General features: G+C 47.8%; 461 protein-coding genes, 2 tRNA genes, 2 pseudogenes, 2 riboswitches and 3 other annotated features (2 of these 470 running past the window's edge). Of the genes and pseudogenes, 111 read left to right on the top strand and 354 right to left on the bottom strand.

Annotated elements, in window-relative coordinates; all coding sequences use genetic code 11:
• Positions 1-158, bottom strand: partial view of a CPBP family intramembrane glutamic endopeptidase gene (locus N179_RS02930; protein WP_075642145.1) — the beginning only. The gene continues 517 nt to the left of window position 1, outside the view; 158 of the gene's 675 nt are visible here — the first part of the coding sequence; the start codon lies at positions 156-158; its stop codon lies beyond the left edge, outside the window.
• A gap of 107 nt (positions 159-265) precedes the next feature.
• On the opposite strand from N179_RS02930, the gene N179_RS02925 reads away from it, so the two are divergent.
• The 3 genes from N179_RS02925 to N179_RS02915 all read left to right on the top strand — a co-directional run bounded on the left by N179_RS02925 (position 266) and on the right by N179_RS02915 (position 2,452).
• Positions 266-949: a lytic transglycosylase domain-containing protein gene (locus tag N179_RS02925; protein WP_023467911.1), complete on the top strand. Its 684-nt coding sequence runs from the start codon at positions 266-268 to the stop codon at positions 947-949.
• Positions 950-964: 15 nt separating this feature from the next.
• Entirely contained in the window at positions 965-1,546 is a 582-nt protein-coding gene (locus N179_RS02920) for a DUF1643 domain-containing protein (protein WP_075642144.1), read from the top strand.
• A 105-nt stretch (positions 1,547-1,651) separates the two neighbouring features.
• Entirely contained in the window at positions 1,652-2,452 is an 801-nt protein-coding gene (locus N179_RS02915) for an SMI1/KNR4 family protein (protein WP_075642143.1), read from the top strand.
• 75 nt (positions 2,453-2,527) lie between these two features.
• Here N179_RS02915 and N179_RS02910 read toward each other — a convergent pair whose 3' ends face one another.
• The 8 genes from N179_RS02910 to N179_RS02875 form a co-directional block, all read right to left on the bottom strand.
• Positions 2,528-4,903 carry a glycoside hydrolase family 31 protein gene (locus N179_RS02910; protein ID WP_075642142.1) on the bottom strand — a complete coding sequence of 792 codons (2,376 nt, stop codon included), beginning with the start codon at positions 4,901-4,903 and terminating at the stop codon, positions 2,528-2,530.
• Between the two features lie 153 nt (positions 4,904-5,056).
• Positions 5,057-6,580: a cardiolipin synthase gene (locus N179_RS02905; RefSeq protein ID WP_050677052.1), complete on the bottom strand. Its 1,524-nt coding sequence runs from the start codon at positions 6,578-6,580 to the stop codon at positions 5,057-5,059.
• A gap of 112 nt (positions 6,581-6,692) precedes the next feature.
• Positions 6,693-7,814 (bottom strand): GTP-binding protein, encoded by a 1,122-nt coding sequence (locus N179_RS02900; protein WP_075642630.1) that lies wholly within the window; start codon positions 7,812-7,814, stop codon positions 6,693-6,695.
• Between the two features lie 474 nt (positions 7,815-8,288).
• Positions 8,289-9,173, bottom strand: coding sequence for an alpha/beta fold hydrolase (locus N179_RS02895; RefSeq protein ID WP_075642141.1), 885 nt, complete (start codon positions 9,171-9,173; stop codon positions 8,289-8,291).
• A gap of 19 nt (positions 9,174-9,192) precedes the next feature.
• The gene (locus tag N179_RS02890; protein ID WP_075642140.1) at positions 9,193-9,639 is read right to left on the bottom strand and encodes a DinB family protein; all 447 of its coding nucleotides are present in this window, start codon (positions 9,637-9,639) and stop codon (positions 9,193-9,195) included.
• Positions 9,632-10,150, bottom strand: coding sequence for a GrpB family protein (locus N179_RS02885; RefSeq protein WP_075642139.1), 519 nt, complete (start codon positions 10,148-10,150; stop codon positions 9,632-9,634). Before N179_RS02885 ends, N179_RS02890 begins: the two co-directional genes overlap by 8 nt.
• 90 nt (positions 10,151-10,240) lie before the next feature.
• Complete coding sequence (locus tag N179_RS02880) at positions 10,241-10,978, bottom strand: acetoacetate decarboxylase (protein ID WP_023467903.1); 738 nt, start codon at positions 10,976-10,978, stop codon at positions 10,241-10,243.
• A 13-nt stretch (positions 10,979-10,991) separates the two neighbouring features.
• Positions 10,992-12,011 (bottom strand): ketopantoate reductase family protein, encoded by a 1,020-nt coding sequence (locus tag N179_RS02875; protein WP_075642138.1) that lies wholly within the window; start codon positions 12,009-12,011, stop codon positions 10,992-10,994.
• A 101-nt stretch (positions 12,012-12,112) separates the two neighbouring features.
• On the opposite strand from N179_RS02875, the gene N179_RS02870 reads away from it, so the two are divergent.
• Positions 12,113-12,994 (top strand): LysR family transcriptional regulator, encoded by an 882-nt coding sequence (locus N179_RS02870; RefSeq protein ID WP_075642137.1) that lies wholly within the window; start codon positions 12,113-12,115, stop codon positions 12,992-12,994.
• Positions 12,995-13,032: 38 nt separating this feature from the next.
• On the opposite strand, the gene N179_RS02865 is transcribed toward N179_RS02870, so the two are convergent.
• From N179_RS02865 to adhE, 4 genes are all read right to left on the bottom strand, one after another.
• Positions 13,033-15,747: a bifunctional 2',3'-cyclic-nucleotide 2'-phosphodiesterase/3'-nucleotidase gene (locus tag N179_RS02865; protein ID WP_075642136.1), complete on the bottom strand. Its 2,715-nt coding sequence runs from the start codon at positions 15,745-15,747 to the stop codon at positions 13,033-13,035.
• A gap of 107 nt (positions 15,748-15,854) precedes the next feature.
• On the bottom strand, positions 15,855-16,166 hold the full coding sequence (locus N179_RS02860; protein ID WP_075642135.1) for a hypothetical protein: 312 nt from the start codon (positions 16,164-16,166) through the stop codon (positions 15,855-15,857).
• Positions 16,167-16,211: 45 nt separating this feature from the next.
• On the bottom strand, positions 16,212-17,612 hold the full coding sequence (locus N179_RS02855) for a hypothetical protein (RefSeq protein WP_075642134.1): 1,401 nt from the start codon (positions 17,610-17,612) through the stop codon (positions 16,212-16,214).
• A gap of 190 nt (positions 17,613-17,802) precedes the next feature.
• On the bottom strand, positions 17,803-20,397 hold the full coding sequence (adhE, locus tag N179_RS02850) for a bifunctional acetaldehyde-CoA/alcohol dehydrogenase (RefSeq protein ID WP_075642133.1): 2,595 nt from the start codon (positions 20,395-20,397) through the stop codon (positions 17,803-17,805).
• A 336-nt stretch (positions 20,398-20,733) separates the two neighbouring features.
• Between adhE and N179_RS02840 the strand changes: the two genes are divergently transcribed.
• From N179_RS02840 to N179_RS02805, 8 genes are all read left to right on the top strand, one after another.
• Complete coding sequence (locus N179_RS02840) at positions 20,734-21,285, top strand: beta-class carbonic anhydrase (protein ID WP_035397969.1); 552 nt, start codon at positions 20,734-20,736, stop codon at positions 21,283-21,285.
• A 312-nt stretch (positions 21,286-21,597) separates the two neighbouring features.
• Complete coding sequence (locus N179_RS02835; RefSeq protein WP_075642629.1) at positions 21,598-22,917, top strand: Na+/H+ antiporter family protein; 1,320 nt, start codon at positions 21,598-21,600, stop codon at positions 22,915-22,917.
• A 123-nt stretch (positions 22,918-23,040) separates the two neighbouring features.
• Positions 23,041-23,634, top strand: a complete 594-nt coding sequence (gene uptA / locus N179_RS02830; RefSeq protein WP_023467894.1) for an undecaprenyl phosphate transporter UptA — start codon at positions 23,041-23,043, stop codon at positions 23,632-23,634.
• 58 nt (positions 23,635-23,692) lie between these two features.
• On the top strand, positions 23,693-24,577 hold the full coding sequence (locus tag N179_RS02825) for a hypothetical protein (protein WP_075642131.1): 885 nt from the start codon (positions 23,693-23,695) through the stop codon (positions 24,575-24,577).
• A gap of 163 nt (positions 24,578-24,740) precedes the next feature.
• Entirely contained in the window at positions 24,741-26,111 is a 1,371-nt protein-coding gene (locus N179_RS02820) for an amino acid permease (RefSeq protein WP_075642130.1), read from the top strand.
• A gap of 335 nt (positions 26,112-26,446) precedes the next feature.
• Entirely contained in the window at positions 26,447-26,989 is a 543-nt protein-coding gene (gene amaP / locus N179_RS02815) for an alkaline shock response membrane anchor protein AmaP (RefSeq protein WP_023467891.1), read from the top strand.
• A gap of 20 nt (positions 26,990-27,009) precedes the next feature.
• Positions 27,010-27,216: a DUF2273 domain-containing protein gene (locus N179_RS02810; RefSeq protein WP_023467890.1), complete on the top strand. Its 207-nt coding sequence runs from the start codon at positions 27,010-27,012 to the stop codon at positions 27,214-27,216.
• A gap of 52 nt (positions 27,217-27,268) precedes the next feature.
• On the top strand, positions 27,269-27,706 hold the full coding sequence (locus N179_RS02805) for an Asp23/Gls24 family envelope stress response protein (protein ID WP_075642129.1): 438 nt from the start codon (positions 27,269-27,271) through the stop codon (positions 27,704-27,706).
• 56 nt (positions 27,707-27,762) lie between these two features.
• Here the strand turns inward: N179_RS02805 and N179_RS02800 are convergent, their stop codons facing one another.
• From N179_RS02800 to N179_RS02780, 5 genes are all read right to left on the bottom strand, one after another.
• Positions 27,763-28,530: an ABC transporter permease gene (locus tag N179_RS02800; protein WP_075642128.1), complete on the bottom strand. Its 768-nt coding sequence runs from the start codon at positions 28,528-28,530 to the stop codon at positions 27,763-27,765.
• Between the two features lies 1 nt (position 28,531).
• A complete protein-coding gene (locus tag N179_RS02795; RefSeq protein ID WP_075642628.1) occupies positions 28,532-29,449 on the bottom strand; it encodes an ATP-binding cassette domain-containing protein in 918 nt (305 codons plus the stop codon).
• A gap of 112 nt (positions 29,450-29,561) precedes the next feature.
• Positions 29,562-29,843 carry a hypothetical protein gene (locus N179_RS02790; protein ID WP_075642127.1) on the bottom strand — a complete coding sequence of 94 codons (282 nt, stop codon included), beginning with the start codon at positions 29,841-29,843 and terminating at the stop codon, positions 29,562-29,564.
• Positions 29,844-29,945: 102 nt separating this feature from the next.
• On the bottom strand, positions 29,946-30,743 hold the full coding sequence (locus tag N179_RS02785) for a transporter substrate-binding domain-containing protein (protein ID WP_075642126.1): 798 nt from the start codon (positions 30,741-30,743) through the stop codon (positions 29,946-29,948).
• Positions 30,736-31,566, bottom strand: a complete 831-nt coding sequence (locus N179_RS02780) for a transporter substrate-binding domain-containing protein (protein ID WP_075642125.1) — start codon at positions 31,564-31,566, stop codon at positions 30,736-30,738. The genes N179_RS02785 and N179_RS02780 overlap by 8 nt, the downstream gene beginning before the upstream one ends.
• Before the next feature lie 264 nt (positions 31,567-31,830).
• On the opposite strand from N179_RS02780, the gene N179_RS02775 reads away from it, so the two are divergent.
• Positions 31,831-32,469, top strand: a complete 639-nt coding sequence (locus tag N179_RS02775) for an SDR family oxidoreductase (RefSeq protein ID WP_055967350.1) — start codon at positions 31,831-31,833, stop codon at positions 32,467-32,469.
• A gap of 149 nt (positions 32,470-32,618) precedes the next feature.
• Here N179_RS02775 and N179_RS02770 read toward each other — a convergent pair whose 3' ends face one another.
• From N179_RS02770 to N179_RS02735, 8 genes are all read right to left on the bottom strand, one after another.
• Positions 32,619-33,146, bottom strand: a complete 528-nt coding sequence (locus tag N179_RS02770; RefSeq protein WP_055967347.1) for a DUF2812 domain-containing protein — start codon at positions 33,144-33,146, stop codon at positions 32,619-32,621.
• Complete coding sequence (locus tag N179_RS02765) at positions 33,139-33,468, bottom strand: PadR family transcriptional regulator (RefSeq protein ID WP_055967344.1); 330 nt, start codon at positions 33,466-33,468, stop codon at positions 33,139-33,141. The genes N179_RS02770 and N179_RS02765 overlap by 8 nt, the downstream gene beginning before the upstream one ends.
• 134 nt (positions 33,469-33,602) lie before the next feature.
• Positions 33,603-35,261, bottom strand: a complete 1,659-nt coding sequence (locus N179_RS02760) for an FAD-dependent oxidoreductase (protein ID WP_029341349.1) — start codon at positions 35,259-35,261, stop codon at positions 33,603-33,605.
• A 20-nt stretch (positions 35,262-35,281) separates the two neighbouring features.
• Positions 35,282-36,586 carry an arsenic transporter gene (locus N179_RS02755; RefSeq protein WP_075642123.1) on the bottom strand — a complete coding sequence of 435 codons (1,305 nt, stop codon included), beginning with the start codon at positions 36,584-36,586 and terminating at the stop codon, positions 35,282-35,284.
• A 132-nt stretch (positions 36,587-36,718) separates the two neighbouring features.
• On the bottom strand, positions 36,719-37,033 hold the full coding sequence (locus N179_RS02750) for an ArsR/SmtB family transcription factor (RefSeq protein ID WP_082487009.1): 315 nt from the start codon (positions 37,031-37,033) through the stop codon (positions 36,719-36,721).
• A 182-nt stretch (positions 37,034-37,215) separates the two neighbouring features.
• A complete protein-coding gene (locus tag N179_RS02745) occupies positions 37,216-38,226 on the bottom strand; it encodes an ABC-2 transporter permease (RefSeq protein WP_083639886.1) in 1,011 nt (336 codons plus the stop codon).
• Positions 38,227-38,294: 68 nt separating this feature from the next.
• Complete coding sequence (locus tag N179_RS02740) at positions 38,295-38,717, bottom strand: MarR family winged helix-turn-helix transcriptional regulator (protein WP_023467873.1); 423 nt, start codon at positions 38,715-38,717, stop codon at positions 38,295-38,297.
• Between the two features lie 75 nt (positions 38,718-38,792).
• On the bottom strand, positions 38,793-39,527 hold the full coding sequence (locus N179_RS02735; protein ID WP_035398000.1) for a nuclease-related domain-containing protein: 735 nt from the start codon (positions 39,525-39,527) through the stop codon (positions 38,793-38,795).
• Between the two features lie 130 nt (positions 39,528-39,657).
• Between N179_RS02735 and N179_RS02730 the strand changes: the two genes are divergently transcribed.
• Complete coding sequence (locus N179_RS02730; protein WP_075642121.1) at positions 39,658-39,963, top strand: hypothetical protein; 306 nt, start codon at positions 39,658-39,660, stop codon at positions 39,961-39,963.
• A 43-nt stretch (positions 39,964-40,006) separates the two neighbouring features.
• On the opposite strand, the gene N179_RS02725 is transcribed toward N179_RS02730, so the two are convergent.
• The 4 genes from N179_RS02725 to N179_RS02710 are packed head-to-tail and all read right to left on the bottom strand — an operon-like array spanning position 40,007 to position 42,087.
• Entirely contained in the window at positions 40,007-40,381 is a 375-nt protein-coding gene (locus N179_RS02725; RefSeq protein WP_075642120.1) for a cupin domain-containing protein, read from the bottom strand.
• 15 nt (positions 40,382-40,396) lie between these two features.
• Positions 40,397-41,143, bottom strand: coding sequence for an SDR family oxidoreductase (locus N179_RS02720; RefSeq protein WP_075642119.1), 747 nt, complete (start codon positions 41,141-41,143; stop codon positions 40,397-40,399).
• Positions 41,144-41,168: 25 nt separating this feature from the next.
• Positions 41,169-41,561, bottom strand: coding sequence for a cyclophilin-like fold protein (locus N179_RS02715; RefSeq protein ID WP_083639885.1), 393 nt, complete (start codon positions 41,559-41,561; stop codon positions 41,169-41,171).
• A gap of 49 nt (positions 41,562-41,610) precedes the next feature.
• Positions 41,611-42,087, bottom strand: a complete 477-nt coding sequence (locus tag N179_RS02710) for an LbetaH domain-containing protein (RefSeq protein ID WP_083639884.1) — start codon at positions 42,085-42,087, stop codon at positions 41,611-41,613.
• Positions 42,088-42,204: 117 nt separating this feature from the next.
• On the opposite strand from N179_RS02710, the gene N179_RS02705 reads away from it, so the two are divergent.
• Together N179_RS02705 and N179_RS02700 are read left to right on the top strand one after the other, a co-directional pair.
• The gene (locus tag N179_RS02705; protein WP_075642117.1) at positions 42,205-43,080 is read left to right on the top strand and encodes a LysR family transcriptional regulator; all 876 of its coding nucleotides are present in this window, start codon (positions 42,205-42,207) and stop codon (positions 43,078-43,080) included.
• Between the two features lie 128 nt (positions 43,081-43,208).
• Complete coding sequence (locus N179_RS02700) at positions 43,209-43,562, top strand: hypothetical protein (protein WP_075642116.1); 354 nt, start codon at positions 43,209-43,211, stop codon at positions 43,560-43,562.
• Between the two features lie 218 nt (positions 43,563-43,780).
• On the opposite strand, the gene N179_RS02695 is transcribed toward N179_RS02700, so the two are convergent.
• The 4 genes from N179_RS02695 to N179_RS02680 are packed head-to-tail and all read right to left on the bottom strand — an operon-like array spanning position 43,781 to position 49,489.
• Positions 43,781-44,518 carry a Bax inhibitor-1/YccA family protein gene (locus N179_RS02695; protein ID WP_075642115.1) on the bottom strand — a complete coding sequence of 246 codons (738 nt, stop codon included), beginning with the start codon at positions 44,516-44,518 and terminating at the stop codon, positions 43,781-43,783.
• A 57-nt stretch (positions 44,519-44,575) separates the two neighbouring features.
• Positions 44,576-45,367, bottom strand: coding sequence for an AAC(3) family N-acetyltransferase (locus N179_RS02690; RefSeq protein WP_075642114.1), 792 nt, complete (start codon positions 45,365-45,367; stop codon positions 44,576-44,578).
• A 13-nt stretch (positions 45,368-45,380) separates the two neighbouring features.
• Entirely contained in the window at positions 45,381-48,386 is a 3,006-nt protein-coding gene (locus N179_RS02685; protein ID WP_075642113.1) for an AAA family ATPase, read from the bottom strand.
• The gene (locus tag N179_RS02680) at positions 48,368-49,489 is read right to left on the bottom strand and encodes an exonuclease SbcCD subunit D (protein WP_075642625.1); all 1,122 of its coding nucleotides are present in this window, start codon (positions 49,487-49,489) and stop codon (positions 48,368-48,370) included. The genes N179_RS02685 and N179_RS02680 overlap by 19 nt, the downstream gene beginning before the upstream one ends.
• A 402-nt stretch (positions 49,490-49,891) precedes the next feature.
• On the opposite strand from N179_RS02680, the gene N179_RS02675 reads away from it, so the two are divergent.
• Positions 49,892-50,269 (top strand): hypothetical protein, encoded by a 378-nt coding sequence (locus N179_RS02675; protein ID WP_075642112.1) that lies wholly within the window; start codon positions 49,892-49,894, stop codon positions 50,267-50,269.
• Positions 50,270-50,388: 119 nt separating this feature from the next.
• On the opposite strand, the gene N179_RS02670 is transcribed toward N179_RS02675, so the two are convergent.
• From N179_RS02670 to N179_RS02635, 8 genes are all read right to left on the bottom strand, one after another.
• The gene (locus N179_RS02670) at positions 50,389-50,745 is read right to left on the bottom strand and encodes a hypothetical protein (protein ID WP_023467859.1); all 357 of its coding nucleotides are present in this window, start codon (positions 50,743-50,745) and stop codon (positions 50,389-50,391) included.
• Between the two features lie 121 nt (positions 50,746-50,866).
• On the bottom strand, positions 50,867-51,874 hold the full coding sequence (locus N179_RS02665) for a ThiF family adenylyltransferase (RefSeq protein ID WP_075642111.1): 1,008 nt from the start codon (positions 51,872-51,874) through the stop codon (positions 50,867-50,869).
• Positions 51,871-52,635: a thiazole synthase gene (locus tag N179_RS02660; RefSeq protein WP_075642110.1), complete on the bottom strand. Its 765-nt coding sequence runs from the start codon at positions 52,633-52,635 to the stop codon at positions 51,871-51,873. The genes N179_RS02665 and N179_RS02660 overlap by 4 nt, the downstream gene beginning before the upstream one ends.
• Positions 52,636-52,637: 2 nt before the next feature.
• Positions 52,638-52,838 (bottom strand): sulfur carrier protein ThiS, encoded by a 201-nt coding sequence (gene thiS, locus N179_RS02655; protein WP_058265252.1) that lies wholly within the window; start codon positions 52,836-52,838, stop codon positions 52,638-52,640.
• A complete protein-coding gene (locus N179_RS02650; protein ID WP_058713597.1) occupies positions 52,835-53,779 on the bottom strand; it encodes an FAD-dependent oxidoreductase in 945 nt (314 codons plus the stop codon). Before N179_RS02650 ends, thiS begins: the two co-directional genes overlap by 4 nt.
• Positions 53,776-54,369 (bottom strand): thiamine phosphate synthase, encoded by a 594-nt coding sequence (locus N179_RS02645; protein ID WP_075642109.1) that lies wholly within the window; start codon positions 54,367-54,369, stop codon positions 53,776-53,778. Before N179_RS02645 ends, N179_RS02650 begins: the two co-directional genes overlap by 4 nt.
• An 82-nt stretch (positions 54,370-54,451) precedes the next feature.
• A riboswitch (TPP riboswitch) is annotated at positions 54,452-54,554 on the bottom strand.
• Between the two features lie 56 nt (positions 54,555-54,610).
• Positions 54,611-55,831 carry a beta-N-acetylhexosaminidase gene (nagZ, locus tag N179_RS02640; RefSeq protein WP_075642108.1) on the bottom strand — a complete coding sequence of 407 codons (1,221 nt, stop codon included), beginning with the start codon at positions 55,829-55,831 and terminating at the stop codon, positions 54,611-54,613.
• Positions 55,828-56,253, bottom strand: a complete 426-nt coding sequence (locus N179_RS02635) for an OsmC family protein (protein WP_023467853.1) — start codon at positions 56,251-56,253, stop codon at positions 55,828-55,830. Before N179_RS02635 ends, nagZ begins: the two co-directional genes overlap by 4 nt.
• 190 nt (positions 56,254-56,443) lie before the next feature.
• Here N179_RS02635 and N179_RS02630 point away from each other — a divergent pair, with 190 nt between their 5' ends.
• Together N179_RS02630 and N179_RS02625 are read left to right on the top strand one after the other, a co-directional pair.
• On the top strand, positions 56,444-57,628 hold the full coding sequence (locus tag N179_RS02630; RefSeq protein WP_075642107.1) for an MFS transporter: 1,185 nt from the start codon (positions 56,444-56,446) through the stop codon (positions 57,626-57,628).
• 127 nt (positions 57,629-57,755) lie between these two features.
• The gene (locus tag N179_RS02625; RefSeq protein WP_158024747.1) at positions 57,756-58,244 is read left to right on the top strand and encodes a DoxX family membrane protein; all 489 of its coding nucleotides are present in this window, start codon (positions 57,756-57,758) and stop codon (positions 58,242-58,244) included.
• Between the two features lie 28 nt (positions 58,245-58,272).
• Here N179_RS02625 and N179_RS02620 read toward each other — a convergent pair whose 3' ends face one another.
• From N179_RS02620 to N179_RS02585, 8 genes are all read right to left on the bottom strand, one after another.
• On the bottom strand, positions 58,273-58,566 hold the full coding sequence (locus N179_RS02620; RefSeq protein ID WP_075642106.1) for a hypothetical protein: 294 nt from the start codon (positions 58,564-58,566) through the stop codon (positions 58,273-58,275).
• Between the two features lie 82 nt (positions 58,567-58,648).
• Positions 58,649-59,743 carry a hypothetical protein gene (locus N179_RS02615; RefSeq protein WP_075642105.1) on the bottom strand — a complete coding sequence of 365 codons (1,095 nt, stop codon included), beginning with the start codon at positions 59,741-59,743 and terminating at the stop codon, positions 58,649-58,651.
• A gap of 10 nt (positions 59,744-59,753) precedes the next feature.
• Positions 59,754-60,569 (bottom strand): hypothetical protein, encoded by an 816-nt coding sequence (locus tag N179_RS02610; protein WP_075642104.1) that lies wholly within the window; start codon positions 60,567-60,569, stop codon positions 59,754-59,756.
• Entirely contained in the window at positions 60,566-61,243 is a 678-nt protein-coding gene (locus N179_RS02605) for an ATP-binding cassette domain-containing protein (RefSeq protein WP_075642103.1), read from the bottom strand. Before N179_RS02605 ends, N179_RS02610 begins: the two co-directional genes overlap by 4 nt.
• Positions 61,236-61,616, bottom strand: coding sequence for a GntR family transcriptional regulator (locus N179_RS02600; RefSeq protein ID WP_023467846.1), 381 nt, complete (start codon positions 61,614-61,616; stop codon positions 61,236-61,238). The genes N179_RS02605 and N179_RS02600 overlap by 8 nt, the downstream gene beginning before the upstream one ends.
• A 155-nt stretch (positions 61,617-61,771) precedes the next feature.
• Positions 61,772-61,960: a hypothetical protein gene (locus tag N179_RS02595; RefSeq protein ID WP_047396090.1), complete on the bottom strand. Its 189-nt coding sequence runs from the start codon at positions 61,958-61,960 to the stop codon at positions 61,772-61,774.
• 13 nt (positions 61,961-61,973) lie between these two features.
• On the bottom strand, positions 61,974-62,849 hold the full coding sequence (locus tag N179_RS02590) for an SDR family oxidoreductase (protein WP_075642102.1): 876 nt from the start codon (positions 62,847-62,849) through the stop codon (positions 61,974-61,976).
• Positions 62,850-62,937: 88 nt separating this feature from the next.
• The gene (locus tag N179_RS02585) at positions 62,938-63,399 is read right to left on the bottom strand and encodes an NUDIX hydrolase (RefSeq protein WP_075642101.1); all 462 of its coding nucleotides are present in this window, start codon (positions 63,397-63,399) and stop codon (positions 62,938-62,940) included.
• Positions 63,400-63,725: 326 nt separating this feature from the next.
• On the opposite strand from N179_RS02585, the gene N179_RS02580 reads away from it, so the two are divergent.
• Positions 63,726-64,463: a peptidoglycan DD-metalloendopeptidase family protein gene (locus N179_RS02580; RefSeq protein WP_058265243.1), complete on the top strand. Its 738-nt coding sequence runs from the start codon at positions 63,726-63,728 to the stop codon at positions 64,461-64,463.
• A 224-nt stretch (positions 64,464-64,687) separates the two neighbouring features.
• Here the strand turns inward: N179_RS02580 and N179_RS02575 are convergent, their stop codons facing one another.
• The 11 genes from N179_RS02575 to brnQ form a co-directional block, all read right to left on the bottom strand.
• The gene (locus N179_RS02575; protein ID WP_075642100.1) at positions 64,688-65,836 is read right to left on the bottom strand and encodes an FAD/NAD(P)-binding protein; all 1,149 of its coding nucleotides are present in this window, start codon (positions 65,834-65,836) and stop codon (positions 64,688-64,690) included.
• 147 nt (positions 65,837-65,983) lie between these two features.
• A complete protein-coding gene (locus tag N179_RS02570) occupies positions 65,984-67,096 on the bottom strand; it encodes a glycerol dehydrogenase (RefSeq protein WP_023467840.1) in 1,113 nt (370 codons plus the stop codon).
• 94 nt (positions 67,097-67,190) lie between these two features.
• Positions 67,191-68,018 carry a sugar phosphate isomerase/epimerase family protein gene (locus N179_RS02565; protein WP_058713584.1) on the bottom strand — a complete coding sequence of 276 codons (828 nt, stop codon included), beginning with the start codon at positions 68,016-68,018 and terminating at the stop codon, positions 67,191-67,193.
• A complete protein-coding gene (locus N179_RS02560; RefSeq protein WP_058713583.1) occupies positions 67,966-68,964 on the bottom strand; it encodes a DUF6005 family protein in 999 nt (332 codons plus the stop codon). Before N179_RS02560 ends, N179_RS02565 begins: the two co-directional genes overlap by 53 nt.
• On the bottom strand, positions 68,957-69,208 hold the full coding sequence (locus tag N179_RS02555) for a phosphopantetheine-binding protein (protein WP_023467837.1): 252 nt from the start codon (positions 69,206-69,208) through the stop codon (positions 68,957-68,959). The genes N179_RS02560 and N179_RS02555 overlap by 8 nt, the downstream gene beginning before the upstream one ends.
• Positions 69,196-70,392 carry an AMP-binding protein gene (locus N179_RS02550; protein ID WP_075642099.1) on the bottom strand — a complete coding sequence of 399 codons (1,197 nt, stop codon included), beginning with the start codon at positions 70,390-70,392 and terminating at the stop codon, positions 69,196-69,198. The genes N179_RS02555 and N179_RS02550 overlap by 13 nt, the downstream gene beginning before the upstream one ends.
• Complete coding sequence (locus tag N179_RS02545; protein WP_075642098.1) at positions 70,379-72,004, bottom strand: IucA/IucC family protein; 1,626 nt, start codon at positions 72,002-72,004, stop codon at positions 70,379-70,381. Before N179_RS02545 ends, N179_RS02550 begins: the two co-directional genes overlap by 14 nt.
• The gene (locus N179_RS02540; RefSeq protein WP_058713312.1) at positions 71,961-73,655 is read right to left on the bottom strand and encodes an IucA/IucC family protein; all 1,695 of its coding nucleotides are present in this window, start codon (positions 73,653-73,655) and stop codon (positions 71,961-71,963) included. The genes N179_RS02545 and N179_RS02540 overlap by 44 nt, the downstream gene beginning before the upstream one ends.
• A 326-nt stretch (positions 73,656-73,981) precedes the next feature.
• The gene (locus N179_RS02535) at positions 73,982-75,460 is read right to left on the bottom strand and encodes an AraC family transcriptional regulator (protein WP_075642097.1); all 1,479 of its coding nucleotides are present in this window, start codon (positions 75,458-75,460) and stop codon (positions 73,982-73,984) included.
• Between the two features lie 132 nt (positions 75,461-75,592).
• Entirely contained in the window at positions 75,593-75,913 is a 321-nt protein-coding gene (locus tag N179_RS02530) for an antibiotic biosynthesis monooxygenase (protein ID WP_075642096.1), read from the bottom strand.
• 153 nt (positions 75,914-76,066) lie between these two features.
• On the bottom strand, positions 76,067-77,407 hold the full coding sequence (brnQ, locus tag N179_RS02525) for a branched-chain amino acid transport system II carrier protein (protein WP_075642095.1): 1,341 nt from the start codon (positions 77,405-77,407) through the stop codon (positions 76,067-76,069).
• A 280-nt stretch (positions 77,408-77,687) separates the two neighbouring features.
• Here brnQ and N179_RS02520 point away from each other — a divergent pair, with 280 nt between their 5' ends.
• Positions 77,688-78,620 carry a DUF2268 domain-containing putative Zn-dependent protease gene (locus N179_RS02520; RefSeq protein WP_075642094.1) on the top strand — a complete coding sequence of 311 codons (933 nt, stop codon included), beginning with the start codon at positions 77,688-77,690 and terminating at the stop codon, positions 78,618-78,620.
• 58 nt (positions 78,621-78,678) lie between these two features.
• Here the strand turns inward: N179_RS02520 and N179_RS02515 are convergent, their stop codons facing one another.
• From N179_RS02515 to N179_RS02495, 5 genes are read right to left on the bottom strand one after another with little or no spacing between them, the layout of a single operon-like run.
• Positions 78,679-79,869 carry an acetyl-CoA C-acetyltransferase gene (locus tag N179_RS02515; RefSeq protein ID WP_075642093.1) on the bottom strand — a complete coding sequence of 397 codons (1,191 nt, stop codon included), beginning with the start codon at positions 79,867-79,869 and terminating at the stop codon, positions 78,679-78,681.
• A gap of 13 nt (positions 79,870-79,882) precedes the next feature.
• A complete protein-coding gene (locus N179_RS02510) occupies positions 79,883-80,659 on the bottom strand; it encodes a 3-hydroxybutyrate dehydrogenase (RefSeq protein WP_075642092.1) in 777 nt (258 codons plus the stop codon).
• A 5-nt stretch (positions 80,660-80,664) separates the two neighbouring features.
• On the bottom strand, positions 80,665-81,327 hold the full coding sequence (locus N179_RS02505; protein WP_023467827.1) for a 3-oxoacid CoA-transferase subunit B: 663 nt from the start codon (positions 81,325-81,327) through the stop codon (positions 80,665-80,667).
• 13 nt (positions 81,328-81,340) lie between these two features.
• On the bottom strand, positions 81,341-82,042 hold the full coding sequence (locus N179_RS02500; RefSeq protein ID WP_029341303.1) for a CoA transferase subunit A: 702 nt from the start codon (positions 82,040-82,042) through the stop codon (positions 81,341-81,343).
• Positions 82,043-82,067: 25 nt separating this feature from the next.
• Positions 82,068-83,507, bottom strand: coding sequence for a GntP family permease (locus N179_RS02495; RefSeq protein ID WP_035398062.1), 1,440 nt, complete (start codon positions 83,505-83,507; stop codon positions 82,068-82,070).
• Between the two features lie 239 nt (positions 83,508-83,746).
• Here N179_RS02495 and N179_RS02490 point away from each other — a divergent pair, with 239 nt between their 5' ends.
• The 5 genes from N179_RS02490 to N179_RS02470 all read left to right on the top strand — a co-directional run bounded on the left by N179_RS02490 (position 83,747) and on the right by N179_RS02470 (position 89,639).
• On the top strand, positions 83,747-84,862 hold the full coding sequence (locus N179_RS02490) for a GGDEF domain-containing protein (RefSeq protein ID WP_075642091.1): 1,116 nt from the start codon (positions 83,747-83,749) through the stop codon (positions 84,860-84,862).
• A 235-nt stretch (positions 84,863-85,097) separates the two neighbouring features.
• Positions 85,098-85,502 (top strand): DUF350 domain-containing protein, encoded by a 405-nt coding sequence (locus tag N179_RS02485; protein ID WP_023467822.1) that lies wholly within the window; start codon positions 85,098-85,100, stop codon positions 85,500-85,502.
• A gap of 802 nt (positions 85,503-86,304) precedes the next feature.
• Positions 86,305-88,137: a hypothetical protein gene (locus tag N179_RS02480; RefSeq protein ID WP_143404445.1), complete on the top strand. Its 1,833-nt coding sequence runs from the start codon at positions 86,305-86,307 to the stop codon at positions 88,135-88,137.
• Between the two features lie 21 nt (positions 88,138-88,158).
• A complete protein-coding gene (locus tag N179_RS02475; RefSeq protein WP_075642089.1) occupies positions 88,159-89,019 on the top strand; it encodes an ATP-binding cassette domain-containing protein in 861 nt (286 codons plus the stop codon).
• The gene (locus tag N179_RS02470; RefSeq protein ID WP_075642088.1) at positions 89,016-89,639 is read left to right on the top strand and encodes a hypothetical protein; all 624 of its coding nucleotides are present in this window, start codon (positions 89,016-89,018) and stop codon (positions 89,637-89,639) included. The genes N179_RS02475 and N179_RS02470 overlap by 4 nt, the downstream gene beginning before the upstream one ends.
• Positions 89,640-89,763: 124 nt before the next feature.
• Here N179_RS02470 and N179_RS02465 read toward each other — a convergent pair whose 3' ends face one another.
• From N179_RS02465 to trhA, 4 genes are all read right to left on the bottom strand, one after another.
• Entirely contained in the window at positions 89,764-90,024 is a 261-nt protein-coding gene (locus N179_RS02465) for a hypothetical protein (protein WP_035398072.1), read from the bottom strand.
• 21 nt (positions 90,025-90,045) lie between these two features.
• Positions 90,046-90,744: a ribose-5-phosphate isomerase RpiA gene (gene rpiA, locus N179_RS02460; protein WP_075642087.1), complete on the bottom strand. Its 699-nt coding sequence runs from the start codon at positions 90,742-90,744 to the stop codon at positions 90,046-90,048.
• Between the two features lie 42 nt (positions 90,745-90,786).
• Positions 90,787-92,511, bottom strand: coding sequence for a M3 family oligoendopeptidase (locus N179_RS02455; RefSeq protein WP_083639878.1), 1,725 nt, complete (start codon positions 92,509-92,511; stop codon positions 90,787-90,789).
• A 118-nt stretch (positions 92,512-92,629) separates the two neighbouring features.
• Positions 92,630-93,277, bottom strand: coding sequence for a PAQR family membrane homeostasis protein TrhA (gene trhA / locus N179_RS02450; protein WP_023467814.1), 648 nt, complete (start codon positions 93,275-93,277; stop codon positions 92,630-92,632).
• Positions 93,278-93,389: 112 nt separating this feature from the next.
• On the opposite strand from trhA, the gene N179_RS02445 reads away from it, so the two are divergent.
• Positions 93,390-93,905, top strand: coding sequence for a DUF1836 domain-containing protein (locus N179_RS02445; RefSeq protein ID WP_055967209.1), 516 nt, complete (start codon positions 93,390-93,392; stop codon positions 93,903-93,905).
• A 54-nt stretch (positions 93,906-93,959) separates the two neighbouring features.
• Complete coding sequence (locus tag N179_RS02440; protein WP_075642086.1) at positions 93,960-94,925, top strand: DUF4003 family protein; 966 nt, start codon at positions 93,960-93,962, stop codon at positions 94,923-94,925.
• Positions 94,926-94,997: 72 nt separating this feature from the next.
• Here the strand turns inward: N179_RS02440 and N179_RS02435 are convergent, their stop codons facing one another.
• The 4 genes from N179_RS02435 to N179_RS02420 all read right to left on the bottom strand — a co-directional run bounded on the left by N179_RS02435 (position 94,998) and on the right by N179_RS02420 (position 99,277).
• A complete protein-coding gene (locus tag N179_RS02435) occupies positions 94,998-95,279 on the bottom strand; it encodes a hypothetical protein (RefSeq protein WP_075642085.1) in 282 nt (93 codons plus the stop codon).
• Positions 95,280-95,340: 61 nt separating this feature from the next.
• Positions 95,341-97,095 (bottom strand): EAL domain-containing protein, encoded by a 1,755-nt coding sequence (locus N179_RS02430; protein ID WP_231681778.1) that lies wholly within the window; start codon positions 97,093-97,095, stop codon positions 95,341-95,343.
• Between the two features lie 32 nt (positions 97,096-97,127).
• The gene (locus N179_RS02425) at positions 97,128-98,762 is read right to left on the bottom strand and encodes an ATP-binding protein (RefSeq protein WP_023467809.1); all 1,635 of its coding nucleotides are present in this window, start codon (positions 98,760-98,762) and stop codon (positions 97,128-97,130) included.
• 83 nt (positions 98,763-98,845) lie between these two features.
• Positions 98,846-99,277 carry a YaiI/YqxD family protein gene (locus N179_RS02420; RefSeq protein ID WP_075642084.1) on the bottom strand — a complete coding sequence of 144 codons (432 nt, stop codon included), beginning with the start codon at positions 99,275-99,277 and terminating at the stop codon, positions 98,846-98,848.
• 124 nt (positions 99,278-99,401) lie between these two features.
• Between N179_RS02420 and N179_RS02415 the strand changes: the two genes are divergently transcribed.
• Together N179_RS02415 and N179_RS02410 are read left to right on the top strand one after the other, a co-directional pair.
• A complete protein-coding gene (locus tag N179_RS02415) occupies positions 99,402-101,147 on the top strand; it encodes an ABC transporter ATP-binding protein (protein ID WP_083639877.1) in 1,746 nt (581 codons plus the stop codon).
• Positions 101,144-102,025 carry an NAD(P)-dependent oxidoreductase gene (locus tag N179_RS02410; protein WP_058265218.1) on the top strand — a complete coding sequence of 294 codons (882 nt, stop codon included), beginning with the start codon at positions 101,144-101,146 and terminating at the stop codon, positions 102,023-102,025. Before N179_RS02415 ends, N179_RS02410 begins: the two co-directional genes overlap by 4 nt.
• A 51-nt stretch (positions 102,026-102,076) precedes the next feature.
• Here the strand turns inward: N179_RS02410 and N179_RS02405 are convergent, their stop codons facing one another.
• From N179_RS02405 to acnA, 10 genes are all read right to left on the bottom strand, one after another.
• Entirely contained in the window at positions 102,077-102,712 is a 636-nt protein-coding gene (locus N179_RS02405; RefSeq protein WP_050678317.1) for a DUF975 family protein, read from the bottom strand.
• A gap of 186 nt (positions 102,713-102,898) precedes the next feature.
• Entirely contained in the window at positions 102,899-103,561 is a 663-nt protein-coding gene (locus tag N179_RS02400; RefSeq protein WP_075642083.1) for a copper homeostasis protein CutC, read from the bottom strand.
• Positions 103,562-103,586: 25 nt separating this feature from the next.
• Complete coding sequence (locus tag N179_RS02395) at positions 103,587-104,351, bottom strand: DeoR/GlpR family DNA-binding transcription regulator (RefSeq protein ID WP_023467804.1); 765 nt, start codon at positions 104,349-104,351, stop codon at positions 103,587-103,589.
• A 191-nt stretch (positions 104,352-104,542) separates the two neighbouring features.
• Positions 104,543-105,157: a glycerol-3-phosphate 1-O-acyltransferase PlsY gene (gene plsY / locus N179_RS02390; protein ID WP_035398091.1), complete on the bottom strand. Its 615-nt coding sequence runs from the start codon at positions 105,155-105,157 to the stop codon at positions 104,543-104,545.
• Between the two features lie 17 nt (positions 105,158-105,174).
• Complete coding sequence (locus tag N179_RS02385; protein ID WP_035398093.1) at positions 105,175-106,206, bottom strand: M15 family metallopeptidase; 1,032 nt, start codon at positions 106,204-106,206, stop codon at positions 105,175-105,177.
• Positions 106,207-106,451: 245 nt separating this feature from the next.
• Entirely contained in the window at positions 106,452-106,889 is a 438-nt protein-coding gene (locus tag N179_RS02380) for an acyl-CoA thioesterase (RefSeq protein ID WP_023467801.1), read from the bottom strand.
• Between the two features lie 12 nt (positions 106,890-106,901).
• Positions 106,902-109,145 carry an AAA family ATPase gene (locus N179_RS02375; protein WP_075642082.1) on the bottom strand — a complete coding sequence of 748 codons (2,244 nt, stop codon included), beginning with the start codon at positions 109,143-109,145 and terminating at the stop codon, positions 106,902-106,904.
• Positions 109,146-109,221: 76 nt separating this feature from the next.
• On the bottom strand, positions 109,222-109,929 hold the full coding sequence (locus N179_RS02370) for a hypothetical protein (protein ID WP_023467799.1): 708 nt from the start codon (positions 109,927-109,929) through the stop codon (positions 109,222-109,224).
• 190 nt (positions 109,930-110,119) lie between these two features.
• On the bottom strand, positions 110,120-110,584 hold the full coding sequence (locus tag N179_RS02365) for a DUF3939 domain-containing protein (RefSeq protein WP_023467798.1): 465 nt from the start codon (positions 110,582-110,584) through the stop codon (positions 110,120-110,122).
• Between the two features lie 57 nt (positions 110,585-110,641).
• A complete protein-coding gene (acnA, locus tag N179_RS02360) occupies positions 110,642-113,368 on the bottom strand; it encodes an aconitate hydratase AcnA (protein ID WP_023467797.1) in 2,727 nt (908 codons plus the stop codon).
• A 257-nt stretch (positions 113,369-113,625) separates the two neighbouring features.
• Between acnA and N179_RS02355 the strand changes: the two genes are divergently transcribed.
• Positions 113,626-114,120 (top strand): hypothetical protein, encoded by a 495-nt coding sequence (locus N179_RS02355; protein ID WP_023467796.1) that lies wholly within the window; start codon positions 113,626-113,628, stop codon positions 114,118-114,120.
• Between the two features lie 33 nt (positions 114,121-114,153).
• On the opposite strand, the gene N179_RS02350 is transcribed toward N179_RS02355, so the two are convergent.
• From N179_RS02350 to N179_RS02340, 3 genes are read right to left on the bottom strand one after another with little or no spacing between them, the layout of a single operon-like run.
• Complete coding sequence (locus tag N179_RS02350; protein WP_075642081.1) at positions 114,154-114,723, bottom strand: hypothetical protein; 570 nt, start codon at positions 114,721-114,723, stop codon at positions 114,154-114,156.
• Between the two features lie 33 nt (positions 114,724-114,756).
• Entirely contained in the window at positions 114,757-115,941 is a 1,185-nt protein-coding gene (locus tag N179_RS02345; protein ID WP_023467794.1) for an RNA-splicing ligase RtcB, read from the bottom strand.
• 31 nt (positions 115,942-115,972) lie between these two features.
• Positions 115,973-116,794, bottom strand: coding sequence for a LysR family transcriptional regulator (locus tag N179_RS02340; protein ID WP_075642080.1), 822 nt, complete (start codon positions 116,792-116,794; stop codon positions 115,973-115,975).
• A 107-nt stretch (positions 116,795-116,901) separates the two neighbouring features.
• Here N179_RS02340 and N179_RS02335 point away from each other — a divergent pair, with 107 nt between their 5' ends.
• Positions 116,902-118,140 carry a purine/pyrimidine permease gene (locus tag N179_RS02335; RefSeq protein ID WP_075642079.1) on the top strand — a complete coding sequence of 413 codons (1,239 nt, stop codon included), beginning with the start codon at positions 116,902-116,904 and terminating at the stop codon, positions 118,138-118,140.
• A gap of 164 nt (positions 118,141-118,304) precedes the next feature.
• On the opposite strand, the gene N179_RS02330 is transcribed toward N179_RS02335, so the two are convergent.
• From N179_RS02330 to N179_RS02320, 3 genes are all read right to left on the bottom strand, one after another.
• Complete coding sequence (locus tag N179_RS02330; RefSeq protein WP_075642078.1) at positions 118,305-119,393, bottom strand: MBL fold metallo-hydrolase; 1,089 nt, start codon at positions 119,391-119,393, stop codon at positions 118,305-118,307.
• A gap of 122 nt (positions 119,394-119,515) precedes the next feature.
• Entirely contained in the window at positions 119,516-119,983 is a 468-nt protein-coding gene (locus N179_RS02325) for a YflT domain-containing protein (protein WP_058713294.1), read from the bottom strand.
• A 125-nt stretch (positions 119,984-120,108) separates the two neighbouring features.
• Positions 120,109-121,689 (bottom strand): peptide chain release factor 3, encoded by a 1,581-nt coding sequence (locus N179_RS02320; RefSeq protein ID WP_058713293.1) that lies wholly within the window; start codon positions 121,687-121,689, stop codon positions 120,109-120,111.
• Positions 121,690-122,091: 402 nt separating this feature from the next.
• On the opposite strand from N179_RS02320, the gene N179_RS02315 reads away from it, so the two are divergent.
• Positions 122,092-123,336: an MDR family MFS transporter gene (locus tag N179_RS02315; RefSeq protein WP_023467788.1), complete on the top strand. Its 1,245-nt coding sequence runs from the start codon at positions 122,092-122,094 to the stop codon at positions 123,334-123,336.
• Positions 123,337-123,392: 56 nt separating this feature from the next.
• Here the strand turns inward: N179_RS02315 and N179_RS02310 are convergent, their stop codons facing one another.
• Positions 123,393-124,190: a hypothetical protein gene (locus tag N179_RS02310; protein ID WP_023467787.1), complete on the bottom strand. Its 798-nt coding sequence runs from the start codon at positions 124,188-124,190 to the stop codon at positions 123,393-123,395.
• Between the two features lie 140 nt (positions 124,191-124,330).
• On the opposite strand from N179_RS02310, the gene N179_RS02305 reads away from it, so the two are divergent.
• The 3 genes from N179_RS02305 to N179_RS02295 all read left to right on the top strand — a co-directional run bounded on the left by N179_RS02305 (position 124,331) and on the right by N179_RS02295 (position 127,208).
• Positions 124,331-124,771, top strand: a complete 441-nt coding sequence (locus N179_RS02305; protein ID WP_023467786.1) for an RrF2 family transcriptional regulator — start codon at positions 124,331-124,333, stop codon at positions 124,769-124,771.
• 92 nt (positions 124,772-124,863) lie between these two features.
• Positions 124,864-125,877: a hypothetical protein gene (locus tag N179_RS02300; protein ID WP_058713292.1), complete on the top strand. Its 1,014-nt coding sequence runs from the start codon at positions 124,864-124,866 to the stop codon at positions 125,875-125,877.
• Between the two features lie 26 nt (positions 125,878-125,903).
• Positions 125,904-127,208 carry a VOC family protein gene (locus tag N179_RS02295; protein WP_083639876.1) on the top strand — a complete coding sequence of 435 codons (1,305 nt, stop codon included), beginning with the start codon at positions 125,904-125,906 and terminating at the stop codon, positions 127,206-127,208.
• A gap of 43 nt (positions 127,209-127,251) precedes the next feature.
• Here N179_RS02295 and N179_RS02290 read toward each other — a convergent pair whose 3' ends face one another.
• Positions 127,252-127,575 carry a hypothetical protein gene (locus N179_RS02290; protein WP_075642077.1) on the bottom strand — a complete coding sequence of 108 codons (324 nt, stop codon included), beginning with the start codon at positions 127,573-127,575 and terminating at the stop codon, positions 127,252-127,254.
• 91 nt (positions 127,576-127,666) lie between these two features.
• Here N179_RS02290 and N179_RS02285 point away from each other — a divergent pair, with 91 nt between their 5' ends.
• On the top strand, positions 127,667-128,092 hold the full coding sequence (locus N179_RS02285; protein WP_023467782.1) for a DUF2621 family protein: 426 nt from the start codon (positions 127,667-127,669) through the stop codon (positions 128,090-128,092).
• A 42-nt stretch (positions 128,093-128,134) separates the two neighbouring features.
• Here the strand turns inward: N179_RS02285 and N179_RS02280 are convergent, their stop codons facing one another.
• Positions 128,135-128,614 (bottom strand): CcdC family protein, encoded by a 480-nt coding sequence (locus N179_RS02280; protein ID WP_035398107.1) that lies wholly within the window; start codon positions 128,612-128,614, stop codon positions 128,135-128,137.
• 16 nt (positions 128,615-128,630) lie between these two features.
• A complete protein-coding gene (locus N179_RS02275) occupies positions 128,631-129,329 on the bottom strand; it encodes a cytochrome c biogenesis CcdA family protein (protein WP_023467780.1) in 699 nt (232 codons plus the stop codon).
• Positions 129,330-129,501: 172 nt separating this feature from the next.
• Between N179_RS02275 and N179_RS02270 the strand changes: the two genes are divergently transcribed.
• The 3 genes from N179_RS02270 to N179_RS02260 all read left to right on the top strand — a co-directional run bounded on the left by N179_RS02270 (position 129,502) and on the right by N179_RS02260 (position 131,427).
• Positions 129,502-129,744: a Spo0E family sporulation regulatory protein-aspartic acid phosphatase gene (locus N179_RS02270; protein WP_338083373.1), complete on the top strand. Its 243-nt coding sequence runs from the start codon at positions 129,502-129,504 to the stop codon at positions 129,742-129,744.
• Between the two features lie 161 nt (positions 129,745-129,905).
• Entirely contained in the window at positions 129,906-130,238 is a 333-nt protein-coding gene (locus N179_RS02265) for a hypothetical protein (RefSeq protein ID WP_075642076.1), read from the top strand.
• Positions 130,239-130,542: 304 nt separating this feature from the next.
• A complete protein-coding gene (locus tag N179_RS02260; protein WP_023467777.1) occupies positions 130,543-131,427 on the top strand; it encodes an SH3 domain-containing protein in 885 nt (294 codons plus the stop codon).
• Between the two features lie 56 nt (positions 131,428-131,483).
• Here the strand turns inward: N179_RS02260 and N179_RS02255 are convergent, their stop codons facing one another.
• From N179_RS02255 to yneA, 7 genes are all read right to left on the bottom strand, one after another.
• Positions 131,484-133,247 (bottom strand): ABC transporter ATP-binding protein, encoded by a 1,764-nt coding sequence (locus N179_RS02255; protein WP_075642075.1) that lies wholly within the window; start codon positions 133,245-133,247, stop codon positions 131,484-131,486.
• Positions 133,244-134,995, bottom strand: a complete 1,752-nt coding sequence (locus N179_RS02250) for an ABC transporter transmembrane domain-containing protein (RefSeq protein WP_075642074.1) — start codon at positions 134,993-134,995, stop codon at positions 133,244-133,246. The genes N179_RS02255 and N179_RS02250 overlap by 4 nt, the downstream gene beginning before the upstream one ends.
• Positions 134,996-135,115: 120 nt before the next feature.
• Positions 135,116-135,346, bottom strand: coding sequence for a YneF family protein (locus tag N179_RS02245; protein WP_012370001.1), 231 nt, complete (start codon positions 135,344-135,346; stop codon positions 135,116-135,118).
• A 123-nt stretch (positions 135,347-135,469) separates the two neighbouring features.
• On the bottom strand, positions 135,470-137,458 hold the full coding sequence (gene tkt, locus N179_RS02240; RefSeq protein WP_075642073.1) for a transketolase: 1,989 nt from the start codon (positions 137,456-137,458) through the stop codon (positions 135,470-135,472).
• A gap of 255 nt (positions 137,459-137,713) precedes the next feature.
• Entirely contained in the window at positions 137,714-137,950 is a 237-nt protein-coding gene (locus tag N179_RS02235) for a DUF896 domain-containing protein (protein ID WP_023467773.1), read from the bottom strand.
• 113 nt (positions 137,951-138,063) lie between these two features.
• Positions 138,064-138,717 (bottom strand): YneB family resolvase-like protein, encoded by a 654-nt coding sequence (locus tag N179_RS02230; protein WP_029341251.1) that lies wholly within the window; start codon positions 138,715-138,717, stop codon positions 138,064-138,066.
• 45 nt (positions 138,718-138,762) lie between these two features.
• The gene (gene yneA / locus N179_RS02225; protein WP_023467771.1) at positions 138,763-139,050 is read right to left on the bottom strand and encodes a cell division suppressor protein YneA; all 288 of its coding nucleotides are present in this window, start codon (positions 139,048-139,050) and stop codon (positions 138,763-138,765) included.
• Between the two features lie 211 nt (positions 139,051-139,261).
• On the opposite strand from yneA, the gene lexA reads away from it, so the two are divergent.
• From lexA to glpK, 4 genes are all read left to right on the top strand, one after another.
• Complete coding sequence (gene lexA / locus N179_RS02220) at positions 139,262-139,876, top strand: transcriptional repressor LexA (protein ID WP_075642072.1); 615 nt, start codon at positions 139,262-139,264, stop codon at positions 139,874-139,876.
• 31 nt (positions 139,877-139,907) lie between these two features.
• Positions 139,908-140,378 (top strand): metal-binding protein, encoded by a 471-nt coding sequence (locus N179_RS02215; protein ID WP_023467769.1) that lies wholly within the window; start codon positions 139,908-139,910, stop codon positions 140,376-140,378.
• Between the two features lie 186 nt (positions 140,379-140,564).
• Positions 140,565-141,266: an MIP/aquaporin family protein gene (locus N179_RS02210; protein WP_023467768.1), complete on the top strand. Its 702-nt coding sequence runs from the start codon at positions 140,565-140,567 to the stop codon at positions 141,264-141,266.
• Between the two features lie 43 nt (positions 141,267-141,309).
• On the top strand, positions 141,310-142,812 hold the full coding sequence (gene glpK / locus N179_RS02205) for a glycerol kinase GlpK (protein ID WP_023467767.1): 1,503 nt from the start codon (positions 141,310-141,312) through the stop codon (positions 142,810-142,812).
• Positions 142,813-143,000: 188 nt separating this feature from the next.
• Here glpK and N179_RS02200 read toward each other — a convergent pair whose 3' ends face one another.
• The 4 genes from N179_RS02200 to dhaK form a co-directional block, all read right to left on the bottom strand.
• A complete protein-coding gene (locus N179_RS02200; RefSeq protein ID WP_052017176.1) occupies positions 143,001-143,465 on the bottom strand; it encodes a GNAT family N-acetyltransferase in 465 nt (154 codons plus the stop codon).
• A gap of 132 nt (positions 143,466-143,597) precedes the next feature.
• Positions 143,598-143,966, bottom strand: coding sequence for a dihydroxyacetone kinase phosphoryl donor subunit DhaM (gene dhaM, locus N179_RS02195; protein ID WP_023467765.1), 369 nt, complete (start codon positions 143,964-143,966; stop codon positions 143,598-143,600).
• Positions 143,959-144,561 carry a dihydroxyacetone kinase subunit DhaL gene (dhaL, locus tag N179_RS02190; protein WP_029341247.1) on the bottom strand — a complete coding sequence of 201 codons (603 nt, stop codon included), beginning with the start codon at positions 144,559-144,561 and terminating at the stop codon, positions 143,959-143,961. Before dhaL ends, dhaM begins: the two co-directional genes overlap by 8 nt.
• A gap of 24 nt (positions 144,562-144,585) precedes the next feature.
• On the bottom strand, positions 144,586-145,554 hold the full coding sequence (dhaK, locus tag N179_RS02185) for a dihydroxyacetone kinase subunit DhaK (RefSeq protein WP_023467763.1): 969 nt from the start codon (positions 145,552-145,554) through the stop codon (positions 144,586-144,588).
• A gap of 155 nt (positions 145,555-145,709) precedes the next feature.
• Between dhaK and N179_RS02180 the strand changes: the two genes are divergently transcribed.
• Positions 145,710-146,411, top strand: coding sequence for an AzlC family ABC transporter permease (locus N179_RS02180; protein ID WP_075642071.1), 702 nt, complete (start codon positions 145,710-145,712; stop codon positions 146,409-146,411).
• Positions 146,390-146,716 (top strand): AzlD domain-containing protein, encoded by a 327-nt coding sequence (locus N179_RS02175; protein ID WP_075642070.1) that lies wholly within the window; start codon positions 146,390-146,392, stop codon positions 146,714-146,716. The genes N179_RS02180 and N179_RS02175 overlap by 22 nt, the downstream gene beginning before the upstream one ends.
• 313 nt (positions 146,717-147,029) lie before the next feature.
• Here N179_RS02175 and N179_RS02170 read toward each other — a convergent pair whose 3' ends face one another.
• The 6 genes from N179_RS02170 to hflX form a co-directional block, all read right to left on the bottom strand.
• Entirely contained in the window at positions 147,030-147,305 is a 276-nt protein-coding gene (locus N179_RS02170) for a GNAT family N-acetyltransferase (protein WP_035398130.1), read from the bottom strand.
• Entirely contained in the window at positions 147,280-147,516 is a 237-nt protein-coding gene (locus N179_RS02165) for a (4Fe-4S)-binding protein (protein WP_035398132.1), read from the bottom strand. The genes N179_RS02170 and N179_RS02165 overlap by 26 nt, the downstream gene beginning before the upstream one ends.
• Before the next feature lie 116 nt (positions 147,517-147,632).
• Entirely contained in the window at positions 147,633-148,979 is a 1,347-nt protein-coding gene (gene glnA / locus N179_RS02160) for a type I glutamate--ammonia ligase (RefSeq protein ID WP_023467759.1), read from the bottom strand.
• Positions 148,980-149,024: 45 nt separating this feature from the next.
• Positions 149,025-149,423, bottom strand: a complete 399-nt coding sequence (locus N179_RS02155) for a MerR family transcriptional regulator (RefSeq protein WP_023467758.1) — start codon at positions 149,421-149,423, stop codon at positions 149,025-149,027.
• A gap of 140 nt (positions 149,424-149,563) precedes the next feature.
• Positions 149,564-150,841, bottom strand: a complete 1,278-nt coding sequence (locus N179_RS02150) for a methionine gamma-lyase family protein (RefSeq protein ID WP_075642069.1) — start codon at positions 150,839-150,841, stop codon at positions 149,564-149,566.
• A 2-nt stretch (positions 150,842-150,843) separates the two neighbouring features.
• Positions 150,844-152,085 (bottom strand): GTPase HflX, encoded by a 1,242-nt coding sequence (gene hflX, locus N179_RS02145; RefSeq protein WP_034785946.1) that lies wholly within the window; start codon positions 152,083-152,085, stop codon positions 150,844-150,846.
• A gap of 138 nt (positions 152,086-152,223) precedes the next feature.
• Between hflX and N179_RS02140 the strand changes: the two genes are divergently transcribed.
• Together N179_RS02140 and N179_RS02135 are read left to right on the top strand one after the other, a co-directional pair.
• The gene (locus N179_RS02140; RefSeq protein ID WP_023467755.1) at positions 152,224-153,195 is read left to right on the top strand and encodes a tyrosine-type recombinase/integrase; all 972 of its coding nucleotides are present in this window, start codon (positions 152,224-152,226) and stop codon (positions 153,193-153,195) included.
• Between the two features lie 29 nt (positions 153,196-153,224).
• A complete protein-coding gene (locus tag N179_RS02135; RefSeq protein WP_023467754.1) occupies positions 153,225-153,629 on the top strand; it encodes a DUF2283 domain-containing protein in 405 nt (134 codons plus the stop codon).
• A gap of 43 nt (positions 153,630-153,672) precedes the next feature.
• On the opposite strand, the gene hfq is transcribed toward N179_RS02135, so the two are convergent.
• Positions 153,673-153,921, bottom strand: coding sequence for an RNA chaperone Hfq (hfq, locus tag N179_RS02130; protein WP_023467753.1), 249 nt, complete (start codon positions 153,919-153,921; stop codon positions 153,673-153,675).
• 48 nt (positions 153,922-153,969) lie between these two features.
• Positions 153,970-154,896 carry a tRNA (adenosine(37)-N6)-dimethylallyltransferase MiaA gene (gene miaA / locus N179_RS02125; RefSeq protein WP_058713283.1) on the bottom strand — a complete coding sequence of 309 codons (927 nt, stop codon included), beginning with the start codon at positions 154,894-154,896 and terminating at the stop codon, positions 153,970-153,972.
• Between the two features lie 506 nt (positions 154,897-155,402).
• Between miaA and N179_RS02120 the strand changes: the two genes are divergently transcribed.
• Positions 155,403-155,930 carry a P-loop NTPase family protein gene (locus N179_RS02120; RefSeq protein WP_023467750.1) on the top strand — a complete coding sequence of 176 codons (528 nt, stop codon included), beginning with the start codon at positions 155,403-155,405 and terminating at the stop codon, positions 155,928-155,930.
• 36 nt (positions 155,931-155,966) lie between these two features.
• Here the strand turns inward: N179_RS02120 and N179_RS02115 are convergent, their stop codons facing one another.
• Together N179_RS02115 and N179_RS02110 are read right to left on the bottom strand one after the other, a co-directional pair.
• On the bottom strand, positions 155,967-156,965 hold the full coding sequence (locus tag N179_RS02115; protein ID WP_023467749.1) for an ABC transporter permease: 999 nt from the start codon (positions 156,963-156,965) through the stop codon (positions 155,967-155,969).
• Positions 156,958-157,878 (bottom strand): ABC transporter ATP-binding protein, encoded by a 921-nt coding sequence (locus N179_RS02110; RefSeq protein ID WP_023467748.1) that lies wholly within the window; start codon positions 157,876-157,878, stop codon positions 156,958-156,960. Before N179_RS02110 ends, N179_RS02115 begins: the two co-directional genes overlap by 8 nt.
• 126 nt (positions 157,879-158,004) lie before the next feature.
• Here N179_RS02110 and N179_RS02105 point away from each other — a divergent pair, with 126 nt between their 5' ends.
• Entirely contained in the window at positions 158,005-158,769 is a 765-nt protein-coding gene (locus N179_RS02105; protein ID WP_023467747.1) for an SGNH/GDSL hydrolase family protein, read from the top strand.
• A gap of 38 nt (positions 158,770-158,807) precedes the next feature.
• Here the strand turns inward: N179_RS02105 and N179_RS02100 are convergent, their stop codons facing one another.
• On the bottom strand, positions 158,808-159,158 hold the full coding sequence (locus N179_RS02100) for a DoxX family protein (RefSeq protein WP_029341233.1): 351 nt from the start codon (positions 159,156-159,158) through the stop codon (positions 158,808-158,810).
• 207 nt (positions 159,159-159,365) lie between these two features.
• On the opposite strand from N179_RS02100, the gene N179_RS02095 reads away from it, so the two are divergent.
• Both N179_RS02095 and N179_RS02090 read left to right on the top strand, forming a co-directional pair.
• Positions 159,366-160,496 carry a S1C family serine protease gene (locus N179_RS02095; protein WP_075642068.1) on the top strand — a complete coding sequence of 377 codons (1,131 nt, stop codon included), beginning with the start codon at positions 159,366-159,368 and terminating at the stop codon, positions 160,494-160,496.
• A 77-nt stretch (positions 160,497-160,573) separates the two neighbouring features.
• Entirely contained in the window at positions 160,574-161,821 is a 1,248-nt protein-coding gene (locus tag N179_RS02090; protein ID WP_058265188.1) for a lysine N(6)-hydroxylase/L-ornithine N(5)-oxygenase family protein, read from the top strand.
• A 57-nt stretch (positions 161,822-161,878) separates the two neighbouring features.
• Here the strand turns inward: N179_RS02090 and N179_RS02085 are convergent, their stop codons facing one another.
• Together N179_RS02085 and N179_RS02080 are read right to left on the bottom strand one after the other, a co-directional pair.
• Positions 161,879-162,739, bottom strand: a complete 861-nt coding sequence (locus tag N179_RS02085; protein ID WP_055967159.1) for a DUF4003 family protein — start codon at positions 162,737-162,739, stop codon at positions 161,879-161,881.
• A gap of 123 nt (positions 162,740-162,862) precedes the next feature.
• Positions 162,863-164,575, bottom strand: a complete 1,713-nt coding sequence (locus N179_RS02080; RefSeq protein WP_023467742.1) for an ABC transporter ATP-binding protein — start codon at positions 164,573-164,575, stop codon at positions 162,863-162,865.
• Between the two features lie 197 nt (positions 164,576-164,772).
• On the opposite strand from N179_RS02080, the gene N179_RS02075 reads away from it, so the two are divergent.
• The gene (locus tag N179_RS02075; RefSeq protein ID WP_035398140.1) at positions 164,773-166,203 is read left to right on the top strand and encodes a C40 family peptidase; all 1,431 of its coding nucleotides are present in this window, start codon (positions 164,773-164,775) and stop codon (positions 166,201-166,203) included.
• 87 nt (positions 166,204-166,290) lie between these two features.
• The gene (locus tag N179_RS02070) at positions 166,291-166,470 is read left to right on the top strand and encodes a hypothetical protein (RefSeq protein WP_035398144.1); all 180 of its coding nucleotides are present in this window, start codon (positions 166,291-166,293) and stop codon (positions 166,468-166,470) included.
• A gap of 29 nt (positions 166,471-166,499) precedes the next feature.
• Here the strand turns inward: N179_RS02070 and N179_RS02065 are convergent, their stop codons facing one another.
• Positions 166,500-167,690, bottom strand: a complete 1,191-nt coding sequence (locus N179_RS02065; protein ID WP_052017177.1) for a helix-turn-helix domain-containing protein — start codon at positions 167,688-167,690, stop codon at positions 166,500-166,502.
• A 120-nt stretch (positions 167,691-167,810) separates the two neighbouring features.
• Here N179_RS02065 and N179_RS02060 point away from each other — a divergent pair, with 120 nt between their 5' ends.
• Positions 167,811-169,079, top strand: coding sequence for an MFS transporter (locus N179_RS02060; protein ID WP_058265185.1), 1,269 nt, complete (start codon positions 167,811-167,813; stop codon positions 169,077-169,079).
• 19 nt (positions 169,080-169,098) lie between these two features.
• On the opposite strand, the gene N179_RS02055 is transcribed toward N179_RS02060, so the two are convergent.
• Positions 169,099-170,109, bottom strand: coding sequence for an LLM class flavin-dependent oxidoreductase (locus N179_RS02055; protein WP_035398148.1), 1,011 nt, complete (start codon positions 170,107-170,109; stop codon positions 169,099-169,101).
• Between the two features lie 163 nt (positions 170,110-170,272).
• On the opposite strand from N179_RS02055, the gene N179_RS02050 reads away from it, so the two are divergent.
• From N179_RS02050 to N179_RS02040, 3 genes are all read left to right on the top strand, one after another.
• Entirely contained in the window at positions 170,273-170,758 is a 486-nt protein-coding gene (locus tag N179_RS02050; RefSeq protein WP_023467736.1) for a pyridoxamine 5'-phosphate oxidase family protein, read from the top strand.
• A 117-nt stretch (positions 170,759-170,875) separates the two neighbouring features.
• A complete protein-coding gene (locus N179_RS02045; protein WP_035398151.1) occupies positions 170,876-171,844 on the top strand; it encodes a cation diffusion facilitator family transporter in 969 nt (322 codons plus the stop codon).
• Complete coding sequence (locus tag N179_RS02040) at positions 171,841-172,137, top strand: MGMT family protein (RefSeq protein WP_035398153.1); 297 nt, start codon at positions 171,841-171,843, stop codon at positions 172,135-172,137. The genes N179_RS02045 and N179_RS02040 overlap by 4 nt, the downstream gene beginning before the upstream one ends.
• 63 nt (positions 172,138-172,200) lie before the next feature.
• On the opposite strand, the gene N179_RS02035 is transcribed toward N179_RS02040, so the two are convergent.
• From N179_RS02035 to N179_RS01990, 10 genes are all read right to left on the bottom strand, one after another.
• Positions 172,201-172,722, bottom strand: a complete 522-nt coding sequence (locus tag N179_RS02035; RefSeq protein ID WP_075642067.1) for a pyrophosphohydrolase domain-containing protein — start codon at positions 172,720-172,722, stop codon at positions 172,201-172,203.
• A 61-nt stretch (positions 172,723-172,783) separates the two neighbouring features.
• Entirely contained in the window at positions 172,784-174,433 is a 1,650-nt protein-coding gene (locus N179_RS02030) for an aromatic amino acid hydroxylase (RefSeq protein WP_075642066.1), read from the bottom strand.
• A 60-nt stretch (positions 174,434-174,493) separates the two neighbouring features.
• Positions 174,494-174,698: a binding site (T-box leader), on the bottom strand.
• Between the two features lie 70 nt (positions 174,699-174,768).
• Entirely contained in the window at positions 174,769-175,914 is a 1,146-nt protein-coding gene (locus N179_RS02025; protein WP_075642065.1) for an FUSC family protein, read from the bottom strand.
• A 105-nt stretch (positions 175,915-176,019) separates the two neighbouring features.
• Entirely contained in the window at positions 176,020-177,954 is a 1,935-nt protein-coding gene (locus N179_RS02020; RefSeq protein ID WP_023467730.1) for a PTS fructose transporter subunit IIABC, read from the bottom strand.
• Between the two features lie 17 nt (positions 177,955-177,971).
• Positions 177,972-178,892, bottom strand: coding sequence for a 1-phosphofructokinase (pfkB, locus tag N179_RS02015; RefSeq protein ID WP_023467729.1), 921 nt, complete (start codon positions 178,890-178,892; stop codon positions 177,972-177,974).
• Positions 178,889-179,635 carry a DeoR/GlpR family DNA-binding transcription regulator gene (locus tag N179_RS02010; protein WP_023467728.1) on the bottom strand — a complete coding sequence of 249 codons (747 nt, stop codon included), beginning with the start codon at positions 179,633-179,635 and terminating at the stop codon, positions 178,889-178,891. The genes pfkB and N179_RS02010 overlap by 4 nt, the downstream gene beginning before the upstream one ends.
• A gap of 287 nt (positions 179,636-179,922) precedes the next feature.
• Positions 179,923-180,747, bottom strand: coding sequence for a fumarylacetoacetate hydrolase family protein (locus N179_RS02005; protein ID WP_055967146.1), 825 nt, complete (start codon positions 180,745-180,747; stop codon positions 179,923-179,925).
• A 241-nt stretch (positions 180,748-180,988) separates the two neighbouring features.
• Positions 180,989-181,441 (bottom strand): hypothetical protein, encoded by a 453-nt coding sequence (locus N179_RS02000; protein WP_075642064.1) that lies wholly within the window; start codon positions 181,439-181,441, stop codon positions 180,989-180,991.
• A 201-nt stretch (positions 181,442-181,642) separates the two neighbouring features.
• Positions 181,643-183,085, bottom strand: coding sequence for a SulP family inorganic anion transporter (locus N179_RS01995; RefSeq protein WP_075642063.1), 1,443 nt, complete (start codon positions 183,083-183,085; stop codon positions 181,643-181,645).
• A gap of 71 nt (positions 183,086-183,156) precedes the next feature.
• Positions 183,157-184,065, bottom strand: a complete 909-nt coding sequence (locus N179_RS01990) for a TetR/AcrR family transcriptional regulator (RefSeq protein ID WP_035398167.1) — start codon at positions 184,063-184,065, stop codon at positions 183,157-183,159.
• A gap of 169 nt (positions 184,066-184,234) precedes the next feature.
• Between N179_RS01990 and N179_RS01985 the strand changes: the two genes are divergently transcribed.
• Positions 184,235-185,707, top strand: a complete 1,473-nt coding sequence (locus N179_RS01985) for a DHA2 family efflux MFS transporter permease subunit (RefSeq protein ID WP_023467723.1) — start codon at positions 184,235-184,237, stop codon at positions 185,705-185,707.
• On the opposite strand, the gene N179_RS01980 is transcribed toward N179_RS01985, so the two are convergent.
• The 38 genes from N179_RS01980 to N179_RS01795 all read right to left on the bottom strand — a co-directional run bounded on the left by N179_RS01980 (position 185,686) and on the right by N179_RS01795 (position 228,074).
• A complete protein-coding gene (locus N179_RS01980; protein ID WP_075642062.1) occupies positions 185,686-186,216 on the bottom strand; it encodes a 4Fe-4S single cluster domain-containing protein in 531 nt (176 codons plus the stop codon). The genes N179_RS01985 and N179_RS01980 overlap by 22 nt on opposite strands.
• Complete coding sequence (locus N179_RS01975) at positions 186,188-188,017, bottom strand: anaerobic ribonucleoside triphosphate reductase (RefSeq protein WP_075642061.1); 1,830 nt, start codon at positions 188,015-188,017, stop codon at positions 186,188-186,190. Before N179_RS01975 ends, N179_RS01980 begins: the two co-directional genes overlap by 29 nt.
• Positions 188,018-188,257: 240 nt before the next feature.
• Entirely contained in the window at positions 188,258-190,297 is a 2,040-nt protein-coding gene (locus tag N179_RS01970) for an ATP-binding protein (protein ID WP_058265170.1), read from the bottom strand.
• Positions 190,298-190,398: 101 nt separating this feature from the next.
• A complete protein-coding gene (locus tag N179_RS01965; RefSeq protein WP_075642060.1) occupies positions 190,399-190,923 on the bottom strand; it encodes an AAA family ATPase in 525 nt (174 codons plus the stop codon).
• A gap of 102 nt (positions 190,924-191,025) precedes the next feature.
• A complete protein-coding gene (locus tag N179_RS01960) occupies positions 191,026-191,709 on the bottom strand; it encodes an LrgB family protein (protein WP_023467718.1) in 684 nt (227 codons plus the stop codon).
• Positions 191,702-192,091: a CidA/LrgA family protein gene (locus N179_RS01955; protein WP_050677344.1), complete on the bottom strand. Its 390-nt coding sequence runs from the start codon at positions 192,089-192,091 to the stop codon at positions 191,702-191,704. The genes N179_RS01960 and N179_RS01955 overlap by 8 nt, the downstream gene beginning before the upstream one ends.
• A gap of 270 nt (positions 192,092-192,361) precedes the next feature.
• Complete coding sequence (gene mutL / locus N179_RS01950) at positions 192,362-194,194, bottom strand: DNA mismatch repair endonuclease MutL (protein ID WP_075642059.1); 1,833 nt, start codon at positions 194,192-194,194, stop codon at positions 192,362-192,364.
• 10 nt (positions 194,195-194,204) lie between these two features.
• Positions 194,205-196,736: a DNA mismatch repair protein MutS gene (mutS, locus tag N179_RS01945; protein ID WP_058265167.1), complete on the bottom strand. Its 2,532-nt coding sequence runs from the start codon at positions 196,734-196,736 to the stop codon at positions 194,205-194,207.
• Between the two features lie 62 nt (positions 196,737-196,798).
• Complete coding sequence (locus tag N179_RS01940) at positions 196,799-197,236, bottom strand: YlbF/YmcA family competence regulator (RefSeq protein ID WP_023467714.1); 438 nt, start codon at positions 197,234-197,236, stop codon at positions 196,799-196,801.
• Positions 197,237-197,347: 111 nt separating this feature from the next.
• A complete protein-coding gene (locus N179_RS01935) occupies positions 197,348-198,175 on the bottom strand; it encodes a DNA-3-methyladenine glycosylase family protein (RefSeq protein ID WP_023467713.1) in 828 nt (275 codons plus the stop codon).
• Positions 198,172-199,440 carry a DUF445 domain-containing protein gene (locus N179_RS01930; protein WP_075642058.1) on the bottom strand — a complete coding sequence of 423 codons (1,269 nt, stop codon included), beginning with the start codon at positions 199,438-199,440 and terminating at the stop codon, positions 198,172-198,174. Before N179_RS01930 ends, N179_RS01935 begins: the two co-directional genes overlap by 4 nt.
• Before the next feature lie 105 nt (positions 199,441-199,545).
• Positions 199,546-199,833: a hypothetical protein gene (locus N179_RS01925; protein ID WP_029341204.1), complete on the bottom strand. Its 288-nt coding sequence runs from the start codon at positions 199,831-199,833 to the stop codon at positions 199,546-199,548.
• A 124-nt stretch (positions 199,834-199,957) separates the two neighbouring features.
• Positions 199,958-201,412: a phytoene desaturase family protein gene (locus N179_RS01920; RefSeq protein WP_083639875.1), complete on the bottom strand. Its 1,455-nt coding sequence runs from the start codon at positions 201,410-201,412 to the stop codon at positions 199,958-199,960.
• Positions 201,409-203,043, bottom strand: coding sequence for an alpha/beta hydrolase (locus N179_RS01915; RefSeq protein WP_075642056.1), 1,635 nt, complete (start codon positions 203,041-203,043; stop codon positions 201,409-201,411). Before N179_RS01915 ends, N179_RS01920 begins: the two co-directional genes overlap by 4 nt.
• 128 nt (positions 203,044-203,171) lie before the next feature.
• The gene (locus N179_RS01910; protein ID WP_058265162.1) at positions 203,172-204,347 is read right to left on the bottom strand and encodes a glycine C-acetyltransferase; all 1,176 of its coding nucleotides are present in this window, start codon (positions 204,345-204,347) and stop codon (positions 203,172-203,174) included.
• Positions 204,347-205,435 (bottom strand): L-threonine 3-dehydrogenase, encoded by a 1,089-nt coding sequence (tdh, locus tag N179_RS01905; protein ID WP_023467708.1) that lies wholly within the window; start codon positions 205,433-205,435, stop codon positions 204,347-204,349. The genes N179_RS01910 and tdh overlap by 1 nt, the downstream gene beginning before the upstream one ends.
• Positions 205,436-205,535: 100 nt before the next feature.
• Positions 205,536-206,402 (bottom strand): 2-oxoacid:ferredoxin oxidoreductase subunit beta, encoded by an 867-nt coding sequence (locus tag N179_RS01900; RefSeq protein ID WP_023467707.1) that lies wholly within the window; start codon positions 206,400-206,402, stop codon positions 205,536-205,538.
• Positions 206,389-208,137, bottom strand: a complete 1,749-nt coding sequence (locus N179_RS01895) for a 2-oxoacid:acceptor oxidoreductase subunit alpha (protein ID WP_075642055.1) — start codon at positions 208,135-208,137, stop codon at positions 206,389-206,391. Before N179_RS01895 ends, N179_RS01900 begins: the two co-directional genes overlap by 14 nt.
• 189 nt (positions 208,138-208,326) lie before the next feature.
• Complete coding sequence (locus tag N179_RS01890) at positions 208,327-208,587, bottom strand: stage V sporulation protein S (RefSeq protein ID WP_023467705.1); 261 nt, start codon at positions 208,585-208,587, stop codon at positions 208,327-208,329.
• 29 nt (positions 208,588-208,616) lie between these two features.
• The gene (locus N179_RS01885; RefSeq protein WP_023467704.1) at positions 208,617-209,411 is read right to left on the bottom strand and encodes a TIGR00282 family metallophosphoesterase; all 795 of its coding nucleotides are present in this window, start codon (positions 209,409-209,411) and stop codon (positions 208,617-208,619) included.
• Positions 209,412-209,460: 49 nt separating this feature from the next.
• A complete protein-coding gene (rny, locus tag N179_RS01880; protein WP_023467703.1) occupies positions 209,461-211,023 on the bottom strand; it encodes a ribonuclease Y in 1,563 nt (520 codons plus the stop codon).
• A gap of 193 nt (positions 211,024-211,216) precedes the next feature.
• On the bottom strand, positions 211,217-212,260 hold the full coding sequence (recA, locus tag N179_RS01875) for a recombinase RecA (protein WP_023467702.1): 1,044 nt from the start codon (positions 212,258-212,260) through the stop codon (positions 211,217-211,219).
• A gap of 111 nt (positions 212,261-212,371) precedes the next feature.
• Entirely contained in the window at positions 212,372-213,604 is a 1,233-nt protein-coding gene (locus N179_RS01870; RefSeq protein WP_035398191.1) for a competence/damage-inducible protein A, read from the bottom strand.
• Between the two features lie 71 nt (positions 213,605-213,675).
• Complete coding sequence (gene pgsA, locus N179_RS01865; RefSeq protein WP_023467700.1) at positions 213,676-214,254, bottom strand: CDP-diacylglycerol--glycerol-3-phosphate 3-phosphatidyltransferase; 579 nt, start codon at positions 214,252-214,254, stop codon at positions 213,676-213,678.
• A gap of 63 nt (positions 214,255-214,317) precedes the next feature.
• On the bottom strand, positions 214,318-215,217 hold the full coding sequence (locus N179_RS01860) for a helix-turn-helix domain-containing protein (RefSeq protein ID WP_035398676.1): 900 nt from the start codon (positions 215,215-215,217) through the stop codon (positions 214,318-214,320).
• A gap of 27 nt (positions 215,218-215,244) precedes the next feature.
• Entirely contained in the window at positions 215,245-216,027 is a 783-nt protein-coding gene (locus N179_RS01855; RefSeq protein WP_023467698.1) for a DUF3388 domain-containing protein, read from the bottom strand.
• Positions 216,028-216,121: 94 nt separating this feature from the next.
• Positions 216,122-216,826, bottom strand: a complete 705-nt coding sequence (gene ymfI, locus N179_RS01850; protein WP_075642054.1) for an elongation factor P 5-aminopentanone reductase — start codon at positions 216,824-216,826, stop codon at positions 216,122-216,124.
• Positions 216,826-218,097: an EF-P 5-aminopentanol modification-associated protein YfmH gene (gene yfmH, locus N179_RS01845; RefSeq protein ID WP_244150195.1), complete on the bottom strand. Its 1,272-nt coding sequence runs from the start codon at positions 218,095-218,097 to the stop codon at positions 216,826-216,828. Before yfmH ends, ymfI begins: the two co-directional genes overlap by 1 nt.
• Positions 218,094-219,347 (bottom strand): EF-P 5-aminopentanol modification-associated protein YfmF, encoded by a 1,254-nt coding sequence (gene yfmF / locus N179_RS01840; protein WP_023467695.1) that lies wholly within the window; start codon positions 219,345-219,347, stop codon positions 218,094-218,096. The genes yfmH and yfmF overlap by 4 nt, the downstream gene beginning before the upstream one ends.
• Complete coding sequence (locus N179_RS01835) at positions 219,344-219,895, bottom strand: cob(I)yrinic acid a,c-diamide adenosyltransferase (RefSeq protein WP_029341191.1); 552 nt, start codon at positions 219,893-219,895, stop codon at positions 219,344-219,346. Before N179_RS01835 ends, yfmF begins: the two co-directional genes overlap by 4 nt.
• 33 nt (positions 219,896-219,928) lie before the next feature.
• A complete protein-coding gene (locus N179_RS01830) occupies positions 219,929-221,656 on the bottom strand; it encodes an ATP-binding protein (protein WP_023467693.1) in 1,728 nt (575 codons plus the stop codon).
• 2 nt (positions 221,657-221,658) lie between these two features.
• Positions 221,659-222,375, bottom strand: coding sequence for a response regulator transcription factor (locus tag N179_RS01825; RefSeq protein WP_023467692.1), 717 nt, complete (start codon positions 222,373-222,375; stop codon positions 221,659-221,661).
• Positions 222,376-222,545: 170 nt separating this feature from the next.
• Positions 222,546-223,712, bottom strand: a complete 1,167-nt coding sequence (gene ccsB / locus N179_RS01820; RefSeq protein WP_023467691.1) for a c-type cytochrome biogenesis protein CcsB — start codon at positions 223,710-223,712, stop codon at positions 222,546-222,548.
• Entirely contained in the window at positions 223,709-225,256 is a 1,548-nt protein-coding gene (resB, locus tag N179_RS01815) for a cytochrome c biogenesis protein ResB (protein ID WP_083639874.1), read from the bottom strand. Before resB ends, ccsB begins: the two co-directional genes overlap by 4 nt.
• A 22-nt stretch (positions 225,257-225,278) precedes the next feature.
• Positions 225,279-225,869: a thiol-disulfide oxidoreductase ResA gene (resA, locus tag N179_RS01810; protein ID WP_023467689.1), complete on the bottom strand. Its 591-nt coding sequence runs from the start codon at positions 225,867-225,869 to the stop codon at positions 225,279-225,281.
• 126 nt (positions 225,870-225,995) lie between these two features.
• On the bottom strand, positions 225,996-226,757 hold the full coding sequence (locus N179_RS01805) for a pseudouridine synthase (RefSeq protein WP_023467688.1): 762 nt from the start codon (positions 226,755-226,757) through the stop codon (positions 225,996-225,998).
• Entirely contained in the window at positions 226,757-227,329 is a 573-nt protein-coding gene (scpB, locus tag N179_RS01800) for an SMC-Scp complex subunit ScpB (RefSeq protein WP_023467687.1), read from the bottom strand. The genes N179_RS01805 and scpB overlap by 1 nt, the downstream gene beginning before the upstream one ends.
• Entirely contained in the window at positions 227,319-228,074 is a 756-nt protein-coding gene (locus N179_RS01795) for a segregation/condensation protein A (protein ID WP_023467686.1), read from the bottom strand. Before N179_RS01795 ends, scpB begins: the two co-directional genes overlap by 11 nt.
• 92 nt (positions 228,075-228,166) lie before the next feature.
• Here N179_RS01795 and N179_RS01790 point away from each other — a divergent pair, with 92 nt between their 5' ends.
• Positions 228,167-228,631, top strand: coding sequence for a DUF309 domain-containing protein (locus N179_RS01790; protein ID WP_058712906.1), 465 nt, complete (start codon positions 228,167-228,169; stop codon positions 228,629-228,631).
• A 17-nt stretch (positions 228,632-228,648) separates the two neighbouring features.
• On the opposite strand, the gene N179_RS01785 is transcribed toward N179_RS01790, so the two are convergent.
• From N179_RS01785 to N179_RS01735, 11 genes are all read right to left on the bottom strand, one after another.
• On the bottom strand, positions 228,649-228,996 hold the full coding sequence (locus tag N179_RS01785; protein WP_023467684.1) for a GNAT family N-acetyltransferase: 348 nt from the start codon (positions 228,994-228,996) through the stop codon (positions 228,649-228,651).
• Between the two features lie 151 nt (positions 228,997-229,147).
• Positions 229,148-229,675: a type 1 glutamine amidotransferase domain-containing protein gene (locus N179_RS01780; RefSeq protein ID WP_035398198.1), complete on the bottom strand. Its 528-nt coding sequence runs from the start codon at positions 229,673-229,675 to the stop codon at positions 229,148-229,150.
• A 97-nt stretch (positions 229,676-229,772) separates the two neighbouring features.
• Entirely contained in the window at positions 229,773-230,210 is a 438-nt protein-coding gene (locus N179_RS01775; RefSeq protein WP_023467682.1) for a peptidylprolyl isomerase, read from the bottom strand.
• Positions 230,211-230,313: 103 nt separating this feature from the next.
• Complete coding sequence (locus N179_RS01770) at positions 230,314-231,318, bottom strand: S66 family peptidase (RefSeq protein ID WP_075642052.1); 1,005 nt, start codon at positions 231,316-231,318, stop codon at positions 230,314-230,316.
• 81 nt (positions 231,319-231,399) lie between these two features.
• On the bottom strand, positions 231,400-232,044 hold the full coding sequence (locus N179_RS01765; protein WP_058265156.1) for a hypothetical protein: 645 nt from the start codon (positions 232,042-232,044) through the stop codon (positions 231,400-231,402).
• A 93-nt stretch (positions 232,045-232,137) separates the two neighbouring features.
• Complete coding sequence (locus tag N179_RS01760) at positions 232,138-233,439, bottom strand: pyrimidine-nucleoside phosphorylase (RefSeq protein WP_055967087.1); 1,302 nt, start codon at positions 233,437-233,439, stop codon at positions 232,138-232,140.
• 47 nt (positions 233,440-233,486) lie between these two features.
• Entirely contained in the window at positions 233,487-234,299 is an 813-nt protein-coding gene (locus N179_RS01755) for a purine-nucleoside phosphorylase (protein ID WP_029341181.1), read from the bottom strand.
• A gap of 18 nt (positions 234,300-234,317) precedes the next feature.
• Complete coding sequence (gene deoB / locus N179_RS01750; protein ID WP_075642051.1) at positions 234,318-235,490, bottom strand: phosphopentomutase; 1,173 nt, start codon at positions 235,488-235,490, stop codon at positions 234,318-234,320.
• Positions 235,491-235,608: 118 nt separating this feature from the next.
• Positions 235,609-236,493 carry a site-specific tyrosine recombinase XerD gene (xerD, locus tag N179_RS01745; protein WP_029341179.1) on the bottom strand — a complete coding sequence of 295 codons (885 nt, stop codon included), beginning with the start codon at positions 236,491-236,493 and terminating at the stop codon, positions 235,609-235,611.
• Between the two features lie 125 nt (positions 236,494-236,618).
• Positions 236,619-237,101: a ferric iron uptake transcriptional regulator gene (gene fur, locus N179_RS01740; RefSeq protein ID WP_023467675.1), complete on the bottom strand. Its 483-nt coding sequence runs from the start codon at positions 237,099-237,101 to the stop codon at positions 236,619-236,621.
• A gap of 101 nt (positions 237,102-237,202) precedes the next feature.
• Complete coding sequence (locus N179_RS01735) at positions 237,203-237,733, bottom strand: NUDIX domain-containing protein (protein WP_023467674.1); 531 nt, start codon at positions 237,731-237,733, stop codon at positions 237,203-237,205.
• A gap of 168 nt (positions 237,734-237,901) precedes the next feature.
• Here N179_RS01735 and N179_RS01730 point away from each other — a divergent pair, with 168 nt between their 5' ends.
• Together N179_RS01730 and N179_RS01725 are read left to right on the top strand one after the other, a co-directional pair.
• Positions 237,902-238,756 (top strand): aldo/keto reductase, encoded by an 855-nt coding sequence (locus tag N179_RS01730; RefSeq protein ID WP_023467673.1) that lies wholly within the window; start codon positions 237,902-237,904, stop codon positions 238,754-238,756.
• A gap of 67 nt (positions 238,757-238,823) precedes the next feature.
• Complete coding sequence (locus N179_RS01725) at positions 238,824-239,483, top strand: type 1 glutamine amidotransferase domain-containing protein (RefSeq protein WP_023467672.1); 660 nt, start codon at positions 238,824-238,826, stop codon at positions 239,481-239,483.
• Positions 239,484-239,549: 66 nt separating this feature from the next.
• Here the strand turns inward: N179_RS01725 and N179_RS01720 are convergent, their stop codons facing one another.
• From N179_RS01720 to N179_RS01670, 11 genes are all read right to left on the bottom strand, one after another.
• Positions 239,550-240,167 (bottom strand): hypothetical protein, encoded by a 618-nt coding sequence (locus tag N179_RS01720; protein ID WP_075642050.1) that lies wholly within the window; start codon positions 240,165-240,167, stop codon positions 239,550-239,552.
• Positions 240,168-240,247: 80 nt separating this feature from the next.
• A complete protein-coding gene (locus N179_RS01715; protein ID WP_023467670.1) occupies positions 240,248-240,784 on the bottom strand; it encodes a PadR family transcriptional regulator in 537 nt (178 codons plus the stop codon).
• A gap of 162 nt (positions 240,785-240,946) precedes the next feature.
• Positions 240,947-241,531 carry an NUDIX hydrolase gene (locus N179_RS01710; protein WP_023467669.1) on the bottom strand — a complete coding sequence of 195 codons (585 nt, stop codon included), beginning with the start codon at positions 241,529-241,531 and terminating at the stop codon, positions 240,947-240,949.
• Positions 241,528-242,109, bottom strand: a complete 582-nt coding sequence (locus N179_RS01705) for a CDP-alcohol phosphatidyltransferase family protein (protein ID WP_023467668.1) — start codon at positions 242,107-242,109, stop codon at positions 241,528-241,530. Before N179_RS01705 ends, N179_RS01710 begins: the two co-directional genes overlap by 4 nt.
• Position 242,110: 1 nt before the next feature.
• Positions 242,111-242,998, bottom strand: a complete 888-nt coding sequence (locus N179_RS01700) for an ABC transporter ATP-binding protein (RefSeq protein ID WP_055967078.1) — start codon at positions 242,996-242,998, stop codon at positions 242,111-242,113.
• Positions 242,970-243,719, bottom strand: a complete 750-nt coding sequence (locus N179_RS01695; RefSeq protein ID WP_023467666.1) for an ABC transporter permease subunit — start codon at positions 243,717-243,719, stop codon at positions 242,970-242,972. Before N179_RS01695 ends, N179_RS01700 begins: the two co-directional genes overlap by 29 nt.
• Positions 243,716-244,474 (bottom strand): ABC transporter permease family protein, encoded by a 759-nt coding sequence (locus tag N179_RS01690; RefSeq protein ID WP_035398208.1) that lies wholly within the window; start codon positions 244,472-244,474, stop codon positions 243,716-243,718. The genes N179_RS01695 and N179_RS01690 overlap by 4 nt, the downstream gene beginning before the upstream one ends.
• Positions 244,461-245,657 (bottom strand): ABC transporter substrate-binding protein, encoded by a 1,197-nt coding sequence (locus N179_RS01685; protein ID WP_058265150.1) that lies wholly within the window; start codon positions 245,655-245,657, stop codon positions 244,461-244,463. Before N179_RS01685 ends, N179_RS01690 begins: the two co-directional genes overlap by 14 nt.
• Before the next feature lie 19 nt (positions 245,658-245,676).
• Positions 245,677-246,435: an SDR family NAD(P)-dependent oxidoreductase gene (locus N179_RS01680; protein ID WP_075642049.1), complete on the bottom strand. Its 759-nt coding sequence runs from the start codon at positions 246,433-246,435 to the stop codon at positions 245,677-245,679.
• Entirely contained in the window at positions 246,435-247,406 is a 972-nt protein-coding gene (locus N179_RS01675; protein WP_058265148.1) for an MBL fold metallo-hydrolase, read from the bottom strand. Before N179_RS01675 ends, N179_RS01680 begins: the two co-directional genes overlap by 1 nt.
• A 173-nt stretch (positions 247,407-247,579) precedes the next feature.
• Positions 247,580-249,019, bottom strand: coding sequence for an NADP-dependent glyceraldehyde-3-phosphate dehydrogenase (locus N179_RS01670; protein ID WP_050678501.1), 1,440 nt, complete (start codon positions 249,017-249,019; stop codon positions 247,580-247,582).
• 218 nt (positions 249,020-249,237) lie between these two features.
• Between N179_RS01670 and N179_RS01665 the strand changes: the two genes are divergently transcribed.
• A complete protein-coding gene (locus tag N179_RS01665) occupies positions 249,238-250,116 on the top strand; it encodes a chemotaxis protein CheV (protein WP_055967060.1) in 879 nt (292 codons plus the stop codon).
• 46 nt (positions 250,117-250,162) lie between these two features.
• Here N179_RS01665 and N179_RS01660 read toward each other — a convergent pair whose 3' ends face one another.
• A complete protein-coding gene (locus N179_RS01660) occupies positions 250,163-250,531 on the bottom strand; it encodes an Hpt domain-containing protein (protein WP_023467659.1) in 369 nt (122 codons plus the stop codon).
• Positions 250,532-250,652: 121 nt separating this feature from the next.
• Here N179_RS01660 and N179_RS01655 point away from each other — a divergent pair, with 121 nt between their 5' ends.
• Entirely contained in the window at positions 250,653-251,588 is a 936-nt protein-coding gene (locus N179_RS01655) for a magnesium transporter CorA family protein (RefSeq protein ID WP_023467658.1), read from the top strand.
• Between the two features lie 72 nt (positions 251,589-251,660).
• On the opposite strand, the gene N179_RS01650 is transcribed toward N179_RS01655, so the two are convergent.
• Positions 251,661-252,764 (bottom strand): PP2C family protein-serine/threonine phosphatase, encoded by a 1,104-nt coding sequence (locus tag N179_RS01650; RefSeq protein WP_035408959.1) that lies wholly within the window; start codon positions 252,762-252,764, stop codon positions 251,661-251,663.
• 126 nt (positions 252,765-252,890) lie between these two features.
• Between N179_RS01650 and ytzI the strand changes: the two genes are divergently transcribed.
• Together ytzI and N179_RS01645 are read left to right on the top strand one after the other, a co-directional pair.
• Positions 252,891-253,064 carry a YtzI protein gene (gene ytzI / locus N179_RS16860; RefSeq protein WP_143404442.1) on the top strand — a complete coding sequence of 58 codons (174 nt, stop codon included), beginning with the start codon at positions 252,891-252,893 and terminating at the stop codon, positions 253,062-253,064.
• Positions 253,065-253,198: 134 nt separating this feature from the next.
• Positions 253,199-253,750 carry a hypothetical protein gene (locus N179_RS01645; protein ID WP_075642048.1) on the top strand — a complete coding sequence of 184 codons (552 nt, stop codon included), beginning with the start codon at positions 253,199-253,201 and terminating at the stop codon, positions 253,748-253,750.
• Between the two features lie 52 nt (positions 253,751-253,802).
• Here the strand turns inward: N179_RS01645 and N179_RS01640 are convergent, their stop codons facing one another.
• Together N179_RS01640 and N179_RS01635 are read right to left on the bottom strand one after the other, a co-directional pair.
• Entirely contained in the window at positions 253,803-254,387 is a 585-nt protein-coding gene (locus N179_RS01640) for a YdcF family protein (RefSeq protein WP_083639873.1), read from the bottom strand.
• A 359-nt stretch (positions 254,388-254,746) separates the two neighbouring features.
• Positions 254,747-255,571 (bottom strand): endonuclease I family protein, encoded by an 825-nt coding sequence (locus tag N179_RS01635; RefSeq protein WP_075642047.1) that lies wholly within the window; start codon positions 255,569-255,571, stop codon positions 254,747-254,749.
• A gap of 337 nt (positions 255,572-255,908) precedes the next feature.
• Between N179_RS01635 and amyS the strand changes: the two genes are divergently transcribed.
• Positions 255,909-257,450 (top strand): alpha-amylase, encoded by a 1,542-nt coding sequence (gene amyS, locus N179_RS01630; RefSeq protein WP_075642046.1) that lies wholly within the window; start codon positions 255,909-255,911, stop codon positions 257,448-257,450.
• 260 nt (positions 257,451-257,710) lie between these two features.
• Here amyS and N179_RS01625 read toward each other — a convergent pair whose 3' ends face one another.
• Positions 257,711-258,325, bottom strand: coding sequence for an NAD(P)-dependent oxidoreductase (locus N179_RS01625; protein WP_023467651.1), 615 nt, complete (start codon positions 258,323-258,325; stop codon positions 257,711-257,713).
• Between the two features lie 181 nt (positions 258,326-258,506).
• Here N179_RS01625 and N179_RS01620 point away from each other — a divergent pair, with 181 nt between their 5' ends.
• The 6 genes from N179_RS01620 (at position 258,507) to N179_RS01595 (ending at position 264,416) form a co-directional block, all read left to right on the top strand.
• Positions 258,507-259,196: a hypothetical protein gene (locus N179_RS01620; protein WP_052017182.1), complete on the top strand. Its 690-nt coding sequence runs from the start codon at positions 258,507-258,509 to the stop codon at positions 259,194-259,196.
• 17 nt (positions 259,197-259,213) lie between these two features.
• Positions 259,214-260,137 (top strand): AAA family ATPase, encoded by a 924-nt coding sequence (locus N179_RS01615; RefSeq protein ID WP_029341157.1) that lies wholly within the window; start codon positions 259,214-259,216, stop codon positions 260,135-260,137.
• Between the two features lie 6 nt (positions 260,138-260,143).
• Complete coding sequence (locus N179_RS01610) at positions 260,144-261,211, top strand: DUF58 domain-containing protein (RefSeq protein ID WP_058712915.1); 1,068 nt, start codon at positions 260,144-260,146, stop codon at positions 261,209-261,211.
• A 28-nt stretch (positions 261,212-261,239) separates the two neighbouring features.
• A complete protein-coding gene (locus tag N179_RS01605) occupies positions 261,240-262,100 on the top strand; it encodes an ABC transporter permease subunit (protein ID WP_075642045.1) in 861 nt (286 codons plus the stop codon).
• The gene (locus tag N179_RS01600) at positions 262,100-263,128 is read left to right on the top strand and encodes an ABC transporter permease subunit (RefSeq protein WP_075642044.1); all 1,029 of its coding nucleotides are present in this window, start codon (positions 262,100-262,102) and stop codon (positions 263,126-263,128) included. The genes N179_RS01605 and N179_RS01600 overlap by 1 nt, the downstream gene beginning before the upstream one ends.
• A 115-nt stretch (positions 263,129-263,243) precedes the next feature.
• On the top strand, positions 263,244-264,416 hold the full coding sequence (locus N179_RS01595; RefSeq protein WP_075642043.1) for an MFS transporter: 1,173 nt from the start codon (positions 263,244-263,246) through the stop codon (positions 264,414-264,416).
• A gap of 52 nt (positions 264,417-264,468) precedes the next feature.
• Here the strand turns inward: N179_RS01595 and N179_RS01590 are convergent, their stop codons facing one another.
• The 5 genes from N179_RS01590 to N179_RS01570 all read right to left on the bottom strand — a co-directional run bounded on the left by N179_RS01590 (position 264,469) and on the right by N179_RS01570 (position 271,548).
• Positions 264,469-265,578, bottom strand: coding sequence for an MFS transporter (locus N179_RS01590; protein WP_075642042.1), 1,110 nt, complete (start codon positions 265,576-265,578; stop codon positions 264,469-264,471).
• Between the two features lie 144 nt (positions 265,579-265,722).
• A complete protein-coding gene (locus N179_RS01585; protein ID WP_075642041.1) occupies positions 265,723-268,278 on the bottom strand; it encodes a sensor histidine kinase in 2,556 nt (851 codons plus the stop codon).
• Positions 268,279-268,487: 209 nt separating this feature from the next.
• On the bottom strand, positions 268,488-268,940 hold the full coding sequence (locus N179_RS01580; RefSeq protein WP_075642040.1) for a hypothetical protein: 453 nt from the start codon (positions 268,938-268,940) through the stop codon (positions 268,488-268,490).
• Positions 268,941-269,011: 71 nt separating this feature from the next.
• Entirely contained in the window at positions 269,012-269,431 is a 420-nt protein-coding gene (locus tag N179_RS01575) for a hypothetical protein (RefSeq protein ID WP_075642039.1), read from the bottom strand.
• The gene (locus N179_RS01570) at positions 269,431-271,548 is read right to left on the bottom strand and encodes a DNA topoisomerase III (protein WP_075642038.1); all 2,118 of its coding nucleotides are present in this window, start codon (positions 271,546-271,548) and stop codon (positions 269,431-269,433) included. Before N179_RS01570 ends, N179_RS01575 begins: the two co-directional genes overlap by 1 nt.
• 44 nt (positions 271,549-271,592) lie before the next feature.
• Here N179_RS01570 and N179_RS01565 point away from each other — a divergent pair, with 44 nt between their 5' ends.
• Positions 271,593-272,489, top strand: a complete 897-nt coding sequence (locus tag N179_RS01565; protein ID WP_075642037.1) for a DMT family transporter — start codon at positions 271,593-271,595, stop codon at positions 272,487-272,489.
• 254 nt (positions 272,490-272,743) lie between these two features.
• Here the strand turns inward: N179_RS01565 and N179_RS01560 are convergent, their stop codons facing one another.
• Positions 272,744-274,204 (bottom strand): MDR family MFS transporter, encoded by a 1,461-nt coding sequence (locus N179_RS01560; RefSeq protein ID WP_075642036.1) that lies wholly within the window; start codon positions 274,202-274,204, stop codon positions 272,744-272,746.
• A gap of 145 nt (positions 274,205-274,349) precedes the next feature.
• On the opposite strand from N179_RS01560, the gene N179_RS01555 reads away from it, so the two are divergent.
• Positions 274,350-275,165 (top strand): SDR family NAD(P)-dependent oxidoreductase, encoded by an 816-nt coding sequence (locus N179_RS01555; protein ID WP_023467637.1) that lies wholly within the window; start codon positions 274,350-274,352, stop codon positions 275,163-275,165.
• Between the two features lie 43 nt (positions 275,166-275,208).
• On the opposite strand, the gene N179_RS01550 is transcribed toward N179_RS01555, so the two are convergent.
• Genes N179_RS01550 through rnz form a run of 7 tightly spaced genes read right to left on the bottom strand, consistent with a single transcriptional unit; the run spans position 275,209 to position 279,960 of the window.
• Positions 275,209-275,580, bottom strand: a complete 372-nt coding sequence (locus tag N179_RS01550) for a hypothetical protein (RefSeq protein WP_023467636.1) — start codon at positions 275,578-275,580, stop codon at positions 275,209-275,211.
• A 27-nt stretch (positions 275,581-275,607) separates the two neighbouring features.
• Positions 275,608-276,171 carry a hypothetical protein gene (locus N179_RS01545; RefSeq protein WP_035398239.1) on the bottom strand — a complete coding sequence of 188 codons (564 nt, stop codon included), beginning with the start codon at positions 276,169-276,171 and terminating at the stop codon, positions 275,608-275,610.
• Positions 276,168-277,121, bottom strand: coding sequence for an ATP-binding cassette domain-containing protein (locus tag N179_RS01540; protein WP_023467634.1), 954 nt, complete (start codon positions 277,119-277,121; stop codon positions 276,168-276,170). The genes N179_RS01545 and N179_RS01540 overlap by 4 nt, the downstream gene beginning before the upstream one ends.
• The gene (locus tag N179_RS01535; protein WP_023467633.1) at positions 277,057-277,776 is read right to left on the bottom strand and encodes a hypothetical protein; all 720 of its coding nucleotides are present in this window, start codon (positions 277,774-277,776) and stop codon (positions 277,057-277,059) included. Before N179_RS01535 ends, N179_RS01540 begins: the two co-directional genes overlap by 65 nt.
• Positions 277,754-278,158, bottom strand: a complete 405-nt coding sequence (locus N179_RS01530; protein ID WP_023467632.1) for a DUF4430 domain-containing protein — start codon at positions 278,156-278,158, stop codon at positions 277,754-277,756. The genes N179_RS01535 and N179_RS01530 overlap by 23 nt, the downstream gene beginning before the upstream one ends.
• Positions 278,155-279,051: a hypothetical protein gene (locus tag N179_RS01525; RefSeq protein WP_023467631.1), complete on the bottom strand. Its 897-nt coding sequence runs from the start codon at positions 279,049-279,051 to the stop codon at positions 278,155-278,157. Before N179_RS01525 ends, N179_RS01530 begins: the two co-directional genes overlap by 4 nt.
• Positions 279,052-279,054: 3 nt before the next feature.
• Positions 279,055-279,960 (bottom strand): ribonuclease Z, encoded by a 906-nt coding sequence (gene rnz / locus N179_RS01520; RefSeq protein ID WP_023467630.1) that lies wholly within the window; start codon positions 279,958-279,960, stop codon positions 279,055-279,057.
• Positions 279,961-280,068: 108 nt separating this feature from the next.
• Between rnz and N179_RS01515 the strand changes: the two genes are divergently transcribed.
• The gene (locus tag N179_RS01515; RefSeq protein WP_023467629.1) at positions 280,069-280,248 is read left to right on the top strand and encodes a hypothetical protein; all 180 of its coding nucleotides are present in this window, start codon (positions 280,069-280,071) and stop codon (positions 280,246-280,248) included.
• A gap of 62 nt (positions 280,249-280,310) precedes the next feature.
• Here the strand turns inward: N179_RS01515 and N179_RS01510 are convergent, their stop codons facing one another.
• A complete protein-coding gene (locus N179_RS01510) occupies positions 280,311-281,435 on the bottom strand; it encodes a M20/M25/M40 family metallo-hydrolase (protein ID WP_023467628.1) in 1,125 nt (374 codons plus the stop codon).
• Positions 281,436-281,664: 229 nt separating this feature from the next.
• Complete coding sequence (locus tag N179_RS01505; RefSeq protein WP_235147627.1) at positions 281,665-282,627, bottom strand: aromatic acid exporter family protein; 963 nt, start codon at positions 282,625-282,627, stop codon at positions 281,665-281,667.
• Between the two features lie 76 nt (positions 282,628-282,703).
• On the opposite strand from N179_RS01505, the gene N179_RS01500 reads away from it, so the two are divergent.
• From N179_RS01500 to N179_RS01485, 4 genes are all read left to right on the top strand, one after another.
• Positions 282,704-283,780, top strand: coding sequence for an N-acetylglucosaminidase (locus tag N179_RS01500; protein ID WP_023467625.1), 1,077 nt, complete (start codon positions 282,704-282,706; stop codon positions 283,778-283,780).
• A gap of 57 nt (positions 283,781-283,837) precedes the next feature.
• A complete protein-coding gene (locus N179_RS01495; RefSeq protein WP_023467624.1) occupies positions 283,838-284,773 on the top strand; it encodes a manganese-dependent inorganic pyrophosphatase in 936 nt (311 codons plus the stop codon).
• 85 nt (positions 284,774-284,858) lie between these two features.
• A complete protein-coding gene (gene fadH / locus N179_RS01490) occupies positions 284,859-285,623 on the top strand; it encodes a 2,4-dienoyl-CoA reductase (RefSeq protein ID WP_023467623.1) in 765 nt (254 codons plus the stop codon).
• Between the two features lie 228 nt (positions 285,624-285,851).
• Positions 285,852-286,565, top strand: a complete 714-nt coding sequence (locus tag N179_RS01485) for a ZIP family metal transporter (RefSeq protein ID WP_023467622.1) — start codon at positions 285,852-285,854, stop codon at positions 286,563-286,565.
• 80 nt (positions 286,566-286,645) lie between these two features.
• Here the strand turns inward: N179_RS01485 and N179_RS01480 are convergent, their stop codons facing one another.
• The 7 genes and pseudogenes from N179_RS01480 to N179_RS01450 all read right to left on the bottom strand — a co-directional run bounded on the left by N179_RS01480 (position 286,646) and on the right by N179_RS01450 (position 292,008).
• The gene (locus tag N179_RS01480; RefSeq protein ID WP_075642035.1) at positions 286,646-287,272 is read right to left on the bottom strand and encodes an HD domain-containing protein; all 627 of its coding nucleotides are present in this window, start codon (positions 287,270-287,272) and stop codon (positions 286,646-286,648) included.
• Positions 287,254-287,790: a GNAT family N-acetyltransferase gene (locus N179_RS01475; RefSeq protein ID WP_023467620.1), complete on the bottom strand. Its 537-nt coding sequence runs from the start codon at positions 287,788-287,790 to the stop codon at positions 287,254-287,256. The genes N179_RS01480 and N179_RS01475 overlap by 19 nt, the downstream gene beginning before the upstream one ends.
• Before the next feature lie 64 nt (positions 287,791-287,854).
• Complete coding sequence (locus N179_RS01470; protein ID WP_041255311.1) at positions 287,855-288,577, bottom strand: amino acid ABC transporter ATP-binding protein; 723 nt, start codon at positions 288,575-288,577, stop codon at positions 287,855-287,857.
• A 13-nt stretch (positions 288,578-288,590) separates the two neighbouring features.
• A complete protein-coding gene (locus tag N179_RS01465) occupies positions 288,591-289,250 on the bottom strand; it encodes an amino acid ABC transporter permease (protein WP_035398698.1) in 660 nt (219 codons plus the stop codon).
• A gap of 57 nt (positions 289,251-289,307) precedes the next feature.
• Positions 289,308-290,081, bottom strand: a complete 774-nt coding sequence (locus tag N179_RS01460) for a transporter substrate-binding domain-containing protein (RefSeq protein WP_029341130.1) — start codon at positions 290,079-290,081, stop codon at positions 289,308-289,310.
• 287 nt (positions 290,082-290,368) lie between these two features.
• Positions 290,369-290,794 carry a BrxA/BrxB family bacilliredoxin gene (locus tag N179_RS01455; protein WP_023467616.1) on the bottom strand — a complete coding sequence of 142 codons (426 nt, stop codon included), beginning with the start codon at positions 290,792-290,794 and terminating at the stop codon, positions 290,369-290,371.
• Between the two features lie 30 nt (positions 290,795-290,824).
• A pseudogene (locus N179_RS01450) lies at positions 290,825-292,008 on the bottom strand (class I SAM-dependent methyltransferase).
• Positions 292,009-292,118: 110 nt separating this feature from the next.
• On the opposite strand from N179_RS01450, the gene N179_RS01445 reads away from it, so the two are divergent.
• Complete coding sequence (locus tag N179_RS01445) at positions 292,119-292,892, top strand: sporulation protein (RefSeq protein ID WP_023467614.1); 774 nt, start codon at positions 292,119-292,121, stop codon at positions 292,890-292,892.
• Positions 292,893-293,101: 209 nt separating this feature from the next.
• Positions 293,102-295,018, top strand: coding sequence for a glycoside hydrolase family 3 protein (locus N179_RS01440; protein WP_058712930.1), 1,917 nt, complete (start codon positions 293,102-293,104; stop codon positions 295,016-295,018).
• A 30-nt stretch (positions 295,019-295,048) separates the two neighbouring features.
• Here the strand turns inward: N179_RS01440 and N179_RS01435 are convergent, their stop codons facing one another.
• Together N179_RS01435 and tenA are read right to left on the bottom strand one after the other, a co-directional pair.
• Entirely contained in the window at positions 295,049-295,345 is a 297-nt protein-coding gene (locus tag N179_RS01435; protein WP_058712931.1) for a hypothetical protein, read from the bottom strand.
• A gap of 51 nt (positions 295,346-295,396) precedes the next feature.
• A complete protein-coding gene (gene tenA, locus N179_RS01430; protein WP_055966824.1) occupies positions 295,397-296,092 on the bottom strand; it encodes a thiaminase II in 696 nt (231 codons plus the stop codon).
• A gap of 74 nt (positions 296,093-296,166) precedes the next feature.
• Positions 296,167-296,273: riboswitch (TPP riboswitch) on the bottom strand.
• A 193-nt stretch (positions 296,274-296,466) separates the two neighbouring features.
• Here tenA and N179_RS01425 point away from each other — a divergent pair.
• From N179_RS01425 to N179_RS01395, 7 genes are all read left to right on the top strand, one after another.
• A complete protein-coding gene (locus N179_RS01425) occupies positions 296,467-297,348 on the top strand; it encodes a DUF1002 domain-containing protein (RefSeq protein ID WP_023467610.1) in 882 nt (293 codons plus the stop codon).
• A gap of 275 nt (positions 297,349-297,623) precedes the next feature.
• Complete coding sequence (gene abc-f / locus N179_RS01420) at positions 297,624-299,423, top strand: ribosomal protection-like ABC-F family protein (protein WP_075642034.1); 1,800 nt, start codon at positions 297,624-297,626, stop codon at positions 299,421-299,423.
• A 196-nt stretch (positions 299,424-299,619) separates the two neighbouring features.
• Positions 299,620-301,083, top strand: a complete 1,464-nt coding sequence (locus N179_RS01415) for an alanine/glycine:cation symporter family protein (RefSeq protein ID WP_064300273.1) — start codon at positions 299,620-299,622, stop codon at positions 301,081-301,083.
• 137 nt (positions 301,084-301,220) lie between these two features.
• On the top strand, positions 301,221-302,114 hold the full coding sequence (locus N179_RS01410; protein WP_035398267.1) for a diacylglycerol/lipid kinase family protein: 894 nt from the start codon (positions 301,221-301,223) through the stop codon (positions 302,112-302,114).
• A 247-nt stretch (positions 302,115-302,361) separates the two neighbouring features.
• Positions 302,362-303,078, top strand: a complete 717-nt coding sequence (locus N179_RS01405) for a M23 family metallopeptidase (RefSeq protein WP_023467606.1) — start codon at positions 302,362-302,364, stop codon at positions 303,076-303,078.
• A 116-nt stretch (positions 303,079-303,194) separates the two neighbouring features.
• Complete coding sequence (locus N179_RS01400) at positions 303,195-305,168, top strand: penicillin-binding transpeptidase domain-containing protein (protein ID WP_075642033.1); 1,974 nt, start codon at positions 303,195-303,197, stop codon at positions 305,166-305,168.
• Between the two features lie 16 nt (positions 305,169-305,184).
• Complete coding sequence (locus N179_RS01395; RefSeq protein WP_075642032.1) at positions 305,185-305,655, top strand: GNAT family N-acetyltransferase; 471 nt, start codon at positions 305,185-305,187, stop codon at positions 305,653-305,655.
• Between the two features lie 264 nt (positions 305,656-305,919).
• Here the strand turns inward: N179_RS01395 and trpA are convergent, their stop codons facing one another.
• From trpA to N179_RS01315, 15 genes are all read right to left on the bottom strand, one after another.
• Positions 305,920-306,702, bottom strand: coding sequence for a tryptophan synthase subunit alpha (trpA, locus tag N179_RS01390; RefSeq protein ID WP_075642031.1), 783 nt, complete (start codon positions 306,700-306,702; stop codon positions 305,920-305,922).
• A complete protein-coding gene (trpB, locus tag N179_RS01385; RefSeq protein WP_023467602.1) occupies positions 306,702-307,898 on the bottom strand; it encodes a tryptophan synthase subunit beta in 1,197 nt (398 codons plus the stop codon). Before trpB ends, trpA begins: the two co-directional genes overlap by 1 nt.
• Positions 307,895-308,464, bottom strand: a complete 570-nt coding sequence (locus tag N179_RS01380) for a phosphoribosylanthranilate isomerase (RefSeq protein ID WP_041255030.1) — start codon at positions 308,462-308,464, stop codon at positions 307,895-307,897. Before N179_RS01380 ends, trpB begins: the two co-directional genes overlap by 4 nt.
• Positions 308,461-309,228 (bottom strand): indole-3-glycerol phosphate synthase TrpC, encoded by a 768-nt coding sequence (gene trpC / locus N179_RS01375; RefSeq protein WP_041255028.1) that lies wholly within the window; start codon positions 309,226-309,228, stop codon positions 308,461-308,463. Before trpC ends, N179_RS01380 begins: the two co-directional genes overlap by 4 nt.
• Positions 309,225-310,241, bottom strand: a complete 1,017-nt coding sequence (trpD, locus tag N179_RS01370) for an anthranilate phosphoribosyltransferase (protein ID WP_035398277.1) — start codon at positions 310,239-310,241, stop codon at positions 309,225-309,227. The genes trpC and trpD overlap by 4 nt, the downstream gene beginning before the upstream one ends.
• Positions 310,242-310,247: 6 nt before the next feature.
• Positions 310,248-310,814 (bottom strand): anthranilate synthase component II, encoded by a 567-nt coding sequence (locus N179_RS01365; RefSeq protein WP_023467600.1) that lies wholly within the window; start codon positions 310,812-310,814, stop codon positions 310,248-310,250.
• Positions 310,811-312,205, bottom strand: coding sequence for an anthranilate synthase component I (trpE, locus tag N179_RS01360; RefSeq protein ID WP_075642030.1), 1,395 nt, complete (start codon positions 312,203-312,205; stop codon positions 310,811-310,813). The genes N179_RS01365 and trpE overlap by 4 nt, the downstream gene beginning before the upstream one ends.
• 51 nt (positions 312,206-312,256) lie before the next feature.
• Positions 312,257-312,506, bottom strand: a binding site (T-box leader).
• A gap of 48 nt (positions 312,507-312,554) precedes the next feature.
• Positions 312,555-312,806, bottom strand: a binding site (T-box leader).
• Between the two features lie 56 nt (positions 312,807-312,862).
• Positions 312,863-314,131, bottom strand: a complete 1,269-nt coding sequence (locus tag N179_RS01350; protein WP_075642029.1) for a dihydrolipoamide acetyltransferase family protein — start codon at positions 314,129-314,131, stop codon at positions 312,863-312,865.
• Positions 314,132-314,145: 14 nt separating this feature from the next.
• Entirely contained in the window at positions 314,146-315,129 is a 984-nt protein-coding gene (locus tag N179_RS01345; protein ID WP_023467596.1) for an alpha-ketoacid dehydrogenase subunit beta, read from the bottom strand.
• Entirely contained in the window at positions 315,126-316,139 is a 1,014-nt protein-coding gene (locus N179_RS01340; protein ID WP_023467595.1) for a thiamine pyrophosphate-dependent dehydrogenase E1 component subunit alpha, read from the bottom strand. The genes N179_RS01345 and N179_RS01340 overlap by 4 nt, the downstream gene beginning before the upstream one ends.
• 13 nt (positions 316,140-316,152) lie before the next feature.
• On the bottom strand, positions 316,153-317,574 hold the full coding sequence (gene lpdA / locus N179_RS01335; RefSeq protein WP_023467594.1) for a dihydrolipoyl dehydrogenase: 1,422 nt from the start codon (positions 317,572-317,574) through the stop codon (positions 316,153-316,155).
• Positions 317,544-318,647, bottom strand: a complete 1,104-nt coding sequence (gene buk, locus N179_RS01330; RefSeq protein ID WP_075642618.1) for a butyrate kinase — start codon at positions 318,645-318,647, stop codon at positions 317,544-317,546. The genes lpdA and buk overlap by 31 nt, the downstream gene beginning before the upstream one ends.
• A gap of 16 nt (positions 318,648-318,663) precedes the next feature.
• The gene (locus N179_RS01325) at positions 318,664-319,788 is read right to left on the bottom strand and encodes a Leu/Phe/Val dehydrogenase (RefSeq protein WP_023467593.1); all 1,125 of its coding nucleotides are present in this window, start codon (positions 319,786-319,788) and stop codon (positions 318,664-318,666) included.
• A gap of 13 nt (positions 319,789-319,801) precedes the next feature.
• Positions 319,802-320,722, bottom strand: a complete 921-nt coding sequence (yqiS, locus tag N179_RS01320) for a phosphate butyryltransferase (RefSeq protein WP_041255026.1) — start codon at positions 320,720-320,722, stop codon at positions 319,802-319,804.
• A 144-nt stretch (positions 320,723-320,866) separates the two neighbouring features.
• Positions 320,867-322,522, bottom strand: a complete 1,656-nt coding sequence (locus N179_RS01315) for a sigma-54-dependent Fis family transcriptional regulator (protein ID WP_023467591.1) — start codon at positions 322,520-322,522, stop codon at positions 320,867-320,869.
• A gap of 122 nt (positions 322,523-322,644) precedes the next feature.
• Between N179_RS01315 and N179_RS01310 the strand changes: the two genes are divergently transcribed.
• A complete protein-coding gene (locus tag N179_RS01310; protein ID WP_023467590.1) occupies positions 322,645-322,899 on the top strand; it encodes a DUF2627 family protein in 255 nt (84 codons plus the stop codon).
• Positions 322,900-323,574: 675 nt separating this feature from the next.
• Positions 323,575-324,153: a dihydrofolate reductase family protein gene (locus tag N179_RS01305; RefSeq protein ID WP_055966849.1), complete on the top strand. Its 579-nt coding sequence runs from the start codon at positions 323,575-323,577 to the stop codon at positions 324,151-324,153.
• Between the two features lie 36 nt (positions 324,154-324,189).
• Here N179_RS01305 and spo0A read toward each other — a convergent pair whose 3' ends face one another.
• The 15 genes from spo0A to aroQ form a co-directional block, all read right to left on the bottom strand.
• Positions 324,190-324,912 (bottom strand): sporulation transcription factor Spo0A, encoded by a 723-nt coding sequence (spo0A, locus tag N179_RS01300; protein WP_023467588.1) that lies wholly within the window; start codon positions 324,910-324,912, stop codon positions 324,190-324,192.
• A 3-nt stretch (positions 324,913-324,915) separates the two neighbouring features.
• A complete protein-coding gene (gene recN / locus N179_RS01295; RefSeq protein ID WP_055966852.1) occupies positions 324,916-326,622 on the bottom strand; it encodes a DNA repair protein RecN in 1,707 nt (568 codons plus the stop codon).
• 12 nt (positions 326,623-326,634) lie between these two features.
• The gene (gene ahrC / locus N179_RS01290) at positions 326,635-327,084 is read right to left on the bottom strand and encodes a transcriptional regulator AhrC/ArgR (RefSeq protein ID WP_023467586.1); all 450 of its coding nucleotides are present in this window, start codon (positions 327,082-327,084) and stop codon (positions 326,635-326,637) included.
• Positions 327,085-327,238: 154 nt separating this feature from the next.
• Positions 327,239-328,045, bottom strand: coding sequence for a TlyA family RNA methyltransferase (locus tag N179_RS01285; RefSeq protein ID WP_041255024.1), 807 nt, complete (start codon positions 328,043-328,045; stop codon positions 327,239-327,241).
• Between the two features lie 6 nt (positions 328,046-328,051).
• Entirely contained in the window at positions 328,052-329,938 is a 1,887-nt protein-coding gene (gene dxs / locus N179_RS01280) for a 1-deoxy-D-xylulose-5-phosphate synthase (protein ID WP_023467585.1), read from the bottom strand.
• Positions 329,939-330,055: 117 nt separating this feature from the next.
• A complete protein-coding gene (locus N179_RS01275) occupies positions 330,056-330,925 on the bottom strand; it encodes a polyprenyl synthetase family protein (protein WP_075642028.1) in 870 nt (289 codons plus the stop codon).
• On the bottom strand, positions 330,922-331,143 hold the full coding sequence (xseB, locus tag N179_RS01270; protein ID WP_023467583.1) for an exodeoxyribonuclease VII small subunit: 222 nt from the start codon (positions 331,141-331,143) through the stop codon (positions 330,922-330,924). Before xseB ends, N179_RS01275 begins: the two co-directional genes overlap by 4 nt.
• A 2-nt stretch (positions 331,144-331,145) precedes the next feature.
• A complete protein-coding gene (xseA, locus tag N179_RS01265; protein WP_023467582.1) occupies positions 331,146-332,468 on the bottom strand; it encodes an exodeoxyribonuclease VII large subunit in 1,323 nt (440 codons plus the stop codon).
• Entirely contained in the window at positions 332,465-333,298 is an 834-nt protein-coding gene (gene folD / locus N179_RS01260) for a bifunctional methylenetetrahydrofolate dehydrogenase/methenyltetrahydrofolate cyclohydrolase FolD (RefSeq protein ID WP_023467581.1), read from the bottom strand. The genes xseA and folD overlap by 4 nt, the downstream gene beginning before the upstream one ends.
• A gap of 69 nt (positions 333,299-333,367) precedes the next feature.
• Positions 333,368-333,772, bottom strand: coding sequence for a transcription antitermination factor NusB (gene nusB, locus N179_RS01255; protein ID WP_023467580.1), 405 nt, complete (start codon positions 333,770-333,772; stop codon positions 333,368-333,370).
• 120 nt (positions 333,773-333,892) lie between these two features.
• Positions 333,893-335,245: an acetyl-CoA carboxylase biotin carboxylase subunit gene (gene accC, locus N179_RS01250; protein WP_023467579.1), complete on the bottom strand. Its 1,353-nt coding sequence runs from the start codon at positions 335,243-335,245 to the stop codon at positions 333,893-333,895.
• A gap of 15 nt (positions 335,246-335,260) precedes the next feature.
• On the bottom strand, positions 335,261-335,710 hold the full coding sequence (gene accB, locus N179_RS01245) for an acetyl-CoA carboxylase biotin carboxyl carrier protein (protein ID WP_023467578.1): 450 nt from the start codon (positions 335,708-335,710) through the stop codon (positions 335,261-335,263).
• Positions 335,711-335,878: 168 nt separating this feature from the next.
• The gene (efp, locus tag N179_RS01240; protein WP_023467577.1) at positions 335,879-336,445 is read right to left on the bottom strand and encodes an elongation factor P; all 567 of its coding nucleotides are present in this window, start codon (positions 336,443-336,445) and stop codon (positions 335,879-335,881) included.
• A gap of 35 nt (positions 336,446-336,480) precedes the next feature.
• The gene (locus N179_RS01235; protein WP_075642027.1) at positions 336,481-337,545 is read right to left on the bottom strand and encodes a M24 family metallopeptidase; all 1,065 of its coding nucleotides are present in this window, start codon (positions 337,543-337,545) and stop codon (positions 336,481-336,483) included.
• Entirely contained in the window at positions 337,542-337,988 is a 447-nt protein-coding gene (gene aroQ, locus N179_RS01230; protein WP_023467575.1) for a type II 3-dehydroquinate dehydratase, read from the bottom strand. The genes N179_RS01235 and aroQ overlap by 4 nt, the downstream gene beginning before the upstream one ends.
• Before the next feature lie 156 nt (positions 337,989-338,144).
• On the opposite strand from aroQ, the gene N179_RS01225 reads away from it, so the two are divergent.
• Together N179_RS01225 and N179_RS01220 are read left to right on the top strand one after the other, a co-directional pair.
• Entirely contained in the window at positions 338,145-339,077 is a 933-nt protein-coding gene (locus tag N179_RS01225) for a DUF1385 domain-containing protein (RefSeq protein ID WP_023467574.1), read from the top strand.
• Positions 339,078-339,097: 20 nt separating this feature from the next.
• Positions 339,098-339,499, top strand: a complete 402-nt coding sequence (locus tag N179_RS01220) for an SA1362 family protein (protein ID WP_023467573.1) — start codon at positions 339,098-339,100, stop codon at positions 339,497-339,499.
• A gap of 57 nt (positions 339,500-339,556) precedes the next feature.
• Here the strand turns inward: N179_RS01220 and hpt are convergent, their stop codons facing one another.
• The 3 genes from hpt to N179_RS01205 form a co-directional block, all read right to left on the bottom strand.
• A complete protein-coding gene (gene hpt / locus N179_RS01215) occupies positions 339,557-340,084 on the bottom strand; it encodes a hypoxanthine phosphoribosyltransferase (protein ID WP_064300287.1) in 528 nt (175 codons plus the stop codon).
• 149 nt (positions 340,085-340,233) lie between these two features.
• A complete protein-coding gene (mntR, locus tag N179_RS01210; RefSeq protein ID WP_035398709.1) occupies positions 340,234-340,656 on the bottom strand; it encodes a transcriptional regulator MntR in 423 nt (140 codons plus the stop codon).
• A 24-nt stretch (positions 340,657-340,680) separates the two neighbouring features.
• Positions 340,681-341,511 (bottom strand): lipoate--protein ligase family protein, encoded by an 831-nt coding sequence (locus N179_RS01205; protein WP_023467570.1) that lies wholly within the window; start codon positions 341,509-341,511, stop codon positions 340,681-340,683.
• Between the two features lie 138 nt (positions 341,512-341,649).
• Here N179_RS01205 and N179_RS01200 point away from each other — a divergent pair, with 138 nt between their 5' ends.
• Positions 341,650-342,030, top strand: coding sequence for a rhodanese-like domain-containing protein (locus N179_RS01200; RefSeq protein WP_023467569.1), 381 nt, complete (start codon positions 341,650-341,652; stop codon positions 342,028-342,030).
• 66 nt (positions 342,031-342,096) lie between these two features.
• On the opposite strand, the gene gcvPB is transcribed toward N179_RS01200, so the two are convergent.
• From gcvPB to N179_RS01135, 13 genes are all read right to left on the bottom strand, one after another.
• Positions 342,097-343,566, bottom strand: a complete 1,470-nt coding sequence (gene gcvPB, locus N179_RS01195) for an aminomethyl-transferring glycine dehydrogenase subunit GcvPB (RefSeq protein WP_075642026.1) — start codon at positions 343,564-343,566, stop codon at positions 342,097-342,099.
• Positions 343,559-344,905: an aminomethyl-transferring glycine dehydrogenase subunit GcvPA gene (gcvPA, locus tag N179_RS01190; RefSeq protein WP_056060214.1), complete on the bottom strand. Its 1,347-nt coding sequence runs from the start codon at positions 344,903-344,905 to the stop codon at positions 343,559-343,561. Before gcvPA ends, gcvPB begins: the two co-directional genes overlap by 8 nt.
• Before the next feature lie 13 nt (positions 344,906-344,918).
• Positions 344,919-346,001, bottom strand: coding sequence for a glycine cleavage system aminomethyltransferase GcvT (gcvT, locus tag N179_RS01185; RefSeq protein WP_035409121.1), 1,083 nt, complete (start codon positions 345,999-346,001; stop codon positions 344,919-344,921).
• A 184-nt stretch (positions 346,002-346,185) separates the two neighbouring features.
• Entirely contained in the window at positions 346,186-346,500 is a 315-nt protein-coding gene (locus tag N179_RS01180) for a hypothetical protein (protein WP_023467565.1), read from the bottom strand.
• The gene (locus tag N179_RS01175) at positions 346,497-346,982 is read right to left on the bottom strand and encodes a shikimate kinase (protein WP_075642025.1); all 486 of its coding nucleotides are present in this window, start codon (positions 346,980-346,982) and stop codon (positions 346,497-346,499) included. The genes N179_RS01180 and N179_RS01175 overlap by 4 nt, the downstream gene beginning before the upstream one ends.
• The gene (locus tag N179_RS01170) at positions 346,975-347,247 is read right to left on the bottom strand and encodes a hypothetical protein (protein WP_231925701.1); all 273 of its coding nucleotides are present in this window, start codon (positions 347,245-347,247) and stop codon (positions 346,975-346,977) included. Before N179_RS01170 ends, N179_RS01175 begins: the two co-directional genes overlap by 8 nt.
• A complete protein-coding gene (locus N179_RS01165) occupies positions 347,244-347,537 on the bottom strand; it encodes a hypothetical protein (RefSeq protein WP_023467562.1) in 294 nt (97 codons plus the stop codon). The genes N179_RS01170 and N179_RS01165 overlap by 4 nt, the downstream gene beginning before the upstream one ends.
• Positions 347,530-347,889, bottom strand: a complete 360-nt coding sequence (locus N179_RS01160; RefSeq protein ID WP_023467561.1) for a type II secretion system protein — start codon at positions 347,887-347,889, stop codon at positions 347,530-347,532. Before N179_RS01160 ends, N179_RS01165 begins: the two co-directional genes overlap by 8 nt.
• Before the next feature lie 5 nt (positions 347,890-347,894).
• Positions 347,895-348,356, bottom strand: a complete 462-nt coding sequence (locus N179_RS01155) for a type II secretion system protein (RefSeq protein ID WP_023467560.1) — start codon at positions 348,354-348,356, stop codon at positions 347,895-347,897.
• Positions 348,325-348,636, bottom strand: a complete 312-nt coding sequence (locus N179_RS01150; RefSeq protein ID WP_023467559.1) for a competence type IV pilus major pilin ComGC — start codon at positions 348,634-348,636, stop codon at positions 348,325-348,327. The genes N179_RS01155 and N179_RS01150 overlap by 32 nt, the downstream gene beginning before the upstream one ends.
• 17 nt (positions 348,637-348,653) lie before the next feature.
• Positions 348,654-349,595: a type II secretion system F family protein gene (locus tag N179_RS01145; RefSeq protein ID WP_058265105.1), complete on the bottom strand. Its 942-nt coding sequence runs from the start codon at positions 349,593-349,595 to the stop codon at positions 348,654-348,656.
• A gap of 14 nt (positions 349,596-349,609) precedes the next feature.
• Positions 349,610-350,452: an ATPase, T2SS/T4P/T4SS family gene (locus N179_RS01140; protein WP_023467557.1), complete on the bottom strand. Its 843-nt coding sequence runs from the start codon at positions 350,450-350,452 to the stop codon at positions 349,610-349,612.
• Positions 350,453-350,514: 62 nt separating this feature from the next.
• Positions 350,515-350,901: a Spx/MgsR family RNA polymerase-binding regulatory protein gene (locus N179_RS01135; RefSeq protein WP_023467556.1), complete on the bottom strand. Its 387-nt coding sequence runs from the start codon at positions 350,899-350,901 to the stop codon at positions 350,515-350,517.
• A 224-nt stretch (positions 350,902-351,125) separates the two neighbouring features.
• Here N179_RS01135 and N179_RS01130 point away from each other — a divergent pair, with 224 nt between their 5' ends.
• Entirely contained in the window at positions 351,126-351,389 is a 264-nt protein-coding gene (locus N179_RS01130; RefSeq protein WP_023467555.1) for a DUF2626 family protein, read from the top strand.
• Between the two features lie 42 nt (positions 351,390-351,431).
• Here the strand turns inward: N179_RS01130 and N179_RS01125 are convergent, their stop codons facing one another.
• On the bottom strand, positions 351,432-352,049 hold the full coding sequence (locus N179_RS01125; RefSeq protein ID WP_075642024.1) for an MBL fold metallo-hydrolase: 618 nt from the start codon (positions 352,047-352,049) through the stop codon (positions 351,432-351,434).
• A 168-nt stretch (positions 352,050-352,217) separates the two neighbouring features.
• On the opposite strand from N179_RS01125, the gene N179_RS01120 reads away from it, so the two are divergent.
• Entirely contained in the window at positions 352,218-352,397 is a 180-nt protein-coding gene (locus N179_RS01120; protein WP_023467553.1) for a DUF2759 domain-containing protein, read from the top strand.
• Between the two features lie 549 nt (positions 352,398-352,946).
• Here the strand turns inward: N179_RS01120 and N179_RS01115 are convergent.
• From N179_RS01115 to N179_RS01010, 22 genes are all read right to left on the bottom strand, one after another.
• Positions 352,947-354,872: an LTA synthase family protein gene (locus tag N179_RS01115; RefSeq protein WP_023467552.1), complete on the bottom strand. Its 1,926-nt coding sequence runs from the start codon at positions 354,870-354,872 to the stop codon at positions 352,947-352,949.
• Between the two features lie 216 nt (positions 354,873-355,088).
• Complete coding sequence (locus tag N179_RS01110) at positions 355,089-356,039, bottom strand: ROK family glucokinase (RefSeq protein ID WP_023467551.1); 951 nt, start codon at positions 356,037-356,039, stop codon at positions 355,089-355,091.
• Positions 356,040-356,122: 83 nt separating this feature from the next.
• Positions 356,123-356,326, bottom strand: coding sequence for a YqgQ family protein (locus N179_RS01105; protein ID WP_023467550.1), 204 nt, complete (start codon positions 356,324-356,326; stop codon positions 356,123-356,125).
• Positions 356,310-357,347: a M42 family metallopeptidase gene (locus tag N179_RS01100; protein WP_023467549.1), complete on the bottom strand. Its 1,038-nt coding sequence runs from the start codon at positions 357,345-357,347 to the stop codon at positions 356,310-356,312. Before N179_RS01100 ends, N179_RS01105 begins: the two co-directional genes overlap by 17 nt.
• A 161-nt stretch (positions 357,348-357,508) precedes the next feature.
• Complete coding sequence (locus N179_RS01095) at positions 357,509-358,018, bottom strand: GNAT family N-acetyltransferase (RefSeq protein WP_023467548.1); 510 nt, start codon at positions 358,016-358,018, stop codon at positions 357,509-357,511.
• A 257-nt stretch (positions 358,019-358,275) separates the two neighbouring features.
• Positions 358,276-359,232 carry an L-lactate dehydrogenase gene (locus N179_RS01090; RefSeq protein ID WP_023467547.1) on the bottom strand — a complete coding sequence of 319 codons (957 nt, stop codon included), beginning with the start codon at positions 359,230-359,232 and terminating at the stop codon, positions 358,276-358,278.
• Positions 359,233-359,397: 165 nt separating this feature from the next.
• Positions 359,398-360,177, bottom strand: a complete 780-nt coding sequence (locus N179_RS01085; protein WP_075642023.1) for a DUF92 domain-containing protein — start codon at positions 360,175-360,177, stop codon at positions 359,398-359,400.
• The gene (locus tag N179_RS01080; protein ID WP_075642022.1) at positions 360,171-360,716 is read right to left on the bottom strand and encodes a 5-formyltetrahydrofolate cyclo-ligase; all 546 of its coding nucleotides are present in this window, start codon (positions 360,714-360,716) and stop codon (positions 360,171-360,173) included. The genes N179_RS01085 and N179_RS01080 overlap by 7 nt, the downstream gene beginning before the upstream one ends.
• Before the next feature lie 57 nt (positions 360,717-360,773).
• On the bottom strand, positions 360,774-360,923 hold the full coding sequence (gene rpmG, locus N179_RS01075) for a 50S ribosomal protein L33 (protein WP_012369771.1): 150 nt from the start codon (positions 360,921-360,923) through the stop codon (positions 360,774-360,776).
• Between the two features lie 104 nt (positions 360,924-361,027).
• The gene (locus tag N179_RS01070; protein WP_058265101.1) at positions 361,028-363,211 is read right to left on the bottom strand and encodes a 1,4-alpha-glucan branching protein domain-containing protein; all 2,184 of its coding nucleotides are present in this window, start codon (positions 363,209-363,211) and stop codon (positions 361,028-361,030) included.
• Between the two features lie 32 nt (positions 363,212-363,243).
• Positions 363,244-363,966: a DUF4912 domain-containing protein gene (locus N179_RS01065; protein ID WP_075642021.1), complete on the bottom strand. Its 723-nt coding sequence runs from the start codon at positions 363,964-363,966 to the stop codon at positions 363,244-363,246.
• A gap of 107 nt (positions 363,967-364,073) precedes the next feature.
• The gene (gene phoU / locus N179_RS01060) at positions 364,074-364,736 is read right to left on the bottom strand and encodes a phosphate signaling complex protein PhoU (protein ID WP_023467542.1); all 663 of its coding nucleotides are present in this window, start codon (positions 364,734-364,736) and stop codon (positions 364,074-364,076) included.
• 18 nt (positions 364,737-364,754) lie between these two features.
• Entirely contained in the window at positions 364,755-365,531 is a 777-nt protein-coding gene (gene pstB, locus N179_RS01055; RefSeq protein ID WP_053454494.1) for a phosphate ABC transporter ATP-binding protein PstB, read from the bottom strand.
• Positions 365,532-365,630: 99 nt separating this feature from the next.
• Entirely contained in the window at positions 365,631-366,539 is a 909-nt protein-coding gene (gene pstA / locus N179_RS01050) for a phosphate ABC transporter permease PstA (protein ID WP_023467540.1), read from the bottom strand.
• Between the two features lies 1 nt (position 366,540).
• Positions 366,541-367,482 carry a phosphate ABC transporter permease subunit PstC gene (pstC, locus tag N179_RS01045; RefSeq protein WP_023467539.1) on the bottom strand — a complete coding sequence of 314 codons (942 nt, stop codon included), beginning with the start codon at positions 367,480-367,482 and terminating at the stop codon, positions 366,541-366,543.
• Between the two features lie 90 nt (positions 367,483-367,572).
• Positions 367,573-368,517, bottom strand: a complete 945-nt coding sequence (locus N179_RS01040) for a PstS family phosphate ABC transporter substrate-binding protein (protein ID WP_058265097.1) — start codon at positions 368,515-368,517, stop codon at positions 367,573-367,575.
• A gap of 225 nt (positions 368,518-368,742) precedes the next feature.
• Positions 368,743-370,815 carry a peptidoglycan D,D-transpeptidase FtsI family protein gene (locus tag N179_RS01035; RefSeq protein WP_023467537.1) on the bottom strand — a complete coding sequence of 691 codons (2,073 nt, stop codon included), beginning with the start codon at positions 370,813-370,815 and terminating at the stop codon, positions 368,743-368,745.
• 135 nt (positions 370,816-370,950) lie between these two features.
• Positions 370,951-371,559, bottom strand: a complete 609-nt coding sequence (locus N179_RS01030) for a superoxide dismutase (RefSeq protein ID WP_016404085.1) — start codon at positions 371,557-371,559, stop codon at positions 370,951-370,953.
• A 93-nt stretch (positions 371,560-371,652) separates the two neighbouring features.
• Complete coding sequence (locus tag N179_RS01025) at positions 371,653-373,113, bottom strand: alpha-amylase (protein WP_023467536.1); 1,461 nt, start codon at positions 373,111-373,113, stop codon at positions 371,653-371,655.
• Positions 373,114-373,229: 116 nt separating this feature from the next.
• Positions 373,230-373,303, bottom strand: a tRNA-Ile gene (locus N179_RS01020).
• A gap of 11 nt (positions 373,304-373,314) precedes the next feature.
• Positions 373,315-373,388, bottom strand: a tRNA-Met gene (locus N179_RS01015).
• Positions 373,389-373,515: 127 nt separating this feature from the next.
• A complete protein-coding gene (locus N179_RS01010; protein ID WP_035398342.1) occupies positions 373,516-375,159 on the bottom strand; it encodes a Na/Pi cotransporter family protein in 1,644 nt (547 codons plus the stop codon).
• Between the two features lie 207 nt (positions 375,160-375,366).
• On the opposite strand from N179_RS01010, the gene N179_RS01005 reads away from it, so the two are divergent.
• From N179_RS01005 to N179_RS00990, 4 genes are all read left to right on the top strand, one after another.
• The gene (locus N179_RS01005; protein WP_058265094.1) at positions 375,367-375,852 is read left to right on the top strand and encodes a hypothetical protein; all 486 of its coding nucleotides are present in this window, start codon (positions 375,367-375,369) and stop codon (positions 375,850-375,852) included.
• A gap of 167 nt (positions 375,853-376,019) precedes the next feature.
• Positions 376,020-377,129, top strand: a complete 1,110-nt coding sequence (gene ispG / locus N179_RS01000; RefSeq protein WP_023467533.1) for a flavodoxin-dependent (E)-4-hydroxy-3-methylbut-2-enyl-diphosphate synthase — start codon at positions 376,020-376,022, stop codon at positions 377,127-377,129.
• A gap of 99 nt (positions 377,130-377,228) precedes the next feature.
• The gene (locus tag N179_RS00995) at positions 377,229-377,798 is read left to right on the top strand and encodes a 5' nucleotidase, NT5C type (RefSeq protein WP_023467532.1); all 570 of its coding nucleotides are present in this window, start codon (positions 377,229-377,231) and stop codon (positions 377,796-377,798) included.
• Between the two features lie 98 nt (positions 377,799-377,896).
• A complete protein-coding gene (locus N179_RS00990) occupies positions 377,897-378,976 on the top strand; it encodes a GGDEF domain-containing protein (RefSeq protein WP_052017187.1) in 1,080 nt (359 codons plus the stop codon).
• 59 nt (positions 378,977-379,035) lie between these two features.
• Here the strand turns inward: N179_RS00990 and N179_RS00985 are convergent, their stop codons facing one another.
• The 5 genes from N179_RS00985 to N179_RS00965 all read right to left on the bottom strand — a co-directional run bounded on the left by N179_RS00985 (position 379,036) and on the right by N179_RS00965 (position 384,578).
• Positions 379,036-380,865, bottom strand: a complete 1,830-nt coding sequence (locus N179_RS00985; protein ID WP_035398344.1) for a GGDEF domain-containing phosphodiesterase — start codon at positions 380,863-380,865, stop codon at positions 379,036-379,038.
• Between the two features lie 151 nt (positions 380,866-381,016).
• Positions 381,017-382,447, bottom strand: a complete 1,431-nt coding sequence (locus N179_RS00980) for a bifunctional ADP-dependent NAD(P)H-hydrate dehydratase/NAD(P)H-hydrate epimerase (RefSeq protein WP_075642020.1) — start codon at positions 382,445-382,447, stop codon at positions 381,017-381,019.
• A gap of 94 nt (positions 382,448-382,541) precedes the next feature.
• Positions 382,542-382,973, bottom strand: coding sequence for a Fur family transcriptional regulator (locus N179_RS00975; RefSeq protein WP_023467528.1), 432 nt, complete (start codon positions 382,971-382,973; stop codon positions 382,542-382,544).
• Complete coding sequence (locus tag N179_RS00970) at positions 382,945-383,814, bottom strand: metal ABC transporter permease (protein WP_023467527.1); 870 nt, start codon at positions 383,812-383,814, stop codon at positions 382,945-382,947. The genes N179_RS00975 and N179_RS00970 overlap by 29 nt, the downstream gene beginning before the upstream one ends.
• Positions 383,811-384,578 carry a metal ABC transporter ATP-binding protein gene (locus N179_RS00965; RefSeq protein WP_023467526.1) on the bottom strand — a complete coding sequence of 256 codons (768 nt, stop codon included), beginning with the start codon at positions 384,576-384,578 and terminating at the stop codon, positions 383,811-383,813. The genes N179_RS00970 and N179_RS00965 overlap by 4 nt, the downstream gene beginning before the upstream one ends.
• 215 nt (positions 384,579-384,793) lie before the next feature.
• On the opposite strand from N179_RS00965, the gene N179_RS00960 reads away from it, so the two are divergent.
• From N179_RS00960 to N179_RS00950, 3 genes are all read left to right on the top strand, one after another.
• Positions 384,794-386,332, top strand: a complete 1,539-nt coding sequence (locus tag N179_RS00960) for a Ppx/GppA family phosphatase (RefSeq protein WP_075642019.1) — start codon at positions 384,794-384,796, stop codon at positions 386,330-386,332.
• Entirely contained in the window at positions 386,329-388,482 is a 2,154-nt protein-coding gene (locus tag N179_RS00955; RefSeq protein WP_075642018.1) for an RNA degradosome polyphosphate kinase, read from the top strand. Before N179_RS00960 ends, N179_RS00955 begins: the two co-directional genes overlap by 4 nt.
• A 65-nt stretch (positions 388,483-388,547) precedes the next feature.
• A complete protein-coding gene (locus N179_RS00950) occupies positions 388,548-388,718 on the top strand; it encodes a XapX domain-containing protein (RefSeq protein WP_023467523.1) in 171 nt (56 codons plus the stop codon).
• A gap of 120 nt (positions 388,719-388,838) precedes the next feature.
• Here the strand turns inward: N179_RS00950 and N179_RS00945 are convergent, their stop codons facing one another.
• The 5 genes from N179_RS00945 to N179_RS00925 all read right to left on the bottom strand — a co-directional run bounded on the left by N179_RS00945 (position 388,839) and on the right by N179_RS00925 (position 394,591).
• Positions 388,839-389,456, bottom strand: a complete 618-nt coding sequence (locus N179_RS00945) for a hypothetical protein (protein ID WP_058712879.1) — start codon at positions 389,454-389,456, stop codon at positions 388,839-388,841.
• 20 nt (positions 389,457-389,476) lie between these two features.
• Positions 389,477-390,379, bottom strand: coding sequence for a deoxyribonuclease IV (locus tag N179_RS00940; RefSeq protein ID WP_058712880.1), 903 nt, complete (start codon positions 390,377-390,379; stop codon positions 389,477-389,479).
• Between the two features lie 98 nt (positions 390,380-390,477).
• Positions 390,478-391,830, bottom strand: coding sequence for a DEAD/DEAH box helicase (locus N179_RS00935; protein WP_023467520.1), 1,353 nt, complete (start codon positions 391,828-391,830; stop codon positions 390,478-390,480).
• 47 nt (positions 391,831-391,877) lie between these two features.
• Entirely contained in the window at positions 391,878-392,831 is a 954-nt protein-coding gene (locus N179_RS00930; protein ID WP_035398353.1) for a sugar ABC transporter substrate-binding protein, read from the bottom strand.
• Positions 392,828-394,591 (bottom strand): sensor histidine kinase, encoded by a 1,764-nt coding sequence (locus N179_RS00925; RefSeq protein ID WP_075642017.1) that lies wholly within the window; start codon positions 394,589-394,591, stop codon positions 392,828-392,830. Before N179_RS00925 ends, N179_RS00930 begins: the two co-directional genes overlap by 4 nt.
• A gap of 144 nt (positions 394,592-394,735) precedes the next feature.
• On the opposite strand from N179_RS00925, the gene N179_RS00920 reads away from it, so the two are divergent.
• Positions 394,736-395,683 carry a 4-hydroxy-3-methylbut-2-enyl diphosphate reductase gene (locus tag N179_RS00920; RefSeq protein WP_023467517.1) on the top strand — a complete coding sequence of 316 codons (948 nt, stop codon included), beginning with the start codon at positions 394,736-394,738 and terminating at the stop codon, positions 395,681-395,683.
• Between the two features lie 83 nt (positions 395,684-395,766).
• On the opposite strand, the gene N179_RS00915 is transcribed toward N179_RS00920, so the two are convergent.
• The 21 genes from N179_RS00915 to rpsU all read right to left on the bottom strand — a co-directional run bounded on the left by N179_RS00915 (position 395,767) and on the right by rpsU (position 414,924).
• Entirely contained in the window at positions 395,767-396,879 is a 1,113-nt protein-coding gene (locus tag N179_RS00915; RefSeq protein WP_075642016.1) for a Nif3-like dinuclear metal center hexameric protein, read from the bottom strand.
• Positions 396,879-397,598 carry a tRNA (adenine(22)-N(1))-methyltransferase gene (locus N179_RS00910; protein WP_326937793.1) on the bottom strand — a complete coding sequence of 240 codons (720 nt, stop codon included), beginning with the start codon at positions 397,596-397,598 and terminating at the stop codon, positions 396,879-396,881. The genes N179_RS00915 and N179_RS00910 overlap by 1 nt, the downstream gene beginning before the upstream one ends.
• Before the next feature lie 117 nt (positions 397,599-397,715).
• The gene (gene cccA, locus N179_RS00905) at positions 397,716-398,057 is read right to left on the bottom strand and encodes a cytochrome c550 (RefSeq protein ID WP_023467513.1); all 342 of its coding nucleotides are present in this window, start codon (positions 398,055-398,057) and stop codon (positions 397,716-397,718) included.
• A 153-nt stretch (positions 398,058-398,210) separates the two neighbouring features.
• Positions 398,211-399,296: an RNA polymerase sigma factor RpoD gene (rpoD, locus tag N179_RS00900; RefSeq protein WP_023467512.1), complete on the bottom strand. Its 1,086-nt coding sequence runs from the start codon at positions 399,294-399,296 to the stop codon at positions 398,211-398,213.
• Positions 399,297-399,330: 34 nt separating this feature from the next.
• Complete coding sequence (gene dnaG / locus N179_RS00895; RefSeq protein WP_023467510.1) at positions 399,331-401,127, bottom strand: DNA primase; 1,797 nt, start codon at positions 401,125-401,127, stop codon at positions 399,331-399,333.
• A 146-nt stretch (positions 401,128-401,273) separates the two neighbouring features.
• Positions 401,274-402,083 (bottom strand): pyruvate, water dikinase regulatory protein, encoded by an 810-nt coding sequence (locus tag N179_RS00890; protein ID WP_023467509.1) that lies wholly within the window; start codon positions 402,081-402,083, stop codon positions 401,274-401,276.
• A gap of 12 nt (positions 402,084-402,095) precedes the next feature.
• Positions 402,096-402,725, bottom strand: a complete 630-nt coding sequence (gene ccpN, locus N179_RS00885; RefSeq protein ID WP_023467507.1) for a transcriptional regulator CcpN — start codon at positions 402,723-402,725, stop codon at positions 402,096-402,098.
• Between the two features lie 21 nt (positions 402,726-402,746).
• Positions 402,747-404,807, bottom strand: a complete 2,061-nt coding sequence (gene glyS, locus N179_RS00880; protein WP_058712883.1) for a glycine--tRNA ligase subunit beta — start codon at positions 404,805-404,807, stop codon at positions 402,747-402,749.
• Complete coding sequence (glyQ, locus tag N179_RS00875) at positions 404,800-405,690, bottom strand: glycine--tRNA ligase subunit alpha (RefSeq protein WP_029341034.1); 891 nt, start codon at positions 405,688-405,690, stop codon at positions 404,800-404,802. The genes glyS and glyQ overlap by 8 nt, the downstream gene beginning before the upstream one ends.
• A 288-nt stretch (positions 405,691-405,978) precedes the next feature.
• Positions 405,979-406,728 carry a DNA repair protein RecO gene (recO, locus tag N179_RS00870; protein WP_023467502.1) on the bottom strand — a complete coding sequence of 250 codons (750 nt, stop codon included), beginning with the start codon at positions 406,726-406,728 and terminating at the stop codon, positions 405,979-405,981.
• Positions 406,729-406,731: 3 nt separating this feature from the next.
• Positions 406,732-407,640, bottom strand: a complete 909-nt coding sequence (era, locus tag N179_RS00865) for a GTPase Era (RefSeq protein ID WP_023467500.1) — start codon at positions 407,638-407,640, stop codon at positions 406,732-406,734.
• On the bottom strand, positions 407,633-408,031 hold the full coding sequence (locus N179_RS00860; protein WP_023467498.1) for a cytidine deaminase: 399 nt from the start codon (positions 408,029-408,031) through the stop codon (positions 407,633-407,635). Before N179_RS00860 ends, era begins: the two co-directional genes overlap by 8 nt.
• 48 nt (positions 408,032-408,079) lie before the next feature.
• Positions 408,080-408,430 carry a diacylglycerol kinase gene (locus N179_RS00855; protein WP_058265082.1) on the bottom strand — a complete coding sequence of 117 codons (351 nt, stop codon included), beginning with the start codon at positions 408,428-408,430 and terminating at the stop codon, positions 408,080-408,082.
• On the bottom strand, positions 408,427-408,903 hold the full coding sequence (gene ybeY / locus N179_RS00850; RefSeq protein ID WP_029341033.1) for an rRNA maturation RNase YbeY: 477 nt from the start codon (positions 408,901-408,903) through the stop codon (positions 408,427-408,429). The genes N179_RS00855 and ybeY overlap by 4 nt, the downstream gene beginning before the upstream one ends.
• Positions 408,900-410,957: an HD family phosphohydrolase gene (locus tag N179_RS00845; RefSeq protein WP_058265081.1), complete on the bottom strand. Its 2,058-nt coding sequence runs from the start codon at positions 410,955-410,957 to the stop codon at positions 408,900-408,902. The genes ybeY and N179_RS00845 overlap by 4 nt, the downstream gene beginning before the upstream one ends.
• A 36-nt stretch (positions 410,958-410,993) precedes the next feature.
• On the bottom strand, positions 410,994-411,956 hold the full coding sequence (locus N179_RS00840; RefSeq protein ID WP_023467492.1) for a PhoH family protein: 963 nt from the start codon (positions 411,954-411,956) through the stop codon (positions 410,994-410,996).
• Between the two features lie 171 nt (positions 411,957-412,127).
• Positions 412,128-412,598 (bottom strand): hypothetical protein, encoded by a 471-nt coding sequence (locus N179_RS00835; RefSeq protein ID WP_023467490.1) that lies wholly within the window; start codon positions 412,596-412,598, stop codon positions 412,128-412,130.
• Between the two features lie 13 nt (positions 412,599-412,611).
• Positions 412,612-413,595 carry a flotillin-like protein FloA gene (gene floA / locus N179_RS00830; protein WP_023467489.1) on the bottom strand — a complete coding sequence of 328 codons (984 nt, stop codon included), beginning with the start codon at positions 413,593-413,595 and terminating at the stop codon, positions 412,612-412,614.
• A complete protein-coding gene (locus N179_RS00825; protein WP_023467487.1) occupies positions 413,592-414,101 on the bottom strand; it encodes an NfeD family protein in 510 nt (169 codons plus the stop codon). The genes floA and N179_RS00825 overlap by 4 nt, the downstream gene beginning before the upstream one ends.
• A gap of 181 nt (positions 414,102-414,282) precedes the next feature.
• Entirely contained in the window at positions 414,283-414,729 is a 447-nt protein-coding gene (locus N179_RS00820) for a GatB/YqeY domain-containing protein (protein WP_023467485.1), read from the bottom strand.
• 21 nt (positions 414,730-414,750) lie between these two features.
• Positions 414,751-414,924, bottom strand: coding sequence for a 30S ribosomal protein S21 (gene rpsU, locus N179_RS00815; protein WP_012369719.1), 174 nt, complete (start codon positions 414,922-414,924; stop codon positions 414,751-414,753).
• A gap of 313 nt (positions 414,925-415,237) precedes the next feature.
• Between rpsU and N179_RS00810 the strand changes: the two genes are divergently transcribed.
• The gene (locus N179_RS00810; protein WP_050678369.1) at positions 415,238-416,497 is read left to right on the top strand and encodes a dicarboxylate/amino acid:cation symporter; all 1,260 of its coding nucleotides are present in this window, start codon (positions 415,238-415,240) and stop codon (positions 416,495-416,497) included.
• A 68-nt stretch (positions 416,498-416,565) separates the two neighbouring features.
• Here N179_RS00810 and pulA read toward each other — a convergent pair whose 3' ends face one another.
• From pulA to N179_RS00745, 13 genes and pseudogenes are all read right to left on the bottom strand, one after another.
• Positions 416,566-419,493: a type I pullulanase gene (pulA, locus tag N179_RS00805; RefSeq protein WP_075642015.1), complete on the bottom strand. Its 2,928-nt coding sequence runs from the start codon at positions 419,491-419,493 to the stop codon at positions 416,566-416,568.
• A 228-nt stretch (positions 419,494-419,721) separates the two neighbouring features.
• The gene (locus tag N179_RS00800; protein WP_023467480.1) at positions 419,722-420,648 is read right to left on the bottom strand and encodes an LCP family protein; all 927 of its coding nucleotides are present in this window, start codon (positions 420,646-420,648) and stop codon (positions 419,722-419,724) included.
• Positions 420,649-420,661: 13 nt separating this feature from the next.
• Complete coding sequence (locus N179_RS00795; RefSeq protein ID WP_075642014.1) at positions 420,662-421,837, bottom strand: DHHW family protein; 1,176 nt, start codon at positions 421,835-421,837, stop codon at positions 420,662-420,664.
• A 15-nt stretch (positions 421,838-421,852) separates the two neighbouring features.
• The gene (locus tag N179_RS00790; RefSeq protein ID WP_075642013.1) at positions 421,853-423,241 is read right to left on the bottom strand and encodes an MBOAT family O-acyltransferase; all 1,389 of its coding nucleotides are present in this window, start codon (positions 423,239-423,241) and stop codon (positions 421,853-421,855) included.
• Complete coding sequence (locus N179_RS00785) at positions 423,231-423,716, bottom strand: hypothetical protein (protein WP_035398384.1); 486 nt, start codon at positions 423,714-423,716, stop codon at positions 423,231-423,233. Before N179_RS00785 ends, N179_RS00790 begins: the two co-directional genes overlap by 11 nt.
• On the bottom strand, positions 423,713-424,813 hold the full coding sequence (gene wecB / locus N179_RS00780; protein ID WP_023467472.1) for a non-hydrolyzing UDP-N-acetylglucosamine 2-epimerase: 1,101 nt from the start codon (positions 424,811-424,813) through the stop codon (positions 423,713-423,715). Before wecB ends, N179_RS00785 begins: the two co-directional genes overlap by 4 nt.
• A gap of 112 nt (positions 424,814-424,925) precedes the next feature.
• Positions 424,926-425,666, bottom strand: a pseudogene (gene tagH, locus N179_RS00775) (teichoic acids export ABC transporter ATP-binding subunit TagH); the annotation flags it as partial.
• An 11-nt stretch (positions 425,667-425,677) separates the two neighbouring features.
• Complete coding sequence (locus N179_RS00770; RefSeq protein WP_023467468.1) at positions 425,678-426,478, bottom strand: ABC transporter permease; 801 nt, start codon at positions 426,476-426,478, stop codon at positions 425,678-425,680.
• A complete protein-coding gene (locus N179_RS00765; RefSeq protein WP_023467466.1) occupies positions 426,475-427,767 on the bottom strand; it encodes a nucleotide sugar dehydrogenase in 1,293 nt (430 codons plus the stop codon). The genes N179_RS00770 and N179_RS00765 overlap by 4 nt, the downstream gene beginning before the upstream one ends.
• A 278-nt stretch (positions 427,768-428,045) precedes the next feature.
• Positions 428,046-429,299: a glycosyltransferase family 4 protein gene (locus N179_RS00760; RefSeq protein ID WP_035398386.1), complete on the bottom strand. Its 1,254-nt coding sequence runs from the start codon at positions 429,297-429,299 to the stop codon at positions 428,046-428,048.
• The gene (locus tag N179_RS00755; RefSeq protein WP_244150194.1) at positions 429,296-430,612 is read right to left on the bottom strand and encodes a glycosyltransferase family 4 protein; all 1,317 of its coding nucleotides are present in this window, start codon (positions 430,610-430,612) and stop codon (positions 429,296-429,298) included. Before N179_RS00755 ends, N179_RS00760 begins: the two co-directional genes overlap by 4 nt.
• On the bottom strand, positions 430,507-431,511 hold the full coding sequence (locus N179_RS00750; RefSeq protein WP_075642011.1) for a class I SAM-dependent methyltransferase: 1,005 nt from the start codon (positions 431,509-431,511) through the stop codon (positions 430,507-430,509). The genes N179_RS00755 and N179_RS00750 overlap by 106 nt, the downstream gene beginning before the upstream one ends.
• Positions 431,508-434,132: a glycosyltransferase gene (locus N179_RS00745; protein WP_023467460.1), complete on the bottom strand. Its 2,625-nt coding sequence runs from the start codon at positions 434,130-434,132 to the stop codon at positions 431,508-431,510. The genes N179_RS00750 and N179_RS00745 overlap by 4 nt, the downstream gene beginning before the upstream one ends.
• Positions 434,133-434,419: 287 nt before the next feature.
• Here N179_RS00745 and N179_RS17015 point away from each other — a divergent pair, with 287 nt between their 5' ends.
• Positions 434,420-434,584, top strand: coding sequence for a hypothetical protein (locus N179_RS17015; RefSeq protein WP_023467459.1), 165 nt, complete (start codon positions 434,420-434,422; stop codon positions 434,582-434,584).
• A gap of 58 nt (positions 434,585-434,642) precedes the next feature.
• Here the strand turns inward: N179_RS17015 and N179_RS00740 are convergent, their stop codons facing one another.
• Complete coding sequence (locus N179_RS00740) at positions 434,643-435,638, bottom strand: NADP-dependent oxidoreductase (RefSeq protein WP_075642010.1); 996 nt, start codon at positions 435,636-435,638, stop codon at positions 434,643-434,645.
• A gap of 188 nt (positions 435,639-435,826) precedes the next feature.
• Between N179_RS00740 and N179_RS00735 the strand changes: the two genes are divergently transcribed.
• Entirely contained in the window at positions 435,827-436,885 is a 1,059-nt protein-coding gene (locus N179_RS00735; RefSeq protein WP_075642009.1) for a PTS sugar transporter subunit IIC, read from the top strand.
• Positions 436,886-436,971: 86 nt separating this feature from the next.
• Here the strand turns inward: N179_RS00735 and N179_RS00730 are convergent, their stop codons facing one another.
• The 3 genes from N179_RS00730 to N179_RS00720 all read right to left on the bottom strand — a co-directional run bounded on the left by N179_RS00730 (position 436,972) and on the right by N179_RS00720 (position 438,744).
• Positions 436,972-437,601, bottom strand: a complete 630-nt coding sequence (locus tag N179_RS00730) for an HAD family hydrolase (protein ID WP_035398397.1) — start codon at positions 437,599-437,601, stop codon at positions 436,972-436,974.
• A gap of 13 nt (positions 437,602-437,614) precedes the next feature.
• Complete coding sequence (locus N179_RS00725) at positions 437,615-438,178, bottom strand: DedA family protein (protein WP_035398399.1); 564 nt, start codon at positions 438,176-438,178, stop codon at positions 437,615-437,617.
• A gap of 131 nt (positions 438,179-438,309) precedes the next feature.
• Positions 438,310-438,744, bottom strand: coding sequence for a YkvA family protein (locus tag N179_RS00720; protein ID WP_023467454.1), 435 nt, complete (start codon positions 438,742-438,744; stop codon positions 438,310-438,312).
• 136 nt (positions 438,745-438,880) lie between these two features.
• Here N179_RS00720 and N179_RS00715 point away from each other — a divergent pair, with 136 nt between their 5' ends.
• Both N179_RS00715 and N179_RS00710 read left to right on the top strand, forming a co-directional pair.
• A complete protein-coding gene (locus N179_RS00715; protein ID WP_023467453.1) occupies positions 438,881-439,630 on the top strand; it encodes an SDR family NAD(P)-dependent oxidoreductase in 750 nt (249 codons plus the stop codon).
• 334 nt (positions 439,631-439,964) lie between these two features.
• Positions 439,965-441,212: a murein hydrolase activator EnvC family protein gene (locus tag N179_RS00710; protein WP_023467452.1), complete on the top strand. Its 1,248-nt coding sequence runs from the start codon at positions 439,965-439,967 to the stop codon at positions 441,210-441,212.
• Between the two features lie 76 nt (positions 441,213-441,288).
• Here the strand turns inward: N179_RS00710 and N179_RS00705 are convergent, their stop codons facing one another.
• The 15 genes from N179_RS00705 to lepA form a co-directional block, all read right to left on the bottom strand.
• On the bottom strand, positions 441,289-442,938 hold the full coding sequence (locus N179_RS00705; RefSeq protein ID WP_023467451.1) for a methyl-accepting chemotaxis protein: 1,650 nt from the start codon (positions 442,936-442,938) through the stop codon (positions 441,289-441,291).
• The gene (locus tag N179_RS00700) at positions 442,935-443,909 is read right to left on the bottom strand and encodes a BMP family lipoprotein (protein WP_075642008.1); all 975 of its coding nucleotides are present in this window, start codon (positions 443,907-443,909) and stop codon (positions 442,935-442,937) included. The genes N179_RS00705 and N179_RS00700 overlap by 4 nt, the downstream gene beginning before the upstream one ends.
• A gap of 135 nt (positions 443,910-444,044) precedes the next feature.
• Complete coding sequence (gene deoC / locus N179_RS00695) at positions 444,045-444,710, bottom strand: deoxyribose-phosphate aldolase (protein ID WP_023467449.1); 666 nt, start codon at positions 444,708-444,710, stop codon at positions 444,045-444,047.
• Positions 444,711-444,786: 76 nt separating this feature from the next.
• Positions 444,787-445,671 (bottom strand): EamA family transporter RarD, encoded by an 885-nt coding sequence (rarD, locus tag N179_RS00690; RefSeq protein ID WP_023467448.1) that lies wholly within the window; start codon positions 445,669-445,671, stop codon positions 444,787-444,789.
• A gap of 16 nt (positions 445,672-445,687) precedes the next feature.
• Positions 445,688-446,569 carry an EamA family transporter RarD gene (gene rarD / locus N179_RS00685; RefSeq protein WP_217448895.1) on the bottom strand — a complete coding sequence of 294 codons (882 nt, stop codon included), beginning with the start codon at positions 446,567-446,569 and terminating at the stop codon, positions 445,688-445,690.
• 47 nt (positions 446,570-446,616) lie between these two features.
• Positions 446,617-447,312 carry a 23S rRNA pseudouridine(2604) synthase RluF gene (rluF, locus tag N179_RS00680; RefSeq protein WP_023467446.1) on the bottom strand — a complete coding sequence of 232 codons (696 nt, stop codon included), beginning with the start codon at positions 447,310-447,312 and terminating at the stop codon, positions 446,617-446,619.
• A gap of 107 nt (positions 447,313-447,419) precedes the next feature.
• A complete protein-coding gene (mtaB, locus tag N179_RS00675; RefSeq protein ID WP_023467445.1) occupies positions 447,420-448,754 on the bottom strand; it encodes a tRNA (N(6)-L-threonylcarbamoyladenosine(37)-C(2))-methylthiotransferase MtaB in 1,335 nt (444 codons plus the stop codon).
• Between the two features lie 5 nt (positions 448,755-448,759).
• Positions 448,760-449,506: a 16S rRNA (uracil(1498)-N(3))-methyltransferase gene (locus N179_RS00670; protein ID WP_075642007.1), complete on the bottom strand. Its 747-nt coding sequence runs from the start codon at positions 449,504-449,506 to the stop codon at positions 448,760-448,762.
• Positions 449,507-449,510: 4 nt separating this feature from the next.
• The gene (prmA, locus tag N179_RS00665) at positions 449,511-450,458 is read right to left on the bottom strand and encodes a 50S ribosomal protein L11 methyltransferase (RefSeq protein ID WP_029341002.1); all 948 of its coding nucleotides are present in this window, start codon (positions 450,456-450,458) and stop codon (positions 449,511-449,513) included.
• Between the two features lie 25 nt (positions 450,459-450,483).
• The gene (dnaJ, locus tag N179_RS00660; protein WP_023467442.1) at positions 450,484-451,590 is read right to left on the bottom strand and encodes a molecular chaperone DnaJ; all 1,107 of its coding nucleotides are present in this window, start codon (positions 451,588-451,590) and stop codon (positions 450,484-450,486) included.
• A gap of 132 nt (positions 451,591-451,722) precedes the next feature.
• The gene (dnaK, locus tag N179_RS00655; protein WP_035398411.1) at positions 451,723-453,549 is read right to left on the bottom strand and encodes a molecular chaperone DnaK; all 1,827 of its coding nucleotides are present in this window, start codon (positions 453,547-453,549) and stop codon (positions 451,723-451,725) included.
• Between the two features lie 48 nt (positions 453,550-453,597).
• Positions 453,598-454,155 carry a nucleotide exchange factor GrpE gene (grpE, locus tag N179_RS00650; protein WP_075642006.1) on the bottom strand — a complete coding sequence of 186 codons (558 nt, stop codon included), beginning with the start codon at positions 454,153-454,155 and terminating at the stop codon, positions 453,598-453,600.
• Between the two features lie 24 nt (positions 454,156-454,179).
• A complete protein-coding gene (hrcA, locus tag N179_RS00645; protein ID WP_075642005.1) occupies positions 454,180-455,214 on the bottom strand; it encodes a heat-inducible transcriptional repressor HrcA in 1,035 nt (344 codons plus the stop codon).
• A 315-nt stretch (positions 455,215-455,529) separates the two neighbouring features.
• Positions 455,530-456,675, bottom strand: coding sequence for a radical SAM family heme chaperone HemW (gene hemW, locus N179_RS00640; protein WP_075642004.1), 1,146 nt, complete (start codon positions 456,673-456,675; stop codon positions 455,530-455,532).
• A gap of 58 nt (positions 456,676-456,733) precedes the next feature.
• On the bottom strand, positions 456,734-458,557 hold the full coding sequence (gene lepA, locus N179_RS00635) for a translation elongation factor 4 (RefSeq protein ID WP_023467435.1): 1,824 nt from the start codon (positions 458,555-458,557) through the stop codon (positions 456,734-456,736).
• Positions 458,558-458,789: 232 nt separating this feature from the next.
• On the opposite strand from lepA, the gene rpsT reads away from it, so the two are divergent.
• Entirely contained in the window at positions 458,790-459,050 is a 261-nt protein-coding gene (gene rpsT, locus N179_RS00630; RefSeq protein ID WP_023467434.1) for a 30S ribosomal protein S20, read from the top strand.
• Between the two features lie 126 nt (positions 459,051-459,176).
• On the opposite strand, the gene N179_RS00625 is transcribed toward rpsT, so the two are convergent.
• Both N179_RS00625 and holA read right to left on the bottom strand, forming a co-directional pair.
• Positions 459,177-459,620, bottom strand: coding sequence for a GNAT family N-acetyltransferase (locus tag N179_RS00625; protein WP_041255011.1), 444 nt, complete (start codon positions 459,618-459,620; stop codon positions 459,177-459,179).
• A gap of 13 nt (positions 459,621-459,633) precedes the next feature.
• The gene (gene holA, locus N179_RS00620; protein WP_023467432.1) at positions 459,634-460,635 is read right to left on the bottom strand and encodes a DNA polymerase III subunit delta; all 1,002 of its coding nucleotides are present in this window, start codon (positions 460,633-460,635) and stop codon (positions 459,634-459,636) included.
• 100 nt (positions 460,636-460,735) lie between these two features.
• On the opposite strand from holA, the gene N179_RS00615 reads away from it, so the two are divergent.
• On the top strand, positions 460,736-460,897 hold the full coding sequence (locus N179_RS00615; protein WP_023467431.1) for a YqzM family protein: 162 nt from the start codon (positions 460,736-460,738) through the stop codon (positions 460,895-460,897).
• A 36-nt stretch (positions 460,898-460,933) separates the two neighbouring features.
• Here N179_RS00615 and N179_RS00610 read toward each other — a convergent pair whose 3' ends face one another.
• Positions 460,934-461,373: the 3' end of a DNA internalization-related competence protein ComEC/Rec2 gene (locus tag N179_RS00610; RefSeq protein WP_244150193.1), read on the bottom strand. 1,648 nt of this gene lie beyond the right edge of the window; only the last 440 of its 2,088 coding nucleotides appear in the window; its start codon lies off the right edge, out of view — the gene reads right to left on this strand; it ends in the stop codon at positions 460,934-460,936.

Below are 461,373 nucleotides of genomic sequence, written 5' to 3'. Positions count from 1 at the left end.
CCACCGACGAGCAACAGACATAAGATGCCGCTTGACTGGACCATCGAGGGGTAGAATTCCTTGCGTGGGACGATCGTCAAGTCGACCGGTCGGACCGCTGCGATGATTGAGAGGACGACGAGCGATCCGAGTAAAAATCCATTTACGAAGAGATACATGACTTCGACTCCTTTTTTGATTCCACACTCCCGTCACAGAAAGTGCTATTAGACCCTACTAAAATATGATACCATTCAGTGGAATCCTATACAGAGGAGAGAACAATATGCGAAAAGTTTTTCGAATCAGCATCTTGTTCGTACTGTTCGCCCTCATCGTCAGTAGTTTCATCTACTGGCAAAATCGGGAACGTGTTCAAAATGAAATGTATCGTACGTATTATGGACAGCATGGCGTACCTGCCGAGAACATCGACATCTACGAACAAGCCGCGGCACGTTACGGCATCGACTGGAAGCTACTCGCCTCCATCCATCGCGTCGAGACAATCTTCTCAAACTCGTCAGCGATGCAATCGTCCGTTGGCGCCATCGGTCCGTTCCAATTCATGCCGAAAACATGGGTCGGTTGGGGATACGAAGGTGGCACGTCGCTCGGTGACATCGAGCATGACGGCATCGACGTGACGGATCCGGAAGCCATCGAGAAATATGGTGGTCTCGGAGTGGACGCGGACGGCGACGGGAAAGCCGATCCGACGAGTCTCGTCGACAGCGCCCACACGGCAGCGAAATACCTGAACCAACACGATGTTACGAAGACATCAGACCGAGACACGCTCGCGACAGCACTGTTTGAATACAATCGCAGTGAACAATATGTTTCTGACGTGCTCGCCCAATATGATCGTTACCAGCAACACGTCGAGGCGATCGATGCGAACGACCTAGACCTCAAGAAGAAGACACTCGCATTCTTCCTTCGCATCAGCTCACGTTTGACCAATTAAAAGGAGGCACCACCCATGACACCAGCCGATTCTTCCGAACTCTTGATTGAGGAATCGTCGATCCGCGTCCAGACGACGTTTGATCGAGACAAGACGAAACGCTATTTACGCAGCTACATCTTTGACGACATCGCAGAAGGGACGCACGTCGCCGCTTTAATCTACACACCACGGACGACGGACGCCTTTCTCTCTGGAACGACGACACAACGTGCGTACAATTTGATGAAGAAGTATGTCAGTGATCCTGTTAAGCAATATGACATCATCAGTTTGATGCCGGACCTGCTCGTCAGCGAGGATCTGCCGTTCGCGCAAGCGAGCTTCGATGAGATGAACTATGAATTCGTCGCGAAGACACTTGCTGAAGTCAAAGCAAAAAATGGCGTCGTCCTCTGTGGCTGGGGATCGCCTGGTCGCCTGATGCACCACCTGCCGGCATATGAGGAACTGTTTGAGCAGTATGCCGACATCCTCTATTGCTCCGGCATCACGAACAAAGGCGAACCGAACCATCTACGCTTGACGATGGACGATAGCCCGATGATTACGTATAACGACATGAAACAAAAAGCGAAAAAATTGCGTCGTAAATGACACAATAGACCCTTCCATAACGGAAAGGGTCTTTTTTTGAAACATTTTCCATCAGCTTCCCGTATAATCAAGGTCTACATATTACATAGCAAGGAAGGTCATACGATGCCATTTTGGGATGAAGAGTTACAAGAAGAAACGATGATTTCAGTCAATGAAACAGACATTAAACGAATCGAGCAAGCCGTTAACGGTCGACTCCCTGCCCGTTACCTCGAACAAATCCGGGAACAAAACGGCGGTGCTCCGGAAGCCATGGCCGTGATGGTCGAATTCGAGAATACATGGTCGGACGAAGAAACTGGATTGCATCTCCCACTCCGCTCCATGTCGTCATTGACATTCGAACGGTATCTAGACGAATTGTCGATCCTCCGGGAATGGGACGTCGAGGGAAGCGTCATGATGTTCGCGGAAGGAGAAGGTAGCTATTTTTGGTACTTCCACTTCACGGAAGCCGCCGAGCCGACTGTCTGGTGCCTCGATATTTCTGTCGCAGAAACACATTTCGTCGCGACGACCTATGACGAATGGTTAACGAAGCTGAGTAGCGATGTTCCGGAAGTCGTCATGCCGGATGTCGTATTTCTGACGTTACCTGAAATCAAGGACATTCTCCGTGGAGATGACGAAAATGAAAAACTCCTCGCCTACTCCCACTGGATGATTCTCGATGAAGAACAGGAAGAACTGATCGAAGCGTTCATGACACTGATCGAACGAAACGATCAGCCTGATTTCCTTGGCTCGTATGCGTATTACCTCATGGAAGTCTTGACGAACAACCCGGAGTTATTAGAACAGAAACGAGATGACGTCACAGCCTTGATCCTCAGTAAAGGTGACGATTTCGATGCAGAAGACTTACTATCTTGGATGGATGAAGCGGTAGACGAAGAGTTCTGACCTCAATCAAAAAGCCAGTATTCCTCGTCCATACGGATGACGAATACTGGCTTTTTCGCATGTCTATCCAATCGTTTAAGACAACATCAACTCAAGCAGACAGTCGACGAGATCCTTCTCGAGTTCGAGTGCTTGCAACTGGTGCATCATGTTGACCGGGTCGAGTTTTTGTGACAGCAGACGGTAGAGACGATCCTTCAAATCATAGCTGATTTCCGCTTGGTCGAGGAACGCATACAACCGGTCCATCTTGTTCTCGTTCGTCGAGATCTCGACTTGGAGCGACAACGTGATCGTATCGGTCACTTCACCGAGTTCGACACGAAGGGACTGCGTCGCATGATCATAGTGGCCAGTCAGACTCTCTCCGTCGCGCTGAACGTAACCTTCACGGACTCCACGTAAGATCAACGTAATCGAGCGATTTTCCGGTAGCAAGTCACGGTGTCCGGTTGGTGCCGCGATCGTCAACTCACGTGCGCCCCAGTCGAGCGCAAACGTCGTCTCGACGTTGACACCATCACGGTGCGCAACACCCGTGCTATCGTCTTCAAATAACGTAAACCGGTTCGATGCTCCCGGGAAGACGACGACTTCGAGATCCTCTGGATTATGCAGGGCATTCGACTGTTCGAGATGACGACCAAGTGGAACGATCGCACCGGCTTTTGCGAGGACGCCTTGATCTTCGAGGTAACGGAACAGACGGATCTGTTTGCCGCCACGGTACCGGTGACCATTGAAGAAATCAAACCATTCCCCTTCTGGTAACCACGCTGTCGTTGAAGTCATATGCAGTTTCCGGTGCATTGGTGTGACCATCGGCGCGACGATCAGTTCTGTTCCGAAGTAGAACTGGTTCGGGACATTGTATGCCTGATCGTCTTCCGGATGCTCATAATACATCGGTGAGACGAGTGGCAAGCCGTCAAAGTGATTGCGGGCATTCATCGTGTAGATGTACGGCACGAGTTGGTGTCGGAGTCGTAAATAATTCTTCATGACGTTCGCCGCATCGGTCGAATAACGCCATGGTTCTTTCCCGTTGAAGATGCTCATCGTACTGTGCAGGCGCATGATCGGACTAAAGACACCGTACTGGAGCCAACGTGTCGATAACTCGTCATCCTTCTCCCCGCGTTGGTGACCCCCGATGTCATGGCTCCACCATCCATAACCGATGTTCGACGCCGTCGCCGTGAAGTACGGCTGGAATTGAAGTGATGCCCACGAGATGATCGTATCGCCTGAGAAACCAACCGGATAACGATGACTTCCGGGTCCCGCGTAACGCGAGAAAATCAACGGTCGATTGCCGTCACGAGCGATATCAAGCGCGTGATAATGATTGAGCATCCAGAGCGGATCAAGCCCTTTCATCTTCGAGTTCGCGCCCTGTTGCCAGTCGATCCACCAGAAGTCGACGCCATCTGCCTCGTGCGGATGATGCAGCTTCGTAAAGTAGTTCTCGATGAACGTCCGGTCCGAGAAATCAAACGGGATCCGGACATCCGATTCGGGATCGACGCCCATCGCGACCGCCATCGCCTCGTAGGCTTCTTCAAACCCACGCACACCGTCCGCCGGGTGCAAGTTGAGCGTGACCATCCGGTCGTCGTCCTTCAACCATTGCAAGAATCCGCGTGGATCCGGGAATAGATCACGGTTCCACGTGTAGCCCGTCCACCCACTTCCGTAGCGTTCCGGAATATCGGTGACGTGCCAGTCCATATCGATGACACTGACCGAGAACGGAATGTCTTCTGTCTTGAAGCGCGTCATCAAATCCTTGTATTCCTTCTCACTATAACGCCAGTAGCGACTCCACCAGTTGCCGAGTACCTGACGTGGTAACATCGGCGTCGGTCCTGTCAGGTGGTAGAAGTCACGCAGTGCCTGTTTGTAGTCGTGACCGTATCCGAAGTAATAGATATCATGCGTCCCGGAGCGTCGCGGTTCGACGAAGTGGTCTTCCGTCAGGACGAACGCGTTCGAGTCGTCGATCGCCGCGTAACCTTGCCGGGAGAGAATCCCTTCTTCAAGTGGGATGACGCCGTCCGCATGATCAAGCGTCCGTGCCGTTCCTTTTAACGTCCGGAGCGGTCCGCCGAACGTATAGCGGCTGTAGTAGGTACTGAAGTTCCCTAGGACATCGATATAGAGTGTGTTCGCAGCGAACGGTCCCTTCGTATAATGCAGATGGACGTGCTCGGTGATGATTTGCAATTCTTCCTCGTTTTCGACGATGCGGTAAGCAGGTACCGGAAAATCGCGATTGAAGACCGTTTGGGTCGGTCGATCCTCGAACTGTCCATCCGCCGCGTACTCGAGTCGGATCATGCGACTCGTCAAGACCGTGAAACGGTAGACATCTCCTTGGATGATGGCGTCTGGTCGTGCTTGTGGTTTCATGTCGCGCGTGTAGAAATGGGATTCATCAATTGTTCGCATACGGGTTCGGGACTTGCGCCCCTTTCACTTCCTTCCAGGCTAAGTAGTGTGCAACCGATTACACATCTAGTGTATAAGAGTTCATGTTCCCACTTCAAGGAAGAATGAACCAAAAAAACGTCCCGCACCTGAAAATCGATGCGGGACGTTGCGTCATAATAGTGGTGAAATCAAACGCGAGAGCGACTCAAAAATGCGGAAACGAAGCGGACGTTTGACGTAATCGTTCGATGATAACTGAATCGAGACATCGAAATCAGCGATGAAGTCACGCTCGAGCTGTTCCGTACTTTCTGTGTCGTACAAGAACGCCATCAGTTCATAGTTGAGGACAAAACTGCGAATATCCATGTTTGCCGTTCCGACGGCACCGATTTTCCCGTCGACGAGAAACAGTTTGGCATGGATGAAGTGACGGTTATACGTATAAATCTTGACGCCATCCTTCAAGAGTGGTCCGAAGTAGGAGCGGGTGCCGTAATAAGACGTAAAACTATCGCCTTTTCCCGGTGTCAGGATGCGGACGTCGAGTCCGGCACGTGCTGCGAGTCGGAGTAACGTCATCGTCTCATTGTCCGGAATCAAGTACGGTGTCGCAATCCAGATCGAACGTTGCGCCGCGATGATCGCGGCAATCAAGGCATTGCGAATCGCGGGATCCTTTGACGTCGGTCCGCTCGTGACGATTTGAATCGCCCCGTCGGACGCCACGTCATGTTTCGGGAAGTATTGGTGGATTGACTCATCCCCTGCAAACGTCTCCCATGTGTCGTCCGATTCGATTTGAGCATAGATCCAGTCGTCGAGGAACGTCGCTTGTAACTCCTTGACGGCACGTCCTTCGAGTCGCAGATGCGTATCGCGCCAAAAGCCGAATTTCTTACTCTTGCCGTCGTATTCATCCCCGACGTTCAAACCACCGGTGAAACCGACCTTACCATCAACGACGACGATTTTCCGGTGATTGCGGAAGTTCGCCGTGAAGATGAATAATGGGCTCGAGATTGGATCATAGGCTGCGATATGTGCTCCCGCGTCGCGTAGCGGACGCAAGAAGTTTTCACCGAGCATATAGCTTCCGAGTCCGTCATACATGAATCGAACCGTCACACCGGCTTCGAGTCGCTCAATCAATGCTTCTCGGATTGCTTTACCTGTCTCATCATTCCGATAGATGTAGTACTGGATGTGGACGTGATGCTGTGCTTGACGAATCGCGTCAAGAATCGCCGGGAACGTCTCTTCCCCGTTCGTCAGGATGTCACTTGCTGTATGAACGTCCACCCCGCCACCTCCGAAGTTACGAATCGTGTTCGCAAGCTTCAAGTGATTCGGTGGTAACTCACTGACAGCAAGCGACCGAACTGGACGAATCGCTTGCTTGAGCAATTTCCGTTCATCATGCGAACGACGATTCCGGCGTCGACGCCGTGGATTCCGACCGAACATCAACCAGATGATGACTCCGAGAATCGGTAAGAAAATTAGAACGAGAAACCAAGCGATCGTTGATTCTGCGGTCCGGTTCTCGATGAAAATGATCATGATGACGGCGAGCGGCACGACCGTCGCTGAAATCGTTAAGACGTAAAATAAATAGCCGAGTTGATATAGTCCCCAAATGATGCCACCGGCGACTAAAAATACGAGTGCGAATTGTAAAATCCGGTTGCGCACAGATTTTCCTCCTTCAATTAACATACCTTCACTAGTATTCTTTCCCCATTCACTATGAAAATATAACAAAAAAAGAGAAACCGCAGATACGGTTTCTCAAAAGATTGACCTCTTATAAAAATGTTTCTTCGTACATCTCGCGACCAGGAATTGGATCATTCAATGACGCCCAGTCCGTTTCGTCTGCTCGGACGAGACACGCATCGAATAGCGCTTCGAGCTTCTCTTGCTCCAGTCCGATACCGATCAAGACGAGTTCGGTCCGTCGATCCTCATCTGATGCAAAACGACCAGCGTATTCCATGTTTGACGCATATCCTGCCTGATGGAACAGCAATGCCATCTCAGGACGTGTCGCAAGGAACAAGAAGCCTTTGCCCCGGACGACTTCTTGCGGCCAGTCTTCAATCAAGGCTAGCAAGCGCTCCGGATGGAACGGCACGTCGCGCTTGTAGACGAACGAACTGATCCCGTACTCTTCCGTTTCCGGAATATGTTCTTCCGCATTCAACTCACGGATCCAACCGGCACTCGCTGCCGCTTGTTCAAAATCAAATAGATCAACGTCTAAGATGTCTGCCGGATCGACTTGACCATATGTCGTCTCAATCAAGCGGGCAACTGGATTTAATGCCTTTAGATAGCCGATGACGGTATGGCGTTCTTCCGGTGTCAGACGATCGACTTTATTCAAGACGATGATGTCCGCGAACTCGACTTGATCGACGAGTAGATCGACGACTTCACGCACGTCTGTCTCATCGACGGCCTGTTTCCGCTCAATCAACGATTCACCAGACTCGAAGTCCTTCAGGAAACGGTACCCATCGATGACCGTGACCATCGCATTGATTTTCGTGACTTGTGATAAGTCGATGGCACTGTCCGGATCTTCGTACGTGAAGGTCTGGGCAACCGGAATCGGTTCCGAGATACCACTCGATTCGATGACGATACCGTCAATATCGCCTTGGTCGACGAGGCGTTTGACTTCAAGTAATAAATCGTCACGTAACGTGCAGCAAATGCACCCGTTCGAAAGTGTGACGAACGACTCTTCCGTCCGCGAGAATCCGCCTTGCTCAATCAATGCCGCGTCAATGTTGACCTCACTCATGTCGTTGACGATGATCGCGAGGCGGCGCCCTTCGCGATTATGTAGTAAATGGTTCAATAGTGTCGTTTTACCGGATCCAAGATATCCAGATAAAACGGTGATCGATATCGGTTGCATCATCATTCATCTCCTAAAACGTAATTGTTACGTTTTATAGAGTAACCGACTTTTTACCTGGCGTCAATCGTAATGATTTCGATTTATTTTGTTCCCTAAAAAAAGCCGATAAGTGTCGACTCAGGGAGTAGACGGGGCTGACTCCAAAAAAATGACGCATCTTCTCACGCCGTTTCCTCAGGCGAGACACAAGCCAGTTTTCCTGCTTCATTTAAGCAGGAAAGCGGGTCTTGTTTGTCTCTGACAGCGCATAATGCGCTTTTTCCTGTAGGAGTGGCATGTGACGCGTCATTCTTTGTAGATACTCGCTTTAGAGTCAGCTCCGTCAGATATTCCGAAGTACAAGAAAAAACGTTTTTTCGCTCGGAATCGCTTCTTAGGGAAATACAAGCAGGAGCGACCCTGCAACAAAGTGAAGCGGCGCGATGCTTGTCCCAGAAAAACGATTCGAGCGAAACGAAAAACGTAACCTTACTACTGACTTTGAATCGGTAAATCCCATGTCACCCCGATCAAATCCGTGATTCGCTCTGCCGCCTCGTGTGAAAACCCGGCAATCGTGTAATGATTCGTGTCCGCAATCACGTGATACATCCCGTTCGGTAAACTATCGGCGAACGCAGCGTGAGCCGTATTGATTTGTTCGGTCAATGCCGGATTCAACCAACTTTCCGGCATGCCCCCTACCCAGTTCGAAGCAGACAGGACGAGAACCGGCTGTGTCACGTCTTCAAGCAACGATAGAATCATCTGATTATTCTCCTCGACCGTTTGCCATTCGTCGAGTGTTCCCCGCCAATGTCCAGGTGCCGCAAAATGCCGCCACATCGGTAATTGATCGGCTTCCGGTAAGACACTGAACATCTTTTTGCCGAGACGATCAGGAATCATCCAGGCGATCGGTCGGACGTGACTAAGGAAATAGAGGAATCGATTCCACTCCTCTTGTGTTCGTTCGTACCAGTTCGGTAATGCTGCATCGACATCGGGATGCGACGGATCAAGCAAAACGATGCCGCGTGTCTCGTCTGCAAACAATCGTCCACTTGCGAGAGAGATATAGGCGCCGAGCGAGTGTCCGATGAAGACATACGGTCCTTCGACACGAAGCATCCGTAAGACGTCCGCGAGCTCATCTGCTTGATGCGTAAAGAGTCGTTTGTTTTTGCCACGACTCGACCGACCATACCCGAGACGTGAATATTCAAAGACCCGCCCTCGCTTCAATAATTCAGTTCGTAGCCAGCCCCATTGATGTCGATTCGACATCATCCCGTGATCAAGGACGAAGGTGACGTTCCCACTTCCTGTCAGCCGGGTATCAAAACGACCGGCTGATGTTTCAACAATATATTCCATATACTACCCCTACTTCCATTCATTCAAATAACGAGATCTCTAGCTCGTATCCAAGGATGTTCAAGTAATCAAATAACTGGGATCGATGATGATAGAGATGCACGGCTGCTTCGATTGCCCAGCCGTTCATCGAGTCGGTAACGCCCCAGTACGTCGGACGCGTCGTAAATCCAGTCGTGACTTTCTTCTGATAGATAGAAAACGCACGATTGATTCGATCATGTAACTGATCGCGTGGGACCGGTTCCGCATAAAACGCCTCCATTGCTTCAGCCGTCGCCCCTTCTGCGATCATCAAATCGGCTTCAAGTAACACAGCGAGATGGACAGCGACTTCACCGACGGTCCGTTTCCCGTGGATTGGTCGCGCGTCCCAGTCCTGCGCCTCGATCTTCTCAAACAACGCTTTCGACGTCTTCACACCAACGCCGACATGGCGGATGAGGTCATGTTCCCAGTCAGTCATGTGCATTCCCCCAAGCGATTGCGCGGTGTTCGAGTTCCTTGACGAACGCATCCTTGCCGGCGATATAGGCTTCGATATCAAGCGGATATGTCGTTGCTAATTGTTCCTTTAATGCTCCGTAAGCAGCGGCTTCTTCTGGATGGGTACGTAAGTAATCCCGAAAGACGAGATGACGCATGATTTCTGGATTTCCTGCCGCATAGAGATGGATGTGATGCGTCCGTTCGTCTCCACCTTTTCGATAGTACCGACGCCCCGGCATCCCGAATTCACCCTTCGCTTCGTAACCGAGCGCTTCCATCCGTCCGTCGAACTGCTCAATTCCCTCTAGTGTATCGACGACGGGTAAGATATCGATGATCAGTTTTGCAGCGAGTCCCGGAACTGATGTACTTCCCATATGATGGATCTGCTTAAGACGTGCTCCGAACACCTCTCGTAACTGATCCGCTTCTCGTGAGTATTCACTCGCCCATTCTGATTGATACGGTAACACAATGACTTGTCGCATGGTCGTTTCCCCCTCTCAATTCAGTATGCCAGTTTTTGGGGTAAAACAAAACGACCATCCATTTTGGAGGTCGTTGATGTTAGAGAGTCGTTAATCCGTTAAATAATCATACAGTTTCGCAGGTCCACCAAGTCGAAGATCAGCGATGATATGCTGGGCATCGACGATCTTCCGAACAGGGAAGTCAGCGAGTGGTGCCATGACATGTTCGAATAACTGAAGTCGCGCCGGTCCACGGTATGCTTCTTTAATCTCAAGATCCGTGATTTGACTCCGCGTCAGTTCGGAGATGATCAACTCGCCTTGATAACCGCGATGCTGTTTGAGCATGAACTGCGGCGCACCGACAATCGATTGTGCCTCTTCGACCGCCATCGGAACATACTTGTATCCCATCGTCGCTTGGGCGACACGAAGTGAATGATAGTCAAGCGTTCCAACGAGTACATCATTGTCGAGATAAAGCCGGGGTGAACCATACTTCTTCGGAAACGCAGCCACTTCACGACCAGAAGCGATCGCCGGCTGATTGTTGACATACATCGAGAGATAAAACTCACCGACCTCTTCTTGATACCGAACCGGAATGACTTGCCCGCACTCGAGATAACTCCCAAGACCTGTGCTATCCGGCATATTGATGATCTCAAACTTGATCTGATTACTCAGCACCTCGAGCGGTTCCGGAACGACTGCTTGTAACGCTTCGATGTCCGTCTCATAGATGATGTTCAAGTATTCCCGATTTCGAAAGAAGATATCGACCGCCGGAAAGACCGGTGCATTGATCGGCGTCGCGACGATATTTTTTACATCTTCCTGTCTCATCTGAATCCCTCCTTCATGCGTTTAACAATGCGGCAAAGCGTGCGACACTTGTTTCAAAATCTGGAACCGTCTTCGCTGCTTGCGCTTCTTCGACGATTTCTTGAATGAGTGAGTTGAATGGTGTTTTGATATCGTATGTGTTGCCATACATCGTGACGATCCCATTAATGAAACGAATTTCGGTCGGTTGCCCTTTTTGTAAGTCCTGCAACATACTCGCTTCTAAGTCACGCGACCCGTGCATCAATCGTGGTACGGTGCTCAGTTTTTCATCGATATCGTCTAGTGTTGCGTAAGCTGCCGGCTCAAACGTACTCATCCGCGCGAATGTGATGCCGTGGACGTGACCGACTTCAACGACTTCCTGCATCGTATGAATCGCTGCCCGTAACAAGACCGGATGATCGAGAACGTCGCCATACGTACCGTTACACGCAGCGGATAATCCACTGAACGTACTATTGATGACGAGTTTTGACCATTTCGTTCCCGGTAGATTATCAGAGATCTCCGTCCCACCGATGTGATCAAGGATGCCCTTCAGTTGGACGATTCGGTCCGTTTTCTTGCCATCCAGTTCACCGATTTGCATCGCATACGTCTTAAAGTGCTCGTAATCCGATGTCAGACGTGACTCACCTGGTCCGACGTATGTCGCTCCGAACTCGACGGATCCCGCGATGATACGTTCGCGTGGAATCTGTTGTTGAATGAATTCTTCCGGTACACCGTTTTGCAAGGAGACGAGAATACCGTCTTCCTTCAAGATCGTCCGGACTTTCGCTAGGACCGGTTCATTGTAGACCTGCTTCGTTAGCAACAATACGATATCGTACATCTCCGTGATGTCATCCGGATGCATCGCATGGACGGCTTGCGTCAAATCTGGTCCAATGACATGCGCGCCTGTTGTGTTCAGCGCTTCGATATGTGCGCGATTCGTATCAATCAAATCGACATCCTCATACTGTTTACTTAAATAAGCTCCCATGATGGTTCCTAGTGATCCTGCTCCGTAAATTCCGATTTTCATTTCTATCACCTCTGGTATTTACGATATACTGGTTTCATCATAAACAGAAATATATATATTTATATATTTTAATAACCTATAGGTTATGTCAGGAGGATATCATGGAACTCTTACATTTGAATTATTTTCGTCACGTCGCGGAGGAATTGAACGTGACGCGTGCTGCCGAACGATTATTCATCAGTCAGCCTGCCCTTAGTACGACGATCAAAAAACTGGAGCGTGAATTGAACACGACGTTATTTCATCGAAAAGGCAGAACAATCAGCTTGACCGACAATGGACGACTTCTACTGCAGTCGGTCGAAAAAATCGAACACGAGCTGACACGGGTCCAGGAACGCATGGCGCGAAATGATGCCTCTACCGAAACACCACTCAGCCTTGCCAGTTCGCACGGTCGCTTCATCCAATTAATCCTACGGGAATTTCTCTTGCCGCAGACTGCGCCTTTGTTCAACTCGGACATCCTCTCGAATCGCGACATTTTAAGTGGCCTGCTCCATCAAGAATTCCATTTCTCGATCAGCTTTATGGAACTCAAGCACCCGCTCATTACGAGCGAACCGATCGTGGAGGAAGATATCGTCATCACCTATCCTGCTTCCTATTCAGAGAAAGAAGCGATTACGGCTCTCTATGCGGATGCAACGGAAACTGCCTTTTTGTTTCCCTCCCACAATAAGGACTACAACCGCTTCATCCAATTGAAGATGGCGGAACTAAACATCTATGCCGATACCTCGCACTATATTGATGACGTCTCACTGCAACTCGCCTTACGCCAGCAACGGTATTTCAGCTTCGTTCCCGTCTCCGTCTGTCGCGAGATGGGACTTCCCTTCATCACAGACGATGTGTTTACCATTACGTCACGACTCTACATGTCGCACGCGACGAATCAATTAACAGTCGAGCAAGCAACCATCTACGAACGCATTAAACGATTTCTACTCTCACAACGCACATATCTAGCCAAATAGAAACGGATGCCTGCATATGCAGACATCCGTGTGAGATATTACTTCGTGATGAAGTAGCGTGACTGATCGAGATGATCTTTCGCTGTATAGATGTTGAGTTTGTACGAGCCGTTCGTCAATGCCTTACGCATCTTCAAGACATAGTTCCCGTGCTGATCCGCCACGTCTTGAGCGATCAATTGATAACCAGCTTCTGTTTTTTGGTAGAGGCGGACGATTTGTCTTTTTTCGACTTTACCTGTCAACGTCTTTTTGCCTGACCATTTTTTGACCGGATACGTGTTCTTGATCGTGAACGACGCCTTTTTCGTGATCTTGTTCGAGATGTCTGTCGACTTGACCGTGTACGTACCTGTCGTTAGACCGTTCTTGACCGCAATCTTGAAGCCGCTTGCCGTCGTTTTCGCTTTCGCGATCTTCGTTGATCCTTTATAGAGCGTCACGTCAAGACCTTCCGTTGCTTTACCGCAGAGGACCGTTGAACCGTAGACTGCTGACTTTTTATCGATCGCTGGTGTCGCAACGACACCTGTTCCGACTGTGACGTTCGTTTCTGTCTTCATGAAGCTGAGTTCAGAGACGATCGTCAACTTGTCACGCAATTTGAGCGGACGTGTCACGACTTCGTATTGACCCGCTTCGTTTGCTGTTGCTGTTCCAAGGACTTTTTCCCCGAGTTTGACTGTGACTTTCGCACCTGAAACGGCTTGACCAGTAACGACTTTTGCACCTGGTTTAACTGCTTTCGCCGAGACCGTGAAGTCTTTCATCGGAACGTTCATATTGAATTTAAGGAACGTACCTGTCTCACCTGGACGTGTTTCACCTGTGTTCGTGATGCCTTCATACCGCTTGACGTACGGTGCAGCTGCAGCCGCTGAATCAAAGCTGACCGTCGTCGGTTTGCTTGCGACGAGTGACCAGTTGTCATCGGCTTTATAATCAACCGGTTGTTTCGCTTTGATGAAGTCCGAAATGACGTTCCGTGTTTCGTAAGCCGATTTGTAGACGATGTTCTTACCAGCGCCGACACCCGGGAATGTCGCACTTCCTGCACGATAATCATTTGTAGCAACGAGAAATTCTTGATCGTCTGCGATCGCTTTTCCTTGATACTTGATGTTTTGGACACGGTTAGCATCTTTATTTATTTCAGCGCCGTTATAGTCAAATTTCGCCGGTTGCGTGATATCGATTTCATATGTCAAGCCGTCGAGAATATCGAAGTTGTAGCTGCGGAAGTCTTTGTTCAACAAGTTCGTCTGCTCAGCACCAACTTGATTGAATTGACCGGCAGACATTTCAAGCCAGTTTTTCACGTCTGCTCCAGTAATTTTCACTACTTGTAGTGTGTTTGGATAAACATAGAGATCGGCAACATTTTTTAATGCGATCGGTCCCTTTTTAATTAATGTATAATCATTTGCATTTACTTGATTTCGTCCACCCGTTTTAAAAGGTGCTGCTGCCGATAGTAAAGGAAGATCTTTGTATTTCGCGAGATCGGCATTTTCTTTTAGTTGCTTCTCGACATACCATTTCTGAGCGTTCGTTACGAACTGAACTGAATCATCGTCTTGTGCGAGGGCGAAGAAACTTTGGATATCATCATTGATCGTACCGACTTCTTGACGAATGTAAGCAAGTGTTCCTTCATGCGCCTTTTCGATCAACTTGACTGCATCTGCATCTGCTGTCGTATCTTTCGTCACGTCCGCTAGTTTAGCGCCAGACGTATCAACGACCCATTTCCCGTCGACTTCCTTCAACTGAAGATCAATGACACCGACGTTTTTCCCCTGCGTGTTTGCCATGACGACTGGTTTCCCATTGATTAAGCCTTTTTCTTTATCAACATTCGGTAGTTTGTTGAACGCTGAATCGGCTGCTGGGAACTTCCCGTGCTGATGACCTGTCATCAAGACATCGATGTCTGCAACTTTCGTCAACGCGTAGCCGACGTTCTCATCACCATCTTTTTGATCCGTCGTATCCCCGATCCCTGTATGTGCGAGTGCAACGACGACATCTGCGCCTGCGTCTTTTAATTTCTTCGCTGTTACTTTAGCAGTCGGGATGATATCTTCAGCCGTTACTTTTCCAGTAAGTTTCGATGAATCCCAAACCATGATTTGTGGCGTGACGACTCCGAACACACCAACCTTAACTGTTTTCATGTCACCATTCTGGTCCTTGACTTGACGTTCGATGATTTGATAGTCTTTTCCATCTTTGTTGTAGTCCGCGACGATTGGCTTTTTCGTGACGGCATCCAATACGTTCGAGTTGACGAACTTGATTGAACCGCTCGAAGCACTCATCGCTGACTTGAGGAAATCAAGACCGAAGTTGAATTCATGGTTTCCGAGCGTGACCGCATCATAACCGAGGTATTCCATCAATTCGTACATCGGATGTTTGCCTTTGTTTCCTTTGTCGTACTGGTTCTTCACGTAATCACCGAATGGCGTTCCTTGAAGTGTATCCCCGTTATCGAATAAGAAACTGTTCGTTGCGCCCACTTCAGTTTGTTGCTGTTTAATGACCGTAGCGGCTTTGACGAGACCAATCGTTTCGTCCTGCGCATCCTTGAAGTAATCGTAGTTCATTGAGTTCGTATGTAAATCCGTTGTTTCTAAGAAGCGTAACTTGACGACACTGTTGTCGGCAGCAAGTGTCTTGACTTGAACGACTGGTACGAGCATCGGTGCGATCAATGTCGACGCGATGACGAGTTTCGTTGCTTTTTTCATATGGATTTTCCCCCCAGGATGTTTTGACTGCTTCATTAATTTAGCATGGTTCGATTATAGCTAATAGTCCTTTCAAATAGGTCGGACATCCGTCTTATTTAACCTACTTAACTAATTCCAAATACTGGCTTAACATTGTTGATTTTACCTTTACAAACCAAGTTTGAATGGTAAAAAAAGGGGGTGGTGAAAATGAGATGAACCACGTAAAAAAACGATACGTTTTCAGGACATGAACCTGAAAACGTATCGTTTATGCTTGATGTAGAACGTAACTGTTCATTCTCGACTCCTACAGGGAAAGAAAGCATGTTTTTCGCTTGCGTCAGGGTCAGGTGAAACTCGATAGACGAAACGATACCGCGGATTACCTCCCGCATGTGGAAAGCGGCAATGACAGCAACGTTCGTCGTCCCCATTCATGGTACATCTCCTAGTGGAGGAGCTTCATCACTCCACGTTCCTTAAACCGCTTTGTCTGGCTTCCGTCGGACGACATAACCAAGAATTCCGCCAAGTAACGCAAGCCCTGCGGCGTATAGTACTGTCCAGCCTGCCGTCTGTTGAGCGAACTCGAATAAGACGTCACTGCGCCATTTCATTGCGAACTGAACGTACGAAGCTTGACTGACGATGAAGCTGATGACACCGATCGCGATCGCAAAGACGAACGGATCGATGATCGATTTGAAGCTTCGGATACTACAGACGAAGTAGATCGCAAACGTTACGAGCAACAACACCCAATACGCACTCTCACTGGAGACATTCGGTGGCGTCGCTCCTGCCGATTCCGCATCAATCACTTGGATCGTCTGCCGCGCGACGCCGTAATCAACAGGATCGAGCTTCAATTGTGTTGCTGACAAATCCGGACGTTCTCCACCGAGTAACGTCAACAATTGTTCTGTCACCCGGTCCGTGTCGATCCCATCGACGACTTTTTGGATTGAGTCATTGAGCTGATCCTTTGAGGTCTCCCCGTTCAACATCGAGACGGGGATTTCCGCATTCGCTCCAAGGACGTCTGCTTGATACACGACTTGACCGCCGTGGATCCAGTCGTACATCCCGCCACTTCCGGCGTTCAGACTCGCGACGCTCAATGCCGTCCGTAGTGAAGAATCGCCGTCATATTCCGCTTCGTCCTGTACCGTAAAGACGAGTTGAAGCGTACTTGCGAGCATCAAAATCAGTAAGCTGGCACGTCCAGCAGCTGTCAGACCGGATAACTTTTGCGGGAAGAACGCCATCCAACCAAGCAAACTGACGACGAGAAGCGGTAAGATGCCACTCATCGCATAGCCGTCTTGTAACGAGAGGAATGGCACGTCGTTTCCGCGTCCGGCAAGGACGAACCAGATGATCCCGACGGTTAAGAAGAAACTAACCGATCGAATCGTCCACCCAAGACGACTTGCCTTAATCCTTAATACTAAAAATAACAGGACGATTAAACCGATGCCAAAGACAGAATAAAGTAACGTGCCGTAAGAGACATCGAACGTAAGTGGTGCAAGAACTTGCTTTAAGTCAATCCCAAACAACGATAAGACATCACCGGCAGAACTCGCGTCGAGTACCTGATTGATAATCCCTTCCCGGACCGCACTCGGCATCGTGATCGACAGCCCACCGACGAACAGTAGCATCAATGACACCGTGATGTCTGCATCTTTCCAGGAGACATCCGCCTGTTGCATCTGCGTCACGAGATCCTGATAGTCTGAGGATGAAGTGATTTGTGAAGTCAAAAATGCCATCACACCATAGATGACACCGAAAAAGATGAGACCGATAAGGACGCCAAACAGGACATCCCAGACGGAAAACCGTCGTTGTTTCCTTTCTTGCCTTGACTCCATCCCATTTCCTCCTTTTTATGTCTGATGTTTGAATATTCCTGCTACAGCGAAACCAAAAACATCAAATTCATTCAACAGCCATTATATCCCACCTTTTCTCTGACTGTCTCCACTGATTTCCAAAATAAAAACCGGCTTCTCACAGTGAGAAGCCGGTTGAACGATCAGGTGCCATGGTATTTTTTCTCTATTAGATGCCTTCGTATGCTTGTTCCATGATCGTCCGTAACTCAGCGACAAGCGGCATCTTCGGATTCGCCGTCGTACATTGATCCTCGAAGGCATCGACTGCCATCTTATCGAGTTTTGCCTCGAAGTCTGCTTTTTGAATGCCTTGCGCCTTGAATGACATTTTGATGTTGAGACGTTGTCCAAGATCAGCAACGGCTTGGATAAGGGATTCGACCCCTTGTTCCGTCGTTGCTGCCGGAAGACCGAGGTAGCGTGCGATGTCGGCATACCGCTCATCCGCGACGAATGATTCGTATTTCGGGAATGCTGCTAGTTTCGTTGGACGTGACGCGTTATAGCGAATGACGTGTGGCATCAGGATCGCGTTCGTCCGTCCGTGTGGTGTGTGGAATTCGCCACCGATTTTGTGTGCAATCGAGTGGTTGATGCCGAGGAAGGCGTTCGCGAATGCCATCCCTGCCATCGTTGACGCATTGTGCACTTTTTCGCGTGCTTCGGCGTCTGATCCGTTAGCATATGCTCGTGGCAAGTAGTCGAAGATCATCTTGATTGCTTTGAGTGCTAGTCCATCCGTGTAGTCGTTCGCAAGCACCGAGACGTATGCTTCTGTCGCATGCGTCAAGACATCCATTCCGGTATCAGCAGTGATCGAAGCCGGGACGGTCATGACGAATTCTGGATCAACGATTGCGACGTCTGGTGTCAATGCATAGTCAGCAATCGGGTATTTGACGTTTTTCTCTTTATCCGTGATGACGGTGAACGGTGTCACTTCTGAACCTGTACCAGAAGTCGTCGGAATCGCGACGAACTTCGCTTGACGACCAAGTGTCGGGAATTGATACGCCCGTTTGCGAATATCGAGGAATTTTTGACGTAAGTTCGAGAACGTTTCGTTCGGTTGTTCGTAGAAGAGCCACATTCCTTTTGCAGCATCCATCGCTGAACCACCACCGAGGGCGATAATCAAGTCAGGCTTGAAATCACGCATCGCTTGAGCACCTGTCTGAACAGTCGTCACCGATGGATCTGGTTCGACTTGGTCGAAGATCCGGTAACTGACGGACTGTGGTAAGTTTTGAATTACTTTATCGGCATACCCGAACTGTACCATCGTTGGATCAGTGACAATCATGACACGTGAGACGTCAGTCATTGACCGCAAGTACTGAACGGAGTTCTTTTCGAAGTAGATTTTTTCAGGGACCTTGAACCATTGCATGTTCACGCGTCGTCTCGCCACCTTTTTGACGTTGAGTAAGTGTTTCGCTGTCACGTTTTCAGATACAGAGTTTTTCCCGTATGATCCGCAACCGAGTGTCAGAGATGGTGTCAACTCGTTGTACAAATCACCGATTCCGCCATGAGCAGATGGGCTATTGACGAGGATCCGGCAGGCTTTCATGCGGAGTCCGAACGCTGTCATCAAGTCATCGTTCGTCGTATGAATGACAGCTGTATGACCGAGACCACCGATTTCAAGCATCTGTTCGGCAATCGTGAACGCTTCTTCAGTTGATGCGACGCGGTACGCACCGAGGACGGGACTGAGTTTTTCATGAGACAATGGTTCTGCCACTCCGACGTGCTCGAGTTCTGCGACGAGCATGACTGTTGTTTCCGGAACATCGATGCCAGCTTTTTCTGCGATCCAAGTCGCAGGTTTCCCGACGATGTCCGCGTTGACGGCACACGTATCGGTTTTGATGACGAGTGATTCGAGGCGTTGTTTTTCTTCCGGTGTACAGAAGTAACAACCGAGTGCTTCCATTTCCGCACGAACCGTCGCATAAATCTCTTGGTCGACGATGACGGCTTGTTCCGACGCACAAATCATCCCGTTATCAAACGTTTTTGAGAGAACGAGATCGCTGACTGCCCGTTTGACTTTTGCTGACTGTTCGATGTAACACGGAACGTTCCCTGGTCCAACACCGAGTGCCGGTTTACCTGTTGAATACGCTGATTTGACCATTCCTGCTCCACCTGTCGCAAGGACCATGGCGATGTTTTCATGGTTCATCAAGACTTTCGTTGCTTCAAGTGATGGTTCTTCGACCCACTGAATACAGTCTTTTGGTGCTCCCGCTTTGATTGCTGCGTCGCGAAGTGTTTTCGCCGCTTCCACGGAACAACGTTGTGCCGATGGATGGAACGCGAAGACGATCGGGTTACGTGTCTTGATTGCAATCAATGCTTTGAACATCGTCGTTGATGTCGGGTTCGTGACCGGTGTGACACCACAGACGACACCGACCGGTTCAGCGATATAGGTGATGCCGTTTTGGACATCCTCTTCTAAAATCCCGACTGTTTTTTCATGACGTAGACTGTTGTAGATGTATTCTGTCGCAAACATATTTTTAATCATCTTATCTTCAAAGACACCGCGTCCCGTCTCTTCTGCTGCGAGACGAGCGAGTTCGACGTGCCGTTCAAGTCCAGCAAGTGCCATATCCCGGACGATCATGTCGATTTTTTCTTGATCGAATGTCAGTAATTCTTGTAATGCACGTTGCCCTTTTTCAACGATTTGTCCAACTGCTTGTTCGACCGGCGTTGCCGTCGATTTTGTTTTTTCTTTCACAGCCATGAGTGGTTTCCTCCCTGTCGTGGAACGAATCTGAGTTTGATTTGCCAACCATTATGTCAGGAATGCCAAGCTGTTTTTCAATAGTTTGTGCTTTCCTTCACAAATTAATCATAACCCCTTTTTCCTGTTTTGTGCATGACCATCCTGTGAATTCCATCACACCTTTGATAGCGTTTACAACTGTTGTGAGTTCTTCTTTTTTATCGTTTTGCTTCATGTACATGGATGTGTGCGATTTGTCACACCTTGCATTTTCGTGACTTGATAGCCGTTTCATCATCTTGTATTCTGATATGGGGTACATATTAAGAGCTACCACTAAAGGAGGACACTTGAATGTCAGTTGTACAGGAAATGCTAGCCTTCAACGAGCGATTCGTCGCCGAAAAACAGTATGAGCAGTTCGTCTCGGACAAGTTCCCAGACAAAAAGGTCGTCATCCTGACGTGTATGGATGCCCGCTTGACGGAGCTCCTCCCGCACGCACTTGGTCTTAAGAACGGGGATGCGAAGATCATCAAAAATGCCGGTGCTATCCTATCGCACCCATTCGGTTCCGTCATGCGCTCGATTCTCGTCGCGTTGTATGCCCTTGGCGCTGAAGAGGTCGTCGTCATCGGTCACCACGACTGTGGCATGAGCACGATTGATCCTAACCACATGATCAACGAGATGAAGGATCGGGGCATCGACCAACAGATTCTTCACACACTCGAAGTATCTGGTGTTGATTTGAATCAATGGTTGCGTGGTTTCACGTCAGTTCAAGAAAGCGTCGCTCACTCGGTCAGCCTCGTGAAGAACCACCCATTACTACCACCTGGGACGAACGTCCACGGACTCGTCATCGATCCAGGGACTGGTAAACTTGACGTCGTCGATTGTTGATCACTCTCTATAGAAGAAACGCAAATAGAATTGGATGATTTACTCCGCTTTAAACTAAAGATAACGTGCCATTTTCTCTTACCGGAGAAGAATGGCACGTTTTTTCGTATGAGTCATTTTCAGTGATCAACACGCTTCTCACTTCAAGCTTCAGGGTATAACAGAATGTAACTTCTTGTGGAGAGCTAAAAGCGTATCATTCATCTTTTGATTACGAGGTCAGACTTTTACTCTTGACAGCATTCCAACATGGCTGTAAGATACTTTAGTATAGTACAGTGATAACAAAAGAAAGTGTGGTTTTACTGAATGATAAACGCCGTATTGTTTGCCGTCTTTTTACTATTTATTTTAGCGATCTTCCGCGTCCACATCGTGCTCGCGATGGTCATCAGTGCGTTTGCCGGCGGTCTCGTCGGTGGTCTTGATTTAACTGAAACGACGAAAGCTTTTTCAGATGGTCTTGGCGACGGGGCAGAAATCGCCCTGAGTTACGCGATGCTTGGTGCGTTTGCCGTTGCTCTCTCAAAAACGGGATTACCGGACGCACTCGCGCACGCCTTGATTGCACGTTCACGAGGTAATGCAAGTGCCTCATCGGTCAAAAAATTAAAAGGATTCATCTTGTTCGCAATTCTCTTGCTCGCGATCAGTTCACAAAATGCTTTACCAATTCACATCGCCTTCATTCCGATCATCATTCCGCCGCTTCTTGGTCTCTTTTCTCAGCTTAAGATCGATCGACGCCGGGTAGCGATCATCATGACGTTCGGTCTTGTGACACCATACATGTTCTTACCGGTTGGATTCGGAGACATTTACCTCAATCAAATCTTGCTGAAAAACCTGAAGGCAAATGGTCTCGATACTGCTGGAGCTTCCGTCATCGAAGCAATGGCGATTCCAGCACTCGGAATGGTCGTTGGTCTCTTGATTGGTTTGTACACGTATCGGAAAGAGCGGACGTATGAGATTCGCGACATCGCTCCAGACGATTATGAAATTCCAGTCATCACGAAAACGAAGCTTGTCTTAAGTGGAGTCGTCGTCATTGCGACATTAATCGTACAACTACAGACCGGATCAATGATTCTCGCTGCGACGACGGGGTTGATTCTCTTCTTGTTGCTTCGTCTTGTTCGCTTCAGTGAAGCCGATGACGTCATTACACGCGGTATGCGCATGATGTCATTCATCGGTTTCGTCATGATCTCAGCGAACGGATTCTCAAACGTCTTGCGTAAGACGGGCGATATCGAGCCTCTCGTCGAGAACTCGAAAGCGTTGATGGGCGATTCGCAACTCGTTGCCGCCTTCGTCATGCTCTTGATTGGCCTTCTCGTCACGATGGGTATCGGCTCGAGTTTCTCAACCGTTCCAATCATCGCTGCCATCTTCGTTCCACTATGTATCCAGTACGGATTCAGCTTAGAAGCGACGATTGCCATCATCGGTACATCCGGTGCTCTCGGTGACGCGGGTAGCCCGGCGTCTGACTCGACACTCGGACCAACGAGTGGTTTGAATGCTGATGGTCAGCATGATCACATGCGAGAAACGGTCATTCCGACGTTCCTGCACTACAATATTCCATTACTCATCTTCGGTACGATCGCTGCGGTCGTATTATAAAAACAAGACGGATTCGCTGTCATCGCGAATCCGTCTTTTGAATCGTCTCCGTTTTTTTCCTTTTCATTTCGTCCTCGGTTCTCTAAAATAAAGGAATGAACTGATACAAAGGAGTTGTCTAACGTGTTATCTCAAGTCGTCAACCAGATTTTGCTTTCGCTTGCCGATCTCGGATATTTCGGCATCGCCCTCGGGTTGATGATTGAAATCATACCGAGTGAAATCGTCCTCTCTTACGGTGGATTCATGATTTCCCAAGGAACGATCGGCTGGCCGCTTGCTATCGTCGCTGCCGTCATCGGTGGATTATTCTCGCAATTATTCTTATATTGGTTCGCTCGCTACGGCGGTCGTCCCCTTATCCTGAAATACGGGAAGTATGTTTTGATTTCAGAACATCATCTCGATCTAGCCGAGCGTTGGTTCTTAAAGTACGGACAAGGCGTCATCTTTGGAGCCCGTTTCATTCCGGTCGTCCGTCATGCCATCTCGATTCCGGCAGGTCTTGCCAAGATGGATCAAACGAAGTTTTCTCTTTATACGGTGCTTGCGATCATTCCGTGGTCGATCTTGTTCCTGTATCTTGGTGAAACGCTCGGAACGAACTGGCGCTCGATCAAGGAAGTGGCTGCACCGTACACGAACGGTGTCCTAATCGCTGCCGTCGTCTTGATCATCTTCTATGTCATCTACAAACGCCGTCAACGAACGGTTTGAACAACTAGCAGTCTGTCTGACGACGGACTGTTTTTTTAAACAAACAGGAGGTCCTGCCATGCTCACATCCCCACTTGCTCATTTTCCGTTACGTCGTTTGACTGCATCCTATCGGGCGGGTCATCCTGTCGCGACCGGGATCACCGTCGACGGACATATTTTAATCGTCGAAGAAACCCTCGACGAAGCACGCAATGAACACGTCCTTTCCATTCATCAATTGAAGGATGATTGGCGTAAGACGACGATCGTTAAAAAAAGCGAAATTGATTTTTCGCTCGTCGATCGATTTCCGGATGGACGTTTGTTACTCGTCGCTTCCCGTTGCGATGATGACGTAGACGGAACGTGGTTGCCGAATGCCTTTATTTATGATGTTCAGGGAAATCTAGTCAATCAATTTTGTTTAGATGATGGGATTCAAAACATGCAAATCGATGAACGAGGGTGGATTTGGGTCAGTTATTTTGACGAAGGTGTCTATGCTGACGCCGTAACCAGTTCAAATGGTGCCTTTGGTCTCGTCGCTTTTGACGATACGGGCGAAGTAAAATATAAAAACCGTCAATACCCGATTGATGATTGTTACGCCTTAAACGTCTGTTCATCAAAAGAAATCTGGTTCTTCTACTACTCTGATTACTGTTTCATTCGTATCGATCAAGAGGAAGATCTCGTCTGTGAGGCACCTACGATCGCCTTTTCTCAGTTCGCTCGGTACGACGATTTTCTGCTTGCCGCAAATTCTGATGAAGCACATTTACTCGAACGGAAAGGTACGCTCTTTGAAAGTGTTCGTTCGATTCGATTCATGACAGAACAGGGAAATACCCTGTCAGGTGACCTTACAATGCGTAATGACTTGATCGTACTAGCGACCTCGGAACACCTATATTTCGGGAGACTCGGTCAGCGACTTGTCTCTCTCTTAGCAGGCAAATGAAAGCCATTACACAGTTGTTTCATAATCTTTTTACTTTTGAAAACCTCTAACCCAAATTTTCAAAAAGACTAGCGAGTTCTATCTGAGGATAGTATACTCAGCGTTATAGTTATTCGGACAAATTGTCTGAACATTATGACGTCACAGAATTTTTTTGGGGGAAATGATGAGTTCGAATTTGAAACGAGATTTAACAGCACGACAGGTACAAATGATTGCACTCGGAGGAACGATCGGGGTCGGTCTTTTCCTTGGAGCATCGAGTACGATTGCTTGGACGGGACCATCCGTCTTACTCGCGTACATGCTAGCAGGAGTCTTTATCTTTTTCATCATGCGGGCACTTGGTGAGATGGTCTACACCCATCCTCACAGTGGTTCGTACGCAAAGTTCGCAAACGACTATATCCATCCAGCAGCTGGTTTCTTGACAGCAAGCAGTAATATCTTCAACTGGGTCGTCGTCGGGATGAGTGAAGTCATCGCTGTCGGGACATACTTACGCTTTTGGTGGCCGGAACTACCGACTTGGATTCCAGGCGTCGTCGTCATCATTCTCTTGACGCTCGCGAACCTCGCTTCCGTCAAGATGTTCGGTGAACTCGAGTTCTGGTTCGCCTCAATCAAGGTAATAACGATTCTTCTGATGATCGTCGCCGGATTCGGCATCATCTTCTTTGGTCTAGGGAATGACGGAAACCCGGTCGGCTTCTCGAATCTTTGGGCGAACGGTGGATTCTTCACGAATGGTTTCACCGGCTTCTTCTTTGCGCTCTCGATCGTCTTCGCCTCTTACATCGGTGTTGAGTTGATCGGCGTGACAGCTGGAGAAACGAAAGATCCAGAGAAGAACATTACGAAGGCAATCAATGGTGTCGTCTGGCGAATTTTGATTTTCTACGTCGGATCCATCTTCATCATCGTTACGGTGTATCCATGGAATGAGTTGTCGGATCTCGGCAGTCCGTTCGTTGCGACATTCGCCAAGGTTGGTGTCACGATTGCTGCCGGTATCATCAACTTCGTCGTCATCACAGCCGCTTTATCCGGTTGTAACTCCGGGATCTTCAGCGCAAGCCGGATGATCTATGCATTGGCTGAAAAAGGACAAGTGCCGTCCTTCTTCTTAAAGGTCAACAAACGCGGCATTCCATTCTACACGGTCTTCGCGATTTCAATCGGGATTTTCTTCGGTGTCATTCTCGATATCACCTTGCCACTCGTTCTCGGGAAGGATACGAACATCTTCGTTTATGTCTACAGTGCTTCGGTACTACCAGGGATGGTGCCGTGGTTTGCGATTTTAATCAGTCATATTCGGTATCGTAAACTTGAAAGTGAACGGACAGCCTCACATCCGTTCAAGATGCCCGGTGCGCCGGTGACGAACTATCTGTCGATCGTTGCGCTGGTGACAGTGCTCGTCGGGATGTTGTTCAACGATGAGACACGCGTCTCGATCTTAATCGGAGTCGCTTTCTTGATCTTAAGTATGGTCTATTACATCGTAAAAGTACCAAAAATCGAAAAATAAACGTCTGTCTCTCCTCTCATGACCGCATGAGAGGAGTTTTTTGATGGAGATGATTTTCTATATTGACATTGAATAATATTCATGATAGATATTTTTCGCGAACGCTTAAACCCTTAAGACGTCGTAATATTCTTGATTTCAATGCGTAAAGCCGTATTTCATCTACTATTTTTCTAATAAATAGATAAATTTTCAGAATAAATAGTCTTTTGATTCTAAGTGCATTTTCATGTTTCGAGTTCGTTTGAGCGGGAATATTCTCACCATACACATAATATTTCATGTGTAGAACAATCACGTTAAAACAATTTAACGGCAGAAAGGAGAGATGTAATATGAACGGATTCAATCGTTTCCTACTCGTTCTGATCGGCATTCTCGGTTTAGTCAGCGTCGGTCTTCTTGTACTTGGCGTTTATGATGTTCCACGACTCAGTCCTTTGATTGAACAGTGGCAAGATCAACAATGGTATAGCTACACGATTTTATCACTTGGTGGCTTCCTAGCATTCGTATTTGTCATTCTATTATTCACTGGACTACTCAGTCGTTCAAAAGGACAACGTCTCCTGATTCAAACGGGTGACGGGAATATCACGATCTCTAAGCAAACGATCGAACGAACGGCACTCGAGTCGATTCGCGGTATCAACGGCGTACGTTCGCCACGCGTCAACGCAGACATTCACTCGAAAAAAGAAACCGTCGCGCTTGAAGTCGACTGTTCCGTCTTCGGTCAAGAAGGCTTGCCGACAATCGGAAAAGACATTCAAGAACGCGCCAAGAATGCGGTCGAATCATTACTCGAACTACCTGTCACAAAAACACGCGTCCGGATTAGTGACACGAAGACGAAAACGTCTGAACGCGTCGTCTAAGATACGAGAGGAGGAAGATCATGAAAACGAGCGAAGCACTTCGTCCGTATCGCTACCGTCTACTCGGCGGGCTAGTCGGACTGATCCTCGCCACCTTGTTCTTGACGATCGGTTTTGGACCGACGTTGTTGATCATCGTATTCGCAACAATCGGTTACTTGATTGGTCAGTGGCGGGACAATGCGCTCGATGTCGAGGGATGGATTCAATTCTTTCAACGGGATTGAGCATACAGAAAATAAAAAATCATTCAACTTACACTAAAAGGAGAGATTTCTCATGGCTAACGAAATCAACACTAAACAAAACGAAAACGAAGTAGTACGCGAAAACAAACTCACATTCGAAGATCAAGTCATTAAAAAAATCGCCGGTATCGCATCAAATGATGTCAAAGGCATCCTCTCAATGAGCGGTGGCTTCATGAGTGGATTGACAGATCGTTTCCGGAGCACGGAAGATATCACAAAAGGCATTGACGCGGAAGTCGGCGAACGACAAGTCGCACTCGACTTAAAAGTCATCGTCGAGTACGGCAAAAACATTCCGTCCATCTTCCAAGACGCTGTCTCAAAAATCAAAAAATCAGTCCATGATATGACAGGACTCGATGTCGTCGAAATCAATATGCATGTCGAAGACGTCATGACGCGTTCCGAGTTCGACGCAAAAAGTAAATCGTCGAAAGAAGAGGAAGAAAAACGCGATTTGAAATAAGACAATCAACTAGATAGCCGCATGAAATGGACCCACTTAAAAACGGGTCCATTTTTTTACTTTTTCAACGCTCCGCGTGCGTTCAACGCAGCAAAGATCACCATCGCAATGCTGAGAACAGCAGCGACGATCAAACCTTGCCAATAAACCGACCAATCAATCTCCGAACGGGTCAACACACTACGCATCCCTTCCATGATATAGGTCGTCGGATTGATCGTCGCAGCAATCTTGAGCCATTCGGCTTCAATCAAGTCTTTCGGCACAAACGTCGTCGACAGGAAAATCAGCGGGAAGAATAAGAGCGTTCCGGCTTGAGCGGCTTGCGCATTCCGTGTCTTCAAAGCGACACCGACCGAGTAACCGGCAAAGGCGAGTCCAAATCCGAGCGCGAGTAAAATCGTCAAGAAAAAGCCGCTGACACCGACTGGAATCGATAGACCAAGCAAAAAGGCCATCCCGAAAATCAGTAACGTTTGAACGAATAATTGCAACATCCCGGCAAGCATCGGTCCGAGAACGATCGCTGTTCGCGAGACGGGTGTCAATAAGAGTCGTGCGAAGTAACCACTCTCGATATCCTTGACGAGTGCTTGACCGGCTCCCCCGGCTCCACCAACAGCACCCGAAACGATTGAAACTGGCAGAATGAAGTTCAAATAATCGACGCCATCGAACTGCGGTAAATTCGAGATTCCGGACAAACCACTCGTGTAGACGAGCAGGAAAAAGACACTAATGATCAAATTCGGAATGAAGGAAAACGGATTACGTAACGTGACGAGTAGACTCCGACGCATCAAAAACCAAGTTTCCCGTACCATGTCAGGATTCCTCCTTATAGGCTTGCCCCGTCAAGCGAATGAAGACATCATCAAGCGACGGTTGTTTGACGACCAGTGACGTCGCAACGATCTTCCGTTCGTCAAGAAAACGGACGACCGCGCGCAAGGTTTCCGTTCCCCGCGAAGGAATGACGAGACGATCTTTTTCCTGACGACCGGCAAACGTCTCTATGACGATTCGTTCGTCCTCTTTTTCCACAAATGTCAATTCAATCCGCTCTTCCCCGTTTGCTGCCTTTAGCTCAGCTGCCGTTCCTTCCGCAATCAATTGTCCCTCATTGATGATCGCGATTCGGTCGGCTAGCTGATCGGCTTCTTCCAAGTACTGTGTCGTCAAAAAGATCGTTGTTCCGAACTCTTCGTTTAATCGTCGGACCTCGTTCCAGATTTGTACACGGCTCGCGGGGTCGAGTCCGGTCGTTGGTTCGTCAAGGAACAAAACAGTCGGTTGATGGACGAGTGTCAAAGCGAGGTCAAGCCGACGTTTCATCCCACCGGAGTAAGTGCCAGATCGACGCTTGCCGTCTTGATCGAGTCCGACGAGCTGCAACAATTCCTCTGCCCGTGTTTTTGCTTCCGTCTGACTTAATCCAAATAATTTCCCTTGTAGGACGAGTAATTCAAGCCCAGTCAAATCCTCATCGATGCCGGTATCTTGTAAGGCGACCCCAATCTGCAATCGGACCTGTTTTTCCTGTTTGACGACATCAAATTCCTGAATCGTCGCCCGACCTCCGGAAATTGGAATCAACGTCGTCAGCATCTGGACGGTCGTCGACTTTCCAGCCCCGTTCGGTCCTAGAAAAGCAAAGATCTCTCCTGCCTCTACATCGAACGAGATGCCTTTGACGACATCTTTCCCATCATACGTCTTCGTCAAATTCTCGACATGAATCATCTTCATTCCTTCTTTCCCTGAATTCAAAGTCATGTCCAAGATTTTCCCGTTTTTTCTGTTCTCGAATCAAAAAAAGACATCTGATTCGATGCCTTGATTCAAGCTTTAACGATTATGCTACAATCTGATACACACCATACAAGACGCTGGCGGATACCATGAGCGTCGTGACGAGCGACGCCAGCATCACCGTTAATCCGATTCCTTTTAAGCGAACGGCTCGCGCTAACGCGAGACTAAACGAAAGCACTGCACCACTCGCAAGTACAATCGCCTCTGCGAATAACAATGTAGGATTGATCCATGCATCTCCGATGACGATCCATCCATAAGTGATACAAACAAAAAGAACGGTCATGATGAGCCATCGTCTCGCTGACACGTTTTTCAACATATTGATTCCTCCTGATTTGTTTCTATATACTTGTTCGCCCTTTCCCATTAGATTCCTGTTACTAAAAAATCGTGCCTCCTGTTATACGGAGGCACGATTCCTTTATGATGCTACTTGCCATTTCTCTTTTAATTGCTCCATCTCTTCTTGACCTTCGTGCGATTGCATCCACAGATTGAAGACATCAACGACGTCCCCTTCCGACTCTCGGACGAGATAGCTCTTCTCCGCCGGAATCCATTTTTCTTGAATTCTTGGTGCCGCGAGTCGTTTGTCGAGTGCTTCATAATGAATCGCCTCGACCGTATCGGTGATCATGACATCGACTTCACCTGAGGCAACCGCTTGCGGAATGTCAAGATTTTGCTCATACATGACGATGTTCGCCTTCGTGAATGTCTTACGGACGAACTGTTCATTCGTTCCCCCTGGATTTAGACCAATCGTCACGTCAGGACGATTGATTTGTTCGATCGAAGCAAGACGTTTAGCATCTTCTTTACGGACGAGCGGTGTCTTTTGGAACGACAGATAACTCGACGTGAAGTCGCCGATGATCTCGCGCTCGATGTTTTTCGTCACACCCCCGACGACCATATCGAATTTCCCGCTAGCAAGATCAGCAGACAGCGTCGGCCATGTCGTCGGAACGAACTCGACATCGATGCCAGTCGTCTTCGCGAAAGAACGGATCACTTCGATATCGAACCCTTCGTACTCGTTCGTCTTTTGATTCAAGTAGGTGAATGGTTTGTAGTCCCCGGTCGTTCCGACGACGATTTTTTTCGTCGCAAAGACGTTCTTCGCTTGTACACGTCGTGGTTGCTCCGTTTGCCATAGCGTCAGTAAGCTCGCAAACAAGACGCCACCTCCGACGACGATCCATCCCCATTTACTCATGTGCTCCCGCTCCTTTCGCTCCGACCGTCTCACGTGTCGAGACGATGTTCCATTTTTTCTTCAATTTTTGAACTTGTTCTTGCCCCTCTGCACTTTCAATCCAGACCCGGAAAACGTCTCCAAGCTGTTTTTGGTCCGGTTTCATCAAATACGCCATCTCGGCTGGTTCCCAAGCCTCTGTCAGTTTCGGCACCGCAAGATCGAGTTCTGTCGCGTAATGCAACGCCTCGATGTCGTCCGTCACCATGACATCGACTTGTCCGCTTTTTACGGCTTTTGGAATGTCCAAGTTGTTCTCAAAGACGGTCACATCTGCCTTCGGAAAATGCTTCTTCACGAACGCTTCGTTCGTTCCACCCGGATTGACACCGATTTTGACTGCTGGATCATTGATTGCAGCGAGCGAATTCAAGCGTTCGACATCTTTCTTCTTTACGAGCGGTGCTTTTTGAAAGGAGAAATACGACGATGTAAAGTCTCCGACGACCTCGCGCTCGACTTTCTTCGTGATGCCACCGACAGCGATATCAAACTTTCCTGATTTCGTATCCTCCGATAATGTCGGCCATGTCGTCTTGACGAACGTCACATCAAGATTTGCTGCTTTTGCGAACGCTTGGATGACATCGATATCAAAGCCTTGATAACGATTCCGGTCCTCGTTCCAGTATGTAAAGGGCTTATAATCCCCCGTCGTCCCGACGACCAGCTTTTGGTCTTCGAAGATGTCATGTGCTTCGGCATCCGTCTGTTGATTCCAGATCATCCAAGCGGCAACGCCTGTCAAAACAAGCCCTGCCAGTAGCCATGGTTTCTTTCTCATCGTATCTCTCCTTTCTATTTCGTCGTTGCCCATTCACCGAATATTGCTACAATTTCACCTAAATGATTTTCGGTGTGGGTAATAGTCATTATCCTACCACACTTACACGTGATTTCAAGATAATTTGACGATTTTATGCATAAAAGCGTTAAAAAGATGTTTTGATGACGGTTACAGTTCTACAAGTCGTCTCTCTTTACAGAATCCCCTCGTCTTTTCCATACTGAAACAGAATCATCAAATCGTGAAATGGAGGAATGGAACATGAGTCAGATTTTCATCATTGGTGCAAATGGTAAAGTAGGTCGTCACGCTGCTCGCTTACTGCAGGATTCGGAGCACGATGTCAAAGTAGGATTACGTTCCAAGGACCAGTTCAGTGATTTTGAGAAATTAGGTCATACCCCGGTCCATCTCGATCTTGAAGCGGACGTCGCGACGATCACCGATGCATTACAAGGATCAGATGTCGTCATCTTTACGGCAGGATCAGGCGGTCACACAGGAGCGGACAAGACGATGCTGATCGATTTCGACGGTGCTGTCAAAGCGATTGAAGCAGCGGAAGCAATCAATGCAAAACAGTTCATCATGGTCAGTGCCTTGAATGCCGATTCGCCGGAAACATGGTCCGACAGCATGAAGCCGTATTACATTGCAAAACGCTACGCGGATCGTGTCCTGAAGGAATCGTCACTTAACTACACGATTCTTCGCCCAGGCGGACTATCAGATGAAGCCGGCACAGGAAACGTCACGACGGATCCGTCCGAACAAGCAACTAAAAAAATTCCGCGTGAAGATGTCGCACGCGTTATTCTAGCTGCAATCGGTCACGACAAGGCGTCGAAGCAAGTCGTCACACTGCTCGAAGGTGACACACCGATCAACGAGTTATTCTAATACAAAAGCTCACGTCTCCATTTCCGAGACGTGAGCTTTTTTGATGAAATCACTCATTGGTGAAGTTGCAGATACATCGTTCACATCGTTTCAGCAATCGTCGAGAATGAGAGCACGTAATGTTTCCTCGCTAGCTCGGATTCCGATGTTTAATCCTGCTCCGCAATGGCACGCAATCCACGTAACGTTTGAATTTTACGTTCGTGGCGTTGCATCACGAATGAGAGACCCGTCACGATCGCGAGATTGAACCAGATCATCGTGTCGGTAATCGGATTAAACAAATTAATGAGTACTGCAATAATATTAACCAAAAAAACGACTTTATAGAGTTGCAAAATCCGGTGTTCGTGATGGATCTGTGAATCAAAGTCCGAGTACAAATGAAATGGTTCATCCGAGGTCCGTTTTCTTAAGAAGACCCAGCGGAACGATGTATCCACGACTTCGATGCCCATCTCTTCCAAAAACGCAAAGTAATCCTGCGACTTCGGATGCTTTGGCATGTTTTCTAATAACTCAATTCGATACGTGTACATACCAGGTTCACCTTTGATGAATACATAACGTCCGAGTCGAAACTGCTGTAAGTACCAGCCGTTGTTTGCCATCTTGTTTAACCACACTTCTTCTTTCGCATAATCAGCGTAAAAGCGATAGATCGTTTTACTACTCACCTTGATCCACTCCCATCGTTTCTTGTCCATGTCGCACGAGTTCTTTTAATCGATCTAGCTCTACCTGTAATCTCTCCCGCCCCTGATTCGTCATGATGTACTCTTTCTTTCGCCCTGCTTCTTGCTCGATCGCTTCAATCCACCCTTTATCGACCAGACTGCTGAGTGCGCCGTACAACGTACCAGCAGCTAACTTGACACGATCATTGCTCAACTCCTGGACGAATTGCATGATGCCGTAGCCATGACGGGGTTGTTGAAGTGACAGTAAAATATAATAGACGGCTTCTGTTAATGCCGTCTCTTGAACCGTTCGTGCCATTTTCCCACTTCCTTACTACGTCTTCCGTTATATCGTCTACCGATATACTAAAAATATCCTATTTCTAACGATTTGACAACAAAAAACGTGATGATCCCTAAGTGAATAGGATCATCACGCTATATTGTTCGATTTTATGAAAAGCATTTTTTAATATGTTGATAGTTCTTGTTCCCACCTGATAAGTTGCATACATCCGTAAATCCAAGATTTTTCAAGACGTTTTGCGCAGCATTCCCCGTCACGCCTTTGTTGCAGTAGACGATCGTCGGTAACGTCGGATCCAATTCCTTTGCGCGTGTCCGTAGTTCACCAAGCGGAATATGGATTGCTCCATCAACATGGTTTTTTTCAAATTGTGCTTTTGAGCGTGTATCGATGATTTGGAACGACTTCCCACTCGCGACTTGGTCGATTAATTCGTTCGGCGTCATCAAACGCGCTGTTTTTTTGATGGCATTATCGAGAGCCATTCCCGTATAGAGAACGGGATCCTTCGTCGTCGCAAACGGTGGTGCGTAGGCTAAATCGAGATGGAATAAATCCTCTGCCTTTGCTTTAAAGGTGATCGCCGTCGCTAGGACATCAATCCGTTTGTCGACACCTTGCGGACCAACGATCTGGGCTCCGAGGACTCGCCCTGTTGCCCGATCGGCAATCGCTTTGATTGTCATCTCTTTCCCACCCATGTATTCCGGACGATCTGGTTTGATGTTATGCAAGACTTCGATGTCATACCCTGACTCACGCGCTTCTTTTTCCGTCAAACCCGTCTGAGCGACAGTCAAATCGAACGCCTTGAAGATACCTGTCCCCAAGATACCACGGTGCTCCGCTTCCTCACCCGTAATGACCATGCCGGCAATCCGTCCCATCTTGTTCGCTGTTGAACCAAGCGGACGATAAAGTGCTTCACCCGTGATGACGGAGAAACTCTCTGCGACATCGCCGACTGCGTAGACATCGGCTACATTCGTCTGCATGTGACGGTTGACTGCAATCGCTCCTGTTTTACCAAGTTCTACGCCGATCTGCTTCGCAAGACCCGTGTTCGGCTTGACGCCAACAGATAAAATGACGAGATCCGTCTCGATCGTTTTTCCACTCTCAAGCGCGACCTCAGAAATACGTTCTTCTCCGTTGAACGCTGTCACGGATTCGCCAAGCAAGAGGGATACCCCTTTATCTTTCAAGTGATCCGCTACGCGTTCTGCCATATCGCGATCAAGTGGCGGCATGACTTGCGGCAAGCGTTCGACGAGCGTGACTTGAATGCCCCGATACGTCAATTGCTCTGCCATCTCGAGTCCGATGAATCCTCCGCCGACAATCGTTGCTGTCTTCGGATCGTGAGCATCAATGTAGGACCGGATCGCGTCGGCATTGCGGACATTTCGAACCGTAAAGACATTCTCATGTTCAACGCCTGGAAGTGGTGGAATGATACTTGAAGCACCGGTTGCCAGCACTAACGTATCATACGTGTCCGTGAAACGATCCCCTGTCAGGAGATTGACGATCGTCGCCGTTTTTGTCGCATGATCAATCGATTCGACTTCGTGTTGTGTATGAATATCGATGTTATATCGTTTTTTAAAGAAAGCGGCATCGCGCGGTGTCAATTCGTCGATGTCAGCGATCTCCCCACCGACGAAGTAGGGAATCCCACAACCTGAATACGAGATGTCCTGATCCCGATCATAAATCGTAATTTGCAACTCTTCACTGTTACGACGTGCTTTTGCTCCTACTGATGTTCCCGCAGCAACTGAACCAATAATCATCAATTTCATCTCTAGTTCCTCCTTAAAAATCAATAAAGTATCAAGCTGATATACAAGCCAAGCAATGTGATGGCAAGTGTCGGGATCGTCAGAATCGTTCCGATTTTAAAGTATTGACCCCAACCAATCTTCACGCCTTTCGTCCGAAGCACGTGTAACCAAAGTAATGTCGCTAAACTACCAATCGGCGTGATCTTCGGTCCCAAATCGGATCCGATGACGTTCGCATAGATGAGCGCTTCTCGAATCGTTCCAGTCGCCTGGCTCAAATCGATCGCAAGGGCATCGATCATGACGGTCGGCATGTTATTCATGATGGACGACAAGATGGCAGCCAAGAAGCCCATACCAAATGTCGCGGCTGCTAAATTCGTCGCAAAGCCATCAATGATGTCAGCGAGAACTTGTGTCAATCCTGCATTTTGAAGTCCGTAGACGACGATGTACATTCCAAGTGAGAAGAAGACGATCGCCCACGGTGCACCACCGATGACCTTTTTCGTCGGTACGCTCGGTGAACGACGTGCCATCAATAAGAAGAACAAGGCGATGATTCCAGCGACAAGACTGACTGGAATGCCGATGACGTCACTCGTAAAGTATCCGACGACAAGCAAGATGAGTACGAACCAAGATAACTTGAACATCCGTTGGTCCTTGATCGCTGTCGCGGGTGCGACGAGTTGCGCTACATCGTAATTCTTTGGGATACTCTTTCGGAAATAGAGATACAAGACAATCAGACTGCCTACGACAGAAAAGAGATTGACGAATACCATCCGTGACGCATACTCCGTAAACCCGATGTTAAAGAAGTCTGCTGAGACGATGTTGACGAGGTTCGAGACGACGAACGGTAAACTGGCCGTATCGGCAATGAATCCGGAAGCGAATACGTAGGCTAACACGACATAATCCGGAAGTTTCAAGTGACGAACCATCGCGAGGACGATTGGTGTCAGGATCAATGCTGCCCCATCGTTCGCGAATAAAGCCGCAACGACAGCACCAAGTAATGTCATATACACGAATAGTTTGACACCACCACCTCGCGCGATGCGTGCCATGTGGAGTGCCGCCCATTCGAAGAATCCGATCTCATCAAGAATCAATGAGATGATGATCAGGGAGATGAACGTAAAGGTGGCATTCCAGATGATGCCCCAGACAGTCGAAACATCATCGAGATTGACGACTCCCGTCAATAGCGCAACGAGTGCCATCCCCATCGCTGAATAACCGATGCCGAGTCCTTTCGGTTGTTTAATGATTAAGAATAAGGTGATCAGAAAAATTCCGATCGCTAGTAAATGTGTACCGGTCAATGCGTTCACTTCATTTCTGTATTAAATTTCGAGTGGCTTTGTTAACGATTCGCCAATCTTGAACGTGTCATCAAGAATGGAATATCGTCTCGATTCCAATGCCTTGCTCGTGCTAATCCATTTCATCCACGGTGTGTGTCCTTAGCAACTTCTGTCCGGGATGTCCGGAGTGTCCATTTCTTCTAAAATCGTCAATAACAACTTGTATTGCGGATGATCTGGATTGATTCGAAAATAAATCCATTGTCGTTCCCGTCGTTCCAAGATGAGATGGGACTGACGCAATAATTTTAGATGACGACTGACTGCCGGTTGCGAAATATCAAACATTTCGACGAAATCACAGACACAATGCTCCCGAACATGTAGTCTTCGCAAAATTTCAAGTCGTGTTCCATCGCTCAGTAGCTTTAAGAACTGACTCATCTCTTCTACCCGTTTTGCTGTCTCGATCAATGAAGAGTTCTCCTTTCTCTTAAACGTATAATCCATGCATGATACAGGAGCGAAAAGATCAATTTCGCTTTTCACATAACCATATTATTATATAACGATTTTGTTATGCAATGATTTTTTCGTAAATCGATCTCAAACAAAAAAATCGTCATCTCATTCGATGACGATTCTTCTTATACTCTTCAGGCAACAACACGTCGTGCTTGTCGTTGCTCTCTCCAACTCACCACTAAACATGTCACGATGAAACTACCGAGACCAATCAGTGATAAATGAAGCACCTGTGTCCCTACTGAACCATCCATGAACAGTAGACGGCTGAAACCGGAGACTGCATTCGGAACGGGCAGGAACGTTCCAAGCGATTGATAAAACGGTGCCAGCATCTTAGCTGGCACGATGTTTCCAGCAGTCATCAACTGGAACGGAATCAATGCGACATTGACAAGTGGCGCAATCGGTCCAAATATCGCAAAGTTCATCTGCGTGACGGCGATACAGGTCGCGACGACAAGGAGCTCGAACGCCCACAGTTTGATGAACGGTGTCGTGATGTCCGTTAATACATGTGCCACGGAAACGAGTAGCAATGGAACAACCAGAAGAACGATTCCGTGCAACAGTTGGCGACTCCAAAATAGGGACCAGATCGAATGACGCTTACTTAGAATAGTGCTGACGAGATTGAATTGAATCCCCATCGTCATCGTCGCGATATAGATGACGAACCCGAGGACGAGTGGCAGCATCGACAAGGCAAAATCTGAGACGGCATGCTCCGTGACGACCGACGTCGTGAACGTCGGCTTACCATTCAGCTGTTTGCCGATCGTTTCCGTTGCCCGCTCGAGAATCGCATTCGCGAATTCGGCATTCGTCTGGCTGACGTGTGCCGTCAGTTGACGCGTTGCATCATCCTTTTGTAGAACGAGATCGACTTCATTGGCATCGAGTGCTTCCAACCCTTTCACTTCGGTCGGAACTGCTTGGACCGTGAACGGTGCTTCCTTTAGTGATGTGACGAACGGGTCATTCACTTCGCCAACGACACCGACGTTCAATTGATCGAGTCGTTCCGTCGTTCCTTCGTAACCAGTCATCCAGACGACGAGGAACAAGAGCGGGACGACGATTGCGAAGACGAGCCCCACTTTCGTTTGTGTCATTGACCAGACATCTTTCCATGCTTTCATATTACAATCTCCTTTTATATGCATTACTTATAATATCATGTGCAACTATATGTCCGAAGGAAAACCATTCACGTCACATTCCGGTGAATGGTCTCAAGTGTTTCCTTTAATTGCTCGATTTGCTCTCGCGATAGTCCACGGAACGCTTCGAGTTGTAGCTGATCGAGCTCTGGTCCGAGGCGATCGACGATGTCGCGTCCTTCTCGTGTCATCAAGAGCAGAACCGCTCGTCGGTCCCGGGGGTCCGGCGTCCGAACGATCAATTCTTTTTTACCGAGCTTATCGAGAATCTTACCAATCGTCGTTTGATCACGTTCTGTCACGAGTGCCAGCTGCTTTTGCGAAACACCATCTTGTTTAGCGAGTTCGCTCAGGACAGAAAACTGCTCTGGTGTCAGACCGAACGCTTCCATCCGTTTAGCAGCAGCACGTTTGAACGCATAATAACTACGGGATAATTGCATGCCAAGCGACCATTCCGATTCTTTCATCCCATCATCTCCATATAGTTGCACTACTTATTATTTATCCACTATACCTGAAGAAGAACAAGTCCGTCAACGGTCTCATTTTGCCTGGCGTTGGCGAATCCCTTCGATATGCGCTTGTTGCGTGGCACGATCGACTTGTGAATGAACCCCGAGTTTCCCTGCAATCGTATCAACTTGACTCGGTGTCAATGGTTTTCCTGTCGCGAGTTGCTCGATCGTCTTGCGAAGGACATTTCGTTTCAAGACACGGACATGCGCTGAATCGACGGTGATCTTTTTCAGTTCACAGCGTTCGCTGAAAACGATCAAGGAGTGAAAGAGCGCGGGATCCGTTCCTTCTAAGAAGCGTTGCATGCTTTTGAGATGCCCTTCATTTTGTTTGATCGGATTATAGAACCGTTGCTTGAAGCGATTCTGGAACTGCTGCGTCCACTGACGGTCCTGCTCGCGTCCGAAAATCCACCCGCTGTAGTTTTTCGATTCGAGTACATAGATGCCACTTTCATGAATGAACGTCACATCGATCTCCGTCGTTCCTTCTCCACGCGCACGTGGTAAGTATGTATTAAAGACATAAGTGCCGTATCCGGAAACTTGATCGAGTTGACGTGTCGTCAAGTATTCGCCCCATTTCCCTTTATCACGAACGATCCGTAAAAACGGTTCGCGCGTTAAACGATAATAACGACTACTGTGATACGAACTGCGTTTTACGAAGAAAAACAGACCAAACGTTCCGAAGAAGAACAGTACCATGATCAGTCCGATTTGAATCAAGAATGGTAAAAATGTTACTAATACATTGTCCACTAGATTTATCTCCTTTCCATATTAACCCTTTATTTTCCACTATATCAGCATAATCAATTTCCACCTCATTTTCCACTATTTGTTATGGAGACTGTCCTATGGTACGGTGAAACAAAGGAAGGTGTTCACTATGGATTCTGTCGTCACGTTCGCACCACTGATCGTCTTATTCTTCATCTGGATGTCCTTATCACAAAAAGCGGACGAAGCGAAACGCCGCCAACAAACGATTCTGAAGAAGCTACAACGGATCGAGGAGCACCTCGGTCTGAATGAGGTGTCACTAGAAGAAGCAGCGTTACAAGTCGAATTAGTTCAGTTGCTTCATGAAGGAAAGAAGGTTGAAGCTGTCAAACGCGTTCGAGAGACGCTCGGATCGTCCTTGCTCGAAGCAAAACAATACGTCGATCAACTGAAAAGCGAGCACGGACTATGATCAAAAAGACCATCTGACAGCGAAGTTCAGATGGTCTTTCTATTCATTTCATTACTTCATATTGTTCGTCTGAAACTGCCTCGAGCCAGAGTGGTGTCCCAGCAGTGATCGCAATGTGCGAAAACCAGGAAGACCGTGTTGCCCCGTGCCAATGCTTCACACCATCATGCGTGACGATGACATCTCCTGCTTGCAAATGTCGAGCGGGTCTCCCTTCTTCTTGATACCAGCCTTCCCCTTCCGTGACGAGTAGAATTTGATATCCCCCATCATGCATGTGCCAATGATTCCGCGTCTCCGGCTCGAACGTCACATGTGATACGGAAACGGGTAACGATTCGTCGACGAGTGGTGCTAAATAACTGATACCTGTGAATACCTCTTGATACGCTTCGTTCTTTTCGCCTCGTGGAAACATTAATACTCCTCCTTTTTACCACGGTTGAGTCGTTGGACCGACCGTAAATTCGCTCACGTTCGTATCCTCTGGTTGATCGATCGCAAAGGCGACGATCCGCGCGATACTCTCTGGTGAGATACCGTATTGGTCATATAGTGCTGTCATTCCTTCAAGCGACTCCCCGTGTGAGATCGTCTCGAGCAATTCGGTATGAATCGCTGCCGGATAAATCGTCGCCGTTCGGATGTTCGTCCCTTCTTGCGCCGACTCCATCCGTAAGACTTCCATTAAGTTACGTACTGCCCATTTCGTTGCGCCATATACAGCTCCACCCGGATACGCCTTAAGACCTGCTACGGTTGAGGTCGTCAGAATATGCCCCGCACGTTGGGAGGTGAATGTCGGCATGACAGCTGTAATCCCGTTCAAGACACCTTTTAGGTTCACGTCGATCATTTGATTCCACTCGTCTACTTGTAAAGCAGATAGTGGAGAACTCGGCATCAGCCCCGCGTTAAGGAATATCGCATCAATTCGACCATACGCCGTCAATGCTGCTTCGATAAGTCGTTGATTATCCTCCAGTTTCACAACGTCTGTCTCTTGGTGTATTGCTTCCCCACCGTCCGCTTGAATCGAATCGACGAGTTTCGCCAGTCGATCATTGCGACGTGATCCTAACACTAGCTTTGCTCCCTGCCTTGCCAGTAAGCGTGCTGTTGCTTCTCCAATACCCGAGCTTGCTCCTGTGATGATAATGACTTTTCCTTGAATGGCCATGATGATGACTTCCTCTCTTGTTTTCTTAATGTTCCATACTCATTTGAACACGCACTGTATCAGCTGATAATAGTTCTGGTAATCGATTCGGTTCGACCCAACCAATTCGCGTGTATTTTATATCCGTTTGAAACGACTCATAAAAAAGGACGAGACAATCTGATCCATACAGCATGAGTTCTCCCGCTTGCACCGTTCCGATATTCTTTGGATTCGTCGGTAACGAGAACGGAAAGTAATGATACTTTTCATTTCCATTCAACTCTTTCATCTGCATCGTCAACGGCAATCTTTTTTGCAATGCCATCGCCGTCTCATTGTCCGCAAAACGAATCGGGACGGTTGTTCCATCGATTTGGAGCAAGACGGATTTCAACTCCTTTTGTTCTAATTCACTCGGTCGTGAAGATTCTTTCATGTCGGTGCATCCACTCAATAGAAAAAATGCAAGTAGACAACCGTACCATCTACTCATCCGACATCTCGACCGTTCGAATGATTCTCGCTGGAGTACCTGCAACGATCGTACGGGGCGGAACATTACGCCCGACATGAATCGGCGCTGTCTCAACGCCACCTCTTTTCGTCGGTGATTCCGGATGGTTGACAGTCAGCAACCGTGCGAACGGACCAATTAAGACATGATCGTCCAAACGAATCGAACCAAGATCCGTGAACATGACACCTCGATTGAGGAAAACGTGCTTGCCGATGGATAGATGCCGTCCGAAATCCGTAAATAGAGGCGTTAAGACTCTAACAGATGAATCGATGTCTTGTCCTGTGATCACGGCAAGCGCCTGTCTTCTCTCTTCTTGTGAGACCGCTTGATTCAATCGCTGTAATTCCGGTTCGATTTCATCTTGAATGGCATGAATGCGCTCAAGGACCGGATCCGCTGGAAGAATCGTACGTTCTCTTACATAGGTTTGCAGTTCAGTCATCATACATCCTCCTTTCTTTTGATCGCTTGGTCTCATCTTACGGCTGACAACCATTCATGTCTAATGCTAATCTTAAGTAATAAATCATACGATTTTTGCATGGATAGAGGTGAAATGATGGAATTACAACAACTACGCTATTTTTTAGCTTTAGTCGAAGAAAAAAACATTACAAAGGCGGCACGGATCCTTCGTTTGTCGCAACCGGCATTATCGCGTCAGCTGCAACAACTAGAAGAAACGATCGGGGTCGAATTGTTTGAACGGTCGAAACAGGGGTTGCGTTTAACAGAAAAGGGACGATTCTTTGAAGAGCGCGCACGCGAGATGGTTACACTAGCAGATAAAGTATTAGTCGATTTGAATACAAAAGAAGTATTGACGGGTGAAATTCATATCGGTGGTGGCGAAACCCAACAATTGACGACAGTATTGCAAGCGTTTAGAGACTTACACACCATTCATCCTGATGTAACGATTCGTATGTATAGCGGCAATGGGAATGATGTACTCGACCGGCTCGAAAAAGGATTGCTCGATTTCGGACTTGTCATTGCTCCGTTCGACGTATCCGCGTTTCATTCCTTACGATTGCCTGGTCAGGACCGTTGGGGGGTCTTAACACGTCGTAGTGCCTTGATCGCACAGTCTAAGACAATTTCGCGGGAGCAGCTCCTCTCCCTTCCCTTGCTCCTATCCGAGCAGACACAGCTCGACACGTATTTCCATGAACAGATTGGTTTAACGCTTGAGGATTGTCAGATCATCGGAACATATAATTTGTTGTTCAATGCGTCCTTACTTGTACGTCAAGGGGTGGGTCACGCTCTAGCAATCGATGGCATCATCGATACGACCGCTTCCGATCTAATCTTTCTTCCTCTTGATCCTCCCGTCGTTTCGGACGTTCATTTGATTTGGAAAAAGGAGGCGACTTTATCGCCTAGTGCGCGTGTATTACTGCGAACGATCAAGGAAAGATTCCATTCTTAATGAGACGATGATAAAGATACGATTGTTACGTTTTATTTAAACTTATACATCCGAATAAATTGACAAGTACCAACTATTTTAAAAATTAATATTGATATAAGTTTTCGCAAAGGAGTGCGATTTATAAAGTGAATACATTACATGAATGCTTAGTATGTGGATTTGAAGGATTAGAAGAACCAATCTTTATAGATGGGACATACTCAAAAACATATGAAATATGTCCTTGTTGTGGATTTGAATGCGGGTTTAGCGAAGATCATGATGTCATCCATGGTTTTATAACAATACCTGAAGAATTTTTAGAAGTTGCATTTCAGTTGTATCGAAAAAAATGGATAGAAGAAGGAATGCAAATTTTTAATCCAGATACTATTCCTGAGAATAAAAGAAATAAAGATATTTTAAAATTTGATATTTTAATAAAGCAGCTGAAAGGCTTGAAATTAGATTTATCAAATTTTGATATCACTGGATTTTAAAACTTTTACTCGTAATTACCTGATATAACACGATGTTATCTTTTTATCGGAAGTGTCAGGAAACACTTTCAAGCCTCGAAAGCTTACGAACTAGAGCTTGAATACCTCTGAAGATTTATCCCATTTCTATATATGACATACAACAAACCCTCATTTCGTCTTTGAAATGAGGGTTTGTCTACAATCTGAGACGACGGACTTTCCGTCGTCTGTTCCTGTTAATCCCGCGCCGCGAGGCGATACAAGAGATCAAGTAATTCGATATAGAGCCAGATGATCGTCACGATCAATCCGAATGCCGCGACCCACTCCATCGACTTCGGAGCACCAGCGCGAACTTGTTGCGAGATGAAATCGAAGTCCATTACGAGTGACAAGGATGCCACGATGACGATGACGAACTGAACGCCGATCGCAACCGGTGAGCTACCTGTCATGAATGGGAGATCGACACTAAATAACGCGAGAATCAAGTTGACCGCATACAAGACGAAAATCGAGAGAATCGCTGCTGTGACCGCAGAACGGAAACGTTGCGTCACTTTAATCATCCCGGTCGAGTAGACGAACCACATCGCAAACGCAACGACGAATGTCGCAACGACTGCCTTCCCGACGATTCCTGGGTACATACTTTCGAACATCAACGATAACGCTCCTACTGCCACACCTTCAACGATTGCATAAACCGGAGAGAGGACCGGAGCTGTTGCTGGTTTGAACGTGATGATCAAAGCAAGGATTAGACCGATGACCAGTCCACCGATTAAGGCTGGGAACAACAATCCTTGGTTTTCTGCGAGGAAGAACCAACTGCCCCCTGCTGTTGCTGTGACGAGAGCGAGCATCAAGAAAATCTTGCTCATCGTCCCGCTTTTTGTCATTGGTCGTTCTCCGACACGTACCGTATCGAATCCGCGACGCAATGCCGGGTTTACTTTAAAACGTGAAGCCATTGCTTTCACTCCTTTTTGTGATTCTGTTTTCTACTACGAAGGTTTCCCGAAAAAGTTTCAAAATAACCATTGATCAAGCGCTTTTAATTGCAACATGACGACTGGGATCGAGGCTTTGGCATCGATGCGGTAAGATTTCGCTTGTCCGATCAGACCGGATGTGACGAAATCGGCACTTTCTAACCCTTCACCGATCGGACCGAACGCATCACTATCGATTTGGCGATGTCGGTAATGAATGAATCGTTCCGTCGATCCTTCTTTGACTTTACAACCATCCTCGACGTCCGGACGATTTAACCCGTATTCCGCATAATGCCAGACGGTCGTCGTATCCCAAGGAGAACCAATATGCAGAATTTGACCGTCCGCCTCGATGAAGCGTTCGATCGGTGAACCGGGACCGAAGCCATTTTCTAATGTATGATCAGCAACGAACGTCGTCGCATCTTTCCCCCAAGCAGTCACGGACCACATCGGATGATTGCTTCGAACGACGCCGGGATATGTCCGGAAAACTTCCGGAACACGACCGATGCCGCGCGTGACCGTTTTTGCCGGATCATATGCCGGCATCTCCCGACGAATCGTTTCCCACCATTCTTCAGGCACAGCCGGTTGGCTCCAGTTCTTCGGATCCGAATTATCGGTACTTTGCGCCGGCATCATAATCAAGCCTTCGGTCGTGACGACTTCCTGTAAGGCCTCGATCAACGCTTGTACGCCGCCGGGAATCCAGCCGATTTGTTTAAGTGACGTATGGACGAACAATTTCATGCCGGGCGTCACACCTAATTCGTGTAACGCCTCTTTGATTTGTGTTTTCGTGACCATGTTTCGTGTTTCCATCGATCTTATCTCCTTACTCGACGACTAGTGCAATCGTCGACCCCGTTTTTCCTTGTTTGACCTCGATTTTTGCGTCAACTCGTGACTTCAGTTCCTGGACGTGACTGATGATCCCGACCATGCGACCGCTCGCTTGAATCGAGAGCAACGTCTCGATTGCTTGTTCAAGTGATTCTGGATCAAGTGTTCCGAATCCTTCATCGATGAACATCGTCTCAAGTGACACGCCACCGCTCGCTTCTTGAACGACTTCCGACAACCCGAGCGCAAGGGCAAGGGATGCTTTAAAGCTTTCGCCACCGGATAACGTCTTGACATGCCGTGTTTGCGACGTGTAAGCGTCAAAGACATTTAAATCAAGCCCGTATTTCTTAAGCCCTTTTCCCGCCTCCGTTTTCCGTTCAAGCTGGAAACGCCCGGAGGTCATCTCGTGCAGATGTCGGTTTGCGGCGAACAATATTTCATCAAAGTATGCCGTCTGGACGTACGTCTCAAACGTCATCCGTTGCGCATTCTCCCCGACACCAACGCGAGCGAGTTCGCCGATGATGCCGTATCTCGCATCCTCGTCCTCAATCTGGCGTTGCAAGCTTTCCCAGGCCGCCATCAATTGATCGATATGTGCGCGTTCCTTCTCGAGCCCGACTCGTCGGTCGGTCTGCTCCGTCAGTTCGAGCGACACCATCTTCACATCCATCCGCAACTGTTCAAGATCCGGACGCACTTGACCTTCCGTCTTCAAACGGGCTTGTTCCTGTTTCAGCTTCAATTCCTGCCGTTCGAGGCGATCTTGTTCCAAACGTTCTTGGAGGTGACGGAGTTCTTCACGAGACCGTCTCGCTTCGCGGAAGGCTTCAATCGTCATAAACGCTTCTTCTGCCAAGACAGCTTGCAATTCGTTTTCGCGGTTCGTTAATCGGTCGCTTTGTTCAGCAGATGCCTCAGTCAATTGACGGAATCGACCTTGGTGTTCCGCGAAGTCACGATCGAGCTGTTCCTTCTCGCGTAGCTGGCGTTGTTTGTCTTGTTTGAACTGCTCGATACGTGTTTCTGCCTGTTGTTGTTCCTCACGGAGTGCTGATAGCGATTTCTCTGACGCTCCTGATTGACTTAGGCGACCAGACAAGTGTGCCAATTCCGATTCGATGACGGTCCGGTCTTTGATCATTGCATCGATTTTCAGTTGTAGCTGATCCATGGATTGCTCGAGTTGTTGCAGGCGAGTCTCAAGACGCGCTTTTTCCGTCTGTGCTGACGCTAATCGGGCTTCCGTCTGTTCGACTTCCCGAAGCTGTGCTGAAACATCTGCATGAGATGACTCGTTTTCACTCGTCTTTTGAATCTCGGTCGTCAGTTGTCCGAGACGTTCGGCAACCGTTCGGTACGAGGCTTGTAACTCTTGATGCGCTTGTTGGGCTTCTAGGAACCGCTGTTGCGCTACATCGACGGATAGTTCCTTTACGACGGCGACAGCATGCTGTGGATGCGACGTACTGCCGCAGACTGGGCAAGCCGTCCCGTCTGTCAATCCTTTGGCAAGTTCAGCAGCCAGTTGTTCCCGTTCGTATCTGCGCGCTTCTTCGTATTGGCGCGCTGCTGCCTCTTTTTGATCCCGAACGCTTTTACCGCGGACAATCAGCTGTTGCCGTTCTGCTTCCAATTTGTCATGTTCCGCCATCTTCGTCGCCAGCTGTTGCAGGATGAAGCGTCGTTCTTGCACCTTTAAGCGCTCTGCTCCGATGTTTTGCAATGGATGCAGTTGTTCTTGAACAGTCTTACGCTCCGTCCGTGCTTGTTCGAGTTGCTTCCGTAATGGCTCTGGGTCCAGAAGCTTCGAACGTTCGATTAGTTGTTGCTGTTGTTGTCGTAAAGCCGTTTCTGCTTCCAACCGTTCGCGTTCTTCTTGAATCTTTTCGAGGCGACGACTGAGTTGCTCGTTCTGTGGTTCCTCCGCTAGCAATCGATCCACTTTTGCTTGAACGACCTCTTGTTGCTCTTTCAAGCGAGCGATGTGCTGTTCAGTTTCCTGTTTTCGATGCGTGAGTTGCGTCAATTGTTCTTGATCCTGTTGCCACTGGTCATAGATCGGTGCGACGATTTGAGCGCGTTCAGCCGCCATTGCTTCTTCTTGCATCTGTTTGATTTCCGGAAGGCGATCCAGTAGTAACTGTTCCGTCTGTTGAAGTCGCTCCTGCTCTTGGAAAACCGCTTCGAGTTGCTCGCCTTGTTGCAATTGCGTCGTTTTCTTCTCGACAATCGCACGGGTCTCTACTTCAGCTTGACGTGCAGCCGTTAACCACTCGTCCCGTTCGGTCGTCAACGCTTCCATCCGTAACCGGATGTCGCCTTCCGTCAGTTCACTCCAGTTCGCTTGCACAGGTAGTTCCTCAAGCTTGGCCCATTGCTTCGTCTTCGTTTCCTTGATGCGTGCCGCAAGATCGAGCGCTTGTCGGTGCAAACGTTGCTGGAACTCACCATAGTGTTCCGTCTTAAACAGCTGTTTGAGAATCTGGAGTTTGTCTTTTGACTCTGCCATCAACAGTTCGCGGAACTTATTTTGCGGCAACAGGAGAATTTGCGAAAACTGTTTATGATCGAGCTGAATCAGCTCTTGAACCCGTTGCTTGATTTCCGGAATCTTGACCGCGAGCGGTTTCCACGTCGTTCCGTCGAACCGAGCGAGCTCCGCTTCATGCGAGTAGCCCGTTTTATTGACCGGATGCGGTTGACTCGGTTGGCGGATGATCCGGTACCGTTCCCCTTTCAGCGTAAACTCCAGTTCAACTTCTGTCTTTTGCTCGGGCACGGCAAAATGACTTCGCAGTTCGCTCATTTCCCGTTCGCCGCCAGACGTCTCGCCATACAGGGCGAACGTCAATGCGTCAAAGATCGTCGTTTTTCCTGCTCCGGTATTCCCGGAGATGACGAACATCGTCCGTCCGGCAAGTGCCGTGAAATCAATCGTCTCTTCACCAGCAAACGGTCCAAAGGCACGTAATGTCAGTCGTTCTGGGCGCATGTCGCTTCCTCCTTCAGGACGGCTTGCATCGCTTCCGTCGGTTTCTTCTCACGGACTGCTTCATAGAACTCACTGAATAGATCCGCAACGGATGCATCCTTGACTTGTTCACGCGACGCCTTGACTGCCCGCGTACTCTCGCGGACGAATCCGATTCGCTCGAGGTGCAGGATGTTCGGATAGATTTTCTTCAGCTTGCCCATCGGATCCATCAAGGCTTCACCGTCCGTTAGGTTGATCTTTAAGTAATCGTCCGTGTCTTGTGTCGCGACGAATGCCGAATCTGTCAGTTCAGTGAGACTTCCAGTCAGTTCCCGTAAATCACGTTTTGGTGCAAGTGGTTCGAACCGACGATCGAACGTACCCGCATCGTTCAACGTCAACACATCGACTCCTTTGACATGATGGGCTTCCGAGAATGAATATTTCAAGAGCGATCCGCTGTAGCGAACCGTCTCGGATTGAATCGCAAGCGGATTGTGCAAATGACCGAGTGCCGTATACGTAAACGGTGCAAACTGACTCGCACTGACCTGTCCTGCCGTTCCGACGGACAATTGCCGCTCCGAATCCGTCTCGAGTCCACCGATCACAAAGGCATGACCGACGAGGACACTCGGTCCGTCCGGACTACACCCGGCAAGGATCGTCCGCATCGCATCATCATGTGTCTTGATCGTTTCGTCCTTGTACACGTACCGAACGGTCGCAGGATCGGCAAATGGCACTGGATAGAACGACACTCCTTTAATCGTGACCGGAGTAATGACCGGCGTTAGTTTTCCGACGAGATGCAGTCCGGCCCGTTGGAGTAACGTCGTTCCGAAACTTAACCGTTCGGCCGAATCGTGATTTCCGCTGATCGCAACGACCGGGATGTCTCGATCGAGAATCAAGGCAGCGAGCGTCTCGTCAAGCAGTTCGACGGCTTCCGTTGGTGGTACAGCGCGGTCGTACAAGTCACCTGCAATGACGATCGCATCCGGTTGTTCGCGGTCGACGAGTGTCAAAAAATCCGCTAAGACCGCCCGCTGGTTCTCGAGCATCGACTCGCCGTGAACGATTTTGCCGAGATGCCAATCGGCAGTATGTATCCATTTCATCTTCATCACACTCACTTTTTAAATATAGTAGCTTAAGTGTAGCATGCGAGCGTTCGTTCTGCGACGAACATCCGTTTGGAACACAAAAAGCAGGAGTCATCATATTTCTTAGCGACTCAACAATGAGTTTGAAGAAATAAAAAGTATACTTTTTATTATTAAAGAGAAGCACTATACGTTATCTTTCACCTGAATTTCTTAGGTGATTTATACGATGTTCAAACAAATCTGACGAAATTTTGATGTTTTGAAAAACCTTATTTTCGACCACTTCCAATATCCAATAAATGTATTTTGTGTTAAGCTAGTGTCGTTATATCTCAAGTAATAATTGAATCATGTCAGGACTTTCGTAAACTTTAATCGTTATGAATCATCCATCGAAATATGAGGAGGTAAAACGTGAAAAGACTTATACTGTTAGCTCTGTTATGTACTTTATTATCTGCCTGTAGCACCAACGAGTCTAAACTCAGTTTGAGTAGTGAGTTACAGACAATACCTAACGATGTACAAATGAAAATTAATCCTGACTCTACTTTGCAATTGATTAACACGAAAGATGATATCGCCTATATTGTCTATAACACAAAGAAAACAATTACTACTGATCTCGAATCAAAAGAAGATACAGTGAAAATAAAATTGGACGAATCTAACGATACTAGTAAGAAAATGAAACAACATGTCTTTAAATTAACATTAGATTCTAAGCATGAAATCATCGATGTCTATTTAAACGGTAAATCTGCTGTATTCGATAACGTAACCGGTTCATGATTTTTGATTTCATAAAAAAATGAACACATATCACCCTCATTTTACTTGTAGATTGAGGGGATATACAAAAAAGCAGAAGGCGAATGCCTCCTGCTTTTTTCACTCTCGTGACGAATGTGTTATTTCGTCCGTTGTTTTCTAAAGCGTTGAACGGAACGAATCACAGAAACCGATCCGCCGATGATCGCACCGACGCCGACGACGATGCCTGTTTTAAATTTTTTGCCCGATTGTTCTGATTTATGCGTTGCTTGATTGTGTTCAAAAAGTTGTTGGAGGGGCGACGACGTCTCGACTTCGAGAATTTTCGATGCATCCTGATGCACGTCTTCTCTACGTTCGACACTACAAGGTGACAGATAGAATGGGTTCAAGTTTGTCCGGTACCGATCCGGATTCCAGTTGGCTTGCTGAACAACTGCTTGGGCGTCTTCCGTCTGTGCTTGATCCTTGATTGGATCGAATTCTTGTTTCATCTGAATCACTCCTCTTCACGTTCAAAACTTGTAGACCGATTTATGTCTGAAGTCTTATTTACCTGTTTTTCAAACATTTAAAACATATATATTTAAAATTAGTTTTACTGTTTTGTGAACGTTAGCCGAAATAGGCATGATAGAGCCGTTTCGCTTTGACGAGATCCGCCTCGCCATGAATCAGAACACGTCCATCTCGGAAAGCGACCATCCGATGTTCGTCCGTCGTAAACGCCAGCAAATATGGATTATGGGCGGAAATCGCAGCGACCGGCTGGAGACGTTGTTTCAACTGTTCCAGATCCCGCTGTCCGTCTCCGCGGATTTGAACGGCATCCCGACCGCACAGTGCCGTGAAACGAACCGTTTGATCCGATAAGTAAGGGTAGGACGGATCGATGCCGCACGACGGGCACTCCGTTTTCTTCAGTGACTGGACGTTAATTTGTTGAAACGTATTCGACCAGACATCAAACGCTAGCAAGCGCGTCCGCATGGCGTCCGTCTTTCCGCTCAACCACTTCAATGCTTCTGTCACCTGCAAGGAAGCAACCATCTGTACAGCTGGTCCGATGATTCCCGCCGTATCACACGTCTCCTGATCACGAGGTAATTGATTGAGTAGACAATGCAGACACGGCGTCTCCCCGGGACGGACGGTAAACGTGATCCCATAACTGCCGACGCAGCCACCATAAATCCACGGAATCGAACGCATCAACGCCATGTCGTTCATCAGCAAACGAATATCGAAATTGTCCGTCGCGTCGATGATCAGATCGATATCATCGAGAAGCCACGTCAGCGCTGCCCGGTCGACGTCTACTACATGCGCTTCGATCGTCACCGTCGAATTAATCGCTTCAAGCCGTGCTTTTGCGGCAATCGCTTTTGGTACGATGTGACGCGCATCTTCCTCGGTATAAAGCTGTTGTCGTTGTAGATTACTCCACTCGACATAGTCGCGGTCGACGATTCGGACGACACCGACACCGGCGCGAACGAGTTGTTCTGCCGATGCCGTTCCGAGCGCTCCCATGCCGATGATCAGTACCTTTGCTGCTGCTAAGCGTGCTTGTCCCGCTTCCCCGATCGGTTGAAATCGAGTTTGCCGTGAGTAACGGTTCATCGAATCAATCCACTCGTTGGACTACTCGCGACCGCATACTGTTTTTTCTCGATTCGTCCCGCTTCGTATCCGAAGCGCCCTGCTTCGACAGCTAGTCGCATGGCGTGCGCCATCTTGACCGGATCTTTCGCATGGGCGACAGCGGAGTTCAATAAGACACCGTCCGCACCGAGCTCCATCGCATAGGCGACGTCGGTCGGCGAGCCGATCCCGGCGTCGACGATGACCGGGACCGTCGTCTGCTCAATGATGAATTGCAAATGGAGCGGATTGAGAATACCTTGTCCGGAGCCGATCGGTGACGCCGCCGGCATGATGGCGTGACAACCGAGTTCTTCGAGTCGTCGTGCAAGGACGACGTCGTCCGACGTATACGGTAAGACGATGAAGCCTTCTTTAAGTAATTCTTCAGAAGCCCGCAACGTCTCGATCGGGTCAGGTAATAACGTCTTGTCGCAACCGATCACTTCGACCTTAACCATGTCGCACATACCGGATGCCCGCGCAAGCTTCGCAAGCCGAACAGCTTCTTCCGCCGTTTTCGCACCGGCCGTGTTCGGCAGTAAATCGTACTTCGCTAAATCAAGCGACTCCAAGAAATTCGCTTGTTGTTTGTCGAAGATATCGAGCCGACGGACGGCGAACGTCAAGATTTGTGAAGCAGACGCATCGATTGCTTCTTGCTGTACCGTAGTATCCGTATATTTCCCTGTTCCGAGTAATAATCGTGATTCAAATGTCTTTCCTCCAATTTTCAGCATGTTTATCCTCCTCCTACGAAATGAACGATTTCAAATGTGTCATTGTCCCGAACGACCGTCTGACCGTACACCGTACGATCAATGATTTGTCGATTCTGTTCGACGATGACGAGCTTTTCCCCTAAGCCGAGTTGCGTGAGCATGTCCTCAATCGTTTTAATCTGTTCGATCGTGTGGTCATTGCCGTTAATCGTAATGTTCATCGGACTTCCTCCTTCTGAATCAACCGTAATGTATTTACCAAGACTTCCGCTGTCGCCGGTGCGAGTAATATGCCATGCCGATGATGCCCCGTCGCTAGGAAGATCCGACGGGATGAATCGGCGACTCCGATATATGGCAAGCCGGACGCCGTTTGCGGTCGTACACCGGACCAGACTTCTTCGATGACCGCGTCACGAATCGGTGGATACAGTCGTTCTGCTGCTTGAAGCAATGACGTGATTCCAGCGACACTGACACCGACCGTCTCGTCGTGCGGCAGTTCGGTCGCACCGATCAAAATCCGACCGTCTGCTTTCGGAACGAGGTAGCCGGCGTCGTCAAACAGAATCGAGCGTAACGGCTGACCCGCGAGACGGACGGCGAGACCTTCCCCTTTGACCCCATATGTCGCGATCGAAATGTCAGCTGTATCGAGCAAGGCTTGCGACCCGCGTCCGGCAGCAACCGTCACCGTTCGTCCGGTCCAGATTCCCGCATTCGATTCGATCCTAATGAAGTCATCGTTCTCTTCGATGCGTGTGACATCTACCTGTTCTTCAATCGATATGCCACGTGCGTGTAAGGCATACATCAATGCAGTCGTCAGTCGTCGTGGATCGATTTGACCGACAGCTGGAAACAGATGCTCGCGTCCTTTACGTTTTAACAAAAACGGTTGTTCCCGGTATCCACAATCGATGCCTGTTTCTCGCTCGAGTCGACGTGCAAGCAGTGGATACAGACGACGACTTCGCGCGGCAAGTGCATGCAATTCTGCTCTCAGCTCGATGTCCGTCGCAAGCATCCCGGCAGCTGCGCGGCTCGTTCCTCGTCCGCATGTTCCACGTTCTAAGACGACGACGGATTCATTCTGACAGGCGAGACCGTAAGCAAGCGTCAACCCGATGACTCCGCCGCCGATGATGATGTGATCCGTCATACGCGAACCCCCTGGTAACGCCTGATGGCGGCGAGTGGATCCGATTGACCGAGAATACCCGATAAGACAGCGATTCCGGTTGCACCGGTCGCTGCGATTTCAGGCATGCATTCTGGTGTAATCCCACCGATCGCAATGACTGGTTTCGTCGTGAAGGTGACGACTTGCTTTAATGCGTCGATCCCTCGTGGTGGCACGTCCGGCTTCGACGCTGTCGGATATATATGACCGTACAGCAGTCGGTCGGCTCCTTCCGCTTCTGCTGCCAGTGCCTCTGCCAGTGAATGAACGGATTTCCCGATGACGAGGTCCGGAAAATAACGTCGCACATCACGGACACGCAAGGACCGGCGCGTCAGCTGCACACCGATGCCGGCGACATGGGCGACGTCGACCCGGTCATGAACCGTTAACTGATCAGGCGAATAACCATGCCCAAGGAGTGCTTCAATCAGATCAAGTAATTCTGCTGCTGACAAGTTCGGTTCACGTAGATGTAGCTGATCCGTATAAGGTTGAAGGGATTGAAAGGTCTTTATTTCGTCAAGCGGATTAATGGATCCCGTCGAAATCAGATGTAAACGCATCATGCTCTTCCTTTCCATACGAAAAAGGACCACTCCCGATGTTGAAGGGAGTGGTCCGAAAATGCGCTGAAGCGCTAAGGATATCTAGGGTTTCGAGCCACTTCCCTCCGCTAGTACGAACTAGATCAGGTTCAAAGGGTCCGGATACTTCCGTCTCAGTCTGCTGGGAGACTCCCCTAGTGTCTTTTCGTGTTTAATTGGCTTGCCCCATTAGTCTAGCATGAGTCGCTTTGCTTCGCTAGTCCTAGTTGAGCGCTTCCACTTGCTGAATCAGCTCCGATTTCGTCGGTCGCTGTTGCTCTTGGCTGTCGGCATACGTCTGCTTCAGCTTCAGGATGCGCATTACTTTAGCGTCGAGCATCTCCAGCGTCAGCGTTTTGTCTTTGACGGCTTGCATCACTTCAGCATGAACCCTTGTGTAAGCACCTGCCTCTGAAAACATCGCCATATCAGCTCCGTTGACGAGCGACTGACGTGCCGCTTCCGCGAGACCATATTGTTTCGTGATCGCCCCCATGACGAGATCATCTGTGATGATGACACCGTTGAATCCGAGTTGCTGACGCAAGAGGTCAGTCAAGATCGGCTTTGAGAGCGAGGACGGATTCGTATCGTCATACGCGGGATAGAGAATATGGGCGACCATCACCATCTCGGCGCCCTCTTGAATCGCTTCTTGGAACGGTAACAGTTCCGTCCGCTTCAATTCTTCCTTTGATGCCGTCACTTTCGGTAGCCCGACATGGGAATCGACACTCGTATTGCCGTGACCGGGAAAATGTTTGACGACTGGAATCGTTCCCGTCTCCTGCATCCCGTGCATCAGGGCCGTACCAAGCGTCGCGACGGTATTCGGATCAGCACTTAACGCACGGTCGCCGATGATCGGATTGTTCGGATTACTGTTGACGTCAAGGACCGGCGCGAAGTCCATGTTGAAACCATAAAATTGTGACAAATGACCGAGCGTACGTCCGACGTCTTCCATTTTCACTTCATCTGCTCCTTGCGCTATCCGTTGACTCGTCGGTAACCGTAATCGTTGATCCGGTACCCGGCTGACGCGTCCACCTTCTTCATCAATCCCGACGAAGGCATACGTTTTTTGGTTCGTCTCTTGAATCGCACGCGTGAACGTCAAGAGTTGCTCTTCCGACGTAATGTTTCCGCCGAGCAATAAGACCCCGCCAATTGCATGCGTCTGTAACAATTTCCGGTCAGCTGCTGAAAGTTCCGTGCCGGCGACTCCGATAAAGAGCAGTTGATCGATTTTTTCTGACGTCGACATCGCTGCCAATTGTTGCTTTAGTTGTGCTTGTTGTCGTTCCTCTTTCGTTGGCTCAGGTTTCGGTTTCTTTTCTTCTGTCGGTTGTTTCGCTTCCGGTTGTGATGATTTCGTTGGTTCCGTCGTCTCCTGCGCACACCCTGCAAGCAACAGGCAACCGATCAGTACTACTTTCTTCACAAAGGATCCTCGCTCCGCACACCATTGATCGAATAATAGACGGAAATCTCAGCGTTCAGGGATTGCGAGACCGAACAATATTTATCCTTTGATAACGAGATGGCGCGACGGACCTTATCTTCCGGGAGATCACCTTCGAGCCGGTAATGAATCGAGATCGACGTAAAACGCCGCGGATGGTCCTCTGCCCGTTCTCCTTCGATATCCATTTCGAAATGGGTGATCGTCAAGCGCATCTTCTCTAAGATCGAAACGATATCAATTCCGGTACAGCCGGCAACGGCATGTAGCAGTAGTTCAGTTGGTCGCGGCGCTTGGTTTTCACCCCCGTTTTCGGGTGCTGCATCCATCGCCAGGTGATGCCCTGATTCCGTCTGTCCACTAAACCCCATCTGTTTGTTCCATGTCACTGTCGCTTGCATCGTTTCCACTCCTTTATAAGTAGTCTTCTTCTGTAGTATACGCAAAAAACAGTACGCCTGGAAATTCACACGCTATTTTGAATAATGGTTCTTTTCCCGAAATCTCGCTTTGCGATACCCGACGAAATCGTTTCATGCTATCCTGTTACTCATAGTTTCGCGCGCAAGCGCTAGAATTGAGGAATCATCCATGTCACCTACTACTCGTTTAAGTCGACGCGATTGGCTCTTGATTGCCACGTTGTCGCTCCTGACGTTCGTTCTCGGAACAAGCGAATTCGTCATCGTCGGGATCCTCGCTGAAATCTCCTCAGCTCTTGATATCACGATCGCAACAGCAGGTACGCTCGTTTCAGCCTTTGCCATCTCCTTTGCGATTGGTACACCGATCGTCATGTCGCTGACCGGTCATCTGGAACGGCGTCGTCTGATCCTACGTCTCTTACTTGCTTGGATACTATTGAATCTTGCCAGTAGTTTTGCACCAAGTTACGAAGTATTGCTCGCAACCCGCATTCTGACAGCCATCCTGACTGGTGTCTTGATCTCGCTCGCAATGGTCGTCGCCAGTGACGGTGTACCTGTCGCGAAGCGCGGTGTCGCCGTCTCGTTCATTTTCGGTGGTTTTACACTTGCGAACGTTCTCGGTGTCCCGATTGGTACGTTCATCGGTCAACATGCTGGCTTTGAAGCCACGTTCTGGCTGACAACAGTCATGGGATTGATCGCGTTCCTCGCCGTGTGGAAAATCGTTCCGGTCCAACAATCGACGGGTTCCGGTTCAATCAAGGAGCAGCTTGGACTGCTCGCCAACCCACGGATCCTGATCGCTTTCTTTATTCCATCGTTCGGATTCGGGGCAACCTACGTCGTCTACACGTACCTTGTACCAATCCTACAAACGGAACTCGGGATTGCGAAGACGTGGATCAGTCCGATCTTACTCGCTTACGGCGTCGTCTCGATCTTTAGTAACATCCTTGCCGGCAAGATCGCCAGTAAAAATCCGATGGGTCGCTTACGATTCGTCTTCGTCGTGCAAGCAATCGTTCTTGCTGCGTTATACTTCACGACAGCATCCCTTTCGCTTGGTCTGTTCAACATCGCCTTGATGTCGTTGATGTCGATTTTACTGACGACTTCGACACAGCTCTACTTGATCGACCTCGCTGAAAAGTTCAACCCGGAAGCAAAAGGACTCGCTGCTTCATTGATGCCGGTTGCGAGTAATGTCGGGATCGCTTTTGGTTCGGCACTCGGTGGCATCGTCTATGCGAACGGTCCGATGATGAACACGGCACTCGTCGGTGGATTGGTTGCGCTCGTTGCTGCTTTATTGACTGCAATCAGTCATCGCCTCGATCAACGGTCATGAAACCGTTACCTTATCCTTTTTTGTAACAGGTCGATGACGGTTCGATGACGTTATGATGATAGTCCCCATCTCGCTGATGATTTTTCAGTATGATGGGGACTATGTTGTAGTAGAGGAGTGTCTGAAAGTGAAAGCATTACACATCATCGGTCTCGGTCTGTTGACGATCATCCGACTCTGGCTCGGAATCCAGTGGTTCATCGCTGGAATCGGTAAGTACATTAATGGCTTTGATGCAAAACCGTTTCTCGAAGGAGCGCTCGCGAAGTCAACTGGTGAAGACGCATTCGTCAGTTCCTGGTACGCGACGTGGATTGAGCAACTCGCCTTACCGAACGTCGGGCTGATCAACGCCTTGATTCCGTTCGCGGAACTCGTCGTCGGGATCCTGTTGATTATTAGTCTGTTGACGGTTCCTGCACTGGTCGTCGGAAGCATCATGAATCTCAATTACTTACTCGCTGGGACGATTGCGTTGAACCCAGTGTTCTTAGCAGCGTCAATCGCCTTACTGGCTGCAGGACGCTTTGCGTATCAAATCGGCATCGATCACTGGATCATCCGCTGGTATCGCTCATCGCAACAACCGCATCCCCTGGACCGGATTCCGGTCTAACGAAAAAACTCTCCCGTACGCGGGAGAGTTATTTTTTTTGTTGCTCGAGAATCGTCTGTTGTGTCGGAACCCCGCCGACTGAGACTGTCCGCTCGAGGAACAGATAAGGTTTACCATCGACTTCAAAGCGACGGTCACCGAGATAACGTGCCGAATGCCCATCCGTTGCAAGCTTTTGTTCGATTGCTGCGACATGTTCGTCGAGTGAATAATAGCGATCGTCGAACGTCAGCGTAATATTTTTCTTGCGGTATCCGAGTAAGAAATTGTAGTAGAACCAATACATGGCACCTGCGAAGACGACAAAAATCAAGAATTGCATGTGAGTTCCCCCTTTGTATAATCTTTATACGTTGGAAGAAAACGGGAGGTTTCAAATTAAGAATGGAAATTGGTTAATTTTATTAATTTGTTGTGACTTCATTTAGGATGATGTCATTTTTCGACCCTTGTTTCTGAACGTTAGCTTCGTAAATAACCTCAGATGTTAGTGGATTGATCACTAATGATTTGACCTCATTTTTTTTCGTTCGATAAGCGAAATAGATATGGTCGTGATTTATAGTAAAGCTCGTATGGGAAAAGTCTTTATCTGATGTTGGTGTTTTGAGGTCAATCGTTTTAGTAATTAGTCGCTCTGACTCAACATCATAGATTACCCATTTCACCTTTTTCTTGCTCGATGGATTTACAGAGATTTCAAGAAGTCCTAGATAGTATTTTCCATCGTTTATGACACTTGATTCATAAACTCCATCGAATTCTTTTAAAACTTTTGTTTTTCGACCATCCTTTACTACGGTTTCGTTTAAAAAATCATCCGGATATTCCAATTCTTTTACTTGATCGACAATCATTTTTCCATTGTATAACGATCGAATCGTATCCTCTTTTCCTAAACGGTCAGGTAACTTGATTTTAATCATCGATTTCTTTTTTAAATCGATTTGATAAATATATTCTCTTTCAATCTGTCTATTAAGAGGAGTCGCATCAATAAGTAACTTATCCCCTGTTCGTTGAAACGGAGAAAAACGTAACTGTTTATTCATTTGATCTTCAGGCAGCTTAACCCTCAAGGTTGCCAATTTATTAGTCTGTGCATTCCAATACTGAAGTTCAAGTTTATTTTCGTTTAATCTATTGATTCCATATGTAATCGAATCTTTTGTAAACACATGTGTATTATTCCTCCAAGCGAATTGTTGGAACGATCGTGGAGCATCTGTCCAATTGGATTCATCATAGAAAAGTAACGAAAGTATTGTTTGACTACTCTTTGTCATATTCCCATCCGTTGATAGGACATATTCATTCGGATTTTGTCCCCACTCACCTAGACGAAGTTGCATGTTTTGAACGACCTCTTCGTTTGGATCACCTTTTTTTGTTTCAACGACAAATTTCGTCTTATCGAATGAAAGTACTTGTCCCACATAAATTCCTAAAGACACAATACAGATGACGCCTAAAAGTAAAACATATTTTATCGAACGCATAGTGTCCTCCTTAAACCGTAATTTTCCATTTTAGTAAACGAAGGCTTCTCCAAATCACATAAGCAAAATAGATTACGAATAGCCCAGTCAATACAAGCAATTTTTCTGGGTTCAACAATAATTTAGTTTGCTCTAAGAAATACAGACCTGCCACAGTAAAAATAATCATGAAGAAAATCTCGACTCCCATTCGCAGAAGACCAGTCCATTTTCGGTGGGACCGCTCGATTAAAACAAGCAGGAAGATAAAACTCACGATAAGCATTGATACTGCAAGAATTACAAATAAATTCGTTAAATTGAGCGAGAATATTTCGCCTAATGTACTTCCTAGTGTCCGATGACTATCTTTATCCAGATAATCAACTCGGACAGACCAATTAAACAACAGATTCCCAATTTGGATTAAACACCATTGGATACCGAGAAAACTCATAATGATTAAAAGTAATGTCGTCCACTTCGAGAAGAAAATGCTTATTCGATTTCCTGGAAGCATCAATAAACGATAAATATATTTCGTTTCTCCAATCCAATCCCGGTACCAAATCTGGACTGTATAAATAAGGACTAGTGCCATGCCAACCATCGTAGCGTAACTATAAAAAGTTGTTGTATCTACAAACGATATTTTCCCAACTTCATTAAGTGCTTCATATAAAGTGACAACATCTGACTTCAAGTAGTCTTCGACTCTGCGTTCATGTAGTTTGACGTTTACAACGACCGATACTAACTCAATTGCTGCCATCACAAGTACAAAAATTACATATATCTTAAAACTCCGCTTAATCTCTTCATTCGTCAATTGTATGTATTGTTTCATCGCAGATAGACCTCCCGCATCCGGTCCTGGACCGATTTCCCGTAAAGTTCCCGCATCTCTTCCGTCTCATGTTCATCGATGATTCGACCATCCTGTAAGAAGACGACCCGGTCGATCAAATGCTCGATTTCCTGAATTTCGTGTGTCGTCATCAGGATACCGCGCCCTTCCATGAAATGACTCGAGAATAATCCTGCAATCTGTTCTTTCGTAAACAGATCGATTCCAGCGAACGGTTCGTCGAGTAATAAGTACGGACGATCGAGAGCGAATCCGAGGATCAAGCTGACCTTCGCCTGGTTCCCTTTTGATAAGTCCGTGATCTTATCTGTCGAGAGTAGCTGGAAGATCCGCATCAGCTCATCCGCTGTCGCCGGGTTCCAGTCGGAATAATAATCCGCCATATACGTCAGCGCATCGCCGACCGTCATGTAACCGGGCATCGTCTGGATATCCGGAACGAAAGCGATTTTATTTCGGTTGATCTCGCCATCGACGAGAACCGTTCCCGCGTTGACTAGGACGAGACCTGCGATTGCCTTCAGGATCGTCGATTTCCCTTCACCATTCAAACCGATCAGACACGTCAGTTGATCCATCGGGACCGAGAATGAGACACCTTGAAGGACTGGTTTTTTCCCGTACTTCTTTTGTAAGCCATGGACTTCAAGCATCGATCTTCCTCCGTTCCGTTTCCTGATAGACGGTCTCGACCTTCGAGACGACCTCATCGAGTGGAATTTGAATTGCCTTAACGGCATCGATGAATTCAGAGACCGCTTCTTCAAGCATCTCGGCCCGTACTTTTTGGACGACTTGTGGATCACGTGTAATCTTACTCGGGACATTCCGTTCTGTCGTAATCAATTGTTGCTCCTCCATCTCTTTGTATGCTTTTTGTGCGGTATTCGGATTGATTCCGAGCTGTGCGGCGATTTCGCGTCGGGACGGGATTTCTTGCCCGCTTTGCAATTCCTCGGTCGCGATTCGTTGTTTGAACCAACGCACGACCTGCAGGTACACCGGGCTTCTTTGATCGAACTGCATCGGTAGACCTCCCCTTCTTGTTTAATGTATTAAAACAATAATACACTTCTCTTCTGTATCATACTCACCATACAGTTTGACTGTCAAGACGGTTTTTCTTATCCATCACGAAAAAATCACCATCCGATTCTTGGATGGTGACTACGTTCGACTCATTAATATGGATTTGGATCTTCCTGCGGTGTTTCGGGAATTTCAGTCGGTTCCGGGAACGTATCCGGTTCCGGCTGACGAACAGGGTCTTCCTGTGGTGTATCTGGCACCTCGCTCGGTGGTGTCTGCGGGACTTCGTCCGGTTGATGATCCGGTTCGCGTTCAGGCACTTCATTCGGATTCTTCTTCATCTTGTTCTCCCCCTTAAGACGTGATGTAATCGCCGCCATTGATATGAATCGTCTGTCCCGTGACGTAACTTGAATCACGAGAAGCCAGATAGACATAAGCTGGTGCATTTTCTGACGGTTGTCCTCGGCGTTTCATTAACGTATCTTCCCCATGCGCTTCGACTTTTTCTTTTGAGAATGTCGCTGGAATGAGAGGCGTCCAAATCGGACCCGGTGCGATAGCATTAACGCGGATTCCCTTCTCGATCAAGCTCGAGGCGAGTGAACGTGTCAATGTCGTGATTGCTCCTTTCGTCGCCGAGTAATCAATCAACGTTGGTGCCCCACGATAGGCTGTTACCGATGAGGTATTGATGATCGTATCTTCTTTATGCAGATGAGGAAGCGCCGCTTGAATCAAATAAAACATCGAAAAGACATTTGTCTCGAACGTTTCCTTCAATTGATCTGGTGTGATTGATAGGAAATCATCTTGCGGGAATTGCTTTCCGGCATTATTGACGAGAATGTTCAATTGACCGAACTCCGCAATGACCGTATCGATGATCGCTTGTGCATTTTCTGGCTGACTGACATCTTTTGCGATTTTTAAGGCTTTGACCCCGTAGCCTTCAATCAACGATTTCGTCTTTTCAGCGTCTTTCCCCTCATTTAAGTACACAATCGCGACGTTTGCCCCTTCTTTCGCATAAGCGACAGCGACGGCACGACCGATTCCACTATCCCCGCCCGTGATCAGCGCGACCTTCCCTGTCAGTTTTCCTGAACCGACATAATCTGGATCATCGTAGATTGGTTCTGGTTTCATGGCGTACTCGACACCGGGTTGTTGTTCCTGCGTCTGCCCTCGTGCTTCTTGATGCATCGCTTCGAACTGTTCTTCTCTCATGAACGATCAGCTCCCTTATCACTGTTGGAATGAACTACATGATTAACCATTCCCTTGCGATACATCTATAAACGTTTTTCCAGAAAAGTCAGATGTCATTCGTCAGTAGCGTCGGAAACACATTTGTTTGAATCATTTTTGATAATTCGCTTGGATACAATGTATACTGATCCAGTTTGTCGAATGGAACGAAGCGATACGTCAACCCTTCGCTTTCTGGACCGTAAAAGTCTTCCGTCGAAAGTGGCAGTGGCTCTCGGCAAACGACTTCATAAAACATCCCTAGTTCATGAAACTGGTGATCGGCGTACTCAAAGAAATTTTCATGGAGGAAACGGAAGACCGGTGGCTCAATCGACTGACCGAGTTCTTCTAATATCTCACGTTCGATCGCTTTGGCACCACTTTCACCGAACTGGACACGCCCTCCCGGTAATGACCAAAAATCATCTTCTCCTTGACGATGAATCAAAAGATGTCCATCTTGAATCAACAGCGCCACTGCGCGAATGTTAAGCTTTTTTTGATTTACTGTAAACGTCAAATCCATCCCATTACCTACTCTCTTCTTATTAGAGTCCCATACTTTCTCATCATTTCCCACGATTGCGTTTTGTCATCAAATTCATCTCGTTGTAACACGAATTCATCTTGATTTTAAAGGATTTTCGAATTGAATGGATACTCAATATTACAACAAATGTTATTAGAATATATTTTAGCAATCGAATTGAAACACAAAGGTCTGATGTTTGAATGCTATACTCTCGTTAGTCAAATGACCGCATCACTCACTTCAACACACACTAAACGCATCCACTTCTATAGATGTCATTCCGACGACAACACTAGATATTCAACTTAGGAGGAACATTCATGAAACGAACAATCACGACGTTAGCAATGAGCGCCCTCGTTGTTTCAGGTTTTGCAGCTACGGGTACAGGTAAAGTTGAAGCCTCTTCTGGCTCATCGTATAAAGTAAAGATTAAAGCAGATGGACTTCGCGTCCGGACTGGTCCATCGTTAAAACACCGTATCGTCGACGGCGTCAATGCGGGTCAAACATTCAAATACCTCGGTCAGACAGGGAACTGGACGAAAATCATGCATAAAGGTGAAAAACGCTACGTCTATTCTGGTTACGTCAAGAAGTACAATACTTCTAATAAATCAGCGAAAAAAGCATCGTTCTCTTCATCGACTGGATTCATGCGTCCGACAAGCGGACCAATCACGCAAGGCTACGGGAATGCTAGCGGTAAGTACGGCTACACGTTCCATAACGGCATCGATTTCGGAGCACCGACTGGAGCACCCGTTAAAGCAGCTGCTGCCGGAAAAGTCATCAAATCATCATATCAGGGAGCTTATGGTAACCATGTCATGGTCGAACATAAAGTGAACGGTATTTCGTACACAACCGTGTATGCTCACCTTAGCAAACGTTCTGTCTTTGTCGGTCAATCAATCCCGAAAGGCGCGAACATCGGAGCTGTCGGTAGCACTGGTAACTCATTCGGATCTCACCTGCACTTCGAGATCCACCGTGGAAACTACACCTACAGCGGCTCGTCTGCAGCAAGCAGTGTCAACCCACTCGCTTTCCTATAAATACGTTTAAGGTACTCCGTCCGGGGTACCTTTTTTGAATTCCATCTAATTTTACATTTTATCCAATTACACCCAAATGAGTCAACTTACTTTCATGATGATAGCAAGCGACTAGCGTTAAATCTTACTAGACTAATTCGTTGAATTGATAAGATTGTCTTTCTTTCATTAAAATCCCCGTAAACATGACTTCTCGTAATGTTTACGGGGATAGCGATATAGTGTTAGACGAGCATTTCTGTCTGTTTCGCTTCAATCGTCGAGGCGATCGCACGCGCTGCGGCTTGTCCTCCGTAAATCGAGCGAGCGAACGGACCAACCGTTAAGTCAGCGAGGCTACCTGTCGCAAATAGATTCTCTCCCCATTCAAAGGTTTCTTCATCTAGTAATGGTGTCCGGCAAGGAGATAATGGCAGCTTCAACTCTTGCTGGACGGCTTCAAGCCAAGATCCTTCAACGACCATCGGACGGATACCCGTTGCGCAAATAATCGATTCAGCGGTGAGAATACGACCATCCATCAGCTTTACTCCGCTTTCGACTTCCTGCTCGACTTCACCAATCACATGACTGATGATTCCTTCTCGAATCAGATGACGGACACGTTGAATCAAATCCTGTGTTGCCGTTCCCGGGCGACGCTCCTGTACGATCAGCGCTCGTTTCTCGCTAGCCGACAAGGACTTGAATGGTGTCAATCCTTTTGGTCCCATGAATTTTCGATCGGCATCGAATGCACTTTTTTCGAGCGGACGTCGTGAAAGAAGGGTCACCTGCCCGGGATAGCGCTCGCCACATTGAATCGTATGATGCAGAGCACTAATCCCACCTCCGATGATGACGACCGGTGGTGTATCGTGCTTCGATAAGAAAACGTGACGCGCCGATTTCGCCCATTCTGGCATGACGTGATGTTCCGATTGTCCGAGAGCGAGAACGACATGGTTTGTTCGTAACTCGCCTTCGTCTGTCGAGACAATCCACGTTCCGCTTTCTCGTCTTAGTCCTGTGACTTCCCCTTGGACCCAGCTCGCCTCCACTTCATTTTGCTTCGCCAATTGAAGAGCATGGTCGTTGAATAATTCCAAGGATGGCCGTCCGTATGTATCCTTGAAGGCTTGATGTGTATAATCCTGTTCTTCCGCATGATGCCTGAGACTCGTCGGATTCGTCGAAGTGTGGTGCACCCGAGTTGAACGTAGGTAAGGCATGCCGATCCGTTCGGTTTGTTTACGCCAGTTCATCAATGGTTGCCGATGACGGTCGATGATCCGTATCATCTCCCGATCGATTCCTTTTTCACGTAAGGCATTGAATACCGTCATTCCATGAATTCCTCCGCCAACAATCACCCATTCATATCGATCCGTCATCACAAAAACTCCTTTACCTGAATCAAATCGTAATCATTACGTTTTATAACGATAGCGTGTTTTTAAGAAGAATTCAAGCGTCATTCGACGAAAGCCCATAAAAAATCCGCTTCCTCTCGGTAGAGGAAGCGGATTTAAACGCATCAATCAGGAAGAAGCATGTTTCGCTAGATACGCTTTCGAATAGCGGTCAGCTGCGATGATCGCATCCGCGACTTCGTCCGCCGTGACGTTGAAACCGCTGTGGATCGTCTCGCCTTCAGCAGTCGCTGCCTCGCCGACCTTGACGATGTCTTCACGCGACGCATCTTTTAGCTTGACGTCTTCGAGCGTCACCGGTAAGCCAAGATCCGTGTAGAGCGCGATGTACCGCTCGATTTCTTCTTGTGGATGTTCTTCGAGCGCCAGTTGAACGAGTGTACCAAAGGCAACTTTCTCACCATGCGTTAAGTGGTGAATCTCACCGTCAAGCGCCGTGAACCCGTTATGGATCGCATGCGCTGCAGCTAATCCACCACTCTCGAAGCCGAGTCCACTTAAGAGCGTATTTGCCTCGACGACGGCTTCAAGTGCCGGCGTGACGACTTGCGCCTGAACGGATTCATACGCCAAGCGACCATGCTCGAACAAGACTTCCTCACACCGTTTGGCAATCGCTTGTGCCGCAATCGTCGGACGTCCCCCTGCCATCGTTTGTCCACCAAAAGCGACGACACTCCGGACCTCGACCCACGTCGCGAGCGCATCGGCGATTCCGGACGCGAAGAAACGGGCTGGTGCTTGGGCGATCAATTTCGTATCGACGAGAACGAGATCGGGATTCTTCTTATAGAAGCGATAACTTTCAAAAATCCCTTCGTCAGAATAGATGACCGAGAGGGCACTCGTCGGGGCATCGGTCGAAGCAAGCGTCGGAACGATGACGACGGACACGTTCAGCTCATCCGAGACGGCTTTTGCCGTATCGAGCGTCTTTCCGCCTCCCACACCCATGACAAACCGGACATCTGCCGCTTGTGCTTGCTCAGCGATTCGTTTCACTTCATGCCGTGAGGCTTCACCACTGAAGTCCGCTTTCTCGATGCCGACGTTTTCGCCGGACAACGAATGCTCAACACGTTCCTTGACGATTTTCCAGACGACATCATCCGCGATGACGAGCGCTTTTTCACCGAACGGGCTCACATATGTACCGAGCCGGTCAATGACATCCTTTCCTTGGACATACTTTGAGGGACTAATGAAGACACGTTCTGACATGTTTCAACATCCTTTCTGTAAGGGACACGATAGTCAATGACATACAGTAGAGGAATTGCCTTTTCTGCTGACGTTTAAACCCCATCGATTCGAATCATTTTGACAAAACGGGTACTCTTTCAAGTGCTTGAACAATAAGAAGTCGATCACTTTTTAAACGCTTGTCTGGATCAGGACCGAACCATTCGAGACTTGCTGTCAAGTGATCGAGATGACCTGAAACGTCTTCAAAGAACTGGTGATAATCGACGATGCCTTCGAACAATGGAACCATCCCTTCCCGCGATCCGCTTGCCGCATAGACATTTGTTGGTTCAAAGACTGAAAATTGATCAACATTCGCCACTGTTTTTAAATGTAGGTGATCCACATACGATGCGAGTCTGAAGTATGCTTCGACGGGATCTGCCTTTGATTCGATGACGTGTAAGACGTCAAAGTTGATCCGACATGCCGGGTGGTTGATCGCTTGCAGTAAACGTATCGTTGCCTCTACCGTATCTGTTGCAGTATTCGGATGAAATTCAAGTAATAATCGCTGTCCTGCAGAATCAAGGACACGGCAAATCCCCTTCAACCGATAAACGAGTTGATCCCATTTGGCATCGGATAAGGTATGGCTCGCCTCATTCCCCGCAAAGATGCGGATGCGCTGCGTTCCGATTCGTGTCGCTAATCGCGAGAGTCGTTTCGTCTCCGCAAGTAGTTTTGACATCGGTGCGTTTAAATTTAAATAATGACTCAACATACTGACGTTCAGATGGGACGACTTCAGCCGATCGACTTCTTCCATTCTTAAATGTTCAGCATGAACTCCCCAAATATCAATGGCGTCAAAGTGTTCTTCTGAAGCAAAATCGATCAAATCATTAAATGAACGCAGATGATGCCGATAGCTGATCGTACAGAGTGCGAGTTTCATGTTCAATTCCCTCCTGTCGTTGATACGCATGGAACGTGTCGACGAGTTGCCGTTTGATTGTACTCTCCCGTGCCCATTGTTCTTCGATCAATCGTTCGATTTCTAAGTACACTTCCGGTTGGCGCGTTACAGCGTATTTGACAGCCCGATGCTGGATGACAGAGTATTGATTGACTAATGTTTCAACCTCATCCGTCCATTCTTCAAAATCAGATGTCTGCAAGTCGCGTCCGATCGCCTCATATAAATAAGCAAATGCATGCTCATAGGCATATTTTCGAATGGCAATGACAGGTAACTGCTTTAATGCATTCGGTAATCCCTCAGGTTGTTCACGATAGTGATGCACAACACGTTTGACTGCCTCAGTCAATGGATGTTGTACTTTTATACAACTCATGAAATACGCACTTACCGTCGTCGCATTCGGTATTCGAACATCCGTACTTCGAAACGCAAACCCACCAGCGACAGCCCGATGGCGTACTGCTGCAAGAATACGTTCTCTTTCTAGTTCACCTTCATACCGGAAATCAGGATCAAGCATATGCCATATTTCCGGATCTTCTGTCGCCTCTAACATGACGTAGTGGGGAAACACATCATGGTGAAATTTATTTTCGCGCTCAGGTAGACTAGCTAAATCCAACATGACGATCACTGACTCGTCCATATTTTTCTGTTCAATCCGTTGAATCAGCTGAGTGATGTTTTCTTCTTTTGATTGTTTGTGATCGTACCATTCTTCGACTGGGATTCCGTAAAGACGTTCATACCAAACAAGCATCTCCTGATGGTTGATTGTTTCATCATGATGCGAGAGGACATAATCGGCTGACAAGGAAAACGAAGAATCCCACACGCCAAAGTAATAGGGACGATGGTCCGCGTCCGATCGTTTGATCGTCTCGCAGACGCAACTGACGAGACAGTGTACTTTAATCATGAATGACCTCCTGTAAAACAGACATCAACTCTTCTACTCGCATTTTGGGAAGGGCTGACATGTGCTCATCGGGAATCACTAATCCGTGTTCCAATTCAAGGTGAAGCAACAGATGAATCAAGCGCATCGAATCCAGTCCTAGATCATCTCGTAGAGAGTCTGTTGTCGAAATAGCGACAGATGATGACCATTCGAGCTGTTCGGTCAGTATATCTTCGAATTGCGCAATCGTTAAACGGGACATGTTTGTTCCCCCAATCGTTTTCTACTCACTTTCCCATTCGCAGATAGCTCAATTTGCTCAACGAGTTGCCACTCCGTCGGTCGTTGATGAGGTGCGAGATGCTTCTTGCAATGTTGTTTTAGTTCTTCCTCCGATGCCGTCGTCACGAGTTGAGCGCAGACGCGCTCTCCTTGGAACGCATCCATTCGTTTAAAGACGACGACAGCCTCGACGGTCGGCAGCTGATACAAGACATCTTCGACTTCCCCGGGATAGACAGATAAGCCAGACACATTGATCATCTCATCGAGTCGGCTAAGAAAGTGCAGCCCGTCTTCAACGTACATTAAATCCTTCGTACCAATCCGTATGCCTTGTTGCGAAACGACTAATTCTGCTGGTTTTTCCTTCGTTCCAGTTTCAATCTCAAGATGCTCTAGTGGAAAGCCGATCGCTTGCGGACTCGGCGGATTTGGATGAAGTGCGATACAGCCGATTTCTGAACAGCCATATTGTTGAAGCAAATGACGTGTCTTCCGTTCGATCGAACGGAACCACTTTTCTGGTAATGTCATCCCGGAAATCATCACTGCGTGAACGGATTCCGGGAACAAACTCATCGCATACGCTAGTCCCGGTGCCATATAGATGATAGCGTCCGGATGCAAACGATGGATTGCTAGCACATGACGTGGTGAGAAGTCTTGTAGGATGACTGGTGTTGCTCCGCGTCTCAAAGTCGCAAACACTCCACACAGTAATCCGAATGAGTGTGTCGTCGGACAAGCAACGATCGTCGCTTTCGTCGTCAGCGGAAAACTGTTCGTATAAGCATTCAGTTCCGTCTCGATCGACTCCCATGTCCGGTGAATGATTTTTGGTTGCCCCGTCGTACCGGAACTGAATTGAATCAATCCACCCGCACGTTTTTCCGCTTCCGGAAGCGGAATGATGGTCTCTTGATAAATCAAATAGCCACATCCGGCTTGTATCGCTAGACGCTCAGCACCAGAAACAGGCGTCTCCGGATGAATGGGAAGGATTGTTCCATTCATGCGTCGCATCGCAAGACAGAGGGCTAACCATGCTTTTGTATCTGACGTACAGATGGCTACGGTCTTCCCTTCCGTTATGAACGATTGCTTCACCAGTTCGTGTGTCGTCAATTCTTCTTCTGTCACCCATTCTTTCTCAATCCATAGCATGATCGTCTTCCTCTCCTTGTTGAACGAGTGAATTTTTTACATCGATTTGATTCGTCAAACCAAACCGTGGTGCCAGTAAGGCTTCTGCCGTTACTCTTTGTTCGTACCATCCGATTCGTTCTAGTCGGTCTCGATCGATCGGCAACCCCTCGATCGTCTGATGCATCCAATCAAAGAACGTCGCTTCATTCAAGTTCTCCGTCAGTTCAAGTTGATACGCTAGTTCCGTCAAATGATAGACGAATAATGTGTCGTACAGCAGCTCGCGTAAGGCAAGCGGGTGTGACATTTCATAATAGGTATTGAGCGGTGCATCAAAATCAGGATGTAGCCTCTTAAAATCGGGTACATCCGATGGATCGTCGAGTAACTCGGTGACGAACTCGACGCTATCATGAAAATCGCGGAGAATGATCCGTTCCGGCCATCCGTCCCGTAAGACAAGTAACGTATTTTGGGCGTGAGCTTCCACACCGATGCCTTTCTCGGTCACGAGTCGGATGACTGGTTCGAGATAGACGACGAAGAATCGACGAAGCCACCGTTCATGACCATATCGTTCCAACCACGGTCCTAAAAAATGTCGTCCATCCACCTCGATTTGAGCAAGTGCTGTCAAGGGAATGACCTGTTCCCCCTTGTGAACATACGTCAAGACGTTTTCACGAAAGACACAGCCGACCCGACCCGCAAGTGGACCGCTCGAGCCGACGCATGAAGCAAATTCAGATAACAACGTCATCGGCAATTCACTCGCCTGTTTTTTCAACCAATCCGATACTGCAGGAGCTGCCACGATATTCGGCACGGAAAAAGTCCGAACGGCTGACGTTTGCTTCAAGTCGAGCGGCAATTTGATATGCGGTAGTTCGGGCTGACCTGGGCAAAAAACGGTTCGAATCGACTGCGTCGCTTGCACGAATACCCCACCTTCGCCTAAGTCGACACCTCCGACTTGTGCCACCTCTTGCTTGATACGTAACCATTGCCATGGGTGGACAGGAAGAATCTGATAATCGGTTTGCTTGAGTTCTTCCAGTTTGACTAAAAACATATGTAGAAGCGGTTCTCCAAGAATCAGTGGAATAGGTAGGATTCCATTCCCTTGAACGAGCGTAGAAGGTAAGGCAATCCAATGTAACTGGAAGCGATTGCCCGCTTCAGGTCCGTATGCCTCGTGATCAGCTCGCGAAAAACCAATCCTTGATTTATAACAAGGATGATAGGGATGCCCTTCGATGATGGTCTGCTCCAACTCTTCATAATCTAAGCCTGCTCGATGGATTCGTAGACGATGTCGCTGCGACAAGTCATCGAAATCATGTGTACGTCGCAACTCTTCCTGAAAGTCGTCCGGGATCGGCAACTGCGTCAAGAGATGCTCAAACCAGTCGTTGACGCCAGATGACTTCGATGAGCGTAACGTCGTGATGTCGAGCCGGATTCGGTCGAAAGGACCGCGTTTTCCTTCGACTGTCACTTCACTATCTTTTATGTGGAATGTAAAACGATTCTTCATTCCGACAATCATTTCAGTAAAAGGAAGAATCCGCTCGAATAACAAACTCTCAAGAAGTTGTTTGCAGATGCGTGTTTTGCTGTCGTAAAGCATAGTTGCCCTCCCGTAACGGATTATCCAAGTCGATGAAACAAACCCGTTCCCCCTCGACTTCAAGTTCATCGAGTCCTTGTAGGCGTGTTAGTAAATTCGCCTTGTATGGAAGTGTCGGCGATTCTAACAACATCAAAAGCCAAGCTCTGCCTCGCCCTTCTAGACTTTTAACTCGTACTTGACACCATTCGTGCAGTAACGCGATAGCAACTTCTTCCTTCAATAATGTGTCTGCTGCCAATCGGTCGATGATACTCGCTAGATGGTTCCAAATCATGTAGTACGTCAAACGCTCAGCAATGACTTCTTCTGGGTAGAATAACGTCGTATGCTTCAGTTCCGGTTCCAGCAGGGTAAAGGAATCTCGATTCGTGTCTGCTAAGTAATAGCCTTGATTATCCCGGACGTGATATCGAACCGGCCATCCGTCTTCGAATGTGATGAGACTATTTTGCTGATGCGCCTCGAGTCCGATTCCTTGTTCCTCATATAGTGTAACGATCGCTCCTAACGTCAACTCCAGGTACTGTTTCCACCACCGAGTGACATGTTTCGATGCGATTGATCCCGACTGCCGGATGAGCCGCAGCAGGAGCGATTCTGAATTCGGTAATGCCGGTTGGACGAGTGCCGCAACATTTACCGCGTGGGGTGCTGGCTCTCGCAAAATGACTTCGAATCCGGTCTCTTCTTTAGTCCGGATCGCTAAATATGCAGGATCGTGAATAAGGTCAAACGTATCAGGCAGAGACAGATGACAAAACAAGCGATACATCAAATAACCAGCCTCTAATTCGTGTCGCTTGTTGACGCGTCTTGAGTTCGTCACTTGGACAGGGATGGATAACTTCAACATATGACTTCGGTCGAGTGATTCGACGGTCCGGATCGACGAAGTTGCGTTATAGAGTGGTCCAGATGCGCCGTGATAACGGATAATATCTTGCTCAAACCATTGCTCGACTGTCGGCTGACGTAACAAATACTCGGCTTGAAGCGGATGAATTGGAATGATTCGCTCTTGCTCTGTCGCTTGAATCAAGTTACCCAGTTGATTTTTCATCAGCTGACTAATCGTCTCGTTGCTACCTGAACGTTCTTCGAGCAATGTCTCATGTACTGTAAAATAGTGAAGTTGAAACGGCTGACGGAATTCAGGCGCATACGCTTTTTGTTGCCAGTCGGTCATACCGACTCTACTTTTCGGGGTCGGATGGAACCAATGACCACACCACAAGCGTTGTTCATAATCGATGAACGTCTCTTGCTCTTGTGCGTTCAGCTGTTCCTCTAAAATCAATTGCACTGTCCGGTGACTGTCAAGAACGCGAAAGAGTAAGTCCGTTTGATTCGGGTCTTTTTGTTGAAGCTTGATGCAACAGGTGATGATACAGGACATGGCTGAAACTTCCCGCCATCCGCTTTTTGTCTCTTCACGAATCATTCCAATCTCGTGGCGTCCGATGATGGAACGACGTTTGATTTCGATGAGATACGGCTTCATCCAATAAAAAGAGGATGTCTCGGATGCATCAAACGGTCTCTCGTTGACCCATTCGCCCGGGTTCACTTCTCTGATGTAGCTGTTCATGAACGATTGAAGCGTCACCTCGGTCGCTAATCGCTCGATATGTTCTTCGCATGTTCGCACGCTCTGTTCCTCCCCTTATTGAAAATCATTCTCATTCCACATCAATAGAAAAACGGGTTTCCCCGTTTTTGATGGTGCGTATACACACTTATTTTAAGTAAAACGTTTTCAAGTTCCTTCAATCCGTTTTCACAATCGATTAAATGCAGAAGTCACGAATCGTCGTGAGATTTAACACCAATCAAACAAACGATCCTCCCTAATATTCGTACGACAAGGCGACGACTTTTTAAGTTCATTTGTCAGTCTTCTCTGCCTCATCGTGAACTCCATCTGTAATGATAATCATTATCAATGATGAGTGACATGGATTTTCTTTTCATTCTTCATGGACAAACAAAACAGTTACTATCGCTGATATATGTATGCAATTGACGTAACATATGCATTCTCCCAAGTGGTCCCCACGGATCCCAATCGACACTGTCTGGGTAAAATATACGCCCCGTCCTAACGGCACGAAGCGTTTGCCACACCCTCGTTCCTCGAATTCGTTCCACATCTGCAGGTTGACTCCACAGTATGAACAAACCATCCGGATCCAACTGCTGTAATGTTTCTAAGCTGATTGTCATGTAGACGGTGTGCGGGAGTCCTTCCACGGGCTGTAAACCGATTTCACTGAACAGAAAATCTAACATCGTATGCCCTGTTCGTCCGTACAGTCGGATTTCTGAGTCTCTGATCCAAATAACTGCCCATGTCACATTCCGATTGAATTCGGACTGTTGCTTCACAATTGTTTCAAGCGTTTTGACTTCGTTGATGATGTCAGTCGTTCGCTCAAGCGTATCGGTTGCCGTAGCAACAGCATACAAGTAATCCTTCCAACAAGTTTGTTTCGAAATATCGATGACCGGACAAGACGTCAACATAGGTGGTGATTCACCTCGTATCGGTGTCCGTAAAACGAGATCGAGATTTGATGTCTCAAACCATTCCGGTAAAATCGTTGCTGACGCGTCGTATAGTCGCGTACCTTCGAGTTCACTTAAATAGTCTGGCACACCGTTCGAACGATATTGTGTCGGAAAAGACGGTGCGATGACAGGTTGAATCCCAAGTGCCAATAAGTGATCTTGTAACAACGCTTGACTCCAGATTCCGACCCGTGGAAACAACCGTTTCCGGTACTGACTTGGTGATAGTCCCTCACGCTTTTTAAAGAGACGGCTGAAATAAAATTCATCATTGATTGATACACGTTCTGCGATCTCGGCAATCGTCCAATCTGGATGTGCAATCATCCACTCCTTCGCCCGTTGCATCCGCAATTGATGAAGCAGTTCCTTTGGTGATTGATCGTAGTGCTTTTTGAATTGACGAGAAAACGTCGGCAGTGACATGTTTAACTCACTTGCCAAGTCACTGACTGTTCTTGATTTTCCGAGTTCTTTTAACCACTGGGACGTCACTTCCTCAAACGTCTGCTCATGACGACGTTCACTTAATTGCTCCAGTAGTTGATACAGATAGCGATGTTGTCTAAGAGAACCGGTCATTGTGTTTGGACATCCGCGCATTCGTTCTAAACACTCCACTAGTTCATCAGTTGGTTGACGGTAGACTAGAAATGGCGTCAATTCAACGTCTAACTGATACAACAAACAATGCCCTTCCTGAACGATGAATCGTTCACCTGGTTTCATGATGAAACAGGCTTCGCCCGATTCTAGACGTTTCCTTTCCGTGTAGGTAATGCCAACGCCTTGTATGACGACAATCAAACCCGGACGTATCGCTAATTGTCCTCCTGTCTGTAAAGCGTGTTTCCTCACTCGAAATACATGCAGTGCTTCTGTCATTTTCAACTCACTCCTAAAAAACATATACCATCTGACGCTTTTCCGTATCCGTTCAATCTTGATCAATATGAAAGGGAATCTTCGAGATACTTTTCTTTCACTTGCCTACGTGATTGTTTATTGTTGTGTCGATCATGTATCTGCTGTCTTAAATCCAATCACATCATAGTAATGTTGCTGACCGTCAAGAATGAAGGAGGGACCTGGTTGTCCCCTTCTTTCTCGGTGACCGGCAAGGTGTACCTCACTCGTTTCCCACGCTTTCCAGTCTTGTTCCGATTCCCAGCGGATCAGGACAAGAACTTCTTCTTCCTCTTTTGTACGCTTCTTATGTAAGACACTTAAATCGAAGAACCCTGGTTGTTGCTCGATGATTCCCTTTCCTGAAAAACGCTCGATCATTTCAACAGCACTTCCTTTTTTGACTTTAAATGTTTTTAATTGGATGAACATCACCTATCACTCCTTCTAATTGATAATGAATATCATTTGCATTAACACTATAGCATTATTCCACCGGTTTTTGTCAACAACTGTTGTTAGAATACGTTTCATCGTTACAAAAAAATCCCTTCACCCAGTGTAATCTGAGTGAAGGGGTTTAATTTAAGCCACACGCGACGACGATTGTGTCTCCGCTGTTTTCTTACCGACGACTGCTCCGATCACTCCACCAATGATGGCTGGTACGACCCATCCGAGACTGACGGAAGCAAACGGTAATACCGCGTCGAACACGTTCGTGACAGCTGAGACGTTAATCCCTGCTGTCTTCAATCCATCAAACAAACTGACGACGAATGTCATCCAAAGCGCCCCTTGATAGACGGCTGGTTTACCTTTAAAGAGTGGATGCAAGAATGTCAGGAAGATGAGACAGATTGCCAGTGGATAAAGTGTCATCAAGACTGGTTTTGAGACGGCGAGCAATTGATTCAGACCGATGTTCGCAACGAGTGCGCTGAAGACCGATAGACCAATCGTCCATTTGACGTACGAGATTTTTGGCACGAGTGCCGAGAAGAACGACGCACAGGCTGTGATCAAGCCGACGCTTGTCGTCATACAGGCGACCGTGATCATCAGACCGAGTAAGATTGCACCGTATTCACCGAAGTAATGATCCGACACAGCTGACAAGATTTCTGCGCCGTTCGCCAGTTGTCCGATTTCCGAGACACTTGAAGCACCCATGAAGGCAAGTGCCGAATACGTGATTGCTAGCAAGGCCGCTGCGATCAATGACGCTTTCGTACAAATCAACAGCAACTGTCGCTTCGATGTGACACCTTTTTCCTTGATCGCTGCGATGATGATGATCCCGAAGACGAAGGCACCGAGTGCATCGAGTGTCATATATCCTTCCTGGAAACCGTTAAAGAAGGCATTCGACTGATATGTCTTCAAAGGATTCTGAAAACTTCCGATTGGATGCAGGACAGCGACGACGATCAACAGACCGATGAACGTGATTTTAATCGGTGTCAGTACTTTCCCGACGACATCGACGATTTTCGTCGGATTCAATGATAAGAGACAAGCAACCGTGTAGAACAAGACCGTAAAGATGAGCAGCGGCCAGTGGCTCGTCGATTCACTGAAGAACGGCTTGATGCCGATCTCATACGAGACCGTTCCGGCACGAGGAATCGCGAAGAAGGGACCGATCGCAAGATACAGAATGACCGAGAACCCGATTCCGAACGCAGGATGAACGCGTGACGCCATCGCTTGTAAATCGCGTTCCCCTGAAAACGCGAATGCGAGAATCGCAAGCAATGGTAGACCGACACCGGTGACGAGGAATCCGGCATTGGCGACCCAGACATGCTCCCCTGCGAGCTGTCCGAGCATCGGCGGAAAGATGAGATTTCCTGCCCCGAAGAATAAGGCGAAGAGCATCATGCCGATGACGATGATAAATGATGTTGGAACAGTTTTAGACATAATAAACCCCCACTGATGATGATCGACTTCATCTCGCTCCCTAAGCAGATGAAGTACTTCGTTCGAAAGGATACCATACGTTTAAGAGCTCGTGCTAGGAGTTTATCTGGAGAATATTCTGAAAATTGCGCAGAAAGTTTGGTGGAGCTATGGTCTATAGAATTTGTTACGTCTGTGCGTCGAAGCATGAAACCGGATTCATAAGTTCATATGACGTAGTAGGATTAAAAGGCTTCATGAAGAAAGTAAATATATGGATAATCAAACAGGAGGTTTTTCTATGAAATCGATCTATCTTCTTAGCGCCACCCTTTTACTTGCCAGTTGTTCCCCCGCTGCCGAAAAACCGAAGACGTATGACATCTCATTTACGCATGAGAAACAAGAGATTCAAATCGTTCCTTTGTACAAGGCGTATGACGATTACATTCAAGCGGCTTCGAAACATCCAGAGGACAATGAGGCACTATTTAAAAAATATGTATTGGGCGCTAAAAATAGCGTCATCAAAAAAGAACAGCTCCAAGCGATGCCCGTTCCTAGCCTTTACGAACAGCCATCGGAAAACATCAAGGACTTAAAGCAGATGAATACATATTTGAAAAAACACCATCAGCGCATCATGAAACAGATCAAGTCCAGTCTCCTGACTTCGATGAAACAACTTCCACGGGATGAGAAGCTCGTCGTCTTCGTCTCCCCGACGACACCAATCGAGCATGATGATGCCAAACGTTATGGTGGTGTCAGTGGTGTCGCGCAAGGAAACAATTCAATGAGTCTGTTCTTCTTGAAGGATTTTTCGGAAACATCATTACGCAACACAACGGCGCATGAGTACCATCATACCGTAGCCCTCGATGAACCGAATCGTGCGACGATGCTCGATTACATCATCCTCGAAGGAAAAGCGGAATTCTTTGCCCACAAGCTTTATCCTGTGGAATCATCGGAAGCGATCGCCCCTCTACTTGACCATACTTTAGAGCATGTGATTTCGGAGCTGAATGCGGAACGATTGACGACGGATGATCTGTTCTTAGGAAATTACGAAAAACAAATTCCATCGTTCGTAAAATACAGACTCGGTTACATGATCGTCTCCGACTTCGTGAAGCAACATCCCGAGATTTCCTTGAAGGAATGGTCACGAATGTCCTCCGTGCAAATTCTCGAAAAAAGCAGTTACAAAGACATGTTAACGATTCGCTAAAATCAATAAAGCACGAGACAACGGGAGCAAACATCTCCTTCGTCTCGTGCTTTATTAGTTAACCTTCGTATTTTTTGACGATCGTCGCTACCCCTTGACCGCCCCCGACGCATAACGTCGCAAGACCATGTGTCTCACCCGTCCGCTCGAGTTCATGGATCAACGTAACGAGAATCCGCGCCCCACTCGCACCGATCGGATGACCGAGCGCGATTGCACCGCCATTTCGGTTGAGCTTCTCATGCGGGAACTGTAGCTCCGCATCGACCGCGAGAGATTGTGCCGCGAACGCTTCGTTCGCTTCGATGACATCAATCTCCTCAAGCGTCAGTCCCGCTTTATCGAGTGCCTTTTGGACCGCTTGGACGGGACCGATTCCCATGATACTCGGATCGACACCGGACGTTCCGTTCGCGACGATCTCAACGAGTGGTGTCACGCCGAGTTCTTGTGCCTTTGTCGCGGACATGATGACGAGTGCCGCAGCTCCGTCATTGATGCCAGATGCATTTCCTGCCGTGACCGTTCCGTCCTTTTTGAATGCTGGGCGCAAACGACTGAGTGTTTCGACAGATGTTCCGGCACGCGGAAACTCATCTTGATCAAAACGGATCGGGTCGCCTTTTCGTTGTGGAATCAACACTGGCGTGATTTCCGAGACGAACCGTTCTTCCGCTAATGCCGTCTGCGCTTTTTGCTGACTCGTCGCCGCGAACTGATCCTGGGCTTCGCGGGAGAGTTCATAGGCGTCGGCTAAATTCTCTGCCGTGATTCCCATGTGATAGTCATTAAACGCACACTCAAGTCCATCCTGGATGATCGTATCGACGAGCGGTTGGTCACCCATCTTCAGCCCAGACCGTGCGCCCGATAGGACATACGGCGCTTGGCTCATGTTCTCCATCCCACCGGCAACGATGACATCGGCTTCGCCCGACTTGATTGCTTGATACGCAAGATGGACGGCCGAGAGACCGGATCCGCAGACCTTGTTAACGGTCATCGCTGGACATGTCTCCGGTAATCCGGCAGCGAGTGCCGCTTGCCGTGCTGGATTTTGACCAAGTCCTGCTGAGAGGACGTTACCGAAAAAGACTTCGTCGACGTGATTCCCAGCGACACCTGCTTTTTCAAGTGCCGCACGGATGACCGTCGCTCCGAGTTCCGTTGCTTTGACGTCCTTCAAACTCCCATTGAAATTTCCGATCGCCGTGCGCGTCGCACTGACGATGACGACTGCTTCACTCATCTGCTCCATCTCCTTATTGAATCGTATATCCTCCATCGAGTACGTTCGCTTGTCCTGTGATGCCTTTTGCTTTGCGGCTCGCGAGGAACAATGCATAATCCGCGATTTCCTCGACGGCGAGCAACCGTTTTTGTGGAACGAGCGGATAGATGACTTCCTCAAGTACCTTCTCAAGCTCGACGTGACGCGTCTTCGCCAAGTCTTCCATCTGATTGCGGACAAGTGGTGTATCGACGTACCCCGGGCAAATCGCGTTGACGGTGATTTCGTGTTCCGCTCCTTCAAGGGCTGCGACCTTCGTCAGACCGAGCAATCCATGTTTCGCCGAGTTATACGCTGCTTTCCCGGCAAAACCGATCAAACCATTGATCGATGCCATGTTAAGAATCCGTCCGTAGCCTTGTTCCTTCATGATCGGAAAGGCATGTTTGATAGCGATGAACGGCGCCGTCAACATGATCTTGATCATCAATTCGAATTTCTCAGTCGGAAACTCTTCAATTGGTGAGACGTGTTGAAGACCCGCGTTATTGATCAAGACGTCGAGTCGACCAAACTGTTCGACCGTCTGCTTCAAGACGACTTCGACCTGTGCTTCATCAGTGACGTTGAGCGTCATGCCGACCGCTTCATGACCAGCTGCGCGAATCGCTGCCGCCGCCTCTTCTGCTGCTTCTGCGCGAACGTCCGTTACGACGACCTTCGCTCCTGCCGCAGCAAACGCCTTTGAGATTTCAAGACCAATTCCGCTTCCTGCACCTGTGACGAGTACGATATCTCCTTGAACCATCTGCTTCACTCCCCTACCGTCACGCGCTCGAGTTCCGGACTGACCGTGAATCGTGCTTCCGTGACTTGTTTGACGTCTTCGACCGTATGACCATTCAGCGTCTCGATCAAGACCATTCCGTCCGGTGTGAAATCAAAGACGGCCCGGTCCGTAATCAAACGGTTGACGACGGCGCGTCCTGTCAACGGCAAGGTACACGCCTGTTTGACTTTCGATTCGCCATGTTTGTTGACATGCTCCATGATGATGACGACGCGTTTTGCTCCGTTGACGAGGTCCATCGCTCCGCCCATGCCTTTGACCATCTTACCCGGAATCATCCAGTTCGCGAGGTCACCGTTCTGATCGACTTCCATCCCGCCGAGGATCGCGAGGTCGATGTGCCCGCCGCGAATCATCGCGAACGATTCGGCACTGTCGAAGTAAGATGCTCCGGATTGTGCCGTGACCGTTTCTTTGCCGGCATTGATTTCGTCGGCATCGACTTCATGATCAAGCGGATACGGTCCGATGCCAAGCAGTCCATTTTCGGATTGCAGCATGACATGCATATCGTCCGGAATCGCATTGGCGATCAATGTCGGAATCCCGATCCCGAGATTGACGTACATCCCGTCTTTAACTTCCTGAAGTGCGCGTTCAATGATGATCTCTCGTGTCGTTTTCATATCCGTCTCCTCCTCAAGCTTCCCGGACAGTCCGGCGTTCGATGCGTTTTTCATAATCCGTTCCGACGACGATGCGCTGGACGTAGACAGCAGGTGTATGAATCTCATTCGGATCGAGTTCACCGACTTCGACGAGTTCTTCGACTTCAACGATCGTTACTTTTCCGGCTGTCGCAACGATCGGATTAAAGTTGCGTGATGTCTTCCGGAAGACGAGATTTCCGAGACGATCTGCTTTCCATGCCTTGACGATCGCAAAATCGCCGACGATCCCTTCTTCCAGCAGATACGTTTTTCCATCGAACTCTTTTTGTTCCTTCCCTTCAGCAATCGGTGTACCGACGCCTGTTGGTGTATAGAAACCGGGAATGCCAGCTCCACCGGCACGGATACGTTCCGCAAGTGTACCTTGTGGGACGAGATCAACTTCGATCTCGCCACTGAGGTATTGTTGCTCGAACGTCTTGTTTTCCCCGACATACGACGAAATCATCTTCTTGATTTGTCGCGTCTGCAAGAGGAGACCGAGTCCGAAGTCATCGACGCCACAGTTATTACTGACGACCGTCAAATCCTTGACGCCCTTCTCTTGCAACGCGGTAATTGATTTTTCCGGGATTCCGCAGAGTCCGAAGCCCCCTACGACTAGCGTCGCCCCGTCAAAGATGTCTGCTGTTGCTTCCGCGAATGATGCGTATACTTTCCCCTGTTTCATCTAATGATGCCCCCTTTAAAAATCCTTAGTACAAGCCAGTCAAACTATACAATCCGATCATCAAGAAGACCGTCACTGTCTTAAGAATCGTAATCATGAAGATGTCCTTATACGACTGACGATGCGTCAGCCCCGTAACGGCAAGTAACGTGATGACGGCACCGTTATGCGGTAACGTATCCATTCCGCCGGACGCCATCGAGATGACGCGATGCATGACTTCCGGTGGCACGCCGCCTGATGTGATGGCTTGCGTATATTTATCCGACATCGCACTTAACGCGATTCCCATCCCGCCTGATGCGGAACCAGTAACGCCGGCAAGCGTCGTCGTCGTGACGGCTCCGTTGACGAGCGGATTCGTAAATGTCTCTGAGATCCCGCTTGAGACGGACTTGAATCCTGGTAACGCTGCGATAACGCCTCCGAAACCATACTCAGCACCTGTATTCATGACCGCTAGAAGCGCGCCACCGATACTGACGTTCAAACCAGCTTGGAAATTCGTCTTGATCTTCGGGAAGTCATACAGCATCGCTGCGAGAATTCCGATCAATAACGCCATTTGGACGGACCAGATCGCAAGAACGGCCGGTGTCTCGATCTTTCCGAATGCCTCTAGACCAATTGCTGAAAAATCAAATCCTTCCGGATACCATTTCGGAATCGAGAGTGTGAAGACTTTGTTCATGACGGCAACGAGGACGAGTGGAACGAAGGCAAGGACTTGCCGATAGACCGGTTGACGATCCGTCTCGAGCGTCATTTCTGGTTCATTCTTCAACTCCATCTGCGGTGCGGCACTTGCCGCCGTTGCTTCAAATCCAGCGTAGCCTTCCCCTGCTTGATGGGCTTTTTTCTTGCGTGACTCGAGATACCACATACCGACGACTAGGATGAACAATCCACCGACCGTTCCCATGATTGGCGCAGCGTAGATATCCGTTTTGAAGAACGTCGTTGGGATGACGTTTTGAATCTGAGGTGTTCCTGGTAAGGCATCCATCGTGAACGTGAATGCACCAAGGGCGATCGTTCCCGGGATGAGGCGTTTCGGGATGTTCGCTTCGCGGAACAAGTTTGCTGCGAACGGATAAACAGCGAAGACGACAACGAACAGGCTGACGCCGCTATATGTAAGAATGGCGCCGAGTAAGACGATAGCAAGAATGGCACGCTTCGCACCGATCATACGGATGATAGTCTTCGCGATTGACTCCGCGATACCGGACATCTCAACGACTTTTCCGAAAATCGCCCCGAGGAGGAAGACCGGGAAGTACGCCTTGATGAAGCCGACCATCTTTTCCATGAAGATATTCGAGAAGAAAGGTAACACCCAATCCGGGTTCGTCAGTAGGACGGCGAACAAGGCACAGATTGGCGCGAATAGGATGACCGAAAAACCACGATAGGCAACGAACATCAATAAGGATAAGGCAAGAAGAATGATGACAAGTTCCATAAGTAGATCTCCTTCGATTTTAGTAAGCGCTTTCATATCGCTTCTTCATCATTTAACAACGCAGTGTCGAAGAGGTCAATTAAATTCCGTCAAACTATAAGTACAGCTTATAGAAATCATAAGTTCACATTATAGACACAATTGCATCAAATAGATTATTTTTTCAAGGAACAGGAGTTAGTCCTTTTATGGCGTATGTCTTTTAAGTAACGTACTTTATTTGAAAGGATGGACAGTTCATGAAAAGCATCCTTTTTGACGTCTTGCATAACGTGACGCTATTAATGGCTGGTTTCTATCTGCTCGGAAAATTATCACCGCTCCCGATCACCCGTGAATCCCCATGGCTGACCCGCGTATTGTACGGTCTTGCTCTAAGTGTCATCTCGTTACTACTCATGCAGATGACGATTGAAGCAGCACCTGGCGTCATGGTTGATTTGCGTCATATTCCGGTCGTCGTCGCTGCCTACTTTGGTGGCGCCATCCCGACAACGATCGTGACGATTGCAATCATCATCTATCGTTTCAGTTTAGGAACGAATCTAGCAGCCTTCACCGCATTCGGCTTCATTGTCGCCATTGCTTTAGGAACGAGCTTAATCGTTCGCGAAATGCCACCATATGCAAAACGAACATTCACACTCGTGACGCTCTACGCGACGGCTTTACACGCTCTTGTCTTATGGATTGTCTTACCGAAACAGATTCTTCTACTTGAAGTGATGGCAGTCGTCATTCCTGCATCGTTCGTCAGTAGCTGGCTCGCCCTACTGATCATCCGCGATATTCGGTTGACCAAACAATCATTACGGATGCTTCGGCAAAAAGCGCAACTCGACTTTTTGACAGGATTGAACAATTCACGCGCCTTTAATGAATACTTCACGGATGTCAAACAGCGATTGATTCTAACCAAACAGTCGGTCGTGTTGTTGACGATCGACATTGATCATTTTAAACAGGTCAACGATACGTATGGACATGAGGCGGGCGACGAGGTGCTACGGCAGTTCGCCAATCGACTGCGCGATGGAGTGGCAGAAAGCGGGTATTTATCCCGTAACGGCGGTGAGGAGTTTTCAGTCCTGTTCGAGGGTGTTCCGCTTGCTGAAGTCCTGCCTTTAGCAGAGCAATTACGCGAACGGATCGCTTCTAGTCCGTTCCGACTAGCGACGACAGAGCTACCGCTCACAGCATCGTTTGGTTTAGCCGCATACGATGAGACGACACTGCAAATCGACGATCTTCTACTGGATGCGGATGCTGCCCTCTATCAGGCAAAGCAACAAGGACGGAATCAAGTCGTCCTGTTTTCTCCTAATGCAGAATCTGCCGTCAGCTTTCAAGAATAACGATGGACGCCACCTCTGAAATCCGCTACCTTTAAAGAAGAGGTAGGTGATTGGCATGAAGTTAGCAAAAGGTCCCTATATCCTGATCGGCCTCATTTTAGGTCTCTTGTTCGGATTCATTGGTGACAACTTCTATTTGTATGTATCAGCAGGTATTCTCGTCGGAGCACTGCTTGAATTGTATGTTGCATACGAACAACGCAAAAAAATAAAAAATCATGATGGAGGTACCAGCATGACATTCAGTGATCTATTCCTTTCAACGCTCTCGTATATCGGTGTCGCGACCGTACTCCTTGCAATCGGTGTCGTCTTGTTCGAGGTGACGACGAAATCGAAGGAGCTCGAACTCATCCGTAACGGAAAGAAAGCGGCCGTCTACGCTTTCGGTGGACGTATTCTTGGTCTTGCCATCGTCCTCTATTCGAGTATCTCGAACTCTGTCAGCATTCTCGATATGGTGTTATGGGGCGCACTCGCGATCGTCTTACAAATCGTCTTATTCTATCTCGCAGATTTATTGATTCCACGTTTGAGCATGACGAAAGAGATTGATGCGAACAACGAAGCAGTCGGCTTGCTGCTCCTCTTCTTATCGATTTCGATCGGTTTGATCATCGCTGGGTCGCTTACATATTAAGACACACGAAAACAGCCCTGGATCATTAGGATTCAGGGCTATTTAGATTAAAACTCCACTTCGTAATAAGGTATCGCTAGCTATTACGATTACTTCAAGAACGAAGCCAAAATGATCATATGATGTATAGCATAAATATCCAAATTACTTTTCCTTTTCTTCTCAACAACTACTCTCCGAATCTGTCGTATTATCTTTAAATTCGTGTTATTCATCTCTTTTTATTTTTGAGTTACGAGCTTTTCTTTAGTCAAAATCTGATCCCTGTCGATTCTTTGATTAAAGCTCTTTGTTTGTAGTGTTACGCACTATTTCGAAAATGTCTTTTTGTAATTCCAATTTATTACGTTCAATTTAGTGTGGATAGATTTGATGACTAAGACTGAAGGGACTATGAACTCCGCTTCTTCTTTACCTAAAATAATGGATGGTTTAAAAATACACTCAAATACGTGTCAACCTTGAAAAGGACAGACTTATTTCTTTGCAAAGCTGTAGAATTGTCTCTCTCATTTAGTATTAGTTTGAGAGAATAATGGTTTTCCCCATTATTCTTAGTTTTTTGTTGATGAACTACAAAGAAGATAGTAGCACTACTATTAAAAACTTACTTGTGATAATAGGTAACTATCACAAGTAAAATAAAGAGGTGAAAAAAGTGCAGAAAATCATTGTAAAAGATCTACTAAAATTTTACGGATTACAGATGATTAAAAGTTATTTTTACGTATTCTCCTTACTTCTGTTTCCTTTTAGTATTGGAATGAAGATCATCGCCGACATCCGGGAGGAGTATGTGTACATGGATTATGCAAGCCTCTTGAATGGGTTTGTTATTCCTGTACAAGGAATGATGTTACTAGTCGCCGTCTATATGTATCGACTTGTCTCTGAAGAAGTGCAGTATCGACAAAGCATACTCTTCCCGGATATCGTCACCATACAATATCAGCGAATTTTTTCAATCCTTCTCAATCATGTCATTTTTGTAGGGACAACTCTCTTGATAGGTCTATTAGGTTTGTTCATCTACTATCAGAATCAAGAGATTCCATGGTCTACGTTTCAACTTGATATTGTAGAGCATGCTGTGATTTTTTACTTCTTACCGCTCACTCTAACAGCATTATGGGGAATCAACTGTGCACTGATATTTGGAAAGAGAAAGACTGGCATGTTGGCACTCTTTCTCGTATGGGTATTGATTGGTCCATTAAATACCGAATTCTTCTCTGACTATTTCTACAAAGGTGGATTCGAGGGAATACGTAGTCTATTGTTTATTGGTCCTATTCAACCAGGGCATATCCATGCACAACTCAGTGGTTTTCTCGGAAATGAAGCTCTTTTTATAAAGAATATCCTTCATATATCACTGCAATGCGTCTTGTTATTTCTTTTAGTTGGACAATGGCACTTGAGAGCTTCTAAAAGAATTTTGACAGTAGTTTTCTCCATACTTGGATTAGGAGTCCTTGTTTTTGTATCTCCCTTTGCACTCGCGAACAATCAATTGAGTTTTGATCGCAGTTTTGATTCTGATTTATCGAAGCACTATAAACCCCCGTATACCTTTGTTCCTGAAAAGGGTGCTCTTGATTATATGATTCAAAAGATGAACTTAAATATGGTACAAGAAACCAACGCATTAAAAGTAGAAGCTGATATGTTAATGAAAGTTTCTCAGAAACAATCTATCAGTCTTTCTTTGTGGCATGAATACGACGTAAACGCTGTAATAGTAAACAACAGGAAAGTTAAATTTAAGCGTCAAGGCGACTTTATCTCTTTTCCGATTTCGTCAGATGGTTCTACTACGAATGTTAAAGTTCGTTACGACATAAAAAATAGCCCATATTTTGCTCTTACAAAAGATACATGGTATTTGCCTGCTACATTAAACTGGTATCCTGTTCGACAGTCTCAGCCAATCAATCGTTTAGGTGTTGGAACGTTAGATCTTATCGGAGATCGACAAAAAATGAGTGATATTAAAATCTCGGGAGATATCCCGAAAGATATCACAACGAACTTAAAAAGACAGGGAGAGCGATCTTTAATAGGTCGTGTAGCTGGTGTAACGATGATGCAAGGACATCTTGCAGTTTTTGAGTATAAAGATCATGAACTCGTTACAGATGACTCGTGGTCAATGCCACAAACTTACTGGCAATCGGTCCAAAAAACATTAGAACAAACTAACGCTGTATTGCAGCGAACATTTGATAAACAAACGGTAGTACCTAAAAAAATTATCCTTGTTTCTCCAAACGAAGAACGAAACAGTTATCTTGATGATGCGCATCTCTTGTTGCAGATTGGAACGACACTTCGTTTGGATCAAAGCTTAAGTGAAGTAGTGGCAACTTATGTGCCAGGAATTCTTTGGTCAAATAGTTCAAGTGAAGTGAAGGTACAACCCAAATGGAAAGTATTCAACGCTGCCTTCTCTTATTGGATTCAAACAGAATTAAAACTAGAGCCAATAGAGGTGGATCCATTTTTCCTCCAACAATCTAACTTAGATATGAAGGAAGTAGAGCGTTGGATTAAAGAATTTATGGACTATGACCATAAGCAACAATTAATATTGTTGAAAAAATGGTACTCAGAATTAAACGAGACGGAAAAATAGAGTGCAAAGGAGTATGGAGTCATGATCCAGTTACAACATCTCTCAAAATCCTATCGAAAGAAACAAATTTTACACCATGTTTCGCTTGAAATCGAAGGGATTTTTGGTCTATTAGGTCCAAACGGAGCAGGGAAAACGACTTTGATGAAAGTACTATGTGGACTGACTTCCGTTTCTGGAGGACAAATTAGTATCGACGGAAAGTCCGTTGTGAAGAGAAAATATGCGGATGTTTCGAGAGAAGTCGGATTTTTACCACAAGACTTTAATATCTATCCTAGTCTCAAAGTGGAAGATGTACTTCTTCATCTTGCTTTATTACAAGGTATTACTACAGAATCAGAGCGTCAAGAAAAAGTAGACGAAGCCCTTCACCGCGTGAATCTTCAAGATAAGAGAGACATGCGAATGAATGATTTATCTGGTGGAATGCGTCGGCGTGTTGGTATCGCACAGATTTTATTACGCAAGCCTAAAATCCTTGTGTTTGATGAACCAACAGCTGGACTAGATATCGAAGAACGGATTCGTTTCAGAAATTTACTACGTGAATTAGGCGAAGATCACACTATCATCATTTCTTCGCATATTGTCGAAGACATTGAGTTTTTGTGTACTAAAATCGGAATTCTACAAAATGGAATCGTTCGATTTGAAGGAACACCGTTAGAACTGAAGAATTTAGCTAGAGGTCATCTTTCGAGCGTAAAGGTCTCCCTTGAGGAACTTGGTGGATGGATGCAGGACGAACGAGTCGTTGATCTTAATGAACACGGTGAGCAAATCGAGGTTCGCTATTTAGAAGAAGCCGCAGCCTCTTCGTCGGACCTTGAACCCAAACTGATGGACGGTTACTTGATGGTAATGCGAGGTTCGAAATGAAAAGAAGCCTAGTGTTCAAAAGATTATTTTGGTTTGATTGGAGACTTCATGGAATCGCAATGCTTCTTCCTCTAATTATGTTTGTTGCACTAGAATCATATGTTTTGTTCAATCCGATGCAATATGGCATTCAAGTTATCCAGACAGCATTTATTCCTTGGATTGCTTGGACGGTCATCTTACATTTTCAGCCGATTTTTGATGAAGGTGCATACGATACATTAGTTCCCTACTACCGTAAGTGGCTTGTAATGGATATTCTTCGCTTTCTATTACTCTATTTCGTTGGTTATTTAGTTTTAACCGGGACACTATTGTTCAATGATGTCGATATACCAACAATCGTTTTTCTACACCATATAGAGTTGATATTGCTCTTTCTATTTTTCGGTATGACACTTATACTTTGGACAAAACGGTTTGAATATGCACTCTCCCTTCTACTTATGTACACCTTGCTCGAGATCGTCACAAAAGGACAGTTCATGCCCTGGCCACACGTGTTTCAATTCGAAACAAATTATTTTGATCCTCTTTATCATGTAAAGGTGCAATTTGTTGGCATTTTAGTAATTTTGTTTAGCTTTATGTCGATAGCAAAGATTAGTAAGCGTAACTAAATGCTCAGTTCTAATATGATTCAGGATAAGATTTCAAATTGGCATGGTGAGCTTCTCCTCTTTTCAATTACCTCTAAGTCAAACAGCCTTGATTCATTGAAATCAAGGCTGTTTTCATGTTCTTTTATTTTTCAAGCTCCTCTAGCTCCGTCCGCGAACGTGGAAAACCATTCGCTTGCCACTCCGACCGATAGATCGAATCCAGTTTCGTCAATCCGACCTCATCCGGGTCCTTCGCAGCATCGGGACTCGGATCCTGATCGAGATGCTCTAAATAATCACGTAGCGCATCGGTCTGTGTGCCCTGTTCCCGCTTCCTGAACAACAATAGACTCGCACCGGCAATGACACCTGCTCCGAATAAATACCGTTTTTTCAAGCCCATACGGTTTCCTTCTTTCTTTCCTTAAACCAATCCACCACCGTCACGCAGTCGTGGATGCGCGATACGTTTGACCTTGCCCTCTTCGACCGTCAGGACATGATCGGGCTGTCGCTCGAAGTAACCGGTCTCGAGTACACCCGACCAACTCTTCACTTCTTTTGCGAATACTCGGACGTCCGAGATGGCTGATAAGTCTACGTCAAGAATCACGTGACCTCCATCTGTAACGAAGGGACGATTGTCTTTCACGCGTAGCGTTGCGGATACATGCTTATCACGCAACCGTTGCCGCACATACGGTAAGGCAAACGGATCCAGTTCGACCGGTAACGGTCCGCTTAAATGATGGACGAACTTCGAGGAATCGGTCAGATAGAGCAATTCTCGACTCATCATTGCGACGATTTTCTCGCGAAATAGTGCACCGCCACCACCTTTGATTGTTTGGAAGTGTCCGTCAATTTGATCGATCCCATCGATCGTCACATCGATTTCCATTCCCTCTTCCAAGTCGATCAACGGAATGTGTAACTGTTCCGCGAGTCGGACCGTCGCAAGTGACGTTGCCACGCCTTGAATCTGTAGTCCCGCCTGCACAAGTGGACCAAGCGCCTCGATGAACCGTTCCGTCGTCGAACCCGTCCCAAGACCCACTATCATCCCATCTTTCACGTAAGTTAGTGCTGCCTCAGCGACTAATTGTTTCTCCTGTTCATACATCCGCATCCCTCCCTACATTTCTGTTCCCGTTTCGATTCGTCTTCAATCGACGGAGAGAGAGGATTCCGTTAACGTCAGGTACTGCTTAATTGCCTGGACGAGCGGTTGTTGAGCTTCCATCCAAAACGCGACAGATGTCGGATCAGCGTCGAGATGACGTTTAACGATCTCATCGATCGTCGCTTGACCGGAATCATGCATGACGGCTTCAAAGACTGTCGAAAATTGACTCGGATCCGCTTGAACCGTCTGATACAGACTATTGCTGAGCAGATAACCGATCGTGTAGGGAATGTTGTAGAACGCAAGATTCGGATTGAACAGATGACTGATGTACATCCATTTATAGCGCGCTGGTTCAGGCAATACCGGACCATAGGCTAACCGTTCTTCCTCTTGCAGGAGTTCACTTAACCGTTCGGCACTGACCGTCCCTTGCTGACGTTCCGCATAAAACCGTTGCTCGAACCGGAACATCCTGGGAACGATGCTGGCATATTTCAGCCCTTCTCGGATCTTGACTTCAAGCAGAGCAAGCACTTCCTCCCGTTCCGTCGTCTCTTTGATGGCAGCATCGAGGACGAGATTCTCCATGAACGTCGAAGCCGTCTCCGCAATGCTCGTTCCTTTTACTTGATTTAAATACGGTTCATCTTGCAGTAAATAATTATGATAGGCATGACCGAATTCATGAGCGAGCGTCGCGACGTCCGGATAACTGTCGCGGTACGTCATGAAGATCCGGCTCTCCTTGGCAATCGGAAAGGCAGCGCAGAATCCGCCCTCTGCTTTTCCAGGACGATTCTCTGCATCGACCCATCCCTCACTAAACACGTTTTCCGCGAAGGCGCCGAGCTGCGGATTCAATCGTTTGAATTGTGTCGTGACGATGGTCTCTGCCATCTCAAATGGAACGTGACGCGCGGAGCGATAGGTGTTCGTCTCAAAATCATGCCATTCTCCCGTCACCCGCTCCGCCTGGGCAATCTTGCGAGCGTAATAGGCGTGAAAGAGGTCGCGGTGTTGATCAAGTGCTTCCATCATCGCTGTTAGGCTCGCTTCCGAGATCCGGTTCTGCTCAAGCAACTCGGTCAATGGTTGCTCCCAGTTCCGCATCTTGTAGGATTGCAATCTGAAGCCGGCAATCCGGTTCAGAATCATCGCGAACAGGTCAGCTTCTTGTGCACAAGCAGTGTCAACTGCTGTCGCTGCCGCTAAACGAGCCGAACGGTCAGGTGCGAACATCGCTTCGTGTAGCCCTTGACCGATCGTAACCTGCTTATTATCCAAGTCGACGCGTAATGCCATGAAACGCTGTTTGTAGAGCTGTCCCCAGCCTTGGAACCCGTCCACACCGAGATCCTGCAACAATTGTTCCTGCACTAGTGGTGCACGACGCGACTGGATGTCACGGCGTTCGTTCAAGAAAAAGGCGTATGGTGAGCCCGTGACGAGCTCCTCCCACTCTTCTTGTGACAGTGCAGCGATCTTCGTATCGAGTGCTGCTGCCTCACTGCGCACCATCGCTTGCACGATTTCAATCTCTTCGAGCAATGGATGGACTTCTGAGCGCGTGACATCTTCAGCGTACAGACAATAAATGAAGTCGCTCCATTCCTCGACGTCGCGCGCGACTTGCTGATAACGCTCGACCTGTTCTGCCACATTTGTCGGACGTTTCGTCAACGCTGCTTGTATCTTAGTAATTCCTGATTTGACGTCATCTATCGTGTAGAGTGTCTCTAACTGCCATCGTGTGTGTTTCATGCTTTTCCCCCTATGCGTGATCTATTCGTTCTTTCATTCGTGAGAACACTCGACTTCTCCTGTAATTTCCATCAGACACAAAAAAACTCCTTCAGCCATTGACTGAAGGAGGACATCCTCATAAGACGAAGAAGTAGACACATAGGAAATGTGCTAAGCTACCAAGTAATACGAAGATATGGAAGATTTCATGGAATCCAAGATGTTTGAACGATAAGATACGTGGCTTCAGCCCATAGATGATGCCACCGATCGTATAGAAGATACCACCAAGGAACAACAATCCGATGCCGAGCGGTGATAAGACTTGCGCGAGTGGTGTGATCGCAAATACCATGATCCAGCCCATTCCGATGTAGAGCGTCGTTGATAACCAACGTGGACTGTTGAACCAAACCAATTTGAAGGTGATTCCAGAGACTGCAATCAACATGACGATGCTGAACAAGACCCAACCAGTCGGACCGTTCAGACTGACGAGACAAAACGGTGCGTAAGACCCGGCAATCAACAGATAAATCATCGAATGATCCAACCGACGCCAGATTGCGATCGCCCGGTCGCTCGCAAGCACCATATGGTAGGTCGCTGAGACGGCATAGAGCGCCATCATACTGACACCAAAAATAATCGCTGCAACGATCGCAAGTGATGCCCCCCGTTCTAACGATGCCTTAATGACAAGTGCCAGTAACCCGACAAAAGCAAAGACAGCCCCTCCAAGATGCGTTAATCCATTAATCGGTTCTCTCATATAAGCTTTCACTTTCGTTCCTCCTCTGATATGTAGTTTCGAATACTACATGGCGTTATATACGTATTCTATCATATGATGGAGAAGTAGAAAGTCCTATTTTAGCGATTTTGGAGGTTTTTTTATGACACATTCTGATGACACGAGACACGATCGCCAATTACGGCTCGAAGATATTCCGAATATCGATCTCTATATGGATCAAGTCATCCAACTGTTCGAGCGGACATTCGAGGCAACGACGCGAAGTACAGATGAGACGATTTTGACGAAGACGATGATCAACAATTATGCCAAAAAGAAATTATTCTTTCCGGTCACGAATAAAAAATATACGAAGGAGCACTTGATTCTGATCAGCTTGATTTATCAATTGAAAAGTTCGTTTTCGATCAATGATATCAAGACGATTCTCGCGCCCTTGAACGAAGGGATCGAACAGGATCAACTTGATCTTGAAGGGTTTTATCGCAATTACCTCGAACTGACGGAACGAAATACAGCCCGCTTCGTAACAGAACAAGACGCTCTAACCGCCTCGACGACCGACCCACTGGAACAGATCTTAGCGATGGCTCATATGAGTAACTTGTATCGGCGCGCAGCAGAACAATTGATTGACACCCAACTGAAAAAATAAGAGAACGCTTTCACTGCGTGATACACTATAAGAAAAGGCAGAGGAGGAACAGTCATGGAGATCGCGACGACTTTCTTGCGACAGCTGGATCACATCGGACCAGAATTCAGAACCTATCAGGATGGCATTCTCATCGAACTGGCATTCGACCGAACGATCGGAACGGAGCAGGTTTCCGCAAGTGTGTTGCTTGAGACAGCAGATGACTTGAAAATACGCTTGCATACACAAACCACCCAGGCATTATTACTTGCTTCGAAGATTCATGCCTTTGACGCCCACACACCGAGTCGGATTGCTGAGATGATGTCGATTCATGGCTATTTTAAATCGCATCGATTGTCGCATCCCTTGAATGCCTATTCTACTGCCCTGTTCATCAGCCGTCTTACTCCGCAGGACGTGGTACTTGAACGAACGGTACAATTATACACACACCTCAAAAAACAACATCGGTTCATCGTGTCACCGCTATTGATCTCTTTCGTCTATTTTCACGCTACGACACGCGGTGAGTTAGACGAGCTCGCCTCGCGTATCGAAACGGTCTATCAACGACTCAAACGGCGATTCGGACGCGCTCAACAGACGTATGTCGTCGCCTTGATATTCGCTTTATTGCCTGAAGACGATTGGGATCGCTATATCGCACAAGTGGAGGCATCCCGTAAGATACATCGTAAACACCATGTTCCGCTGTCGTTCCACGGCATGCTTGCGTTACTCGGTGATCCAAACGTTCACGCTTCGTCACTCGAACGGATGGCAGAGGCGTTACGCTCCGATTTACATTTTAAATACCGGAAAGACTTAGTCTATTTGACAGCAATCCGATTGTATTTAAGTCAACAAACAATCCTGCAACAACTCTTCCCATCTTCGATTCTCCCACCGGACGGCGCCGACGCGATTCCGTTCTTACTCTTCCCTGTTGATTTGACCGATACGTCCCATGCGACAGACGGCGGGATCGACGGAGGATTTGATGGTGGTGGTGACGGCGGCGGGGGTGGCGAGTAATCTTTTACTCCATCAAAAAAAGGCAATCGGTATCCGGCATTTCTGCCGGACATCGATTGCCTTTCATTTTAGTTATTCCTTATCTTGTTGGTTGTCATCATCAGACGGCTGGACATCCCCATCTTCATCTGAAGCATGGGACAAATTGGGTGCCTCTTCACTCGAAGCATCGTTGTCTGGTCGTTCTGTTTTCTCAGCATCTTGTTCTTGCTCTTGATGCTTCGATTCTTTTTCATCCTTCGATTTTTCCGGAACCTCCGCATGGTTCTGCGGATCACGCCCCGCAATCTCATCCTTCGTCATTCGGTTACCTGAAGTAATCGGATCCGTTTCTTTATCGTGTTGATCAGCCATTTGGCATCCCCCTTAAAATGTACTTGTTCCACCTTTTAAGGTATTCCCGACTGAAGAACGGTTAAACCTCAGCACGTCCTCGCATGATGTCTTCGACGAGCAGTTGATCGATCGGTTGAGGATGATGGACCTCGTATCCTTGCACATACAACAACTCATCTAACGTTTGAATGTGTTGCAGCTGTGACGGTGTTTCGACTTCCTGAATCACGAGCGCAATGTTCAACGTCGACGTCAAGGAATGGACAGAGCGAATCATCGAGCGCTCCAACTGATTTTGAACGAGTCGACGTGTAAAAATCGGATCGAGTTTGACCGCTTGAACAGGTAAGCGTAACAACGAATTGAGCGACGCATAATGACTGCCGAAATGATCGACGGTCAGACGATAGCCTGCTTGGCGTAACTGTTCCAAGCGTTTGATGGCAAAACGACGACGTGTTTGCAGTACTTCCTCACGAATTTCAAGAATGAGACGCTCATTCGGGAAGTAAGACTCTTCTGTTAGTCGAATTAACTCGGAAAATAGTTGATCCGACTCGAACTGATTTGCCGATAGATTGACGGCGACAGAAATCTTACGACCAAACGTTTCTTCTAACCGGCGTTGATCCAAGATGGCCTGACAGATCGTAAATCGACCAATGTCCGGAAAAATCTCCATCTTCTCAGCAATCGGAATGAAATCCGTCGGACTGACGAAGCCAAGCACTGGGTGGTTCCAGCGCAAAAGTGCTTCAACCGCGACATAATGTTCTTGTTTCGCATCGACGATCCATTGGTAATAAAGTTCGAACTGCCCCCGTTCCAGTGCATGCGACAGCTCTGATTCAAGGACCGATGCAAACGGGTGCTGTTCCGCATGCCGGTTTGGATTGACGAACGAGGTCCGTCGTTTTCCGTCGTGTTTGACTTGTTGCATCAAAGCTTCCGCTGCATAAATCTGCGTCTGACGACTCGCCATGTCACCCGTCAAGAGACTGACACCAGACGATGCCGTCACGTGAATCGGTTCGTCCGCGACACCAACGATTGGTTGCTCGATCGCTTCCGTGACGATGCGGGCATAGTCTATTGCATGCTGTTCGAATTCTTGCTCTTGCTCAAGTTCTGCCAATACGACGAACTCATTACCATCCATCCGTCCGACGACATGATTCGGTAACGGTACATATTTTAGACGACTTGCAATTTCACGCAACACTTCATTCCCTATCCGGTAACCGTGCGTAGCATTGATCGCATGAAAACGGTCGAGGTTCAATACCATCAAGAAAGCTGGATGAATCGTCACACTCGAAATCAGTCGATTCATATAGCGTTCGTTATAGACATCTGTCAAAGCGTCTTTGATGACATACGTTTCAACGTTGATTGATTTACTAATGATGTCAGCGTAATGTTCCACAAGTGCAATATCCTGCTCCTTGAAGTCGAATGGTTGATCGTCGAAGGCGCACAACGTCCCGATCTTCTCATTCTCAGCATTCTTGATTGCCACTCCCATGAAACTTCCGTTCCCCAGTGCTTTCGTGACCGGATGATTGACCGTCAATGGATCGTTGAGCAATTCACTGATTGAAACCTTTCCATCCGTTTCATCGACGACCAGCTTACAGAGAACGTGTTGGAAGACATGGGTCGAGCCTTCTTCGATCAACCGTCGCTCTTGATTGATCGCCTTGACGACAAAGTTGCTATATGAATCATTTAATGCAAAAAACAACGTGTTGACGCCAATCCGTTCACTCAGTTTTTCAAGAATCTCTTCGACGAGCGGATGCAATGCTTCATAACGAATGTGTGAATTATTCACCGTGTCTTCCTCCTTTCTCAGTCGATTGTCGGTCATGCGTCGAGCGGGAGTTGAATGATGAAGGTACTGCCCTTTCCTTCCGTTGATTGGACGGAAATAGCTCCACCATGATCAAGCACGATCATGCGACAAATCGCGAGTCCTAAGCCGGTTCCACCGATTTTACGTGTATCCGAGTTATCTGCTCGGTAAAACTTATCAAAGATATAAGGTAGGGCTTTCTCTGGTATACCGAGCCCTTCGTCCGATATCTCAATCCGTAATTGATCCGATTGATTTGACCCTTTGATCCGGATTGCCCCACCTTCAGGCGAATATTTAATCGCGTTCATGATCAAGTTCGTGAACAGCTGTTTCATCTTTTCACTGCTTGCTGAAATCGTATAGGTGCCTGGATCGAACTGGACACTGATGCGATGCGCGCGACTCGCGAGATCAAACATCGGTTTCATCTCGAACATCAATTGTTTCACATCAAGCGGTTCTTTTTGAGTCCCATGCGTCGAATCTTCTCCTTTTTGAATTTCCAAGATGTCATTGATCAATTCCGCCAAACGAACGGTTTCTGAATGAATCGTCTGCAAATATCGCTTTTGGCGCTTCGGATCCACTTCTCGTTTCATCAATAATTCCGTGAAGCCCATGATGGAAGAGAGCGGTGTCCGCAACTCGTGCGACACGATCGAGACGAATTCTGCCTGCTTAAGATCAAGTTCCTTATCTTTCGTCACGTCCCGTAAGACGAGCATCATGCCCCACTCGACGTTTGCGATCGCAATCCGCTCGGCGTAAGCACTGAGTAGCAAGTTCCCCCGAAACGCTGATAGTTCGATCGTTTCTCCCGGAATATCTCCATTCATCAGTTGACCGATGTAGTCATGGAGTGCGTCTGGCTGATCGACATGTTCAAACAGCGACGTCGCCCGTTCGTAGGCGTGGCGGAATCCTTGCGCTTGATTGACGAGCTTCGGTGGAAACATGTTCAACAAAGCTTGGTTCGCATAGATCTGTTCCCCACTACTCTCGATGTATAGGACAGCTTCCCGAATCGAGTCGAGGAGCTGATACGTCTTGATCTTTTCATGCTCCATCTGATGGAATAATAGATGGCGTTCAAGCGTCATTCCGAGTTTTCGTGATAGATCAAGTAAGTCCCCGACTTGCTCTAGATTGAACTGAGGAAAAGCATGACGAATATAAAGTAACCCGACGACTTGTCCATTACTTGGAGATTGGACGGGAATCGCCGATTCGAACTGATCGCCAATCGGTAATTGAACCGATTTACGCATGACGAACGCCCGACGTAAGACAGAATATTGATCGAGATCTTTTTCGATCAGCTCCATCTCGTCGATGCCTTGCGCGACGAAATGATTCAACTGTTCACGACGGTACAAGAGGATGGCACCTTCTTTTACATCGAGCAATTGCAACAGGATCGTCAGGACGGTCTCACAGGCCGCTTCGACATTTTGCGTCGCTAACGCTTCCATGATTTCATTGCGTTGCTTCAATTTCAGTTCGACTTCTCGTAAATTCTGTTGTAATCGATTGATTTCACGTTGATCGAGTGATGTGAGTCGTGCCTCAGCTGATGCTGGAACCGTTCCTTGGCGCAATCGGTAAGGACGGTCCTTCGAGTGGTCGCGTAAGATTCGTTTCAACGTGTATCCTCCTTTCAAAATTCATTCCTGTTACAAATTATAGCATGGTCCCTATTTGATCGACAGTTCGAGTACTGTCTTCCTTATATGCTGCTTTGCACTAATGCGCGAAATGCCTCTTCAAAGGCCCGGTCCGCATCGCGCGTCCGTTTTTTCGGTCCTTTCGTCCGTCCACCCGCTCGTCGGATTTGTTGTCCGACATGGCGTGTATGAAGCAATAGATCGATATTCTCGTTCGTAAACTGACGACCATTTTGGTCCATCGCGAAGCCTCCTCGCGCTAAGACGAGTGCTGCTAAACCGTAGTCTTGGGTCACGACGAGATCGCCACGTTTCATCCGATTGGCGATCGCGTAATCGACGGCATCTGGTCCTTGTCCGACCGTGATCGTCGTCGCCCCCTCCCGCATCATCTGGTGTGCTGTATCACAAACTAAAAAGACGTCACGTCCCTGTCGGTGTCGAACGACGAGATCGACAACGGGACATCCGTCTGCATCTACGAAAATAGACATCTGAATCCTCCCTTGTTGTTTCCACTATCAGTGTCACAAACCAAAAGATTTCTTGTCAAGTCGCGTTTCCCATTTGACCGTTTCTTCGTTCTTTCGGACAATGGAAAAGAGAGGATGTGTTGAAATGAACGCTGCGACGTTCCAATCTTTTTACCTGTTATTGAAAAAAACGAAACCCCCGGTCGGATTATTATCCGCTGCCGTTTCCGTCTCCGTCATCCAAGCGCTGGCAGCACTCGCCATCCCTTGGTTCTTAAAGACGTTGATTGACGGTTTTACAGTCGATCGACTGACTCCGCAGCTGATCAGTTTGTTCGTGATCGTCTTCGTCGTCCAAGTCGTCGCGAACGCCTTGTCCATCTATTGGTTACAGATCGTTGGTCAACGGATCGTCGCCAATTTGCGGACGCTCTTATGGAAACACCTGTTGACCTTATCGATTCCGTTCTATGATGAGACGAAATCAGGTGAGCTTGTCTCTCGGCTCAATAGTGACGCTACGACACTCCAGCAATTGCTGTCGGAGCAACTCGTCCGCCTGCTGACATCACTCGTCTCGATCATCGGAGCGATCACGATCCTGTTCTTCCTCGACTGGCAAATGACACTCGTCATGGTCATCGCTGTACCCGTGACGCTACTAATCATCATCCCGCTCGTGCGGAAGTTGCATAAGATATCTCGTGAGACTCAGAAGGAACTCGCGGGATTATCCGGTTTTTTTGCCGAGATGCTCGGTGAAGTCCGACTCGTCAAATCGCAAGCGACTGAATCCTATGAGCTCGACCGTGGGAAAACTCGCATCGAGAATCTTTATGGCTATGGCGTCAAGGAAGGACGAATCCAAGCCCTTTTGTTGCCAATCTTTAACGTCACCTTGACGACGATGTTGATCTTGATCATCGGCTTTGGTGCCTACCGCGTCGCGACGAACCAGATCACAGCAGGTGAACTCGTCGCCTTCTCACTCTATTTGTTCCAAATCATGACGCCACTCGTGACGATGACTGAATTCATCACGAAGTTACAGAAGGCTCGCGGGGCGACAGAGCGAATCATCGAGCTGCTCGATGAGACACCGGAAGCACCTGGAGCGCTTGTTGCGCCGCGTCAGTTTACGGACGTCACGGTCGATCACCTATCATTCGGATACAATGAGACGCCCATCCTCCAGGATGTCAGCTTTACGTTACCACGCGGCAAGACGACAGCGATCGTCGGTCCGAGTGGATCCGGGAAGACGACATTATTCGCGATACTGGAGCGATTCTATCAACCGACGTCCGGGCAAATCCGACTCGGAGATCAATCCATCGCTGATTTAACGTTATCGTCTTGGCGCCAAGCGATTGGTTATGTTGCCCAAGACTCCCCTGTTTTATCGGGAACGATCCGTGACAATCTCGTTTACGGTCTTGCGGAAGACGTCAGTGAAGACAAAATCCGGGAGGCTGCACGGATGGCGAATGCCGATACGTTCATTGAACGTTTTCCGGAGGGGTATGCAACTGAAATCGGGGAACGAGGTGTCAAGTTGTCTGGTGGTCAACGCCAACGGATTGCGATCGCACGTGCACTCCTCCGAGATCCGGAAATTCTATTGCTGGATGAAGCCACGTCAAGCCTCGACTCTGAGTCCGAGCGGGTCGTTCAGGAAGCACTTGAACGATTGATGGTCGGACGGACGACGTTCGTCATCGCCCATCGTCTCGCGACAGTCCGTCATGCCGATCAAATCATCGTCCTTGAAGATGGTCGGATTTCCGGCATCGGGACACATGATCGTCTTGTCGTCGACAATCCATTGTATAATAAGCTCGTAACGCAACAATTCATCGGCACGGAACGTGCAAGGGGGAATCACGTATGAAGACAGTCGGTTTCATCGGATTAGGTGTCATGGGACAAGGCATGGTCCGCAATCTGCGCAAGGCAGGTTTTACAGTCAAAGGATACAATCGTACGAAAGAAAAAGGACTTGTCCTTGAAGCAGATGGTGTCGAGATCGTCGATACGATTCAAGACGTCGTCACGGATGTCGACGTCGTCATCTCGATCGTCGGTTATCCGCAAGACGTCGAGCAGATCTACTTCGAAGACGGAATCCTCGATCATGCGGCACCAGGAACGATTCTGATCGATATGACGACATCCAGTCCGGCTCTTGCAGAACGCATCGCGCAGGAAGCGGCAGCACGCGGTCTTCAGGCACTTGACGCACCTGTCACAGGTGGTGACCTCGGTGCGAAGAACGGAACACTCGCCATTCTCGTCGGTGGTGAAGAAGCGACTTTCGCACAAGCGAAGCCATTATTCGAAGCGATGGGAAAATCGATTTCACTCTTCGGTGGTCCTGGTAAAGGACAATCGGCGAAACTCGCGAACCAAATCGCAATCGCCGGCTCGATGATCGGAACAGCGGAGATGCTGTTGTTCGTCACGCGGTCCGGGATTGACCCGACGCAATTCATCGAGACGATCAAATCTGGTTCTGCCGGTAGCTGGAGTCTTGAGAACTTGATTCCACGCGTCATCGCTGAAAACTACTCACCTGGTTTCTTCGTCAAACACTTCATCAAGGATATGCGTCTTGCCCTCGAACGCGGCGCTGAAATGGGCATTGCGACACCTGGTCTTGCACTGACGAAGGATTTATATGAACAACTTGCTGAGCTGGGTCATGCCGATTCCGGTACACAAGCACTTTATCTGTTGCTCGCCGAACGTTCACGCGCTTCGGTAGAATGAGCAAAAGCCTGTACGCTACGTCTACTGACGTAATGTACAGGCTTTTTTCGTTCATCCCTCGACGGATGATTGACGTGTTGGTTTCAAGCGTTCATAGAAGTGTGCCATCGTCGTATCAAAGTATGGCGTCAAGAAGATGACCCCCACAGTACTAAGTAGTGCGAGGATACCCCAACCGATGAAACTCAGGTAAAGCATGATCAGTTCACGCTTATGCCCTTTCATCATCCGACGACTCTCACCGAGTACTTGCCAAAACGACAATTCCGGTCGGTCGACCAAAATGTACGGTACAAGGCGATACGCTAGATAAAAGTACAATGCCGGTAAAATCAAAAATGATCCGACATAGACCAATACCGTCACGATCGCGTAAGCAGCAATCGTCCGGAAAGCACGTCGAAACGAAGAAAATCCTTCGAATAACGTTCCGATGCCAGCAGATTCCCCGCGTGTGAAGCGTAAGTAAGCAATCGTTCGTCCGACCGTCACCGGAGCAAGCACGATCGTTACGACCATGTTCAGTCCGATGAAACGGACCATGCTGTCGATGTCATCTTGGTCAAAGGACATCCGGCTTGCTGCAAGCGCAAAGATCAGGAAGTAGATGATCGAGATGCTTAGCCCGACCAGCCAACGTCCTTTTAGTGTACCAAGGGCGTCTTGTTTTAATTGTTTAGGGTTCATGTCGTACTCCTTCATTTCCACTATTTCCATCTTTGATTCTAGCGTAGTCCCGTTGAAAAACCTAGTTATCCCGCTCTGCTTTTCAAACGCGTCACGGAATCGTCGAAAATCCGTCACGAACACATACAAAAAAATCCATTTCTCTCATCTCATAAGATTTGAAAAATGGATTCGTGCGGTATAGGATTAGCGCAGAAGTCGCGTCAATGCCTCAACACGTTCTTTTTGAATGATACCGTCTTGTAAGACAGCGGAACCCACATGTAGTTCCGATGCCTTCGTCGCCTCAAGAAGTGCTTCCGCATTCTCAAGCGTAATCCCGGAACCTGGTAAGATAATCAAGTCCGGATGGTCCTCGATCAAGCGAGTGATTGTCTCTTTACCTTCTAGTGCCGTCGCTTGACCACCCGACGTCAAGATCCGGTCGACTTCCGGAAAATCAGCGAGCACTTCTGCCGCTTCGAGAATATCACGACTACTGTCGATCGCCCGGTGGAACGTCAGTGACAGTTCCCCTTTATGTTTGATGATTCGACCAAGGAAGCCTTCGTCGACGCGACCGTCTGCGGTCAATGAGCCGACGACGATCCCGGCAGCACCGAGTTCTCGGATCAAGTCGATATCCGTGATGATCGTTTCTTCGTCTGATTTCGAATAGACGAACGACTTACTATGTGGTCGAACGAGGACGTGAACTGGAATCTCGACCGTCGAGACGACTTGACGAATCAGTCCATAGCTCGGCGTCAACCCACCTTCGGATAATGCGGAAACGAGCTCGATCCGGTCCGCTCCGGCTTGTTCTGCTGCGACCGCTTCTTCTACGGTCGATGCGATGATTTCTAACATGATGCATCCCTCCCGCATCAGTGTATCATGAGACGACCATCCAGTTCACGCGTTCGTTGAACAGTTTCATCTCCCACGATGGTGGATAGGAGGCTGGACTGAGAACGATCTTCGCACGGCGGAACTCTGCCACCTTATATTTACGATTGCCCTGGAATTCATCATTTGCCAAAAAGGCATAGACGTCCTTCGTACAACTGATGACGGCTTTTTGAATCAGTGAGGATTCAATATCATCGCTGACGAAGCCACGCTCGATTTCAGCACCGTCAAACGATAGAAAACAAGCATCAAAAGCGTAAGCATCGAGCGCCTGCAAGACTTCGACTCCGACCGTCTGCCCGTAGGCATCGACTGTTCCACCGAGTAATCGAATTTCACCTTTGAACGGTCCAGTCTTACGGCACTGCTCCAAGTGACTAGCGACCATCAGTGAGTTCGTGACGATCGTCGCGTTCCCCGTTAAATACGGCAACAGATGCTCGACCGGCTCACCTCGACCAAGAAAGATACAGGAATAATCGCTGAGCCATCCTTTCGCATAACGCGCTAAACGGCGAGACAATTGATCCGTCCGACGTGAGATCGGCGTCTCTCGTTTTCCTCCTTGATAGATGGCGCCACCATAGACGCGCTTCAATTGCCGTTCCCGTTCGAGTTCCTCTAAGTAGCGTCGTACCGTTTCTCCCGAGACATCGAGACGTTCGATCAAATCCTTCGTCATGACTTTCCCTTCCTCTTCCAGCCATTCCATGATGCGTGATTTCCGCTCTTCTCCTAACAACGACACGTGCGCTTCCCCCTTCACAGACAAGTTCTAGTTCTAGTGTATCGAACGTCTGTAAAGGTCTTGTAAATCCGATGTAAATAAACGTGTAGTTCCTATGAAATGTCGTTGAATTCGTCCGTTATCCGACTTTTTTCACAAACAAAAGACGCATCCGCATCTCAATGAACGAGATGTAGATGCGTCTTAATGACTCATTCAGACGGTTTCTTTGCAAAGAGTGGAATCTTAGATTCTGTTCCTTGGCGAATCCGTTGGATGTTCTCGCGGTGCTTGAAGATGACGAACAAAGCAAGAACCGTAAAGAACGTCGGAACGATCCAATCGTTCGTCAAAAAGCCGATGGTGATGGAAACAACGATTCCGACACTTGCCGCCACGATTGAACTGAGCGACACCATCCGGCTTAGACGAAGTGTCGTCAAAAAGGAGACGAGCAGGAAGATGAACAGAACAGGGCTCGTCACGAGCAACATCCCTCCGGACGTCGCAACTGCCTTTCCGCCTTTGAACTTCGCGAAGATCGGATAGATATGACCGATGACAGCTGCTAATCCAGCAAACAACGGATGTATATCTGCTCCCATTAAGATTGGAACAAGGCTTGCGACGGCTCCTTTTCCGAAATCACCGATCAATACGATGATTCCCGCCTTTTTTCCCAAGACACGGAACGTATTCGTCGTTCCGAGATTCCCGCTACCATGTTGGCGAATATCCATCCCGTGTCCCCACTTCCCGACAAGAAGTGCGAACGGTATCGAACCAAGCAGATAGCCAAGAACTAAAATCCCTATGATTTCAATCATAGTCAACCTCCAACCTCTTAGTGACCGACTTTCATATATTCCTCAAGAGTCTGTCCGTTATTTTTAATTTGTGTCGCGACATCGACACCGACATAACGAATGTGCCATGGCTCATACGTATAGCCTGTCCGTGATTGGAAACCACGATCGTAGCGCACGATGAAACCATATTTGGCTGCGTTATTCGCAATCCATTTTCCTTCTTTCGTATCACCAAGGGCAGCTGTTAACCCGTTACCAACGCTTGGTGCCGAAATATCAAAAGCAAGACCTGTTTGGTGCTCACTGTTACCAGGACGAGCTGAATATTGATCAGCAGCTGCCTTGCCATCACGTGCGACATAATTATTATACAATACTTTTTGACGTGCGCCTGAACGGAATCCGCTGACAGCGTTCAATGTCACGCCTTCTTTTTTAGCAGCGGCGAACATCTTTTCCATCTGTTTCGCAGCCGGCGCCCGCATGTAGCTTTGCTCGAGCACGCCCGAGTATGAGAAGCTGACGTTCGGGACGACAAGATCCGATGGCTTGTAGTCGATCGGCAAGCCGTATTTCTTATTGACGACGACGAGATTACCAAGTGATAGATTTGCTTTGGCATTTGCTGATTTATCGACGTCCGGTGTTTCATCTTCTGGTTTCGACGGTTTCTCTTGTTCTGGATCCTGAGATGAACTATCCGGTTTATCCGTCGATTCGTCTTTGTTGTCTTCTGTTTTGTTCTCTGAAGCTGGTGTATCGTCTTTTTGTTCTTCTTCTTTTTTCGTCTCATCCGAAGAACCTTGATCTTCTTGCGTTGCCGCGTCAGACGAATTGTCTTCTTGTTTTGCTTCTTCTGACGTATCGTCTTTTGCTGTTTCGTCTGTTTTATTTGTTTCGTCTTTGTTCGTGTCTTTTGCTGTGTCTTCTTTTTTCGTTTCGTCGTTTGATTGTTTTGTCTCATCTGATTTCTGTTCCGTTTTCGTTGTATCATCCGCTTGTTGATCCCCAGGATTACATCCTGCAAGGAGAAGCGCTAACGTACTGACGGTTACGATTTTTTTCATGAGTAAGACCCCTCTTCTTTTTATGCTTCTCTATGTTACCGCTAATCGTTCCATCCGTCGAGTCTACTTCCGACAGATAGAGTAAGTCCCTACCTTACTTCAGCTTCTTTATTTTCGCAAATGATTCTGACTTTGTCATCGGTCGTTAGTACCAAGTGCTAAATTTTACTGTTCAGACTGAAAAAGCTGAAAAAAGAAAAAAGCAGAACCGATTCAAAAATCGATTCCGCTTTTGATGCATCTCTTCACGCTTCCGTTAAGAGTGCTGCGTCCGTCTCACTCATCTTCTCATAAATTTCGTGCCAGTTCGGGAACACCTTTGGCAAGCGAATCGGTCGGAAGTTTTCCTTCTTGACGACGACGTGTGTCGTTTTCGCAGATACCGCAAGTTTCCCGTCCGGATGTTTGACTGTATAGCCATAAATCGTCCGTAGTCCATCGTAATGATCAATCCAAACCGTGACGACCGCTGTATCACCGTACGTCAACGAGCGTTTGTAATCGAGATTGACATTCGTGACCGGGGAGACATAACCCGCATCTTCCATCTCCTTGTAATCAAGACCCAAGGACTGGATTAATTCTGTCCGTGCGAGTTCCAAATAGACGAGATAGTTCGAATGATAGACGATGCCCATCATGTCCGTCTCGGCGTACCGGACAGGTATTTCAATCGTGTGCATGTAGCTTCCCCCTTAAAAATCCTCTTTTTCAAGATAGGACCATTCTGAACCGGACAAGCTAACTTTGTCAATTAATCGCATCGACTGCTTCGCGATCGCCTGTTCGACGATCGTGATCGCCGCCCGTGCGTTTCCGTTCGGAACGACATCAATCTTCTCGGTAAGCGTCAACCGTGCGTCCTCCGTCAGCTCGTATCCGAACCGTGCTGCGTATCCTTCAATGATTTGAATCAACTCGTCTGGCGAATAATTCGGGAAGTGGAACGATCGCTTAAAGCGTGATTTCAGTCCTGGGTTACTCGCAAGCAAAGCGTTCATCTGTTGCTCGTAACCCGCAAGGACGACGACGAGATTGTCTTGATGTTTCGTCATCTCATCCACGAGCGTATCAATCGCTTCCTTCCCGAAGTCGTTCGCTCCACCGTTTAACGCATACGCTTCATCAATGAATAAGACACCACCCAGCGCGTCGCGAATTGCGTCGCGCGTCTTTTGCGCTGTTTGTCCGACGTAACCGGAGACGAGATCCGCCCGGCTGACGACTTTCAGATGTCCGCGTTTCAAATAACCGCATTGTCGTAACACATCAGCATAAAGCTGCGCGACAGTCGTCTTTCCGGTCCCGCTATTGCCGCTAAAGACCGCATGCAATTCGACCGGTAAGACTTTATAGCCCGCTTCCCGGCGACGTTTTTGCATTGACAACAGAGCTTCAATCTGTTTGAGTTCATCTTTAAGATCAGACAATCCGACGAGCGAAGCGATCCGCTCCTCAACGGTTGCGTCCGGTTCTTGCACCATCTCGAAGTCTTCTTGTTCGAGTAAGGCAAAGTCTTCGTGACTGGCACTCTCTCCAAGGCTTGATCCCTTCTTGAAGATCGCATCAAGCACGATATTACGGACGGCGCGTCCATTTCCGAAACTGGCGTCAACTCGTTCTCGCTCAAGCCGTCCGAGCAACGCCCGCTCTGCTTGTTCCGTCAAGACGTAATCGTTCGCGGTCGCGATCGAACGTCCGATGGTGAGCAGCTCCTGATCCGTATAGTCAGCGAGTAGATAATGATTTGATTCCGGGAAACGACTCCGGAGTCCAGGATTCGCCTTCAGGAAATCACGCATCTCTTCTGGGTATCCAGCAAGCACGACCGCAAATCGCCCTGCATATTCCCCACTCGTCATCGCTGCGACGAGCGTATCAATCGCGGCCTGACCATAATCGTTCCCACTTTGTCCGGCACGTTTTAAGGCATAGGCTTCATCGATGAAGAGCACCCCTCCGACGGCTTCGCGGACTTTACTCATGACCTGTTCTTCCGTCTGACCGACGAACGCACCGACAAGCGATGAACGATCCGTCTCGACGACTTCCGGTCGTTCGAGAAGTCCGAGCTCGTGATAGATTTTTGCCATCAGACGGGCAAGCGTCGTCTTTCCGGTTCCGGGGTTACCCATGAAGATCATGTGTAGCGATGGTTGATCGCTTGAACGGTAGCCATCTTCCGATCGTTTTTGTTGATACTTCAAGAAGCGATACATATGATGGACCCGTTGTTTGATGTCTTCGAGACCAATCATCGCGTCGAGTTCTTCGAGTGCTGAGCGTTCGACTTGTTTGCTTTCGACGGGGAGCAAAGCGACGACACGTTTGAGATCCTGGATTGTCGTCGCTTTCAGTTCCGTCATCTCGCGAAACGCTTCTCGGGAATAGAAACGCTCTTGCAAGCTATCGACGAATGTCTGCGCTGTCTGTTCAAGCGTGGCACTCGAACGCAGTAATGCCGTTCCAGCTTCGAACAGTTCCGTCCAGCGACCAGCATCCAATCGACGCAACCGTTCCGTCAGTTCGACGATTTGTTCCGTCTCCTCGACGATTTGGCTTGCTTGGAGAATCAGTTCTTTCGTCGCTGATCGTTTGGCGTTCGCATTGTCCGTCTCGCGAATCGTCGGAAACGTATGCGCAACAAGGCGCTGATACGTACTTTGTAATTGTTGTTCCGTCAACAACTGCTCAAGACGAGCTGGCAAACGACCATGCTGACGGATTTCTTGCATCCAACTCTCAGCTAAGGCATCCAGTCGTCCCGTCATGATATAGCGATGTTCGACGAGTAACGCCAAGATGCGGACGAGTGCTTCCGTCTCTCCAAGCAACCGGCTACTTTGAGCATACCGTAAGGCGAGCACCTCCTCGACCTTCGCGCCCTCTTCCCACGCTTTGATTTGATTGAACATCTCCTCTTTCGAGAATGCTTCCATGTTGAACCTCCTGCGTCTCGAAAAAACCGACTTTGTCCGCTACCGTTTCGTAGCGTCATCGCCGGTCGTTTCTTGTTTATTTTGCTTTTAACCAATCCGGATCGAACGTATCGATCGTTTCAAAACTCTTCATCTTGACAGAGTAGAACAGTTTACCGTTATTACGTGACTCCGCACCGAGTACTTTCGAACGGTCGGAAGCGACATAATACGTTGCTTGTTCTTGGTTGTTTTCTTTATCGAAGATCGATGGGTATTGTTTGATCCAGTCTTCTGGTACCGTGCTTGATGGTTCTTTTTTCACATACACGTCTGCTGCCATTCCAGCGATGTCCGCTTCTCCCTCGACTTGTCCGAAGTCACCTTTGTTGATGAAGGCGAGGATCTGTTCGTTGAAGCCACGTGAGAGGAATGGGCGCGGCGCACTGACACTTTTGCCGGCTTTCGTCTCATTGACTAACTTCCCTGTCGCATCATACTCACGGAACATCGTCCCGTTCCAGATCGCAAGCGATCCTTTTGACGGACCGTCTACGACTTCTGTCCGGAAATGACCTTTGTCATTAAAGACGACTTCATACGTGCGTGATTCAAGTTCATCTTTTTTCGTCGCGAGCTTCTTCTCAACATATTGGATGCGTGTCATCGTATAAAACGGTTTGACCGTCGCGGCTTTTTCATCGCTTGCGGTCTGCGTCTTGTTCAAGAGATAAAAATTGTAGGCAAGGAGGATCGCCATTGCCACGATTGCTACTGCAATCCACGTGCTCGTTCGTTTCGTCATGCCATGTACACCTTCCTAGCTCAAGTCTCTATTCCTTATCATCGTATCGGTTTTATAAGGAGAATACAAAGGGTTTGTCCGAGATTTCACGATTTCTGACTAAATTCGTCAGACTTTTGAACAAATCAGAAAATGGTCAGGACGACAAAAAAAGGCGAACCGAATGAATTCGGTCCACCCTTGATTACGTTTATGCTTCTTTCGGCGTCAGCGAGACGATCATCGACTCATCGACCAAGTAATAGCTATGATGCGGCATTTCACGCAAATAGCCATCTTGAAACAACATCGCGCAGTCGACTTGGAACGTTTTGCTATACGGTTTCAACGGGAGTTTCTTCACCCGGTCAAAATAGCGATCGACGGCAACCTGGACATGATCCATCTCATAGACGAGTTCCCGATCTTTTGCCTCCATGATGGTGAATGTCTCACGCGACATGTAAAACACTTGTGTCGAACGTGCTTTCAAATACGGCTCTAACTGCTTTAAGTCAATGCGTTGCTCATTATCTAGAAGCACTGTCCGATTCGTCCCTTTCGGTAGTTCGGATTCAAAAGCATGCGTCGCTTGTTTGACTTCATCAAGCGTCACGTCACGCATCGGCAACGGCTGGTCTTCCTTCGGTTGAAACCACTTCTTGAATCGGTTCACCTTTTTCCTCCTCTCGTCAAAAAAAGGTGGGGTTTCCCCCACCTTTGATTAGACAACTTATGCTTGTTGGAGACGCTCACGAAGGACCATTGGAAGGATCCCGCCGTGACGGTAGTAATCGATATCGACTTCTGAGTCGAAACGAGCGATCGCTTCGAATTCAGTGACTTTTCCGTCTGCCGCTGTCGCTGTGACTTTAACGATGTCACGTGGACGAACAGACTCATCGATTGCGATGCTGATCGCTTCTTCACCTGTTAAACCAAGTGTTTCAGCTGTCGTGCCTGCCACGTATTGCAGTGGAAGAACACCCATCATGACGAGGTTTGAACGGTGAATCCGCTCGAAGCTTTCCGCGATGACGGCTTTGACGCCGAGCAAGTTCGTTCCTTTTGCTGCCCAGTCACGTGAAGAACCCATACCGTAATCTTTACCAGCGAGGATGACGAGACCTGTGCCATCTTCTTTGTACTTCATCGCAGCATCGTACATCGCCATCGTTTCGCCTGTTGGCCAGTACGTCGTGAAGCCACCTTCTGTACCTGGTGCGACTTGGTTACGGATGCGGATGTTCGCGAACGTTCCGCGCATCATGATTTCGTGGTTACCACGACGTGAACCGTATGAGTTGAAGTCTTTTGGTGCAACCCCTTTGTTGACGAGGTATTGACCGGCTGGTGTCGTTTTCGAGAATGAACCCGCTGGTGAGATGTGGTCCGTCGTAACCGAATCAGCAAACTTACCGAAGACACGGAGTCCGTTGAGCGCTTCGACTTGACCAGCTTCCTTCGCCAAGTTCTCGAAGAACGGTGGGTTTTGGATGTACGTCGACTCACCGTCGAAGTCGTACTGATCACCTGTTGGCACATCAAGGTTGTTCCAACGTTCGTTTCCTGTGAAGACTGAATCGTATTCTGCACGGAAGCTTTCTGGTGTGACGACCGTGTTGATGATCGTTTGGATCTCATCACGTGACGGCCAGATGTCAGCGAAGAAGACTTCTTGTCCGTCTTTGCCTGTTCCGAGTGACGCGTTCATGATATCGACGTCGACTGTTCCTGCAAGTGCATACGCGACGACGAGTGGCGGTGAAGCCAAGTAGTTCGCTTTAACAAGCGGGTGGACACGACCTTCGAAGTTACGGTTACCTGAGAGGACAGACGAAACGAGTAAGTCTGAACCGAGGATTGCGTCTTCGACAGCGCGGTCGAGTGGACCAGAGTTCCCGATACATGTCGTACAACCGTAACCGACCGTGTTGAAGCCGAGTTCGTCAAGGTACGTTTGGAGTCCTGATTTCTCGAGGTAATCCGTAACGACCTTCGATCCTGGCGCAAGTGATGTCTTGACGTATTTTGGAACCGAAAGACCGAGTTCGATCGCTTTTTTCGCGACGAGTCCAGCACCGATCATGACGTATGGGTTTGATGTGTTCGTACAGCTCGTGATCGCAGCGATTGCCACGTCACCCGTACGCATTTCAACTGCTTCGTCTTCGAACTGAACGACAGCGACTTTGTTCGCTTCTTCTTCCGCTAAGCCGAATCCAGCGTTTCCTTGTGGAGCCGTCAACGCTTTTTTAAATGATGTATGAACATCCGTTAAATCGATCCGGTCTTGTGGACGTTTTGGTCCAGCAAGGGCAGGAACGATTGTCGAAAGATCGAGTTCGACTGTTTTCGTGAATGTTGGATCTTCGTTTTGTGGCGTGTAGAACAAACCGTTTGCTTTCGAGTAGTTCTCGACTTTTTCGATCAATTCTTCATCGCGACCTGTCAGACGAAGGTACGTCAATGTTTCTGTGTCGACTGGGAAGAATCCACATGTTGCACCATATTCTGGCGCCATGTTCGCGATTGTTGCCCGGTCAGAAAGTGACATCAAGTGGAGTGATGGACCGAAGAACTCGACGAATTTACCAACGACGTTCTCTTGACGGAGCATTTCCGTTACACGAAGGGCAACGTCTGTTGCTGTCGTTCCTGGGTGCATCTCACCTGTAATGCGTACACCGATGACTTCTGGTACTGGGAAGAACGATGGCTGTCCGAGCATGCCCGCTTCCGCTTCGATCCCACCGACTCCCCAACCGAGGACGCCAAGACCGTTGATCATCGTCGTGTGTGAGTCCGTTCCAACGAGTGTATCCGGGTACACATCAACTGTACCGTCTGCTGTTTCCTTTTCAAGGACGACAGATGCCAAGTACTCGAGGTTAACTTGGTGGACGATCCCTGTTGCTGGTGGTACGGCACGGTAGTTATCGAATGCCGATGTCGCCCAGCGAAGTAATTTGTAACGCTCTTCGTTACGTTCGAATTCGAGATCCATGTTTTCTGCAAGTGCTCCAGCAAAACCGTAAGCATCGACTTGAACCGAGTGGTCAACGACGAGGTCGACTGGTACTTCTGGGTTGATGACCGATGGGTCTCCACCGAGATCTTGCATGGCTTTACGAAGTGACGCGAGGTCAACGACCGTTGGAACACCTGTGAAATCCTGAAGGATGACGCGTGACGGTTTGAACGGAACATCGACATCGTTCGAAACTTGAGCTGTTCCCCATTTCGCCAAGTTCTCGACGTGTTCACGTGTGATCGAACGACCATCTTGTTGACGAAGTACTGACTCGAGCAGGACACGAATCGAGTATGGAAGGCGTTTGACTTCCGTCAATCCGAGTTCTTCCAATTTTTCAAGACTATAGTACTGATAATTCTTACCGTTTGCTTCAAACGAACGGCGTGCGCCAAAGACATCTTGCGACACATCTGTTTGCTTCATGGTGATTCCCCCTTTAAGTGTTCACGACATCAAGCCCCTGATACCGCTTACTTGTACAGTTCTATCATAGTATAATATGGATTCCGTTACAATTTGAAAGAACAAAAGACTTTCGATAAGTTTTACTTATTGCCGATATTAGAAAATTATTCTGTTGTCCTGTTTTTCTCATATTTCCAGTCTCGCGTTTCCATTTAGAATGTTCAGGGTACTTAAAAAGTGTAGTACGATATCCGATTCTTGTGGAGGCGTTTATTATGGCGAAATACAAAAGCGATGCAACGCACGTTATTACGACAATCATTTTTAGTGATTTAGAAAAAGCAAAAACAGGCTTTGCGATGATTAAGGATCTCGAGGCAATCAAGGAAATCGAGATGGATCAGATGGTTCTCGCAAAACGTGACGAAGCAGAGGGCTTCTCTTTCATCGATGCCATCGACTTCACGCAACAGGACCAATCCTTCAAAGGCTCATTGATCGGCATGGCAATCGGTGTCGTTGGTGGTCCGTTCGGTATGCTCGTCGGCTCCGTTGCTGGTTACTTGATTGGTGCGAACCGGGATGAGAAGAACGAGCGGGAATCATTTGATTTGTTTAACCGGACGCTGAATCAGATCAATCCTGACCATTACGGTGTCATCTTGATCAGTGAGGTCAACGAAGATTCAGAAGCCGTCAATGCGATCGCCGCTGAACTTGGCGCGACGATTCGTCGGACTGGTGAGACATTACCGGATGGTACGGTCTAATCAAATCAGAGTTGTCACCTTTACGTTCTCGTTTTAAACGGGGACGTTTTTTAATTCCTGGATCACCTGTTTTGCTGCTTCCTGTGTCGTGTCAGGATCTACTTTGTTTAATGAATTTTGTTGTACGGATATGAGGATGTTTTTGTAGCTAATGATGAGGAGCTCGCCGTAACTACCGTTTGATTGATACTGAACCAGATCATTGCCTATGTATCGATCCGTATACGCAAAATGAATCGCTAACTGCGTATCTTGTTTTTGGTTTTCAAAATAAAGTGTCTCCTGGGTCGATGGCGTATCAATCGTTCCGTCAACAGTCAACCAACGTCTCTTACCAAAACTCAAGGATTGGTCGACAGCCGTGAAGTCTGCACCGATCGTACTATCCTTCAACTGAAACTGACCCATCTTCAAGTGTTCATTCATATGCTTGAACAGCTTTTCATACTGAACTGGATTTAAGATGGGGTGTTTCGTCTGATTCGTATGCGTAGTAGTTTTGACTTCTACTTTTTTCTGTTCCGTCGTGACCGCCTCATCCGTGCATCCAGCGATTAAAAACACACTTGAAAACAGAATCAGCATAGTCCCCTTATAGTTCATAGAACATCCTCCCCCATTGTTGATATCCTTCCATCACTTCGCCTTAAAGTTGTACAGTGGTTTAATGATCTCGACGACATCGACCGTTTCTTTCGTGTTACGGATGATTTCGTCCATCGGTTTGTAGACGAACGGCGACTCGTCACGCGTCGATGCGACGACTGAACTTGACCAGACATCAGTCATCGTCTTTTCGAACGCATCCAGTTCAACCGTTTTGAATGCTTTTGACCGCGACATGATACGACCTGCCCCGTGTGGCGCGGAATAGTTCCAATCGGGATTTCCTTTTCCTACGACGATTAAGGAACCATCACGCATGTTCATCGGAATGATTGCCCGCTCGCCGGCTTTTGCAGAGATGGCACCTTTTCGTAGAATCATCGCGTCAAGATCGATGTAGTTGTGGATCGTATCGAATTGATCCGCTACCGTCCATCCCATCGCCTCGAAAATGACCTCGGTCATCGCCTGACGGTTCAATGCTGCGTATCGTTGAGCAATCTTAAGATCATGGAGGTAACGCTCCATCGCTTCGCCGGAAACAGATGCTAAATCTTTGTTAAACGTAGACCGTTTTTCCTTCAATTGCTGTAAGGTCGTCTGTATATCCGACTCGCGCCCTTGTTGTTTTAATTCGGCGATGACTTGGTCCGCGTCAAATTGGAAGCGTGCCGTTTCCGCTTCTGCTTGATAATGTTCGGCAATCGTCTTCCCAAGATTGCGACTACCAGAATGAATGACGAGATAGCGCTGTCCTGCTGCATCCTGGTTCAGTTCGATGAAATGATTCCCTCCACCAAGCGTACCGATTGATAATCGTGCCCGTGTCTCGTTAAACGGTGCAAGTACTTGATCAAACGGTACCTGTTCGGACAATGGATGAGCTTGCTGACGTACCGACATGCCACTTGGAACGAGACGCTGAATCGTCGCGTCAAGTTTCGCATAATCGATTGGTTCTTGTTCAGCAAGTCGTGTACATAACATGCCGCAACCGATATCAACACCGACGAGGTTCGGTACGACCTCGTCCGTCACATGCATCGTCGTTCCGATGACAGACCCTTTTCCAGCATGGCAATCTGGCATGATCCGGACGCGACTGTCTGTCGCAAATTGTTCCTCTAACATAGCTGTGACTTGCTTAATCGTCAGGTCGTCGACGTTATCCGTGAAAATCTTTGCTTCTCCATACGTGCCTTGAATCGTTTTCATACGATCGTTCCTTTCTTTCCTATCCATTTAATTATTCTGCTGTTTCTTTCATGATTTCAATGAATTGTTTCGTCAGTGTCGTCGGTCCCGTCTCCGTCAACCAGACGAAGGCTGTCGTACTCGCGGCACCGGATAGGTATGTCTGGTGCAGTCCTGTCATATCCAGTTCCCGCAACGTACTCTCCGGCAATACAGTCACCGCCTGTCCACTGCGGACAAGTCCGATCAGCGTCAAAACATCGGAACATGTCTCTTGCGATACGACGCTGAGCCGTTGACTTAACGTCTGAAAGACACCGAGTCCTTCTTGACTCGGAATGATGAGATCCGCGGTCGGGTGATCGGGGTGCCAGACTTGATGAAACGGTTCTTCTTCCATCCATTCAATCGAAATCCCTTGCGCATCAATCGGTAGACGGACGAACGCTGCGTCAAGCGACCGTTCTTTCAACCGTTCGATGAGCGCACTCGATTCTCCTTGGTGAACTTGTAAGATAATGCCAGGATGCCGTCGTTTCATCTGTTCAATCCATTCGACGAGCCGACTGGCTGATAATGTGTTGACACCAATTCGCAAAATCCCTGTTCGCCCGGCTTCGATATCGCTCACTTCCATCCGTGTCTCCTGCTCGAACTGCAGCAAAGAGACTGCTCGTTCATATAAGCGGTTGCCGCTCGAGGTAATCCGGATCCCGCGCCCTGCCCGCTCAATCAGACGAACACCTAGCTCTTCTTCCATTCGCCGAATTTGCTGCGTCAAGGCAGGTTGTGCCATCCGTAAGCGCTCCGCTGCTCGCGTGACGGATTGTTCCTCGACGACCGCACAAAAATAGCGGTACTGGCGTAAATCCATATTCATCATCTCTTTCATATGTTTTCATGTATAAAGATATATGAATCATAACATCAATCATATGCTATGATGCAGGAATATCTGAAGTTTAAGAAAGGAGCTTTTTCATGAAACAAACGACTTCTACCTTCCAGTGGATCGTCTTTTTACTCGCGAACACGATTGCTTTACCAATCGTCGTCGCCAGTCTGTTCGACCTCTCATCAGTTGAGACTGCTGCCCTTGTCCAACGGTCGTTCTTTGTAGGCGGGATTGCCTGTTTCCTACACGGAGCCTTCGGCCACCGGCTTCCGATCGTATCGGGACCTGCCGGATCATGGGTCAGCATCTTCGTCGTCATCGCCGCACTACCGGTCGATTCAAAAACGGCCTTTACAATCGCGATGGCAGCCGTCGTCATTGCCGGCGTCGTCCTCATCATTCTCGGTTTGACAGGATGGACGAAATACTTATTACCCGTCTTTACACCGCTCGTCAGCGGAACGTTTTTGCTCTTATTATGTATTCAATTGACAGGTGTTATGCTCGGTGCCGTTCTCGCCGTCGAGGCAACACGCCTCGCCGGAATCGTCACGTTCTTGCTCGTGCTCGGACTCAGCCAATTTGGCCCGAGTCGCTTACGTCCGTTTGCCTTGATGATCGGAATCATCGTCGGTTGGCTCGTCAGCCGTCCGTCGCTTCCTGCATCATCTAGTTTGTTCGCACCACCGCAAGCGCTACCGTTCGGATGGCCACAGTTTGACGGCAGTGCATTCCTTGTCGCGATTCCGTTCGCGATCTTGCTCGTCGTCAATTTAATTGCCGCTTTAAGCGCCGTCGAAGCGACGCTTCAAAAACAAGGACGTCTGCACCAAGGATTATCCATCGAAGGTGTCATTCATTTACTCGCTGCTACATTCTCGACGCTTGTCCCGGTGCCATTACCCATCACGAGCGGATTCATCGCGCAAACGGGAAGCCGGAAACGTCGCCCGTTCTTGATTGCCTCGCTCGTCATCGCACTGATCGGTTTCTTCCCAAGCTTGATCGGGATCATCGCGACATTACCGCGTAGCGTTGCGAGTGCCGCGTTGCTTGCGACATTGCCGCACATGTTCCTGATTGCCTGGCAGTCTGCGGAAAGTAACATGGAGAACAGTCGCCGCCGCCATGCGTTTGCGATCAGTGCCGTCATCGGCATCAGTATCTTGTTGCAATCGACCGTCATCGCGGAAGTCCTGCCTTTGACGCTTCGTCCGTTCCTCAGTAACGGATTACTCGTCGGAACGATGCTTGTGCTCGGTTTCGAAATCATCGAAAAAGTTCGCTCACGTCGCGCGAAACAAGCGGATCGATTGGCGAGCTAAATGGTATTGTACGACCGAACGATGTCATCATCCTCGCTTTCCTGTAAGGGTCAAGGATGAACATCTCGTCTGTTTATTCACCTAAAAAAGTAGCCTTTTCGATTTGATTCGAAAAGGCTACTTTTTTCTCATTTCATTCAATTAAAATCAAAAAGCGATCTTACTCAACGCACTTCCCGCCACCATTTCCGTGTCGTGCTATCGGGTGTCACACTTTCCCCGATCATTGGTGTCAGAACCGGAATCTCATCGCGTTTCGCTTCCTTGAGCAACCGTTCGACCGGTTCGAACCAGGCATGAAAAGCGAGGATGAAAGCAGACCAGTGAATCGGCATCAGGACGCGACCTTTGACATCTCGATGAGCTTGAACTGTTTGTTCCGGTAACATATGCGAATTGGACCACCGGACATCGTACTGTCCACATTCCATCATCGTCAAATCAAACGGACCATATTGTTCGCCGATTGCTTTGAAGTGTGGACCATATCCACTATCGCCACTAAAGAAGACCTTTTGCGAGCCTTCGATGACCCATGACGCCCATAGCGTTGAAAATTGATCAAGACCATTTCGTCCTGAATAATGGCGCGAAGGAGCCGCTGTCAGTTTGATGCCACCGACTTGTGTCGATTCATGCCAGTCGAGTTCCGTGATTCGCTCAGCCGAGACGCCCCATCCACGGAGACGACTTCCGACACCGAGCGGCACGATGAAGCGACCGACTCGATTTTTCAAGGCGAGGACGGATGGATAATCGAGATGATCATAATGATCATGCGAATAGACGACGACATCAATCAACGGTAGACGTTCGAGATCAACCTTCTGCGTCGTTTGAAAACGTCCTCCGCCCAGTTTCGGAAACGGTGATGGTGCGCGCCCGAGCATCGGGTCAAAGAAAATCGTTTGCCCATCGAGTTCGAGTAAAAATGCCGAATGTCCGAACCATGTGACACGTGGTGTTTCACTATCGTCTTGACGTCGCTGATACGGAAGCGTCGGTAACGCTTTGACAGGACGCAGATTCGGAATGTTTCTTCCGTAATCCTTTAAGATACTTTTCATCGAGTCCCATTCCATCTTCAACTGGAAATCCATCTCATTTTTGAACTTCCCGTCGACAAAACGATCTGATCGTTCGAAACTCAGCCGCTCTGCACGGCTTGGTCGTTTCCCGAAAACTGGGTACCGGTTAATGAACCAAGCACTGGCAAGACCAATTCCTGCTAAAGCTGTCACTATTTTTTTCATGTCATATCACCTCTTCGATGCTCTCAGTATAGCACCTCGATTCCTCTCACATCTCGCTTTGCGACTCCGGACGCGAGAAAAAAAGTGAAGATCACCGATATCGGCGCCTTCACTTCTAGGTATTAGTCGAGATCGTCTGCTTTCCACTTCGCCCGGTCGCTCTTCTCACCGTCCCCGCGGTGATTGGATTCATAGGCGTTGTTCCCTGGATTTTCGACCTTGTTATCATCGTGCCGATGGTCATGATCATGATCGTGGTCATGGTGATGATGGTGCTCATGGTCGTGGTCATGATCGTGATCTCGATCTTTGACGAACAATGCAAGACCGCCACGCTCGACTTCTGCGTAATGCCGTTCTGCCTCATCGTCCGAATGTCCGACACGTTTTAATGTCTCGCGGAGCGGTGGTTCTTTAGAAAATTTTGATTTGACCTGATCAATCCAACTTGCACCCGATGCTTCGTCTGCCGCGTCATCTCGACCGACGACAGAAAAATCTGAATCATGATGCCCCTGTTGTTTCAATTCCTCGATTTTTCGTTCCAGACTCGATTGATCCTGATAGATTCCAACAAACCGTTTCGCCATCACATGACACCTTCCTTTTTCATATGAATTCAAACTCGCTCTGTTTTTACCCTTGTTCGCTTGCCATCAAACGAGATTTCAGGAACGAAAAAACGGACTACTTCGAAAAGTAGTCCGTCAAAAACTTAGAGTTGTTGCGGTGAATCGACCAATGTGATCGTTCCTTCGTTTTTCTGAACGAACCGCTCGTAGACGAAATCATTCGCGAATAACAACACGGCATTCTCCCAACGGTCGTAGACGAGAACCGTCCGAGAATCCGTCAATTGTTTGACGGCAGCGACTTCTGCTGGCTTGATCCATTTTGCGACTTGGAAGTTCGCGGCATCCTTCAAGATGTCAACGCCATACTCGCCTTTGAGCCGGTGCTCGAAGACTTCGAATTGGAGTTGTCCGATCGCTCCGAGGATGATTTCGTTGTATTCCGTCTTGTAGACCTGGATCGCACCTTCTTGCGCGAGCTGTTCGACACCTTTTTGGAACTGTTTCGACTTCAAGGCGTTTTTCGTGTAGACCTTCAAGAAGAGTTCTGGTGCGAACGTTGGGAGTGCTTCATATTGCAATGATGGATCACCGTTCGTGATTGTATCACCGATTTGATAGTTGCCTGAATCGTACAACCCGATGACGTCTCCTGCGAACGCTTCATTGACCGTTTCCCGCTCATCCGCCATGAATTGTGTCGATTGAGATAACTTCATCTTCTTGCCTGTCCGTGTCAGGACGACGTCCATTCCACGATCAAATTTACCCGTACAAATACGGACGAACGCAATCCGGTCACGGTGGTTCGGGTTCATGTTCGCTTGAATCTTGAAGACGAAACCGCTGAAGAAGTCTTGTGCCGGCTCGACTTTCCCTTTGTTCGACTCGCGTGGTGTCGGTGAAGGAGACAAGTTCAAGTAATGTTCAAGAAGTGGTGTGACACCAAAATCGACGAGTGCTGATCCGAAGAAGACTGGAGTCAGTTCACCTTTTGCGATCAATTCTTCATCATATTCGTTACCTGCGCCGTCGAGTAAGTCGACTTCATCCATCAACGTCTCATACATTTCCGAGTTGATCGTCGTCGCGAGTTCTTCGTTCGCGAGACCTTCCTCACCGAGTTCGATCGACTTACGATCGTTCTTGAAACAATGGAATTGTCCTTTGACACGGTCATAGACCCCTTCGAACTGTTGACCTGAACCAGCTGGCCACGTCACAGCAACAGACGGAATACCGAGGACTTCTTCGAGTTCTTCCATCAATTCGAGTGGGTCACGCGCTTGACGGTCCATCTTATTGATGAACGTAAAGATTGGAATACCGCGCATCCGACAAACTTGGAACAGTTTCTTCGTTTGCGACTCGATCCCTTTCGCTGCATCGATGACCATGATTGCTGAGTCAACAGCTGTGAGGATCCGGTACGTATCTTCACCGAAGTCCGAGTGACCTGGTGTATCCATGATTGAGACGATCTTTTTATCGTATTCGAATTGCATGACCGAAGACGTAACAGAGATTCCGCGTTGTTTTTCGATTTCCATCCAGTCGGATTTCGCAAATTTCGAGTTTTTCCGTGCCTTGACAGAACCTGCCTCACGGATTGCCCCTCCGTGCAGGAGGAATTTTTCAGTTAATGTCGTCTTACCCGCATCCGGGTGGGAGATGATGCCGAAAATCCGACGCTTTTCGACTTCCGTTTGTAGAATGTTTGTCATGTATGGTAGTTCCTTTCACCGATATATTCAAAAGTCCGATCAATCTTTTTCGCAACTAGTCTATCATACCGAATTTTCAAGGTCTCGTCCATTTCACTTAATTGACTCAATTTTCAGATTTAAAGTTGACAATTCATCACGATCTTCTTTACGATGACTAGGAAGTTTACTATTACAGAAGGAGGAGACGTACAATGGTATTCCATCAAGCCCGGACATCTGTCCACACTGTCTTTGTATCGGCTACAACTGTACGTCACCCAATCGTTTAATTTTTAATTAAGCAGGGTGTGCGTATGCGTATACGTACATGCTGCCCTCTTATATTAGGACGGGTATGCCCATATTTGTGCGTATCCGTCTTTTCTATTGTCTAAAAACGGAATATAAGGGGTTTTCACTATGTTTAACGCACTCAAACAGCTTGATCGCAACATCTGGATCCGGTTCGTCGGGGAAACGATCACGGGGATCATGATGTTCATGATTGCACCATTTTTAGTTCTTTATTATGCGGATCGACTCGATTCCTACTTCTTGGTCGGTGTCATCATGGCGACCGGACCGATCATGTCGCTCGTCGGCGCCGTTCTCGGTGGTCACTTCGCCGATAAATTCGGTCGAAAACCACTGATGGTCCTCTCGATCATCGGGGACGTCATTGCTTTAATCGGTTTCTCGTTCGCTGATTCATTCGGACCACTTCTCGCGTTGAACGCGCTGCTCGGTTTATCGAGTTCACTGTTCCATCCAGCAGCAAGCGCGATGGTCGCTGACGTCACACCACCAGAACGCCTGAACGAATCGTTCGGTCTGCTCCGGATGGGGCATAACGTCGGGGCCGCATTCGGTCCACTTCTCGGAAGTGCCGTCCTGTTCGTTGACCGTTCACTCATCTTCTACTCTGCCGCTTTCGTCTTTTTCCTGTACGGACTCGTTCTCTACTTCTTCATCGAAGAAACGAAACCGGAGTATATCGAAAAGACGGACGAAGTCAAAGTATCACCGCTCACTGTATTGCGGAAGGATCATGTCTTTTTAATCTTCATCGGGGCGGGTGTCTTCATCTCGATGGGATTTGCCCTCGTCGAGAGTATGTTACCGGTCTTCTTGAAGGAAGCACTGCCGGGACTACCGACGAAACAAAATCCGTTTCCTTACTTGATGGCACTGAACGGAATCATGGTCGTCTTGTTCCAGTTCCCGATCGCTGCTCGCTTGTCCGGCAAGGCATTCGGAAAAGTCATGTTGCTCGGCGCCTCGATTTTCGGGATCGGCATGATTTTTCTCGCATTCGTGCCGTCTTACCTGTTCTCACTCGGAACGAGTTATGTCGTGCTCGTGACGGTATTGCTTGCGATTTATGCGTTCTATACGCTCGGTGAGATGATCATGTCTCCTGTGCAGATGACGTTCATCGCTTTGATCGCACCAGAACATCTCCGCGGAACGTACAACGGTGCTGCGAGTCTCCAGTGGTTGATTGGCGGCGTCACCGCACCGCTTCTCGGATCGTTATTCCTTGATACCGGAAAAGGTGACTTTGCGCTCGGATTCGTCGGACTGCTATGTTGTGTCTCAGGTGGGGTCTATCTCGCACTCGACCGGTCGATTCAACGTGCGAAACGCTTAACGAAATCAGCTTAAAAAAGCGATGTGTCATGCTCCGACTTTTGTCAGAGCGTTACACATCGCTTTTCTCGTTAAGAGGGTAATTGATTTGCCGCTACGAACGGACCGAACAGGACCGGTAGCGGATCAAGTCGTTGCTGGATTTCTTCAATGAAATTCGTCGATCCACTGACGAAGACAATCGGATCATTCGCCGTGATCATCGTCAAGAATTCGTGCATCTGTTGTTCCCATCCTTCTTGACGAATGTGATGAACGACCATCCCTTTCGTCGTCAAGGATACGACATTCGCTAACATTCGTTCTGCCAGTTCCTCAGCTGAGACATGTAACAATGTCGTTTTTCGACCACTCAAGAGCGCGTGCCTGGCTTCATCGATGACGGCTCCGAGATGATGTTCTTCTGCGATCAACAAAATATCTTGTTGACGCCAATTTTCAGCATGACGGTATTTACAAAAATGGCGGCACGTATCGACGAGTTGATGGTGAACAATTGCCCATGCTTGAAGTAAAGGTGCATCTTCTTTAAGGTCATATTCGATTTGAATAGCTTGAAGAATTTCACGACTGATGATGTCCGGGTACGTCAGCAGAAACGATTTCGTCTGATCGATTTCATTCAGCAAAATCAATTTAAACAGTTCACTCGATTCGTGCTGGTTGGTAATCTGGTTCAGTAATTGACTCAGGCGTAAAATCCGTAATGCGCGAGTTCCGTCCTGAGCTCCTGCTTCTCGAAGCGCGCGCAATTCTTCTTCGTACGTCGCCTCGAGCGAGTCATAGAAGCGCGTCGCGATCCGCAATCCCTTTTGCTCCATCGATGGACCGAGCTGTTGCAAAAGGTGTAATGCCTGATCGAAATGCATAATTTAACCTACCTTTCACCGTCCATTATGCGTGAATCCACTCTCAAAAACAATCTCTAAAATGCATCTTATTTTTTGCACATTGAAAGTTGTAAATGCTTGCCTCCCCCCCTAGTATGTGTGTTAAGTAGGTGATGAAAATGCGCATGACACGTTATACGGATTACGCGATTCGGTCCCTGCTGTTCGCAGCAGCTCATCCCGATCGTTTAGTCCGAATCCAGGAAGTAGCGGATTGTTACGACATTTCTAAGAATCATTTGATGAAAGTAGTCTATCGTTTAGGACAGAGTGGTCTGATTGAATCTGTCCGTGGTCGTGGAGGTGGTTTTCGATTAGCGAGCCCTCCGGATGCAATTCATATCGGTGACGTCGTACAACTGTTTGAACCAACCGTTCATTTTCTCGATCCGCAAGAAGGCATTCACGAGATTCCTTCGCTCAATCCAGCACGTGATGCTTTCGATGATGCCATTGCGGCGTTCCATCAAGTACTCAATGGTTACACAGTACATGATTTGCTACATCCGACAGCTGAAACTCATCCACAAATACTTGAAATGATTCCGAACCGCGATTGAGCGGGTTCGGAATCTTTTTTTATTCCGTCCTCGCTCAATTGCGATTTCTCAAAACGCTCGTGGTATACTTATATAAGAAAGGAGGGGTACAGATGAACCCTCAAGAAGAACTCCATCTCTTATATCTTCGTTTAAAGGAAGAAGAACCCTCCGTTGCACGCGGTGAGGCCTTATGGGCCATCTTTGAGGAAACAGCTGATGATTCACTCCGCTTCCTCTCCTTATGGACATTTTCACAAAATCAATTTGATTTAGGACACTTCCGATCGTTTCTTGTGTCCTTCACGCTCTTGATGGAATGGATCCGAAAAGATGAGATGACACTGACTCCAAAACAAGAACTTGATTTGTACTGGAACTACAAGTCCTACTTGATCTATATGGCAGAACAAGAAGACGTGACGGTCTCGCTTCTCGAAGAAGATCTCGATCGCTTCATCGATTTCTGTGACACGCATGGCTTTATTCGGACGCGCGACTATATCAGCTTCATGGTCTATAGCAAACTCGGTGACGAGGAACAAGCCGATCATTATCTATCGGAATGGGTTGACGCGCCAAGTGACGAACTTAGTGATTGCCCATCCTGCGAAGCATTTAGCCGGATGACGTATGCGATCGAACGTGGCTTCGAAGATCGTGCCTTGTTACTTTATGCAGCACTTCGGCATGAACGGGGTTGTTCACGGATGCCGGATCAGGCACATCCATACATCCTACCGTTGTTCCTTAGTCGCAAAAAAGAACGCTTCGATTGGAGTGAACGCTTGATCGAAGAAGTTAAACGTGGCGAAACCTTGTTCACAGGTGGCGACGAGCCGTACCACCTATATGCGAAGATGTATTACGATACGAACTATACCTGGTCGATGGAAGAGAAAAAACAATTGATTCCATTCTTGACTGATCGTGGGTATCTTCAGTTCTTACTCGCTCACTATGCGTTCGCCCATCGTCAATCTCTTGGTGAGGAAGCGTCGTATCTCGCAGCGCTTCGGACGAATCTCTATGAGATCGCACAATCTCTCGATCGCCGGATCGAAGGTGTCTTCTACTTGAACCTCGTCGAACGTGAACTGAAACGGATCACTCAGTTCGTTGCCTGAATCTAATTCGTAAAGGAAGTGTCTTCATGTTAGATCATGTCCAGCTCGCTATGCCGAAAAACGAAGAAGATCGCGCCCGTGCATTTTATGCCGGGCTTTTACATATGAAGGAAGTCCAAAAACCGACTGGTGTTCAAGCCAGTGGTGGCGTCTGGTTCGAAGAACATGGTGCAGCACTTCATCTCGGCATCGAGGATCCCTTCTCCCCTGCTAAAAAAGCGCATCCTGGATTAACCGTCGCTGCGTTCGAAGCCTTGAGCGATTCTCTTCAAGCTGCCGGTTATCCGGTTGAGCATGACACACGCCTTGCGCCACGTCGTCGTTTCTTCACAACCGATCCATTCGGTAACCGTTTAGAGATCATCGCTGCCCACCTGCCGACGTTAACGCCAAAGAAGTTGACGGATGGTTCTCATGTCCGCTTAATCGCACCCGCTTCTAGCCTCTCAACGGTCGAGATGAAGATCATCGATGGTGCGATCCAAACGCTCGAATCGCTCGGATTACGTGTCTCGATCAGTCAACATGCGCGTGCCGTCAATCCGTTCGGTTCCAGTGATCCTGAGTTACGCGTCGCAGACCTCCATGCCGCGTTCGCTGATCCGAACGTTGATGCGATCCTGTGCGTTCGCGGTGGGTTCAGCACGAATGAACTTGTCGACTTACTCGACTACGAATTGATTCGGACACATCCGAAAATTCTGTGTGGCTTCTCCGATATCACAGCACTCAGTCACGCCATTCTAACGAACACTGGATTAATCACTTACTCCGGACCGATGTTACGGGCTTTCCGTGATCGCGATGCTTATACGATCGATTACTTCAAGCAAGTGTTGTTCGGAACAGAACCCGTTACGATCAAGCCTTCAGTCCATTGGCGTGATACCGATCGTGGACATATCATTACGTTACCAAACAAAGGTCCACTTCTCTTATCTCCGGGACAAGCAAGTGGTCGTCTGCTCGGTGGGAATCTTTGTACGTTAAATCTCCTGCAAGGCACACCACACTTCCCTGATTTACGGGATACGATTTTATTCCTTGAAGACGATTACGAAGTCCATCCAGCGACGTTCGCCCGTGATTTCGCCTCATTGATGGCACAACCAGGCGCGGAAACGATTCGCGGAATCGTCTTCGGGCGCTTCCAACTCACAACGAAGATGACGGAAGAGCATCTGCGATATCTGATCTCACTCTATCCATTCCTAGAGCACGTACCGGTTCTTGCGAATGTCGACTTCGGACATACGAGTCCTTTGTTCACGTTCCCGATTGGTGGTCAGGTGGAACTGCATGACGAGGTCATCCGACTTCATATTTCTTGAATATCAAAAGAAGGAGACGCGGCAATCCGCATCTCCTTCTTTTTTAATAGTCGAGCAATCTCGAAGCGTCGATTTGACGTTTCGCCCCATCCGCGAACATCTCAAGTGTCGCAAAAATCTGGTCATTTGCCCATTCATAGTGAAGTAACGTGAAGTCTTCGAGTGTCGAAACCGTCTTGAACGTTTTCCCGACCGTAAACGCACGCTTCCGGCTCGCATCTTCTGCCGGAACGGTGACGAAGATCACCGTGATCTCTTCACCCTTCGTATCATAATAGAATTCAACGATCCGACCGTCCGCTGTTTCAGGTAAAACACCTTTACGGGGCTGTCCGGTCTCGTCCAATTGTACGTATGGTTGCAGCATTCTTTCGCCTCACTTTCTCCGTCATTCATCATAGCACGTCCACCTGATTTATGCTAATCTATATTTGATGTGAAAGGGGGATGAGTCGCGCATGGAATGGTTCATGAACGGGATTCTGCTCTGGGGCTTTATCATGATCACACTCATGGCAATTGGCGGGTTTTTCATGTTCCGGAAGTTCCTCAAGAAGTTACCGAAAGAAGACGGTAAATCGATGATGGACTGGGAAGATGAGTACATCGACCAAACACGACATCTTTGGACGGATGAGACGATGGAATTGTTGAACGCTCTCGTCATGCCGGTTCCATCGGCATTTCGTGATGTCGCACGCCGCAAGATTGCCGGGCGGATCGGACAGTTCGCACTTGAAGAACGGGCGACAGAGATGACATCCGAACTGGTCGTCAAAGGATATATTTCTGCGACACCGAAACGCGATCATAAATTCTTGAAAAAAGCACTAACGGAGCACGCCATCGACTGGCGAGACTACGCATTATACTTCCAAAATTGAAGGATGCACGAAAAACCGCCGAAGTCGCCTTCAGCGGTTTTTTTAGTGAGGTAAGTGCGCAACCGGCACGGTGCCCGACTTGACTCGTTTGTATTTCATATACATCGCGAAGCGCCACGGTGCAATCATTCCGAAGGCAACGAGATAAAAAATCCCACCCGTTTCGAAGATATCGATCTGTCCGCCGATGAAAAATTTCGCAACCGTCCGAACGAGTAAGATGCCGAATAAGACGATGAAAAATGCTTTCGAACGTTGCAAATAAATTTGCCCTTCCGCTTCATAAAAATTGGATGTCTTGATCAAAAAGATACTGAAGATGGCTCCAACGAGCAATGCTTCTGCTACCTCCGTCCATGTCAGACGGGATGCTGGGTATAAAAACTGTAGCATCCCCGTCGACATCGCAAAGGGCGGGATCAAGATTTTTTTAGCATTCGTCGGTTTTGCTGATGCCTTCACACGAATGAAGCTGATCAGCAATCCCATGACGAGCGCTACCCCAGTTGATATCCAAATCATCCGATCACTTCCTTGATTAAAATCCAGTGAATCCGACGATGTCACTCATCCATGCTGCGAATTTACTCAAGCCATCAAAATACAGCATGACTCCGAACACCATCATCAAGGCTCCTCCGAATTTCGTTAATTTCAGACTATACTGCACGAACAAGCGCGAACGACCGACGAAGAACGCCATCAATAAGAACGGAATCGAGAAGCCAAGGACATACGCGAGCATATAGAACATGCCTTGACTCGGATTGGTCGCAGCTAATCCGATGACTCCTGCGAGAATCGGACCTGTACACGGTGTCCAACCGGCTGCAAAACCGATTCCGACGAGTACCGTCCCGACGTATCCTCCTTTTCGTTCCCCGAGATTCAGTTTCTTTTCACGCATCAAGAATGTTGGTTGCCATAATCCGACGAGAACAATCCCAAATACGAAGATGACGAGTGCCCCAACCATCCGTAACGTATCTCGATATGTGATAAAGACATCTGCGAACAACGATGTCGATAAACCGAGTACAACGAATACCATCGCAAAACCAACGAGGAACGCTAACGTATGAAACAAGGATCGCTTTTCTCGTACGCCCCGTTCTTTTAAATCCGTTACCGACACGCCTGTGATGTATGAGAGAAACACAGGATACAGTGGTAGCGTACATGGAGAGACGAAAGATAATAATCCTGCTCCAAACGCTAACCATAATGAGAGCTCCATATGAGCATCCCCTTTCTTTACTACTATAGAAGAAGTTCCTCCTCTATTTTGCCAAACTCCTCTGCATTTAGCACCTATTATCTCACAGAAAGTTGCAAAAGATTCGTGTCCGCCAAAATTACAAAAAAATTACATTTCATCGATTTTACTGAAATCTCATTGCACCTCGTAAATGGACTTGCTAGAATATGGATACGACACCAATGTAAGGGAGACTGCTATGACGACACAACAACTATTGACGTTAGCCATCGAAGCCAAACGTAGCGAACTATATCATCAAGCTGACCAGTCCAGCTTCACCTCCCCGCGTGTTCTACAACTTAGCCATGAACTTGATGTCCTGCTTTTAGAATATTCACGGACTGTCCAAAACTATACCATTCACGGTTCGAATGAACCGCTATTATCTTAAATGTACGGTCTGGTCAGCATTCGAGTGCGAATGCTGACTTTTTTATGGCTTCTTATTTCTGATGGGGTGCTTGACGTCCGCTCTTACATTCATTTCTAGCTCTCGTCCCCTTTATATACCTGACGATCTCCCTCAATTATACGTACATGAAGTCGAAGCGGTTGAAATACGTCTCATTGAAGCGAGGACAATTCACGATACCTTACTTGTCTACGATCGATGGTGCCGATCAGTGGGAGTTCATAATTTATCTACAACGTCATACGGAAGAAGGAGATGTCCTCGAGCTGCTCTATATCGAAAATCAAAATGACAGCATGCATGACCATCTACCGTCCACTCCGCTACTAGAGCCAATCGAAATCAATATTCGCCAGCGAACGTACCAAACGATTCACGGCACGTTTCAACTTTCCGCTAACGATTGGATGCAGGAATTGTATCATCGTTCTTACCTGACAGCGGTCGGCGTGACGACGATCGTCAAGTATTGATCTACGTATCATCCGTTTCACTTTTTCATCATCAGACGATAGAAGGATTCAACACTTTCTATCTTTAAGGCTTTTTTCTGTTGAATTGTGCGAATTTTTTATATTCAGTAAGCCAAAATACCTATAAACGTCCGTTTTTCATAATCAGTATGTCCTATCGATGACAAAAACCGTCCTTTTGCAATCTTGTTGTCACAAAAGCTCGGTTTGTAACTCGAATGACATTGACCTGTAAACGCACAGGTCAGATTTGCCGTGTAAAGTAGGAACAGTAAACACAGCATATGTCAGGAGGACATCAATAATGAAAAAAGCAGTTTTCGCTGCCGGTCTTGCAGCAACAGCTCTATCAGTAGGATTTGCCCAAGAGACAGAGGCTGCCTCAGAAACGGTAACAGTAAATACACCAGTACTCAACGTACGCACAGCACCTACAACTGCATCAGCAGACGTAGGCAATGTATATAAAGGTCAAACATTAAATGTCGAAGGACGTTCTGGCGCATGGATCAAAACAACAGTTAACGGTCAAAAACGTTATGTCCATGGTGCGTATACGTCTGCAGCAGGCTCATTCGACTTTAAAAAAGCGACAGTTACTACGGCAGTACTAAACGTCCGCACACAACCAACGACAAGCTCGAAAGATGTCGGTAACCTCTACAAAGGCGAAAAAGTCAACGTAGAAGGTAAAGTTGGTGCATGGATCAAAACAACAATCGATGGTAAAACGCGCTACGTACACAGCGACTATACTTCACTCGCTGGCGTATCGAAAGCACCAGCAGCAAAAGCACAACCTGCTGCGAAGCCAGCACCAAAAGCAGCAGCTAAACCAGCTACTGCAACAAAACAATCAACACCTGCAAAATCAGGTACGAAAGTGACGATGAACGTCAGTGCTTACACGAACGACCCATCTAACAACGGTAGCCAACTCTACAACGGTCGTGCGTTGACAGCAAGCGGTTATGACGTTACAAATACGATCACGTACAATGGTATGCGTATCGTAGCAGCTTCTTCACAATACCCAATCGGTACACGTATGCACATCGAAGGCATTGGTGAAGCAATCGTACTCGACCGTGGTGGCGCAATCCAAGGTAACAAACTTGACCTTCTCGTTGGTTCACAACAAGAAGCACTCAACTGGGGACGCCAAAACGTTACAGTTACAGTCTACTAATCAAAACAAACAACCTGCCGGGCGAGATCGCCTGGCAGGCTTTTTTTGTCTATTTTTTAAGAAACCGTGACATGACCGGATTGCAACTGATACATCTTCTTATACAGACCATCTTGTGCGATCAATTCTTGGTGATTTCCTTGCTCGATCACTTCCCCTTGATGCAATACAAGAATCAAATCTGCATCTTGAATTGTCGATAGACGGTGAGCAATAGCAATCGTCGTCCGCCCTTGACGCATCCGTTCAAGTGCGACTTGCACTTTCTCCTCTGTCTCCGTATCGATCGAACTCGTCGCTTCATCAAGGATCAGGATTTTCGGATCCCGCGCCATCGTGCGTGCGAAGGAGATTAACTGACGTTCCCCAGCTGAGAACGTCGCCCCTCGTTCCGCAACGGGACTGTCATATTGCTGATCCAGTTGATTGATGAATCCGTCCGCTTGTACGAATTTAGCAGCTGCTTCGACACGATCAAAGGAAATCGAACTATCGAATAATCGAATGTTGTCCGCGACCGTTCCCGTGAACAAGAATGAATCCTGCAACACGAGTCCGACATGCTGTCGTAGTTCTTCTTCTGATAACTGCTCAAGCGGTTGACCATCGATCAAAATCCGACCCGATTGGTATGCGTAAAAGCGCATCAAGATATTGATGATTGAACTTTTTCCACTTCCCGTATGACCAACGAGGGCAATCGTCTGTCCTTTTTTCGCCTCGAACGAAATTCCTTTCAAGACATCTTTCTCTCCGTCATAACTAAAGCGCACGTCTTCAAAGACGATATGTCCTTCCGATACTCGTGCATCTCCTTCGAGTTGTTTCGTTGGTTCCGGCTCATCCGTATCGAGGACCTTGAACACACGGTCTGCTGAGACGACAGCTTGTTGGAACTCGGACAACCGTTGCATGATTTGCTGAACCGGTTGGAAAATCCGCTCCATGTAGCTGATGAAGGCATAGACGACACCGACTTGGACCGTTTGCGAGAACGATAGGACACCGTAATATGTTACGAGTGTTGCGATCGAAACCGCCAGTAACAATTCAATGATTGGTCGCAGTAACCAACTATCGAGCTTCAAGTTCTTATAACGTCCATTTTGGTGGGCGACGTTCGTCTCCTCGAACTCTGCCATTAAGCGTTTTTCTTGGCGGAATTGTTGGATGATTGCCATCCCGTTGATCGATTCGTTCAGTTGGGCATTGATTTTCGATAGTAAATCGCGGACTTCCGCGTAATACTTCGTCGAATACTTCCGGTAAATCCAAATGATGAAATAAAACAGCGGTAACAATAGTAACGCAATCGTCGCGAGTCGCGGCTCTAGCAGATAGAGGAAGATATATGTTCCAATCAACTGAACGCCGCTTTGCACGAATGTCGACAGGACACCGATGTAGAGCTCCTTGATCGCTTCCGTATCGTTCGTGATCCGGGACACGAGCACTCCAGCAGGCGTCCGGTCAAAATAGGCAAGCCGTAAGTGCATGACGTGCCGGAACACATCAATCCGTAAGCGTTGAATGACTTGCAAGGCAATCTTTTGGAATTCGAACGCCTGTAAGTAATCGACGATGATCCCTGTCGTATGCAGTAACAAGTACGCTGTAAACAAGAGCGCGACTTCTTGTACCGGATACGTACCCGGTGCGACGTATTCATCAATGAAAATCTTAACGAGATACGGTCCGCCGAGTTTTGCCGCTGTCGTAATGAACAGCAGGATGAAGGCGATGCTGACCTGCTTTTTGAACGGTTTGACGAAATCAAGCAATCGCTTCAGGACGGCTTTTTCATTGATATCATGATTCATTCGGAACGCCCTCCTTGTTCGACGAGTGATTCTAGTTGCTGGCGATCGTACGTCTCTTTATACCAACCGTCATGAGCGAGTAACTGCTCATGTGTGCCTCGCTCGATGATCCGACCGTCTTCAAGGACGATGATCTCATCGGTATGTGACACAGCCGACAGGCGATGAGCAACGATGATTTGTGCCTGATCGTGATCCGCCGTGCGGAAGTGGTGGATGATCGCTTCCTCAGTTTTGGCATCAACCGCAGATAAGGCATCATCGAGCACTAAAATCGGACAGTCTGCTAGTAATGCCCGGGCAATCGAGATCCGTTGTTTTTGACCGCCGGATAACGTCACCCCACGCTCCCCGACCATCGTCGCGTACCCTTCCTTAAACCCAAGAATATCATCATGAACCGCTGCGATCCGCGCTGCTTCCATGATGTCTTCCATTGATGCATCCGGTTTTGCAAAGGCAATATTATCAGCAATCGACGCGGAGAATAAGAAATGATCCTGTGGAACGATCGCCACTTGACGACGGACGGTGTCACGCGTCAATTGTTTGATGTCTCGTCCACCAATCGTGATGGCGCCTTGTTTGACGTCGTATTCGCGAGACAATAAGCGAACGAACGTCGATTTCCCAGCACCTGTCTTTCCGACGATCCCGAGCGATTTACCGGGCTTCAACGTCACATCGATGTCTTGTAAGACCGGTTGCGTATCATAGATGAAACGCTCAATCCCAACGTGGAGTTCAGGTGAGGAAACACTTGTTGCTGCTTCCTTCGCATCTTTAATTTCCGGTTCGATCGCAAGCATTCGCTCGATCCGATCGTAGGAAGCACGACCACGTTCGACAATGTTGAACAACCAACCGAAGGCAAGCATTGGCCATGTCAATAAACCAAGATATGTAGTGAATGAGACGATGTCACCAATTCGGATTTCACCTTGTTGTAACAGGTATGCACCATATCCGACAGCGATGATGTACGATAGACCGACTAATCCAAAAATCGTCGGATCAAATAAAGCATCGATTTTTGCGACACGACGGTTCTTTTGGACGACGTCATTCGATAGATCCGTAAACGTCTGCACGTCAGATTCCACTTCCCCTGTTGCTTTTAAGACGCGGACACCACTAATACTTTCCGCGACCTTATCATTCAAATCGGAGAATGCTTCCTGCGCGTTATGAAAACGCGAATGCAGCATTTTCCCGTAGCGTGACGTCAAGTAGACCATCAGCGGCATCGGTAGAAGTGATACGAGCGTCAATTTCCAACTGATCGTCGTGACCATCGTGATGATGACGAAGCTCCCCATCGTCACCGAGTCGACGAGCGTGAGAATACCGGCACCTGCTGTCATCGATACCGCCTGTACGTCGTTCGTCGCATGCGCCATCAAGTCCCCGCTCCGATATTTCTTATAGAACGATTGATCCAAATCTGAAAAATGTCCATACAGTTGGCTGCGCAATAATCGACCGAGACGAATCGATGCCCCAAAGATATAAAAGCGCCAAAAATAACGAATGATATATGTCGCGACCCCGATGAGCAACAACGTACCTGCGAGACGAATCAAATCATCTTTCGTTAAGCTTCCCTCACTCAGACCGTTGACCGTCGTCCCGATGATTTTTGGCGGAATCAACTCTAACGCCGCTACAAAAATCAAACTGACGACCCCAAGACTATATGCTTTCCATTCTCGTCGGAAAAACCAACCGAGTTTCCTGAAGACTCCCATTCAAGTCTCCCCCCTTTTTTAAATCCTATGATTATTTGAAATAGTCTCACATTTTAGATTAGTTCTCTTTCTAAAAAATAGCAAATAAAAAGGAGACCATTCGGTCCCCTTTCGTACAGCTTATTTTTTAGGTGATTTCATTGAACCACTCATTGAACGCATCACTTGGTTGACTTTCTTTTGTGATGGCTTTTGACCCATTTGCATCATCAATGTCTTAATCATATCTTCGTTGATTGGTGGGTTTTGCTCCAAGTAGTTCATCATGTATCGACGAGCGATATAGAAACCAAGGGCGACACCTGCTACCAAGCAAAGAAGGGCAATTAAAATCCAAATCCATGTAGCCAAGTTGCTTCCTCCTCTAACTTAAAACGTCGCTTTTTACTATACTATAATTCCAATTGTTTGCATAGATGATAATAGATGAAAAACGAGCCCGACGTAAGATCGGACCCGTTTTTCCGGAAAAGATTATCCGAGTTGTTTGACTGTCGCTAAAACGTTCTCAACAGACATGCCGTATTCTTTCAAGAGGAAGTCTCCAGGCGCAGATGCGCCGAAACGATCGATTCCAATGACTTGTCCTTCTGTTCCTACATATTTGTACCAACCGAGCGAAGCGCCTGCTTCGATCGCAACACGTTTCGTGATGTGTTTTGGAAGAACTGATTCTTTATACTCTGCTGACTGCGCTTCGAATACTTCCCATGATGGAAGCGAAACGACAGCTGCTGATTCACCAAGTTCTTTTTGTGCTTCGACAAGAAGGTGAACTTCTGAACCCGTACCGATCAAGAGCGTATCAGCTTTCGTGACGTCACCAGCGATGACATAACCACCTTTTTCAGCACCCTCTGTCGTCGTGCCTTCAAGTTCAGGAAGACCCTGACGTGTCAAGACGAGAAGTGTCGGTTTGTCTTTCGCTTGAACCGCTGTTTTCCATGCTGCGATCGTCTCTTTTCCGTCTGCTGGACGGTAGATCGTGACGTTCGGCATTGCACGGAAGCTCATCAAGTGCTCGACTGGCTCGTGTGTTGGACCATCTTCCCCGACAGCGATCGAGTCGTGCGTCAAGACGAAGATTGATGGAAGCCCCATTAATGCTGCTAAACGAACAGCTGGACGGAGGTAATCCGAGAAGACGAAGAATGTCGCACCGTAAGGAATGACGCCGCCGTGAAGTGCCATACCGTTGACAGCCGCAGCCATTGCGAATTCACGTACACCGAACCAGATGTTACGACCGCTTGGGTCGATATCGAAGTCTGCTTCGCCTTTGAGCATCGTGTTGTTCGATCCTGCAAGGTCAGCTGAACCACCGAACAATGTCGGAACGTTCTTCGCAAGACCGTTCAAGACTTCACCACTCGTTTGACGTGTCGCTTTTTTCGATGACAAGTCGTACGTCGGAAGATCTGCTTCCCAGTTGCTTGGCAATTCGTTTGCGATCGCGCGAACGAGTTCCGCATGCAATTCTGGATGAGCTGCTTCGTATTGTTTCATCGTTTCGTTCCATGCGTCTTCCGCAGAAGCACCACGTTGGACGATCCGCTCGTCGAACAATGATTTGACTTCTTCAGGGACGTAGAACTCTTCGTGATCCCAAATGTAGCTAGCTTTCGTCAATTTGATTTCCGCTTCACCGAGTGGTGCACCGTGAGAAGCCGACTTCCCTGATTTGTTCGGTGAACCGAAACCGATGACTGTCTTGACTTCGATCAATGTTGGTTTTGTCGTCTCTGCTTGTGCCGCCGCGATTGCTTTCGAAATCGAATCGATATCCGTTCCGTCTTCTACGCGAATGACTTGCCAGTTGTACGCTTCGAAGCGCTTCTGGACGTTTTCAGAGAATGATTTATCGAGATCGCCATCAAGTGAGATATCGTTTGAATCATACAATACGACCAATTTACCAAGACCAAGGTGACCTGCGAGTGAAGCCGCTTCAGCTGAGACACCTTCCATTAAGTCTCCATCTCCACAAATTCCGTATGTGAAGTGATCGACGACGTTGAGATCGTCACGGTTGTATTTTGCTTCAAGATGACGTTCTGCCATCGCCATACCAACTGCCATTGCAATCCCTTGACCAAGTGGACCTGTCGTCGCATCTACACCAGCCGTGTGACGGTATTCCGGGTGACCTGGTGTTTTTGATCCCCATTGACGGAATGATTTAAGATCATCCATTGATAGATCATATCCCGATAGGTGGAGGAGTGAGTAGAGAAGCATCGAACCGTGTCCGGCTGAAAGTACAAAACGGTCGCGGTTGAACCATTCTGGATTTTTAGGGTTGTGGTTCATATGATCCGCCCAAAGCGAGAATGCCATCGGCGCTGCTCCCATTGGCATACCTGGGTGACCCGAGTTCGCCTTTTGTACGGCATCAATCGATAAGGTACGAATCGTATTAATTGCTAATTGTTCTACTGTCGTCATGTTCGTCAAAACAATCATCCTCTCTCTTTTTCACAAATTCCTACTCATTTTAGCACACTCTTAAATGTGATACAACTTTTCTAAATAGTATGTCACATTAAAATGAATGCGCTATCTATAGCCGTTCTATCGACTCATACAGGATGCATGAATTGATGAAAGATCGTTATTAAGATGTATTGCTATCGTGCAATGTTTCCTCATCTAACAGCGCTAAACAAAAAAGAGGTCCGCTTAACGCGAACCTCTTTCTTCTATAGAAGAAACAAACGATTATTGTTTATTCCGTTCTTCTTCTTGTGCTTGTTTTAATTTCTCTGGTGTTACGTCCGTACCTTCTTCATCAACAATCTTCATGCCCATGAGTTGGTTTTTGAACGATCCACGGAATGCTGCGAGATACGCTGCACGTAACTCTTTTTGCTCTGCCGCTTCTGCTTCTGATAACGGCTCGACTTTTGATTTATTCGCTAATGCGTTGATTCGATCTAATTGTTCTTGTGATAACATGGAATCCCTCTTTCTGTACGACTCAAACTTGAGTAGTTCAATTGTATTCTTACTGTAAAAGAGCTTACTAAAAAAAGCAAGTTAACCGCGTCAGTCGACGGGTTACTTGCTTCTCATTCCGGGCTAGGCGTCAATTCGCGGTATTCAAGGTATCGACGATTGACCGTTGCCTTTGAAATATCATGTCCCATCCCGCGAAGCGTAATGGCGATATCTGAAAACGTCAGTCCGAGTTCACGGAGACGTACGATTTCTTCGATCGGTACGTCCTTTCGGCTACGCCCGGCGTTCTCTCCTTGGCGATTCAGATTTCGTTCCGGGCGAAAGCCTTGTTCGACCGCGCGCCGCATGCCGCGCGCGATTTTTGCATTATGCAGTTTACGTTGATATTCTTCCACGAGTGAGACGATCTCAAGGACCATCGCTTCTGCATCAGCAAGTTGGTATTCTCCATCGGAATCAAGTGTCATCAACCGAACACCGTGCTTCTTAAACGTGTGCAAAATAGCGATTTTCGCATTCCCTCGACCAATCCGTGTGTCATCCGTTACGAGGACCGCATCTACCGCATCACGTGTCACATGATCAAGAACCGTCAGCATCCCTTCCCGATCGACGTCATATCCACTCTCTTTTTCAGAGACGACATCCACGACATCAAAACCCTTTTGAGACGCGACCTTCGAAAGTTCCATCCGTTGGCGTTCAATCGAACTATCTTGTGCTTCTTTTTCGGTCGACACCCGACAATAAATCACGACCTTCATCGTACCTCACATCCCTGTTCGTTCTTTCACAACTTTTCCATTTTGTCATTGTTGTGCGATTGGTACAACGATTTTGCTTTTTGAGATGACGTGTTTTGTCTCGACATCATTATTTTTAATCAACCAGTTGACGTATTCTTCATCTGACATCGAACCGTCATTGTAGACTTCAGCGATTTGTTCAACTGTAGCATTCTCATCGACCGTAACGGAAGCAGTCATTAGTTGCGCCACTTTTTCATCCGGGCGCGGTGTGAGTAAAAAGATCACGAAGGCAATACTTAATGCATAGAAGAGAATTGAAAAAGCATGAGTACGAATCGTATGAATCATCATGAATCCCTCCAAATATGAAATGAATGAGTTAGAATAAATGTTCGCGGAACAATTGTTCGCATAACTCATAATAAACACAGAACCCGTGTTCGGTCAACACAAAATGTCGAACAATTGTTTGTACGCTCATTTGTTCTATGTTATAGTGAATCTAGAAACATATATTCTTACATTTCAAACTTCAATCCAGAAAGAGGTGGCAATTCGTATGCGGAAAATGTCTAAGCGCCAACAAGAGATTCTCGACTACATCGTCTCTGAAGTGAAACTGAAGGGGTATCCACCATCAGTTCGTGAAATCGGAGAAGCAGTCGGACTCGCGTCTAGCTCGACGGTACACGGTCATTTGGATCGACTCGAGAAACGGGGAATGATTCGCCGTGACCCGACGAAACCACGTGCGATTGAGATATTGCTTGATAAGCCTGAAGAAATCACGGAAGCCATCGTCCATGTTCCCGTCATCGGGAAAGTCACAGCAGGTCTTCCGATTACAGCGATTGAAAACATCGAAGAACAGTTCCCACTCCCTGCACATTATGTAGGGAACGAGACGGTCTTCATGTTGACGATCGATGGTGAATCGATGATTAACGCAGGTATTCTTGACGGCGATCGTGTCATCGTGCGCCAACAAAACACAGCAGAAAACGGAGAAATCGTCGTAGCTATGACCGAAGATAGCGAAGCGACGGTGAAACGGTTCTTCTTAGAAGATCAACAGGTACGTCTACAACCAGAAAATGACTCGATGAATCCGATGTATTTCGATAATGTCTCCATTCTTGGTAAGGTAATCGGCGTGTATCGGACGATTCATTGACGGAGGGACCAGTTACGACTGGTCTTTTTTCATGCCATCAGGAAATGTACATGATACCGTCAATACCGTCGCACTGACGGGTTACGTTGCGTATTCGGTCGCAACGCAACAAACCGATTGGTTACCGACTGCCATCGGTATCGCTGTCGGTACCCTTTGGTTGTCACCCGACCTCGATTTAAAGTCAGAACCGTATTATCGCTTTGGACCATTTCGAGTTCTTTGGATGCCGTATGTCAAGATCATGCCTCACCGATCGATCTGGTCGCATGGACTGATCATCGGAGACATCATTCGGCTTCTTTATAGTGCTGCGATTCTGATTCCCCTACTATTTATAAGTCTATATTTTCAGGTTCTTGATTCTGCTACGATTGATTCGTGGTTTGCTTCCTTGCCTGCATTCATCGTTGGCATCATGGTGGCGAGTACGATTCATATCCTACTAGATTATTCCAGCAGTTGGTTTCGACCTAAAAAAAGAAAAAAACGTCGTCGGTAACACCTCTTTTGCTTGCTTGCAGGCAGGAAGAGGTGTTTTCTTATCCACTTTTTCGTATCTTTAAACATCAAAATAAAAAATTTCCATTCCTATATTTCAATTATATGTATTGAAAACGTTCTCAAATCGGAGTAATTTAAAGTAGAAAGGCCATTATCTGCTTTAATCCAAAGGGAGGGTTTTTGCATGAATAACTTTGTACTAGAAATGATCGGTACGATGATCCTCATCCTGCTCGGGGATGGAGTCGTCGCCGGTGTCGTCTTGAAAAAGACGAAATCGGAAAACAGCGGATGGATCGTCATCACGTTCGCTTGGGGTCTTGCCGTCATGACAGCAGCATTCGTCGCTGCTGAAAGCGGAGCACACTTGAACCCCGCATTGACGATTGCACTTGCTTTGAACTCTGACCTACCGTGGGCAGACGTTCCGATCTACATTGCCGGACAACTTGTCGGAGCTTTCATCGGCGCCATTCTCGTTTGGCTTCATTACATGAAACATTTTGAAGCGACTGATGATCAAGCCGCAAAACTCGGTGTGTTCGCAACAGGTCCAGCGATTCGTCATACGCCGTCGAACTTGATTTCTGAGATCATCGGGACATTCGTTCTCGTCTTCGGTATCTTGGCACTTGGTTTAACGACGTTCGGAGACGGCTTAAAACCACTCATCGTCGGTTTACTCGTCGTCGTCATCGGTCTATCGCTCGGTGGTACAACAGGGTATGCCATCAACCCGGCTCGTGACCTTGGACCGCGTATCGCGCACGCTATCCTACCGATTCCGAATAAAGGTTCATCTGACTGGGGCTATTCATGGATTCCTGTCGTTGGTCCAATCATCGGTGGAGCGATTGCCGTGTTCATCTATCAATTGATCTACTAAGATCACGTCTCACTAACACATACCGCTCAAGGGGGATTTCGAAATGGAAAACAAGTATATCCTAGCACTCGACCAAGGTACGACAAGCTCACGTGCGATCATCTTCGATCACGATGGGAAAATCGTCAACTCGGCACAACGGGAATTCAAGCAATACTTCCCACAACCAGGCTGGGTCGAGCATGATGCAAACGAAATCTGGGGTTCGATTCTTGCCGTCATGGCCGAAGCACTCGGAACAGCAGATATCAAACCTGAGCAAATCGCCGGAATCGGCATTACGAACCAACGCGAAACGACGGTCGTCTGGAACAAAGAAACAGGTAAACCGGTCTATCACGCACTCGTTTGGCAATCGCGTCAAACGTCTGGTATCTGTGACGATTTAAAAGAACAAGGTTTGAACCAGAAGTTCCGCGATAAAACAGGACTTCTGATTGATGCCTACTTCTCTGGAACGAAAGTCAAATGGATCCTCGATAATGTCGAAGGTGCGCGTGAGCAAGCAGAGAACGGTGAATTGCTCTTCGGTACGATCGATACGTGGCTCGTTTGGAAACTGTCTGGGGGAAAAACGCACATCACGGACTACACGAACGCTTCACGAACATTGATGTATAACATCTACGAACAAAAATGGGATGAAGAGTTACTCGATATCCTCGGTGTTCCTGCTTCGATGTTGCCAGAGGTTCGTCAGTCGAGTGAAGTCTACGACAAAACGGTACCGTATCACTTCTTCGGTTACGAAGTGCCAATCGCTGGTATTGCGGGTGACCAACAAGCAGCACTCTTCGGTCAAACGTGCTTCGAAGCAGGTGAAGGGAAAAACACATACGGAACAGGTTGCTTCATGCTCATGAACACAGGTGAGAAAGCTGTTTCTTCTGATCATGGACTCTTGACGACGATCGCTTGGGGCGTCGATGGAAAAGTGGAATATGCGCTGGAAGGTTCGATTTTCGTCGCCGGTTCTGCGATCCAGTGGCTCCGTGATGGACTCCGGATGCTGAAAAATGCGAAAGATTCAGAAGGTTACGCAACGAAAGTTGACTCAACAGACGGTGTTTATGTCGTTCCTGCCTTCGTTGGTCTCGGTGCGCCGTACTGGGATTCAGATGTTCGTGGCGCAATCTTCGGGTTAACACGCGGAACAGATAAAGAGCATTTCGTTCGGGCAACGCTTGAATCACTCGCTTACCAAACACGCGACGTGTTAACAGCGATGGAACAAGATTCTGGGATCGAACTGAAGACACTCCGTGTCGACGGTGGTGCTGTAGCCAACAACTTCTTGATGCAGTTCCAATCGGACATTCTCGGCGTTCCTGTCGATCGTCCGCAAATTAACGAAACGACAGCACTCGGTGCAGCTTACCTTGCTGGATTAGCTGTTGGTTACTGGAAAGATAAAGCGGAAATCAAACAACAATGGAAGCTGGATCACCAGTTCAAACCAGAGATGAAAGAAGACGATCGTGAGCAACGCTATGCTGGATGGCAAAAAGCGGTGGAAGCGACAATGGTCTTCAAACCATCAAAATAAAACAATTGACCCGGTCCCTTTTGCAGAGGGACCGGGTTTTCACTGTCTTATAGAAACTACAATATAATCATTCTTCTAACACCAGACTCAGACTAGAATGTACCACCGCAGCACATACATCATAATTCTTTGTGCTACTCATTCGCATAGAAGAGGTCCCACGTATTCCCCTCAACATATAATGTGGATCACTCATTTTTCTCTAGCATGATCATGTCGATTGCCTGTATTCCGTTCTCCCAGATTTCCTCTGGATACGACCGAAAAAAATCTTTTTTTATGTCGTATAGCCGGAAACCAAGCTTTTGGTAGAAAGCTAAATTATCAATACTCGAATTAGCCGTTCCTACGATGAAATGATGATACTCTTGTTCCTTATATTGTTCGAGCGTTAATGAGATGATCCTCTTTCCTAACCCTTGACCCTGGTGTTCTTTTTTGATGGCAACGTTTTTTATCTCCATTGTATCTTGATTAATTTTGGTCATAACAATAACACCTACTACATGCCCAGATGAATCTTCGAGATAATACAGGTCACCGTTAGGTAAGTATTCATAAATCTTATCGATGGATTCATCAGCCAGTAATAATAAGTGGATGAATGTCTGCTTTTTGATTTCAGTGTCTGCTTTCCTTAACGTATAACTCAAGAACTCACCTCATGGTTTACATTCTTTTACTGTCCTATTTATGTACATGCATTATGATTACAATTTTCATACCACCATTTCATTCAGATATGAAAGAATCCCCATTGCATTGAAGCAAGGGGGATTTGATCCTTATTTGCTAAACTCTTTTTTCAATCCGTCTTCAATCTCATCAACGGATTTCGACTGACCACTTAAGACTGCCGCTAAAAACGCACCTTCGACGAGTGGTGCGTCGATAAACCGAACCGTCCGTTCGCCACTATATAGTTCAAGGGCCAGTTCCGTGTTCATCGTCGCAGAACCGATATCCGTTAAAACGACTCCATCATCGTCCAGTGTATTTAGTGTTTCTTCGATTCGCGTCGCGTCCGTTCCAATGCTACCGTCCTCAAGACCTGCTGCTATTAAGACTGGCGTATCCGGTGCCATCTCTGCCAACAGTTCCTTTAGTCCAGTCGCAAGCTTTTCACTATGGGAAACGAGTACAAGATTAACCATGAAGCACCTCCGCGATTTCGCCAAGTAACAACGCACTTGATAGACTACCTGGGTCCTGGACGCCTTCCGTCGCTTCACCGAAATAAGACGCACGCCCTTTCGTTGCGATACGCGCTTTCGTATCAGCAAGCGCTTGATCGATTGCCGCTTTCAAATCCCCTTCTTGCGAGAGCGCCTCTTGGAACGGTGTCCAAATATCGACCATCGTTTTTTGACCGAATTCCGATTTCCCACGCGATTTGATGCCTTCCGTCGCTTCATGGAAAGCATCCGCGAGTTCTGCACCTTCGACTTCTGTTTTCCCTTTGAACGCACCAGCGAACTTAACGAATGCCGTGCCGTACAAAGGACCGGATGCTCCACCGACCGTCTTGATCAGCGTCATCCCGACCTCTTTCGATAAAGCTCCTAAGTCCTCATACTCGCCGTGTTCTTCTAACGTCTTTTGGACTGCTTGGAAGCCACGTGACATATTGATCCCGTGGTCCCCGTCACCGATTTCCCGGTCAAGGTCCGTCAATTCATCCTTGTGCTGTTCAATCTGTTCCGCTGCTTTGATGAGCGCGCTTCGTAACTGTTCCGTCGTCAACTTCATCTTTGTACACCCCGTTTATCTGAATTAGAATCCAATCGCTTTCGTTTCTGCATCGAGATAACCAAGCAGTTCATCATCCACTGGTAAGAGCGTGATTGAGAATCCGTGCATCTCGAGCGACGTCATATAGTTTCCAACGAACGAACGGGCAATCTCGTACCCATGCGCCTGAAGTTCTTCCGCGACGTATTTATACGTGATATACAGTTCGGATTCTGGTGTTCCACCCATCCCATTCACCATGACGGCGACTTTTTTGTCTGGTACCTCTTTCGTCAGACGATCGAGCAACTCTTTAACGATCGCATCCACGGAAGCGACCGCTTTTCGTTCAAGTCCTTTTTCACCATGGATCCCGATTCCGATCTCCATCTCGTCATCATGCAACTCAAAGCCTGGTTTGCCACTCTCTGGCATGTAACATGGTGAGAGTGCCATTCCGATCGAACGAACGCCCTGGATGACTTTTTCCGCAACTGCTTTGACTTCACTCAGTGATTTCCCTTCTGCAGCTGCAGCTCCGGCAATCTTATGGACGAAGACCGTTCCCGCGACACCACGACGATCCTCTTCCTTTTTGATCGCGATGTCATCATTGACAACGACCGTGTCGACTTCGATGTCCTCGAGTTCAGCAAGTTCCTTCGCCATATCGAAGTTCATGACATCACCGGAGTAGTTCTTGACGACAAGGAGGACACCTTTTCCACCATGGGCTGCCTTGATACCTTCGAGCACCATATCCGGTGTCGGTGACGTGAAGACTTCCCCGCAAACAGCCGCAGCAAGCATACCGTCACCCACGAATCCAGCGTGCGCTGGTTCATGACCACTTCCTCCACCAGAAACGAGTCCGACTTTTCCATCAAGCGGTACTTTCCGCGCGACGACATTGACCCCTTCGACCTTTTTATACAAATCAGGGTGAGCTAGTACGAGTCCGTCGACCATGTCTGAAACGAACCGGTTTGAATCTTTCATTAATTTGTGCATGAAAAACGCTCCTTTACCTAACTGATTTTTGCCGTACCACTTAGTCTTTACCACCAAATCAAGTCGAATATGTCGAAAAAAATGATGAAAATATTGACCAGTTGGTGACGACATTCCGCATGAATGCTATGCTCTTAAAAAAGAGGAGGAATCGAATGTCATCAGCCTTTCAAGCAGGTGTCCGTGCCTGTCTACCCACTGTCCTCGGATATATCGGCATCGGTTTTTCAGCTGGGATCGTCGGTCGTGCCTCCGGCTTATCCCCTCTTGAAGTCGGATTCATGTCCGTCTTCATCTATGCCGGTGCCGCTCAGTTCATCATCACGAGTCTCTTACTATTAAATAGTCCTGCTTCTGCCATCATTCTGACGACGTTCATCGTCAATCTCAGGCACTTGTTAATGAGTCTGACGCTTGCGCCACATGTTGAGACACGGCATCTTCGCGACCGTCTCGGTACCGGAACGCTACTGACGGATGAGTCGTTCGCTGTCGCGATGAACACTGCCCAAAAAGAGAAGCTCTCCCCGTCCTTCATGCATGGCTTGAATCTGACTGCTTACTTCAGTTGGATCGTCGCAACCGTTCTCGGCGCTCTTGTCGGCAGCTGGTTCCCTGATCCCGAGCGCTTCGGTCTCGATTTTGCCCTGACAGCGATGTTCATCGGCTTATTATACTTACAGTTTGAAGGGGAACGTTCCCGTATTGCCTTGAATAGCTGCCTGTTATTGATTGTCTTACTTTTGCTTTACATAACCATGCGCTACTTTTCTCCAGAAGTCGCCGTTCTTTGCGCGACGCTCGGTGGTGCAAGTATAGGAGTCGTGATCACACGATGGAAATCCGCCCGGAATTAATTGCTCTTTTTTTAGCTTGTGGACTCGTCACTTGGATTCCACGCGTCTTACCGTTTCTCGTCCTTCACGGGCTAACGTTACCGCGTCTCGTAACAGAATGGCTCTCGTTCATTCCGGTCTGCCTGCTCGGTGCCCTTTTCTTTCAAAATCTTCTCATCGCTCAAGATGAGGCGTTTCCGACGGTTTCGATGCTTCATGTCTTCGCCGCCCTCCCGACCATGGCGGTCGCGATTTTCAGTAAAAGTTTATCCTGGACGGTCGTGACTGGTGTTATCACGATGGCGTTTCTACGATTGTATCTATAAGCAAGTCATTCATCTTTAGCCTATTTCGATGCATCTCTTGTGTTATCCTTATAAATAGAAATAAATGGATAGTGAAGGAGGTCCTGATATGCCAAATAAGCAGTTCATACCCTATTTGATATTGCTGTGCGTCATTTTTATAATCGCGAGTCAAATGGATCTACCTTATCTGCTAAAACAAGGATTGATTGTGTTGTACGTCATCGCCTATTTCGGCACGCTGATGGTTTCTCGCAAAATGAAAGTTAGGGATCATAAACAATGACCCGAAAAATCTCCTCTGGTCTTAAGAGACTAGAGGAGATTTTTGTGTTCACGTATTTGCTTGTACGTCCTGATAATCCGATTGATGTTCAAACTCTTTTTTCGCAAACGGACATAACGGTAACAGTTTGACGTTTGCTTCTCGGGCCCAGTTGACGATCTCGGCAACGAGTTGTTCTCCGATCTGTTGATTGCGGTGCGCAGGATCGACATACGTATGATCGATGATCCACATGCCGTTGTTCGTATCGCTGTACGTGATTTCCCCAATCACTTCACCTTCCTGATGGGCTTCGATTTTACGTTCCGCTCGTTTCAGCTCCATTTGCTTCCCTCCGTTCGTAAGATAAGGCGCCGCTCGGACAACCGTCGACGACCCGCATGACATCGTCCACTGGTGCCCCATCCGCTTCAATCCACGGACGCCGCTTGACATCAAAGACAGTTGGTAGACTTTGTACACAATGACCAGAGTGAATGCAGACTTCCGAATCAAAATAGACCGTGATTTCTTTGCCTTCATATCCTTTTTTCATGATGTATCGTCTCCCTTTCTTTGTACTCTTGTATCTTTCCACATCCTTGACTCAATCCCTGTCGGCGCTATGAAAAAAGCACTTCCGGACAGAAGTCCGAAAGTGCTTGAGTTGGATTAGAACAAGACCATGTACTGATCGCGTTCCCATTCCGTGACTTGCGTCCGGAACATATCCCATTCGATTTCTTTCAATTCAACGAAGTGCTCTGCGATGTGATCGCCGAGAGCGTGCATGACGACGTCATCCGCTTTCAAGACTTCGAGTGCGTGGCTGAGTGTTGATGGAAGATCATCAATTCCGTTTGCAACGCGTTCCGGTTTGTCCATGACGTAGATGTTGCGGTCGATTGGAGCCGGTGCTTTCAAGTTGTTCTTGATTCCATCAAGACCTGAAGCGAGCAATGTCGCAAGCGCAAGGTACGGGTTCGCTGCTGGGTCGACTGAACGAACTTCGATACGAGTCGAGAGTCCACGTGCTGCAGGAACACGGACGAGTGGTGAACGGTTACGTGCTGACCATGCGACGTAGCAAGGTGCTTCGTAGCCAGGAACAAGACGTTTGTATGAGTTGACTGTCGGGTTACAAACCGCTGTGAACGCACGAGCGTGTTTGAGGATACCTGCCGTGAAGGCACGTGCATCATCCGACAATTGCATGTCTTCGTTGCCTTCATCGAAGAAGACGTTCTCGTTGCCTTTGAAGAGCGACATGTTCGCGTGCATGCCTGATCCGTTGACACCGAAGAGTGGTTTTGGCATGAATGTCGCGTGCAAGTTGTGCTTCGCAGCAATCGTCTTGACGACGAGTTTGAACGTTTGGATGTTATCCGCTGTCGTGATCGCATCCGCATATTTGAAGTCGATTTCGTGCTGACCTGGAGCGACTTCGTGGTGTGATGCTTCGATTTCAAAGCCCATGTTCTCGAGCTCGATGACGATCTCTTTACGGCAGTTTTCACCGAGGTCGACTGGTGCGAGGTCGAAGTATCCACCTTGGTCGTTCAATTCAAGTGTCGGACGACCTTTTTCATCTTTCTTGAAGAGGAAGAATTCTGGCTCTGGTCCAACGTTGAATGATGAGAAACCGAGCTCTTCCATCTCTTTAAGTACCCGTTTGAGCTGACCACGTGGGTCTCCTGCGAACGGCGTGCCATCCGGATTGTGGATGTCACAGATTAAACGTGCAACTTTCCCTGTTCCATCTTCTGTCCATGGGAAGACGACCCATGTGTTCAAGTCTGGGAAGAGATACATATCTGATTCTTCGATCCGGACGAATCCTTCGATCGATGAACCATCGAACATCATTTTGTTATCAAGTGCTTTTTCCAATTGGCTTACTGGAATCTCAACGTTCTTGATCGTTCCGAGGATATCTGTGAACTGTAAGCGAATGAAGCGTACATCCTCAGCTTTAGCGATTTTCAAAATGTCTTCTCGTGTAATGTTGCGACGTGTCATGTGACAAATCCCCTCTCCGATTCGTTTTTATATGGTTACAGGTCCTTACTTGAAGAAACGCCCGAGCTCACCTTGGATGAGCGACGTCTTTCCATGTCGTCCTGCTTCCTTCAATTCATTTTTCAGGAGTTTATACAATTCGCCGTCAGATAGTTCCGGGCGCGTCTCGACGACGCTCTCCGCAACGCGTTCGCGTTTGACGAGATCGTTTTCAAAAATCAATTTGATCCCTGCGATATTCAGTCCCTGATCCAGGTATTCCTTGATCGACAACAGACGATCGACATCGTTGAACGAATAGAGGCGTCGCTTCGTCTCTGTCCGCTCCGGTTTGATCAGTCCTTGTTCTTCGTAGTATCGGATCTGGCGGGCAGATAACGCGGTCAACTCTTGAACGACTCCGATGGGAAATAGTGGCTTGGACTGGCGTGATGAGTCTGCCATGTGGTTCCTCCTTTTTCCTTACTCCATGAGAATAAACCTCTGTCAGGCAACTTGTCAAGCGATGTAAGAAAAGTTAACACAACTTTTTTAATCACTTTACATGAAGTCGTTCAGAGGTCTTTTCACGAGATATTCTAGTATTAAACGTTTTTTTCTGGAATTAATTGTTTTTCCATCAAGTGATTGACGGCTGAGATAATGGCAATCTTGACGTGGCTATACGTCAAACCACCTTGGACGTATGCGGTATAGGGCGCACGGATCGGACCATCCGCTGATAACTCAATCGATGATCCTTGTACGAATGTTCCTGCTGCCATGATGACATCGTCCGCATAGCCCGGCATATAATCCGGAATCGGTAACGCATGTGCATTGACGGGTGAAGCGGCTTGAATCGCCTGACAGAAGGCAATCATCGGCTCCGGCGCATGGAACGAAACCGATTGAATCAAATCCGTCCGTTCTGCCGTATGGTGCGGTGCCGTGTCAAAGCCGAACTGACCGAGCATGCTCGACGTGAACATCGCACCCATCAACGCTTGGCTAACCGTATGTGGTGCCATATAGAAACCTTGGTACATATCCGGAAGTGCGGATAACGATGGACCGGCTTCGGCGCCAATCCCTGGCGTCGTCATCCGGAACGATGCCCGTTCGATCAAGTCCGTTCGACCGACGAGATAACCGCCGGTCTTCGCAAGACCACCACCCGGATTCTTAATCAACGATCCTGCCATCAAGTCTGCCCCGACGTGCGTCGGTTCGATCGTCTCGACGAATTCACCATAGCAGTTATCGACGAAGATCAGTACATGCGGATGAACGGCTTTGATGGCAGCGATCGCTTCTCCGATCTCGTTGACCGGCAGACTACGTCGCGTCGCATAGCCTTTTGAACGCTGAATCCCGACGACCTTCGTCTGCGGTGTGATCCGTTCGAGAACGGCCGGTACGTCGATCGTCTCGGCGTTTTTCATCTCGACGACATCATACTGGACGCCCAGTTCCTTTAATGAACCGCGTCCGTCACCACGAATTCCGACGATCTCTTCAAGCGTGTCGTATGGTTTTCCTGTGATATAAAGCAATTCGTCTCCTGGCAATAACAAACCGAACAACGCGATACCGATCGCATGGGTTCCGCTGATGATTTGCGGACGACAAAGACCGGCTTCCGCACCGAAGACATCGGCATAGATCCGTTCGAGCGTATCGCGTCCTTCATCGTTGTAGCCGTAACCTGTTGACGGCATGAAGTGAAAATCACTGACCTTGTGACGTCGGAACGCATCGAGGACACGGAATTGATTGTATTCCGCGACCTCTTGCGCTTTCTTAACGTACGGGGCGATTTGTTCCTCCGCCCGGTCAATGAGCGGACGGAGCGTTTCGTAATGGGTTAATTCTGAAAACATGTTTACACCTCGTATTGTTTCAATGTCGCGTATAGACGCGTATCTTTACGCAAGTAACCTTTTAGAATGACGGAACCATCTTCTTCGAACGATTCCTTCAAATTCATCATGACTTCCTTCGCCGGATTGTAATGGGCAAATCCGTCAACTGGAATACGAATCTCGAGATACTCGAGGATTTCGCTGATCGAACGTTCGATCTCTTCGATCAAGCGCTCGATATCCTGCGGGTCAAGCGCAGAAATCAGCAGTTTTCCACCTGTGAACAAGCGGTTCAATTGATCCTTCTTGTTGTAGACTTCCAGTTGCGGAATGTCACCGGCACCGAGTTCATCGAGGACATCGTTCGTCGTCTGCATCTGATTCAAGTAATGCTCACTCGACGCATCAACGACATGGAGGATCAAGTCGGCTTCCAGCACTTCCTCGAGTGTCGAACGGAACGCCGCGATCAACTTCGTCGGGAGATCTTGAATGAAACCGACCGTATCCGTCAGGAGGATTTGACCACCTTCCGGCAAATCGACTTGACGTGTCAACGGATCAAGCGTCGCGAACAACTCATCCTTCTCGTATGTGTCGGCTTGTGTCAACCGGTTGAAGATCGTTGATTTGCCGGCATTCGTATAACCGACGAGCGCGATTTGGAATGTTTGGTTCTCTTTGCGACGTTCCCGGTAACGGGCACGGTGCGCGACGGATGTCTCGAGTTGTTTCGAGATCTCATCGACCCGACGCCGGATATGACGGCGGTCCGTCTCGAGTTTCGATTCACCTGGTCCACGCGTCCCGATTCCGCCACCAAGACGTGACAGTTGTGTTCCCTGCCCGGCAAGACGTGGTAAGAGATAACTCATCTGTGCCAGTTCGACCTGCAATTTCCCTTCGCGTGACTGGGCTCGGCCAGCGAAGATATCGAGGATCAACTGCGTCCGGTCAATCAATTTGATGGCTTCCGGGTCCGACAAGGCGATCCGGATATTCTTCATCTGACCGGGCGTGACCTCGGCATTGAATATGATTAAATCAGGTTCAAGTTCGTCTGCTAAAGCAACGAGTTCTTCAACCTTTCCTTTTCCGATGAACGTACGGCGATCAATCGCTTGTCGTTTTTGATCCAGACGACCGACGACGACACCATGCGCAGTCGTGACGAGTGCTTCGAGCTCCGCGACCGATTCTTCATAGACATGGTCCGGGACACCGGGGAGCTGGCAACCAACGACGATGACGCGTTCTGACATAATATCATTCCTTTCACGAGTAAAGACGTACTGCGCCCTTTATCATACCACAGGCACCGGTTCGTCTGAACTTTTTTGGACAGGAAACATCCGTTCGGTTTATGATGGAAGAAAGATTACGATAAGGGGAGGAAAACCATGGCACGCGAACAGTCGTATACGCTTCCAGAGTTCATTGAACGCTATTTGTTTTATCTAACGACAAGTGGACGGCAACTTTCGACCGTCCGCCGCTATCGCTATGATTTAATCGAAGTCCATCGCTACATGACCGATGTCGACCAACCACTCGAGACGATCGACGATTTCAAGGCGATTTCGATCGAGACGTGGAAGACGTTCATCAATGAATACTTGATCGAAGAGAAACTCTACCAGCAAGCAACGGTTGCCCGGATCGTCACCGTCATCAATCAAGTCAATTATCAGATTCGACAAACGAAGGCGAAGCTGATTGAATACGCACAACCGACGCACGAATTGACGGCAAAACACGTCGCTTCCTTCAAGGAATATGAACAATTGGTCCGGACGAATCAATCCGATCGCGGCTTGACGGAACATCAATTGAAGGCACGTCCGTTTTTAATCGATCGAAACGAACTGATCCTTCGATTGTTTTATCGCTACGGTCTACGTGTTCATCACATCATTGGTTTGAAGATGCATGACCTTAATTTCGCCCAGCAAGAGATGACTGTCCACGATCGCCTTGGTAACCGTTACCTGCTCCATCTCGAGCGGGAAGATCAAGACATCATGTTGCGTTACTTGAAGACGATTCCGGAACCGGTCCGTCCCCGTTATCACAGCACCGACCCCTTTTTCGTCGCCTTCGACTTTGCTCGGATGACGTTCCGCTGGGTTTACAGCAAAAATGCACCGAAGCAACTGTCGATCGTCATGATCACGAAGATGATGCGTCAGTTGAATGAACGGTCCGATAATAAACGGGTCTTGACACCGTCGATGTTACGCAACAGTTTCATCTTAAAAACGTATCAGGACGAGATGACGAAGGAAGAACGTCTGCAGAAGACATGCCTCTATAAGGATGTCTCGCTCCGACGTTATGAAGAGGCGGTCGAGGAACTGACACCGTTGTTGTAAAAAAATCATTAGACTTGGATGTGACATAGATGACGATTCGAATGACTTATGATCAAGAAGCAGAAATGGGATATCTATATCTCTTCCCAGAAACATTTACTCCCGCGATTGAAGAAACGGACGAGCTAGAAGAAAATGAATTCCTCAACGTAGACGTTGATCAAGAGGGACGCATCGTCGGGATTGAATGTTTCAATGAAGAAGCGAACGTGATCCGCGCCGTCCATTCACAAGCATTCTTATACGCAGAACATACAGATCGTTTCTCGCTCCGATTGCGAAACACGATTCCGAAAAGTTCGTCTCACCTCCAAGGAGTTACGTTCTACTTCGCTGAATCCGATCATACCGGATTTATCGGATTTGATATCCTTGACTTAGAACGATATCCTGTCGACGTTCTTCGTACGCTTGCTCAGCCAGCGTATAAATAATGAAGTCAACAAAAAAAGACGACCCCCCGGTCGTCTTTTTTACTTAGCGAGAGACTTCTTGTGTCTCTTCTTGCTCATATAACGTCACGTTGCGCGCTGGTGCGAACGTCGAGATTGCGTGCTTGTAGATCAACTGCTGTTTGCCTTCCGACTCCAAAATGACCGTGAAGTTATCGAATGACTTGATCAGCCCCCGTAATTGATACCCGCTGATTAAGAAAACCGTTGTCGGGACTGCATCTTTCCGTAATTGATTTAAAAAGACGTCCTGAATGTTGTATGTCGCTTTCATGATTCCCCGTGCCCCCTCTTTTTATCTGTTTCTGTCTTCGGGCAACTCTTATTTAACCGCTTTCAGAAACTCTACAGTTCTATCATAGATAATTTTGAACGTTTCTTCAAATGAAAACTTTCCCATATCCACCCAAAAGCCATCAAATTGGTGACGGAACCACGTCAATTGACGTTTCGCGAAGCGTCGCGTGTTCCGTTTCAGCATATCGACGGCAGGATCGAGTGGTGCCCCGTCAAGGACCGGTAACATCTCTTTATAACCAATCGCTTGTAGCGCCTTCGTGTGTCGATACCCGGCAGCATCCAGACGCGCCACTTCTTCAAGAAGCCCACTTTCGACCATCATATCTACTCGTTGATCGATCCGGTCATACAAGCGATCCCGGTCTTCCATGTGTAGGACGAACAGTAGACTCTCATAAAGTGCCGGCTTACTACCGGTCGTTTGTGTCTGACCGGTCCGTGCGACCTCGATCGCCCGAACGACCCGCTGGATATTATTCGGATGAATCGCTTCGGCGCGCACCGGATCAAGTTCCTTCAACTGGTCATGCAATGCATTCGCACCGTGCGTCGCCGCGTACGCTTCGAGTTCAGCCCGTAAGGCTGGATCTTCCGCCTGCTCAGTGAACTGGTAATCATATAAAATCGAACGGATATAAAGCCCTGTTCCACCGACGATGATCGGTAACTTACCCCGACTTGCGATCTCATCGATCGTCGCTCGGGCAACCGTCTGAAAACGCGCTACACTCATCTCATCATCCGGTGTCACAAGATCAAGCAGATGATGCGGCACCCCTTCCATCTCTTCGGTCGTCACTTTTGCTGATCCGATATCCATGCCTTGATAGACTTGGACGGAGTCTCCCGATAAGACTTCTCCGTTTAATCGTTTGGCTAGTTCAATGCCCGTCTTCGTTTTTCCGACTGCCGTCGGTCCGACGATGACGATGACTGGTTGTTTCTTCATTTTTCTTCACCCATTCTCTATCTTTTCATTCTGATTCGAGTGTACCACAGCCACTTACTCGGATTAAAAAAATCAATGAAAAAACCGCCCATTCTGGACGGCTTCCACTTGCTCGTCTTATACGCGACGGATGAAATCGTCATAAATGGCACTAAAGATGCACCACCCACAAATGACGACGCCTGTCAGCATGATGCCCCAATCTGCCATGGTCGTTCCTCCTCTAATCATCGTTATTCTCTCTTTTGACGGTTTGAATGGTTTGTAAACCCTTTCGAGCAGGTTTGACACCAATTCTTGGAATCAGTATGATAAAAGTACGATTGGTACGTAGCGCGGAGGCTGACCTGCATCGGCTTCCTATTAGAGGCACTGCCTCTCGATTCCATGTCTTGTGCTTGCACGAGGCGACATAGGGAGAATTCGTTCTTCCAAGCGACAGGTCCGGCATCATGCCCGGGCCTGTTCTGCGTGCCGATACATTATTTCGAAAGGAGCCGATTGTCGTGCGTATTCAAATCATTGGTGGATCAGGTACCGGAAAAAGTACACTGGGCGCCTTCATCGGGCAAGCTGAACAGATTCCCTGGATTGATACCGACCATTATCTTTGGACAGATACGACGTTCACTGAAAAGCGAGACGTCTCCGAGCGATTTTCCATGTATGAAGCAGATCTTATGTCTTACAACGATTACATCGTCTCCGGCTCTGTCTTCGCTTGGCATCCGGATGGTTTCATCAATCGGGACTTGCTTGTCTTCCTGTCGCTCGACGAATCGGTTCGGATGGAACGTCTCATCGCGCGCGAAAAAGCACGATACCCAGATTTTACAGGCTCCAATGAATTCCTTGACTGGTGCCGGACGTATCACACGGCGACGGATCCATCGATGATCGGTACGTTCGCAGAACACCAGTATCAGATGGACCAGTCGATTTCCCCGATTCTGATAGTAGATGCTTCGTTATCGACACAACTTCAGTATCAAAAAATAATCGAGACATACGATCGTTTGTCGCTTCATCCATGAAAAACGGGTCCCCCTCTATAGGTGGACCCGTTCGTCTTAATACATATCTTTTTGTGTGAAGTTCCAAAACGCAACGATTAGCGCCGCGACCGTCCAACAACCGAGGACAGCAAGTGAGAACGGAAGCGTCATTCCTTCGATTGGTGGTGCTTGTCCATCGAGATAGTTGATCAGTCCGAAATTGACGTTGACGAGATATTTCGAGCTCGTCCAACTTGAACCGAGTGTCGTCAGTAACGTACCGGAAATCAAGACTGCCATCATGATCCCGATCCCTGTCGCTGTGTTTTTGACGAGAACAGAGACCATCAAGGCGATCGTTCCGACAACGGCTGTGACGATCCACGCTAGACCGACTGCCATCAAGAGGTACTCCCACATCGGTAACGTATGCACGAACTCGGTCGAGAACGTACCGCTCGGTGAGGCTTGGAAACCGGTCAAGATCGGTGCGGTCCAGCCGTCATAGCCGAGGACGATCCCGGATATCGCGTAACAGACGGCGACGGTCAATGCCATCAACATCGACGTATAGAGCAACACCGTCAACCATTTCGCCATCAGGATCTTCCAGCGCCGGACTGGTCGCGACAGGAGCGTCTTGATCGTTCCATCATTTTGCTCCCCACTGACGATATCCGCCATGATGACGATGATGAACAGCGGTAAGATCAGCGTCAATCCTTGCGAGAAGAAGATCCGGATGAACGTCGGGGCTCCCGGATAGTTCGGGTTGATGTCGTTATCGAGATAGTATTGATTTTGTTTGAGGTCAAACTCAAGGAACTGACGGAACTCATCTTGAATACTGCTAGAAGCAAGACGGTTCTGCGTGTCGACGATGTCTTGTTGTAACTCAACCCGCCAATCGAGCGTTCCCTGCTTTTTGATTTGTTCTTGGATGTCTCGGTACTGTGCGTACGTAAACATCGAGACAAGAACGACGAGAATGATCGCAACGACGGCAAAACGACGTTTCGAAGCAATTTTCGTCACTTCATTTCGTACGAGACCGATCATGTTCGGATTACGCAATGTGATCGCCTCCCGTTAACGTGATGAATAGATCTTCGAGCGTTTGGACCTTCCGTTCAATCGTCCAGACTTCGACCCCTGCTTCGAGCAGCTGCTTATTGAGCGCTGGTGTCTTGCTTGCATCCATCAAAGTATGAACCGTATTCGCATCGACGACTTCGGACACTTGGACTAAATCGGATGCTGATAAAATCTCATTCGCCTTAAAGGCATCATCGACACGCCAGTCAACGCCTGGTGCGAGCGACTCGACCAGTTCCTTGACCGTTCCGACTTGAACGATTTTGCCATAACTCATGATTGCAACTCGATCGGCAAGCATTTCAATCTCAGCCAAGATATGACTCGAGACGAGGACCGACAGTCCCGTTTCCTCGACGAGCCGGCGGATGAATTGACGTAAATCCCGAATCCCCATCGGATCGAGACCATTCGTCGGTTCGTCGAGAATCAAGACGCTTGGTCGTCCGAGTAATGCTTGTGCGATGCCGAGACGCTGCCGCATCCCGAGCGAGTATGTCCGGACTTGATCATCAACACGCGCCGTCAAATCGACGAGATCGATGACTTCCTGAATCCGAGCCTCATCGACATTCGGTAACATCCGGGCAAAGACTTGTAGATTTTCGCGACCCGTTAAATACTTATACAACTCTGGATTTTCAACGATCGAGCCAATCCGCTCCATCGCTTGGACGAACTGTTTGCGGACGTCGAAGTCACAGACCGTGATTTTACCGGACGTCGGTTTGATCAAGCCGACGAGCATCCGGATCGTCGTCGTTTTTCCTGCCCCGTTCGGTCCAAGGAAGCCAAAAACTTCACCTGGTTGGATCTCAAACGAGATATTATCAATGATCGTCTTTTTTCCGATCACCTTTGTTACACCTTCTAATTTCACTGTTGGTTTCACGTCTCTCACCTCTTATTGTCTATTCTAGCGGAATAATGAATCATTTGACTTGTCAGAACACTTCATTTCCGCACATTCTTTCAACTTTTGCTACAATCAGGTTAGAACCTAGAAGGAGGAACGTTCATGAAGCGATTACGCTGGCCCCTGTTTTTAACCGTCTCACTCGTTTTGACGGCAATCTTTGGATACGGCTTCGTCAGTGCCTATAGTGACGTCGTCAACCCACCAAAACGTGCCGTCTTGACACCTACGAAGGAAGAGCCTGTCAAAAAAGGCGGGACGTACGTCGCGCTTGGTGATTCCTTGACACGTGGTGTCGGAGCATCAAACGGCAATAGTTACGCTGCAATCGTCGGACGCGATCTTGTCAAAGATAACACTGTCGAGCGCTTCCAGAATCTTGCCGTCAGTGGTGCCCGGACGGAAGATTTACTGAAACAACTAGAACAAAAAGAAGTCTTACGCTCAATCAAACAAGCAAAAGTCATCTCGGTGACGATTGGCGGAAATGACTTATTCAATCGTGGTGAAGGCGTCGCAAACTTCAATGCGAAGAAGACAGCCGAAACCGTCACGACGGCACAAGCGAACTTGAAAAAGACGTTCAGTATCCTACGAGAACAAAATCCGGATGCTGTCATCTTCTACGTCGGGCTCTATAATCCTTTCCGCGCGACGGAAAACGGTGAAGCATTCGATGCCATCGTCCAAGATTGGAACGCAAAATCACGGACGCTCGGTATCGAGTACGATGTCGAGATCATCGACACGTTCAATCTCGTGCGTGACGTCAAACGTGATTTATCGAGTGACCAGTTCCACCCGAACGATTCTACCTACGAAGAGATTGCAAAAGCTTCCTTACTTGCTGTCAACAAACGTTTTTAACAATAAAAGCCGCCAATTTGGCGGCTTTTTGTTCCGATTCATTTCAGGCGTTTCGCAAGAGAGACGAGTCCCCATTGGAGCGGCAACCGTGTCCAAAGCAACCAAGACGGAAGACGTTTTCCATTAATCGGCTTCGGATTGACTGCCATGTTGACGTTTGCGGGTAAGACTGCATATAAGAAGGCAGGAAGAGTCTTACGAACGAGGTGCACCCCTTTTCCTGTCAACAACATGACACCGTAAGCGATTTCGATGACACCTGTCACTTGAACGAAAAAGCGCTTGAACGGAATGAACGACGGCATGATGCTGACGAATCCTTTTTCATTACGGAAATGACCAACTCCCGCAAACAACAATCCTGCTCCATAGACTAGACGCAATAGCATTATGTTCCACACTCTCTTTCTGTTAATGAAATATATGTTCGAGACAGCTTCAGTGTATCGAACTGACCTGATTATCTCAACTTTTAGAAATTGTCGTCGAATTATGGGGAATGATGAGTCATTTCGGAATGTCTCCCGTAATCAGTGAAGAGGTTGTTTCATTTGCTATGATGAAATCAGAAATCATACAGAGAGGAATGATGACTTATGGCTGGAAAAACGAAAGCACTTTTACCTGGATTGACTGGAGGCATCATCGGCGCGGTCTTGACGGCTACGGTTGCCTTTCCGATCCTACTCGATCAAGAACAGCAGGTCGCTGATACCCCACTATCAAATGGTATGCCAAAACAAGTCTCGACGACATCGAATGATCCGGTGACGAACGCAGTTGCTACGGCTCAAAAATCTGTCGTGACCGTAACGAACTATCAAGCGGGCAACTCGATGTCGCAACAAGAAGCAGCGGCTGGTTCAGGGTCCGGTGTCATCTATAAGAAAGAGGACGGTAAAGCATACATCATTACGAACCATCACGTCGTCGATGGGGCATCAAAACTCGATGTAACGTTGAATGACGGCAAGACGCTCTCAGCCAAGTTGCTTGGTAGCGACGAAACCTATGACTTAGCTGTGCTTGAAGTTGACGCAAGCGATGTTCCGGGCGTCATCACACTCGGGAAATCAGCGGACTTAAAAGCCGGACAAACGGTCCTTGCAATCGGTAACCCGCTCGGTGAGTTCCAAAACTCCGTCACACGCGGAATCGTCAGTTCGAAAGACCGGACCGTACCGGTCGATACGAACAGTGATGGACAAGACGACTTCAATACGACAGTCATTCAAACGGATGCCGCAATCAACCCTGGTAACTCAGGGGGTGCCTTGATCAATGAACAAGGACAACTCGTCGGAATCAACTCGATGAAAATCGCTGAGTCTGGTGTTGAAGGCGTCGGCTTCAGTATCCCGATCGATGATGCATTACCAATCCTCAAACAGCTTGAAACAAACGGTAAAGTTGAGCATCCGACGCTCGGTGTGTCCTTACAAGACGTTGCGGCGTTCCCTGCCGGTTATCTTAAAGATCAAGTCAAACTACCAGACAGTCAAAAAACAGGTGTCGTCGTCATGTCAGTCGAACCGAACAGTCCAGCTGCTGCGGCTAAACTGAAAACAGGTGACGTCATCACGAAAATCAATGACTCCGAAATCAAAGCATTCGTTGACATCAAAACGGCACTGATCAAATCAGATGGACCGCTCTCCTTGACGATCATCCGTGATGGGAAAACAATGACGGTCGAAACCAAAACAACGACGACCGACCAGCTGTAAAGCTTCAGCCTGACGTTTCGTCCGCCTTCCTTTTCGGGTATTGTTTTAGAACAATATCGAATTGGGAGGCTTTTTCTATGTATGACTTAATCGGCATTGGCATTGGTCCGATGAATTTAGGATTGAGCGCACTTGCGCATCCGACAGATTTAAAGACGTTATTTTTTGACGAAAGCGAACAATTTTCATGGCATCCCGGCATGATGATCCAGGACTCGATGATGCAGACGAGCTTCATCTCCGATCTCGTCACACTCGCCGATCCGACAAGTTCGTTTTCCTATCTCAATTACTTACGATCGATTCACCGTCTCCACACGTTTTACTTCTATGAAAAACTTCTGATTTCAAGACAAGGTTACAACGATTACTTACGTTGGGTCGCAACACAACTTGAAGATCTCCGCTTTTCGACACGTGTCATCGACGTGCAAGACACCGGTGATAGTTTTGAAGTCCTCGTCGAAGATGTCTCGACCGGTAAACGCGAAACGTTCGAAGCACGAAACGTCGTCATCGGCACTGGTTCAAAACCCGCCATCCCGGATACGTTTGACGAACGCGTCATCCACAATACGCAATATGTTATGAACAAGGCAAATTTACTTCAGCGCAACAAAATCAGCATCGTCGGCTCCGGTCAAAGTGCCGCCGAGATTTTCCTTGATCTCTTGACGACGCCTGCTTCAGAGCGTCCTGAACTCGAGTGGATTGCGCGTTCGACACTGTTTGAGACACTTGAGACCGGCAAACTCGGAGAAGAAATTTTTTCACCGAGCTACGTCACGTACTTCAACCAACTTCCACTCGAAGTACGACAAGAGTCGGTCAAGAAGTTTGCCCGCTCTCAGAACGGTATCAGTCCGGAGACCCTGCAATCGATCTACGCCCATCTCTATGATTTGACGGAAGAGGAACAACGACAGGTCGCGATCCGCGCGAATCTTGAAGTAAAAGAGATTACGTACGATGAGCGGTTCACGATTGCGATGCAACATCAAGAACTTGAGGATGAACGTATGTCCGTAACAGATGCCGTCATTGCGGCAACTGGTTTTTCGCCATCCCTTCCGAGCTTCATCGACCGACTTGATATCGTATTCGAAGCACCGAATGCCTGGAAAGTCGATGCCGACTACCAAATCGTGCGTTCGGTCGAGACAGCCCACCATCTATACGCAACCGCTAATTTAGAATTATCACACGGTCCGGCTGCGGATAATCTTGGTATGTCCGTCTCGCGGAACCAGTTGATCTTGAACGCTGTCGCCGGTACGGAACTGTATCCGGTCGAACGACATGCGACGTTTACGACGTTCGATTAAGTCACTAAACCAAACGAACGAGGAATGGCGCGCGCCACTCCTCGTTCGTTTTTCGTTTTACGGTTTTTTCGTCAACTCTAGTGCAGCCAGCAATAACAACGTGGCTTGAACTCGTGTCACACCTGTTTTAGCGAGCAACAAATGAAAGGCAATCAACCAGTTGACCTCGTCTGAAAATCGATTCCGTGCCCGCTCCCTGTCGACGATCCGGGTCACATAAATCCAGTCGACACGTTCCATTGTAGGGAGTAACGCAAGAATTGGCATTAAACGATCCCAGATGATGATCTCTCTCCGCTCTAACAGTTCCCGCCACGCAATGATTCGTTCCTGTTGCGCTGAAGGATCTGGATGCGCCGCTAAGATTTGCGCCGTAATGACACGTTCACTCGTTCGTTCCATGAATTGCGCGAGCCACTCTTCCGATGTATTGACCCGCTCTAGAAATTCTTCTGGTAATGGCTGCTGTTCAAGCAAGGTCGATGTCACGACGTACTGCTTTGCTACATTTAGATGAGGTCGTGTCGCGTGCAGCCGTTCCATATAGGGAAAGGCATCGATTCCTTGACGCCGATTCAATACTTCGTTGAGAGCAAAAAATGGACGAACCCCTTTATCACGAATCAGGCGATGTTTAATCTTCTTTTCCGCAACGATGATCTCTTCGATGAGAACATCGGGATCCGTGCTATTCAATTGAACATGGGCGACAAGTAACGGCGTATAACGGCTCCGAAGCGCTGAAAAACGCGATGTCTTGTGTTTGATTGTCCGCATTAGTCTTTCATATACAGTTTGTTCAAAGACAGTATCATGAATCGTGTAAGACAGTGCAAAAAAACGATGGAAATCATGTGACGTCTCTTCCCGCAAGACGGGATAACTCTCATCATAGTTCTCACAGAATTGACCGTACATCCTTCCACCTCGCCTTCTTTTCTATAAATCGTTTTCCCTAAAATTAGCATACACAATCTTATTTTTGAACGAACAAAAAAAGCAACGGAACATGTCCATTGCTTTCCAATCTTTCAAATCGATTCAAACTCGTTGTCTCTCTAACAACCGGGAGAAATAACCACCTTGATTCATCAGTTCGTCATGCGAGCCTTCTTCGACGATGCCGTCCTTCGTAACGACGAAAATCTTATCCGCATTCCGGATCGTCGCTAAACGATGGGCAATGACGAGCGTCGTCCGGTTCTCGGACAACTCGGCGAGCGATTCTTGGATCAGTGCTTCCGTTTCCGTGTCGAGCGCAGACGTCGCTTCATCGAGAATCAAAATCGGCGGGTTCTTAAGGAACATCCGTGCAATGGCAAGTCGTTGCTTTTGCCCACCCGATAACTTGAGTCCCCGTTCGCCGATTTGTGTCGCATACCCATCCGGAAGATCCGCGATCATCGGACCGAGATGGGCACGTTCCGCCGCTTGCACGATGTCTTCGTGCGTCGCATTCAGGTCACCGTAGGCGATATTTTCAGCGATCGTCCCTGAGAACAAGAAGACATCCTGCTGGACGATCCCGATTTGTTGTCGCAGAGACTCCTTGGTCATCTGCCGGATATCGATTCCGTCAATCGTGATTGCGCCATCTAGAACATCGTAAAAACGTGGAATCAACGAACAGATCGTCGTCTTCCCTGCCCCTGATGTTCCGACGAACGCGACTGTCTGACCCGGTTCGACCGTCAGATTGATATTCTCTAGAATGAGACGATCGGCTTCATAACCGAACGCCACATCCTTGAATGTGATGCCACCGTTCAACCGATCAACGACGAGTGCGTCTGGCGCATCCGGAATCGATGCATCCTCATCAATCATCGAGAGGAAGCGTTTGAAGCCAGCCATCCCTTTTGGATACATCTCAAGTAATGCGGTGATTTTGTCGATTGGCTTCAGCAGGATGTTCATATAAAGAATGAATCCGACGAGTTCCCCTGCCGTTAAAGCTTCGCGATACGTCAAGTAGGCACCGACGACTAAGACGGCAAGCGTCATCAAACGGGTCGTCAAGTAGATGCCGGATAGACTCTTACTCATGACCTTGTAGGCATTGATCTTCGACTGCCGGAACGTCGCGTTGTCTTTTTCAAAACGCTCGATTTCGTAAGCTTCGTTCGTGAATGACTGGACGACACGGACACCAGAAACACTGTCCTCGACGCGCGAATTGACTTCCGCGATATTACCATACATCCGGTCCCACGATTTATTCATCCGGACGTTCGCATAACTGATCAGCCAGATCAGGAATGGTACGGCGATGATCGTCACGAGCGCGAGTGGTACGTTGATCGTCAACATGATCGAGAACGCACCAAGCAATGTCATGACGGCAATGAAGGCATCTTCCGGACCGTGATGGGCAAGTTCCCCGATATCAAACAAATCATTCGTGATCCGACTCATGATATGACCCGTCTTCGTATTATCGAAGAAGCGGAACGACTGTTTCTGCACATGGCTGAACAGTTGACGACGCATATCGGTCTCGATATTGATTCCGAGCTTATGTCCAAAATAGTTGACGACGAACTGCATCAACGTGCTGATGATGTAGAGCGCTAATAGTCCGACGCTGACGAGGATGATCCAGTTCATCTCACCGTTTGGCAACAAGGAGTCGATGAACCACTGGACAGCGAGTGGAAAAGCAAGTTCTAAAACCCCGACGAATAAGGCAGATATAAAATCAAGCCAAAATAAACGTTTATGCGGGATATAATATTGATAAAAACGGCGTAACATGTGTAGCCTCCTTCCGAGTACTTCTAGTGTACTCGAACTTTTTTGAAAATACTGTATCGAGCTATTCATTTTTTTATTAAAACAACCGCGTAGTTTTTTAGAACAAAAATATATTTTAAAATCAGGGGAATTAGCACTTTTTATGACAAAATGGTAACAACGATTTTTACCTATCTATTTGGAAGGAGCTACGTCACGTGAAGAAGACATTTCTCGCTCTTACGACGATCGCCTTGATCAGTTCAACCGGACCGGTCTCTGCTGCGTCAACGACCTTAACATTGACGGATAACGTCAACATTCGCTCGGCTGCCTCGACTTCCGCGAAGGTCATCACGACACTGAAAAAAGGAACGAAGCTGACAGCAGTCAAGAAGGTCAACAGCTGGTACGAAATCCGTTACCAGTCAAAACCAGCCTTCATCACTTCAGCATACGTCAAGGCGACGACAGTAAAGACTACGACAACGACGACCTACATAACGAACACCGATGCTGTCAACGTCCGCCAACAAGCAACGACGAGTTCGAAATCACTCGGAAAACTGGCAAAAAATAGCGTTCTGACTGTTACGAAAAAATCCGGTGATTGGTATCAAATCACGTATAAGAAGCAAGTAGCTTTTATCCATGCATCATTAGTTGATAAAAAGACAGTGAAAGTAACGTCTATGTCAAAACCTGCTACGACGACACCCGTCAAGAACGTCATTAAAGCGGTCGATCGCTCGAAGATCTACACGGTTAATGCGAAGGAAGGCTTGAACGCACGGACTGCTGCAGCAACGAACGCAAAAATTTACAAGACATTACCCCATCAGACAGTACTCGATGTCACAGGTGCCGTTGATTCGTGGTACCAAGTCAAGCTCGACGGAAAAGAAGCGTATGTTGCTTCAACTTATGTCAAAGCTTCAACAAAAGCTTCGCCACCAACAACACCAACGACTCCCGGAGTCTCTGTGACGCCGGTTGATGCTTCGAAGACGTATCGCGTCAATGCCCCAACCGGGCTGAACGTCCGCACATTGCCTTCGACGTCTTCTAAAGTCTTCACGCAAGTCGGACACGGCTCAACGGTCAATGTCACAGGTGAAACGACAGGAAAAGATAGCGGCTGGTACCAGATCAAGATTGGAACGGGTCTCTACTATGTTGCGAAGAGTTACATCACGACGGGATCCGTCACGACGACGCCTCCGGTCACGCCACCACCTCCTGTGACGACCGTACCTGGTTCGACATTGATGGAACGTGCGATCTCGATTGGGCAACAATATCTTGGTACACCATACGTCTGGGGATCAAGTAGCCCCGTCAATGGTGGATTCGATTGCTCTGGTTTTGTGAATTACACGTTGAATGCCGCTGGCTATGCTGTCGGACGGACGAACGTCAACGGTTACTGGAACGATGATCGGTATCTCGGAGCGAAGTTATCAAAATTACGTCAACCGAAGCGTGGCGATATCATCTTCTTCGAAAACACCTATGCCGCTGGTCCGACACATATTGGCATCATGCTGAACAATGATCAGTTCATTCATGCAAATGAACCTGCTTTAGGTATCAGCCGTGTATCGGAACGTTACTGGACGCAAAAACTATTAGGCTTTAAATCACTTTAAACTTTCCTCATCCATCCCTCGGGGTGGATGTTTTTTGTCTTACCACTTCACTTTAGGATATACTGGATATGGAAAGGATGTGTCTGCATGTCTTACAAAACACTGTATGTTCGGCTTCTCTTTCTTGCCTTATTGATTTTTGGTGGCTCGATGCTCTTGCATTATATCCAGACGGGAGACGTCTATATCGGTCACTTGATCATTTCCGTCGCCGCATGCGTCTTATTGATTTTCAGAAGAACGACATCCTCACACGAACAGGCATGAAGCGCACTCGCCTCATGCCTGTTTTTTTGTCATTGAACCTTAACCAATGCTTGTATCTCTCGCTCAAGATCGCCTTTGAGTCGTTCGCTTTGAAGATCATCCTTCAATCGAATGACATCCTCCAGCCGTTCCTGACCAATCCCTCGTTGCATCGCTAGTACGAGCGTCTGTAGCATCATCGCTTGGTCGAATCCACTCGCGGCAAGCCACGCATCTTGCATCTCCCATATCTTATCGACGCTCTGCTGCAGCGTCTGATTCGGTAATTCGATGCCGTTGACAAGGAGATGGACTTCGAGTTGTCCGATGTAATGCTTCGCGTCATCGATCGCCACAGTGACGAGTTTTTCCCACGCCATTTGCATGCCGTCCGTATCGTTTTCAAAAATCGCGATGAGTCCTTTCGTTAAATCGACTTCGATTCGTCCGACGGCAGTCGTTTCACTAAATGCAAAAAACTGCTCCAGTCGATCAAACTCTTGCCGTGATTGTTCGATTTCCCCTTCTAGATATAAAAACAATCCGAGGAAACGTTGAAACGAAATGACATGATAATAGACATCTTGCTCCCGCATATACTGAACCCCTTCACGCAATAAGGCGATCGCTTCTGTGTAGTGATCATCGAACAAACTTGCTCGGAGCGCACGCAGGATTTGAAGCTTTAAATAGGTTTTCGGTGCAAGTGGAATCTCACGTGGTATATCCATTGCTTCGATCAGCTCATACGCTTCCTTCGTCCGTTTGAGATTGAATAAAAAGTAAACTTTTGCGATTTGGGCAAGTAATTGTTCATCTTGACGACCAAGCTGTTGAAAAACTCGCTCTGCCTTCTCGAAATATGTCAAACCAAGCTCAGGGTCAGACGTTCGGAGGGCATCCCCATATTCCTGAAAGACCTGTCCTTGCCAGTAAGAGTTTGTCTCTGGCACTAAATACGGATGCAGAATTTCTCGAACTTTTTCGTCCGAATGATATGAGGTATCTCGTGAACGGATTGTTTCAAGGAGTTCCCGCATCCGAACATCCCGCGGATCGAGCATCAATTCCTCGACCGTAACTTGTAATCGCCTAGCAATCGCCTGTAGTGCGGGCACTGACGGTGTCGCTTTCCCGTTCTCGACCATACTGAGCATCGACTTCGTGATGATGCCGGTCGCAACGTCCGTTTGCGTCATTTTTTTCTGTTTTCGGATCTGTTTGATACGTTCCCCTAACACACTTGTCACTCCTTTTATCATAAAAGTTAAATTTTATTGAACTTTATCTTTACATTTTTCTTCCACTCCTTTATTCTACACTAAAGTTCAATAAAATTTAACTCTGAAGGAGTGAACAGGATGTCATTTAATTTAAAGCGTGTCTTATTCGGAAAGTTTTGTTCATTATTTGCGGCAAGTCTCTTTACGTTCGTCGCTGGACTGACCGTCTTACGGGAAACATCGTCTGGTTTTCAGTTTGCGCTCGTCCTGCTTGCAGGATCAGTGCCACGAATTTTACTCTCACCGGTTGCTGGTGTCCTCGCTGATCGTTGGAACCGGAAACGAATCATCGTCATGACCGAAAGCTTAAGTGCACTCGTCTTGTTCGGACTTCTGCTCTATTCGCTACAAGCCCCTCTACATACCGTTCATTACATCGTTGCTAGTGTCCTCTTGACGAGCCTGTCGACGTTCCTATCCGTCACCTTATCAAGCTCGTTACCGCGACTCGTAGAAGAAGATGAGTTACAACGCGGAAACGCGCTTTTCTCGACGATTCAATCGACCTCAACGATCACCGCTCCACTCGTTGCGGGATTGCTTATCGCCACTGTCTCCATCACGCAATTCTTGATCTTACCGTTCCTCTTGTTTGCTTCTGCTGCCTGGTGGAATAGCCGCCTCCGCTTTCTTGCAGTGGATACCTCTCCTCTGGCTACTACCGATACTCCGTCTTTCGTCTCGGAGTTTAAAGAGGGCTACCGTTATCTGTTCCGTCAACCGGTCTTGACGACACTCGTCCTGATGGCGATTGTCCTGAACTTCTTTTTTGTCGCTTTCGAAATCCTGTTACCAATCATTTTGCTCGATCGACTGCAATTCACACCATTTCGGTTTGGACTGGTCGAGTCCGCACTCGGTGCCGGTCTTCTTGTCGCTTCGTTGCTTCTTGCCTTACCTCGCTTTACGGTGAAACGTCCGTTACGCACGATATTCGAGTCGCTCTTTTTAATCGCCTCTTGTTATGCGCTTCCTGCACTTGCCCTACTCGGCTATGTTCCATCTGCTCTACTATTACCTTTTTTCATGATTCTATTGTTCATCGACGGCATGCTCGTCTTACGGATGAACATTCCACTGCAGCTCATCGTTCAAAAACAGACCGATCCGGCTTACCTCGGACGTGTCATCGGTGTGCTGGAATCCATTGCAATGGCGATGATGCCGATCGGTACCCTATTGTTTGGTTTACTCAGTGATCATGTATCTATCATCGTGCTACTTGGAGTCGGTACAGTCGGCTTATTCGGTGCAGCATCATTCGGATTCCTCCGACTTCGTAATGACATCTTATCCGAGAGCATTCCCGTAGCAGACGCAAAAAACACGTCCTCCCTCACTTCGTGAGAAAGGACGTGCGTATCGGTCAGACCGCCGCTTTGACGGCATCCATGATTAATTTCAATGATTGTTGTTTTGCTTCCTTGTCAGCGATCATCGAAGCGATCATTACTTCGTCTGTGCCGTAGGAATCAGCGAGCTCTTGCAATTGTTTTGCAACGGATTCCGGGTTACCAACGATCATCCGCTTCCGGTTTTCAGCGATCCGGAATTGGTCTTGGAACGTATACGGATACGCCGCTGCCTCTTCTGGAGTTGGCGTTCCTGTCGACGAGACCCCTTTTTCAAGTAGGAGTAGTGACAGATCCAGGCTTGAAGCTAACCGTTCTGCTTCTTCCGTCGTTTCAGCACACGTCACGAAGATCGAGACGAGCGTTTGTGGTGTCTCATTGAACGACGTCGCCATGAAGTTATGACGGTAGTAGTCCATCACTTCTTGTCCACCTTGTCCATTGATGAAGTGGGCAAAGGCAAATCCGAATCCGCGTTGCGCAGCGTTCAAGGCACTACCCCCACTTGATCCAAGCAACCAACCTTCTGGTGTCGTATCGACTTCTGGTGTTGCGACGAGTCCCGCGAACCGGTGTCCGGCAGGTGCTCCGTCTTTCAAGTAATCGACGAGATCATCGAGTTGTTCGCCGTAATCGGCTCCACCAAAACGTGGCGACGATCCTTCTTGCAACGCACGTGTCGCAAGCGGCATACCGCCTGGTGCCCGACCGAGTCCAAGGTCGATCCGGTTCGGTGCAAGCCCTTCAAGGACACGGAAGTTCTCCGCGACTTTATAAGCACTGTAATGCGGCAGCATGACACCGCCTGAACCGAGGCGAATCTGTTTCGTCACTGCCGCCATGTAAGCGATCAAGACTTCCGGGCTTGAACCAGCCAATGTTTTAGCGAAGTGGTGTTCGGATACCCACAGGCGATGGTAGCCGAGTTCGTCCGCGATTTTCGCGAGCTCGACCGTTTCGTGTAAGGCATCAGATGGCGATTGTCCTTTAGAGACCGGGGATTGGTCTAAAATACTAAGTTTCATGTATGTCTCTCCTTTTTCTTTCGAATGCGTACCTACACTGTACGCCTCCTCGTTGTACGGTGCAACGAAACTGCTTCTTTCTATCATGGGGACGTTTTCATTTTGAAATTCAGGGAACAATGCCTAAGTGAGCATAAAAATCTAACGAATGAGGTGGAGTTACATGTCAACCCATACTACGAATCAAGAAGCAGTCGAAACGGTCAAGAAACTGATTGATAAAATCGAAACAGCGATGCTGACGACGATTTCAGCAGAAGGACTCGTATCGCGTCCGATGCAGACACAGGATATCGAATTTGATGGCGACCTCTGGTTCCTCACTTCAAAAGAAACAGACAAGTACCAAGAACTACTTAAGAATCCGAGCGTTAACGTCGCGTACGTCGACAAATCATACGTCTCGATTCGTGGGACAGCAGAACTCGTCGAAGACATCGAACGAAAAAAAGAGCTCTGGAGTCCACGCTACGAAGCATACCTTGGAACGACATACGAAGATCCGAAAGTCGTCTTGATCAAGGTCAACACGGAAGCTGCTGAATACTGGGAAACGGGAAACACGACGAAGTCCGTCAAACAAGTCTTGAAGAAAGTCGTCGGCAAAGACGATGAGAACGAAATCAATAAAACAGTCGACTTGTCTTGACGAGTTAAACCCGCGCAGCTTGCGTGGGTTTTTTCGTGTGAAGATAGTCGTTTTTCTCAAAATGATGTAACATAATAAAATGAACTAATATGTAACTTAACTAAAAGGAGTACAATCATGGGAGAATTTTTTACGTTATTACGCCGGGGAAACCGGTCGGCGCTGACGGCAGGCATCGTTAACTCCGTCATCGCCATCATCAAGGCAATTGCCTACGTCCTGACGGGAAATGTCGCAATGTTCGCGGAGATGATGCATACGCTCGGGGACGCTGCTAACCAATTTTTTGTCTTCATCGGTTCTGCCCTCAGTAAAAAGGCACCGACGAAACGTTTCCCGAACGGCTTCGGTCGTCTCGTCAATCTCGTCTTGCTCGGTGCCATCCTCTTCGTCGGTATCATGGCGTACGAGACGATTCATGAAGGGATCGCCCACATCATCGAACCGACAGAATCAACTGGCTTTTGGATTACGTTGTCTGTCTTGTTCGTCGGTGTCGTCTTAGAGAGTGGCGTATTTGTTAAAGCGATGCAAGAGATCGCGCACGATGCGAAGTTAGACTCGAAAGGACCACGCTTGATTCTTGACAGCTTCCGCTCACTCAAACAAGCGAAACCAGCCACACGCCTTGTGTTCCTAGAAGATTTGGTCGCAACGGCTGGTGGCGTCGTCGCGATGCTCGCCGTCATCATCTCGCATGTGACACCGTTCCATCAGGCAGAAGGAATTGCTTCGATCCTCATCGGACTGATGATGTTTTACGTCGTCGGGAATGTCTTCCTGCAAAACGCAGCTGGTGCACTGGGTGAAGCCGATGAGACGATGGCAGCACGTCTCGGCGGACTAATCATGAAGGACCCTGACGTCAAGGACATTAGTAAACTAGAAGTCATTAAGGAAGGCGATCATTTCCACGTCGAAGTCGAGATTGAAGTCGACCCGACGTTGACGATCGCACAAGCGGACGATATCAAGGACCGTCTCGAACTCCAGATTCGCCTGCAACAAGGCATCATCGATGTGACAATCGGCTTTGATGAAGACGATAAGATTCAACAGTATGTCGTTGCTACGGACGAAACATGACACCATTCACGCAAGATGTCCTGACTATCATTCGTTCGATCCCTGCTGGTCGGGTCATGACGTACGGGCAAGTCGCTCGACTCGCCGGCCATCCGCGTAGCGCCCGACAAGTAGCGCGGATTCTTCACAGTATGAGTAAGACGGAACGTCTACCGTGGCACCGCGTGCTCGCTGCTGGCGGAAAACTATCGCTTGAAGGCGATGAACAGCGACTGGCACTTGAAGCAGAAGGGGTCGAGTTCCTGACCGTCCGTCAACTCGATTTATCGCGTTATCAAGTCAAAAGTGAATAAATACAACAAGAGAGGGATGACCGGTTCGCAGACCAGTCATCCCTCTCTTTTTATCGTCATGAATCACGCTTTCGACGTACTCGAAGCTACAGCGATTTGCCGACGCACTTCTGCTTCTAATTGTGGTTCCGGTGGTTGCCAGCCTTCCGGTTTCATGACCTTTTGGTCCGATTCCCGGAAGATTGGTTTTCCGTCCGGTCCAAGCTTCGCCATGTTCGCACGCTGGACGATCTCGAACAATGGAGCCGGATCAAGCCCGATCTCAACGAAGCTTCCCATGATGAAGTAGAGGGCGTCCGTCAAGGCATCCCCTTGTCCGACGAGCCGTTCGACATCTGTTTCGGGTTGTTTCATCTGAAGCGATTTTTCGACCGCTGTATCAAGTCCTGAATTGAAACGTTCGATCGCTTCGAGAAATTCTGCTTCACTCGTCGCCGATTGATGCAGGAACTCAACGACCGCTTCTTCTGCCGTCCAGGTCGAGCGTTTGATTCCACGATTGACCGTCATAGGTGTTGGCGTCGTTGCGCCAGGGTGTGAAAACACACGGTGGAATTCCTTTACGTCTTGATAATAATTTGTCATAACCGATCATCCCCTTTTACCGAATGTCTCCATTCTAACAGGTTCAGAACCGGAGTTCGACTCATTGATGAACGACGTCGAGTAAGGCCATCCCACGCGTGATCAATTCATCTCGCTGCTCAGATGTCGCTTTTAAGCGCTCGAGATCTGCAATCAGACGTGGTTGATCGACTTCATCCGCTAACTCGAGTAATTCAAGACGGAGTAACCAAGCGTCCGGTAACTGGACGAGTGTCTGATCGATCAGTTGCGGTAACTGTTCTCGTCCGGCACGACCTTCGCGAATCTCGCGGACGACTTCGAAGATCGGATCAGCCGCTGTCAACGGACGTTCGATTCGTTCGAACTCGACCGTTTCCGGAATCGGCTTCAGTGCTTCAACTTCCGTTCCCGGGAATGCTGACGTGATGTCACCGACGATCAATTCCATCCGGTCCATCGTCATCATTTTCCCGTCGTTTGCAAGCGTCGCTGCTTCTAAGACGACGAGCGCCCGATTTCCATTGACGTTTTGAATCGCTGTGATGTCCCCTGTGACGCGAACATTTCCTTCCGCCCAGTCGAGACGTTCACCGACTTTGACTTGCATCAATACTTCGTTCAATTCCTTGCCGTGAAGGAGTGTAAAGCCTTCCGGATGATCTGCAAGTCCTTGACCTGTCAACACTTCGCCGTTCGCAGCAAGCGCTGTCGGACCTGTTAGTTTGACGAGATGAAGCGAATCGTGAATCTCTTGCGTTTCAGGAACACCGACGAGCGAGAGACCACTGTCGAAGACGAGCGTTGACAGGTTACCCGATTCGACCGCTTTTGTTAGTCCGTGGATGCCACCGCGGATGTAAGACATCGACTGTGCGAATTCTTCAAGTGCATCGCGGAGTTGTTCGAACGATTCACAAACGAAGAGTTCTTTTTGCATGCTCGTCACGTCATGTTTCGTTGCAAGTGCTTTTTCAAGTGAGAATGGATGTTTGACGACCGCGTCCGTTAAGCAGTGGCGACTTTCACCGACGGATGATAAAAGACCTGCCCCGTAGATTTGTGGGTTGTCGATATTACCAATCAGACCGAATTCAACCGTCCACCAGAACAGACGTGAGATTTCGTTCGCTTCCGAAATTCCTTTGACGTGTGTCCGTGTCTCCGCGAGTTCGACTTCAGCTTGCTCGATGTCGGCTGGCGTCGAGAACGGGCTCTCTTTGACAATCGTCAATTTCTTTAGTGCCTTGAACACGTCATGCTCGGCTTTATGATTAAAGGCATGTGCCCCGATCTCACCGAAGCGTCGAACGAATTCCGCGTAGACCGGATTCATCAAGATTGGCGCGTGCCCCGCTGCTTCATGCAAAATATCTGGCGCCGGTGTGTAGAGAATGTTATCGACCTTCCGAATGTCGGTCGCGATCGGCAAGAGTCCGTGCCCTTGGAAATCGAAGAAGGCGACGCCAGGAATGAGACCATCAACAGCGACTGTTCCCCAGCCTCCACGGCTTAGGTTCGCTGTCATTTCACGCACGTCCGGAATCCGTTCCGGGCTGATGCCCGATGCAGCAAGCCCTTCGAGGTATGCCGGATGTGCTGTATCTTGTAACGTATTTAAATTCAGTCGCATGACGTATCTCCAAACGGCATGATCCGTTGGCGTGTAGTCTTCGTAGTGCTGTGGTGCGACGTGTGGACGTAAATGACTTGGAATGATTGGTGTAGACATATGAGTTCCCCCTTGAATGAATGTGAGATAACAAAAAAGCCCCTGCCGAACATATTGTTCGACAGGGGCGACGAAAGCCGCGGTACCACCCTGATTACCCAGTCATCGACTGAGTCACTTATGATTGGGATAACGGTGTGCTCCGCTCGCTTACGCAAGAAGCTCAGAAACTGTAATTCAACACCATCTGTGTACACGTTCGCAGCGCCACGTGCTCTCTGAAACAGGGAGATGGTCTTTACTTCGGTTTCATCATCGCTTAATCTTTCGTTCTGTTATGCTGTTATACTGTTATGCTTTTAGCAAGTAAAGTATCGTTAAGGAGGACTATACGCTTACTTTTTACTTTCGTCAATGGCTTTTTTACGTTTAAATCGATTAAATGTTTTATCACGGACTGATTTTTGTTCGATCGTCAGTGATGTGATATGACGACGAAGCGCACCATTGAGCCGTTTTTCGAATGCTTCAAGCTCTTGGATCCACTCATTCATCGAAACGACGATCGGTAAGATTTCCATGATGACTTCTTCCTCGAGTTCATCGCGGTCAAGGAAAGAGTGCTTAACGAAGGCGATGTTCTCTTTGACGAGATCCTCCATTGCGAGTGGTTCTTCCGTCAACAAGAGATCATATGTCAGCAAGACCTTCTCTTGTCGCTGGGCGATATGCATCAAGTGATAAAACAATTCACTCCGAAGATCGTCCGCAATCGAGTCAAGGGCCTTCTCTCGCTCTTTGAAGCGCTCTGCCGTCGCGACACCACGTTCGAGGCACGATTGCATATGTTTGAGAATCAAGAGGTTCCGTAAGAGCGAGGCGTGCTTCTGACGCGTTCCTCGAATCTCTTCCTTGTGTAGGTTGAACAAGTTTTGTGTCTCAAGGAGCGAATTTGACATTTTATCGATTGCCGCCCGATATGGGGCGACCTTGCCTTCGAAGGCAATCGCTCGCGTGACGACGAGCAGCTTTTCGAAGAGTTTCGTCGCTTTTTGATAGTAGACATTGCCATAGCGCGGCGGGAAGATCAGCGCATTGATGCCAAGCGCACAGCCGATCCCGAGCATGACGAGCAAGTAACGGATCAGGACGACTTGCCAAAGTGGCTCGGTCGCTGTCGCCACACTTTCGAGAATGACGATGATCATCAAAACGACGTGTGGAATCGTCCGCCCGAAACCAAAGGCTAGCAAAATCGAGATTGCTGCCATGATGACGATTCCGATCGCGAGCGGATTGGCTGGATTATCCCCTAAAATCCAAAGTGCGAGTAACGTCAAAAAGGCACCAATCAAGTTGGCCTCTGCTTCCTCGAGAAATTGTTTCCATGTCTGATAGACCGAAGGCAGGAGTGTCGTCGCTGCCGAGATTGCAGGCAGGATCGGGCTGAGGTTGAACAGATTACTGATCAACAGCGCCAAGATGACCGCAAGACCTGTCTTGATGGTCCGTGGTCCGATTTGTAAGGATTGTCCACCCATGTCCATCCCTCCTTCTTATTCAGTATGCCCTCTATTCTTCACCGTTAGCCGTCAAAATTCAACAAAAAATCCCCTCCGCTTGAAAACGGAGAGGATTTAGATGAATTATGATGCTTTCGTACCTGTTCCTTCTGTCATTTCCGCTTTCGCGACCGATTGGTCAACAAGTGGTTTTTTGAGGAAGGATAGGATTGCCGCACCGACGAGTGAACCGATGAGGATCGCACCCGCGTAACCGACGATTGCCATGACCGTACCTGATGGACCATCAAGTAACGGGAAGACGAAGATACCGCCGTGTGGTGCTGGGAGCAAGACGCCGAAGACGATCGTCAATGCACCAGCGATAGCTGAACCGATGACGCTTGAAGGAATGACGCGGAGTGGATCGGCTGCTGCAAATGGAATCGCACCTTCTGTGACGAACGATGCACCCATTGCGTAAGCAGCGATACCTGCTTCACGTTCTTGCGGTGTGAATTTCTTACGTGCGAATAATGTTGATGAGAAAGCCACGATGAGTGGTGGAACCATCCCACCTGCCATGACGGCTGCCATGACTTCCGTGTTACCTGCTGTAAGAGCAGCTGTACCGAAAACATATGCTGTTTTGTTGATTGGACCACCCATGTCGATTGCCATCATACCTGCGACGAGCATACCGAGGAGGATTGCGTTCCCACCGCTGAGCCCGTTCAACGAATCCGTGAGCCATGTCATGAACTTCGCGATCGGCTCATTGATGACGAGCAACATGATCATCCCTGTGATGAATGAACCAAACAATGGATAGAGTAAGACTGGTTTGATTCCTTCAAGTGCTGCTGGGAGACCTTTGAGGACTTTAACGAGCAAGAGCACGACGTAACCAGCAAGGAAACCGGCAATCAATCCACCGAGGAAACCAGCATTACCGTTGCTTGCAAGGAAACCAGCAATCAGACCAGGAGCAAGACCTGGTTTATCAGCGATCGACATCGCGATGAATCCGGCGAGGATCGGAATCAAGAGACCGAATGCAGCTTTCCCGATCGACATTAACTGAGCAGCGAACTCGTTGTATGACGGATCATCCGGGTTCGCAGAGTTGATTCCCCAGAAGAAGCTGATCGCAATCAAGAGACCACCAGCGACGACGAGTGGCAACATTGCGGATACCCCACTCATTAAGTGTTTGTAGAATCCACCACGCGCTGGTTTTGAACTTTCGCTTGAACCGCTCGCTTTGTAGACAGGTGCGTCTTGTTTGACGGCACGGTTAATTAATTCTTGTGGTTTACGAATTCCTTGTGCGACCGGTACTTCAACGACGTGTTTCCCGTTGAAACGATCCATCTCAACCGCTTTATCCGCAGCGACGATGATCGCTGTCGCATCGTTGATGTCTTGTTGTGTCAAACCGTTCTTGACGCCTGTCGATCCGTTCGTCTCGACTTTGATGCGGACACCCATCTCTTCTGCTTTTTGGCGAAGGGCATCAGCCGCCATATACGTGTGTGCAATCCCTGTCGGACAAGCTGTGACAGCGAGGATATACGGTGCGTCTTGGTCAACGTTGTCGCTTGAGACGTCAACTGGACCTTCTTCTTCACGTTCCTTCGCTTCGATTGCTGCGATGACTTCGTCTTTCGTTTTAGCCGCAAGGATCGTATCGCGGAAGTTCATATCCATCAGATAAACCGATAGTTTCGAAAGTGTTTCAAGGTGCGCATTATCTGCGTTCTCACCCGCTGCGATCATGAAGAACAACCGACTTGGTTGACCATCGAGTGCTTCGTAGTCAACACCTGCCGAACGACCGAAAGCGATCGCTGGTGTTTTGACTGCTGCTGTTTTTGCGTGTGGAATGGCAATGCCTTCCCCTAAACCTGTCGTACTTTGCGCTTCCCGTGCGAGAATCGCTTCTTTATATGCCGAGCGATCGTTCAGTTTTCCTGCCCGATCGAGGACGTTGACGAGTTCATCGATGACAGCGGCTTTAGATGACGCTTGTAAATCGAGCTGAATCGTATCACGTGTCAAGAGATCAGTAATTTTCATGAGTAGTCACACTCCTTTTAGGATTGAATGAGTTCAACGACGTTGACGTCTTTGATGAGACGATCGATATCTTCCTTCGTACAAAGACCAAAGGAATAAGCAGACGCGCTACCAGTCGTCACCGCATAGCGGAACGCTTCTTCTGGTGATTTACCGAGCGCGTGGCTGGCGACGAATCCAGCGACGAGTGAATCTCCAGCACCGACGGAATTGACGAGCTTCCCTGCCGGTGTGTTTGCCGTATAGGCACCTTCACGATTGACAAGCAGTGCTCCGTCTCCTGCAAATGAGATGACGACGTTCTCGGCACCTCGCTCGACGAGCTGTTGGGCGTATGGAACGGCCATCTCCTTCGACGTAATCTCGACGTCGAAGATTTCACCGAGTTCATGGTGATTCGGCTTGATTAAAAATGGACCGAGCGGTAAGACTTCAAGCATCGCTTCCTTCGTCGTATCGACAGCGAAGCGGACGTTCCGTTCATTCAGGATCGTCGCGATATGACGATAGAGATCATGCGGCAGACTGCTTGGGATACTACCTGCGAAGACGACGATGTCACCGGCTTCCATCGTCTTGAATCGGGATAATAAATGCTCCAGCTCTTCCGGTTGAATCTTCGGTCCCGCTGCATTCAGCTCAGATTCTTGATCGGCGCGAATCTTTACGTTGATCCGCGTCTCATCTTGAATCGGTGTGAAGTCCGTCAACACGCCTCGTTTCTCAAGTTCCGTCCGGATGAATTGTCCGGTACTTCCTCCAAGGAATCCGAGTGCTTGTGTTTCCACCTCATAGTTTTTTAGGACGAGAGAGACGTTGATCCCTTTCCCTCCGGCCACTTTTTCCGCCTGTTCGACACGATTGACTTGTCCTGCCTCAAATACCGGTAACGTGACATAATAGTCGATGGATGGGTTGAGTGTCAGTGTATAAATCATTTCGCGTTCACCACCTCTGTGTATTGACTGTATTTCGCTTCTTGCTCACTGGATGTCGTCGTGATGATCGTCGCCGCTTGCAAGGACGCCACCCGACTGAAACTGATCGCATCCAGCTTCGTCTCATCGACGAGTACATACGATTGTTTTGCTAATTCGATCGCTGTCTTCTTTACGAGTGCCTCTTCCGGATCCGGTGTCGTGAAGCCTTGTGCCGGATGAACACCGTTCATCCCAAGGAACGCGACATCAAAATGGTAAATCAACATTCCTTCACGTGCGTTGTAACCGACGAGTGCCTGCGTTGAATGCTTGAGTTGCCCTCCGACGACGAACGTCGGGATACGGTGATAGAGTAACGTGTTCGCTAGAGGAAGACTGTTCGTTACGACCGTAATCGCCTTCTCTTCGAGATACGGAACGATGGCAAGCGTCGTCGTTCCGGCATCGAGATAGACATACATCCCGTCTTCAATCAGGTCGGCAGCCGCTCGCGCGATCCGCTCCTTCTCTTCGACGTGTTGGTCACTCTTCTCGAAATAACTCGGTTCTTCAATTTGCAAATGGTTCGCTGTTGCGCCCCCGTGCACCCGACGCAGATGACCTGCTGTCTCGAGTTGTGATAAATCCCGACGAATCGTGGATTCACTCGCACCGGTTTGTTCGACGATCTTTTGCATCTTGACGACTTCTTCTCGGGCTAAAAGCTCAAGGATGAGTTGATGGCGTTTTTTGGTTAACATAAGGTTTCCCTCCGCATCTTTAATATAAAGCGTTTACATCTAAAAATCAATCAAAAACGTTCAAAATTTATATAAATTCTTTATAAAACGTTCAAAATACGACTTTTTTCGACATGAAACCGTTCTTATAGTTTCATTATACATCAAAAACGGTCATTTTATGACTGTTTTGTTGGTTAGAATCAATCATTTTTTAAATTTTTGACGATTTTCACAAAATAAAAAACCACTTTCCAAAGTAATTCGGAAAGTGGTGAATGAAAATCGGTCATTTCAGTCATCTTCGTTCACTGGACTTCATTTTGCAAGCGACCGATTCCTTCAATCGATACTTCGACGACATCCCCTGTCTGAAGGTAGACCGGTGGTTTCATGCCGTGACCCACACCAGCCGGAGTGCCTGTCGCAATGATGTCCCCTGCTTCAAGCGTCATCCCGCGCGACACTTCAACTAAAATCGTTACGACATCACGCAACATCAAGGCCGTTGATCCCGATTGACGGAGTTCCCCGTTCACACGCGTCTCGACAAGGACGTCACGCGGATCAAAGCTGTCCGCTGAGACGATGACCGGTCCGAACGGACAGAACCCATCGAGTGATTTGCCACGGAAGAACTGGACGTGTTCTTTTTGTAAGTCCCGCGCTGTCACATCATTGACGATACTGTAGCCAAACACGTGATCAAGTGCATTCTCAGGTGTCAGATCACGCCCCGTCGTGCCGATAATGATAGCAAGCTCACCTTCATAATCCAGTTGCTGCGTCAAATTCGCATGCCGCTCAATCGGTTCGAACGGACCAACGATCGATGTCGGTGCTTTCGTGAACAAGACGAATTTCCCCGCTCCCGCCGTATCCATCTCCTTGATGTGATCGGCGTAGTTCTTGCCGACACAGATGACGTTTCGTGCTGGTACATAAGGTGCGAGCTGTCGTACATCCCCTTTAAGTAGTGGCGCGATATCTAAATCAAGGTCAACTTCGAACTCACGTGAAATCACTTCAAACAATGAATCCGTATAGACTTGTGCCGTCACATCATATGTAGAGCCATCCCGTTCAACCCCGATACCTACTTTTCCTTCTTGCTCAAATCGAAACCATTTCATCCTAAATGCCCCCTTTTGTTTCTAGTATAGCGAAACTGAAAGCACGTCGCACTTATCCTCTCCAGCACATGTTCAATCCTCAAATCGTTTTGCTATTATTTTTAGTGATAAAACATAATTCATACATGGTATTCAGTCATTCTTTGACTTTTAGTTCGTTTCAACAGTTGAAGATCATATAGATATCTTATAAATCATATCGGACGAGTAGTAGGTTTGAATGTTAAAACATCATACTCATTTATTCCTGTGATAAGAAGTTAAATTTTTCTATAGGAATATGATGAATATTTATAGGACACTTGTATTTTTCTAATACATTTTGGAGTAAAGGAAAAATGTCATCCAAATTATTTTTATGTTTGAAATTACTAATAACTTCAATATCCAAATTCCATCGACACTCTTCTTTATCCTCTAAAAAACCACCTGCCACGGTACATAATTCATCATACGTTTCTTGAGTAACTTCCTCAGGTGAAATAATGATTGCTTTTATAAAATTATCATATCCAAAGTCGTCTTCCGAGATTCCATCAATATTTTTTAAATAAGGAAAATCGTCAATAGTGCTAGGACGTTGATAGTCAATGAGTATTAGGCAATACATAGGTGGTGTTAAATAACCATCTCTCAAAAAATATGCTTCGACTGTCCTTAAATTGAGTATTCTATTCAAATGGTAATTTTTCATTTAGTGAACCTCGTTTACTTATTAAAGTGAGTTGAATTAAAGTTTTTAACGTTAGTTCATAATAACTTTCTTTTTTAATAGCTTACACCTTATCACATCATACAATTATTGGATACATAGTGCGTATATGACTCGTCGAGACAATAGAAAGAGGTGGCATTCCCAATGTACCTAGGAATGCCACCCCTTTTATAAAATTCGTTACGCAATCCGCTGAGCTAGTCGATCAACAAGAGCCTGCGACTCTTTGTTCAATCCAACGAGTTCAACTTTTTTGCCAAGTCGCTCGTATTTCAAGACGACGTTTTCGATCGCTTCGATAGCGGAATCATCAAACAAGTGACACGCTGAGAAATCGAGCGTGATGACAGACGATGGATCAGTTTCGAGCTGAAACTGTTCTGCAAATGCTGTCGTCGATGCGAAGAACAACGGTCCACGAATCGTATAACGGACTCGATCTGTTTGCTCCTTGCGCTCGACTTGAATACGAGAAATTTTTGACGCAAATAATAACGCAGCAAGCAAGATTCCGACAAGAACACCCATTGATAAATCGTTCGTCAATACGGTGACGAGAACGGTTGCGAGCATGACAGCAGAATCACTCTTCGGTGACGTCTTGAGCATCTTGAATGATCCCCAGTCAAACGTCGCATACGAGACGAAGAACATGACGCCGACGAGTGCTCCCATCGGAATCGTCATCAATAGATCATTCATCGTAAACATCAACAGCATTAAAAACACACCTGCTGTAAACGTCGACAAGCGACCACGCCCACCCGACGTGACATTGATGACCGATTGACCGATCATTGCACAGCCCGGCATGCCACCGAACATACCTGCGATGATGTTCGCAATTCCTTGTCCGCGTGATTCCATCGCTTTGTTCGACGTCGTATCCGTCATCTCATCGACGATTCGTGCTGTCAGCAACGATTCGATCAACCCAACGAATGCAAGTGACAAAGCATACGGGAAGATGATTTGGAGCGTCTCAAGCGAGAACGGAACATCCGGCAGGAAGAAGCTTGGTAACGCCGCTTCGATTTGCCCCATGTCCCCGATGACTCGTGTATCAAGTGAGAAGACGACCGTCAACACTGTCATGATCGTGATCGCAACGAGTGGTGCCGGGATCGCTTTCGTCACGCGTGGGAATAACAAGATGATGGCGAGTGATGCGGCGACCATTGCGTACATGATCCAGTTCTGTCCTTCGAACTGCGGCAGTTGTGCCGAGAAAATCAAAATCGCTAAAGCATTGACGAATCCGACCATGACGGATCGAGGAATGAACCGTAATAACTTAGCAATTCCTAAAAATCCGAACGCGATTTGTAGAATTCCGGCAAGGATACCGGCAGCTAGTAAATAATCGACACCATGGTCCTTGACGAGCTGGACGACGACGAGTGCCATCGCACCGGTCGCAGCTGAAATCATTCCGGGACGACCGCCGGCAATCGAGATGACGATCGCAATGATGACGGAAGCGTATAAACCGACCATCGGATTAACGCCAGCAATCAGCGAAAACGCGATTGCTTCCGGAACGAGTGCCAAGGCAACGACGATTCCGGACAGCAAATCCGCTTTTGGTTGCAGGAACCACTCTTTTTTCCATTGAGTAAACATATGATGATGAGACCCCTTTTCTAACATGAATGGTCTCAGTGTAATCTGGTCAGTTTCAAAAAGCAACCTTTTTAGGAAGTTTTGGTCCGCACACGGGCAATCTCATCGACCATCGCCTTATAGGTTGCCATGATCTCCTGACCCGCAAAGACCGGATCTTCGTCCATCGTCTCGAGTGCCCGGCGTAGAAGATGAATTTTTGGTTTCTTCCGTTCGAGTAGTTCTTCATAGATGAAATCAAGAACCTCTTCATGGGCTTCCTTCGATTCATCGGAAATCGATGACAGGGTAATCAAGCGTTTCATATGCGCACTCGTCTTCTCGAACAAATCCTTCCGAATGACGACTTCATCTTGTGGACGGTCGAGCCAAACGGATAGGAAGCGCGGCGGAATCAACTGTTCTTCCGTCCGACTGACGTCTTCGACGAGATGCGTCAATCGATTGAATACGTAACGGACGACACGTTCCGGTTGTGTGTTCGGTTCGGATTGTCGGAAGAAGTACATCGCATATTGCAACATTCCTGTATAAATGACCGCTAAATCTAGAAGATACGGTTCTTTCGTCTGACCGAATAAATCACGTAATCGTTCAAACGTCCATTCGATCTCGAGAAGACGGTTATTCTCCATGAACGTCTTCAGTTCTTTTTCATTTGAAGCAATCGCCTCTTCGAACAACGTATACAATTTATATTTTTGCATCAGTTCCAAGTAACAGTTACCTTGTTGAATGAACGTCTCATAATCCGAGACATCTCGTCCGACGAGAATTTCCTTGCGCGCTGTCCGCATCTTTTCAAAGACGGTATTGAATACATCGATGAATAATTCATTTTTAGAGGAGAAGTAGTTATAGAACGTTCCTTTGGAAACGTTACTGTGCTCAAGAATGTCCTGGATGGACGTCGATTGATATCCTTTTTCGACGAATAGCTGATAGGCGGCATCTAGAAGTTGTTTCTTTTTTGGATTCATGGTCTTGTCCTTTTCTGTTCAAATGATTGCAATGGTTTAACAATCACTTATTTTAGTGTATGAAGCAAATAATTTGAATTCATTCGACTTAGCCTGGTAAGATAGCCAAGTTAGTCATAGAATTCAAGTCTAACATTTTAGACTCGTAGTACAAAAGGAGCATAACGAAATGCAATCAAGCAAGCAATCATCACGACTTTATTTAATTTTAACTGTCCTTATGGCAGGTGCGTTCGTTGCGGTCCTGAACTCAACGTTACTTAATATCGCCTTACCGTCAATCATGGGATCGTTCGGTATTCAGGCAAGCACCGCCCAGTGGTTGACGACGGGCTATATGCTCGTCAACGGAATCATGATTCCGACGTCAGCCTTCCTTGTCCAGAAGTTTTCGACACGTCAACTGTTCTTGACGGCGATGACGCTGTTCTCACTCGGTACGATCATCGCTGGACAAGCACACGTCTTCCCGCTTCTACTCGGAGCGCGGATGATGCAGGCATCTGGTTCTGCGATCATGATGCCACTATTAATGAACGTTCTTTTGACCGGTTTCCCGATCGAGAAACGCGGACAAGCAATGGGCATCTTCGGACTTGTCATCACGTTCGCCCCAGCCATCGGACCTACATTGTCCGGCTGGATTCTTGAACACTACGAATGGCGGATGTTGTTCCATCTCGTTACACCGATCGCATTACTCGTACTGTTCACGGGTGCCTTCTTATTGAAGAAAGAGACAGTTCGTAGCACACTCAAACTCGATTTGTTCTCACTCGTTCTCTCAAGCTTTGGTTTCGGTGGTTTACTGTATGGATTTAGTTCCGCTGGTTCTGCCGGATGGGGGTCTTGGACGGTCATCGGATCATTGATCATCGGTGTGATTAGTCTGACTTCCTTTATTATACGTCAATTCATGCTCGAAGAACCGATGCTTGAGTTCGGGATTTTCCGTTATCCGATGTTCGCCTTATCGCAAGGAATTTCGATGGTCTTGAACATGTCGATGTTCTCCGCAATGATCTTGATGCCGATCTATATCCAGACGATTCGGGGTATCTCACCGTTTCACTCTGGTCTCTTGATGTTACCGGGGGCGATCGTCATGGCGATCATGTCACCGATCACAGGTCGTCTGTTCGACCGATTCGGTGCCCGGATCCTTGCGATCATCGGCTTATCACTGACGGTCTTGACGACGTTCTCGTTCAGTCAGCTAGCTGCGGATACGTCATACGCGTTCCTCGTCATCATGTATACGCTACGTTTCCTTGGAATCTCGATGGTCATGATGCCGGTCATGACGAACGGATTGAACCATATTCCGCAACACTTGACGCCCCACGGTACGGCATTGAACAATACGTTGTCACAAGTATCGGGTGCGATCGGTTCAGGTCTGCTCGTGACGATCATGACATCGCGGACGAAACATCACGTTCCGGAATTCGCTTCACAACCTGAAGCCGCTAATCCGGAATGGTTACAGATGCAGGCGATGATCGAAGGGATCAACGATACGTTCTTCATCGCGACGTTACTTGCACTCGCGGCATTGATCTTATCGTTCTTCATCAAAAAACGACGGACGACGACACTCGCAGTCGTCGAATCCGTCGATCAAGAACAAAAATATGCATGATCTGATTCTCCCCTGTCTGATGAGACGGGGGAGTTTTTGTTTTTGTGTAACACTCTTTTTTGCAGTTGCTGTCGATCGTAGATTCGTTGATTCGTGCTGCCCCGAAAACGTGTCGTTCGGTCGAGTTTCGACAGGATGAACGGACCATCGATGAGTCCATCTAGTCGCAGTATTAGTGGATACCATCGTTGACGTCTTAAGATTTCCTCTAGTACATAGCCAGTATATAAAATGACGTCATAGTCTGGTCCAAGTCGTTCAAGTAGTTGCACAAGTGCTGCCGCTTGAAGCATCGGCTCCCCGCCGGACAATGTCAAACGACGATTTCCGATCGCCTGAATCCGTTCTACTGTTTCTTCAATCGTCCACTCCACTCCACCTGTCGGGTCCCAGGAGGACGGATTATGACAGCCGACACAGTGGTGTGGACAACCGGCAAGAAACAGGACCGTTCGCAAACCGGGTCCATCAACGACAGAATCAGGATGAAGGGAAAGAACGCGTAACATCGTGCTTCACCCGATTCTGCTCTTCAGCCCGTTTTGCCTCATTCCAACGGTCCAGTGTACCGACGAGATATCCTGTGATGCGTCGAATCCGTTCGATCGATCTACTTCCGCAAACCGGACACTGATCCTCGATCGTCTGCTCCGTTCGACAATCAAGACAACGATCGACGGGATGATTGATTGACCCATAGCCGATTCCAGCTTCCGCCATCAAACGAACGATGTCTTCAATCGCTTGTGGATTTCCGGCAAGGGCGCCATCTGTCTCGACATAGGTGATATGTCCACCATTACATAATGCATGAAACGGTGCTTCGAGTTGAATCTTTTCACGGATCGTTACGGGCGCATCGACAGGGATATGAAAGGAATTCGTGTAATACGGCTGATCGGTCACTCCTTTGATTTCACCGAAGTCACTAGCATCACGACGTGTGAACTTACCTGATAACCCTTCAGCTGGAGTTGCCAGTAAACTGAAGTTCAATCCCGTCATCTCGCCATAGTTGTCGATGACCGTTCGCATCGCTTGAATCAAGGCAATACCAATCTGGTGCGCCAGTTCGGAATACCCATGATGATTGCCCGTCAAAACGGTCAAACATTCCGCGAGACCGATGAAGCCGACCGCTAACGTCCCGTGCTTGAGGACCTGACCCACCTGATCCGTACTTTTTAGCATCTCACCGTCTTTCCAGACATGTTGATATAAAAATGGAAACGCGTCAGCTGTTCGACTTGCCTGGAACTCATAACGCGCGATGAGTTGCCGGCATGCAAGTCTTGTCGTCTCTTGGACGGCTTCGAACATTTGATCGACGGTTTGACTCTGAAGTGCCAAACGGACGAGATTGATGCTCGTAAACGATAAGTTGCCTCGACCTGTGACGGACGGGATGTCTCCACGATCTTCAAACACACGGGTCCGGCATCCCATGTACGCGACTTCGGCTCCCCCCGGTTGCTCCTGACGGTTGAATGGTGCATCAAGAAACGCAAAGTTCGGAAACAGTCGTTTTCCTGTCACGCGGGTAGCAAGTTGAAACAAATCGTAGTTCGGGTCTGTCGGTGACAGGTTGATGCCTTGTTTGACTTTAAAGATTTGAATTGGAAAGATCGGCGTCTCCCCTCTTCCTAACCCACGTTCCGTCGCTGTCAGCAAGGCGCGCTGGAAGAGCCGCCCTGCCTGCGTCGTATTCGTTCCATAATTGACGGATAAAAACGGTACCTGTCCCCCACCGCGTGAATGCATTGAATTCGTATTATGGATGAACGCTTCGCACGCCTGAAACGTCTTTTCATACGTCTCCTGCCATGCGCGCCGCTCCCGTTTGCGTCGCTTCCAATGCGGTACAAGGTCATGTAGTTTGATACATTCGCGTTGGTAGGTCTTTTCGACGAATGGTGCTATATCATCGTCAAAGGTCGCAAAGGCTTGTCCGCCATGCTGCATGTTTTGATTCGCTTGGACGATGATTGCCGCAAGGGCGAGGGCAGAACGTATGTCTTGCGCTGGTCGGATTGAACCGTGTGTCGTCTGAAATCCGTGCGAGAGTAGCTGACCGAGCGGAATCTGAGCACACGTCGTCGTACCGGTCACGTAATAATCGGCGTCGTGGATATACAAGATGTTGTCGTCAAGCGCCTGCAAGACATCTGCTTCGAGATGTCGTCGCATCATCTGCCGCGCTGCTTCCCCAGCAATCCGCTGTAATTTCGCAAGCGGTGTTTTGCCATCAATGTTTGCATTCTCTTGTTCGATATCTTGCGGTGGTGTGAGTAACGCTTCTAAGCTCTCCATGATTCTTCTTCCTCTCACGCTTTTTTGTAATCACTATAGCGAGAGTACAGAAACGTTCGCAATCCCTGCACAACTTACGATTTTTTCAACTGTTTCAGCCGTTCTGTCATCAATCTGTTCGATTTATCGTTCAAATGTCTGCATCTTACTCGTTTTAGCCAAACGCAGGAATTTGGACGAATCTCACACGAGGCACGACAAAAAAGAAGAGGCGCATGATATCGCCTCTTCTTCGTCTCTTCATTCTGCTTCGAGTAACGCGTCTGTCGCACTCGGCAACTTGACCCGGAAGACCGTTCCTTCTCCAAGGATTGATTCGACTTCGATATTGCCATCATGTGCGCGAACGATTTCCTTACAAATCGATAATCCAAGACCTGTCCCGCCAATCTTTCGGCTGTCTGAGTTGTCGACCCGGTAAAACTTACTGAATAGATGCGGCATCGAATGACTCGGAATCCCGATCCCGAAATCGCGAACGCTGAGTTCGATTTGATTGTGTTGGTGAGTCATCGTGACGACGACATCCCCGCCGTCCGGTGAGTACTTCACCGCGTTATTCAAGAGATTACCGAGTAGTTGTTTCATGCTGTTCGCATCTGCCTCGACCATGAAGTCCTGTTCATCATTCAAATCAAGTTTCAGACTGTGTTGCTCCGTCGCTGCTTGATAAAACTGAATTTGTTCCTTGACGATTTCTTTCAGGTCAAAGATTTGTTTGTCATACTCTTGCTTTCCTGACTCCATCCGCTGAACGTTCAAGAAGTCGCTGACGAGATCGGTCAGACGCTTCGATTCATCGTGAATCGTCTGCAAGTATCGCTTGTTCCGCTCAGGATCCAAATCCCGTTTCAACATGAGCTCCGTAAAGCCATAAATCGAAGAGAGCGGTGTTCGAAGTTCATGCGAGACCGTTGAGACGAGTTCCGACTTCACGCGGTCGACTTCTGTCTCAGCCGTGACGTCACGGAAGACGAGAATCGTTCCTTTTGAATGTCCCCCGTGCGCAATGGCTTCGGCATAGACTTGAATGAAGTATTCCCCCTGATCAATCGACAAGGAGAACATGCCCTCCGGAATCTCACCCGATAAGACTTCTTCAAAGTATGCTTCAAACGCTTCCTTTTGATCCATCTGTTCGAACATCGTTTCCGGTCGGACTTCAAGGAATGTCATCGAATCGTTGTCTTCTTCGACTTGTAACGACTGGAAGATATCGAATAACGCCTGATTTCCTAAGATCGTCTTCTCTTCGTGTTTGATGTAGAGAATCGCTTCCCGAACGGAATTCAGCAGTTGTGCCGTCTCTTTTCGTTCGTATTCCATCTGTTCGTAGAGTGACATTCGCATCAATGAGATCGCAATCTGTTTTGAGAACGATTCCAGTTCCGCTAAATCCTGTTGGTTGAATGGTGCGTCAAACCGTGCTAGATAAAGACAAGCAATCAATTCTTCTTTTGCCGGATCCATGATCGGAATGACACCTTCATATACGTGATACGGATACTTGATCAGATCGTCGTTCGCGACCTTTTTTGAAGAATGTGCGGTTTCCTTTGAAATCATGACTCGCTTTAGTAGTAACGACTCCGTCTTCAGGCTTTCTTGTTGTTCTTCTGTCATTTCTTTTGGAACGACTTGCGCGATTTCATTGTTCTTAATCAATAACAATGCCCCGAACTCTGTCTTCGTCAACCGGACAATCGTACTGATGACAGACGAGTAATCGAATAAACTCTCCTTTGAAGCAAGCGTTTCGATCAGTTCATTCCGATCCTGCAAATGGAGTTCATTCGTCCGCGTCACTTCAAGAGCACGCTCAAGCTCATTCTGTTTTTGCTTCAATACTTCCTGATTGTGTTCCATTTCTTGATTCTTAGCTGACAATTCCGCATGTTGTGATGAGATCGACCGTGCCATCTGGTAAAACGATGCCGTCAATTGACCGACTTCATTATGGCTGTCGACATCATGCTCGAGCGAAATCGACTTGCCTTCTGCAAGGCGACGACTCTTGACGTTCAATTCGCGGAGTTGTGACGTCACCCGATGTATCAACGGACGGACGATGAACAATAGACAAAATAAAAAAATCATCAAGTTCAAGAACCAGAACCATTGTGTCTTTTGTAACTGGTCAAGTACTTGCTCCTTCGTCCGACCGTCTGCATTATCCACGTATAAATAACTGGCAACCGATGTGATGACACTTAGTGCAAAGACACTATAAAAAATCGCCATCAACTGTCTGCCCAATTTCTCAGTCATCCAGTGTTTCATATTCATAAATCCTCCTAGCAATAAGTTGCCCTTCGTTCAAGATTGTTTCCTCCTCATCTATTATCATCTAATGATTCCCGGAAACATCCCTCTTGAATCCTTTACGGTCGGGCAGGCGAGAGTCCAATCCCGGTCACGAGGGCAATCGCATCAATGACTTGCCCTTTCGTCAGATCATCCGTCTCGATCTGTTGACTGAACAATGGATCGGTCAGTTGAAGTAAGCGTTGTTCTGCCTGTTGACCACCCCATGAATTCGGATGCTCGAAGCGGCTAATCAACCGACGTTTGACAGTCGTCTCCTTCGCCATCAGTGTGATATGACGGACGTCATGCCCGTTCGCTCGTAACGTACCGATGATTTCCTGAAAGTACGCTGGATTCGTCAATGTCATCGGTACGATGATCCGCGCCTTTTCCGTATCGAGCTGTTCGAGGAGCTGTCGATTGAACGCACGCCATAACGGCTCATCCTGAAAATCATCCTTGTTTTCCGGCAGTTGCGCTCGTAAAAAATAGCCTGTCTCCTCTGGATCAAAGATGTGTGATCCGCTCCAGCGTTGTTGTAGCCCTTTTGCTGCCGTCGTCTTCCCGACGCCAAACGTACCGTTAATCCAAATGATCATCTGATTCTCCTCCACCCTGTTTTCTGTTGTACTATACTGCAAAAGTGGTCGACAAGTTTCAATCGGTTACAAAAAAAACACTCCGTTTAAAAAACAGAGTGTTTACCCATATAACCATGTGATTAAAAACGGTGCGATGACACTGGCACAGACGGCCGTCAAGACCATCGTCAGCAGACCGACCGCCCCTTCCCGTTGGTCAAGACTCATCGATTTCGTCGCGCCCATGACGTGGGCAATCGACGCTAGTCCAACCCCACGGCTGACGAAGTGACGAATCTTCAAGCCCGTCATTAATTTTGGTCCAACGATTGATCCTGTCAATCCTGTCAATAAAACGAAGGCAGCCGTCAGCGTCGTCGTCCCGCCAGCTTTTTGTGAAATCGCTAAGGCAACGGGTAAAGTGACCGATTTGGGTAACAAGGCAAGATTCGTCGTCCGCTCAAGATGGAGTAGCAGACCGAGTAACAGATCTGAACTCATTGCAATACATGTTCCAAGCAAAACACCAAGTCCAATCTCCGGTAAGAAACGCCGAACGTGATGCCGGACCCGGTAGAGCGGAATCGCAAATGCCGTGATCGCTGGACCGAGCATCTTCGACAGATATTGTCCCCCTTGCATGTATTCTGCATGTGAGACGCCGCTATAGACGAGAATTACGATCAGGACAGCGGTCACCGTCAGGATCGGTAACGTCCAGACACGAGGATGACGCTGATAAAGGAACATTGCGCCACTGAATAAAAGAATGGTCAGGATGATCCAGAACAGTGTCTCACTCATGTGGGGTCACCGCCTCTTTTCGGTGTGCCAAGCGATCGACGATATACGCTGATCCGACTAACGTCAGCAGGCTGCTGACGACGACGATCAACACGACTTGAAGACCAGATGTTCGAAGGAATGCCGTATAATCCATGATTCCGGACAGTGCTGGGACAAAGAATAACGGCATGACGAACAGCAGAAAGGTTCCGCCCCGTTCAACAGCGACGAGAGGAAGCAGTCGACTTTTTAATGTCACGTATAGCAGAATCAAGCCGATGATGTTACCGGGTAATGGTAACTGGAAAGTTTCGCTCACCCAGTCCCCACTGAGTGAAAAACAAAAAATAAGTGCGATTTGAGCAATGATTTGAATGATACGCATAACGCGTGAAAGCATGATAAAGGTCCCCTTGTTAACAGTTTCGGGTCTTATTATCCGCCTCTTTCCTTCAACAATCAATGAAATCTAGTTAATCAACTGAAGTAACCGTTCTCATGAAAATCCACACCTTTTTTGTATTAGTACAAACAAAAACCAGTCAGTCGTGTATCAGTACAAAAAATGATTCGAGACGAACAATAAGCGCAATCCTTCTCATAAGAGAAAAATTGCGCCTTGTCTTCATTTTGAAGATGATTCCTTAGTGGAATCGTCTCCTCATCTTGATCACATGACCCGTTTGAATAACTTCTCAAGTTCATATGTCGTCCATTCGATGATGACCGGACGTCCGTGTGGACACGTGAACGGCATTTCCGTTTTCGCTAGATCGTCAATCAACCGGCGCATCATCTCATCGTTCAACGGATGATTCGCCTTGATTGATTTCTTACATGCCATCATGATAGCGGCATCTTCCCGATACGTCTCGAGATCGATTTTTCGCTTCATCAAGGCTTCATCGAGTAATTCCTGAATCGTCTCTTCCTGCCGATGGGACGGGAACCACGTCGGAACTTCTCGGACGATGAAGCTTTGTGGACCGAATGCTTCGAACTCGATGCCGACGTCTTTTAGCAACGGAAGGACTTCATCCATCCGTTTCATATCATCCGACGAGATTTCGAACGTATACGGTAAGAGCAATTGTTGCCTCTGTTCCGGTGGTCGACCGAACATGACCTTATACGTCTCGTATTTGATTCGTTCCTGTGCTGCATGTTGATCAATCATATACATCCCGTCTTCCCCGGCACAGACGATATAGGACGAATGAAGTTGACCGATGACGTCGAGATGCGGAAAGCGCGGACGCGCGGCTGGTTCCTCAATCAGTTCAGCAAACTCCTGCTTGACCGGTGCGATGGGCTCGAATAGATCATCCTCGTTGCTAAAAGGTAATGATTTCTCGACAGGTGGTCGATCGTCTTCTTGCGGCTTTTTCGGAATCGGATAATTCCAGACCGCTCGCGATGACGTTTCTTCGACCGGTTCAGCGACATAAGAAAAATCGAGTTTTTCCTGGCTACTCGGATCTTTTTTTGGTTTCGGTGGCGTCACTTTCGGAATCAGCGTCTCCCGGCTGAGCGTCATCTTGATCGTCTCCTGGATCAACTGGCAGAGCTCCATCTCTTTTGAAAGACGGACTTCTCGTTTCGCCGGGTGAACGTTGACATCGATCAAGAGTGGATCCATCGTCACCTCGATGACCGCAATCGGATACCGCCCGATCGGTAAGAGCGTATGGTAACCGTTCAAGACCGCTTGCGTCAGGGCGAAGTTTTTGACCGAACGTCCATTGAGAATCAACGTGATGTAATTCTTTGAGGCACGGGTCACTTCCGGTTTGACGAGATGACACGTCAATTGATAATCGGCATTCGCACCTTTGGCGACTAGTGTTCCTTGAATCGTTTGATGACCGTAGACACTCGCCAGTGCTTGCCTGACGTCTCCTGATCCGTTCGTCTGGATCAATGTCTTCCCTTCATGCGTTGCTCGAAGTTTGACGTCTGGATGAGCGAACGCCATCCGATTCAGCACGTCCGTGATCGCCGCAAGCTCCGTATGCGTCGTCTTCAAATACTTCAGCCGTGCCGGTGTATTGAAGAAGAGATGCTCGACCGTCAATTCCGTTCCCCGGTTCATTGCTGCTGGTGTCCGTTCAACGACCGTCCCGTACTCAAGCGTCACTTGAATTCCTTCCGCGTCCTCACGTTTCGTCTTCAATGTCACTTTACTGACGGACGCGATCGAGGCAAGTGCCTCTCCGCGAAAACCAAGTGTCTTGATTCGGAACAAGTCATGCTCGTCCTTAATCTTACTCGTCGCGTGACGGACGAAAGCCAGTTCAGCGTCATCCGGGTAAAACCCGTGTCCGTTGTCGCGGATCGTCATCCGTTTCATTCCGGCTTCTTCGAGTTCGACATCGATTTGGGTCGCACCGGCATCAAGTGCGTTCTCAACCAGTTCCTTGACGACCGACGCTGGTCGTTCGACGACTTCTCCCGCCGCGATCCGGTTCGCTAAACTATCGGATAATTCACGAATGATTCCCACTGCATTCTCCTCACTTTCTCGCTTCGGCTTGTAGACGATACAGCGTATTCAATGCCTCGAGCGGCGTCATATTGATCAAATCAAGACTCGCCATCGTCTCTCGCAGAGGATCCGCATCTGAGAACAGACTGAGTTGATCAATCGGCTCCTCCTGAACAGGAGCTTTTACAGGTGCTGCGACCGGAACAGGCTCAGCCTGCTCGAACTCGGACAAGAGGACTTGCGCCCGTTCGATCAGACTATCTGGTAAATCAGCTAACCGCGCGACATGGATTCCGTATGATTGGTCGGCTTTTCCGTCGCGTACTTCATGCAAGAAGACGACACGCCCATCTTGTTCAACGGCACGGACGTGAACGTTCGCTAATCGATCAATCGATTCTTCGAGCACTGTCAGTTCATGATAATGGGTCGAAAATAGCGTCTTCGCTCCAACGTGCCGGGCGATGTGTTCAACGATTGCTTGTGCGAGTGCCATCCCGTCGTACGTCGAGGTCCCGCGACCAATTTCATCTAGCAGGATCAAAGACCGGTCCGTTGCACGCGTCAAGGCTTCTTGTGTCTCGACCATCTCGACCATGAATGTCGACTGTCCACTGACGAGGTCGTCTGCCGCCCCAATCCGGGTGAAGATTTGATCGAAGATCGGCAGTTCCGCTTGAGCAGCTGGTACGAACGAGCCAATTTGATGCAATAAAGCAATCAAGGCGAACTGTCGCATATAGGTCGATTTACCGGACATGTTCGGTCCAGTGATCAACAGCATCTCGCGTCCTTCGTTTAAGGTAATCCCGTTCGCGACGTATTCACCGCGCGGTAAGACTGTCTCGATGACCGGGTGACGTCCTTGCTGAATATCAACCGTTCGTCCGGTCGTCGTGATTGGTCGGACATAGTCGTGCGTTTCAGCAATCTCAGCTAGTGCGACGAGGACGTCGAGTTCCGCGATCCGGCGACTGACCCGTTGCAAGCTTTCGATATGTCCTTTGACTTCATCGCGCACTCCACAGAAGAGATCGTACTCGAGTGTGACACTCTTCTCTTCCGCCCCTAGAATCAGCGCTTCTTTTTCTTTTAATTCCGGTGTGATGTAACGCTCGGCATTGGCGAGTGTCTGCTTCCGTTCATACCGTCCTTCTGGCAACAGCTTGGCATTGGCTCGTGATACCTCGATGTAATAACCGAAGACGCGATTGTAGCCGATCTTCAACGTCTTGATGCCGGTTGCTGCCCGTTCACTGGCTTCAAGTGTCGCAAGCCATGTCTTTCCGTCTTTTGAGGCGACGAGTAACTCGTCGAGATCTGCTGAATAACCAGCCTTAATCATTCCGCCCTCTTTCGTTGAGATTGGTGGTGCTTCAACGAAAGCACGATCGAGCAAATCGCTCAATTCGTCGTGCGGATCGAGTCCGAGACTGAGCTGACCAAGACGTTCGCTCATCATCTCCTCGAGCGCTGATTGAATGCGGGGAATCAGCCGTAACGTCGACTTCAATTGAACGAGGTCGCGCGCTGAAGCCGTACCGTAACCGACTTTTGCGACGAGTCTCTCGAGATCATAGACTTCGCGTAACGTATCTTTTAATTGCTGACGTTCGAAGTAGTGTTGCAACAATTCCTCGACAGCGTCGAGCCGCTCGGTGATCACGCGTTCCGATAACAACGGTTTTTCAAGCCAGCGTTTCAACATCCGTCCGCCCATCGCTGTACCTGTCACATCAAGCAGACCAAGCAACGAACCTTTTTTGTCTCCTGTTCGTGCCGAGCGGACGAGTTCGAGATTCTTGACCGTATTTGGCTCGAGTTGCATGAAGTCACTCGCTTCATAGACGACAGCGGGTTGTAGATGTGTCAACGCTCTTTTTTGTGTATCGTGCATGTAGGCATAGAGCACCGCAAAGGCTTCCGCTTGGGCTGCATCAATCGCACGATCCCCGTGCGGATGCGATTCGCGCCGAGAACTACGCGTCAGTGGAATCCGTAAGTGCGCGAGCGCTGTCTCGTGTTCCTCTGTCGTGACGATGATTTCCCGTGGCAGGATGATGCTCAGTTCTTTGACCACACCGTCGAGTGTCGCAACGCTAGTCAAGGCACTCTCACCGGTCGAGACATCACCGCGAGCAATCCCAAAGCGACCGTCCTGTTCGACGACCGCGACTAAGTACCGATTCTCTTTTTCCGTCAAGGCGGACATCAACGTTCCCGGTGTGATGACTTGGATGACTTCGCGTTTGACGAGTCCTTTCGTCAACTTCGGATCCTCGACTTGATCACAAAGCGCCACTTTATAACCACGCTCGATCAACTGTTCGATGTAGCCGTTCGCTGCGTGATGGGGCACGCCACACATCGGAATCGGATGTTCCGCGTTCTTGCCGTTTTTCGCCGTCAGCGTCAACTCCAGTTCATGAGCGACTTTCTTGGCATCCTCAAAGAATAATTCGTAAAAATCACCGAGTCGATAAAACAAAAAGGCATCCGGATAATCCGCCTTGATCGAGAAGTATTGTTTCATCATCGGAGTGTTGTGTACTGCTTCCATTCTTCCACCTCATTCGTAGAAAAAGCCGACGGATGTCCGTCGGCTTTTCGTTCATTTCGTGATTAGTAGCCGCAACCGCCGCTTTTGTTTTCTGCTTCCATGCCGCTACCTGTCTTACCAGCGAGAACATCTCCGTCCGTCGCTTCGATGATTTGATCCGTAATCCCGTTCGAGATCGTCACCGTGATGTATTGGAGAAGTCCGTTGACTTCTTCTTGTGTTTCTTGGAACTGTTGGACAACAGGCATCTCATCGAGCTCAGCGAACAATTTATCGAGCTTCGCTTCGACACGTGCGAGTGCTTCTGTTTTGCCGTAATGTTGGCAGTTGACTGCCTCTTTTTGAAGGAACTTGATTTGTTTCATCATCTTTTGGACTTTTTCATTCCCATTGATGTTGGCTTCTGCCGCTTTAAATCGTTCTACTTCCGGTGTCTCTGAAATCATTTTGGCGATTTCATTGGCTTTTTCGATGATTTGTTCATCTGTATACATCCACATTCGTCCCCTCTATCGTTAGCGAACACGTCGCTTCCCTTAGCATTCTGAACGATTCCTCGTTCTGTCGCATTCATTATACCGTTCTCGCGATAGAGTGACAAGAATAGTTCCTTATTCAATCGAACGCCATAATAGATAGGCGGCGTGACTACGGACAGGGGCAAATTCCTCCGCCAGTCGCGTCGCTTCTTCCACCGTCGGTCGGTAACCGAGCAACCGTTCGAAAGCCCGTAATATCCCGATGTCCGATGCCGGAAAAAGGTCCGGACGACCGTATCCGAACATCAGGACGTTTTGGACCGTCCATGGTCCGACGCCTTTCAGTGCAATCAACGTCTCAGCGATTTCTGCATCATCAGCTGACGTCAATGCATCATAATCAATCGTTGCTGTCGCTACGCCAAGCAGATAATCGACTTTACGTCCTGATAGTTGCAGAGCAAGCAAGTCTTCGCGACGCGCAGTTGCTAATTGACGCGGTGTCGGCGGAAGGATGATCCCGTCCTTGACCGTTCCGAATGTTCGAAAGACACGTTCCGTCAACGTATGGGCAAATGAGAGATTGATCTGTTGATGAATGATCGAGCGAATCAAGGCCGTGAACGGTGAATGATCAAGCACGAGTCGTTCATCGCCGAACCGTTCGACGATCGCGTGTAACGACGTCGCCTTGAGACGCTGCGCAGGATTTGGCTCATTGAGTCGAAACCGTCGATTGAGTTGCGTCAGCACCGCTGTTTGCGGTCCTGAACCGTCAATCCGTAACGTGTAACCATCGATGGCTTCCATCGTCGTGATGTATGCCTGATCGTTGATGAAGATCGGAACGACGAGTCGCCCATCCTGTTCGATTTGTAACGGGTCTTCCGTCAAACGAGATACGATTCCTTTAAAATCAAATGCTTCCGACAACGTCACATCATGCGTCCACCGGCTCATCCGACGAACACCTTGATCGCACCGAGAATCAAACCGATGATGAATCCACACAATGCCCCGTTGACCCGAATCCATTGCAAGTCACTGCCGACCTTATCCTCGATCATATGAATCAGTGTCTCCGTATCGAACCGGTTTAAGTTCTCGCGGACGAGTCCACCGATTTTTTGGTGATTTTGTTCGACGAAACGAACGAGTTGCTCCTTCATCCATTGATCACTGCTATCTTTGAACGTCGGATGCTGTTCCCAGTCGTCTAAAGCGCGCGAAAGCATCGGCATCGCCCGTTCCGTCCAGAAGGCATCTGACGTCAAGTAGCGTTCGAGTTCGATCAAACCAGCATCATACGCGCGTTCAATGACCGGAACGAAGTCAAACCGGTCGACCTCGCTTGCCTTCCAAGCATCGATTTTTGCTAGACGCTCTTCATCAATCGATAACTGTGCCAGATTACGACGCAGATGATCAAGAATCGCTAAACGATTCGGGTGATGGACGTGTCGCATATCTTGAATGACCATCAACAAGACACCTTGAATGACAAGACTGAGTTTTTCTTCTGAATAGACTTTTTGGACGGTTCGCGCCGTCACCCGCAAGAACGTATTCTTTTCTTGGTCGATCATCGCCGTATAGGCAAGGCGCCCAATCTGGTCTCGGATGACGGGGTCTTCGAGCAGACGTTGCCCATAACCGAGTAACTGATCCATCAGCCACTCGTCGAGTCGACGTTCCTCATTTAACTCCATCGCCCGTACCGCCAGCCGTTTTGACGGATACGCTTTGATCGTCTCCGTCACCCGTGTATTCGCAAACTCAAGAATCGCCTCTTTCGGTAATTTCCGGATCAGACCGACCAATAGTTCGGTAACGGTCGCTCGAAAAGCAGGCAGAACGAGAATCGAACGTAAGATTTTGATGACACGGTCTGCGAGCGTCATATGCTGGAGCTTCGCGACGATACTCTCTTTATTGAGCAAGTCCGTCTCGAGCATATGAACGATTGATTCGATGACCCGTTCCCGATTTTTCGGCAACAGGTTCGTATGGGGAATCTTTAAGCCGAGCGGATGGCGAAACAATGCCGTGATCGCGAACCAGTCGGCAATCCCACCGACGAGTCCGGCTTCAAAACCACTCTGGAGCCAAAAGACCCACGCATTTTCTTTAAATGGCAATGAGACGACGAATCCGACCGCCATGAAAATCAACGAGACGGTCGCAAGCCGCCGTGTCGATGTTTTAGGTTGTTCAAGTGATGACACATCGTTTCCTCCTTCAACTGAGTCACTTATCTACCTTACGAACGGGACAAGGATTAGGTTTCGACACGAAAGAGCCCCAGTCATCGACTGGGACTCCCTATGTACTTAAAACGTGTATTCACCAAAACGGTCGCCATCCCATGTCGCGGTTGCCGTTGAGACAAAATAGACCAGTCCGTTGCCGAATGTATTTTCCATCAATGAAACGAGTTGTTGACCATTCGTCTGCTCGACGAATGCTAATCGGACTTCTTCTTTCCCTTGATAAATCCGTTCGTAGACACTTAAACCGCGTGCATTGAGAAACGTACGCGCCGACTCGAATTGAATCGGACCGACTTCAGGTCGTCGTTCCTGAATGAACGACTGACATTTTTGCTCGAATGTCTCCATGGTTCTTCACTCCTTCTCTCTTTCTGTTCATGGATATCATGTTCCCGACTCTTCCTCATCATAATCCTCAAATGTGAAAAAAGCGACAGATGCGTCGCTTCTTTCATCATTTTACGATGATTTCTCATAATCTGACATCAAACTGTCGGGCAACATGAATCGCAGACGTCGTCGCCCCGATCGTCCCGGCACCCGGAAAGATCGTGTCGCCGATCGCAAAGAAGTGATTGATGCCTGTTCGAAACGGCGCTGCGAACAAGAGACTCGTACTCGGACGTTGCGGATATCCCCCGACTCCACCGTCCGGACGGAACGTATAGCGAACCCACGCACCGGGTCCACCCGGATGACGTTCGATTGCCTGTTGACGGAAACCTGGAAACTGTTGTTCAAGAATGGCTTCGAAGATTGCCGACATCTTCTCGACTTGTTCGTCGTAGCGTTTCCGGTTCGTCTTATCGAACGTACCAATCGGAACATGACATGACATCGTCAGCGTCCGTTGACCGACTGGTGCACGTAATCGGTCGTCCGGACGGGAGAGGGAGATGAAGGCATGACCTGAAGGTAGGGACGGATCATGGACTTGCCGGAATGCTTCATCAGACAAAATGATCGACTCCGGTATCGCCGCATAATACGTAAAGGTCGCCCATTGCTGTAGCTTTTCCTGTCGCTGGTACGTCCGTCGTAACGTTCGTCGCATATCCGCGCTGACGACTTCCCGGATGCCTTCAAGCGGAACCGCACAGATGACCGCATCTGCAAGCGTCAAGCGCCCGCGACGATCCTCGATCAAGAAACCATCCGGTGTCTTACGAATCGACGTGACTTTTCGCCCAAGGAGACAGGTCGCCCCGCTCGCCTCTGCTGTCTCTTTCAATTGCTCGGCCAGTCGGTATAATCCACCCGGTACATAATAAGCACCCTCGTGGTAAATCGATAAGGCGACGGCTCCTAGTAAAGCTGATGCTTCCTGCCCTGTCTGCATGCTGTCGAGTAGGATCCCGTCGATCACTTGTGCGAACAGCGTATCCGTTAGTCGATGTTTGCGTAACAGATGACCAATCGTCAGCGGAAAATATGGTAAGAGGACGACACTTTTCGTGTGACGAACTAACCGCCGGACGTCGGCTAAATCTTGAAGTGGCAATGCCGGCAGTTCTGCCATCAGTGGACGAATTGCCTCGTGTATCTGCTCGATTTCAGCAAAGAATGCCCGAATCGACGATGCCTGCTCCGGAAAATGTGAGGTCAATTCGGTTAGAAACGCATCACGATTTTGATAATAATGAATCAATCGTCCTTCGATGCGAATCGTCATGACGACGTCGAGTGGCTTGACTTGGTGCGTCACTCCGAGATGATCGAGCACACGGGCATGAATGCCACCCGGTTCAAATCCCATCCCAAGGGTCGCTCCAACTGGATACGTCAAGTCCCGGCGTGTGAACTTCCCGGCTGACCCTCCCCATTCACGACTTCCTTCAAGTACCGTGACGGCATGTCCTTCTTGTGCGATCAATGCCGCAGCCGTTAGACCGGCAATTCCTCCGCCGACGATGACGACCTGTTTCATGATGGTTCCTCCTCCGTGACTCGATTTTCTTTAAACAGGAAATTGCGGATTTCGCGGAAGACTGGCTCCCGGCGATGAATCGTGAAGTGATCATACTTATAGGACTTCGTCTGGATGTTATCCGTGTAGTTCTCGAGTGTAAACGAACTATTTAACGAAATCAGATTGAAGTCGCCTCCTTTGGCACCAAACGAATAGACGAGCACGTCGCGTGGCCACGTCTCGAGCCGCTGGGTCAGATTGTTCATCGCTGGTGAGCCCTTCGCAAGATCGCGTATCGCAGGACTGTTCGTATTCGTGCCAAGTGGCGCAAGTGTCAATCCGAGTTTCGCGTAATCCGAACCGGCGATCGGTGAGTCGAGCGTCACGACTTTCCGGACGTGATACGGCATCTCCTCTTGGACCGTGTAGGCGACGACATCGACACCACCCATGCTGTGCCCAACGAGCTGAATATCGGCAAAGGTCGCTTTTTGTTTCGCATCGTAAGCTGCAATCGCCGCATTCAACCACTTTTGCTGATCGGCAAGACTTGCCTCATCATCTGCGAAGACGATTCGGACAAGTGGGTAGCCCGTCGGCGAGGGTTTGACGCTACAGGTTGCTTTTCCGGAACGAGTCACGTCACATCGACCACCATCATCGGCGACTTTTTTATTCGTGAAGTTTTGAATCATCGGCACGAACGTCCGCTCCGTTCCGAATAACCCGTGGACGAGGAACGTCGGCACGATTTCACTCTTTCCTTGCGTGACGATCTGACGCGTTGGTGGCGGCGCACTTGACGTATCTTCCGCGAACACCCACCACGCTCCTCCCCCGACGATCAAACAGACGAGGAGCGAGATGCTGATCGTCTTCAACTGTTGCCGGCGCAAACGACGGACACGGTGAAAGACCCAGTAGAGGAATAATCCGACACCGATTAATAACACGATACCGGTAATGATCCAACCTGTCGGATTCGGTACATACGCAATCAACTGTAGCTGGTTGGCTTTCGTTCCGTATAATTTCCATGACACATCATGGTAATTCGACCAGTCGATCTTTTCTCCATTTTGGAGACCGATCACTTTCGGACCGTGGAGCTTGATCTCGATATCGGCTTGACGGATATACCGATCGGCGAGTTTCTTGACCTGTCCTGTCGGTTGATAGCCTTTGATATTCAAACGATCGATACTGAGATCGATGTTCGTATCCAGTCGATACGTATCAAACCAAAAACCGTCCGATTTTTTCATGTCGAACTTCGTATCGGGTGGAATGAGAATCCCACCGATACCTGTCTTCCATTCGTCCTTGATCGATGTCATGTCCTTGAAGTTCGCGAATGTCTTCTGCATCCGGATCCCTTCATAGTCATCCTTCGTCTTGAACGTCTTCGCTGCATAGCCGTTCTTTTCTGCCTGTTTGACATAACTATTCCAATTCGGATTTAGATTCAATAAACGCGCCACTGGGTGTTCCTTTGCGGCATATGTCGTCTTTAAGGTAACACTCTGATCGGTATGGATCGTCGCATCATATTGGATGCGAATACAACCCCCAAGGAGCAGCGTCAGCATCAAAAATGAGAGCAATATCCCTTTCTTCTTCGTACTCATTAGGTCACATCCTTTCCTCATCTGTTATTCCCTATCTCGCAAAAGTAAAAACGGTCGACGTTGATTCTTTCGCCCGTGACGCACTTCAGGCAGCGGATCGCTGATCCGCTGCCTGAAAGTATGCGGACCTGGTTCGTCCGTGATCGATATCAACCGATCAAGTTTAATTCACGACCGACTTTTTCGAAAGCTGCAAGCGCCGTCGTTAAATCTTCACGCGTATGTTCCGCCGTCACGATCGTCCGGACACGTGCTTTTCCTTTTGCAACCGTCGGGAATGCGATGCCTTGAGCAAAGATACCTTCTTGACGTAAGCGGTCCGACAACTCGTGGCAACGTGCTTCATCCCCGACGATGACAGGTGTGATCGGCGTCGTCGACGTTCCGATGTCGAATCCAAGATCCCGGAGTCCTTGTTTAAAGAATTCCGTGTTTTCCCACAGACGATCGAAGAGTTCCGTCTCTTCCTCCATGACACGGAGCGCTTCCCGGTTCGCTTCGACGACTGCTGGTGGATGTGATGTCGAGAACAAGAACGGACGTCCTTTATGGATCAGGTAATCTTTGACGTGCTGTTCACACGCGACGTATCCCCCGAGGACACCGATGGCTTTTGAGAGCGTACCAACTTGCAGGGCAACACGTCCGTCAAGACCGAAGTGATTGACCGTACCGCGTCCCGCTTTCCCAAGCACACCTGACGCATGGGCATCATCGACCATGACGAGTGCGTCATATCGCTCGGCTAATTCAACGATTTCCGGAAGTGGTGCGATGTTTCCGTCCATCGAGAAGACACCGTCCGTGACGATAAGGCGCGTCCGCGCGTCTTGCGTTTCTTGTAAGGCCGCTTCAAGATCCGCCAAGTCGACGTGTTTATAGATTCGGCGTTTCGCTTTCGTCAGACGAATCCCATCGATGATCGAAGCGTGGTTCAACTCATCCGAGATGACGACGTCTTCCGGACCGAGCAGTGCCGATAAGACACCGAGATTCGTTGCGAATCCCGACTGGAAGACGAGTGCTGCTTCCGTATGCTTGAATGTCGCAAGTTCCCGTTCGAATGCTTGGTGCATCTCGAGTGTTCCGGCAATCGTCCGAACGGACCCTGTTCCAGCACCGAACGTGCGCGCTGCTTCCGCAGCTTGTTCAGCGAGACGTGGATGTGCTGCGAGTCCGAGGTAGTTGTTCGACGACAGTTGAATGAGTTCCTTCCCGTCGATCGTCACGCGGTTATGTTGCGCGCTCTCAAGTGCTACGAGGTTGCGAAACGTGCCCGCCTGTTTCATCTCTTCTAGTTCTGTCCGTAAGTGTTCAAATCCCATTAATTCGTCCCCCTTGGTTGTAATACGACTTTCCCGCATTTCCCTTGACGCATCAATTCAAATCCTTCTTCGAACCGCTCGAGCGGCAACGTGTGTGTGATTAACGGTCGGACATCGACTTTTCCGCTCGATAAGAAAGCAGAAACCTGGCTCCATGTCTCATACATCTTCCGACCGGTGATCCCTTGGACCCGGACACCTTTGAAGACGACGTGGTTCGTCAAATCGATTTCAACCGGTTTGACCGGCAGACTGAGGATGTTGACGTCTCCACCTGCTGTCACCATCTCGAAGGCTTGACGAATCGCAACCGGATGACCACTCATCTCACAGACGACATCAATCCCGTCGCCGTCCGTCATGCGCTCGATCCGCTCTAACACATCGTCATGACGTGAATCAATGACCACATCCGCCCCCATCGTCCGTGCGAGTTCGAGACGATACGGATTGACGTCGATCGCAACGACTTCCGCCGCACCAGCTGCTTTAGCGACGGAGACCGCCATCAGACCGATCGGACCACAACCGACGATTGCGACCGTTTTTGCACTGACATCACTCGCAAGAACCGTATGGACAGCATTGCCCATCGGCTCTTGGATCGAGGCAATCCCTGCTGGCATATCTTCCGGGTTGACCCAGAGGTTTTCTTCCGGCATGACGACGTATTCTGCAAAACAGCCTTGTGTATCGACACCGATGATCTTCGTGTTCTTACAGATGTGATATTGACCACGAAGACACTGTTTACATTGATGACAGACGATATGCGTCTCCGCCGAGACACGGTCACCGAGCTTCAAACGTTTCGTGCCTTCTCCGAGCTCGACGACTTCGCCCGAGAACTCGTGACCGAAGACATACGGCGGATTGACACGCGAGGCTGCCCACGCGTCCCACTCATAGATATGCACGTCCGTCCCACAGATCGATGTTGCCTCGACTCGAATCAAGACTTCTCCACGACTCGGTACGGGTACCGGTACTTCTTTGAGTGCCGCACCGAACCCGCGTTCTTCTTTGACGAGTGCACGCATCGTTTTCGTCGTTGTCGTCTCTTCTACCGTCGTTACTAATTTCGTCATCTTTCCCCGACTCCTTCGCGGAAGTTCACGTTTATTTATATGTGGCGAACTTCCAAATGTTTAGCATCCCCAAAAAAACCAAACACATCTTTCCTTTATCTTACATGAATTCCGCTGCCAGTTTACCGAATGTTTCTTCGTTCAGCTCAAGATCCGCATACGCGAGACCAGATTCTTGATACCCATCGATTTGTGACTGGTAATCAGGACGTGTTTCATCCTGATAGATCAATCCCATGACGAGTCCGTCGTGAGCATGAACGGTCTGTTTCGCAAGATCCAAGTTCGACGGATCGTATCCTTCGATATCGGACAGCTTCGTCAAGTTCTGTTTGAACCAATCGTACGTATTGACCTTGTTGAACGTGACACATGGACTGAAGACGTTGATGAAGGCAAATCCTTTATGTGCCGTCGCTTGCTCGATCAATTGCGTCAAGCCCTTCAAATCATTCGAGAAGCTTTGGGCAACGAACGTCGCGCCAGCCGTCAAGGCGAGTTCAACCGGTGAAACACTCTTTTCAATCGACCCTTTTGGCGTCGATTTCGTCTTGAATCCAGGTGCAGAAGTGGGTGATGTCTGCCCTTTCGTCAAGCCGTAAATTTGATTGTCCATGACGATGTACGTCATGTCGACATTGCGCTTGAATGCATGAATCGTATGTCCCATGCCGATTGCAAATCCATCACCGTCGCCACCAGACGCGATGACCGTCAATTCGCGGTTCGCCATCTTGACACCTTGGGCAATCGGAAGGGACCGTCCATGAACGCCGTGGAAGCCATACGTATTGATATAACCGGATATCCGACCAGAACAGCCGATCCCGGAAATCAATGCCAACTCTTCTGGTTCGAGACCGACGTTCGCGACAGCACGCTGAATCGCTGCTTGAATCGAGAAGTCTCCACACCCTGGACACCAGTTTGGTTTGACATCATTTCTAAAATCCTTAAAGGTTGCCATGATATACCCCTCCTACGACCTGCTCGACGACCTCTGCTGGGTAGAACGGGTCGCCATTGAATTTCAGGATATGCTCGATCTTCGATGCATGTCCACAGTTCATCTGGATCAGCTTCGCCAGTTGTCCCGTTGCGTTGTACTCGACGACGATGACTCGTTTTGCCCGCTCTAAGTGCGGCGTGACGAGCTCACTTGGGAACGGATGGACTTGACGGATATGCAAGTGATCAACTTTGATTCCTTGTGCTTCGAGTCGTGGCATGATCTCTTCGATCGTTCCACGTGTCGAGTTGAAACCGACGAATAAGATATCCGGTTCTGCATGATGCTCCGTTACGAGAATGGCATCCTGTAAGCGGAACGTGTTTAGCTTACGGAGTCGCTTCGTCATCTGATCGACTCGGTTCTTCGTCGCTTCCGACGGACGTCCTTCCTCATTGTGCTCAACACCTGTTACGTGGTGAATTCCGTGCTTGACGCCTGGAATGACACGTGGACTGATCCCATCTTCCGTCACTTCGTAGCGTTTGAAGTACGCTTTTCCTTCAAGTTCCGGTAAGTCTTCCTGGATCAACTTCCCGCGTCGGATCTCAACGCGTGACATATCCGGTGGTTCGACCGATTGTTTTCCAAGAGACAGCATCAAATCCGTCAATAGAATGACAGGACACTGGTATTCCTCTGCGATGTTGAATGCCTCTGCTGCATCGTAGAACGCTTCCTCGACCGTTGACGGTGCCAAAACGACCTTTGGAATCTCACCATGCGTGCTGTAGATCATCGCCATCAGGTCAGACTGTTCCTGTTTCGTCGGTAGACCGGTTGACGGACCGCCCCGTTGTGTATCGACGATGACGAGCGGTGTTTCCGTCATCCCGGATAATCCGATCGCTTCCGCCATCAATGACAATCCTGGACCAGCAGACGCCGTCAAAGCACGGACACCTGCGTAGTTCGCACCGATTGCCATTGTGACTGCTGCCAGCTCGTCTTCCGTCTGGACGACCGTTCCGCCGAACTGCGGCAGTTTCTTGATTAAGTATTCCATGATCTCAGATGATGGTGTGATCGGGTAAGCTGCCATCAGACGCGCTCCACCGGCGATTGCACCAAGGGCGATCGCATCGTTTCCGATCATGAACATCCGTTGTTTTCCGTCAGCCGGTTCCAAGACGAAACGCTCGCCCTCTCCTGCAAGTGCTTCAAACGCTGCTGCTCCTTCACGGATTGCCGCTAAGTTTTTCTCGACCATGTCTGGACCTTTTCGACCGAAAATCTGTTCGACGACGGCTTGGAAACGCTCCGGTGCAATGCCGAGAATCGCGCTCGATGCACCAATCGCGACCATGTTCTTCATCAAAGCCGTACCGAGATCAGCTGCAATTTCCGTAAATGGAATCGCATACAAGGAAGCGCGTGCTTCGTCCGGATTCGTCGGATTGAATTTCGCATCCGCGATGATGATGGCACCTTGACGCAATTCATGGAAGTTAACATCGATCGTCTCTTGATCGAATGCGACCAAAATATCGAGATCATCGGAAATCGTCCGGACTTCCTGTGTCGCGACACGAATCTTATTGTTCGTATGTCCTCCCTTGATACGTGACGAAAAGTGACGGTAACCATACAGGTAATAGCCGAGTCGATTCAAGGCAATCGCAAAGATTTCGCCTGTTGATTCGATCCCTTCTCCCTGCTGACCGCCAACTTTCCATGATAACTGATTATACATCGACGTTCGCTCCTTCTCTGTCCCCTGAAATGATAGTTCTCTCTATCCTCCCTCATGATACCGATTTACCGGAAGTAGTACAATGCTCCCTCGGTGGAAAGGTGAGAAAATTTCGCAGGCGCAGCAAAAAGACCATCTACTCCAGTCGAGTAAATGGTCTACTTGCAAATAGGACCTATGTCCAATTCGTTATCGTGGTTCGATGATGAGTTTGATGGCGGTTCTCTCTTCCCCATCAATCAAAATGTCTGTGAAGGCTGGGATACAAATCAAGTCGATGCCAGAAGGCGCCACGAATCCGCGTGCGATGGCGACGGCTTTGACAGACTGATTGAGCGCTCCCGCACCAATGGCCTGAATCTCGACGGAACCTCTCTCTCGAATGACACCCGCGAGTGCACCTGCTACCGCGTTTGGATTCGACTTAGCTGATACTTTCAGGACGTCCATGCGTGTACCTCCCCATCCAGAAATGGCAATCAGTCGAAGAATACTGACTGATCCGTCAGATGAATCCGTTCAATCTTCGTTGCTTTTTTGGTTGTGTCATCGATATGAATCAAGACTCCATTTAGTTGTTCCCGTCCTTCGGCAACTTCAAACCGTGTTGGGAGCTGTGTCTTGAATTTTCGTAGGACATCTTCCTGGCGCATTCCGAGCACGCCGTTCAGCGGACCTGTCATCCCGACATCCGTGATGTAAGCCGTTCCTCCGTCAAGGACACGCTCATCTGCTGTCTGGACGTGCGTATGTGTCCCGACGACAGCCTGTACTCGACCGTCGAGGTGATAACCCATCGCAATTTTCTCACTCGTTGCTTCCGCATGGACATCAACGAAGATGGCATCAACTTTTCCTTCGACTTCCGCAATCAGTGCATCGACGGTACGGAAAGGGTCACCGAGTGGTGGTAAGAAGACCGTTCCTTGGACGTTGATGACGGCAATCTTTTTATTACCTGCTTTGACGATCATCATCCCACGACCTGGCGTGCCTTCCGGATAGTTCGCCGGACGGACGATTCGATCCGCGTCGTCGATCCAGTCAAAAATGTCGCGGTTATCAAACGTGTGGTTCCCCATCGTGATTCCGTGGAATCCGAGTTCAAGGAATTGATGATAGATCGACTTCGTGATGCCGCGTCCGTGTGCCGCGTTTTCGCCGTTGACGAGCATGACGTTCGGGTTGTACTTCGCTTTCAGGCGTGCTGTGAATTGTTGCAGGATGTGTCGACCGGGTGCACCGACGACGTCTCCGATGAATAAAATCTTCATTGCTGTTCCTCCGTTCATTAAAAAAAGTGGCGGTCGCCCGCCACTCCACTTATTTCGCGTATTCGACTGCCCGTGTTTCCCGAATGACCGTGACCTTGATGTGTCCCGGATAATCGAGTTCTTCTTCGATTTTTTTCCGGATGTCACTCGCCATCTTGTGAGCCAGTACATCATCGACGACGTCAGGTCGAACGATGATACGGACTTCACGACCCGCTTGGATCGCAAATGATTTTTCGACACCGTCGAACGATTCCGAGATTTCCTCGAGGCGTTCGAGACGGCGGATATAACTTTCGAGTGTCTCTTGACGTGCACCTGGACGAGCAGCAGATAATGCATCCGCAGCTGCGACCAAGACGGAAATGACAGATGTCGCTTCCGTATCCCCGTGGTGGGATGCGATCGCGTTGATGACGGTTGGATGCTCTTTGTACTTCGTACCGAGCTCGACTCCGATCTCAACGTGACTGCCTTCGACTTCGTGGTCGATCGCTTTCCCGATATCATGCAGAAGACCTGCACGCTTCGCAAGCGTGACATCTTCTCCAAGTTCAGCTGCCATCATACCTGCAAGGTGGGCAACCTCAAGTGAGTGATACAGGACGTTCTGTCCGTAACTCGTACGGTACTTCAAGCGACCGAGAATTTTGACAAGGTCCGGATGAATGCCGTGGATTCCGACATCATACGTCGCTTCTTCTCCGATTTCTCGAATCCGCTCGTCGACTTCACGACGGGATTTGTCGACCATCTCTTCAATACGGGCCGGGTGAATCCGACCATCCTGAACCAATTTCTCGAGCGCCATTTTAGCGACTTCGCGACGAATTGGGTCAAAACCAGACAAAATGACGGCTTCCGGCGTATCATCGATGATCAAGTCGATCCCAGTCAAGGTCTCGAGCGTACGGATGTTGCGGCCTTCCCGTCCGATGATCCGACCTTTCATCTCATCGTTCGGCAAGTTGACGACCGATACAGTAGTCTCTGCGATATGTTCAGCGGCGAACCGTTGAATCGCAAGTGACAAGATGTTACGTGCTTTCTTGTCGGCTTCTTCTTTTGCTTTTTGTTCGATTTCTTTTTGAAGAATGGCTGCATCATGTAAAGCAGCCTGTTTCGTCTCATCCATGATGATCGTTCTTGCCTCGTCTTGCGATAAATTCGCGACGCGGACAAGCTCTTGACGTCCCTGTTCATACAGGTCCTCTACTTTGCGCTCTAGTTCTTCAGCTTGATGCTTCCGTTTCGCGATCTCTGCATCACGTGTATTGATCTGATCTTCCTTACGGTCGATAGCGTCAACACGGCGATCGAGTGTCTCTTCTTTCTGGAGCAACCGGGCTTCTTGTTTCGCTAGCTCTTGGCGACGTTCACGCAATTCTTTTTCCACTTCGTTACGAAGTTTGAATGCTTCATCTTTCGCTTCGAGTACTGCTTCTTTTTTCGTTGCCTCAGCCGATTCACGCGCACGTTCGACGATTTTGTTCGCTTCCGTTTCTGCGCCTTGAATTTTCGCTTCTGCAATCGATTTCCGCAAGAAGTAGCCTACGATGAATGCGATCAGCAAAGTGAGGAGAAGTATGACAATCCAAGTCAGTGTACTCATGGGTTCACCTCCCCTTTGCAAGGTGTTTCTTAGTTCATTTCGGTATTTCATCGAAGCTGTCTAAAAAACGTACATCTATATTGTAAGGATAGCACTCGTTCATTGTCAACGAACGGACGGGAAAGAATTCCACTGTTTTCCTCTTTTACACTAAAAAAGAGAGGATTCGCACGCGAATCCTCTCTGAAACGGTTTATTCAGCAAATAGATCTTCTGGTTGTTCTGCTTCGAAATCAACCGGCTCTTCGCGATCGACGAGACCGTGGTGTTCACGAATCAAACGTTCGACCTCTGCTGCGACTTCCGGATGCTCGACCATGTATTGTTTCGCGTTCTCACGCCCTTGACCGAGACGTTCAGAGTTGTACGAGTACCATGCACCACTCTTTTGAACGATATCAAGGTCTGTTCCGATGTCGATCAACTCGCCGACTTTCGAAATCCCGAGACCATACATGATGTCGACTTCCGCTTGTTTGAACGGAGGTGCGATCTTGTTCTTGACGACCTTAATCTTCGTTTTGTTACCGACGACGTCCGTACCGTTTTTCAACGCTTCCGCACGACGCACTTCTAAACGAACAGACGAGTAGAATTTAAGTGCACGACCACCTGGAGTTGTTTCCGGGTTACCGAACATGACACCGATTTTTTCACGAATTTGGTTGATGAAGATGACGATCGTCTTCGATTTATTCGTTGCACCAGACAACTTACGAAGCGCTTGGCTCATCAAACGTGCTTGAAGACCGACGTGTGAGTCACCCATCTCGCCTTCGATCTCTGCTTTTGGTACGAGTGCCGCAACAGAGTCGACGACAAGAATATCGACCGCACCAGAACGAACGAGTGCTTCCGCGATTTCAAGTGCTTGTTCCCCAGTGTCCGGTTGTGACAAGAGGAGCTCATCGATGTTGACACCGAGTTTATTTGCATATGCTGGATCAAGCGCATGCTCCGCATCGATGAATGCGGCTTGTCCGCCTTGTTTTTGAACTTCTGCGATTGCATGAAGCGCAACCGTCGTTTTACCTGACGATTCAGGTCCGTATACTTCGATGACCCGTCCACGTGGGTATCCACCTGCACCTAGGGCAATATCTAATGTAATCGATCCAGAAGAGATTACTGATACCTTCTGATCCGCATTTTCTCCGAGTTTCATGATAGAACCTTTACCGAACTGTTTCTCTATCTGGCGTAACGCCATCTCAAGTGCTGCTTTACGATCACTCACGTAGCAGGCCTCCTTTTAATTATCTTACTGAGATTATTGTACTTCTTTTGAGACCGAATGACAAGCATTTTACGAACATTTATTCGCATACTTGCACTTCGATCATTTTTCTTACTCTGATGATTTTTCGAGATGTTTCAGTAAAAGGAAATAGGTATCCTTGACGGCGCGCAGTCGAATCATGCCTCTGTCGAACGATGGATATTGCCATTCGACGATCCGTGTTCCATGTGCGTCCGCAACAGCACAATAGACCGTTCCGACCACTTTTCCACTGTTGCTCGTCGGACCTGCTTCCCCCGTCAAGGCGACGGCGATATCGGATTGATACAGTTCTCGTGCCCCTTCAGCCATCGCAATCGCTACCTCTTTACTGACAGCAGTATGCTCTCGTAATAAATCCTCTGGTACCGATAACACGGCTTGCTTCGCTGCATCATCATAGACGACAGCGCTCCCGCGCAATACTTGACTCGCACCGCTGACATCAACGAGACCACTCGCGACAGCTCCTCCCGTCAGTGATTCGGCGAGCGAAAGTGTCAATCCTGCTTCTTGATACCGTTTTAGGACGACTTCCGGCAGACTCGTCTCCCCATATCCATAAAAGTACATGCCGACTTCAGCAAGGACGTGTTGTTCGAGTTCATCGAGCATACGATCGGCTTCCTGTTGATCGAGTGCTTTAGCCGTCAGGCGCAACCGGACTTCAGCGAGCTCCGCATACGGTGCGACCGATGGATTGGTCGCTTCCTTGATCAACGTTTCTAGACGGTCGTTTAAAGCCGATTCCCCGATTCCGAAGAATCGTAACGTCCGAGAACGAATCGTTTCTTGACCGAATAGATGACTGAAGTGATCTTTGAGGATTTGCTTCATCTCGCGTGGCACACCGGGTAAGACGATATATTGGTGATGCTCCGTTTGGACCGACATACCGGGAGCAAGTCCTGCATCATTACGTAAAACCGTTGCACCATCGATGATTAATGCTTGTTTTCGTTCGTTGATTGTCATCTCCCGTTGACGTGTCTTTAAAAACCCTTCGATTCGCTCGTACGCCGCTTGATCGAGAACGAGATCACGTCCGAGGAGATCAGCGAGCACCTCTTTCGTCAAATCGTCTTCCGTCGGTCCAAGACCTCCTGTGATGACGAGGAGATCTGCCCGCTGTTGCGCCTGACGGAATGTTTCTTGCATCCGTTCGCGATTGTCACCGACGACTGTATGATAATGAACGTCAATTCCGGCACTCGCTAACCATTCGGAAAGGTACTGTGCATTCGTGTTCGCGATTTCCCCAAGGAGGAGTTCGCTTCCGACTGCGATGATTTCTGCTTTCATGTTGATTCCTCACCTTCTTGAAGTATAAGAAAAGACTGTTCGGTATGACGAACAGTCTAAATTGATCCATCTTACATGGATTTCGTAATTAACTTAATGTTTTTCGAGAAATATTCGACGCCTGAGTAGATCGTCAAGATCAAAGCAAGCCACATCGTAATATCTGCGAACGGAATGTTCCACATCGCAAAGATGATATCGTGCAACAAGTATGCCGTGATTGATGTCAGCTGGACCCATGTCTTGGCTTTGCCAGAGTTTCCGGCAGCAAGGACGATCCCTTCGTCAGATGCGACGAGACGAAGACCCGTGACTGCGAACTCTCGACAGAGAATGATGACGACGATCCATGCTGCGACGAATCCAAGTTCCACCAAGTAGACAAGCGCAGCTGCAACTAACATCTTGTCGGCAAGTGGATCCATGAATTTTCCAAAGTTCGTCACTAATTTTTGTTTACGAGCGATATATCCATCGAGCCAGTCCGTCAGTGAAGCAACAAGGAAGATGATAGCTGCAACGAAGTGTGAGACGGGAAGCTCGGCTCCCAACACATCCCACTGTCCCCAGTTCGGATCAATCGCAAGTACGATGACGAACACGGGAATTAATAAAACACGTAATACTGTCAATTGATTCGGTAAGTTCATGTAACGCCCTCCTCCTTCATTTCATATGTAAATGACATACCATCTAAAAGAAGGCACGCCGGATTACGGCGTGGCTACTTTCTTTAGATAGATGTTTTGGACGAGAAGCGAACGGTTCAGTTTCAGTTCTTGGTCATTGACGACGATTTTATCAATCCCTTTAATCGAACCGATCCGGATGCGGATCAAGTCCGTCTTCGCGTCCTTCACGACGATCGGATTCGGATCCGATGCGTTGATGTGGTCTGGCGCGAGTGCTTTTCCTTCAAGTGATGTATCACGCACACCGACGAATGGCGACGGAGAGGCATCTTTCTTGATTTGAATCGAGACACTCATCGTATCTTTCGTTGCGACTTCATACGTGACATCTTGACCAGATGTCGATTTCGCAGCAAGTGCCTCTTTTTTAGGTTCTTCTTTTGTTTCTTCCTGTTTCGCCGGTTCTTCCTTCGGCTCTTCTTCCGTCTTCGCAGGCGCATCCGTCTCTTTACTTGGCGCGTCCCCTTGATCGATCGTGACATCATTTTGCTTCGGTGCGGACGTCTTCGCCTCTTCGTTACCGTCGAGGAACGTCTGCAGACCATAATACAAGGCAGTACCGATCGCAAAGATTAGTACGATGATGATGATATTCGGAATCCAACGCTTCGCAACGCTCTTTTTCGGAGCACTGGATTTCGAATACGTCGCGCGCCGTGACAGTTCGACGACCGGTTGTGCTTCCGGTTCCGGAAGATCACGTTTATAAGTCGTAAAGACTTCATCGACGTCAAGACCGAGTGCTTCCGCATATGTCTTGATGAAGGCCCGGGCGTAAAAGGCTCCCGGCAATTGATCATAATTGCCTTCTTCGATCGCGACGATGTAACGCTTTTGAATCTTCGTCGTCGTTTGAATTTGTTCGAGAGAGACGCCTAGCGCCTCCCGTTGTTCCTTTAAGTAGGTTCCGAGCTCGGTCATCGGTAACACACCTTCCATTTTTCATACTTATTCAAAGTTGAACCAATCATTTCCCCCATGGGAACGAGGCAGTTCAGTCACAATGATTTCTTCAGTCGTGTTGCGTAATTCAATGATGTAATCAAAATCATCCCACGTATACTCACTCGATTTGACGAACGCATCCGGATGTTCGACGATCTTCGTCGCGGGTAGACGCATGACTTCCCGCAGGATTTGCCAGTGTCGTTCATCGAAATTTCGTTGTGACACTAACGCATCGATGATGTAAACATAATCACCCGTCCGCTCGTCGTCGAACAACGATGTTCGAACCGTCTGTTTAATCAACGTCGACGATAGGAACAGCCATTTCTTATTCGCACTGACGCTCGCTGCGACGATCGACTCCGTCTTACCGACGCGTGGCATGCCGCGGACACCAATCAACAAGTGCCCATCCTGTTTACATAGCTCTGCCATGAAATCGACGAGAATCCCTAAGTCTTCCCGGACGAAGCGGAACGTCTTTCGTTCATCACTGCTTTGATCGATATAGCGCCCGTGACGAATCGCGATTCGGTCACGTAGTTTTGGTTTTCGTAGTTTGATGACCTCTATGGTTGACATCGTCTTGAGAATAGCGGCGAGTCGTGGAATTTGATCCGGTTGTTTCGTTTGGAGCAACATACCGCGTCGTTGATGATCGACACCATTGATCGTCACGATCGAAATATGTAACATTCCCATCAACGAAGCAATGTCCCCGAGTATACCGGGACGATTGACCTTTAATTCATATTCGAGATACCATTGCTCGAACTCACTCACGCGCCCATCCTCCTCTATCAATACGATTATCCATTCCTCATGTTAAATGATTTTTTGAAAAATGAAAAGCATTCCTGAACTGAAATTCCAATGCTTACATCCACGCGCCATCTATTTTAAGGATGGCTCCCGATACATAACTTGATTCAGGTTGCACTAAGTAACGGATGGCAGAAGCCACTTCTTCTACTTTTCCGAATCGACCGGCTGGGATTTCAGCGATTGCTTGTTCCTTTTCATCTTCCGAGAAAATCGCGTTCATCGGCGTATCGATCCACCCCGGCGTGATCGCGTTGATACGTCCATGCATCGGTCCAAGTTCCTTGCTGTATGCCTTGACGAATCCGAGCTGTGCCGCCTTGCATGTCGAATAGACGACCTCACCCGCGACACCTTGTTCTCCTAACACACTACTGATGACGACGATCGCAAGCTTCGACGTAAACGGTTTCGTCCGTGTCACGGTTTGGCTGATGCGCATCAACGCCTCGACATGAATTTTCCAGAGTTCGTGCATTGATGTTGCTGATTGATCGAGCAACAGACCGCTATAACTCGTTCCGGCACAATGGACGAAGGCATCGACGACAGGTAATGCCGCACAAAATGCCTGCAAGTCCTTCTCGTCTGCTAAATTCGCAGTCAGGATGTGGTGCTCGCCTTGCCACTCCTCTATCATCCGTTCTAAAACCGCTTGCTGTCGATACGTCTGAAGCACCAATTCATGTCCAGCGGCAGCAAGTTGTTTTGCTGCCGCAAGACCAATGGCGCCACTCGCACCGGTGATGAGGATTCGCATCACTCGTACGGTTTGACGATTGAGATCGCCCGGTTTTCAATGGCGAACAACTCGTCGAAACGGGCTTCAATCTCTTCTTTCGTAATCGAAGCAATCAATGTCGGAAGCGTGAACAGATTCGTACCGGCAAGTGCGTGACGCGAGAACTGATTCGCAATGAATTCCGGTGAATTCAAGGCACGGAGGAATTTCCCTTGCATCATGTTCCGCTTGCGCGTGACTTCATCTTCCGTGAAGTCAGGACGCGTTTGCAGGAGTGTCTCATACGCTTGGATGAACTTGTCTGGATCCTCTGTCTCCATGCCAAACGTCGCAAAGGCGAACTCTTCCTCACTCGAGTAATCAAAGCTGAACGTATCGTCAATCAGACCGTCTTCATACAGTTCCAAATACGTCGATGATGTCTGATCGAACAAGAGGTGTAACAGCAGTTCACTCGTTAACTCACGGCGGACTTGTGCCTCGCCGCGAAGCGATTCGTCTTTGTAACCGATCAATACCTTTGGTGTCTTAACGTCGAGCTCGAGTTCAAAACGTGGACGATGTACGCCATGCGGCTCTTGACCGTAATCTCGTTCGATTGCCGGGCGATCCGTATAGTCTTTCTTCGCTTGGTTCGCCTTGATCAATGCTAGTGTCTCTTCCGGATCGATGTTTCCGACGACGAACAACACCATGTTCGATGGATGATAGAACGTACGGTAGCACGTGTACAAGTCATCGGCTGTGATTTGATTGATTGATTCCGGAGTTCCCGCGATATCGATCCGAACTGGATGCGATGCATACATCGATTCGATCAGACCGAAGAACAGGCGCCATCCCGGATTATCTTGATACATCTGGATTTCTTGCGTGATGATCCCTTTCTCTTTTTCAACGCTTTCCGGCGTGAAGTAGGGATCTTGTACGAAATCGATCAACGTCTCGAGGTTTTGTTCGATCAACGACGTCGCTGAGAACAAATACGCTGTCCGCGAGAACGAGGTAAAGGCGTTCGCAGAGGCACCGAGACGACCGAACTCTTGGAAGACGTCCCCTTTTTCGGATTCGAACATCTTATGCTCGAGGAAATGGGCGATGCCGTCCGGTACCGTGATCCATTCCTCGCCTTTTTTGAATCGTTGATCAATCGAACCATAACGCGTCGTAAACGTCGCATACGTCTTTTCGTATCCTTTTTTTTGCAACAAATAGACGGATAAGCCGTTATCGAGCTGCTCGTGGTATACCGTTTCGTCTGTATCGTGATAGGTTAGTTGTTCCATCATGCTTCACCTCGCAATAGATATACGGCATCAAGATCGATTGCCGCTGCTAATCGAACGACGTCTTCACGTGTCGCCGTTTCAATGATATGAATCTCATCTTCCAGTGTCAGTCCACGCATCTTCGAACCATTCAACCAACCAATCAGTTGACCTGGCTGATCAAGGATTTGACGGCGCGCATTGATCAACATCGCCTTCGTCTGTGTCAATTCTTCATCCGTGAACTGTCCTGCTTTCAAATCAACGAGTTGTTCCAAGATGATCTTCTCGGCACGTTCTGCTTCTTTCGTGTCGACCCCGGCATAAACATAGAGTGCACTGTTCAATGCCGCATACCGTGAAGCCGCATAATAGGCGAGACTCTCTTTTTCACGGACATTCATGAACAGTTTTGAATGCGGGAAGCCACCGAACAGACCATTGACGATTTGCATCCGAATCGAGTCAGCAGATGTCGGATCGACCGCTACCCGGTAACCAAGATGCAATTTACCTTGTTTGATCGGTTGCGTTTCACTCGACCGTTTTACACCATTGACTGCTTTTTGGGCCGGAATGTAATGACTGATTTTTTCAGAATGCGATGGCAAGAATGATAGAGCGTCTTCCATCTCCTCCTTCGTTACATGTCCGACGACGAAGACATCAATCCGGTCGTCTTCGATCATCGAACGGTATGTATCACGCAAGGATGACGGGGTGATCTGTTCGAGTTCTTCGAGTGTTCCAAGCGATGGCAACGCGACGGCTTCACCTGGTGCCATCAATTCGAGAAGACGTTGCTGTGCGTAGCGCATTTTATCGTCATATAGTGAACTGATCCGTAAGGCATGCAATCGTTTTTCTTGTTTGACGAACTGTTCACGGAAGCCACCTTCCGTCAAATCTGGATACAGCACCATTTGCTCGAGCAATTCGAGTGCTTCTTTTAACAACGACGGATGATGGACGAGTTCTCCCCGGACGACATCGAGTTGGAATGAGATGACATGCTCTTCTCCGAACTTCGACGCGTCCGCATAAAGTCCCGCATCATATAGTGTTTCAAGCGGCTCACGTAACGCTTTCATCGACGGATAAGCGGCTGTCGATTTTTCCATGATATACGGTAGGATTGCACGGCTTGTCAGCGTCTTCGCTTCTAACGGTGCTGAAAATGTGACGAGAATCGTCGTCGTCTTGAATTTGTCGGTCGGAACGAGATGGTAGCTCGTTCCTTCCTTTTTCCATGTACTAAATGACTGACTCATTGCTCTCCATCCTTTCGTTTGAATACATGCGCACTGCGGACATATTCAATATCTGCTTTTTGTTTGACGGCATTCTCGTAACGGGCTGCTGTAAAGAAGAAGTCACTGAGTCGGTTGATGAACGGTAACAAATGAGCCGCTTGAGGAACATCGATCATCGAACGTTCAACGCGACGACAGACCGTCCGTGCCACGTGTAACGTTGCAGCTGCTTCCGTTCCACCAGGCAAGATGAACTTATCGAGCGGCGGCGATAACTCCGTTAACGTGTCAATCCAACTTTCTAAATCAACCGTCGCTTCTTGACTCAAACGTGACGGGCGCGGCTCGACATACATCAAGTCACTACCACAATCGAATAGCGCGTGCTGGATCACTGTCAGTTGCTCACGCACCTCGATTGATGATGCTTTCGTCCGGGCAAGTCCGACGAAACTGTTCAATTCGTCGAGTTCTCCCATCAAGCTAATCAACCGATCATTTTTTTTGACTCTTCCACCAACGAGAGATGTTTCTCCTTCGTCACCAGACTTCGTGTAAATTTTCATGTTTCATTCACTCCTATAGCGAAAGGAAGCGACTCATAATGTTCGCTTCCCTTGTTTTTTCGGTAATCGGATCCGGAAGGTCGCTCCCTCTCCCAAGCGGCTGTCGACTTCGACTTCACCACCATGAGCTCGGACGACATTCGCCACGATCGCAAGACCGATTCCTGTACCCGTCTTGCCACGTGTCCGCGCTTTATCCGCTTTATAAAAACGGTCAAAGACGAACGGTAGATCTTCTTCTGGAATTCCGTCACCCGAATCAATGACGGATAATGTAATGTTTTCCCTATCTTCGTCAATCTTAATCTTGATTTCACCGTTCTCCGTATAACGCAGGGCGTTCCCGAGGAGGTTCGTCAAGACTTGCTCCATCTGATCAGGGTCTGCTTCAAACGCGATGTTCGGACCAGAAACCGAGAAGGTAACTTGTTTATCGCGTCCCATCTGTTTGAACTTCTTGATCACCCGCTTCGCAAAAGGGATTGCTTCGACGGATTCAATCCGTAACTCCTGATATCCCGCTTCCATTCGCGCAAGATCAAGAAGATCGTTAACAAGTCTCGACAGTCTTTGGGACTCGTCGTAGATGATCGATGCGAATTCCTTCGTCGCCTCGTCACTTTCGGTCATGCCATCGACAATCGCTTCTGAGTACCCTTGCAACATGACGAGTGGTGTCCGCAGTTCATGACTGACGTTCGCGACGAAATCAGCGCGCATCTTCTCGAGTTGCTGCGCTTCCGTCATATCACGCAGGACGGCGACCGCTCCGATCTGTTCTTCTTGTTCGAGTAACGGACTGACGATGATGATGTAGAAGCGTCCCTCTCGTTCAAAGGAGACCGTCATCTCCGTCTCTTCACGCATGACCGTCTGGAATAACTCAATCAGTTCATCCGGTACGGGAGAACCCGCCAAAAAGGCTTCAGCCGGTGGATTCGTTGCAAGGAGCTCACCTGATTTCGAGAACGTCAACACACCGTCTGCCATACAGCGCAGAATCGAGGAGAGTAAATGCCGCTCCTTATCGAGATCCGTGACGTATTGATTGAGCTGACTACTCATTTCATTGAACGCAAGCGCTAAGTCACCGATCTCATCCCGTGAACGTTGCGTCAGGCTCTGATCAAACTTTCCTTCACCGGCCTCAACGACAGCTTGGCGAATCGTTCGCAGTGGCGCCGTGATTCGTGTCGAGAGGAAGAAGGCAAAGACGGTCGTTCCGATGATCGCTAACAGGACACAGAGTTGAATGATTTGACGTGCACCCTCATTCGCCTGTTCGATGTTCGTCAATTGCTCGATCAAGTAGATCGTTCCGTTGCCACTATCCGTAATGAGCGGTGCCCGATACGCGAGTGCTGCTTTTCCATCAAAGGTCTCATAGTTGCCTATCGCTGTCTCGCCTTCTTCACCATCAATTGCTTTCCAGTTCTGACGTTCGAGTTCCTTGATGATCCGGTTCGCCTTCGCTTGTGAGATATTCGCTTCGACGGAATCATCCTGCGTCTTTGCGATCAGTGTCGCCCCGTAGATATCCGTGATTTCAACAGCAGTACTCGACCCTTCCTCGATGCCGGAGTGCGCCTGAAAGACGGTCTCGACTTGTTGACCGAGCTTTGCCAAGTGCCCCCGTTCCTGTTCGATATGGAACGAGTTGAAAAATTCAAGTAACAAGATCGTCAAGGCGATCAAGACGACCGAAACGAGTAACAGAATCGTTCCCCATAGTTTGATGACAACGCTTTGCAACCATTTCATCGTCAGGTCGGACTATTCTCGAACTTGTATCCGACACCCCAGACCGTCGTGATCATTTGAGCGGCGTTCGGAGACAAACGATTCAGCTTTTCACGCAGACGTTTGACGTGTGTATCGACTGTCCGCAGATCTCCGAAAAATTCATAGTTCCAGACTTCCTTGAGTAATTGTTCTCGCGAGAATACCTTATCCGTTTGTTTTGCTAAGAAATACAGGAGTTCGTATTCTTTTGGTGTTAAATTTACTTCTTGCGACTCGACCGTCACGCGGTGCGCATCATTGTCGATCGTCAAGTGTGGGAAGACGATGACATCTTTTGTTTTCGCATCCGTGTGGAGGAATTTCGTCGCACTTGCCCGACGAAGAATCGCTTTGACACGCAAGACGACTTCACGTGGACTGAATGGTTTGACGATATAATCATCTGCCCCCATCTCAAACCCATGGACGCGGTTCGTCTCTTCGCCTTTTGCCGTCAACATGACGATTGGCGTCGCTTTTGTTTTCCGCAGTTCTTCACAGACTTGCATCCCGTCCATCTTCGGCATCATCAAGTCGAGGAGAATGACATCGTATTCTGTCTCAAGCGCCATTTCAAGCGCCGTCTCTCCATTGTCTGCTTCCTCGATCGTGAAATTTTCCCGCTCCAGATACATCTTCAACAGGCGACGAATCCGTTCTTCATCGTCGACGACTAAAATACGTGCTTCTTCTGACATGCTGTCTCCTCCTATGAACTAAACTCTACTCCTCTATCCTACTACTCTTTTAGTATACTATGAAACGAAAAGAATGGCTTGCTCCGGCTGATTTCTCCGAAAAGGCACACTTCGGTCAAACGCACACGAAAAAGCAGCGGACCGTTTCCGGGTCCGCTGCTTGCTTTTTCTTACGCGTATGAGTGTAATCCTGCTACGACAAGGTTAACGAAGACAAGGTTGAACATGATGACGGCAAATCCGCCGACACATAACCAAGCTGATTTTTTACCAATCCAACCACGCTGGATGCGCATATGGAGATAAAAGACGTAGAAGAGCATCGTAATGAGTGCCCATACCTCTTTCGGGTCCCAGCCCCAGTAACGGCTCCAAGCCATTTGCGCCCAGATCATCGCGAAAATCAGACCGCCCAGGATGAAGATTGGAAGACCAATCGCAACAGAACGATAGCTGATCTCATCTGCTGTCTCAAGATCAATCTTACGTGCAATCGGCTTCAAGCTCTCAGCAAGACGCTTGCGAAGAATGACGAAGCGAAGCAAGACGTATAAGACGACGCCACCAATGATCGACCATAAGACCGTATTGACTTTGTTCGCGTTCAAGAAGTTCGGTAATTCGATGACGGCACCTGAACCCGATAAGACTTTTCCGCCTTCAGGACCGGTCAAGACTGGCATCGCGTAGTCATGTGTCATCGTTGCACCGTTTTTCGCAACGTATTCGATCGTCGATGCAGAACCTGTTGCTTTGAACAACAGCCCAACTAAGATGTAACCGACAACACATGCGAGTGAGAACATGACGACTTCGAGCCACGTCCGTGTTTTCGATTCCTTACTGAAATCCGTCGCGTGAATCAGATACAGTAATCCCGTCGCGAAGCTGACGGCAAGAATCCCTTCGCCGAGCGCTGCCGTCGTGACGTGGATTTTGAGCCAAACACTTTGTAGTGCTGGGATCAACGGTTGGACTTCATCCGGGAACATCGACGCATAGGCGATGACGAGCAATGCAACTGGCATCGCAATCAAGCCAAGGACGTTGTTTTTGTAGATGGCATAAACGATCAAGAAACCAAGTACCATCATCATGCCGAAGAATGTCGTGTATTCATATAAGTTCGAAACTGGAACGTGCCCAGCTCCAGCCCAGCGCGTGAAGAAATATCCGAGCTGCGCGAGGAAACCGATGATCGCGAGCGTAAAGGCGATTTTACCAGAACGCGTCGGTCCTTTTTTACCACTCGTCGCTACAGCGAAGAATCCTGTACTGACGAGGTAGACGATGAATGATGTAAGGAGCAGGTTACTGCTCAACTGAAGCAAATTCATTTAGCTTCCCCCTCTTCCCGCAACTTTTGTCGATCCTCAAGTTCTGGTAGACCGACTTCCGTCAACGCGAGATTAGCTTCTTTTTGAAGCCCCAATGCATTTTTGTTCGTAAATCCAGCAATCTGGATCCGACCGTTCTTCTCTTTGAGCCAGAGACGACGGTGTGGCCAGTACATTCCGATCAATAGACCTGCCATGAAGATGATACCACCTGCAAACAGGAACGGTAGCGTCATATCTTTTTTAATCCGGACACCCGAGATGTTCGAGAGTTCCGTACCCGCGAATGCCATTTTGTACTGGTTCTCATCTCCACCGACGTTCAATTTGATCCCAATCAAACTCCGTTCACCTTTCGGATGTTCCGGTGACTTGATACTAAAGACGAAGGCTGGATTGACTGGACGTCCCGAGTTCGTCGTTGGCTGACCATCTTTAACGACGAAGTCCGGAAGGAAGTCCTTCAGTTCGACTTCATATCCATCTTTTAAAGCATATGTTTCTTTCGGATCACGCAAGTCGACTTTGATCGTATCGACGACTTTGTCCGTCTTCTGGTTGACGATATTAAACGACATCGTCTTGAATTCCGGATCTGCCGCGTATTGTTCCTGGAAGACTTGATAATCATCGAATTCGAATGGGCGGTTGACTGCCGTCTCACCTGACTTGATTTCTTCAAGCTTCGGTTTGAAATCGGATGTTTCGCCGACTTTCTTGTACAGCGTCATCTTCGTATCATAGTTCTTCGGTACGTTTCCGCCTGCTGCTTCAAGTGATTTCTTGAACTTCTCATCGACCTTCTCAGGATCATAGAACTCGATGTTGAACGCTTCATTTTTCAAGTAGTACTGATTGTCCGTCGCCTCGATCGGCAACGTCTCTCCTTCGCGGAGCCAAAGTAATTCATCTTCGTGCATCCCTGGTACGACTCGAAGCATCGCACCACCGAAGAATAAGACGAGTCCGATATGATTGATGTATGGACCCCATCGTCCGAAACGTTGCTTTTCCGCTAAGAGTGCCCCGTCTTGTCGACGGACTTTATAGCCTTTTTTCTCAAGCAACGGTGCGATCGCATCGATTTTTTTGACATCGCCAGTCGCTTCCGCGCCAAATCGCTGACCGTTCATGAAACGGTCCGACTGGATGACCGGTTGTTTCTTCAGTGCTCGGTAGAGCGGGAAGAATCGGTCAATCGACACGATGATGATCGAGAGTAATAAAAGCGTGATCAATCCGATATACCACCATGATTCAAATAGGTTATGGAATCCTAACGTATAGTAGATGTCACCTGCCGTGCCGTATTCCTTTTGGTAAAACTCTTCTGGTGGTGTTGCCTGTGGAATATACATCTCTTGCGGGAAGATCGTTCCGACCCCGCTCGCGATGATGATCAAGGCAATCAACCATAACCCGACCTTGACGGACGAGAAGAACGTCCATGCCCGGTCGATCCAAGATGGATTCTTACGTTTCGATCGAAGCTCCGCTTCCTCGTAACGCATGTCCAGTTGTTTGAAATCTTCTTGCTCCTGCATCCTTAAATCCCCCTTCGATGCGTTACTCGTTCGCCTTCTTCACCATCTCTTCGAGCTTCGCTTGATCAATCTCACCTTCATACTTCTCGACGACTTCACCTTTTTTATTGATGATGAACGTCACAGGTAAGTTGTAGATCCCGTAAGCCTTCTCGACCGAACTGTTCGTATCCATGAGAATCGGATAGTCCGTTCCGCCAATATCCTTGATGAAGCTTGAGACACGAACCGGTGTTTCACCGACATTGACCGCTACGAAATTGACGCCTTGGTCTTGCATCATCTGATAGTTGTCATTGATCAATGGCATCTCTTTCTTACATGGTTCACAGAATGTTCCCCAGAAATTGAGTAAAAGTCCTTTTCCTTTGTATTCGTCCATCGAGTGCTGTTTCTCACCATATAGATCGACGAGTGCGAAACCAGGGGCATCATCGCCTGCCATGACACGACCGTTTTTATCACGTGTCGCTTGATCGACGAATTGCATGATGACGACTGCTCCGGCGAACAAGACAATCGTCATGATCATCAGACGCCAGAAGGAGCGTTTCTTCTTTTTTTGCTGGGCCGCTGCTAAGCGTTCTTCCGGATTTTGTTTCGTTTTTTTCATATTTTACCGCCTCCACCCATATTGTACTTGAAATCGCTTTACCGTTGACAAAATGTGAAATTCGTTAATCGTTTTGTCACAAAAAAAGAAAACTCAACCCGGAGGATGAGCTTCTCGCTTTACAAATTAACGTTTTTTTGTGTTCTTACGTCTTTTCGTAGGTGGAGCGGCTGGATCCGCTAGCTCACGCAATTGATTGACTTCTTTTTTTGAAAGTTCACGCCACTCGCCAGAAGTAAGACCGGCCAGTGTCAAGAAACCGAACTGTTCACGTTTCAACTTCAAGACTTCCGAACCGAGTGTCTCGACCATTTGACGGACTTGACGGTTATGTCCCTCGTAGATGACCATTTCAAGAATCGCTGTATTTTTCTTCTTATCGATATCGCGCATCTCGACACGTGCTTTACCTGTCTTGAAACCATCCGGTAAGACGACACCTTTTTCAAGACCTTTGACGTGGAAGTATTCTGGTACACCTTTGATTTTGACGATATAACGCTTCGGTACCTTATATTTCGGGTGAAGCAAGAGGTTCGAGAATTCACCGTCATTCGTCATTAAAAGAAGACCGCTCGTATTGTAGTCGAGTCGACCGACTGGGAAGACACGGTGTCCGGGTGGTACGAGATCGACGACCGTCTTACGTCCTTTGTCGTCTTCAACCGTCGAAACGACACCTGTTGGTTTATAGAGCATGTAGTAGACGTGTTCTTCCCGTTCGAGCTTCACACCGTCTACTTCGACTTCGGCACGTGCTCCGACTTTCGTTCCAAGCTCCGTGATGACTTTTCCGTTGACCTTGACGCGACCTGCTGTGATCAATTCCTCTGCTTTACGCCGCGAAGCGACACCTGCTTGTGCGATGATTTTTTGTAACCGTTCCATTAATTCACTCTCTCCTCTAATGAAGGATCATTCCGGAAGAAGAGATCTCCATCCGATTCGAACGTTTCTTCGAACTCGAGTGGCGGCAACTCTTCAATACTGTTCAGACCAAAATGGTCCAGGAAATGATCCGTCGTTTTATACAATTTTGCGCGACCGACGCCTTTGGCGCGTCCCGCCTCTTCAATCAAACCTTTTGCACTTAACGTATGGATGACACGCTCCGTCTTCACACCACGAACGACTTCGATGTCAGCACGTGTGACGGGTTGCTTGTATGCGATGATGACGAGTGTCTCCATTGCTGCTCGAGACAAGGAATCTTCTGCGAGCGAACCGGCATATGCCTGAATATATGGCGACATCTCTTTTCGTGTCACCATCTTAAAGACACCACCCGACTCCACGATTTGCAACACACGCTGCTCTGCTTCGAATGTCGTTTGAAGAGCCAGCAACTGTTCACGCGCTGCCGCTTCACTGATCTCTAGCGCTTGACTGAGACCACGCGGATCGATTCCATCGTCTCCGACGACGAATAACAGGCTCTCAATGATTTGTTCATACGCCAATCTGACTCTCCTCCTTCACCATGCTCCGCAATAGGATATCATCGGTCATCTGTTCACAATCAATGACCCGTTGCTTCACGAGCTCAAGAACAGCGAGGAAGCTGACGACTAGTTCTTCGACCGTCGGTTGCTCCGCAAAAAAACCGAAGAATGTCGTCCGCTCACGGGTCGCGACGTACCGGGCAACGGACTCCATCTGTTGCTCGAGTGAACGTTCTTCCCGTTTGACCGTCTTCGAACGGCGTACCTTCCAGGCTTCCCGTTGGCGCATTTTTTCGTAAGCACGTAATAAATCACTCAGTGATAACGTACCGTTATACTCTTGTGCATCCGTGTCGAGATAACGCATCAAATCCTCTGGTTGTTTCGAGAACAGTTCAAGGCGTGCCTCTTCCTTTTCTTTCAGGACGAGTGCTGCTTCCTTATATGCTTTATACTCGATCAACTGTTGAATCAGACCTTCTCGTGTCGGTTCTTCCTCGAAATCAGGAATCTCATCGTATTCCGTCTGTTCGATCGGCAAGAGTTGTTTGCTTTTCAGTTGCAACAGCGTCGCTGCCATGACAAGATATTCACTAGCAACATCTAGTTCAAGATGCTGCATCGCACGGATATAGGACACATATTGATCCGTCACCATGGAAACGGATATATCATAAATATCGATTTCTAATTTACCAACCAAGTGTAACAGCAAGTCCAGCGGGCCTTCAAACGCATCCATCTTTACACTGTATGATTCCATGATTCTCCCTGCCCATCAACGTTTTTTGCGCCTTAGTATACCATACAACGGATGGGTTCGACTATGTTATATTCAAAGGAAGAGGTGATTCCATGAATCCGATTGAACGATTCGTATTTGAATTCAACATTCGGCACGATTACTTCGAGTGCCATGAAATCTTAGAGGAAGTCTGGCAAGAAGGACAACGCCAGGACGAGGCGCTTGTCGGTCTGATCCAGCTGGCCGTCGCCCGCTATCATCACCGCCGCGGCAATACGACTGGGGCACAGCGGACATATGCGAAAGCATTCGATAAAATCGAACGCCACCGGGCAACACTGATTGCGTCCGGGATCGACGTCTCATATTTGCTCGATCATCGCGACCATTTTACGAATAAGATCTATCGGCACATCCCGTTACCTGTCTTCCCGGACGTCATCCGAACCGTCGCACTTGAAGCGACAGCACCTGATCTCGACTATGTGACGCATAAACACCGTTTGCGCGATCGTACGGATGTCGTCACGGCACGACAAGAAGCGCTACAAAACCGAAGAGACCGGTCCATCTGAGCCATGGACCGGTCTTTTTATTGATTTTTCCATTTGTCGACGAGGCGTTGCGTCTCTTCGGTCGCACCCGTAATATCCGTTCGAAGAAGTTTGGCTGCTTCATCGAGTAGGAGATACGACATCCGTTCTCCACGGAAAGACGGTGATAATGCGATATGTTTCAATTCAGCATGGCCATCCATTAATTGAAACCCGATGACACCGACGAAATCCTCATCTTGTTTGTACAAATACAAGCGTTGGTCTTCTTCCTGTTCATAGGCTTGAACCGTTTCAAGCAAATACTTCGGATCCTTCACTTCGCACGAAAAGGCGATCAGCCCCATCGCGGTCCGTTCATTCAACTTCTTATATTTTACTAGCATGTGATTCTACACCTTCCTAATTTCAACAACTCTCAGGAGTATGAACGACTGAGACTCATTCATTCTACACCTTCTCACACAGAATTACTGCATTTTTTTCATAATCCATGAAAATGCAGGAGTCCGTCTCGTGACGTCCCCTGCATCTGAATCACGCTTGTTCTTCCATCACTTGGATGAAGGCACGCATGTAGTCCGGTAGATCGGGTGGACGACGACTCGAGACGATATGTCCGTCGACGACGACAGCTTCATCATGCCAAATCGCACCCGCATTCGTCATGTCATCCTTGATCCCTGGCGTACTCGTGACGTTGACGCCTTTTAAGATGCCAGCAGAGATCAGCACCCAACCAGCGTGGCAGATTTGACCAATCGGTTGTTTGTTCTGGTCAAAATGACGCACCATGTTCAGGACAGAGTCAAAGCGGCGTAACAGATCGGGTGACCAACCACCCGGAACAAGAATCGCATCGTATTCTGCTGGATTAATCTCATCGAACGTCTTATTCGATTTGATCGGAACACCGTACTTCCCGATATACGTCTCATCTGCCTTCTCACCAACGATGTCGACGATCGCGCCTTCTTCACGCAAGCGATGGACAGGATACCATAATTCTAAATCCTCGAAGTCATTGCTGACGACTTGGATGATTCGTTTTCCTTCTAAACGCATGACAAACACTCCTTTTCGAGTTGAGTTCCCTTACTGATTGTACCCGGTTCTAAAAAAAGAAAAACTCCTCTTCGAACGTTCGAAGAGGAGCAAGAACTTACGCTTCGACGCGGATTTCTTTGATGCCAGCGCCTTGCTTCATTTTTTGTGCATGTTCGAGACCTGAAGTCACTTGTCCGAAGACCGTGTGTACGCCGTCGAGGTGCGGTTGTGGCTCGTGTACGATGAAGAATTGGCTTGATCCTGTGTTACGACCAGCGTGTGCCATCGAGAGTGAACCCGCCTTGTGTTTGTGTGGGTATGATGTTGACGTTTCACAAGGAATCGTTTTTCCTGAACCGCCTGTACCGTTTCCGATTGGGCATCCGCCTTGTGAGACGAAGCCTGGGATGACACGGTGGAAGTTCAATCCATCGTAGAAGTTCGAGTTCGCAAGGTTTTCGAAGTTTTCAGTCGTGATCGGTGCTTCATCGTTGAACAATTCGAATTCGATTTTATTTCCATCTTCTAATAAGATATGACCAGTTTTTTGCATGTTTGACCAACCTTTCGTGCTTTTCAGCAGGAGATTCGTCACGATTCAAGATCGTGATTCCATGGTACAGTGTACCAAATTTCAAGGCGTCGTGCAGACCTTTTTACTCGACGGCTGCCTCTAACACATCGAGTGTCACCGAATCCGTTGCTTCGACACGAATCTGCACCCCATTCGCGAGTGTCGTGACGGGATCCGTATGCCCGAAGTCCGCATCGAGAATGATCGGGAAATCATAGCCTCGCGTCGCGCGCAGAATGATGTCCTTGAGCGGGAAGTCCGGGTCAAAATCGACTTTTCGCGGGAAGCGTCCGACGACGAGTGCCGCAATCTTGTCATACGCACCCATGTGTCGCAATTGCGTGAAATACCGGTCGATCGTTTCTGGTGTCTCACTCTCGTCATCCTCAAGCATCAAGACGACACCGTCAAACGATGGCAAGTAAGGTGTTCCGGCAAGCAGTAAAAGTGTTCCCGTGTTCCCCGTCAGAATCGGACCTTCTGCGGCACCGGTCTTAACGATCGTGTACCCTGCGTTCACTTGATGTTCTCGTCTTCGGTCGTCCGCGACATCCCAGCGTAAAACCTCATCTGTCCACTCCTCAGACGCTTCGATCCGACCAATCGGCTCCGTCTGCATGAACGTACGTTTGAACGATTCTTCTGTATACGGATCAAGACCATCGAATTGACCGAACTGCGTCAGCAGTGCGGGTCCGACGAACGTCGTCAATCCTGTCTGCTGATAGATCCCAGCAAACAGTGCCGTGATATCGCTGTAACCTACGAAGATCTTCGGATTGTTCCGGATTAATTCATAATCGAGTTCGTCGAGTAGCTGGTGCGAGTTAAACCCACCGATCGTCGAGATGATAGCCTTGATCGACGGATCAGCGAACGCCATATGTAAATCTTGTAGCCGTTCCCCGATCGTTCCTGCCGTATGACTATGGACAGCTGTTGCGTTCGGCATCAAGACGACCTCAAAGCCCATTTTTTCAAGTGTTGCGATACCGCGGGCGAGACGACGCGGTACGTATGCTGCGACAGCAGACGCCGGTGAGACGATGGCAATCTTATCCCCTTTTTGTAAACGTGGTGGTTTCATGAAAGTTCCCCCTTATTCATTACAAGTATTTCCAGTATAACAAATCGAAAGGGAACCGCACATCTTGTTTTTCAATCCATCTTACAGCTTCACGAAGAGCGAATCTCCGTTCTCAAGCAATTCCCCTTTTTTCGAGATATAGTCAACCTTGACTGTCATGTGTTGAAGGATCTTTTGTTCGCGCAACGACTTTGCCCACGCTGTGATCTGCGCTTTATCCTGTTCGTGTCGCTTGCGTGGAACGTCCACTAAGAGCGTCGGAGCGACTTCCTTCCGTAAATAAGCCTTTGAATCAAAACGCGCGTCACCTAGCTGCTGTATTTTATCGTTGTCATAAAGTACGGTTACGCTCAATTGATTGTTCAGTTGTTCGAGAGTCGGCGACGGGATCCGCCGCTCTAACCGATCTTCCCAAAGTGACGCATGATACGAGTCAACGAACCTCCCCGACTCCTCTTGTTGATAGACGAAAAACTCAGTATTCGTTTTTTCGTCTATCGCGCGTGCGGCATATTCAAATGGAAAATTGCCCATGTTGTCGTAAAGACTACCGGTCACCTTCGCTTCCGGAAGATGCTGTTCTAAGTAAGTTTTTGCTTTCCGCTGTACTTCAGTCTCTTTCGTTCCATCCGAGTTCATGTCCTGTGTAAAAGCGAAAGTGATCAATAAGGCACTACCTCCGATGATTCCAACTAGACTGGAAATTCCGATTATCCAACGTTTCATATACTCCCCTCCCATATTTTTACACTTACAATTTTACCATAAAAAAAGAGTAGCGGACGACGTCCACTACTCAAGTATTGCTGATTGGATTGCTTACTGGATAACAGCGTGAACGAGCGGGCGTTCTGCCGGTTTCGTTTCACTGATATGGTACGCGTGATCCATTTTTTCGATTGCTTGATCGAGTGTTTCTTTGTTTGAACGAAGTGTTGCGATGACATCGCCGACTTCTACACGGTCGCCGACTTTCTTGTGCAACGTAACGCTTGCTGCGTGATCGATCTCATCTGCTTTCGTCGCGCGTCCTGCACCGAGGATCATTGCTGCAACACCGACTTCGTCAGCGATGATTTCAGAGACATAACCTGCTTTTGAAGCGACGAATGTTTTTTCGTATTTCGTTTCAAGTGCTTTTGTCATGTCGTCAACGAGAGACGCGTCGCCACCTTGAGCTGCGATGAACTTCTTAAAGACGTCAAGTGCTGCTCCGTTACCGAGACGTGTTTCGAGATCCGCATATGCTTCGTCAAACGTCGGGTAGAAATCACCGAGGACTGCCATGTGTGATGCAATCGTCAAGGCGATGACTTTCAAATCACGGACATCTTTCCCTTGAAGGACTTCAATCGCTTCCTTGACTTCGTTTGCGTTTCCGATCTCAAAGCCGAGCGGCTGATCCATGTCCGTAATGACAGCAACCGTCTTACGGTTGACACTCTTACCGATCGAAACCATCTCTGTCGCAAGTGCTTTTGCATCTTCGAACGATTTCATGAAGGCACCAGAACCCGTCTTGACGTCGAGTACGATGCTGTCTGCTCCTGCTGCAATCTTCTTCGACATGATTGAACTTGCGATCAATGGGATCGAGTTGACCGTCGCCGTGACGTCACGAAGGGCGTAGAGTTTTTTGTCTGCAGGCGTCAGGTTACCCGTTTGACCGATGATTGCCATCTTAATGTCGTTGACTTGTGAGACGAACGCTTCTTCTGAAAGCTCGACGTCAAAACCAGGGAACGCTTCGAGTTTGTCGATGGTTCCACCTGTATGACCGAGTCCACGACCGCTCATCTTCGCAACCGGAATGCCGATTGACGCAACGAGTGGTGCGACGATCAGACTGATTTTGTCACCAACACCGCCTGTCGAGTGTTTGTCGACTTTTTTCCCGTGGATACGTGAAAGGTCGATCACGTCGCCCGAGTTGACCATCGCCATCGTCAAATCAGCGATTTCACGATCTGACATTCCTTGATAGAAAATCGCCATCGACATCGCTGACATTTGGTAATCTGGAATCTCACCATTCGTGAATCCTTCTACCATTGCTTGAATATCAGCTGTTGCGAGTTCGCCACCGTCTCGTTTTGTTGCAATCAAATCTACCATACGCATAATCTAGTTCCTCCTCAGGAGTGGTTTGTGAGTTTTATAAACAGTCGTTACATTTTTTTGATCGAACCGCGAACGAGTGATAGGAAGTGTGCCCGGACACGTTCTGTCGTTTCGATGACTTCATCATGATGTAACGGTTGGTCGAGAATACCTGCTGCCATGTTCGAGACACATGAGATCCCAAGGACTCGCATATCGGAATGACGGGCAACGATGACTTCAGGGACCGTCGACATACCGACGACGTCGCCACCAAGCATCCGTGCCATCTTGACTTCTGCTGGCGTCTCATACGTTGGACCAGTGTTTCCGAAGTAGACACCTTGACGGACACGAATTCCGAGCTCGTCCGCTGTTTCCTGTGCAAGACGAAGTAATTCCGCATCATACGGCTTCGACATATCCGGGAAACGTGGTCCCATCTCATCGACGTTCTTCCCGATCAATGGGTTCGTACCGAAGAAGTTGATGTGATCTGTGATCAACATCAAATCACCTGGTTCGAACGCTTCGTTACAAGCACCCGCTGCGTTCGTGACGATCAATGTCTCGACACCGATCGCTTTCATGACACGGACTGGGAACGTGACCATGTCCATCGAATATCCTTCGTAGAAGTGGAATCGCCCTTGCATCGCAACGACTTGTTTCCCTTCAAGAGTACCGAAGACGAGTTGTCCCGCGTGTCCTTCGACCGTTGATACCGGGAAGTTCGGGATTTCATGATATGGAATCGCGATCGGGTTTTCGATCTCATCCGCAAGGACACCTAGTCCTGAACCGAGAATCAATCCGATCTCCGGTTTTGCCTGCATCTTGCTTTCTAAAAACGAACGTGTTTCATTCCAGTTGACTGTCATCTGAATCGCTCCCTCGAATTATAGTTCTGTTAAAAAGCTTGTTCCATGTGCCGGCATCTTGACGGCGAAGTTTTCTGCGACCGTCGCTCCAAGATCAGCGAACGTCTCACGGATACCGAGCGGTTTTGCAACACCATTTTTATGGTAGGCAAGCAATGGTACGTATTCCCGTGTATGGTCAGTCCCAGCATGAACCGGATCGTTTCCGTGGTCAGCCGTGATGATCAAGAGATCGTCTTCGTTTAAGCGAGCAAACACTTCCGGAAGACGCGCGTCGAACTCTTCGAGTGCTTGTCCGTAGCCTTGCGGATCACGACGGTGTCCGAACAAAGCATCGAAATCGACAAGGTTTAAGAAGCAAAGTCCGTTGAAATCACGATTGAGTTGTTTTACGAGCTGATCCATGCCGTCCATGTTCGACTTCGTCCGGATTGCATCCGTGACACCTTCTCCATCGTAAATATCAGCAATCTTACCGAGTGAGATGACATCGAGTCCTGCCGTCTCAAGTTCGTTCATGACCGTCCGGTCGAATGGCTTAAGGGCATAGTCGTGACGGTTCGCTGTCCGGACCCACGCTCCTGCTTCGCCAAGGAATGGACGTGCGATGATACGACCGAGCATGTACGGGTCATCCCGTGTGATATCACGTGCGTATTCACAAATCCGGTATAATTCTTCTAATGGCACGACTTCTTCGTGTGCTGCGATTTGAAGAACAGAGTCTGCCGACGTATAGACGATCAAGGCGCCCGTCTCAACATGTTCTTGTCCGAGTTCGTCGAGAATTTCCGTGCCAGAAGCCGGTTTGTTCCCGATGATTTTCCGTCCTGAGAACTCTTCTAGGCGATGAATCAAATCATCCGGGAATTTTTCAAAGACACGGAATGGTGTATCAATCCGGAGTCCCATGATCTCCCAGTGTCCTGTCATCGTATCTTTCCCTGCAGATACTTCTTTCATTTTTCCGTATGCTGCAAGCGGTGCTTCTTCAGCTGAGACACCTTCGATCGGTTCGATATGCGAGAGACCGAGTTTTGCCATGTTCGGCATGTTGAGTCCGTTGCGTTCACGCGCGATGTGACCGAGCGTATGCGAACCAAGATCTCCGAACTGTTCAGCGTCCGGTGCTTCTCCGATTCCTACGGAGTCCATGACGATCAAAAATACACGTTTAAATGATTGAGCCATTTGCTGTTCCTCCTATATACGAGCTGTAGTTGTGCGATTCCCGTTACGATTTTTCCCGGAAAGGGACTAGACAAAACGCATCATTTGTCTGAAGTCAGACCTTTAAAAGATAGAACCATCATGCCCGTGGATGATGTTTCTTATACACGTCGTGAAGTCGTGCTTTGTTAACGTGTGTATACATTTGTGTCGTCGACAAATCAGCGTGTCCTAGCATTTCTTGTACGACGCGTAAATCGGCACCATTTTCAAGTAGATGGGTCGCGAACGAATGGCGCAGGACGTGCGGTGTGATCTCTTTTTCAATACCCGCTTCCTTTGCCCGTCGCTTGATCATCTTCCAAAACCCTTGCCGTGACAAACGATCACCGCGACTGTTCAAGAAGACGTCGTCCGTCTGTTGACCACCGAGACTGTTGCGCGCGAGGTCAAGATATGTCCTGACGCTCTCAATCGATGTCGTACTCATCGGGATGATCCGGGATTTATTCCCTTTCCCAAGACACGACAGATACCCGAGTTCGAGTTGCAAATCGTTCAACTTCAGTTGGAGCAGTTCGCTGACGCGCATGCCTGTTCCATAGAGAAGCTCAAGCATTGCTGCATCTCGTCGTGTAAGCGGATCGACACCGACGACCGAATCAAGCAAGCGTTCGACGTCCGTTTGACTCCAGACGACGGGCAACTTCTTCTCCGGTTTCGGTAAATCAAGATGACGAGACGGATCATGTGTCGCAAGTCTCTCTTCGACCAGATATTGATGGAACGAACGGATCGAGCTCGTCGCCCGGCGAACCGTCGATCGTGACTTTCGTGCTTCAAGCAATCGTTCAATATGGTCGACGATATGATGTCGGTGAACCTGTTCGAACGAGGAAACTTCCGCTGTTTCAAGCGTCTGTAAGTATTGATTTAAATCATTTCGATACGCAGCTGCCGTATTCGCGGACATTTGCCGTTCAATCACTAAATAATTGATAAATGCTTCCAGTTGTTCACGCACTGAACTCATCCTCTTCGTTTACGAAATCGCTTACTTTCCCATCATATCAAAGGTGTAAACCGTTGTGAAGAGGTCTGACCTATAAAAATTGAAAAAGAAAAACCATCCGAAATTTCGTCGGACGGTCAGACTGTTTGTGTTTGCGATTGTTCCAACGCTTCCCGAGCATGGCGCTCTTGGCAGACACGGCAGACGCCATGGAATGTCAGGCGGTGATCCTTGATTTTAAAGTGGAATCGGGACACGATTTCTTTCTCTACTTCTTCAAGCATATCGTCTAAAATCTCTTCGACGGATCCGCATTCGATACAGACGAGATGGTGATGCGAATGACTCGCACCTTCTTGTCGTAAATCAAACCGGGATACGCCATCTCCGAAGTTGACCTTATCGACGACTTCAAGCTCCGTCAATAATTCGAGCGTCCGGTAAACCGTCGCAAGTCCGATGTCGGAGTTCTTTTCTTTTACAAGGAGAAAGACATTTTCGGCACTGAGGTGATCCGACTCGTGTTCGAGCAGGACACGCACAGTCGCTTCACGTTGGGGAGTCAGCTTATATCCTTTACCGCTTAGCTGTTTTTTGATGCGTTCTACACGACTTTCCATCATAACGCCCCCTTTGTTCGAACTGATGCTATTATCATAGCTGATAATCAGTCTTTTTTCAAATTAAAATGATTATCAACTGAAAATCATTTAAATGAGAATCATTTTAAAGTACGAATTTGCCAATGCTGGATCGCCATGATCGTTTTCGCGTCGACGATCGTTCCGTTTGCAACGAGTTCGAGTGCTTCTTCGAGCTTCAATGTCTTATTCTCAAGGAACTCATCCTCATCGAGTTGACGATCACCGGCAGTCAGACCAATCGCTTCATAGATATGTACACGCTCACTGCAGAAACCAGGCGCACCGTAGAAATCAAAGACATGTCGTAACTCTTTCGCGACGTATCCTGTTTCTTCCTTTAATTCGCGTCCGGCACAATCGAGTGGATCTTCGCCTTTCTCGAGTTTTCCTGCTGGAATCTCGATCGATAGACTCTCGAACGCCTTCCGGTACTGTTCCACGACGATCAAATCACCTTGTTCATCAAAAGCAATGATTGCGACGGCACCATTATGATAGACCAATTCACGGACCGAGGTATTGCCGTTCGGTAACGTGACGACATGTTTCTCGACATCAAAGACTTTTCCTTCATAGATCACTTCACGTTCAATCGTTTTTTCTTCCATCGGATGTGTTCCCCTCTTCTATCTTAGTTTACGTTCTCTATCATGATTAGTATGCCGTTTCCGACGTATTGCCGCAAGACTTCGAAATCGTCTTTTTCATCAGATATGATACACTAGAAAGCAGAAGTTCCAAACTTATAGTTCATCTAAGAAAAGAGGGAATTGAACATGTCATTAGGATTAGGTACGATGACGATCTTAAAGCGTGGTCAGGAGGAAGCAACAGCAATCCTGCGGACGGCACTTGATGCCGGAATCACGCACTTCGATACAGCGGACGTCTATGCGAACGGAGCGGTCGAATCCATCATCGGTCAAACCTTCTCACAAGAGGATCGCAGTCGATTGTTCCTCGCCTCAAAAGGTGGGAATCGGATGAACGCGACCGGAACCGGTTGGACATGGGATCCGAGTTATGACTATCTGAAGCAAGCTTGTCTTGAAAGTTTGAATCGTCTTGAAACACCTTATCTCGACCTGTATTACGTCCACGGCGGCACGATCGATGATGACATCGATGCGTCGATCCGCGCAATGGAAGATTTAAAAGCAGAGGGGAAGATCAAGGAATATGGTCTGTCGTCACTGCGCCCGAATGTCATCGAATATTGGCTCGAGCATAGTAATTTCTCTTACTTGATGACGCCTTATTCGTTGCTCGATCGCCGCATCGAAGAGTTGTTGCCACGCTTAAAAGAGAAAAACATCCAAGTCGTTGCCCGTGGTCCACTGGCAAAAGGACTCTTGACACATGAGAGTGCTTCACGCCTGCAGTCGGTTGATCGGTTCGAACAATTCGATAAGGAAACGCTTGAAGCGAGTCTTCAAAAACTTCAAGATTTCCCGCTTCCTGCGCTTGCGTTGCAAGCCATCGATCAACAGGTCGACATCGTCCTTCCTGGTGCGTCGAGCGTGTCACAGCTTCAGGCAAACGTCCAAGCGATGAAAGAGTCGATCTCACAAGCTCAAATCGACCAGGCACTTGCTACACTACCGGTTCATCACTATACGGAACACCGGTGAGGTTTAACTCTTCATATCTCCGGGAAACTCCTTCTTTGTAACGTTCATACAGAGGAGGAGTTTTATTATGGCTCGTATTTTAATTGTATCAACAAGTGCAGATGACATGAATGGTCACAAAACAGGATTATGGTTCGAAGAGTTCGCAGCACCATACAACCTGTTTAAGGATGCAGGACATGACGTGACGGTCACTTCGATCAAAGGTGGCGACGTCCCGATCGATAAAGCATCGATCGTCAAAGAAATCTTGCCGAAATTCCAAGATGCACGCCGTGCGTTGCACGACACGAAAGCACTCTCAGAAGTCGATCCAGCATCATTTGATGCTGTTTACTTCCCAGGTGGTCACGGTGCGGTCGTCGACTTCCCGAATAACCCACAAGTGGCAGGTGCCATTGAAGCTGTCATCAAAAAAGATGGCGTCGTCGCATCGGTCTGTCACGGTCCAGCGGCCTTTGCACACGTCATGATCGATGGCAAACCTTTCGTATCAGGTCGTCAAATCAACGGCTTCACAGACGAAGAAGAAAAATCGACAGGTCTCGAAGATAAAGTACCATTCTTGCTTGAGACGACACTTCGTGGTGAAGGCGCTACTTTCCTGACATCGGATGCTGGTAAGGAATTCGCAGTCATCGACGGCAACGTCGTCACAGGACAAAACCCAGCGTCAAGTGAAGCGGTCGCGAAACTTGTCCTTGCGAAACTTGCGACACAAGCTTAATACGATACCTTTATACAAAATGGAGCAAACGACATAACGTCGTCTGCTCCATTTTTTTGGCGTGAATTACAATCGGTGAATTGAATCCAATCGTTCGAGGTCAGCTTCTGTCTCACGTGTTTTTTGTTCGAGTCGCTTTAACTCGTCCTCGAGTTGTTGCTGTTGGGCTTGCAATGCAGATCGTTCTTCCTCCGTATAGGAACGTGCTACTTCTTTTTCTTTGAGGTACCACCATTTTTTGACTTTTTTAGGTGGCGGTCCGAGTTCAATCTGTTGCTCGTGTTGTTTGACCTCATCTATTTGTTCAGCATGCGCCAATTGAAGCTGCTTCAATTCCGCCTCATAAGTGGCTTGTCTCGCTTCAAGAATTGGTGTGAGGTACGCGAGGATATACGCAGTAAAGTCTCGCTTGACGACCCGTCGTAACACATCTCGCCGAAGGGAAGCTTCCGAATGACCTGAGGCATTCTCCCAAACGATTGAATCCGCTCGTTCTAGAATCTCCTCTTCTTCTGCTTCTCCGAGCCAACGTAATTTCAGCAATAATGGTTCAAGGAGTGCCTCTTCTACATACGCCGTAAATTGCGAATACGAGATCGCTTCTCGTATCAGCGGTTCTTCATGTAAGCGAAATAATGCTTCCGCCTCTTCCTCAATCCAGTCTTCATAGTCATTAAAGTACATCGATTCTCTCCTTACTAAATCCTATTACAAAATAAAACTGGCTCGAATCCGCCATCTACATGACAGTCGAGCCAATATTGTTAGACGTTTGCTTCGTTCTTTTTGATTTCCGCGATTGCCCAGTCACACCAATCCAAGTAATTCAACATCATACGCAAGCCGTACTCACTCGTCAAGGTCTCCCCTAGTGTTGCACCGTTCTCGAGGTGGTCGTGACGCCAACTATGCATCATCTCGACGGCAAATTGATGGTGCCGCTTCGACTCTTCCAAATAAGCAACGGCTTCCTCTGGTGGGAGCAGATGCAAGAGCGACACCCGCATCAAGTTCTCATCCTTCATCTTCGGTTTGAATTCATTTGGTGTCCGTAACCATTCAACGAGCTCCGTACGCCCTTTATCGGTAATCGAATAGACTTTCTTGTCCGGCAAGTCTTCTTGGACGATATGAACACTCGTCACGAGCTCTGCCTCTTCCATTTTCAACAACTCTCGGTATATTTGAGTATGGTGTGCGGTCCAGAAGTGGATCATCTGTTTTTTAAAAGTCGCGCTTAAATCGTAACCGGTCGCTTCCCCTTGGGTCAGCAGCCCGAGTAGTGCAAATCGTAATGCCACTGGCTGCACCTTCTTTCCTTCTTTTGTATATATACTTAATTATCTCAAATATATCTTAATTTCGCTACTCTTGCGTCGAACGAATGTACGATTAAAAAAAGACCTGCGAGCGAAATCACATTCGATCGTAGGTCTTCATGCGTTATTTCTTTCCCATTCTTTCTATTTACGTAATTGCTCGATTCCCTGTCGTACATGTCTCCAGTAAGAAGAAGGATGCGGAACGAATTGACGACGATCGAACCACTCGCCTGTCGTGTCCTGAATACGCTCGATGGACATGTCAGCAATTCGCTCAAACTGCTCGATCGAAAAAGCAATCAATCGCTTCACTTCTGTTTCCTGGAGGACGTATGCGTCTATCGCTTGATCACTTCGAGCAAGAAAGACATGGCATCGCTCACAGTCCCATAGTGACGCATCCCGAAACTCCTCTTCCTGGATGCCAAGCGGTATCAATTGATCAAACGTACACGTCAAACCAATCTCTTCCTCGAGTTCCCGGACACCATCCTCGACTGTCTCATTCGCAAGCAAGTGACCCGCTGCCGTGATATCAAGCATTCCTGGAAAATCCTTCTTTTGTTCAGACCGTTGCTGGAGCAGCACGACGTCCCGCTTTGGATCGTAAACGAAACAATGAAACGTTTCATGCCACAAGCCGTTAGCGTGGACTTCCGATCGTGGACGAGGTCCGAGCAGGTTGCCCGCTCGATCCACAGTCATGATCATCTCTTGTTCACTCATCGTAACACCTTCGAAGCTTGATGGAATCGCTCCCCGACCGTATAGAGTTCAGCAATCAAGAAGACAATTGCGATCCAAATGATGGCACTTGGGAACAGGATCATCGCTGTTAGGAATAAGAACCCTTCCGTCCGCTCGACGAGTCCCGGTTGATATTGAAACGACTTGTAGCCGTAATTTTCACTGACTGCTCCGATTGCAAGGAACATCGTCATCCCAATGACGAATGATGCGACGAGCAACAGAATAACGACCTGCGTTTCCGGAAATCGGAGTGCAAGACCAATCAGCACTGACAGCTCGACGATCCGGTCGAGCACAAGGTCAAGAATCGTACCAATCGGAGTTGTCTTTTCTTTTCGTGCCATCGTTCCATCGATGACATCAAGCATGCCCGAGATCCACAATAAGACAATCGCCGTTCCCATCATATCGTTATAAACGAAAAAGCCCGTCGCACCACCGATGATGCCGGAAATGATCGTCACCTGTGTCGCCGATAATCCAATTTTCTTAAACAAGGTCGCCCCTTGATCAAACAGGGGTTGAACGATTTTACGCGCACGCGTATCTAACATGTCACCCCTCCTTTCTAACGATATAGCCTTCTTTCTCATGAATCGTCTCGTCTGAAGAAAGCACGAGCCGTTCTCCGGACGCCCGTTCGACTTCGTAGAAGCGAACGCCGTATTGAATGAGTTCTTTCGTAATCGTAACACGTTCATCCGTCTCCTTCGTCGGTCTTGAGACCAAGTTGACTGCCGTCAGCGGATGCCATGTTTCTTCAATCTGAATGCCTTCGCCAAAAAACGGGCTGGTCTGGCTCAGCGTAATCGGTGTACCATGATCGACGATTCGCCCCTGTTCTAAGACATAAACGACATCTGCCATCGCCATTGCCTCTTCCCGATCGTGTGTGACAAGGAGCGTCGTGACACCTTGTTCCTCGGTCAACTTCCGAATCAATGTCCGAAGTTCCCGTCGTCTCGGTACATCTAGACTCGAGAACGGTTCATCGAGCAACAAGAAGTCCGGTTGACTCGCCAGCGCACGAGCTAAACTCGCTCGCTGCTGTTCGCCCCCTGACAGTTCATGGACAGCACTTTTCCCTCTTCCCTCGAGTCCGACGCGATGTAACCAGGATTCGAGCTCGATCGGTGTTAATTGTTTTGCACCGAGACGGATGTTTTGTTCGACGTTCAAATGTGGGAACAATAGCGACCGTTGAAACATCATCGTCACACCACGTTGATTCGGCGAAAGAACAGTGACATCTCGGTCGCCGAACTGAATCATTCCGCTCGTCACGCGCTCAAGACCTGCAATCAGACGGAGTAATGTCGTTTTCCCACTACCACTCGGTCCGACTAAAGCCACACATTGTCCAGATGCGATATTTACATCGATATCAGACAATACATGCTTCGTTCCAAATCGTTTATTGACTTGTTGTATCGTGACTTCCATTTAAACGCCTCCGTACGATTCGTATCCAACTAGAAAAAATAACGGCTTGTCCAGCATAAAAGAGAATGGGCAACCCGATCAACCACAGCGTCGCTAGACGCGCCGCCCCTTGCGAATTACCAGAATACGCCGGGAATACTTCGAGTGATATCATGCGGACGATCCCACCACCAATCAACGCAACTAGTGCATACTGACTGATCGTGATCACCGTGACGAGTAGCGTCACGGATTGTAACGTCGACCGAAGCATCGGTCCCGTCAAATAGAACCAACGCTTGAACCGGTTTCCCTCAATCAAGACCATCTGTTCAAGCATCCGTTCTCCGAGCGCCTGAAATCCGTTCGTGTACAAGCGAACTGTATAGGGTAAGGTCGGCAGAAGCAACACGAGCAGGACACCAAAAAATCGATCTGCCAAACCAAGACGGATCCATGTCAAATAGAGACCGAATGATAGCAATAACACGGGAACGAACAGCGGCAAACTAATCAAGAACTCTGCTATACGAATCCGTTTCCCCGTTTGAAAGGCAATCGCTTTTCCTGCCATGTATCCGAAGAGATGATTTAACAATACGACGGCACAAATCATCGCGACGGTCGTGCCGAGCGTCGCTTCTAGGCGCGGATTCCAATTCCACTCTCCTGGAATCAAACCAATTAAAGGAACGATGAACAGGAGTACAACGAATACGGTCACACTGATTTTTTTCATCATTCGCTTCGCCCCCTACTGATCTTCGTTGCCAGTGGGCGTGTCAAACCAGTCATAAGCAATAGCAGGAGGAAGAGTCCTCCCGTCAAGACGACACTCATTGCAAAAGCGAGTGGTTGCTCCGATAAATCGCCTTGTGTATACAAATCGAATGCATAGACGCCAAGTAATTTTGGATAGGTCACGCCGAGCAGTGCTGGAATCTCATATGCGAACAGGATGAAGGCAAGCAAGATAAATGCTGCCTCAAGCATCGGAACGAGTAGGAAAACGCCCCGCGCATGCCAGAATCGGCGCACTGGTGATAAACCGAGCATCATACCGAGTTCTTGATAACGCGAATCAAGGCGCCGGACCACCGGTAAGAGATAAAAAAACACGAACGGAATTTCTTTATACAGATACGTCAGGATGACACTAAAATAATTCCCTTCATGCGGTCCGATGACAGGCACATCACTCAAATAAAGAATCGCGAGGTATGCTGCTCCTAGATGAGGGATGAATAAAGGAATCGCAAGTAACGCAGCTAGTCGTGTTCTGCTCAAGAGCCTTGCGAGCACCACACCAATGATCAGCGCGAGCACCGTACTGATGATGGCCACGTAACTGCTGACGGCTAGACTCTCTAAAAAGACCTCATCCGTCAGTAGCTCGCGGTAATCAGCAGATGTCGTCATCGAGATACTGACCCATAACCCGTATAAGACCATCCCTGCCATCAAGAGTGCAGCAGGATACGCGTTACCGCGCCACACGAGACGGCCATTCCTTACGGATCATCTCGAAAATGGATGGGTCGAGTTCCGTCCGGACCTTTCCTTCAAAGACGCTTGGCTTTGGTGTCGACGGTGCAGCCGGTACATCAGCGAATTGCTTTTGTTCTGATGAATCAAGTGTCGATAAATCAAGACTCGTTCCGTCTCCCCAATACGTCGCATCGTATTTTTTCAACTGTGCTTCTGGTGATAACAACGTATTGATCGCTACGAGTGCGCCCTTCGGATTCGGTGCGTTGAACGGTACGGAAAGGAAATGCGTCGACGCGATTGATCCATCCTTCAAGACGATCGGACGTGTTTGTTTCGGAAACGTTCCTGACTTCACTTCTTGTTCAGCCCGTCGTTCGTTGAAGCCCATCGTGAAATCAACGTCTCCCTTCGCGTATAACTGATCGAGTTGGGCAAGTGTCTTTGGATAGGTCTTCCCTTTTTTCCAGAGATACGGTTTGATTTCGTTCAAATAAGCCCATGTCTTCTTGAAGTCTGCTTTCGGGTCTTTTAAGGTTTCATTCGATTCGACACCATACATGACGTGGCGGACGAAGGCATTCCCCGTAAAGTCCGTCACTTCCGGATAAGTGAAACGTCCTGGATTTTCCTTGACCCATGACTTCAGTGCTTTCAAGTCGGTCGGTGGCGATTTCACGTCAGCTGCGTCATAGTGCAACGTATATTGAACTTTCCCCCATGCGGCTTCAAGTCCGTCTGTTTTCGTACCACTATCTGAACTCTGGGCGGCAGCATCAACATATTTCATGTTCGGGAGGACTTTTGTGATTTCTCCATACAGTAAATCATCTTTTTTAGCATTTAAAAAATTATCGCCATTGATCCAGACGACATCGATGACACCTTTTTCCTTACCTGCCTGTTTCTCAGCACGCAGTTTTTGAATGATATCCGCCGTCTCGATCGGGACCCGTTCTAACGTGATGTTGTGTTCCTTCTTCAGACGCGGTGCTACGTATTCATCGATGTAAGCATTGATGCCGTCATCGCCGCCCCACATATACATCCGAACCGTTGACTTTTCCGCTTCTTTTTCGATCGTCTGATAAGAAGTCCCTAAGACATTCTTCGGTTCCGGTGTCGCATCCGGTGTTCCACAGCCTGCGAGCAGCGTACCTAGGGCAAGAAAGCTGATTACCTTTGTTTTCATTTATCGTTCTCCTCCGTCATCACTTTTTATCGAAGCCCGGTTTTCCTAACCACTCGATCAACCGTGGCATCACGCCGTACCCTTTTGCCGATAGCTCCATCCACCATGGTGCATTGACTTCACGTTTACGCCGCTCTATTGCTCGGACGACAGTCGAAGCTAGTCGTTCTTTCGATAGGACGATAGAAGCGACATTTTGCTCATACTTCCGGTCGACATCCGCACGGACAAAAAATTCTGTCGCGATCGGTCCTGGATTGACCGTCATGACGTGGATGCCTTTTGGACGTAACTCCAGACGTAACGCGTTCGAAAACTGCAACATCGCTGCTTTCGTCATGCAATAGATCGTTGATTTCGGTGTCGGCAACTTCCCCGCCTGACTGGCCACGTTGACGATCATGCCACCTTCTTTGAGTAATGGCAGACATGCCTTCGTTAAGCGAACGGGACTTAAGACGTTGATCCGGTGCATCGACTCAATCGTTTCAATCGAGGTATCGTCTAAGAAGCTGAATTCCCCGAAACCTGCGTTATTAATCAAAATATCAATCCGTCCATAACGATTTGCGAGTGTTTTTGCAAGAATTTCAGGCGCCTTTTCCAAATCGTAGACCAGGTAGTCTGCCTGGAGTTCAGATGCTAACGTTTGTAATCGATCCTCGCGTCGTGCAATTAAAATCAAGTTTGCGCCTTCTTTATGCAGAGTGCGCGCCAGTGCTTCCCCGAGTCCACTTGAAGCACCCGTGATGACAATCGTCCGGTTGATGAGTTGCATTAGACTTCCTCCGCTTTTGAATAGTAGAGGATACCTGATCGTTTCTCGACCGTGATCGCACCGCGGGCAACGAGTGTATCGAGGCGTGCTTTCATCTCACTCATGACAAGAGGGAATGATTTTTTTAATCGGTTTCCATACGTCACTTGTGCTAATTCGAATAACGTATGTTCTCCCGTAAAATACTTCAAGAGCTGATCACCACGTGCCTTGCGTTGCATCAATCGTTCTTCGACGAGTACCGCAACATCTCGAATCGGAGCACCATGTCCAGTGTAAGCGATTCGAATCTGCTCACTTTGTAATTTTTCTAAGGAGTCAAGATACGCAAGAACAGGACGTTTTACGAGCACATCATCACCTGGTTGCGGTTGTTCGAGCAATGGATTCGGCTCGACCCGGTCGAGCAGGTGATCGGCCGCGAACAATACACCATCGTCACTTAGAATTCCGATTTGGTCACTTGCATGCCCCGGTAGTTCGATGACCCGGTATCGCCCAGACGGCGTAATCGCGTCGCCTTCTTTTAATGTGAAATCAAGCTGACCTTTACCAAGCCATTTCAAGGCAGATTGATAACTTGGTAACATCTCTTGAATCGCTAGCGGAACGCCAAACGATGTCGCCAATCGACGCAAGAATGCGTCCCCGTTGTTCAAGAAGGTCTCGTCCTGTTCCAAGTATGGGCGTAATCGCGCATGTCCATAGACGGGAATGCCTTTCTCTGAAAAGCGATGTGCCATCCCAGCATGATCCGCATGGTGATGTGTCACGATGACACGATCTAAATCCTCGACCTGAAGTTCATGTCGTGCAAGCGTCCGTTGCATCGTTTGCCATGCTTCAAGCGTATCCGGTCCACAATCAATGAGGATGTTTTCCCCTTCCGTTCGTAGTACATAGCAGTTCACGTCTCCAACCGGAAATGGTGTCGGAATCGGAATCGGGATGATTTCGTCTGATACAGTCATACCTACACGCCTCTTTTCTCTCGTCCATTTTCTTTCATTATAGAGAGAATGAAGCTATAGCGCCAAACTTTGTGCGTCAAAGGGTGACATTTGTTTTCTAGCTTACGTTAAAGCGCGAGAAATGGATGCACAAAAAACCGACCTTTCCGCAGATTGAAAGGTCGGTCAGAAACTTATTTTAAGTTGAGGACTGTTAATTTGTCGCGTGTCATCGAAGCTAAGCTACGTCCGACGCCTTGAACGCCGAGACCCGATGATTTCACACCGATGAATGGGAAGTGGTCAGGACCACGTTCCGTCCGACCATTGATTTGAACAGAACCTGTTTCAAGCGCATCCGCTACTGCAAACGCAGCATCGATGTTCTCTGTGAAGACACTTGCTTGAAGACCGTATTCTGATTCATTAGAGTATGCAATCATTTCGTCGACCGAGTTGACACGGATGATTGGAAGAACTGGTCCGAACGGCTCTTCCCAAGCAACGCGCATGTCGCGTGTCACGTTGTCAAGAAGTGTTGGTTCGATCAAGTTCGCCGTACGTCCGCCACCTGAGACGAGCGTTGCGCCTTTGTCTGTTGCGTCCGTGATCAAGCCTTCGACGAAGTCCGCTGATTTCGTGTCGATGAGCGGCACGACGACGCTGTCTTGTTCAGGTGAACCGACTGTCAATTTCGCGATCCGTGTCTTGAGTTCTTCGATGAGTGCATCCGCTTGATGATCAAGAACGAAAACGCGTTTGATTGCTGTACAACGTTGACCTGAGTAAGAGAATGCCCCACTGATGATATGGTCTGCCGCAAGTGACAGATTCGCATCTTCAAGAACGAGCGCTGGATCTTTTCCACCAAGTTCAAGGACAAGTGGAATCATTGCCGATTGACGCGACAAATGTTGTCCTGTGCCTGTACCACCAGTAAATGTGATCATGTTGATGCCTGGGTGAGCCGTCAAGTAATCACCGATGACCGATCCACGACCTGTGACGATGTTGACGAGTCCAGCTGGAAGACCTGCTGCGACGAGTGCCTCGACCATCAAGATACCGCTGATCGAACCTTGTGTTGCCGGTTTGAAGACGACGGCGTTTCCTGTCATGAGGGCAGGTGCGAGTTTCGCTGCTGCCAAGTTGACTGGGTAGTTAAACGGTGAAATTGCAAGCACGACGCCGAGTGGTGCTTTTTTGATGACCGCGATTTTTTTCGCGCTACCACCAGGGAACGAATCCCCTTGCATCATCTGACCGTCGAAACGGAGACCTTCTTCCGCTGTGTAGCGAATGATTTCAGCTGTCCGTTTGACTTCTTTGACGCCATCTGCACGTCCTTTACCGACTTCGCGCATGATGACTTCACCGATTTCGTCCGCACGTTTTTCGAGTTCCGTTGCCCAAGCGTGAAGCAATTCAGCCCGTTTGTTCGCTGGTTGTTTTGCCCACTCTGCTTGTGCCGCTTTCGCTGAAGCGATGGCACGATCGACTTCCGGTTTCGTCATCGCTTGAACGCGACCGACAAGATCCTCTTTATATGGTGAAGAGATTTCAATTGTCTCTTTTGATTCACTTTCATGCCATTGTCCATCTAGTAAAAATGTGTAGGTTGTTGCTGTAGTCATTCCACTCTACCTCCATTTATTTTTATCTCTCTCATTTCAGTGTGTGGCTGCATAGCTTATTGTAATCAATTGGTCTGACAAATGCCAAACTTTTTGCTTAACATATTATGAAAGCGATTACAACACTTTTTTTGTCAATTCAGAACTAGAATTTTCAGCGTAGCATGCCGATAACTAGTCAGAAGTGAAGTGAAGGTAATGGAAAGGGGCACAACCATATGTATAATCAGCACGATATTTTATTAGAAGCCGGCACGAACGAACTCGAGATCGTCATCTTCCATTGCGGACCATACACGTTTGGAATCAACGTCATGAAGGTCCGGGAAATCATCGTTCCGCTCCCGATGACACCACTCCCAGGTACACCGGATGCTGTTAAAGGATTGATTGAACTGCGTGGCGAAGTCATGACAGTCATCGATTTGCCGACGGTCATCGGTGTTCCCCACGATGAAGCAACCGAGGATCGATTGATCATCTGTGAATTTAATGGGGAAAAAAGCGTCCTGCGTGTCGATTCCGTGACGGAAATCCGTCGTATCTCATGGGAACAGATCGATACACCAAACGAACTCGCTCGTGGCATTGAGGGATTAACGAATGGTGTCGTCAAAACGGGCGACAAAATGATCATCCTGCTCGACTACGAAAAAATCGCACTTGAGCTCTCACGCAAGGATATCTTCGCCCGCGAAGAAGGGCGTCGCGTCCAGTCCCGTGACCGGTCCGACAAAGTCATCTGGATCGCCGAAGACTCGGAAATGCTCCGGACATTGATCATCGAAACACTCGAGGAAGCCGGTTACCATGGTCTAAAATGGTTCATCAATGGTAAGGACGCTTTTGATGCGTTTGAGAACGGAAGCAACTGTGACCTCCTGATCACCGATATCGAGATGCCGAAGATGGATGGACTACACTTGACGAAACGACTCCGTGAAGATGATCGTTATGCGGAATTGCCAATCATCGTCTTCTCTTCCTTGATTTCCGACGATTTACGCCATAAAGGTGAGTCGGTTGGTGTCAATGCACAAATCACGAAACCGGAAATCGGTCGTTTGATCGAAACGGTCGATTCATACGTCTTATAAGAAAAAAAGCCGACAGCATGTCGGCTTTTTTGATCTATTCGATTGCTCAACGCAGCGCGTCAAGATTTTTTCCAGTAAACACATCGAGCCAGACGACACGGAATTCCACCATGCATTGCTCAATCCGATCGACGATTTCTTGTGTTCCGGTCATTGAACCGGATTCTGCTTCTTTTTCAAGCAGTTCGAAATCATCAGCTAAATCATCAGCGGCAACGGAATAGGAAGCACCTTTTAGCAAGTGAGCGAGCTTTTCAGTTTGCTCAGCATCTTGCTTGGCGACGGCATCTTTTAGTTCAGGAAACTTTCGATCGAACTGCGCGATATACGTTTCTCCGATTTTTTGAAGGAACGCATGGTCCCCACCCGCGATCGATTGAAGTTCTTCGAGCTTCTTAGCATTAAAAAAAGGCATGTCTTCCCCTCCTCTGTTTTCATCTTATCACTAATCTTCGTAAAAAAAATCGGAGAATCATTTACACGCTGTCACATCTATTTCTATAATGAGACAGTGAAGAGCAGGAGGGATAGACAATATGTTGACGATTTATCGAAGCGATGTCACCGGGGCAGTCAACGAGATACAGGAGTTCACGAAGGGTTCCTGGATCCATCTTGTCAATCCGACAAAGGACGAAGCCGACCAAGTCATCGCTGCTACGAATATTCCAGAGGATTTCATTTATGACCCTTTGGACGTGGAAGAAAAACCACGTTTTGAAAAAGATGAAGAAGGTCTACTGATGATCGTCGACGTTCCCTACATCGAAGAAGAATCATCAGGACGCCGTTATAATACGATTCCGCTCGGTATCATCGTGACATCCCGTCATTTCATCACCGTTTGTTCGCAACAGCTCGATGTCCTGACGTTATTCTCAAGTGGTAAGTTGCGAGGATTCCGGACGAATTACCGATCGCGCTTCGTATTCCAGATTCTCTATAAAGTCAGTTCCTCGTATTTACGTTTCTTGCGTCAAATCGATCGTCGTATGGACGAACTTGAGGAAGAACTTCAACGTTCGATGCGAAATCAAGAAATCTTTCAATTGATGAACCTTCAAAAATCATTGGTCTATTTCATGACGTCCTTGAAATCGAACGATGGTGTCCTCGACCGGATCATTAAGACACCGAGTCTCGAGAAGCACGAAGATGACGAAGACTTACTCGAAGACGTCTTCGTCGAACACCGCCAAGCAATGGAAATGGCACAAATTTATAAAGATATCATCAGTTCGACGATGGATACATTCGGTTCCGTCATCTCGAACAATGTCAACTTCGTCATGAAGTTCCTTGCTTCGATTACGATTGTCATCTCGATCCCAACGATGATTTCCGGAATGTTCGGGATGAACGTTCATGTTCCGTGGGAAGGTGAAGTCATTGGTTTCTGGATCGTCTTCGGTATGATGATTTTCTTCTCAGGCCTTGCAGCATTTATCCTATGGCGGAGAAGGTTTTTCTAGACCTTGTATGGTTTCATACAAAAAAGACTAGGTAGCGGAAGTATCTGCTACCTAGTCTTTTTCTATTGCGCTTTAGTTAATCTCGACCGTCACGAGACATAGGTCATCCGCTTCATCGCTCTGATCCGGTTGAATCAACTGATGGATGTTCGGTCCTTGTTGTTCGATCAGATTCTGGATGGCATGGATTCCTTCATCAATGCCTTTACTGTAGAGTTCCATGAAACCATCCGTGTACAAGTAAACACATCCTGGTGAGACGATGTCGATCGTCTTGCTCGAATACGTCGAGTCTTCGAACATACCGACAGGAAGTCCCGTATTCTCAAGCGGAATGATTTGATCATTCATGCGTAACAAACCAGGTGGGTGCCCTGCGTTCGCATAGCTGAGCTTCATCTCATCTAGGTCGATATAGAGGTAAACGGCAGTGAAATAGATTTCTGTCTCGTCTCCTGGGAACAAACGACTCATCTGCTGATTCAATTCTTCAAGTACTTGTGCTGGATCACCAATCCGGTGCACGAGTTCGAACAAAATCGAACTCATTCCCATCGTGATCAGCGCAGAAGAGACACCGTGTCCCATGACGTCAAACAAGATGATGCCGTATTTATTCTGAGAGATGCGGTACCAGGCGTACATATCTCCCGCGAGCTTTTTAGAAGGGATATACGTCGCCATGATGCGGATCTCATCGTCTTCGATATTCGCACTGAGCACACTCTGTTGCAGTTTTTGCGCCAAATCAAAGTCTTCCTGTAATACTTTTTCATATCGTTTTCGCGCATCGATTGCTTGCTTCAGACCAATCGCGTTACGAACTCGCGCGAGCAATTCCGTTTTACGGATCGGTTTCGTCGTATAATCCGATGCTCCTGCATTTAGTCCATCAACGATATCTTCCTCGTTTGATCGCCCGGAAACGATCAGAATCGGTAATTCATCAAGACCAAACCGTTTTCGAATCAAACGTGTCGCCTCGATTCCGCTGATTCCTGGCATTTCGACGTCAAGGAGAACGACGTCCAACTGTTCGATGAATAACGGATCCTCCATCAATTCGATTGCTTCTTCCCCACTCATCGCCTTGACGACGTCATAGCCTTCATTTTCTAACAATCGCTCTAGGAGCATTAAATTCGTTAACTCATCATCTACGACCAAAATACTCATACGCCGTCACCTCGTTCCGTTTAACATGTTTATCTGACATCAGTTTAGCACACAACCTACAATTTCGTTTAGACGGAAGCTGCGTTTTCCGTCATACTAGAAAGTGAACGAAAGGAGGAGTGGACTATGTGGTTATATGTCGTCTCCATTCTCATCATCGTATTCGTCTTGGTCGCCTCGATTATCGTCATTTCAAAAGGATATGGCTACAAGGGCAACAAAGATGATATCGAAATCGATTATGATGAAATCAACCGAAAACTTCGTCACGAAAAAGATGATGATTCATTCAACAAATGAACCTCTTAGACCATCATATCACGGTGGTCTTTTTTTGTTTCATTTCAAATACATGTTTTTTTTAGATGTTTTTGATTCAGTCACAAGGGTATATCCATATCATGGTCAAATATTATCTCAAGGGAGTGTTCATCATGGAACCGAAGCTTCAACATGATCCACACGCAACACACGCAGAACATCCGAATCGCCAGTTCGATCAGGAAGAATCATCAGGTCGTCAAATCAATCTCGTCACAGGAATGTTGCTCGGTGCCCTTGTCGGCGGTCTATTGACGCTACTTAGTTCTTCGTCTCGCCAAAATACGAAACAGAGTTTACGGGGAGCGAAAGATTCCGTCTCTACCCTCGCTTCTTCTATTAAGGAAGATCCGTCAGGTAAAGCATCACAAGTCATCAATCAAGTGAAGAGTGCTTCAAGCATCATTCAAGAAGTCGCATCTGACGTTCAAAATGTCTATGACAAAGTGAACACAGAGCTTGAAACGGTGAAATCAGATGCCTCGACGGTGAAAGAGACAGTAAATGAGACGAAAGGTGATTTGAATGCAATCAGCAATAAAGTCGTCGAAGCGAAGGATGTCGCACTCGGCAAAGAAGAACCACCTGCTGAGCATGATGCTTCCGACAAACAAGCAAATGATTCTCAATCTTCTGAGGAAAAACATAAAGGTGAAGGCATCTAATCATTCAATGCACTTCTTCTTTCTCCCCGACATGTTCAGCATGTCGGGGTTTTTAGCGTAGGAATTGAACAACGATCGCAACGCGTTCGCGCATTCCAAATCGAAGGACTCCTGAAAGTGGCGTATCAGCCGGAATCGCATCCGTCTGTAAACCAAGTTGTTTCGCCTCTTGTCGCGCACGGTACAGATGAAAGTCTGACGTGACGATCGAGACGCGACGAACGTCCTTTGGCAACAACGCTTTTGAAAATTGTAGATTTTCCGTCGTTGATGTCGAGTCGGCTTCAAGAATCAACCGCTCTTCAGCAATCCCAGATGCCACCATCCCGCGACGCATCGCCTCTGCTTCTGAAATATCTTCATCTGGACCTTGTCCACCGCTCAAGATGAAGCGGACTTCTGAATGTTGTTTCCCATATGCCGCAGCTGCCTGAATCCGATTATGTAAGATTTGCGACGGTTTTTCTCCTTTGACACCCGCGCCGAGGACGATGACATACGGTGACGTCCCATCAGCGAGTGGCCGTTCCCCTTTATTGACGAAAATACCGACACTGTACCAGAAGGCGACACAAGCGATTAGTCCCCCACCGACCATCCATTTGATGTTTCGTTTGTTAAACGTGCGTTTGATCATATCGTACGACCTCTCTACTAAAAAATGGCTTACGGTAGGCAATACGAATGGTTCTCCAAAAAAGTTTCAGCATAGCAGGTTCGGACTCCATGAAAAGAGGCTGACTCAAAAAAGAATGACGCGTCTTTTCACGCCCTTTCCTCAGGCGAGACACAAGCCCGTTTCCTGCTTGAATGAAGCAGGAAAGCGGGTCTTATTTGTCTCTGACAGCGCAAAGATGCGCTTTGTCCTGTAGAAGTTGCGTGAAACGCGTCATTCTTTTTGTTACAAGATAGGGGTGGCAGATCATCATTCTGCCACCCCTATCTTTGTAGAGACTGACTCTTGATTCAGCCCCTTTCCTATTTACTGACTCGTCATCAATTTCCCCAAATTGATGTTACGTATTCCGGATGATCGATGAATGGATTCCGGTTTTTTTGCCACTTCTCGAAGATGACATCGTTGCGACGCATCTCGAAGCTATCGACTGGGTCAAGCTTATTCCATGCTTTCAGCGTCGACAATTTGCCATGTAACGGGTTCGTACCATTATTGACGTTTTCTGAGGCTTCGAGATCGATTTCTCCGCCACCTTCATAACGAACCGCCATGTAGAAGATCATCCGCGCGATGTCACCTTTGACACGGTTCGGTGGTTCCCACGAATCGCCATCACGGTAGCAATCGCAACCACTGTATTTCGTACCGCCATTGTCGAAGTCAAGATTCCCACGTGCACTGTTGACGACGACGTCTTCCGGACGCAAGTGATGCAAGTCTGTTCCAGGACCGTTCGTCGTACCAAAGTCACCGTGCGACTTTGCCCAGACATGTTCACGATTCCATTGACCGACATTCCCACCGTTGTTACTTTTCGCAATCGATTTCCCCGTGTATAACTCGATGACGTTATTCGCATTATTTGGATCTTGATCCGTTTCTTTCAGTGCTGTCCATACCGTGTCGTATGACACTTGTGTATGGTTGTCGATGATATCGTGCAGCGATGCCTTCAACGCTGCCCCTGTCTTCCCCGCTGCTGGTAGATAGTACGCATCGATCGTCGATTGTGACGTGACCATCTGCGGACCTGCTGAAACTTGTTTTGGATCAACTGTTTTTGCTGTGACCGGTGTAAAGACGATTGACCCGAGTGCAAGTGTTGCGGCAAGCGCACCTGTGACCTTTGACTTCCAGTTCATGTGTGTTCCCCCTTAAATGGTATGTATGAGAGCTGGTGTTACACGCTCATTTTCACACCGAATCCATTCCTGGTGGAAGATGGACGATAGACCTGCTTTTTTAAAGGTGAGTCGTCGTTCAGAATATTCATCGAAAGGCAACGGTTAGATGGTCCTGATTTTTTTCATTCATGACGTCAATCTCATCAAAATAATTCTTCAGAAGAAATATTCTAGGGTCAAAAGTCACGAACAAAAGAGACTTACAAATAAGAATCCGGGACGATATTCCTCCTGTCTGAAGCTTCCCTATAATAAATAATGCAAGCGCTTTCACAAATCATAAGGAGGTCTTTACGTGAAACAAAAAAGATGGATTTTAGCAACCGTCGCATCCGCTGCTTTTTTAGCGCCACTTGCGCAACCGATTGCAGTCGGCGCAACGGCAGACAACGGAACGATGATGCAGTATTTCGAATGGTATGTGCCAAATGACGGTAACCATTGGAACCGTCTCGGGAGTGACGCAACAAAGCTTGATCAGCTCGGAATCACATCGGTCTGGATTCCCCCTGCTTACAAAGGTACCTCGCAAAATGATGTCGGATACGGCGCCTACGATCTATACGATTTAGGTGAGTTCAATCAAAAAGGAACGGTCCGTACGAAATACGGCACAAAGGCGCAATTAAAAACGGCGATCGGACAATTGCATACCGCTGGAATCGATGTCTATGGTGATGTCGTCATGAACCATAAAGGTGGCGCCGATTTCACGGAAGCCGTCACGGCAGTCGAAGTCAACCCGGGTAACCGTAATCAAGAAGTCTCTGGCGATTATCAAATCCAGGCATGGACGGGTTTCAATTTTGCAGCACGAAATAACCTCTACTCGAACTTCAAGTGGAAATGGTACCACTTCGACGGCACGGACTGGGATCAATCACGTTCTAAGAGTGCCATCTACAAGTTCCGCGGTACCGGTAAAGCGTGGGATACGGATGTCTCAACTGAAAATGGCAACTACGATTACTTGATGTATGCGGATCTCGACTTCGATCATCCAGAAGTCCAGCAAGAAATGAAGAACTGGGGTAAATGGTACGTCAACGAACTTGGTCTTGATGGGTTCCGTCTCGATGCCGTCAAGCATATCAAACACGGTTACTTAGCGGACTGGCTCGCGAATGTTCGTCAGACGACGGGCAAACCATTGTTTACAGTCGCAGAGTACTGGCAGAACGATCTCGGCACGTTGCAAAACTACTTAAGTCGGACGAATTATCAACAATCCGTCTTTGATGCACCACTTCATTATAAGTTCGAACAGGCAAGTAAAGGCGGCGGGTACTATGACATGCGGACGATCTTTGACGGTACTCTCGTCAAGAGCAATCCAGTCCAAGCCGTCACACTCGTAGAGAACCATGATTCGCAGCCTGGACAATCGCTTGAATCAACGGTTCAGTCATGGTTCAAACCGCTTGCTTACGCGATGATTCTGACACGCGAACAAGGCTATCCGTCGGTCTTCTATGGTGACTACTATGGTACAAAGGGTACGTCGAATCGCGAAATTCCAGCACTCGCTTCGAAGATTGATCCGTTACTTAAAGCACGGAAGGACTTCGCGTTCGGGAAACAAAATGATTACCTCGATAACCAAGACATCATCGGTTGGACACGTGAAGGTGTCTCGGACCGGACAAAATCAGGTCTTGCGACAATCCTTTCAGATGGTCCTGGCGGGAGTAAATGGATGTACGTCGGGCTTCAGAACAAAGGAGAAGTTTGGACAGACATCACTGGAAACAACACAGCATCGGTAACGATCAACCAAGATGGCTACGGTCAATTCTTCGTCAATGGTGGTTCGGTCTCCGTCTATCGTCAACAATAAGAAATCAAAAGAGACTGACTCAAAAAAAGAATGACGCGTCTTTTCACGCCCTTTCCTCAGGAGAGACACAAGCCAGTTTTCCTGCTTCGTTGAAGTAGGAAAGCGGGTCTTGTTCGTCTCTGACAGCGCATAAATGCGCTTGTTCCTGTAGGAGTGGCGTGTGACGCGTCATTCTTTTTGTTACGAGATAAGGATGGCAGATTATCATTCTGTCACCCTTATCTTTGTAGAGACTGACTTTTGAGTCAGCCCCTTCTTCATCATTCAGCGAGACCGACACTCGATTTGATATGATCTTCTGTTTCAATCGCTTGTAAGAGGAAATGCGCCACATCTGCGCGATTGATCTGTTTCGCATCTTCCGGTACACCTGTATCTGCTTGACGATAAAGTCCCGTCAACGGACCGTTCAGTAAGCGAAGTGGTCGGGCTACCGTATAGTTCAAATCTGCTTGTTGTAAAAGCGCGATCGCTTGGCGGTGATCCTTCAGTGGATTTTTCAGAATCCGCTGAGCGAGCATCCCTTGTACACCCGGTAATTCATCATCAACACCGGCAGACGCAACATAACCGATCCGGTCTACCCCCTGTTTTTTCATCGCTGTCACGATCCGGACGAGACTCCGTTCTAAAAAGCCGCTGTATGCAAGACTCTCTGTGCCAAGAGCCGTCAGGACAGCCTCTTGTCCGGCAACAGCAGCCGTCACCGCTTCTTGATCGAGCACGTCGCCTTTAACGACGTGTAACCGTTCGTCACGTAGTGTCAGTTTTTCCGGACTGCGGACGAAGGCTGTGACCTCATGCCCGTGATCAATCGCTTGCTTGACCAGTTCTTGCCCCGTTTGACCCGTCGCTCCAAAAATAATCAATTTCATACAAAACACCCTTTCTCTTTCAAGAACCACTGATTCCATCATACCCTCACCACTCGAAAATGAATCGTCTCACCTTGTCTTTATTTTCAGAAAATTGTTTTTATTTGTTAAGCGTGTATGCTAAAATCTTCCTAAGTACATATGGATATTTTTTCCTTAAAAACAGGAAGGAGGATCGCTTGTGTTACGGCAACGCTTTATCATGTCGCTTGGTGTCATTCTGATTGGTCTGTTCTTGTTTCAAACCGTCACGACGTACGTCTATACGCATTACATCATGCCGGATCCTTTTAAAAAGCCTTCGATTGCAGAAACTGAAGCGAACGGCGAAATTAGTTTTAAAGAAGGTCACTCACCTACTAAAACAAAAGGCAAAATGCCTTTTGAACCGATCGATCCACGACCTGGTCCAAAAGAGCTCTGGAAATCTCTTAAAGCGGATGCTTCTGACTCCCCCTTTTCTTATCTGCAATATGTCATTTTAATCAGCTTGTTTAGTTTCATGGTCTGGAAACTCGTTCAGTCACATCTCGTGAAAAAACGGCGCAGGTCTACAGGAGAAGTAACGGATGACGTTCCATTTGCTCAATCAATCTTTCGTCCTGCTTCTTTAAGAAAATCGCCTTATCTGTATGCATCGTATTCGTCTTCACGTGTCCGTGATCTCGTCATTCGTTTTGAGCAACACTTACCGCGCAGTCAGCAACGTCGTCCGAACGAAACGCTTGAAGACTGGTTACGTCGGATTGAAGTCGCTGTCGATTTTCAGTTATATCGGAATATTCGCTACGGTGATATGTCGGAAACGATCGTCACGGATGATGAAATTCTACGCTTCGAACAACAACTAGCACGCTACTCAACCATTTAACTTTGGAGGGATTTCCTATGAAACTACAACAATTAAAAGACCAACTCAATTCGATCTATCTCGGTAAACCGGACGTCATCGATCTTTGTCTGACGGCACTCATCGCAGAAGGACATATTCTACTAGAAGATGTACCGGGAACGGGGAAAACGATGCTCGCCAAGGCGCTCGCTCAGAGCTTCGAGAGTGCCTTCTCGCGGATCCAGTTCACGGCGGATCTTCTCCCATCAGACGTCATCGGTTCAGACTTCTTCAATTTAAAGACACAGGAGTTCGAGAATAAACGCGGTCCACTGTTCGCGAACGTCGTCTTGATCGATGAGATTAACCGTGCCGTTCCGCGGACACAATCGGCATTGCTTGAAGCGATGGAAGAGCGTCAGGTCTCGATTGGTGGAACGACCTATCAGATGCCAGCCCCATTCTTCGTCATCGCGACACAAAACCCGATTGAATCGGCAGGAACCTTCCCACTACCGGACGCCCAACTCGACCGGTTCATGGTCGCGATCGAAGTCGGTTATCCGGATTTCGAGAACGAACGGCGCTTATTGTCTGAGATTCTGACGAACGTCCGTCGGTCAGCTGTCGGCATCGCGTCAGGCGGTGACTTGATTTCCTGGCAGGAAGAGGCACGCCGCGTCCATGCATCGCAAGACGTGCTTGATTATCTATTACACATCGTTCAAGCGACACGAAACCATGAACTCATTGAAGTCGGTGTCAGTCCGCGTGGAGCGATTGCATTACTTCGCGCCTCGCAAAGCTACGCTTTCTTGAATCAACGCGACTTCATCATCCCGGAAGATATCAAATATCTTGCAAAACACGTCCTATCCCATCGCCTGACACTGACACTCGAAGGTGGAATCAAGACGACGAAAGCGGCTGTTTTGACGCATATTCTGGACGACGTGCCGGTTCCGGTCGAGATGGGGTGACGAATCATGCAGATTGAACGTTCCGTCCCGTTTTGGCTTGAACGCCGACTTTTTCCACTGTACGTCACGATGACGTTCATCTTCCTCTTCATTCCGCGTCTTTCCGTCCTCGGTTTCCTGTTTGCAGCCTTGGCGACGATTCATTTCGTCGTCGGGCGAACAGAAAAGCAGCTCCGACGGGACGTCGCAATTGAATGGAAGCACTATGAATCATTGATGTTCAACCAGGAACAGACGACACTCCATTTACAAGTCTTCGGTGTCGAATCCTTGAGTCAGCTTGGACTCGAAGCGACACTTCGTTTGCACACGGATGGCGGAGTCATTTTCCCGGAGATGGATCCACTTCACCCGGCGACGTTTCATGCAGTGATTGACTCTGAAGACGCAGTGACGATCCCAATTCAGACGGTTCGTCGTGGACCAGCCGAATTCGATGAGATCATCTTGACGATTCGTTTGCCGTGGAAGATGGGCGTTTATCTCTTCACGTTCGATACGTATCCGTCGTTTACAGTCTTGCCGTCCTTGACAGCGCAAGCGACGCCGCTTCTTTTACAACGTTTACGGATCGGTGATCGACCGGACCGCTACTCACCGCTCAAGAACAAACTGGTTCAGCTTGGTGCAAAACCTTATACGGCGGAACCGTCAAAAGAGATCGATTGGTATGCGACGGCGAAGACCGGTCGCCTGCAGGCGAAAGTGTTCGAAACGAGCAATCAGGATACGTTTACGATTGCCTTGAATTTATCAGCCCCGAGCGGTTACGGTCTCCATCAACAATTCGAGACGTTCATCGAACAAGCGGCATTCCTGATCAGTGAATTAATCAAGGAAGGCTGTAAGATCGAACTATTCCTCAATCGACTCGACGGAGCGAACCGAATGACGCATCTTTCACTACAAGAAGGACAACCACAATTAAAACATGTCCTGATGACGCTCTCGACGGTTTCGACGCGTGATTCGTTCATCGCAACGCAACAGTTCGAACGCTACGTACTGCGCCGGAAACATATGAACAGTCAGTTGATCCAAATTGGCAATGACCGGATCCTCGCCATCGGTTAAGGATCCAAAGAAAGGAGTTTTTCCCTTCATGTTTTTTATCGCCCGAAAATCAATTCAGCTCATCGTGGCTTTTTTTGTCTTGATTGCGATCAGCGCCCTTCCTGCGCTCGTTGCGCAAATGAAATTCAACCCAGCAAGCTACTGGGAAGGTCTGCAGCAACAATTTGCTCAATTAACGAAACTTGATGAGATCACTTATTTTAACGTGACTGCTCAAAAAGAAGTTCTACTACTCCCTTCTTTACAGCCCTATATTCAAGAGACGTTAATCATCTTTACGACAGCTATGTTAGTCTCCGTTGTGTGTGCGATTCTTTACGCCTATCTGTTTTATCGAAGTGGCAGACGAACACGGACACTATTAAAACAGACGACACGCACGCTTGAAATGGTTCCAGACTTATTTTGGATCATTCTTTCACAATTTCTTGTCATTTATTTATTTAAAATGACAGGTTATAGCAACATCGAGATTGCAGGAACCTATGCAGACTCGATTCGCTTTTTACCAATCGTCACCTTGACGCTGACTACATTATTTTTCTTTATTAAATGGCTGACGACACAAGTACTCGAACAAGAATCTGCACCATTCCTCGAACTCGCGCGCGCAAAAGGCATTCGTCCAACCGCCCTTTTCTGGAAACATTTACTGCCAACGATGATCTATCGGTTTTATCTATTTTTCCGAGCCAATATCATTACGATACTATCGAGTTTGTTAATCATTGAGTACACTTTCCAGGTCCAAGGTCTGTTTCGCTTCGCCCTTTACTTTGGACAAATGCCAATTTTGATGGTCATCTTGTTCTTAATCTACCTACCCATCTTCATCATTGATTTACTGGCTGAATGGTTGATTCCAAACGCCTGGAAAGGTGGGATTTGATGCGCCGTACCTTGATGAAAGACCCAGTTTTCTGGCTCTGCCTCATTCTACTTACCGGTCTACTATTGCTAAGCTTTGGTAATACGATTTTCCGCGATGGTCAAGTCAATCAGATTTCGAACCGGTATGCTGAAGATGGTACGTTCCTTGCGACGTCACCACTAAAACCGTCAAGTGATCAATGGCTAGGTACGGATCGGTCCGGTAATGACCTTTTCCAAATGATGATTGAAGGTTTTAAATGGACGATTGGTATATGTACGATTGTTGCGATTAGTCGAATGACTCTCTCATTAGTCGTTGCGATTCCGTTAGCTTTTCGAAATGCTCGTGTTAATCGATACTTAAAACTTATCCTTGATGGTTTTTTAGTTTTACCACTTTCTCTCGTTTCTTTACTGCTTTTATTTTCATCTCTTGTCTTCATGGATTCGACTGTAGTTCCACCATTGTTCGATCGCGTCTCGTTTGAGTTGATCGTCCTGATTCTACTTGGTATACCCTCTTTGTCGCTTTATCTAATTGCTGAGACTCGTCAATTGCTCAATCAAGAATTCATGATCGTCGCCCAGACACTCGGTGGTAGTCCGTGGTATCGGTTTAGACGTCATATCTGGCCACACCTTGTTCCGACATTGACGATTGTCTTCATGCAACAATTCATTCAAACGTTGATGTTGCTGATCCATTTATCACTCTTAGGTATTTTCTTCGCCGGAACAGTCAATTTATATGAGGGTGTCATGCCAACAATCTTTGAATGGTCTTCAATGTTCGGTTATTACTATAACCAGTTTTCAGCGACGTCTTGGCTCAATCATATGTTCCTTGTTCCACTGATTGGGTTAGCATTAGTCGTCTTTTTCAGCAATCTATTCATGAGTCGACTCGAACGGGCTTTCCGCTTCCGCCAGCAACTAAAACCAATCAAGCTATCAGCATCTCGTGCTCAAGACGAAGCCGCCGCAACTTCGATGGTCGATCCCTTTACACCCGTTGCACTGAAATCTCATCACGATTCTGATTGACAATCCATTTTTTTCCTCTTACACTAGAAAAAAAACATGAAATGAGGGCGTCCAATGTAAGTCATTCTGAATTCTCACTCCTAACTAAATACGTACGATATGGAGGTCATTCAGAATGAACCGGTTTACGCTTTTATTGGTCAGTCAATGGATTGCGAATGCGGGAGATGCGCTCTATATCGTCTCCCTGATCGCGATGATCTATCAAACGACAGGGCAAGCGAGTCTCGCTGCCCTGTTTCCTGTTCTCGTCACAGCAGGCATGACAGGAAGCGGCTTCTTATTCGCCCAAGTCGCTCAACGTGTTCCCCATGCCTCCTTGTTGTTCGGCAGTCAACTCCTCAAGACGATTCTATTAGGCGTCATCTGGGGATTTGATTTACCACTGCCACTTATCCTCGCACTCGTTGGATGTATCGCTTTCTTCGACGGATTTGCTCGTCCGATCGAAAGTGCCTTCATCCCTCGACTGTGTCAGGATGTCCAGAAAGCTAACAGTCTCGTACAAGGTTCGAATCAAGTGATTCAGCTCATCATGTGGCCGCTCGGCGCCATCCTGCTCAGCTTGTTATCCCCTCTTTCCGTCTTGTCCGTCTCGGCTGGTCTGTTTTTAGGTGCCAGTCTCATCAGCTACCTGTTCTATCGAAGCGTCCGCTCTCTACCCGACCCTTCGATGGAAGGGGAAGACGTCTCCTTCCGGTCGAGTATTCGCTACACGCGAACGCATTCTTTCGCGAAAGCCAACACGTATCTCGTCGGAATCGATGCGTTCGTCAGTACGGCTTGGATTTCTGCTCTGTTCCTCGTCTACATCGATACACATTTCCAGCTATCGGAACGCTGGTGGGGCATTCTAAATGCCTTCTATCTGCTGAGCATGATCGCCGGCAGCTACATGATGTTACGTCGTCGTGGAACGCGTTCGTTGCTTTATCGTAGTATCGGCTTTTCGATTAGTGCGACCTTCTTGTTTGCTTTCGCTCCAATCGTCACACTTGCCGTGATCGCTTGTCTGATCCAAGGGTTTGCAAGTCAAGTCCGGGCGATCGAGCTGAATACGTTGTTGCAGACGACGACACCACTCGAACGGTTACCGTATGTCTATAGCGTGCAACAAACCGTGTATGCACTCTGCTTCTGTCTCGGTAGTCTGCTGTTCGGATGGCTTGCCGATCTGTTTGCGATCGAGCTCGTCTATGCGCTTGCAGGAGTCCTCTCCTTGTTGATGTGGCAACCGGCTCGCCAGGTATTAGCACGTTCCTCTCAGGAGCAACGACACGTGTCGTAATAAATGGCAGTCAAAAGGACAAAGGTCAATACACCTTTGTCCTTTTTTTGATTCAGTTCTGACGCGTTCGCGTCACACTATACAATAGAAGCAACATAAGTGAGACGAGACCGAGCGCGGCATAGGTCATCTGAAGCGAGAAGACACGTTCGACGAAGACGAACAGCGTACCGGTTCCAAGCACAGCTAACCGTTCAATGACTGAGATCAGTGACGTAAACGTTGCACGTCCATTTGGCGGCGCAACTTCTTGGATGACAGTGGTCAAATAAGGCTCAGCCCAGCCATAGCACAAGTACAGCGTTCCGAGTAACCCGATACTGACGAGCGGTGAGGCAACCGACAATCCGGTAAGACACACGATATAGATCATCGCCCATCCGACCGGAGATCGGAACCGAGATAATGACGCGCCGGTCGCCTGCATGATTTGAAATAACACGAAAACGAATCCGAAATGGACCATCGGTATCGTTTGATCCCGTAGATAAAGTTGCCAAAACTCATCGACGAAATCAATCGTCGCCCCGTATAACAAGACAAGACAAAGAATTCGAACGTAGACGCGTCGAAACGAAAAACCGTTTAGCAATGTCTTTAATGAACTCGTCTCTCCGTCTTGTTCTCGCGATGCTTCCTTTAAGAAAAACGTCAGCAGTACTGTTCCGAGCAATACCCACCAGGACACGTGATAGTGCCAAAACAAGTCTACCGATCGCACGGCGTAACTTCCAACAAGTGCCGCAAGTCCTGATGTCAATAAACCACCGATTGAAATCAGTCGCCAGACCAGCTCGAATCGCTCTTCTATCCTTTGCATTCGCAATGTTTCATAGACGTGGGCTTCAAGTGCTCCACTAAGTGCTGCGCCACCGATGCCGGCAAGGACCATCGCCAAGAGGAAGGCAGGTAATGAGTAGGCTTCAAGCAACACCGTAAACGATAACCACTCACATACGAAACCAGCCAGAATGAACGGCTTTCTGCCCCACCGATCGGATAACAAACCGAACGGAACCTCACCAATCAACATGACCCAAGCAAAGACGATTTCTGCGATGACGACGTCGGCAATGCTCATTCCCCGGTCTTCCCAGTAAAAGCGCTCAATCACATAAGCTGGAATGAACGAACTACTGGCTTCGATCAGGATCCAAAGCATGAGTGATCGTCGGACTTAACAAGGCCATCTGCTTCGCCGCATCTCCTCACTTCCTTTCTATTTGATAGTAGTTAATTCCCGTTTTGCAGATGAAACCAACAAAAAAACGCCCTTTGATTAAAAAATCAAAGAACGCTTTTGACATTAACATTCATCTGCCGATTCCGTGACCGGTACGACGGACTGGACGATCGGTAGTTCGACGATGAACGCGGACCCGACACCTTCTGTTGATTCGACATGAATCATCCCTTCGTGCGAACGAACGATTTCCTGACAAATCGCAAGACCAAGACCGGTACCGCCGATTTTTCGACTATCGGAATTATCGACTCGATAAAACTTACTAAACAGTTGTGGTAACGCGTGACGAGGAATGCCGATTCCCTCATCTTCGATCTTCAGCTGTACACGATCTTCGACTTGACGCATCGTGATCGTGATTTGACCACCATCCGGTGAATACTTGATTGCATTGTTGATCAGGTTCGTGAACAGCTGACGCATTTTTTGTTCGTCAGCATGAATCCGCCCCGTCGTCGTTTCTTCAAAATCAAGGACAAGCTCGTGATCTTTTGCCGAAGCGGTATGGAACTCGACCGTTTCTTGAATGACTTTCGTCAGATCAAGCGGTTTAAAGTCATACTGTTGCTGACTCGATTCCATGCGCTGGACATCGAGGAAGTCGTTGACGAGGTTCGTCAACCGTTCGGTTTCCGCATGAATCGTCTCGAGATACCGTTGACGTTTTGATTCCTGGACGTCGCGCGCGAGCATCAATTCCGTGTAGCCGTAAATCGAGGCAAGCGGTGTCCGCAACTCATGCGAGACGGTCGAGACGAATTCCGATTTCATCCGGTCGATCGCTGTCTCTGCCGTCACGTCGCGCAAGACGAGCATCGTACCGCGGAAACAACCACCGTAATGAATTTCCTCTGCATACAGCGTGACGAATCGCTCTTCCTCGTTCAAGGACAACGCCAAGCTCTCCGTCGGAATTTCCTGACTGCAGACATGATCCATGTAGGTTAAGAACGCCTCATGTTGATCGACTTGCACTGCCAACTCTTCGATTTTGACGTCGAGCGTCATCAATCCTTCTTCCGCCACTTGATCGTGCGCCGGATGATGGAATAAAGCGAGCAATGGTTTATTGGCAAAAATCGTCTCTCCTTCGATATAGATGACCGCTTCCCGAATCGAATGGAGAAGTTTGGACGTCTTTTCCCGTTCTCGTTCGACTTCTTCAAAGACACGCATCCGGAGCAAGGAGAGTGCCAATTGACGGGAGAACGACCAGATTTCGTTCGTCTGCTCTTCCGTAAAGGCATCCCGGTAACGGACGAGATAAATGCTTGCAATCATTGTGTTCGTCGCTGGATCCATCACCGGTACGACGATTTCGTACATCGTGTACGGATATGGGAGCGGATGATGACTCGCGACTTGTTTCGTCGAGCGAACAGCGCGTTTGTTTTGACGTGTGCGTTCGAGTAATGACGTCGAAGCATGCAATAACTGGTTTTCTTGCGCTGCCGTCATCCCGTACGAGACGAGATCCGTATAGCGGTCTTGCTCTAAGAAGACGATTGCTCCGAGCTCCGCATCGGTAATCGTGATCAATTTTTCGATGATCGCTGGATACGCAGTCAATGTTTCACGAGACGCGAGTGTCTCGGTCAACTCATTGCGATAACGCAAATGGGTCTCGTTGCGCAACGTGATGTCGAGAGCTTCTTCGAGTTCTTCCTGTTGCGATTGAAGTTCTTCTTGCTGAGCAATTAATTCTTCCTGTTGACTTTGTAGTTCGTCGTTATTTGCGACGAGTTGATGTTTTTGCCCGGAAATGGCGGCTGCCATCTGGTTGAACGTCGTCGTCAACTCACCGATCTCATCTTGACGATTCGTGATGACGATCGGTGTCGCATCCTCGCCTTTAGCCAGTCGCCCACTTTCCCGGTTCAACTGACGCAACTGACGCGTCAAGCGGCGGACGAATGGTCGGACGAAAACGAGAGTGATCAATAAGAGGATTGCGATATTGACTGCTCCGAGAATTTGCGACGAGTTGACTTGTTTACCAAGCCGCTCTTGCGCCGCCATCTCTTGATCGTTTAAGGAATTACGATATTTTGTAAAAACGCTCTCCATATCAACGATACTTGAACTCATATCAGCCGCACTCTTCGTCTTGATGTTGAACTTCCGCTGTGGATCGAGTGGTTTTGATTTCGTCACTTTTCCGAGCGTCGGCATCTTCAAGAACGGTTCCGTCACTTTGCCGTCTTTTTTCGCCGCGACATAATTGACGAGGCTTGGCATGACGCGTTGGGTATACGCCGTGTAGAGTTCCCGTGCGTCCGTTGCATACTGCCGTTCTTCTTTAAAGCGTGCATTGCGCTCGAACCACGTCGTTTGTTGATTGATGCCATTTTTCTTTGCTTCGATTTCTTTTAACATCTCTTCGTCACCAAGCAAGACGAAGCCACGCATCTCGTACTGCATGCTTTGCCATGATTCGTACAAATCCGTCGCCCGTGTCCGATGTTCGTTTAACATCTTTAATTCTTGGCGTGATTCATCCACCTGTTGTTTCGTATATAGGTAGACACCACCTGTCGTTAACAGCAGTGTCAGAAAAATCACATAAAACGCAGACATGATTTGCCGTCCAATCGTTCGATTCAGCCATGTTTTCATTAAAGGAATTCAACTCCTTTCCCTTTATCCTTCTCCAGCAATAAAGGTATTCCCGTCCATTCATTGTAAACTTTTTTCAATCGATACACAGCATTCTGCTCAAAAAGATTTCAATTTCATACAACTTTAATCTAAATCGTTGTATATGACAATTAGATGTCACGATTCAACCGTTTTCAACAAAAAAAAGAGCCCCTCAGGACCCTTTTTTAGTGATGATGGTGATGGCTATGACTATGACTCCGGACCGGCTGTTCGTCCGCTAAATGATCCGCATCCAAAATGCCGAGCCGTAAGTACTGAGCGGCGACTTGTTTTTTCGTCGTTTCGGAAATTTGATCTGTTCCTTGGACGAGCCTTAAGATGCCGGTCGCAATCCGGAAAGGTTCGAGATTCGTCTTTTCAAACGGAAAACTAGTCAACGTTTCTAAATAAGCGACGTAATTCAGTGCATCCGATTCATCCGGACTGACGAGACGCGCCGCATGCTCGCGCAGTTGTTGCGTCAATGAATTCGTTGAGATTCCCTTTGAGGCTGCAGAGATGACTCCAAACAGAATGAAACCGATGATGAGAACAAAAAATCCGACCATGAAAATCGGCATTCCCGAGAAAAAGCCGTCGCCTCCCAATTCGCTTTCCATGAATGCTACTGTGAACATAGTGAACCCTCCAAATGAATAGAATGATGACGATCACTTATCCTACGTCATCCTCTTCAAGGAAGTTTCACTTAGTTAGGTATTTTTTGCAAATCAGCTTGGAACCAGTCTTCGACAAAGAAGCGTTCCGTTTCCGTCTCGATTTGATACGAATACAGCACTTCGAAGTCGCCTTCCGTCAACATCGGTAACGTCAACTCGCGTACGAGTTGGCGTAATTCTTCTGTCAGCTCAGCTTCATAGCGGATGAATCCATCTTCCCGGTGCTCGACTTCCGTCAGATACGGAAGCAGGATATGCTTGCCGAATGATTGTGGATCATCGATCACTTCCGCTGTCACACCAAACAGTTCTTCTGCTTCTTCGACCAGTCCCTCGGCCGACTGCACCTCGATATGATCCGGAAACCAGACCGTCAAGCGGCGACCTTCCTGTAATAGTCGTTCAAAGACAGGACGAAACGTTTGATTTTGAATCAGTTCGTATTGCATCAGTCTTCCCCTTTCGTGAATTCGAATTTTAATTGATCGCGTTCGAGATAGAGCATCGCCTTGAACTGACGCGCATTTTTTTTCATCTCAAGTGGCTTTGTCTTTTGACCTGCGAGTACTTTTTTGACTTCCGTTTGTGTCAATTTGGCACCAAGGATCGTTTTCGGTAACGTAAAGCCACAGTTATTCTTCTGATAGCCGCTGCAGCCATAGAATTTCCCTCGATCAAGTACCGCTGATTGACACAGTGGGCACGGACCGACTGGACGATTCGTCGCACCCCGCGGAGACTTGCTTTTGACTTGCGTCGGATCAACGGCGAGTTGTTCAATTCGTTGTTTGGCATCGACGACGAGATGCTCTGATAATTTTTTTGCCTGTTCGATGAACTGGGCGGCAGATGCTTCCCCTTTCCCGATTTGCTCGAGACGGCTCTCCCACTTCGCTGTCATCTCTGGTGAAGCAAGAATACTCCCCGTCACGGCATCGATCAAGATCCGACCTTTTGGCGTCGGATGAATCTCCTTTTTGACGAGTTTGATGTACTCCCGCCGTTTTAGTCCATCGATGATCCCGGCACGGGTTGCTTCCGTCCCGAGTCCCTCGACTTCCTTCATGATCGCTTGTAGCTCATCTTCGAGTAATTTGCCAGCTGTTTTCATGCCGAGGATGAGTGTCCCTTCCGTATAGCGTTTCGGCGGCTCCGTTTGTTTCTCAAGCAGACGACAGCCTTTGATCGGCACCTCTTGTCCTTGTTCGACGGCTGGTAATTCGACTTCCTTTGACTCGATTTGTAAAACCTGTTTAAAGCCCGGATCAATCGTCCGACTGCCGCGTGTCAAAAAACGGTCCATCTCACGCGTCGTCACGATTTCCGTTTTCTCCGAGACAGCGTCCGGTGCAAAGGCAGCAAGAAAACGGCGAACGATTAAGTCGTAGACTTGCGCATCTCGTCCGGAGAGCTTCGCGACGGCACCCGCTTCTTCTGTTGGAATGATCGCATAGTGATCGCTGACCTTTGCCGGATTGACGTAGCGCTTATCGTTAACCGGATTGTTCGTCAGGACATCCTTGATTGGACTATATTCCGCTTGCTTCAGTAACCGATTGAGAATCACCGGGAACTGTCCTGCCTCCTCTTTCGTCACGAAGGAAGAGTCCGTTCGCGGATAACTGATCCAACCACGGATATAGAGTTTTTGGGCGATATCGAGCGTCTCTTTTGCACCGAGACCAAACCGTCGGCTCGCTTCAGTTTGTAAGAGTGACAAACTGAACCAAAACGGTGGTCGTTCCGTCTGCCGCTTTTTCTCGATTGATGCGACGATTCCGGTTCCTTTCGTCCGATCCACGATCGCTTGTGCTTGTTCCCGGTCACTCAGCTTCGTCTGTTTCTTCGCATTGATGTATTTTCCTTTGTATCGCGTAAAATCCGCCTCGACTTCGTAGTACGTCTCCGGTCGGAAATTCTCGATTTGTTTTTCCCGTTCGACGATCAATGCAAGCGTCGGTGTCTGGACCCGTCCGAGGGAAAAGACATCGGCGATGCCCTTCTTCTTCAGTAACGTCGTATACGCACGTGACGCATTCATCCCGATCAACCAATCGGCGCAAGCGCGACTCATTGCCTCGTGAAAAATGTTCTCCGTTTCCTTGCCATCGAGCAGGTTCGCAAACCCATGGTCAACGGCTTGAGGCGTCAGACTCGAAATCCAGAGTCGTTGCAACGGTTTTGCGTTGTTCGCGAGACGTAAGATCAATCGGACGATTGCCTCTCCCTCTCGCTCGGCATCCGATGCTATAATGATGGAAGTCGTCGTCCGCTCATTCAATAATTTCTTGATGACCTGGTATGGTTTACTCTTACCTTTTGCCAGTCGGTAATCAAATCGTTCCGGGATGATCGGCAGATGATCGTAGTTCCATCGTTTCCATTTGGCGTCATAATGCGCCGGCTCCTGCAGTTCGCATAAGTGTCCGACCGCATAAGCGAGTTTTGCTCCTTGCGGAAACCGGTCACATGGTTTGATTTCAATGTAGCCGTCTCGCTTCACCGATGGATACGGAGCTGCCAGTTTTTCCGCTTGTTTTGGTTTTTCAGCAATGATCAATTGCACACGCTTCACCCTCATTTCCTTACTTCAGACATGTGGAGGTACCCATGCCCTATTTTACGTTATTCATGGCTTTATTCTTTATTTCAACATCGGCAATCTTCGTCAAGTGGGCGGAGACACCGATCGAGGCTGTCGCCTTTTACCGCATGTTGTTTTCGACCTTGTTGTTGCTCCCGCTCATTCGATTGAAGGAACTGTTGCAACTCAGTTCGTCAACGATCCGGCATATGCTATTAAGTGGCGTTTTGCTAGCCGGGCATTTTTGGCTGTGGTTCCTCTCTCTTGATTATACGACAGTTGCGAGCTCGACGCTCTTCGTGACCGCGAGTCCGATTTTTGTCCTGGCCGGTAACGCGTTATTCTTCAAACAACACCCGTCACGCAAAGCACTCCTGTTCGTTGCTGTCGCCTTATTTGGTGGCGGTCTCGTCGCTTACGGAGATATCGCCGTCGGCATGCGTGCCTTGATCGGGGACGGTCTTGCCTTGCTCGCAACGATTTTAGTCGCTGGTTACTGGTTGCTCGGTCAACACGTCCGCACAAGCGTCTCGACGAACCTCTATTCGTTCGGTGTCTACGCTGTCGCGTCGCTCGTCTTGCTTTTGTTATCGTTGATTCAATCAACGAATCTCGTCGCTGCGTTCCAACAGGATTGGTGGCTGTATATTCTTCTCGCCGTCTTCCCGACGTTACTCGGTCACAATTTATTCAACTGGGCGCTCGCTCGTGTCAGCGCCAGCATCGTCAGTATCACGATTCTTGGTGAAGCGGTTTGGGGGATGATTTTCGGATATTATCTGTTTGACGAGAAGTTGACATGGATTCAAATCACCGGTGCCGCTTTACTATTGATCGGAATTGGATTGTTCCTCCGACGCAATGAACGTGATATTCGTGAACAACTTGCCCAACGTGAGAGTGCCACTAGTCAATCTTCCTAATGACAAGAGGCTGACTCAAAAGTCAGTCTCTACAAAGATAAGGGTGGCAGAATGATGATCTGCCACCCTTATCTCGTAACAAAAAGAATGACGCGTCACACGCCACTCCTACAGGAACAAGCGCATTTATGCGCTGTCAGAGACGAACAAGACCCGCTTTCCTACTTCAACGAAGCAGGAAAACTGGCTTGTGTCTCGCCTGAGGAAAGGGCGTGAAAAGACGCGTCATTCTTTTTTTTGAGTCAGCCCCTTCATTACGATCGTGGATCGTCAGGTCGAACTTTCGGTAAACGCCATGTCATCGCAAACGCAAGAATCGCACAAAGAACGCCACCGATAAAGACGTAACGTAGTCCATGTGATAACGCGAGTTCTGCGGCATACTGCACATCCTGTCCGAACGTTTTTGCCGTACTCGATTGGAAGAATGGATCAATCGCGTACCCTGAGAGCGTGTCCGACGCTGAAAACGAACGAAGGATGGATAGGTTGAAGATCGTACCGAAGATCGCAACACCGAGCGTCTGTCCCGTCGTACTCAAGAACGAGTTGACGGCCGTCGCTGAGCCACGAAGTGACCAATCGACGGAAGTCTGCAGGACGACCATGAAGACGGGTTGTGAGAGACCAAAACCAATTCCGATCAGCGAAACGGCAAGATAGATGAAAACATCACTTGATTCGTGCGTGATCAACGATAAAATCACTGTACCGACGATCAGCAGTCCCATTCCTGTCATCGTCCGATACCGGGGTGAGGCGACACCAATCGTCCGTCCACCGATAATGGCGGTCAGTGTCCAAAAAAGCGACAGTGGCATCAACATGAAACCAGCTTCGGTCGGACTCTTGCCGAGTACCCCTTGGGCAAAAATCGGAATATACGCTGACATCGAGACGAGCACCCAGGCGGAAAAGAAGACCGCTAAGTTGATCACGAGAATGACCGGATGGCGAATGACTGCTGGTGGTAAGAGTGGATCGCTCGCCTTTTTCTCGACCCGATAGAACGTGAACAATAAAACGAAACTAATGAAAAAGCTGGCTAGAATGATCGGACGCAAGAACGTCTCCGACTCACTTCCCGATAATAAGCCGTAAAGAAACGCACTCATCCCGAGCGCAAACAATAACGCACCCCGGTAATCGATTTTCCGCTGCGTTTCACGGACCGTCTCTTTGTAGTAAACGACGATCATGAAGAACGACAATAACGCAAACGGTACGTTTAGTAAGAAAATATACCGCCACGAAAGCGATTCGACGAGGAATCCACCGACAAGTGGTCCAGCGACACCTGAGATTCCCCAGACAGCGCTGAGCACTCCTTGGATTTTCCCCCGCTCCTCATATGTATACAAATCCCCAATGATCGTCATCGCGATCGGCAATACAGCTCCTGCCCCGATTCCTTGGACGGCGCGGAAAACGATCAACATCTCCATCGATTGAGCGAGTCCACAGGCTAACGAAGCGACGGTGAAGACGCCGATCCCGAATAACAGAACCCGTTTTCGACCATATAAATCTGCCATCTTTCCGTAAATCGGTGTTGATACCGCCATGAACAACAAGAACCCAGCAAAGATCCAACTGACTAATTTCGCCCCGTTCAATTCACTCGCCATGACAGGTGTTGCTGTTGCAACGATCGTCCCCTCGATCGCGGCTAAAAACGTCGCGAGCAACAAGGCGACGGTTACTTTTTTCCTCATCTGTTCCACTTCCCCTCTACTGTTCTATCATACTGGTTGGACCAGTGATAAGAAAAGTAAATGCTTACGAAACAGGATTCGCGGGAACGGTATGGAATGGTATACACTAGACTCAGATTCACGATTTCGAATGGAGGAATGTCCTATGTTACGAAAAACGGCACTGATTACCGGTGCATCGGGTGGAATCGGACTGGATCTCGCTGTCCTCGCGGCGCGAGATGGCTTCGATTGTGTACTCGTTGCCCGCAATGAGAAGAAATTGAAGGAACTTCAACAGGTCCTTGAAAAACGCTATCAGATCAAAGTCTATGTATTCGCTGCTGATTTATCACTAAGCGACAGCGTTGATCGTCTCGTGCAATACTTAGAGGAACAAGAATTGACAGTCGATCTATTGTTCAATAACGCCGGCTTCGCCACGTCAGGACGCTTTGCGGAAATCGATCCAACAGAAGACATTAACTCGATCCAGGTCAACGTCGTCGCCTTGACGGATTTGACGAAACGTCTCTTACCAGGAATGGTTGAACGTGGCTTCGGACGCATCCTGAATGTCGCGTCGGTCGCTGCCTTCATGCCAGGACCTTACATGAGTGTCTACTACGCAACGAAAGCCTATGTCCTGTCGTTCTCGGAAGCACTTGCGACAGAAGTCGACGGCTCGGGTGTCAGTGTGACTTGTCTCTGCCCGGGACCGACCGATACGAACTTCTTCGACCGGGCGAACATCACGCTACCATTCAAGAGTATGCCGTCACACCTCGTTGCCTTCGCCGGGTACCGTGGCATGCTCAAAGGACGCCGCGTCGTCGTTCCAGGTGCAAGCAACCGCGCCATGGTTTCCTTGTCTCGTCTCTTGCCACGCCGTCTCCTGACAGAAGTGACAGGTCGAATTCAAGATCCTGCTCGCCAACAAGAATCCTCGACAGAAGAAGAACTCCTGTACGCGAATTCATGAAAAAAACGGAAGGACCAGATAGCTGGTTCTTCCGTTTTTGTATTTATGCCTCATGATGACGAAAACGCCGCGTCGCATAACGTTTGACGCGATCAAAGGTCGTCGTATAGCGATACAGATAACGAATGACGAGCGCACCCGTGATCGAGACGATGTAGCCCGTCGATAAGACGAGTAACCAGGAGACAATCGCGAGGAACCATGAACTCTCGAATCGTAAATGTTGCCAAAGTAATCCTTCTGATGAGGTAATGAGCATGGCGCTTGGGAAGATAGCGGCAGCAAGTAAGTAACAAGCAGCGTAACGTCCTCTAATCGTACCTTTCATCAACAGAATACTGCCAAACACTAAGCCGACACTTGAGACGATGAGCAACATGACGACATAAGCAAGCGAAATCGACGATCCCAGCATATGCCTTCCCTCCTGTTCGGTATGTTACTATTCTGTACCCCTCTTTTCATCGAATGAATGCATAATTCGTAAAAAAATCGGAAACAATATCCAAATGAATATCGCGTTACTAAATCCGTGAAGCATATCAAACGTTCCCCCGGCTACAAGCAGTGTCAAAAAAGCTTGCCACGAGAATCCGGTCAATACCAAGAACCCGAGATTGCTCACCCATCCATATAAGAAACCAGCGAGAAATCCATACCCAGTCAATACGATCCGGTAACGAAGAAACGGAACGAATCCTAGACTGGCAATTGTTGCATACGCCAGCGCCTGAAAGAGGACGAACGGACCGCTTCCGAGAAACAAACTCGTTAACACGACGACAAGCATCCCAGAAATGGCTCCGACGATCGGATGGATGAAGACGGATACTAACAAGACAAGTGCCGTTGCCGGCTGGACATTCGGCAAACTGGAGAACAACAATCGTCCGACGATTGCCGCTGCCGTGATGATGGCGATGAACCGTAATCGTTGATCCGTCATCTGGAGTCTCTCGAACATGATCAAGAACAAACAAATGATCAGAACCGTTGCGACGATCATACGAACAACCGACTTTCTTGTAAAAAGTTCTTCGTCGGTCCATCGAAAGCAACTTCTCCGTGTACGAGATAAATGATCCGCTGTGCTGCCCGAATGAGAACTGGATCATGTGTCGCCATGACGATCAGATTCGCCGGATTCTTCTTCCACGATGCGACGAAAGCCATTCGTTCACTGTCATCAAGTCCAGCCGTCGGTTCATCAAAGTAATAGCTGTCTTTACTCCAATCGATACCGTCCAAGAGACGTTTTTTTTGCGTCGTAAAACTACCGCTTCGATCGTCTAATGGCGCAAGCATCGGATGCGCTGGTATATAATGCGTCTCCCCCGACCGCCGAACTTTTCCGTATAGCGGTCGCTCGACACCGAGCGCGAGTCGTAGTAACGTCGATTTCCCACTACCATTCGCACCGATGATCGCAATGCGTTCACCTTGATGAAACGACAATTTTGCTGTCACGAGTGCATAGCGTGTCTGTAACGGATAACGGTGTTGGACGTTTTCGATCCGATTCAGGACACGACCTGTCAGTTCAGTAGCGCGACTCGTAATCGCCAAGTCGGATTGTATGGTCATCGAGCAATGGATCTGACAACCAAACCGTCGTTCGATTTCTTCAAGCAATCCCATCAATCGCTTTCTCCTGACTTGATCAAGAAAGAGAAACGGTTCCGACAAGAACAAGCTCTTTGGTGACGAAGACAACGCATGACCGAGACCGACGAGCTGTTGTTCTCCAGATGAGAGTTCACTCGATTCCGCTTCAAAAAAAGCTTCTAGCCCAAGCAAGGTCGCGAGTTCTCCTGCCCGAAACAAGGAATCCGTCGCCAGAAGATCTCGGACACGTCCATGAAGCAACCGCTCCGGTGTCAATACCGGTTGTTCATGTTCGCTCGCCTGTTGACGTAGTCGCTCTTCGCGATCGGTGTCGGTATACATGATAGGCATCCCGGATTCCTCCTTTTGTAAATAATAGCGCTATAGGCAAAATCATCGCCGGAACGATTGTCCATGGTGTCAGACAAAGAGCCAGTCCTGTCGCAAGCAATAAGCCTGTCTGAACATCACGTCGTGTGATCGGTCTTAAGCGAGACGGCACCGCTTCGATCGGTACGATATGATAGGCGGCCATCCGCTCCAGTCGAACAGCAAGCGACGTATCCGGATGACTCATCTTGACTTCGGGCCAAGTGCGTAAGAAAGACGGAATCAGCGCCAGCACCATCCCCGTCAATCGTGTCAATCGAGGTAAGAAACGAAACAACGGTCCCATCTGATCGAGTCGAACCAACGTAAAAATCCATTGACTCGACGTGATGAATAGCGTCACTTGGACCGTCGTTTCATAAATCGCTACTGTGTCAATGCTTGCACCATAAAGAAGCGGGACACACATCATGACCGCATAAAGAGCCGGGAGGACTAAATAGCGAAACACAGTCCGTTCTTGAACGAATAAAAACAAGAGCAGATGATAGACGACGATCACTGATTGATCATGTGTGAGGACGAACGGAATCGTAATCATCCCGATGAAAAAGAGAGCGACGTTCACTGGGTGAAGTCGCTCCCGTTCTGGCTTACTCAAAATAAGCCATTGCATCTTTTTCAAATCGCCATTCGAGACGATCTCCTTTTTTCAGTTCATAACTTCCGGCACCGACTTCGCCTGGTTTGCCATTGACTCCGAAGACCCAGCCACTACCTGCTCCAGCTGATTTCTCTCGAATCCCATCGACTGCCGTGACATATGCCATCTCACCTTTACCTGTTTTGACGACATCGAGCGTCGTATCTTCCAGTGCATCCAGTGCTGTATCGTTTTCGTTCAAGCATACGTCTTTATTAAACAACGTCTTATCCTTGACGTGATCCACGACCGATACCTTGACTTCCGCCTCACAAGAAGCTGTTTGTTGTTCCTCTTTTGCTTCTGCGCAACCGGCAAGTAACACGATACTTGCAGCAAATAACCATTTTTTCATCGTACGACTCCTTTTCGCCTTGATGTCTCAAAGCTGTAATTATATAACAGAATAGTTTTATCGCGTAAGGATTGACCGTCAGAACGATAATAGGTCAGACGGACCGCATTCGCTAAGACATCGTCCCCTGTATTGACGTACGGAATCAGTTTTCCTTCGTCATCAATCAAGAAGACCGTTGCATCCTGTAGACTAAACGTTTCATAGAGCCCATCGAGATCCATCTCGACATAGGGTGTTTTGGAATCATGTAAAATCTCATGAATCGAAAGCTTTCGCAACGTCTCAAACGATTGATTCGCATCAATCAGTTTCTGGTAATACGACGTCAACGATTTTGTCGTCAACTCTTCACGCGGTCGATAGGAAATCGTTCCCGTCAGCTCCTGATAACTCACATCGTAACGAATGAAACGTTTCGGTGTTTCGACGAGCATCTCAAACGAGGCGTTCCTGAGATTCCCGCCCCGATCGAACATCAACTGACTTTGTTCCATCCGCAGCCCCTCTTCACCGACACGTCGTTCGATTTGAGAAAGGAAATTGTCGAATGAGTCATCCGTGATCGTCACGCGACCAATCTGTTGTGTCTCTTCCCGCAACATCCCACCATCAAACGGACCGAGAAAGAGTTGGAACAGGAAGAATAAGAACCCAAAGAGTGCCATATACCGTTTATAACGCGAGTTCTTTTTCGGATGCAGGACAATCAGGAAAATGATGATGCCGAGCGGTAACTGAATATCATAGACTGGAAATGACACAGCCCCGAGACACGCATAAAAAACGAACTTCATGTACAAGTATTTTTCTTTTTCCGTCCGACGTTCGAGCAAAAAACCTAATCCGCTAGCAGCCAGTAAAAAGAGTGCCCATAGAATGAGAAAGTCCATCGTCTATCCTTTGACCGGGACGACCCGGTGATCAAACATGAGATGGCTGTTCGCGAATACTTCTCGCGCCTCTTGTTCCAGTACTTCCTCTTGATCGACATAACGAGCGGAAACGTGCGTCAATAGAAGCTTTTTCGCTTGTGCCGTTTCTGCAATGACAGCTGCCTGTCGAGCGGTCGAGTGACCGAAGCGTCCCGCATGTTCGATTTCCCGATCGGCAAACGTCGCTTCATGGACTAATACATCAACGTCTCGCGCCAGTTCGACCGAGGCCGCGCACGGCATCGTATCGCCAAGAACGGCTAGCTTGACACCCGGTTTGGGTGACTCTAAAAAATCGGACGATGGATAGACCGTGCCTTCGAATTCGAAAGTTTCTTCCAGTGTGATTCGGCGATAGATCGGACCGGATGGCACGCCTAGTGCCTTCAGTGCATCCACACGCAAAGCACCCCGCTCTTCTGGCCCTTCTAGTCGGTACCCGAACGCCGGGAAGCGATGTTCAAGCGACCGCGCCGTCACGCGGAATCCATCCTGGTCATAGGTTTGACCGTCTTCGACTTCAACAATCCGGAGTGGATAGCGTAGATATGTTCCTGTGATGCGTAATGTCGCGTCCATCCATTCTTTGATCCCGGTCGGTCCATAGATCGTTAGCGGTGTCGTGCCTTCCAGCGCTGCTCTTGTACTAATGAATCCTGGTAACCCAAAGATATGATCCCCGTGTAAATGGGTGATGAAGATCGCGTTGACTTTCCGTGGTTTGATCGGACTGTGTAAGATTTGATGTTGCGTCGCCTCTCCACAATCGAACAACCAGGTCATTTTGGGGTGTAACAAGGCAATCGATGTGACGTTTCGTTGTTTCGACGGCATACCGGCTCCTGTCCCTAAAAAATAAAATTCCATCTTTTTCCCCTTTTCGTAAAAATAGCATTTTTTATACACAAAATACACCTTTCTTCTGTTGAAGCATGGTAAACTGTACCTATTCAGATTTGGAAGGTGGTTTTTTCCATGACTAAGATTGAACGGACCTATGCCCGCATCGTCCGGGAAGCCCGCAAACTGAACGAGAGTTATCGGCAAAAATACGGAAAGTCGATTCAAATCGATGAAATCGCTTCGACCTTATTATGTACAGAAGAACTCGTTCTAGAGTCTATGGAATATGTTGATCGTCCTCAAGTAGTTTAATCGTACAATGATAAAGAGTGTACCGCAATGTTGCGGTACACTCTTTTTTGTGTTTCATCAGCTTATTTGTTCGTGATGTAATCAACTAGCGTCACGCAAAGTTCCGCTGTTTTGACGAGTTCTTCGATTGGCATCTTCTCATTCGTCGTGTGGATATCTTCATATCCGACAGCCAAGTTGACCGTTGGGATACCAAAACCAGCAATGACGTTGGCATCTGATCCGCCACCAGAATGTAAGAGGCGTGGCGTGCGTCCGAGTTGTGTGATCGCTGCTTTCGCGACTTCGACGACTTGATCTCCATCCTCGAACTTGAAGCCCGGGTACATGACTTTGACTTCGACTTCAGCACGACCACCAAGCTCTGCTGCTGCTTCTTCGAACGCCGCTTTCATCTTCTCTGTCTGTGCCTCCATCTTCGGAGCGACGAGTGACCGTGCTTCCGCGAAGATTTCTACATAATCACAAACGATGTTCGTTGATGGACCACCACCGCTGAACCGTCCGATGTTCGCTGTCGTCTCTTCATCAATCCGACCGAGCGGCATTTTCGCGATCGCTTTCGAAGCAATCGTAATCGCCGAGACACCTTTTTCCGGTGCTACACCAGCGTGAGCTGTTTTCCCGAAAATCTTCGCATTGACTTTTGCTTGTGTTGGAGCAGCCGTGATGATGTCTCCGACTTTTCCATCTGAATCAAGGGCAAAACCATAATCGGCATCGATTTTTGATGGGTCAAGCACCATCGCACCGACGAGCCCAGATTCTTCACCGACTGTGATGACGAACTGAATTTTTCCGTGCGGTTGTTTCGTTTCATTCAATACATGCACGAGTTCGATCAGAGATGCGAGACCTGTTTTATCATCTGCCCCAAGAATCGTTGTGCCGTCCGTCTTGACGTAACCGTCCTCGATGATTGGTTTAATGCCTTGCCCCGGGAATACCGTATCCATATGGGAAGTGAAATAAATTTTATCGACACCTTCTTTTGTTGCCGGAAGCGTGACGATTAAATTGTTTCCTTTATGTTCCGTCTTGGACGAAGCGTCATCCTCGAACACCTCACATCCGAGATCCTCGAACGTTTTTTTCAAGTGAGCACAAATGCGTGCCTCCTCTTTTGATTCCGAATCGATCTGGACAAGTTCTAAAAACGTATCTAATACACGTTGTTCATTGACCATGACAAAACCCTCCTCTTAATATGTTTCAATCCATTAGCGCTTTTTTAGTATACCATCCCCATCGTCATTTGCACTTCTGAAAGGTTGTTTGTACAATGGCATTAATCAGTTGATGTAAGAGAGGAGTAGTGGATATGGCAAAACCATCGAAACAACAACGCATCATCAAATGGACGACGATCGGGATTTTAGCAATCTTCCTGATCGGTACGTTCGCTTCGACGATGTTTTATTTCTTTTGATTGACGTAACGTTGTTTTAAACGTAAATACTGCTCCGCTTCTTGTAACATATGCAGTAAGGCAGAGCGGACCTCGAACTCTTCCCGCGTGACGGGTAAGGCAGAGGCACGAAAACGTGTCAATAATGCCTCTAGTTCTGAAATGTACACCATTGCGTCGGCTTCAGGTCGGACATTGTCACCAATCGTCCGAAAGAAGTCGGCGACTTTTTTTCCTTCTTCGACGACGAGGACCAGTTCCTCGGCATGATGGACGATACCGCGCAGTAACTCGAATTGTTGTTCGCGCATCCGGAAGTAGGCATAATCTTCGTCATCGTTCCGACGACCGATCGCGTTTCCCATCCGTTTTAAGGCGGCATCTTTCCCTTCACGTAACAGACGTTCTGTCTCGTCAAGCGTCAACGCATGATGATTGACCCGCCCTGTCTCGATCGCAGCCGCGACTTCAAAAAATAAGGCGGCGATCCGTTGATCAATCTTTTCTCGGCGGTCGTCAATCAACAAATCGAGACTTGGCATGTACATGTTGACAAGTAATCCGACACCAACACCAATGCCAAGCAATAAGGATTCGTTCAATAAGATGTGCGCGTTGAGCTGACGTTCCGTATACAAATGTGTCAAAATGACGACACTCGTGATGAAACCGTCCTGAAGTCGGAGGCGTTGAACGGATGGAAGGAATAAAATGAAATAGATCAATAACGTCACCGGACGATAGCCGATGACCTCGAATAGAATGAATCCAAGCACGATGGCAAGTAATGATGCCATGATGCGTTCGTAAGAAGACCGGAACGTCTTCTTTCGTGTCGACTGGATGCTCAAGATGGCGATGATGGCAGCGAAGACGTAATAGTCGAGCTTGAGTTGTTCTGCGATCCACATCGCGAGCGCAGCAGCGACCGCTGTCTTCAGCGTGCGATAACCAATTTGCAACAGGTTCACCCCCTTTTGTTTTTCTTTGTTAGACTACCTACGTTGGACAGGAATGTCCATTGCTTTTTAAAGGACGTGATTTACTTTGACGACACGCACTATCCGCCCCGGTCGCCCCGTGCGCCGGACCGGTTCGATAAAAGGATTACTTTTTTTCTTCCTCATCGGAGTTCTCTTGTTCTTTTGGCTCCGCGAGGAACCGAAGACCGTCTTAACCCCACCTGCGCCTTATTCGGCTGAGCGCTATGAGAAAGGTAAAATCAACGAGCAAGACTTCCAGACGTTCGCCGAGGCGAAGGAATATGCGGGTCAGCGTGGTGCGGTGAAACGTTCATCGGACGACCGCTATGTCTACCTCGGTGGACCAGGTACTGGGATCGTCGACGATCGTGGTATCCTTTCAATTCATCGTGACCCTGATTTAAAGAAACGGCTCACGTACGTCGCTTCCGGCTCACGTGTCCAGTTGCTTGAATTCGGGGAACAGACAAGTCGTGTCAGCATCGCCGGCGTGACGGGTCATGTCCCAACGGACCGCTTACGCCCATTCCCCGCAGAACGTGTCTCGAATGCATCGTATTACCAGACGAAAGGTGATCGTCTCCTTCACTACATCGTCGCGGACAGCGGACTTGGTGGACTGATCGTTGCCGGCGAAGCAACGAAAACGACGCCTCGGACGAGCAAATATGTTGAATCGAAGACATTAACACGTGATTTGACGAAACCGACGCGTCTCAGTGCCAAACAACTCGATGCGTTCATCAAGGAGCAAGCTCCGGACAGCCCCTTGATCGGTAAAGGAAAAGTCTTTAAGTCCGTTGAAAAGAAATACCGTGTCAACGCGGCTTATCTGCTTGCACATGCGATTCACGAATCCGATTATGGACGGTCTGAGATTGCCCGCGAGAAAAATAACTTGTTCGGCGTCAATGCGACCGATTCCGCACCGGGAGAAGATGCGACCGTCTATAAATCCTTGACGGACTCGATCGAGCAGACCGGTCGATTCATCGCAAAGGATTATCTCGATCGGGATGGACGTTATTTCCGTGGGGCGTACCTTGGGAACAAACAAAAAGGCATGAACGTCTTTTACGCGTCAGACCCCTTCTGGAGTGAAAAAATCGCTGGTATCATGGTGAAAATGAACGCTTTCTAAATCGGAGATATGATACACTATAGGGCGAGACAACAATCATTGAGGAGTGAACACGTCATGGAAAAAGTTTTAGTATTTGGTCACAAAAATCCTGATACCGATACAATCACATCGGCAATCGCTTATGCAGAATTAAAGAAAGCACTCGGTGTCAATGCCGAAGCCATCCGCCTCGGTGAAATGAATGATGAAACGTTATTCGCACTCGATACGTTCAAAGTTTCAGCACCACGTCTCGTGACAGAAGTCGCGACGGAAGCATCACACGTCATTTTAGTCGACCACAACGAACGTCAACAAAGTGCGAACGATATCGATGCGGTTACGGTAACAGAAGTCATCGACCATCACCGGATCGCAAACTTCGAGACATCAGACCCTGTTTACTACCGGGCAGAACCAGTCGGCTGTACAGCAACGATCCTGAACAAACTCTACAAAGAGCATGGTGTTGCCATCAAACCAGAAATCGCTGGGTTGATGTTATCAGCGATCATTTCTGACTCGCTCCTATTCAAATCGCCGACTTGCACGGAGCAAGATATCATCGCAGCACGTGAACTCGCAGAAATCGCTGGTGTCGATGCGAACGTCTACGGTCTTGAGATGCTCAAAGCTGGAGCTGATCTCTCGAAAAAATCCGTTCCTGAATTGATCTCACTTGATGCAAAAGAATTCACGATGGGAACACTCAAAGTCGAAATCGCTCAAGTCAACACGGTCGATACAGCAGAAGTCTTGCTTCGCCAAGAAGAACTCGAAACAGCGATCAACGAAGTCATCCTTGCAAAAGGTCTTGATCTGTTCGTCTTCATCGTCACGGATATCTTGACGAACAACTCTGTTGGACTCGTCCTCGGGAAAGAAGCGAATCTCGTCGAGCGTGCTTACGGTCTTGAAGCGACGAACAACCTTGTTTACCTTGAAGGTGTCGTTTCACGTAAGAAACAAGTCGTTCCTGTCTTAACAGATACGGCTCTTGCAACACAATAAGTCAGAAAAAGAAGGAGTTCGCTCCTTCTTTTTTGAATAAAGAATATGAATGGCTGTTCATTCATTACATAAAGGAGGAATCAATATGACACAAACGATCATGGTGACGGGTGGAACGAACGGAATGGGGAAAGCGATGGCGCTCGCCTTAAAGAAAGCCGGCTGGAACGTCGTCGTTACAGGACGCGACGCGGAACGCTTGCGACTGATGGATGAAGCATTGGAGCAGATTCAAGGCGAACATCTGACGATTCAGATGGATGTCCGTGATGCTGACGCTTGTCTGGCTGCTGTCAATCAAGCACGGGAACGGTTCGGTCGTCTCGAAGCATTGATCAACAATGCTGCCGGGAACTTCATCTGCCCGACCGACGAGTTATCACCGAATGGATGGAAGACGGTCATCGATATCGTCCTCAACGGGACATTCAACTGCTGTCACGCTCTGGTCAAAGGATGGCAGGAAGATCAAGTCGTTGGCGGACAAATCGTCAACATCGTTGCGTCTTATGCGTGGCAGGCTGGCGCTGGTGTCGCTCCGAGCGCCGCTGCGAAAGCCGGTGTCCTGAACTTGACGCGGACGCTTGCCGTCGAATGGGGCTATAAATATCAAGCCCGTGTCAACGCGATCAGTCCGGGACCGATCGAACGGACAGGTGGTGCTGATAAACTCGCATTGTCACCGGAACACGCGGAACGAATTCGCCGCAACGTTCCGCTCGGTCGATTCGGGACACCGGAAGAGATCGCAACACTTGCAACATGGATGGTGTCAGATCAAGCCCGCTACTTGAACGGAGAATGTATCGCTCTTGACGGTGGACATTGGTTAAATAAACAACCGTTCTAATGATTGAGATGGAATGACTCAAGAAGTCGGTCTCCACAAAGATAAGAATCATACGTTTCACGCCACTCCTACAGGATTTTGTATCTCCCCTGAGGAAAAGGCGTGAAATGACGCGTCATTCTGTTTTTAAGTCAGCCCCTTGCATGCGTCGCGAACTTTTTTTCTTTCTTTCCGCTATGTTTATGAATTATCTAGAACAGGTAGAAAGGACAAGAAGGAGGCGATCGTATGTGGGAAGCGTTCGGTTGGGGAGCGCTAGCAGGTGGTGCCGTTGTCATCGGTGCCCTATTCGGATTGTACTTACCCTTAAAGCAACGCCTGATTGGTTACATCATGTCGTTTGGAACCGGGATCTTGATTGGAGCAGCGACGTTCGAGTTACTCGATGAAGCATTAAAGAAGTCAACGACACTCGTCGTCGCAATCTCTTTCATTGTCGGCGCACTCGTCTTTACGGGCTTTGACCTATTCGTTTCGTCACGCGGCGCGAGTAAACGGAAACGCTCGTCTGGTGGGAACGAAGGCACGGGAACAGCGATTTTTTTCGGGACGATTCTTGATGCGATCCCGGAATCAATCATGATCGGTGCCAGTCTGTTATCGGGAAATGTCAGCGCGGCACTCGTCGCGGCGATTTTCGTCAGCAACATCCCGGAAGGCTTATCGAGTACGACCGGTTTGCGAAAAGATGGCTTTTCGAAGAACAAAGTATTACTGATGTGGGGAGTCGTCTGGTTGATCTCCGCCCTCGCCTCACTCGCCGGCTACACGATTCTCGCAGAACTCCCGGACATGCAATTCGCCATGATCGGTAGCTTCGCAAGCGGTGGGATCATCGCAATGCTCGCTTCGACGATGATGCCGGAAGCCCACGAGGAAGGCGGCGCGATCGTTGGTCTGTTCGCAGCACTTGGGTTAATTACTGCCATCATCCTTAGTTAATGACAAAAACAATGCACGTTTTCCGCAAGCTTAATCGGAAACGCGCATTGTTTTTTTGAAGTGATTTTGAAAACAAGTATTCAACTGTATATAGTGCCATCCCACTCTTGCTTGAACCGATCAACGAACTCTTCCATGTAGCGATGTCGCTCCTCTGCTAAATGAAGTGCTGTGTTCGTATTCATTAAATCTTTTAGCCGGAATAACTTTTCTTCAAAATGATTCAGGGCACTCGTCTCTCCCGTTCGGTCACCCGGTTCTCGTGGTGCTAGACCAGGTACATGCATCGGCTCCCCGAACCGACCAGCGAACTGAAATGTGCGCGCAATCCCGATTGCACCGATGGCATCGAGACGATCAGCATCTTGAACGATTTGCCCTTCGATTGTTTGCATCGGTGGGCGTGTACCGTCTTTATAGGACAGGCTCGTGATGATGTCTAGAATTTGTTCTTGTTCTTCTTCCGTCACTTTTCCTTGCAAAAAGGACGCGACCGTCTCTGCCGTTCCCCCGAGTTTACTATCTGCTACGTCATGGAGTAAGGCAGATAGTTCGATGATTTTGACGTTCCCGCCTTCTTGTTTGGCAATATGTAACGCTAAACGGCGAACCCGTTCGATATGGGCATAATCATGACCTGAAAAGTCCGTCGCGTGAAACGACCGGACGAAGATTTCCGTTTCTTGAATCATTGTCGATCTCTCCATTCCGGTTCGAGTAATCCGTACAGTAACATATCATGCCGCTCTCCGTCTCGTCGTAAAAAGGCACGGTATCTTCCTTCCTGTACGAACCCGAGTCGTTCGTACAGCTTAACCGCACGTGTATTATACTCAAAGACCGTCAATTGAATCCGGTACAAGTTCAACTCTAAGAAGGCGTACTCTAGTATCGTCTGTAGCGCATCCGTCGCATACCCTTGTCCTTCACAATCCGGATCGATGCCAATCATCAGCCATGCCGTTCCATGTGTCGGTAAAATATCTTCTAATGCGACGACACCAATCATCCGTTCATCTTCGAAGTTACGAATCGCAAACCGAAACGTCTCCGGAGCATCAGTCGCCATCATCTGTTCAATCTTTTCCTTCGATAAGTGACGATATGGCGTCGCACTGAAATGACGAGCAAACGTTGCATCGTCAAGCAGACGTTGCATCACTTCGGTATCTTCCGACTGAAAACGCGTCAGACGAGTATGATGACCTTCAAGCAATTTTTTCATTCTTATCCCCCTCTCTACTAAAAACCGAAAAACGCTAACCCTCTTCAGAGTTAGCGTGCCGTGCTCATAAAACTTTTTCGAGGAATTTTTTCGCCCGGTCCGTCTTCGGATTGTCGAAGAGTTCGACCGGCGAACCTTCTTCCATCAGAATCCCCTCATCGAGGAACAAGACGCGATCCGCGACTTCTTTGGCGAAGCCCATCTCGTGAGTGACGATGACCATCGTCATTCCGCTTTCCGCCAATTGCTTCATGACGTCCAGTACTTCGTTGACCATCTCTGGGTCAAGCGCTGACGTCGGTTCATCAAACAACATGACGTTCGGTTCCATCGCAAGAGCGCGTGCGATTGCGACCCGTTGTTTTTGTCCACCTGACAACTGGTTCGGGTAATTATCGCGTTTTTCAGCTAGACCGACACGTTCAAGCAATGTCTCTGCCCGCTTGACTGCCTCGTCTTTTGAGATACCAAGGACGTTGATCGGTGCGTACGTCAAGTTATCAAGAACAGACTTATGTGGGAACAAGTTAAATTGTTGGAACACCATTCCGATGTTCTGACGTGCTTTCGAGATGTTCGCTTTTGGTTTCGTCAGTTCAAAACCATCGACGATAATCGTTCCACTCGTTGGTTGTTCAAGTAAGTTGATACAACGTAGAAATGTTGATTTACCGGATCCCGACGGTCCAATGACAGCGACGACTTCACCGCGTGTAACTGTCGTCGAGATACCTTTTAATACTTCTAATTTTCCGAATTGCTTATGCAAATCGGTGACTTGGATCATAGGTTCCATCTGATTACCCACTCTTTCTCATAGCTTTTTCGACTTGTTGGCCTATCAAACTCAATCCCATGACGAGAACAAAATATACGAATCCGGCAAACAACAACGGTTCGAAATAAATCGCCTTTTCTCCTCCAACGATTTGTGCACGACGCATGACATCGAGAACACCGACCGTCGAGACGAGTGCCGATTCCTTCGTCAACGTGATCAATTCGTTCATGATCGCTGGAAGGATGTTTTTAAAGGCTTGTGGCAAAATGATCGAACGGAGTTGTTTGAAATACGAAATACCGAGCGCATCTGCAGCTTCCCACTGCCCACGATCAACGGCTTGAATCCCGGCCCGAATGATTTCCGAGATGTACGCTCCGGAGTTCAAGGAGAAGGCGATGATTGCCGATTGGTATCCTGTCGTGACATACCCTGTCAACTGTGGTAATCCGAAGTGGACGATCGCCAGTTGCAAGATCAATGGGGTTCCCCGGAAAATCGCCGTATACGTATGACCAATGAAACGGATGAAACGGCTCTTCGTGATTTTCAGTGCCGCGACGACGATTCCGATCAGCATCCCGGCAATGGCCGCCACGATGACGACTTGGAACAGGACCGGAATCCCCTCAAGAATATATGGAATTGAATCTTGAATCTTTGTAAAGTCTATCATAATCAATCTCCTAACGTCGCACAAAAGGGATGAGGTTACCCCCACCCCCATGCACTTGACTTATTTTGCTTCTTTTTGGAACCATTCTTCAGCCAATTTATCGATTTCACCACTGTCAATCATCTTCTTCAACTCTTTGTTGAAATCGTCACGCATCTTGTCACCTTTTTTGAAGGCGATCGCTGATCCAGCTGGACCATCTTCTTCAATCTGGTACGTTTTCAGGGATGCATCTTGATCCATGTATTTGACGGCAACTGCGTCCTCAATGATGAGGGCATCAATCCGACCTGTATTCAATTCTTGAATGATTTCTGGGATTTTGTTCAAAGGAACCGCTTCGCTATCTTTGAAGCGATCTTTTGCGAGTCCCTCTTGGATTGATCCAAGCTGGACACCGATTTTTTTGCCTTTGAGTTCGTCTTCCGAACTGATCGCTTTATCCTTCGTCATGACCAAGTTTTTCGATTCGAAGTAAATGTCTGTGAAGTCAGCATTTTTCTTCCGTTCTTCTGTCGGTGTCATACCCGCCATGACGAAATCGACACGACCTGAGCTGAGGGCACCAAGTAGGCTACCGAATTCCATGTCTTCGATTTTTAAGTCATACCCGAGATTTTTCGTGACTTCTTTGGCGATCGCAACGTCGAACCCGACGATGTCCTCTCCTTTTTTCGTATCGATGTATTCAAATGGGAAGTAATCCGCTGACGTTCCCATCGTCAATACTTTATCGCTTTTGCTTGATCCACCTGTTGATTCTTCCGACGCGCCACATGCTGCCATCGTGACTGCCAGAATGCCTGCCATTGCCGTTGCTAATAATTTTTTCATTCGAGTTTTCCCCTTCCAACGCTCAATTGTCAGAACTTTAACAATAGTATGACTTATGTGTATGTCCAATTCAATACCGAAAAGCCTGACCTGTTCTATTGCTTTTAGGATATACGAATATTTATTCACTGTAAAGCATAAATATATAAATTTTTTTGAGTTTCTATTCATAAATCATGCATAAATGACTTTTTATACAATTTTGCAAACGCTTTCAATTTTAAAATTTATTATTTTAATCTCATGAATACGCAAAAAAAGACTCCTTTATCAGGAGCCTTCTTTGCTTATGCGTAGATTTCAATCAATGATTCAAGTTTCTCGACGACCTCTTCCGCCGTGAACGATTCGATGTCGAACCGCTCGACCATCGAGAGGATGTTTCCATCTTGCATTAATGCAAATGATGGAGATGAAGGTGGGTAACCTTCGAAGTATTCACGCGCACGGTCTGTCGCTTCGCGATCTTGTCCAGCGAATACCGTGACGAAATGATCGGGCTTGATGCCCTCTTTCCGATTAACGTACGCTGCAGCAGGACGGGCGATCCCGCCAGCACATCCACACACCGAATTGACAAGGACAAGTGTTAACCCTTCGCGTTTCATTGCTTCATCCACGCTCTCTGGCGTCGTTAATTCTTCAAATCCAGCAGCTTGCGCTTCTTTGCGGGCTGTTTGGACGACATCTTCAAAATACATTTGGAAATCCATCGTATTGCCTCCTTTGATTCGTTCTCCTTCTTATTGTACGAGTTTCGGTGAAATCTGTCCAAGTCTGCCGCTTAATTCAGTTTCTAAAAATGGTCGGGCATGCAACAAATCACGGAACGCGATGTAACGATCGATTTTCTCTTCCGTTGGTCGCTTGTTTTGTTTGTATGCGCGAATCAAGATGTTCTTCGGTGTGTGCTCGAGATCAATGAATTCGAGAAGCTGCGCTTCGTATCCGACGAGCGTCAGCAACTCGGCACGAATCGAGTCTGTCGCCAGTGATGCGAATTTTTCTTTAATCAGTCCGTGCTGTAGCATGACATCGAGTGGCGAACAGTCCAGTTGACGGTTCAATTCCTTTTGACAACACGGTACGCTCAGGATGACCGATGCATTCCAGTCAACAGCTCGCGCGAGTGCGACGTCGGTCGCGACATCACAAGCGTGAAGTGTCACCATCAGGTCAACTTCCGTCTCCCCTGTGTAATCATGAACGTCTCCGACACGGAATGTCAGATCGGTATAATCCAGATCACGCGCAATTTGTGTACATTCTTCGATGACTTCTTTCTTTAAATCAAGACCTGTCACTTCGAGGTCGAATCCTTTGACGACTTTTAGATAATGATAGAGAGCGAACGTCAAATACGATTTCCCGCATCCGAAGTCCAAGATCCGGAGTTTTTTCCTTTTGGCAAGGCAGCAATGCTATCCTCGACAAATTCAAGAAAGCGATTGATTTGTTTAAACTTATCATACTTCTGTTTTTTGACTTGACCCGCTTCCGTCATGACACCTAAGCGAATCAGAAACGGAACCGGCACACCGTCTTCTAATAGATAGGTTTTTTTCCGGTCATGCGATAAGAGAGCTTTCATCGGCTCCTTTTTGGATGTCTTGATCGCGACTTTCAGCTTTTTCGAGAGCTGGAATTGCCATTCCTCTTCTTCAAAACGGAATAAGAATTGGCGGAATTCCGTGAACCAGTCATCGAGTCGCCCGACGAAATCGTCAATTAAAATATTTTCATGCTTCATAACGCGTTCAAATTGAAACTCTACCTGCATCATCACCGTATCTCTTAATAGAATCGGTTTTACCTTGATTCGTCGGAGATCATTTGATTTTTGACGCGGATTACTTATCGTTGCATGGATCAGTGTTCCTTGCGTGATTTGCGAGGCAAGACTCGCTTTTAATTCATGTAGTTCCACTAGTCGTCCCGTCCTTTTCTGATGTTCTTTCGAAACTGTAGCAAATTCGTACCTGTTCGACAAGTTTACACGCTTCATCATTCGTACGTAATCAAAAGGAGGAATTCATCATGTTCAAAAAAATTCTCTCACAAATCGGAATCGGTGCCGCAACGGTCGATACACGCTTGACGGATGACCGCTGCGAACCAGGCGGTCAAATTCACGGTGTCGTCCATATCAAAGGCGGAAACGTCGATCAAGAAATTGATCGAATTTATCTTGAATTCAACACGCAGTACAAACAAGAAGTCAATGATAGTACGACGTTTACGACCTTCACGCTCGACCGGTTTGCCTTAAATGAAGCGAAGTTCACGATTGAAGCGGGTGTCGAGCGGGAGATTCCCTTTACATTACGCGTACCGCTGAATACGCCACTCTCCGTCAGTCAATCGAAATCGTGGATCGAGACGGGACTCGACATCGCTCAAGCCGTCGATCCATCGGACCGTGACGCTGTCATCGTTGAAGCAAACCGCTACCAAGCAACAGTCTTAGATGCAATGGAGTCACTTGGCTTCCGATTGAAAAAAGCCGACACGGAAAAATTACCTGGACGATTCCGGAAAGATTTACCGATTGCTCAGGAGCTTGAGTATTCAGCTCGCAATACACACTACGCTCATAAACTGGATGAGATCGAAATCATCATGCTCCAAGACAGCTCAGGGATTGATTTAATCGTCCAAGTCGACCGTCGTGCGCACAGTCTCGGTTCATTATTCAGTGAAATGGCTGGTGCGGATGAGTCGATGATCAAACTGCGTCTGTCCAATAGTGAACTGCAGGATCAATCGTTCGTCGAACGTCAGCTGACAAGCATCGTCGAACGCTATAGCTGATCAATCGATCGACTTTACTTGAAAGTGATTCCTCTTCAGGGGGAGTCACTTTTTTTTCATTCAAGTCAGTCTGTCTAAAAACACATTTGAAATTTATTTCAACTTGAAATCGTTTACGAATAAAATATTGTTTTAAAACAAACACCTTGCTATACTGTCCGTATTGAAAAGAATTCCAGTCACGGTTTGACTAAAGGAGGACGTACATCATGAAAAAAATCGGACAGTTCACGTTAACAGCCGGACTCGCAGCAGTACTCGTCTCAAGTAGTTTACCTGTCATGGCAGATGCAGGATCTTCAGCCGATCGGATCAGTCACAAAATCGACACGATGACACTCGAACAAAAAATCGGGCAGATGATCATGCCGGACTTCCGACAGTGGAATGGCAGCAATCATACGTCGCTTGCCCCAGAAGTCGCGAACATCATCGATCGCTATGATTTAGGCGGCGTCATCTTGTTTGCTGAGAACGTCAGCGAAACCGAACAGACGACGAAACTCGTTCATGATCTGCAAGAAGTCGTCAAACAAGATGCTAGCAACGATATTCCGCTCTTCGTCACGATCGACCAAGAAGGTGGAATCGTTACTCGGCTCGGAACAGGGACGAACTTACCTGGCAACATGGCGTTAGGTGCGACCCGCAGTAGCACATATGCCAATGATGCCGGTCATATCATCGGTTCGGAACTGCGTGCGCTCGGCATCAATGTCAACTTTGGTCCGGTTCTCGACGTCAACAGCAATCCTGGAAATCCTGTCATTGGTGTCCGCTCGTTCTCGAGTGATCCGGCGCTCGTCGGCACACTCGGTTCCGCTCTAATGAAGGGAATTCAGTCTGAAGGTGTCGCGGCGACCGCCAAACACTTCCCGGGTCACGGCGATACGGCGACCGATTCCCACTATGGATTACCGGTCGTTGACCGGTCCCTGCAGGAGCTAGAACAAGTCGAGCTCGTACCGTTCAAGCGAGCTATTGCTGAAGACATCGATATGATCATGACAGGACACATCGGGATGCCGCAAATCGAACCTGAAGTCGTCACGTCGATAAATGGTACCTTCCCTTTACCTGCGACGTTATCGGATGATGTCATCACGGGCGTACTGCGCGAAAAACTTGGCTACGATGGCATCGTCATCACAGACGCGTTGAACATGCAGGCGATCGCCGACAACTTTACGGAATCAGAAGCCGTCTTAAAGACGTTTGACGCCGGTGTCGATATCGCGCTCATGCCGACGATCCTTCGTTCCGAGCAGGATGTCACAAAACTCGACCGGATTTTCAAGGATGTGATCGCAGCAGTCAAAGATGGTCGCCTCTCAGAGGAACGAATCGATCAATCGGTTGAGCGGATTCTGACACTGAAAGCAGAACGCGGAATTTGGAACGGTACGACTGACACGACATCCCTAGCTGAAAAAATCGCGCAATCGAACCAAATCGTCGGCAGTCCCGAGCATAAAGCAAAAGAACGTGCGATGACGGAAGCCGCGGTCACACTCGTGAAAAATGATCAGCGGACCTTACCATTCAAACCGAAAAAGAATGCTAACGTTCTTGTGATCGCTCCTGCGGCGGATCAAACGGACAGCATGAAAAAGACGATCGCTTCCCTACCGAAGAATCGGAACTGGCACGTGACGACAGCGAATTACTCGGCTACTACGCTACCGCTCGACCAAAACCCGACATTACGGGCGCAACTCGATGCAGCAGATTACATCATCGTCGGTTCCAACGTCAACACGAGTGCTAAACTACTCCCTACTGCACCAGAACAAGCGATTCCGGCTTCGATCTTCCGCTATGTGAAACAAACGGATACACCATCCGTCCTGCTCAGTCTCCGTAACCCATACGATGTCGCCGTTCAACCGGACGCACCGGCACACGTCCTCGTCTATGGCTTCAAAGGCGATCCAAACGGTCCAGACTCCGAAGCAGGCAATCTAAAATCAGCGGGACCGAACCTGCCTGCAGGTATCCGCGCAATCTTCGGAACGTTCAAACCGCAAGGCACTTTACCGGTTGATGTGCCGGTCTTTAAGAACGGTGTCTTTACCGATCAACTGCATCTCGAATTCGGTGACGGCTTTAAAAACTGGAAAAAATGATGACGTGATACACCAAAAGACCGAAGCTCCTTAAAGGATGCCTCGGTCTTTTAATGATTGATACGGATATTCAGCTTCTTCTTTCGCACGATGGTAGACGCGGTATAACCAATAAGTCAGCAGTGCATAGACGACGATGACAAGAACAGCAGAAATATAGCTTCCCATGCTATACGCTACCTTGAAGTTTCGAGTCGATGCGGATATACCGGATAACACGATCAACGTTGGGATGATAAGTCCTACAAATCTTACTTTGACTTTACCAAGCATTCGTTGCATAGCATATGCCGCGAGGATTACGAGTGTGATGACTATGATTTCCATTCCAATCCCTACTCTCACTAAATGGTATTCCTAATTCTACCATCTAGTGATTCAAGAAGATACCGCTCGTGCTGGAATCGTTTCGTAAACTGACGCAAATGTCTCTTCCGTCCACCCCATGTGCCAGAAGAGTAACTCATAGTAACAACTCGTCACGAAATGACGTTTCATCCGCTCGCGTTCCGTCGGGCTCGCTTGCTCCGCCAGCGCATCAAGCCGTGCAATCTGTTCAAAGACGACCTTTTCAAACCATTCCGAGCTATACGTGTCGATCCATTGCTGATAGATTTTTTCTTCCGGTGTACACGTTAGTAATTGTTGCCCGACTTCATAATACAACCAGTAACATGGCAAGATGGCAGCAATCGTCTCACCGAGCGTTCCTTCACTCGCATGATGCATGTGCGAGACATACGCATATGCTGTCGGTGCCGGTTCAAATGCTTCAAGATCTGCTTCCGTAATACCGAGCGGCTCAAAAAATGATTGATGTAAGCTCAACTCTGCCTCGTAAGTCGAAGTAGCATGCTCGGCAAGTGTCGCAATCGTCGCGAAGTCGTCTGCTTTTGACGCTGCCTTCGCTTGAATCTTCGCAAAGTGTTTTAAGTAATAGGCATCCTGCATGACGTAATGCCGAAATTTCGAGAGCGGTAACGTCCCCTCCCCGATTCCTTGTACGAATGGGTGCGTAAAACTACTATCCCAATACGCTTGTGCCGCTTGTTTGATTTCTTGTGTGAATGTCATGATCTCATCCTCCTCGTTTAGTTATGAAACGAAAAAACACCACCCCGAAACACACGGGCATGGCGCAAGAAGAACAAGACTTGACGCCACTTCCCTCCGTAAGTACGAACTTAATCAGGTTCAAAGGGTCCGAACGTCTTCGTTCGTCTCAGTCGGTCTACCGACTCCCCTAGTGGTCATTATTCGATTCAAATTCACTATAGCATGCTGAAAACGGAAGTCAAGTTGTCTCCTTTTCGCTATACTATGGAGTGTCAGAAGACGGATATCGTCTCCATCTGCAGACCGATTCCGAACAGACATCGTTCCCGTACACTAAATTTAGTACCTGATACTATAATTCATTCTGTTACTTACAATTGGAGGATTTCATTATGCATACACCAACAAAAATCATGGCATCAGCCGTTATCGCTTCTGCTTTATTACTCCCAACAGCCGCATCCGCCGAACAAGTCGTCGATAAGACGATCGTCACACTCGGGGAGTCGCTCGGCGCAAAAGATAAAGCATGGGTGCTTTCACGTCTCAATGCACCGGAAGGGATCACACCGATCATCGCCACTTCTGCTGACGAGGAAAAATATCTCGGGAAAAACATCCCACAGTCGCAAAAAGGCGGCAACATGTATTCGTCGGCTAAAATCGAACTGACGGAAAAAGGAGATGGACTCTCCGTCTCGACGGAAAACATCACATGGGTGACGAAGGATATGTATCTCAACGCTCTCGTCACAGCGGGTGTCAAAGATGCCGACATCACGATTACTTCCCCTTACAAGGTGACCGGGACATCGGCACTGACAGGAATAATGAAGGCGTACGATCAAACTTCCGCTGAAACCGGGATAAAGTTAAGTGACGAACGCAAGGATCTAGCACAGCAAGAATTATCAGTCACATCAGACGTTGGAAAAACGGTCGGAACGGATAAGGTGGCTGACTTGATGAATGAGATCAAGGCTGAGATCGCCAATCAAAAACCGGAAACCAAAGTCGAAATCGAAAACCTGATCGTCCAAGTCATTCAAAACAACAATATCCAGTTGTCTGACGCACAAATGGACCGGCTGACGAATCTGTTCAATCAAATGGAGCAAGCGAACATCAACTGGGGACAAATCGAGAGTGGATTGAAAAATGCGGGACAAGACATCCACGCGTTCGCAACTTCAGAAGAAACGAAAGGTTTCTTCGCTAAATTATTCGATGGACTCAGTGACTTCTTCAGCTCGATTGCTGGCGTGTTCAAATAATTCAGACTTCCGTAACTGAAAAAAAAATAGTAAACTTGAGATATCTGAAACGAAAGGTGGTGTGAAAAGATGGACTTTGCCGCGTGCAAACACTGGTTGATGGAACAATTGTATCTGTTGCGCGCGATTTTTCATGGAATGGCGTTCTAAAGCACCCGTCTGCCCTTTTTAGAACTTCATGATTGAAAAATACAGCAAAGCGCATCTTTCACACGTGATGGAGAGTGCTATTTGCGCTCTCCTTTTTTTGATGCGCGCGAAAGGATCAATTGATTATGATGATTTGCGACATTCAACACCTAACCAAACAATTCGGAGGCGAAACGATCTTAACGGATGTTTCCCTCTTCTTAAACGAACACGACCGTGTCGGTCTAATTGGACGAAACGGGAGTGGCAAGACGACATTACTCCGCTTGCTTGCTCGCCTTGAGCAACCGGACGGTGGTGTCATCTATCAAAAGAGCGGTTTGACGATCGGCTATTTGGAACAACTTCCTGTATATAGTGAGACGATGACCGGACTCGACGTCCTTTGGACAGCGTTTGAAGACATCCTCGCGATCCGTTCTCGGATGCAACAGTTGGAGCAAATGATGGCGACAGCACCAGAGAATCTTGATGCGTTACTCGCACGATATGCGGAAGCGACGAATGCGTTCGAACAAAAGGATGGCTATCTACTCGACTCGAAAATCGAGCGCATGGTGAACGGGTTACACCTTCGTCCGTTACTCACTCGTCCTTTCCACCAGTTGAGCGGTGGTGAACAGACGAAGATTTGTCTCGGTCGCATGTTACTCATGGAGCCAAATCTGCTCATTCTTGACGAACCGACGAACCATCTTGATTTAGCTGCCGTGGAATGGCTGGAGCAGTTCTTACGGGACTACACAGGAACCATCCTGCTCGTCTCTCACGACCGGGTCTTCTTAGACGCCGTCGTCACCTCGATCGTTGAACTCGAGGATGGTGAACTGACAACCTATATAGGGAATTACAGCGCGTTCGTCGTCGAACGAGAACGTCGCTTGATGGAACAGTTCCACGCCTACCAAGAGCAACAGAAAAAAATAAAGAAAATGAAGGAAGCGATTCGTCGACTCCGGCAATGGGCAAACGAAGCGTCTCCACCGAGTGAGAAATTATTCCGTAAAGCAAAATCGATGGAACGAGCACTCGAGCGGATCGAACGGATTAAACGACCACAACTCGAAGCCAAAACCGCTGATGTCTCCTTCTCTTCCACTGATCACTCGAGCCAAGTCGTCTTTCGTGCTGAAGAACTCTCGTTTGCTTACGGAATCCGCCACATTTTTGATGACGTCTCGTTCGAGATCATGGCACAGGATCGGATCGCGATCGTCGGAACGAATGGGAGTGGGAAATCGACATTGCTCTCACTTCTGCTTGACGAATTATCACCAGACGCGGGCACACTCACGCGTGGACCATCGAATCATGTCGGTTACTTGTCCCAGCATGCCCATTTCGAGGAGGACGCGCGATTAATCGACTGGTTTAGAGACCGGATTGCCGTTCCAGAAGCGGAAGCCCGCCATATCCTAGCCCGGTTCCTGTTCTTTGGACCAACTGTCTTTCGGTCCATTTTGTCACTGAGCGGAGGCGAACGTGTGCGATTACAACTCGCCGTCCTCGTTCATTCGTCGATCAATGTATTAATTCTCGACGAGCCGACGAACCATCTCGATATTGAATCAAGAGAGACACTCGAAGAAGCACTCGAAAATTTTTCTGGTACATTGATTGCCGTCTCACACGACCGCTACTTCTTGAATCGTCTCTTTCCGCAGATCCTGTGGCTCGAAAATGGTCTGACGCGTTATCATGGTACGTATACGTATGCCCAACAGAAGCGTACCGAGCTCGCTACGTCTTCCCCACTTAACGTAACCCTACAAAAACCAAAACGATTGTCACAACACGAGTTAGAAGTGCAGATCGAGCGGCTTGAACAGAAATTAGCAAAACGTGAAAAACCGACTGATACCGTTTCTAAAAGCATCCAACAGAAACTCGATGACCTATACGAACAGTTGCTACAGTATGGATGATTTAGCTTTACTTGCCTGTCACTCTCGATACCGAGAGTGGCAGTTTTTTCGTTCATTCACAAGATTTCAGCATATGGTTTTTTAGCTAACCTTATTAAGTTTTAAAATTTTATTTTATTTTGTTGTTGCTTATTTTCAGAAAATTCGTATAATTTAGCGTATAGCTTTTATTATTCTTTGGGAGGAATACACCATCATGAACGCCATTCAGCAAGTCATTCAAGGAAGTGTCGATTACGCCAACAACATTTTATGGTCGTATGTATTAATCGCTGTATTGATCGGCGGCGGGATCTACTTCACGATCCGAACTGGCTTCATCCAATTCACTTACTTAAAAGAGATGTTCCGCGTCACGCTCGATAAAAGTGAACAAACAACAGACGATAAAGGAGAAAGCATCACTTCTCTCCAGTCATTCTTCATCGGTGCTGCGACACGGATCGGTACGGGTAACCTTGCCGGTGTCACGATTGCCGTCACACTCGGTGGACCAGGTGCCGTCTTCTGGATGTGGATGGTCGCTCTCTTAGGGGGCGCGACGGCTCTCATCGAAAGTACACTGGCTCAAGTCTATAAAGTACGCGATACGAAATCGAACGCATACCGTGGTGGTCCCGCCTACTACATCGAAAAAGGCTTGAAGAACCGAGCTCTCGGAATCGTCTTTGCAATCTTGATTGCTGTGACGTTCGGCCTTATCTTCAACTCCGTTCAATCAAACACGATTGCCGCTGCCTTTGACAATGCGTTCGGTATCAACACAGCTGTCGTCGGTGCAGCACTCGTCGTCTTGACGGGACTCGTCATCTTTGGTGGTGTCCACCGCGTCGCGAAGTTCTCTGCAATCATCGTTCCTATCATGGCAGGTCTCTACTTGATTGCTGCTCTTTATGTCGTCGTTACGAACCTGACGGAACTTCCTGGTGTGTTCGCAATGATTTTCAAAAGTGCCTTCGGAATCGAGCAAGCATTCGGTGGCTCGGTCGGTGCTGCGATCTCACTCGGTGTCAAACGCGGATTGTTCTCAAACGAAGCCGGAATGGGATCTGCTCCGAACGCTGCTGCTGCGGCTGAAGTCTCTCACCCAGCAAAACAAGGTTTCTTACAAACACTTGGTGTATTCCTTGATACATTGATCGTCTGTACAGCGACAGCAACGATCATTCTCCTCAGTGATAGTTATGCTGCTGGAAATGGCGAAGGAATCGGCATGTTGCAAAACGCGCTCTCCGAAGAATTTGGTGCGATTGCTCCACCATTCATCGCACTCAGCGTCTTCTTGTTTGCTTTTAGTTCGATCGTTGGTAGCTACTACTACGGCGAAACGAACATCGAATTCATTAAACAAAGTCCTGCAGCCGTCTTCGGTTTCCGGATTGCGACAATGGGCTTCGTCTTCATTGGATCTGTCCTCAGCCTAGGTATGGTATGGAGCTTTGCCGATCTCTTCATGGCAGGCATGACATTGATCAATATGACAGCGATTCTCCTCTTGAGCGGCATCGCCCTCAAAGTCATTAAAGATTATCAGGAACAACGGAAACAGGGACTCGATCCTGTCTTCTCAGCAAAAGCACTCGGGATCGAAAATACGGAGTGTTGGGATGTTGAAGAAGAAGCACGTCCTGCGGCTGGTGAAGTGCCACCATCACAATAAATCACTTCTGAGTTCGAACTTCAACACCGAGTAAGCCATGTGCCTACTCGGTGTTTTTATTTGTCAAAAAGAATTTGGATTATGTTTTCATCGGACAGGGAAAAAGTCAACAGATTGTCCTGAAGGAGGAATTCATCTTGTCTCAAGCCATGTTGATCATCAACCCGTCTTCTGGTAAAGAACTCGGAAAAAAACACGCGACGCTCGCTGAAGAGACGCTTGCTACTCGCTTTGAAACCGTCGACGTTCGGTTTACGGAAAAAGAACACGATGCGACGGAATTCGCGCGTCATGCTGCTCAGTCTAATTACGACGCTGTCATCGCCATGGGAGGTGACGGAACGGTCAATGAAGTCATCACCGGAATCGCCGAGCAACCGCATCGGCCAACACTCGGGATCGTCCCACTCGGAACGGTCAATGACTTATCGCGCGCATTACACATCCCGACGGATCCCGAAGAGGCGATCCAGATTCTAGCTGATGCCCCTGCCCGACCGCTCGATATCGGTAAATATGATGACCATTACTTCATGAACGTCATCGCTGTTGGTCTGATTGCAGAAGCCGTTGAGGAGGTCAGTGTCGAACAAAAAACGTCACTCGGATCGGTCGCTTATTTCATTGAAGGTCTAAAAGCCTTCAAGGATCATAGCCCCTATCCGATTGAAATTGATTCTGCTGAGAAACAATTCGATGGAGAAGCACACTTGTTGATTATCGCCTTGACGAATTCCGTTGGTGGGTTCGAATCCTTTGCAGAAGACGCAAAAGTCGATGATGGACTGTTGCATGGGTTCATCATTACGAAGCTTGGATTCTTTGATGCGCTCCAAGCATTACCCAAACTCATCACGGGTGGATTATCAAAAGCCGATCAAATCGAACACTTCACGACGACACGTGTCGAAATTCGCTCGAAAGAAGAATTGCCGATTAATGCCGATGGGGATACAGCAGGTCATGTTCCCGTGACTGTCGAGGTACTCCCACAACATTTGACTGTGTTTTCACCCTCTTCCATTGAATAACAGTATAGGTTTCATAGAAAAAAGAACTGACTCTTCGTCAGTTCTTTTTTTACTTATTAATCCATTACAATATATGTTAATAACGCATAATTTTGAAATACATTTGAAATATTTTTGTGTTATTGACGATGCTATAATCATCTCAGGCGAAAAATCATTCCCTAAAATAAATAAATATACATAAAATCTTACAATTTTGTAATGATCCGTTCTGTCGCTTCAGATTTTTAAGGAGGAAATACACTCAATGAAACGTTTACTTACAACAATGACAATGACAGCTTTGGTAGTTTCAGGTTTTGCAACAACGAGTGCTTCGAAAGTTGAAGCTGCAACGACATATAAGGTAAAGGTCACAGCGGACGGGCTTCGTGTCCGTACAGGTCCATCAACGGCTTATAAAATCGTCGGTAGCGTCAATACAGGACAGACATTCAATTATCTCGGTGTTTCCGGTTCATGGACGAAAATTTCGTACGGCGGCGCATCACGCTATGTTTCTTCTACATATGTTAAAAAGTACAGTACGACGACTTCGTCAAAAGCAACGACTGGTTTCTCGCGTCCAGCAAGTGGTCCAATCACGCAAGGATATGGTGCTGCGAGTGGCGTTTACGGTTATACGTTCCATAACGGCATCGATATCGGTGCTCCAACAGGCACACCTGTCTATGCATCGGCTGCCGGTAAAGTCATCACATCCCGTTATTACGGCGCATACGGAAATCATGTCATGATGACACATACGGTGAACGGTATCCAGTACACGACAGTATATGCACACTTGAACAGTCGCTCTGTCTCAGTCGGACAAACGATTGCTAAAGGATCGAAAATCGGTACGATTGGTGCGACAGGTAACGCATTCGGTGCGCATCTCCACTTCGAAATGCATCGTGGTCCATACGTCTACAGCGGAACGTCTGCTGCAAACAGTGTCAATCCACTCAATTACTTCAACTAAGCTTGATTCACCGGACTTCTCTCCATGAGAAGTCCGGTTTTGTGTTTCAGATGAAATCTCCTGACAGGAGTGGTACGGTATGATTATGAGTCTAATCCACAACGGAGGCGAAACCCATGAAACGAACGATCCCTCTTCTTTTATCAGCGACGTTTGGTGTGACGTTACTTGCCGGTTGTCAAGATCAGCCGACACCTGAAGAACGGCTTGATGCCTACATCAAACTTTGGGAGAAACAAGATTACGATAAGATGTATACGTACGCGAGTACGGCTACTAAAAAAGAATACGGCAAAAAAGAATTCATCGACCGGACAAAACAGTTGTCGAAAACGCTTGATATCAAAAAGTTATCCGTCGAACGGAAGAAAGCAAAGGAAGCAACGGATGACGAAAAAGCGTCCCTTCCTGTGCGGATCTCTTTTGATACGGTGGCAGGAGCCGTTGCTTATGATAAACAAGTCCCGTTAACATTCGAGAAACAAGGAGAAACAGAAAACTGGTTCATCGACTGGGATTCTTCGTTTGTTCTAAAAGACTTTAAGAAAGAAGACAAGGTTCAGTTACAAACCGTTGAAGGGAAACGCGGTGATTTGCTTGATGCGAACAATAAACCGCTCGCGACCTCTGGTAAAGGATATGCTGTCGGCGCAACTGCAGGACAACTTAAAGATGTCACACAAGTTGCCAAGTTGCTCGATCGCCCGACCTCATCGGTCGAAGATTCCTTAAAAGCAAGTTGGGTCAAGGACGGACAATTCGTTCCGCTCAAAACACTGACCGACGAAGCAACGGTTGCGAAATTGCGTGACATTCCAGGTATCAGCGTCAAAGAGACGGAAGTCCGAACATATCCGCTCGGGAAGGCCGCTTCACACTTGATCGGTTATATCGGTTCAGCGACAGCAGACGAGATTAAAGAATCAAAAAATAAAATCCAAGCTGGCGAACAGGTCGGGAAACGGGGTCTCGAACAAATCCTTGATGATCGGTTACGCGGTAAAGCCGGAGCTTCGATCATTCTACAAAAGAAAGACGGATCAAGCGTCACCGTCGCTGAAACGAAACCGTCCGATGGTGAGGATATCCCGTTGACGATTGATGCTACGCTTCAGAAAAAGACGTATGACACGATGAAAGAGGATCCAGGAACGGCATCGGCAATCGATCCGCGGACTGGCGAGACACGTGTCTTACTCAGCTCCCCTGGCTTTGATCCTTCTGAATTCATGTCAGGGATCTCGCAAGCGCGACTCGATGAATTGACGCAGGATCCGGATCAACCATTGTTGAACCGATTCACGAGTGCTTTCGCACCCGGTTCGACCCAAAAACCCCTAACGGCCGCCGTTGGCTTAAAGAGTGGAACACTCGACCCGGAAAAAGCCTATACAATCAATGGACTGAAAAATAAGATCGATGGTTTTAACGTCACGCGGATTCACGAGACGCCAGCACCCGTTAATCTGCACAATGCGCTCGTTTATTCAGATAACATCTATTTCGCCCGCTCCACACTCGAACAGGTCGGAACGAAGGCGTTCACGTCTGGACTTGAAGCCCTCGGCTACGGAGAGAAGCTACCGTTTGCGTATCCGTTACGCGCTTCTCAAATCTCAAACGACGGGACGATCGCTTCAGATGGACAGCTGATGGATACGTCCTACGGACAAGGACAGATGCTGACGAACATTCTCCATCTAGCGTCGATGTATGAAATTTTCCTGACAGATGGAACAATCTATCGTCCGACCCTTTTACAAGAGGAAAAAACGAAGCAAGTCTTCAAAAAGGATCTACTGGATGCGAAAGACGCGAAGATGATTCGCGATGATCTCTATGACGTCGTTCATAACGGTTATACACTCCCAGCTGACATCAAGGAAGTCGATGTTGCCGGTAAGACCGGAACGGCTGAATTGAAAAAAGCAGGTGAAACCGATGGAAAAGAGAATGGCTTCTTTGTCGGTTACGACAACGACAAAAAAGATCTTCTCGTTGCCATCATGATCGAATCGGTCGAAAAAGAAGATCGCGGCAGTCCGTATGTATCGGGACTCGTCGCCGAAGTACTCAAACAAAATCGATGATCGGAGTGATTTCTTGATGATCCGCACGAGCCGTACTTCAGACCTCCCTGTCCTGCTTTCTTTGACGGCAGAGACGTTCGAGCATCATAAGCGGTTATCGTCTCATTTTCATCCGGATGTTTTGACGCCATACACGCTCGAGTCCTTAAGACAAACGCTTGATTCAGAACAACACCTCTGTCTGACGGCACTCAACGGAGACGACATTACCGGTTACTTGTTTGGTAAATGGACGGCGCCAGCAGCCAATCGATTCACGCCAGTCCGGATCTTGAACATCACTGACGTCGGTGTCACCTCATCCCATCGTTCATCCGGAATTGGTCGCCAGTTAATGCAGGCGGCAGAAGAACTCGCGCTCGAGCGAGGTGTTGCTGCGGTTCGATTGAACGTCTGGGCGGTCAACGATCGTGCCGCTACATTTTATGAGGAACTCGGATTCGAACCGCTGTATACGAGCTTGCAGAAGTCGCTCGTTCAACAGTGACATCTATACGAAAAAGAAGCTGACTCAAAAAAAGAATGACGCGTCTTTTCACACCCTTTCCTCAGGTGAGACACAAGCCATCTTTCCTGCTTCATTCAAGCAGAAAAGCGGGTCTTGTTCGTCTCTAACAGCGCATAAATGCGCCTGATCCTGTAAGAGTGGTGTGTGACGCGTCATTCTTTTTGTTACGAGATAAGGGTGGCAGATCATCATTCTGCCACCCTTATCTTTGTATAGACTGACTTTTGAGTCAGGTCCTTTTTATTAATGCGACGGCGTCGTCGCAAGACGTGCTGCCATCAACTGTTGAATTGTTTCTCGATCGTTCTGATGCAGTAAATCGACGATTTTACTGCCGACGATGACCCCCGAGACTGGGCGGCTCAATTGTTTGACGTGTTCCGGTGTACTGATCCCGAACCCGGCAAGGACTGGTACTGGACTATTTTCTGCGACGTTCGCTAAGTGGTCTTCAAGCGCCGTATCAAACGTCGTCTGTCCACCTGTCGTTCCGTTGACCGTGACCGCATAGAGGAATCCTTCACTTTTATCGGCAATCTTTTGAATCCGCTCCATCGGACTCGTCAAGGAGACGAGCTGGACGAGCGCGATGTCCGATTTGTCCTCTTGCTCGAAAAACTGTTCGCTCTGCTCAAGCGGCAAATCAGGAATGATCAGTCCATCGACCCCGACTTTGCGACATGTCGCTAGAAACGCCGTTAATCCGTAGCGGAAAATCGGATTTAAGTACGTCATCAAGACGACAGGAACATCGACGGTCTGACGAGCAACGCGAACTGCCTCGAGGACATCCTTCAGTCCAACGTTCGCTTCTAGTGCCCGAAGTCCCGCTTCTTGAATGACTGGACCGTCAGCGACAGGATCCGAAAACGGAACACCGACTTCAATCGCTGTCGCTCCGGATTCAGCGAGAAACGACAGGATTTCCGGGAGTTGATCAATCCCTCCGTCTCCCCCCATGACGTACGGAATGAAGGCTTTCTCCCCTTGGCTCGTAACGGTACGAATGGCTGTTTCTAATCGCATCACGCTTCCCCCTTTAGTGCGTTTCTGACAGTGACGACGTCTTTATCGCCCCGTCCTGATAAGCAGATGACGAGAATCTCTTCCTTGTCCATCTCTGCCGCGAGTTGAGTCGCGTAGGCAATCGCGTGTGCCGACTCAAGTGCCGGGATGATTCCCTCCTTGCGGCTCAACAACTGGAGTGCTTCGAGTGCTTGTTCATCGGTCACCGCTTCATATTGGACGCGACCGATATCTTTTAGCAAGCTATGCTCCGGACCGACACCCGGGTAATCGAGTCCAGCTGAGATCGAGTGCGCTTCTTGTACTTGACCGTGTGCATCCTGTAAGAGATACATCATCGAGCCATGCAAGACACCGACCTCTCCTTTTGTCATCGTCGCTGCGTGTTTTTCTGTGTCGATTCCGCTGCCCGCTGCTTCGATTCCGTACAATTTTACATCTGTATCATCGATGAACGGATGGAACATCCCGATTGCGTTACTACCACCGCCGACACAAGCGACGATTGCCTCCGGCAGACGCCCCTCTTTTTCGATGATTTGACGTCGTGTCTCTTTTCCGATGACCGCTTGGAAGTCACGGACGAGTTGTGGGAATGGGTGGGGGCCGAGAACAGAACCCATCAAGTAATGCGTGTCTTCGACATGTTTGACCCAGTAACGGAGTGCTTCATTGACGGCATCTTTAAGTGTCCGACTGCCTTGTGTGACCGGGATGACGGTTGCTCCAAGTAACTCCATCCGGAAGACGTTCAACTCTTGACGACGGACGTCCTCTTCTCCCATGAAGATGACACACTCGAGATCGAGTAAGGCACAGACCGTCGCAGTCGCGACACCGTGTTGTCCTGCCCCTGTCTCAGCAACGATTTTTCGTTTCCCCATCCGTTCAGCCAATAACGCTTGACCGATCGTATTGTTGATTTTATGGGCACCGGTATGGTTCAAGTCTTCTCGTTTCAAATAGATCTTTGCGCCACCGATCGTTTGCGTCAAATGTTCGGCAAAATAAAGTGGTGTTTCACGTCCGACGTATTCTTTCAATAACTCGTCCATTCGCGCTTGAAACGCTGGATCTTCTTTTACCGTTGCGTAAGCTTCTTCGAGTTCGATCACCGCGTGCATCAATGTTTCCGGGATGTAGCGTCCTCCGTATTTACCGTATTGTCCGAGTGTATCTGGTTGTGCGTAGCTCATACTTCTCTCTCCTTTACGGCATCTGCGAATGCCTGCATTTTGATGGGATCTTTCCGTCCATCCGTCTCGATGCCACTTGAGACATCGACGGCGAACGGGTGATATCGTTTGATTGCTTCTCCGACGTTTCCTGCTGTCAAGCCACCGGCAATGAATAGTGGACGATCGGCTTGAATGTCTCGTGACCAGTCGAATGTCTCGCCACTTCCAGCAACCGGTGCGTCGACGAGCAAATACTCCGTCTGTTGCTCTATTTCTGCGATGTTCGTTACCGGAATCGCTTGAATGACGGGAACTGGTATCTCTCCGTCCGGAATGACACCATGAATTTGGACGAGATCTAGCGCGACTTGTTCGACGGCGTCGGTCACCTGCTGATAGGTCGGGGAGACGAAGACACCGACGACCTGGACCGTACTCGGAATGTCGCGTCTAAGACGCGCCGCCTCTTCTAGCGTGACCTGTCGTTTGCTTTTAGCAAAGACGAAGCCGATGTAGTCCGCTAAGCGAACTGCCGCTTCGACATGTTCTCTTTCCCGGAGACCACAGAACTTAATCCGTGTCATACGCGAACGCCACTCACTTCTCGAATGAAGACTTGTGGATCGTCTGCCCGCATCAACGTCTCACCTACGAGGATCCCGTCTGCACCGGCAGCGTGTAATCGCTGTGCTTCCTCGACTGTCTTGATGCCACTCTCGCTGATATACCGGACGTCCGGTTGTTTTTGTTCGAGTAATCCGACCGATGTCTGTAAATCGACTTCGAACTTTTTCAAGTTCCGGTTGTTGATGCCAATGATTTGCGCACCGATCGCCTCTGCCCGGCGTAACTCCTCTTCGTCATGGACTTCGACTAAGACCTCAAGTCCTTCCGCGTAAGCATATGCATACAAGTCAGCAAGCGTCTCCTGCTCGAGAGCGGCGACAATTAAGAGAATCAACCGTGCCCCATGTGCTTTTGCCCGGTCAATTTGAATCCGATCAATCATGAAATCCTTACAAAGCACCGGGATGTCGACTGCTGCAGCGACTGCCGCTAAATCGTCCATCGATCCTTTGAAGTACGTCTCGTCCGTCAAGACAGAGATGACAGTCGCCCCACTCGCTTCATATTGTTTGGCCTGAGCGATGACGTCGACGTCGAGTGCGATGGCCCCTTTTGATGGCGAAGCTCGTTTAATTTCCGCGATGACGGATAAATCCGCTCCCGCTAGTCGTTGCTTAATCGACGGCTTCAATGCCTCCCGATCAATCCGTTCGACACCAGTTAATTTTAATTGCAGGACTTCTGTCCGTTTCGTTTCGATGATGCGATCTAAGATATTCATCCGATTGCTTCCTCCCGTGTCATTTGTCGTAATTGATTCAATCGTTCCATCGCCCGTCCTGAGTCGATGCTATCTGCTGCTAAGGCGATCCCTTCTTCGATCGTTTTCGCCCGATTTGCTGCAAAGAGAGCAATTCCCGCATTGAGTAGAACCGTGTCGCGATAAGCACCATGCTCTCCACCAAGAACACGGAGTAAAATCGCCGCATTCTCTTGTGCACTACCTCCGCGAATTGCTTCAAGCGGTGCGGTCTTCAGTCCGACTTCCTCCGGGTGAAGACTGAAGCGGATCAGCTCACCTTCGTCGAGTAAGACGAGTTGGTTCGTTCCGGCAAGGGATGCTTCATCCATTCCATTCGCACCATGTAAGACGATTGCTCGCTTCCGCCCGAGTCGGTGCAATGTCAACGCCATCGTCTCGAGCATATCCTCCCGGTAAATTCCTAATAGTTGTGTCTTGAGCGGGACCGGATTCGTCAACGGTCCGATCAAGTTAAAGATCGTTGGAATCCGCAGATCGCGTCGGACCTTCATGATTTGCTTGACGCGTGGGTGCATCCGTTGCGCAAACAAGAAGGCGATTCCGTTCGACTCGAGCTGTTCTGCTAAACGTTCCGGTGTCGCATCGAGCGAAACCCCGAGTGCTTCGAGCACATCAGCGCTGCCTGTTTTACTTGAGACACTCCGATTTCCGTGCTTTGCGACTTTCATGCCGGCACCGGCTAGAACGAAGGCGGCTGTCGTACTGATGTTGAACGATTGTGAGCCGTCGCCTCCCGTGCCGCAGTTATCCATGAAATCGCCGGTGACTGGAATGTCGAGGGCGACCTCGCGCATGATCGAAGCGAGACCGGCTAATTCTTCTGCAGTCTCCCCTTTTGCTTTCAATGCGACGAGAAAAGCGGCAATTTCGCTATCGGTCACGTCTTCCGCAAACAGTTCGCGTGCTGCCTGTTGCATCTCTTCGTATCGTAAATGTTTCGCTTCTGCTAGTTTCAATAACGTCTCTTTCATCGTTCGTCACTCCTTTGTCAATTCAATGAATCGTTCAATCATCTGCTGTCCTTGTGGTGTTCCGACGGATTCCGGATGGAACTGGATTCCGAACGTCGGATGCGTCCGGTGCTCGAGTGCCATGATTGTCCGGTCATCCGTTTCTGCCGTGATGACGAGCTCCGTCGGTAAGTCGTTTCGAGCGACGATCAGCGAATGATAGCGCATGACCTCTAACGTTTCCGTCATTTCGTCGAAGAGTTGTCCCGATTGTCGAATCATCGATGTCTTCCCGTGCATGATGACCGGTGCTTCGACGACGCGTCCTCCGAATGCTTCGCCGATTGCCTGATGTCCGAGACAGACACCGAGAATCGGTACTCGACCCGATAATTGACGAATGAGATCGATGCAGATGCCAGCGTCAGCCGGGCGACCGGGACCGGGTGAGAGAATGATGCCGTCTGGTTTCATCTCGCGTAGTTCTTCGATGCTGACCGCATCGTTTCGAATGACGTGAACGTCCGTATAAACGGATGCGTATTGGTATAGGTTATAGGTAAAAGAATCATAATTATCAATTAGGATGATCATTTCCAAACCTCCAGTAGTGATTTCGCTTTGTGTAACGTCTCCTGGTACTCGAGGCGTGGAATCGAATCGTAAACGATACCAGCCCCTGCTTGAACAGAAGCGACACCATCCTTGATCACCATCGTCCGGATAGCGAGGGCAAAATCCATATTCCCCCGAACATCGAAATAGCCGACCGCCCCGGCATATACTTCTCGTTTCACCTCTTCATACTGGTCAATCAACTGCATCGCTCGAATTTTCGGAGCTCCCGTGACCGTCCCAGCCGGTAAACAAGAGACGAGTGCGTCTGCGCCGGTCTTTCCGTCCGCTAACGTTCCTTCAACGACAGAAACGAGGTGCATGACGTTCTTGAAGCGCTCGATTTGCATGAATCGCGTCACCTCGACGGTACCAATCTGGCAAATCCGTCCTAAGTCGTTGCGTCCAAGATCGACAAGCATTCGATGTTCCGCTCGTTCCTTCTCGTCGTGCAGCAACTCTTCTGCTAACCGTCCATCTTCCTCTTTCGTCTTCCCCCGGCGGCGTGTACCGGCAATCGGATTCGTCGTCACGCGATTCCCTTTGACTTGGACCAAACTTTCCGGGGAGGCCCCGAGTACGATTGCTTCGCCTAAGTCGATATAGAAGAGATAAGGGCTCGGATTGTCCTTGCGGAGCTTCCGATAAAATTGGAACGGATCACCTGAGAACGTCGCATCAAGTCGTTGCGAGAGAACCAGTTGGAAGACGTCGCCTTGGCGGATGTGTCTCTTCGCTTGTTCGACGAGTCCTTCAAACGTCTCTTGATCCATTAACGGTTCATAGACGACATCCCGGAGTGGACGCTCGATGTCCGTTCGCTCTCGCGGTTGCTCAAGTTGTGCTTTCCGGGCTGCTAGACGTTGACGTAATTCATCACGATCGGTGATGCCACCGAGCGACGTCTGAATCAAATGAACACGATGTTCGAGATGATCGAACAGGATGATTTGGTCGTATACGGCGAGTAGCGCGTCCGGTAGTTGCCTCGTTCGCTCTGGAATATCACCAAGCGTTTCATAGGCGCGCATCATGTCGTAACCGACATATCCGATCCCACCCGCTAAAAACGGAAGGTCTTCTTCAACTCCACCCCGGAGGATCATCTGTTGCATCAGTCGTACTGGATCACCCGTTTCCTGCGTCAATCGACCTGTCGTCAACTGTTCCCGCGTCACGGTCCGTCCCTCTGCGCGAATCATCTCCACCGGATCAACACCGATGATCGAATACCGTCCTTGATCCGTATGCGCAGAACTTTCAAGCAAACATTTCTGTGTTCCGCTCAGTTGTTGAAAAATCATGATCGGCGTCATCTCGTCGCCGTTTAGTTCAAGTTGTTCGATGATAAGTGTGTCTGTCTGAACCATCCCTGTTCGCCTCCTGGAATATAAAAAAGTCCCCCACACAGCGTATGCTGCATGGAGGACGATTATCTCGCGGTGCCACCTCTCGATTGGAACGGTTTGACCGTTCCCACTTTGTCTGATGCGTCTTAATAAGAGACATCATAGCCTACGATAACGGGGGCATCCGTCGCGACCTACTTCTTCGTTCAGCCACGCTCTCATGAGACCATTCACGAAACCTCGCCGTACGGAAGTCGCACCATTCTTCCGCTCTCTGAAACGCCGATGTTGTCTCGCTACTTAACTCACTCTACGATTTGTTCGATTCGATTGTATACGAAAAGGGTCTTCTCGCCCATTCATGTAGAACATGAAGGACGGGAAGACCCGCGGTACCACCTTCGTTGACGATGCTGACACCGTCCCCTTTGAAACGAACCGGACCGTTGTCCTGATTCGTCGACCCCGATAACGGGAGGAACCCGTCAGAGCCTACTACCCATTGAAGGGATTCGGTCTGAAGCTCAGAAGGCCATTCGCTTGTTGCCCGATACTGATTCGCACCACCCATCAGCTCTCTTGAATCGTTTCACAAGTTACTTCTCTTCGTCTTTGCTATCGTGTGTTGAATTGATTCTTATATTACGATGCTTCTTCTTCCCTGTCAACTGGAAAAACTCAATATAGGGAAAGTTGGTTCGGATCAATCGATTCGAGCGCTTGTTTGACAGTTTGTAGGAACTGTCCGGCAACGAGTCCGTCGAGCACCCGGTGGTCGATCGACATACAGAGGTTGACCATGTCGCGTGCTGCAAACATGCCGTTCACCCAAACTGGACGTTTGACGATTGATTCAACGGATAGAATCGCCGCCTGCGGGAAGTTAAGGATCGGTGCTGATTGGATTGAACCGAATGAGCCCGTATTGTTGACCGTAAACGTCCCGCCTTGCATCTCTGCAGACGACAACGTGCCGGCTTGTGCCCGTTTCCCGAAGTCATCAATCGCGCGTGCGATCCCCTTGATGCTTAGTTCATCCGCATTCTTGACGACTGGTACGAACAGAGCGTCCTGCGTCGCGACAGCAAGTGATAGGTTGATCGCTTTCTTTTGAATGATCTTATCTCCCGCCCATGTCGAGTTCATGATTGGATGTTTCTTCAATCCTTCGACTGTCGCCTTCATGAAGAATGGTAAGAACGTCAATTTGACCCCTTCTTGTTTGAAGAACGCATCTTTATGACGATTGCGTGCTTCGACCAAGTTCGTGACATCGACTTCGATCATCAACCAAGCATGTGGCGCTTCGTGTTTCGCGCGAACCATGTTCGAAGCGATCGCTTGACGCACACCGGCAGTCGGAATCTCGATGTCGCCCGTTTCCGTCGGTTGTGGTGCACTGACCGGACGTTTTGGTGCGGGTGGTGCTTCTGCCGGAGGCGCTACCGGAGCCGCTTGCGCTTCCGGTTTTGGTTCCGTTGCTTGTGGTGTCGGGATCGATCCAGACTCGATCAATTTCAAGAGATCTTTCCGGGTAATCCGGCCGCCCGCTCCTGTACCCGTCACTTGTTCAAGATCAATGCCGTGTTCGCCTGATAATTTCAAGACCGCTGGTGAATAGCGTTTTTTCATCGATGTATCAGCCGACGTCGTCTCTTCGACAGCCGGCACTTCTTGTTCGGTCGCCGCGACTTCCGTTGATCCGCCGCTGACTTGCATCGTGACGATCGCGTCACCGACTTGCAACGTATCGCCTTCTTCTGCAAGCAGTTTTTCAATCACACCATCAAACGAAGATGGGACTTCTGCCGTTACCTTATCGGTAATGACTTCTGCAATCGGATCGTATTTTTTGACAGTATCGCCCGGTTTGACGAGCCACATCGAAATCGTCCCTTCTGTGACGCTTTCTCCGAGTTGTGGCATCGTAAGTGTTTCAGTCTTCATCGATCAGTTCCCCCTTAGTATGCGTGCAACGTCCGGATTTTATCTTCGATTTTCTCACTCGAGATGTTGAAGAACTTCTCCATTGTCGGAGCGTATGGCATCGCTGGTACGTCTGGACCACAGAGTCGTTCGATTGGTGCATCGAGATCAAACAATGCTTCTTCTGCAATGATTGCCGACACTTCACTCATGACGCTACCTTCTTTATTATCTTCCGTAACGAGCAGGACTTTCCCCGTCTTTTTCGCCGCTTCGACGACTGCTTCGCGGTCGATTGGATACACCGTCCGCAAGTCAAGGATGTGGACATCGATTCCGTCTTTTTCAAGGCGCGTTGCTGCCTCGAGTGCCATATGGACACACAGACCGTAGGTGATGATCGTCACGTCTTCTCCCTCACGTTTTACGTCTGCTTTACCGATTTCAACGGTATAATCGCCTTCCGGAACATCCCCTTTCAACAGGCGATAACCACGTTTATGCTCAAAGAACAAGACCGGATCATTCGAACGAATCGCTGCCTTTAGCAATCCTTTTGCGTCATATGGATTAGACGGGATGACGATCTTCAGACCAGGCGTCGAGTTGAACATCGCCTCGACCGACTGAGAATGGTAAAGTGCTCCGTGAATTCCGCCGCCGAACGGTGCGCGGATGACGATCGGACACGTCCAGTCATTGTTCGAACGGTACCGAATCTTCGCTGCTTCACTGACGATTTGGTTGACCGCTGGCATGATGAAGTCAGCGAATTGCATTTCAGCAATCGGACGCATGCCGTACATCGCAGCTCCGATTCCGACACCGGCAATCGCACTTTCAGCGAGTGGTGCATCGATGACACGTTCTTCTCCGAATTGTTCGAGCAATCCTTGGGTTGCCCGGAAAACACCACCACGGACACCGACGTCTTCGCCGAGGATGAAGACGGACTCGTCGCGTTCCATCTCTTCTTTGATTGCACTATTGATCGCTTCGATTAAACTTAACGTTGTCATTTCGTTTCCTCCTCGTCGTACACGTAACGTAATGCATTTTCTGGCGCATCGTAAGCTGCTGCTTCCGCATAAGCCGTTGCTTCGTCGACTTCTTTCTCCATCGCTTGTTCGATTTCAGTCGCTGATTCTTCCGTCAGGACGCCCATTTCAATCAGACGCGCCCGGAAGAGTTTGATCCCGTCACGTGCTTTTAAGGCATCGAGTTCTTCCGCAGAACGGTACGATTTATCGTCATCATCCGATGAGTGTGGCACGAGGCGTTCGACTTCAACTTCGATCAAGGTCGGACCTTCTCCCCGTAATCCGCGCTCGCGTGCTTCCTTAACGACCTTATAGACAGCGAGTGGATCGATGCCGTCTACCGTATAGCCAGGCATTCCGTAGCCGATTGCCCGATCAGCGACGTGTTTCGCCGACAGCTGTTTCGAGAGAGGTGTCGAAATCGCGTATTTATTGTTTTCACAGAACAAGATGACCGGGAGTTTATGAATTCCGGCGAAGTTCGCCCCTTCATGGAAGTCTCCTTGGTTTGAAGAGCCCTCTCCGAACGAGACGTAAGCAACGAGTGGTTCCTTACGCATCTTCGCAGCAAGTGCGATCCCGACAGCATGTGGGACTTGTGTCGTGACCGGACTTGAACCCGTGACGATGTTCAAGGCACGTGAACCGTAGTGTCCTGGCATTTGACGACCACCTGAGTTCGGATCTTCTGCCTTTGCGAATGCCGACAGCATGATATCGCGTGACGTTTGACCGAAGTGTAAGACGACGCCTAAATCACGGTAATACGGCAAAATGTAGTCCGTTCCTTTTTCAAGGGCGAACGCTGCACCGACTTGAGCCGCTTCTTGTCCTTGACATGAGACGAGGAAGGGAATTTTACCCGCTCGGTTCAACTTCCACATCCGTTCGTCGATCTTCCGCGCACGGACCATCGTTTCGAACATCTGAATCGCGTCCTGTTCCGTTAATCCGAGTTCTACTAATTCTTTGAATTCTATTTTTTCCATCCGTAATTCCTCCTTAGGCGTGAACCGCGAGTCCGTCGACTGCAAGTGCTGCTTCACCGAATGCTTCTGACAAGGCCGGGTGCGGATGCACGAGCTGTCCGACTTCCCATGCCGTTGCATTGAGTACGAGCGCTAATCCACCTTCACTGATCAGTTCCGTTGCTTTTGGTCCGACGATGTGAACGCCGACAAGATCATCTGTCTTCGCATCGGAGACGAGCTTGATGAAGCCTGCCGCCTCTCCTTCGATCCGCGCTTTCCCTAATCCGTTGAACGAGAAGCTTCCGACCTTAACGTCCATTCCGGCACGTTTCGCTTCGTCTTCCGTCAAACCGACCGATGCCGCTTCCGGTACGCTGTAGATACAACGTGGCACGAACGCATATTCAAGTGGTGTCGTAGTTCCATGGACGATCGCCTCGACCGCTTTGACACCTTCTGCTGACGCGACGTGCGCCAGTTGTAAGCGACCGATGACATCCCCGATCGCATAGATATGTTGATCCTTCGTCCGGAAATGGTCATCTACTTGGATGAAGCCATTTTCGACGACGATATTCGTGTTTTCAATCCCAATGCCTTCGACATTCGCCATTCGACCGATTGCGACAAGCAATTTATCCGCTTCAAGCGTCGTTTGTTCTCCATTACGGTCGATCGCGATCGAGACACCGTCTTCTGACATCCGGAACGTGTCACTTTGTGCAGCTGCGCCGGTATGAATCTTGACGCCCCGCTTTTTCAATTGACGGGCGACTTCACGACTGACTGCCGCATCTTCCGTCGGTAAAATCCGGTCGCTGAATTCGACGACCGTTACTGCGACGTCAAAATCCGTCAACATCGATGCCCATTCGACACCGATGACGCCGCCACCGATGATGACGATCGACTTTGGCAAATCTGCCATATCGAGTGCATCATCCGAGCTGAGGACATACTCTGAATCAAAAGCGAGTCCGTTCAATGGACGTGGACGCGACCCTGTCGCGACGATCAATTGACGCGGAAGGATCAACTCGCCTTCGCCTTCTTCCGGCTCAACGCTGATCGTTCCCGGCATCGGTGAAAAGATACTTGGTCCAAGAATCGAACCCCGACCATGAAAGACTTCAATCTTTCCTTTTTTCATCAGATGCTGAATGCCTGCCTCTAATCCATCTACGATCTCTTGTTTCCGTTGTTTGACCTGTTCGAATCGTAAAAACGATTCCGGTACGTCCACGCCATATGTAGCAGCGTGTTTGACCGTCTGATAGACTGCTGCTGATTTCAAAAAGGCTTTAGATGGGATACAGCCACGATGTAAGCATGTCCCGCCTAATTTTCCTTGTTCCACGATTGCTACCGACTTCCCGGCTTGTGCCGCACGAATCGCGGCGACATATCCACCGGGTCCGCCACCTAGGACAACGACGTCGAATTCTCTAGCCATGTTGGTTCGCCTCCATATTCCTTAACTTCTTCTTCCCCACGTAAGACACGCAACACTCCTTCTGCGAGCGCCTGCAACTCATCTTCACCAGGACTACGTACGACTTGACCGAGGTGGACGATGCGTTCTTCGATCGCACGCGTCAATCGATCACTATAGGCAAGTCCGCCTGTTAGGATGATCGCGTCGATCTGCCCGAACAAGACGGCACTTTGACCAGCGATCTCTTTTGCGATCCGGTACGCCATCGCGTCATATAACAATGCCGCTTTTTCATCGCCTTCTTCAATCCGGCGCTCGATCTCAATCGCGTCAAACGTTCCCAAGTGCGCGACAAGTCCGCCTGACCCAACGACCAGACGCTTCATCTCTTCAAGTTTATACTTGGTACTATAACATAGTTCTACTAGTTGACCAATAGGTAGCGATCCGCTGCGTTCTGGCGAAAACGGTCCTTCTCCATCGAGCCCGTTGTTGACATCGATGACACGCCCCTCTTGGTGCGCACCGACCGTAATCCCGCCGCCCATGTGTGCGATGATCAGGCGCAGTTCCTCATAGGGACGCCCGATTTCCTTCGCGTACCGCTTCGCGACAGCTTTTTGATTCAAAGCATGGAAAATACTCTTTCGTTCAAGTTCAGGTAAGCCTGTAATCCGCGCAATCGGCTCGAGTTCGTCAACGACGACTGGATCAACGATGAACGATGGGATATCGAGTGTCCGAGCAATCTCATCCGCGAGGAGTCCGCCGAGATTCGAGGCATGGACGCCAAAAATACCGCTGAGTAAGTCTTCTCGCATTTCTCGATTGACGGCATACGTACCACTGACGAGCGGCCGGAGTAGTCCTCCGCGACCCACGACTGCAGTAAGCGCTTTCAAATCAATCTGCTCTTCAGACAATACTTCGAGTAACACATGACGACGCATCTCCAGCTGCGCTGGAAGCGGTCCTCCGACCGCCTCCGCTGGATGGCGTAACGTCTTCGTGAACACCTGGTTCGCCCCTTCGAAGATACCGATCTTCGTCGACGTCGAACCGGGATTAATCGTTAAAATACGTTCGCTCATGGATATCCTCCTCTGATCAGCCACGTGATCCTAGAATGTTTTTATCACGACGCAAGAATTGGCTGCGGGCACTGCGCATCGTTGCGATACGCTCTTCTGCCATTTTCTCAGCCGCACGGTATGTCGGTAAATGATCGCGTTTTGCGATTTCGAACACTTTCGTGACCGCATCGTAGACGAGTTCAACTTTTTTCATGGCACGATCACGGTTGTATCCATCGAGTTCATCGGCAACGTTGATGACACCACCAGCATTGATGACGAAGTCTGGTACGTATAAAATATCGCGTTCTTCGAGCATGTCACCGTGACGGTCTTCTTTGAGTTGGTTATTTGCTGCACCGGCGATGATCTTGACTTTCAATTGTGGAATCGTCTCGTCGTTCAATGTCGCACCGAGGGCACATGGTGCGAAGATATCTGCTTCGACACTGTAGATGTCTTCTGGTGCGACGATCAAGGCACCGAATGCTTCTTCTGCACGTTGAAGTGCTTCTTGATTGATGTCTGTGACGATCAGTTTCGCCCCTTCTTCATGTAAATGACGGCATAGATTAAAGGCAACGTTACCGACACCTTGGATCGCAATCGTTTTTCCACCAAGTGAATCTGTTCCGTACACTTCTTTTGCCGCTGCTTTCATTCCACGATAGACACCGTATGCCGTAACCGGTGATGGGTTACCACTTGATCCGAATGCTGGGCTGACACCAGTAACGAAATCTGTCTCCATGTGGATGTAATCCATGTCTGCAACTGTCGTATTGACATCTTCTGCTGTGATGTAACGACCGTTCAGTGACTGGACGTAACGTCCGAATGCCCGGAAGAGTGCTTCTGACTTTTGTGTCTTCGCATCGCCGATGATGACCGCTTTACCACCACCAAGGTTCAACCCAGCGGCTGCGTTCTTATACGTCATTCCTTTTGATAAACGGAGCGCATCAATCAATGCCTCTTCGTCTGATGCATAGTTCCACATGCGAAGTCCACCGAGTGCCGGTCCGAGTGTCGTGTCATGAATCGCAATGATTGCTTTTAATCCTGATACTTTATCGTGGCAAAAAACGACTTGTTCGTAATCTTCCATCTCCATTGTTTCAAAGATGCTGAAGCGTGACTCTACGTTTGTTTCGACCATTTTAAGTTCCTCCTCAGATTGTTTGTTTTACTTTTTTCGTCTGTTGGGCATTTAATAGCGCAAAGGCTAGTGAGTACATTTTTGCTTCTGCTGTATCGGCACGGCTGGTCAAAACGACTGGCGCCCGCGCTCCGACGAGAATCGCCGCAACCGAGGCATGTGCGAAATACATGAGTGATTTGTAGATGACGTTTCCGACTTCAATTTGCGGAACGACGAGTAAATCCGCCTGACCTGCTACGTCTCCCGTTAGCCCTTTTTGCTGGGCAGCGACGAGATTTACGGCATTGTCGAGTGCGAGTGGTCCGTCTACAAGGCAATCCTTGATTTGACCACGTCGGTTCATTTGTGTTAGCAGAGCGGCATCAATCGTTGCCTGCATCGTTGGATTGACGACTTCGACAGCTGCTAAGACTGCGACTTTTGGTAAGCCGTATCCAAGCGCTCGTAAGGCGGAGACACCGTTTTCGATGATCTTTACTTTGTCTTCGAGTGTCGGTTGGATGTGAATCGCTGCATCGGTTAATCCGATTGCTGATTCACGCCCCGGTACTTCGAACAAGGCGACATGCGACAAGACATTCCCTGAACGCAGACCCGTTTCTTTGTTCAAGACAGCTTTCATGAACGTTGCTGTCGGAACAAGACCTTTCATCAAGACGCTCGCATCCCCTTTGCGAACGGCATGAGCGGCACGCTCTGCCGCTTCTTGTGATGTAGAAGTGTGCGTGATCACGAACTGTGACTCTCGTAATGCTCGTTTTTGAATCATCTGCTGAATCCGTGTCGCATCCCCGAACAAATGAAAACGTGCTAAATCGTTCTCAATTGCTAATGCGACAGCATCCATCACTTCTTCGTCATCCGCAGCTGCAATCGCAACGACGGAATCTTCGAGTCGAGCTGCCTGCTCGACCATTTCACTGAATCTCACCGTATTCCCCCCTCACCTGTCATACATAAATAGTAATAGCAATTTTCGTGCCAATTCAAAAGAGACGGTAGGTTAAGCAAGAACGTCTTTAATTTTGCACGCTTTTGCATTTTTTGCAATATATTGCACGCAAAAATTTGCGCTTCACGAATAGATGTTAAATCGTTCCACTTTGTAATAAAGTGCCCGAAGAGAAATTCCGAGTTGTTTCGCCGCTTCTGTTTTGTTGCCATTAAAGGCAGTAAGCGCTTCCCGAATCAACCGTTCTTCGACGTGTGACATCTCGTCCGATAAATGCTTGATTTCCTTTTTCTGTCTCGTCGTGACTTTCGTTGTTTGTGGCACGACAAGCTGAAGATGACCTTTTCGTAAGACGGTTTCTGTTTTATCCGTAAAAATCAACGCGCGACCGATGACATTTTCAAGCTCGCGGACATTTCCTTTCCACGGTTGCTTCTTCATTGCTTCAAGTACATCATCTGAGATCCGTCCGACCGATCGTCCATAACTTTGATTCAATTTACGGAGTAAGTGCAAGGTCAATGGTGCGATATCATCCGGTCGCTCACGTAGTGCCGGTATGTGAATCGGTAAACGATTGATCCGGTAGTAGAGATCTTCTCGGAACTCATTCATGATGATCTTTTGCTCTAGATTCGCATTCGTCGCCGCGATAATCCGGACATCGACTGGAATCGCCTTCGTCCCACCGACGCGAACGACTTCATTTTCCTGTAACACCCGTAATAGTTTGGCCTGGACGTCGAGTGGTAGTTCGCCAATCTCATCTAAGAATAGCGAACCCCCGTGTGCTTCTTCGAAATATCCCCGCTTCCCACCACGTCGCGCTCCTGAGAACGCGCCTTCCTCGTACCCGAATAGTTCACTTTCGAGTAACGTCGGTGCGATTGCCGCACAGTTGACGCGGACGAATTGTTCATATTTACGTTCGCTCGCTGCATGGATCGCATGTGCAAACAATTCCTTGCCGGTTCCGGATTCACCGCGAATCAAGACGTTGACGGGCATCGTTGCCGCAAGCTTTGCTTGATCGACGACGAAGCGCATCGCTTCACTCTCAGCGATGATATCGTCAAAAGTATATTTAGCTTCGAGCGTCCGGATTTTTTGGCGCGCTGCCTTCAATTCTTTGGCGAGTGCCTTCATTTCCGAAATATCCCGAATGACCCCAACGGAACCGCGGACTTGTCCATCGACGATGACGGGTGCCGCATTGACGATGATATCACGTTGATCTTGCCCGATCTTCATGCGAACATCCCGCACGTTCTCGCCCGTATTCAAGACTTTCAAATGAACGGATTCCTGCATTCCGATATCGGCACTTGCCGGTTTTCCGACGACGTCTCGCTCCGTGAAACCAGTCATACGCGTATATGCTGGATTGATCAGCATCGTCTGTCCGTCTTGATCGGCGACGGAAATCGCCTCGCTCGTACAATGAATGATTGCTTCGAGCATTTTCTCTTTTTCAGTCAATCGCTCAAGCAACACTCTGACGAATTCACCCGGTAAGACCGCCGCTCCCGGAAAATCATGAATCAATTGCTCAAGTACGCCAGTTTCTCCTGTAGCGTCAATGATGAAATCGACATCAGCTCCTTCAAAAGCTGACCAGTTCGTTTCAATCCGAATGTCCGCACGCCGTGCAAGCGCCACCCCAGGCGCATCCATGTTTGGATCGACAAGACCAATGACCGTTAATAATGGTGAACGTTGAAACGCATGCAGGACTTCTGTTCCCCCTTGACCAGCCCCGACGACGAGTAGATGATGCATATGAATTCCCCCTTTGAAACTGCTTACATTTCTATCGTACTCGGAATAAAATAGGGAAGCAAACCCGATTCGCAGAACGATCGATTTTTTGATACAATACGCTTGGAAAGGAGTGGCGTCCTATGCGTATCATTGGTTTGCTCTCATTATTAATCCCCGGCATCATCGGCGCGATTGGTATTAAGCTCATGCGTGATAGTGTTTTTCTAATTGCGCAAGTGCCGTTTAAATACTTAGGCGATGCGGCTTACGTATATGTATTGCAAGGTCTCGTTGGTTTGATTCTTGCGATGGGTGGCATTGGATTTGTCGCAGGATATGTCTTTTATCGCGATCGAAAACGTGGAAAAGTCTCCGATCGCTATCAAAAAAAATGAACACAGAAAAAGGTCCCCATCTCTTGAACTCATTTCAAGCGCGGGACCTTTTACTCATATAAAATTGGTTTCACTTACGGATGAACTCCTCTCATAGTTAGAACTATTCGTGTACTCCAAAACCTTAGGTGTTCCTCTTAATGAAGAGGTAGAAAGAAATCAGATCTGGCTATCGGGCTAACGATAGAATGGTGTTTCAGTTCCATCATCTGACTGTACTCGGGACCTAGGTGGAGCGTAATGTCATCCGCTTGAAGCAGTCAAACATTCGGTTGCTAACAATCACTGCTAGACAACACTCCTTTTCACGAACTGTACTTTTCATTTTAGACGATCCGTTACCTTCCACTTTTCCCTAGCTTCGAAATCATGGAAGCTCCCATTCATTCGAGATTTCCCATCTAGAATGAACAAGATACCTTGGTACGACTTCTACCAAGAGAATGTCGTCCGGCATTCTTGAGCCATTTACAGTTGGCGTTCTGAGATGATGTTCATCAACAGGATTTCCGGAGTCCTTGTCGACTCGACGTTCATCTGACGTCTTGCCAAATCATTTGGTACCTTTATTATAACAAACATTTCAGTTTATGCAATATTTATTTGCAAGCGCTATTATATATTTTTAGCTTTACGGTATGCTATAAGCAGATCGTAATCGAAAGGAGACCCTTCATGCGAAAAATCATCGTATTCGAACATCTATCGTTAGACGGTGTCATTCAAGCACCGAGCGGAAAGAATGAGGATGTGAGCAACGACTTCAAGCACGGTGGATGGACTGCTCCGTTTCAACATCCTGAGATCGGTCAGGTCATCCGTGGATGGATGCAAGAGGATTGCGCCCTGTTACTCGGTCGCGCGACTTACGAGCAATGGTCGAGTTACTGGCCACTCCATGCCGATATCTGGCCAGTTGCCGATCGTGCCATGAAGTATGTTGCTACGCGTCATACACCACCTATTCGTTGGCAGCCGACGACATATTTGAATCAACCGACTTCTGAACTAATACGCTTGAAACAACAGGACGGACCACCGCTTCACGTCTGGGGGAGTAGTCAACTCGTTCATACGCTTTATGAAGCTGATCTGATCGACGAACTTCGATTGATCCACTATCCAGTTATCGTTGGTTCTGGTAAACGTCTATTTCCAGACAACGGAATGACGCCCCTCACTTGGAACGTCACGAAACGACACACGTTTGATAACGGCGTGTTGATCGCTTGCTATGAGCGGGATCGGAACTAAAAACACACCGTCTATCCATTAGACGGTGTGTTTCCTTTAACCAGATTGTTCTTGATTCATATGACTTGAAACATACGAGATGAATTCCGAGTTCTTCGGACTTTTCTCTTGTTCGATTCGACCATTGAAGAGCTCGTGCTGTTGCATTCCTTCGTTCCAAGCGGACTTGATGGCGTGACGCATCGCTCGTTCGACGCGAGATGCCGTCGTTTGATGTTTTTTCGCAATCGTCGGATAGAGTTCCTTTGTGATCAATCCAAGTAAATCTTCCCGTTCTAGCACCATTAAGACAGCGTCCTTTAAATACGTGAAGCCTTTAATATGCGGAGCAATCCCCACTTCTCGCAGTGTCGTACCGACTTTTAAATCAATCGTTTCGACGATCGGTGCTTGTCCTTGATGCGTCACGAGACGAATTTTTTGAACGAGCTGATCCATGCTGAACGGTTTAAGTAAGAAGTACGATGCTCCGAGAGTGACCGCCTGTTGTGAGACCTCATCCTTACCGAAAGCACTCAACATGATGACAGCAGGATTCTTCTTTTTCTTCATCAACTCCTCGAGAACACCAAGCCCATCTAAATGAGGCATGATGATGTCGAGAAGCAATACATCCACTTCATGTTCTTTCATACGTTCGAGACAACTCTCGCCATTGTAGGCGACGCAAACGACTTCCATGTCTTCTTGCGCAGAGATATGCTGGCGAATCAGTTCGACCATTTCGCGATTATCATCTGCTATCCCGACTTTAATCAATCCTTACACCCCATTTTTAAGCGATTCTTTCATCGTCTTCGCCTGATCCATCAATTCCTCGGCATGGCGTAACGTCAAATCCGTCATATGTGCACCGGAAATCATCCGTCCTAGTTCGTTTCCTCGATCTGACTGAGACAAGACGTTGACCTGTGTCGTCGTACGATCCGTCTCCTCGATTTTCCGAATATAGAGATGTTGATCGGCCATCGATGCGACTTGCGGTAAGTGCGTAATACAAAGCACTTGTCCGTCTACCGATAAACGATAGATTTTTTCAGCCATCGCTTGTGCGACACGACCCGATACTCCTGTATCGACTTCATCGAAAATGATCGAAGCAACTCCGACCGAGCGCGAGAAGATTGACTTCAGTCCGAGCATGATACGAGATAACTCCCCGCCCGATGCGACTTTTCCGAGCGACTTGAATGGTTCTCCCGCATTCGTCATGATGAAGAACTCCACTTGATCGATCCCGTTCTTGCGTAGCATCGGTGTCTTTCCGTCTTGAAGAAAACGAATTTCAAACCGCGCTTTTTCCATGTAGAGCTCACGTAACTCCAGATGAATCGCTTCGCTTAATTGAACGGCCGCTTTTCGACGCTGTTGCGACAGACGCCCACCTATCTCAAACAATTCGACTTCGAGCTGTTCGACTTCGGCTTTTAAGCGCTCAATCCGTTCATCTCGATTCGTCATCGTATCAAGTTCAACTCGAATTTTTTCCCCATACGCAATGACTTCCTCGATCGTCGCCCCGTATTTTCGTTTCAGTTGTTGAAAGACGGATAAACGTTGTTCGATCTCATCGAGTCGATTGGAATCAAACTCAAGTGTTTCAAGTTGATCTCGAATCGCATACCCGACTTCTTCGAGTCCATAAAAAGCGCTTGCGATCGCGTCACTCTGCTGCGAAAACTGTTCGTCGATGCTTGATGCTTGTTGTAATTCACGCATCGCGTCTCCGACAGAGTCGATGCCGCGCATCTCATCATGCAAAGCATCGTATGCTGTCTTTAACGACGCATATAGCTTCTCGAAATTCGCAAGACGATTTCGTTCGACGAGCAACTCGTCTTCCTCATGTGCTCGAAGTTTTGCGCCTTCGATCTCTTCCGTCTGAAACGATAGTAAATCAATCCGTTGAGCGAGTTCTTGCTCACTTTGCGCGAGCGATTGCAGCGCCGTCCGTTTTTCTTCATACGCTTGATAACCGGACTGGTAGGCTTGAAGGAGCGGTGCAATCGTCTCTTGCGCGAAGTCATCGAGAATCGCTTGATGATACGTACTGTCCATTAAATGCTGATGTTCATGTTGCCCGTGCATGTCGACGAGGACACGTCCGAACTCCCGTAAGATCGTCAGTGTGACCAGCTTATTGTTGACGCGACAGACACTTTTCCCGGTCGCGAACAGATCACGTCGTAAGATGATCAATCCATCTTCGATATCGATACCATACTCTTCTGCGAGATCATAGACGAGATGGTCGTCTTCAATCAGAAACAATCCTTCTAGCTCCGCCCGATCTTCCCCGTATCGAACGAATTCCGCGGATCCACGTCCACCAATCAATAATCCGATCGCGTCGAGAACGATCGATTTACCGGCACCTGTTTCCCCAGTCAAGACGGTCATTCCTTTTTTAAAGTCGATCTGTAGCTCGTCAATGATCGCAAATTGTTTGATCGATAATTCAGCTAGCATCCTGTCAACTCCTTACAGCATTTCTAAAATTCGTTCGGTCACTTCTTTCGCTTGTTCCTCACTTCGTGCGATTAATAGGATCGTATCGTCCCCACACACCGTGCCAAGCAGTTCGTTCCAGCTCAAATGATCCAGTAAGACAGCGACTGCATTCGCATTTCCCGGCAGGACATGCATGACAATCAGATTTTGAGCAGAATCAATCGAGATGAAGCTGTCCCCGAGCAGACGCCGCAATTTCCCGAGTGGGTTGAAGCGTTGGTCGGCAGGTAAACTATATTTATAACGTCCATCATTCAACGGGACCTTAACGAGATGAAGTTCCTTGATATCTCGTGATACCGTTGCCTGTGTAACCTTATATCCTGCATTCCGTAATTCCTCTACCAATTCATCTTGGGTTTCTACTTCCGACTGGGTGATGATCTCCCGAATCTTAATCAACCGTTGCCCCTTTGTCATCCCTGCACCTCACAGTATTCTTCGATGTTACTATTGTAATCCAATAAATCATTAAAAGTCCACGTTTGCCATTTTATTATACGGTTTTCGTCGCTCCGAACAACAAGGAAGACGGACCCATGAACCGGATCCGCCCTCGTTTTCATCTGTTCGTTTAAAGACTAGCATGTGCTTGCTTGACTGTCTCCGTCGCATGGACGGATGAATCAAGTCCTGGTTGACCAAGGCGCGCATGCAATAAGAACTCGATGTTCCCCTCTCCACCAGTAATCGGTGAATAGTCGAGCTGTTTCACATAGAATCCTTGTTGAATGAAGAATTCGACCATCTCCTCGAGGACACGGACATGAATCCGTTCATCACGCACGATGCCTTTTTTACCGATATCATCACGCCCCGCTTCGAATTGCGGCTTGACGAGCGCCATGACATCTCCTCCTTCGACGAGGATCGTCTTCAGCGGCGGAAGCATCAACCGTAACGAGATGAATGAGACATCGATCGTCGCAAACTGCGGCGCAACAGGGAACATGTCTGGTGTCGCATGCCGGAAGTTCGTTTTCTCCATCACCGTCACACGGTCATCCGAGCGAAGCTTCCAGTCCAGCTGATTGGAACCGACATCGAGCGCATACATATGTGCTGCTCCATTTTGTAAGGAGCAGTCGGTAAAGCCACCCGTTGACGATCCAATATCGAGACCTGTTTTACCCGTGACATCGAAATCGAATACTTGAAGTGCCTTTTCCATCTTGAAGCCTCCACGACCGACGTAGGGCATCAATTGACCTTTGACGTGCAGATCGATGTCCGATTTGACCTTCTCACCGGCCTTCTCTAATCGTTCCGTACCACTAAAGACCAGTCCAGCCATGATCGATCGCTTCGCTTTTTCACGCGTTTCAAACAAACCGCGCTCGACGAGAAGAACGTCGAGGCGGATTTTCTTTACATTTTCCATGAATCGTCACACACTCTGTTTCTTTCCTTGATTGACGAAAGCGCGTACTTCCTCTGCGATTTGTCCAGGTAATAATCCGATTTCTTCCAGTAATTCGTTCACACCGCCATGCTCGATATACCAATCCGGAATACCAAAGCGTTTGACGCGTGGGAATGCTTCCTGCTCATTCGCATGCTCAAGGACAGCTGATCCGAATCCACCTTTTAAGACGGCTTCTTCGAGCGTCACGAGTGGAATCCCTTCTGCGTAAAGGGCGTTCAGCATCTTCTCGTCAAGCGGTTTGATCGTCCGAGCATTGATGACACGAACCGACAGTTCGTCTGCTAGGAGATCCGCGATTTTGAGCGCATCTTGTACTTGTGGTCCAAACGCAAGGATCGCGACGTCCGTTCCTTCACGTTCGACTTCCCATGTATCAAGCGAAATTTCATGCAGTGTCTCGTCCATTGGTACACCGATACCTTCTCCACGTGGGAAACGAACTGCGATTGGTCCTTCATATTTGACGGCTGAATAGAGCAAGTGTTGCAGTTCGTTCTCATCCTTCGCCATGACGATCCGGATGTTCGGTACGTGACGCATGAAGGCAATATCGAAGACGCCTTGGTGTGTTTCACCATCTGCGCCAACGAGACCTGATCGGTCAATCGTAAACGTCACATCTAGATTTTGACGAGCCACGTCGTGAACGAGCTGATCGTATGCACGTTGGAAGAAGGTCGAGTAGATCGATACGACAGGTTTCATGCCTTGCGTCGCTTGACCAGCTGCGAACGTCACAGCATGTTGTTCTGCAATCCCGACGTCAAACATCCGCTCTGGGAATTCTTTTTCAAAACAATCGAGTTTTGAACCGACGCTCATCGCCGGCGTGATCAACGTCAATTTTTCATCATCACGTGCCATCTTCGTCAAAGTATCCGCTACCGTAAAGGAGTAACTAGGTGCTTTTGATTTCCCTTTGATGACTTCGCCAGACTCCATCTTGTACGGTCCAAGACCATGCCATGTGCCGACGCCATCAAACTCTGCCGGACGATAGCCTTTCCCTTTTTTCGTGATGACATGAAGTAAGACAGGACCTTCTTCTTTTTTCACGTAATTGAGCTGTTCGATCAAATCATCAAGATCGTGCCCATCGACCGGACCATAATAGTTGAAGCCGAGCTCTTCGAAGAACATGCCAGGAACAAGTGCGCCTTTAACGGCTTCTTTCAACTTCTCGCTTCCTTTTTCAAGACGTCCGCCAATAACTGGAATCTTTTTGATCAATGTTTCAAGCTCGTCTTGGGCAAAACGCACTTTACGCGATGAACGAATTCGTCCAAGCATTTGATGCATCGCCCCAACGTTTGGTGCAATCGACATCTCGTTATCGTTCAAGATGACGATGACGTTTTGTTGTTCTGCTCCAATATGATTCAATGCTTCGAGTGCCATACCACCTGTCAAAGCACCGTCACCGATGATCGCGACTGCACGATCACTCTTACCGCTCAGTTCGTTCGAGACAGCAATCCCCATTGCTGCTGACAAGGACGTCGAGCTGTGTCCTGTCTCCCAGACGTCATGCACACTCTCATTGCGTTTCGGGAACCCACAGAGTCCTTTGTGCTGACGGAGCGTATCAAACTGGCTCGCACGTCCTGTCAAAATCTTATGCACGTATGCTTGGTGCCCGACATCCCAGACGAACTTGTCATTCGGACTGTCGAATTCACGATGCAACGCAAGCGTCAACTCGACGACACCGAGGTTCGGTGCCAAGTGTCCACCTGTCGTCGCTAATTCTTCAATCAAAAAGCGTCGAATATCGCCTGCGAGTACTTCGAGTTCGGAGACCGACATACGCTTTAAAAATGACGGATCCTGTATTTCTGTCAATTTCATACCTTACCGCCTCTTTTCCTTACAATCTTATAGGGTTTGTACCCTACATTGTACTAGAACAATCTATCGAGCGCCATTGTCAGCATAGAAAAAGACGACGCAGATGCGTCGTCCTGCTTAATGGTCGCGCTTGACCACGAAGTCGAGCAGTTCCTTAAGTGTCGTCGCTTCGACTGATAATGCATCAATCGCTTGTTCCGCTGCTTCCACCTGAGCTGTCAGTGCGCGTTTCGCTCCTTCAAGACCCAGTAATTTTGGGTACGTTGCTTTTTCGTTCCCTTCGTCGCTACCGACCGGTTTGCCGATTTTTTCAGCATCGCCTGTTACGTCCAAGATGTCATCTTGGATTTGGAATGCGATTCCGAGATGGCGACCGTATTGCTTCAAGTGATCAAGATCCGTCGAGCTGACCGAGGCAAGCAAACCACCCGCTTCGACTGCAAAGACGAGGAGTGCTCCTGTTTTCCGACGGTGAATCGACTCAAGCTCCGCTACGTCATTGATGCCGCCACGCTCACCGAGCATATCGTCGAGCTGACCACCGACCATACCCGTAGCGCCCGCTGCTGTTGCCAACCGTTCGACAAGTGAAAGCTTTACTTCCGGCGAAGCTGGTGCCTCAAGAAGACAGCTGAAGGCGTTCGTGAGCAAGGCATCTCCTGCTAAAATCGCTGTTGCTTCATCAAAAGCGATATGATTCGTCGGACGCCCTCGACGCAGATCATCATCGTCCATTGCTGGAAGGTCATCGTGAATCAGTGAGTATGTATGAATCATCTCAAGTGCCGCAGCAGTCGCGTCACCTTTTGAACGATCGATGGAAAAAGCATCGAGTACCGCATAAATCAAGGCTGGGCGAATTCGTTTCCCACCCGCATCGAGTGAATACCGCATCGAATCGCGTAAACGATCCGGTGCGTCGAGTCGCTCCATGAACTCTTCCATTTTATTTTCGACTTGTGTCTTCCACTCATTCAAAGCAATCATTGCGCTCCTCCTTTTTCCCGAAGCGTACCATCTTGCTCCAGGATTTGATCGAGTTTTTTCTCAGCAACGGATAACTTTCCTTGGCAAAGAGCCGTCAGTTTGACGCCTTCTTCATATAGAGCCATCGCTTGTTCAAGAGGAGCTTCGCCCTCTTCGAGTAACGTGACGATTTCTTCTAATCGTTCCAGTGCTTCTTCAAAAGATTGTTCCGTCTCCATTCTTACTCCCCATCCTCTCGTTTAGCACGAATCGTTCCATCATGGAATCGGATATCGAACGAAGACGCTGTCAATGCCTTCGCGGAACGGACGATTTGTCCATCCTGTTCGACATACGTATAACCGCGCATCAGAACATGCGTAGGACTGACGGAGTCGAGTCGCGCGAGCACATGACGCACCTGTTGTTGCTTCGATTGTAAAAGTCGACGAACGATTTCGAGTCGACGTCGTGATTGTTCAATCGTCGCCCGTTGTTGCACGAAGCGATCCCGCATCGGCACACGCATTAAGCGTGTGTCAAGACGCTCCACCTGTTGCTGGTGTTGCGCTACTACTTGCTTGATCTCCTTTTGGAGTGACATCTCTGCCCGGTCCAATTGTTCCTGCTTCAGTCCGAGTAGGACGCGTGGTGATTTCAGACCATAGCTCGCGGCAAGCCGTGTCACTTGCTCTTGTTTACTTTTGAGGAGTTGTGCATACGTTCGTTCTAAACGTCGCTCTACATCCTGCACACGTCGAGTGAGTGCCTCTGCTTCCGGAGTGACGAGTTCTGCCGCTGCCGTTGGTGTAGCAGCACGAACGTCGGCGACGAAATCACTGATCGTAAAATCCGTTTCGTGACCGACAGCAGAGACGATCGGAATGCGGGATTCAAACACGGCTGTCACGACAGACATCTCATTGAATGCCCACAGCTCCTCAATCGAACCACCACCACGACCAATGATCAACACATCACAGGCAGCATGCTCATTCATCAGCTGAATGGCACGACTGATTTGTGGTGCCGCGTCCGCTCCCTGTACAAGGACCGGGGCGAAGACGATGGCTGCTTGCGGATAGCGGCGCCGGAGTGTCGTTGCGATATCATGAAGCGCTGCTCCTTTTGGCGACGTGATGATTCCAATGCGCTCTGGAAACGCTGGCAACGATTGTTTGATTGCTGGATCAAACCAACCACGCTCTTCAAGATCCACCTTCAAGCGTGAGAACGCCTCATATAGCGCTCCTACACCATCTTCCGTCATCCGTTCGACATAGAGTTGCATCTCTCCAGAAGAGACGTAAACGGATAAGCGCGCGGTGACGACGACACGCATCCCATCGCGAACGTCTGCTTTGACTCGACTCGCATCCCGGGCAAACATGACGGCTTTCATCCGTGACTGCTCGTCCTTCAACGTAAAATAAAGGTGACCGGAAGAGTGTCGTTTAAAGTTCGACACTTCTCCCACCACCTGGACTTGTTGCAGAAGGGCGTCGCCTTCTAGTTCACGTTTGACATAGTGGACTAAATCGGAAACGTGAAGAGGTTCGCTCATCGCGCAGCCTCGATCGTGTTATGCAGTAGCATCGTGATCGTCATCGGACCAACGCCACCTGGAACAGGTGTGATCATCGATGCAACGTCTTGTACCGTATCAAACTCGACATCACCGACGAGTTTGCCATCGACACGGTTGACACCAACGTCAATGACGACAGCACCCGGTTTCACCATATCCGCCGTAATCAGCTTCGGTACGCCGACTGCGACGATCAAGATATCCGCTTGACGCGTCATCGCACCGAGATCTTTTGTCTTGGAATGACAATAGGAAACGGTAGCCGATTCATTCAAGAACAACATACCGACGGGTTTACCGACGATTTGGCTACGACCGACGACAACGACGTGTTGACCGGCAATCGGTACGTTCATCTCTTTGACGAGATGAAGAATGCCGTTTGGTGTACACGGTAAAAATGTCGGTTCACCAATCATCATTTTCCCGACAGAGACAGGATGAAAACCATCGACGTCCTTTTCAGGAGAAATCGCAAAAATGACTTTACTCTCATCAATATGGTCAGGCAACGGCAATTGAACGAGAATCCCGTGGACACTCGCATCAACGTTCAGACGTTCGATCAAGTGAAGAAGCTCTGATTCCGTTGTTTCTGCCGGAAGTCGGATCAACTCCGAATCCATGCCGATTTCCTTCGCCGCCTTTTCTTTACCACGTACATAGGACTGACTAGCAGGATCTTCGCCAATCAGGATGACAGTCAATTGCGGTTGAATCCGCTGTTCTTTCAGACGTGCGACTTCTTCTTTCAGCTTCATACGATATGAATGGGCTACCTGTTTTCCATCGATTACTACTGCCATGATTTGTCCACTCCCCCAAAAAGTTCGATTCACTCTTCTGTCTGTTTGTCTCTATTCGGTTTTACAATTTTATGAATTTTCTTTAACGACGCCTTGTGCGACCTTACCGAGAACACCGTTCACGATTTTTGTCGCTTCTTCGTCAGCGAACGCCTTCGTCAATTCAATCGCTTCGTTGATCGTCACTCGAACCGGAATGTTCGTTTCGAACAATAATTCGTAGACGGCTAAGCGAAGAATCGTCCGCTCGATGTTTCCGAGTCGTTCGAATGACCAGTTGACCAGTGCTTCTCGGATGTGTTGGTCAATCGTTGCTTTGTTCGTTTCGACACCGTTCACCAATTGCTCGACGAATGTGTCATATTCCTTACCTTCTACCGCGAATTCAATGGCCTCTTGTGCAGTCAGATCCGAAAGCTCCATCTGGAACAAAGATTGGACTGCGAGTTCGCGTGCCATGTGTCGTTTCATCATGATTTTGCGTGCTCCTTTTTTTGTCGTTCTCAATCAGTTAGTTTAGCACATTCCTCTTTTAAAAAACATAGAGAACGCCAAAAAAAGACGGGAGTTCGTCGCACAAACTCCCGTCCTGATTCAGTTAACGATCGTACCTTTTAGCTCACGCTCTGCGAATTTCGTCGTGAACGTCCCACGCCGGAATACCGGGTGACTGAGAACACGTTCGTGGAACGGGATCGTCGTTTTGACACCTTCAATCCAAAATTCAGCCAGTGCACGTTCCATCTTCGCACATGCTTCTTCCCGTGTTTCCGCATGGACGATCAATTTCGCGACCATCGAGTCATAGTACGGTGGAATCATGTACCCCGGATAGACTGCGCTATCGATACGTACGCCCATTCCGCCTGGTGTCACGTATTGTGTGACGCGTCCAGCAGACGGACGGAAATCATGATCTGGATCCTCGGCATTGATTCGGCATTCGATCGAATGACCGTGGAACTTGATATCCTTTTGTTTAACGGCAAGCGGATGATCGAGCGCGACTTGCAATTGCGCTTGAACGAGATCGAACCCAGTGATCATCTCCGTTACCGGGTGTTCGACTTGAATGCGTGTGTTCATCTCCATGAAGAAGAACTCTTCCGTCTCTTCGACGAAGATGAATTCGATCGTCCCAGCTCCTGTATATTGAATCGCTTTTGCGGCTTTTACGGCAGCCTCTCCCATCTTCAATCGTGTCGCTTCACTGACCGCAGGTGACGGCGCTTCCTCGATCAGTTTCTGCATCCGGCGCTGGACGGTACAATCCCGTTCACCGAGGTGAATGACATTCCCGTGACGATCGGCGAGGACCTGTACCTCGACATGGCGGAACTCTTCGATGAAGCGTTCTAAATAGACATCCCCATTTCCGAAAGCTTGTTTTGCTTCACGGCGTGTCTCACTTAGCCCGTTGATCAGCTCTTCTTCCGAACGAGCGACCCGAATCCCTTTACCGCCACCACCTGCTGTTGCTTTGATGATGACCGGATAACCAATTTCTTGCGCCAGTGCGACCGCTTCTTCGTCCGTGACCGTTCCATCTGAACCAGGCACGACGGGCACTCCACACTCGATCATCGTCTTCTTCGCAACGTCCTTGATCCCCATCTGACGGATCGCATCCGACGTCGGACCAACGAACTTTATCCCGCACGCTTCACACATCTCAGCAAAATCAACGTTTTCTGCTAGGAAACCGTAACCCGGGTGGATCATCGTCACTTGACGGTTCGTTGCGACCGCGAGGATATTCGTAACGTTTAAGTAAGATGAAGCAGAACTCGCCTCACCGATGCAGTACGCCTCATCGGCTAAACGAACGTGTAAGGCTTCCTTATCCGCTGTCGAGTAGACAGCAACGGTTTGTATTCCAAGTTCCTTTGCCGCTCGAATGATGCGGACGGCGATTTCTCCACGGTTGGCAATCAATAATTTTTCCATGCTGTTCACCCCCGTTTACGGACGGATCCGGAAGAGTGGTTGACCAAATTCAACGAGATCTCCATCGGCGACAAGAATCTCGACGACCGTTCCAGATACTTCCGAGTTTAAGTTATTGAAGAGTTTCATTGCTTCAAGGACACAAACGATCTGACCCACTTCAATCTGATCACCGACTTTGACGTATGCCGGTTTATCTGGATTCGGACGCGAATAGAACGTTCCGACCATCAAGGCATTGATCGTGACCGTATCATCCGTAGTCACCTCTTCCTCGACTGGTGCTGCCGCTTGCTTCACAGGAGCTGGCGCCGCCACTGGAGTAGCAGGTGCTTGGTGCGAGACCGTTACTGTTTCTCCTTGTTTCTTCAACTTCAATTTATACGTATCCGTCTCGAGTGAGAGTTCATTTACACTCGACTGATCGAGCATTTCGAGTACTTGTTTCAACTGATCGATTTTCATCTGTCATTCTTCCCCCATCTATGCTGTATTCACAATTATTATACCAGGTGCTAATGCCTACTCAAATACTTATATTAACTGGTCATACCATTGGATGCAAGTCAAGCTGGATGAAAAAAGACGTCTCTCGACCTGATAAAAGGTGAGAGACGTCTTGTCGTTTCAATATTATCCGTTGTAACGACCTGTGAAATCACCTGTACGTGTATCAACCGTTACTTTTTCGCCTGCTTCGATGAAGAGTGGGACTTGAATGATATGACCTGTCTCCACTGTCGCATTTTTCTTGACGTTCGAAGCTGTATCACCCTTAACGCCAGGCTCTGCTTCAACGATCGTCATGACGACTGTGTTCGGCAATTCAAGACCGAGGATTTCGCCGTTGTAAACCGCGATTTGAACTTCCATGTTTTCAAGCAAGTATGGAAGAGCTGCTTCGACTTGTGCCGTCGTCAATTCCAATTGCTCATACGATTCTGTGTCCATGAAGACGTAAGTCTCGCCCATTGGGTAAAGGTATTGCATCTTGTTACGCTCGATGTGTGCACGCTCGACACGCTCACCACCACGGAATGTCATCTCTTGGATGTTTCCGTTACGGATGTTACGCATTTTCGTCCGAACGAACGCTGCCCCTTTACCTGGTTTAACATGTTGGAATTCAAGTACTTGCCAAATCATACCGTCTGAAGTCTTAATCGTTAATCCTGTTTTTAAATCGTTTACTGATACCATGAATGGTTCCTCCTAAAATGTCCCGTCACTCTGAATTAGAGAGTGATCAGTTCTTTTGGTGAAGACGAAAGAATTTCTCGACCTGTTTCCGTGATCAAAACGTCATCTTCAATCCGGCATCCGCCAACTTGCGGCACGTAGATACCTGGTTCGACCGTAACGATCATGCCCGGTTCAAGTTTCGTCTCAGAGCGGAACGACAAGCCAGGTCCTTCATGTACTTCTAGACCAATACCGTGTCCCGTCGAGTGACCGAAGTACTCACCGTAACCTGCTTCTTTGATGATATCACGTGTCAATGCGTCCGCTTCGATCCCAGTGATGCCTGGTTTTAAGCCGTCGACACCCGCTAGTTGCGCTTGCAAGACCGTATCGTAGATCTTCTGCAACTCGGCATTGATCGGACCGACTGCGACAGTCCGTGTGATATCTGAAACATAACCGTTCAAGAGCGCTCCGAAATCAAGCGTGACGAGTTCACCCGTCGCAATGACCTTCGAGCTGGCAACACCGTGCGGCAAGGCAGAACGATAGCCCGATGCCACGATCGTATCGAAAGAAGAAGACGTCGCTCCATGCTTCCGCATGAAGAATTCTAGTTCATTTGATACTTCAAGTTCCGTTCGTCCTGGTTGAATGTACGTCAAGATGTGTTGGAAGGTCGCGTCTGCGAGCTCCACCGCTTCCTTAATCATCTTAATCTCTGACGAATCCTTAATCAAGCGTAGGTTTTCAATGATTCCTGTCGTCGGAACAAGCTCGATTGCTGAAGCTTGATCGTATGCTTCAAAAGCACCGAGTGTCATCTCATCCTTTTCGACACCAACCGCGCGAACACGCGCTCCTGCCATCAATTCGCCCATCGTCTCTGGAATCGAACGTTCGATTTGGACGATCTCCATTCCTTTAACTTGGTCTGCCGCTTGCTCCGTGTAACGGAAATCCGTCACGAAGTACGCTTGCTCTTCTGTTACGAGACATGCACCACTTGAGCCCGTGAAGCCGGAAATGTAACGAATATTCTCTGCCTTCGTGACGAGTAACCCTGGAAGGTCCCGTTCCTTTAAAGCTGCTTGTAACGCCTCGATCCGTTGTTTCATGATTGATTTCCCCCTTGTTCCGATTGTTGTAAAGCTTGGAGTGCCTCCGTTGCCAGACGATATCCCGTCATGCCAAGTCCAGCGATGACACCTTGGCAGACGGGTGCGATCATCGAATGATGCCGGAAGGATTCACGCGCATGGACATTCGATAGATGAACCTCGATGACGGGTGCTTCGATCGCAGCAATCGCGTCACGTAACGCGATACTCGTATGCGTGTAGGCAGCCGCATTGAAGACGATACCGTCCGCTCCCCGTTCCTCGTGAAGAACATCAATCAATCGTCCTTCATGGTTCGATTGTTCAAACCGAAACTGAATGTTCGGAAAATAAGTGCGAAGGTCGTGTTCTAAGTCGGCTAATGTCGCCGTTCCATATGTATCCGGTTCGCGTGTTCCGAGTAAATTCAAGTTTGGTCCGTTTAATATCAAGACACGCAAAAAAACACCTCCTCGAATTCCTTTTCATTGTATCATAACCCGATTTCCGACTCCTAAAGATTACCTCGTTTTGACGAGTCGAACATAGTTTTTTTGTTGTAAATCAAGTACACTGACGATACACCTAATTTTAATGAAGACGGGATGCGTTCTATTATGAAAACGACTAATCCGCCGGTCGGTGGTCAAGCCATCGTCGAAGGCGTCATGTTCCAAAATGCGACCCACGCGGTCTCTGCGATTCGTCGAAATGATGAGTCGATCGAGACGTTCGCCCAACAAAAACCGGTTCGACCACGAATCGCTAAAGGCAAAAAAATTCCACTTCTACGTGGCTTGTTCGCTTTGATGGAATCCTCAGCGAATGGTGCCAGTCATATGAACTTCGCAAGTGACCGATACGGTGTCAAACCTGGTGAAGAAGAGCCGGAAGAGACGACTGCCAGCCCTTTGACGAAATGGCTCGGCGTAGCTGTCGTCGGAGTCCTATCATTCTTTTTCGGTAAATTACTTTTTACGTTACTACCTGCTTTCCTTGCGTCACTATTCGATGTGTTCCCTGCTTTATCAGGACATGTCATTCAAAATGTCATCGAAGCAACAATCAAATTAACGCTTTTGTTCAGTTACCTCTACGTGATTTCATTGACTCCGCTCGTCAAACGACTCTTTCAATATCACGGTGCAGAGCATAAGGTCATCAACTGCGTCGAATCAGGACGCCCACTCACGGTCGAAAACGTTCGCGTCAGCAGTCGTCTTCATTACCGTTGCGGCTCGAGTTTCTTGATCTTCACCGTCATCGTCGGATTTTTCGTCTATCTGATCGTGCCAACGGATCCGCTTTGGTTGCGTCTCGTCTGCCGGATCGCTTTATTACCGGTCGTCATCGGTCTTTCATTTGAAGTGTTACAGCTGACGAATAAAGCACAGCACATCAAAGGACTTCGCGTCATCGCCTTGCCTGGCCTATGGTTACAGTACTTGACGACCAAAGAACCGGACGATGCACAGATCGAGGTTGCGATTTATGCGTTTGAAGCGTTGGAAAAACAGGAACATAACCTACATGAGAATGCACTGGGTTAATCGATAACAGGGGTGATATTATGATCAGACAACGCATTGGTTCTACATTTGCACTCGTCGTGTTACTGTTCGCTTTTGTCGGCTTCGGATATAAACTCGTCAATAATCCAAGTAGTCTGTTTTCACAATTGCTGTTCTTCGGGATTACCGCCGGGATCATCTTCTTGCTCTTTAAGTTCCTGACTCGTAATCGAAGCGTCGGAACGGGCGCAAATGCTCAGTACCGAAAATCCGTCGCTCAATCAAAAAAAATGCATGGCTCTTCGAATTCTGTTCGCCGGACAGACTTTAAGAAAAAACCGGTCAAGTCCTCAAAAGCGCCGGCATCGAATAAAGTCAGACCGTTGCGCGATCGTTCAAAAGCGCCTCATCTGACAGTGATCGAAGGAAAAAAAGGCAAAAAGAAAAAACGTGCTTTTTAATTTCAGAAGTACATTAAAAAGGAGATTCGTCATGCGACGAACCTCCTTTTTTCGTGTTCAATCCGTTTCGACCCAACCGATATACGGTAGATTGCGATATTCCTCCGCACAATCGATTCCGTACCCAACAACGAAGTAATCCGGAATCTCGAAACCGACATAGTCTGCGTCGAGTTTTACTTCACGACGTGCCGGTTTATCAAGCAATGTACATACTTTGAGAACTCCGGGTTGATGCAATTTCATGTGATCACATAAGAAATGGAGCGTCCGCCCTGTGTCGATGATATCTTCGATGACGACGACATATTTCCCTTGCACATCGAGATCGAGATCTTTCTTCAACTGAACACGCCCGGAAGAGACGGTCTTTGTTCCGTAAGAAGAGCACGCGACTGTATCAATTTGAACGCTTCCTTTGATTTCGCGCATCAAATCCGCAGCAAAGACCATCGACCCTTTTAACACGACGACGAGAACGATTTGACGCCCAGCCGCATCCACTTCGATCTGTTGTGCTAATTCACGAACCTTTTCTTTCAGTTGTGACTCCGACACTAATTTTTCTTTAATCGTGATTTCCATGACAAGGTGCGAACACCCGCCACCCCCTTCGTCCATTTTCAGGCTCAGTATAGCATATCTAACTTAAAATGCGCACTTTATCATAAAAATGTAATGGATCGTTCGTGTTTGAGAACTTTTTTTAGCAAGGAACTATAAAAAAACAAGCCTCAATCCTCTGGATGGGCTTGTTGATAGCGATGCAGTTCCTCTTTCAAACCAGGACGTTCCGCAAAGAACTGAATCATTCCGTTAATCTTATCCAACGCTTCGATACTAATATGATGCTCGATTCCTTCGACATCCTTATAAATCAGTTCTTCATCCACACCAACGAGACGAAGAAAATCTTCAAGTAAGGCGTGTCGTTCCACGAGACGCTTTCCGATTTTGCGTCCTTTAGGTGTCAGCATGAGACCCCGATACTTTTCGTAAACAAGGTACGTCTCCCGGTCGAGCTTTTGAACCATCTTCGTTACCGAGGACGGGTGAACTCCTAACGACTCCGCTATATCCGATACGCGAGCGTATCCTTTATCTTCAATCAGTTTATAAATTTGTTCCAAATAATCTTCCATACTCGGAGTTGGCACGACATCACCTTCCCATTTCATTCATTAGCGTTTCCAGTTCCACTCATCACTACGGTATTTCTCGGCAAGACGCTCAATCTCCTGCCACTGCTCGCTAGTGAACGTTAACGGAACGAACGACAAATCAAGCGCCTCTTCAAAGCCTTTCGTGAACGCTTCTCGTACCTCGTCAAATGCTACAGCGCGACCTGCTAGCTCATTCAAAGCGACAGCTTTACCTGAAAAACGTGCTTTCATCCGCTCGCGCGTTGACTCATCATCATACAAGAAACAATCAAACAATTCACCTTCATCGACAGAGAGCGGGACCGAGCCGTGCTGCAGGACAACGCCTTGATGGCGGACTTGTGCACTTCCGGCGACTTTCCGTTTTCCGACAGCGAGTTCATAATACGATGCTGCATCAAAACAAACGGCTGATTTCGGCTTCCGTAATTCTTCTTTTTCCTCTTCCGTCAACGGAACGGAAAATTCGACCGGAATGCCGAGGTGATGGTATCCTTTGCGAATCCCTTCCGTCAACATCCGATAACTTTCGATGACCGTGCGTGGTAAACCTTCTGTATCTTCCGGGATGACGACACTGTATGTCAACTCGTCTGCATGCAAGACAGCGCGCCCTCCTGTCATCCGACGCACGATTGGAATCCCGAGCTCTGCGATCCGCTCACGATCGATATCACGGGTTGCCCGTTGAAAATGACCAACACTTAGTCCGCGTGGTTCCCATGAGTAAAAACGAAGCGTTGGTGCGATTTCACCACGCCCGACGAACTGAATCAATGCTTCATCAATTGCCATGTTCATTGCCGGCTCCATCGCCGGCGTCGTCAACACTTGCCACTCTCTGTTCACTTGAGCACCCCCAAAACGTTTCCGTCTTAGTGTATCAAACCCATTCTCGGTCGCGCAATCACGAGTCGATTGCCGAAATCGATTTCGTTGACTATAATGAAACAGAGGTTAAACGAACGAAGGGGTTGGAAGTCGAATATGGAAACTGGAACTATCATTACGATCGTATTATGGGTCGCGCTGATCGCCTACATCGCTTGGCGTTTCATGCCGGTCAAAGGCATCACGAAATTGTCGCAAGAAGAATTCCGTGCGAACTACCGTAAAGCACAAATCGTCGATGTTCGCGAAACACAGGAATTCAAAGGTGGACACATCGTCGGTGCCCGTAACATCCCGGTCAGCCAAATGAAGATGCGCTCGAAGGAATTACGAAAAGACATGCCGATTTACTTGTATTGTCAAGGTAGCATGCGTTCTTCACAGGCTGCAAAAGTCTTGAAAAAAGCAGGCTATACGAATCTGTATCAGTTAAAAGGCGGATTCAAGCAGTGGTCAGGAAAAATCAAACGGAGCTAATGCTTCGTTCATCGCAAAAAGAGGATCTCTCCTTCGTCGGAGAAATCCTCTTTTTTATGAAATAGCTTATGCGTGTACTTCTTGTTTTGGTTCGTAGCGTAAGACCGGTTTTCGAGCAGCAAGTGTCTCATCCATCCGTTTGACGATTGTCGTGTGTGGTGCGTTCAAGACGACATCCGGTGTCTCTTCGACCTCTTTTGCAATCTGGAGCATCGCATCACAGAAGGCATCGAGTGTTTCTTTCGACTCTGTTTCCGTCGGTTCGATCATGATACACTCCTCGACGTTCAATGGGAAGTAGATCGTTGGTGGATGGTATCCAAAGTCAAGCAGACGTTTAGCGATGTCAAGCGTCCGGACACCTAGTGCTTTTTGACGTTTACCCGACAAGACGAATTCGTGCTTGCAATAGACGTCGTATGGCGCGTCATACGCACCTTTGAGACGAGCCAACATATAGTTCGCATTCAAGACCGCTTCTTTCGAGACGCGAGCGAGACCTGCTCCACCCATCGTCCGAATATAGCTATAGGCACGAACGTTGATGCCGAAGTTACCGTAGAATGGTTTGACACGACCGATTGCTTCCGGACGATCGTAGTCGAGGACATAACGCTCTTCCTCTTTGCGGACGATTGGTTTCGGTAAATACGGAATCAAATCTTGTTTGACCCCTACTGGACCCGATCCTGGTCCGCCGCCACCGTGCGGTCCTGTGAACGTCTTATGCAAGTTCAAGTGAACGACATCAAAGCCCATGTCCCCTGGTCGAGCGATGCCCATGATCGCATTCGAGTTCGCACCATCGTAGTACAGTTTTCCGCCTGCCTCATGAACCGCTTTGGCGATTTCGACGATATCCGACTCAAATAAACCGAGCGTGTTTGGATTCGTCAACATGAGTGCCGCTGTATCGTCACCGACTTTTTTCTTTAAGTCCGCTAAATCAACGAGACCACGTTCATCCGATAAGACCGTCACGGTATCAAATCCAGCGACAGATGCCGATGCGGGGTTCGTTCCGTGTGCCGAGTCCGGTACGAGGACTTTCGTCCGTTTAAAGTCACCACGTGCATGATGGTAGGCCTTAATCAGCATCAAGCCTGTCCATTCACCGTGTGCTCCCGCCGCCGGCTGAAGCGTCACTTCATCCATTCCTGTGATGACTGCGAGTTTTTCTTGCAGATCATACATCAAACCGAGTGCCCCTTGGACACTTTCGACTGGTTGAAGCGGGTGAATGTGTGCAAACCCAGGGAGGCGTGCCATATCTTCATTGATTTTCGGATTGTATTTCATCGTACATGACCCGAGTGGATAGAATCCAGAATCCACACCATGGTTACGGTTCGAGAGTGCCGTGTAGTGACGGACGAGATCCAGTTCAGATACTTCCGGTAGCGCCACGTCTTCCTTCCGTAACATCGAGGTCGGTAACAATTCTTCTACTGCCACCTCATCGACAGTCGGTAACGGTAAGCTATAGGCGATACGACCCGGTTTAGAAATTTCAAAAATCAATGTTTGCTCATTCATGTGTGAGTCCCCCTAACGCTGTCACGAATTGATCCAACTCTTCATTCGTCCGTAATTCCGTTGCACAAACAAGCATTTCATTTTGACGCGCTGCGTCATACGATCCTAACGGTAAACCGCCGATGATCCCGTGATCGAGCAATTGTTGACTCGCACGTGTCGCGTCGATTGGTAGCGTAACGACGAATTCATTGAAGCTCGGTCCATCGTCAACGATCGTAAAGCCAGCCTGTTTCAGCTTTTGTTTTAATGCATGTGCCGTTTGCAAGTTACGTGTCGCGAGTTCCCGGATACCCCGTTTTCCGAGTGCACTCATCGCGATCGAAGCAGCGAGTGCATTCAACGCTTGGTTCGAACAGATGTTAGATGTCGCCTTGTCACGGCGAATGTGTTGTTCACGTGCTTGTAACGTCAGAACGAAACCGCGTTTCCCATTCTCATCGACGGTCTGTCCAACGAGACGTCCCGGAATCTTACGCATCAACGCTTTTGTCGTCGTGAAATAACCACATGTCGGTCCACCAAAGCTTTGTGGAATTCCGAACGGTTGGCAATCTCCGATCGTAATGTCAGCGCCAAGTTTACCTGGCGCTTCTAAGATACCGAGTGCCAGTGGATTCGCAGAGACGATGAACAGCGCACCACGAGCATGAGTCGCATCGGCCAATGCTTGTAGTTCTTCGACACGACCGTAGAAGTTCGGATACTGCACGATGACACAGGCGACGTCTTCGATGGCATCGAGTTGATCGATCCGTGTGACACCTTGCTCAAGCGCCAACGTCTCGACGTTTAGTCCTGGACCGTTCGCATACGTCCGAACGACATCGTGCGCTTCCGGGTGAACGCCGTCTGAAAGAACGATCGTCTTTTTCTTCGTATGGGCACAAGCAAGCATGGCCGCTTCCGCTAACGCCGTGATACCGTCATACATCGACGAGTTCGCGACATCCATCCCTGTCAATTCACAAATCATCGATTGGAATTCAAAAATCGCTTGTAGCTCACCTTGCGAAATCTCTGGCTGATATGGTGTATAGGCAGTGTAAAACTCTGAGCGCAGTAACATATGATTGACGACAGCAGGTGCATAGTGATCATAGATGCCTGCGCCAAGGAATGATGGATATTGTTTCGTATTCATGTTTTGGTCGGCAAGCTTCGATAGCGTCCGAATCAAGTCCGTTTCCGGAAGTGGCACACCGACTTCTTCCAATGTACCGTTATCACGGACGGATGCCGGGATATCAGCGAGTAAATCTTCGATCGATGCTGCACCGATCGTCTGTAACATCGCCTGCTCATCTTCTGCTGTCATTGGTAAATAACGAAAATCCATAGAAATATCCCCCTTATTTCGTGCGACGATAAAACGGTGTCGCTGTTCGTTTCGCTGCTAAACGTTTTCCGCGTACTTCCACTTCAAATTGCTCTTGTTCCGCTACTTCTGCAGGAACGAGTGCCCAAGCAATCGCTTTTCCGACTGTCGGCGGCAACGTACCTGTCGTCACCACACCAACGACTTCCCCGTCATGCCAAACCGGTGCATCTTGACGCGCAATCCCTTTATCGAGTAATTCAAGACCGATCAAGCGTCGCGGTGCTCCTTGTTCTTTCTGTTGCAACAAGACCTCTGAACCGACGAACGGTTTGACTTGTGGTTTGACCGCAAAGCCCATTCCCGCTTCGATTGGTGAAATCGTTGCTGATAATTCATGTCCATAAAGTGGAAGACATGCCTCAAAACGTAATGTGTCACGTGCCCCGAGCCCGCATGGTACGACACCTTGCTCAAGCAGTGCTTGCCAGACAGCAGGTGCGTCACCAGCTGCCATGTAGAGTTCGAATCCATCTTCCCCTGTGTACCCACTGCGTGAGACGATCATTTCCACTCCTGCAACCGTCCCCCGTTGGAACTTGAAAAATCCGATCTCTGATAAGACAAGTGGTGTCATGCCGGAAAGGATGGCTTCCGCACGTGGTCCTTGGACCGCAATTTGACCATATTGTTCCGATTGATTCTCAAGCGTGACGTCCCCTGTTAGATAGTGACGTAAATGTTGTTCGTCTTTTTCAATGTTCGAAGCATTGACGACGAGAAGATAGTCCGTTTCTGCCAAACGATAGACGAGTAAATCATCCACTGTCCCACCGTCTTCTTGGCATAAGACGTTATATTGCGCTTGCCCCACCGCAATCTTCGAAATATCGTTCGATAATGTAGCTTGTAAAAACGTCAGAGCATCCGGTCCGCTGACGAACAGTTCTCCCATGTGCGAGACATCGAACATGCCGACGTTCTCCCTTACTGCAACGTGTTCTTCTTTAATCGAGGAAAACAAAACTGGCATTTCAAATCCCGCAAAATCCACCATCTTACCGGTTTGCGAAACCGTCTCGAATAACGGTGTTCTTTTCAATGTCGTTTGACTCATACAAATCCCCCTATTTACGAACGTTTTCACTCTCTCTTCTCTTTAATGTTCCATTTTCAAATCCATCTTACCAATTAAAATCATAATTATCTAGTATTATTCGGAAAAAGGAACATACGAAAAAGAGAGAAAGGACCCTGTCCCTTCTCTCCTATTGTTTCATATTCTTCCCATGAAAGCCATTTCAAAATTGTTTGATTCCGGCAGTTCGTTTGATTTCCTCCTGGAGTCGACGACCTTCCGTCACCAATTGGCTCGCTCCTTGCTTCACACGATTTCCTTCTTCAGTGATTCGATTGATATTCCCTTTGATTTGATCGATTCGCTGCGTCGTATGATCAATGTTCGTCTGCAAGGTTTGCTGACGAATCGTAAAGCGCTCCATCAGTTGTTTTAACTGCCGAATATCCTGAGACAGCTTCTTTTTGTAAAGACTGAATCCGAACAACACGAGTCCTATAATAGCCAATAAAATAATACCTAACGTAATCCAAATCATGACTTCTCCTCCAATACAGTTTCAATCGCACACGTTAATTCTTCGATTGATGCCGTTCCTTCAAGTCGGACAGTAGCAACTCCAGCATATAAGGAATAGCGACGTTCAAACAATCGTCTCACTTGTTCCCGTTCTGTCACGAGTGGACGATTCGGATCAGCGGCGATCCGTTCCCAAATCAAATCAAAGGGTGTATCGATCCAGACGACTGTTCCGGACTCCTGCATGTACAGTCGGTTCTCTTCTCGTTCGACGATCCCGCCACCTGTGACGACCACTTCCGCATTGCTACTCTTCAACAATTCGCTTTCATGTGTACGAAACCCTGCTTCGCCATGCTCAGCGAAAAAAGCGGTAATCGTTTGTCCATGTTCCTGTTCGAACCGTTCATCCAGTTCGTCGACCTCGTATTGTGAACCCAATCGATGTCCGACGGCTGTTTTACCAGTTCCCATAAACCCAATCAAATAAACCTTACTCATGTGTGACGACCGCCTCGATTCTTTGACCATTCTCTAATCTCGCTTCCATTTTAAAGCCTTTATCGGTTGCTGTACAGCTGACTTGTCCGATTGGGTAGCGGAGGGTCTCGTCCTTCGTACAATCTGCTTTCGCCGCTCGGATGAGAGACTCGAGTTGAAGGGCTTCTTGCTCTAACTGATGATGCCGCATCTCTTCGTCAATTTGCTGACAAGAAATCAAGAGCACGACTCCCATTCCTAGAAGTAACAGTAACGTTTGAATCAAGATGAATCCTTCCTGACGCATCGGAAGGAACGTCTGCTGTCGTTCAACTGAATCGAGAGAATCTCGGCATCCCCTGTCACGGTATAGTGTTTGACGTCGCGGGCGTATGTCAGTTCACCTCCCTGTTCTTTCTTGAGACGCAGTTGATCTTGCACACGGACGAGACGCCACTTTTCAGCCGTCTCTCCCGGATTGACGTCCATTCCACGAATCTCGTCTCCGACGCGCTCACACATCGTACTACGCCACATCAGTCGTTCCACGGTATGAAAGAACAATTTTTCATTCATTCGGTTGACTTCCGGCGGACGAACGAGAGGGGTCAATGTCAAGATTGCCAGCAGAAGAAGTGGGCTCAGCCATAGGACGAATGAGAGTTCGAGAAGGGTCATTCCGGATTCCGCTCGCAAGACACATCGTTTCATTGCACCACTCTCCTTGTTTCAGGACATAGGACGCTGTTCGGTTTTCAACTTGATCCGTCGCCATCTGCTCAAGCTGTTCCGTCTCTTGTTCCCATTTCATTTGTTTCGTCCGTAAATCGAGATAAGGATCAATCGCTAACATCATAAAGATACCGATTGCAACGATCGAGAGCATCACTTCAAGCAAAGAGAAGCCCGCTTGGCGTTCGTTCTGCATCCTTCTCACCTCACTTTACGGATTGCCATTTGATAGTTCCCAAGTAAGAATTTGATTTCATATTCGGCTGTTGCCGAACGGCAAGACCAAGTCGCTGCATAAATCGAGTGATAGCTTTTAAAATAGATGATGCGATTCGAGGGTGGAACGGTACACGTATGACCATTTTGGAATGTCCGTTGCCATAACAACCGGTCATCCGCAAGGACAAGGTATCCTGCACCGTCTCCTCGAAATCGAAACTGCATCAATGATTGATCTTGCTTTGAGTACTGCATCAGTCGAAGTGTCTGAATATCTTGTTCCATCAGACGAACCTCTTGTTCAAGCGGAATCCAGTCCGGTCGTTTTTCAAACAGTGCCGGTAATAAAAAAACAAGTAAACAAGCAATGATTGTCAGCACCGCCGTCATCTCAAATAAGGTAAATCCACGTTCACTTCGTAAGTTCGCCAGTCTTCGGATCATACGTATACGTCTCCTGATCACAGACGAGAGCATTCGGTTTATCAGCTGTTCCGCGATTGATCGTCTGAAGCGATTCTGGGTACTTCTTCTCTTTGGCATAGTAAAGGTTTACTTCTGACCGAATGACTCGAATGTTCGCCTCACAACTCACACCTTTCGCCTGGTCCTTTCCACTTGTCATCGTTGGAATCAAAACGAGCAGTAATAACGAAATGATCAATAAGACGGCTGCCATCTCAAGTAAGGTGAATCCATCCTGTCGCTTTAAGAATTGTTTCATCGTATCGTCTCCTCTGTTTAGAATGGAAGCTGCTGTATCGCTAGCTGTATCGGATAATACAAGATGAGAAACAACGTTCCCGTCATGATCGTCAATCCACCGTACAAAATCGGCTCGATCCATAACAACTTTTTCTCTAGTTCCTCTTCCATCGACTCATGTAAGAGTGTCGCTTGTTCAAGCAACAATGGTCCAAGATCGCCACTTTCCCGCGCCAAATGGACGATTCCAATCGTCTCGGCTTCGATGATCTCATCTTCGCCAAGCGCTTCTGCAAGTGGTTCCCCTGCCTGTTGTTTAGCATGTAGACGAGCATAGAGATGTCCTTTTTTATTCGCTTGTCCTTGCTCTAGATGGCGAAAGGTCTCTTCGAGCGAGAAGCCAGCATCGATGAACGATCCTACTTCGATCGTGAATAAATAGCTGTAGTAGAGGCGAATCAAACGCTGTAGCGGTTTCAGTCGTAAAATACGGTTTAACGGAAAGAAGCGAAAAAAGAGGTACCCGGAGGTCAACAAAATAACGGGAATACTTGCGAGCAGATATTTCGCAGAGGGGTGAAGAAGGAGATGCAGAAATGAGGGGAGAGTCTTCGGGTCCGACATCTCGAGGAGAGACGGAAATACGTAGAGGGCGTAAAAGAAGAACAGAAGGAATAGACTGGTCGCTAGAACAAGCGGATACCGAATCATCTTCCAAAACTTCGATCGCATTTCTGTTTCGAGGTCGAGCAGTTTCACGATTTGGCGAAGAACGAGCAATGGTCGCTCTGTCCTTTCTCCAACGAAAAGAAGTCGTTTTAAGGTATTCGTTAACGCAAGTGGTTCAAGCGATGCTGCAAAGGAGTCTCCTTTCTCAAGACGTTGTTCCATTTCTCCGACTACTTCCGCGAACGGCTGACGCTCGAATCGTTTTAAAATGAGTAACGTCTCTTTCGCGGAAATGCCTTTTGATAACAAACGGTGATATCGTTTTAAGAACCGACTTTGATCGCGGCTTGTAAGTTTCTGACGGTACAGCGGACATCCTCTCCTTTTCGCTCGAGATGAATGATGCGTTGACAGACAGCTAGTTCTGACTCTTCGATCCCTAAACTACGCAATCGCAATCGCGCCTCATCAATACTTCCAGCGTGTAACGTAAACAACACGACGTGACCACTAAGTGCGGCATTCATCGTCAAACGTGCTGCCTCTCTCGTCCGCACCTCACCAAAAGCAATCCAATCCGGATCCGCTCGCAATATTTCCTCAAAACATCGCGTAGCAGTGAAGCCTGCCTTTTCATTTAGTTCCAGTTGTAAGACGTTTGGTACCGTACATTCCACCGGATCTTCAATCGAGATGATTCGCTTTTCTTCCATTGCACTCATCAAGGAATATAACATCGTCGTCTTTCCTGCACCTGTCGATCCAGAAATGACGATACACCCGTGTCGTTGTTCAGCTAACCAAGCGAAGTCCAATTGATTGTGTAACGTTCGTAAAGCTGTTTCTTGAGAGACCGTTGATCGATAAAATCGCCACGACATCGCATCCCCTTGTCGACTCGGCAACAACGAGACACGCATGCCCTTTTTCCCGTGCGGATACAAACCACTTTGCGGAATCCGCTCATTCTGTTCCTTTAAGTTCGCCTCATAGCGGACATGACTGACAAGTGTCCGGTAACGTGTCAGTTCCACCTCTTCTTGTTCACACAAACCATCACCCGTTCGACAAACTATTCGGACGCAAGCTTCATTCGGTACGAAATGAACATCTGTTGCACCAAGTGATTCGAATCGTTCCATGAGTTGTGTCGTCCATTCCTTCATTTCTCTTCACCTCCCTACCGCAAACAATACACAAAAAAAAGAAGCCGACCAAACCGGCTTCTTTACGATACGTGTGCGATTGTCCGATGTTTACGCTTCGCCAATGTCTCAAGACCTGGTTTATCGTATCCGATAACAAGTTGTTTTCCATCAGTGATGATTGGGCGGCGTAATAATTTCGGATTGTCACTCATGAGGCGTAATAACTCACTGAGTTTCATGTCTTCAATATCAATGCCGAGATCCTTGAAGGCTTGACTGCGTGTTGCGAGCAAACTTTCAATCCCATCCGTCGATAATTTCAACAGTTCCATGAGTTCATCAACTGTTGGAGCATTTCTGAACAGATGACGTTCCTCTACATCAACATGTTCCTCTTTTAACCATGATTTCGTTTTACGACATGATGTACAGCTTGGGTATGTGAAAAAGACTAACTCATTCGTCATTTTTGCTCCTCCTCTCAAAGTGTGGGGTTTCATTACAGTTACTATAGCACGTCAATTTGACTTTGTACACCTTTTGTACAACTATTGTACAACTTTTTTTGAAACTTCATCTTTTGTTCACAGTTATTCCTTAACAATCACTAGAACAGGATGGACGGATGATTGTTTGCTTGGTAAAATAAGTACGTATATTGACTATCTGTCGGATTTAGGGGGTTATAGGAATGGGGAGAATGTACCGCGTACTCGGTTTCTGGACTGGTATCATCGCAGTCATGGCATTTATCGGCGCATTGGGTGGCGATGCAAGCTCAAGTGAGCATACGGATTCATTTTTAGTCATGGGCTTCGTCTTCTTAGCACAAACTGTCTTTTTTGCAGCGCTCGGTTACTTGCGCTTAACTGAAAAAACGTATGTCTATATCTTTGGAGCTTACTTAACTGTATTTTTCATCGTCTTTACGTACTGGTCGAACTTCCAGATGTAATGAAAAAAACTCGTCATCCTTTTGGATGGCGAGTTTTTTTAGTCAGAGGAATGGATTCGATTTCATTTCTTGACGAATCGTCGTACTCGGACCATGCCCTGGATAAACCGTCGTATCTGCCGGTAGTTCCGCGATGAGTCGATCCAGTGAACGCATCAATACGTCTTGATCCCCACCGTGTAGATCCGTTCGTCCGACGCCTTGCTGGAACAGGAGATCTCCACCGAACGCGATCCGTTCTCCTTTAAAGTAGAACGTCACACTTCCTGGTGAGTGTCCTGGCGTCTCAAGTACATGCATCGAAATGCTACCGATCGTCAATCGTCCTGGTTGCAACAAATGATCCGCTGGTTTCATCCGCATCGGTGGCATTCCGAATTTTGCTGAACCATTCCATTCTGGATTACTGAGCCATCCTGCTTCTTCCGGATGCACGTAGACAGGGGCTTCCGTGAAGCGTCGTAACATATCCACACCACCAATGTGGTCAAAATGCGCATGCGTCAACAAAATCGCTTTTAATGTTGCTCCCCGACTTTCAATCTCATCGAAAAACCGCATATCTTCTGTACCCGGATCAATGACGAGACATTCCTTATCTTTAAATAACAAATAACCATTCTCAGATGCCATACCGGAAGTGATCATTACGATTTCCATTCTATAAAACCCCTTTACAATAGACTCTTCTCCTACTATACACGAAATTGTCGAAAGTTCCTGCAACGCCCTCTCGACTTTATCCCGCCAGTCGGATAAACTAAAAAGTGAGATTTAAGTGAAATCTTCGTGAAATTCATAACGTGATTGTTTAAGGGGGAGTACGTCATGCATTTGGATCAACCAATCGGTTGGCTTTTCTTCTTCGTCGCACTCGTCGGCGTTTGGGCCGTCGTTCGTTCACTTAAGAAACGCCAAATGTTTCCACTCGTATTCGCAGGTCTGACTGTCGTCTTATTCGGCTGGTTCGGGATTGCGACATTGATTTACGGCGGTATTCCATCGTAATCAAGATACGCTAAAAAGAGGCTGACTCAAAAGTCAGTATCTACAAAGATAAGGGAGGCAGATTGATGATCTGCCTCCCTTATCTCGTAATAAAAAGAATGACGCGTCATTCTTTTTTTTGAGTCAGCCTCTTGAGACTAAAGACAAAGTGCAATTTTTCTCTAACGAGAAGGATTGCACTTTTTTGTTCGTTTCGAATCGTTTTCCTGAGACAAGCATCGCGCCGCTTCAATTCGCTGCAGGGTCGCTCTTGCTTGTTATTCCCTAGGAAGCGATGTCGAGTGAACAAAACGCTTCCCTGATCCTTCTTCCGAGTATCAAAAGAATGACGCGTTACACGCCACTCTTACAGGAAAAAGCGCAATTTTGCGCTGTCAGAGACAAACGGGCGTGTGTCTCGCCTAAGGAAAGGGCGTGAAAAGATGCGTCATTTTTTGATGTCAGCCCTTTTGTCTAAAATCTGAAGAGAGATGCCTCGCGCATCTCTCTTTTTATTTGCCTTTCTACAAAAAAACGAATCCACTCGAAAGTAGATTCGTTTTCCTCATCTTATTTTGAAGTTTGAAGGAAACGGAGCAAGTCACCATAGATGACTTTATCCGAAAGTCCTAACTCCTTCTCGGATTGTTTCGTAGATTGTTTACACATCTCTGCTAACTCTCCATCTTTTACCTCTTCACCTGTCTGACGATCATAACATGTTTCCTGCGTATAAACCGTTTTGTCTGTTATGACGGAACCATCGCGGAACAGCGCATAATCCTTGTGCTGTTTCGAGAAGAGATCAGTACCGAACAGTACTTCATTCTTGAAGTCTTGTCCTAACAGATGAAGCAATGTCGGTTTAATGTCGATTTGGCTCGCGACGTCTTCATGTTTGACACCTTTCGTTTGACCCGGTAAATGGATCACGAATGGTACACGTTGCAATTGTGCAACATCATACGGCGTCAACTCATCTTTGTTCATGAGTTCTGCCATCGCAGCATTGTGGTTCGTCGAGATACCATAGTGGTCGCCATAGACCATGAAGATCGTATCATCCCACGTACCATCTTTTTTCAGACCCTCGATGAATTTACCGAGTGCCATATCTTGATACGCTAGTGCCTGAACGTAGTGGTTCAGCGTCGTAGAACTTGTCTCAAGCGGTGGTACAAGTTCATCTTCTGGTTTTGGCATCTCAAATGGATAGTGGTTCGTCAATGTGATGAACTTCGAATAGAACGGACGTGGTAAATCTTTCAACATCGGCAATGACTGTTCAAAGAATTTATCATCGAGCAAGCCCCACTCCGTCAAATCTGCTGGATCACCTAAGTCATAATCCGTCTCTGAGAAGAAACGATCGACGCCAAAGCTATTGTAGACGATGTCTCGGTTCCAGAACGATTTGTTGTTTGCATGGAAAACAGCTGAATAATAGCCGTCTTCTTTCAGCATTTCAGGAGTTGCCCGGAATTCATTTTCTCCGTTCGTAAAGAATGCTGCACCGCGTCCAAGTGGATAGATCGAGTTTTCGAGAATGAACTCAGCATCTGCCGTTTTCCCTTGTCCTGTGTTGTGATAGAAGTTATCCCATGAATGCGATTCCTTGATCAACTTATTCAGGTTCGGTGTAATCTCTTGTCCGTTTGGTGCTTTTAATCCAACTGCAAAGGATTGTGCCGACTCAAAGGAAACGACGATGACGTTCTTTCCTTTGTACTTTCCGAACATAGCTGGGTTCGGTTCAGCATGTTTTGAATCAATGAAACTTTGAACTTCCGACAGTTCAGAACTGTCCGCGAGTGCTTTTTGCGCAGATGTCTTAGACTGAATGAGAGCATCATACATATGGAAGTTAAATGTTCCGATGTTTTTAACGAGCAATTCTCGGTCGAAGGCACGTGTGAGCAATTCTGGACGTTCTGTCTCAGCGAGCGTCAAGTTTCCAAGGAAAACGACAACTGCTGCAACGAATGCGAGAATCGCGCGTCCACGTGACGCAACATTTTTTGACATGTCCATTTTCCGTAAGAAGAACGGTAAGATGATCAAGTCACCGACGATCAATAAATCGGACCAATTCAAAAGTGACCCGAGCGATGCAGAAACAGTTTCCGCATTCGATGTTTGGAACAATACCGGCAACGTCAGATAGTCATTAAAGAAGCGGAAGAAAATGATGTCCGCATATAAAATGAGTGTCGCGACGAACAGTGTGCCGTAGATGAACCATTTTTGAACATTTCCTCGGAAGAAGAAGCTGAACCCGAACATGAAGAGCGCTGAACTAATTGGGTTAATTAGTAGAATGAATGCTTGCGCAGAGTTTGTTACGGGAACGTTGAAGAAAAGTGTATACGCTAAATACGTTTTTAACCAAATCAATAAGGTCGCAATCCAAAAGAGCTTGTGCTCTTTATAGGTGCTGCGAACGCCTTGACCCATCTTTAGGCGCATTCGCGACCAGATGTTTGCGTCTTGCTGCATAAAAACCTGCCTCCTAATTTACATGTGCTTTCTGATTTCAGTTCACACAACTTACCTCATAATTTACATATACCCATATCACGTGAAAATTTTACGCTTAGTTTTACAAAAATGCAACTGGAATCCGGAAGATACTTAACAATCACATAATTACTGTACGTTTGTAAACAAAAAAAAGATTCGCCGAAGCGAACCTTTTACTGAAATTGAATATTATCATTTTTTGAGAAACATCTGCTTCGCAAGCCATGCACAGCCGATGACTCCTGCATCGTTTCCAAGCTCGGCAATCTTGAACGTCGTTGATCCGAAAACCCGTGGTAAAGCGAAGCGTTCGAACTGTTGACGGAGTGGTGCAAGCAATGTCTCGCCCGCTTTTGACACACCACCACCGATAACGATGATTTCCGGGTTAATACTGTTCGCTAAGTTGGAGATGGCAAGACCGAGATGGAACGTCACTTCTTCTACGACTTCCGTTGCAATCCGGTCTCCTTTCTCATACGCTTCGAATACGTCTTTTGCTGTCACTGCCTTGATGTCGTTGAGTAACGTTTCTTTCCCTTTACGCTTCTCAAGACCAAGACGAGCGATCCCTGTTGCTGACGCGATCGTCTCAAGACATCCTTTGCGACCACATCCACATAGGACGCCACCTTCAGGCAACATCGTGATATGACCGATTTCTCCAGCCATTCCGACTGTACCATGCACGATTTGTCCGTTCGTGATCAGACCACCACCGACGCCCGTACCGAGTGTGACAGCAAGGAGTTCGGTTGCCCCACTACCGGCACCTTTCCACATCTCACCGATTGCCGCTGCGTTCGCATCATTTTCAAGCACAGCCGGTAAACCTGTCAAACGTTCGAATTCACCGATGAGTTCAAAGTTAGTCCAACCGATATTGACTGCTTTCTCAACGACACCTGTATTGAAATCAATGAATCCCGGCGCACCGATGCCCGCTCCGACGAAATCTTCTGGTCGTTTATTGCTCTCTTGACACTTCTCAAAGAAGGATTTTGCGATATCTCCAGGAATTTGTACGCCATCATTCAAAACGACCGTCTCGATTTCCCACTTTTCTACGATGATCCCTTGCAAATCCAAAATTGCCATCTTGACTGTCGTGCCGCCGATATCAATGCCGAGTAACCATTTCATTGCTTCGTCTCCCCTATACTCATATAATGTCTGCTTCCTCATTTTACCGGACATAACCCGTTTGCGCAAAGGGTTGCACAATCTTAAATGTTATCGGATTGTGAACGCTTTAATTCATGTCGTAAGATTAGTTTCGCTGAATCGTACTGACGTTGTTCCAAAACGCCTGCTTCTTGTAATTCATCGAGTTCAAGCATCATCATCGCGATATCGGACGCTCGGTCCCCAAGATAGATGAATGTTCCGTATGTCTTGAGTAACTGCTGTACGTCATACAGTGTCTTCATCAACCATCGGCTCCTTTACATAGGCATGCAACAAATCATATGTCGCTTGTAACGACGTCTCATGTGTACGTTCGTACGAATGACTCGATTCGATTCCCGGACCGAACAATCCGTGCCGGACGTCGTGTCCCGCACTTACTGCCGCTGAGGCATCCGAGCTATAGAATGGATAGATATCAACCTTATATGGAATACTGTTACGTTGTGCTAAACGCGTTAACTGGTGGCGTAAAGCCAAGTCATATGGACCCGAACCATCTTTCGCACAGATCGAGACCGTGAATTCATCGGAGTGTTGACCGTCTCCTAGTGCCCCCATGTCGACCGCGATGTATTCTGCGACTTCTTCCGTGAATCCAGCATTTCCACCGAATCCAACTTCTTCGTAATTTGAAATCAGAATCTGGACCGTGTGTGGCAGCTCGATTGTTTTCCATTCCTTGATCAATTCAAGCAACAAAGCAACGGATGCTTTATCGTCGAGATGGCGCGACTTCACGAATCCCGTTTCCGTGTAGAGGAATCGCGGATCAAATGTTACGATGTCTCCTACTTCAATCCCCGCAACGCGCGTCTCTTCTGCTGTCGTTGAACGGATATCGAGCCGTACTTCGATATTATCAGCGGAGCGTTCCGTCTTATTCGTCTCGCGCGACGTATGAACACTCGAATGGTGGAACACGATCGTACCTGAAATCGTTTGACCGTCCATCTTGTGAATGAGACAGTTCTCACCTTCAATTGCTGTCCAAGCATATCCCCCCAGTTGTGATAAACGAAGTCGTCCTGTTGGTAAAATCTCTTTCACCATCGCTCCTAGTGTGTCGACGTGTGCCGTCAGTAACCGTGTACGCGTTGAAGCACCAGGTAGTGTCGCTAAAATCGCTCCTTTCTCAAGTTTTCGATACGTGATTCCTTCTGATACCAATCGCTTTTCTACATATGTAATCGCTTCTTTTGTCGAACCTGTTGGACTCGGAATCGAGACAAGCTCTTCAATCGTACGTATGACTTCTTTCATGTTCATTCGCTCCCTTTCAATCGGACTACGATGTGACATCCGCTTTGTTCTCATGATAACAAATATTCATTCTTTGCCGATACTGATATCCTACGGATACCATGCAAAAAAGCTGTAGCACTTTTTTTGCTACAGCTTCTAATCTACATCCTCTGAAGAACTTAGACGTACTTCTTCATCCAAATATCATCACGATATGTGCCGTCTTCTAATTTTACGGAATCTGGATCTTCGGCATATACTTCAAAACCGAGCGACTCATAAAGATTTTGTGCGGCTTCGTTTCCTGATAAAACGGCAAGAATGACTTGCTCGACGTCCGGTAACTTTTTCGCTTCCTCGATTAAGGCTTCCATTAAAGCGCGACCAGTACCCCCGCGATATTCAGGTGATACGTATACTCCAGAAATCATCGCTTTATGCGATTCACGTGACAATTCATATGGTTTGACCTGACCAAACCCAAACAACGTATCACCGTCGAACATACCAAGCCAAACCTCATCGGAGTCGGGTTCTCCCTCAAGTCCTTCTTGTACTTCGCGGAGCGGGGTTTGCTGTTCATCATCAAACGAATGACCGAATGCATCTGGATGATTTTTTAATCCCTCAAGGCGTAGATTCCAGTATTGTTCTGCATCCTCTTTAGTTAGTTTTCGAAAAGTATACATGACTGTCGGTTCTCTCCTTTTTGGGTATCATGACGTACAAAAAATGACGTAAAAATGCTTCTATCTCTTACTTAACCCTTTTCTAGTAAAATAAAACCTAGATTTTTCTCTTTTTACTACTGGACGAATAGATGTGATTTTTTATGTATTCGTTCTTTACATCAAAAAAACTCAAGTGTGGACAATATGAAGCAAGTCCGACACTTGAGTTTTTTTACTACTTTATTTCGGTAATACCTTCAGCATGATGCGTACGCTTATCCTTGCAAGACGGGTTCAAGCGTCTGACGCAATACATCAGCAGAATGATGGAATTTCTTCAACTCTTCTTCTGTCAATGAGACTTCAATGATTTCACGCACACCTTGACGATTAATGATGGCGGGAACTCCAATGTGGATACCGGAAATGCCATACTGCCCATCGACATGCGCACCGACCGTTAATAGACAGTTCTCATTTCCGAGGATGGCACGAACGATCCGAACAAGCCCAAGCCCGATCGCATAGTAGGTTGCCCCTTTGCGCTCGATGATATGATAAGCAGCATCTCGGACGTTGATATAAATTTGATCAAGATCTGCTTGAGAATAACGATCGTCTTCAGCAAGTAGTTCATCAATCGTTTTTCCATAAATACGGCTGTTACTCCAGGCAGCGAATTCCGTATCACCATGTTCTCCAAGAATATAGGCATGGGCATTTCGGGAATCAATGTGAAAGTATTCTCCAAGCATTTGACGCAGACGTGCAGTATCCAGCACCGTTCCTGATCCAAATACGCGGGATTTCGGAAGACCGGAATATTTCCAGGCAAGATGCGCCATGATATCAACCGGATTAGAAGCCACGACGATGATCCCATCAAAACCAGAATCCATGATTTGACGAATCATTTCTTTCATGATCAACGCATTCTTTGCAACGAGATCGAGTCTTGTCTCACCTGGTTTTTGTGGAGCGCCTGCCGTGATGACGACGACTTCCGCTTCGCGGCAGTCGGCGTAGTCGCCAGCCCATATTCGCATCGGTGAAGAGCTAAATGGTGTTCCATGGTTTAAGTCCATTGCCTCGCCCTCTGCTTTGGCTTTGTTGACATCAATGATGACAAGTTCTTCACAAAGCCCAGCTGTTGACATCTGATAGGCAAAGCTTGAACCGACTGCACCAGCTCCAATGAGGGCTACCCGTGTCACTTTCGCATGTAATTCCATATCGTTATGTCCACCCTTTCATTCATCCTAAGAGTTTGTTAACTATCTCACAAATAAATTGTAACATCTTTCACATTATTTGTATCATGTGAAGTTAATCACATTTGTCCATTTTGTGTCATTGATATCCTAACATAAGGAATTACATACTCATATACTTTCCAGTTACCAGAATCGAACGATGATAAACCCGATTCCACTTGCCAAACCACTCGTTAAGACATTGACAGCATCATTCCCTAAAAATCGAATACCTGAAACATAAGCTGTCGGTTGCCCATGGTGCTTTCGCTTTTCTGTGTATTCCCCACAAACTGTACATCGGTAAACGCGTTGCCCTACTGCTCCAAATAGTGTATCCAGCAGGCTCCCGAGTACACCGATGCTTGTTACGAGTAAGACGTCTCTTAAAGAAAGAGAAAATATCCAATGCGCTGCTATCGCGATGAACGCAGCTCCTGCGATCGTACCGACCGTTCCAATCAGCGACATCGCTCCACTTGTTCCTGCTGGTACCCGTCGTAACGTTTTGAGCGACCATGGATCACGTCTTGAGAGCGGTCCGATTTCGGATGCCCACGTATCAGCATTCGATGCTGCGATGACGAATAGAAATAACAAGAGATACGCAAAATCCATCGTCATGGCATACGCTAAGGCAGCAACGAACGCTAGCCCTCCATTCGCAAGGACTTGCCATCCGTCACGCGCGCCGTCTTTCTCAACGATGGAGTCAACCGATTGTTTTTTGGACCGTCCGACCTTCGATAACAAGCTCGAGCTACCAAAGAATAGTAAGAGTACTACTAATCCTTGCCAACCGAATCCGAACGAGACACCACTACCGACGAGCAAGGTCATGATCGCACCACTTGTCGTCAATAAACGAAAAGATCGTCCGGTCCAAGCCAGCAATAGACAAAACAAAATGGTCGCGCTTAGCATCGGATGACCTCTAAGTCAGTAACGATCAGGTCAACTGGAATATCAAAGGCTTCCACTTCGAAATCTGAAAGAAGTTGTTCAGAAAAGGCAATCGATACTTTACATCCTGTATATGTCACGAGTGCACGATCGTAATAGCCTCCTCCCCACCCTAACCGATATCCGTCCCGTCGATAGGCACGACCCGGAACGAGGCAAAGCTCTGCTTGAGCAAGTGAAGCGCGACGTGCTGAAGCGGTCGGTTCAGCAATCCCCATCTGATTTGCATGCAGTTGATCTTCTGGTCCATATTCATAAAAGACCATCTCGTTTCCGACTACTTTTGGTATCAAGACCGTCTTGCCCTCTTGCCACGCCTGTTCAATCAGTATTCTTGTATCACATTCATTTCGAAAAGCTAATGTGATCGCGACACAAGTCGCTTGTTGCCATTCAGGTAATAATAATACATGTTCGTGAATCAACCGCTCCTTCTCCGCACGGTTCTCCATTACATCGAGTCGTTCTTTAATCAAACCGCGTACTTCTTGTTTATTCATGACTGTCTTCCTTTCCACAAAAAAAGCCATCACACGAAGTGACGGCTTCCATCTCAATTATTTCACTTCACGGTGAAGTGTGTGCTTACGGAGACGTGGGTTGTATTTCTTCAACTCAAGACGCTCTGGGTTGTTACGCTTGTTCTTTTTAGTGATATAAGTACGGTCACCAGTTTCAGTGCAAGCTAATGTGATTTTAACGCGCATGGGATTCCCTCCTATCTAGCTCTCGATGTATCAAGTGATTTTGCTTTACATAAGGTTAAGCATACTCAAGTATCGTACCAAGAAAGGAAAGGAATTGCAACTGTTCATCCGTTCTTTTTCGGATTCGTCACGTGTTGATATGGTTTTTCAAGGTTCTCTTCAAAACGCAGTGGCTTCTTTTCGACGTGATACTCTTGCTCCACCCCGTGACGTGACTCTTCTCGTTCTAGATAAACAACCGCTGATTGGCGCAACGCATCTCCTTCAAGTCGTTTTAAGGCAACGACCAGACCACCTGAACGATCAGGAGAACGCTCACTTTCGACATCGTAGACGTTACTGACGAGTGGCAACTCTTTGATCTTCGCGATAGCTTGGGCAGCTGATGCGGTCTCCATGTTGAAGTTGTGGATGACTGCGAAATCAACGATCTTACTCAAAGCTTGCGCTTGGCGTAAGAAGGCTAAATTTAGTGCCGCCAGTTGGTTATAGGTCTGAACGAGCGGTAGACCTGTCACTTGCACTCCGTAAACGTGAACACCTTCTTCAAATCGATACGCTTCCAGATGTTCCGTGACGACATAGACGTTCTCACCAGCAGCAGCAAGCCGTCGAGCGAGCTCCGAAGCTGGCCGGTCTGACGCATCATATTGTCGGACAAACAATAAGATGGCGTCTGTATTCCAAGATTTTTCACGTTTCACTGCCACGTAGTAATCATGTGCCGTCAAGAAGACATCCGGTTCAATATCTGAATCTTGAAGGAAAGGATATTCGCGATATCGATCATCCAACCATTCCACCGTCAGCTCCTCAGCATCCAGGCGACGCTCAGTTTCTTCAAAACGTAGGATGTGCTCCCGGAAACGATTCGCAGCATACTGCGCTGTCGTCTGTCCATCAAGGATGAACGGCCAGTCGCTCGAGACAGCGAGGAGGTATTCTCGAATGAGTTGACGCTTCGCTTTGACAGTCAATGCATCTTGATGACGATTTCGAGCTACGATTCCTGCTAGTCTCTTCTCAAGCTGATGGAGATGACGAATCATCCAGTCATTCCGTTCATTGATCCAGACTTCCGCGTAGCCTTTTCGTCCCCATGTTCCCATCGCGACGTGGGCCGTGTCGATGTCTTGGAAGTGACGTTCGAGGAAGATCGCCGGTGAAATCGACTCAATTCCTTGGTCTTCTAAACGTTCCATCGCTTTACCGAGGAAGTCGGGACCTTCAAACCACCAGTGACCGAATAATTCGGCATCAAATGGTGCTGTGACAAGGAACGGTGGGAAGTCTTGTCCTTGATGCGCATCTAAATGTTCACCAAGTGCTTGTGCGAAGTCTGCTGCGTGCTCACTTGTCCGTTGCCATGCCCAATCACGAACGTAATAGTCTTTTTGATCCGTTTCTCCTGTTACACGATGCAATTTCAATCCTGTATCATAACGTAAGCCCTCTGGGTGCATGAACTCAGCGATTTGATCCCACTCTCGATCGTACGCAAGGTCACGATAAAACTCGCGGTAATCCGGATGACCCGGGTATCCGATGACAGAGCTCCAAATCTTGCCGGAAATGATTTGATCACGCGGGAAAAGTGCCACACCGTGCGGCGAATAGACAGGTGCTCCGATTCCGTGTTTCGGTGACGGATCCGCGTTTAAGATTGAATGTTCGTCAACGAATGTATAACGAATGCCCTCTTCATACAAAATACGATCAAGTCCGGGTGTATACGCACACTCTGGCATCCAAAGACCAGATGGACGGAATCCGTAATGACGTTCGAAACAGTTCAATCCCGTCTGAATTTCAGAACGTGCCGCTTGTTCAGACAACATGTGCGGACTGAATCCGTGCGTCGCCGTACACGTAATCAAATCGAGATAACCTTGCTCCTTGTAATGACGGAATGCGCGGTTCAAATCTTTTTCCCAGTGAAGGAACGTATTCAATAAATCTTGATAGCGGTCTTGATAGAATAGAAGCGCATCTCGTTCCTTTTGAGCAAGCTCTCGCTCTAGTTCCTGGCGAATCAAACGTAACGTATCCTCGATATGCTCGATATACCGCTCTTGAATCAATGGGTCGGCAAGCATCTCGATGACGGGTGGTGAAATGCTGACCGTCCAGCCGAGCGGACGTGACAAGCGATCGACCTCCCACAATAATGGGATGTAGGTTTCTGAAATCGCTTCATACATCCACCGTTCTTCTAGACGATGCGCCTCTTCATGACGGATATATGGTAAATGTGCATGTAAGACGAGTGAAAAATATCCTTTTCGCATAGCTTCTCTTCCTTTCCCTCTCTCTAATTCCATTATCGGACGCGATCGAAATAGGAGTAAGGACGTAATACTTCGACCCATTCCGGTTGTTCGACCTCTCCGTATTGCCAATGATGCACGACTTCCGCGAACCGTCCGTCCGTAACTGGCTCGTCACGTGGCGTTTCGACTGGTTTTGAACGCAGTACTGGAACAAAGTCCCCGTCGATCGTTTGAATGCCCCATTCAATGATGTATGTAGTATTCGGGGCGACTGGTCGAACGAACCAAGCATTCGTCATTTCTGGTAGCTCGAATTGATACGTCCGATTTGCCTGTCCTTGTTCATATTCAACAAGCGTGACATCAATAATGCGTAATTCTTTACGGAACGAATCAAACGTCGTGTGATAGTGCGTCTCTAGCAACTGTTTCGACAGTTCAGACAATTCCCAGTAGACGTATAACGCTGTCGGTGACTGAACGATGGCGTGGATGATGTCATCCTCGTAATGTGTCGCCATTCCAAACGCGTCACGTTCTAGCGAAGGTACCACTTGCACAGACGGTACGACGTCTAATACAGGTGCAGTCGACTTTTTTGTCTGCTTGACCGTTTTTGATTCTACTTTCAGCGCTACTAAAGGTTGTTCTGTTAACGATTTACGATATTTAGTCCACGCATATTTGATTTTTCCTTCAGTCGTATCCAATTGAGCTGCGATTTGTTTTGTTGTCAGCCCTTGTTCTTTCAATTTAATGATTTGCTCAAGCATTCCCAATCACCTCTCTGTCATTATTCACTTCTTTCCTATTCTACAAACGTGTTTCGAATCCCTTTACAAAAAAAGTAGGCAGAGGAAATTCCTCCTGCCTACTTGATTCATCCGTTTAAATCATAATGTTTTCCTTTTTCGAGATAGATCAGATGCTCCCCGACGTTCGTCAAGTGATCACCCATCCGCTCGATGTAGCGGCAAATGTTCGTGAATTGCATGACTTCATCGACGACAATCGGCTGAAGTGACATGTGACGCATGTACTGGCGAAGTGCCTTATATGTCGTCTCATCAATGACGTTATCGAGATCAGACAAGGCTTTTGCTTTCTCGACATCTCCGTCACGATAGGCGACGATCGCAGTTTCCGTCATATCCAGTAATGTCTCGAATGCTTCCTTCAACAAAGAGATATCGATGACATACGGGAATGTTTCGACACGAAGAACCGCTTTTGAGATATTCCCCGCATAATCTGCAATCCGTTCGAGATCCGACGAAATTTTCATCGCGGTGATGATTCGTCGTAAATCCGTCGCAACGGGTTGTTGCTTCGCGATTAAGAGAATCGCATCATCGTTGATTTCAAGTTCAAGATCATCGAGTTCATTATCGTTTTCGATGACACTACGCGCGATGTCTTGATCATATTTTTCGAGTGCTTCTGCCGTTGTTGCGATCTGTTGCATCGTCTTGCGAGCCAGTAAAAAGACCTTTTGATCGAGTATTGCAAGATTTTCTCCAAAAATCGTACGGTTCGCTGCCATTCGTCTCGTCTCCCCTTCTTATCCGAATCGTCCTGAAATGTAATCTTCCGTCCGTTTGTCACTCGGATTTCCAAAGATCCGGTCTGTTTGATCGAACTCGACGACTTCACCATTCAAGAAGAACGCTGTTTTGTCCGAAACACGTGCAGCCTGTTGCATGTTGTGTGTCACGATGATGATCGAGTAGTCTGATTTCAATTCTTGGACGAGTTCTTCTACTTTTAATGTAGAAATCGGGTCAAGTGCCGATGTCGGCTCATCCATCAAGATGACATCTGGCTCGATTGCAAGGCAACGCGCGATACAAAGACGTTGTTGCTGACCACCAGAAAGACCGTAGGCATTTTCGTTCAAACGATCTTTGACTTCATCCCAGATTGCCGCACGGCGTAAACTGCGTTCGACGATCTCGTCGAGGATCTTTTTGTTTTTAACACCGTGGACACGAGGACCATAAGCGATGTTGTCATAGATTGATTTCGGGAATGGGTTCGGTTGTTGGAAGACCATTCCGACCGATGTCCGTAATTCTTCGACACCGTATTCTTTATCAAAGATATTACGTCCGTGATACTCGATTGCACCATTCGTCCGTACGATCGGAACGAGTTCGACCATTCGATTCAATGTTTTGATGAATGTCGATTTCCCGCAGCCAGACGGTCCAATGATTGCCGTGACTTCATTTTTCTTAATGTCGAGATTGACATCTTTCAGCGCATGATCGTCACCGTACCATAAGTTTAAGTCTTTGACGTTATAGACGCTCTCACGTGCTGCTACTGGTTGGTTCATACGCTCTGTCCCTTCTGTAACGACTGATTTCGTATTCAGCTTCGTATCCATCATCTGTCTTCCTCCTTAAAAGAAATCCCTTCTATCTATCTCGTTCGATTAATAACGTTTTGAGAAACGGTTCCGGATCCAGATCGCAAGTGAGTTCATCGTCAAGAGAATGACCATTAAGACGATGATTCCCGCAGCTGCAAGTCCTTGGAAATCTGCTTGCGGACGACTTGTCCAGTTGTAGATTTGAATCGGCAATGCTGTGAATTCTGAGAAAATACTTTCTGGCGCACGAGCAATGAAAATCGCAGCTCCGACCATGATGAGTGGTGCTGTCTCACCAATTGCTCGAGATACAGCCAAGATGATCCCAGTAATGACACCTGGTAGTGATGCCGGAAGAACGACTTTAAACGTCGTTTGCCATTTTGACGCACCGAGTGCAAGTGATGCATGACGCATTGCTTGTGGAACGGCACGGATCGCCTCTTGAGACGAGACGATGACGACCGGAAGACTCATCAACGCGAGTGTCAAGGCTCCTGCAATCAATGTTGAACCGAAGCCCATGTTACGTACGAAGAACGTCAAACCAAGTAAACCGAAGACGATCGATGGTACACCTGCAAGGTTTGAGATGTTGACTTCGATGAATGAAGTCATCCGACTCTTCTTCGCATACTCTTCTAGGTAAATCGCTGCCCCGACACCAATGATGAAAATCATCGGGATGATGAGGAGCATCAAGAAGATGGAGCCCATTAACGCCGGATAAATCCCAGCCCGTTCCGAACGGCGTGATGGTGCATTTTGTAGAAACTCAAGTGATAACCATGACGCACCGTCACGGATGACGCCGAACAAGAGAATACCTAAGACGACGAGACCGAAGAACAGTCCAGCAAGGAAAATGACTTTTGTGACGTTGTTGACGATGAGTCGCTGGCTAATGGATTTCTTCACCGCGACCGGATCAATGAATTTTTTTGAGACAGGTTGCTTTTCTGGTAAGGCCATCTTAGTACTCCTCTCTGAAGCGGCGTGTGATCCAGTTCGCAAGTAAGTTCATCACTAACGTGAAGACGAACAAGAGTGTACCAACCGCATAGATACTGTAATATTCGACAGTTCCAAATCCAGCATCACCTAAGGCAACCTGAACGATATACGCTGTCATCGTTTGGACTGGCTCGAGTGGATCGATCGCAGCTGTCGGATTCGAACCACCAGCGATCGTTACGATCATCGTCTCACCGATTGCACGTGACATACCGAGTACGATCGACGCAATGATACCTGATAAGGCAGCTGGAACGACGACTTTCAAAGCGACTTCAAGACGTGTCGAACCGAGTGCAAGTGCACCATCACGAATTTTTTTCGGAACAGAGCTCATCGCATCCTCAGAAATCGAAGCAATCATTGGAATGATCATGATCCCGACGACGATTCCCGGACTGAGCGCATTGTAAATTTGAATACCTGGAATCAATTTTACGAGTACTGGTGTGACGAACGTCAACGCGAAGAATCCGAAGACAATCGTTGGAACACCTGCTAACACTTCAAGAATTGGTTTTAAGATACGGCGTGCGCGGTCTGACGCGTACTCACTTAAATAAATCGCTGATGTGAGACCGATCGGCACGGCAACTAGCATCGCAATCACGGTAATCTCAAGCGTACCGACGACAAGTGGCCAAATTCCATACTCTGGTTGTGAGTTGAGTGGATACCAGCTCGTACTGCCGAAGAATTCCTTGAACGGAACGACTTCAAAGAAGTGTTCTGTTTCAATGACTAACGTGAGAATGATGCCGATGGTCGTAACGACCGAGACGAACGCACATAGGAATAACACGATCGGCATGACGCGTTCCATGACGTTTTTCATACTGTATTTTTGCTGTCGGTTCTGTTGAATCAGCTCGCGAACCGATTTGTTTTGAGTTGAACTCATCCTTCTTCACTCCCTACTTCTTCTTGACATGAGAACGGGACCCAACCGGTACAGACTTCCCCGGTTGGGCCATCCTCATGACTCGATGATTTATTTCATTGCGTCTTCAATTGCTTTTGCGTTTTCATCATAACGATCTTGTGGCATTTTGATATATCCAACTTCTTCAGCTAGATCACCAGCGTTTTCGTTCGTGAACTGAACGAAATCAGCGACTTGTTTTTTATCTTTCATCGATTTGTTGTTGACATACGTGTAAATTTCACGTGACAGTGGGTAAGAAAGATCTTTGATTGTTTCTGGTGTTGGATCGACTGCGTCTTTTCCTTCAGCAGAAAGTGGTACTTCCTTCAACTTATCTTTATTCTCTGCGTAGTACGCATAACCGAAGTAGCCGATTGCGCCTTTCGTTCCTTCAACACCTTTGACGAGAACGTTATCGTCTTCTGATAATTGAACATCTTTACGCATATCTTTTTTCTCAAGTACTTTTTCAGAGAAGAAGTCGAATGTTCCTGAATCTTTCCCTGGACTGAAGAATTTCAATGGTTCAGCTGGGTAAGAAGAATCGACATCTTTCCATGTTTTGACGTTAGGATCGAGCCAGATTTTCTCGAGTTGCTCCATTGAGAGTTCTTTTACCCATGTATTTTCTTTACTGACTGCGACAGTCAAACCATCATATGCGAGTGAAAGTTTTGTATATTCAATGCTGTTCTTTTTCGCTTCAGCTGCTTCTTCTTCTTTAATTTCACGCGATGCGTTTGAAAGATCTGTTTCCCCAACGACGAAGCGTTTGAATCCACCGCCTGTACCAGAGACACCAACTGTGACATCTACGTCAGGTTGTTCCATCGAATATTCTTCACCGACAGCTTCCATAATCGGGAAGACTGTAGAAGAACCGTCGATTGCGATTTTTCCTTTTAAATCAGATGAACTAGCAGAACCGCCTTTATCGTTACCACATGCTGCCCCCACTACTGCGATTGATGCTACCGTTGTGATGAGTGCTGTTTTTTTCATCCAAGACATGATTAATTTTCCTCCTCGAAAGTATGTCGCTGACGATGTCACGACTTTTTATCCGTTTTCCTTACAAGACTTATACTACGGATGAACTATTAAAACGAAATGAATCCAACGTAAAAGAATTGTAAAGGCGTGTTTTTTAGTGTTTACAATTCGAAATCCATTAGAAAAAAAGGTCAATACAAACAAAAAAACGAGAGTGATTGCTCACTCTCGCTTTATTTCTAGTTAATTTGGCTTAGTTTGCCATGGGACGTCCTTCACATTGAAATACGCTTTGACAAGATCGTGACCGATTTTTGAGTTGACGGTTTCTTGTTCCATATAAGGAAGGAACACGGCCCATGCCATCTCTGGATTATCATACGGTGCCCAGCCGACAAGGTTCGAGTTCAATGAACGAACCGGTTGACCACTGCCGTCACGTAAGGCGATTCCATCATCACCATAGACACTGACCTGCGCTGTACCTGTTTTCGCAGCTGCATCAATACCGGTTTGGGCAATGATTTTTGCTGTACCACGCTCTCCCTTAACGACACGATGCAATCCTTCGCGGACATGATCAATGTTATCTTGACTGACCTCAATCCGATTCAGGTAATTCGTCTTGAAGCTATAATCCACTTGTTTCGTTCCTTTTTCAATCGAATTCGACGCGAGAACTTCTTTTAAGAAGTGCGGTTGAACACGATAGCCACCGTTGGCAAGTGTTGAAATATACTGTGCAACTTGTAGCGGTGTAAAGGCATCGTACTGTCCGATGACTCGGTCCATGAGTAGCGTGACACGGTCCGGTGTCCCTTGAACACCTTTTGCTTCGTACGGTAAATCGACACCGGTCGTCACTCCGAGCCCGAACTGACTGTAGTAATTCTGCATGATCGCAGCCGCTGCATCTACACTTGCTCCAGCGATACCATTACTCGGATATTTCGCCATCCGCATCGCAATATTGAACATATAAACGTTTGATGAACGCTCAAGTGCCGTCAAATCCGTGATTGCTCCCATGTTGACGTACGATGCTTTTTTCGTACCACCAATCGTGATCGGAGCATCATTGATGACTTCGTTTTGACGGATAACACCTTCCTCAAGTCCCATCGCAACCGTTGCACCTTTGATCGTCGAACCGATTTGAAGCGACGTCAAGACGTTATTGATTGCGACATCTGAGAACTTGCCGGTTGCTGGATCCAACTTTTGACCAGACATCGCAAGAATCTCACCTGTCTGTGGATTCATGACGACGGCGTAACCTTCTTTTAGATAACGACTACCCATGCCACGCCCCATTTTAATGGCTTGTTGCATGATTTTGTCGACTTGTTTGTTGTACTCTGCATCAACAGTTAAAACGAGATCTTTACCAGACTCGCCTTCCTCGCGTTTTGGATCACCGACCGGCTCTCCATTGAACGTCTCATACACATCGTATGCGGGTTTCCCACGCAGTAGATCTTCATACTGTTGTTCAAGGAATGATGTTCCGACACGGTCATTCAAGCTGTAACCTTTTGCTTTGAACTCTGCTTGTTGTTCTGCTGGAATCTTCGAGTACTTCCCAAAGATATTCCGAAGTGTTCCTTCATATGGATAAGAACGCTCGTAAAACGGTTCCACCGATACACCTTTTAAATCTTCTAGATTTTCATCGATGATCGCCATCTCTTTTGCAGATGCACCGAGTTTGACGAGCTGCGGATCAAGTGCATAACCAACTTCCATGTTATGTTTGATCGCGATGACTTCCATTGTCTGATCATCATAATCGATATCCTCTTTTGTGATGGCATCTAAACGAATTTTATCTTGCTCCGGAATCGAGAGCTTACTTTGTGCTTCTGTTGAAGGATACTTCTTTTTTACTGCCTCTTGGTATCGACGATCCGATTCTTTTGTATTCGTCGCCACCCAAAAATCCTTGATGTCCCGTTCCGTGACTTTCCAATCTTTTTTCGGTAGATCAATGATTGCCGCAAGACGCTGTGCAATCTCAATGCGTTCATCGACTTTCGTCGTTTGTGCGCGACGGTAGACGATGGAGTATTTAGAAATCGTATCAACCAAAAGACGACCATCCCGGTCATAAATCTTTCCGCGTGGCACTTCATATTTTGATGCGATCATTTCTGTTTTTTGAACTTCCCGCGAAATTTTCTCACCATTGACGATTTGCACGACTCCTAAACGGAAAATCAAAATCGCAAACAATAAAAAAACGACGAAGAACATTAAATTCAGACGAAGCGGCAGATGATTACGCCGTCTTCCTCGTACGGTGATTCGTTTAGCCATGGCGTACTCCCCTATCGTTCAAAAGTCATCTTGTTTCATTATATAGAAGGAAACTTTCCATAACAACCTATCCCATCATTTTCCGCATTAAAAAAAGCGTATCGTTCACAATTGAACGATACGCTCGTTTTCACATTACTTCGCGTCAGCGTAAAGCTTCGCTACGTGATCCCAATCAACGACGTTGAAGAACGCATTGATGTAATCAGGACGGCGGTTTTGGTAGTTGAGATAGTATGCATGTTCCCAAACATCAAGACCGAGGATTGGTGTTTTGCCTTCCATGACTGGTGTATCTTGGTTTGGTGTCGAAACGACTGCCAATTTCCCACCATCAACGATTAACCAAGCCCAACCTGAACCAAAACGAGTTGTTGCTGCTTTCGCGAATGCATCTTTGAATGCATCGAATGATCCGAATGCTTCGTCGATTGCTGCCGCGAGTTCCCCTGTTGGAGCAGCACCATCGTTCTTCTTCAACAGTTTCCAGAAGAATGAGTGGTTCCAGTGACCGCCACCATTGTTACGGACTGCAGTTTGAATGTTTGCTGGGAGAGCATCCAAGTTTTGAAGAAGTTCTTCAAGTGACTTTCCTTCATGTTCTGTACCCTCAAGCGCCGCATTCACGTTCGTGACATACGTGTTGTGGTGTTTCGTGTGGTGAATCTCCATCGTACGAGCATCGATATGTGGCTCAAGCGCATCATAAGCGTAGCCGAGTTCTGGTAATTCAAATTTTGACATGTTCATGTCCCCCTTTGTACTATTTTCGAAAACTTCAATACCCTTTAAGACTAGCAAAAGAACCTGTGTTGACGCAAGTCAAGAACCTCGGATTTACTCGACTTCTCGTGGAGCAAAAACTGATACACCACCACCTGGAACTGGGAAGACACCAAATCCTTCATCGTCGATCACAACAGGGTGATCTTGATGGTTCGTATAGTCAAACCATTCTTGACCTGCACGTTCTTCACCGACAAACATCCGTTTTTCACACATATCGGCATTCGACAATAAGACCGCACAGCCGGAGTTCTCAATTTCCTCAACTCCACGACGAACCCAACCGACACAATGTGGATCATCGAGATAATCTTCTTGTTCACCATACGCTTTGTGATACCGTGCATAGAGTAAGGCATCAATCATTTCTTTTTTTCCTTCTACCGGATGTGGTCCTTGCACACCATAATAGTCACCGTAGAAGACACATGGATAACCATCTTTACGAAGTAAAATCGCCGCGTAAGCATGTTGTTTAAACCAGTCATCCACCCACGACTCCAGTGATTCGCCCGGTTGTGAATCGTGATTATCGACGAACGTGACGGCATTCGTCGGGTGTGATTCGACAAGGGTATCCGCAAACAACGTCGTCATATCAAAGTCTTGCCCCTGCTTCGAAGCTTCATGGAACTTGTAATGAAGCGGAACATCGAATAAATCGATCGTATAGTCGACGCTATCGAGGAAATGACGACAATCATCGAGATCTGATTTCCAGAACTCACCGACCATATAGAAGTCACCTTCACTTTTTTCAATCATTGATTTTGCGAATTCATGAACGAATTCATAGTTGATATGTTTGATGGCATCGAGTCGGAAACCTTGGCAATCAATTGTTTCTTGGAACCAATGTCCCCAGCGGATCATTTCTTCTCGGACTTCAGGGTGATTATAATCGATGTTCGCGAACATCAAATAGTCATAGTTTCCGAATTCATCATCGACTTGATCATTCCAATCTTTATTTTTACCGGAAATTTTAAAGACACCCGTCTTTTCTTCACGAGCATCAAAATCCGTTCCATTGAAAAATTCATGTGTCCAGATGAAATCTGAATATTTTCCGTTACGTCCCGGGAACGTAAACTTCGTCCAAGCTTCGATTTCAAACTCTTCTGAAATTTCTTTCGAACGATCTTCCGGATGGACTTCGACGACATTGATCGTCTCGAGTTCATCGGCTGCTGCTTTATGGTTCATGACGACATCCGCGTAAACAGCGATATCGTTCTCACGAGCAACCTGGATCGCTTCGACGAGTTCATCTTTCGTACCGTATTTCGTACGGACCGTTCCTTTTTGATCAAATTCGCCTAAATCATAGACGTCATAGATGCCATATCCTGTATCTTCATCCGATTGACCTTTTGACGCCGGTGGAATCCACACGGACGTGATGCCGGCAGCACGTAATTCAGGCGCCCGCTCTTTCAAGCGTTGCCAGTGCTTCCCATCATTCTCTACATGCCACTCAAAAAACTGCATCATCGTATGGTTACGTTCCATCTCTCTTCGCTCTCCCTTAGTTACTATAGTATGAATATTATTACAATATCTTTACTATTCCCCGGGGGAACAAAAATAAACGCTCCTCGTTTTTCAACGAGAAGCGTTCTACTGAATGGACCCTGCAGGGCTCGAACCTGCGACCGGACGGTTATGAGCCGTCTGCTCTGACCAGCTGAGCTAAGGGTCCTTAAGTAATAGTAGCGGCGGAGGGAGTCGAACCCACGACCTCACGGGTATGAACCGTACGCTCTAGCCAGCTGAGCTACACCGCCATGATGTATGTTTCTTACTCTTACTAGATTACGAGATGTGGCGAAACTTGTCAATATGCTATTTCAAAAAAATAAACAGCTGATTTCATTTTTTGAAATCAGCTGTCATAGATAAATCGTATTTCACTTAGTTCGTTAATGCGGTCCGCTGTTCAAGGACGAGATCCGTGATGTTGACAGCGTGATCGCCAATTCGTTCGAGGTTCGACAAGAGATCGACGAAAATCATCCCTGCTTGTCCCGTACATTCGCCAGCGTTAACACGAAGGACATGATGCTTACGGAATGAACGTTCGAGTGCATCGAGTTTACCTTCGAGTTCGAGAACTTTTCGAGCCCGTGTGACATCATCCTCTTCGACAGCGCGCACGGCACAATCGACGATTTCTTGTGTCAAAGCGTACATATCATCAAGTTCTTGCTTCGCTGATGATGTGAACTGAATCCGGTTGACGATTTGGAAGTCAACCAATTCGACGATGTTTTCAACGTGGTCACCAATCCGTTCAAAATCATTGACGGCATGCATCAGTAACGAGTGCTCATTTGATTCACGTTCTGATAAATCATGTGCCGCTACTTTAACGAGATAACTCGTGACTTCTGTATTTAAATGGTTGATCGCATATTCAATCTGTTGTGATTCCGATACATCTTTCTTATCATGCGATTGTGTGTAACGCTGTGCTTTTGCAAGTGCGTCTTTCGAGAATTCACCCATACGCAATACTTCGAGCTTTGCTTGGTTTAATGCGAGTGCTGAAGATTGGTTCAAGATATTTTGATCCAGATGACGCGGTTTTGAATCAATCGTCGTATCCGTACCCGGTACGATTTTTTGTACAAGCCATGCGATTTGCGCAATGAACCAACACTGAATCAACGTATTGACGACGTTGAATGTTCCATGTGCAAAGGCGATTTGCATCTTTGGACCTAAATCAAGCGCGCCCGTGATCCAAGTAATGAAATTCGAGAAGATCGGTAAAGCAATCAAGAATAAAATCGTCCCGATAATGTTGAAGATGACGTGTGCTGCTGCTGTTCGTTTAGCTGCAATCGACGCACCAAGTGCTGCGAGTACTGCTGTGATCGTCGTTCCGATGTTATCACCGAACAAGACGGGAAGTGCTGCTTTGATATCGATCATGCCACCAGCGTATAGCTCTTGTAAGATACCGATCGTTGCTGACGACGACTGAACAAGAACGGTAAAGATCGTTCCGACGAATACACCAAGCAATGGGTTATCCGACATCGATACCGTCAACTCACGGAACCAGACACTTGACTCAAGTGGAGCCATTCCGTCGCCCATCAATGTCAAACCATAGAACAATGCACCGAAGCCAAAGAAAATCTGTCCGATGTATTGAACCCGTTCTTTATTAAAGAAGAAGATCAAGAAAGCACCAATGGCGATTGCTGGAAGCGCAGCTTCCTTGACGTTAAAGCCGATGATGAAGGCCGTAATCGTTGTTCCGATGTTAGCCCCCATGACGACTCCAATCGCCTGTCGTAAATTCATCAGACCTGCACTAACGAGTCCGACGACGATGACGGTCGTCCCTGACGACGACTGTATCAAAATCGTGACGACGATACCTGCTAGGATACCTAACAGTGGGTTCGTCGTATATTTATCGAGGATATAACGTAATCGGTCTCCTGCTGTTTTTTGGAGCCCATCTCCCATATACTTAATACCGAATAGGAAAATCCCGAGTCCACCGATGAAGGTGAAAATCATTTCCTGCAAATCATAGTTCATCTTGCCAGCTCCTTTATTTCATGTGGATTGATGTGTTTGTAAAGTTTATTTTCTCAACTCCCCCATTATGTAAAGGTCTGTTGAACTTGTAAATAGTTTTTGAGACATCCGTTTGTTAAGGTTTTATTAATCTGTACCATTACACAAAAACCCTTTATTACTAATAAAAATTAAATAATTAAAATCTGTTTTAAAACAGTAGAAAGAGTGATTTACTTGTCATTTTTACGTCAACTGATTAATTACTTACAAACTTCTTTAATTCCAAATCGTCCGTTTTTGCGTCTTCGTTTGGCAGATGTTTCCCTTTATTTTTGTGGATTAGCTTGGATTTCATTTTGGACGACGGTCATTGATTCCTTCTTTTTACAAAAAAACATCCCAATCGTCGTCTGGTTCATCCTTCATTTCATCTTTATCGCAATAGCTGTATTACTTTACGTATTGTTTATGGCGTATCTAACGAAGGGATTTGTCCGATTGTTACTTCCCCGTCCGTGGGCGTATCGCCAAACGTTTCCTTACACGGTCGCGACGAATCTCTGGTCTTTCCCACTCGGTATGCTTCTATACCAACTCGATTATCCTCGCTTCGGAATCGGGATACTCGTAATCGGACACTTCGTCTACACATTAGTTCCATTATGGATTGCCCGTTCCGCGAAGCCACGCGCTTCACGCAAACCTCAATGAGTATCAAAATCAGGCGTCCGACGGATTGACGGACGTCCTTCTTTCATTAAACAATTGTAAATGTTCGATTTTCGTTCTTGTTTCTCGATTTTTAGGGAATAGTTCGATATGATAGGAAGGGTAAACATAAACAATATGGCGGTATGCCACAAAAGGAGATTTTCGATATGCCGAAAATGGTCCATCGCTCTAAGACTCGTCCTGTTCGTGTAGGGGACCTTGTCATTGGTGGAAATAATGAAGTCATCATCCAAAGTATGACGACAACTAAAACACACGACGTCGAAGCGACAGTCGCTGAAATTCTACGTCTTGAAGAAGCTGGTTGCCAAATCGTCCGCGTCGCTTGTCCAGAAGAACGTGATGCGCTCGCACTTGCAGAAATCAAAAGCCGAATCAACATTCCGCTTGTCGTAGACATCCACTTCAACTATAAACTTGCACTCATGGCAATCGAAGCTGGCGTCGATAAAATCCGGATCAACCCGGGTAACATCGGTCGCCGCGAAAAGGTCGAAGCCGTCGTGACAGCAGCCAAAGCGAAAAACATCCCAATCCGGATCGGAGTAAACGCCGGTTCACTTGAAAAGCACATTCTTGAAAAATACGGCTACCCGACAGCACGTGGTATGGTCGAGAGTGCGTTGCACCACATTAAGATCCTCGAAGATCTCGACTTCCATGACATCATCGTCTCGCTTAAGGCATCAGACGTACAGTTGGCGCTTGAAGCGTATCAACTTGCTTCTGAATCGTTCGACTATCCACTTCACGTCGGGATCACGGAATCTGGTCCACTTCGCTCTGGTTCATTAAAATCAGCAGCGGGACTTGGCGCGATCTTGTCACGCGGAATCGGAAACACGGTTCGTGTATCTCTTTCAGCGGATCCTGTCGAAGAAGTAAAAGTCGCAAAAGAAGTCTTGAAATCATTTGGTCTCGCGGCGAATGCGGCGACATTGATCTCATGCCCAACATGTGGTCGGATCGAAATCGATTTGATGTCGATCGCTGCAGAAATCGAAGACTATATCGAAAACATCCAAGCGAACATCAAAGTCGCGGTTCTCGGATGTGCGGTCAACGGTCCTGGTGAAGCACGTGAAGCTGATATCGGTATCGCTGGCGCACGCAACGAAGGATTATTGTTCCGTCACGGAGAAATCATCCGTAAAGTACCGGAAGCAACGATGGTCGAAGAATTGAAGAAAGAGATTGATGCAATCGTTCTCGAAAAACAGGCTGAAAAAGAAGCCGAAAAAGCAAATCACGCATAAGTGGAAGACTCCTCCCTCGCGAGGAGTCTTTTTTCCTATCTCGATTTCGACTATGTTATACTAAGTGAAGAAAAATTTTTAGAACGTGGGTGACTGTAAATGAAAATTGGAATCGACATTGATGGAACGATCACACATCCATCCTCTTGCTTCACTTACATGAATAAACATCTCGGAACGTCGATTGACTTCAATCAGGCGTCCGAGTATGAATTGCATACGTATACCGATATGAATCAAATCGAATTTTGGGACTACATGGTGAACTCTGGTCACGAGACAGGCATTTATCGTGAATCCATCCCTCAAGAACATGTTCGTCATCACTTATGGAATTTGCGGAAGCAATATGATCTCCATTACGTAACAGCACGATCGGAGCTCGTTCGTCCTGTAACAGAAGAGTGGATCAAACAACACGAACTTCCTCTTGATTCCTTGATCATGACGGGATCACACGACAAAGTACAAGTCGTCCGTGATTTATCACTCGATTTATTCATGGAAGATCGATTAGAGAATGCTGTACAAATCGCAGAAGACACCTCTATTCCTGTAATCTTGTTCGATGCACCTTATAACCGTAAAGCCGTACCGAATAATGTCATTCGTGTCGCTTCCTGGAATGAGGCCGTTCAAGAGATTCAAAAATTTGCACCGATTCGTTAAAACAGCCGATTAGGCTGTTTTTTCCATTTTCTATGCCATTATCCGATGAGATAGCATACAATGGCATTAGATTTAGATTTTCTAATAGAAAGGGTTTCATGATGCTTACGACAGTGAATATCTTTTTCGTCAATATCTGTATTATCTTTCTTGTCTCTACATTCACTTTTTATCTGTTGCGTGATCGCTTACCGATTCACCCGGACTCGATGATGTCCACTCGCCTGTATTTCGGACTCGCGAATGGAGTAACAGGAATTCTCCTTATGCACCACGCCATCGATTTAAATGGGGCACTGATCGATTTACGATTGTTACCTCTCGCTTTATCCGCCCTATTTGGCGGTAACGTCAGTATCGCAGTGACAGGAACGATGCTTCTATTTTATCGGTTCTTGATTCATGACGGCGCTTCACTGAATGTTCTACTTAGTTCTGTCATCACACTACTTGGTTTTTTAATTCTTTCGTTTATTTGTCGCCGATTTATCACACGACAAGGGTACTTCTTTTCCGCCATCGTCACGGTCGGTTCATTACTTGTTCTTTGGCGACTGATCATTAGCAATTCTCCTGTCGATGCATGGGAAACGATCTATATTCCCTATTTTATCCTAACGATTGGTGGAGCGATTTTGTTTTATCGGTTATCCTCGCTCCTTCAACAGCACTTTGTTCTGTACTCCTATCAATCCTACCTCGCATCGACCGATCAATTGACACGGCTTGCGAATCGACATGTCATTTTAGAAAAAGTAACGACGCTCGAAAAAAGTAACGCCTCTTGGAGTGTGATTCTATTCGATTTGGATCATTTCAAGACTGTGAACGATACACACGGTCACGCCATCGGTGACGCCGTCTTACGCCATTTTTCGATTATATTGAATGAATATTGTCCTGTACCAGTCACGGTCGGTCGATATGGAGGCGAAGAATTCATCATCATCATTCCGGATAGCGAACAATACTCTCCTGTTATCATAGCGGAAACGATCGTAACAGCCGTTCAGCAAACACCGTTCGTGATGCAGGATCATGCCGTATCAATCACCGTATCCGCTGGAATTGCTTACGCTCATCATCAGCCTGCTGAAATGGTCTTTAAGCAAGCAGATGCCGCTTTATATGAGGCAAAAACGCAAGGTCGAAATCAATATCGACTGTACCAATCATAAGTATTGTATGAAAAAGCCACTTCTCTCCGAAAAATTCGGACTGAAGTGGCTTTTGTTGGTCAACGGACCGTTCCTTCATTCGTTTTTTGTAGTAGACAGATGATTTCTTTAAGTGGTACCGGTTTAGCAAAGAAATAACCTTGGAATAGATGAATGCCGATTTCCTTGGCAATGCGTACTTCCTCTCCTGTCTCTACTCCTTCAACGATACATTCGACATGCATCGACTCACTCAATTGAAAAATCGACTCAAGAATCGATTGTCGTTTCTCCGATGCTCCAATTTGTTCAATGAATTGCTTCGGAATCTTTAATTGACGTAACGGTAATAAACGTTCGAGGACGTGATAAGACGCATGACCAGTACCGAAATCATCAAGCGAAACTGGGAAATCAAGCGTTTTGATGCGCTTGAGCGCTCGATGAATCGACTGACTCTCAAAATCGAGCGACTGACTTTCCGTAATCTCAATCTTAATCTGTTGCGGCTTTAATGCATACTTGAGTAACGTTCGTTCAATGAATGGCATGAACGACTCACTCGTCAACTGTCGTGGTGATACGTTGACTGACAACGTAAACTCATCCGGAACCAGACCGACCAATGCTTTACGCGTCTTACATCCTTCCTCAAAGATCCACTCACCTAGACGAATGATCAAGTCACTTTTTTCAGCAATCGGGATGAACACGGATGGTCGATCGGCTCCCTGTAGCGGGGTCTTCCATCGAACCAATGCTTCGAGACCGATGAATTGCTCTGATCGAACATCGTATTGCAGTTGATAGACGAGGTGAAAATCCGTTTCAATATTAGCCTGTGCTAACGATTGTGCTGCTTTGACTCGTAATTCTTGATCCTTACGCCATTCTTGGTCAATACACATCACACGTTCGTTTTGTTGCGCTGCTTCTTGTAAGGCAGTCAATAATTGCTGCACCCGACGCTTTCGATTGTCGGTCGCCCCATCGCCATTATCAATGACGATGGATATGTTGACATAGACATGATGCCCCTCGATTTCGTATGGTACGGAAATTTCTTGGCTCAATTCTTCCATCGCTTCCTTACATGCCACCTCGTCCGGCTTTTCCATGACAATCAATAACGTCCCTGCTTCAATCCGAGCAAACGCTTGATAAGGAGGTAGTTGTCTCTTGAGTCGCTCGATACAGGCGCGTAGTACTTGTAACTGAATATCTTCTCCAAAATAACGTGCCAGCTCATAGTAGTTTTCTAAATGAATCCCGACAAAAATGAGCTGTTGTTCGGATCTTGGAAAATCAATTTCGTTTAATCCTTGGCGATTCAAGACACCTGTTTCTTCATCACGTCGCGCCGTATCGTGTAATTGTATCGCAAGGTCATTCAAACGATTTAAATTGCGAATATGCAAGTGATTGATGACAAGTGCAATCGATACGCCAATCACAATCATACCAATCCGCCCATAATGGTCGGTCGGATCAATTTCCACCGTTACGGTATCGACATTCCCCATGACGTACAAACTAGTTGCGATGGTAACAATGATGGCGTACCACATCATGATGCGTTGATAGGAGATTAAAGCGATCATCAAAAACAAAAAGCTACTTGCCCAAACGGTAACTGCCGCGTAAGGTAAAAAGCTAATCGATGTAATCGGAACGACGAGCAACATCAAGGACAATAAGTGCGTTTGCAAAACGATTTCCATCTTACGACGACTGATATAAAAAATAAAAATTCCCATCATGACTAAAAATGAAATAATGACAGAACGACTCAAATATGCATTCTTGATTGTCTCTTCCGTCGTCGTATAAATGATTAGAGCACCAACAAGCATCATGAAAAGAGCAAAGTTTCCAATCCACCATTGTTGTTTCCGAACGATATCCTCCATGCTTTTCCCCTCCTTTCCGTCAGATTTTCCGTATAAAGGTTTCGACATCGCTTGATGATACTCCTGTTAAATGGAATATGTCAATTCCTTCCTAAAAAGAAAAGTCTTCCCTCATACGTATCGTGGAAGACTTTCTTTCAAATTGATGTTTTTATAGTTCGACTCTACCTAACTCCTCGATGACATCCGTCGCTAGCAAGCTACTCGGATGTAAGCGTCGTTCAACTTGCCGAGAAGCACGTGCATACCACTCTGCTCCTTGCGCTAATGTTCTTTCGATGTCGCCTGTTGGATGTTGTGCAAGAAGGCTGGTTAATATGCCAAACAGAGTATCCCCGCTTCCTCCTTTGGCGAGACCACTTGATGCACCAGAGATGACGAATCCGCCTCCATCCGGTTTCGCGATTAAGATGACATGGGACTTCAAGACGACAGTTACTTGATGCAAGATGGCATAGTCGGTTGCCTGACCAAAAAGATCATCTTGAATACTTGCGACACTCTGGTTCGTCATCCGGGCGAATTCACCGATATGCGGTGTGACGATGATCGGCGCGGTTCGCTCGGGATAACTTTCTTTTACTAGAGCTGCAGCATCTAATACAACCGGCACATCACTCTCAAGTAGATGGTCCACCCATGTTTCGACTGCCTCTTGCGATAATCCAGGACCGATTCCAACTGCTGAGATGGAGGGGAGCATCTCCTGAATTGCTGGTAACGTCTGATCAATGACCATCGCTTCCGGCGCTTGGGCGATGATTCCATGTTTCGCAAGTGCCGTCGTCGCAACTTGTAGTTTACCGACTCCTGTTCGTAAGGCTGCCCGTGTAGCGAGTTGGATGGAGCCCGGCATCGTCTCACTTCCACCAATCAATAGCGCCGTCCCGTACGTTCCTTTATGCCCGTATGGTTCCCGCTTGAATAAGGCGGTCACATCCTTAGGTGATACGCGCCATTCACCAAAAGTCGGTAATCCGATATCAATTGTTTCTAATTCGCCATAAAACGGGGCTGTTCGTATTAAAAAGGCAGATCGTTTCATTGCATGCAATTGGAATGTCACGTCTGCGCGAATCGCTGTCTCCTTAAATTCCGTTGCATGATCTGTCGGTACTCCGCTTGGAACATCTACTGCATAGATACGTGCCCCTTGCCGCTTTTGTTCCGATACGAATTCACACTGCGCTTCGAACACTTGATTCATCCGCTTTGGATCAAATCCCGTTCCATATAAGGCATCTAGAATCACATCATATTGACCACACGGTTGTTCGGTCACAAGTCCGAACGCTTCTGCATAATGAACATGAACGATGGATGTATCCGAACGATTCTCTCCAAATGGCGCAAATAGTGTGACATCAAATCCGTCGCGTATCAATTCGCGACCAATGACATACCCATGCCCACCGTTATTGCCTGTCCCACATAAAATCAAGATTCGCTCCGTCTTCCTATGACGCTCTTTGATACGTGTTGCGATGTGACTTCCAGCTCGTTCCATCAGCACTTCAAGTGGCAGTCCGGATGTCCGTGCCCACTCATCGATTTGTCGCGCTTCTTGTGTATCATAAATCATCTTCTCATCACCTCTGTTCGACTATTCCCGTTTTGAACAGGACTAGTCTTTTAAAACGCAAAAAGAGGACGCCCGACCGGGCATCCTCTTTCATTTAAGATGTCATGCGTTGACAATTCGCACAGCGTCCATAAATTTCGAACTTATGATCCTCAACTTCAAAGCCAGTCTCTTGGACTGGAGAAACCCATTCCATCGGACAGACATTCAATGTTTCCGTCTTGCCGCAGATTCGGCATATCAAATGATGATGATGGTGTCCTGAAGCACAAGCTGCTCGGTATTTCATCTCACCGTCTAATTCCGTCACTTCTAATAAGTCGATTTCCGAAAAGTCATTCAAGTTTCGATAGATTGTATCATAACTTAACGAAGGATGAGACGTTCGAAGAGCTTCTGCTACTTCCCGCGCACTGACATAACGATTCACTTCAAACAGATACGATAGCAAATCGAGACGCTTCGGTGTCATTTTAAACCCAGAAGCCTTCATGCGTTCACGCGCTTGTTCGATGTTCGTCTTCATGTGTTTTCCCTCCTATCCAAAAACGTTCCAACAGCATCACGATGATCAGCTCAAGTACCGCAATCAAGACGATCATTCCGCCGGGTGCCAAATCGAACTGATAAGCCAGGATGAGTCCAAGTACTGTAGCGATTTCGCCGAAGATGATTGCTAAAAAGATTGTCATCTTAAAACTCTTCGCAATTCGAAGTGCTGCCGCAACCGGTAACGTGATTAAGCTTGAGACAAGCAAAATCCCAACGATTCGCATACTGATCGCAATGACAAGCGCAACGACGATCATAAAGAGAATATGCACTAAGCGAAGGCGAATCCCGGAAACGCGCGCCTGCTCCTCGTCAAAGGAGAGGAACAACAATTCCTTGTAAAAAGCAAAGACGAAGATGACGACGACGATCGTCACGATAAGAATCGTGTACACATCCGTCAAGGCGACAGCCGAGACCGTTCCAAATAAGAAGGAGACGAGATCCATTGAAAAGCCGTTCGCGAGACTGATGAATGTTGCCCCAAGCCCCATTCCCGTCGCCATGATGATCGGGATTGCGAGTTCTTGGAAGTGCTTGTACTTCGCACGCAACCAATCGATCGTCAGTGCCGCGATGACCGACGTCACGATTCCTAAATACAGTGGATTCAAGTCCGCTAATTGTGCGACCATTCCAGAAATCAATAGACTGAGCGCAATCCCAGCTAGCGTGACGTGTGATAGTGCATCTGCGATTAAGCTCATCCGCCGGACGACGACGAACGAACCGATCAATGGTGCCGTGAATCCGATCAGAATGGCAGCCACCAAAGCGTACTGTAAAAACTTTAACGTCATGAACGCTTCAATCATTGGACACTCTTCCCTTCATGAACGAGGACACGTCCCGGAACCGGATAGAGGGAGCGGATCGTCTGTTCATCTAGTTCCCAGTATTCCTTGATGCCACAGTTACATCCTAAACGTCCATCGACCAGATGAATCACATCCGTGACAAGTTTACTGACGAAATGAATATCATGCGTGACAAGAACGAATGTCCGGCGCTTATCTCGACGAAGTTCTTCTAAGATCTCATAAAATTCTTTCACGTATCGCTGATCGACACCAACGGTTGGTTCATCCAAGATCATTAAATCCGGATCATTGACGAGCGCACGTGCGATGAAAACACGTTGTTGTTGACCACCGGATAGGTCGCCGACTTTTGAATCGCGTCGCTCCCACATGCCGACCGTTTCGAGGGCCGTTCGTACTTTGTCTCGATCGTCGCGAGACAAGCGACGAAAGAGTCCTTTTTTAGCGTACAGTCCCATCTCAACGACTTCTGCGACAGTCACCGGAAAACCGGAGTTGAACGCTGCCGCTTTTTGCGAAACATAGCTGATCCGCCACCATTCATTGAATTGTGATTGGGATTGTCCAAATAAACGAATCGTTCCTTTCGGTTGCAATAACCCTAATATACATTTGATCAGCGTCGATTTTCCGGATCCATTTTCACCGACGATGGCTAAAAATTGCCCTTGCTCGACCTGAAACGAGACTTGATTCAACACCCGACGATCCGGGTAATCATAGCTGACTTGATCAATCTCGATGATTGGTGTTTCCATGTATTTTCACTCCTTCCGTTTTCGTAAAACGGAATAATTACGCCTTAATCAACTGTCTTATTATAGCGCCCGCCAATTATTGGTGCAACTCTAGCAACTTCCTATCCTCCTTAGAAAACATTCAAGGTACAATAAAGAAAGAAGCTAGCTGTTTCCGGCTTGTTCAGAGAGGGAATTCTTTTAGTGCACGCATCGCAGAGAGGAGTCGGAGTCATTTGAAACAAGAACTTGCAGTCATCGATATCGGTTCCAACTCGATTCGTTATGTCATCTTCCATCCGATCGCTTCTGGTCGCTATATCGAGAAGATTAATATTAAAGTCGTCGCCCGGTTATCTGCTCACATCAACGAGGATGGAGCACTCGATGATGAAGGCATCGCCTTACTCGAAGAAACGTTACATCGTTTTTATGAAGTTGGTGTCACCCATGAAGTCGAAGAAACAATCTGTGTCGCGACAGCAGCCATCCGTAATGCAACGAACCGAGATGCCATCGTTGAATCCGTTACAGAAAACACGCCTTTTTCCATTCAGGTTCTGACAGATGAACAAGAAGCATACTATGGCTATTTTGCCATCATCAATTCGACCTTCCTGACTGATGGCTTTTCTGTCGATATCGGTGGTGGTTCCATGGAAGTCACCTTGATTGAAAATCGCGAAATGGTGGCGTATCACAGCTTTCCATTTGGTGCCGTCACTTTGACACGGCAATTCGTTTCGGACGAGACACTAAATACCAGCGATAAGAAAAAATTGGTGAAATTCCTACGGGAGCAATTCGAATCGATTCCATGGCTGAGTGATAAAAAGCTTCCTTTAATCGGTGTCGGTGGTTCTGCCCGAAATTTCGTTCGGATCCATCAGTCGAATCAGGACTATCCCCTACGAAGTGTTCACCAATATCAAATCAAAGCGAAGGAACTCGCGAAGATGGTGGACGATCTCGAAGGCAAGTCGGCGAAACAACTATCGAAAATCGAAGGACTCTCAAAGGATCGAATTGATATCTTCCTGCCGGCATTGATTGCGATTCAAGAGTTAGCTCATCACATCGAAGCGGAAGAATTCGTCATGAGTAATCTCGGTCTTCGCGAAGGTCTTGTTTACGAGTTCGATGTGCAGGACGAAACATACCGTCGGATTGAAAACGTACGTGAGCAAAGTCTCTATCAGCTCGAAAGCGACTATAAGGTCAATCGAGATCGTGCGTCATATATTGGAACTCTCGCCAAATCGATGTACCGGCAGCTCGTCACGCTCGACTTGATTTCAGAACGCGCGTCTGATCTACGACTGCTCGATTCAGCAAGTCGCTTATTTTATTGTGGACAATACATTAATCCAGATACACGATCGGACCAGACGTTCTACCTGTTGACGAATACCGAATTGAATGGCATGACGCACAAGGATCGCGTTGCTCTCTCGCTCGTTAGTTCCTATTCTTCTGCCAAACGGATGAACCAGCTTGCGAAACCTTTCAAGGACTGGTTTACGGAAAAATCGCTGGATCGCTTTGATCTACTTGGTTCTCTCCTCAAATTAAGTCATGCGCTCGACGTGACGGAGCGAAAAGCTGTCGATCATTTGGAGCTATTCCTTCAAAAGGATCAACTCCAATTCGTCCTCGATACAGGGGATCATGATTATGGATTCGAAGTCGAAAAAGCGGAAAAACAAAAGAAACACCTGGAACGAATCATTGATTGTACGATTACCTTCGAAACGAAAGGAGATCTTCCTTCATGAAGCTCGACATACCGGAACATTTCAATAATCGTGAGCTCAGCTGGCTCCAGTTCAACAAACGTGTGCTGGATGAAGCGTTTGACACACGCAATCCGCTAATGGAACGTTTTAAGTTTCTCGGTATCTTTAGTTCCAATCTAGACGAGTTCTATATGGTACGAGTCGGTGGTTTAAAGGATGAAGTACTCGCCGGGTTCAATAAACCAGAAAATAAACAACAGATGACACCCAAACAACAGTTACGTGCGATCGCAGCGAAAACAAAAGAGTTAGTCGATCGGCAATACGAAGCATTTCAAGCAATCAATCAGACGTTATCCGATGAAGGCATTACATTCTTAAAATATGATGCCCTGACTTCGGATCAGACGACCTATGTAAAATCCTTTTTCCGTGAACAAGTCTTTCCGGTACTCACGCCTGTCGCCGTCGATGCCTATCGTCCATTCCCGATGCTCTCGTCAAAGTCACTCAACATCGCGACGGTACTCGAGGCAGAAGACGGGACAAAACGGAATTTGGCGCTCGTACAAGTACCTGCTGTCTTGCCACGATTCGTCGATTTACCGGTAGAAGATGATGAGACGACCGCTGTCATCTTACTCGAAGACGTCATCATCGCCTTCATCGATAGTCTATTCAAAGGCTATCGTGTGTTGTCTGCGATGCCGTTTCGAATTACGCGTAATGCCGACCTTCCGTTTCACGAGGAAGGTACGCATGACTTATTAAAGCTGATTGAGAAAGAATTAAAAAAGCGGCGTTGGGGAGTCGCGATTCGACTCGAAGTTCAAAAAGCTGCCATCAATACCGAACTGCTCAACATGTTGCGCGATGTACTTGATTTACAGGAACGCGACATCTTTGCCGTGGATGGTCCGATTGATTTAACGTTCTCCTTTGCCTTTTACAGTCAAATCGGTATTGAATATGATCATTTGATTTATCAGACGATCATGCCAGTCGACCCACCAGCACTCGATAGTTCAAAAAATCTGTTCAATCAATTACTCGAACGCGATTATCTCTTGCATCATCCGTATCATACGTTTGATCCTATCGTCCGGTTCATCGTCCAAGCGGCAAATGATCCGAACGTCCTTGCCATCAAACAAACACTTTATCGCGTATCTGGTGATTCACCGATCATCAAGGCCTTAAAAACGGCTGCCGAAAACGGGAAACAGGTCACCGTCCTCGTTGAACTCAAGGCTCGATTCGACGAGGCGAAAAACATCGAATGGGCAAAGCAACTAGAAAAGGTCGGCGCCCATGTCATCTACGGATATAGTGATTTAAAGACACACTCGAAGATCACGCTCGTCGTCCGACTCCACGAAGGCAAAATTCAGCGTTTTGTCCACCTTGGTACCGGCAACTATAATGATTCGACGGCGAAACTATACACGGACGTCGGATTATTAACCGCTCGGGAAGAGATCGCCGAAGATGCGACGAACTTCTTCAATTGGTTATCCGGGTACGGGGAACAGCCGGAATGGAACGTTATCCAAACTTCACCGAACGCGATGCTTGAGAAGTTCCTGTCATTAATCGATGAAGAGATTCATCATCATAAAAAACACGGAAATGGTCGAATCGTTGCTAAGATGAATAGTTTAACGGAAAAAGACATCATTTTACGGCTCTACAAGGCATCGCGCGCCGGTGTCCAAGTCGAACTTATCGTTCGGGGCGTCTGTTGTCTGCGTCCTGGCATTCCAGATGTTTCGGAGAATATTCGCGTCATCTCGATCGTCGACCGTTACTTGGAGCATTCACGCATCTTCTACTTCCACCACAATGGACAGGATTTGATGTATGGGTCAAGCGCGGACTGGATGACACGCAACATGCGAAAACGGATTGAAATCTTGTTCCCGATCATGGACGAAGAACATAAGGAGTATTTAAAGGATTGTCTCGCCCTCGCACTTGCTGATAATGTAAAGTCGCGTGAGCAGGCAGCCGATGGATCCTATCATTACGTCAAAGACGGAAAACAGAGCTGTGAATCCCAGCTGCTGATTCAAGACTATACGAGCGGCAAACTAAAACAAAAACCTAGTTTTACAGCTCCATTGACACACAAGTGGATCACGATTGAAAAGAAAGAGGACAAAGTCATTCTTGATCAAAATGCTACATGATGTTGGTCATGTTTTACCACGTACTCTACTTCAAATGCTGATTTACAGCAGAAAGGACGAAATGTATGCTTCAGCAAATCTTATTATCCCTTCTCGCCGGCGTCATCTGCGGCGTTGTGTTCACCGCACTGAAACTGCCGATTCCTGCTCCACCTGTTTTTCCAGCCGTCGTCGGAATCTTCGGTGTCTTCCTTGGGATGAAAATCTATCTATTTTTAGTAGAACGCTTTTTCTAATCCAAACAAAAACAGTTCTCTTTGCTGCCAGCGCAGAAAAGAGAACTGTTTTTTTGATTCTTTTTAAGGTTTAATGATTAAATGTCGATCGTGGGAGCTCTGCTTGAATAGGAAAAGATTTTACTCACTCTCTTCCGTTGCTGCTGCCGTATCCACCGCATGAAGCATCTGTTGATGTAACCATCGGTGACAGGTCGGGCAAACGGTCTGATATCCTTCTGGTGTCAAATGCCATTCCAGTAACGACTGCCTAGACTCCTCACAATGCATACATTGACGCGCGACTTGTTCCAGATGATTTCGCTCCTTGAAGCGCTCGATTCGACGTTGTTTAGATTGTTCGAGTGTCAGTACATCCGTTTCGAAATACCCATACTGCCATGAATCGAGCAGACGCGTGCGAAACACTCCTTCGACCGGTCCAGTTTTAAGACCAAGTTGATCGAGTGGTCGTCCAAGTAAGGGATGACGTAAATCCACACTGATGAGATCAAGGCACACATATGACCCTTCTGAGTCGTCAGCATTCGTCAACCAAAATGGATCTTCTGGACGTGTCGTATACTCGGTGAACAAGGCTTCAGCATACGCCATGATACCGTCAGTCGTCGCAAGAAACACCTCTTCTCCCTCTACCAGTTCTGCCGGCAAATAAAACGGTTCCTTTGTTTCATAGTAGTGGACAACAGCTTGTCGTATCGCAAAACTAGTCTCATCAACGACGAGTATATGACACATCACAGACACCCCTTTATGAGTTATTCGACTGGTGCTCCTAGAATCGGTAGACGCCAGTCTGCATCAAACGCACCCGAACGTAACATATCGATTTCTTGTTTATACGGTGCCACTTTTTTCTTTGGATCGAGACCAATGTATGGCGTCTCTAAGATTTTCGGTAAATGTGCCAGAGCAGGATGATGCACGACACGATGTAAGGCATCAAATCCAATCTCACCAAAACCAATATTTTCATGACGGTCCTTTCGAGCACCACGGATATTCTTTGAGTCATTCACATGGATGACACCAAGACGATCCAGTCCCACGATCCGGTCGAATTGTTCAAGAACACCATCTAAGTCGTGCACGATATCGTATCCCGCATCATGCACGTGACATGTATCGAGACAGACGGACAGACGATCATGATGTGTGACGCCTTCGATGATTTGAGCAAGTTCCTCAAAAGTTTTTCCGATTTCCGATCCTTTTCCAGCCATCGTCTCAAGCGCGATCTTGACCTGTTCGTCACCTGTCAGTACTTCATTGAGTCCTTCGACAATCCGTTTGATTCCGATTTCTTCCCCAGCACCTACATGCGCACCAGGATGTAATACGATGTGTTGCGCCTTTTCAAGCGCTTCTGCTCGTTTAATTTCTGCTGCTAAAAACGAAACGGCGAGTTCGAATGTCTCGGGTTTCGTCGTATTCCCTAAGTTGATGATATACGGCGCATGCACGACGATTTCCTCTATTCCATTAGCGCTCATATGTTGCAATGCTTCTTGAATCCGTAACTCTTCCATCGGCTTACGGCGTGTATTTTGAGGTGCTCCTGTATAGACCATCATCGTCGTTGCACCGTAAGATGCCGCTTCCTCACTTGCACCTAACAGCATTTTTTTCCCCGAAACGGAGACGTGTGAACCTATTTTCATGTTCTTTTCCACCTTTCTCTTTTTACAGTGTACCAAATCTTGAAAACGACAAGACACCCGAAAAATGTTTTTTCATTTCACGGGTGTCATCAATGGAATTATTTTGATTTGCGTGCGTTTTCTTTACGTTGCGCGCGACCGACACCACGTTGTTCTTTGATGCGTTCACGTTTTGCTGTTTCTTTCAGCTTGTATTGATGTTTCTTCTTATAACCTGGTTTAACACGTTTTTTCGCTTTTGCTGCTTCACCTGAAAGACGGCTATGTGCTGTCTTCGAGACGGCAGTCTTCATGTGCGGCTTCGCACGGCGACGTTCTTTAACTTCGACGATTTGAGTTCCTTTGACATCAACGTTTGTGAATTGAATGCCACGGTCCTCTAAACGATTGATCATGCCGTTCTCGTGATCTTCAAACAGTGTATATGCCAATCCATCTTGATCGACACGACCTGTCCGACCGACACGGTGGACGTAGAAGTCTAAATCTTTTGGAATGCCGTGGTTAATGACGTGCGAGACACCTGAAATATCAATTCCGCGTGCAGCAAGATCCGTCACGATGACATATTGATACTTCGCATCGTTGATTTCTTTGATGGCTTGCTTACGGCGACGTGCTGGAAGATCTCCGTGAAGAGAACCAACGTTCAGTCCTGCTTCTAGGAACAAAGCTTCGACTTCGATTGCTTCTGCTTTTGTATTCGTAAAAATTAAACAGATATAAGGGTTTAACGCTTTCGCGACTTTCAACGTCAATTGTGAGCGCTCACGATGTTTGACCGGAATCGTATGGTGAACGATTTTCTTCGCTGTCTGTTGTTTTGGATCCACATGCGCATAACGCGGGTTATTCATATATTTTTTCAAGAACGGTTGCAATTTCTCAGGAATCGTTGCTGAGAAGACCATCATCTGAAGCTGTTCTGGAAGAGCTTGCGCAATCCGGTCAACTTCTGGCAAGAAGCCCATGTCGAGCATTTGATCCGCTTCATCGATGACATAGTGCTTCACGAAATGCGGTTTTAAAGCCTGTTCTTTGAATAGGTCTAAAATACGTCCTGGTGTTCCGATGACGATTTGGGGCGAGACTTTCACACGACCGATTTGACGTTCGCGATCCATTCCACCTGTAATAAGACTCGTCTTGATGAAGTCTGGTTCCTTCACGAGTAACGATTTCAGTTCTTCATGAATTTGCCATGCAAGTTCGCGCGTTGGAGCAACGATGATGGCTTGTAATTCTTGAAGCTTTGGATCGACGTTTTGAACGATTGGAAGAAGGAACGATAACGTTTTTCCTGTTCCTGTTTGTGATTGACCGATGATATCGCGTCCCTTTACTGCAGCTGGGATGATCCGCGACTGAATGTCGGTCGGTTTTGTGATGCGGGCGTCATCGAGTGCTTCGATGACGAACGGGTGTAATTGATAATGGCTGAATCCATTCATGAATTGACACCGTCCTTTCCTTATTTGCTGAGGCTTCTGCCTCTCGATTAGTTCAACATGGTTATGGGTCTACTACCGTCATACAGATAGGAGTACGTATAAAAACGAGTTGGAATCTTTTTGTTTTTCGTATGAAGCTTCAATGCACTGAAGGCGACTTTCATCATCTCATCAGCACTCTGGACGACCGTCGCATCCATCGATTTCATGTCAACAGCTTCTAATATAGCACGATTCCCGTCTATGCCGACAATTATTTTTCCTTTGATCCCTGCTTTTTTCAATGCTTCGAGGACACCTAGCGCGATATCGTCATTGTGACAATAGACTGCATCAAACGGAATTCCCGACTCAATCACCTGTGTCATGACCTGTTCTGAAGTGACGGGGTCGTAATCTCCATTCACGGATTCGACGATTTTCAGATCCGACTCCCGCTCAAGACCAGTCAAAAATCCCCGGTGTCGTTCATTCGTCGTGTTGACGTTTGCCGTACCTGCGACTTCAATGATATTAGCGGTGGCTCGTCCCGTCTGCTTGATGCGTTCGTGTTTGATGAATGATGCAAGTTGTTCACCAATCAATTGATTATTTGAGGTAATCGAACTGACGACTGCATCGGAGCGAATCAATCGATCGATCGCAAAAACAGGGATATCTTCTTTGGCAGCTTTTTCTAAAGATTCAGCGATGTAAACATCGTCGAGTGTGGTAACGAAAATTGCATCCACTTTCATTCGAATGAATTCTTCAATCTGCTCTCTTTCATTAATGCGTGAATTATGCGACGTCGCGACGACTGCTTCATATTTATTCAGTTTCGCTTGTGTCTTGAACGCATCAACGAGCCGCTGCGCAAATTCATGTTTATCATTGACGATCGTAAAACCGATGAGATGACGACGCGGATTCGAATCCGTATTCACGAACATATTGGATATAAGAAGAACGGATGATATCCAAATGACTAAGACGAATAGCCACGCTTTATTGAATTTCATTCCGTTTGCTCCTTTCGAGGTAAGTGAACTTGAATCGTTGTGCCAACTCCAGGTTTACTGTCAAAAATCATCTTCCCTTTGTGATCGCGTACGATTTGTTTTGACATGAACAGTCCAAGACCATTTCCATCCACTTTTGACGTCTTGAATGCTTGACCAACATGATCAATCTGATCACCGTCCATTCCGACACCATTATCTTGGATGATGAAGACAACCTCTTCCGGATAGATATGCACATGCAAATGACAAATCCCATCTGGCCCTTTAAACGCGACAGCTTGAAGGGCATTTCGAACACAGTTTGCTAAAATCTGCAAAATCCCCTCTTCTGATGCATGAATCTTTGGCATAAAGGAAGGTGTATAAATTTTACAATCCGCTTCGTAAAGATGAGCTTCCGCTTCTAAGATATATGTCAGCTTCTTCATTAAATCATTCATATCAATCGTCGTTTTTTGAAGCGCATTGTTCTCGCCTTTGGATAAATCAAGCATCGTCTGAATCATGCCGTTCGCTCGATCAAGCTCAGATAAAGCTAACATCAACATCTCTGTATCTCGATCCTTTTCTGCGGCTAATAACTGTAAGGTCATTTTGACTGGTGTTAATGGATTACGTATCTCATGAGCAATGCCCGCCGCTAATTGACCAAGTGACGCTAGCTTCTCTTGCTGCAACATGGTTTGCTGTTGACTTAACTGCTCAAGTCGCGCATGTTCCATTCGCTGTGAGTATTCATTATAAGCAGCGACCAATGTCTTCACTTCGTTTGATCCGGCACGTTCAAGGACGATCGGTTTCGGGGAACTACTTTTCTCAATTTTATGAACAAGCTCAAGTAAAGGAGATGTCAATTGTCGTGACATTAAATAGCCAACAATCAGACTAAGGACGAGCGTCAAAGCGGCGATGATCAAATACTGCTGCCGTGTCGTGTAGACAGGTTCATAAAAAACGTTTCGCGGCGTTCGAACGAGAATTTTCCAATCCGTCACCTTTAAATCTTTTGCAAAGTAATACATATCTTGATTCGTACTAAAGATTTCAGATGGTTCGACGGATTGAAATGCACGATCGATCACACTTCTCGACAATAGTCGTTCTTCGTCTGTCACAAGATTACTCGACGTTGCTAGCAATTCTTTTTTACTATTAAATAAATAGGCAATCGTTTGATCATCAAAAGATTCTAATGATTTCCGGAAAATGATTGAATTCATCGCACTTAGTCCACCACCAAACACACCTACACGTTCGTTACCATCTCGAACTGGCACGAACATATATGTGACGGCATCTGATTCCATTGAGTACAGCTTACTCATATGAAAATCCGCACTTGTCAGAGTTTGTAGAAAATCATCATCCTTTACTATCGTACTATCTGGTACGCGACGATCTTCACTTGAGAACCAAGTAATCTGTTTCGTCTTTCTGTCAAAATAAAAAAGACTTTTAAATCCAGTATCAATATCAAGAAGATTTGATTCTTCAATTTTTCGACTTAGCTTATCAGGATTTTCGACGTTTAACTGCAAACTCATGATTTCCTCATGTAAATTCCCAATGTTATCACGGATCGCGTTTCCAGAAACTTCGACACTTTTCTCACTCTGCTTTTCCGTTTGCTGTTCGACTCGTGAAATCGTGACTCGATCCGCAGTAAAGGCAAGCGCTGAAATGACAAGACATAACAGGATGAATAAGATGGCGGTGATTTGAAAAAAATACGACCGCATCATTTTCTTAGACTCCACCCTTTCGCCCCCTTATTAAATAATTGCAACTTCATTAGTATACCATGTTCTGTTTCTGAAACAGACTCCTCTATTTTCATTCCCGTCTAAACAATGGTACACTCTAACTAATCATTCTTTTTCACAAAGGGAGAATCTACAACTATGCTAGTAAAAAAAATCAGCCCCCGCGGCTATTGTTACGGTGTCGTCGATGCAATGAAACTTGCACAACAAGCGGCATTGAATAAAGACTTGCCACGCCCGATTCATATTCTTGGTATGATCGTTCACAATGCTCATGTCACACGTGAATTCGAAAGTATGGGTGTCATCACAGTCGATGGTCCCGATCGCCTCGAAGCACTTGAGACGATTCAAGAAGGAACTGTCATTTTTACAGCGCATGGTATTTCGCCTGCTGTTTATGCACGCGCCGCCGAAAAAAATCTGCACGTCGTCGATGCAACATGTCCTGACGTGACGCGTACACACGATTTGATTCGACAAGTCGTCGCGGATGATTATGAAGTCATCTACGTCGGCAAACATGGACACCCGGAACCTGAAGGTGCAGTCGGTGTAGCACCAGAGCATGTGCACCTCATCGAAAAAGTCGAAGATATCGATGAACTCCCGCCTCAGCTCGCTCATAAAAAAATCATCGTCACGAATCAGACGACGATGAGCCAATGGGATGTCCAAGCTTTGATGGAACACGTGCGTAAAAAGTATCCGCATGTAGAAGTACACAATGAAATCTGTAACGCAACACAAGTCCGGCAAGAAGCGGTGGCTGATCAAGCAGGAGATTGTGACCTTGTCATCGTCGTCGGTGATCCACGTTCTAACAACTCGAACCGATTGGCACAAGTATCATTCGATATCGCAGGAACTCCAGCGCATCGGATTGGTGATTTAACAGAACTCGATCTATCATGGCTTAAAGGTGTACAGCAAGTTGGTGTCACATCAGGTGCATCAACACCAACACCAATCACGAAAAAGGTCATTGATTTCTTACAGCAATATGATCCATCAGACATCAGTACACATGACAAGACACCATTCCTTGAACTACGACGGATTTTACCAAAAGTAAAAATCCTTTAACCTGAATATGATAGAAGTAATAACAAACACCGGACAGCGAATCATCGCCGTCCGGTGTTTTATCTCATTTTTTACTTTACATATCACAAAAAATGAAAGGGATTCGTATTGGCTGTCGAGACGATGAGTTCCACATCTATCTTCTTCTCTTTGAATCGTTTGCTTAATTCGTTGACGACGCCTTCTTTCATGACCGACTCCACATGATGTCCTGGATCGACGACTGCTAGTCCAAGTGCCATCGCATCATGCGCCACATGGAAATAGAGATCGCCTGTCACTAGGACATCTGCTCCCGCAAATGCTGCAGTCGAGACGTACTTATTGCCGTCACCACCAAGGACTGCAACTTTTTGGATGTGGCGTGATTCGTCTCCGACGAAGCGTAAGTTTTGTACACCAAACGCATCGCGAACATGCTCTGCAAATTCCCGTAACGTCATTGCTTCCGGTAACCGACCAATCCGTCCAAGACCAAGTGATGTTGCCGGGCGTTCTTGACGAATGAGATCATAGGCGACTTCCTCATATGGATGAGCCTGTTTCATCGCTCGAATGACTTGTTTCTGATTCAGTTCCGTGACGATCGTCTCGATTCGAACTTCTGAAACGCGTTCGAGTCGCCCTGCTTCACCGATATACGGGGTAGCTTCCGTCAACGGTCGGAATTGACCCGTTCCCTCGACGTGGAATTGACAATCACTGTAGTCGCCTTCCTTTCCTGCCCCCGCTTGTGCAAGGGCTGTTGAAACGCGCTCTACAGCCTCAGTCGGTACGAAGACACTTAGTTTATATTGCGTGTTTTCAAACGTCGGTGCTAGTACTTCACAAGACTCAAGACCAAGTGCATCTGCCATCCAGTCATTGACCCCGCCTGGTGTTACGTCAAGGTTTGTATGCGCAGCATACACCGCAATATCGTGTTTGATACATTTTGTGACGATCCGTCCTGTTGCAGAACGATCCGTCACATTTGCTAACTTACTAAAAATCGGGGGATGATGCGCAATGATGAGATCGACCTTCTTTTCAATCGCTTCATCGACGACAGACTCCAAGACATCAAGTGTCACGAGCACACGTTTGACGTCCTTGTTCAATGTTCCGATTTGTAGACCAATCGGATCACCTTCGAGTGCAAATTTTTTCGGAGCAAATGCTTCAAACTGCTCAATGACATGGTTCCCATTCGCCATTAGTTCGTCACCTCTTCCATCTTTTGAATCAATCGTTCGATGGCTTCGATTTTTTCAGATAAAACCTCCGTTGCTTGTCCTTGTTTCATCTGAGCTAGGATATACTCTCGCTTTTGTTTTTCAATCTGCCATTTTTCAATGAATTCTGGTGCACGTTCCCGCATTAACTGTGGTCCAAAGAACAATTCCCACTGACGTGTTGTTTCGTCCTCTGAGTAAAGTGTTTCATCTCCACGTTCTGCAACGAGAATTTCATAGATCTTTCCGTTCTCCTCGACGATGGCTTCAGACAATAACGCATATGAATTCGTCAGCAACCACTTCCGAACATCAACTGCATCAACATTTGGTTGAAGGATCAAACGTTCCTCCCCCGACAGCCGATCTTTGCCTTCTTCAAGGATTGAGGCAATCAGTGTTCCGCCCATTCCTGCAATCGTAATCGCTGTTGCTTCGCCCGGCTTTAAAACCGATAGTCCACTTCCAAGGCGGACATCGATTTGTGACTCGAGCCCGACAAGCGCCACTTGTCCTTTTGCCGCTTCCATCGGTCCTTCGTTTACCTCTCCCGCGATCGCGCGTTCGATTTTCTGTTGCTGGATACAAAAACATGGTACGAATGCATGATCAGATCCAATATCTGCGAGGATAGCTCCTTGTGGAATATACGACACGACTTTTTGGAGTCGTTGATCCAATACGACGTTCATTTGCATCATCTTCATCCTTCCTATTTTCCGAAAAACTCTCTTTTAAAAATAGCGGATTTACGCTAAAAAAGATACCATACACCACAAAAAAACATCCATCTCGTAACGAGATAGATGCCCTTGTTCTTATTTCTTAGCAGCTAACCATTTGGCTAGAACAGCTGCTTCTTCGTCATTCGCAAGACCGCCAGGCATTTGCCCTTTACCGTTCATTGCGATGTTCTTAATTTCATCTTCTTTCAGCTTCGCGCCGATCTTTGTTAAGTTCGGACCTGTTCCGCCTTCTAAGTTTCCACCGTGACATCCTGTACATCCTTTAGATGCAAACAAGTCTTCTGGCTTCATTTCTGCAGTTGACGGCCCTTTGCGAGCTTCCTTCACCTGATCGACCCCAAAGTAAGACAATGAAATCATAGCGATGATGGCGATGACTGCGATCGCCGCGAACGGTACTAATGGATTACGCATTTGGATTCCCCCCATATTCTATACCCAACCAAGTTGGTGACTGAATGGTATTCCCCGTTACTATTCTACTGTAAAAAAAACAGGGAAGGAAGAAAAAAACGAAACTTTTTTCTTCCTTCCCACTAAAATTTCATATATTCTTCACACTTTGAATTAATCGAGGAAATCTTTCAGGCGTTTCGAACGACTCGGATGACGTAATTTCCGAAGTGCTTTTGCTTCGATTTGACGAATTCGTTCACGTGTAACGCCAAATACTTTCCCGACTTCTTCAAGTGTCCGTGTCCGACCATCGTCAAGACCAAAACGAAGACGGAGGACGTTTTCTTCACGATCCGTCAGTGTATCTAACACATCTTCGAGTTGTTCTTTCAAGAGTTCGTATGCTGCAGCATCTTGTGGTGCTGTCGCATCTTGGTCCTCGATGAAATCTCCGAGATGTGAATCATCCTCTTCCCCGATTGGAGTTTCAAGAGAAACCGGCTCTTGCGCAATCTTCAGGATTTCACGGACTTTTTCTGGCGTGATTTCCATCTCTTTTGAAATCTCTTCCGGTGATGGTTCACGTCCGAGATCTTGCAAGAGTTGACGCTGGACACGAATCAATTTATTGATCGTCTCAACCATGTGAACCGGAATTCGGATTGTCCGCGCTTGGTCAGCAATCGCACGTGTGATTGCCTGACGAATCCACCATGTTGCATACGTCGAGAATTTATATCCCTTCGTATAGTCGAATTTCTCGACCGCTTTGATCAGACCCATGTTGCCTTCTTGAATCAAATCAAGGAACAACATACCGCGTCCGACATAACGCTTCGCAATCGAAACGACGAGACGTAAGTTTGCTTCCGCCAATCGTTTTTTTGCTTCTTCATCGTTTTGTTCGATTCGTTTAGCAAGTTCGACTTCATCTTCTGCATTTAACAAATCAACGCGACCAATTTCTTTTAAATACATCCGGACAGGGTCATTGATCTTGACACCAGGAGGAACAGACAAATCGTTTAGATCCGCCTCTTCTTTTTCGTCCCCTGTACCGTCATTGTTGACCTTGATACCTTCTGTTTCAAGCAATTGAAGGAATTCCTCGAATTGCTGAGCATCCATTGATTCGAACGAACTTAGTTTGTCTTCGATCTTTTGGTGTGACAATTCACCATTTTTATGTCCGAGCGCGATGAGTTCCTCTTTCGCGAGACGGAGTAATTCAGCTTCTGATCTTGCTTTTTCTGCCATCGAACCATACACTCCTTCCACATCATGCAGCAGGTCATCGATCTTTTAAACGACGCTTCCGTTCTATGATCGCCTGCATCAGCTCCGCTTGAGCACGGATATCTGTTTGTTGATTCAATCGTGACTTTTCTTCTTCTAACAAACGACGTTGCTGTTCATTTTGGACGGCACGAATGTAGTGACTGAGTAAATCAGGATCATATTCAGGCATTAGCATGAACTCTAAATCCGCTACGATTCGTTGCAAAGAGGCGTCGTGCAACATCGTCAAAAAACGATCAGGACTTCCTTGCGTACCTGCTCCGTAAAATTCATATAGCTTGCCGGCAATCAATTGGTGTGCCGGATCATTGAATTGGACACCTAGTTGCTCTCGCACTTCAAGACATACTTCTTCTGAACGGATCATGTAGGCAAGCAAGAAGCGTTCTGCCTTTTTCCAGTTCGCGAACGTTCGGTCAGGAGGTGCTGTCGGTAGAGCAGCTGGGCGATCGGAAACGATTTGTTCTCTCTTCGGTTGTTGGACGGTTGGACGCACTTGTGCGATCAAGGAGTCTTTCGAGAGTTTAAATTCCTCAGAAAGTTTTCCTAAATAAATGTCCCGTAACAACGGATTGGATGTTCGACCAATCTCTTCAAGCATAGTTTCAATATATCGAACGCGTTCTCCTTCTAATCGCAAGTTTTTTCCTTGTCGAAAATAAAAAGATTTGAATTCAAGACTTGAAACCCGTTCTTGTTCAATCCAGTGTAAAAACGTCTCTTCGCCCTGATTCCCAATGAAGGAATCCGGGTCTTCGCCATCCGGTAAACGGATGACGGAACAGTCGACGGCAACGGCTTCAAGCAACTGTAGGGCTTTTAACGTCGCAGCGCGTCCTGCCTTGTCTCCGTCATAACAAATAATGACTTCATCGACGATACGTGCTAGGTTTTGGGCATGAACCGGTGTTAAGGCTGTTCCTAAAGAGGCTACCGTATAAGGTATACCCGCTTGAGCGACACGCACAACATCAAGATTCCCTTCAACGAGGACGACTTGTTTGATTTTGCGCATCGCTCCTCGTGCTTGAGCGAATCCGAATAACAGTTCACTTTTATTGAACAAAGGTGTTTCCGCTGTATTGACATACTTCGGATCACGACCATCAATCGAACGTCCACTAAATCCGACGATCGTGCCATCACGATCGGAGATAGGAAATACGACTCGACCGTTGAATCGATCTCGATAATCGCCATCGCGTCCGATTGAAATCAATCCCGCTTCGACCATCTCATCTAAATCAAACCCACGTCGTGCCAAGGAATCCACTGTAAAACGATCTTGATCCGGTGCATACCCGAGTCGGAACTCACGCATCGCACCTTCACGGATACCACGATTCTCTAAATAGATTCGTCCCGCATCGCCTGCTTCCGTTTGAATCAACACCTCATGATACAACTCGGTGACGATCCGATGTGCCTCGCGCATCCGGAACTTCTTTTCCTGTTCGGGTGTCGATTCCGATTGTTCGAATCGATCCGGCTCCAGTTCCGGAAGTGTGACATCGCTTCGATCAGCTAATTTAGAGACGGCTTCCTTGAAACTCATTCCTTCTGTTTCCATGACGAAAGTGATTGCGTTTCCACCTGCACCACATCCAAAACAGTAGTACATCCCTTTATCAGGAGAAACAGAAAAGGAAGGTGATTTCTCAGAATGAAACGGGCAAAGCCCTGAATATCGATTCCCTTGTTTTTTTAATTCTACACGTTCTGAAATCAATTCGACGATGTCCGTTGCTTGGCGGACCTGATCGACGATTTCATCAGGAATTCGCTTCATTCCGTCCTCTCCCCTTTCCTTGAGAACTTATCCTTACATGACCATACCCGCAATGAAACGGAACGATGACTCGTTCCGTTTCATTAGAAAAAGGGCATTATCTCATTTATCAGCTAAACAAGTATACTATGTTCCTGACTGCTTGACTAGTCATGCGCTTTCCCGGAAATTCCGGTCAAAATCAGGTTTGCCGTTTCCTCGACTGCTTTATTTGTCACGTCGATGACTTGGCAACCGATTCGTTCGTATAAATTCCGTGCGTATTCGAGTTCCCGGTTGATTCGGTCCATCTGCGCGTATGCTGCTTCTGGTTTGAGTCCTAATGAACGCAGGCGTTCCATTCGGATGTCGATCAACTTTTCCGGTGAGATGAGTAGTCCAAAACATTTTTCTTTTGGAATATCGAATAGCTCCGCTGGCGGGATCGATTCAGGTACGAGTGGTACGTTCGCTACTTTATATCGCTTCAAAGCCAGATACTGCGAAAGTGGTGTCTTTGATGTACGCGACACCCCGATCAAGACGATATCCGCACGTTTGATACCTTTTGGATCACGTCCATCGTCATACTTGACAGCAAATTCAACCGCTTCGATTTTTCGGAAATACTCCTCATCTAGGCGATAGATTAACCCTGGCTCTTCCTTCGGTTGCATCTGCAAGCGATCTTCCATCGTGTCAAGCAATGGACCAAGTAGATCAATCGCTTTAACACCGTGGGCGCGAGCTGTGTTTGCAAGCAGACGACGATGGGTCGCATGAACGATCGTGAAAGCGATTGTCGCTTGTTCTTCTTTCGCATGAAGAACCAAGTCATAAATAACTTGATCATCATCGACGAACGGAATGCGGACCGTTTCGATGGCTTGTTCCGGGAATTGGATTGCAGCTGCGCGGACGACGAGTTCACACGTCTCTCCGACAGAGTCACTCACGACATAAATCCGTTGACGCATCAGGAACCCTCCTTAAATTTCTTCATCACGTGCTAAAGCGACCAACACTTTCGTCATGTTCGTCTTCGTCATTCGACCAACGACTTTCAAGACGCCGTTCTCCTCTTCGACGACTGGCATTGAATCAATCTGTTTTTCGATCAGTTTCATACCGGCACCAATCAACGTCTCCGATTTTTCACAGACCGTCAAATTCGGCATCCGTGTCATGATGATGTTGACCGGTAACGTATCTAATTCTTGATTACCGATTGCCGCACGTAGAAAATCCTTACGTGACAACACACCGACTAACGCATGGTCCTTACTGACGACGAACAGCGAACCCACATCTTCAAGGAATAAGTGAACGATCGCATCGTATACGGTCATCCCTTCATGAATGACCTTTGCCGACGACATGAATTCGCCGACGGTCAAGGTGTCGAGTTTCTCATGAAGCATGGACGCATTTTTCTTTCCAACGTACATATAGCCGACACGTGGACGCGCTTCTAGCATGCCGGTCATCGTTAAAATCGACAAATCGGGTCGTAATGTCGCCCGTGTCAGGGAGAGTGCAGAAGCAATCTGCTCTCCCGTGATCGGACCATTCTCTTTGACGATTTGGAGTATCTTTTTTTGCCGTTCATTTAACTTCATCGGCTCATCCGTCCTTTTTCTTTACGCTAAAGTAAGTGCATTGAACCGGGCGACTGATTCGATGGCTTGCGCAAATCGTTTCATTTCGCTAAGACGGTTCGTACGGACTGTTTCGTCGTCCGTCATGATCATCGTACCGTCGAAGTAGGCTGTAATCGACGGAACGGTTGCATCAAGTGCCTCAAGCGCTCGTTCATAATCAAGTGACGCGATTGCTTGATCAACCTCTGGTAAGGTCTTCTCAATCGCCTCATGCAACGCGCGTTCCGCATCATTTTCAAAGAGCGCTGGATTAACAGTTGTGACGTCTTCTGCTTTTTTCGAGATGTTTAAGACACGGCTGAGTTGTTCGACCGTTTTCTTGAACGATTCTTTTTTCGTCGCACTTTCAAGCATTGCAGCACGTTGCTCATTCGCTTCGACTGTCAACGTATGATCAAGAGCGGCTTCGACGACATCATGACGGAAGTTCATTTCCGATAGACGGTATTTCAAGCGTTGTGCAAAGAAGTCTTGTAATGCAGATTGGACTTCTTCGGCATCCTTCGCGTAAAGACCTGCTGCCACCTGTTCTGAAACGACGAAGGCAATCAATTCAGTCAATGTCAGATTCAACTTGCGATCTGATAAAATCTGAACAATCCCTTGTGCTTGACGACGCAATGCGTACGGATCCGCTGATCCACTTGGAATCATACCGACACCAAAGAATCCAGCGACGCTGTCCATCTTATCGAGAATCGCATAGAGTGTTCCTGTCGGTGTTTCCGGACTTGCATCCCCCGCGAAGCGTGGCATGTAATGTTCACGAATCGCAGCCGCGACTTCCGGATCCTCATTCTTCATGTTCGCATACCGCTCACCCATCAGACCTTGCAATTCTGTGAATTCATAGACCATTTGACTGACGAGGTCGAATTTATAGATCTGTCCTGCACGTTCGACACGTGTTTTGTCTGCACCGACACGATCTGCAAGTGCGAGTGCCATCTGACGGACGCGACGGACTTTTTCGCCTGTCGTTCCTAATTTTTCATGGAAGACGATTTTATCAAGACGTTTCGCCTGTTCATCGATATCTGCTTTTTTATCTTCTTCATAGAAGAACTGCGCATCGGCTAAACGGGCACGGATGACTTTTTCGTTTCCGCGTGCGACGTTTTCAAGATGTGTTGCGTTTCCGTTTCGTACCGTGACGAAATAGTGGAGCAACGCACCGTCACGTTTGACCGGGAAGTAACGTTGGTGTTCTTTCATCGTCGTGATCAAGACTTCTTCTGGTAACTCAAGATACGCTTCATCGAATGCACCGAACAAGGCTGTCGGATACTCGACGAGGTTCGTGACTTCTTCAAGTAAAGACGCATCGATCGGCACTTCGAATTGTTCGCGTGCCGCAAGCGCTGCGATTTGTTCTTCGATCAATTGACGACGTGCTTCATAACTGACGATGACGTTTTCTCCTGCGAGCGCTTCAACATAAGCGTTCGGACGCAGGATCGTGATGTCCTGCCCGAGGAAACGATGTCCACGTGATGTCCGACCCGTTTCGACGGATGCGACTTCAAACGGGATGACTTGATCGTCAAGCAGGGCAATCAACCAACGAATTGGACGCATGTAACGTAACGATTGTGTGCTCCAACGCATGTTTTTCGGGAATGTCATCGCTTCGACGACTTGTTTTAGTCCAGGAAGTAGATCGGCTGTCGCTTGTCCGACTTCCTTACGTGTCGCATAGAGATACTCGACTCCTTTTTCTTCTCCAAGGAAGAGATCGTCCGTCGTTAACCCTTTACCACGCGCAAACCCTTCGGCTGCTTTCGTCCAGTTCCCTGCTTCGTCCATCGCGATTCGTTTTGCTGGTCCTTTTAATGTTTCTTCGAGGTCGCTTTGACGTGCTGCGAGACCTTTGACGTACACTGCAAGACGGCGTGGTGTCGAGAAGGATTCGACGCTCGCGAACTCAATCCGTGCTTCTTCAAGAAAACGCGTCACGCGCTCCTTGAGTTGTGTTTCGGATTGAAGGACGAATCGAGCCGGCATCTCTTCTAAACCAATTTCAAGTAATAATTCATGCATGTGACTCACCTGCTTTCGACTTGATCAATGGGAAGCCAAGACGTTCCCGTTCTTCGATGAAACTTTGCGCACAACGACGCGACATGTTCCGGACACGATGGATGAATCCTGTGCGTTCCGTGACGGAAATCGCCCCTTTCGCGTCGAGAAGGTTAAAGGTATGTGAACATTTCAAGATGTAATCATACGCTGGGAAAACGAGGTTCTCGTCCAAGGCACGATTCGCTTCTTTTTCATATTGATCGAACAACGTGAAAAGTAATGCGACATCTGACGTTTCAAACGTATACTTCGAATGTTCGAACTCCGGTTGATAGAAGATATCACCGTATTTGAAGCCATCCGTCCAAACGAGATCAAAGACACTCTCAACGTCTTGAATGTACGACGCAAGACGCTCGATTCCATAAGTGATCTCGACTGCGATCGGATTACACTCGATTCCACCGACTTGTTGGAAGTACGTGAATTGTGTGATTTCCATCCCGTTCAGCCATACTTCCCAGCCGAGACCTGCAGCACCGAACGTCGGGTTCTCCCAGTTATCCTCTACGAAACGAATATCATGTTCGAGTGGGTTGATACCAAGCAACTCGAGACTTTGTAAGTACAATTCCTGAATGTTGTCAGGTGATGGTTTCATGATGACTTGGAATTGATGGTGTTGATACAGACGGTTCGGGTTTTCCCCGTAACGACCGTCAGCCGGACGGCGTGATGGTTCTGTATAACAAACGTTCCATGGTTCTGGTCCGAGACTCCGTAAGAACGTCATCGGATTCATCGTACCGGCTCCTTTTTCTACGTCGTATGCTTGCATCGTCAAGCAGCCTTGTTCTGCCCAAAATTTTTGTAATGTCAAGATCATGTCTTGTACTGTCATCTTCACGACTTTCACCTCCGAAATGATTAAGGAACGCAAAAAACGCCCCTATGTACAACAATCGTTGCACATAGGGACGAGACGAGCCCGCGGTTCCACCCTACTTGCATGCATCGCATGCCACTCTTTTTGACAAAGAACACTCCGAAACGCCATTCGCGCCCCTCTCACTCCCAGCTCACACCACCCTGGAATCGCTTGATTGAGAAAAAGACGGTACTCCTTTTCGTCATCGTGTTCATTTAGTTGCTTCTACCGCATTTATTCTACCGAACCCGCTTGTTGCTGTCAATCGTTGCCGAAATCAATCAACTGGTCGAGGACACGTTTTGAACGTAGACGTAACCCGCTGTAGCGTTCCATATAAGCATCCATGATTTGACGCAATAGACGCTTCGTTTCCGGCTTCACCGTCACTGTCCCGATCCGCGAGAAATCATAGACAGAAAACACATAGAGCATCTTCGCGACTGCCTCTGACATAAAGACAGCATGTTCATCCTCATGGCGATGCCGGCGACAGAGTAGACCACCGTGGTGTAACGAAAAAGCAAACGGTGCTTCAGCACTCCCGCAAATCGTACAGCCATTCAAGTGCGGCGCAATCCCTAGATGACGCAACAGGCGCAACTCGATGATGAAAGAGACGACGTCGGGATCAAGTCCTTCATCCATCGCCTCCAGTCCTTCGACGAACAAATCATAGAGTGCCGGTTGCGGCACTCGTTCATCAAGCGCTTTATCTGCCAGCTCCAGTAGATACATCGCATACGCCATCAAGACGACATCTTGCCGGATATGCGCGTGGCTCGTGATGACGTCTGCTGATTTCAACTGACCGAGACCACGTGACCGTGGATAGATATAGACGGCTCGAACGAAAGGCTGGCTTGCCGCGTTGAAACGACTACCCGGCTTCTTCGCTCCTCGCGCCATGACGGCGAGCTTGCCGTATTCACGTGTCAGTAGCGTGACGATCTTATTCGATTCACCGTATACGACCGTTCGTAGTACAAGCCCTTCCGCCTTATCGATCATCGCTTAATACTCGTCATCGCGGAAGCCAAGTTCACGCAATTGACCGGCCTTGTTACGCCAATCCTTTTGGACTTTGACCCACAAGTTCAGGTAAACTTTTGTTCCGAGTAACATCTCGATGTCCGTTCGTGCTTCAGAGCCGATTTCTTTTAGAAGTGCTCCGCGTTTACCGATGATGATTCCTTTTTGGGAATCGCGCTCGATCAAGATCGTCGCATGGACATCGACCATGTTTCCATTCTCACGCGTCTTGATTTGATCAATCGCGACTGCGATCGAGTGTGGTACTTCGTCGCGTGTCTTCTGCAAGACTTTCTCACGAATCATCTCTGAGATGATGAAACGCTCCGGGTGGTCAGTGACTTGATCCGCCGGATAATACATCGGTCCTTCTGGTAAGATCTTCGCGATTTCTTCAAGTAACGGTCCGACGTTGTTACCTTGAAGCGCAGAGATCGGAACGACTGCCGCAAACTCGAGCTCATTTTTATATGACTCGATGATTGGCGGAATATCATTCGGATGAATCAAATCGACCTTATTCATGACGAGAATGATGGGTGTATCGAGTTCCTTCAATTTTTCAATGATGAAATCGTCGCCTTTTCCTTTTGGTTCTGTCACGTTGACCATGAACAAAATCGCATCAACTTCACGCAATGCGTTCGTTGCGACCTTCATCATGAAGTCACCGAGTTTATGTTTTGGTTTATGAATCCCTGGTGTATCGATGAAAATCGTCTGAACGTCTTCTGTCGTATAGACACCTTGGATTTTATTTCGCGTCGTTTGTGGCTTATCAGACATGATGGCAATCTTTTGTCCGATGACACGGTTGAGGAATGTCGATTTTCCGACGTTCGGGCGTCCGATGATCGAGACAAAGCCCGATTTGAATCCTTCTTTAAACATGTAAATCCCCTTTCGTGAATGCTCCTGGTAAGAGGGCGCCCACTGTTGTTTCTGTGACATCCCCTTTAAGGTTCGTCAAATAGATTGGCATATCTGCGTCACACATCTCTGATAGCACTTGGCGGCATTGTCCACATGGTGCGACCGGTCCTTCTGTGTCCGCAACGACAGCCATCGCTGCATACTCGCGCGCATCCTGTGCCCACGCAGAGAAGATTGCTGTCCGTTCTGCACAGTTACAAAGACCATATGCAGCGTTTTCAATATTGCAACCATGGAAGACTTGTCCGTCTTTTGTTAGTAGAGCAGCACCGACTTGGAATTTCGAATATGGAACATACGCTTTTTCGCGTGCACGTTTAGCTTGTTCGAGTAATTGTTCTGTTTTCATGTGAGTATCCCCTTCTTAGGAACGGTATTGGCCAAAAAGGCCGGATTCTTATTGTACCAAATATGGGATGAAGATGCATAGTGCAATTGCAATAGATGTAAGCGCCAACACAAGAACAGCTCCACTTGCAATATCCTTGACTGCTTTTGCCAGTGGATGCCATTCCTGCGTCACGAGATCAACGACGCGCTCAAACGCTGTATTGAACATCTCGGCACTGATGACGATCCCGACCGTCAAGAAGAGGATCGCTCGCTCGACAGACGTCAAGGGTAATAGAAAGGCGACAAGCAACACGATGGCACCAACTGTCACGTGAACTTTCATATGCCGTTCTTCTCGAATCGATTGGCGCAATCCGTTCATGGCATGTCGAAAGGGTTGCCACCAGCTTTTCACAATGTGCCCCGATATAACTCGAAGTGATGCAGGATTTCCTCCTGTCGCTTCGTCATGACTTCCTCATCTGCTTTTTCAATGTGATCGTATCCGAGTAAATGGAGAAAACCATGGACAGCGAGGAAACCGAGCTCTCGCTCAAAATGATTCCCATACTCTGCCGCTTGTTCACGACACCGTTCTACGGAAATGATCAAATCGCCGAGGACGATTGGTTCGTCTTCGAGCAATCCAAAATCGATTTCATCTTCTCCGAGTTCTTCCATCGCAAAGGAAATGACGTCTGTCGCCTGATCCTTTCCACGCCATTCACGATTGATTTCTTGAATCTCATCGTTTGAGACGAAAGTCACGGACAACTCACTATTTGAATCGACTTCTTCTTGTTCCGCCGTGTAAATCAAAATCGATTCGACAAGCTGTCGTTGTTCTTCCGTTAGACGATTATTTTCGTCTGTCATATAAATATTCATGTCGTTGCCTCTTTCTTTAATTCTGGATACTCGATTCGTTCATGGAACAAACCGGATAAGGTATGACACGCACTTTCACCAACGCGATAAATCTCACGTGTCGTAATGTCACATTCCGCAAATTGATCATCCATCATCTTTTCACGAATGATTTTCGCGACCAAGTCCCGAATTCCTTCTTCTGAAGGAGCTTTCATCGAACGAACTGCCGCTTCAATCGAGTCAACAATCATGATGACCGCCGCTTCACGAGTTTGTGGTTTCGGACCCGTGTAACGGAACGTCTCCTCATCGACCTCACCTTGTTCTGCTGCCTTGACATAAAAGTATCTCAGCAGAGAGGTTCCATGATGCTGGCGGCAAATATCGATGATCGCTGCTGGCAGTTTTGCGTCTTCGAGTAATTCAACACCATCCTCGGTATGTGCCAAGATGACACGTGCCGACTCTTCCGGTGTCAATCGATCATGGGGATTGCGTCCATGCTGGTTTTCAATGAAATAAAGCGGTCGTCGCGTTTTCCCTAAATCATGATAGTAGGCTCCGACTCGTGCAAGCAATCCATCTGCTCCGATTGCTTCACAGGCTGTTTCTGCTAGGTTCGCGACCATCATACTATGATGGTACGTTCCCGGTGCTTCAACTAATAGTTTTTTGAGTAACGGATGCGTCGGGTTCAACAGTTCGAGTAGGCGGGTCGGTGCTAAAATACCGAATGTCATCTCAAGAAACGGCAATAGTCCAATTGCTAGGACGGCACTCAAGATACCGCTCGCAATCGCAAAACCAACTAAAATCAGCGTTTCTCGTAGTTCGAACGTTCCACTTCGTAACAGGACGAATGCTAAGAAAATCGCGATGTTTGCTCCGGCAATCGAAACACTGCTCATGAAAATACGACGTCGTGACAAACTAGAGCGCAGGAAAAACGTTGCGACTAAACCACCGACCAATAAATAGATTGCGATATTGAAGCTGAAGTTCTGGTTCGTACTATAGAAGAACGTTCCGGCAAGCGCCGTAAACAGAGAACTCGATAATGCAATCCGTTCGTTCAATAAATTGCGCAAGACGAGCGCAGCAAAAGCGGTCGGCGTGAGTAAGTAAAATGCTGGATTGATGTCGTCTGCTAAGAACGCCATACCATACATGACGAGTAATTGTAGACTGACGACGAGGTAGACAAGCCCGAATAATCGAATCCGCCCCATTTGAGCGTATCGCAGTTTTGAACGGTGAATGAATCCAAATAAAAAGGCAGTCATCAACGCACTGACAAGCATCGCCCCGAGTAACGGTTTCAACGACTGTCGATCAGAAATCAAGCCGACTAATTGTAGCTGACGATAGGCATCTTGTGAAATCACTTCGCCTCGTTTAACGATCACTTCGCCTTCTGAAATGATGACTGGTTCAACTTTATCACTCGTCTGCTTACGAAGCTGTTCCGTCTTTTCCGGATCATAGACGTAGTTCGTCACGATCAGTTGATCGGTCATCGCTTTAGCGACTGCTTTTAGTGAAAAGGACAGTGGCGAACGTTCAATATCCGTTCGCGCATTCTCACGTGCCTCCGCTACTTCACCACCATCAGACGAGATACGTTGACGCATCGCTTCTTCAATCGCGGTGATGACGACGTCACGTGTCGTATTCCGTAGTGCTGTCGTCGACGTCACAAGCAAGCGTAACTCATCATCCTTCAAAAGAGTTGCCGCCTCCGTTCCACGCAGACGCTGTTTGATTTTACCGATCTCATTTGTTTTTTTGATACCAGACAAACTCGCAAAAAGTTGTTCGACTTTATCAATTTGTTGTGCTGCATACTCTTGTTTGATCGTATACTGACTCTCGATTGCAGCAACCGAATTTTCCTTGATTTGATTTGTTGCAACCCGGTCCTCCATCGTCAAGGGTGACCGGATATCTTCTTCTGCAATTGAGAATGGTTCTGCGGACAAGGCTTCTGGCCGAACACTGACATACATCATCGTCGATACGACGAGATAGAATACTACTGTCAAAAGCCCGACCCAGACCCCAACCTTGCGCATATCATCTCCCCCTTTTCCATCTATTTTCGTAACGGCTTATGTCAAATCCTGACTATAAGCATCAACGATTTTTCGGACAAGTGGGTGACGCACGACATCCGCTGAGCCAAAGTGCTCAAAATGAATCCCTTTGACATTGCCGAGCAAATGTAACGCTTCTTGTAGACCAGACGTTTTTCCTCGCGGAAGATCGACTTGTGTCAAATCGCCTGTGACGATCATCTTCGAATGGAATCCGAGACGCGTCAAGAACATCTTCATTTGTTCACGTGTCGTATTTTGCGCTTCATCAAGAATGACGAAGGCATGTTCAAGTGTCCGTCCACGCATGTAAGCGAGCGGCGCGATCTCGATGACGCCACGCTCAAGCAGACGAGCCGTATGTTCGACACCAAGTACGTCATGTAGCGCATCGTATAGAGGACGTAGATAGGGATCGACTTTTTCTTTCAGATCCCCTGGAAGGAATCCTAGATTTTCTCCTGCTTCTACTGCTGGACGCGTCAGGACAAGTCGTTTGACGTGACCTTCCTTTAACGCTTTTGCCGCCATCACGACAGCAAGATACGTTTTTCCGGTTCCCGCTGGTCCAATACCAAATGTCAAATCACAGCGGTCGATTCCCCGAACGTAACGTGCTTGACCGAGTGTCTTTGCACGAAGTGGTTTTCCTTTATGATTCGTATGAATGACCGTATCGTAAAGTTCCAGTAGTTCATCCACCCGATCTTGACGTGCCAGTTGAATGGCGCTCGTCGCGTCACGCTCCGTCAAAACAGCTCCACGATTCACAAGTTGTTTCAAGACGCCTACGACCTGTCCTGCTAAGATTACAGACTGCTCCTGTTCGGATTGTGCCAACAGCTCATCTCCTCGATGCGTAAGCTGAACGTCAAGTTCTGCTTCCATCGTACGTAAGACTGCATCATTCGGACCGACGAATGCTTGAATCTGTTCTGAATTCGAAAATGCAAATGGGATTCTTTCGTTGAATATCACGTTGTGAATGGCCTCCTAGTCATGGATAACAAGTTGTCATCGCTTCATATCTAATCTCTTCCACTTTAGCACTTCCGCCGAAAAGATGGAAAGAAAAACCCGTTCCCACCTTTTGGGAAATAAAAAGAGTCGATCCTACGCGTTTCGTAGGATCGACTCACTGTCTAATCATCATCGTTTTCGTTTTGAAACGGGTGCACCCAGAACCTCACTCCAGACGATGGCACGACGCATTTCATCCTGTGAGAGTCTCGTCGCTGATGCTGAACGACTCGACGTTCCAATAGCACCGTCTGCGACGCTATCTTTGATTTCACCGATCGTCGAAGAGGACATCCCTTTTTTCGAATGTTGTTTCTGACGCTGGTCCAAACGTTGTTGCAATTCCGTTCGTTCATGAACGGGTCGCGCTTTTGTTTGCGTTACCCCCGGTTGTTTCTTCGCGGGTGCTTTTTTACGAACGACAGGTGGAGGTACCATCTCTTGTCGCGCCGTATCGACCTGTTCGGTTATTTGTTTCACATAGTCGCCGAACTCCTTTGAAGGTGTCCGGTTCGTCTGCTTCGGTTTTTTATCCGCTGCTTTTGAGATGACGGAGATGACACCGAATGCGATCATCAATCCGACCCATATGATATCCATACCGTCTCACCCTTTATTGTGAGTCATTTGGTGATGATTGCCCACCGATTGCTTGACGCATTTTCGTATCTGCCGTCACGTTCAAGTAGTTTGCATAATCCATGACGCCAAAGTTACCGTCACGCATCGCTTCAGCGATCGCAAGCGGCACTTCCGCTTCAGCAGCGACAACCTTCGCACGCATCTCTTCAACACGTGATTTCATCTCTTGTTCACTTGCAATCGCCATTGCGCGACGTTCTTCCGCTTTTGCTTGCGCAATGTTCTTATCTGCTTCTGCTTGATCCGTCTGCAGAACCGCACCGATATTTTTCCCGATATCAATGTCCGCGATATCAATCGAGAGAATCTCGAACGCCGTACCCGAATCGAGTCCTTTCGCAAGAACCGTCCGTGAGATCATCTCTGGATTCTCAAGTACTTCTTTTTGGTCATTACACGAACCAATGGTTGAGATGACACCCTCACCAACACGTGCGATGACCGTTTCTTCCCCAGCACCACCGACGAGACGATCAATGTTCGCACGTACCGTGATCCGGGCTTTCGCTTTTACTTCAATCCCGTTCATTGCCACACCGGCGATAAATGGTGTTTCGATGACTTTCGGGTTAACCGACATTTGAACAGCTTCCAGAACGTTACGACCAGCAAGATCAATCGCTGCTGCGCGTTCGAAGCTCAACTCGATATTCGCACGATGTGCTGCAATCAAGGCATTGACGACGCGGTCAACGTTACCACCGGCAAGGAAGTGACTTTCCAGTTGATTCGTATTCAAGTTCAATCCCGCTTTAACTGCCTTAATCAACGGATTGACGATTTTAGATGGTGTCACTCGACGTAGTCGCATCCCGACTAATGTAAAGATCGATACACGTACGCCTGCTGCGAGCGAGCTGATCCAAAGTGGGATCGGAACGAGCGTGAAGAAGATGGCGAGGAAAATTAAAATTCCTCCAGATATGAGTAATACGGTCAATAGTTCAGGTGTCATGTGTGGGACTCCTCCTTCGTATGTTGGACTCTAACAATGACGCGTCCATGCGTCACTTCTTTTACGACGATTGTTTCCCCCGCTTGAATGAAGGTCCCTTCCGTTACGGCATCAATTCGATTCCCATCGATTTCAATCGTTCCTGATGGACGAAGAGGCGTCAAACTGACTCCTTCTTGTCCTAACAGTTGTACTTTGTCTTGATGGGAGAGATAGCCTTTTTCAGACGATGTCGAATCCGTCAAAATCAAACCGCGCCATAGTAACGACTGATTTGATTTAATTCTGCGATACGCCCAGTATCCGGCCGCAAGCGATAGAAATACAGCAAGTCCGATTGCGATACCTACTTGACCAACTGTAGCGCCTGCCATGATCAGACTAGCAAGGACCGCACCGATTCCGAGGACTCCAAAGATTCCGAACCCTGTGACGAATATTTCGACCAGTAACATGAGGACCCCAATCATGAAGACCGCCAAAATCATTCCTAAGCTAAACGTCATGCGTACGTTCACCCCTTTTCATTCGTGTCAGAAGCTGCTTCTTTTGCACTTTGATTCGTTACTATAATTATATACGCTTTCAAAACAAAAAGGTTTCATGACTATTCTGAATTCATTAAGAAACTTTTAATTGTGACAGGAACGACAAAAAAGGTGCCCCGAAGGACACCTTTTTCATGTATTAAGCGAGCCGTTGTTTGACGAGTCGATTAATTAACGCACCGTCTGCCTTGCCTTTAAGCTGTGGCATGACGATACCCATTACTTTCCCCATATCTGAAGGAGCAGAGGCACCCGTCTGCGCAATAGCTGCGTCGACGATTTCCTGTACTTCTTCCTCGGAAAGCTGTTTTGGCATATAAGCTTCGAGCACGACAATCTCTGCTTGAATTTTCTCGACGAGATCGTGACGACCAGCGCTTTCGAATTCTCGGAGGGAGTCGTTGCGCTGCTTCATTTCACGTGAAAGAATTGTTAATTCTTCCTCGTCTGTCAATTCTTGCTTACCGAGTTTGATCGTTTCATTTTGCAGCGATGATTTCACCATCCGAATCGTCGTAAGACGATCTTTTTCACGTAGACGCATGGCTTCTTTCATATCCGCTGTCAAACGCTCCTGAAGACTCATGAGGATACACCCTCTCTAACGTTAGAACTTCTTACGCTTACGCGCAGCCTCCGATTTAAGCTTACGTTTTACACTTGGCTTTTCGTAGTGTTTACGTTTACGAACTTCTGCAAGCGTACCATCTTTTGAAACACCACGTTTGAAGCGACGAAGTGCGTCTTCAAGTGATTCATTTTTACGTACACGAGTTTCCACTAGTTTTCCCTCCCTCCGATATTACCGACTAAAGGAAACGTGTCAGACACGTCATACAACATTATAGTAGGAATATACAATTTGGTCAACAGTTGATTCTAGCGACTTTTCTGTACCCTACGCTGTTCCTTTTTGTTCTTATCTATCCTCTCATGGTTGCATCCGTTTGACAACAAAATCTAGTCATTCCTGCATCAAAATCCAGAAACTTTTTTGTAAGCGTTATCATCTATTTTTTAAAATGTTTTGTCAAAAAGGGTGATGATGTGTCAAAATATAGACAATTATCAAATAAAGGAGTGTGACATTACTTATGAAAGAAGCAAAGCGCATCATTTGGGGATTGATTCTCGGGGTGATTCTCGGAATCGTCCTCGCTTCCTTACCGGACAAGTCGATTTATGAGGGATTGAATAAATATGCTTTACAACCCATCGGAACGATCTTCCTGAACTTAATTAAGATGCTCGTCGTACCGATCGTCTTCTTCTCAATCGCCCTTGGCGTCATGGGACTTGGAAATCCAAAAGAGCTTGGTCGTGTTGGTGGTAAAGCCATCACTTATTTCATGACGACGACAGCTGTCGCAATTGTCATTGCTCTCGGTTTGTCATTACTGATCAAACCGGGTACGTTTGGTAACTTCGAGACGCAAGGTCTGGAATATGATAACGGAAATCTACCAGATACGAGCATAATCAACACAATCGTTGGTATGTTCCCGACGAACCCGATCACGTCGATGGCGGAAGGAAATATGCTACAAATCATCGTCTTCAGTGTCTTTATCGGTTTTGGGATCACGTTCCTCGGTCAAAAAGTCTCGACACTACGGACGTTCATCGAGCAGGGTAATGATTTAATGACGTACTTGATCACGCTCGTCATGAAAATGGCACCGCTTGGAGCATTTGCTTTGATCGCATCAGCCGTCGGTTCTCAAGGGTGGGATTCGCTAAAAGCAATGGGACTTTATATGGGTGTCGTCATCTTGTCACTATTCGTCCATTCCGTATTGACGTATGGTTCGACTGTTTCACTTCTTGGGAAGATGAACCCGTTCTTCTTCTTTAAGAAGTTCGCACCTGTCATGCTGTTCGCTTTCTCGACGTCTTCGTCGAACGCAACACTCCCTGTTGCGATGCAAACGGCTCAAAAAGAGTTGAAGGTTCCGCGTTCCGTCTCAAGTTTCGTCCAGCCTCTTGGTGCGACGATCAACATGGATGGAACAGCAATCATGCAAGGTGTCGCGACTGTCTTCATCGCGCAAGTCTACGCTGTTGACTTGACGCCAGGTCAACTTGCGACGGTCGTCCTGACAGCTGTTCTTGCATCGGTCGGAACAGCCGGTGTACCGGGTGTCGGTCTCGTCATGTTGACGATGGTTCTTCAATCGGTCAATCTACCGGTCGAAGGGATCGCTTTAATCATCGGTGTCGATCGTCTTCTTGATATGATGCGGACAGCCGTCAACATCACTGGTGACGCAGCATGTGCCGTCATCGTCTCGAAATCGGAAGAAGGTAATCTGAAAGAAGAAGAGAACGAAGAAACGGATGAGCGTTACGCTTGATTGCACGTTTCTCGACTGACGAAAAGGACGTTCCGCCAACTGCGGAACGTCCTTTTTTATCTGTTCACTTATTTTGATAAGACGAATGAGCTAAGTCCTTCGACACGAACCGTACCTGATACGTTACGGATTGCTTTGGTTCCTGCTTGTTTACCGTCTACAAGCAGCTTCCATTTTCCTTTTGGTAACTTCATGTCGACTGCTTTTCGATTTGCATTGTGAATGACATAGAGATCCTCTTTTTGTTTCGGCGCAGAATCATCTAGTCGATACGCGATGACTTGAGCTGGTGCTGCTTCAAACGTCAGGTAACGACGAATGTCTTTTGCTGTTGCTAAATGAAGTACTGGATTCTTTTTGCGTAACTCGATCAATCCTGTCATATAATCAACGTCTTGTTGACGGTCCATCTTCCGTTTCCAGTCGAGCTGGTTGACAGAATCCGGTGATTTATATGAGTTATGGTCGCCGCCCTTCGTCCGCATGAAATCCTGTCCTGCATGGATGAACGTTGTTCCTTGAGACGTCAACAAGATACTTGAAGCCAAACGATGCATCTTTGTCTTCGTTGCGTCATTGTCTTTCGGATTCGTCAGGTTCAACTTATCCCAGAGCGTATGGTTATCATGTGCTTCAACGTAAGTGATCGCTTGATCTGGTTCTTGCGTAAATCCTTTAATCTCTTTGTTATAAGCAATCTCTCCGACGATTCCGCGTTTGATGCGCGTTTCAAGACCCGTTGCTCCGTTAATGAAACCAGCATCTGAATCGATGAAGACGCTACCTTTGAGCGCATCGCGTAGGTTGTCATTGAAATGTCCGATTCCTGGCATTTGTTTTGTATTCGTTTGGTTGGCCTTCTCTGAATCTGGAAGCGGTGTTCCAAGGCTCCACCCTTCTCCGAATATGAGAATCGACGGATCAATTCGTTTTGTCGCCTGTTTGACATCATTCATCGTCTTGACGTCATGAATGCCCATTAAGTCAAATCGGAATCCGTCCCAGTGGTATTCTTTCGCCCAGTAAGAGACAGAATCAACGATCAATTTGTGCATCATTTGACGCTCAGACGCTGTATCGTTTCCGACACCCGTTCCGTTCGCTAAATCGCCGCCTTCTGTATAACGGTAGTAATAACCAGGAACGATTTTATCAAGGTTTGATGCCTTTGCGTCAAACATGTGGTTGTAGACGACATCCATGATAGCACGAAGTCCATTGTCATGTAGCCCTTGAATCATCTGCTTCATTTCCTTGATTCGGACTTTTGGATCATAGGGGTTTGTCGCATACGATCCTTCTGGTGCGTTATAGTTCTTTGGATCATAACCCCAGTTATACGATTTAAGCGGGTTCGTCTCATCGACGGAAGCTGTGTTGAAATCATAGACTGGAATGAACTGAACGTGCGTGATGCCAAGTTCCTTCAGATGATCAAGTCCCGTCTTCGTCTTCGTTTTCTTACCATCCTTCGTTAAACGTGTACCTGGCTCGATGACGCCGAGATACTTCCCTTTTTGTTTGATACCTGAATCGTAACCCGAGTTCGTCACATCAAACATCGATAAATCACGGACGTGTGATTCATAGATGATCGCATCTGTCGCATGGCGAAGTGGCATTTTTCCATTTGTCCAGCGTTTTGGATCCGTCTCGCGTAAGTCGACGACGACACCTTGGTCGCCATTGACGGCGACTGCTGTCGCATACGGATCAACCGCACGCGTCGATTCTTTGGCATGTTTGACTTCGTATGTGTATCCGACACCGTCAAGATCGCCCTTGACCGTCACTTGATACACACCACGATCCGTTCGTTCCATCTTGATTTCGCGCGTGATATCTTTTGTCGTAGCAGCTTGTTGCTTTGGTAAGCGATACAATTCGAGCTCGACCGCTTGTGCTGTCGGTGCCCAAACTTTAAACGTCGTCTTTGACTTTTGATAGTCGACACCGAGTTTTCCATCGTAGGCATACTTTTGGTCGAATGCTTTCGAACGGAGCACTTTACCCGCTTCAAGGACTGCTTCTCCAAAAACAGGATGAGACGCTCGGACGACTTTTGCTAAATCGATATCTGAAGTGACTTCGACTTTTACCGTTTTGGCATCGATTGCTGACACGGCTGGATTCGTCACGCCTTCAAACGTAAATGCCTTTACGTCTTCTTCCGTCAACGGTGCATTCGTTTTCAATGTCATCGTCCGGAAGTCATCTGCTAAAAAGCTTGTGATTTTCGGTGTGCGATCGATTTCCGGTTTGCTGTAGTATACCGTCTGATCCCCTTCAATCAACCAGATGTCTTTCGCCCCTGCATAAAAGAAACGATCAGCTCCGTCTTTTTCCGACCATCCTTCAAGATGAGGAATAACGCCTGCAAGACGTGCTTTCGTCGGATTATCGAGTGTTACCTTGGCAACGGCACCGAACTCATCTTGCTTGTCAAACTCGAATCGCTTGCCATCTTGCTCTTCCGGCCAAGACCAAACGCCATACTTTTCATAATCATTGTCATACCGGTAATAGTGGATGTTCGTGTCGATATTTTCGACATCTGCTCCATTGCTTGGATTGACTGTCGAGATGTTCTTACTTCCCGACTCGATCCAGATTTCAGCAACACCATTTTTAATCATGTCTTTCGTAATGAAGCGATCATTCTCAGATCCCCCATCTTTGTTCCAGTTATCATCTCGAACGATAAAGCCGATTTTTTCCGGCTGATCAACTGGGAATTCATAAGCTGCGATTTTTCCGTAAGCATCCTCGCCGTTAAAAGCATGAGCTTTATTCGGAAAATAATCCGGTCCATTTGCCCATAACCACAGATTCCAATCCTTCGTGGCATTCGGGTCTGCCTCATTCGGGTCTGCCTTGTAGTGAATGATGACCAATGTCGACTTCCCTTTTTCCAGTGCTTGACCAGATAAAGAGAGTCCACTAAATATCAGTGCAAACGTTAGCGCAACGATACAAACGAATCTCATGCGTTTCATACGGTAGCCATCTCCTTTTGGTATGTAATCGTTTTCATTTTGCATCCGTTTACAAGTCCTGTCAAAGCCTATTTCATCGGTTTGGTCGAAAATAAGACTTTTGAACCAAGCACTTTTTTTCAAAAAGAATGGGGAGTTACATCAGAGGAAGACAGAAAAAAAGCGTCTCCACAATCATGTGCTAGAGACGCTCATCCTGATTTGTCTGATGGTACTACTAGTTATAGCTTACGATCGTGCAAGAAGTTTAGCGATTGTCTGCTTCGTCTGTTCCATTGATTCGTCCGATGCAAAGAAATACCAGACACCATCACTTGCGATATATCCTTCTCCCTCGATTTTCAGCGGCTTTAATTGTTCGAACCCCCGCTGATTTTCCTGCGCTAGTTGCGCTGCGACATCGAGTCCAATATTCGTCGTAAAGTTGTTTTTCATGACGTCCGTAATCTTTTCGAGTTGCGTCAACAACTGTGGTCCAGCAAGCTTCATTCCGACGGCTTCTAGCACTTGACGCTGACGAATTTGTCGTCCCATATCGCCGAGTGGATCTTGCTTTCGCATCCGAGCGTAACCACTCGCTTCAAGACCCGTCAGATGAATTTTCCCTTTCTCATACTCCTTTTGAAGACGACGGTCGTTCCAACTGAAGGCAGATGGATTGTCGACCGTGACACCCCCAACAGCATCGACCAACTCAATCAATCCATCCATGTTGATTTTCGCATAATAAGGAATATCGGTCTCAAACGTCTGCTCCACCGTCTCGACTGTCTCTTTCACCCCCCCATAGGCATAGGTATGATTGATTTTAGTCTTTTCGCCAGACGGCACGGTTACCTGCATATCTCTTGGAATGGACAGGGAAGTCGCTTGTCTTGTTTTTGGATTGAATGAAAGAAGCATGATGGCATCGGCACGTCCTTTATCGTTTTTCCGTTCATCCACGCCCAGTAATAAGACATTGACCGGCTTCATCGATTCGAGTGGTTTCGGCCGCTCTCCATCTAACGGTGTTAAGAACGCGTCTGCCGTTTGCTTCACTTTTAAAAAAGCTAAACCAGCTGATGTACTAGCAATCAGAACGAACCCTAGTAGGAGCGCACTCAATACGCGCCAAACAAGGCGTGGTTTTCTTTTCGCCATTCGGGATCTCATGTCATGAACTCCTTCATAGTGTGTTTTCATACGTCTTCATCAATCCAGCAATGTTCGAATTATGCAGGAACAATACGGAGTCGACTTGTTTTTGTTTAGCGAACTGCGAGACGTCGAATGATTTTGGCACATAACGAACGTCGACGACTTCCAGATTGGCACTTTTAGCAAGGAACGGTAAGACGGGATTCGCGAATGAATCCTTTAAGACGAGAATCGTTGGGCGATCATTCTTCGTCTGCTCCTTCATCGACATGATGCCGTGATTCCCGCGCAAGAATACTTCATACCGATCGACGTAATCTCCCTCCTGCTGAACGAAGGATTCATCAATGACTGGGCGATCGCATGCCCCGTCGTAACAGACATCGATCCCTTTAAAGAATGCTGGTCCATAATAAGCTAACTGATCACCGGACGTCGCGTACGCAAGCGTCGTCTTTCGCGCTAATGAACCATAATAGGTATGCTCATCCTCTTTACGATCTGCTTTTGATGGTGTGACCGGTTGCAAGCCCATCCCCTTCGTAATCGTCTGGTATGCTGACGCTGCCCCGTCGATATTCCAGTGATGATCCGTCTTGAAGTAGTCCGTTAGTTTTAATTGATCAAGTGACAAATTCGTCATCCCGGCAGCCTTGAAGTCACGAATCATTCCTGCGTAACGTGTCCGTGCATTCGAAGCAACATACGATGGGATCAACTGATCGCGTTCAGCAATGACCGTCTTCGATGGAGCTAGCGCCATATATACGGGTCGATCGACTTCTTGCACGAATTGCTGAAACGCGTTTGGAATCTGGACTTGAGTCGAGGCACTCGGTTCGATCATATAGCCATTTTTAGCTGTATAGATTCCATTACGAAATGGCTGTCTGAAGACATCCTTCGATAGTAGCGCTTGCATCTCAACGAACGTTCCCCGCAAAAGTAGTTGATCCGTGAAATACGTCTCCATCTTCAGCATGTCTTTTCCAGTCGCGATTCCTTCGATCGTCGGATTGACCGATTGTGCGAGCGTACGGTTTTCTAACTGGGAACGCACACGATCCTCTCGGACGATCGTTCCGATACCAATCGTTAACAAGATGAGTAAAAAACTAATCGTCGTCACCCACATCATGATCCGTTCAAAAGAAGTCGTCCGTTTTTGTCCCTGCTTATTTTCTGTTTCAAGTGGCTGTGCCATCAGTAGACCTCCTTTTTAGAAGCGGAAATAGATGAATGGGTTAAACGTACTTGCAACAAGTGCTGATGTCGCCAAAAATAGTAGCAACATCGCATACCCATACTGCATCGTCGTACCAATTCTTCCGAGTGACACGACTAATCGCTCTCCGATGATTTTCGGAATCGGTGTCGCTGCGATACACGCGACAAGCAATAGAACACCATTTTGGACAAGCTGGTAGCTCGCGCGTTCATCCCAGATTACATCTGGTACGAACATCGCTTGAATGTAAGTAACGGCTTCTGGGAACGTCTCGGAACGGAAGAATACCCAACCGACCAACACGAGTACGAGTGTCCAAACGGTCGAGAAGACTGGCATTTTCTCCAACCATTTCCCGAGAAATGCTTTCTCGAGCATGATCCAGATTCCGTAATACGCTCCCCACGCGACAAACGTCCAACTCGCACCATGCCAAAGACCTGTCAGCATCCAGACAATTGCTAAGTTGCGATACTGTAACCATGGTGAGACACGATTTCCACCAAGCGGGATGTAGACATAATCCCGGAACCACGATCCAAGCGAAATATGCCAACGACGCCAAAATTCAGAAACTGACTTTGAAATGTAGGGATAGTTAAAATTCTCAAGAAAATGAAATCCGAACATCAAAGCTAGTCCAATCGCCATATCACTGTATCCCGAAAAATCGAAATAGATTTGTAAGGCGTAGGCGATGATGCCGATCCAAGCAAGCCCCATCGAAAGATCTTTCATATTGAAGATGGCATCCGCGACCTGACCACATCCATTGGCAAGAATCAGTTTTTTAGCTAAGCCGATCGTAAACCGACGAACCCCTCGGGCAAAATCGGAAACCGTCTCTTCTCGTGACTCGATTTGGCTCGCAATCGTGTTATAGCGAACGATCGGACCCGCGACGAGTTGGGGAAAGAACGCGATATAAAGGGCGAGGTCAAGCGGATTCTTTTGCACCGCTTCCTTCCCTTTGTAGATGTCGATGACATAACTCATCGCATGAAACGTATAGAACGAGATCCCGAGTGGCAAGACGACTTCTGGTACGAACCATCCTAATCCGAATGTCTCGTTGACTGAACGAACAAAAAATCCGCTGTACTTGAACCAGCCGAGTAACCCCAGATTGACTACGATCATGCTGAACATGATCCACTTGACGCCGATTCGGTGTCGATACAGATCGACAAACAAGGCGAAGAAGTAGTTGATTGTGACGCTCAGTAGCATCAGCAATGCAAAACGCGGTTCTCCGAATGCATAAAAGAATAGACTCGTCACTAATAACCAGCCATTTCGGAAGCGGCGTGGGAGTAGGTAATAGACGATCAACACAGTCGGTAAGAACAGAAATAAGAATATCGTCGAACTAAATAGCATACGTCGCTTCCTCCCCTGCCGTGACATGTTGCACAATCTGAATGTCCCGGAGATGGACCCGGAAGCTCCCCTCTTGCAAGAACTTCCATGCCACCTTGAAATACTTCGCTCCTGGTACTCGTTTCATCTGTACATGAACGACTGTCGCATTCGTCAATGTGACGGTTTCCGTTTCCGATCCCATCCGTTTTTTCTGTCCATATTGCATCTTGAATAACTGAACGACACATGGTGCATCGACTTCGAAATGACAGGTCACCTCGATGAGATCTCCTGTAATCGTTGCGTCTGATCGGTATAACTTTGAAGGCGGATGTTGAAATCCTTGATCAAACAACTGAATGTACAATTTGTCGTCTGCCGTCGCTTCTTGAAAATCAAAATAGACACCATCTGTAGCATCCTCAAGCAAGATTTTTTCCTGCGTTCCGAATGGAAAGAATTGATAAATCGCTGGAGGAATACGTTGACTCATACAGGTACCTCACTCATGATGGCATCGACGATTCGCTCCGCCGCTTGTCCATCGCCATAAGGATTCGCCGCTTGTGCCATCGATTGATAGAACACCTGATCCGTCAACAATTGATGACTCATCGTATAAATCATCTCTGGATTCGTCCCGACGAGCTTCAACGTTCCAGCTTCGACCCCTTCTGGACGCTCTGTCGTCTCCCGTAAGACAAGGACAGGCACGCCGAGCGAAGGTGCTTCCTCTTGAATCCCACCTGAGTCGGTCAGAATGAAGGATGCCCGAGCCGCAAGATTATGGAAGTCAAAGACATCAAGCGGTTCGATCAATTGAATCCGCGGATGATGCTCCAAGCGAGCTGCCGCTTCTAGTACGACCGGATTCGGATGAACCGGATAGACGATTTCGATTTCTGGATGATCATTTGCTAATCGTTCAATCGCCTCAAAAATCGTTGCCAGTTGTAAATGATTCTCACGGCGATGAACGGTCAGCAAGACAAGTTTTCGTCCCGACTTCTCTAGGCGCGAAAGGACAGGATGTGTATATGTCGGTGATACAGTCGTCTTCAACGCATCGATGACCGTATTACCGGTTACAATGATTGGCGTCTGCTTGTTCTCAGCACGTAAGTTCATTGCGGCCTGTTCAGTCGGTGCAAAATGATAATCCGCCAACACACCTGTCAATTGACGATTCATCTCTTCTGGGAACGGCGCATACTTTTCATATGTCCGTAGTCCTGCTTCCACATGACCGACTGGAATCTGTTGATAGAACGCCGCTAAAGAAGCAGCGAACGTCGTCGTCGTATCCCCATGGACAAGGACGAGATCCGGCTGTTCCTTTTCGAGGACGCGACGCATCGCGTTTAGGATACGCGCTGTCATTTCCTCTAACGTCTGACGCGGACGCATCAAATCCAAGTCATGGTCCGGTGTGATTTCGAACAGTTCAAGGACCTGATCGAGCATCTCTCGGTGCTGTGCAGTAACAACGACGATTGGTTCGACGTCCTGACGATTTTCAAGTGCTTTGACGACCGGCGCCATTTTGATCGCCTCTGGTCGTGTTCCGAATACAAGCATGACACGTTTCATTTACTTCATCCCCTATCTCATTTCATGACGATTGTTCAATCGTCTCGCCCATCATTTGCTGATCCACGGAACCAATCCGTTCCGTTCGTTTCTTAGCTACGTAATGGGAGGCTTGCTTTTTTGATAACTGTTTGTACCAATATAGATATTTATTGTATTCAGCCAACGTTTCGTTCGTCGGACCAAATAGACGTACTTCCCCGTATTCCAACCAAAGGATTTTTGTACAGAAACTCTTTACCTGGCTGAGCGAATGACTGACGAAAAAAATCGTTTTCCCTTGATCGCGGAATTCACGCATCTTATCGAGGCACTTTTCGGTAAACGTTTGGTCTCCGACTGAGAGTGCTTCGTCGATGATCAAGATATCTGGATTAATATGAATCGAGATCGCAAAACCAATCCGAGCTCGCATGCCGCTCGAATATGTCTTGACCGGCTGATCGATAAACTCCCCGATATCAGCGAACTCTAGAATTTCTGGAGTAATCGTCTCGATTTGTCGTTTCGTCAAGCCCATCATTAGCCCTTTTAATTCAATGTTATCTCGCCCTGTCAGTTGACTATTCAATCCACTAGAGATGGCAATCAATGCTGACTTTCCACCCAATGTGACCCGACCGTACGTCGGTGGTGTCACGTTAGCAAGCAGATGCGATAGTGTCGATTTCCCACTTCCGTTGATGCCAACGACACCGACGATTTCTCCCTCTTCCACAGAAAAGGAGACGTTCTTCAGAGCATAGAACGATTTTCCATTCACCTTACCGAACAACACTTCCTTTAGCTTGTCGATCGGTCGGGCATAGAGCATGTACCGTTTCGATACATTCTCAAACACGACATGACCCATCGTTCTCCCTCCTATACGTAATCGATGAAATAGCGTCGGAATCGAATGTGAATCGATGCTCCAACAAGTAAGATTGCGAGCGTCATACACCAGAAATACACGCCGTACCACATATGATCGAGCAGATAACCCGTTCCGATGAGTGCGGACCGATATCCCTCAATCAAATAAACGAGTGGGTTTAACATCAACAACATCTTAAATAACGAGTGATCTGGCGGAATCCACATGATTGGTGTTAAATACATCAGCATGCGAATCGCAGATGTCACCATGTTTTGCACATCTCGAATCATCGTCGCAAGTGCGGATAACAATAAGGAAACCGCATAGAGGAATACGACGCCCGCCGGTACGATATATAGGAGTTCAAACGTATGCCATCCCGGGAAGTAACCGAAGGCACACCCTAAAATGATCGTCAAAGCAATCATCGCGAGATGACGGTAGAATTGTGCCAAAATGACATACGCCGGAATCGTACTCAATGGAAAATGCATCTTCGAGACGAGGGCGACCCGACCATAAATCGACCGGGAACCACTTGGAATCGTACTGCCGATGAAGAACCAAGCAATCAATCCGCTGACGAGCCAAAAAACGAACGGAATTCCATCGACTGGATGCCCACCACGAATCCCGAAGCCGAATACGACCCAGTAGACACCGATTTGGAGTAGTGGCGTCATGATCTCCCAAAACCAACCCAGGTATTGCATGCTATATTGACTCTTTGTTTCATAAAGCGAGAGCCGAAAGATCAGATATAGATGATCCTTCAACTCTCCCCCAATCGTTCGTAACGCGTTCATATCGCTTTCGCATCCACTTCCGTCACGCGGTGCGTATGCAAATTACCGAAGTTCAGGACTTTGACAGCGTCGAGCTCATTGACGATCCCTTTCGTATCAAAGAGTAACGGTGTCCGCATGTAGTTTGCGAGACGACGTGAATCGAATTGTTTGAATTCATCGTGGTCGACTAAGACAAGCGCTAGGTCGGCGCCTTGAATCGCCTCCAGCTCATCGACGAGTTCGAAACGTGTCGAAATCGAGCGTTCGACGTGCGGATCACAGACAGCGACGTCAAGTCCACGGTCGAGTAATTGTTCAATGACTTCGACAGCTGGACTCTCGCGCATGTCGTCGACGTTTCCTTTATACGTGACACCAAAGACGGCGATTTTTGGACGGACACGCGAACCGACGAGACGAGCTGCTTGTTCGGCAACGAATTGTGGCATCTGAACGTTCGTTTGTCGTGCCGTATGAATGATGCGAGCAAGCGATGGGGCTTTTGCGACGATGAAGTACGGATCCACTGCGAGACAGTGACCACCCACTCCCGGTCCCGGATGATGCAAGTTCACCCGTGGGTGCATGTTCGCCATCTCAATCACATCTAAGACGTTGATCTCTAGCTGATGACATACTTGCGTCAATTCATTTGCGAGAGCAATGTTGACATCGCGGAACGTATTCTCCATCAACTTCGACATTTCGGCTGTCTTCGCATCTGTCCGGACGATTTCACCTTGAACGAATGTTTCGTAGACGGCAGCACCTGCCTCCGCACACGCTGGCGTCAATCCACCAACGATTCGGTTATTATGGATAAGTTCATGTAAGATTTGTCCTGGCAAGACACGCTCGGGACAATGGACGACATAAATGTCCTCACCGATCGTAAATCCAGCTGCTTCGATTAAGGGACGGACATGATCATCCATCGTTCGTGGCGCAATCGTCGATTCGACGATGACGACGTTCCCTTTTTCAAGGAAGGGTAGCATGTTGTTAACCGCTGAAATGACATATTTCAAATCACACGATTTATACGTATCGTTTAAGTTCGGCGTTGGAACGGCGATTAAAAAGACATCTGCTCGTTCTGGCGTAAGTGTCGCTCGGAATTTTCCGTTCGCGACGACTCGTTTGATGACATCCTCGAGTCCTGGTTCTTCAATATGAATCGTTCCCGTGTTCAGAAGATTGACGATTTGTGGATCGATGTCGACACCTACGACTTCCGTGCCATGATCCGCGAACATCGCAGAAGAAGGTAATCCAATATATCCTAGTCCGATTGTGCAAAGTTTCATTTTGTCATTCCTCCATCGAGTTAGTCATACTAGCCAACGAACGGTCTGTGGCTTGGCTGTAACTAGACCATAACGACATTTCCTTTGCTTTCCAATGCTTCTAACCATCTCTTAAACCATTCTTCACAGACCTTACATTTCCAGTGTTTTCTATCGTTTTTGTAAATCTTATGAAGCTTTCGCGAATCCTTCGTGTCTATTCGAATGAAACAAAACGACTCGTCAGGAATCCTCCTTCATTGCACGTGGATTTCCCTTCGAGTCGTTGACTATTTTTCTTATTTTGCGCTAGATTCCATGAAAATCGAGTCATAGACAGCAAGAAGTCGACCTTTTTCTTGCTCCCAGTTGTATTGTCTCCTTGCTACGCTTGCTCGTTCCTGCATCGCCCGTCGCAAGTTCTCATCCTTCACTAGACGATTGACCGCCTCGGCGATACTCTGCGGTGATTCGACATCGACGATTAATCCAACTCCTTCTGTTTCGACGACACGACGGATTTCTGGTAAGTCGGCCGCGATGACAGGAATCAACGCCGCCATGTATTCGAATAGTTTATTCGAAGAAGCGGAATAATGATTGAAGCAAACGTTCTGGAGGACTTGAAAGCCGACCGTCGCCGCTGCCGTGTAACTGGGTAGTTCAGCAAGTGGAACCTTATCAATGAAGCGGATACGAGACTTTTCCGATGATTGCGTAGCCAGTTGCATCAGTTTCCCCTTTAACTTTCCATCTCCAACGAAAATAAGTGTTCCTCGATCGATGAACGGCATCGCTTCAATGAGTCGCTCCAGTCCACGTCCTTCCTGGATCCCGCCCTGATACAACAAAATCGGCTCGTCTGGTACGAGTGCTAACTCTTCGCGTAACGGTCGCGGTTGCGGAACAATCGGTTCGTAAAACGGATAATTGTGCAAGACGGATGGTCGGGTTCCATATAATTTTTGATGATAATCTGCACGCGTGTCATTTTCAACGATCGTCTGGTCGACGAATCGAAGCAGCCAGCGTTCTAATTTCCCTTGCATGCTTCCGTATCCTGTCCGATCGGTTTGGACTTCATGCGAGTCATAGACGATTTGGGCACCACGCGCCGCCCCAATCGCTTGTGGTAACGTATTGACATCGTTCGCATGCATGACGTCATAATCATGCTTCCGGGCAGTACGTGTCATACGAAGAATGCCGAAACTGTTATATAGGGCGTAACGAATGAATCGACTTCGCATGAGTAAAAAGAGCACGAGCATCACGGGAATCAGCCATGGCGCAAGAAGCGCACCCATCAATCCGATCACAAGGGTCCGTTTTTTCCGTTTGCGAAAGAACGGGAGCCACCTCGCAAAAGGTGGCGTCCGGTCGATTCGAATGACGCGAAATCCAGACATCGGGTATTCGACTTCTGGAAGTGTTCCGTCATTTAAGCAGTATAGGTCTACGCGGTGTCCTGCTTCGACAAGTGCCGTACATTCACGTAAGACACGGGCATCATTCGTAAACGGATTCCAAACAAACATTCCAATGCGCTTCATTCTGCGACCGCCTTTCGTGACTGCGTTTGTTCGATGGCTTCAAACAAGCGTTGTTCATTTTGTTCCCAATCGAAATGGCGTTGGACGTAATTCACACCCGCCCGTCCCATCGCTGCACGTTTCTCTGGATTTCGTGATAACTCGAGAATATGATCAACGATCTCCTCTTTTTTCCGCTGGACAGACACATAACCGGCTCCTGCTTCTTCAATGACATGCGCCGCATGACCGGATACCGCACCGACGATGGCACAGCCCATCGCCATGTAGTCGATGATTTTGCCTGGTGTCACTGTATCGAACGCTGTACTCTCGACGAGTGTCGCAAAGGCGATGTCACTCTTCGCGAGTTGTTTCAACGCATCCCAGCGTGGCATCGCGTCAAGAAACTCGATATTCGTCAATCCACGTTCCTTGACGAGTCGTTCGAACGTTTGCTTGTGATAGCCGTAACCGACGACTTGAAAGCAGATATCCTGTTCTTGTTGAAGTTCCTGTGCGACGTCAAGCAACAAGAACACATCTTGTGCGAGTCCGATATTCCCTGTATACACGACGCGCACTTGTTCCGATACTTTTCGGCGTTTGATCAACCACTCATTTTCCTCGATGGAGTTCGGGATGTAATGAATTTTTTCCGGTGCAATGCCCCGCCCTTCAATATACGATCGAAACCCCTCACTGTTGATGACCAATTGATCGGCCTGACGATACATCCACTTTTCAAGCCAGTAGAGCGGAGTCAATAAGAGACGCGATTTCGTGATTCCGACGCCAATCAACGATTCCGGCCATAAGTCACGTACATCGAGAATCAAAGGAGCCTTTTTGACATGTTTCGCGACGACCCCAACGAGTCCCATGAAGATGGATGGCGTCGTCGCATAGATGTAGGCATAGGATTTCGGGTCATGCCGCACCTCTTTAATCGCGAGCACGAATTGTTCGACGAACAAGCGAAGACGTCGCCATAAATTATTCGTTGCCCGGACGTCACGCGGCTGAATACGGGTCACATGAGCCGTATCGAGGCTCGGTTCATCCCAGAACATCGAGTCCGTATAGAGTTCTGCCGTTGGATAGAGCGGTTCTGACGTTAGCACATGGACATCATTTCCCGCTTGTTCCATCCGCTTGAAGATATTCTTCATTCGGTTTGCCGCACTACCGATTTCTGGATAGAAATTTTGACAAATCATCAAGACGTTCATCGACGACTCCGGTGTTGTTTGAGTTGACGTCGGAACTTCCAGTAGCGGACGACGACTTTTCCGAGTTTTGAGCGCGCGAGTGAGCGGTATTTTGATTTCCATGATGCATTCGCCTCCAACAATTCCAGATTTGTCATCAGTGATCCTTCGAATCGATCAAGCAGTGCGGCATATTGTTCTTCAAGCATCTTGTATTGTTCATGCTGTTCCTGCAGTTGCTGTTCATGACGTAACGATTCTGCTCGAATATGCTCCAATTCTTCCGTTTGTTCTCCTAACCGTTGCACTTTCCGTTCTAGATTCTGTTGCTTGCGTTTTAAATCAAGGATCGTTGCCAGATGCAATCGTTCCACCTCTTCAAAGGCATCCTCGAGCCATTCGACTTCCGCTGGTAAAATTGCTCGACCCTCTCGAGGTTCCGGATAGACTTGGATCGTGACCCCGAGCCACTTATCAATCCGCTCGATCGTCTCGATTTTACCGAAGGGTGTCAACTGCTCAAGCAATTGATTTAAATAGTATGTCCGTTTATGATCCGCATAATCGTTTACTCCGAATGGGACTGTGATGACGAGTCGTCCTTCTGGTGCGATGAACGAGACGGCACGGGCGATAAAGCGCTCTGGCTCTCCGATATGTTCCAGTACTTCCGTCATCAAGACTGTATCGAATTGAATGTCAGGTGTGTATGTCATGACATTTGCTTCATGTAATTCCACCTTTTCTTTAACGGATGTTGGTTCCTCCAGTAAGGCTTGTTTGGCCTCGATGATTGCTTCCGGTAGTACATCGATTCCGACGACGTGTTTCCCTTCCCGTCCAAGTAAAATCGGAACGACTCCACCCGAACACCCGATATCTAAAATGTGCTCCCCTTTTGCTTGTCGAACGATCCAGTGAACACGTGCGCGAACTTTTTTACCGAATCCACCACCTAACTGATCGTAGTAGGCAGCTCGGATTTGATCCTTGGGGCGTGCTGTTTTCATCGATGCCGTCATTTCTGCACCTCCTCGAGTAATAAGTGTTGAAGTCGATCCGTCTCCTGTCGATCCGCAAGTTCTATGAACTGACGGATCAATGGGTTCGTCAACGTGATGGGTTCATAGAATCCGATGATTGTTCGCAACAATGCGACACTCGGTGCAAAATCCTTATCACTGCAGTAGCGTAATTTGACAAGATACCAATGCTCAAAGAAATGCTCGAATCGAGTTTCCTTGTATTCCTCTAGCACTCCATAACGAGCGAATTTCTCAGCACGTGCCCGCTCTCGGACGACACTTCGTTCGAAGAACTTCACCGTCAATGCATTCACGGTTGACCCCGCAACGGCTGCGTAGTAATAGTGGATAACTCGATTGACGAGTAAGACACGGTTCGCGCGAAGCATCAATTCTTGGAAGAACAAGGAGTCCTGACCAACCGCACCGATGACCTGTTCCAATTGATGTTCAAGCAAGAAGGTGCGACGGACGACGAGTGCTTGAATGCTTTGTACCGCAAACCGATGTTTCAATAGAAAAGCTTTCGGATCCTCACAAACCGTTCGTCCTTGTTTACGAATCGTCGGTAAGGCGATGATACTTGTCTTCTCGGCAAGCTTTTTCATATGCCCTGCCACAAAATCAAGTGATGGATCTTTTTCTAGTTCTTGAAGCAAAAAGGCATATCGATCACTGAGCACCTCGTTATCCGGATCAAGGAACGTCACGTAGTCAGCTCGTGCCATCTCGACTCCTTTGTTACGCGGACGTGAAGCACTACCGCTTCCACCTGTCTCAAAGAAATAGGTTCTGACATTTTCATGACGTCGTGCGAGACGCTCTACGGCTTGACGTGTCGCTCTGTCCGTCGATCCATCATCTACGAGTAAAATCTCTGACTCCATGAATCGATCCATCCGCGTGAGACTGGCGAAACATTTATACGTGAGGTGTTTTCCATTGTTATAGATTGGAACAACGACCGACAGTTGCGGAGTCTGATTCGTCGGAACTACCGTCTGCTCGTTCCACTCCAATTGATCAAGCAACAGTGTTTTTCCGTTCAGTTCATCTGCCTGGAACATGTCATATCCGATAGCTGACCGCCAAACAATCGCACCGTTTCGGCTACCGCTCATCTCTTGTACATGATACGGATACTCACTTCCTTTGCGAACGATGCTGGCATCACTGTATTTAAAACCATTCACAAGATCCTCTAGATAATACTCACCATAGGATTCCTGTCCATCCATCCAAGCAACGAGATCTGCTTGATTGTAAAGTTGCTCCGTTAATGCATCCACAGAAACGATTGCATCGGGTGTGAGACTTTGGCGATCGATTACGTTACGGATGTCTTCTCCGTCCTGAGCGACGACGACTAGTAAACGATGTTTTTGTGTCTCAGGTATGCGCCCGATGAACGCTAGAATCTGATCCATCCGCTCGAAGACCGTATGCCCCGTCATGACGGCACGAAGTCCTTCTGCTCGTAACCGTTCGATTTCTTCTTGCGACGTGCGCTCCACGATTGCCGTCGCCTCTTGTGCGTCATGCACGGTAAAAATATTCGGAAATTCATTATTGACGGCGATACTGTAATTCGACAGAATCAAATTCCCGAGTGCTTGTGATTCATAAACGCGACGGGCACACATCGTTTTGCTGTATTTGATGCTGTTCAAGTTCAAAACCCAGTCATAACATTTACTGACTTGTTGTAAGGCATCATAAGGAATCGCTGGTGCGACCCGTGATTGATAGCGCTCCGGAAACTGATAAGCTGGTAAGTCGAGATGATAATTTCGGTCCACGATATCGAGTTCGTGCGAGGATTGCATCACCCCATCAAATAACATTTCCGTATCTTTCACACGTTCCGGATATTTCGCCATCCAGCTACCGGCAAATAAGACGCCCTTCTTTCGGCTACGTGTCGCCCCGATTGGATTATGAATCAGTGGATTGACACCAAACGGCATCGCCATGATCCGATCGTGTCCACATAAGACACGGTATTCAGGAATCATCGCCTCATCTGAAGTCAGAACGTAATCCGCAGCTTGCGCCACGTCTTGAAAACGTTCATGATTGCTCGGATCTTCTGTCGATTGAAAAACGACTGGAATGCCTTTATCTCTCACTTCTTGCATCATCGCAAGTAATCGGTTTCGCTTCTTGGAATTCGGTGTGGCGACACCTTTCCAATCATCATTTTGGAGTCCTTTCCAAGACGAAATAACTAAAAATAGATCAATTGGGCGTTTGAAGACATCCTCAAACGTATCAGAATTAACGTAATGAAGATGAGCCGCATCTTCATAGTAGGCATACATGAATTCCGAACAGACGATGGCTATTTCGATTGATCGTTTTTCATAATAACGCGTCGTCGTCCGGATCGGTATATGTGAGACATCCAATTGATCTAGTAGTGACGCTTGGCTATTTTGTCGGTAACGTGTCGTCGTGTTATTAGAAGTTCGAACCGTCGGCAGTCGCAAGACGTCTAACTGACGGAGTTTTTCGAGTGCATCTTTACTTGCGGTCGTCGCGCTCGTCAGCCGTTTTTTCTCTTCGCGGACCCAGTTCAGTTGTTGCATGATTTGTCGTTTCCATTTTTGATCACTCACACGTAAACACCCTTCCTCTTTTCAACTCTTTCTTAGTCTACGGAAGCAGTTCAAAGGCTACTTGAAGGACTTGCAAGGTTTTTGTAAAGACTTCATGAAGCTTTTTTGGATTTTCCTTACATTCCAGTTCAGTCAACCTGTATTTCCTAGGAAATCGACCGCTTTCACTTTCTTGTCCGTGGAAGTCATTCACATGTTTTCAAAAACGAATCCTATGCACCCTGATTGTTTTGGATTTAAAAAACGGGGAAACATTACTACGTATTGATAAAAGGAGATGACTGGACATGTTAAACGAAAAAAATCATGATTTACCAGATGAAAAGGCAGACGTTGGTCTTCACCCGGATCCTGATCCAGCTGAGACATCCGATCCCGGAATCAAGCCTGCGGAAACACAACATCCGGATCCTGATCCTGAAGAGCTCGAGCGCGATCGAAAAGATTCATGAATCTTACGCCATTGAAAAAGAGGTTGCGGAAATGATTCCGCAACCTCTTTTGGCATATTTACTTCACTTTTACTAATAGTTTCCCCGTGTTCGACCCATCGAACAAGCCAAGGAAAGCATCTGGTACACGATCGAATCCTTCAAAGATCGTTTCTTCGTATTGTAACTTTCCTTCACTAACCCATTGACCGAGTTGCTCAGCCGCCTCCTTGAATCGTTTGCCATAATCGCCCACTAAGAAACCTTGCATGCGCGCACGCGCGATGATTAATTTCGATTGAACACGTGGACCGATGTCCTGTTGTGCGTTATATCCAGAAATGGCACCGCAGACTGGTACCCGCGCGAATGGATTGAGTCGATCAAGAACTGCATCACCGATTTCCCCACCGACGTTTTCAAAATAGACATCGATGCCGTCTGGACATGTCCGGTCTAACGCTTCCCGGATGTCTTCCGTTTTATAATTGATGACTTCATCAAAACCAAGATCTGCTTTCAAGTGTTGTAGCTTTTCGTCACTTCCTGCGATTCCGACGACACGTGCGCCTTTGATTTTAGCGATTTGACCAACGATCGATCCAACAGCCCCTGCTGCTGCCGATACGACGACCCTTTCCCCTGGTTGTGGATTCCCGATATCAAGCAATCCGAAATACGCTGTCATCCCTGTCATTCCGAGAACACCAAGTGCTGTTGAAATCGGTGCGATTTGCTCATCGATTTTACGAACGGTTTTCGCATCGACGACTACTTTTGTTGCCCAATCGAGCATCCCGACAACGACATCACCTGACTTGAGCCCTTCACTTTTAGACTCGATGACACGTGCTACGACACCTCCGTGAATCGGTTCATCAATCTCAAATGGTTGCGAATAAGAACGCGCATCGTTCATACGACCCCGCATATATGGATCGACCGAGATATAGAGTGACTCCAGTGCGACTTGTCCTTCCTTCAGCTCTGTTAACTCAAATGATTCATAGCGGAATGTTTCCCCTGTTGGTTTTCCGTTTGGTCGTGCTGCTAATACGATACGTTGTTCTGACATGATTCATGACCTCCTCATTCAATGTACTTCTTCACTGTAACAATTCCGTTTCTGAAAGACGAATCCTTTGCTTGTTTGGAATTTTCTAACTTTTTCTTGACGTCCTTCTGTTCTTACCGTAAGATAAAACACAATTCATAACTTTTATACTGTTATGCACAAAAGCATTACATAAGGAGAGGATTTGTATGGATTCATCTATTTTGCGTCAGCCACGTCAATTCGCTGTTCATGTTTTAAACGGACTCAGTATCGGAATTCTTGTTGCCCTCATTCCGGGAGCACTACTCGGTGAACTCGCTAAGGCGTTGTTGCCATACGTATCCGGAGCCCAGCATGTTTTAGATGCCACTACACTCGCGATGCGCCTTTTGCCGATGGTGATTGGTGTTGCCGTAGCCATGCAATTTAAAGTGACACCGATTGCGACCACGTCGATTGGACTCGCGACGGTCGTTGGCTCAGGCGTTGCAACTCGTGCAGATGCGACCTTCGTTTTCGTCGGCACGGGCGACGTCATCAATGCCGGACTGACGGCAGCTGTTGCGACGGCAATCGTCTTATTGATCGGTGAACGTTTCAAGACGTATACGGTGCTTATCATGCCAACGATTTTGATTGTCGGTGCCGGTGGGATTGGTGTTTTGACGTATCCGTTCGTGACACGGATCACGACAGCGATCGGACATGTCATCTCAGACTTTACGGCACTTCAACCCGTCTTAATGGGTATTCTGATTGCGATTACTTTTTCCGTACTGATCGTCTCTCCGCTTTCAACGGTCGGTATTGCGACCGCCATCAGTCTATCGGGTGTTGCCGCCGGAGCTGCAAATCTAGGCGTCTGTGCCGCTGGATTCGGTCTTGCGATTGCCGGGTGGCAAGCCAATTCGCGCGGAACGTCGATTGCTCATTTTCTTGGTTCTCCTAAAATCCAGATGGCGAACTTCATCCGTAATCCCTTGATGATTCTTCCTGTCATGTGTAGTGCTGCTATCCTTGGCGCACTAGCAGGAATGCTCGGCATCCAAGGTACACCGTTTAGTGCCGGCTTCGGAATGTCTGGATTAATCGGTCCGATCAATGCGTTACATCTGATGTCAGGAGGCTGGACATTGTTCAACATGACATTTGTTCTGGGATTATTCATCTTCTTGCCGGTCATCCTTTGTCTAGTGTTCCACCTGCTCTTCCGGAGATTCCGTCCATGGATGAGTGCAGAACCATACCGACTGGATTTCGAGTAAGTTCATCGTTATCGTTCTCTCATCACAAAAAAAGCCAAGCCGACCGTCTAAAAAATCGACGGATCGAGCTTGGCTTTTTGGTGCATTTATTTGATCACTGTCAGTAAGTCAAGCGGTGACTCGATGACATGGTCTGCCGAATCCCACTCGGATTGTGTCCCAAAACCGTACTGGCATAAAACGACCGGCATCTTTTCCTTACGAGCCGCTTCCACATCGGAAGACCGATCTCCGATCATCCAGTAGGACTCTTCCCCAAACTCCTCACGGTGCGCTCGTAAAATATCCGCCTTTTCTTTCCCGTTGACGGATTCTAAGCATTTCGGACTCGTGAAAAACGAACGAATGTCTTGACTATCCAGCACAAGGTTAAGATAGTGGTTGCCACAATTACTCGCTGTTGAAATGGTATGTCCTGCAGACACTAGCGCTTCTAATAAGGATCGAATTCCATCAAACAAGACATTCTGTTCTGCCATCGTCGCTTCTAGATGACCATGTCTTTTTTTACGAATCAACCGAATATCCTCTTCTGAGGCTTCCGGAATCGCCTTACGCCAAAAGGCACTTCCTGCTAAACCATAACTTGCTTGTACACTAGCTTTAGAAGGTTTTGGAAGATGCGGCATGTCCTCCATCGCTCGATGGATTGCTTCTGTCATCTGTTCCGTTGAATCGATCAATGTACCGTCAATATCGAATAAGATAATTGCCATGTTCCCACTCCTTTTAGATTTCTTTTTTTGCTTTTCTCTTTTTTTGAATCAAGTAGCCAACCGTAATCAACACACCTAAACCAATCCAAACTATTGGATGATTGAGATGGTGCAATTTTCGCCATTCATGCCCGACGGCTTTCCCGCCCCAAATGAAGATCGCCGACCAAAGGAAAAAGGAAATCGTCGTCACGACGGTAAATGTCCAGCGTGAAACACCAGTCAGACCGGCACCAATCGCAAATCCGATGCGCCACATCGGGGACAGAAGGAGAATATAGCGTCCCTTCGTCTCCATTTGTGTCTGAAACTGAAGCATTTTTGTTTCCGAAATCCGAAACCATTTGAATAAACGGTTCAATAACCGTTCACTCCCGAACTGACCAATCGTAAAGAAGAGGTTCTGACTAATGACGAAGCTCACTACAGCGAGGAACAACATGAATAGCAGATTCGCCTGTGCCGTGTGGACGAGATATCCGGCATACGCTAGCGGCACTTCGCTCGGTATGAATGGAAACATGAGCGTCATCATGATGCCAATATAACCGTATGACTCCATCCAGTGATGTCCCATCTTCGTCCCTCCTCCCCCTTTACCAACTATTTCTAGTGTATCGAACTTTCAAGAAGGCGTACAGGAAACGGCTCTTTTTACATCAGAAAGAGCGACTTCTCATAGTGAAGTCGCTCGGATCATCTATTTGATTAATACGCATCCTCACTTTGTACTGGTTGCGTACGGCGCTTTTGTTGTTCATCTTGCCAGTCACTGAAACGTGTCAATTCTTCAAAGACTGTTTTCGTGACGAAAAGGATGACCGCGATATCGTCTGCGAAACCAAATCCGAGTACGAAATCAGGTACGAGGTCAATCGGTGACACGAGGTAAATCAACGCTCCGATTACTTTTAAGATCGTCGTACGACGAATGTTGCGATATTCACCTGACTGGTACGCGCGAATCATATCGACGAATAACGTCAACGGTGAGAAGACGACGGACAAACGAGAGTTACTGTTTACCTTTGCAGTTGCTCGTTGTAACAACGAATTCGTCTTTTTCGGACGATCGATATAATCTTTTGCATCTTCGGCATATTGATTTTGTTGTTTTTCTAATTGTTGATTCGAGAATTTCATTCCTATTTTCCCCCATTCTAAAGTAACTTCAACGCTTTTCTATTTCCCTGTTCCTACGGATGATAATCCTGTCAGGTTTCAGGATATGATGGAACGGTAAAAAAGGGAGAGAAGCGTTACAGAAAGGATGATTTTTATGAATCATGTTAATCAAACCGTCATCATTACAGGAGCTGCGAATGGAATTGGTGCAGAACTCGCCCGCACCTATGCTGCGCATGGCGCAAATGTCGTTCTTGCTGATATCGATCAGATGACAGGAGACGAATTGGTCCAACAAATTGAAGAAGATGGTGGTACGGCTTACTTCTATCACCTCGATATCCAACATGAAAAAGACGTTCAACTGTTGATTGAAAAAGCGATTGAACATACTGGTCGCATCGACATTGTCATCAACAACGCTGGAATTATGATTCGAAAACCATTACTCGAATTATCGCTTGAGGAATGGGACCGAGTTCATCATACGAATCTGCGTAGCATCTTCTTGACAACTAAGGCGGCTACACCCTATTTGAAACAAAGTAAAAGTGGTGGTCGAATCATCAACCTTGCTTCGACCCGCGCCTTTATGTCGGAACCGCATACGGAATCCTATGCGTCGACGAAAGGTGGCATTTTTGCTCTGACCCATGCACTTGCTGTCTCACTTGGAGAAGACGGAATTCTCGTCAACGCGATTGCTCCTGGTTGGATTGAAACCGGTGACTATCAAGAATTATCACCTGAAGATCATAGTCAACATCCAGCTGGTCGCGTCGGAAAACCAAGTGATGTCGCTCGTGCGGCTCTCTATCTGACACACCCAGATAACGATTTCTTGACGGGCGAAACATTGGTCCTAGACGGTGGAATGACACGAAAGATGATTTATGAAGAATGATTCGTGCTGAGTGCCTTTCGGGGCACTTTTTCATTTCACAAAAACTATACTTATACCTTTTTCAAACATTAATAAACGTTCTATTTATATGATGTTACAAAAATATATCCTATGACATCATTCGGAAATCAATCAATCGTTCCTCAATTTTTCCTTCTATATCAACGATTCAAGCATGTCCTTTTACTTCTCTATCGTTATTTTCATAAATTCTTCATACTTTCTGCTAGTTTCTCTTGTATTTTTTTAAAAGAATTGTAAAGTGGATTTTTCGATTTTCTTGTTAGAGTGGGATAGGTAACACTTCACAAGGGAAAGGAATGACGCTTAGTTTATGAAACGACCTTTCGGAAAGTCACTCGGGCTATCGCTCATGACACTCACTTTACTCGCAAGTCCGCTCATGACGACAACTCCCGTCGACGCGGCAAGCTCATATAAAGAAAAGCAACAACAAAACCAGCAACAACAATCGAAGCAACGCGAGGCGTTGTCTCAAAAAAATAATCAATTATCTAAAGCACAGCAACAAGTCTACGCCCTGGATCAACAGATTAACGGGCTGACATTACAAGTCGTCGAAAATCAAAAGAAGATCGACGAAAACACGAAACAGATTGCTCGATTAGAAGATAAAATCGAAAAGTTACAAAAGAAAATCAAGAAGCAAGAAAAAATGCTCGGTGATCGCCTGGCAGTTCGTCAGTCTAAAGCCGATAATGCCCCGCTGCTTGAAGCCGTCTTCGGCGCAAAAGATGTCGGTGATATGATTAGCCGCTTCAATGCCTTCAATACGATTGCGGAAAGCGATGCTTCTTTGTTAAAAGATTACGAATCAAACAAAAAAGAACTGGCAGCTGCGAAAGAAGAATTGAAGCAGACACGCCAAGACTTGATTGAAGATCGTAATGTTTTAAAAAAGAAACAACGTGAACTGAAAGAAGAGAAACAAAAACGAACAGCCCTTTTGAAACGCTTGACGTCACAAAAGAAAAAAATAGAATCCAATATCCTCAGCCTGAAAGAGGCATCGGCCCAACTGAAGGCACAGGAAGCAGCTGAAAAAGCGGCAGCTCGTGCTGCAAAAGTAGCTGCCGCAAAAGCCGCGAAACAATCGGCAGCGCCAGCATCTGTTAGCAAGGCCAGTACGAAAGTCATCTCAAAAGCAAAAGGTAAATTCATCAAACCTGCTCAAGGCTCTGTTTCGCAAGGAATGGGTGCAGCAAGCGGAAGTAATGGTTATGCGTATCACAACGGAACAGACTTCGCTGGTCCACTCAACTCGCCAATCGTTGCGTCTGCAAGCGGAACAGTCATCTTAGCAAGTTCAGGTGGTCCTTACGGAAATCACGTCTATATCTCTCATAATATCGACGGGAAAACATATACGACCGTGTATGCTCATATGAATGCCTTAAACGTTAAACAGGGACAACAAGTCAAACAAGGACAGCAAATCGGTGTTCTCGGAAGCACCGGTAACTCAACTGGTCCACACTTGCATTTTGAAATCCACGATGGTGGATACCAGTATGATGCGAATGGACGGACGAATGAGCTCGATCCAGAAAGCTTCTTCTAATAAGTCTAATAAGTCGATTCAAGAAAAAGTGCACGCCTTCTCTTCCTGAGAAAGCGTGCACTTTTTGCTGTGTTCATTAAATTTTGAATTGATGTGTCTGACTGTCAAGCGACGTCGTCGTCGATTCGAGTTCTTGCATCAATTGATGAATCTGTTCGAACGATGCCTGTTGATCACGCATCGAAGCAGCAATTTCTTCGTTTCCGGCTGCAAGTTCTTCCATGACGCCACTGACTGTACTGACTTGACCAACGACATGACGGGCTTGTTGTTTCGAATGAACGAGTTGTTTCGTCACGTAATCGAGCGTTTCCGTCACACTTGCTACCTTTTGACGCGTCTCACCGAATGCTTCTTGAACGTGTGTGAAGTTCTCGACCTGATTCGTCTGCTCCCGCTCCGCTTGCACGAGTGCTTCTTGTAAGACAGCACCATCCTGACGAATCGAACGAACGAGTGAGAAGATTGAGCGCGTCGCCTCATTTGTCTCATCCGCTAACTTTTTAACTTCACTTGCTACGACGGCAAATCCACGACCGGCTTCCCCAGCCCGCGCCGCCTCGATGGCCGCATTAAGTGATAATAAATTCGTCTGTGCAGAAACTCCAGCGACGAGTTGCGCCATCTGTTCGATTTGTTGCGTCTGCTCTAAGAAACCTTCCAGTTTCTGACCAAGTTCGCGATTTTGTTCTGTTGATGCACGTAGTGATGCGGCCTGTTGTTCCATGATAGAACTACTTTGAACCATCACGTGATCGGCCGCCTGTCCTTCTGCATAAGCCGTTTGTGCACGTTGTTCACTCTCTTCAAAGAGCTGTTGCATATCGGACATCGTACTGACTGTCGTCTGGATATCGTCCGACACCGTTTGTGTCCCGCTCGCCATCTCATTGATCGCATGGGTCATGTTACCAGAAACTTCAACGATGTTCGCGTTCTCCGTCGTCGCTTCCGTACTCATCTGACGAATCGTATTCGACGAACGACTGATCGTTCCGATGACCTCATGCAATGTTCCTTGCATCTGCGCAACCGCTGTCTCGAGTCGACCAATCTCATCTTTTCGACCGGATACGACTAATTCCTGCGATAAGTCTCCGTCCGAAATCTGTTCTGCTGTCCGGACGACACGGCTGATCGGTCGCGTGATGCTACGTGCGAAGTACCAGTTGTATAACGCAAGACCAATCAGGAGAATGAATGTCGCAATCATGACGGTCCGCGTCAGGTTCAATGTCTCGTCTTTTGCTTCACGTTGTAAGACATCATAAAACTCTCCATTTTTCGTATGTAACGTATAGAGATCACTGAGCACACCTTCGATTCGTGCAGCGTGCGAGCGAATCTCAATCGGATTCATCGCGTCCGTCAGTTCCGTCCGTTTCGCAGCAAGCGTCTTATATTTCATATCCGCCCGGTTCAACTCTTCTTGAAATGCTGGAATCAAATACGTCTTTTGTAACTGGTTCAAGGCTTGTTCGTTCTTTTTGCTAAGTGCCTGTACTTGCTCCGCCTGACTTTCAGACGGTTGGCTTGCCAGTCGGTTCCATGCTGCCTGTTCATATAAGAGCTTCGTTTCAAGCTCTGAGATCTCAACGAGCTGTTTCCCGTAATCTTCGTTATAGGACTGAATTTGACGGAGTTGGAACAAAGTCCATCCCATCAAGATGACGACACTCAAAATCGTCACTAACGTGGAGAGTAAAAATCGTTTCCGTAACGTCATTGGATCGTCACCTTACCTTCGAGCACGTCTTGTTGTAGCTGCTCTAATTTTTTTCGTTCCCCGTCCGTAAAGTTCGTGTTTCGGATTGGAGCCAACTGGATTGCCCCTTCTTTGACACCCAGGACGACTTGTCCGGACTGTAGACCTTTCGCAGCCACATCTTGTCCGATTTTTGTGATCGCAAGATCAACTTGTTTTAGCATTGACGTCATGACAGCGTCAGGTGCGATCGGGGTCTGATCGCTATCGACACCGATCGCTTTTTTCCCCTTCGTTTGCGCTGCCTCAAGGACACCGCTTCCCGTCAACCCCGCTGCTGCGTATAACACGTCTGCCTTTTTCTGCATCATTTCGTTTGCGAGCGTCCGTCCCTTTTCAGGCGCTGCAAAGTCCTCTGCGTATTCGACGAGTACTTTTGTTTTTGGATTGACGGCTTTTGCGCCAGCTATGTATCCTTTTTCGAATTTTTCGATCAGAGGTGACTTCATCCCACCGACGAAACCAATCGTATTCGTCTTCGTTTGGATACCTGCAGCCGCACCCGCTAAATAGCTTCCTTCGTCCTCTTTGAACGTAACCGAGAGTACGTTCGGTAACGTCGATATAGCATCAATCAAGGCGAATTGTTGTTTCGGATATTTTTTAGCAACGGTCTCAAGATCCGTCTGTCCCATGAATCCGAGTCCGACGATGACGGTCGGCTTCTTCTTCGCTAACGCTTCGAATGCTACTTTATAGGTCTTCGTTTCGTTCAACTCTCGGTAATCGATTGACCAACCTTCCTTCTCGCGTAACAACGCCATACCGCTCATCGCCGCATCGCTGAATGATTGATCGCCAAGACCCACATCCGACAAGACGACTGCCATTTCCTTTCGTTCCTTGACTGCCCGTTCTGGATCATCGATGACACTGCCGCACCCTGCGAGGCTAAGTGTCGATGCCAGTATGATTCCACTCCACCGTTTCATTCATTCCACATCCTTCCGACATTCTACATCTGATTATCGGAAGCGATGTCTGACTTCTTAATACAAAATTTAAATTCAGAATAATTCCATAACAAAAAAATGCCCCTCAAAAAAAGAGGGACATTTGAGATATTCTTAGTAGTCGCTATCAGAAGTACCACCTGTAACGATTGCGATTCCTGCTGATGCGCCAATGCGCGATGCACCTGCATCGATCATTGCTTTTGCACCTTCGAAGTCACGAACGCCACCAGATGCTTTAACACCGATGTCAGGACCAACTGTCTCACGCATGAGACGGATGTCTTCGACAGTTGCACCACCTGTTGAGAAACCAGTCGATGTCTTCACGAAGTTAGCACCTGCTTTAACTGAAAGTTCAGCAGCTGTTTTGATTTCTTCTTTTGTAAGAAGGCAGTTTTCGAAGATGACTTTAACGAGTGTACCGTTTGCCGCTTCGACAACCGCACGAATGTCACGTTCTACTAACTCAAGATCGCCATCTTTTAATGCGCCGATGTTGAGAACCATATCGATTTCAGTTGCACCGTTTTGGATCGCATCCTTTGTTTCGAATGCTTTTACTTCTGGTGTGTTTGCTCCAAGTGGGAAGCCGATGACTGTACATACTTTGACGTCATCATCTGATTTTAAGAGTTCTGCTGCTAACGCGACGTATGTTGGGTTAACACAGACGCTTGCGAATTTGTATTCTAATGCTTCTTTACAGAGTGTTTCGATCTGAGCACGTGATGTTTCTGGCTTCAGTGCCGTATGGTCGATCATTCCTGCTAAATTCATGTTTGTTGTCCTCCTTAAGGGTATCCCTTAGACTCTGTTTTTATTCTATCACGCAAGAGGTCAGACTTCTATCTTTTTACGCGACTTTTCGGAGCTGTTTTTTCCGAATCCAGACACCATTGAGCGTAAAGACGATTGCTGCTGTCCAAATACATGTAAACGCCACCATGTGCGTTTTAGTAAATGGTTCGTGATACAGCAACACACCGAGTCCAAGCGACAAGGTTGGTGCGACGAATTGCAGGAATCCGACCCACGTGAACGGAATCCGTTGTGCCCCGAATCCGAATAACAAAAGTGGAACAGCGGTGACAATCCCGGTCAAGATGAGTCCGGTCGTCGTACCGACAGATTCGGTCATCGAAGACGTCCCTTGTACTTGCCAATAGCCTAGGAAAATCAAAGCCAGCGGAAGCGGCGCCATCGTCTCGAGCGTCAGACTGACCGTTGATTCGAGTGGTCGCCGCTTTTTGACGACGCCGTAAAAGCCGAAGCTTAAGGCAAGTGCGATCGAAATCCATGGAAACTCGCCGTAGCCAATCGTCAAAATCAAGACACCGATCGTCGCAAGGACAATCGAGATCCACTCGATCCGTGAAAGCTTTTCCCGAAAGAATACGACACCAAAGACGATGCTGACAAGCGGATTGATGTAATAACCAAGCGACGCTTCGACAATGAATTGATGATTGACGGCCCAGATATAGATGAACCAGTTCAGACTGATGATCAGTCCGTTTAAGAAAAAGAGTCGCCGCGTGAACGGATCGCGTAACGCCGTTTTCCACTTCCCAAGTGCTTTTTGAAATGATAATAAGATGAGCAGAAATAAGAATGACCAGATAATCCGGTGTGCCAGTATCTCTTCACTCGGTACGTTGGCGAGCATCTTCCAGTAGAGCGGTAAGAGTCCCCAAATGATATACGCGACAAGTGTCGCAAAGAATCCTGGTAGATTCACGTAATCCCTTCTTTCATTATGATACCTTCTTCATTCGCATTTTTCCTGCCGATAAACCGCTGATCGTAAAGAGAGCAACAGCAATCCAAATGAACAGGAAAGCGATGAAGTGAATCGTCGTAAAGACGTCATTAAATAGATAAATTCCAAGGAGTAGCGTCAGGGTCGGGGCAATGTATTGGAGAATCCCGACGTAGACAAACGGGATTTTCGGCATTCCGTATCCGAATAACATCAATTGGACTGCTGTTGCGATCCCGAGCATGATGATCGCAACCAGCGCACTCGTCGGCATCGCAAGCGGTTGACTATCTGTCACACCAAGCGTCAAGAGAGCGAACGGGAGCGTGACCAGTGTCTCTAAAAATAATCCGGATAATGGTTCGGCTGCTGCCTTTTTCTTTAGTACACCGTAAAATGCGAACGAGACGGCAAGTGAAAAGGCGATAATCGGAAATTGACCATAACCGAGCGTTAAAATCATCACACCGATGATTGCTGATAAAATCGCAATCACTTGCGGACGCGTCAATCGTTCCTTAAAAAAGATCAAACCGAACAAGACGCTGACGAGCGGATTGATGTAATACCCGAGTGACGACTCAACGATATACCCTTCCCCGATGGCGTAAAGATAGAGCGACCAGTTCCCACCTAATACGAGCCCTGCCGCAAGCACGGTATAGCGCTGGCGTTTGTTTTGCCATAATTGACGAACGAATTGGAATTTCTTCGTCAGGCGTAGTAACAACGTCACGAAGATGAACGCACTCAATATCCGAATTGAAACGACCGTCCATGCTGGAATACCAGCAGCAAATACTTTGTAGATCGGCAACAGTCCACCAATCACGTAGGCGACGAATGTCGCACTCATACCCCGTTTATCCACGGTCATCCCCCTTATGTATGAAGAAAGCCGCCAGTGGCGACTTTCATTGAACCTTATTGCCCGTCAAGCGTCGTAAACAACTCGCGTAATTCCTCTTCTGTCAAATCTCGCCAAGAACCAATCGGTAAATCGCCAAGCTCGATGTTCATGATCCGGACGCGTTGGAGACGCTTAACTCGGTAGCCGAACTCTTTACACATACGGCGAATCTGACGATTTAACCCTTGCGTCAAAATGATCCGGAATGTCCGTGTCTCAAGTGGTTCAACGATGCATTCCTTCGTTGTCGTACCGAGAATGTCAACACCACTCGCCATCCCTTGAATGAACGTATCCGTAATTGGTGCATCGACGGTTACGATGTATTCTTTGTCGTGATTGTTTTCTGCTCGTAAGATCCGGTTAACGACATCACCGTCATTCGTCAACAGAATCAAGCCGTCTGAATCTTTATCGAGGCGACCGATTGGGAAAATCCGCTTCGGATGATTGACGAAATCGATGATGTTTCCTTCGATATCAAGCTCTGTCGTACACGTGATGCCGACTGGTTTATTTAAGACGATGTAGACAGGTTTTGGTTTTGTCTGAAGCGGCTGACCGTCGATTTCGACGACGTCCGTTTCTTCAGCTTGCGAGCCGAGTTCTGCTGTCAGACCGTTGATCGTCACACGACCTGCATCGATCAGTTTATCGGCAGCACGTCTTGAGCAAAAACCCGTTTCGCTAATGAATTTGTTGATTCGCATGAATGATATCCTCTTTCCTTAATTGAACTGTATTCAGTGTAGCGCATTCCTGAAATGAAAACAAAAAAAGTGGCAAAGAAAACCAGAGGTTTCCTTTGCCCTTTCGATTAGACCGCAGCGTCTTTTAATGTCTGCATGATGCGGACGAATTGACCATCATTCATTGGATAGCCGGCTTTCGTGATTTTGACACGAACGAGTTGTCCGATCATTGACTCATCGCCTTCGATTGCGACACGCAGATAGTTATCCGTGTAACCGACGAGACGACCGCCTGCTTCTTCCGAAAATTCTTCCGGAATGATCTCAAGCAGTTCTCCCTCGTATTTCGAAGCATATTCCTTCGCGAGTTGATCTGATAATGCGATCAAGCGCGCGACGCGTTCTTCTTTGATTGATTCCTCGACTTGATCGTCCATCATCGCAGCTGGTGTTCCCGTCCGTTTCGAGTACGGGAAAACATGCAATTCACTGAACTTATGATCATTGATGAAGTTGAACGTTTCCATGAACTCTTCTTCCGTCTCACCTGGGAAACCAACGATGACATCCGACGTGATTGCACAGTCAGGCAGGACTTCCTTCAGACGCGTGATTCGTTCTCCGAATTCCGCCATCGTATACTTGCGGCGCATTCGGCGAAGGACCGTATCGGATGCAGACTGGATCGGAACGTGCAAGTGACGAACGACGATCGGCGAATCCTTCAGGACATCAAGTACCTCGTCCGTGATTTGACTCGCTTCAATCGACGAAATGCGCAAGCGTTCAAGTCCATTGACGGATTCGAGTGCTTTAAGTAATTTTGCTAAGTTGTAGTCTTTCAAGTCTTCTCCGTATCCACCTGTATGGATTCCCGTCAAGACGATTTCTTTGTAACCCGCATCAACGAGCTGTTGTGCTTGCTTCAAGACATCTTCCGGTTGACGAGACCGCATGAGACCACGCGCCCATGGGATGATACAGAACGTACAGAAGTTGTTACAACCTTCTTGAATTTTCAGCGAAGCCCGTGTCCGGTCCGTAAAGGCCGGTACATCCAGTTCTTCATAGACTTTTGCTTTCATGATGTTTCCGACCGCATTGATTGGCATGCGTTCTTCACGGAATTGTTCGATGTATCCAATCATTTTATGCCGATCTTGTGTTCCGACGACGACATCGACGCCAGGAATCGCCATGATCTCAGCAGGAGACGTTTGAGCATAACAACCCGTTACGCAGATGACACTATCCGGATTTTGGCGAATCGCCCGTCGGATGACTTGGCGACTTTTCTTATCTCCGGTATTCGTGACCGTACATGTATTGACGACATAAACGTCCGCATGATCCGCAAAATCAACGCGTGCGTAGCCAGCGTCCTTGAACAGTTGCCAGACAGCTTCTGTTTCGTAATGGTTGACTTTACAGCCAAGCGTTTGAAAGGCAACAGTTGCCATTTCGTTCACCCTTTCAATTCAAAATGATACGAGACGGCGGAAAGGACATAAAATGGTGCCGTTTCCGTCCGTAAGATGCGACGCCCTAGAGCGGCTTTTTTAAAACCGGCATCCGTCAAACGTGCGATTTCTGCTTCAGCGAACCCACCTTCAGGTCCGATGACGACAAGAAGGGAATCACCTTCTTGCAATCCAGCAAGCGTCGTAGCGAGGACGGAGGCCTCCCCTTGTTTTGCTGATTCTTCATAGGCAACCAGACAAGCCGTATAGTTCGATGCATCCTGTAAGACTTCATCATACGCCACGAAGTCGACTGTCGGCAAGTGGGCACGGTACGATTGTTCGGCTGCTTCCTTGACGATTTTTTCGAGTCGCTCAATCTTTTTCGGAACCTTCTTCTGATCCCATTTCGAGACGGAACGATCGGCTTCGAAAATTCGTAGATGATGGATCCCGAGTTCCGTTGCTTTTTGGGCAACGAGTTCGATCTTATCGCCTTTTGGCAATCCATGGGCGATCGTCACACGAATCGGTAATTCCGTCTCGATCGGTAGCGTCTCTTCGATCCGGGCAGAAGCCGCTTGTTTATCGAGTGCTTCCAGACGGCACCGGTAAAGACCTGTCCCGTCGAGTACGAGAATCTCTCCGCCGACTTCCATCCGCATGACGTTTTTCATATGGTGTGCGTCGTCTTTCGAGAGATGAAACACCTCTCCCTGACGCATCGAGGGCTCGACGAAATACCGTTGCATATGTTTACGCCTCCCGTTTCGCGATGATCGCGACCCAGTCCTCAAGCTTCGTTGTCTCGACGATCGTAAATCCTGCTTCTTGCATCGCTTGGACGACCATATCCTTCTTCTGACTAATGATACCGGAAGCGATGAAATGACCGCCTGGTAACGTCAACGTATAGGCATCCTTGACGAAGAGGAGGATGACTTCCGCTAAGATGTTCGCGACGATCAACTCGACCGGCTCACTCAATTCCTTCATCAAGTCGCCTTGGCGGACTGTGATCTGCTCACTGACTTCGTTCAAAGCGACGTTTTCCGTCGCTGATTTGACAGCGACTTCGTCTAAATCGAGTGCAAAGACATCCTTTGCCCCAAGCTTCGCAGCTGCGATCGCGAGGACACCGGATCCCGTTCCGACATCGACGACACGGTCTTGCTCTTGCAAGTAATTCTCAATCGCTTGAATACAGAGGACCGTCGTCGGGTGTGTTCCCGTTCCGAATGCCATACCTGGATCGAGCTCGATGATTTTTTCATCCGGTTGTGGCGTGTAGTCTTCCCACATCGGGACGACCGTCAGATGGCGGCTGATTTTGACTGGCTTATAGAATTGTTTCCATGAATGAGCCCAATCTTCTTCATCTACTTGAGTCAGCGTGACAGCACCCGTGCCAATCGACAGACCGAAGTTCGTCAACTGTTGGATGTCATGTTCGATGCCTTTGATCGTGTCCGTCAAATCGCTGCTTTCTGCAAGATACGCCTTCACGAGTACACCTTGTGTCGGATACTCGTCTCGTTTCGTCTCATCCCAAATTTCACCGAAGTTATCTTCGCGGTGGGACATCATCTCGAAATCTTCGACATCCTCGATGACGACTCCGCTTGCTCCCGCTTCATGTAAGATGTTTGAAACTGCTTCGATGGCTTCTTGTGTCGTATGGACACAGATCTCTGACCATTTCATTTCTTGTCACGCTCCTCTGTAGTGATCACCCTGTAAAGAATGTCTTGATCCGGCTGAAGACACCTTCGTGTTGCTCTTCGACACCTTTTTCATCGCTGATTTCATTGAATTCCCGTAAGAGTTCTTTTTGACGTTCCGTCAGATTCTTCGGTGTAATGACGACGACATTGACGTACTGGTCGCCATGGTGACCGGACCGAACGTTCGGCATCCCTTTTCCGCGGAGACGGAATCGCGATCCTGTCTGTGTGCCGGCTGGAATCTTCAGACTGACCTTACCGTGAACGGTTGGTACTTCAATCTCATCACCGAGTGTTGCTTGTGCGAATGTCAGTGGCATATCCATGACGATATGATCATCGACACGTTCGAATAGTTCGTGTGCTGCAACACGAACGACGACATACAAGTCACCCGCTGGTCCACCGTTGACACCGGCTTCCCCTTTACCTGCTAAACGAATTTGTTGCCCATTGTCGATCCCTGCTGGAATTTTGACACGGACATCTTTGTTTTTACGGACGCGACCGGCTCCACGACATGTTTCACATGGCTCCTTGACGATTTGTCCACGGCCATGACATGTCGAACATGTCGTTTGGTTGACGACACGACCGAACATCGTGTTTTGTTCGACGTTGATGTGACCCGAACCACCACATCGTTTACATGTTTCCGGATGTGTTCCTGGTTTAGCACCCGAACCGTGACATGTCCCGCAATCTTCTTCGACTGGAATCGTGATCGTCTTCTCGACGCCTGTGACCGATTCCATGAAGTCGATTTCCTCGACGTATTGTAAATCCTGTCCTTTACGTGGTGCATTTGGATCTTGACGACGTCCGCCACCGAAGAACATGTCGAAGATGTCTCCGAATCCTTCAGCTCCACTGAATCCACCGCCACCTTGCGATGGATCTTGGTGACCGAATTGATCGTAACGTGCTCGTTTATTGTCATCGGATAACACTTCATACGCTTCCGATAATTCCTTGAATTTCGCATCCGCATCCGCTTCCTTGTTGACGTCCGGGTGGTACGTCCGGGCAAGCTTACGGTACGCGCGTTTGATTTCCGCTGATGAGGCATCGCGCGCGACGCCTAGTACTTCATAATAATCGCGTTTTTCCACGTGCAGTCTTCCTCTCTCTATTCCGATTCATTTCATACTGTTTGATTTTACCGAACTTCGTGCGACATGGAAAGAGCCAAAGCGCGGATACGCTTTGGCTCTCTCTAGCGCCCGAAAAATCGGTCGGATGAATTACTTGTTGTCTTTCTCGTCGACTTCTTCGAACTCAGCGTCCATGACGTTGTCGTCTTGACCACCAGCTTGTGCGCCTTCAGCGCCAGCTTGTTGCTGTGCCATGTTCTCGTAGACTTTTTGTGTCAACTCTTGAACGACTGTCGACAATTCGTCTTTTGCAGAACGGATTGCTTCGATGTCTGTTCCTTCGAGAGCTTTTGTTACTTTTTCTTTTGCAGCTTCTGCTTTTTCTTTATCAGCGTCAGCGACTTGCTCACCGAGGTCTTTGATTGCTTTATCTGTTGCGAAGACGAGTTGGTCTGCTTCGTTGCGTAATTCGACTTCTTCTTTACGCTTGTTGTCTGCGTCCGCGTTTGCTTCTGCATCTTTGACCATTTGCTCGATGTCCGCTTCAGTCAAACCGCTTGATGATTGGATCGTGATCGACTGTTCTTTGTTCGTTCCGAGATCTTTCGCAGAAACGTTAACGATACCGTTCGCATCGATGTCGAATTTAACTTCGATTTGTGGCACACCACGTGGTGCTGGCGGAATGTCCGTCAATTGGAAGCGACCAAGTGTTTTGTTATCTGCTGCCATTGGACGTTCCCCTTGGAGGACGTGGATGTCAACAGCTGGTTGGCTGTCTGCCGCAGTCGAGAAGACTTGTGATTTCGAAGTTGGGATCGTTGTGTTGCGATCGATCAATTTCGTCATCACGCCACCCATTGTCTCGATACCGAGTGAGAGTGGAGTTACGTCGAGAAGAACGACGTCTTTAACGTCTCCTGTCAATACGCCACCTTGAACCGCTGCACCGAGGGCAACGACTTCATCCGGGTTAACTCCTTTGAACGATTCTTTACCAGTGAAGTCCTGGATTGCTTTTTGAACTGCAGGAATACGAGTCGAACCACCAACGAGGATGATCTTGTCGATTTTGTCTGGTGTCAGACCTGCATCGTTCATAGCACGGCGCGTTGGTTCCATCGTACGTTCAACGAGATCTGCTGTGAGATCGTCGAATTTCGCACGTGAAAGCGTCATTTCCAAGTGAAGTGGACCTGATGCGCCAGCTGTGATGAACGGAAGGCTGATTTGTGTTGAAGAAACACCTGAAAGGTCTTTTTTCGCTTTTTCAGCTGCATCTTTCAAACGTTGAAGCGCCATCTTATCTTGAGCAAGATCGATGCCGTTTTCTTTTTTGAATTCTGCTACGAGATGGTCGATGATTTTTTGGTCGAAATCATCTCCACCAAGACGGCTGTCACCAGCAGTTGAAACAACTTCAAAGACGCCATCACCAAGTTCAAGGATCGACACGTCGAACGTACCGCCACCAAGGTCATAGATGAGGATCGTGTGATCTTCGCCTTTTTCGAGACCGTATGCGAGTGCTGCCGCTGTAGGCTCGTTGATGATCCGTTTTACATCAAGACCAGCAATCGTACCAGCGTCTTTTGTCGCTTGGCGTTCTGCATCGTTGAAGTAAGCAGGTACTGTGATGACAGCTTCTGTGACTTTTTCACCGAGGTAGTCTTCTGCTTGCGCTTTTAGTTTTTGAAGGATGATCGCAGAGACTTCTTGTGGTGTGTAGTCTTTGCCTTCGACTTCTACTTTATAGTCCGTACCCATATGACGCTTGATCGACATGATCGTGTTCGGGTTCGTGATCGCTTGACGTTTTGCGACTTCCCCTACTTGACGCTCGCCGTTTTTGAATGCGACGACAGATGGTGTCGTACGGTTTCCTTCTGCGTTAGCGATGACGACAGGTTCGCCACCTTCCATTACTGCAACACATGAGTTCGTTGTACCTAAGTCAATACCGATGATTTTTGCCATGATCTATTTCCTCGCTTTCAATGATTGGAATAATAAAGTGCAAGCCGATTACTCAGCTACTTTAACCATACTCGGACGAATCACACGATCGTGCAATTTGTACCCTTTTTGGAATTCAGCGATGACGATGCCTGATTCGTGTTCTTCGCTCGCTTCTTGAACGACCGCTTGGTGTAAGTTCGGATCGAACGCTTCACCGACAGCTGGAATCTCGACGACGCCTTCATTTTGAAGCGTTTCAACGAGTTGACGTTTCACCATCTCGACACCCGTCAAGACGGATTTCGTCTCATCGTTTTCTGTGTCGATTTGGAGCGCACGGTCCAAGTTATCGACGAGCGGCAATAGCTTTTCGACAATCGCTTGTGAAGAATACTTCGCGCGGTTCTCCGCTTCGACACGGTTGCGACGTTTGAAGTTCTCAAAGTCCGCACGGAGGCGTAACTCTGAAGCTTTTGCTTCTGCGAGTTGTGCTTCGAAGTCTGGTTTCTCGTCTTCGACGAGATCCGCTTGAATGACTTCTTCTTCTGTGACTTCGACGGTTTCAGTCGGCTCTGTCACGTTTTCTTCTTGTTGGAGGTTTTGATTCTGTTCTTTTTCTTCCACTCTGAATCGAGCCCCTTTCTATATTCAATCCGAATTGTTCTTATGCATTTCGGTTTGGAATGCTTGAAGTAGATGGATGATCGAGTTGATTCCCCGGTTGTAATCCATCCGTTTCGGTCCGATCAAGGCGAGTGTCCCGATCGAGACACCGTCGACCGAATAATGGGCCCGGATGACGCTACAATCTTTTAATGCATCCACATTGTTCTCACTCCCGATCGTGATCAGGATTTGATTATCGAGATTCGGTCGTAGGAAGTCGAGAACGGCTTCTTGCTGTTCGATCAACTCGAGAACAGGTCGTAGTTTTGCGACGTCCTGAAATTCGGGCTGATCGAACATGTTGGCTTTCCCGCCCAGATAAATGAACGGTCGTTCCTCTTGATCCGTCAATACGAGATCAAGTGCCTTCGAAAGCAACACCGTCTGTTCAGAATGCTCTGAACGGAAGCGACGGATTTCCTCGAGCAGACGACTGCGTAAGGCTGAGAGCGGCGTACCGCGTAACGTCTTATTCAGACGTTCCATCAGCCGGCTCGCTGCTTCTTGGGACAACGCTTGATTCAATTGCAATGTCTTGTGTTCGACATGTCCTGTCTCCGTGACGAGAACGATGACGACACGACCTTCGGCAAGAGGAATCAATTCCAGATGATGCAGGCGTTGCCCTTCTTCTTTTGGACCAAGTACAAGTGTCGTGTAATGGGTTAAATCGCTCAACAGGTCTGCTGTATGCCGAATCAACCGATCATTCTCATTCACGGAATGGGCAAAGAGTGATTTCAATGCCTGTGCTTCTTTTGGTGTGATGCTTTCCGGACGAATCAGATGGTCGACATAAAAACGATATCCGAGTTCGGAAGGAATCCGTCCTGCGGAAGTGTGTGGCTTTTCAATCAGACCCATCTCTTCGAGGTCCGCCATCTCGTTACGAATGGTCGCGGAACTGAACGTCACGTCGTCTCGTTTCGAGAGCGTCCGTGAGCCGACGGGTTGAGCGGTCTTGATATAGTCATCGACGATTGCACGCAAAATCAACAATTGACGATCCGTCAGCACCTTCTTCACCACCTTATTTTGTTAGCACTCACTTTTAACGAGTGCTAATTACATCTTTTACTATAAGGAATTGTCCGTCCGATGTCAACCGAATTGCGTGACCCTTTGAACAGTTTCCCATTCTGCGATACAGTGAAACAAAGAATGGAAAGGATGAATCGGATGATTGAATTATTGGCAATGGCAGGAGTCTTTGTCTGGCTGTTCATCGCGGTCATCGGAACGACTGCCTATTTTTTAAGGAAATCCAAAAAATGAAAAGAAGCGGTCTTCCTCTTTTTTAGGGAACACCGCTTCCTTTCATTTATTTAAGATTCATTGAACCTGCGCTTCACCGATGAACTCCGCAAAGACTTCGTTCGCTAATGGAACTCCAGCAGGCGTCAAACGGATATGTGTCTCCGTCTGTTCGACGAGACCGTTTGGCAATAAACGTTTCATGACTTCACCAAACACATCTTTAAACGCTACTCCATATTTCGTCTGGAAACGTTCGAGTGATACGCCATCCTTCATTCGAAGTCCGAGGAACATCTCTTCTTCCATCCGCTCGACGTTCGTCAACGGCGTCTCTTTTCGAACCGGTAACCCTTCCGCCTTGATATAGTGCGGAATTGGTGCGATGTTCGCACGACGCGTCTGATTGATATAGCTATGTGAGCCTGCACCGAATCCGTAGTACTCATCGTTTTCCCAGTAGACGCGATTATGACGACTCTCTTTTCCTGTTTGCGCGAAGTTCGAGATCTCATACTGCGCATATCCACCTGCTTCGATCGTATCGATCATCACTTGATACATCTCTGCCTCGAGATCTTGCGTCGGTAGCGGTAACTTTCCTTTTCGCTCTTGAATCGCAAAGACCGTGTGCGGTTCTAAAATCAACGAATAGGAGGAGATATGCGTGATCGGTAATTGAAGTGCCCGCGAGACGTCGTAGCGGACCTGATCGAGCGTCTGATTCGGTAAGCCGAACATCAAGTCGACGGAGATGTTATCAAACCGTTTTGCCGCTGCATCGAGCGTCTGCGCGACTTTTGCTTCCCGGTGCGTCCGACCGATGCGTTCGAGCAAACCGTCATCAAACGATTGGACACCAAAACTGACGCGATTGACACCGCCCGCCTTCATGATATCGAGCTTCTCTTCTGATACACCGTCCGGGTTCGACTCGACTGTATACTCTAAATCATCGCCTGTCAGGGGCAACAAGTGTTTCTGGATGATTTCCATCAACCGTTGCATCTGTGGTTCATTTAAAGCGGTTGGTGTTCCGCCACCGATGAAGATCGTCTCGAGATGATCCGTCGGGTATTGTTTCAACGTCATTTCGATTTCGCGTTCGAGCGCATCGAGGTATTCATCGACGGGCTGATTCTTTAAAAAGACTTTATTGAAATCACAGTAATAACAAATATGTTCACAAAAAGGGATGTGGACATATGCGGCGCGTATTCCCATTTCGCCTCATCCTTTCTCTATAAAAACCAAAAAGGGGACGCAAGCGCCCCCCACCTGTTTAATCTTCGTCCATGGATAGAACGGACATGAAGGCTTCTTGCGGTACCTCTACTGAGCCTACCATCTTCATGCGTTTCTTACCTTCTTTTTGCTTCTCGAGCAGCTTCCGTTTCCGAGAGATATCTCCCCCGTAACATTTCGCGAGAACGTTCTTCCGTAATGCCTTGATCGTCGAACGAGCGACAATCTTCGTTCCGACAGCGGCCTGTATCGGCACTTCGAACTGCATCCGCGGAATCAATTCTTTCAACTTATCAACGATGACTTTCCCGCGTTCGTACGCAAAGTCACGGTGAACGATGAAGCTGAGCGCATCGACGTTCTCGTTGTTGAGCAGGATGTCCATCTTGACGAGACGCGACTGTTGGTAGCCGATCAATTCATAATCAAGTGACGCATACCCTTTCGTACTCGATTTCAACTGATCGAAGAAGTCGTAGACGATCTCAGATAACGGTAACTCATACGTGATTTTGACACGTGTCGTATCGATGTATTGCATGTCAACGAATGTCCCACGCTTCTTTTGACACAACTCCATGATCGCACCAACGTAATCATTCGGTGTCATGACAGCAGCCTTAACGAACGGCTCTTCGATGAATTCGACTTTTTGCTGATCCGGCATCTTCGATGGGTTATCGACGTGCAAGACTTCACCCGCTGTCGTCGTCACGTGATAGATAACCGATGGTGCCGTCGTGATCATATCGATGTTGAATTCACGTTCGATTCGCTCCTGGATGATTTCCATGTGGAGCATCCCGAGGAATCCACAACGGAATCCGAATCCGAGTGCTTGTGATGTCTCTGGTTCGAACTCAAGCGCCGCGTCACTAAGTTGTAGTTTTTCAAGCGCTTCTCGTAAATCGTTGTATTTCGCAGCATCGATTGGATAGAGTCCACAGTATACCATCGGATTCATCTTACGGTATCCTGGCAGTGCTTCAGTAGCTGGCTGTTTCGCAAGCGTAATCGTATCCCCGACACGTACGTCGCCGACCGTTTTGATCGAAGCAGACAACGTCCCAACATCACCGACCGTCAATTCTTGCTGACGTAATGGTTTTGGTGTCGCAACGGCAAGTTCCAGAACCTCAAAGTCCTTACCTGTCGACATCATCCGAATCTTATCGCCGACTTTAACTGTTCCGTTGACGATTCGAATCGATGCTACGACACCACGGTAAGCGTCATAATAGGAGTCAAAGATCAATGCTTCGAGTGGTGCAGACGGATCACCCGTCGGCGCTGGTACTTTCTCGACGATTTGTTCGAGAATTTCTTCAATACCGATCCCTGCCTTCGCAGAAGTCGGAACGGCTTCAGATGCATCAAGTCCGATGACATCTTCGATTTCTTGACGGACGCGTTCGACATCCGCAGAAGGTAAATCGATTTTGTTAATGATCGGAAGGATTTCGAGATCGTTGTCGAGTGCTAAGTAAACGTTCGCAAGCGTCTGCGCTTCGATTCCTTGCGCCGCATCGACGACGAGGACAGCCCCTTCACAAGCTGCAAGTGAACGCGAGACTTCATATGTGAAGTCGACGTGTCCAGGTGTATCAATGAGGTGAAGAATGTAATCTTCCCCATCTTTTGCTGTATACTTCAATTGAACAGCGTTGAGTTTAATCGTGATGCCACGCTCACGTTCGAGATCCATGGCATCAAGTGTCTGATCTTTCATTTCGCGCGATGTCAACGCGCCAGTTTTTTCTAAAATTCGGTCAGCGAGTGTCGACTTCCCGTGATCGATATGGGCAATGATCGAGAAGTTACGAATACTCTTCTGCCGCTTTAAACGGTCTTCATTCGTCATGTTTAGAGTCACCTTACCTTATTTTCAAACGTACATACGGTTCATTATACCAAAAAGCGCTTCACTGTACTATCTCGTTTTGTTTTACCCGAAAAACAAAATGTGAAGATTCCCTAGACGTCGTATTGCTTTTAAGAAAAACGTTTGCTACAATTGTGTTTGTTCTGTTGAACGATAACTGCAGATATGCGAATATAAATCTCGAATGAGTTTTATTGGAGGTGAATCATCCATGGCTAACATTAAATCAGCAATCAAACGCGTTAAAACAGCTGAAAAACGCCGCGTCGCTAACGTACAACGTAAATCGGCAATGCGTTCAGCGATTAAAGCAGTCGAAACTTTCGCAGCTGAAGGTAACAAAGACCAAGCGGTCCTTGCTTTCGCTACAGCTTCTAAAAAAATCGACAAAGCTGCTGCTAAAGGTCTCATCCACAGCAACAAAGCTGGTCGTGACAAATCACGTCTCGCTAAACTCGTAAACGCACTTTAATTCTTTCCGAAGAATACGGTGATGGGTCGCCACTAGGAGGTATCTCCAGTGGCGATTTTTTATATGATCTAAAATGGCGGACGAAGGACTCGTGTAAAACGATTCCTTCGTCCGCCATTTCTTGTCTTACTTGTCGTCTAGACGATCGATCATGACATAGTGAAGACCGATCCCTTCAATGAGGAACGGTTCTCCAACACGTTCCAGTCCGAGGCGCTCATAAAAAGGAAGTGCCGTGACGCGGGCGTTACACCACCATGCTGTCACTTGTCGTTCTTTCAATAGACGACGGGCTTCTTCAATCAGCGCCCGACCATACCCTTCACCACGCACGTCTTCACTCGACGCCATACCACGAAGCTGATACGTCGCTCCTGGCGCTTGTGCATGAGATTGTTCCGAGAAACTACCGATTGCGACGATTTGTTGTGCTTTTATCCCGCCGAGATGAAACGTCGATGCAAGCGCATCGTCTGGGTAGATACATGCTTCACGTGGTTGATGGGGACGTAACACATCATGCCGTAATGGGATGACCTCTTCTGCTGTAATGATCTGGACTTCCATCATCGTTTGCCTCCTCTTATAGCGTCGCTAAGCGAACAATCAACGCATCGAATAGAATCTTCTTATCACCGCGTCCTGTTTTCATACCTTCATCTGTCGTCGTGATGGCGATGAGTGCTTGCTCGAGCTGCGCAAACGTAAACCGTTTGGCAGACTGGAGTGCCAATTTGATCGCATACGGATGAGCTCCGACTTTTGATGCGATTTGTCGTTCTCCGTATCCTTGTTCTGCTAATCGTTTCGACAGCAACATCATCCGGTATTGGCGTGCCATCAGTCCAAGGAGAGCCAACACTTCCTGTCCTTGTTTTTCAAGGTCGCGAATCAAGCGGATCGCTGGTTCGAGTTGACGCTTCATCAAGTAGTCCGTTAATTGAAAGACGTTGTCCTCTAATGTTCGCGGAACAAGCAAATCGACATCCTCGATTTCGATTGTTGGTCGGTCCCCTGCAAACAACATCAACTTCTCAAGTTCATGGGCTAATGTCCCCCACATCTCAGCAGTCAAGAAAATGAGTCGCTCGATTGCTGGACGTTCCATCCGGTATCCTTTGTCGTTGACAGCATCCAGAACGAAGCGGAACAACTCTTCGGTCGTCGGTTTTTTTGCCTCTAGTACCGTCGCGCGCTCCTTCAATCGTTTGACGACGGTTTTTCGTTCATCGAGCTTTTCTGCTTCGACGATCAAGACAACCACCGCGTAGTCTGCCGGTTGTAGGATATAATCTGCTAACCGTTCGAGATTATGTTGTTTTTTATCTTTCGCTCCTGTCAGAAACGTTGCAGGTTTTGCAACGACGACACGGTAGTCGCTTAAAAAGGGTACCGTCTCCGCTTCATCGAGTACCGCATCAAGCGGTTGGTCGTTCAAATCGATTTTCATATAATCAAAGCGTTCTCCGTCCGGAAGAGCCGCTTTTACGATTTCACGTTCCCATTCTTCTAACAAGTGTCGTTCTGTTCCATATAATAAGTATAAATTCGCTAATTTTCCATTGACGAGCCAAGGAGTTTTCATCATTCCCACCACATTTCACAGTTTGTTCTTAACTTCATCATAGATAATCCTCTTTTATTCCGCTATACTAGAAGCGGAATCTATTAAGGGGGAATGCAGCATGGCACATTCAGTACGCCCACCAAGTGAAAACGCGTTCGAGAACGATATTCAATCAAAACGCAACGATGCGCTCGACTCTGCCGTTGGTTTTGGTGCATCATTCGGCTTCTTCGCAGTCTTGTTCATCATCGGTGTCGCAATTAAGTTCTTAAGTCTATAATCAGTAAAACAGCAACCTTGGGGGGTTGCTGTTTTTTTATTTTATCATAGGTTCACAGCCCGCTGAAGAACAAGTTACACTCCCGTCCTCATCCGTTCGAAAGACGATCCGATCTGTCCCGATCCGCTCAAGCACGTCCGGATGCGGATGCCCGTATCGATTTTTTCGTCCGACTGATAAGATGACAATCTTCGGATTTGTCTTCTGCAAGAGTTCTTCACCGGTCGACGTGTTCGAACCATGATGACCTGCTTTTAGAATATCGATCGGACCAATCGTTAATTCGTCCTCGATTGCTAGGCCAGCGTCACCCGTCAGTAAAACACGTTGTTTGGCAATCTGTGCAAGTAATATAATAGACCGATCGTTCTCTTCTTCTTCTCGTCCAGTCGGTGCAAGTACATGTAACCAAGGACGAATCGTTTGTCCCTTTTGAACGAACTTGACATGCGTTCCAGTTGCTTCGATCGAATGAA

Origin of the sequence: Exiguobacterium indicum HHS 31 (assembly GCF_001939065.1) — a bacterium.
GTDB lineage: Bacteria > Bacillota > Bacilli > Exiguobacteriales > Exiguobacteriaceae > Exiguobacterium_A > Exiguobacterium_A indicum.
This window is presented reverse-complemented; position numbering and strand designations above follow the sequence as displayed.

What these genes read in the sequence shown, in the direction of transcription:
- N179_RS02925 (WP_023467911.1), top strand. Translation starts at nt 266, where the DNA reads ATGCGAAAAGTTTTTCGAATCAGCATCTTGTTCGTACTGTTCGCCCTC.
- N179_RS02920 (WP_075642144.1), top strand. Translation starts at nt 965, where the DNA reads ATGACACCAGCCGATTCTTCCGAACTCTTGATTGAGGAATCGTCGATC.
- N179_RS02915 (WP_075642143.1), top strand. Translation starts at nt 1,652, where the DNA reads ATGCCATTTTGGGATGAAGAGTTACAAGAAGAAACGATGATTTCAGTC.
- N179_RS02910 (WP_075642142.1), bottom strand. Translation starts at nt 4,903, where the DNA reads ATGCGAACAATTGATGAATCCCATTTCTACACGCGCGACATGAAACCA.
- N179_RS02900 (WP_075642630.1), bottom strand. Translation starts at nt 7,814, where the DNA reads ATGCAACCGATATCGATCACCGTTTTATCTGGATATCTTGGATCCGGT.
- N179_RS02895 (WP_075642141.1), bottom strand. Translation starts at nt 9,173, where the DNA reads ATGGAATATATTGTTGAAACATCAGCCGGTCGTTTTGATACCCGGCTG.
- N179_RS02890 (WP_075642140.1), bottom strand. Translation starts at nt 9,639, where the DNA reads ATGACTGACTGGGAACATGACCTCATCCGCCATGTCGGCGTTGGTGTG.
- N179_RS02885 (WP_075642139.1), bottom strand. Translation starts at nt 10,150, where the DNA reads ATGCGACAAGTCATTGTGTTACCGTATCAATCAGAATGGGCGAGTGAA.
- N179_RS02880 (WP_023467903.1), bottom strand. Translation starts at nt 10,978, where the DNA reads ATGAGACAGGAAGATGTAAAAAATATCGTCGCGACGCCGATCAATGCA.
- N179_RS02875 (WP_075642138.1), bottom strand. Translation starts at nt 12,011, where the DNA reads ATGAAAATCGGAATTTACGGAGCAGGATCACTAGGAACCATCATGGGA.
- N179_RS02870 (WP_075642137.1), top strand. Translation starts at nt 12,113, where the DNA reads ATGGAACTCTTACATTTGAATTATTTTCGTCACGTCGCGGAGGAATTG.
- N179_RS02865 (WP_075642136.1), bottom strand. Translation starts at nt 15,747, where the DNA reads ATGAAAAAAGCAACGAAACTCGTCATCGCGTCGACATTGATCGCACCG.
- N179_RS02860 (WP_075642135.1), bottom strand. Translation starts at nt 16,166, where the DNA reads ATGGGGACGACGAACGTTGCTGTCATTGCCGCTTTCCACATGCGGGAG.
- N179_RS02855 (WP_075642134.1), bottom strand. Translation starts at nt 17,612, where the DNA reads ATGGAGTCAAGGCAAGAAAGGAAACAACGACGGTTTTCCGTCTGGGAT.
- adhE (WP_075642133.1), bottom strand. Translation starts at nt 20,397, where the DNA reads ATGGCTGTGAAAGAAAAAACAAAATCGACGGCAACGCCGGTCGAACAA.
- N179_RS02840 (WP_035397969.1), top strand. Translation starts at nt 20,734, where the DNA reads ATGTCAGTTGTACAGGAAATGCTAGCCTTCAACGAGCGATTCGTCGCC.
- N179_RS02825 (WP_075642131.1), top strand. Translation starts at nt 23,693, where the DNA reads ATGCTCACATCCCCACTTGCTCATTTTCCGTTACGTCGTTTGACTGCA.
- N179_RS02820 (WP_075642130.1), top strand. Translation starts at nt 24,741, where the DNA reads ATGATGAGTTCGAATTTGAAACGAGATTTAACAGCACGACAGGTACAA.
- amaP (WP_023467891.1), top strand. Translation starts at nt 26,447, where the DNA reads ATGAACGGATTCAATCGTTTCCTACTCGTTCTGATCGGCATTCTCGGT.
- N179_RS02810 (WP_023467890.1), top strand. Translation starts at nt 27,010, where the DNA reads ATGAAAACGAGCGAAGCACTTCGTCCGTATCGCTACCGTCTACTCGGC.
- N179_RS02805 (WP_075642129.1), top strand. Translation starts at nt 27,269, where the DNA reads ATGGCTAACGAAATCAACACTAAACAAAACGAAAACGAAGTAGTACGC.
- N179_RS02800 (WP_075642128.1), bottom strand. Translation starts at nt 28,530, where the DNA reads ATGGTACGGGAAACTTGGTTTTTGATGCGTCGGAGTCTACTCGTCACG.
- N179_RS02795 (WP_075642628.1), bottom strand. Translation starts at nt 29,449, where the DNA reads ATGATTCATGTCGAGAATTTGACGAAGACGTATGATGGGAAAGATGTC.
- N179_RS02790 (WP_075642127.1), bottom strand. Translation starts at nt 29,843, where the DNA reads ATGTTGAAAAACGTGTCAGCGAGACGATGGCTCATCATGACCGTTCTT.
- N179_RS02785 (WP_075642126.1), bottom strand. Translation starts at nt 30,743, where the DNA reads ATGAGTAAATGGGGATGGATCGTCGTCGGAGGTGGCGTCTTGTTTGCG.
- N179_RS02780 (WP_075642125.1), bottom strand. Translation starts at nt 31,566, where the DNA reads ATGAGAAAGAAACCATGGCTACTGGCAGGGCTTGTTTTGACAGGCGTT.
- N179_RS02775 (WP_055967350.1), top strand. Translation starts at nt 31,831, where the DNA reads ATGAGTCAGATTTTCATCATTGGTGCAAATGGTAAAGTAGGTCGTCAC.
- N179_RS02765 (WP_055967344.1), bottom strand. Translation starts at nt 33,468, where the DNA reads ATGGCACGAACGGTTCAAGAGACGGCATTAACAGAAGCCGTCTATTAT.
- N179_RS02760 (WP_029341349.1), bottom strand. Translation starts at nt 35,261, where the DNA reads ATGAAATTGATGATTATTGGTTCAGTTGCTGCGGGAACATCAGTAGGA.
- N179_RS02745 (WP_083639886.1), bottom strand. Translation starts at nt 38,226, where the DNA reads ATGAAAGCATGGAAAGATGTCTGGTCAATGACACAAACGAAAGTGGGG.
- N179_RS02740 (WP_023467873.1), bottom strand. Translation starts at nt 38,717, where the DNA reads ATGAAAGAATCGGAATGGTCGCTTGGCATGCAATTATCCCGTAGTTAT.
- N179_RS02730 (WP_075642121.1), top strand. Translation starts at nt 39,658, where the DNA reads ATGGATTCTGTCGTCACGTTCGCACCACTGATCGTCTTATTCTTCATC.
- N179_RS02725 (WP_075642120.1), bottom strand. Translation starts at nt 40,381, where the DNA reads ATGTTTCCACGAGGCGAAAAGAACGAAGCGTATCAAGAGGTATTCACA.
- N179_RS02720 (WP_075642119.1), bottom strand. Translation starts at nt 41,143, where the DNA reads ATGGCCATTCAAGGAAAAGTCATTATCATCACAGGAGCAAGCTCGGGT.
- N179_RS02715 (WP_083639885.1), bottom strand. Translation starts at nt 41,561, where the DNA reads ATGAAAGAATCTTCACGACCGAGTGAATTAGAACAAAAGGAGTTGAAA.
- N179_RS02710 (WP_083639884.1), bottom strand. Translation starts at nt 42,087, where the DNA reads ATGACTGAACTGCAAACCTATGTAAGAGAACGTACGATTCTTCCAGCG.
- N179_RS02705 (WP_075642117.1), top strand. Translation starts at nt 42,205, where the DNA reads ATGGAATTACAACAACTACGCTATTTTTTAGCTTTAGTCGAAGAAAAA.
- N179_RS02695 (WP_075642115.1), bottom strand. Translation starts at nt 44,518, where the DNA reads ATGGCTTCACGTTTTAAAGTAAACCCGGCATTGCGTCGCGGATTCGAT.
- N179_RS02690 (WP_075642114.1), bottom strand. Translation starts at nt 45,367, where the DNA reads ATGGAAACACGAAACATGGTCACGAAAACACAAATCAAAGAGGCGTTA.
- N179_RS02685 (WP_075642113.1), bottom strand. Translation starts at nt 48,386, where the DNA reads ATGCGCCCAGAACGACTGACATTACGTGCCTTTGGACCGTTTGCTGGT.
- N179_RS02680 (WP_075642625.1), bottom strand. Translation starts at nt 49,489, where the DNA reads ATGAAATGGATACATACTGCCGATTGGCATCTCGGCAAAATCGTTCAC.
- N179_RS02670 (WP_023467859.1), bottom strand. Translation starts at nt 50,745, where the DNA reads ATGAAACAAGAATTCGATCCAATCAAGGATCAAGCACAGACGGAAGAC.
- N179_RS02665 (WP_075642111.1), bottom strand. Translation starts at nt 51,874, where the DNA reads ATGAACCGTTACTCACGGCAAACTCGATTTCAACCGATCGGGGAAGCG.
- N179_RS02660 (WP_075642110.1), bottom strand. Translation starts at nt 52,635, where the DNA reads ATGCTGAAAATTGGAGGAAAGACATTTGAATCACGATTATTACTCGGA.
- thiS (WP_058265252.1), bottom strand. Translation starts at nt 52,838, where the DNA reads ATGAACATTACGATTAACGGCAATGACCACACGATCGAACAGATTAAA.
- N179_RS02650 (WP_058713597.1), bottom strand. Translation starts at nt 53,779, where the DNA reads ATGACGGATCACATCATCATCGGCGGCGGAGTCATCGGGTTGACGCTT.
- N179_RS02645 (WP_075642109.1), bottom strand. Translation starts at nt 54,369, where the DNA reads ATGATGCGTTTACATCTGATTTCGACGGGATCCATTAATCCGCTTGAC.
- N179_RS02635 (WP_023467853.1), bottom strand. Translation starts at nt 56,253, where the DNA reads ATGCAAGCGACAGTGACATGGAACAAACAGATGGGGTTTAGTGGACAG.
- N179_RS02630 (WP_075642107.1), top strand. Translation starts at nt 56,444, where the DNA reads ATGTCACCTACTACTCGTTTAAGTCGACGCGATTGGCTCTTGATTGCC.
- N179_RS02620 (WP_075642106.1), bottom strand. Translation starts at nt 58,566, where the DNA reads ATGCAATTCTTGATTTTTGTCGTCTTCGCAGGTGCCATGTATTGGTTC.
- N179_RS02615 (WP_075642105.1), bottom strand. Translation starts at nt 59,743, where the DNA reads ATGCGTTCGATAAAATATGTTTTACTTTTAGGCGTCATCTGTATTGTG.
- N179_RS02610 (WP_075642104.1), bottom strand. Translation starts at nt 60,569, where the DNA reads ATGAAACAATACATACAATTGACGAATGAAGAGATTAAGCGGAGTTTT.
- N179_RS02605 (WP_075642103.1), bottom strand. Translation starts at nt 61,243, where the DNA reads ATGCTTGAAGTCCATGGCTTACAAAAGAAGTACGGGAAAAAACCAGTC.
- N179_RS02600 (WP_023467846.1), bottom strand. Translation starts at nt 61,616, where the DNA reads ATGCAGTTCGATCAAAGAAGCCCGGTGTACCTGCAGGTCGTGCGTTGG.
- N179_RS02595 (WP_047396090.1), bottom strand. Translation starts at nt 61,960, where the DNA reads ATGAAGAAGAATCCGAATGAAGTGCCTGAACGCGAACCGGATCATCAA.
- N179_RS02590 (WP_075642102.1), bottom strand. Translation starts at nt 62,849, where the DNA reads ATGAGAGAAGAACAGTTCGAAGCGATGCATCAAGAAGCACGAGGGCAG.
- N179_RS02585 (WP_075642101.1), bottom strand. Translation starts at nt 63,399, where the DNA reads ATGGATTTGACGTTTACAGTAAATCAAAAAAAGCTTAACATTCGCGCA.
- N179_RS02580 (WP_058265243.1), top strand. Translation starts at nt 63,726, where the DNA reads ATGAAACGAACAATCACGACGTTAGCAATGAGCGCCCTCGTTGTTTCA.
- N179_RS02575 (WP_075642100.1), bottom strand. Translation starts at nt 65,836, where the DNA reads ATGACGGATCGATATGAATGGGTGATTGTTGGCGGAGGAATTCATGGA.
- N179_RS02570 (WP_023467840.1), bottom strand. Translation starts at nt 67,096, where the DNA reads ATGTCAGAACGTGTCTTCATTAGTCCCTCAAAGTATGTCCAAGGAAAG.
- N179_RS02565 (WP_058713584.1), bottom strand. Translation starts at nt 68,018, where the DNA reads ATGAAACTCGCACTCTGTACGATCAGCTATCGGCATCATCTGCGTTCA.
- N179_RS02560 (WP_058713583.1), bottom strand. Translation starts at nt 68,964, where the DNA reads ATGATTAAAGTACACTGTCTCGTCAGTTGCGTCTGCGAGACGATCAAA.
- N179_RS02555 (WP_023467837.1), bottom strand. Translation starts at nt 69,208, where the DNA reads ATGTCCCGTTTAACGATTGCGCAATTCGAAGATATACTGACCGAACAG.
- N179_RS02550 (WP_075642099.1), bottom strand. Translation starts at nt 70,392, where the DNA reads ATGCTATGGATTGAGAAAGAATGGGTGACAGAAGAAGAATTGACGACA.
- N179_RS02545 (WP_075642098.1), bottom strand. Translation starts at nt 72,004, where the DNA reads ATGCTTTACGACAGCAAAACACGCATCTGCAAACAACTTCTTGAGAGT.
- N179_RS02535 (WP_075642097.1), bottom strand. Translation starts at nt 75,460, where the DNA reads ATGACAGAAGCACTGCATGTATTTCGAGTGAGGAAACACGCTTTACAG.
- N179_RS02530 (WP_075642096.1), bottom strand. Translation starts at nt 75,913, where the DNA reads ATGTTCATCCAATTAAAAACATTTAAAGTCAAAAAAGGAAGTGCTGTT.
- brnQ (WP_075642095.1), bottom strand. Translation starts at nt 77,407, where the DNA reads ATGTCTAAAACTGTTCCAACATCATTTATCATCGTCATCGGCATGATG.
- N179_RS02520 (WP_075642094.1), top strand. Translation starts at nt 77,688, where the DNA reads ATGAAATCGATCTATCTTCTTAGCGCCACCCTTTTACTTGCCAGTTGT.
- N179_RS02515 (WP_075642093.1), bottom strand. Translation starts at nt 79,869, where the DNA reads ATGAGTGAAGCAGTCGTCATCGTCAGTGCGACGCGCACGGCGATCGGA.
- N179_RS02510 (WP_075642092.1), bottom strand. Translation starts at nt 80,659, where the DNA reads ATGGTTCAAGGAGATATCGTACTCGTCACAGGTGCAGGAAGCGGAATT.
- N179_RS02505 (WP_023467827.1), bottom strand. Translation starts at nt 81,327, where the DNA reads ATGAAAACGACACGAGAGATCATCATTGAACGCGCACTTCAGGAAGTT.
- N179_RS02500 (WP_029341303.1), bottom strand. Translation starts at nt 82,042, where the DNA reads ATGAAACAGGGGAAAGTATACGCATCATTCGCGGAAGCAACAGCAGAC.
- N179_RS02495 (WP_035398062.1), bottom strand. Translation starts at nt 83,507, where the DNA reads ATGGAACTTGTCATCATTCTTCTTGCCTTATCCTTATTGATGTTCGTT.
- N179_RS02490 (WP_075642091.1), top strand. Translation starts at nt 83,747, where the DNA reads ATGAAAAGCATCCTTTTTGACGTCTTGCATAACGTGACGCTATTAATG.
- N179_RS02485 (WP_023467822.1), top strand. Translation starts at nt 85,098, where the DNA reads ATGACATTCAGTGATCTATTCCTTTCAACGCTCTCGTATATCGGTGTC.
- N179_RS02480 (WP_143404445.1), top strand. Translation starts at nt 86,305, where the DNA reads ATGGATTATGCAAGCCTCTTGAATGGGTTTGTTATTCCTGTACAAGGA.
- N179_RS02475 (WP_075642089.1), top strand. Translation starts at nt 88,159, where the DNA reads ATGATCCAGTTACAACATCTCTCAAAATCCTATCGAAAGAAACAAATT.
- N179_RS02470 (WP_075642088.1), top strand. Translation starts at nt 89,016, where the DNA reads ATGAAAAGAAGCCTAGTGTTCAAAAGATTATTTTGGTTTGATTGGAGA.
- N179_RS02465 (WP_035398072.1), bottom strand. Translation starts at nt 90,024, where the DNA reads ATGGGCTTGAAAAAACGGTATTTATTCGGAGCAGGTGTCATTGCCGGT.
- rpiA (WP_075642087.1), bottom strand. Translation starts at nt 90,744, where the DNA reads ATGTATGAACAGGAGAAACAATTAGTCGCTGAGGCAGCACTAACTTAC.
- N179_RS02455 (WP_083639878.1), bottom strand. Translation starts at nt 92,511, where the DNA reads ATGAAACACACACGATGGCAGTTAGAGACACTCTACACGATAGATGAC.
- N179_RS02445 (WP_055967209.1), top strand. Translation starts at nt 93,390, where the DNA reads ATGACACATTCTGATGACACGAGACACGATCGCCAATTACGGCTCGAA.
- N179_RS02440 (WP_075642086.1), top strand. Translation starts at nt 93,960, where the DNA reads ATGGAGATCGCGACGACTTTCTTGCGACAGCTGGATCACATCGGACCA.
- N179_RS02435 (WP_075642085.1), bottom strand. Translation starts at nt 95,279, where the DNA reads ATGGCTGATCAACACGATAAAGAAACGGATCCGATTACTTCAGGTAAC.
- N179_RS02420 (WP_075642084.1), bottom strand. Translation starts at nt 99,277, where the DNA reads ATGTCTATTTTCGTAGATGCAGACGGATGTCCCGTTGTCGATCTCGTC.
- N179_RS02415 (WP_083639877.1), top strand. Translation starts at nt 99,402, where the DNA reads ATGAACGCTGCGACGTTCCAATCTTTTTACCTGTTATTGAAAAAAACG.
- N179_RS02410 (WP_058265218.1), top strand. Translation starts at nt 101,144, where the DNA reads ATGAAGACAGTCGGTTTCATCGGATTAGGTGTCATGGGACAAGGCATG.
- N179_RS02405 (WP_050678317.1), bottom strand. Translation starts at nt 102,712, where the DNA reads ATGAACCCTAAACAATTAAAACAAGACGCCCTTGGTACACTAAAAGGA.
- N179_RS02400 (WP_075642083.1), bottom strand. Translation starts at nt 103,561, where the DNA reads ATGTTAGAAATCATCGCATCGACCGTAGAAGAAGCGGTCGCAGCAGAA.
- plsY (WP_035398091.1), bottom strand. Translation starts at nt 105,157, where the DNA reads ATGATTGAAATCATAGGGATTTTAGTTCTTGGCTATCTGCTTGGTTCG.
- N179_RS02385 (WP_035398093.1), bottom strand. Translation starts at nt 106,206, where the DNA reads ATGAAAAAAATCGTAACCGTCAGTACGTTAGCGCTTCTCCTTGCAGGA.
- N179_RS02380 (WP_023467801.1), bottom strand. Translation starts at nt 106,889, where the DNA reads ATGCACACGATTGAAATACCTGTCCGGTACGCCGAGACGGACATGATG.
- N179_RS02375 (WP_075642082.1), bottom strand. Translation starts at nt 109,145, where the DNA reads ATGGAAGCATTCTCGAAAGAGGAGATGTTCAATCAAATCAAAGCGTGG.
- N179_RS02370 (WP_023467799.1), bottom strand. Translation starts at nt 109,929, where the DNA reads ATGACGAAACGAACGAGCACGTGGATTGCAGTAGCAATCGTGGCAATG.
- acnA (WP_023467797.1), bottom strand. Translation starts at nt 113,368, where the DNA reads ATGAAGCAAACAGATGTGTCGCAAGATGTCTTTGGCGCACGCCGTTCG.
- N179_RS02355 (WP_023467796.1), top strand. Translation starts at nt 113,626, where the DNA reads ATGGCGAAATACAAAAGCGATGCAACGCACGTTATTACGACAATCATT.
- N179_RS02350 (WP_075642081.1), bottom strand. Translation starts at nt 114,723, where the DNA reads ATGAACTATAAGGGGACTATGCTGATTCTGTTTTCAAGTGTGTTTTTA.
- N179_RS02345 (WP_023467794.1), bottom strand. Translation starts at nt 115,941, where the DNA reads ATGAAAACGATTCAAGGCACGTATGGAGAAGCAAAGATTTTCACGGAT.
- N179_RS02340 (WP_075642080.1), bottom strand. Translation starts at nt 116,794, where the DNA reads ATGGATTTACGCCAGTACCGCTATTTTTGTGCGGTCGTCGAGGAACAA.
- N179_RS02335 (WP_075642079.1), top strand. Translation starts at nt 116,902, where the DNA reads ATGAAACAAACGACTTCTACCTTCCAGTGGATCGTCTTTTTACTCGCG.
- N179_RS02330 (WP_075642078.1), bottom strand. Translation starts at nt 119,393, where the DNA reads ATGAAAAAAATAGTGACAGCTTTAGCAGGAATTGGTCTTGCCAGTGCT.
- N179_RS02325 (WP_058713294.1), bottom strand. Translation starts at nt 119,983, where the DNA reads ATGGCGAAACGGTTTGTTGGAATCTATCAGGATCAATCGAGTCTGGAA.
- N179_RS02320 (WP_058713293.1), bottom strand. Translation starts at nt 121,689, where the DNA reads ATGACAAACATTCTACAAACGGAAGTCGAAAAGCGTCGGATTTTCGGC.
- N179_RS02315 (WP_023467788.1), top strand. Translation starts at nt 122,092, where the DNA reads ATGTTTAACGCACTCAAACAGCTTGATCGCAACATCTGGATCCGGTTC.
- N179_RS02310 (WP_023467787.1), bottom strand. Translation starts at nt 124,190, where the DNA reads ATGCATTTCGATCAGGCATTACACCTTTTGCAACAGCTCGGTCCATCG.
- N179_RS02305 (WP_023467786.1), top strand. Translation starts at nt 124,331, where the DNA reads ATGCGCATGACACGTTATACGGATTACGCGATTCGGTCCCTGCTGTTC.
- N179_RS02300 (WP_058713292.1), top strand. Translation starts at nt 124,864, where the DNA reads ATGAACCCTCAAGAAGAACTCCATCTCTTATATCTTCGTTTAAAGGAA.
- N179_RS02295 (WP_083639876.1), top strand. Translation starts at nt 125,904, where the DNA reads ATGTTAGATCATGTCCAGCTCGCTATGCCGAAAAACGAAGAAGATCGC.
- N179_RS02290 (WP_075642077.1), bottom strand. Translation starts at nt 127,575, where the DNA reads ATGCTGCAACCATACGTACAATTGGACGAGACCGGACAGCCCCGTAAA.
- N179_RS02285 (WP_023467782.1), top strand. Translation starts at nt 127,667, where the DNA reads ATGGAATGGTTCATGAACGGGATTCTGCTCTGGGGCTTTATCATGATC.
- N179_RS02280 (WP_035398107.1), bottom strand. Translation starts at nt 128,614, where the DNA reads ATGATTTGGATATCAACTGGGGTAGCGCTCGTCATGGGATTGCTGATC.
- N179_RS02275 (WP_023467780.1), bottom strand. Translation starts at nt 129,329, where the DNA reads ATGGAGCTCTCATTATGGTTAGCGTTTGGAGCAGGATTATTATCTTTC.
- N179_RS02270 (WP_338083373.1), top strand. Translation starts at nt 129,502, where the DNA reads ATGGACTTGCTAGAATATGGATACGACACCAATGTAAGGGAGACTGCT.
- N179_RS02260 (WP_023467777.1), top strand. Translation starts at nt 130,543, where the DNA reads ATGAAAAAAGCAGTTTTCGCTGCCGGTCTTGCAGCAACAGCTCTATCA.
- N179_RS02255 (WP_075642075.1), bottom strand. Translation starts at nt 133,247, where the DNA reads ATGAATCATGATATCAATGAAAAAGCCGTCCTGAAGCGATTGCTTGAT.
- N179_RS02250 (WP_075642074.1), bottom strand. Translation starts at nt 134,995, where the DNA reads ATGGGAGTCTTCAGGAAACTCGGTTGGTTTTTCCGACGAGAATGGAAA.
- tkt (WP_075642073.1), bottom strand. Translation starts at nt 137,458, where the DNA reads ATGATTGTTTTGACGAACATGACGACAGTAGAACAATTAGCAATTAAT.
- N179_RS02235 (WP_023467773.1), bottom strand. Translation starts at nt 137,950, where the DNA reads ATGTTATCACAAGAACAATTAGATCGAATCAACGCATTAGCGAATAAA.
- N179_RS02230 (WP_029341251.1), bottom strand. Translation starts at nt 138,717, where the DNA reads ATGAAGGTCGTGATTTATTGTCGGGTGTCGACCGAAAAAGAAGCACAA.
- yneA (WP_023467771.1), bottom strand. Translation starts at nt 139,050, where the DNA reads ATGATTCATACGATTCGTACTCATGCTTTTTCAATTCTCTTCTATGCA.
- lexA (WP_075642072.1), top strand. Translation starts at nt 139,262, where the DNA reads ATGCGGAAAATGTCTAAGCGCCAACAAGAGATTCTCGACTACATCGTC.
- N179_RS02215 (WP_023467769.1), top strand. Translation starts at nt 139,908, where the DNA reads ATGCCATCAGGAAATGTACATGATACCGTCAATACCGTCGCACTGACG.
- N179_RS02210 (WP_023467768.1), top strand. Translation starts at nt 140,565, where the DNA reads ATGAATAACTTTGTACTAGAAATGATCGGTACGATGATCCTCATCCTG.
- glpK (WP_023467767.1), top strand. Translation starts at nt 141,310, where the DNA reads ATGGAAAACAAGTATATCCTAGCACTCGACCAAGGTACGACAAGCTCA.
- dhaM (WP_023467765.1), bottom strand. Translation starts at nt 143,966, where the DNA reads ATGGTTAATCTTGTACTCGTTTCCCATAGTGAAAAGCTTGCGACTGGA.
- dhaL (WP_029341247.1), bottom strand. Translation starts at nt 144,561, where the DNA reads ATGAAGTTGACGACGGAACAGTTACGAAGCGCGCTCATCAAAGCAGCG.
- dhaK (WP_023467763.1), bottom strand. Translation starts at nt 145,554, where the DNA reads ATGCACAAATTAATGAAAGATTCAAACCGGTTCGTTTCAGACATGGTC.
- N179_RS02180 (WP_075642071.1), top strand. Translation starts at nt 145,710, where the DNA reads ATGTCATCAGCCTTTCAAGCAGGTGTCCGTGCCTGTCTACCCACTGTC.
- N179_RS02175 (WP_075642070.1), top strand. Translation starts at nt 146,390, where the DNA reads ATGGAAATCCGCCCGGAATTAATTGCTCTTTTTTTAGCTTGTGGACTC.
- N179_RS02170 (WP_035398130.1), bottom strand. Translation starts at nt 147,305, where the DNA reads ATGGAGCTGAAACGAGCGGAACGTAAAATCGAAGCCCATCAGGAAGGT.
- N179_RS02165 (WP_035398132.1), bottom strand. Translation starts at nt 147,516, where the DNA reads ATGAAAAAAGGATATGAAGGCAAAGAAATCACGGTCTATTTTGATTCG.
- glnA (WP_023467759.1), bottom strand. Translation starts at nt 148,979, where the DNA reads ATGACACGTCGCAACATTACACGAGAAGACATTTTGAAAATCGCTAAA.
- N179_RS02155 (WP_023467758.1), bottom strand. Translation starts at nt 149,423, where the DNA reads ATGGCAGACTCATCACGCCAGTCCAAGCCACTATTTCCCATCGGAGTC.
- N179_RS02150 (WP_075642069.1), bottom strand. Translation starts at nt 150,841, where the DNA reads ATGTTTTCAGAATTAACCCATTACGAAACGCTCCGTCCGCTCATTGAC.
- hflX (WP_034785946.1), bottom strand. Translation starts at nt 152,085, where the DNA reads ATGTCAGAACGCGTCATCGTCGTTGGTTGCCAGCTCCCCGGTGTCCCG.
- N179_RS02140 (WP_023467755.1), top strand. Translation starts at nt 152,224, where the DNA reads ATGGCACGCGAACAGTCGTATACGCTTCCAGAGTTCATTGAACGCTAT.
- N179_RS02135 (WP_023467754.1), top strand. Translation starts at nt 153,225, where the DNA reads ATGACGATTCGAATGACTTATGATCAAGAAGCAGAAATGGGATATCTA.
- hfq (WP_023467753.1), bottom strand. Translation starts at nt 153,921, where the DNA reads ATGAAAGCGACATACAACATTCAGGACGTCTTTTTAAATCAATTACGG.
- miaA (WP_058713283.1), bottom strand. Translation starts at nt 154,896, where the DNA reads ATGAAGAAACAACCAGTCATCGTCATCGTCGGACCGACGGCAGTCGGA.
- N179_RS02105 (WP_023467747.1), top strand. Translation starts at nt 158,005, where the DNA reads ATGAAGCGATTACGCTGGCCCCTGTTTTTAACCGTCTCACTCGTTTTG.
- N179_RS02100 (WP_029341233.1), bottom strand. Translation starts at nt 159,158, where the DNA reads ATGCTATTGCGTCTAGTCTATGGAGCAGGATTGTTGTTTGCGGGAGTT.
- N179_RS02095 (WP_075642068.1), top strand. Translation starts at nt 159,366, where the DNA reads ATGGCTGGAAAAACGAAAGCACTTTTACCTGGATTGACTGGAGGCATC.
- N179_RS02090 (WP_058265188.1), top strand. Translation starts at nt 160,574, where the DNA reads ATGTATGACTTAATCGGCATTGGCATTGGTCCGATGAATTTAGGATTG.
- N179_RS02085 (WP_055967159.1), bottom strand. Translation starts at nt 162,739, where the DNA reads ATGTACGGTCAATTCTGTGAGAACTATGATGAGAGTTATCCCGTCTTG.
- N179_RS02080 (WP_023467742.1), bottom strand. Translation starts at nt 164,575, where the DNA reads ATGTTACGCCGTTTTTATCAATATTATATCCCGCATAAACGTTTATTT.
- N179_RS02070 (WP_035398144.1), top strand. Translation starts at nt 166,291, where the DNA reads ATGTCTTACAAAACACTGTATGTTCGGCTTCTCTTTCTTGCCTTATTG.
- N179_RS02060 (WP_058265185.1), top strand. Translation starts at nt 167,811, where the DNA reads ATGTCATTTAATTTAAAGCGTGTCTTATTCGGAAAGTTTTGTTCATTA.
- N179_RS02055 (WP_035398148.1), bottom strand. Translation starts at nt 170,109, where the DNA reads ATGAAACTTAGTATTTTAGACCAATCCCCGGTCTCTAAAGGACAATCG.
- N179_RS02050 (WP_023467736.1), top strand. Translation starts at nt 170,273, where the DNA reads ATGTCAACCCATACTACGAATCAAGAAGCAGTCGAAACGGTCAAGAAA.
- N179_RS02045 (WP_035398151.1), top strand. Translation starts at nt 170,876, where the DNA reads ATGGGAGAATTTTTTACGTTATTACGCCGGGGAAACCGGTCGGCGCTG.
- N179_RS02040 (WP_035398153.1), top strand. Translation starts at nt 171,841, where the DNA reads ATGACACCATTCACGCAAGATGTCCTGACTATCATTCGTTCGATCCCT.
- N179_RS02035 (WP_075642067.1), bottom strand. Translation starts at nt 172,722, where the DNA reads ATGACAAATTATTATCAAGACGTAAAGGAATTCCACCGTGTGTTTTCA.
- N179_RS02030 (WP_075642066.1), bottom strand. Translation starts at nt 174,433, where the DNA reads ATGTCTACACCAATCATTCCAAGTCATTTACGTCCACACGTCGCACCA.
- N179_RS02025 (WP_075642065.1), bottom strand. Translation starts at nt 175,914, where the DNA reads ATGGGTGGACAATCCTTACAAATCGGACCACGGACCATCAAGACAGGT.
- N179_RS02020 (WP_023467730.1), bottom strand. Translation starts at nt 177,954, where the DNA reads ATGAAAATTACTGATCTCTTGACACGTGATACGATTCAGCTCGATTTA.
- pfkB (WP_023467729.1), bottom strand. Translation starts at nt 178,892, where the DNA reads ATGATTTATACACTGACACTCAACCCATCCATCGACTATTATGTCACG.
- N179_RS02010 (WP_023467728.1), bottom strand. Translation starts at nt 179,635, where the DNA reads ATGTTAACCAAAAAACGCCATCAACTCATCCTTGAGCTTTTAGCCCGA.
- N179_RS02005 (WP_055967146.1), bottom strand. Translation starts at nt 180,747, where the DNA reads ATGAAATGGTTTCGATTTGAGCAAGAAGGAAAAGTAGGTATCGGGGTT.
- N179_RS02000 (WP_075642064.1), bottom strand. Translation starts at nt 181,441, where the DNA reads ATGAAAAATTACCATTTGAATAGAATACTCAATTTAAGGACAGTCGAA.
- N179_RS01995 (WP_075642063.1), bottom strand. Translation starts at nt 183,085, where the DNA reads ATGTTTACTCAATGGAAAAAAGAGTGGTTCCTGCAACCAAAAGCGGAT.
- N179_RS01990 (WP_035398167.1), bottom strand. Translation starts at nt 184,065, where the DNA reads ATGAATCCAAAAAAGAAACAACTTCTAGATGCCGCCTATCAGCTATTC.
- N179_RS01985 (WP_023467723.1), top strand. Translation starts at nt 184,235, where the DNA reads ATGCAATCAAGCAAGCAATCATCACGACTTTATTTAATTTTAACTGTC.
- N179_RS01980 (WP_075642062.1), bottom strand. Translation starts at nt 186,216, where the DNA reads ATGTTACGCGTTCTTTCCCTTCATCCTGATTCTGTCGTTGATGGACCC.
- N179_RS01975 (WP_075642061.1), bottom strand. Translation starts at nt 188,017, where the DNA reads ATGGAGAGCTTAGAAGCGTTACTCACACCACCGCAAGATATCGAACAA.
- N179_RS01970 (WP_058265170.1), bottom strand. Translation starts at nt 190,297, where the DNA reads ATGAAACACTGGATGACTGAGAAATTGGGCAGACAGTTGATGGCGATT.
- N179_RS01965 (WP_075642060.1), bottom strand. Translation starts at nt 190,923, where the DNA reads ATGATCATTTGGATTAACGGTACGTTTGGCGTCGGGAAGACGACGGCA.
- N179_RS01960 (WP_023467718.1), bottom strand. Translation starts at nt 191,709, where the DNA reads ATGAGTGAGACACTGTTCTGGATCATCCTGACCATTCTTTTATTCAGT.
- N179_RS01955 (WP_050677344.1), bottom strand. Translation starts at nt 192,091, where the DNA reads ATGCTTTCACGCGTTATGCGTATCATTCAAATCATTGCTCAAATCGCA.
- mutS (WP_058265167.1), bottom strand. Translation starts at nt 196,736, where the DNA reads ATGGAAGCAGTACACAACACTCCGATGATGAAACAATACTTCTCGATC.
- N179_RS01940 (WP_023467714.1), bottom strand. Translation starts at nt 197,236, where the DNA reads ATGTGGATGTATACAGATGAACAAATCATCGAAAAAGCCAATGAAATC.
- N179_RS01935 (WP_023467713.1), bottom strand. Translation starts at nt 198,175, where the DNA reads ATGAGCCGGTGGACGCATGATGTGACGTTGTCGGAAGCATTTGATTTT.
- N179_RS01925 (WP_029341204.1), bottom strand. Translation starts at nt 199,833, where the DNA reads ATGGAGACATTCGAGCAAAAATGTCAGTCGTTCATTCAGGAACGACGA.
- N179_RS01920 (WP_083639875.1), bottom strand. Translation starts at nt 201,412, where the DNA reads ATGAAACAGGTCGTCATCGTCGGCGGAGGAATTGCCGGTCTAACGGCT.
- N179_RS01915 (WP_075642056.1), bottom strand. Translation starts at nt 203,043, where the DNA reads ATGAGGAAAGGATGTGACCTAATGAGTACGAAGAAGAAAGGGATATTG.
- N179_RS01910 (WP_058265162.1), bottom strand. Translation starts at nt 204,347, where the DNA reads ATGGGATTTGAACACTTACGGACAGAACTAGAAGAGATGAAACAGGCG.
- tdh (WP_023467708.1), bottom strand. Translation starts at nt 205,435, where the DNA reads ATGACGAAATTAGTAACGACGGTAGAAGAGACGACAACGACGAAAACG.
- N179_RS01900 (WP_023467707.1), bottom strand. Translation starts at nt 206,402, where the DNA reads ATGGCAACCTTTAAGGATTTTAGAAATGATGTCAAACCAAACTGGTGT.
- N179_RS01895 (WP_075642055.1), bottom strand. Translation starts at nt 208,137, where the DNA reads ATGTATAATCAGTTATCATGGAAAGTTGGCGGTCAGCAGGGAGAAGGG.
- N179_RS01890 (WP_023467705.1), bottom strand. Translation starts at nt 208,587, where the DNA reads ATGGACGTCCTGAAAGTATCAGCTAAGTCGAATCCAAACGCGGTAGCA.
- N179_RS01885 (WP_023467704.1), bottom strand. Translation starts at nt 209,411, where the DNA reads ATGAAGATTTTATTCATCGGAGACGTCGTCGGTGCACCCGGTCGACAC.
- rny (WP_023467703.1), bottom strand. Translation starts at nt 211,023, where the DNA reads ATGAGTACACTGACTTGGATTGTCATACTTCTCCTCACTTTGCTGATC.
- N179_RS01870 (WP_035398191.1), bottom strand. Translation starts at nt 213,604, where the DNA reads ATGAAAGCAGAAATCATCGCAGTCGGAAGCGAACTCCTCCTTGGGGAA.
- pgsA (WP_023467700.1), bottom strand. Translation starts at nt 214,254, where the DNA reads ATGAACTTACCGAATCAATTGACAGTATTACGTGTTTTATTAATTCCC.
- N179_RS01860 (WP_035398676.1), bottom strand. Translation starts at nt 215,217, where the DNA reads ATGACCGAGCTCGGAACCTACTTAAAGGAACAACGGGAGGCGCTAGGC.
- ymfI (WP_075642054.1), bottom strand. Translation starts at nt 216,826, where the DNA reads ATGCGAATCCTCATCACCGGTGCGAGTGGCGCCATTGGTCTTGCGGCA.
- yfmH (WP_244150195.1), bottom strand. Translation starts at nt 218,097, where the DNA reads ATGATGGAACAACTAACCTATCACGATACAGACGAAACGGTATACCAC.
- yfmF (WP_023467695.1), bottom strand. Translation starts at nt 219,347, where the DNA reads ATGAGTCAGTCATTTAGTACATGGAAAAAGGAAGGAACGAGCTACCAT.
- N179_RS01835 (WP_029341191.1), bottom strand. Translation starts at nt 219,895, where the DNA reads ATGAAAATTTACACGAAGTCTGGTGACGAAGGAGAAACATCTCTCGTT.
- N179_RS01830 (WP_023467693.1), bottom strand. Translation starts at nt 221,656, where the DNA reads ATGAAATGGTTGCAAAGCGTTGTCATCAAACTATGGGGAACGATTCTG.
- N179_RS01825 (WP_023467692.1), bottom strand. Translation starts at nt 222,375, where the DNA reads ATGTCAGAAGAAGCACGTATTTTAGTCGTCGACGATGAAGAACGGATT.
- ccsB (WP_023467691.1), bottom strand. Translation starts at nt 223,712, where the DNA reads ATGAATTTGCTTCAGTTGAGCAGTAACCTGCTCCTTACATCATTCATC.
- resB (WP_083639874.1), bottom strand. Translation starts at nt 225,256, where the DNA reads ATGCAGGAGCAAGAAGATTTCAAACAACTGGACATGCGTTACGAGGAA.
- resA (WP_023467689.1), bottom strand. Translation starts at nt 225,869, where the DNA reads ATGAAAAAAACGAAACAAAATCCGGAAGAACGCTTAGCAGCGGCCCAG.
- N179_RS01805 (WP_023467688.1), bottom strand. Translation starts at nt 226,757, where the DNA reads ATGGAACGGTTACAAAAAATCATCGCACAAGCAGGTGTCGCTTCGCGG.
- N179_RS01795 (WP_023467686.1), bottom strand. Translation starts at nt 228,074, where the DNA reads ATGGAATCATACAGTGTAAAGATGGATGCGTTTGAAGGCCCGCTGGAC.
- N179_RS01790 (WP_058712906.1), top strand. Translation starts at nt 228,167, where the DNA reads ATGAATCCGATTGAACGATTCGTATTTGAATTCAACATTCGGCACGAT.
- N179_RS01785 (WP_023467684.1), bottom strand. Translation starts at nt 228,996, where the DNA reads ATGCTAGTAAAATATAAGAAGTTGAATGAACGGACCGCGATGGGGCTG.
- N179_RS01780 (WP_035398198.1), bottom strand. Translation starts at nt 229,675, where the DNA reads ATGCGTTTAGAAGGAAAACGAATCATCCAAGTCGTCAGCAATGACTTC.
- N179_RS01775 (WP_023467682.1), bottom strand. Translation starts at nt 230,210, where the DNA reads ATGCAAAAAACTGGTCATATCTTATTAGAAGATGGAAATAAAATCGAA.
- N179_RS01770 (WP_075642052.1), bottom strand. Translation starts at nt 231,318, where the DNA reads ATGAAACCACCACGTTTACAAAAAGGGGATAAGATTGCCATCGTCTCA.
- N179_RS01765 (WP_058265156.1), bottom strand. Translation starts at nt 232,044, where the DNA reads ATGAAACGTTGGATAATCGGAATTTCCAGTCTAGTTGGAATCATCGGA.
- N179_RS01760 (WP_055967087.1), bottom strand. Translation starts at nt 233,439, where the DNA reads ATGCGTATGGTAGATTTGATTGCAACAAAACGAGACGGTGGCGAACTC.
- N179_RS01755 (WP_029341181.1), bottom strand. Translation starts at nt 234,299, where the DNA reads ATGACAGTCAACTGGAATGAAACACGTTCGTTTTTAGAAAGCAAGATG.
- deoB (WP_075642051.1), bottom strand. Translation starts at nt 235,490, where the DNA reads ATGGCTCAATCATTTAAACGTGTATTTTTGATCGTCATGGACTCCGTA.
- fur (WP_023467675.1), bottom strand. Translation starts at nt 237,101, where the DNA reads ATGGAAAGTCGTGTAGAACGCATCAAAAAACAGCTAAGCGGTAAAGGA.
- N179_RS01735 (WP_023467674.1), bottom strand. Translation starts at nt 237,733, where the DNA reads ATGGAAGAAAAAACGATTGAACGTGAAGTGATCTATGAAGGAAAAGTC.
- N179_RS01730 (WP_023467673.1), top strand. Translation starts at nt 237,902, where the DNA reads ATGTCATTAGGATTAGGTACGATGACGATCTTAAAGCGTGGTCAGGAG.
- N179_RS01725 (WP_023467672.1), top strand. Translation starts at nt 238,824, where the DNA reads ATGGCTCGTATTTTAATTGTATCAACAAGTGCAGATGACATGAATGGT.
- N179_RS01720 (WP_075642050.1), bottom strand. Translation starts at nt 240,167, where the DNA reads ATGTACTTTAATGACTATGAAGACTGGATTGAGGAAGAGGCGGAAGCA.
- N179_RS01710 (WP_023467669.1), bottom strand. Translation starts at nt 241,531, where the DNA reads ATGAGTGAACAAGAGATGATCATGACTGTGGATCGAGCGGGCAACCTG.
- N179_RS01705 (WP_023467668.1), bottom strand. Translation starts at nt 242,109, where the DNA reads ATGTTAGATACGCGTGCGCGTAAAATCGTTCAACCCCTGTTTGATCAA.
- N179_RS01700 (WP_055967078.1), bottom strand. Translation starts at nt 242,998, where the DNA reads ATGGAAGTCACGATACAACAAGTCAATAAACGATTTGGAACGAAGCAT.
- N179_RS01695 (WP_023467666.1), bottom strand. Translation starts at nt 243,719, where the DNA reads ATGATGAAAAAAATCAGTGTGACCGTATTCGTTGTACTCCTGTTCATC.
- N179_RS01685 (WP_058265150.1), bottom strand. Translation starts at nt 245,657, where the DNA reads ATGAAAACAAAGGTAATCAGCTTTCTTGCCCTAGGTACGCTGCTCGCA.
- N179_RS01680 (WP_075642049.1), bottom strand. Translation starts at nt 246,435, where the DNA reads ATGCAACTCATCAACCGGACGATTGTCATCACGGGTGCTTCAAGTGGA.
- N179_RS01675 (WP_058265148.1), bottom strand. Translation starts at nt 247,406, where the DNA reads ATGACTGTATCAGACGAAATCATCCCGATTCCGATTCCGACACCATTT.
- N179_RS01670 (WP_050678501.1), bottom strand. Translation starts at nt 249,019, where the DNA reads ATGACTACAGCAACAACCTACACATTTTTACTAGATGGACAATGGCAT.
- N179_RS01665 (WP_055967060.1), top strand. Translation starts at nt 249,238, where the DNA reads ATGTATAATCAGCACGATATTTTATTAGAAGCCGGCACGAACGAACTC.
- N179_RS01660 (WP_023467659.1), bottom strand. Translation starts at nt 250,531, where the DNA reads ATGCCTTTTTTTAATGCTAAGAAGCTCGAAGAACTTCAATCGATCGCG.
- N179_RS01655 (WP_023467658.1), top strand. Translation starts at nt 250,653, where the DNA reads ATGTTGACGATTTATCGAAGCGATGTCACCGGGGCAGTCAACGAGATA.
- N179_RS01650 (WP_035408959.1), bottom strand. Translation starts at nt 252,764, where the DNA reads ATGAGTATTTTGGTCGTAGATGATGAGTTAACGAATTTAATGCTCCTA.
- ytzI (WP_143404442.1), top strand. Translation starts at nt 252,891, where the DNA reads ATGTGGTTATATGTCGTCTCCATTCTCATCATCGTATTCGTCTTGGTC.
- N179_RS01645 (WP_075642048.1), top strand. Translation starts at nt 253,199, where the DNA reads ATGGAACCGAAGCTTCAACATGATCCACACGCAACACACGCAGAACAT.
- N179_RS01640 (WP_083639873.1), bottom strand. Translation starts at nt 254,387, where the DNA reads ATGATCAAACGCACGTTTAACAAACGAAACATCAAATGGATGGTCGGT.
- N179_RS01635 (WP_075642047.1), bottom strand. Translation starts at nt 255,571, where the DNA reads ATGAACTGGAAGTCAAAGGTCACAGGTGCGCTTGCCGCAACACTTGCA.
- N179_RS01625 (WP_023467651.1), bottom strand. Translation starts at nt 258,325, where the DNA reads ATGAAATTGATTATTTTTGGAGCGACGGGTCAAACGGGGCAAGAACTG.
- N179_RS01615 (WP_029341157.1), top strand. Translation starts at nt 259,214, where the DNA reads ATGAAACTACAACAATTAAAAGACCAACTCAATTCGATCTATCTCGGT.
- N179_RS01610 (WP_058712915.1), top strand. Translation starts at nt 260,144, where the DNA reads ATGCAGATTGAACGTTCCGTCCCGTTTTGGCTTGAACGCCGACTTTTT.
- N179_RS01605 (WP_075642045.1), top strand. Translation starts at nt 261,240, where the DNA reads ATGTTTTTTATCGCCCGAAAATCAATTCAGCTCATCGTGGCTTTTTTT.
- N179_RS01600 (WP_075642044.1), top strand. Translation starts at nt 262,100, where the DNA reads ATGCGCCGTACCTTGATGAAAGACCCAGTTTTCTGGCTCTGCCTCATT.
- N179_RS01595 (WP_075642043.1), top strand. Translation starts at nt 263,244, where the DNA reads ATGAACCGGTTTACGCTTTTATTGGTCAGTCAATGGATTGCGAATGCG.
- N179_RS01590 (WP_075642042.1), bottom strand. Translation starts at nt 265,578, where the DNA reads ATGCTTTGGATCCTGATCGAAGCCAGTAGTTCGTTCATTCCAGCTTAT.
- N179_RS01585 (WP_075642041.1), bottom strand. Translation starts at nt 268,278, where the DNA reads ATGAAAACATGGCTGAATCGAACGATTGGACGGCAAATCATGTCTGCG.
- N179_RS01580 (WP_075642040.1), bottom strand. Translation starts at nt 268,940, where the DNA reads ATGTTCACAGTAGCATTCATGGAAAGCGAATTGGGAGGCGACGGCTTT.
- N179_RS01575 (WP_075642039.1), bottom strand. Translation starts at nt 269,431, where the DNA reads ATGCAATACGAACTGATTCAAAATCAAACGTTTCGTCCTGTCTTTGAA.
- N179_RS01565 (WP_075642037.1), top strand. Translation starts at nt 271,593, where the DNA reads ATGCCCTATTTTACGTTATTCATGGCTTTATTCTTTATTTCAACATCG.
- N179_RS01560 (WP_075642036.1), bottom strand. Translation starts at nt 274,204, where the DNA reads ATGAGGAAAAAAGTAACCGTCGCCTTGTTGCTCGCGACGTTTTTAGCC.
- N179_RS01555 (WP_023467637.1), top strand. Translation starts at nt 274,350, where the DNA reads ATGTTACGAAAAACGGCACTGATTACCGGTGCATCGGGTGGAATCGGA.
- N179_RS01550 (WP_023467636.1), bottom strand. Translation starts at nt 275,580, where the DNA reads ATGCTGGGATCGTCGATTTCGCTTGCTTATGTCGTCATGTTGCTCATC.
- N179_RS01545 (WP_035398239.1), bottom strand. Translation starts at nt 276,171, where the DNA reads ATGATCGTCGCAACGGTTCTGATCATTTGTTTGTTCTTGATCATGTTC.
- N179_RS01540 (WP_023467634.1), bottom strand. Translation starts at nt 277,121, where the DNA reads ATGCCTATCATGTATACCGACACCGATCGCGAAGAGCGACTACGTCAA.
- N179_RS01535 (WP_023467633.1), bottom strand. Translation starts at nt 277,776, where the DNA reads ATGCAATGGCTTATTTTGAGTAAGCCAGAACGGGAGCGACTTCACCCA.
- N179_RS01530 (WP_023467632.1), bottom strand. Translation starts at nt 278,158, where the DNA reads ATGAAAAAATGGTTATTTGCTGCAAGTATCGTGTTACTTGCCGGTTGC.
- N179_RS01525 (WP_023467631.1), bottom strand. Translation starts at nt 279,051, where the DNA reads ATGGACTTTCTCATTCTATGGGCACTCTTTTTACTGGCTGCTAGCGGA.
- rnz (WP_023467630.1), bottom strand. Translation starts at nt 279,960, where the DNA reads ATGGAATTTTATTTTTTAGGGACAGGAGCCGGTATGCCGTCGAAACAA.
- N179_RS01515 (WP_023467629.1), top strand. Translation starts at nt 280,069, where the DNA reads ATGACTAAGATTGAACGGACCTATGCCCGCATCGTCCGGGAAGCCCGC.
- N179_RS01510 (WP_023467628.1), bottom strand. Translation starts at nt 281,435, where the DNA reads ATGGTCAATGAACAACGTGTATTAGATACGTTTTTAGAACTTGTCCAG.
- N179_RS01495 (WP_023467624.1), top strand. Translation starts at nt 283,838, where the DNA reads ATGGAAAAAGTTTTAGTATTTGGTCACAAAAATCCTGATACCGATACA.
- fadH (WP_023467623.1), top strand. Translation starts at nt 284,859, where the DNA reads ATGACACAAACGATCATGGTGACGGGTGGAACGAACGGAATGGGGAAA.
- N179_RS01485 (WP_023467622.1), top strand. Translation starts at nt 285,852, where the DNA reads ATGTGGGAAGCGTTCGGTTGGGGAGCGCTAGCAGGTGGTGCCGTTGTC.
- N179_RS01480 (WP_075642035.1), bottom strand. Translation starts at nt 287,272, where the DNA reads ATGGAGAGATCGACAATGATTCAAGAAACGGAAATCTTCGTCCGGTCG.
- N179_RS01475 (WP_023467620.1), bottom strand. Translation starts at nt 287,790, where the DNA reads ATGAAAAAATTGCTTGAAGGTCATCATACTCGTCTGACGCGTTTTCAG.
- N179_RS01470 (WP_041255311.1), bottom strand. Translation starts at nt 288,577, where the DNA reads ATGATCCAAGTCACCGATTTGCATAAGCAATTCGGAAAATTAGAAGTA.
- N179_RS01460 (WP_029341130.1), bottom strand. Translation starts at nt 290,081, where the DNA reads ATGAAAAAATTATTAGCAACGGCAATGGCAGGCATTCTGGCAGTCACG.
- N179_RS01455 (WP_023467616.1), bottom strand. Translation starts at nt 290,794, where the DNA reads ATGGATTTCCAAATGTATTTTGAAGATGTCGTCCAAACAGCCCGCAAA.
- N179_RS01445 (WP_023467614.1), top strand. Translation starts at nt 292,119, where the DNA reads ATGTTCAAAAAAATTCTCTCACAAATCGGAATCGGTGCCGCAACGGTC.
- N179_RS01440 (WP_058712930.1), top strand. Translation starts at nt 293,102, where the DNA reads ATGAAAAAAATCGGACAGTTCACGTTAACAGCCGGACTCGCAGCAGTA.
- N179_RS01435 (WP_058712931.1), bottom strand. Translation starts at nt 295,345, where the DNA reads ATGGAAATCATAGTCATCACACTCGTAATCCTCGCGGCATATGCTATG.
- tenA (WP_055966824.1), bottom strand. Translation starts at nt 296,092, where the DNA reads ATGACATTCACACAAGAAATCAAACAAGCGGCACAAGCGTATTGGGAT.
- N179_RS01425 (WP_023467610.1), top strand. Translation starts at nt 296,467, where the DNA reads ATGCATACACCAACAAAAATCATGGCATCAGCCGTTATCGCTTCTGCT.
- abc-f (WP_075642034.1), top strand. Translation starts at nt 297,624, where the DNA reads ATGATGATTTGCGACATTCAACACCTAACCAAACAATTCGGAGGCGAA.
- N179_RS01415 (WP_064300273.1), top strand. Translation starts at nt 299,620, where the DNA reads ATGAACGCCATTCAGCAAGTCATTCAAGGAAGTGTCGATTACGCCAAC.
- N179_RS01405 (WP_023467606.1), top strand. Translation starts at nt 302,362, where the DNA reads ATGAAACGTTTACTTACAACAATGACAATGACAGCTTTGGTAGTTTCA.
- N179_RS01400 (WP_075642033.1), top strand. Translation starts at nt 303,195, where the DNA reads ATGAAACGAACGATCCCTCTTCTTTTATCAGCGACGTTTGGTGTGACG.
- N179_RS01395 (WP_075642032.1), top strand. Translation starts at nt 305,185, where the DNA reads ATGATCCGCACGAGCCGTACTTCAGACCTCCCTGTCCTGCTTTCTTTG.
- trpA (WP_075642031.1), bottom strand. Translation starts at nt 306,702, where the DNA reads ATGCGATTAGAAACAGCCATTCGTACCGTTACGAGCCAAGGGGAGAAA.
- trpB (WP_023467602.1), bottom strand. Translation starts at nt 307,898, where the DNA reads ATGAGCTACGCACAACCAGATACACTCGGACAATACGGTAAATACGGA.
- N179_RS01380 (WP_041255030.1), bottom strand. Translation starts at nt 308,464, where the DNA reads ATGACACGGATTAAGTTCTGTGGTCTCCGGGAAAGAGAACATGTCGAA.
- trpC (WP_041255028.1), bottom strand. Translation starts at nt 309,228, where the DNA reads ATGAATATCTTAGATCGCATCATCGAAACGAAACGGACAGAAGTCCTG.
- trpD (WP_035398277.1), bottom strand. Translation starts at nt 310,241, where the DNA reads ATGAAAGAGACGTTATTGAAACTAGCAGAAGCGAAACATTTACGATAC.
- N179_RS01365 (WP_023467600.1), bottom strand. Translation starts at nt 310,814, where the DNA reads ATGATCATCCTAATTGATAATTATGATTCTTTTACCTATAACCTATAC.
- trpE (WP_075642030.1), bottom strand. Translation starts at nt 312,205, where the DNA reads ATGGTTCAGACAGACACACTTATCATCGAACAACTTGAACTAAACGGC.
- N179_RS01350 (WP_075642029.1), bottom strand. Translation starts at nt 314,131, where the DNA reads ATGAAGACTGAAACACTTACGATGCCACAACTCGGAGAAAGCGTCACA.
- N179_RS01345 (WP_023467596.1), bottom strand. Translation starts at nt 315,129, where the DNA reads ATGACAACGTTAAGTTTAATCGAAGCGATCAATAGTGCAATCAAAGAA.
- N179_RS01340 (WP_023467595.1), bottom strand. Translation starts at nt 316,139, where the DNA reads ATGGAAAAAATAGAATTCAAAGAATTAGTAGAACTCGGATTAACGGAA.
- lpdA (WP_023467594.1), bottom strand. Translation starts at nt 317,574, where the DNA reads ATGGCTAGAGAATTCGACGTCGTTGTCCTAGGTGGCGGACCCGGTGGA.
- buk (WP_075642618.1), bottom strand. Translation starts at nt 318,647, where the DNA reads ATGAGCGAACGTATTTTAACGATTAATCCCGGTTCGACGTCGACGAAG.
- N179_RS01325 (WP_023467593.1), bottom strand. Translation starts at nt 319,788, where the DNA reads ATGGTCGAAACAAACGTAGAGTCACGCTTCAGCATCTTTGAAACAATG.
- N179_RS01315 (WP_023467591.1), bottom strand. Translation starts at nt 322,522, where the DNA reads ATGCATCATCTACTCGTCGTCGGGGCTGGTCAAGGGGGAACAGAAGTC.
- N179_RS01310 (WP_023467590.1), top strand. Translation starts at nt 322,645, where the DNA reads ATGCGTATCATTGGTTTGCTCTCATTATTAATCCCCGGCATCATCGGC.
- N179_RS01305 (WP_055966849.1), top strand. Translation starts at nt 323,575, where the DNA reads ATGCGAAAAATCATCGTATTCGAACATCTATCGTTAGACGGTGTCATT.
- recN (WP_055966852.1), bottom strand. Translation starts at nt 326,622, where the DNA reads ATGCTAGCTGAATTATCGATCAAACAATTTGCGATCATTGACGAGCTA.
- ahrC (WP_023467586.1), bottom strand. Translation starts at nt 327,084, where the DNA reads ATGACAAAGGGGCAACGGTTGATTAAGATTCGGGAGATCATCACCCAG.
- N179_RS01285 (WP_041255024.1), bottom strand. Translation starts at nt 328,045, where the DNA reads ATGGAAAATGTAAAGAAAATCCGCCTCGACGTTCTTCTCGTCGAGCGC.
- dxs (WP_023467585.1), bottom strand. Translation starts at nt 329,938, where the DNA reads ATGAAATTGACAGAAATACAGGATCCGTCATTTTTAAAGCGTATGTCG.
- N179_RS01275 (WP_075642028.1), bottom strand. Translation starts at nt 330,925, where the DNA reads ATGATTGCTTTGAATGAGTGGAAGACACAAGTCGAAAATAAAATGGAA.
- xseB (WP_023467583.1), bottom strand. Translation starts at nt 331,143, where the DNA reads ATGGAGACGGAACAATCTTTTGAAGAAGCACTGGAACGATTAGAAGAA.
- xseA (WP_023467582.1), bottom strand. Translation starts at nt 332,468, where the DNA reads ATGAGCGAACCTCTTCACGTTTCCGATTTAGTCCACTATGTCAAACGT.
- folD (WP_023467581.1), bottom strand. Translation starts at nt 333,298, where the DNA reads ATGGCAGTAGTAATCGATGGAAAACAGGTAGCCCATTCATATCGTATG.
- nusB (WP_023467580.1), bottom strand. Translation starts at nt 333,772, where the DNA reads ATGATGAAACGACACATGGCACGCGAACTCGCAGTCCAATCTTTGTTC.
- accC (WP_023467579.1), bottom strand. Translation starts at nt 335,245, where the DNA reads ATGGAAAAATTATTGATTGCCAACCGTGGAGAAATCGCCGTCCGCATC.
- accB (WP_023467578.1), bottom strand. Translation starts at nt 335,710, where the DNA reads ATGAAAATCGATCAGTTGAAACAAGTACTCGAAATGCTCGATCAGTCG.
- efp (WP_023467577.1), bottom strand. Translation starts at nt 336,445, where the DNA reads ATGGTATCAGTAAACGATTTAAAAACAGGATTAACGATTAAGACTTCA.
- N179_RS01235 (WP_075642027.1), bottom strand. Translation starts at nt 337,545, where the DNA reads ATGAAACAACGGATCGAGGCGTTACAAGCAGCTTTAAAGGAACGGGAC.
- N179_RS01225 (WP_023467574.1), top strand. Translation starts at nt 338,145, where the DNA reads ATGAAAACGACTAATCCGCCGGTCGGTGGTCAAGCCATCGTCGAAGGC.
- N179_RS01220 (WP_023467573.1), top strand. Translation starts at nt 339,098, where the DNA reads ATGATCAGACAACGCATTGGTTCTACATTTGCACTCGTCGTGTTACTG.
- hpt (WP_064300287.1), bottom strand. Translation starts at nt 340,084, where the DNA reads ATGGAAATCACGATTAAAGAAAAATTAGTGTCGGAGTCACAACTGAAA.
- N179_RS01200 (WP_023467569.1), top strand. Translation starts at nt 341,650, where the DNA reads ATGGAAACTGGAACTATCATTACGATCGTATTATGGGTCGCGCTGATC.
- gcvPB (WP_075642026.1), bottom strand. Translation starts at nt 343,566, where the DNA reads ATGAATGAGCAAACATTGATTTTTGAAATTTCTAAACCGGGTCGTATC.
- gcvPA (WP_056060214.1), bottom strand. Translation starts at nt 344,905, where the DNA reads ATGGATTTTCGTTATTTACCAATGACAGCAGAAGATGAGCAGGCGATG.
- gcvT (WP_035409121.1), bottom strand. Translation starts at nt 346,001, where the DNA reads ATGAGTCAAACGACATTGAAAAGAACACCGTTATTCGAGACGGTTTCG.
- N179_RS01180 (WP_023467565.1), bottom strand. Translation starts at nt 346,500, where the DNA reads ATGATTTGGATTACGTTAGGTATTATTTTATTGGCTATTATAGGACTC.
- N179_RS01175 (WP_075642025.1), bottom strand. Translation starts at nt 346,982, where the DNA reads ATGAGTAAGGTTTATTTGATTGGGTTTATGGGAACTGGTAAAACAGCC.
- N179_RS01165 (WP_023467562.1), bottom strand. Translation starts at nt 347,537, where the DNA reads ATGAATGAAAAATTGTTCTTTCATACCGTGGAACGACTGATGTGGCGT.
- N179_RS01160 (WP_023467561.1), bottom strand. Translation starts at nt 347,889, where the DNA reads ATGCAGAACGAACGCCAAGCGGGCTTCTCTTTGCTTGAAGTGATGCTC.
- N179_RS01155 (WP_023467560.1), bottom strand. Translation starts at nt 348,356, where the DNA reads ATGATCCGAAGACTGGCGAACTTACGAAGTGAACGTGGATTTACCTTA.
- N179_RS01150 (WP_023467559.1), bottom strand. Translation starts at nt 348,636, where the DNA reads ATGAAACAATTCTTAAAGCGACAGGATGGATTCACCTTACTTGAGATG.
- N179_RS01140 (WP_023467557.1), bottom strand. Translation starts at nt 350,452, where the DNA reads ATGAAGGAATGGACGACACAACTCATGGAACGATTCGAATCACTTGGT.
- N179_RS01135 (WP_023467556.1), bottom strand. Translation starts at nt 350,901, where the DNA reads ATGACGAATGAGTTAGTCTTTTTCACATACCCAAGCTGTACATCATGT.
- N179_RS01130 (WP_023467555.1), top strand. Translation starts at nt 351,126, where the DNA reads ATGGGGAGAATGTACCGCGTACTCGGTTTCTGGACTGGTATCATCGCA.
- N179_RS01125 (WP_075642024.1), bottom strand. Translation starts at nt 352,049, where the DNA reads ATGGAAATCGTAATGATCACTTCCGGTATGGCATCTGAGAATGGTTAT.
- N179_RS01120 (WP_023467553.1), top strand. Translation starts at nt 352,218, where the DNA reads ATGCATTTGGATCAACCAATCGGTTGGCTTTTCTTCTTCGTCGCACTC.
- N179_RS01115 (WP_023467552.1), bottom strand. Translation starts at nt 354,872, where the DNA reads ATGCAGCAAGACGCAAACATCTGGTCGCGAATGCGCCTAAAGATGGGT.
- N179_RS01110 (WP_023467551.1), bottom strand. Translation starts at nt 356,039, where the DNA reads ATGAAATGGTTACTCGGCATTGATATCGGCGGCACGACAGTCAAGATG.
- N179_RS01105 (WP_023467550.1), bottom strand. Translation starts at nt 356,326, where the DNA reads ATGAAGACACTGTATGACGTACAGCAGTTACTCAAGACATACGGAACA.
- N179_RS01100 (WP_023467549.1), bottom strand. Translation starts at nt 357,347, where the DNA reads ATGAAAGAAGTCATACGTACGATTGAAGAGCTTGTCTCGATTCCGAGT.
- N179_RS01095 (WP_023467548.1), bottom strand. Translation starts at nt 358,018, where the DNA reads ATGTATACTTTTCGAAAACTAACTAAAGAGGATGCAGAACAATACTGG.
- N179_RS01090 (WP_023467547.1), bottom strand. Translation starts at nt 359,232, where the DNA reads ATGGAATTACATGCGAAAGTGACACGGGTAGCCCTCATTGGAGCTGGT.
- N179_RS01085 (WP_075642023.1), bottom strand. Translation starts at nt 360,177, where the DNA reads ATGCTAAGCGCGACCATTTTGTTTTGTCTATTGCTGGCTTGGACCGGA.
- N179_RS01080 (WP_075642022.1), bottom strand. Translation starts at nt 360,716, where the DNA reads ATGAATAAACAAGAAGTACGCGGTTTGATTAAAGAACGACTCGATGTA.
- rpmG (WP_012369771.1), bottom strand. Translation starts at nt 360,923, where the DNA reads ATGCGCGTTAAAATCACATTAGCTTGCACTGAAACTGGTGACCGTACT.
- N179_RS01070 (WP_058265101.1), bottom strand. Translation starts at nt 363,211, where the DNA reads ATGCGAAAAGGATATTTTTCACTCGTCTTACATGCACATTTACCATAT.
- N179_RS01065 (WP_075642021.1), bottom strand. Translation starts at nt 363,966, where the DNA reads ATGCTTGAGCAAATCATTAAATTGAAAGAACAAGGGCTGACAACAAAA.
- phoU (WP_023467542.1), bottom strand. Translation starts at nt 364,736, where the DNA reads ATGGCAGCGAACCGTACGATTTTTGGAGAAAATCTTGCAATACTCGAT.
- pstB (WP_053454494.1), bottom strand. Translation starts at nt 365,531, where the DNA reads ATGAACCAACCAGTAGCAGCACGTGAGAGCGTCTATAACGTCAAAGAC.
- pstA (WP_023467540.1), bottom strand. Translation starts at nt 366,539, where the DNA reads ATGGCCTTACCAGAAAAGCAACCTGTCTCAAAAAAATTCATTGATCCG.
- pstC (WP_023467539.1), bottom strand. Translation starts at nt 367,482, where the DNA reads ATGAGTTCAACTCAAAACAAATCGGTTCGCGAGCTGATTCAACAGAAC.
- N179_RS01040 (WP_058265097.1), bottom strand. Translation starts at nt 368,517, where the DNA reads ATGTCTTGGATGAAAAAAACAGCACTCATCACAACGGTAGCATCAATC.
- N179_RS01035 (WP_023467537.1), bottom strand. Translation starts at nt 370,815, where the DNA reads ATGGCTAAACGAATCACCGTACGAGGAAGACGGCGTAATCATCTGCCG.
- N179_RS01030 (WP_016404085.1), bottom strand. Translation starts at nt 371,559, where the DNA reads ATGTCAAAATTTGAATTACCAGAACTCGGCTACGCTTATGATGCGCTT.
- N179_RS01025 (WP_023467536.1), bottom strand. Translation starts at nt 373,113, where the DNA reads ATGGAACGTAACCATACGATGATGCAGTTTTTTGAGTGGCATGTAGAG.
- N179_RS01010 (WP_035398342.1), bottom strand. Translation starts at nt 375,159, where the DNA reads ATGAACTATGATTTGCAGGAAATGATTTTCACCTTCATCGGTGGACTC.
- ispG (WP_023467533.1), top strand. Translation starts at nt 376,020, where the DNA reads ATGCCGAAAATGGTCCATCGCTCTAAGACTCGTCCTGTTCGTGTAGGG.
- N179_RS00995 (WP_023467532.1), top strand. Translation starts at nt 377,229, where the DNA reads ATGAAAATTGGAATCGACATTGATGGAACGATCACACATCCATCCTCT.
- N179_RS00990 (WP_052017187.1), top strand. Translation starts at nt 377,897, where the DNA reads ATGATGCTTACGACAGTGAATATCTTTTTCGTCAATATCTGTATTATC.
- N179_RS00985 (WP_035398344.1), bottom strand. Translation starts at nt 380,865, where the DNA reads ATGGAGGATATCGTTCGGAAACAACAATGGTGGATTGGAAACTTTGCT.
- N179_RS00980 (WP_075642020.1), bottom strand. Translation starts at nt 382,447, where the DNA reads ATGATTTATGATACACAAGAAGCGCGACAAATCGATGAGTGGGCACGG.
- N179_RS00975 (WP_023467528.1), bottom strand. Translation starts at nt 382,973, where the DNA reads ATGAAGACGAACATCGAACAAGCGCGTGAACGCATGAAGGCTTCTGGG.
- N179_RS00970 (WP_023467527.1), bottom strand. Translation starts at nt 383,814, where the DNA reads ATGATTGAAGCGTTCATGACGTTAAAGTTTTTACAGTACGCTTTGGTG.
- N179_RS00965 (WP_023467526.1), bottom strand. Translation starts at nt 384,578, where the DNA reads ATGGAAACACCAATCATCGAGATTGATCAAGTCAGCTATGATTACCCG.
- N179_RS00955 (WP_075642018.1), top strand. Translation starts at nt 386,329, where the DNA reads ATGAAGCTCGACATACCGGAACATTTCAATAATCGTGAGCTCAGCTGG.
- N179_RS00950 (WP_023467523.1), top strand. Translation starts at nt 388,548, where the DNA reads ATGCTTCAGCAAATCTTATTATCCCTTCTCGCCGGCGTCATCTGCGGC.
- N179_RS00945 (WP_058712879.1), bottom strand. Translation starts at nt 389,456, where the DNA reads ATGTGTCATATACTCGTCGTTGATGAGACTAGTTTTGCGATACGACAA.
- N179_RS00940 (WP_058712880.1), bottom strand. Translation starts at nt 390,379, where the DNA reads ATGAAAATAGGTTCACACGTCTCCGTTTCGGGGAAAAAAATGCTGTTA.
- N179_RS00935 (WP_023467520.1), bottom strand. Translation starts at nt 391,830, where the DNA reads ATGAATGGATTCAGCCATTATCAATTACACCCGTTCGTCATCGAAGCA.
- N179_RS00930 (WP_035398353.1), bottom strand. Translation starts at nt 392,831, where the DNA reads ATGAAATTCAATAAAGCGTGGCTATTCGTCTTAGTCATTTGGATATCA.
- N179_RS00920 (WP_023467517.1), top strand. Translation starts at nt 394,736, where the DNA reads ATGCTAGTAAAAAAAATCAGCCCCCGCGGCTATTGTTACGGTGTCGTC.
- N179_RS00915 (WP_075642016.1), bottom strand. Translation starts at nt 396,879, where the DNA reads ATGGCGAATGGGAACCATGTCATTGAGCAGTTTGAAGCATTTGCTCCG.
- N179_RS00910 (WP_326937793.1), bottom strand. Translation starts at nt 397,598, where the DNA reads ATGATGCAAATGAACGTCGTATTGGATCAACGACTCCAAAAAGTCGTG.
- cccA (WP_023467513.1), bottom strand. Translation starts at nt 398,057, where the DNA reads ATGCGTAATCCATTAGTACCGTTCGCGGCGATCGCAGTCATCGCCATC.
- rpoD (WP_023467512.1), bottom strand. Translation starts at nt 399,296, where the DNA reads ATGGCAGAAAAAGCAAGATCAGAAGCTGAATTACTCCGTCTCGCGAAA.
- dnaG (WP_023467510.1), bottom strand. Translation starts at nt 401,127, where the DNA reads ATGAAGCGAATTCCTGATGAAATCGTCGATCAGGTCCGCCAAGCAACG.
- N179_RS00890 (WP_023467509.1), bottom strand. Translation starts at nt 402,083, where the DNA reads ATGCGTCAACGGATTTATGTCGTGAGTGACTCTGTCGGAGAGACGTGT.
- ccpN (WP_023467507.1), bottom strand. Translation starts at nt 402,725, where the DNA reads ATGAAGTTAAATGAACGGCAAAAAAAGATACTCCAAATCGTCAAAGAG.
- glyS (WP_058712883.1), bottom strand. Translation starts at nt 404,807, where the DNA reads ATGCATGAATTATTACTTGAAATTGGTTTAGAAGAGATGCCGGCTCGA.
- glyQ (WP_029341034.1), bottom strand. Translation starts at nt 405,690, where the DNA reads ATGACAGTACAAGACATGATCTTGACATTACAAAAATTTTGGGCAGAA.
- recO (WP_023467502.1), bottom strand. Translation starts at nt 406,728, where the DNA reads ATGATCGATAAGGCGGAAGGGCTTGTACTACGAACGGTCGTATACGGT.
- era (WP_023467500.1), bottom strand. Translation starts at nt 407,640, where the DNA reads ATGTTTAAAGAAGGATTCAAATCGGGCTTTGTCTCGATCATCGGACGC.
- N179_RS00860 (WP_023467498.1), bottom strand. Translation starts at nt 408,031, where the DNA reads ATGAAAACAGAACAATTACTCGAACAAGCTAAACGTGCACGCGAAAAA.
- ybeY (WP_029341033.1), bottom strand. Translation starts at nt 408,903, where the DNA reads ATGAATATTTATATGACAGACGAAAATAATCGTCTAACGGAAGAACAA.
- N179_RS00845 (WP_058265081.1), bottom strand. Translation starts at nt 410,957, where the DNA reads ATGCGCAAGGTTGGGGTCTGGGTCGGGCTTTTGACAGTAGTATTCTAT.
- N179_RS00835 (WP_023467490.1), bottom strand. Translation starts at nt 412,598, where the DNA reads ATGGATATCATATGGGTCGGATTGATGATCGCATTCGGTGTCATCTCC.
- floA (WP_023467489.1), bottom strand. Translation starts at nt 413,595, where the DNA reads ATGACACCTGAACTATTGACCGTATTACTCATATCTGGAGGAATTTTA.
- N179_RS00825 (WP_023467487.1), bottom strand. Translation starts at nt 414,101, where the DNA reads ATGACGTTTAGCTTAGGAATGATTTTGGCGGTCTTCATGATTGGGGTC.
- N179_RS00820 (WP_023467485.1), bottom strand. Translation starts at nt 414,729, where the DNA reads ATGAGTCTTCAGGAGCGTTTGACAGCGGATATGAAAGAAGCCATGCGT.
- N179_RS00810 (WP_050678369.1), top strand. Translation starts at nt 415,238, where the DNA reads ATGAAAGAAGCAAAGCGCATCATTTGGGGATTGATTCTCGGGGTGATT.
- pulA (WP_075642015.1), bottom strand. Translation starts at nt 419,493, where the DNA reads ATGAAACGCATGAGATTCGTTTGTATCGTTGCGCTAACGTTTGCACTG.
- N179_RS00800 (WP_023467480.1), bottom strand. Translation starts at nt 420,648, where the DNA reads ATGAGATCCCGAATGGCGAAAAGAAAACCACGCCTTGTTTGGCGCGTA.
- N179_RS00795 (WP_075642014.1), bottom strand. Translation starts at nt 421,837, where the DNA reads ATGGCACAGCCACTTGAAACAGAAAATAAGCAGGGACAAAAACGGACG.
- N179_RS00790 (WP_075642013.1), bottom strand. Translation starts at nt 423,241, where the DNA reads ATGCTATTTAGTTCGACGATATTCTTATTTCTGTTCTTACCGACTGTG.
- N179_RS00785 (WP_035398384.1), bottom strand. Translation starts at nt 423,716, where the DNA reads ATGAGTCAACGTATTCCTCCAGCGATTTATCAATTCTTTCCATTCGGA.
- wecB (WP_023467472.1), bottom strand. Translation starts at nt 424,813, where the DNA reads ATGAAACGTGTCATGCTTGTATTCGGAACACGACCAGAGGCGATCAAA.
- N179_RS00770 (WP_023467468.1), bottom strand. Translation starts at nt 426,478, where the DNA reads ATGAACGCGTTACGAACGATTGGGGGAGAGTTGAAGGATCATCTATAT.
- N179_RS00765 (WP_023467466.1), bottom strand. Translation starts at nt 427,767, where the DNA reads ATGAAACTTTGCACAATCGGACTAGGATATATTGGATTACCTTCTTCT.
- N179_RS00760 (WP_035398386.1), bottom strand. Translation starts at nt 429,299, where the DNA reads ATGAAGCGCATTGGAATGTTTGTTTGGAATCCGTTTACGAATGATGCC.
- N179_RS00755 (WP_244150194.1), bottom strand. Translation starts at nt 430,612, where the DNA reads ATGGAAATCAAAATACCGCTCACTCGCGCGCTCAAAACTCGGAAAAGT.
- N179_RS00750 (WP_075642011.1), bottom strand. Translation starts at nt 431,511, where the DNA reads ATGACGGCATCGATGAAAACAGCACGCCCCAAGGATCAAATCCGAGCT.
- N179_RS17015 (WP_023467459.1), top strand. Translation starts at nt 434,420, where the DNA reads ATGTTAAACGAAAAAAATCATGATTTACCAGATGAAAAGGCAGACGTT.
- N179_RS00740 (WP_075642010.1), bottom strand. Translation starts at nt 435,638, where the DNA reads ATGTCAGAACAACGTATCGTATTAGCAGCACGACCAAACGGAAAACCA.
- N179_RS00735 (WP_075642009.1), top strand. Translation starts at nt 435,827, where the DNA reads ATGGATTCATCTATTTTGCGTCAGCCACGTCAATTCGCTGTTCATGTT.
- N179_RS00730 (WP_035398397.1), bottom strand. Translation starts at nt 437,601, where the DNA reads ATGGCAATTATCTTATTCGATATTGACGGTACATTGATCGATTCAACG.
- N179_RS00725 (WP_035398399.1), bottom strand. Translation starts at nt 438,178, where the DNA reads ATGGGACATCACTGGATGGAGTCATACGGTTATATTGGCATCATGATG.
- N179_RS00720 (WP_023467454.1), bottom strand. Translation starts at nt 438,744, where the DNA reads ATGAAATTCTCGAATCAACAATTAGAAAAACAACAAAATCAATATGCC.
- N179_RS00715 (WP_023467453.1), top strand. Translation starts at nt 438,881, where the DNA reads ATGAATCATGTTAATCAAACCGTCATCATTACAGGAGCTGCGAATGGA.
- N179_RS00710 (WP_023467452.1), top strand. Translation starts at nt 439,965, where the DNA reads ATGAAACGACCTTTCGGAAAGTCACTCGGGCTATCGCTCATGACACTC.
- N179_RS00705 (WP_023467451.1), bottom strand. Translation starts at nt 442,938, where the DNA reads ATGACGTTACGGAAACGATTTTTACTCTCCACGTTAGTGACGATTTTG.
- N179_RS00700 (WP_075642008.1), bottom strand. Translation starts at nt 443,909, where the DNA reads ATGAAACGGTGGAGTGGAATCATACTGGCATCGACACTTAGCCTCGCA.
- deoC (WP_023467449.1), bottom strand. Translation starts at nt 444,710, where the DNA reads ATGAATTTAGCAGGAATGATCGACCATACGGCACTGAAGCCAGAAACA.
- rarD (WP_217448895.1), bottom strand. Translation starts at nt 446,569, where the DNA reads ATGACCGTGGATAAACGGGGTATGAGTGCGACATTCGTCGCCTACGTG.
- rluF (WP_023467446.1), bottom strand. Translation starts at nt 447,312, where the DNA reads ATGCGAATCAACAAATTCATTAGCGAAACGGGTTTTTGCTCAAGACGT.
- mtaB (WP_023467445.1), bottom strand. Translation starts at nt 448,754, where the DNA reads ATGGCAACTGTTGCCTTTCAAACGCTTGGCTGTAAAGTCAACCATTAC.
- N179_RS00670 (WP_075642007.1), bottom strand. Translation starts at nt 449,506, where the DNA reads ATGCAACGGTATTTCGTCGAGCCCTCGATGCGTCAGGGAGAGGTGTTT.
- prmA (WP_029341002.1), bottom strand. Translation starts at nt 450,458, where the DNA reads ATGAAATGGTCAGAGATCTGTGTCCATACGACACAAGAAGCCATCGAA.
- dnaK (WP_035398411.1), bottom strand. Translation starts at nt 453,549, where the DNA reads ATGGCAAAAATCATCGGTATTGACTTAGGTACAACGAACTCATGTGTT.
- hemW (WP_075642004.1), bottom strand. Translation starts at nt 456,675, where the DNA reads ATGGGAATACGCGCCGCATATGTCCACATCCCTTTTTGTGAACATATT.
- lepA (WP_023467435.1), bottom strand. Translation starts at nt 458,557, where the DNA reads ATGACGAATGAAGACCGTTTAAAGCGGCAGAAGAGTATTCGTAACTTC.
- rpsT (WP_023467434.1), top strand. Translation starts at nt 458,790, where the DNA reads ATGGCTAACATTAAATCAGCAATCAAACGCGTTAAAACAGCTGAAAAA.
- N179_RS00625 (WP_041255011.1), bottom strand. Translation starts at nt 459,620, where the DNA reads ATGATGGAAGTCCAGATCATTACAGCAGAAGAGGTCATCCCATTACGG.
- holA (WP_023467432.1), bottom strand. Translation starts at nt 460,635, where the DNA reads ATGAAAACTCCTTGGCTCGTCAATGGAAAATTAGCGAATTTATACTTA.
- N179_RS00615 (WP_023467431.1), top strand. Translation starts at nt 460,736, where the DNA reads ATGGCACATTCAGTACGCCCACCAAGTGAAAACGCGTTCGAGAACGAT.